The organism is Galbibacter pacificus (assembly GCF_029603165.1).
GTDB lineage: Bacteria > Bacteroidota > Bacteroidia > Flavobacteriales > Flavobacteriaceae > Galbibacter > Galbibacter pacificus.
Genome location: NZ_JAQSVC010000004.1, coordinates 1 through 424,557, shown reverse-complemented (window position 1 = coordinate 424,557; position 424,557 = coordinate 1). Strand labels below are relative to the sequence as shown.

367 protein-coding genes, 3 tRNA genes and 5 pseudogenes are annotated in these 424,557 nt (G+C 38.6%); 220 read left to right on the top strand and 155 right to left on the bottom strand.

Annotation, left to right across the window (positions count from 1 at the left end; genetic code table 11):
- From PSF86_RS13305 to PSF86_RS13290, 4 genes are all read left to right on the top strand, one after another.
- Positions 1-185, top strand: a 185-nt coding sequence (locus PSF86_RS13305) for a hypothetical protein (protein ID WP_277900566.1), incomplete at its 5' end; no start/stop codon positions are given.
- 168 nt (positions 186-353) lie between these two features.
- The gene (locus PSF86_RS13300; RefSeq protein WP_277900565.1) at positions 354-614 is read left to right on the top strand and encodes a MauE/DoxX family redox-associated membrane protein; all 261 of its coding nucleotides are present in this window, start codon (positions 354-356) and stop codon (positions 612-614) included.
- A gap of 1 nt (position 615) precedes the next feature.
- Positions 616-2,112, top strand: coding sequence for a DoxX family protein (locus tag PSF86_RS13295; protein WP_277900564.1), 1,497 nt, complete (start codon positions 616-618; stop codon positions 2,110-2,112).
- 105 nt (positions 2,113-2,217) lie between these two features.
- Complete coding sequence (locus PSF86_RS13290; RefSeq protein ID WP_277900563.1) at positions 2,218-2,481, top strand: DUF6520 family protein; 264 nt, start codon at positions 2,218-2,220, stop codon at positions 2,479-2,481.
- A gap of 62 nt (positions 2,482-2,543) precedes the next feature.
- Here the strand turns inward: PSF86_RS13290 and PSF86_RS13285 are convergent, their stop codons facing one another.
- Genes PSF86_RS13285 through PSF86_RS13275 form a run of 3 tightly spaced genes read right to left on the bottom strand, consistent with a single transcriptional unit; the run spans position 2,544 to position 9,579 of the window.
- A complete protein-coding gene (locus PSF86_RS13285; protein WP_277900562.1) occupies positions 2,544-5,138 on the bottom strand; it encodes an alpha/beta hydrolase family protein in 2,595 nt (864 codons plus the stop codon).
- Between the two features lies 1 nt (position 5,139).
- Positions 5,140-6,522, bottom strand: coding sequence for a RagB/SusD family nutrient uptake outer membrane protein (locus PSF86_RS13280; protein ID WP_277900561.1), 1,383 nt, complete (start codon positions 6,520-6,522; stop codon positions 5,140-5,142).
- A gap of 18 nt (positions 6,523-6,540) precedes the next feature.
- Positions 6,541-9,579, bottom strand: a complete 3,039-nt coding sequence (locus PSF86_RS13275) for a SusC/RagA family TonB-linked outer membrane protein (RefSeq protein WP_277900560.1) — start codon at positions 9,577-9,579, stop codon at positions 6,541-6,543.
- 105 nt (positions 9,580-9,684) lie between these two features.
- Here PSF86_RS13275 and PSF86_RS13270 point away from each other — a divergent pair, with 105 nt between their 5' ends.
- The 8 genes from PSF86_RS13270 to PSF86_RS13235 all read left to right on the top strand — a co-directional run bounded on the left by PSF86_RS13270 (position 9,685) and on the right by PSF86_RS13235 (position 17,603).
- Complete coding sequence (locus PSF86_RS13270; protein ID WP_277900559.1) at positions 9,685-10,041, top strand: hypothetical protein; 357 nt, start codon at positions 9,685-9,687, stop codon at positions 10,039-10,041.
- Between the two features lie 312 nt (positions 10,042-10,353).
- Positions 10,354-10,692 carry a hypothetical protein gene (locus PSF86_RS13265; protein WP_277900558.1) on the top strand — a complete coding sequence of 113 codons (339 nt, stop codon included), beginning with the start codon at positions 10,354-10,356 and terminating at the stop codon, positions 10,690-10,692.
- Between the two features lie 199 nt (positions 10,693-10,891).
- Entirely contained in the window at positions 10,892-11,986 is a 1,095-nt protein-coding gene (locus tag PSF86_RS13260; RefSeq protein WP_277900557.1) for an alpha/beta hydrolase family protein, read from the top strand.
- A 434-nt stretch (positions 11,987-12,420) separates the two neighbouring features.
- On the top strand, positions 12,421-12,777 hold the full coding sequence (gene folB, locus PSF86_RS13255; protein ID WP_277900556.1) for a dihydroneopterin aldolase: 357 nt from the start codon (positions 12,421-12,423) through the stop codon (positions 12,775-12,777).
- Positions 12,778-12,868: 91 nt separating this feature from the next.
- Positions 12,869-12,939, top strand: a tRNA-Cys gene (locus tag PSF86_RS13250).
- 203 nt (positions 12,940-13,142) lie between these two features.
- Positions 13,143-15,218 carry a CehA/McbA family metallohydrolase domain-containing protein gene (locus tag PSF86_RS13245; RefSeq protein ID WP_277900555.1) on the top strand — a complete coding sequence of 692 codons (2,076 nt, stop codon included), beginning with the start codon at positions 13,143-13,145 and terminating at the stop codon, positions 15,216-15,218.
- Between the two features lie 119 nt (positions 15,219-15,337).
- Complete coding sequence (locus PSF86_RS13240) at positions 15,338-15,892, top strand: gluconate 2-dehydrogenase subunit 3 family protein (protein WP_277900554.1); 555 nt, start codon at positions 15,338-15,340, stop codon at positions 15,890-15,892.
- Positions 15,885-17,603 carry a GMC oxidoreductase gene (locus PSF86_RS13235; protein ID WP_277900553.1) on the top strand — a complete coding sequence of 573 codons (1,719 nt, stop codon included), beginning with the start codon at positions 15,885-15,887 and terminating at the stop codon, positions 17,601-17,603. The genes PSF86_RS13240 and PSF86_RS13235 overlap by 8 nt, the downstream gene beginning before the upstream one ends.
- A 2-nt stretch (positions 17,604-17,605) precedes the next feature.
- On the opposite strand, the gene PSF86_RS13230 is transcribed toward PSF86_RS13235, so the two are convergent.
- Complete coding sequence (locus PSF86_RS13230; RefSeq protein WP_277900552.1) at positions 17,606-18,499, bottom strand: tetratricopeptide repeat protein; 894 nt, start codon at positions 18,497-18,499, stop codon at positions 17,606-17,608.
- Positions 18,500-18,661: 162 nt separating this feature from the next.
- On the opposite strand from PSF86_RS13230, the gene PSF86_RS17815 reads away from it, so the two are divergent.
- Positions 18,662-18,850, top strand: coding sequence for a DUF6364 family protein (locus PSF86_RS17815; RefSeq protein ID WP_338424033.1), 189 nt, complete (start codon positions 18,662-18,664; stop codon positions 18,848-18,850).
- A 112-nt stretch (positions 18,851-18,962) separates the two neighbouring features.
- Positions 18,963-19,385, top strand: a complete 423-nt coding sequence (locus PSF86_RS13220; protein WP_277900551.1) for a type II toxin-antitoxin system VapC family toxin — start codon at positions 18,963-18,965, stop codon at positions 19,383-19,385.
- 46 nt (positions 19,386-19,431) lie between these two features.
- On the opposite strand, the gene PSF86_RS13215 is transcribed toward PSF86_RS13220, so the two are convergent.
- Positions 19,432-20,580, bottom strand: a complete 1,149-nt coding sequence (locus PSF86_RS13215) for a DNA polymerase III subunit (RefSeq protein ID WP_277900550.1) — start codon at positions 20,578-20,580, stop codon at positions 19,432-19,434.
- A gap of 195 nt (positions 20,581-20,775) precedes the next feature.
- Here PSF86_RS13215 and PSF86_RS13210 point away from each other — a divergent pair, with 195 nt between their 5' ends.
- From PSF86_RS13210 to PSF86_RS13200, 3 genes are all read left to right on the top strand, one after another.
- On the top strand, positions 20,776-21,966 hold the full coding sequence (locus tag PSF86_RS13210; RefSeq protein WP_277900549.1) for a phosphoglycerate kinase: 1,191 nt from the start codon (positions 20,776-20,778) through the stop codon (positions 21,964-21,966).
- Positions 21,967-22,109: 143 nt separating this feature from the next.
- Positions 22,110-23,696: a lytic transglycosylase domain-containing protein gene (locus tag PSF86_RS13205; protein WP_277900548.1), complete on the top strand. Its 1,587-nt coding sequence runs from the start codon at positions 22,110-22,112 to the stop codon at positions 23,694-23,696.
- Positions 23,697-23,715: 19 nt separating this feature from the next.
- A complete protein-coding gene (locus PSF86_RS13200; protein ID WP_277900547.1) occupies positions 23,716-24,723 on the top strand; it encodes a DUF4837 family protein in 1,008 nt (335 codons plus the stop codon).
- 97 nt (positions 24,724-24,820) lie between these two features.
- Here the strand turns inward: PSF86_RS13200 and PSF86_RS13195 are convergent, their stop codons facing one another.
- Entirely contained in the window at positions 24,821-25,015 is a 195-nt protein-coding gene (locus PSF86_RS13195) for a Sec-independent protein translocase subunit TatA/TatB (protein ID WP_277900546.1), read from the bottom strand.
- Positions 25,016-25,195: 180 nt separating this feature from the next.
- On the opposite strand from PSF86_RS13195, the gene PSF86_RS13190 reads away from it, so the two are divergent.
- From PSF86_RS13190 to PSF86_RS13175, 4 genes are all read left to right on the top strand, one after another.
- Positions 25,196-26,071 (top strand): M23 family metallopeptidase, encoded by an 876-nt coding sequence (locus tag PSF86_RS13190; protein WP_277900545.1) that lies wholly within the window; start codon positions 25,196-25,198, stop codon positions 26,069-26,071.
- A gap of 6 nt (positions 26,072-26,077) precedes the next feature.
- Complete coding sequence (locus tag PSF86_RS13185) at positions 26,078-27,571, top strand: GH3 auxin-responsive promoter family protein (RefSeq protein WP_277900544.1); 1,494 nt, start codon at positions 26,078-26,080, stop codon at positions 27,569-27,571.
- A 115-nt stretch (positions 27,572-27,686) separates the two neighbouring features.
- A complete protein-coding gene (locus tag PSF86_RS13180; RefSeq protein ID WP_277900543.1) occupies positions 27,687-29,378 on the top strand; it encodes a DUF6909 family protein in 1,692 nt (563 codons plus the stop codon).
- Between the two features lie 5 nt (positions 29,379-29,383).
- On the top strand, positions 29,384-30,451 hold the full coding sequence (locus PSF86_RS13175; RefSeq protein WP_277900542.1) for a hypothetical protein: 1,068 nt from the start codon (positions 29,384-29,386) through the stop codon (positions 30,449-30,451).
- A gap of 86 nt (positions 30,452-30,537) precedes the next feature.
- Here the strand turns inward: PSF86_RS13175 and PSF86_RS13170 are convergent, their stop codons facing one another.
- Positions 30,538-30,744: a DUF6341 family protein gene (locus PSF86_RS13170; RefSeq protein WP_277900541.1), complete on the bottom strand. Its 207-nt coding sequence runs from the start codon at positions 30,742-30,744 to the stop codon at positions 30,538-30,540.
- A gap of 48 nt (positions 30,745-30,792) precedes the next feature.
- On the opposite strand from PSF86_RS13170, the gene PSF86_RS13165 reads away from it, so the two are divergent.
- Positions 30,793-31,716 (top strand): DUF6427 family protein, encoded by a 924-nt coding sequence (locus PSF86_RS13165; RefSeq protein WP_277900540.1) that lies wholly within the window; start codon positions 30,793-30,795, stop codon positions 31,714-31,716.
- Here PSF86_RS13165 and upp read toward each other — a convergent pair.
- The gene (gene upp, locus PSF86_RS13160; protein WP_277900539.1) at positions 31,705-32,361 is read right to left on the bottom strand and encodes a uracil phosphoribosyltransferase; all 657 of its coding nucleotides are present in this window, start codon (positions 32,359-32,361) and stop codon (positions 31,705-31,707) included. The genes PSF86_RS13165 and upp overlap by 12 nt on opposite strands.
- Before the next feature lie 164 nt (positions 32,362-32,525).
- Between upp and PSF86_RS13155 the strand changes: the two genes are divergently transcribed.
- From PSF86_RS13155 to PSF86_RS13145, 3 genes are read left to right on the top strand one after another with little or no spacing between them, the layout of a single operon-like run.
- Positions 32,526-33,125, top strand: coding sequence for a DUF4254 domain-containing protein (locus PSF86_RS13155; protein WP_277900538.1), 600 nt, complete (start codon positions 32,526-32,528; stop codon positions 33,123-33,125).
- A 14-nt stretch (positions 33,126-33,139) separates the two neighbouring features.
- On the top strand, positions 33,140-34,177 hold the full coding sequence (locus PSF86_RS13150) for a glycosyltransferase family 9 protein (RefSeq protein ID WP_277900537.1): 1,038 nt from the start codon (positions 33,140-33,142) through the stop codon (positions 34,175-34,177).
- Positions 34,174-35,004 (top strand): alpha/beta hydrolase, encoded by an 831-nt coding sequence (locus PSF86_RS13145; protein WP_407933333.1) that lies wholly within the window; start codon positions 34,174-34,176, stop codon positions 35,002-35,004. Before PSF86_RS13150 ends, PSF86_RS13145 begins: the two co-directional genes overlap by 4 nt.
- Before the next feature lie 294 nt (positions 35,005-35,298).
- Here the strand turns inward: PSF86_RS13145 and PSF86_RS13140 are convergent, their stop codons facing one another.
- Positions 35,299-36,345 (bottom strand): ferredoxin--NADP reductase, encoded by a 1,047-nt coding sequence (locus tag PSF86_RS13140; RefSeq protein ID WP_277900536.1) that lies wholly within the window; start codon positions 36,343-36,345, stop codon positions 35,299-35,301.
- A 160-nt stretch (positions 36,346-36,505) separates the two neighbouring features.
- On the opposite strand from PSF86_RS13140, the gene PSF86_RS13135 reads away from it, so the two are divergent.
- The 20 genes from PSF86_RS13135 to PSF86_RS13040 all read left to right on the top strand — a co-directional run bounded on the left by PSF86_RS13135 (position 36,506) and on the right by PSF86_RS13040 (position 55,601).
- The gene (locus tag PSF86_RS13135) at positions 36,506-37,978 is read left to right on the top strand and encodes a DUF5687 family protein (RefSeq protein WP_277900535.1); all 1,473 of its coding nucleotides are present in this window, start codon (positions 36,506-36,508) and stop codon (positions 37,976-37,978) included.
- A gap of 4 nt (positions 37,979-37,982) precedes the next feature.
- Complete coding sequence (locus tag PSF86_RS13130; protein ID WP_277900534.1) at positions 37,983-38,705, top strand: ABC transporter ATP-binding protein; 723 nt, start codon at positions 37,983-37,985, stop codon at positions 38,703-38,705.
- 264 nt (positions 38,706-38,969) lie between these two features.
- Positions 38,970-41,516 carry a type IX secretion system periplasmic lipoprotein PorW/SprE gene (gene porW / locus PSF86_RS13125; RefSeq protein ID WP_493559037.1) on the top strand — a complete coding sequence of 849 codons (2,547 nt, stop codon included), beginning with the start codon at positions 38,970-38,972 and terminating at the stop codon, positions 41,514-41,516.
- A gap of 5 nt (positions 41,517-41,521) precedes the next feature.
- Complete coding sequence (locus PSF86_RS13120; RefSeq protein WP_277900533.1) at positions 41,522-41,947, top strand: bactofilin family protein; 426 nt, start codon at positions 41,522-41,524, stop codon at positions 41,945-41,947.
- Complete coding sequence (locus PSF86_RS13115) at positions 41,904-42,137, top strand: AtpZ/AtpI family protein (RefSeq protein WP_277900532.1); 234 nt, start codon at positions 41,904-41,906, stop codon at positions 42,135-42,137. Before PSF86_RS13120 ends, PSF86_RS13115 begins: the two co-directional genes overlap by 44 nt.
- Positions 42,138-42,146: 9 nt before the next feature.
- Positions 42,147-42,524, top strand: coding sequence for a DUF6168 family protein (locus PSF86_RS13110; RefSeq protein WP_277900531.1), 378 nt, complete (start codon positions 42,147-42,149; stop codon positions 42,522-42,524).
- Positions 42,525-42,650: 126 nt separating this feature from the next.
- Positions 42,651-43,739 carry a F0F1 ATP synthase subunit A gene (atpB, locus tag PSF86_RS13105; protein ID WP_407933332.1) on the top strand — a complete coding sequence of 363 codons (1,089 nt, stop codon included), beginning with the start codon at positions 42,651-42,653 and terminating at the stop codon, positions 43,737-43,739.
- 36 nt (positions 43,740-43,775) lie between these two features.
- Positions 43,776-43,967 (top strand): ATP synthase F0 subunit C, encoded by a 192-nt coding sequence (gene atpE / locus PSF86_RS13100; RefSeq protein ID WP_277900530.1) that lies wholly within the window; start codon positions 43,776-43,778, stop codon positions 43,965-43,967.
- An 83-nt stretch (positions 43,968-44,050) separates the two neighbouring features.
- Positions 44,051-44,551: a F0F1 ATP synthase subunit B gene (locus tag PSF86_RS13095; RefSeq protein ID WP_277900529.1), complete on the top strand. Its 501-nt coding sequence runs from the start codon at positions 44,051-44,053 to the stop codon at positions 44,549-44,551.
- 16 nt (positions 44,552-44,567) lie between these two features.
- A complete protein-coding gene (gene atpH, locus PSF86_RS13090) occupies positions 44,568-45,119 on the top strand; it encodes an ATP synthase F1 subunit delta (protein WP_277900528.1) in 552 nt (183 codons plus the stop codon).
- 59 nt (positions 45,120-45,178) lie between these two features.
- Positions 45,179-46,756 (top strand): F0F1 ATP synthase subunit alpha, encoded by a 1,578-nt coding sequence (atpA, locus tag PSF86_RS13085; protein ID WP_277900527.1) that lies wholly within the window; start codon positions 45,179-45,181, stop codon positions 46,754-46,756.
- Between the two features lie 102 nt (positions 46,757-46,858).
- Positions 46,859-47,722, top strand: coding sequence for an ATP synthase F1 subunit gamma (atpG, locus tag PSF86_RS13080; protein WP_277900526.1), 864 nt, complete (start codon positions 46,859-46,861; stop codon positions 47,720-47,722).
- Between the two features lie 336 nt (positions 47,723-48,058).
- Positions 48,059-48,547, top strand: a complete 489-nt coding sequence (locus PSF86_RS13075) for a hypothetical protein (RefSeq protein WP_277900525.1) — start codon at positions 48,059-48,061, stop codon at positions 48,545-48,547.
- A gap of 157 nt (positions 48,548-48,704) precedes the next feature.
- The gene (locus PSF86_RS13070) at positions 48,705-50,183 is read left to right on the top strand and encodes an oligosaccharide flippase family protein (protein ID WP_277900524.1); all 1,479 of its coding nucleotides are present in this window, start codon (positions 48,705-48,707) and stop codon (positions 50,181-50,183) included.
- A gap of 87 nt (positions 50,184-50,270) precedes the next feature.
- Positions 50,271-50,705, top strand: a complete 435-nt coding sequence (gene dut / locus PSF86_RS13065) for a dUTP diphosphatase (RefSeq protein ID WP_277900523.1) — start codon at positions 50,271-50,273, stop codon at positions 50,703-50,705.
- 51 nt (positions 50,706-50,756) lie between these two features.
- A complete protein-coding gene (locus PSF86_RS13060) occupies positions 50,757-51,767 on the top strand; it encodes a sugar phosphate nucleotidyltransferase (protein WP_277900522.1) in 1,011 nt (336 codons plus the stop codon).
- A 64-nt stretch (positions 51,768-51,831) separates the two neighbouring features.
- A complete protein-coding gene (bla, locus tag PSF86_RS13055; protein WP_277900521.1) occupies positions 51,832-52,578 on the top strand; it encodes a subclass B1 metallo-beta-lactamase in 747 nt (248 codons plus the stop codon).
- A gap of 45 nt (positions 52,579-52,623) precedes the next feature.
- Positions 52,624-53,553: a tetratricopeptide repeat protein gene (locus PSF86_RS13050; RefSeq protein ID WP_277900520.1), complete on the top strand. Its 930-nt coding sequence runs from the start codon at positions 52,624-52,626 to the stop codon at positions 53,551-53,553.
- 19 nt (positions 53,554-53,572) lie between these two features.
- Positions 53,573-54,352: a lipoprotein insertase outer membrane protein LolB1 gene (lolB1, locus tag PSF86_RS13045; protein WP_277900519.1), complete on the top strand. Its 780-nt coding sequence runs from the start codon at positions 53,573-53,575 to the stop codon at positions 54,350-54,352.
- A gap of 1 nt (position 54,353) precedes the next feature.
- Positions 54,354-55,601, top strand: a complete 1,248-nt coding sequence (locus tag PSF86_RS13040; protein WP_277900518.1) for a murein hydrolase activator EnvC family protein — start codon at positions 54,354-54,356, stop codon at positions 55,599-55,601.
- Between the two features lie 252 nt (positions 55,602-55,853).
- Here PSF86_RS13040 and PSF86_RS13035 read toward each other — a convergent pair whose 3' ends face one another.
- The 3 genes from PSF86_RS13035 to PSF86_RS13025 all read right to left on the bottom strand — a co-directional run bounded on the left by PSF86_RS13035 (position 55,854) and on the right by PSF86_RS13025 (position 58,608).
- Positions 55,854-56,366, bottom strand: coding sequence for an acyl-CoA thioesterase (locus PSF86_RS13035; RefSeq protein ID WP_277900517.1), 513 nt, complete (start codon positions 56,364-56,366; stop codon positions 55,854-55,856).
- Positions 56,367-56,445: 79 nt separating this feature from the next.
- A complete protein-coding gene (locus PSF86_RS13030; protein WP_277900516.1) occupies positions 56,446-57,480 on the bottom strand; it encodes an alpha/beta hydrolase in 1,035 nt (344 codons plus the stop codon).
- A gap of 186 nt (positions 57,481-57,666) precedes the next feature.
- The gene (locus tag PSF86_RS13025) at positions 57,667-58,608 is read right to left on the bottom strand and encodes an HU domain-containing protein (RefSeq protein WP_277900515.1); all 942 of its coding nucleotides are present in this window, start codon (positions 58,606-58,608) and stop codon (positions 57,667-57,669) included.
- Between the two features lie 431 nt (positions 58,609-59,039).
- Here PSF86_RS13025 and PSF86_RS17890 point away from each other — a divergent pair.
- Positions 59,040-59,267: pseudogene (locus tag PSF86_RS17890) on the top strand (transposase); the annotation flags it as partial.
- A gap of 34 nt (positions 59,268-59,301) precedes the next feature.
- Here PSF86_RS17890 and trpS read toward each other — a convergent pair.
- Positions 59,302-60,270: a tryptophan--tRNA ligase gene (gene trpS / locus PSF86_RS13015; RefSeq protein WP_277900514.1), complete on the bottom strand. Its 969-nt coding sequence runs from the start codon at positions 60,268-60,270 to the stop codon at positions 59,302-59,304.
- Positions 60,271-60,344: 74 nt separating this feature from the next.
- Between trpS and PSF86_RS13010 the strand changes: the two genes are divergently transcribed.
- Positions 60,345-61,109, top strand: coding sequence for a lysophospholipid acyltransferase family protein (locus PSF86_RS13010; protein WP_277900513.1), 765 nt, complete (start codon positions 60,345-60,347; stop codon positions 61,107-61,109).
- A 46-nt stretch (positions 61,110-61,155) separates the two neighbouring features.
- Here PSF86_RS13010 and PSF86_RS13005 read toward each other — a convergent pair whose 3' ends face one another.
- From PSF86_RS13005 to recA, 4 genes are all read right to left on the bottom strand, one after another.
- Complete coding sequence (locus PSF86_RS13005) at positions 61,156-62,625, bottom strand: outer membrane beta-barrel protein (protein WP_277900512.1); 1,470 nt, start codon at positions 62,623-62,625, stop codon at positions 61,156-61,158.
- 54 nt (positions 62,626-62,679) lie between these two features.
- Positions 62,680-63,222 carry an RNA polymerase sigma factor gene (locus tag PSF86_RS13000; protein ID WP_277900511.1) on the bottom strand — a complete coding sequence of 181 codons (543 nt, stop codon included), beginning with the start codon at positions 63,220-63,222 and terminating at the stop codon, positions 62,680-62,682.
- A 27-nt stretch (positions 63,223-63,249) separates the two neighbouring features.
- A complete protein-coding gene (locus PSF86_RS12995; protein WP_277900510.1) occupies positions 63,250-63,687 on the bottom strand; it encodes a hypothetical protein in 438 nt (145 codons plus the stop codon).
- Positions 63,688-63,858: 171 nt separating this feature from the next.
- A complete protein-coding gene (gene recA / locus PSF86_RS12990) occupies positions 63,859-64,866 on the bottom strand; it encodes a recombinase RecA (protein WP_277900509.1) in 1,008 nt (335 codons plus the stop codon).
- A gap of 616 nt (positions 64,867-65,482) precedes the next feature.
- Here recA and trhO point away from each other — a divergent pair.
- From trhO to PSF86_RS12930, 12 genes are all read left to right on the top strand, one after another.
- Positions 65,483-66,514 (top strand): oxygen-dependent tRNA uridine(34) hydroxylase TrhO, encoded by a 1,032-nt coding sequence (trhO, locus tag PSF86_RS12985; protein ID WP_277900508.1) that lies wholly within the window; start codon positions 65,483-65,485, stop codon positions 66,512-66,514.
- Positions 66,515-66,752: 238 nt separating this feature from the next.
- Complete coding sequence (locus tag PSF86_RS12980) at positions 66,753-67,919, top strand: PSP1 domain-containing protein (RefSeq protein ID WP_277900507.1); 1,167 nt, start codon at positions 66,753-66,755, stop codon at positions 67,917-67,919.
- Positions 67,912-68,400 (top strand): gliding motility lipoprotein GldH, encoded by a 489-nt coding sequence (locus PSF86_RS12975; protein WP_277900506.1) that lies wholly within the window; start codon positions 67,912-67,914, stop codon positions 68,398-68,400. The genes PSF86_RS12980 and PSF86_RS12975 overlap by 8 nt, the downstream gene beginning before the upstream one ends.
- A gap of 1 nt (position 68,401) precedes the next feature.
- Positions 68,402-70,747, top strand: coding sequence for a penicillin-binding protein 1A (locus PSF86_RS12970; RefSeq protein ID WP_277900505.1), 2,346 nt, complete (start codon positions 68,402-68,404; stop codon positions 70,745-70,747).
- Between the two features lie 185 nt (positions 70,748-70,932).
- Complete coding sequence (locus tag PSF86_RS12965) at positions 70,933-71,472, top strand: isochorismatase family protein (protein ID WP_277900504.1); 540 nt, start codon at positions 70,933-70,935, stop codon at positions 71,470-71,472.
- Entirely contained in the window at positions 71,469-72,608 is a 1,140-nt protein-coding gene (locus PSF86_RS12960) for a P1 family peptidase (protein ID WP_277900503.1), read from the top strand. The genes PSF86_RS12965 and PSF86_RS12960 overlap by 4 nt, the downstream gene beginning before the upstream one ends.
- A 219-nt stretch (positions 72,609-72,827) precedes the next feature.
- Positions 72,828-73,529, top strand: coding sequence for a CoA transferase subunit A (locus PSF86_RS12955; protein WP_277900502.1), 702 nt, complete (start codon positions 72,828-72,830; stop codon positions 73,527-73,529).
- A gap of 100 nt (positions 73,530-73,629) precedes the next feature.
- Positions 73,630-74,286: a CoA transferase subunit B gene (locus PSF86_RS12950; protein ID WP_277900501.1), complete on the top strand. Its 657-nt coding sequence runs from the start codon at positions 73,630-73,632 to the stop codon at positions 74,284-74,286.
- Positions 74,287-75,011: 725 nt separating this feature from the next.
- Positions 75,012-75,494: a hypothetical protein gene (locus tag PSF86_RS12945; protein ID WP_277900500.1), complete on the top strand. Its 483-nt coding sequence runs from the start codon at positions 75,012-75,014 to the stop codon at positions 75,492-75,494.
- An 8-nt stretch (positions 75,495-75,502) separates the two neighbouring features.
- On the top strand, positions 75,503-75,919 hold the full coding sequence (locus tag PSF86_RS12940; RefSeq protein ID WP_277900499.1) for a hypothetical protein: 417 nt from the start codon (positions 75,503-75,505) through the stop codon (positions 75,917-75,919).
- Positions 75,920-76,084: 165 nt separating this feature from the next.
- Positions 76,085-76,339, top strand: a complete 255-nt coding sequence (locus tag PSF86_RS12935) for a DUF4212 domain-containing protein (protein WP_277900498.1) — start codon at positions 76,085-76,087, stop codon at positions 76,337-76,339.
- An 8-nt stretch (positions 76,340-76,347) separates the two neighbouring features.
- On the top strand, positions 76,348-78,045 hold the full coding sequence (locus PSF86_RS12930) for a sodium:solute symporter family protein (RefSeq protein ID WP_277900497.1): 1,698 nt from the start codon (positions 76,348-76,350) through the stop codon (positions 78,043-78,045).
- 52 nt (positions 78,046-78,097) lie between these two features.
- Here PSF86_RS12930 and PSF86_RS12925 read toward each other — a convergent pair whose 3' ends face one another.
- Genes PSF86_RS12925 through PSF86_RS12915 form a run of 3 tightly spaced genes read right to left on the bottom strand, consistent with a single transcriptional unit; the run spans position 78,098 to position 81,579 of the window.
- Entirely contained in the window at positions 78,098-78,844 is a 747-nt protein-coding gene (locus tag PSF86_RS12925) for a succinate dehydrogenase/fumarate reductase iron-sulfur subunit (protein WP_277900496.1), read from the bottom strand.
- Between the two features lie 59 nt (positions 78,845-78,903).
- Complete coding sequence (locus tag PSF86_RS12920; protein WP_277900495.1) at positions 78,904-80,907, bottom strand: fumarate reductase/succinate dehydrogenase flavoprotein subunit; 2,004 nt, start codon at positions 80,905-80,907, stop codon at positions 78,904-78,906.
- Between the two features lie 12 nt (positions 80,908-80,919).
- Positions 80,920-81,579 (bottom strand): succinate dehydrogenase cytochrome b subunit, encoded by a 660-nt coding sequence (locus PSF86_RS12915; RefSeq protein WP_277900494.1) that lies wholly within the window; start codon positions 81,577-81,579, stop codon positions 80,920-80,922.
- Between the two features lie 463 nt (positions 81,580-82,042).
- Between PSF86_RS12915 and PSF86_RS12910 the strand changes: the two genes are divergently transcribed.
- From PSF86_RS12910 to PSF86_RS17970, 3 genes are all read left to right on the top strand, one after another.
- Positions 82,043-83,338, top strand: coding sequence for an aminopeptidase P family protein (locus PSF86_RS12910; protein ID WP_277900493.1), 1,296 nt, complete (start codon positions 82,043-82,045; stop codon positions 83,336-83,338).
- 192 nt (positions 83,339-83,530) lie between these two features.
- Positions 83,531-84,310 carry an alpha/beta fold hydrolase gene (locus PSF86_RS12905; RefSeq protein ID WP_277900492.1) on the top strand — a complete coding sequence of 260 codons (780 nt, stop codon included), beginning with the start codon at positions 83,531-83,533 and terminating at the stop codon, positions 84,308-84,310.
- A gap of 51 nt (positions 84,311-84,361) precedes the next feature.
- Positions 84,362-84,598: a DUF1660 family phage protein gene (locus PSF86_RS17970; RefSeq protein WP_277900491.1), complete on the top strand. Its 237-nt coding sequence runs from the start codon at positions 84,362-84,364 to the stop codon at positions 84,596-84,598.
- Between the two features lie 3 nt (positions 84,599-84,601).
- Here PSF86_RS17970 and thiL read toward each other — a convergent pair whose 3' ends face one another.
- From thiL to PSF86_RS12865, 7 genes are all read right to left on the bottom strand, one after another.
- Complete coding sequence (gene thiL, locus PSF86_RS12895; protein ID WP_277900580.1) at positions 84,602-85,657, bottom strand: thiamine-phosphate kinase; 1,056 nt, start codon at positions 85,655-85,657, stop codon at positions 84,602-84,604.
- A 163-nt stretch (positions 85,658-85,820) separates the two neighbouring features.
- A complete protein-coding gene (locus tag PSF86_RS12890) occupies positions 85,821-87,344 on the bottom strand; it encodes an ArnT family glycosyltransferase (protein WP_277900490.1) in 1,524 nt (507 codons plus the stop codon).
- A 205-nt stretch (positions 87,345-87,549) separates the two neighbouring features.
- Positions 87,550-88,044 carry a hypothetical protein gene (locus tag PSF86_RS12885; protein WP_277900489.1) on the bottom strand — a complete coding sequence of 165 codons (495 nt, stop codon included), beginning with the start codon at positions 88,042-88,044 and terminating at the stop codon, positions 87,550-87,552.
- Positions 88,045-88,075: 31 nt separating this feature from the next.
- Positions 88,076-88,489 carry an OsmC family peroxiredoxin gene (locus PSF86_RS12880; RefSeq protein WP_277900488.1) on the bottom strand — a complete coding sequence of 138 codons (414 nt, stop codon included), beginning with the start codon at positions 88,487-88,489 and terminating at the stop codon, positions 88,076-88,078.
- A gap of 87 nt (positions 88,490-88,576) precedes the next feature.
- On the bottom strand, positions 88,577-89,401 hold the full coding sequence (locus PSF86_RS12875) for a helix-turn-helix domain-containing protein (protein ID WP_277900487.1): 825 nt from the start codon (positions 89,399-89,401) through the stop codon (positions 88,577-88,579).
- A gap of 141 nt (positions 89,402-89,542) precedes the next feature.
- A complete protein-coding gene (locus PSF86_RS12870; RefSeq protein WP_277900486.1) occupies positions 89,543-90,289 on the bottom strand; it encodes an SDR family oxidoreductase in 747 nt (248 codons plus the stop codon).
- An 80-nt stretch (positions 90,290-90,369) separates the two neighbouring features.
- Complete coding sequence (locus PSF86_RS12865; protein WP_277900485.1) at positions 90,370-90,930, bottom strand: Crp/Fnr family transcriptional regulator; 561 nt, start codon at positions 90,928-90,930, stop codon at positions 90,370-90,372.
- Positions 90,931-91,407: 477 nt separating this feature from the next.
- Between PSF86_RS12865 and PSF86_RS12860 the strand changes: the two genes are divergently transcribed.
- From PSF86_RS12860 to sufD, 5 genes and pseudogenes are all read left to right on the top strand, one after another.
- Positions 91,408-91,737, top strand: coding sequence for a HesB/IscA family protein (locus tag PSF86_RS12860; protein ID WP_277900484.1), 330 nt, complete (start codon positions 91,408-91,410; stop codon positions 91,735-91,737).
- A 46-nt stretch (positions 91,738-91,783) separates the two neighbouring features.
- Positions 91,784-92,107 (top strand): annotated as a pseudogene (locus PSF86_RS12855) (four helix bundle protein); the annotation flags it as partial.
- A 48-nt stretch (positions 92,108-92,155) separates the two neighbouring features.
- Positions 92,156-93,601 (top strand): Fe-S cluster assembly protein SufB, encoded by a 1,446-nt coding sequence (gene sufB, locus PSF86_RS12850; protein ID WP_277900483.1) that lies wholly within the window; start codon positions 92,156-92,158, stop codon positions 93,599-93,601.
- 95 nt (positions 93,602-93,696) lie between these two features.
- On the top strand, positions 93,697-94,449 hold the full coding sequence (sufC, locus tag PSF86_RS12845) for a Fe-S cluster assembly ATPase SufC (protein ID WP_277900482.1): 753 nt from the start codon (positions 93,697-93,699) through the stop codon (positions 94,447-94,449).
- 199 nt (positions 94,450-94,648) lie between these two features.
- Positions 94,649-95,965 carry a Fe-S cluster assembly protein SufD gene (sufD, locus tag PSF86_RS12840; RefSeq protein ID WP_277900481.1) on the top strand — a complete coding sequence of 439 codons (1,317 nt, stop codon included), beginning with the start codon at positions 94,649-94,651 and terminating at the stop codon, positions 95,963-95,965.
- A 63-nt stretch (positions 95,966-96,028) separates the two neighbouring features.
- On the opposite strand, the gene PSF86_RS12835 is transcribed toward sufD, so the two are convergent.
- The 6 genes from PSF86_RS12835 to PSF86_RS12810 all read right to left on the bottom strand — a co-directional run bounded on the left by PSF86_RS12835 (position 96,029) and on the right by PSF86_RS12810 (position 102,329).
- Positions 96,029-96,610 carry an RluA family pseudouridine synthase gene (locus PSF86_RS12835; protein ID WP_338424031.1) on the bottom strand — a complete coding sequence of 194 codons (582 nt, stop codon included), beginning with the start codon at positions 96,608-96,610 and terminating at the stop codon, positions 96,029-96,031.
- Between the two features lie 340 nt (positions 96,611-96,950).
- The gene (locus tag PSF86_RS12830; RefSeq protein WP_277900480.1) at positions 96,951-98,048 is read right to left on the bottom strand and encodes a lipid II:glycine glycyltransferase FemX; all 1,098 of its coding nucleotides are present in this window, start codon (positions 98,046-98,048) and stop codon (positions 96,951-96,953) included.
- 187 nt (positions 98,049-98,235) lie between these two features.
- Entirely contained in the window at positions 98,236-98,694 is a 459-nt protein-coding gene (locus tag PSF86_RS12825; RefSeq protein ID WP_277900479.1) for a hypothetical protein, read from the bottom strand.
- Between the two features lie 238 nt (positions 98,695-98,932).
- Positions 98,933-99,952: an alpha/beta hydrolase family protein gene (locus PSF86_RS12820; RefSeq protein ID WP_277900478.1), complete on the bottom strand. Its 1,020-nt coding sequence runs from the start codon at positions 99,950-99,952 to the stop codon at positions 98,933-98,935.
- A gap of 90 nt (positions 99,953-100,042) precedes the next feature.
- Positions 100,043-100,903 (bottom strand): helix-turn-helix domain-containing protein, encoded by an 861-nt coding sequence (locus PSF86_RS12815; protein ID WP_277900477.1) that lies wholly within the window; start codon positions 100,901-100,903, stop codon positions 100,043-100,045.
- A gap of 73 nt (positions 100,904-100,976) precedes the next feature.
- A complete protein-coding gene (locus PSF86_RS12810; RefSeq protein ID WP_277900476.1) occupies positions 100,977-102,329 on the bottom strand; it encodes a serine hydrolase domain-containing protein in 1,353 nt (450 codons plus the stop codon).
- 215 nt (positions 102,330-102,544) lie between these two features.
- On the opposite strand from PSF86_RS12810, the gene PSF86_RS12805 reads away from it, so the two are divergent.
- The 6 genes from PSF86_RS12805 (at position 102,545) to PSF86_RS12780 (ending at position 106,603) form a co-directional block, all read left to right on the top strand.
- Positions 102,545-103,759, top strand: coding sequence for an aminotransferase class V-fold PLP-dependent enzyme (locus PSF86_RS12805; protein ID WP_277900475.1), 1,215 nt, complete (start codon positions 102,545-102,547; stop codon positions 103,757-103,759).
- A gap of 188 nt (positions 103,760-103,947) precedes the next feature.
- On the top strand, positions 103,948-104,370 hold the full coding sequence (locus PSF86_RS12800; protein ID WP_277900474.1) for a SufE family protein: 423 nt from the start codon (positions 103,948-103,950) through the stop codon (positions 104,368-104,370).
- Positions 104,371-104,376: 6 nt separating this feature from the next.
- Positions 104,377-104,700, top strand: a complete 324-nt coding sequence (locus tag PSF86_RS12795) for an SUF system Fe-S cluster assembly protein (protein ID WP_277900473.1) — start codon at positions 104,377-104,379, stop codon at positions 104,698-104,700.
- A gap of 70 nt (positions 104,701-104,770) precedes the next feature.
- On the top strand, positions 104,771-104,953 hold the full coding sequence (locus tag PSF86_RS12790; RefSeq protein ID WP_277900578.1) for a nucleotidyltransferase domain-containing protein: 183 nt from the start codon (positions 104,771-104,773) through the stop codon (positions 104,951-104,953).
- 141 nt (positions 104,954-105,094) lie between these two features.
- Entirely contained in the window at positions 105,095-105,601 is a 507-nt protein-coding gene (locus PSF86_RS12785) for a DUF2480 family protein (protein ID WP_277900472.1), read from the top strand.
- A gap of 84 nt (positions 105,602-105,685) precedes the next feature.
- A complete protein-coding gene (locus PSF86_RS12780; RefSeq protein WP_277900471.1) occupies positions 105,686-106,603 on the top strand; it encodes a DUF3078 domain-containing protein in 918 nt (305 codons plus the stop codon).
- 68 nt (positions 106,604-106,671) lie between these two features.
- Here the strand turns inward: PSF86_RS12780 and hflX are convergent, their stop codons facing one another.
- Positions 106,672-107,883, bottom strand: coding sequence for a GTPase HflX (gene hflX, locus PSF86_RS12775; protein WP_277900470.1), 1,212 nt, complete (start codon positions 107,881-107,883; stop codon positions 106,672-106,674).
- A gap of 52 nt (positions 107,884-107,935) precedes the next feature.
- Here hflX and PSF86_RS12770 point away from each other — a divergent pair, with 52 nt between their 5' ends.
- A complete protein-coding gene (locus PSF86_RS12770; RefSeq protein WP_277900469.1) occupies positions 107,936-108,886 on the top strand; it encodes an endonuclease/exonuclease/phosphatase family protein in 951 nt (316 codons plus the stop codon).
- 266 nt (positions 108,887-109,152) lie between these two features.
- Positions 109,153-112,143 (top strand): S8 family serine peptidase, encoded by a 2,991-nt coding sequence (locus tag PSF86_RS12765; protein WP_277900468.1) that lies wholly within the window; start codon positions 109,153-109,155, stop codon positions 112,141-112,143.
- 38 nt (positions 112,144-112,181) lie between these two features.
- Here the strand turns inward: PSF86_RS12765 and PSF86_RS12760 are convergent, their stop codons facing one another.
- From PSF86_RS12760 to hemA, 18 genes are all read right to left on the bottom strand, one after another.
- Complete coding sequence (locus PSF86_RS12760; protein WP_277900467.1) at positions 112,182-112,895, bottom strand: 3'-5' exonuclease; 714 nt, start codon at positions 112,893-112,895, stop codon at positions 112,182-112,184.
- Complete coding sequence (locus PSF86_RS12755; protein ID WP_277900466.1) at positions 112,885-114,009, bottom strand: serine hydrolase domain-containing protein; 1,125 nt, start codon at positions 114,007-114,009, stop codon at positions 112,885-112,887. The genes PSF86_RS12760 and PSF86_RS12755 overlap by 11 nt, the downstream gene beginning before the upstream one ends.
- 71 nt (positions 114,010-114,080) lie before the next feature.
- Complete coding sequence (locus PSF86_RS12750) at positions 114,081-114,554, bottom strand: methylated-DNA--[protein]-cysteine S-methyltransferase (RefSeq protein WP_277900465.1); 474 nt, start codon at positions 114,552-114,554, stop codon at positions 114,081-114,083.
- A complete protein-coding gene (locus PSF86_RS12745) occupies positions 114,535-115,647 on the bottom strand; it encodes a hemolysin family protein (RefSeq protein WP_277900464.1) in 1,113 nt (370 codons plus the stop codon). Before PSF86_RS12745 ends, PSF86_RS12750 begins: the two co-directional genes overlap by 20 nt.
- A 92-nt stretch (positions 115,648-115,739) precedes the next feature.
- Positions 115,740-116,243, bottom strand: a complete 504-nt coding sequence (locus PSF86_RS12740) for a DinB family protein (protein ID WP_277900463.1) — start codon at positions 116,241-116,243, stop codon at positions 115,740-115,742.
- Positions 116,244-116,716: 473 nt separating this feature from the next.
- Positions 116,717-116,938: a hypothetical protein gene (locus tag PSF86_RS12730; protein ID WP_277900462.1), complete on the bottom strand. Its 222-nt coding sequence runs from the start codon at positions 116,936-116,938 to the stop codon at positions 116,717-116,719.
- Between the two features lie 136 nt (positions 116,939-117,074).
- Complete coding sequence (gene hemB, locus PSF86_RS12725) at positions 117,075-118,064, bottom strand: porphobilinogen synthase (protein ID WP_277900461.1); 990 nt, start codon at positions 118,062-118,064, stop codon at positions 117,075-117,077.
- A gap of 25 nt (positions 118,065-118,089) precedes the next feature.
- On the bottom strand, positions 118,090-119,055 hold the full coding sequence (locus PSF86_RS12720; protein ID WP_277900460.1) for a DUF4421 family protein: 966 nt from the start codon (positions 119,053-119,055) through the stop codon (positions 118,090-118,092).
- Positions 119,046-119,948: an oxygen-dependent coproporphyrinogen oxidase gene (hemF, locus tag PSF86_RS12715; RefSeq protein ID WP_277900459.1), complete on the bottom strand. Its 903-nt coding sequence runs from the start codon at positions 119,946-119,948 to the stop codon at positions 119,046-119,048. The genes PSF86_RS12720 and hemF overlap by 10 nt, the downstream gene beginning before the upstream one ends.
- 7 nt (positions 119,949-119,955) lie before the next feature.
- Positions 119,956-120,576 carry a hypothetical protein gene (locus tag PSF86_RS12710; protein ID WP_277900458.1) on the bottom strand — a complete coding sequence of 207 codons (621 nt, stop codon included), beginning with the start codon at positions 120,574-120,576 and terminating at the stop codon, positions 119,956-119,958.
- A gap of 3 nt (positions 120,577-120,579) precedes the next feature.
- Positions 120,580-122,124: a hypothetical protein gene (locus PSF86_RS12705; protein ID WP_277900457.1), complete on the bottom strand. Its 1,545-nt coding sequence runs from the start codon at positions 122,122-122,124 to the stop codon at positions 120,580-120,582.
- 27 nt (positions 122,125-122,151) lie between these two features.
- Complete coding sequence (locus PSF86_RS12700) at positions 122,152-122,961, bottom strand: DUF6973 domain-containing protein (RefSeq protein ID WP_407933335.1); 810 nt, start codon at positions 122,959-122,961, stop codon at positions 122,152-122,154.
- A 70-nt stretch (positions 122,962-123,031) separates the two neighbouring features.
- The gene (gene hemE / locus PSF86_RS12695) at positions 123,032-124,060 is read right to left on the bottom strand and encodes a uroporphyrinogen decarboxylase (RefSeq protein WP_277900455.1); all 1,029 of its coding nucleotides are present in this window, start codon (positions 124,058-124,060) and stop codon (positions 123,032-123,034) included.
- Positions 124,061-124,151: 91 nt separating this feature from the next.
- The gene (locus tag PSF86_RS12690; protein ID WP_277900454.1) at positions 124,152-124,802 is read right to left on the bottom strand and encodes a uroporphyrinogen-III synthase; all 651 of its coding nucleotides are present in this window, start codon (positions 124,800-124,802) and stop codon (positions 124,152-124,154) included.
- Between the two features lie 18 nt (positions 124,803-124,820).
- Positions 124,821-125,513, bottom strand: a complete 693-nt coding sequence (locus PSF86_RS12685) for a potassium channel family protein (RefSeq protein ID WP_277900453.1) — start codon at positions 125,511-125,513, stop codon at positions 124,821-124,823.
- 14 nt (positions 125,514-125,527) lie between these two features.
- On the bottom strand, positions 125,528-127,270 hold the full coding sequence (locus PSF86_RS12680; RefSeq protein ID WP_277900452.1) for a TrkH family potassium uptake protein: 1,743 nt from the start codon (positions 127,268-127,270) through the stop codon (positions 125,528-125,530).
- Positions 127,267-128,184, bottom strand: coding sequence for a hydroxymethylbilane synthase (hemC, locus tag PSF86_RS12675; RefSeq protein ID WP_277900451.1), 918 nt, complete (start codon positions 128,182-128,184; stop codon positions 127,267-127,269). The genes PSF86_RS12680 and hemC overlap by 4 nt, the downstream gene beginning before the upstream one ends.
- The gene (gene hemA / locus PSF86_RS12670; protein WP_277900450.1) at positions 128,181-129,434 is read right to left on the bottom strand and encodes a glutamyl-tRNA reductase; all 1,254 of its coding nucleotides are present in this window, start codon (positions 129,432-129,434) and stop codon (positions 128,181-128,183) included. Before hemA ends, hemC begins: the two co-directional genes overlap by 4 nt.
- 238 nt (positions 129,435-129,672) lie before the next feature.
- Between hemA and PSF86_RS12665 the strand changes: the two genes are divergently transcribed.
- The 7 genes from PSF86_RS12665 to PSF86_RS12635 all read left to right on the top strand — a co-directional run bounded on the left by PSF86_RS12665 (position 129,673) and on the right by PSF86_RS12635 (position 136,812).
- Positions 129,673-130,530 (top strand): AraC family transcriptional regulator, encoded by an 858-nt coding sequence (locus PSF86_RS12665; protein ID WP_277900449.1) that lies wholly within the window; start codon positions 129,673-129,675, stop codon positions 130,528-130,530.
- 3 nt (positions 130,531-130,533) lie between these two features.
- The gene (locus PSF86_RS12660; protein WP_277900448.1) at positions 130,534-131,310 is read left to right on the top strand and encodes a ThuA domain-containing protein; all 777 of its coding nucleotides are present in this window, start codon (positions 130,534-130,536) and stop codon (positions 131,308-131,310) included.
- A gap of 125 nt (positions 131,311-131,435) precedes the next feature.
- Positions 131,436-132,464: a ferrochelatase gene (gene hemH, locus PSF86_RS12655; protein ID WP_277900447.1), complete on the top strand. Its 1,029-nt coding sequence runs from the start codon at positions 131,436-131,438 to the stop codon at positions 132,462-132,464.
- Positions 132,465-132,551: 87 nt separating this feature from the next.
- The gene (locus PSF86_RS12650) at positions 132,552-133,907 is read left to right on the top strand and encodes an MATE family efflux transporter (protein ID WP_277900446.1); all 1,356 of its coding nucleotides are present in this window, start codon (positions 132,552-132,554) and stop codon (positions 133,905-133,907) included.
- A 12-nt stretch (positions 133,908-133,919) separates the two neighbouring features.
- Positions 133,920-134,471 (top strand): CopD family protein, encoded by a 552-nt coding sequence (locus PSF86_RS12645; RefSeq protein ID WP_277900445.1) that lies wholly within the window; start codon positions 133,920-133,922, stop codon positions 134,469-134,471.
- Between the two features lie 116 nt (positions 134,472-134,587).
- A complete protein-coding gene (locus PSF86_RS12640; protein WP_277900577.1) occupies positions 134,588-136,015 on the top strand; it encodes a sensor histidine kinase in 1,428 nt (475 codons plus the stop codon).
- A 20-nt stretch (positions 136,016-136,035) separates the two neighbouring features.
- Positions 136,036-136,812, top strand: coding sequence for an enoyl-CoA hydratase/isomerase family protein (locus tag PSF86_RS12635; RefSeq protein WP_277900444.1), 777 nt, complete (start codon positions 136,036-136,038; stop codon positions 136,810-136,812).
- Positions 136,813-136,870: 58 nt separating this feature from the next.
- Here PSF86_RS12635 and PSF86_RS12630 read toward each other — a convergent pair whose 3' ends face one another.
- From PSF86_RS12630 to PSF86_RS12605, 6 genes are all read right to left on the bottom strand, one after another.
- Positions 136,871-138,280 carry a glycoside hydrolase family 30 protein gene (locus tag PSF86_RS12630; RefSeq protein WP_277900443.1) on the bottom strand — a complete coding sequence of 470 codons (1,410 nt, stop codon included), beginning with the start codon at positions 138,278-138,280 and terminating at the stop codon, positions 136,871-136,873.
- 3 nt (positions 138,281-138,283) lie between these two features.
- Entirely contained in the window at positions 138,284-139,993 is a 1,710-nt protein-coding gene (locus PSF86_RS12625; RefSeq protein WP_277900442.1) for a cellulase family glycosylhydrolase, read from the bottom strand.
- Positions 139,994-140,004: 11 nt separating this feature from the next.
- Positions 140,005-141,468: a glycoside hydrolase family 30 protein gene (locus tag PSF86_RS12620; protein ID WP_277900441.1), complete on the bottom strand. Its 1,464-nt coding sequence runs from the start codon at positions 141,466-141,468 to the stop codon at positions 140,005-140,007.
- Between the two features lie 93 nt (positions 141,469-141,561).
- Entirely contained in the window at positions 141,562-142,434 is an 873-nt protein-coding gene (locus PSF86_RS12615; RefSeq protein WP_277900440.1) for a hypothetical protein, read from the bottom strand.
- Between the two features lie 11 nt (positions 142,435-142,445).
- Positions 142,446-143,954: a RagB/SusD family nutrient uptake outer membrane protein gene (locus PSF86_RS12610; protein ID WP_277900439.1), complete on the bottom strand. Its 1,509-nt coding sequence runs from the start codon at positions 143,952-143,954 to the stop codon at positions 142,446-142,448.
- 10 nt (positions 143,955-143,964) lie between these two features.
- Positions 143,965-147,066: a SusC/RagA family TonB-linked outer membrane protein gene (locus tag PSF86_RS12605; RefSeq protein ID WP_277900438.1), complete on the bottom strand. Its 3,102-nt coding sequence runs from the start codon at positions 147,064-147,066 to the stop codon at positions 143,965-143,967.
- Between the two features lie 316 nt (positions 147,067-147,382).
- On the opposite strand from PSF86_RS12605, the gene PSF86_RS12600 reads away from it, so the two are divergent.
- Entirely contained in the window at positions 147,383-150,271 is a 2,889-nt protein-coding gene (locus PSF86_RS12600; RefSeq protein ID WP_277900437.1) for a helix-turn-helix and ligand-binding sensor domain-containing protein, read from the top strand.
- Between the two features lie 51 nt (positions 150,272-150,322).
- On the opposite strand, the gene PSF86_RS12595 is transcribed toward PSF86_RS12600, so the two are convergent.
- The 4 genes from PSF86_RS12595 to PSF86_RS12580 all read right to left on the bottom strand — a co-directional run bounded on the left by PSF86_RS12595 (position 150,323) and on the right by PSF86_RS12580 (position 152,666).
- Positions 150,323-150,979: an HD domain-containing protein gene (locus PSF86_RS12595; protein WP_277900436.1), complete on the bottom strand. Its 657-nt coding sequence runs from the start codon at positions 150,977-150,979 to the stop codon at positions 150,323-150,325.
- Between the two features lies 1 nt (position 150,980).
- A complete protein-coding gene (locus PSF86_RS12590) occupies positions 150,981-151,715 on the bottom strand; it encodes a lysophospholipid acyltransferase family protein (RefSeq protein ID WP_277900435.1) in 735 nt (244 codons plus the stop codon).
- Between the two features lie 6 nt (positions 151,716-151,721).
- Positions 151,722-152,171 (bottom strand): arsenate-mycothiol transferase ArsC, encoded by a 450-nt coding sequence (locus PSF86_RS12585; RefSeq protein ID WP_277900434.1) that lies wholly within the window; start codon positions 152,169-152,171, stop codon positions 151,722-151,724.
- An 84-nt stretch (positions 152,172-152,255) separates the two neighbouring features.
- Entirely contained in the window at positions 152,256-152,666 is a 411-nt protein-coding gene (locus PSF86_RS12580; RefSeq protein ID WP_277900433.1) for a BrxA/BrxB family bacilliredoxin, read from the bottom strand.
- 248 nt (positions 152,667-152,914) lie between these two features.
- Here PSF86_RS12580 and PSF86_RS12575 point away from each other — a divergent pair, with 248 nt between their 5' ends.
- The 4 genes from PSF86_RS12575 to PSF86_RS12560 all read left to right on the top strand — a co-directional run bounded on the left by PSF86_RS12575 (position 152,915) and on the right by PSF86_RS12560 (position 156,666).
- Positions 152,915-153,643: a tellurite resistance TerB family protein gene (locus PSF86_RS12575; protein WP_277900432.1), complete on the top strand. Its 729-nt coding sequence runs from the start codon at positions 152,915-152,917 to the stop codon at positions 153,641-153,643.
- A gap of 149 nt (positions 153,644-153,792) precedes the next feature.
- On the top strand, positions 153,793-154,380 hold the full coding sequence (locus PSF86_RS12570) for a HupE/UreJ family protein (RefSeq protein WP_277900431.1): 588 nt from the start codon (positions 153,793-153,795) through the stop codon (positions 154,378-154,380).
- A 222-nt stretch (positions 154,381-154,602) separates the two neighbouring features.
- Positions 154,603-155,037: a deoxycytidylate deaminase gene (locus PSF86_RS12565; protein ID WP_277900430.1), complete on the top strand. Its 435-nt coding sequence runs from the start codon at positions 154,603-154,605 to the stop codon at positions 155,035-155,037.
- Positions 155,038-156,666 (top strand): S41 family peptidase, encoded by a 1,629-nt coding sequence (locus tag PSF86_RS12560; protein ID WP_277900429.1) that lies wholly within the window; start codon positions 155,038-155,040, stop codon positions 156,664-156,666.
- Positions 156,667-156,727: 61 nt separating this feature from the next.
- On the opposite strand, the gene PSF86_RS12555 is transcribed toward PSF86_RS12560, so the two are convergent.
- Genes PSF86_RS12555 through PSF86_RS12545 form a run of 3 tightly spaced genes read right to left on the bottom strand, consistent with a single transcriptional unit; the run spans position 156,728 to position 158,157 of the window.
- Positions 156,728-157,336 carry an FAD-dependent oxidoreductase gene (locus tag PSF86_RS12555; RefSeq protein WP_277900428.1) on the bottom strand — a complete coding sequence of 203 codons (609 nt, stop codon included), beginning with the start codon at positions 157,334-157,336 and terminating at the stop codon, positions 156,728-156,730.
- The gene (locus PSF86_RS12550) at positions 157,336-157,542 is read right to left on the bottom strand and encodes a hypothetical protein (RefSeq protein WP_277900427.1); all 207 of its coding nucleotides are present in this window, start codon (positions 157,540-157,542) and stop codon (positions 157,336-157,338) included. Before PSF86_RS12550 ends, PSF86_RS12555 begins: the two co-directional genes overlap by 1 nt.
- A gap of 42 nt (positions 157,543-157,584) precedes the next feature.
- Entirely contained in the window at positions 157,585-158,157 is a 573-nt protein-coding gene (locus PSF86_RS12545; protein ID WP_277900426.1) for a MarC family protein, read from the bottom strand.
- 179 nt (positions 158,158-158,336) lie between these two features.
- Here PSF86_RS12545 and PSF86_RS12540 point away from each other — a divergent pair, with 179 nt between their 5' ends.
- The 3 genes from PSF86_RS12540 to PSF86_RS12530 all read left to right on the top strand — a co-directional run bounded on the left by PSF86_RS12540 (position 158,337) and on the right by PSF86_RS12530 (position 162,970).
- Complete coding sequence (locus PSF86_RS12540) at positions 158,337-158,909, top strand: DUF3109 family protein (RefSeq protein ID WP_277900425.1); 573 nt, start codon at positions 158,337-158,339, stop codon at positions 158,907-158,909.
- 379 nt (positions 158,910-159,288) lie between these two features.
- Positions 159,289-160,269, top strand: coding sequence for a ribonucleotide-diphosphate reductase subunit beta (locus tag PSF86_RS12535; RefSeq protein WP_277900424.1), 981 nt, complete (start codon positions 159,289-159,291; stop codon positions 160,267-160,269).
- Positions 160,270-160,540: 271 nt separating this feature from the next.
- Complete coding sequence (locus tag PSF86_RS12530) at positions 160,541-162,970, top strand: ribonucleoside-diphosphate reductase subunit alpha (protein WP_277900423.1); 2,430 nt, start codon at positions 160,541-160,543, stop codon at positions 162,968-162,970.
- Positions 162,971-163,187: 217 nt separating this feature from the next.
- Here PSF86_RS12530 and PSF86_RS12525 read toward each other — a convergent pair whose 3' ends face one another.
- Both PSF86_RS12525 and PSF86_RS12520 read right to left on the bottom strand, forming a co-directional pair.
- Positions 163,188-165,467, bottom strand: a complete 2,280-nt coding sequence (locus PSF86_RS12525) for an inorganic phosphate transporter (RefSeq protein WP_277900422.1) — start codon at positions 165,465-165,467, stop codon at positions 163,188-163,190.
- A 57-nt stretch (positions 165,468-165,524) separates the two neighbouring features.
- Positions 165,525-166,727 (bottom strand): porin, encoded by a 1,203-nt coding sequence (locus PSF86_RS12520; RefSeq protein WP_277900421.1) that lies wholly within the window; start codon positions 166,725-166,727, stop codon positions 165,525-165,527.
- Between the two features lie 447 nt (positions 166,728-167,174).
- On the opposite strand from PSF86_RS12520, the gene PSF86_RS12515 reads away from it, so the two are divergent.
- On the top strand, positions 167,175-168,515 hold the full coding sequence (locus tag PSF86_RS12515; RefSeq protein ID WP_277900420.1) for a deoxyguanosinetriphosphate triphosphohydrolase: 1,341 nt from the start codon (positions 167,175-167,177) through the stop codon (positions 168,513-168,515).
- 6 nt (positions 168,516-168,521) lie between these two features.
- Here the strand turns inward: PSF86_RS12515 and PSF86_RS12510 are convergent, their stop codons facing one another.
- From PSF86_RS12510 to PSF86_RS12500, 3 genes are all read right to left on the bottom strand, one after another.
- Entirely contained in the window at positions 168,522-169,547 is a 1,026-nt protein-coding gene (locus PSF86_RS12510; RefSeq protein WP_277900419.1) for a DUF3078 domain-containing protein, read from the bottom strand.
- 98 nt (positions 169,548-169,645) lie between these two features.
- Positions 169,646-171,418, bottom strand: a complete 1,773-nt coding sequence (locus PSF86_RS12505; RefSeq protein WP_277900418.1) for a 1-deoxy-D-xylulose-5-phosphate synthase — start codon at positions 171,416-171,418, stop codon at positions 169,646-169,648.
- 134 nt (positions 171,419-171,552) lie between these two features.
- On the bottom strand, positions 171,553-172,086 hold the full coding sequence (locus PSF86_RS12500) for a hypothetical protein (RefSeq protein WP_277900417.1): 534 nt from the start codon (positions 172,084-172,086) through the stop codon (positions 171,553-171,555).
- 129 nt (positions 172,087-172,215) lie between these two features.
- On the opposite strand from PSF86_RS12500, the gene PSF86_RS12495 reads away from it, so the two are divergent.
- Positions 172,216-172,665: a nucleoside deaminase gene (locus tag PSF86_RS12495; protein WP_277900416.1), complete on the top strand. Its 450-nt coding sequence runs from the start codon at positions 172,216-172,218 to the stop codon at positions 172,663-172,665.
- 87 nt (positions 172,666-172,752) lie between these two features.
- Here PSF86_RS12495 and PSF86_RS12490 read toward each other — a convergent pair whose 3' ends face one another.
- The 4 genes from PSF86_RS12490 to aspS all read right to left on the bottom strand — a co-directional run bounded on the left by PSF86_RS12490 (position 172,753) and on the right by aspS (position 176,926).
- On the bottom strand, positions 172,753-172,947 hold the full coding sequence (locus tag PSF86_RS12490) for a cold-shock protein (RefSeq protein ID WP_202028381.1): 195 nt from the start codon (positions 172,945-172,947) through the stop codon (positions 172,753-172,755).
- Between the two features lie 84 nt (positions 172,948-173,031).
- Positions 173,032-173,286 (bottom strand): hypothetical protein, encoded by a 255-nt coding sequence (locus PSF86_RS12485; protein WP_277900415.1) that lies wholly within the window; start codon positions 173,284-173,286, stop codon positions 173,032-173,034.
- Between the two features lie 38 nt (positions 173,287-173,324).
- The gene (locus PSF86_RS12480) at positions 173,325-175,118 is read right to left on the bottom strand and encodes a chloride channel protein (protein WP_277900414.1); all 1,794 of its coding nucleotides are present in this window, start codon (positions 175,116-175,118) and stop codon (positions 173,325-173,327) included.
- 59 nt (positions 175,119-175,177) lie between these two features.
- On the bottom strand, positions 175,178-176,926 hold the full coding sequence (gene aspS / locus PSF86_RS12475; RefSeq protein WP_277900413.1) for an aspartate--tRNA ligase: 1,749 nt from the start codon (positions 176,924-176,926) through the stop codon (positions 175,178-175,180).
- Positions 176,927-177,253: 327 nt separating this feature from the next.
- Between aspS and PSF86_RS12470 the strand changes: the two genes are divergently transcribed.
- The 4 genes from PSF86_RS12470 (at position 177,254) to nadD (ending at position 179,866) form a co-directional block, all read left to right on the top strand.
- A complete protein-coding gene (locus PSF86_RS12470) occupies positions 177,254-177,610 on the top strand; it encodes a toxin-antitoxin system YwqK family antitoxin (RefSeq protein ID WP_277900412.1) in 357 nt (118 codons plus the stop codon).
- Between the two features lie 149 nt (positions 177,611-177,759).
- Complete coding sequence (locus PSF86_RS12465) at positions 177,760-178,632, top strand: YicC/YloC family endoribonuclease (protein ID WP_277900411.1); 873 nt, start codon at positions 177,760-177,762, stop codon at positions 178,630-178,632.
- A 47-nt stretch (positions 178,633-178,679) separates the two neighbouring features.
- The gene (gmk, locus tag PSF86_RS12460) at positions 178,680-179,279 is read left to right on the top strand and encodes a guanylate kinase (protein ID WP_277900410.1); all 600 of its coding nucleotides are present in this window, start codon (positions 178,680-178,682) and stop codon (positions 179,277-179,279) included.
- Positions 179,279-179,866: a nicotinate (nicotinamide) nucleotide adenylyltransferase gene (nadD, locus tag PSF86_RS12455; RefSeq protein WP_277900409.1), complete on the top strand. Its 588-nt coding sequence runs from the start codon at positions 179,279-179,281 to the stop codon at positions 179,864-179,866. Before gmk ends, nadD begins: the two co-directional genes overlap by 1 nt.
- Positions 179,867-179,873: 7 nt before the next feature.
- Here nadD and lysM read toward each other — a convergent pair whose 3' ends face one another.
- Entirely contained in the window at positions 179,874-180,371 is a 498-nt protein-coding gene (gene lysM, locus PSF86_RS12450; RefSeq protein ID WP_277900408.1) for a peptidoglycan-binding protein LysM, read from the bottom strand.
- A 400-nt stretch (positions 180,372-180,771) separates the two neighbouring features.
- Here lysM and PSF86_RS12445 point away from each other — a divergent pair, with 400 nt between their 5' ends.
- Entirely contained in the window at positions 180,772-181,773 is a 1,002-nt protein-coding gene (locus PSF86_RS12445; RefSeq protein WP_277900407.1) for an NAD(P)H-dependent glycerol-3-phosphate dehydrogenase, read from the top strand.
- Positions 181,774-181,805: 32 nt separating this feature from the next.
- On the opposite strand, the gene PSF86_RS12440 is transcribed toward PSF86_RS12445, so the two are convergent.
- The 6 genes from PSF86_RS12440 to PSF86_RS12415 all read right to left on the bottom strand — a co-directional run bounded on the left by PSF86_RS12440 (position 181,806) and on the right by PSF86_RS12415 (position 193,258).
- Entirely contained in the window at positions 181,806-181,985 is a 180-nt protein-coding gene (locus PSF86_RS12440) for a helix-turn-helix domain-containing protein (RefSeq protein WP_277900406.1), read from the bottom strand.
- A 45-nt stretch (positions 181,986-182,030) separates the two neighbouring features.
- Positions 182,031-182,375, bottom strand: coding sequence for a cupin domain-containing protein (locus tag PSF86_RS12435; RefSeq protein ID WP_277900405.1), 345 nt, complete (start codon positions 182,373-182,375; stop codon positions 182,031-182,033).
- Between the two features lie 42 nt (positions 182,376-182,417).
- Entirely contained in the window at positions 182,418-184,073 is a 1,656-nt protein-coding gene (locus PSF86_RS12430; RefSeq protein ID WP_277900404.1) for a glycerol-3-phosphate dehydrogenase/oxidase, read from the bottom strand.
- 78 nt (positions 184,074-184,151) lie between these two features.
- A complete protein-coding gene (pbpC, locus tag PSF86_RS12425; protein WP_277900403.1) occupies positions 184,152-186,530 on the bottom strand; it encodes a penicillin-binding protein 1C in 2,379 nt (792 codons plus the stop codon).
- 34 nt (positions 186,531-186,564) lie between these two features.
- Positions 186,565-192,096: an alpha-2-macroglobulin family protein gene (locus tag PSF86_RS12420; RefSeq protein ID WP_277900402.1), complete on the bottom strand. Its 5,532-nt coding sequence runs from the start codon at positions 192,094-192,096 to the stop codon at positions 186,565-186,567.
- 94 nt (positions 192,097-192,190) lie between these two features.
- Positions 192,191-193,258: an isoaspartyl peptidase/L-asparaginase family protein gene (locus PSF86_RS12415; protein WP_277900401.1), complete on the bottom strand. Its 1,068-nt coding sequence runs from the start codon at positions 193,256-193,258 to the stop codon at positions 192,191-192,193.
- 166 nt (positions 193,259-193,424) lie between these two features.
- Here PSF86_RS12415 and PSF86_RS12410 point away from each other — a divergent pair, with 166 nt between their 5' ends.
- The gene (locus PSF86_RS12410) at positions 193,425-193,904 is read left to right on the top strand and encodes a CAP domain-containing protein (protein ID WP_277900400.1); all 480 of its coding nucleotides are present in this window, start codon (positions 193,425-193,427) and stop codon (positions 193,902-193,904) included.
- Positions 193,905-194,004: 100 nt separating this feature from the next.
- Positions 194,005-194,547, top strand: coding sequence for a 3-hydroxyanthranilate 3,4-dioxygenase (locus tag PSF86_RS12405; protein WP_277900399.1), 543 nt, complete (start codon positions 194,005-194,007; stop codon positions 194,545-194,547).
- A gap of 25 nt (positions 194,548-194,572) precedes the next feature.
- Here PSF86_RS12405 and PSF86_RS12400 read toward each other — a convergent pair whose 3' ends face one another.
- Both PSF86_RS12400 and PSF86_RS12395 read right to left on the bottom strand, forming a co-directional pair.
- Entirely contained in the window at positions 194,573-195,607 is a 1,035-nt protein-coding gene (locus PSF86_RS12400) for a PepSY-associated TM helix domain-containing protein (protein ID WP_277900398.1), read from the bottom strand.
- Positions 195,608-195,622: 15 nt separating this feature from the next.
- Positions 195,623-197,968 (bottom strand): TonB-dependent receptor, encoded by a 2,346-nt coding sequence (locus PSF86_RS12395; RefSeq protein WP_277900397.1) that lies wholly within the window; start codon positions 197,966-197,968, stop codon positions 195,623-195,625.
- Positions 197,969-198,200: 232 nt separating this feature from the next.
- Here PSF86_RS12395 and amaB point away from each other — a divergent pair, with 232 nt between their 5' ends.
- A complete protein-coding gene (gene amaB, locus PSF86_RS12390; protein WP_407933331.1) occupies positions 198,201-199,739 on the top strand; it encodes an L-piperidine-6-carboxylate dehydrogenase in 1,539 nt (512 codons plus the stop codon).
- Positions 199,740-199,815: 76 nt separating this feature from the next.
- Here amaB and PSF86_RS12385 read toward each other — a convergent pair whose 3' ends face one another.
- The gene (locus PSF86_RS12385; protein WP_277900396.1) at positions 199,816-200,805 is read right to left on the bottom strand and encodes an acyl-ACP desaturase; all 990 of its coding nucleotides are present in this window, start codon (positions 200,803-200,805) and stop codon (positions 199,816-199,818) included.
- A gap of 351 nt (positions 200,806-201,156) precedes the next feature.
- Between PSF86_RS12385 and PSF86_RS12380 the strand changes: the two genes are divergently transcribed.
- Both PSF86_RS12380 and PSF86_RS12375 read left to right on the top strand, forming a co-directional pair.
- Positions 201,157-202,050, top strand: coding sequence for an OmpA family protein (locus tag PSF86_RS12380; protein ID WP_277900395.1), 894 nt, complete (start codon positions 201,157-201,159; stop codon positions 202,048-202,050).
- Between the two features lie 31 nt (positions 202,051-202,081).
- On the top strand, positions 202,082-202,570 hold the full coding sequence (locus tag PSF86_RS12375; RefSeq protein ID WP_277900394.1) for a helix-hairpin-helix domain-containing protein: 489 nt from the start codon (positions 202,082-202,084) through the stop codon (positions 202,568-202,570).
- Positions 202,571-202,627: 57 nt separating this feature from the next.
- On the opposite strand, the gene PSF86_RS12370 is transcribed toward PSF86_RS12375, so the two are convergent.
- The 3 genes from PSF86_RS12370 to PSF86_RS12360 form a co-directional block, all read right to left on the bottom strand.
- The gene (locus PSF86_RS12370) at positions 202,628-203,359 is read right to left on the bottom strand and encodes a metallophosphoesterase (RefSeq protein ID WP_277900393.1); all 732 of its coding nucleotides are present in this window, start codon (positions 203,357-203,359) and stop codon (positions 202,628-202,630) included.
- Between the two features lie 187 nt (positions 203,360-203,546).
- Complete coding sequence (locus tag PSF86_RS12365; protein WP_277900392.1) at positions 203,547-204,683, bottom strand: ATP-binding protein; 1,137 nt, start codon at positions 204,681-204,683, stop codon at positions 203,547-203,549.
- Positions 204,684-204,808: 125 nt separating this feature from the next.
- Positions 204,809-205,564 (bottom strand): SDR family NAD(P)-dependent oxidoreductase, encoded by a 756-nt coding sequence (locus PSF86_RS12360; RefSeq protein ID WP_277900391.1) that lies wholly within the window; start codon positions 205,562-205,564, stop codon positions 204,809-204,811.
- Positions 205,565-205,832: 268 nt separating this feature from the next.
- Here PSF86_RS12360 and PSF86_RS12355 point away from each other — a divergent pair, with 268 nt between their 5' ends.
- The 12 genes from PSF86_RS12355 to PSF86_RS12300 all read left to right on the top strand — a co-directional run bounded on the left by PSF86_RS12355 (position 205,833) and on the right by PSF86_RS12300 (position 219,097).
- Positions 205,833-206,909, top strand: a complete 1,077-nt coding sequence (locus PSF86_RS12355; RefSeq protein ID WP_277900390.1) for a DUF4382 domain-containing protein — start codon at positions 205,833-205,835, stop codon at positions 206,907-206,909.
- A gap of 153 nt (positions 206,910-207,062) precedes the next feature.
- Positions 207,063-208,064 carry an AAA family ATPase gene (locus PSF86_RS12350; protein ID WP_277900389.1) on the top strand — a complete coding sequence of 334 codons (1,002 nt, stop codon included), beginning with the start codon at positions 207,063-207,065 and terminating at the stop codon, positions 208,062-208,064.
- 89 nt (positions 208,065-208,153) lie between these two features.
- Positions 208,154-209,020 (top strand): DUF58 domain-containing protein, encoded by an 867-nt coding sequence (locus PSF86_RS12345; protein ID WP_277900388.1) that lies wholly within the window; start codon positions 208,154-208,156, stop codon positions 209,018-209,020.
- Positions 209,021-209,041: 21 nt separating this feature from the next.
- A complete protein-coding gene (locus PSF86_RS12340) occupies positions 209,042-210,709 on the top strand; it encodes a hypothetical protein (RefSeq protein ID WP_277900387.1) in 1,668 nt (555 codons plus the stop codon).
- Positions 210,710-211,711 (top strand): vWA domain-containing protein, encoded by a 1,002-nt coding sequence (locus PSF86_RS12335; protein ID WP_277900386.1) that lies wholly within the window; start codon positions 210,710-210,712, stop codon positions 211,709-211,711.
- Between the two features lie 3 nt (positions 211,712-211,714).
- A complete protein-coding gene (locus PSF86_RS12330; RefSeq protein WP_277900385.1) occupies positions 211,715-212,764 on the top strand; it encodes a VWA domain-containing protein in 1,050 nt (349 codons plus the stop codon).
- Positions 212,739-213,713 (top strand): tetratricopeptide repeat protein, encoded by a 975-nt coding sequence (locus PSF86_RS12325; protein ID WP_277900384.1) that lies wholly within the window; start codon positions 212,739-212,741, stop codon positions 213,711-213,713. Before PSF86_RS12330 ends, PSF86_RS12325 begins: the two co-directional genes overlap by 26 nt.
- Before the next feature lie 2 nt (positions 213,714-213,715).
- Positions 213,716-215,503: a BatD family protein gene (locus PSF86_RS12320; RefSeq protein ID WP_277900383.1), complete on the top strand. Its 1,788-nt coding sequence runs from the start codon at positions 213,716-213,718 to the stop codon at positions 215,501-215,503.
- Positions 215,500-216,282 (top strand): tetratricopeptide repeat protein, encoded by a 783-nt coding sequence (locus tag PSF86_RS12315; RefSeq protein WP_277900382.1) that lies wholly within the window; start codon positions 215,500-215,502, stop codon positions 216,280-216,282. The genes PSF86_RS12320 and PSF86_RS12315 overlap by 4 nt, the downstream gene beginning before the upstream one ends.
- A gap of 66 nt (positions 216,283-216,348) precedes the next feature.
- Complete coding sequence (locus PSF86_RS12310) at positions 216,349-216,660, top strand: hypothetical protein (protein ID WP_277900381.1); 312 nt, start codon at positions 216,349-216,351, stop codon at positions 216,658-216,660.
- Positions 216,661-216,835: 175 nt separating this feature from the next.
- A complete protein-coding gene (locus tag PSF86_RS12305; RefSeq protein WP_277900380.1) occupies positions 216,836-218,416 on the top strand; it encodes a SulP family inorganic anion transporter in 1,581 nt (526 codons plus the stop codon).
- A 54-nt stretch (positions 218,417-218,470) separates the two neighbouring features.
- Positions 218,471-219,097 (top strand): carbonic anhydrase, encoded by a 627-nt coding sequence (locus PSF86_RS12300; RefSeq protein WP_277900379.1) that lies wholly within the window; start codon positions 218,471-218,473, stop codon positions 219,095-219,097.
- A gap of 97 nt (positions 219,098-219,194) precedes the next feature.
- On the opposite strand, the gene PSF86_RS12295 is transcribed toward PSF86_RS12300, so the two are convergent.
- A complete protein-coding gene (locus tag PSF86_RS12295; RefSeq protein WP_277900378.1) occupies positions 219,195-219,680 on the bottom strand; it encodes a CvpA family protein in 486 nt (161 codons plus the stop codon).
- 157 nt (positions 219,681-219,837) lie between these two features.
- On the opposite strand from PSF86_RS12295, the gene PSF86_RS12290 reads away from it, so the two are divergent.
- From PSF86_RS12290 to PSF86_RS12245, 10 genes are all read left to right on the top strand, one after another.
- Complete coding sequence (locus PSF86_RS12290; protein ID WP_277900575.1) at positions 219,838-220,194, top strand: hypothetical protein; 357 nt, start codon at positions 219,838-219,840, stop codon at positions 220,192-220,194.
- 129 nt (positions 220,195-220,323) lie between these two features.
- On the top strand, positions 220,324-221,343 hold the full coding sequence (pheS, locus tag PSF86_RS12285) for a phenylalanine--tRNA ligase subunit alpha (RefSeq protein ID WP_277900377.1): 1,020 nt from the start codon (positions 220,324-220,326) through the stop codon (positions 221,341-221,343).
- A 28-nt stretch (positions 221,344-221,371) separates the two neighbouring features.
- Positions 221,372-221,767: a hypothetical protein gene (locus tag PSF86_RS12280; RefSeq protein ID WP_277900376.1), complete on the top strand. Its 396-nt coding sequence runs from the start codon at positions 221,372-221,374 to the stop codon at positions 221,765-221,767.
- A gap of 604 nt (positions 221,768-222,371) precedes the next feature.
- On the top strand, positions 222,372-223,571 hold the full coding sequence (locus tag PSF86_RS12275) for a pyridoxal phosphate-dependent aminotransferase (RefSeq protein WP_277900375.1): 1,200 nt from the start codon (positions 222,372-222,374) through the stop codon (positions 223,569-223,571).
- Entirely contained in the window at positions 223,571-224,695 is a 1,125-nt protein-coding gene (locus tag PSF86_RS12270; RefSeq protein ID WP_277900374.1) for an AEC family transporter, read from the top strand. Before PSF86_RS12275 ends, PSF86_RS12270 begins: the two co-directional genes overlap by 1 nt.
- 91 nt (positions 224,696-224,786) lie before the next feature.
- Complete coding sequence (locus tag PSF86_RS12265) at positions 224,787-225,302, top strand: GbsR/MarR family transcriptional regulator (protein ID WP_277900373.1); 516 nt, start codon at positions 224,787-224,789, stop codon at positions 225,300-225,302.
- A complete protein-coding gene (locus tag PSF86_RS12260; protein WP_277900372.1) occupies positions 225,302-226,426 on the top strand; it encodes an efflux RND transporter periplasmic adaptor subunit in 1,125 nt (374 codons plus the stop codon). The genes PSF86_RS12265 and PSF86_RS12260 overlap by 1 nt, the downstream gene beginning before the upstream one ends.
- 23 nt (positions 226,427-226,449) lie before the next feature.
- Positions 226,450-229,590 (top strand): efflux RND transporter permease subunit, encoded by a 3,141-nt coding sequence (locus tag PSF86_RS12255; RefSeq protein WP_277900371.1) that lies wholly within the window; start codon positions 226,450-226,452, stop codon positions 229,588-229,590.
- 13 nt (positions 229,591-229,603) lie between these two features.
- Positions 229,604-231,001 (top strand): efflux transporter outer membrane subunit, encoded by a 1,398-nt coding sequence (locus tag PSF86_RS12250; protein WP_277900370.1) that lies wholly within the window; start codon positions 229,604-229,606, stop codon positions 230,999-231,001.
- Positions 231,002-231,122: 121 nt separating this feature from the next.
- On the top strand, positions 231,123-231,818 hold the full coding sequence (locus tag PSF86_RS12245) for a Bax inhibitor-1/YccA family protein (RefSeq protein ID WP_277900369.1): 696 nt from the start codon (positions 231,123-231,125) through the stop codon (positions 231,816-231,818).
- A gap of 41 nt (positions 231,819-231,859) precedes the next feature.
- Here the strand turns inward: PSF86_RS12245 and PSF86_RS12240 are convergent, their stop codons facing one another.
- The 4 genes from PSF86_RS12240 to PSF86_RS12225 form a co-directional block, all read right to left on the bottom strand.
- On the bottom strand, positions 231,860-232,759 hold the full coding sequence (locus PSF86_RS12240; RefSeq protein ID WP_277900368.1) for a 3-keto-disaccharide hydrolase: 900 nt from the start codon (positions 232,757-232,759) through the stop codon (positions 231,860-231,862).
- A gap of 14 nt (positions 232,760-232,773) precedes the next feature.
- On the bottom strand, positions 232,774-233,352 hold the full coding sequence (gene azu, locus PSF86_RS12235) for an azurin (RefSeq protein ID WP_407933330.1): 579 nt from the start codon (positions 233,350-233,352) through the stop codon (positions 232,774-232,776).
- A gap of 35 nt (positions 233,353-233,387) precedes the next feature.
- A complete protein-coding gene (locus PSF86_RS12230) occupies positions 233,388-234,506 on the bottom strand; it encodes a Gfo/Idh/MocA family protein (RefSeq protein ID WP_277900367.1) in 1,119 nt (372 codons plus the stop codon).
- Between the two features lie 98 nt (positions 234,507-234,604).
- Positions 234,605-235,567, bottom strand: coding sequence for a YheT family hydrolase (locus PSF86_RS12225; RefSeq protein WP_277900366.1), 963 nt, complete (start codon positions 235,565-235,567; stop codon positions 234,605-234,607).
- Between the two features lie 178 nt (positions 235,568-235,745).
- Between PSF86_RS12225 and PSF86_RS12220 the strand changes: the two genes are divergently transcribed.
- Positions 235,746-236,225, top strand: coding sequence for an acyl-CoA thioesterase (locus PSF86_RS12220; protein ID WP_277900365.1), 480 nt, complete (start codon positions 235,746-235,748; stop codon positions 236,223-236,225).
- A 19-nt stretch (positions 236,226-236,244) separates the two neighbouring features.
- On the opposite strand, the gene PSF86_RS12215 is transcribed toward PSF86_RS12220, so the two are convergent.
- Both PSF86_RS12215 and PSF86_RS12210 read right to left on the bottom strand, forming a co-directional pair.
- Positions 236,245-237,153, bottom strand: coding sequence for a DMT family transporter (locus PSF86_RS12215; protein WP_277900364.1), 909 nt, complete (start codon positions 237,151-237,153; stop codon positions 236,245-236,247).
- A complete protein-coding gene (locus PSF86_RS12210; protein ID WP_277900363.1) occupies positions 237,143-237,499 on the bottom strand; it encodes an arsenate reductase family protein in 357 nt (118 codons plus the stop codon). The genes PSF86_RS12215 and PSF86_RS12210 overlap by 11 nt, the downstream gene beginning before the upstream one ends.
- Positions 237,500-237,643: 144 nt before the next feature.
- Here PSF86_RS12210 and PSF86_RS12205 point away from each other — a divergent pair, with 144 nt between their 5' ends.
- On the top strand, positions 237,644-238,111 hold the full coding sequence (locus PSF86_RS12205) for a DinB family protein (protein ID WP_277900362.1): 468 nt from the start codon (positions 237,644-237,646) through the stop codon (positions 238,109-238,111).
- Here the strand turns inward: PSF86_RS12205 and PSF86_RS12200 are convergent.
- Positions 238,077-238,838, bottom strand: coding sequence for a DUF3298 and DUF4163 domain-containing protein (locus PSF86_RS12200; protein WP_277900361.1), 762 nt, complete (start codon positions 238,836-238,838; stop codon positions 238,077-238,079). The genes PSF86_RS12205 and PSF86_RS12200 overlap by 35 nt on opposite strands.
- A gap of 84 nt (positions 238,839-238,922) precedes the next feature.
- Between PSF86_RS12200 and PSF86_RS12195 the strand changes: the two genes are divergently transcribed.
- Positions 238,923-240,077, top strand: coding sequence for a cystathionine gamma-synthase (locus tag PSF86_RS12195; protein ID WP_277900360.1), 1,155 nt, complete (start codon positions 238,923-238,925; stop codon positions 240,075-240,077).
- Between the two features lie 114 nt (positions 240,078-240,191).
- Positions 240,192-241,535: an NADP-specific glutamate dehydrogenase gene (gene gdhA / locus PSF86_RS12190; protein WP_277900573.1), complete on the top strand. Its 1,344-nt coding sequence runs from the start codon at positions 240,192-240,194 to the stop codon at positions 241,533-241,535.
- A gap of 63 nt (positions 241,536-241,598) precedes the next feature.
- Here gdhA and PSF86_RS12185 read toward each other — a convergent pair whose 3' ends face one another.
- From PSF86_RS12185 to PSF86_RS12170, 4 genes are read right to left on the bottom strand one after another with little or no spacing between them, the layout of a single operon-like run.
- Positions 241,599-244,781: a M1 family aminopeptidase gene (locus tag PSF86_RS12185; protein ID WP_277900359.1), complete on the bottom strand. Its 3,183-nt coding sequence runs from the start codon at positions 244,779-244,781 to the stop codon at positions 241,599-241,601.
- The gene (locus PSF86_RS12180) at positions 244,778-245,653 is read right to left on the bottom strand and encodes an ABC transporter ATP-binding protein (RefSeq protein ID WP_277900358.1); all 876 of its coding nucleotides are present in this window, start codon (positions 245,651-245,653) and stop codon (positions 244,778-244,780) included. The genes PSF86_RS12185 and PSF86_RS12180 overlap by 4 nt, the downstream gene beginning before the upstream one ends.
- Before the next feature lie 29 nt (positions 245,654-245,682).
- On the bottom strand, positions 245,683-245,886 hold the full coding sequence (locus PSF86_RS12175; RefSeq protein ID WP_277900357.1) for a helix-turn-helix domain-containing protein: 204 nt from the start codon (positions 245,884-245,886) through the stop codon (positions 245,683-245,685).
- A 3-nt stretch (positions 245,887-245,889) separates the two neighbouring features.
- On the bottom strand, positions 245,890-246,399 hold the full coding sequence (locus tag PSF86_RS12170) for a DUF2975 domain-containing protein (protein WP_277900356.1): 510 nt from the start codon (positions 246,397-246,399) through the stop codon (positions 245,890-245,892).
- A 156-nt stretch (positions 246,400-246,555) separates the two neighbouring features.
- Here PSF86_RS12170 and recO point away from each other — a divergent pair, with 156 nt between their 5' ends.
- The 5 genes from recO (at position 246,556) to PSF86_RS12145 (ending at position 252,611) form a co-directional block, all read left to right on the top strand.
- Positions 246,556-247,272, top strand: a complete 717-nt coding sequence (recO, locus tag PSF86_RS12165) for a DNA repair protein RecO (protein ID WP_277900355.1) — start codon at positions 246,556-246,558, stop codon at positions 247,270-247,272.
- A gap of 136 nt (positions 247,273-247,408) precedes the next feature.
- Complete coding sequence (gene ileS / locus PSF86_RS12160; protein ID WP_277900354.1) at positions 247,409-250,810, top strand: isoleucine--tRNA ligase; 3,402 nt, start codon at positions 247,409-247,411, stop codon at positions 250,808-250,810.
- A gap of 4 nt (positions 250,811-250,814) precedes the next feature.
- Positions 250,815-251,198: a TraR/DksA family transcriptional regulator gene (locus tag PSF86_RS12155; RefSeq protein ID WP_277900353.1), complete on the top strand. Its 384-nt coding sequence runs from the start codon at positions 250,815-250,817 to the stop codon at positions 251,196-251,198.
- A 107-nt stretch (positions 251,199-251,305) separates the two neighbouring features.
- Positions 251,306-251,929 carry a DUF4097 family beta strand repeat-containing protein gene (locus PSF86_RS12150; RefSeq protein ID WP_277900352.1) on the top strand — a complete coding sequence of 208 codons (624 nt, stop codon included), beginning with the start codon at positions 251,306-251,308 and terminating at the stop codon, positions 251,927-251,929.
- A 64-nt stretch (positions 251,930-251,993) separates the two neighbouring features.
- Positions 251,994-252,611: a lipoprotein signal peptidase gene (locus tag PSF86_RS12145; RefSeq protein WP_277900351.1), complete on the top strand. Its 618-nt coding sequence runs from the start codon at positions 251,994-251,996 to the stop codon at positions 252,609-252,611.
- 16 nt (positions 252,612-252,627) lie between these two features.
- On the opposite strand, the gene PSF86_RS12140 is transcribed toward PSF86_RS12145, so the two are convergent.
- A complete protein-coding gene (locus PSF86_RS12140; protein ID WP_277900350.1) occupies positions 252,628-253,191 on the bottom strand; it encodes a 5-formyltetrahydrofolate cyclo-ligase in 564 nt (187 codons plus the stop codon).
- Positions 253,192-253,194: 3 nt separating this feature from the next.
- Positions 253,195-253,602 carry a response regulator gene (locus PSF86_RS12135; protein ID WP_277900349.1) on the bottom strand — a complete coding sequence of 136 codons (408 nt, stop codon included), beginning with the start codon at positions 253,600-253,602 and terminating at the stop codon, positions 253,195-253,197.
- A 224-nt stretch (positions 253,603-253,826) separates the two neighbouring features.
- On the opposite strand from PSF86_RS12135, the gene uvrC reads away from it, so the two are divergent.
- The 10 genes from uvrC (at position 253,827) to PSF86_RS12085 (ending at position 268,870) form a co-directional block, all read left to right on the top strand.
- Positions 253,827-255,620 (top strand): excinuclease ABC subunit UvrC, encoded by a 1,794-nt coding sequence (uvrC, locus tag PSF86_RS12130; protein WP_277900348.1) that lies wholly within the window; start codon positions 253,827-253,829, stop codon positions 255,618-255,620.
- A 4-nt stretch (positions 255,621-255,624) separates the two neighbouring features.
- A complete protein-coding gene (locus tag PSF86_RS12125; protein ID WP_277900347.1) occupies positions 255,625-257,853 on the top strand; it encodes a patatin-like phospholipase family protein in 2,229 nt (742 codons plus the stop codon).
- Positions 257,854-257,916: 63 nt separating this feature from the next.
- A complete protein-coding gene (locus PSF86_RS12120; protein ID WP_277900346.1) occupies positions 257,917-259,074 on the top strand; it encodes a homogentisate 1,2-dioxygenase in 1,158 nt (385 codons plus the stop codon).
- A gap of 167 nt (positions 259,075-259,241) precedes the next feature.
- Positions 259,242-260,381, top strand: coding sequence for a 4-hydroxyphenylpyruvate dioxygenase (hppD, locus tag PSF86_RS12115; protein WP_277900345.1), 1,140 nt, complete (start codon positions 259,242-259,244; stop codon positions 260,379-260,381).
- 428 nt (positions 260,382-260,809) lie between these two features.
- Entirely contained in the window at positions 260,810-261,601 is a 792-nt protein-coding gene (locus tag PSF86_RS12110) for a DUF3108 domain-containing protein (RefSeq protein ID WP_277900344.1), read from the top strand.
- Positions 261,602-261,606: 5 nt separating this feature from the next.
- Positions 261,607-262,560 carry a tryptophan 2,3-dioxygenase family protein gene (locus tag PSF86_RS12105; RefSeq protein WP_277900343.1) on the top strand — a complete coding sequence of 318 codons (954 nt, stop codon included), beginning with the start codon at positions 261,607-261,609 and terminating at the stop codon, positions 262,558-262,560.
- A gap of 4 nt (positions 262,561-262,564) precedes the next feature.
- Positions 262,565-263,890, top strand: a complete 1,326-nt coding sequence (locus PSF86_RS12100; protein WP_277900342.1) for a peptidoglycan DD-metalloendopeptidase family protein — start codon at positions 262,565-262,567, stop codon at positions 263,888-263,890.
- The gene (gene pgi / locus PSF86_RS12095; protein WP_277900341.1) at positions 263,862-265,502 is read left to right on the top strand and encodes a glucose-6-phosphate isomerase; all 1,641 of its coding nucleotides are present in this window, start codon (positions 263,862-263,864) and stop codon (positions 265,500-265,502) included. Before PSF86_RS12100 ends, pgi begins: the two co-directional genes overlap by 29 nt.
- Before the next feature lie 165 nt (positions 265,503-265,667).
- Positions 265,668-268,310: a TonB-dependent receptor gene (locus PSF86_RS12090; protein ID WP_277900340.1), complete on the top strand. Its 2,643-nt coding sequence runs from the start codon at positions 265,668-265,670 to the stop codon at positions 268,308-268,310.
- 125 nt (positions 268,311-268,435) lie between these two features.
- Positions 268,436-268,870 (top strand): hypothetical protein, encoded by a 435-nt coding sequence (locus PSF86_RS12085; protein WP_277900339.1) that lies wholly within the window; start codon positions 268,436-268,438, stop codon positions 268,868-268,870.
- A gap of 97 nt (positions 268,871-268,967) precedes the next feature.
- On the opposite strand, the gene PSF86_RS12080 is transcribed toward PSF86_RS12085, so the two are convergent.
- Positions 268,968-269,147, bottom strand: a complete 180-nt coding sequence (locus PSF86_RS12080) for an endonuclease/exonuclease/phosphatase family protein (RefSeq protein ID WP_277900338.1) — start codon at positions 269,145-269,147, stop codon at positions 268,968-268,970.
- A 506-nt stretch (positions 269,148-269,653) separates the two neighbouring features.
- Between PSF86_RS12080 and PSF86_RS12075 the strand changes: the two genes are divergently transcribed.
- The 3 genes from PSF86_RS12075 to PSF86_RS12065 all read left to right on the top strand — a co-directional run bounded on the left by PSF86_RS12075 (position 269,654) and on the right by PSF86_RS12065 (position 271,082).
- Positions 269,654-269,803, top strand: coding sequence for a hypothetical protein (locus PSF86_RS12075; RefSeq protein ID WP_277900337.1), 150 nt, complete (start codon positions 269,654-269,656; stop codon positions 269,801-269,803).
- 66 nt (positions 269,804-269,869) lie between these two features.
- The gene (locus PSF86_RS12070; RefSeq protein ID WP_277900336.1) at positions 269,870-270,196 is read left to right on the top strand and encodes a hypothetical protein; all 327 of its coding nucleotides are present in this window, start codon (positions 269,870-269,872) and stop codon (positions 270,194-270,196) included.
- Between the two features lie 112 nt (positions 270,197-270,308).
- Positions 270,309-271,082, top strand: a complete 774-nt coding sequence (locus tag PSF86_RS12065) for an amidohydrolase (protein ID WP_277900335.1) — start codon at positions 270,309-270,311, stop codon at positions 271,080-271,082.
- On the opposite strand, the gene PSF86_RS12060 is transcribed toward PSF86_RS12065, so the two are convergent.
- Positions 271,069-272,676: an Ig-like domain-containing protein gene (locus PSF86_RS12060; protein WP_277900334.1), complete on the bottom strand. Its 1,608-nt coding sequence runs from the start codon at positions 272,674-272,676 to the stop codon at positions 271,069-271,071. The two genes, PSF86_RS12065 and PSF86_RS12060, sit on opposite strands and share 14 nt — an antisense overlap.
- A gap of 187 nt (positions 272,677-272,863) precedes the next feature.
- Entirely contained in the window at positions 272,864-273,118 is a 255-nt protein-coding gene (locus PSF86_RS12055) for a ComF family protein (protein ID WP_277900333.1), read from the bottom strand.
- A 345-nt stretch (positions 273,119-273,463) separates the two neighbouring features.
- Between PSF86_RS12055 and PSF86_RS12050 the strand changes: the two genes are divergently transcribed.
- Entirely contained in the window at positions 273,464-274,384 is a 921-nt protein-coding gene (locus PSF86_RS12050; RefSeq protein ID WP_277900332.1) for a DUF8428 domain-containing protein, read from the top strand.
- Positions 274,385-274,420: 36 nt separating this feature from the next.
- Positions 274,421-275,965, top strand: coding sequence for a glycine--tRNA ligase (locus PSF86_RS12045; RefSeq protein WP_277900331.1), 1,545 nt, complete (start codon positions 274,421-274,423; stop codon positions 275,963-275,965).
- Between the two features lie 58 nt (positions 275,966-276,023).
- Here the strand turns inward: PSF86_RS12045 and PSF86_RS12040 are convergent, their stop codons facing one another.
- Together PSF86_RS12040 and PSF86_RS12035 are read right to left on the bottom strand one after the other, a co-directional pair.
- Positions 276,024-278,078 carry a TonB-dependent receptor family protein gene (locus PSF86_RS12040; protein WP_277900330.1) on the bottom strand — a complete coding sequence of 685 codons (2,055 nt, stop codon included), beginning with the start codon at positions 278,076-278,078 and terminating at the stop codon, positions 276,024-276,026.
- 87 nt (positions 278,079-278,165) lie between these two features.
- Positions 278,166-278,678, bottom strand: coding sequence for a DUF456 domain-containing protein (locus tag PSF86_RS12035; RefSeq protein ID WP_277900329.1), 513 nt, complete (start codon positions 278,676-278,678; stop codon positions 278,166-278,168).
- Positions 278,679-278,799: 121 nt separating this feature from the next.
- On the opposite strand from PSF86_RS12035, the gene PSF86_RS12030 reads away from it, so the two are divergent.
- The 6 genes from PSF86_RS12030 (at position 278,800) to PSF86_RS12005 (ending at position 282,652) form a co-directional block, all read left to right on the top strand.
- The gene (locus tag PSF86_RS12030) at positions 278,800-279,165 is read left to right on the top strand and encodes a BlaI/MecI/CopY family transcriptional regulator (protein ID WP_277900328.1); all 366 of its coding nucleotides are present in this window, start codon (positions 278,800-278,802) and stop codon (positions 279,163-279,165) included.
- Between the two features lie 7 nt (positions 279,166-279,172).
- Positions 279,173-279,598: a hypothetical protein gene (locus PSF86_RS12025; RefSeq protein WP_277900327.1), complete on the top strand. Its 426-nt coding sequence runs from the start codon at positions 279,173-279,175 to the stop codon at positions 279,596-279,598.
- 28 nt (positions 279,599-279,626) lie between these two features.
- Complete coding sequence (locus tag PSF86_RS12020) at positions 279,627-281,030, top strand: M56 family metallopeptidase (RefSeq protein ID WP_277900326.1); 1,404 nt, start codon at positions 279,627-279,629, stop codon at positions 281,028-281,030.
- Positions 281,031-281,222: 192 nt separating this feature from the next.
- On the top strand, positions 281,223-281,702 hold the full coding sequence (locus PSF86_RS12015) for an energy transducer TonB (protein ID WP_277900325.1): 480 nt from the start codon (positions 281,223-281,225) through the stop codon (positions 281,700-281,702).
- Positions 281,703-281,747: 45 nt separating this feature from the next.
- Positions 281,748-282,302 (top strand): crossover junction endodeoxyribonuclease RuvC, encoded by a 555-nt coding sequence (gene ruvC, locus PSF86_RS12010; RefSeq protein ID WP_277900324.1) that lies wholly within the window; start codon positions 281,748-281,750, stop codon positions 282,300-282,302.
- Positions 282,299-282,652, top strand: a complete 354-nt coding sequence (locus PSF86_RS12005; protein ID WP_277900323.1) for a hypothetical protein — start codon at positions 282,299-282,301, stop codon at positions 282,650-282,652. The genes ruvC and PSF86_RS12005 overlap by 4 nt, the downstream gene beginning before the upstream one ends.
- Positions 282,653-282,665: 13 nt before the next feature.
- On the opposite strand, the gene PSF86_RS12000 is transcribed toward PSF86_RS12005, so the two are convergent.
- On the bottom strand, positions 282,666-283,160 hold the full coding sequence (locus PSF86_RS12000) for an alpha-ketoglutarate decarboxylase (RefSeq protein ID WP_277900572.1): 495 nt from the start codon (positions 283,158-283,160) through the stop codon (positions 282,666-282,668).
- Between the two features lie 156 nt (positions 283,161-283,316).
- Between PSF86_RS12000 and PSF86_RS11995 the strand changes: the two genes are divergently transcribed.
- Positions 283,317-286,130 (top strand): 2-oxoglutarate dehydrogenase E1 component, encoded by a 2,814-nt coding sequence (locus PSF86_RS11995; protein ID WP_277900322.1) that lies wholly within the window; start codon positions 283,317-283,319, stop codon positions 286,128-286,130.
- Positions 286,131-286,192: 62 nt separating this feature from the next.
- Complete coding sequence (gene odhB, locus PSF86_RS11990) at positions 286,193-287,437, top strand: 2-oxoglutarate dehydrogenase complex dihydrolipoyllysine-residue succinyltransferase (RefSeq protein ID WP_277900321.1); 1,245 nt, start codon at positions 286,193-286,195, stop codon at positions 287,435-287,437.
- Between the two features lie 602 nt (positions 287,438-288,039).
- Here odhB and PSF86_RS11985 read toward each other — a convergent pair.
- Genes PSF86_RS11985 through PSF86_RS11975 form a run of 3 tightly spaced genes read right to left on the bottom strand, consistent with a single transcriptional unit; the run spans position 288,040 to position 291,149 of the window.
- Positions 288,040-288,678, bottom strand: a complete 639-nt coding sequence (locus PSF86_RS11985) for a response regulator (RefSeq protein WP_338424030.1) — start codon at positions 288,676-288,678, stop codon at positions 288,040-288,042.
- Entirely contained in the window at positions 288,675-290,696 is a 2,022-nt protein-coding gene (locus tag PSF86_RS11980) for a tetratricopeptide repeat-containing sensor histidine kinase (RefSeq protein WP_277900320.1), read from the bottom strand. The genes PSF86_RS11985 and PSF86_RS11980 overlap by 4 nt, the downstream gene beginning before the upstream one ends.
- Before the next feature lie 12 nt (positions 290,697-290,708).
- Positions 290,709-291,149, bottom strand: coding sequence for a retropepsin-like aspartic protease (locus PSF86_RS11975; RefSeq protein WP_277900319.1), 441 nt, complete (start codon positions 291,147-291,149; stop codon positions 290,709-290,711).
- A 53-nt stretch (positions 291,150-291,202) separates the two neighbouring features.
- Here PSF86_RS11975 and PSF86_RS11970 point away from each other — a divergent pair, with 53 nt between their 5' ends.
- The 9 genes from PSF86_RS11970 (at position 291,203) to PSF86_RS11930 (ending at position 297,683) form a co-directional block, all read left to right on the top strand.
- Complete coding sequence (locus PSF86_RS11970; protein ID WP_277900318.1) at positions 291,203-291,970, top strand: TatD family hydrolase; 768 nt, start codon at positions 291,203-291,205, stop codon at positions 291,968-291,970.
- An 83-nt stretch (positions 291,971-292,053) separates the two neighbouring features.
- Positions 292,054-293,193, top strand: coding sequence for a 1-acyl-sn-glycerol-3-phosphate acyltransferase (locus PSF86_RS11965; RefSeq protein WP_277900317.1), 1,140 nt, complete (start codon positions 292,054-292,056; stop codon positions 293,191-293,193).
- Positions 293,174-294,202, top strand: a complete 1,029-nt coding sequence (locus tag PSF86_RS11960; protein WP_277900316.1) for an asparaginase — start codon at positions 293,174-293,176, stop codon at positions 294,200-294,202. The genes PSF86_RS11965 and PSF86_RS11960 overlap by 20 nt, the downstream gene beginning before the upstream one ends.
- 70 nt (positions 294,203-294,272) lie before the next feature.
- A tRNA-Ser gene (locus PSF86_RS11955) sits at positions 294,273-294,360 on the top strand.
- 76 nt (positions 294,361-294,436) lie between these two features.
- On the top strand, positions 294,437-295,258 hold the full coding sequence (locus PSF86_RS11950) for a MotA/TolQ/ExbB proton channel family protein (RefSeq protein WP_277900315.1): 822 nt from the start codon (positions 294,437-294,439) through the stop codon (positions 295,256-295,258).
- Positions 295,259-295,286: 28 nt separating this feature from the next.
- Positions 295,287-295,703, top strand: a complete 417-nt coding sequence (locus PSF86_RS11945) for a hypothetical protein (RefSeq protein WP_277900314.1) — start codon at positions 295,287-295,289, stop codon at positions 295,701-295,703.
- Positions 295,704-295,719: 16 nt separating this feature from the next.
- Positions 295,720-296,340: an ExbD/TolR family protein gene (locus PSF86_RS11940; RefSeq protein ID WP_277900313.1), complete on the top strand. Its 621-nt coding sequence runs from the start codon at positions 295,720-295,722 to the stop codon at positions 296,338-296,340.
- 21 nt (positions 296,341-296,361) lie between these two features.
- Positions 296,362-296,844: an ExbD/TolR family protein gene (locus PSF86_RS11935; protein ID WP_277900312.1), complete on the top strand. Its 483-nt coding sequence runs from the start codon at positions 296,362-296,364 to the stop codon at positions 296,842-296,844.
- A 170-nt stretch (positions 296,845-297,014) separates the two neighbouring features.
- Complete coding sequence (locus tag PSF86_RS11930) at positions 297,015-297,683, top strand: porin family protein (protein ID WP_277900570.1); 669 nt, start codon at positions 297,015-297,017, stop codon at positions 297,681-297,683.
- Here PSF86_RS11930 and PSF86_RS11925 read toward each other — a convergent pair.
- The 13 genes from PSF86_RS11925 to PSF86_RS11865 form a co-directional block, all read right to left on the bottom strand.
- Positions 297,678-298,283, bottom strand: coding sequence for a hypothetical protein (locus tag PSF86_RS11925; protein ID WP_277900311.1), 606 nt, complete (start codon positions 298,281-298,283; stop codon positions 297,678-297,680). The genes PSF86_RS11930 and PSF86_RS11925 overlap by 6 nt on opposite strands.
- On the bottom strand, positions 298,283-299,740 hold the full coding sequence (gene rpoN, locus PSF86_RS11920; RefSeq protein WP_277900310.1) for an RNA polymerase factor sigma-54: 1,458 nt from the start codon (positions 299,738-299,740) through the stop codon (positions 298,283-298,285). Before rpoN ends, PSF86_RS11925 begins: the two co-directional genes overlap by 1 nt.
- A 93-nt stretch (positions 299,741-299,833) precedes the next feature.
- The gene (asnS, locus tag PSF86_RS11915; protein ID WP_277900309.1) at positions 299,834-301,267 is read right to left on the bottom strand and encodes an asparagine--tRNA ligase; all 1,434 of its coding nucleotides are present in this window, start codon (positions 301,265-301,267) and stop codon (positions 299,834-299,836) included.
- A 499-nt stretch (positions 301,268-301,766) separates the two neighbouring features.
- Positions 301,767-304,166: an efflux RND transporter permease subunit gene (locus PSF86_RS11910; RefSeq protein WP_277900308.1), complete on the bottom strand. Its 2,400-nt coding sequence runs from the start codon at positions 304,164-304,166 to the stop codon at positions 301,767-301,769.
- Between the two features lie 45 nt (positions 304,167-304,211).
- On the bottom strand, positions 304,212-306,725 hold the full coding sequence (locus PSF86_RS11905) for a DUF5686 family protein (protein ID WP_277900307.1): 2,514 nt from the start codon (positions 306,723-306,725) through the stop codon (positions 304,212-304,214).
- A 104-nt stretch (positions 306,726-306,829) separates the two neighbouring features.
- Positions 306,830-307,384 carry a ribosome recycling factor gene (frr, locus tag PSF86_RS11900; protein WP_277900306.1) on the bottom strand — a complete coding sequence of 185 codons (555 nt, stop codon included), beginning with the start codon at positions 307,382-307,384 and terminating at the stop codon, positions 306,830-306,832.
- Between the two features lie 48 nt (positions 307,385-307,432).
- Positions 307,433-308,140, bottom strand: coding sequence for a UMP kinase (gene pyrH, locus PSF86_RS11895; protein ID WP_277900305.1), 708 nt, complete (start codon positions 308,138-308,140; stop codon positions 307,433-307,435).
- A 141-nt stretch (positions 308,141-308,281) separates the two neighbouring features.
- Complete coding sequence (gene tsf / locus PSF86_RS11890) at positions 308,282-309,106, bottom strand: translation elongation factor Ts (protein WP_277900304.1); 825 nt, start codon at positions 309,104-309,106, stop codon at positions 308,282-308,284.
- 96 nt (positions 309,107-309,202) lie between these two features.
- A complete protein-coding gene (gene rpsB / locus PSF86_RS11885) occupies positions 309,203-310,000 on the bottom strand; it encodes a 30S ribosomal protein S2 (protein ID WP_277900303.1) in 798 nt (265 codons plus the stop codon).
- A gap of 264 nt (positions 310,001-310,264) precedes the next feature.
- Positions 310,265-310,651, bottom strand: a complete 387-nt coding sequence (gene rpsI / locus PSF86_RS11880) for a 30S ribosomal protein S9 (RefSeq protein WP_277900302.1) — start codon at positions 310,649-310,651, stop codon at positions 310,265-310,267.
- Positions 310,651-311,106, bottom strand: a complete 456-nt coding sequence (gene rplM, locus PSF86_RS11875; protein WP_277900301.1) for a 50S ribosomal protein L13 — start codon at positions 311,104-311,106, stop codon at positions 310,651-310,653. The genes rpsI and rplM overlap by 1 nt, the downstream gene beginning before the upstream one ends.
- A gap of 154 nt (positions 311,107-311,260) precedes the next feature.
- Complete coding sequence (polA, locus tag PSF86_RS11870) at positions 311,261-314,086, bottom strand: DNA polymerase I (RefSeq protein ID WP_277900300.1); 2,826 nt, start codon at positions 314,084-314,086, stop codon at positions 311,261-311,263.
- Positions 314,087-314,306: 220 nt separating this feature from the next.
- Entirely contained in the window at positions 314,307-315,299 is a 993-nt protein-coding gene (locus tag PSF86_RS11865; protein ID WP_277900299.1) for an isoaspartyl peptidase/L-asparaginase family protein, read from the bottom strand.
- 41 nt (positions 315,300-315,340) lie between these two features.
- Between PSF86_RS11865 and PSF86_RS11860 the strand changes: the two genes are divergently transcribed.
- From PSF86_RS11860 to PSF86_RS11845, 4 genes are all read left to right on the top strand, one after another.
- On the top strand, positions 315,341-316,063 hold the full coding sequence (locus PSF86_RS11860; RefSeq protein WP_277900298.1) for a copper homeostasis protein CutC: 723 nt from the start codon (positions 315,341-315,343) through the stop codon (positions 316,061-316,063).
- A 67-nt stretch (positions 316,064-316,130) separates the two neighbouring features.
- Positions 316,131-317,372, top strand: a complete 1,242-nt coding sequence (locus tag PSF86_RS11855) for a metallophosphoesterase (protein ID WP_277900297.1) — start codon at positions 316,131-316,133, stop codon at positions 317,370-317,372.
- A gap of 97 nt (positions 317,373-317,469) precedes the next feature.
- Positions 317,470-317,766 carry a thioredoxin family protein gene (locus PSF86_RS11850; RefSeq protein WP_277900296.1) on the top strand — a complete coding sequence of 99 codons (297 nt, stop codon included), beginning with the start codon at positions 317,470-317,472 and terminating at the stop codon, positions 317,764-317,766.
- 83 nt (positions 317,767-317,849) lie between these two features.
- Positions 317,850-318,209: a bleomycin resistance protein gene (locus tag PSF86_RS11845; RefSeq protein ID WP_277900295.1), complete on the top strand. Its 360-nt coding sequence runs from the start codon at positions 317,850-317,852 to the stop codon at positions 318,207-318,209.
- 70 nt (positions 318,210-318,279) lie between these two features.
- On the opposite strand, the gene PSF86_RS11840 is transcribed toward PSF86_RS11845, so the two are convergent.
- Entirely contained in the window at positions 318,280-318,918 is a 639-nt protein-coding gene (locus PSF86_RS11840; RefSeq protein ID WP_277900294.1) for a polysaccharide deacetylase family protein, read from the bottom strand.
- A 53-nt stretch (positions 318,919-318,971) separates the two neighbouring features.
- Positions 318,972-322,352 carry a glycosyltransferase family 117 protein gene (locus tag PSF86_RS11835; RefSeq protein WP_277900293.1) on the bottom strand — a complete coding sequence of 1,127 codons (3,381 nt, stop codon included), beginning with the start codon at positions 322,350-322,352 and terminating at the stop codon, positions 318,972-318,974.
- Positions 322,353-322,539: 187 nt separating this feature from the next.
- Between PSF86_RS11835 and PSF86_RS11830 the strand changes: the two genes are divergently transcribed.
- From PSF86_RS11830 to infB, 4 genes are all read left to right on the top strand, one after another.
- A tRNA-Gln gene (locus PSF86_RS11830) sits at positions 322,540-322,611 on the top strand.
- 450 nt (positions 322,612-323,061) lie between these two features.
- On the top strand, positions 323,062-323,523 hold the full coding sequence (gene rimP, locus PSF86_RS11825) for a ribosome assembly cofactor RimP (protein WP_277900292.1): 462 nt from the start codon (positions 323,062-323,064) through the stop codon (positions 323,521-323,523).
- Between the two features lie 13 nt (positions 323,524-323,536).
- On the top strand, positions 323,537-324,769 hold the full coding sequence (gene nusA / locus PSF86_RS11820; RefSeq protein WP_277900291.1) for a transcription termination factor NusA: 1,233 nt from the start codon (positions 323,537-323,539) through the stop codon (positions 324,767-324,769).
- 37 nt (positions 324,770-324,806) lie between these two features.
- Entirely contained in the window at positions 324,807-327,674 is a 2,868-nt protein-coding gene (gene infB / locus PSF86_RS11815; protein ID WP_277900290.1) for a translation initiation factor IF-2, read from the top strand.
- Positions 327,675-327,742: 68 nt separating this feature from the next.
- Here infB and PSF86_RS11810 read toward each other — a convergent pair whose 3' ends face one another.
- Complete coding sequence (locus PSF86_RS11810) at positions 327,743-328,147, bottom strand: SPOR domain-containing protein (protein WP_277900289.1); 405 nt, start codon at positions 328,145-328,147, stop codon at positions 327,743-327,745.
- Positions 328,148-328,359: 212 nt separating this feature from the next.
- Between PSF86_RS11810 and PSF86_RS11805 the strand changes: the two genes are divergently transcribed.
- The 8 genes from PSF86_RS11805 (at position 328,360) to PSF86_RS11770 (ending at position 340,119) form a co-directional block, all read left to right on the top strand.
- Positions 328,360-329,646: a c-type cytochrome gene (locus PSF86_RS11805; RefSeq protein ID WP_277900569.1), complete on the top strand. Its 1,287-nt coding sequence runs from the start codon at positions 328,360-328,362 to the stop codon at positions 329,644-329,646.
- 83 nt (positions 329,647-329,729) lie between these two features.
- On the top strand, positions 329,730-332,858 hold the full coding sequence (locus PSF86_RS11800) for a TAT-variant-translocated molybdopterin oxidoreductase (protein ID WP_277900288.1): 3,129 nt from the start codon (positions 329,730-329,732) through the stop codon (positions 332,856-332,858).
- Between the two features lie 36 nt (positions 332,859-332,894).
- Positions 332,895-334,628 carry a helix-hairpin-helix domain-containing protein gene (locus PSF86_RS11795; RefSeq protein WP_277900287.1) on the top strand — a complete coding sequence of 578 codons (1,734 nt, stop codon included), beginning with the start codon at positions 332,895-332,897 and terminating at the stop codon, positions 334,626-334,628.
- 3 nt (positions 334,629-334,631) lie between these two features.
- Positions 334,632-335,156 carry a DUF3341 domain-containing protein gene (locus tag PSF86_RS11790; protein ID WP_277900286.1) on the top strand — a complete coding sequence of 175 codons (525 nt, stop codon included), beginning with the start codon at positions 334,632-334,634 and terminating at the stop codon, positions 335,154-335,156.
- Positions 335,157-335,165: 9 nt separating this feature from the next.
- Positions 335,166-335,756: a c-type cytochrome gene (locus PSF86_RS11785; protein WP_277900285.1), complete on the top strand. Its 591-nt coding sequence runs from the start codon at positions 335,166-335,168 to the stop codon at positions 335,754-335,756.
- Between the two features lie 34 nt (positions 335,757-335,790).
- The gene (locus tag PSF86_RS11780; RefSeq protein ID WP_277900284.1) at positions 335,791-337,149 is read left to right on the top strand and encodes a quinol:cytochrome C oxidoreductase; all 1,359 of its coding nucleotides are present in this window, start codon (positions 335,791-335,793) and stop codon (positions 337,147-337,149) included.
- Between the two features lie 33 nt (positions 337,150-337,182).
- Positions 337,183-338,247, top strand: coding sequence for a cytochrome c oxidase subunit II (locus PSF86_RS11775; RefSeq protein ID WP_277900283.1), 1,065 nt, complete (start codon positions 337,183-337,185; stop codon positions 338,245-338,247).
- 48 nt (positions 338,248-338,295) lie between these two features.
- Positions 338,296-340,119 (top strand): cytochrome c oxidase subunit I, encoded by a 1,824-nt coding sequence (locus tag PSF86_RS11770; RefSeq protein WP_277900282.1) that lies wholly within the window; start codon positions 338,296-338,298, stop codon positions 340,117-340,119.
- An 81-nt stretch (positions 340,120-340,200) separates the two neighbouring features.
- On the opposite strand, the gene PSF86_RS11765 is transcribed toward PSF86_RS11770, so the two are convergent.
- From PSF86_RS11765 to ahcY, 3 genes are all read right to left on the bottom strand, one after another.
- On the bottom strand, positions 340,201-340,347 hold the full coding sequence (locus PSF86_RS11765) for a DUF559 domain-containing protein (RefSeq protein ID WP_277900281.1): 147 nt from the start codon (positions 340,345-340,347) through the stop codon (positions 340,201-340,203).
- A gap of 41 nt (positions 340,348-340,388) precedes the next feature.
- A complete protein-coding gene (locus tag PSF86_RS11760; RefSeq protein ID WP_277900280.1) occupies positions 340,389-340,673 on the bottom strand; it encodes a PDDEXK family nuclease in 285 nt (94 codons plus the stop codon).
- A gap of 411 nt (positions 340,674-341,084) precedes the next feature.
- Entirely contained in the window at positions 341,085-342,401 is a 1,317-nt protein-coding gene (ahcY, locus tag PSF86_RS11755; protein ID WP_277900279.1) for an adenosylhomocysteinase, read from the bottom strand.
- Positions 342,402-342,508: 107 nt separating this feature from the next.
- Between ahcY and PSF86_RS11750 the strand changes: the two genes are divergently transcribed.
- The 10 genes from PSF86_RS11750 (at position 342,509) to PSF86_RS11705 (ending at position 350,760) form a co-directional block, all read left to right on the top strand.
- Positions 342,509-343,132, top strand: a complete 624-nt coding sequence (locus PSF86_RS11750; RefSeq protein ID WP_277900278.1) for a 4'-phosphopantetheinyl transferase family protein — start codon at positions 342,509-342,511, stop codon at positions 343,130-343,132.
- Positions 343,133-343,181: 49 nt separating this feature from the next.
- Positions 343,182-343,442: a thiamine-binding protein gene (locus PSF86_RS11745; RefSeq protein WP_277900277.1), complete on the top strand. Its 261-nt coding sequence runs from the start codon at positions 343,182-343,184 to the stop codon at positions 343,440-343,442.
- Positions 343,426-344,064: a nicotinamide riboside transporter PnuC gene (pnuC, locus tag PSF86_RS11740; RefSeq protein ID WP_277900276.1), complete on the top strand. Its 639-nt coding sequence runs from the start codon at positions 343,426-343,428 to the stop codon at positions 344,062-344,064. Before PSF86_RS11745 ends, pnuC begins: the two co-directional genes overlap by 17 nt.
- Positions 344,019-344,603 (top strand): ATP-binding protein, encoded by a 585-nt coding sequence (locus PSF86_RS11735; protein ID WP_277900275.1) that lies wholly within the window; start codon positions 344,019-344,021, stop codon positions 344,601-344,603. The genes pnuC and PSF86_RS11735 overlap by 46 nt, the downstream gene beginning before the upstream one ends.
- Positions 344,578-346,140 carry a DUF4301 family protein gene (locus PSF86_RS11730; RefSeq protein WP_277900274.1) on the top strand — a complete coding sequence of 521 codons (1,563 nt, stop codon included), beginning with the start codon at positions 344,578-344,580 and terminating at the stop codon, positions 346,138-346,140. Before PSF86_RS11735 ends, PSF86_RS11730 begins: the two co-directional genes overlap by 26 nt.
- 273 nt (positions 346,141-346,413) lie before the next feature.
- The gene (locus PSF86_RS11725; protein WP_277900273.1) at positions 346,414-346,716 is read left to right on the top strand and encodes a hypothetical protein; all 303 of its coding nucleotides are present in this window, start codon (positions 346,414-346,416) and stop codon (positions 346,714-346,716) included.
- 719 nt (positions 346,717-347,435) lie between these two features.
- Positions 347,436-348,221, top strand: a complete 786-nt coding sequence (ltrA, locus tag PSF86_RS11720; RefSeq protein ID WP_277900272.1) for a group II intron reverse transcriptase/maturase — start codon at positions 347,436-347,438, stop codon at positions 348,219-348,221.
- Positions 348,218-348,610, top strand: a complete 393-nt coding sequence (locus PSF86_RS11715) for a group II intron maturase-specific domain-containing protein (RefSeq protein WP_277900271.1) — start codon at positions 348,218-348,220, stop codon at positions 348,608-348,610. The genes ltrA and PSF86_RS11715 overlap by 4 nt, the downstream gene beginning before the upstream one ends.
- A gap of 293 nt (positions 348,611-348,903) precedes the next feature.
- Complete coding sequence (locus tag PSF86_RS11710) at positions 348,904-349,206, top strand: hypothetical protein (RefSeq protein ID WP_277900270.1); 303 nt, start codon at positions 348,904-348,906, stop codon at positions 349,204-349,206.
- A 198-nt stretch (positions 349,207-349,404) separates the two neighbouring features.
- On the top strand, positions 349,405-350,760 hold the full coding sequence (locus PSF86_RS11705) for a sigma-54-dependent transcriptional regulator (RefSeq protein WP_277900269.1): 1,356 nt from the start codon (positions 349,405-349,407) through the stop codon (positions 350,758-350,760).
- Here PSF86_RS11705 and PSF86_RS11700 read toward each other — a convergent pair.
- Complete coding sequence (locus tag PSF86_RS11700) at positions 350,757-353,225, bottom strand: hybrid sensor histidine kinase/response regulator (protein ID WP_277900268.1); 2,469 nt, start codon at positions 353,223-353,225, stop codon at positions 350,757-350,759. The two genes, PSF86_RS11705 and PSF86_RS11700, sit on opposite strands and share 4 nt — an antisense overlap.
- Positions 353,226-353,536: 311 nt before the next feature.
- Between PSF86_RS11700 and PSF86_RS11695 the strand changes: the two genes are divergently transcribed.
- The 4 genes from PSF86_RS11695 (at position 353,537) to PSF86_RS11680 (ending at position 358,036) form a co-directional block, all read left to right on the top strand.
- The gene (locus PSF86_RS11695; RefSeq protein WP_277900267.1) at positions 353,537-355,915 is read left to right on the top strand and encodes a TonB-dependent receptor; all 2,379 of its coding nucleotides are present in this window, start codon (positions 353,537-353,539) and stop codon (positions 355,913-355,915) included.
- A 265-nt stretch (positions 355,916-356,180) separates the two neighbouring features.
- Positions 356,181-356,777: a Crp/Fnr family transcriptional regulator gene (locus PSF86_RS11690; RefSeq protein WP_277900266.1), complete on the top strand. Its 597-nt coding sequence runs from the start codon at positions 356,181-356,183 to the stop codon at positions 356,775-356,777.
- 65 nt (positions 356,778-356,842) lie between these two features.
- Positions 356,843-357,283, top strand: a complete 441-nt coding sequence (locus tag PSF86_RS11685) for a carboxymuconolactone decarboxylase family protein (RefSeq protein ID WP_277900265.1) — start codon at positions 356,843-356,845, stop codon at positions 357,281-357,283.
- A gap of 6 nt (positions 357,284-357,289) precedes the next feature.
- The gene (locus PSF86_RS11680; protein WP_277900264.1) at positions 357,290-358,036 is read left to right on the top strand and encodes a DJ-1/PfpI family protein; all 747 of its coding nucleotides are present in this window, start codon (positions 357,290-357,292) and stop codon (positions 358,034-358,036) included.
- A gap of 39 nt (positions 358,037-358,075) precedes the next feature.
- Here the strand turns inward: PSF86_RS11680 and PSF86_RS11675 are convergent, their stop codons facing one another.
- Positions 358,076-358,591 carry a 5' nucleotidase, NT5C type gene (locus PSF86_RS11675; RefSeq protein WP_277900263.1) on the bottom strand — a complete coding sequence of 172 codons (516 nt, stop codon included), beginning with the start codon at positions 358,589-358,591 and terminating at the stop codon, positions 358,076-358,078.
- 7 nt (positions 358,592-358,598) lie between these two features.
- The gene (locus tag PSF86_RS11670; RefSeq protein ID WP_277900262.1) at positions 358,599-359,039 is read right to left on the bottom strand and encodes a Rieske (2Fe-2S) protein; all 441 of its coding nucleotides are present in this window, start codon (positions 359,037-359,039) and stop codon (positions 358,599-358,601) included.
- 116 nt (positions 359,040-359,155) lie between these two features.
- On the opposite strand from PSF86_RS11670, the gene greA reads away from it, so the two are divergent.
- The 4 genes from greA to PSF86_RS11650 all read left to right on the top strand — a co-directional run bounded on the left by greA (position 359,156) and on the right by PSF86_RS11650 (position 362,800).
- Positions 359,156-359,632, top strand: a complete 477-nt coding sequence (gene greA / locus PSF86_RS11665) for a transcription elongation factor GreA (protein WP_277900261.1) — start codon at positions 359,156-359,158, stop codon at positions 359,630-359,632.
- A 62-nt stretch (positions 359,633-359,694) separates the two neighbouring features.
- Entirely contained in the window at positions 359,695-360,615 is a 921-nt protein-coding gene (locus PSF86_RS11660) for a hydroxypyruvate isomerase family protein (protein WP_277900260.1), read from the top strand.
- Positions 360,616-360,627: 12 nt separating this feature from the next.
- Positions 360,628-361,500: a polysaccharide deacetylase family protein gene (locus tag PSF86_RS11655; RefSeq protein WP_277900259.1), complete on the top strand. Its 873-nt coding sequence runs from the start codon at positions 360,628-360,630 to the stop codon at positions 361,498-361,500.
- 10 nt (positions 361,501-361,510) lie between these two features.
- A complete protein-coding gene (locus tag PSF86_RS11650; protein WP_277900258.1) occupies positions 361,511-362,800 on the top strand; it encodes an APC family permease in 1,290 nt (429 codons plus the stop codon).
- A 66-nt stretch (positions 362,801-362,866) separates the two neighbouring features.
- On the opposite strand, the gene PSF86_RS11645 is transcribed toward PSF86_RS11650, so the two are convergent.
- Both PSF86_RS11645 and PSF86_RS11640 read right to left on the bottom strand, forming a co-directional pair.
- Entirely contained in the window at positions 362,867-363,337 is a 471-nt protein-coding gene (locus PSF86_RS11645; protein WP_277900257.1) for a CYTH domain-containing protein, read from the bottom strand.
- Positions 363,334-364,002: a Rossmann-fold NAD(P)-binding domain-containing protein gene (locus PSF86_RS11640; RefSeq protein ID WP_277900256.1), complete on the bottom strand. Its 669-nt coding sequence runs from the start codon at positions 364,000-364,002 to the stop codon at positions 363,334-363,336. Before PSF86_RS11640 ends, PSF86_RS11645 begins: the two co-directional genes overlap by 4 nt.
- A gap of 81 nt (positions 364,003-364,083) precedes the next feature.
- Between PSF86_RS11640 and dinB the strand changes: the two genes are divergently transcribed.
- From dinB to PSF86_RS11600, 8 genes are all read left to right on the top strand, one after another.
- Entirely contained in the window at positions 364,084-365,187 is a 1,104-nt protein-coding gene (gene dinB / locus PSF86_RS11635) for a DNA polymerase IV (RefSeq protein ID WP_277900255.1), read from the top strand.
- Between the two features lie 17 nt (positions 365,188-365,204).
- On the top strand, positions 365,205-366,599 hold the full coding sequence (locus PSF86_RS11630; RefSeq protein ID WP_277900254.1) for an exonuclease domain-containing protein: 1,395 nt from the start codon (positions 365,205-365,207) through the stop codon (positions 366,597-366,599).
- 172 nt (positions 366,600-366,771) lie between these two features.
- On the top strand, positions 366,772-370,830 hold the full coding sequence (locus PSF86_RS11625) for a DUF5689 domain-containing protein (protein WP_277900253.1): 4,059 nt from the start codon (positions 366,772-366,774) through the stop codon (positions 370,828-370,830).
- Positions 370,831-371,647: 817 nt separating this feature from the next.
- Positions 371,648-373,075, top strand: coding sequence for an MATE family efflux transporter (locus PSF86_RS11620; protein ID WP_277900252.1), 1,428 nt, complete (start codon positions 371,648-371,650; stop codon positions 373,073-373,075).
- A gap of 87 nt (positions 373,076-373,162) precedes the next feature.
- Entirely contained in the window at positions 373,163-373,603 is a 441-nt protein-coding gene (locus PSF86_RS17965) for a DUF2541 family protein (RefSeq protein ID WP_493559038.1), read from the top strand.
- A 157-nt stretch (positions 373,604-373,760) separates the two neighbouring features.
- Positions 373,761-375,587, top strand: coding sequence for a family 43 glycosylhydrolase (locus PSF86_RS11610; protein ID WP_277900250.1), 1,827 nt, complete (start codon positions 373,761-373,763; stop codon positions 375,585-375,587).
- Positions 375,588-375,702: 115 nt separating this feature from the next.
- Positions 375,703-376,224, top strand: a complete 522-nt coding sequence (locus PSF86_RS11605) for a hypothetical protein (RefSeq protein ID WP_277900249.1) — start codon at positions 375,703-375,705, stop codon at positions 376,222-376,224.
- 159 nt (positions 376,225-376,383) lie between these two features.
- Positions 376,384-378,459, top strand: coding sequence for a M13 family metallopeptidase (locus PSF86_RS11600; protein WP_277900248.1), 2,076 nt, complete (start codon positions 376,384-376,386; stop codon positions 378,457-378,459).
- A 73-nt stretch (positions 378,460-378,532) separates the two neighbouring features.
- Here PSF86_RS11600 and PSF86_RS11595 read toward each other — a convergent pair whose 3' ends face one another.
- The 3 genes from PSF86_RS11595 to PSF86_RS11585 form a co-directional block, all read right to left on the bottom strand.
- Entirely contained in the window at positions 378,533-379,252 is a 720-nt protein-coding gene (locus PSF86_RS11595) for a hypothetical protein (protein ID WP_277900247.1), read from the bottom strand.
- A 350-nt stretch (positions 379,253-379,602) separates the two neighbouring features.
- Positions 379,603-380,415 carry an NAD-dependent epimerase/dehydratase family protein gene (locus PSF86_RS11590; RefSeq protein ID WP_277900246.1) on the bottom strand — a complete coding sequence of 271 codons (813 nt, stop codon included), beginning with the start codon at positions 380,413-380,415 and terminating at the stop codon, positions 379,603-379,605.
- On the bottom strand, positions 380,415-382,685 hold the full coding sequence (locus PSF86_RS11585; protein ID WP_277900245.1) for a M20/M25/M40 family metallo-hydrolase: 2,271 nt from the start codon (positions 382,683-382,685) through the stop codon (positions 380,415-380,417). Before PSF86_RS11585 ends, PSF86_RS11590 begins: the two co-directional genes overlap by 1 nt.
- Before the next feature lie 177 nt (positions 382,686-382,862).
- Between PSF86_RS11585 and PSF86_RS11580 the strand changes: the two genes are divergently transcribed.
- The gene (locus PSF86_RS11580; RefSeq protein WP_277900244.1) at positions 382,863-383,324 is read left to right on the top strand and encodes a CBS domain-containing protein; all 462 of its coding nucleotides are present in this window, start codon (positions 382,863-382,865) and stop codon (positions 383,322-383,324) included.
- Between the two features lie 4 nt (positions 383,325-383,328).
- On the opposite strand, the pseudogene PSF86_RS11575 reads toward PSF86_RS11580, so the two are convergent.
- The 4 genes and pseudogenes from PSF86_RS11575 to PSF86_RS11565 all read right to left on the bottom strand — a co-directional run bounded on the left by PSF86_RS11575 (position 383,329) and on the right by PSF86_RS11565 (position 385,813).
- Positions 383,329-383,680, bottom strand: a pseudogene (locus PSF86_RS11575) (hypothetical protein).
- A gap of 13 nt (positions 383,681-383,693) precedes the next feature.
- Positions 383,694-384,035 carry an HNH endonuclease gene (locus PSF86_RS11570; RefSeq protein ID WP_407933329.1) on the bottom strand — a complete coding sequence of 114 codons (342 nt, stop codon included), beginning with the start codon at positions 384,033-384,035 and terminating at the stop codon, positions 383,694-383,696.
- The gene (locus tag PSF86_RS17885) at positions 384,017-384,157 is read right to left on the bottom strand and encodes a hypothetical protein (protein ID WP_407933334.1); all 141 of its coding nucleotides are present in this window, start codon (positions 384,155-384,157) and stop codon (positions 384,017-384,019) included. Before PSF86_RS17885 ends, PSF86_RS11570 begins: the two co-directional genes overlap by 19 nt.
- Positions 384,158-384,283: 126 nt before the next feature.
- A complete protein-coding gene (locus PSF86_RS11565; protein WP_277900243.1) occupies positions 384,284-385,813 on the bottom strand; it encodes a carbon-nitrogen hydrolase family protein in 1,530 nt (509 codons plus the stop codon).
- A 170-nt stretch (positions 385,814-385,983) separates the two neighbouring features.
- Between PSF86_RS11565 and PSF86_RS11560 the strand changes: the two are divergent.
- A pseudogene (locus PSF86_RS11560) lies at positions 385,984-386,269 on the top strand (single-stranded DNA-binding protein).
- A gap of 189 nt (positions 386,270-386,458) precedes the next feature.
- On the opposite strand, the gene PSF86_RS11555 reads toward PSF86_RS11560, so the two are convergent.
- From PSF86_RS11555 to PSF86_RS11515, 9 genes and pseudogenes are all read right to left on the bottom strand, one after another.
- Complete coding sequence (locus PSF86_RS11555; protein ID WP_277900242.1) at positions 386,459-386,623, bottom strand: hypothetical protein; 165 nt, start codon at positions 386,621-386,623, stop codon at positions 386,459-386,461.
- A gap of 84 nt (positions 386,624-386,707) precedes the next feature.
- Positions 386,708-387,226: a ferritin gene (locus PSF86_RS11550; protein ID WP_277900241.1), complete on the bottom strand. Its 519-nt coding sequence runs from the start codon at positions 387,224-387,226 to the stop codon at positions 386,708-386,710.
- Between the two features lie 209 nt (positions 387,227-387,435).
- Positions 387,436-387,639, bottom strand: a pseudogene (locus PSF86_RS11545) (helix-turn-helix domain-containing protein); the annotation flags it as partial.
- A 67-nt stretch (positions 387,640-387,706) separates the two neighbouring features.
- Positions 387,707-388,180, bottom strand: a complete 474-nt coding sequence (locus PSF86_RS11540; RefSeq protein ID WP_277900240.1) for a GNAT family N-acetyltransferase — start codon at positions 388,178-388,180, stop codon at positions 387,707-387,709.
- Between the two features lie 198 nt (positions 388,181-388,378).
- On the bottom strand, positions 388,379-389,191 hold the full coding sequence (locus PSF86_RS11535; RefSeq protein ID WP_277900239.1) for an alpha/beta fold hydrolase: 813 nt from the start codon (positions 389,189-389,191) through the stop codon (positions 388,379-388,381).
- 224 nt (positions 389,192-389,415) lie between these two features.
- Positions 389,416-391,539, bottom strand: coding sequence for a Tex family protein (locus PSF86_RS11530; protein WP_277900238.1), 2,124 nt, complete (start codon positions 391,537-391,539; stop codon positions 389,416-389,418).
- Between the two features lie 22 nt (positions 391,540-391,561).
- Positions 391,562-393,658, bottom strand: coding sequence for a methionine--tRNA ligase (gene metG, locus PSF86_RS11525; RefSeq protein WP_277900567.1), 2,097 nt, complete (start codon positions 393,656-393,658; stop codon positions 391,562-391,564).
- Positions 393,659-393,744: 86 nt separating this feature from the next.
- On the bottom strand, positions 393,745-395,421 hold the full coding sequence (locus tag PSF86_RS11520) for a DUF1501 domain-containing protein (protein ID WP_277900237.1): 1,677 nt from the start codon (positions 395,419-395,421) through the stop codon (positions 393,745-393,747).
- 7 nt (positions 395,422-395,428) lie between these two features.
- The gene (locus tag PSF86_RS11515; protein ID WP_277900236.1) at positions 395,429-396,874 is read right to left on the bottom strand and encodes a DUF1800 domain-containing protein; all 1,446 of its coding nucleotides are present in this window, start codon (positions 396,872-396,874) and stop codon (positions 395,429-395,431) included.
- A gap of 446 nt (positions 396,875-397,320) precedes the next feature.
- Between PSF86_RS11515 and PSF86_RS17810 the strand changes: the two genes are divergently transcribed.
- Positions 397,321-397,455 (top strand): hypothetical protein, encoded by a 135-nt coding sequence (locus PSF86_RS17810; protein ID WP_338424029.1) that lies wholly within the window; start codon positions 397,321-397,323, stop codon positions 397,453-397,455.
- Positions 397,456-397,549: 94 nt separating this feature from the next.
- Positions 397,550-398,209, top strand: coding sequence for an aspartate kinase (locus tag PSF86_RS11505; protein WP_277900235.1), 660 nt, complete (start codon positions 397,550-397,552; stop codon positions 398,207-398,209).
- Positions 398,210-398,213: 4 nt separating this feature from the next.
- Here PSF86_RS11505 and PSF86_RS11500 read toward each other — a convergent pair whose 3' ends face one another.
- From PSF86_RS11500 to PSF86_RS11485, 4 genes are all read right to left on the bottom strand, one after another.
- Entirely contained in the window at positions 398,214-399,524 is a 1,311-nt protein-coding gene (locus PSF86_RS11500; protein ID WP_277900234.1) for a TlpA family protein disulfide reductase, read from the bottom strand.
- A gap of 52 nt (positions 399,525-399,576) precedes the next feature.
- Positions 399,577-402,939: a transcription-repair coupling factor gene (gene mfd / locus PSF86_RS11495; RefSeq protein ID WP_277900233.1), complete on the bottom strand. Its 3,363-nt coding sequence runs from the start codon at positions 402,937-402,939 to the stop codon at positions 399,577-399,579.
- A gap of 164 nt (positions 402,940-403,103) precedes the next feature.
- Positions 403,104-404,123 (bottom strand): UDP-glucose 4-epimerase GalE, encoded by a 1,020-nt coding sequence (gene galE, locus PSF86_RS11490; protein ID WP_277900232.1) that lies wholly within the window; start codon positions 404,121-404,123, stop codon positions 403,104-403,106.
- A 23-nt stretch (positions 404,124-404,146) separates the two neighbouring features.
- Entirely contained in the window at positions 404,147-405,292 is a 1,146-nt protein-coding gene (locus tag PSF86_RS11485; protein WP_277900231.1) for a DegT/DnrJ/EryC1/StrS family aminotransferase, read from the bottom strand.
- Positions 405,293-405,391: 99 nt separating this feature from the next.
- On the opposite strand from PSF86_RS11485, the gene PSF86_RS11480 reads away from it, so the two are divergent.
- Positions 405,392-406,636 (top strand): 3-deoxy-D-manno-octulosonic acid transferase, encoded by a 1,245-nt coding sequence (locus PSF86_RS11480; protein WP_277900230.1) that lies wholly within the window; start codon positions 405,392-405,394, stop codon positions 406,634-406,636.
- 114 nt (positions 406,637-406,750) lie between these two features.
- Complete coding sequence (locus tag PSF86_RS11475) at positions 406,751-406,999, top strand: hypothetical protein (protein ID WP_277900229.1); 249 nt, start codon at positions 406,751-406,753, stop codon at positions 406,997-406,999.
- Positions 407,000-407,062: 63 nt separating this feature from the next.
- On the opposite strand, the gene PSF86_RS11470 is transcribed toward PSF86_RS11475, so the two are convergent.
- Positions 407,063-407,884, bottom strand: coding sequence for a glycoside hydrolase family 16 protein (locus PSF86_RS11470; RefSeq protein ID WP_277900228.1), 822 nt, complete (start codon positions 407,882-407,884; stop codon positions 407,063-407,065).
- Positions 407,885-408,158: 274 nt separating this feature from the next.
- Between PSF86_RS11470 and PSF86_RS11465 the strand changes: the two genes are divergently transcribed.
- From PSF86_RS11465 to PSF86_RS11435, 7 genes are all read left to right on the top strand, one after another.
- Complete coding sequence (locus PSF86_RS11465; RefSeq protein ID WP_277900227.1) at positions 408,159-411,335, top strand: SusC/RagA family TonB-linked outer membrane protein; 3,177 nt, start codon at positions 408,159-408,161, stop codon at positions 411,333-411,335.
- An 11-nt stretch (positions 411,336-411,346) separates the two neighbouring features.
- Complete coding sequence (locus PSF86_RS11460) at positions 411,347-413,173, top strand: RagB/SusD family nutrient uptake outer membrane protein (protein ID WP_277900226.1); 1,827 nt, start codon at positions 411,347-411,349, stop codon at positions 413,171-413,173.
- 12 nt (positions 413,174-413,185) lie between these two features.
- Complete coding sequence (locus PSF86_RS11455; protein ID WP_277900225.1) at positions 413,186-413,845, top strand: basic secretory protein-like protein; 660 nt, start codon at positions 413,186-413,188, stop codon at positions 413,843-413,845.
- A 22-nt stretch (positions 413,846-413,867) separates the two neighbouring features.
- Complete coding sequence (locus PSF86_RS11450) at positions 413,868-415,697, top strand: discoidin domain-containing protein (RefSeq protein WP_277900224.1); 1,830 nt, start codon at positions 413,868-413,870, stop codon at positions 415,695-415,697.
- Positions 415,698-416,124: 427 nt separating this feature from the next.
- Complete coding sequence (locus PSF86_RS11445) at positions 416,125-418,359, top strand: hypothetical protein (protein WP_277900223.1); 2,235 nt, start codon at positions 416,125-416,127, stop codon at positions 418,357-418,359.
- Positions 418,360-418,396: 37 nt separating this feature from the next.
- On the top strand, positions 418,397-420,682 hold the full coding sequence (locus tag PSF86_RS11440; RefSeq protein WP_277900222.1) for a GH92 family glycosyl hydrolase: 2,286 nt from the start codon (positions 418,397-418,399) through the stop codon (positions 420,680-420,682).
- Between the two features lie 35 nt (positions 420,683-420,717).
- Positions 420,718-424,410 (top strand): glycoside hydrolase family 2 TIM barrel-domain containing protein, encoded by a 3,693-nt coding sequence (locus PSF86_RS11435; protein WP_277900221.1) that lies wholly within the window; start codon positions 420,718-420,720, stop codon positions 424,408-424,410.
- Positions 424,411-424,557: the final 147 nt, after the last annotated feature.

The following is a 424,557-nucleotide window of genomic DNA, read 5'->3' as shown; positions in this document are numbered from 1 at the left end:
AACTGCATACCATCCATTTTGATAATATTTTAAATGCCGACCCGCCATTTAAGGAATTTAAGGACAAGCACATCTCCAAAGTATTCACCATGCTCGAAAACGGAAAAAGCAGGGAAGATATTCAAACATACCTGGAAATACAGTTTGCCGATATGTATCATAAAAAGGCTCTAAAAGGGCAGTAAGTCGATATAAAATGTTTAAAAAGAGCTTTGATTGCTGCTTTTTACATTAAAAAACCGGTTTTTGATAACAATAGTCGTGTTTTATGTAAACGATTATTGAAAATTCTATATTAATTTCACCCCTATAAAAGCAAGCTCCCCCAAACAGGCCCATTTAAAATTAAGAAAATGAAGTACAGGGAAACATTTATATACGGGACTCGCCTCTTCCATGTCTTGTTGTTCGTTTATGCTTCGGTAAGCAAGTTTTTGGATTTTCAGAATTTCAGGATACGGTCGGGGCAGTCCCCTATGATAGGCGAACATGCCGATATATCGGCCTGGCCGGTCCCTTTGCCCGGAATAATTATCACGCTGTTCCTAATGACCCCCGAATTGCGCCCTGTTGGCGTACGGCCCTGGGAAAACAAACCGAACAATCGCAAATGACATGAAATGGTGTAAAAAACATACAGGTTTAATTGTTGAAATCATCAGTTATCTGTTCATACTCCTTTTTGTATATGCAGCGATAAGCAAGCTATTGGACTTTGAAAACTTTCAAATTCAGTTGGGGCAATCACCTATGTTAAGTGTATATGCCGGTTGGTTGGCATGGCTAGTTCCTGTTTTAGAACTTTTAATAGTAGGGCTTTTAGTTTTTCCAAGGACACGGCTATTAGGGCTCATGGGTGCTTTTACCCTAATGGTCATGTTCACAGTATATATCTACATTATCTTAAATTATGCATCCTACGTTCCCTGTTCCTGTGGTGGTGTTTTGGAAAAGCTAGGATGGGGTGAGCACTTGGTTTTTAATATGGCCTTTATTTTTTTGGCACTCCTTGCTATTTATATTGCATTGCATCCTTCTTTAAATTATCTAAATCTTTCAAAGAGGTTTGTGCTAACTACCCTAAATATTCTTACAATAGGAGCAATATCCACCGTTACATTACTCTACAACTCCTCTGAAAAACAAATGCACACCCGTAATCCTTTTATCCGAAGATTTACACAACACCCTCTTAGAGCGATTGCTGAAAAAGATTTAAAATTAAACTCTTTTTATATCAGTGGATTCAACAAAGGGAATATATATCTATCCAACCAAACGGCTCCATTATTGGTAAAGAAATTGGATACTTCCCTTTTAAAAACAGAAAACCTACGTCTTTCGATACCGAAGGACAGCCTTCCTTATCGTGCTGTCAGAACGATGATCATTCCTCCATATTTTTTTATTGTTGACGGAAGTATTCCTTATGTATTAAGAGGTCTTCTAAAGACCAAAAAGGCAGATTACAAAAAAATAAACGAATTCTTCTCATTAGCTGTCCCGGTACGTAATGATTCTTTAGTAGTGCGAGCACGCAATCATACAAACAATGAAAATGTTCTAGGTACATTATCCTTAGTAAAGGAACCACAGCTCACCATGGCACGTTCCATTTTAAAGAAACAAATAGACGGTGTTTTTGATACGGATGGCACACTTATTTACAATAAGGAATATCAAAAAGTATTATATACCTATTTTTACCGAAATCAATACACTATAGCTGAGTCCGACCTCAGCAGCTATGATATCGCTAATACTATTGATACGATCAGCAAGGCTCAGATCTCGATCGATACTATTTCCTCGCGGGCTATCCGAAAGTTATCAAAGCCCCCGTTAATGGTCAACAAGCTTACGGCCACCTCCGGACGGTATCTATTTATCAACTCAGGTATTATGGGAAATTACGAATCCAGCAAAGTATGGGATCGATCTTCTGTGATCGATGTTTATGATTTTATAGCGCAAAGTTATATCGGGAGTTTTCGTATTCAACATATCGGCAAGGAAAAGCTATCCGATTTTAGGGTTGAAGGGAATTTATTGGTTTGTCTAGTGGGTACTCATTTACAAACCTACCGCATCAGGGATCGGTTGTTCAGGTAATAGAAGATAAAAAATTAATAATAAATCGCGCGATGATAGGGGAAAGACTGAAAACCTATAAAAAAAGAGTAAGTCATATTTATTAATCATTTAAAACATTTTATTATGAAAAAGCGTTTTAAAAATTTAGTGATGCCTATGGCTGTTGTAGTATTGGCTATGGGCGCCGCTTTTGCGGGCAATCAAATTTCAATGGGTCAAGCAGCCCTTGCAGATGCTCCGGGCTATTATTGGAATGAAGTTCAGGAACGATGTGTTGATGCCAATACCACCTGTTCTACTGTTTTCAATTTACAGCAATGTAGTGACGGTATCAATGACCTTTCTGATTCCAATTGTGCTCAACCGCTCTATGTTAAAATTCAGTAACATTCATTTTATTGAGCGATATAAAAGCAATGCCGGTGACCAAAAAATCACCGGCATTGTTATTAGTAGTTCCACGATATCCCTTTAGGCATTGGCAGCCCCCTTAAATAATGGTCAAACCAAGCTTTAATCCTTACCGTCGCATCATATTGCGCTTTGGGATTCAATAAAATGTGTCCTTCCCCTTTATAGCGTAACAGCACATTTTCTTTATTTAGATTACGCAGTGCCATATGAAGGTACATGCTTTGTTCTAGCCCTACATGATAATCCTTTTTCCCTGTCCAGATGAGCAAGGGAATTTTAATTTGATCTGCATATCTTATGGTAGAATTTTCCAAATACCCGTTAAAATCATCATAAAGCATTTCTCCCATTCGCATTTGGTAATCCATATACCGCCACATTCGGGACTCCCCACTGGTTTCTAGGCTCAAGGAGCTACTTACAAAATCAGTCACTGCCCCTCCTGCTACGGCGGTTTTGAACAGATCAGATTTAACGCTTATATAGGTCGTTTCATATCCCCCGAAAGAATGCCCGATCAGTCCTATGGCATTTTCATATACTGGCACCACATCCAATACTTTTTTAACGGCGGCCTCCACACAATTAACCGCTGAAGGCCCTGGTGCCCCAATCTGATAGGTAATATCCGGATATAGCACAAAATAGCCATCGGAGGTATAATTAATTTGGTTAAACCCTCCTGTATTGTAAAGCGATGGTTTTTGGTAGTCGTGAATGTATTGGGATTGCCGTTCATATAGATAGACTATCATGGGGTGTTTTTTATGGGGATTGTAATCATTCGGATAGTATAAAATTCCTTTTAGCTTCTCCCCTTTTTCATTCTTATATTCGATCAGTTCAGCCCTAGTCCAGAGGTAGTCTTTTTGGTGTGTATTTGTGGACACCAATACTTCCGGTTTTTGATCGGGTGAACCTATTAATATTTGAGGAGAAACTTCCGCTGTTTGTGATGTTACTATGTATATTTTTGTTCTCGCTGCTTTTTGGAGGTTATTTATTTTAGCATTTTCAAACACTAGCTCTTGCAGACCTTTTTTAAAATCCCATTGGTAATATCCGCTGTTATATTTATTATCGGTAGCTTCAAGTAAGAGTCCGCTTTCCATATCCATATTGGCATTTAATGCGTCAAAGGATTTCAGCGGTTTTTTATTATGGTTGACTTTTGCAACCTTTAACCTTACCCCTTCGTTTTTTGGCAGTCCGATATATATGGGCTTTGGGCTTTGGGGATTCAACAACCAAACTCCCTGATTGTCATGTACAATCATATATTTAGCATCGGACGACCAGCCTACAAATTCATAGGAGTCTGTATTTTTCCCTGAATAGGAAGAATATTTTGTAAAATGGGATAGTTTTTGGGTCAGGCATCGGTGTCTTTGGGAACCAACCTCATAGACCCACCAGTTACCATCTTTAAAATAGCTGATATAGCGATCATCCGGTGACATTCCTACGAGCGAACGATTCCAATGGTATTTCTTTAAGACTAATTTTAAGCTCCCATCTGATAGGTTCCTGATCCATATATCTGATTTCCCTTCCCCTCCATTTTTAGGCTGGTACCGATACTTATCAAATACAATAGCAAAGTTTCTTTTAGGTGACAGAAATGCGGTGGTATAAATAGAATCCGCAACGGGCATTACTTTATCGGTCTGTATATTCCAAAGGGAGAGTCTGGATGTAGGTAAATTTTTTGCCTTCTCATATTCAAGGGGATCCTGAGCGTTCCAAACTTCCACTATGGAATCTTTATGAGTCTGAGATTCTTTTTTTTGGGTATAAAAGAAAACCTGTTTTTTCTTAGGGCCTATGTACAAAGACGGATACATAGTCCGTTTTATTATTTCCCCATTGGATAATATCTTATCAGGCGTTAGGACCTTTTTTTTATCGGCCTGAGAAATATCAGGAATAAAAATTAAGTTCAAGGCGTCCGATCCATTTTTATCAACATGCTTTTCAAAGAATGTTACGGCATCACCCCTATCGTTCCATATCAAGTTCCCGCGGTCATGCATCGATTTTTCCACAAGGGTGGTAGACCCTATCTTTTCATACGGGTCTATTATTTCTACAGTATTATTTTTAAGCAGCACAGCTATTTTACTTTGATCTGGACTTACCTCAATTTCTTTAATAGCATCTTTTTTGAATTCCCTATTTCCATTCAGGTTTTTAAGTAACAGGCTTTTCCCCTTTTCATTTCTCAGCATAACAGCTATAAAGCCCCCATCATCTAGAAACCATGATTTTATGCCATTTTCTATCCATGTAGTCGCTCCACTTTGAAGGTTTATAATCCCAACTCCTTTTTGCTTGCTAGTTGTTGATAGCCACTGACTATTTTTACTAAAATCCCCCATTTGACTATCAGCCAATACATATTTTAAATCTCTGCCTGTATGTTTTACAAATAGGGTATCCATCCTTTGGTCATACAACAGTGAATAGGAAACCCACTTCCCATCGGGAGCGATGGAAGTGGGTCCCAATTCATGCCAAGAACTATAATCTTCAGGTTCTATTGTTTGTTTTGGTCTTTGTTGTGCTGGGACTGGCACTAATGCCAAAAGGCAAATTGCTACGATACTTATTTTTGAGTATTTAGTTATCATTTTAGTACCCTGGGTTTTGCGGTTGCAATTGATCATTGAGTATAATTTCATTCTCGGGTATGGGCAGCAGCATATCTGTTTCCCTCCATCCGGGCTTTATACTGGGCAGGATTTGACCGGCCATATTCCATCGTTTTAGATCAAACCAACGATGTCCCATTTCACTAAAGAACTCCAAGCGCCACTGCTCTATTACAGCATTTAATACGCTTTGTTCATCTGATAATTGCATTGATTGGAGTCCTGCCCTATTTCGGATAACATTTAGGTCTGCTACGGCAGCTTGTAAATTTCCGGTTTGGGCATAGGCTTCGGCTCTTATAAGATATAATTCTTCAATCCTCAGAATGATGGAATATTCATCAGCTGTCCCTGAGGGGTTCTCATTTTTATATTTATATGGATAATACCAGATATCCGTTCCATCGCTTATACTGCCTACCCACGCTTGTTTTCGCATATCTCCTGTTTCAAAGCTAGACACCAATTCTTCTCTTAGCGATAAAATATCGGGTGGTGTGGCACTTGGAATCATGGTAATGGCTTCGAGTGTTTTCTTCTGTTCTTCTCCGGAATGTAATTGCCATATGGTTGCCGAACTGGTTTTCAAAAACGCTTTTTCCAGATTCATTTCTGGTGGATATAATCCTGAGTTTATCACGCTTGTCACCACCCGAACCGCTTCTGTATTTTTATCGGCATATAGGTATGTTCTAGCCAGTAATGCCCTCGCAGCCATTTTATTGGGGCGTGTATGAAACGAACCCTTATAATCGACTGGCAGCAATTCTTCCGCTTTGATAAGATCGCTGATAATATTATCATATACTTCACTTATACCTGTTCTACCTATGGTACTATTCACAGTGTATGCTGTGGTAGTTACATAGGGAATTTCCCCAAAAAGGTTGACAAGATAAAAATGGAGAAAGGCCCTTATAAATAAGGCTTCCCCTTTTATCCTGTTTATTTCTTCCTGCTCATTAATTTCGGTGGTATCCAGCCCCTCGACAAGGGCATTTGCGGCATATATCTGATTATATGCCAATTCCCACATGGTAGCAACAAGGTCATTTGAAGCAATTATCGAATGGCTATAAAAGGTATCTACAGAAGAATTAGGAACCCCGTAATAATCCAGTTCATCGCTATAACTCCCCATTAGTATGGAAAGTCCACTAAGATCTCCGGCTATCATCCCTCGCTGGCGCATGTTGGCATATATGTCCAACAAGGCAGCCTCGGCGGTCAAAGGATCCTTAAAAACGGCCTCCCCGGTTAACCGGTCATTGGGAAGGTCTATTTCAGTATACTGATCACATCCTCCCATTGTTATACTAAAGAGGAGAAATAATACTTTTAGTCTAGTGGCTCTATATTTCATAACGGTTTGTTTTAAGAATTAAAATTCAAGATGTATTCCCAGGGCATATTGTTTCAGTGGCGGTATATAGGATCCTAGTTGGGATTCCGGATCCTGCCCTTTGTATTTGGTCAGGGTCAAAAGGTTTTGTCCCTGCATGTATATTCTGGCTGAAAACAGTTTAGACCATTGTCTGGGAATTGTATAGGAAACATTTATATTTTTCAGCCTTATGTAAGAGGCATCGCTAATGATTGCTGAGCTACTGCCATGCCTGAGGTATGCATTTCTAGCATCACCATGGATTCCGGTGGTATATCTTTGAATGGCGGCCTCCGTCCCATTCTCCGGCCAATGATCCAATACATAGGCGGGCATATTGAGCATTGCCCCGGGAATTTTCAGACCATATAGGTAGTTTCGTCCTTGTTGTTTTACAAATTGGAAGAGAAAGTCCAAGTTCCAGTTTTTATACTGAATGTTATTGCTCAGCCCCCCGTAAAAATCGGGGTCTATATTTGCCAAAAACTGTCTGTCATTGGGGGTACTCACCTGCCCGTCAAGATCATAATCTTCAAAGGTATAGACTCCGGTATCGGGATTTATCCCTGTGTAGTGATATAGTTTTTGAATATTCACGGGCTGTCCTATGACATATTGATTCGCATAGGTAGAGCCTTCCAGGTTTTCAAACTCCAATAGTTTATTTTTAGGAATACTTAGGTTCAGGCTGCTTGTCCATTTAAACCCTTCCCCTTGAACATTCAGTGTCCTTAGGTCAAACTCCCAGCCAACATTCTCAACCGTAGCCCCTAAATTTGCCTGAATAGAGCTAAACCCGGTCGTTGCCGGTAGGGGTATCCCGACAAGCTGGTTTGAAGACCTGTTTTGGTACCAAGCACCGGTAAGGGAAATACGGTCCTCAAGGAATCCCAGTTCCAAGGCCATCTCCAGTTTTTTATTGACCTCCCATCCAAAATCGGGATTATACAACCTACTGGGCTGAAGCCCTATCACCCCATCGTACAGGCCTCCGCTAACGCTATAGGTGTTCAGGTATTGATAATCCCCTATCTGGTCGTTCCCCGTTGTCCCATAGCTTGCCCTAACCTTTCCAAAACTAAGCCACGGCACCGCATTTTCAACAAACTTTTCCCGGGCGAACAGCCATGCCATTCCAACAGCCCCAAAGGTAGCATATCGCCTATTGCTCCCAAATCGGGAGGAGCCATCCCTTCTACCGGTTAAATTAATAAGGTATTTACCATCCCATTTATAATTGACCCTGGCATATATGGCCTGATATTTATATTCACTTTGAGTGTGGTTGCTTACATTAACCGTCTCGGCCGCCGCAAGGCTTTCAATAAGCTCATTGCTTGAGAACCCCCTGCCTATTTGATTCAGGGTCTCGCTTTGATTTGTCTGAAAAGTAGCCCCTATTAACGCCGCCAGTGTATTTTTGCCCCAACCGGCATTCCACTCCAGTTGTGGCTCTACGATCCATGAATAGCGATCCCCACTGTTATGGAAAAGCATGGAATTGGCACTTGTCAATCCAATGGCCGAGTTATAAACCGTTGAGGGGAGCGTTCGAATTTCCGTTAACCTGGTACTTGTATATCCCGTACTGATTTTAGCTGTAAGGGACGGGATCACTTTATAGGAGAACAGTCCATTGGCTATCAGGTTTTTTGTCTTTGACCTATATCGGGATGCCATATCCGCCAAGGGGTTCGAAAAAGTACCCTCTTCCCAATTCAGGCTCCCGTCTTCGTTATACAAGGCTGGCGCATTGGGGGGCAATGTCATGGCATCACTTGTAAGGTCGGCAAACATTTGGTTGTTGGTCTCTGCTGCGTAGTCCACGGACATGTTCATGGAAAAGCGCTCATCATCGCTACGGTGGTTAAGGTTATTGTGAACGCTGGTTCTATGGTAGCCGTTATCCCCGGGAAAAACAGATGTTTCCTTTCGATGGGTTCCACTAATTAAAAAGCGTGTGTTCTCATTCCCTCCCGATATCCCCAATTGAGTATTGGTGGTCCATGCCGTACCCCCGCTGAGTTCTTTTTGCCAGTCCGTATATCGGTTTTGATCCCATGTCCCATTGACATCATAGGCACTTGAGGGATATGGATCGATACCGTCATTTTTATAGGCTTCCCGGCGCATTGCTATATATTCTTGAGTATCCATCAGGTTCATTGTTCGGGCCAGGGTCCCGGCACTTGTATATGTATTAAGTGATAAACTTGTTTTCCCGGCTTTACCTTTCTTTGTGGTAATGAGCACCACTCCATTGGCTCCCCTGGAGCCATAAATAGCGGTGGCATCCGCATCTTTTAATACCTCGATACTTTGTATATCGGAAGGGTTGATACTATTCAGGGGACTTGAAGCCCCGCCGAGTATCGCTCCCGAGAGGGAGGTACTCCCCAGTGATTCTGATGAAAAGGGCACCCCATCGACGATATAGAGGGGCGCATTCCCATCGGCACGAAGGCTGTTTACCCCACGAACCTGAATATTGAACCCTCCACCGGAGACCCCGGTATTTTGGGTGATCAGTACTCCTGACATCTGCCCTTGCATAGCTGCCAGTGGGCTGGCTACGGGTTGGTCATCAATTGATTTAGAAGTTATTTTACTGATACTTCCGGTACGTTCCTTTTCAGTAACTGTATAATACCCGGCATTGACCGTAACGGCGCCCAGATCGGTTACGTCCTCTTCCAGCACCAGGGAAAGTTCCGTCGAGCTTCCCACGGCGACCTCCAGTTTCTTGAACCCGATATAGCTCAGTATCAAAACATCGGAAGGGACGGCCTCCAGGTAAAAGGCCCCTTTTTCATCCGAAAAAGTGCCACTTGAAGAACCTTTTATCCCTACGTTCACTCCCTGGATGGGAATGCCATTGGAATCGGTGACCGTCCCCTTGATCCGATGTTGATAGGCAGCCAAATCAAACAAATTAACATCCTTGGTATTCCCGAAGAGGGAACAGGTGCCCGTAGAAAAAATGAGAAGGGCAAATAAAAGGGTGCACCTATCCCTTAAAATATATTTTTTTTGCATAATCTTAGTTGTTATAAAACTTCGGTTTTGTCGGTATTGGCCCCTTATGTCCTCTTTATCCCTAAAGGGCCTTTCAAAATCTAATCATCATGCCCATCCTTGGCCATGGATATGCCTGCCTCCCTTGCCGGGAATGGTGTTATCGGCAGGTCAGCTCCCATGGGAAGAACGGCCTTAAGGTCTGAACCATCGTTTGGCCACATGGCCGGATGCCATGATCATGTGCAGTTGTTGATTACGGGAGAAAAGATATCGTATACCGGAAAGAAAATGTTTGGCGTGGCTCCCGTAACAAATATGTGCCTATATGGGGCACTTCGGTTTTTTGGCAAACAGGATGTAATACACCGTGAACACAACGTTGTATTGTGCCCTGATAATCAAGCTGTCCGGTTGGTGTTTCATCCTGTTTTTTTATCTGATCGCAAAACTTCGAATAAAACCAAGAAACAAGCGCTATGAATAGTTGAGTAAGCCTAAAATTACTAGTATAAAAAGGCGTGAAACTCAACTTACCGACTAGAGGTACTGGTATACCTTGGAAACGATAAGAGAGCCCACGCCCGCGGTCGTGAGCAAACTTACTTATCATCTCGTTTCCATAAAAAGTACCAGTTTTCTAGTCGAGACTCAAAGCAATTGCTTCTAATATTTTTCTAAAAGAAGAATCACAAAAATAGCCCTTTATCTTATAAGGCTCCACCAAATATAATTAAAATATTTTAACGACACAAACGTCGTTGAAATATTTTGATTTATTCTCTTCCTTTGAGTATGATTGATGAGGAAACCATTTTACATTACACCACTTCAATAGAGATGGTACTAAAAGAGCTAAGAGAGGAGAAAGGAATTGCTTCAGGACTAGGCAAGCAAGCATCTCAATCATTTGTTAATGGTGATTTCGAACAAAAGTATGGTTTCACAACAAATATGGGCCGAAACGAGTCTAACCCAAATTTTGAGATGAGGACTTTATTTTACCTCTGTGATTATTTTGATATTTCTGTAATAGACTTTTTTAAAAGAGTCTTTAATAAAAGGGAAAAAGAAATTTCCGATTTTTTAAAGATTAAAGAAAAAAGAAGGGAAAAACGTAAAAGATATAAATGAGCCAATCCAATGTGATTGGTATTTTTCTTTCATGGGGTTTTGGATTTCAGTTATTGCTCCTTGGCAAAATCTTTTTAACGTCTCATGGACTATCCATGGTTTATCCCAGGCTTATTTATAAGAGATGCAACAATGTGATTAAAATTTTGATAGCATGTAACAAAGGTTTTATTTAATCGTCATAAGATAAAGTGATTCAATGAGACAAATTATTTGTAGTGCCCTAAATTTAATTCTTCTTATTGCCCTTGTAGGGTGTAAAAACCCTAAAAAATCAGGACAACAGAATTTTATTTCACCTATTTCCGAAAATGTCTCTTTCGAAAATTCCAAAGACCGTATTACCCTCAAGGGAACTTTATCTTTACCAAATGAACCGTCAACTTTTCCTGCTGTTATTCTAATAAGTGGAAATGGTAGAAATAACAGAGATTCTGAATTTGGTGACCATAAACCCTTTTTGGACATTTCCAACTATTTGACTAAAAACGGTATTGCGGTGTTGAGATACGACAAAAGGGGAGTGGGACAATCAGAGGGGAATTTTGATGCTGCAAATTCATATGATTTTGCCGAAGATGTAAGTGCTGCTCTAGATTATCTTTTAACGAGAAAAGAAATTCAAAAAAATAATATTGGCTTGATAGGTCACAGTGAAGGAGGTCTAATTGCGCCTATTGTAGCTTCGAATTCATCAGCTATAGCATTTATAGTTTCGTTGGCGGGGCCGAGTCTGGCAGGAGATAAAATCTTACTAAACCAACAAAGGGCCCTTGCCGAAATAAGAGGGGTGGACCAAGTTAAAATAAATCGATTGCAGAAAGTAAATCGAGAGGCATTTGAACTTGTAAAGCAGAATAAAAACGATACTGTTTTGAAAGAAAAAATGATAGCCTATATCCAGGAAATATCTAAAAATGACCCTGATAAACCAAAAGATATGACCTATGAAAAGTATGTATCGGCACAAGTCAATTCGATATTAAGACCGTGGATGATCAATTTCTTGAGATATGACCCGAAAGTATATATAAGGAAAGTGAAATGTCCTGTTCTTGCACTTAACGGCTCAAGGGATTTGCAAGTTTTAGCAAAAGAAAATTTACCGAAGTGGAAAAAGGTATTAGTGGAATCAGGCAATAAAAATGTAACTATTAAAGAACTTCCAGATTTAAATCACCAATTTCAGACTTGTGAAACAGGATTGCCAAAAGAATATGCAACGTTAAATGAATCATTTTCTCCTATTGCCTTACGCGAAATGACAGAATGGATAAAAAAACAAGTAAGATAAAGCTGCCAATAGCTATGCGTTCGTATGATCGGAACGTCATTCACTCTGATAAATTGTTGAATTTAGCAATGTCTTAACTTGGGTAAGGCTACATTTTTTGGGAGGAGGTCACATTCTCGAAAGCTGTTTTAAATCATCGAAAGTTTATGTGGGTTTCAGTAAAAGCACCAATAGCTTCCCGCAAGCCAATGGGGGAGGTTAACGGAATGCCGTGCAAATTATTTAAGGGCCAACTCACGTCATATAATACAATCTCCCAATAGAATAAATACTATTGGACAGGACAAAGGATCAATTTCAAAATTTTTTGTAACAGAAATGTGCTAAATTTGTTACAGGCTGTAAATTGATATGGATCAAAATATCAAATTACATCCATCTTGTTTCTATAAACTCCTAATTTTAGCAGTACTTTTGCAGAAAAATAATTTGGTGTGGGAATAATAAAAGTAACCAATATACAGGTATATGCCTATCACGGCTGTTTGGTAGAAGAAGGAAAAATAGGCAGTGATTATCGGGTAGATGTAGAGGTGAAGGCCAATTTACAGCCATCTGCGGCGAGCGATCAACTTAAAGACACGGTAGATTATGTACAGATAAACCGTATTGTAAAAGAAGAAATGGCCATACGGTCAAAGTTATTGGAACACGTAGCCAAGCGGATTATCGACCGGATTTTAGAAGAAATAGCTATTGCCGATCAGGCCACGGTCGAGGTTTCTAAAATAAATCCGCCCATTGGCGGCAATGTAGAGCAGGTAACCATACAAATGACACTTGCCAGATAGTTTATGGTTTCAACCTTTAAGTTTTTAAATTAAATAAAAAACTCTTTTGGATTAAAAGCGATATTTTTATTACATTTGCCGTCCGTAAAAGGGCATCGTGGCCGAGTGGCTAGGCAGAGGTCTGCAAAACCTTGTACAGCGGTTCGAATCCGCTCGATGCCTCAAAAATCCACCTTTTTTGAGGTGGATTTTTTTATGCCCCGAACCATGCGTTTCCAAGCAGACACAGCATCAATTTTTAAATGACCATTAAAAAGAAGTTACAGGCTCACCGAAAAAATAAACGTACATCTTACTATTTATCAGGCAATAGTTTTTTATTTTAGTGGATTAATACCAACTATTTTAACCAATTAAACCGCCTTATGAAAACCTATTTTTTTATTGCTATTTTCCTAAAAACCCTCTTTTTAACTGCTCAAATCCCTGTTTCCATACCCGAAAATCTCGCTGAAAACGAAACAAAATTCAAACTTCAGAAAAAAGAGATCGAAGTGACGTGGCCCATCGCAAATAAAAATGTGGCCAAAATGATACTTAGCCTTGAAGCAAACAAGCCTTTGTTCCGTTCCATCGGCATTATTGAAAATGGTAATTTGAAAGAAATAGCCACGCAATTGGAGCCCCGTTTTTTAATAAATGTTGGCAAAAGAACCTTAAAGCCTGAAAACGGATGGACCATTTTTTTTGATAAGGTGCCCACACGGCCCTATACTTCACATGTGCTGGAACTCAATAAAAAGGAGGTAAAGGTTACCAAGAGCGGAAACCGGACTAAAATTACAATAGGGGAAGTTACGGCACCCGATTTTTCCGGGAACATTGAAATAACAATCTATAATGGCGAGCCCCTTTTCAATATAGCAGCGGAGGTTGCTACCAAAAAAGACAGTACGGCGATTCTGTATGATGCCGGGCTGGTTGGTGCCAAAGCATGGGATAAAATTGCATTTATGGGCAATGGACATACGTTTCAGGAAATAAAACCGTCAATTGAAGATAAAAGTATAAATACAGCCGTAAAATACCGAACCATTATCGGCAGTTCCAAAAATGGGGCAATCGCTGTCTTCCCGCCTCCGCACCAATATTTTTACCCCTTGGATGAGGCCTTCAACTTAAAGTTTACCTGGTATGGGGCCAATTACAGGGAAATGATCCCGGGATATGGTATCGGTATTCGGCAGGATCTAAAAGGCGATCATAGATATGTGCCATGGTTTAATGCGCCCCCGGGAACGGAACAACGGCTTAATTTCTTTTGTTTGTTAGGCGTCGATGGCCCGGACGCATTGTTGGACTCGGTAAAAAAATATACACATGCCGACACATACAAATCCATTCCATCCCATAAAACAATGGCAAGTCATTTTCACAATGAATTTATAATGAACGTGGTAATGAAAGGGGGACCGGTCCCGCAAAAACCTGAATTTGTGGATGTTTTTAAGCAAATGGGGGTCGATATTGTCCACTTAGGGGAATTCCATTACACGGCGCACCCGAAAGGTCCCGATCCTAAGCGCTTGTTGGAACTGGACGCGTTGTTTGAACAATGCAGGCGGCTTTCTGACGATACATTTCTTCTGCTTCCCGGGGAAGAGCCCAACGAGTTTCTGGGCGGACATTGGATGGCCCTGTTTCCCAAACCTGTTTATTGGGTTATGAACAGGGAAGACGGTAAACCCTTTGTCTCCAAAGATGAAACCCATGGAAAAGTATACCGGATAAAAGACAAAGACGAAATGTTGCGTTTGCTTGAACTGGAAAAAGGATTGGCATGGACGGCCCACCCGAGGATTAAAGGCTCTACCGGATATCCCGATGCATATAAAGAGGAAGTGTTTTTTAAATCTGACCGGTTTTTGGGCGGCGCATGGAAGGCCATGCCGGCAGACTTGTCCCAACGACGGTTGGGGCTTCGCGTACTCGACTTAATGGACGATATGAACAATTGGGGCCTTCGGAAAAAAGTAATTGCCGAGTCGGATCTTTTTACCATTGCCCACGAAAACGAAATGTATGCCCATATGAACATCAATTATTTAAAAATGGACGCATTGCCAAACTTTAAAAATGGATGGCAACCGGTTTTAACGGCCATGACAGAAGGAAAATTCTTTTCAACTACAGGGGAAATTTTAATTCCGTTGTTTTCGGTAAACAATTCAGCTTCCGGGCAAACCGCATCGGGAGCCCAAAAAAAGAAAGCAACGATACAGATGAAGGTCGATTGGACTTTTCCCTTACATTTTGTGGAAATCGTAACTGGCGACGGGGAAAAAACGTATAGGGAGCGTATTTCCCTTGACGATACAAGAGCGTTTGGAACCAAGAATTTTTCGTTTTCCGTTGATCTGACCGGAAAAAAATGGGTGCGTGTAGAGGTTTGGGACGTTGCGGTAAACGGTGCCTTTACCCAAACGGTATACTTGGAATAAACATCAATTACGTTAAAATAAAACGCTTTTTTACTTTTATTCAACATTATTTTTATATTTACCTTCTATCATTAATCGTGCTGAAAAACAGATTGATGACAAACTAAAACGTTAAATCCATGAAAAGACGTACTGCTATTCGAAACCTTGGCCTGGTAACGGGAGGGCTTTTTTTATTGCCGTCCTGTAATTTTTCTGAAGAAAGGGTGCCTTTGGTGCTTAGCAAGCTTAAAATTACCACAGAAGAAGAAATATTGTTGGAAGCTATGATAGATACCATACTTCCGGAAACCGATACCCCGGGCGGGGTTTCGCTAAAAGTGCAAAATTTTGTCTGGACAATGCTGGACGATTGTGCCTCGCCAGAACAGCAAGCCTCTTTTTTAAATGGGTTAAGGGGGTTTAATGCATCCGTTAAGGAAAAACATGGAGATAATTTTGTTGATATGGACAAAAAGGAAAGGTTAGCAACATTGCAAAACCTGATGGACGATGAAACTTTAAACAAAGACCTTTCAAACTTTTTGCATACCACCAAGCATACAGCGGTTTGGGGCTATAAAAACACCGAGTATTACATGACGCAGTTAATGCCTTACAAATTAATTCCCGGCGCCTTTTCATACAGAACCAAAACAATAGACCCTAACGAAAAAATAAACATCAATGCCTAATTTTAATATAGATAGTACAAAGAAAAATACATTCGACGCGATTGTAATCGGTTCGGGAATGAGCGGGGGATGGGCTGCCAAGGAATTTACCGAAAAAGGCTTAAAAACCTTGGTGCTGGAACGTGGCCGCAATGTAACGCATATAAAAGATTACCCCACCACCAATTTAATGCCTTGGGAGGTAAAGGATGCCAACCAAGTTTCATACGATGTAAAAAAGGAAAACCCTATTGCCGCAAGGTGTTATAATTTTAAGGAAGATTCACAGCATTTTTTTACCAAAGACAAAGAACAGCCTTATATACAAGAAAAGCCTTTTGATTGGATCCGGGGCTATCAAACCGGGGGCAAATCATTGCTTTGGGCACGGCAGACCCAACGGTTGAGCGATTTCGATTTTGAAGGCCCCGACCGCGATGGTTTTGCAGTAGATTGGCCTATCCGCTACAAAGATTTGGCGCCTTGGTACAGCTATGTAGAAAAATTTGTGGGAATTTCTGGGGAATACGATGGTTTGGAAACGCTTCCCGATGGTGAATTTTTAAAGTCGATGGGGTTAAATGCCACGGAACAGTATTTTAAGGAAGTGGTTGCCAAAAAATACAACAACCAGCGCCATGTAATTTATGGCCGGTGTGCACATATTACCGAAAACAAGGAAATTTTCATGAAACAGGGCCGGGCCATGTGCCAAACCCGTGACCTCTGTAGGCGTGGTTGTCCGTTTGGCGGCTATTTTAGCAGCAATGCAAGCACCCTTCCATGGGCCCAGAAAACCGGAAATTTAACCATGCAGCACGATGCCGTGGTACATTCCGTTATTTATGACGATGAAAAGGAAAAGGCCACCGGAGTACGGGTAATCGATGCGAAGACCAAGGAAATGACCGAATATTATGCACCGGTTATTTTTGTAAATGCAAGTGCATTTAATTCTAATATGATTTTACTGAACTCTAAGTCCAAACGTTTCCCGAACGGCCTTGGAAATGATAATGGCCTTTTAGGAAAATACATAGCCTTTCATAATTACCGGGTAAGCATTAGCGCCGAATACGATGGAAACCTGGACAAAACCACCACGGGAAGAAGGCCAACAAGCGGTTATGTGCCCCGTTTTAGAAATATCCATAAACAGGAAACTGATTTTTTAAGGGGCTATGCTGCCGGTTTTGGCGCATCCCGACAGATTATTCAAGACTCCGAGGGTCTGGGAGAAGCATTAAAACAAAACTTGGTAAGCCCGAAATACGGAAACTGGCGGGTGGGATCGCATATGATGGGGGAAACCATTCCGAAAGAAGAAAGTACGCTTAGTCTGGATACAGAAAAGACTGATCAGTACGGGATTCCGCAGCTGCGCATCAATTTGGATTACGACGACAACGATGAAAAAATGATTGCAGATTACGTAGAACAGTTTACCGAAATGTTCGAAGCGGCAGGATTTACCAACATAAAAGCCCATGACATCCCCGATAAAGCGCCCGGTTTGGACATACACGAAATGGGCGGGGTACGTATGGGCCACGATCCTAAAACATCGTTGCTAAACAAATGGAACCAATTGCATGCCTGTAAAAACGTATATGTAACCGATGGTGCCTGTATGACTTCAACAAGTACGCAAAACCCTTCACTTACCTACATGGCATTAACCGCCAGAGCGTGTGACCATGCAATAAAAGCATCTAAAAAGGGGGAGGCATAGTTTTACGGGTGCGCTTCAATAATTTTCCTGGCATTGTCATTTTCAGGGTTTAATTCAAGTGCCTTTTTATAGGCCTGTATGCCTTGGCCTGTTTTTCCCAGCTTTAATAAGCATTCGCCCAGGCTGTCGTATGTATTGGCAGCTTCGGGATAGAGTTCGGTATTGATTGTAAATATTTTTAGGGCTTCTTCATTTTTGTCCTGGTTCATTAAATTGTACCCAAGCATGTTCAGCATGTTTTCAGACACGTTATAGGTCGCTTCATCCCCTTTTTCAAATTCAGTTTTAATTAATGTTATGGTTTTGTCGATGGAATTGGTTTCCTTGTAAAAAGTGCCCACTTGCTTTAATTTCATTTGTCGGTGCTTTTCTCTTTGCTCTGCGAGCGTTGGCACATAATAATACTGGCGTTCTTCGTCGGTTACTTTGGTGGTGTCGGTTTTGTATTGCGCCATTATGGTATTCCCGTTTCCATCATCTGTTTGTACATATTGCGTACCATAGATTTGCGGCGCTCCCCTTCTCATCAAGTCTCTGTCCACCGCAGCCGCATACCACCATCTGTTAAGCGAGGGATCCATATTAATGGCCTTATCAAAGCAGGTAACGGCCATTTTAGAAGCAATGGTGTCGTTTCCGTGCTGAAAGATAATCCCGGCATTGAGGTAATCTTGAGCGGTTTTAACTTTTCCGTCTTTTAACAGCTTGTAAACTTTTGTTCTTCTAATGCTGTCCTGTTCAATTAAGGCCTTCCAATCCCCGGCGGCGAAAGTGTTCATTCGTGCTTTTTGGTCGGCATCGGCCATTTGTTGCAATTGGATGTTATTTTGTGCGTTTAAATAGGTTGAAGTGGAAGCGATTAGCAAAAGCAAGCGTAATTTTAATAGGGTGTTCATTTTATTAAGTTTTGTGTTGATTGTTGGTTACACGCATAATTTATTGATGAAAAACTAAAAATGCGATTAAAATCGTAATTTACAGTAAATATATTTTCATCATTAAAAGTTTAAGAGATGTTTAACAAAGCACGTGTGCATGAAAAATGAATAGCACGTGTTGTGGATTTATTTCTTGTCTTTGCAAGCGTAATTTACAATGCTATTATTATGAACACCAAGTTGACATTAACAATTGAAAAAGAAATAATTGAACGCGCCAAAAATTATGCAAAAGAAAAAAATAGAAGTTTATCGGATATCATTGAAAATTATTTAAAAATGCTTACTGAAAAAGGAGCAAAAAGATGAAGGCGAAAATTTAAATGCAATGGTGGCGTCTTTAAAAGGGTCTTTTAAAATGCCGAAGGATATGGATTACAAGAAGGAACTTAGAAATCGTATAGAGAAAAAATATTTATAAATGGATAAGGCTCTAATTGATACAGATGTTTTAATGGACTTCTTTTTTGATCGAAAACCATTTTCAAAATATGCAACTCGAATATTAAACGGCTGTGCAGAAAAACAATTGGAAGGGTATACCACTCCTGTGATAATTTCCAATGTATATTATTTGCTTAGAAAAGCAGCAAGACACGATATAACTATAACGAAGATAAAGCAACTTTTAACGATTGTCGACATCATTGAAATTGATAAAAATGTTGTTTTAAAGGCACTTAACTCCGAATTCAAAGATGTTGAAGATGCATTGCAGAATTTTTCTGCAATAGAAAACAAAGCGATCAAAATTATCCTGACCAGAAATATAAAGGACTTTAAAAAAAGCCGGCTTTCAGTCTTTACACCAGAAACCTACTTAAAAGGAAAAACCGCAATCTAATCAATCTAACTTGTCTAACAACATCTACCATTCTTACCAATCTAATTCACTCCTTGGCATGTAGCAACCGGGTTAATTTTATGGAAAGGTCGGTAAAAATTATTTTGCCGTTTCCGTTTCGTTCCACATGATAAATAGCATCTTCCAATTCACGGGTAATTTCTAAAATATTGCCTCCGTGCACAAAAGGCGCAAATTTTTCCAGTTGAAAGTTTTCGGCAGAAAAATCCATAAAAGCCAATTGCTGGGCTTGATAGTTAACAAGCATTGCCTGGCGGAAGACATCCATGCAAAACTGAAGGAACTTTTTTTGCGTTTCACGTCCCGTTTTGGCCACTTCGTCACTCCATAAAAGCAGATCGTGAATAACCGCCTTGTTTCCGCGTGCCTTAAAGGCGCTTCGTACCCAAAGAACAAACCATTTCTCGAACACCAGATCTTCCGAATCGCGGTTTACCAAATCAATTGCTTTGTTATAATTTCCGTTGGCCTGGTGTGCTATTTTTAGGGCCGTGTTTTCATCCAGGCCTTTTTTTTGCAGCGCATCGGTAATTACAGCTTCTGCCAGTGGCGGAAAATGCAATAGTTGGCAACGGGAGCGTATGGTTTGTATTATCTGCTCTTCGTCTTCGGCAATTAAAATGAAAAAGGTTTTATTGGGTGGTTCTTCAATAAGTTTCAGTAATTTGTTGGCCGCAGCGGTATTCATTTTGTCGGCCATCCAGATAATCATGGCTTTATAACCGCCTTCATAGGCTTTTAAAGAAAGCGACTTTACAATATCCTGCGCTTCATCTACCCCAATCTGGCCTTGTTTGTTTTCAATTTCCAGTATTTGGTACCAGTCAAAAAGATTTCCGTACGGCTGTTCTTTTATAAATGTGCGCCATTCTTCCAAAAAATGACTGCTTACGGGGTTTTTCTTTATTTTTCCGTTGGCCGCCACCGGAAAGGCAAAATGCAGGTCGGGATGAGATAGGTGGTCGAACTTTAAATTGCAGGAAGCATTTCCCGTATTGTTTTCGGCTCCGGTATTTTTACACAGAACATATTGTGCATAAGCTACGGCCATGGGCAAAACACCGCTTCCTTCTGCTCCTACAAAAAGCTGTGCGTGCGGGATACGGCCATTATCGGCACTGTATGTTAAATGCTTTTTTATGTGTGGCTGGCCTAAAACTTCGCTGAATAGCATACAAACAACTTTATGCCGTGAAAGTAACCTTTCTTGTTTGTTTGTACAAGTGTTATTTGCTTTAAAAAGCACCTTAAACGTTAACGGTGCCGGGAATCAACAAATTTAATGCCGTTTTAACTTTATATAACACGCATTCTTTTCTTACCTTCCCATAAATAATTAAATTAGCGGCTTAATTAACCTTAGTATATAATGAAGACGATAGACGATTTTAATTTTGAAAATAAAAAAGCACTTGTCCGTGTAGATTTTAACGTACCATTGGATGCCGATTTTAACGTAACAGACGCCACACGGATCGAAGCGGCCAAACCGACCATTATAAAAATTTTGGAAGACGGCGGAAGCGCTGTATTAATGAGCCATTTAGGAAGGCCAAAAGGCGAAGCAAGAGACGATATGTCTTTGAAGCACTTAGTGGCAAAAGCTTCTGAAATAATTGGCGTTCAGGTAAAATTTGTAGACAAGTCTATTGGAAGAAAAGCCGAAGAAGCGGTAGCAAGCCTGGAGCCGGGAGAAGTTTTATTGCTGGAAAACCTCCGTTTTCATGCGGAAGAGGAAAAAGGAGATGAGGCCTTTGCCGAGCAGCTTTCAAAATTGGGCGATATCTATGTGAACGATGCCTTTGGCACTGCACACCGCGCACATGCTTCCACAACGGTCGTTGCTAAATATTTTGGGCAGAACAAATGCTTTGGGTATCTGCTGGCAAAAGAAATTGAAGCTATTAAAAAAGTAATGGAAACGGGCGAAAAACCGGTAACGGCAATTTTAGGGGGCTCTAAGGTATCTTCAAAAATTACCATCATTGAAAATATATTAGACAAAGTAGATCATTTGATTATTGGCGGAGGAATGACCTATACGTTTATAAAAGCCCAGGGCGGCAAAATAGGGGATTCCATTTGCGAAGACGATAAACAAGAACTTGCGTTGAGCATTTTAAAAGAAGCCGAGGCCAAAGGTGTAAAAGTACATTTGCCGGTTGATGTAATTGCCGCCGATGATTTTAACAATGATGCAGAAACGCAAATAACTCCGGTAAACGAAATTCCCGATGGTTGGCAAGGGCTTGATGCCGGGCCTAAAACATTAGAGAATTTCAAAGAAGTTATTTTACAATCAAAAACCATTCTTTGGAATGGCCCGATCGGCGTTTTCGAGATGGAAACTTTTTCAAAAGGAACCATAGCCATTGGTAAATTTATAGAGGAAGCTACCAAAAACGGGGCTTTTTCCCTTGTTGGCGGAGGAGATTCTGTTGCGGCGGTAAAACAATTTGGCTTCGAAAATAAAGTAAGTTACGTATCGACTGGCGGTGGTGCAATGCTGGAAAGCTTAGAAGGGAAAACATTGCCCGGAATTGCTGCTATTCTTGCGTAAGGAAAGAAATTTTACATAAAAATAATACAAGTCCTTCAATTTTTTTGAAGGACTTTCTTTTTTTAACAAAATTGATGCGATTTTTTTTCAAAAAAATACGACTTTTACAGATTGTTCGTCCAAAAGTAAATTTATATTGATTCATGAAGCATGTATGTGTGGCACTGTTATTCAGTGCTTTTGGCTCCCTCGCCTTTGCCCAGCAACTAGTACCAACAACGCAGCGTAATGATAAAGAGCTGGAAGTATCCAGCGATACCACGAGCATTGTTGAAGATGATTTACTAAAAGATTTAGATTCTGTAACAATAGACGGAAAACGCTATACTTTACAGAAGCAAACGGCTATTTATGGATATGCAGACCATCCGCAGGCTAAAAAAATAGATAGCATGTGGCTAAACGAATTCCTAGCCTCCGGTCTTTACGATACCATTTATCAAGATATAACAAACCTTGATTACCAACCAATAGAATACATAGATTTGCCAACAGACACTTTAAAGGCCAGGTTGGCAAAGCTTAACCAGAAAACGCCTTTCAATGTGGAATACAACCCCTCTTTGGAAAGTGTTATAAAAATGTTTTTAAAAAACAAGCGGGAATTCCTTACCCGCGTCATGGCCAGGAGCAAGTTTTATTTCCCGCTATTTGAACAGCAATTGGACAATTACGATATTCCTTTGGAAATTAAATACCTGGCGGTTATTGAGTCGGCTTTAAACCCAAAGGCAAAATCAAGAGTTGGCGCGACCGGGATTTGGCAGTTTATGTTCCCTACCGGAAAAATGTACGGATTGGATGTTAGCAGTTATGTAGATGAGCGCAGTGACCCCATAAAGTCTACCGAGGCCGCCTGTAAATATTTAGGGAAACTCTACGAAATGTTTGGCGATTGGGATCTGGCATTGGCAGCCTATAATTCGGGCCCCGGAAATGTTAACAAAGCCATTAGAAGAAGTGGCGGCTATAGCAATTACTGGAATATCAGGCCGTTCCTGCCCCGTGAAACTGCTGGGTATGTGCCCGCCTTTTTGGCTACCATGTATATTATGGAATATGCCAAAGAACACGGCTTTAATGATTTTGCATCAGAAGAGGGCGGCTATTATTTTGAAACAGATACTGTCCATGTAAAGAAACTAATCACTTTCGATCAAATTTCAGAATATTTACAAATTGACAGGGAACAAGTGCAATTTTTCAACCCTTCCTATAAGCTGGACATTATCCCCTACATAGACGATGAAGGCTACGCCTTAAGACTTCCAAGGAAAGCCATTGGTCGTTTTGTAGCCAACGAAGATACCATCTATTCGCGCGTGGCCAAAGAACTTGAGAAAAAAGAAAAACCATTGCCACAATTGGTAGAAACAAGTGCGCAAATACGGTACCGTGTAAAGAGTGGCGACTATCTTGGTAAAATAGCCGAAAAATATGGGGTGCGCGTTAGCGAGCTTAAACGTTGGAACGGATTGAGAAACAATAATATCCGTGTGGGCCAACGACTAATTATTTACCCTAAAAAGCCCATTGCGGCAACTACAAAACAAGCAAAAAGCAGGACAAGCCAAACGGCTCAAAAAGAATATATTGTACGCAGTGGCGACTCTCTTTGGAGCATCTCCAGAAAATTTCCAGGAATTTCTATTAAAAATATCCAAGAATGGAACGATATTAGCGGTAGTAAATTAACACCCGGCACCAAACTCGTGCTATGTAAATGTTAATGACAAAAAACCTGAAACAATGAAAAAACTTTTAATGGGATGCCTGGTATTTTTGCTAGTGTTGTCTTGCAAAGACAAAAAGCAGGAAAAATACCTTCCGGATTCTGTGGGGGCCATCAATACCTTGGCAATAGTAATAGACAACAACATGTGGAAAGGCAGGGTAGGAGATTCTATAAGAAAATACTATGCTGCCGCCGTAGATGGACTTCCATGGGAAGAACCGCTTTTCTCTATCCACCAAATGCCCCCGGAAGTATTTACCGATTTTGCCAGAAATAGCCGTAATATCCTATTGGTGCAAAAAGATTCTTCTAAAGTAGCCGGAATAAAAGACGACTTATATGCAAAGCCCCAAAAAGTGGGCATTGTTAAAGCCCCTACCGAAGATGAACTTATTGCGGAAGTAGCCAAAACGGCACCAGAAATAATAGCTTCCTTTAAAAAGAACGACATCCGCGAAAGCCAAGAGCGCTTTACAAGGTCCCTTAACAGGGAAACGGCCTTGAAAGAAGAATTGGGGGTTTCCCTCACAATGCCCTCTATTTATAAAATTGCCAAACAGGAGAACAACTTTTTCTGGATAGAAAGGCAAATACGCAAGGGAACCATGAATATTTTGGTATACGAAATGCCTCTAAACAGCATACCGAACGATTCTACAAGAGTCGATGCCATTATTAAAATGCGCGATTCTATTGGTCAAAAATACGTCCCCGGAAGGGAAGAAGGAATGTACATGATTACCGAAAAAGCATATGCACCTTATGTTTTTAGTGCAAAGATTGCCGGAAGGAACGCCATAGAGACAAAAGGGATGTGGGAAGTAAAAAACTTTATGATGGCCGGCCCGTTTATTAACTACATTGTTGAAGACAAACCGAACAACCGTTTACTGGTAATTGAAGGGTTTACCTTTGCGCCGTCCACCAATAAACGTGATTATATGTTTGAACTGGAGGCCATTTTAAAAACCCTTAAGTTTGACGATAAAGACAAAGGGGAATTGGCAAAAGCCGAAAAATAAAACCTTTTATGAAAATAAATCAAAAAGCCCATTTGCAATTTATCGCAAATGGGCTTTTTGATTAAATCATATTTTAAAAAACAACTAACGGTATGTATTAGTTATTTTCTTTTTTCTGATCAACATTTGATTCTTCTTCTTTTGAGGCATCTTTAAATTCTTTGATACCGCTACCAAGACCACGCATCAATTCCGGTATTTTCTTTCCCCCGAACAAAAGGAGTACTAAAATAACAACAATTGCTATTTGCCATGGACCAACAATTCCTAGTAAAATGTTTAATGATATCATTTTAAATAAATTTTAGACAACAAAGGTAATAAGAAATGTATACAAAAAACCATCTTTTTTCTTAAAATCATCACTTTTACCACTTTGCAAGTTTAAATGTAGGCAAAAGTAAACTTCAGTAGCGTTAAAAAAAAACAAATTCATGTATATAAAAGGTGCTAATAATTATATTTGCCCTTAATGATACAAAAGAAGAAAAAGAGAAAAAGAAAGCAGATTAAAAAGAAACTGCTTCACAAGTACAGGCTTGTTATTTTAAACGAGGATACTTTTGAGGAGAAGCTTTCGTTTAAACTCAACAGGCTCAATGTTTTTGTGCTTGGAACACTTTTCTCTGTCTTTCTTATTGCTTTTACAACGTTGCTTATTGCTTTTACCCCATTGCGGGAATACATACCTGGATATTCGTCTACGGCCCTTAAAAGGCAGGCAATAGACCTGACTTATAAAACCGATTCCCTTACGGCCACTTTACGGGCCAATGAGCTTTATTACGATAAAATCCAAAAAGTACTGAAAGGCGAAATAAACACACAGGAAATTAATAAGGATTCGTTGTTTGAAGAATTTAAAAGGGATACCATAACCGCAAATTTGAGTCCGAACAAACAAGATTCCCTACTCAGGGAGCGCGTTGCCACGGAAGATAAATACAATTTGTTCCAATCGGCCACAAGTGCTTCAGACTTTGTCCTTTTTCCGCCGGTCAACGGAACATTGTCTCAAGAATACAATATTCAAGAAAAACATTATGCCGTAGATATTTTAGCACCAAAAGATACGCCCATTAAGGCCGTAGCCGACGGAATGGTAATTTTTGCCGAATGGACTGCCGAAACCGGATATGTATGTATAATAGAGCACGAATCCGGGTTAATTTCGGTTTACAAACACAATTCGGCATTGAGCGTCCATCAAGGAGATCAGGTCAAGGCGGGACAGGTAATCGCCATAATTGGCAATACCGGAGAACTTACCACGGGCCCCCATTTGCATTTTGAATTGTGGAGCGAGGGCTACCCGGTAAACCCTTCAAATTACATAGATTTTCAATAAAAATATATGAGCCTTAAATCGTTTGCAGCCAAAATATTTGCAAAGTACATTCATTTTAAAAACACAAAATGGATAACAAATCCGGTAGCTGCCCAAAACCATGTATTTAAAAAACTTATTGAGCAGGCCCGGGAAACACAGTTTGGTAAGGATCACCAGTTTGCAGCAATTGCCACCTATAACGATTTTACAAAAAAAGTTCCCATTCGCGATTATGAAGACCTAAAACCGTATGTGGAGCGTGCCGTAAATGGCAAAAAGGACATTCTCTGGAAGGGAAAGCCTATTTATTTTGCAAAAACATCCGGGACAACTTCGGGAGCCAAATATATTCCTATTACCAAAGCATCGATGCCCCAGCATATCCAAGCAGCACGAAATGCCATTTTAAGCTATATTCATGAAACCGGAAATGCCGATTTTGTTGACGGGAAAATGATTTTTTTACAGGGAAGCCCGGTACTTCAGGAAAAAAACGGCATAAAATTAGGCCGCCTTTCAGGAATCGTGGCGCATTATGTGCCCGGATATCTTCAAAAAAACAGAATGCCGAGCTGGGAGACCAATTGTATAGACGATTGGGAAACCAAGGTCGATGCCATTGTAACGGAAACGCTTCCGGAAAACATGACGGTAATAAGTGGAATTCCATCGTGGGTGCAAATGTATTTTGAAAAGATTCAGCAGAAAACTTCAAAAAAAGTAGGCGAAGTATTTAAAAACTTTAATTTATTCATATACGGAGGCGTTAATTATGAACCGTACCGAGCAAAATTCGAATCGTTAATAGGAAGGAAAGTAGACAGTATTGAACTTTTTCCTGCCAGTGAAGGCTTTTTTGCCTATCAGGATTCTCAAAAAGAAAAGGGCATGCTTTTGTTGCTCAACGCTGGTATTTTTTATGAGTTTGTAAAAGCCGATGAATTTTTTGATGAAAACCCGGAACGCATTACCATTGAAAAAGTTGAGGTTGGCGTAAATTATGTAATGATTATTTCTACCAATGCCGGACTTTGGGCCTATAATTTGGGCGATACCGTTCAGTTTACATCTGTTAAGCCATACCGCATAATTGTTTCCGGTAGGATAAAACATTTTATATCGGCATTTGGCGAACACGTGATTGCAAAAGAAGTGGAGCAGGCCATGAAAGAGGCCACCCAGCAATTTAATGTTGCCATCAACGAGTTTACCGTGGCACCGCAAATAACGCCCGAAGGGGAAGAACTGCCATACCATGAATGGTTTATTGAATTTGAAAGGCAGCCGTCCAACATGCATGGTTTTGCCGAAAAATTAGATGAATCCCTTCAGCGGCAAAACAGTTATTATTTCGATTTAATTCAGGGGAAGGTATTGCAACGCTTAAAAATAACGGCCTTAAAAGAAGGAGCGTTCACGGCCTATATGAAGTCGCAGGGCAAGCTTGGAGGACAAAACAAAATACAACGGCTGGCAAACGATAGAAAAATAGCCAACTTTCTTACAAAACAAACATAGAGTCACACTTTTTTATGCCTTAGTTATCTTATTATAAGGATATTATGTAGGTATACCCTTATAAAAAGTGCACAAATTAAAAAAGAACTTGTATTTTTGTACAGTAAAATACCTTATGAGTAAAATTAGATCAAGAACAAGGGCTCAAGAATCTTCAGGGGCCATCGAGCGAATGTACATCGCCATGAGACATCTTTTTAATCGGGGCTTTTACAAACCTATGGGCGTATCGGGAGAAACACTACGCGAAGCATTATTACAATTGCGTCCCGAAATATATGGTTCGGTCGCAGAACCAAAAACAGAACTGAATGGGCTTGTATACATTCTGGACAGGCTTCCCGTTGGAATAGAACAGTGCAGATATATTAACTTAACATCAGAAGAAGGCTATAAAAATTCGAGTTTTGATGTAATTATCCCCCCAAAAAGAAGAAGAAACTGTTACCGAATCGATGAGGAGCAGATGAATATTGAGATTACCCGCGGGCGTTCGGACATATACGATATTCTTACCCATTTAACTTTTTTGTTTATCGAGTCTCATAAAATAGCCGACCGTGTTTTTATAGAAGAAACAGGTCAGACTATCCGGGATTGGCAAAAACTGGAAGAAGCGGCCTATAAAAAGAAACTTAACCAGTCTGAAAGGGAAATTGCATTAAGCCATACGGCCAGTATTTTAGGAAGGACTTTTGAAGAATGTCTGGCGGCACATAAGGTTTTTGCCACGAAAGATAATCCGGAACGCTTTTTAAACATTGTTTACTGGATGGGAAAAATAGCCCTCGAAGAATTAATCGATGGTTACAAACGTTCCATAACGTTTAGCCCCGTGCTCAGGGAACGTCTGGGGCATCATATTCACGGAGAAATTTGGGCCAACAATATAAAACGCATCCTAAAAAAGAACAATCTGTTAAACCGCCCGTTGCATATTATAAGCGCTAATATGCACAGCGTTATGAACTCTATTTTTGCTTCCGCAGTATTGAAAAAAGAATTTGCGGCACAGAAAAACGACTACGATGTATTTGAAATGTTGAGCCAGCCGGAGAGCAGTTTTTTAAGGGGTAAAGTAAAGGCATATGCCGAGAAGAACGGAATGATAAGCATTGACGACACATCTGGAACGAATATTGATGTGCAAATTTTTGATATGGCAAAGATTGATTTTGATAAAATAAATTTTACTTTTGATGCCAAGGCAGCAAAAAATGAAATGCCCGTGCTGTTTGTAATGGATTATGCTTTTGGAGAACAGGCCTATGAAACCATAGACGAATTTTTAAAACCTTACAGGGTTAAAGGAGAAGATAAAATATTCCTGAACATAGATTCGGTTTCAATAATGGGAAAAGCGGGTATTTTGGAAGGCGGGAAGGGCGATTTAATGATACCGAGCGCGCATATCTTTGAAGGCACAGCCGATAATTATCCTTTTAAAAACGAACTTTGTGCCGAAGATTTTAAAGGAAATGGATTACGTGTTTTTGAAGGAACAATGATAAGTGTGCTGGGAACCTCCTTGCAAAATAAGGACATCCTGAAATTCTTTTACGACAGTACGTGGAACGTAATCGGATTGGAAATGGAAGGGGCGCATTACCAAAAGGCAATACAATCGGCTTCCAAAATACGCAAAAGTATTTCAGGCGATGTAAAAGTACGGTATGCATATTATGCTTCAGACAATCCATTGGAGACAGGAAGTACCTTGGCATCTGGCGGATTGGGTATAACAGGCGTAAAACCAACTTATTTAATAACAAAGAAAATTTTAGAGCAGATTTTTAATAATAGCTAACAAACATGAGCGAGCATACACAACCTAACAATCAGCATAATAATTCCGAAGAAATTGACTTGGGACAACTTTTCAAGTTAATTGGGGACGGGTTTAGAAAGTTTTTCAACTTTATAGGAGATATCTTTAAAGGGATTTTTAATATTATTATTTCCTTTTTGCTTTTTATACAAAGGCATATTATAAAATTTGTAATTGCCGGTGTAATCGGTGTTGTTGTTGGTGTCGTTTTGGACATGAATAAAGCGCCTAAATATGTTTCCACCATGGTGGTGGAACCAAACTTCCAAAGTGTGCAACAGCTTTACAACAATATTAATTTTTATAATGAATTAGCCGAAGCAGAAGATTCGGTCGCCTTGGCCGAAGCATTGGGCATTGAAGTGCATGAAGCTGCGGCGGTTAAAAAAATTACCGCAGAATCCTATTCGGACGAAAATCAAAAGGTCAAGCTTTTCGATGAATTCGTAAGAAGCTTGGATACAACAACGCGAAGGGCTATCGATATGGAAAAGTATCTAGAGAATTTTAATTCTTTTGACGCAAGATATCATACCATAATTGTTGAAGCAACCAACAGCATGGTCGCCAAAAAATTACAGAACCCCATCATTACCTCTATTTCTCTGAATAAATATTTTCAAACGCAAAAAGAAACGAGTACAGAAAATATTGAACTACAAAAAGAAATCCTTAACGGGCAGTTGGCAAAAATAGATTCCCTTCAGCAGTTGTATAAAAGGGTAATGGAAAAAGAGGCATCCAAACCAATGCAGGGGACCAATATATCCTTGGGCGAAAATGGGGATAAGGAAAGCAGGGAATTGGCATTAATCAGGGAAATCGATCAGATTAAAAACAATTTAGTGGAAATTAATGAAGAAGAAGCCAATAAATCCAGCATACTTAATGTAATATCGGACTTCCCGAGAAGGGGCGTTGAAATGAAAGGGATATTTAAGAGTTATAAATTTTTGGTGCCAATAGCTTTATTGGGCATTCTCTTACTTGGCCTTTCTTTATTAGAGCTTGATAAGTTCTTGAAAGAGGTTGCCAGGCAGCAGCAAAAATAAAAAGAACATATGTATATAGATATAAACAAAAAAATCCTGTCTCAATGACAGGATTTTTTTGTTATTTGAATAAATTTAGTAGCAAACTAAGCAGATTGGTAGGTATCTTTTTCTTGTTCGCTATATATTTTCATTTGTTTCATCCAATAAAAAAATGCAATAAAACCAATGGTTATAAAAATACAATTAATAATATTGGACAACCACCAGCTATGTATAGAGCGTAATCCGTCTAAAGGAATAAACAAAACGTTCTCAAATAAATCCTGAATACCATAGAAAAAGTCACTCATCAGTAAAAGATATATTAAATTTACAGCGCAAAAATACAAAAACCAGTTATGATATCAAGCATTTTTGGAAGAACTAATCCCGTTAATTTTTTAATTGTCTCCCTTTTTCTTAGCTTTTTTTTAATAGGCGGTTACTTTTTGTATCTTGATGTTGCCTTTAGCACACAAACATTATGGTTGCTGGGAGAATCTTTGGCATTAGTTTTAATGATCTTGTTTTTGGTTGATTTTATCAATAAAAAAAATAATCTGACCAAGGGAAATTCCTACACCGTTTTGTTTTTTGTATTGCTATTTTGTCTTTTCCCTAAGATATTTAACGAAATCGACCTTCTTATTTCCAACGTTTTTATCCTTATGGCATTTAGAAGGATAATAAGCCTTAGGTCTAACCGCGATGTAGAAATTAAGATATTTGATGCATCACTGTGGGTTTTTGTGGCCAGTTTTTTTTACAGTTGGGCACTCTTTTTTATTGTTTTGGTATTTTTTGCCTTGTTTCTGTACAAAAAGAACGACTATAGAAATGTATTAATACCATTTGTAACGTTGTTTGTTGTTTTAATCTTAGCGTTTACGTTTTATTTTTTAACCAATAAGATAAATGGTTTTTACGACTTGTTGGATTTTTCGCCAAGGTTTGTTATTGAAAAATACGAAGACATTAGATATATTGTTCCGTTAATATTTATGTGCACAATGGGCGGCTGGGCTGCCATCGTTTTCTTTTTGAAAAAGCAGAGCAAAGCCTTTAAAACAAGGGTTCCCGGCATTTTGGTAATGTTGCTTTTGGGGGTTTCTATTCTTGTGGCCATATTGTCTGAAAGCGCTAATACATCCGAGCTTGTTTATGCCCTTTTTCCTTTGGCTGTTATTATAGCCCGGTATGTAGAATCGATAAGGCGTTTGTGGCTTAGGGAAGTTTTTATAAGCACCTTTATAATAATGCCCTTTATTGTGTTATTTCTGTAACTTTTCGCCAAATGCCAAGTCGCCGGCATCGCCAAGGCCAGGTATTATATAGCCCTTTTCATTAAGTTTGGCATCAATGTCGCCAATCCATAAATGCGTTTCCTTGGGAAGTTTCTTTTGTAAAAAGGCAATTCCGGGTCGCGCACCGATTACAGACAAAATATGGACCTCTTTTGGCAAACCTACTTTGGTAAGCGCATCAAAAGTTGCCAAAATAGATTGTCCGGTGGCGAGCATGGGGTCGGCCAAAATCAATGTTTTATTGTCCAAATCTTGAGAAGCCAGATATTCCACATGAATTTCAAAATCGGTTTCAGAGGTATGGCAACGATATGCAGAAATAAACGAACAATCAGCCCCATCCAAGTAATTTATAATGCCTTGATGCAGCGGTAATCCGGCACGCAGTATTGAACATACCACTATTTTGTTCGAAATTTCAACACATCCTTTTTTGCCTAAAGGAGTGATGGTTTCCTTATCGGAAAAGGAGAAAGACATGCTCATTTCATAAGTCAGGATCTCACCAATACGTTCTATGTTCCGCCTAAAGCGCATTCGGTCTTTTTGAATGGATTGATCTCTTATTTCTGATAAAAAATGATGAAGAACGGAATGTTTTTCACTTAGTTGATGAATGTACATACGCTTATATTTTTGAAGCCCTTTTTTAAAAATACATAAAATGAAGCTGAAAACTTCCGCATTGCCGCCGCTTCGATTCATTTTACAGAAGAAATTTAAGGAATTATCCCTATTCACAGCCTATTAAATAAGTATATTTGTGGTTTCAATAAAAACTACAGAATATGTTCAGCGAATCTGCATTTAAGATATTTGATGAGAGTATTGCCAAGTATCATATAAAAGACGATGTAAGCCAACCTTTTGAAAACCCATATCCAAAAGATAAGATAGCACATTTGTTGTATCGAAAAAATTGGATCGATACAGTGCAGTGGCATTACGAAGATATTATAAGAGACCCCAATATAGACCCGAAAGAAGCATTGGAGCTTAAACGCAAAATAGATGCCTCTAATCAGGATCGTACCGATACGGTTGAGTATATAGATAGTTATTTTTTAGACAAATACAAAGACGTTCAGGTAAAGGCTGATGCCACCATTAATTCCGAAAGTCCGGCATGGGCAATCGACCGGCTATCTATTTTGGCTTTAAAGATATACCATATGAAAGAAGAAGCAGAACGGGAAGATGCTTCAGAAACACATAAAGCACAATGTAAAGCAAAGCTGAATGTTTTATTAGAACAAAAAAAAGACCTTTCCACGGCAATTGATCAATTATTACACGATATTGAAACCGGAAAAAAATACATGAAAGTATATAAGCAAATGAAAATGTATAACGACGAATCGTTAAATCCGGTACTTTATAAAAAATAATTGGGTTTTATTCAATGAAAAGCAAGCATATTCTAGCAATTCGGTTTTCTGCGGTAGGCGATGCAGCCATTGCCGTACCTGTATTGCGCTGTTTACTTCAGCAGAATAAAAATTTAAAAGTTACCGTAGCCACAAAATCTTTTTTAAAACCTGTTTTCGAAACGGTAGAAGGCGTTGAAGTAGTATGTGCAGACATTCGTGGGAAACACAAAGGATTAAATGGATTGCTTAAATTTTATGGCGAGATAAAACACCAAAAGTTTACAGCCATTGCCGATTTGCACGGCTCATTGCGGAGCAATGTATTAAAAACACTTTTTCTTTTTAACGGAGTTTCTTCTAAAACCATAGATAAAGGGCGATCAGAAAAGCGCAAACTTGTTAGCGGCAAAATGTTTAAACCATTAAAAACAACTACCGAACGTTATGCCGATGTTTTTAGGGCCTTAGGCCATAAAGTCGATCTGTCAGGAGATGTTTTCCCGCCACCGCAACAAATAAATGCTAAAACGTACTCAATTGTAGGAAAAGACACAAAAAAATGGATAGGGATTGCCCCTTTTGCTTTTTTCGACACAAAAATGTATCCGCTGGATTTAATGGAAAAAGTAATTGCGTACCTTTCAAGGACAAATAACTACAGACTTATTCTTTTTGGTGGGATAAAGGAAGAAGCCGAATTAAAACGATTGTCGGAAACATATCAAAACACCACCTTCACATTTGGAAAAATTTCATTTGAAGAAGAAATCAAACTTATTTCTAACCTCGACCTTATGGTTTCTATGGACAGCGGAAATGCACATTTGGCAGCCATGCAAGGGGTAAAGGTAATTACGCTTTGGGGAGTAACGCATCCGTATGCCGGGTTTTATCCGTACAAACAACCTGAAAGTTATGGTTTGTTGTCCAATCGGGAAAAGTACCCGTTAATTCCCACATCGGTATACGGAAATAAGGCACCAGGGGGTTATGCAGCTGTAATGCGTAGCATTCCGCCGGAAAAAATCATTCAAAAAATAGAAGAAGTAATCAAAAGCCAACCTTCATGATACGAATAAAAAAAGCAGGAACTTTTTTAATGTTGATGCTGACTTTTCAATTCCTTTCAGCTCAAGAAACAACGTACAAAACCATTACCAATATTCATTATTACGATAAAGCAACCAATGCCTCGGATGCATATATCAACGAACGTTGCGTGTTGGATTTGTACTATCCTACCAATGCTGAAAATTTCCCAACGGTGGTTTGGTTTCATGGTGGCGGACTTACGGGGGGCTCTAAAGAACTTCCCGAAGCATTAAAAAATAAAGGAATGGCTGTTGTAGGGGTTAATTACCGTTTAAACCCCAAAGTAAAAGCACCAAAATATATTGAAGATGCCGCCGCGGCCGTGGCATGGGTCTTTAAAAATATAAAAGATTACAAAGGCGATACAGGCTTAATCTTTGTTTCTGGTCACTCGGCCGGAGGGTATTTAACAAGCATGATTGGCTTGGATAAATCGTATTTGGCGGCTTTTGGCATAGATGCTAATGAAATTGCAGGATTGATTCCTTTTAGCGGGCATACCATTACACATTTTACCGTTCGGCAAGAACGGGGAATTCCCGGAACACAACCTATAGTTGATAGCTTGGCACCGTTGTACCATGTTCGTAAAGATGCACCGCCCTTGTTATTGATTACCGGGGACCGCGAGCTGGAAATGTTGGGTAGGTATGAAGAAAATGCATATTTAATGCGGATGATGAAAGTGGTCGGCCACAAAGAAACAACGTTATATGAAATGGATGGTTACGGACACGGAATGACCGAACCTGCTTTTCCGTTATTGGTAAAAGAAGTACACCGTATTATGAAGGAGAAAAAATAAAAATCAGGAAATTGAGCTGGTACATTACTTTTATTTAAAAATAATTAGCAACACATGTTGAATATGGCAAATCCTGTAAAATCTTTTTTTCAACTTGTAAGTGTGTATTTTTTGATTGTAAAATACCTACAAGGTTTTTAGGAAAAACCTTGTAGGAATATAACTCAATAGAGGTGTTGACGTTACTTCTGTTGAAATTATTTAATTGAACATGATATTTCCCTGCGGTCGAAAAGACTTCGGTGTATCTATACTTTTGCTATGGTTCCTCCCTTTAGGGAATGTAAGGTGGGGCTATACATCATCATAATCAATAGAAATGCTATCGGTGGTCGGGTGTGCCTGGCAGGTAAGGATGAGTCCTTCTTCTAGCTCGCTGTCAGTTAAGATCTGGTTTTTTATCATTTCCACTTTTCCCTCAGTGAGCCTGGCTACGCAACTACTGCATATCCCGCCCTGACATGAATAAGGGGCGTCTAAGTCTTCTTCTAAAACGGCATCCAGAACCCGCTTTTTTCGGTCCATGACAAATTCGGTTTCTTCATCATCGATTATGACTTTTACTTTTGTTTGTCCTTCAGCATTAATTTCGACAGTACTTCCATCATCAGAAGTCGTGAAAAATTCGGTTTTTACCATTTCCTTTTTAATGCCGTTCTCCAAAAGTGTTTCAGAGACCGTTTCGATCATGGCTTCGGGGCCGCATAAGTAAAAAGTGCCAAAAGGAGTTTCCTTGTGCTTGTTTTTTAGCATGTAATTAATGGTAGAGCGTTCAATACGGCCAAACAGAGCACCTTCTTCTTCCTCTTGGCTATATACGAATTGAACGGACAACCTGCTTGGGAATTTTGTTAGAAGCTCAGTAATTTGTTTATGGAACATGGTTTCTTTCAATGTTTTGTTTCCATAAACCAGTAAAAATTTTTGATCGGTAGTATTAAGCACGTCTTTCATAATGCTCATAATGGGAGTAATCCCGCTCCCGGCCACAAAAGCGGCAATATTTTTGCCAGAATGTGCCTTGGTGTCAAAAGTAAAATGCCCTTCGGGTGGATAGACTTCAAAAGTATCGCCTACTGCAATGGTTTGGGCGAACTTAGAAAAGGTTCCGTTTTCCATTTCCTTTATACCAATGGAAAAGTCGGTGTTTTCTTTTGATGAACATATGGAATACGAACGACGGACTTCTTTTCCGTTAATTTCTTTTTTTATGGTAATATGTTGTCCCGGAACAAAGGAAAAAGTTTCCTTTAGGTCTTGGGGGATATTAAAAGTAATCACCACCGATTTTGGAGTGGTTTTTTCAACTGCTTTAACTTTAAGTGTGTGAAAATGAATCATTAAAAAAAATTTTTGCAAAAATAGTGATTAAAGCCCCGAATTGAAACCCGATTAAGAAAAATTTATACCTGAAAGTATTTTTCCTGATAAAATATCCATAATTTGTAACGCGATTAATCAATTCTGCACTAATGAATTAACGATAACCATTATCAAATATATGATTAAACACTTCTTTTCCCTTCAATGGAAATCATTTTTTAGGTCGGCTTCCTTCTCAAGCAACCTAGTTATAAAAATATTCATGGCTTTTTTTGCATTGTATATGATTGCCAGTTTTTTAATACTTGGTGGTAGTGCGTATTATTTAATTGAAGAAAAATTACAGCTCAACGCATTGGAGGTAATCAACCAATATTTATTTTATTATTTGGTTTTGGACCTTTTTATGCGGTATATGTTGCAAAAAATGCCCGTTGTAAACATCAAACCCTTGTTGTATTTACCTTTTGAGAAGGCTAAGGTCGTGCAATTTAGTTTGTGGAAGACCGCTATTTCTTTTTTCAATGTTATACATGCCTTTTTCTTTATTCCATTTTCAGTCGTCTTAATAATAAACGGATATCCGCCATTACAGGTTTTGGCCTGGTTAATGGCCATATATGCACTTTTGTACTGCAATAACTTTATCAATGTTTTTTTAAACGGCGTAAACGCAATCCTTTTTGTGGTATTTGGCTTTATTGTAGCTTTAGGCACATTGCAATATTATGCCATGTTTGATGTTACACAATATACACAGCCTGTATTTCAGTATTTTTACAGTGTTCCTTATCTGGCTTTTGTTCCCGTGCTGTTCATGGTTACATTGTATTATTTTGCATATAAATATTTTAAGGGGAACTTATACCTGGATGCCGGCCTGGCATTAAAACATCAAGAGGCAGCTACAGAAGATTTAAACTGGCTGAACCGTTTTGGGAGTATTTCTGTGTTTTTGAAGAATGACATTAAGTTAATTAAAAGAAACAAGCGCACCAAAACAACGGTGTTGATGAGCTTTCTCTTTATTTTTTATGGATTGCTGTTTTTTACCAATGCCGTAGAGGTCTATCAGGCGGCCCCGTGGCGGTTCTTTGCCGCGATCTTTATAACGGGTGGTTTTTTGTTTAGTTTTGGGCAATTTGTGCCGAGTTGGGACAGCGCTTATTATCCGCTTATGATGAGCCAAAACATCCGTTATCGCGATTATCTCAATGCCAAATGGTGGCTTTTGGTGGCCGCCACGCTTTTAACTACTATATTGGCATCTTTTTACCTTTATTTTGGGTGGGAAATATACCTTACCATCATAGTGGCGGGCTTATACAATATCGGGGTAAATTCATATATGGTATTATGGGGCGGGGCGTATGTTAAGACCCCAATCGATCTTACAAGCAACAAAAAAGCATTTGGCGACTCGCAAGCTTTTAATGCCAAGACGCTGTTGCTGACCGTTCCAAAAATACTAATCCCCATTATTTTATATTCCATTGGGCATTATGCAGTAGGACCGTTCCTTGGATATTTACTGGTAGTCCTCGCCGGGGTTCTTGGGTCTGCCTTTAAGGATAAAGTATTTAATAAAATTGAAAAAGTTTACAAAGCCGAAAAGTATAAAACCTTGGTAGCGTATAAACAAAAAAATTAAAAATATGATTGTTACAGAAAATCTTTCAAAAGCATATAATGGTACAACTGTACTTAATGTAGGAGCGTTGGAAGTCCCGACTGGACAGGCCTTTGGACTCGTGGGGAATAACGGAGCGGGGAAAACAACTTTTTTTAGCTTGTTGTTGGATTTAGTCCAGCCAACATCCGGACATATTACAAACAATGGCATTCAGGTCAATACCAGTGAAGAATGGAAACCTTTTACATCGGCTTTTATTGATGAAACATTTTTGATAGGATATTTGACTCCAGAAGAATATTTCTATTTTATTGGTGAGTTGCGCGGCCTCAACAAAGAAGATGTCAATGTTTTTTTGAATGGATTTGCCGATTTTTTTCATGGGGAAATTTTAGGCGGCAAAAAATATTTAAGGGACCTTTCCAAGGGGAACCAGAAAAAAGCAGGAATCGTAGCAGCTTTTATAGGCAAGCCTAAAGTAATTGTCCTGGACGAGCCTTTTGCCAATTTAGATCCGACAACGCAAATCCGGTTAAAGAAAATTATTTCGGCCTACAAAGAAAATGATGCGGTTACCGTGCTTATTTCCAGCCACGATCTATTGCATGTTACCGAGGTTTGCGAACGCATTGTGGTGCTCGACAAAGGGGCCGTTGTAAAAGACATTAAAACATCCCGGGCTACATTGCAAGAACTTGAAGGTTTTTTTGCCGAAGAGATTTTAAATGTACCCGGTGAAGATTAGTTTTTATGAACATTCATTAATCAAACAATGGCAGCCTTCTTATATGTGCCACCAGCTATTTTGAACTTTTTGTAAATCTCGTTTATCTTATGAGTTGCGTATTTCAAAATAGAGGTCTTCAGCAAAAGGGGTCGTTAAAACAGCAGCAGTACAACTTGAGAAAATAGAGGTAATAATTGCAGGAAAAAAAAGATAATGTATTTTTACCTCGTTTCAGCAATAAATAGCTAACTTAGAAGTTACTATTTAAAAACTAATACTTTTTTGTGTAAACATCTTAAAATACCAACCTGCTTGTTGCTTTTGCTGCTTGTCGCCATGGCGTGCTCAACAAAGAAAGACGCTTTTGTGAACAGGAATTTTCATGCGCTTAATACCAAGTTCAATGTTTTGTACAACGGTAAGGTGGCCCTGGAGAAAGGGCAGCAGGAACTCATTAACTCTTATGTGGACAATTATTGGGAAGTTCTCCCCGTGGAACGGATGGAAATCCGGGACGAAATCATAATAGACACAGCATTGCTGAACCCAAATTTTAGACGTGCCGAAGAAAAGGCCACAAAGGCCGTGCAAAAGCACGGGATGAACATTGGAGGGCAAGAAAGAAACCCGCAGATAGACGAAGCATATTTGCTCTTGGGAAAAGCCCGATATTACGACCAGCGGTTTGTTCCGGCCTTAGAAGCGTTTAATTATATCCTACGGAAATATACAGACAGCGATATTATTGTAGAAGCAGCCATTTGGAGGGAAAAGACCAATATCCGGATGGAGAACGAAGAAGTGGCCATTACCAACCTTAAAAAAGTGCTTCCGCTAGACATATCACCACAACAATATGCTGATGCATCGGCAATGATGGGGCAGGCATACATCAACCTAAAACAACCGGACAGTGCTATTTACCGATTAAAATTGGCCGCAAACACTACCAAAAACAATGAAGAAAAGGGCAGGTACAATTACATTATTGGCCAGCTTTACAATAATAAAGAAGTTATAGACAGTGCCAACATGGCCTTTGACAAGGTAATCGCCCTTAAGCGGAGAACCCCGCGCGTATATATGATGAATGCCTATGTTGAAAAAATTAAAAACGAGTACAAACGGGGCGAAGAAGATTCTACATTATTGGTATTACTTGATAAACTTGAAAAAAATCGTGAAAACAGGCCGTATCTGGGTAAATTGTACCGGCTGAATGCCATGTATTACCTGCAAAACGAGCAATTTGATTATGCACAATACTACTTAAACCAGTCCTTAAAACACACCGAAAATGATCCTTATTTAAGCGCATTGAATTACGAAAACCTTGCTACAATGTATTTCGACAATGCTTTGTACCAAGAAGCGGGCGCATATTACGACAGCACATTGACAAATGTGGATCCCAATTCTAAAAAATTTAGGGCGCTTACCAGAAAACGGGAGAACCTGGAAAGTGTTATTAAGTACGAAAACATAGCCCATAGAAACGATAGTATTTTATATGTTATAAGCTTGCCGGACGATCAAAAAACGGCGTATTACCAAAGGTATATCGACTCGATCAAACTGGTTGAGGAAGAGCGTCTGGAAAAAGAAAAAATTGCCCTGCTGAAACAAAACAGCCAAGGAAACGGAAGTCTGTTCGATAATAAAAACAGTGCTTCCGTAGATTTTTATTTTTACAATCCCACAAGCGTGCAATACGGCATTCAGGAATTTAGAAAAGTGTGGGGGAGCAGGGCACTGGAAGACAATTGGCGCTGGGACAGCAACACCACATCGGCCCAGGGTAATGCCATTATTGCCGAGGAAGGCCCTGCTGAAAATGCCAACTATTATTCGCTGGATTTTTACCTCGACCAACTGCCAAAAGAGGCAAAGGCCATTGATAGCATTCAAGCCGAAAACAATTTTGCCTATTACCAATTGGGACTGATTTACAAAGAGAAATTTCAGGAATACAAACTGGCGGCCGACAAACTGGAAAAAGTACTTAAAAACGAGCCTGAAGAGCGGTTGATATTGCCTTCTAAATATAACTTGTACAAAATATATGAGCAGTTGGGGTCGCCTTTGGCAGAGCAGTACAAATTGGACATTATTAGCAACCACTCATCGTCCCGATATGCAGAAATCCTGAAAAATCCGCAGGCACAGCTCGCCGATGATGGCTCAAGCCCGGAAGCTGTTTATGCCGCATTGTACAAAGGTTTTGAAAATCAACAGTATCAAAAAGTCATTTCTCAGTGCAATGAATATATTTCCCGGTATAACGGGGAAGATATTATGATGAAGTTTGAAATGTTGAAGGCATCGGCGAATGCCCGATTGTACGGATTTGAAAAATATAAAAAATCGCTCAACGATATTGCCCTAAATTACCCGAACTCCGAAGAAGGGCAAAAGGCACAACAAATAATAAATGAAACCTTGCCCGCAATAGCCGATTCAACTTTTAACATGGACGCCAATGCATCAAATAATTGGAAAGTTATTTATCCGTTTTCAGAAAAAGATACTGCAGGGGTTAATACGTTGACCAAAACGATAGACAAATCGCTAAAAGATTTAAAATACGACCATATTACCCATTCAGAAGATGTGTACAGCCCAGAAAGCATATTTTTGGTGATACATGGTTTTGATAGTCAGTTACATGCCGAAGGTTACGCAGAATTGCTAAACATTAACAAAGATTATTTGGTTGATAATGAGAAATTTGTAATTTCGTCTTCCAATTATAAAACGCTTCAAATACATAAAAACCTAGATGCGTATTTAACTGAATTTAAAAACAATAACCCGAATCTTAATAATTAGAAAAGATGTTTGCAGAATCTAAAAAAAACCGAATCGAGCCAGCTATTGGACAAACCAACCGAATAGTAGAAAACACAAAAATAAAAGGGGATTTTATTTCTGAGGCCGATATCCGTATCGATGGAGAACTTGAAGGAAGCATTACTGCCAAAGGAAAGGTTGTAATTGGCAGGGCAGGCAAAGTAAGTGGCCAGATAGACTGTATGAACGCCGATATTGAAGGGAAATTTGAAGGCGATTTAAAAGTAGAAAACGTCTTGAGCCTAAAGAGCACGGCATTGATAGAAGGCGATGTAATTGTTGGCAAGTTGGCCGTAGAGCCGGGCGCTACCTTTAACGCTTCGTGTTCCATGAAAGGGGCCTCTTTAAAATCAGTCAAAGAAGAAAATGCAGGAAAAGAACAACAAAAAGCCAACGAAAAATCAGCTTAAAAACTTTGCGGTATTTTCTGGAATAGCCATACAAATGGGAGTTACTATTTTCCTTTTTGTTTACCTCGGGAAATGGCTCGACGGCAAATACAATAACGGAGAGAAACTGTATTTAATAATATTTACACTGCTGGGACTGGCATTGTCTATTTATGTGGTTATAAAACAATTAAATAGATACCAGAATTAAAGCTATTTCATGCAATCACTTTTATATCGATTTACGGCAGCGCTTATAATTGTTATGGGCGTTTCTTTTTTTGTACATGCTTTGATCCTGGATAAATTTTTTCCGGGCAATGCTATCAATAGCCTCGGGCTGGCCTATGTTGTTAATGGTGTGCTGGCAATGGTTATTTTCAGCGTTATTTATATCTTCAGAAAGAAATTATACTCACAAATAGGGTTTTTATTCTTGGCAGGGAGCCTCTTAAAGTTTTTAGTGTTCTTCCTTATTTTTTTGCCAATTTACAATGCCGATGGAACCCTTTCTAGAATGGAATTTATTACTTTTTTTATTCCCTATGCTTTTGCCCTTATAATAGAAACCATATCGGTTTCCCGCCTGTTAAAATAACGTGCTTTTACACAGCATTTTGTGTGTCTGTTAAGGAAGTTATAAATAAAGAGAAAAAATTGTTTTTGTTTTTCATTTAAAGCCTTACATTTGCACCGATTTTTAAGACACCATTATTTAAGTGATATGCAAAGAGAATTTACAGTAAAAATCCTTGCTTTTTTATTTTTTATGGCACCTCTTTTCGGAATGGCTCAGCATGAGCTTAATGGTAAAGGGGCAGAAGTGGGAAAAGATGATAAGCGCTCGTCTATTAAAGAGTTTATAAATCATCACTTATTAGATTCGTACGATTTTACGTTGTATACTGTAGATGAAGAAAACAACGAGCATGTTAGCTTGCCATTACCGGTTATACTTTGGGATGGTGGCCTTAAGGTGTTTTCTTCTTCAAAATTTCATCACGGGGAAGAAGTAGCCGAAGTAAATGGAGACTTCTACAAGCTATATCACAATAAAATATACAAAACCGATGCTCAGGGAGCATTAGAGTTCGACGATCACCATCACCCTACAAATGCAAAACCTTTGGATTTTTCAATCACCAAGAACGTTGTAACCATGTTGTTGGTTTCTATTTTAATGTTCTTGTTGTTTAGAGGGCTGGCAAAATCATACAGTAAAAACAGCGGAATTCCAACGGGAATTGGAAGATTTTTTGAGCCGTTGGTGGTTTTTGTAAGAGACGAAATTGCAATTCCAAACATAGGCGAGAAAAAATACAAGAAGTACATGAGCTTTTTATTGACCATTTTCTTCTTTATCTGGTTCTTGAACTTATTGGGGATGACCCCACTTGGAGTAAACGTGACAGGGAATATTGCGGTAACTTTTGGATTGGCGTTATTGACCTTCCTTATCACCACGTTTACGGCCAATAAAAATTATTGGGGGCATATATTTTGGATGCCCGGCGTGCCTAAGTTAATGAAAATCGTTTTGGCGCCCATAGAATTGTTGGGGGTATTCATTAAGCCCTTTTCGTTAATGATCCGTTTGTACGCAAACATGACGGCTGGCCACGTGGTAATCATGAGCATTATAGGTTTAATGTTCTTGTTTAAAAACTGGATAGGGAGCTCGTTGTCGTTTTCACTGGCTTTTGCACTGTCGTTGTTGGAGTTGCTGGTTGCAGCATTGCAGGCATACATATTTACAATGCTTTCAGCCTTGTATTTTGGGATGGCCAACGAAGAGCATCACGACGACCATTAATAAATATTGAATGTTTAATTTTTAATACATATAATTATGAACATCCCAGAAATCGTAGGAGCTGGTTTAATCGTTATCGGTGCTGGTTTAGGTATCGGTAGAATCGGTGGACAGGCAATGGAAGCTATTGCACGTCAACCTGAAGCTTCAGGAAAGATCCAAACAGCTATGCTTATTGCTGCTGCACTTATTGAAGGTATTGGATTTGCTGCTTTGTTTGCGGCATAATAAAAAGCATCCGGTTTTAACGGTTGGTTATCACCGGGTGTTGTTTTAAAAATTGAATTAAACATTATTTTTAGAAGATAAAAATGGAAAAACTATTAGATCAATTTTCATACGGATTATTTTTTTGGCAATTACTTATATTGGTGGTGCTGGTTTTGGTTCTTAAAAAATATGCATGGAAACCTATTCTAAATGCGGTTAACGACAGGGAAGAAGGGATAAAAAATGCACTTGCATCTGCCGAAGAAGCGCGCAAGGAAATGCAAAACCTTCAGGCAGACAATGAAAAACTGCTCCAGGAAGCACGTGCCGAAAGAGAAGCAATGATAAAAGAAGCGCGTGAGGTTAAAGAGAAAATGATAGCCGATGCAAAAGGGGAGGCACAAACACAGGCCGATAAAATAATCAAACAGGCGCAGCAAACCATCGAAAGCGAAAAACAGGCGGCGGTTGCCGAATTGAAAAACCAAGTGGCTTCTTTGTCTGTGGAAATCGCTGAAAAAGTAGTTAAGTCAGAACTTTCATCAAACGACAAGCAATTAAAGTTGGTTGATGACATGCTGGAAGAAGTAACTTTGAACTAATCTGTAAGTTAAAGCAATGAGAGGTACCAGAGCAGGACATAGATATGCAAAAGCCGTTTTAGGCTATGCAAAAGAGCAAAACGCCCTTGAAGCTGTAGATAGGGACATGAAAGATATTTTTGCAACCATTGCCGGGAGCAAAGAGCTTCAAAACGTACTTCAAAGCCCCGTTATTAAATTAGCTGACAAAAAAGCGGTTGTAAAAGAGATTTTCTCAGGTTTGAATGCCGTATCGGTAGGCTTGATAGACGCACTAATAGAGAACAACCGTATAGATTTGTTAAAAATAGTAGCCGAAAAATACATCATCCTACACGATGAATTAAGAGGCGAGGAAGTAGCAATAGTAACCACGGCGGTTCCCTTGTCAAAAGAATTAGAGCAAAAGGTGCTTGCAAAAGTAAAAGAACTTACAGGAAAAAAAGCAACCATAAAAAATAAAATAGACGAAAGCATTTTAGGTGGTTTTATTTTACGGGTTGGAGATTTACAATACAATGCAAGTATTGCCAACCAGTTGAACAACTTAAAAAGGGAATTACAAAACTATACATACATTAACAATTAAATAAAAGGTAAGGTGTTTTTGTTTGTTTGAAAGCGCCTAAAATCTAAATACTAAATAAGATGGCTGAAGTTAAAGCGGCTGAAGTATCAGCAATATTGAAAAAGCAACTATCAGGATTTGAAGCAAAAGCTTCATTAGACGAAGTAGGAACTGTACTCCAGATAGGGGATGGTATCGCCCGTGTATACGGATTGTCGAATGCACAATACGGAGAGCTGGTTCAGTTTGAATCTGGCTTGGAAGGGATTGTACTTAACCTTGAAGAAGACAATGTAGGTATTGTACTTTTAGGGCCTTCAAAAGAAATCAAAGAAGGAGATACCGTAAAACGTACTCAGCGTATCGCATCTATCAAAGTAGGTGAAGGTATGGTAGGACGTGTTGTAGATACTTTAGGAAACCCAATTGACGGTAAAGGGCCTATTGAAGGTCAAACGTATGAGATGCCTTTAGAGCGTAAAGCACCCGGAGTTATCTTCCGTCAGCCGGTTAACGAGCCTTTGCAAACAGGAATCAAGTCGGTTGACGCCATGATCCCGGTTGGTAGAGGACAGCGAGAATTGGTAATTGGTGACCGCCAAACCGGTAAAACAACCGTTTGTATCGATACCATTATTAATCAAAAAGAATTTTACGATGCAGGTCAACCTGTATTCTGTATATATGTAGCTATTGGGCAAAAAGCATCAACAGTAGCTGCCATTGCTAAAAATTTAGAAGATAAAGGAGCATTGGCCTATACGGTAATCGTTGCCGCAAATGCATCCGACCCTGCACCAATGCAGGTATATGCGCCATTTGCAGGGGCTGCTATTGGAGAATATTTTAGAGATACTGGCCGCCCGGCATTAATTGTTTATGATGATTTGTCGAAACAAGCCGTTGCTTACCGTGAGGTATCATTATTGCTTCGTCGTCCACCGGGACGTGAGGCGTATCCTGGAGACGTTTTCTTCTTGCACTCAAGATTGTTGGAGCGTGCTGCAAAAGTAATTGCCGATGATGATATTGCAAAGGGAATGAACGATCTTCCGGAATCTTTAAAACCAATTGTAAAAGGCGGTGGTTCGTTGACAGCCTTGCCAATTATTGAAACACAAGCTGGAGACGTTTCAGCATATATTCCAACCAACGTGATTTCCATTACGGACGGACAGATTTTCTTGGAGTCAGATTTATTCAACTCTGGGGTACGTCCTGCAATTAACGTAGGTATTTCGGTATCGCGTGTAGGAGGGTCGGCTCAAATTAAATCGATGAAAAAAGTGGCGGGTACATTAAAGCTGGACCAAGCACAATATCGTGAACTAGAGGCATTTGCCAAGTTTGGGTCCGATTTGGATGCGGCTACTATGAACGTTATCAGTAAAGGTAAGCGAAACGTAGAAATCCTTAAACAGGCACAAAACGATCCATATACCGTAGAAAATCAGATTGCAATAATTTATGCAGGATCTAAAAACCTTTTAAGAGACGTTCCCGTTGATAAGATAAAAGAGTTTGAAAAAGACTACCTGGAGTTCTTAAACGCGAAACACAGAGGCATATTGGATACTTTAAAAGCAGGGAAGCTGACCGATGAAGTAACGGACACACTTACACAAGTAGCAAAAGAGCTTTCGGCTAAGTATAAATAAGCCCTACTCAATCTCCCCTGAGGGGAGAAGATTGGATTGAATAGTTTTAATAATTAAAATGTTTAAGTCCGCTCCTTGAGAGAGGACTTAGGAGAGGCTAAAATGGCAAATTTAAAAGAAATACGAAGCAGGATTACATCGGTAGGTTCAACCATGCAGATTACCAGTGCCATGAAAATGGTATCGGCCGCCAAGTTGAAAAAAGCGCAGGACGCTATTACGGCCATGCGACCATATGCCGATAAACTTACGGAATTACTGCAAAGTTTAAGTGCAACTTTAGAAGGGGACTCCGGAAGTGTTTTTGCCGAGCAGCGTGAAATTAAAAGTGTTCTTGTGGTTGCAATAACTTCCAATAGGGGCTTATGCGGTGCGTTTAATACCAATATCGTAAAAGAATCCAATAGATTGGCCAATACGGTCTATGCTGACAAAAAGGTCAGCCTTGTTACCATTGGTAAAAAAGGGAACGATGTACTAAAAAAGAATCATTATATAACCCATAACAACAACGAAGTTTTTGATGATTTAACCTTCGAGCATGTTTCTGATATTGCAGAACATTTAATGGCGCTGTATGGCGAAGGGACATACGATAAAATAATATTGGTGTACAATCACTTTAAAAATGCAGCGACACAAGTTGTTAAAACGGAAGATTTTCTGCCAATAAAACCCATCGAGTCTGAAAATGCAAATGCAACAGCCGATTATATTTTTGAACCTTCAAAAGTGGAAATCGTAGAAACATTAATACCAAAGTCGTTAAAAACACAATTATACAAAGCCATTCGCGATTCATTTGCATCAGAACACGGCGCACGTATGACGGCCATGCACAAGGCAACAGACAATGCTGCCGAGTTAAAAGCAGAGCTTACGCTTACATATAACAAAGCGCGTCAAGCCGCCATTACCAACGAAATTTTAGAAATTGTTGGAGGTGCTGAGGCACTGAACAATTAGCGACTGATAAGGAGCAAATTTTTCCTTCCGAGGCACTGAACAATTAGCGACTGATAAGGAGCAAATTTTTCCTTCTGAGGCACTGAACAATTAGCGACTGATAAGGAGCAAATTTTCCCTTCCGAGGCACTGAACAATTAGGCGTTAGCCAAATTTTTCAATAAGAGCGGAAGTCTTAAATAATTAAGAAATTTTTCAGTAGAAATACCGAATCTAACTATATTCAAACCCTCGAAGGTTTTAAACCTTCGAGGGTTTTGTTGTTATTTAAATGAGTTTACAATTAACATCTGGCATCAATTTTGAAATCGTATCTTTAAAAATCAAACGCAACAAATGAAAAAAATATACAATATAATTATAGGGATCAGCATTGTTTTTGGGTTTTCGAAGTGTGGAACATCGCAAAAACTCATAGAAAACCCGCCATTTACCTTAAATGAAGTACATAAAGAAGCATGGACGACGGGCGACGATAAGGCCATAAAAGGAGAAAATATCTATATCACCCTTAAATCTGGCGAAGAAGTCATGTTGGACAGTATTTATTATAACAGCCAAGTAGCAAAACTTGAAAAGGTTAAAAGAGGGACGTATTTGGTATATATTGGACGCTTTACAAACCAACAACCTCCAGATATTGTTATGCATGCCGACCCCAAAAAAGAATTTGGCAACAAGCCACCAAAGCTTCCGGTAAAACCACCGTTTGAATTAAAAAAAGGCGAAGCTTTATTGAGTTACACCGAAAAAGGAAAAACCAATTATTATAAAATAACTAAAATGATATCGGCAACTCCCATTCATTATAAGGAAAGTCCATAAACAATTAGTATTTTCAGATTGAAGGTTTTTCAAATAGTTTAATTTTGTCAATGGCCTCAGGTCATATCAAATCCCGTTTAGCGAGTAAAAAACCAAAGCAACACTTTGCCAACTCTCTATAAATCGATACTTTTAGCGTTATAACACAAACACAACATTGGGGGCTTTACAAAAACTTTTTAAGCATACTTTTATTTATGGCCTGGCAACCGTTTTGCCACGGTTGCTCAACGTAACATTAACCCCGCTGTATACCGATAAACTCCCAACTTCTGCTTACGGGGTGTTTTCAAGCTTATATGTGTATTTGATGCTGGGGAACGTATTGCTTTCCTATGGAATGGAAACGGCGTTCTTTCGGTTTATGAACAAGAGCGAACGAAAGGCCGAAGTACAGGCAACGGCACTTACTTCTATTTTTATATCGTCTATAGTTTTTTTGATTGTTGGCTATTTAATGAGATACCAATTAGCTTCCTGGTTGGAATTTAGTCCCAATTTTATTGTCTACGTTATTTTAATACTGTTCTTGGACGCGCTTTGTGTTATTCCGTTTGCTTGGTTCAGGAATAACGAAATGCCACTTAAATATTCGTTTATAAGAATTTTAAATGTAATTATAAACCTATCGTTCAACCTGTTTTTCTTTTTGGTGCTCCCGATTTTGACAAAAGGAGACAAGTCTTCGTTTTTTAATGCATTGGTATTTGAAAATGAGATCCATTATATATTTATCTCCAATTTAATAGCCAGTTTTATAACGTTATTAATTGTTTTGCCGCTTTATTTTAGAATTGGATTTGACTTGGACAGCTATATATGGAGAAAAATGTTCCGCTATGCCTTTCCAGTACTTATTGCAGGCCTCGCTTTTTCTATAAACGAAGGGTTCGATAAAATAATGCTCAAATACCTGCTTCCCGAAAATACGGCAAATAGCGTTGTTGGCATATATGCTGCCTGCTACAAACTGGGTATGTTTATGACACTTTTTGTAACTGCATTTAAACTGGGCGTAGAGCCTTTCTTTTTTAGCAATGCCAACAAGAAAAATGCCAAAGAGATTTATGCCGATACCACCCTGTACTTTACCATTTTTGGCACCTTTATTTTTTTGGTGGTGGTAACCTATGCCGATGTTTTTAAATTGATATTGATTCCGAATGCCGATTATTGGGAAGCCCTATGGATTGTTCCGTTTATTTTGTTGGCCAATTTGTGTTTGGGAATTTATCACAACTTATCGGTTTGGTATAAGATTACCGATAAAACACGGTATGGTGCCTATATTTCGGTATTCGGCGCCTTGCTTACATTGGTTTTCAATTTTATTTTAATTCCCATTATTAGCTATAAAGGTTCGGCCATTGCAACCTTAATAGCCTATGCCAGCATGATGTTGCTTTCTTATTATTTCGGACAAAAAAATCATCCCATTCCATACAATTTGAAAAAAATAGTAGGTTACATGGGAATTTCAATATTGTTCGCGCTTCTGTCTTTTTATGTATTTGACCGAAACTTGATTATAGGAACACTATTTGTTTTAGTATTTTTGATGCTGATATATAAAATGGAACAAAACACACTTGTAAAGATTGTTAGGGCGTTATTAAAAAAGAATAATGACATATGAAATGCCCATAACTAAATTTAAGACACCAACCGGAATGATAATTAAGGGCATTCCATCTGATCATTAAAAACAATAAAATAGTAACAGATGAAAGTAAAAATAGTCAACAAATCCCAATATAAAGCCCCGCATTACGAAACCGAAGCATCGGCAGGCATGGATATCCGTGCAAATATAGAGGCCTCAATTACCTTAAAACCCTTGGAGCGGGCAATTGTAAAAACCGGACTTTTTATAGAACTTCCGGCAGGTTTTGAAGCCCAAGTGCGCCCCCGAAGCGGATTGGCAGCCAAAAAAGGCGTAACGGTTTTAAACGCTCCAGGAACCATAGATGCAGACTATCGGGGAGAAATCGGCGTTATATTGGTAAACCTTTCCAACGAAGATTTTGTGGTGGAAAACGGAGAACGTGTAGCACAATTGATAATAGCCAGGCACGAACATATTCAATGGGAAGAAGTTAACGAACTTTCCGAGACCGTTCGCGGTGCCGGCGGGTTTGGAAGCACCGGAGTAAAATAACTTTTGTATGTGCAAAAAATTTGCACATTTTTAATAAATAGCGATTAACAGATGAAAATTATAGTACCAATGGCCGGGCGGGGATCGCGCCTTAGGCCACATACGTTAACAATACCAAAACCATTAATCCCCATTGCGGGAAAACCAATTGTACAGCGGTTGGTAGAAGATATTGCCAAAGTATTGGATCAGGAAATAGAAGAAGTGGCATTTATTATTAAAGATGATTTTGGCCCAGAAATTGAAGCAAAACTTCATGAAATCGCAAAAAATTTAAACGCTAAAGGCACAATTTGCTATCAAGACAAACCATTGGGAACGGGGCATGCCATTATGTGTGCCAAAGAATCGCTTTCCGGGCCTTGTGTTATTGCCTATGCAGACACCTTGTTTAAAGCCGATTTTAATTTAGATCAAACTGCCGATAGTGTTATCTGGGTAAAACAAGTAGACCAACCGGAGGCCTATGGAGTGGTAAAACTTAATGACGAAAAAAACATTTCGGGGCTGGTAGAAAAACCAAAGGAATTTGTATCGGATTTGGCGGTAATCGGGATTTACTATTTCAAAAAAGGCGAAGAATTAAAAGCCGAACTGCAAAAGGTGCTGGATGCCAATATCCTGCACGGTGGCGAATACCAAATAAACGATGGCATAAAGGCCATGATGGCACAGGGGAAAAAGTTTGTGCCGGGCAAGGTAGACGAATGGATGGACTGCGGAAATAAAAGCGTTACCGTTGAAACCAATGGGCGGATGCTTCAGTTTATATATGAAGAAGGGGAAGATTTGGTTTCAGAATCTGTAAAAAGCGAAAATTCGGCAATTATTCAACCATGCTATATTGGCGACAATGTGGTGCTTAAAAATGCAAAAATCGGTCCAAATGTTTCAATTGGCAACGGGACAGTGATAGAAAATTCAACCATAAAAAATAGCTTGATCCAAACAAACTCAGTAATCAAAAATGCCAATCTGGACAATGCCATGATTGGTAATTTTGCCAGGTTCGACGGGAAATTTACCGATATCAGCATCGGGGATTATTCGGTTTTGGAGTAGTGTCAATTTTTTTGGTAATTAGCATAATCCTAAAAGAAATGCAATTTAAAAACGCTAAATATTGATGAAATACATATTGGTTCATTATCTTTTTATTGGGTTATGTTTACTTTCTTGTAAAAACTCCTTAAAAAGTGTTGACACTGCTGTTTATGAATCTGATAATTTGATTGTAAATAAAATCTCGAATCAGACATATGAACATATTTCATATTTAAATACAAAAGAGTTTGGAAGGGTTCCTTCAAATGGAATGTTTGTTGTAAACGAAGGAGAAGTGGTAATTTTTGACACGCCTGTAAACAATGAAAGTTCGTTAGAATTGATAGAATTTATAACTAAAAATCTTAAAAGCAATATCACAGCGGTTATCCCGACGCATTTTCATGAAGATTGTGTAGGAGGGCTAAAGGCATTCGCAGATTATGGTATTTCTATATACGCATCAAATAAAACACTGGAGTTATTGAAAGAAAAAAGAAATAAACTTTATGAATCCATAAACGGATTTAATGATACGCTTGTTTTAAATTTGGGAAAAGAAGAAATCTATACAAAGTATTTTGGAGAAGGCCATACAATAGACAACGTTATTGGGTATTTCCCTAAAGATAATGTAGTTTTTGGTGGATGTTTGATAAAAGAAATTGGTGCAAATAAAGGTAATTTAGAAGATGCCAATACAAATGATTGGTCAAAAACCGTAGAAAAAATTAAAACTAGATATCCTGATGTTAAAATTGTAATTCCGGGACATGGAAATAGAGGAGGAGCCGAATTATTTGATTACACAATGAAGCTTTTTAAATAAAAGAAAGCGGTGATATTCACATAAAATATTTAATGGAAGTGTTGAATGTATAAAAAAAGGGTCATACAAGTTATCTGTTCGTGGTTTTTCGTAACTACGTCGCTTACTATTGCCCAAGAAACATCAGCAGATATTTCTAATGAGGAAAACCCGGATGCTTTTCAGGAATATTTTTACGAATCGCTTAAACAAAAGGGGATCGAGAATTACGATAAAGCCATAACAGCTTTGCTGGAATGTAAACAGCTCGATCCAAACAATCATGTAATAGATTATGAACTGGGTTTAAATTACCTATATCAACAACAATATATGGAGGCACAAGGGTATCTGGAAACGGCAATTTCCATGCAACCGGACAACAAATGGTACCTTGACGCCCTGTTGAAATGCTACAAGGCCCAGCACGCTATGGAAAAAGCCATACAGCTTGCGGGGAAACTGGCAAAGAACAACCCCGAATATTACATGGCCATGGCCGATTTGTACATGGAGCAGCGAGAATTCGACAAAGCCTTGGAGACTCTTGACAAAATGGCCGAAGCCGGTGGAAACCCAGCCGATGTAAAACAAAAAAGGGCAAAGGTACTCATGTTTAAAAATGTAAATGCCCTTGACGGCGTTGAAGATGATAATGCTGAAAGCAAGTCCGTTGATAACCCGGTTGAAGCATATCGGCAGCAAATTTTAAGACAACTACAAAAAACCGATTACAACGAAATGCTGTCGGTAAGTAGTGAAGCGTTGGACAATTACCCAACACAGCCCGAATTTTATTACCTCAAGGGCATGGCGCTCAACAAGCTTCAAAAATACAAAATGGCCGCCGATGTGCTGGAGGAAGGCCTGGATTATATAATTGACGATAATACCTTGCGGAACAATATTTACAACGAATTGGTGTTTGCCTATAAAGGGCTGAACAATCCCGAAAAAACTAAAGTATATCAGCAAAGAATTGATGCAGACAATTAATTTGAAAAAACCTGAATGTGTGAAAATAAAAAATAGAGCCTTAATTTGCCTGTTGACGTTAAGCTTTTTGCTCAACCTTTCCTGCGGAAGTAAAAATGTGTTGGAAGCAGGGGAAATTAAAAGCGACATGTCGGCAAAAAACATTATAAAAAACCATTACGACAATGCGTTGGACTTTGGAACCATGTCGGGAAGGATAAGAATAGATTATACAGACGGGGAAAGTACCCAAGGAGTTACCGTAAGCCTCCGGATGCAAAAAGACGAAGCCATATGGATTAGTGCTCCCCTGTCTGTGGTCAAAGCCATAATTACCCCAACAAGGGTAAGTTTTTACAACAAGCTGGACAATACTTATTTTGATGGGGATTTTTCATATTTAAACAAATTGCTGGGCACAGAACTCAATTACCAAATGGTGCAGAACCTACTGCTTGGCCAAGCCATCCTCGATCTTCACGATCAGCAGTATTATGCCGCTTCGGTAGCCAATAAATATCAGTTAAAACCTGAGGACCAAGCAGCCTTGTTTAAAACCTTGTTTTTATTGGAACCTTCTAATTTTAAAATGGCACTTCAGCAGATTTCTCAACCACGAAAAGGGCGTTTGTTAAGCATTGATTATAAAAACTATCAAACTGTTGACGGAAAGGTTATTCCAAACGAGATACAGATTAATACGATGGACAAAGAGCACAAAAACCAAATCGAGATAGAATACAACAATATAGAATTTAACAAACATGTATCTTTCCCGTACAATATCCCCAGTGGTTTTAAACAAATAGAAATAGAATAATATGGGCAAAAAGCATTTCTTCTTAATAGTATTTTTAACAGCTTTTATTTCGTTTGAAGGAATATATGCCCAGACAGACGAACAAAAGGAGCTAGAGGCGCGTAAAGAGCGTTTACAGGAAGAAATTCAACAGTTTAATACCCTGCTTTCCCAAAAAAGAAAAGAAAAGACAAATGTTCTGGAAGATGTTGAAGATCTGGACCATAAAATAAAAATCAGGAAAGAGCTTATTAAAGTTACCAACCAACAAACCGACCTTATACAGCGCCAAATAAATAACAACATCAATAAAATATCGAAACTTCGCGACGATTTAAAGGAACTAAAAGCCGATTATGCGGAAATGATACGTAAATCGTACAAAAGCAGTTCCCAACAAAGCCGTTTGATGTTCCTGCTTTCATCTGAAAATTTCCTGCAAGCCTACAAGCGGCTCCAGTATATGAAACAGTACGCCAATTACCGTAAAGAACAGGCTGCCGAAATTCAAGCTAAAACAAAGGAACTCCAACAATTAAACGATGGTTTGGTAGTGCAGCGCGAGGAAAAGGAAAACTTAATTGCCGAAAACAGAAAGGAACAGGAATCGCTTGAACGCGAACTGAATACCCAAAAGGGATTAATTGCCAGCATTAAGGAAAAAGAAGAGGAATACGCCTCGCAAATCAGGCAAAAACAGCGTCAGGCCGATGAAATAGACCGTCAAATAGACAGATTGATTAAAGAGGCCATTGCAAAGGCAAACGCCGCCAATAAAGAAACTACAGCCGAAACCCGTGAAAATGCAACCAAGTCTTCTAATTTTGCATTAACGGCAGAGGCTAAGCTTGTAGATGCCGACTTTGTTGCCAACAAAGGAAAACTTCCCTGGCCGGTTGAAAAAGGGGTTATTAAAATGCGCTACGGAAAACAACCACACCCGGTAGTAAAATCGGTTACCATACAAAGCAACGGGGTACGCATTGCCACCGAAAAAGGAGCCAGGGCCCGTGCAATATACAGAGGAAAAGTATTGGCGGTACAGGCTATAAAAGGGGGCAATAAAGCAGTTTTGATACAGCATGGTAATTACATATCTGTATACAACAACCTTGGGAAAGTATATGTAAAAGAAGGCGATAATGTAGTTACAAAACAAGAAATAGGCGAAGTATTTACAAGTCCCAGCAACAATGAGACCGTTTTAAAATTTATGATCTACGATAACAACCACACCGATAATCCTGCGAATTGGATTTATAGGATGTAATTTTTAATACAAAACGATACCCTTGATAAATTTAGACTTTTATATTTTTTTATGTATGTATGACATTTGTCATACATACAAAGAATAAGATATGCTACTTTTGATGCCACTATAGAGGACATGGGAGCTATTTGTTTCTCTATATTGTAATAATAGGGTTGAGTTAGTAATTGTAAGTAAAAAGGCTTTGATTAAGTTCAAAGCCTTTTTTATTTCTTGGATTTGTTGAATTTTATATTGAATGATGCCCTTTTATTGTATAAAAAGTGCTTTTAATTCGGTAGCATCATTAGGTTTCATTTTGCCGGCCAGCACCAAACTTAATTGTTTTCTTCTTAAAGCGGCATCGTACCTTTCTTTTTCAAGTTTTGTTTCTGGGTTAATGGGCGGTACCGCAACAGGTTTTCCCGTATCATCTACGGCAACAAAGGTGTAAATGGCCTCGTTTGCTTTGCTTCTGTGTCCGTTTTCCCGGTCTTCAATCCAAACATCTATATAGATTTCCATGGAACTGTTAAACGCTCTGGAAACACGGGCTTCAACAGTAACTACACTTCCTAGCGGAATGGCCCTGTTAAAAGCAACATGGTTTACTGAAGCTGTAACGGTTACCCGCCGGGAATGGCGCCTGGCAGAAATACTTGCGGCACGGTCCATCCGGGCCAATAGCTCGCCCCCGAATAAATTATTTAACGGATTGGTTTCACTTGGTAAAACAAGGTCGGTCATTACCGTATGCGATTCACTGGGTGTTTTTGCTTGCATTGTTTAAATTTTATGCAAAGATATTTCCAAAAGAATGAAAAAAAGAAAATTATTCTTGTAATCTTATCCTTTCAATTATTTATTCTTTATAAAACACATTGTCTAGAAAAGAAATTATTTTTTTTAGCGGTTCAATCGCGTCTTTTTCAAAGCTGTTTCCCAAGAATTCGTTGGTGCCCGAATCCAGATAGGCATGGTTTCTCCCTTCGTAGACCCAATAGTCTACAGGTTGGCCTTCTTCTTTTAATTTGTCTACATATGCTTTTATCGATACCGGGGACGTTGTATTGTCTTTGGAACCTACATGGCAAAATTGTGGAGGCAATTTCCTGTCATTTGCATTAGGTACGGTATATATTGGAGATACTTTTTTGTAGTAGTCGGGATTTTCTTTTACGTTTGTGTTTTCACCAAAAATCCCCCTCGCTTTGGCGCCTCCCATTTCCCAAAAAAAGTTTGAGGGACTTTCAAAACCATTTTTTCCATCGCCATAAGCGGCCGCATATATATCTACCGCGGGGTAACTTAAAACAGCAGCCTGAACTTGCAGCGCGTTATTTTTTTTAATGGTTTCTATATTTTCTCCTTTGGGTATGTAAGTGGGGTTAAACCCAAGACTGTTGCCTTTAAAACCTGAAGCATTTAAATAATCGCTACCATTTATCACCATGGCGGCCAAGTGCCCGCCAGCGCTGTCGCCGGTAATGGCAATGGCATTCGGGTTGCCTTTGTAGGCTTCTATGTTTTCTTTTACCCATAATACGGCCCCCATGGCATCTTCTATGATCTCGTTCATGTTGGTAGTATTGTTGTTGGCGGTAAGCAACCTGTAATTTACATTGCAAATTACATAATTGGCATGCGAGGCCAGGTATTTTGACATTTCGTCCATAATGGATTTATTGTTGATAAGCCATCCGCCACCGTGGTATATAATTAAAACCGGGTAACTGTCTTTGTTGGTAGTCGGGGTATAAATATCCATAGTAAGGTCGAAACCTTTTGGGCTGGCCCATAAAATGTCTTTTTTTTCGGAAAATGAATGTATCGGGTTTTCTTGGGCAATACAAAAAGGCGCAACTGCCAAGAATAAAATTAGAATTGCTTTTTTCATTGTTTTTAGGTTGGTTATACGGCTATCTAAAATACAATTTGTTTCAATATGAAGCAGGTTTTATAAGAAGTAATGCAGTTTATCTTTATACCGCTATATAGCATGAAGCATAAAAGGATACTTACTAAAAATAAAGGCAGGACTTGAAAAATCACGAAAACTGCTAAAACCCGTTCGTGTAGCCTGTTAGTCTATTTCATCAACCAAAAGCCAAGCCTCGGGAGATTCTTCTTTTTTAACCTTGCGCAAGAAAGACAAGGCTTCGGGTACTTCGGCAAAGCTGGCATAGGTTACTTGATGCAGTCCGTATTTGTTTTCGCCTATCCGTTCGGCATCATAGCCTTTTTGCTTCAGTTGGGCAACTCTTTTATCGGCATTTTCTTCAACCCTAAAAGCACCGGCAATTACATGGTATTTAAGCGGTTGTTTTTCAAGTTTAAGCGTAATGGAAGGGATTTCCAATGGCGTAGTGTCAAAAAACGTAGCTTCTTGAATATCCTTTTCTATTTGTTGTTGAGCCTGTTGTTGGGCAACCTGAACTTGGTTTGTTTGCTGTAAATCGACAAATTTATAGCCAACCGTACCCGCCGACAATGCCAATAAGAAAATAGCCGCATATTTTAGGTAAGAAAGATTCTTCCTTCTTTCGGGAGTAAAGGCAATTGGAGCCTTGTCTTCAAGGATTTCAACTTCTTTTTTAAGTTCTTCGCGGGTAATGGCGGGAGAAACAAAAGAAGAAAACCCAAATGAAGAAGTAAGGTAATTTATATGGTAAGAAGGTTGGAACAATATTTTTTGTTCGTCGCTGTACCATAAATCGCCAATATTTTTAAGCTCTATTTTTTGGTTTTGCGCCAATGCTTTCTGCCAACCGAGAACGGCCTGTTCTATCTTTCCTGTGGCCTCCTCATAAGCAATTCCCAAAACCTCGGCGGTGTATTTGGTCAACAATCCGTCGTTGGATTTTAATTGCTCGTTAAAAGCAATGGATTTTGAAGGCGGATAGAAAGCATTCGTGGTATAATGTACTTTGGCAGGCTGGTGTTGTGTAATAAAAGAACCAAAACCAGGCACGGTAACACATTCGTACCTGTATAGTAAATCGCTTATGTAATTCTCAATTCGCATACAGCAAAGATGGAAAAAAATGATGTTTAATCGAAAAATGTTTTTCAGTTTTTATTAACAGTTGTTCTTTTTCTATAAATGCGTATTGGCAATCAGCTAATTAAAAGACCGAAAGGGAATTGTTTTTTGTATATACTTCAAAGTAAAAATAGACTTTCTTATTCATGCCCGCCCTCTAAACTTCCTTTAAAGGAAAACCGTCTCAGGTTATAAAATAATTCTTTGACTTTGAACGGTAATTATGAGAAAGTGTACATCCGGCCCACAACAAAAGGCAAAGCTTTTAAAAGAGTTTGATAACGGAAAATAGCCGCAGAAATTCGGCCGTGGACACGGTGTGAGTACGGCAGTCTGTATAACATAAGTTCGCTGTAAGAAAATAGGTTGTTTGCCATCATAAAGAAGCAGAAATTTAGGATGCTTATGCAACTAAAATTCTGCTTAGAAAAAGAGCGGTTATGGAGAGTGTCAACGATATTCTGAAGAACCAATGTCAGATTGAACACACCAGACATTGAAGCTTCGATAACTTTATTGCAGACCTAGTTTCTGGACTAATTACCTACTTATTTTACCCCACCAAACCCAAAATACATATCGGTAATATTCAAAAGAATTCAATATATCGAAACGCATGTTATTTACATTCCTTGGTATAACCTTTTATAGGCTGTTTAATTAAAAATAACCTGATTAATAACCAATTTTGCTTCTTACGCGCGCCAAGGTGGCATTGGCCACTTTTTTGGCTTTTTCTGCACCAATGGCCAGTGCTTCGTCTACTTCCGTAAGATTTTCCATATAGTAGTTAAACCGTTCCCTTTCGGTAGCAAACTTATGGTTGATGAGCTCGTACAAAGCTTGCTTTGCGTGGCCGTAACCATAACCGCCTTCTTCGTAATTCTTTCTCATTTCTGCAATTTGTTCTTCCGAAGCCAATAATTTATATATACCGAATACATTGCAGGTATCGGGATTTTTTGGCGCTTCAAGAGGTATGCTGTCCGTTTTTATGCCCATAACTTGTTTGCGCAGTTTTTTGTCCGGAAGAAAAATATTGATAATGTTGTTTCTGGATTTGCTCATTTTATGGCCATCCGTGCCGGGAATGTACATGGTTGCCTCCTGTACTTTTCCTTGGGGAATAACAAAGGTCTCGCCAATTTGAGTGTGCATCCTGGAAGCTACATCGCGTGTTATCTCTATATGCTGCATTTGGTCTTTCCCAACCGGAACTATTTCGGCATCGTACAATAAAATATCGGCGGCCATGAGCATGGGGTAGGTAAACAGTCCTGCATTTACATCATCGAGCCTGTCGGCCTTGTCTTTGAAAGAATGTGCCAAGGTGAGGCGCTGAAAAGGAAAATAGCAGCTTAAATACCAGGTAAGCTCGGCTGTTTGCGGAACGTCGCTCTGCCGGTAAAAAACCACTTTGTTGATGTCGAGCCCAAAAGCAAGCCATGCGGCGGCAACGTTGTATGTGTTGTTTTTTAACTCGCTCCCATTTTTTATTTGCGTAAGCGAATGCATATCGGCAATAAACAAAAAAGAGTCGTTTTCTGGTTGTTGCGCCAATTTTATTGCGGGAATTATCGCGCCCAACAAATTTCCCAAATGCGGGGTTCCCGTACTTTGTATGCCTGTAAGTATTCTCGCCATGTCTTTTTCTCTAGAATGGCACAAAGGTATAATGTTTTGCAAAAAGTATACAACAAATGTTTATTTTTGACTTCATGACTAAAATATTTACGCGTTTTTTTCAGCTTTTGTACCGTTTGTGGTTTTACATTTTAGTAACCATACCAATTGTTATATTTTTCCCGGTCCTATTAATAGTGTCATCTTCCGAACGTTTGTATCCACAATTCTTTTGGATAGCCAGAAATATATGGGCCAATTTTATACTTTACGGTATGTTTTTTATTCCTTCCGTGAAAAAAGAACAAAAGCTTGAAAAAGGCAAAAGCTATATGTTGATAGCCAATCATACTTCTATGGCCGATATTATGTTGATGTTGAAAGTATCTAAAAACCCATTTGTTTTTGTGGGGAAGCGCGAATTGGCCAAAATCCCTATTTTCGGCTTTTTTTACAAGCGCGTATGTATTTTGGTAGATAGGAGCTCGGCAAGTAGCAGGACGGCCGTATACAAAAGTGCACAGCGGCGTTTAAAGCAAGGTTTGAGCGTATGTATATTTCCCGAAGGTGGTGTGCCCGACGATACTGCTGTTGTGTTGGACGAATTTAAGGACGGTGCCTTTAGGTTGGCCATAGAGCACGAAATACCCATTGTGCCCATTGTATTTTTAGACAATAAAAAGCGTTTTTCTTATGAGTTTTTTAGCGGGAGCCCGGGAAAAATGCGGGCCCGTGTCCTTCCGTTTATTGAGACCAAAGGCCTGGGATCTTCTCATGGAACCGAAATAAAAAAGCAGGCAAGAACCCTGATATTCAATAGGCTTACAAAGAAAATCCCTTCCAGAGAGAAAGGGATTTAAATTCAGGTTGATTGCGTGTTATGCAATGGCAGCCCGACTAACTATCTTAAAACTGAAAACTCAAACCGGTATATACCCCGAGCAAATACGGGCTAAAGCCACCATCTTCCCTAGAAAATGTATTTAATTGATATTTAAACATAGGTTCGAGGTTAAACAATAACTTATTGGTGACTTGGAAATCTACGCCTACACCAATATTGGTACTAAAGCTAAGGTCATTCAGGTTATTGGCTTCTCCAACTTCGGTTGCCATATTGTTGGTCTCGAAAGAAACTTCGTTATCGGTTAAAAACAGCGAGCTTACCCCGCCAATAATATTGACCCCAAACCTTTTATCTACCAACCGATATTTTAATTCCATGGGAATTTCCAAATAACCAAACTTTTGGTCCATGCTACCCGACGACACAACTTCGTCCCTTGCCTGAATTTCGTCATTGAAATTGGCCGACGGAGTTTTTTGGTCCGATACGTTTAATGCAGTTGCAGAGTTCTTAAAGGTAATGTTTGATGTAGACTTTTCTGCACTGAAAACAGAGGGGCCAAACGAAACATTGTTTGTGGTGTAGCCCATGTTCACACTATTGATACCAGACCTCACGCTTAATCTTTTGCTTACATTATAGGCTATGTTGATACCGTAGCTCATGTTTACATCGCCGGTTTTCGAGTTGCCGGCAAAATCGGTGTTAATAGGAGAGCCTTTGCTTAGCGAATTGTAATAAATAGGGGCGACATTTGGGTTTACGCTCCACCTTGCAGGTTTTTCGCTTGTGCTTGCCAAGGTTTCTTCTTCCTTTTCTTTTTCCATTTCGTCCACATAATCCAATAGGGATTTTTTTGTGATCGTGCTGTCGATGTCTTTCTCCTTTTCTGCGGCTTCGTCGTTATTGGTTACAGCAATGTTATTGTTATTTTTAAAGATTGTGTTATCGTTTGGAATTGCTTTTTGGGCGTCGTTTACAGGAATATTGTTTTGGGCAATTTCGGGGCTATTGCTTTTTTTTGTTCCTTCGGATGGAGCATTAAGTTTCCCGTCATGGCCAGAAGTTTTGTTTTTGTCTACCGTTTCGTTGTTTGCAATACCGTTTTGTGGTGTTTTATAGGAAGAAGATCTGATAATTTTAGAATTATCTTGGTGGCTTTCTTCCGAATTTTTTAAATCTTCATTTTCGGTTTCGGCAACAGCATCGGATGTTTCGTCTTTGGCAGAAGCGTTGTCTTGAGTCGCTGTATTTCCGTTGTCAATACTATCGTTTGTGTGGGTAATGGTATTGCCTTCTGGAAAAGTTTCCTCTGGATTGCTCCAAAATAAACCATTCAGTATAAAGAAAAGTGCCAATGTAGCAGCAGCGGCACCGCCCAGTTTCCACCATATCGGGACAATGCCTCTTTTCTTGTCTTTTTTATCAAGAGAAGCTTGTATGTCGTTCCATACATGCGATGGCGGAGCAGCTTCAAAATCTTTGAACTTCTCTTGAAATAAGCGTTCTATGTTTTTCTTGTCGTTCATTTTTAATACCAATTATACCAAAGGGTATTATTTATTTTTTGTGGGCATGTGCATTTAAACTGAATTTACCCTGTTTTTTAATTCGTCTTCTTCAATTTTGTTTCTAAGGGCCATTTTGGCCCGGGCCAGGTTCGACTTGGATGTTCCTTCGTTTATTTGAAGCATTTCTGCAATTTCTTTATGAGAATACCCGTCGAGTACATATAAATTAAATGTCAGCCGGTACCGGTCTGGCAGTTCTTGTATAAGTTTTAAAAGATAATTTAACGAAATGTCTTCTTCTGGCAGTTCTACTTCTATATCGGCTTCCAAATTATTTGGCAATGCGTCAAGGGCACTTTCTTTTCTGTACTTTTGGAGTACGGTATTTACGGTAACCCTTTTCATCCAGCCTTCAAAAGAACCTCTAAAATTATACGTGTCTATCTTGTTAAAAATAACCATGAAGCTATCATGCAGATTATCTTCTGCCTCTGTTTTGTTGCGGGAATATTTAAGGCATACGCTAAACAATTTAGAACTGTACAGTTTGTATAATTGTTCTTGAGCCTTTCTATTTTGCCGCTTACACTGTTTTATGAGCTGTTCTAAACTCACTCGTATAGCTGGGTTATTTTATACTTTCTATTCTTGGCCTGCTTCCTGAACAGGGACTTCGTATGTAAGGTACTCTTTTTCACCGTCTTCGTCTTCGCCTACATAAAACTTAAATGTGTAGGGGTCTCTGTACCGTACTTCAAAATCAAAATTATCGGTTCCTTCAATAGCTGTCAAATCCTTACAGTCTGCTCTTTCTACAACTGCCGCAATTGCAAAGATAGTACGTTCTGTTTCACCGGTGGGGTTAAACTCAAATCCATCGTATATATGACAATCTGAAGGGCGCAAATAAGTAAATTCGATGTTGTACATTTTTCCATATTCAAAATATTCGGGCAGGTCGGCACCTGTTATTTCGAGGGTTTCATAATGGAAATTAGCAGTATCATCATCCGAAATGTCGCAAGAACTAAAGCCAAGCAATAATAAGCAACTTAGTGTTAGCGCAAATATCTTCTTCATTATTATATAGTATTTTATTACTAGATGCTTTTTAGTGCCAAGGGTTGCGTTTGGTGGAAAAAAATTGTTTAAAACTTACTTTTGACTTTTTCTAATAATAGAAAACAGGTTAAAAAAAGCCCCGGGGATTTTAAAAATCCTCAGGGCTTTTATCTATAGGAGCTTTTTATGCTATGTATTTATAGTTTTTATGGCTTCCCTTATTTTTCCTTCAAGTTCTTCCAGTAACTCAGGATTGTCCTGTAGCAGGGTTTTAACGGCGTCACGGCCCTGTCCAAGTTTGGTGTCGCCATAACTAAACCAAGAGCCGCTCTTTTTAATAATTTCAAATTCTACGCCAAGGTCCAGGATTTCACCAATACGGGAGATTCCTTCTCCATACATAATGTCGAATTCTGTTGCCTTAAAAGGCGGAGCAACTTTGTTTTTTACCACTTTTACACGGGTTTTATTACCAGAGGCACCTCCGTCGCTATCTTTTATTTGTGTTGAACGGCGAATGTCCAGCCTTACCGAGGCATAAAATTTTAAGGCATTACCACCGGTAGTGGTTTCTGGATTGCCAAACATAACGCCAATCTTTTCCCTTAACTGGTTAATAAAGACGACGGTACATTTGGTTTTACTTATGCTGGCTGTAAGCTTACGCAAGGCTTGCGACATCAAGCGGGCATGCAGCCCCATTTTAGAGTCGCCCATTTCGCCTTCGATCTCGCTTTTGGGTGTTAAGGCGGCAACAGAATCGATAATAACGATGTCAATGGCACCAGAACGTATGAGGTTGTCTGCAATTTCCAAAGCCTGCTCTCCGTGGTCTGGTTGTGAAATAATCAAATTGTCTATATCTACGCCCAGTTTTTGTGCATAAAATCTATCAAAAGCATGTTCTGCATCAATAAAGGCAGCAATGCCACCAGCTTTTTGAGCTTCAGCAATGGCATGTAAGGTGAGGGTGGTTTTTCCGGAAGACTCCGGACCGTATATTTCAACAATCCTTCCTCTTGGGTAACCGCCAACCCCCAAGGCTATATCTAGCCCAATGGACCCCGTTGGAATGGCATCAACATCTTCAACAACACTGTCGCCCATTTTCATAACAGCTCCCTTGCCATAGGTTTTATCCAGTTTGTCCAAGGTGAGCTTCAGGGCTTTTAACTTAGCATCTTTTTCCGAACTCATTTTTCTCTGTGTACTTTTATTTTTTTGATTCGTGCTAAAATACTATTTCTTTTTTCAGCATACAATTTTGCCGCGCAACCTTTTTAAATATTTTGCATCTATCCAAGAAAAGGAAGGGACGATTTAATGAAAAGCAATGTCTACGTATTAAATGTTAAATCGGCCAACCTCACAGTTGCAATTCGTTGCAATGGCAAGCTGGATGGAGGCTAGGTTCGTTGTTATGTGCAATGATGAATATTTTTTAAATATTTTAATAACAACGAATTAGCTACGAAAAGGGTTTTGGTTTTTTACCAAAGCCCTTTTTGTTTTTTATTGAAGAAATTTTGAATAGCGGTTAACGATCAGGGGTTCATGGCTAAATGCTAATCGATAACTGTTGGCAGTGAATTAACACCCAATACGCATCAAAATAAAACAAACATGAAACCTTGAATTTTGAACTTGAAGCCCATTACATTATGCAACTTCTCCTTCATCGAAGTGACTAAAACTTTGAATAGTTGAACACTAAACGCTAAACCCTTCACTTGAAAACGCACCAAATTGTCAATCAAAGAAAAAAGCGTATTTTTGCAAAAAATTTCTTTTAACGTAAAACTATTGGTATAGCATGCAACTGTACAATAACTTGAGCGCAGAGGAAAGGGCAAAACTTATTGAGGAGGCGGGTAAAGACCGCTTAACAATCTCTTTCTATAAATACGCTAAAATTGGAAATCCTCAAATTTTTAGAAACCATTTATTCTTGGCCTGGAACGAACTGGATGTTCTCGGTAGGATTTATGTTGCTCACGAAGGGATTAATGCACAACTTTCGGTTCCTGCCGATTTGTTCCACGATTTTAAGGCACATATAGATTCCATTACTTTCCTGGAAAATGTACGTTTAAACATTGCTATTGAGCACGACAACTTTGCCTTTTTAAAGTTGAAGGTAAAAGTACGCGATAAAATAGTAGCCGACGGGCTTAAAGACGAAACTTTTGATGTTACAAATAAAGGCGTACATGTAGATGCCATAAAGTTTAACGAACTTATAGAAGACCCAAACACGGTCTTGGTAGACATGCGCAACCATTACGAAAGCGAAATTGGCCGTTTTAAGAATGCCATTACCCCCGATGTGGATACTTTTAGGGACTCCCTGCCCATTATAGAAAAAGACCTAAAAAAACACAAAGAAGATAAAAACCTGGTCATGTACTGTACCGGGGGCATTCGCTGTGAAAAAGCCAGTGCATATTACAAACATAAAGGATTTAAAAACGTATTTCAGCTCGAAGGCGGGATTATTAATTATGTAAGACAAGTTGAAGAAAATAAACTTGAAAATAAATTTATAGGAAAAAACTTTGTGTTCGACGAGCGCCGGGCAGAACGTATTTCAGAAGATGTTATCGCGCATTGCCACCAATGCGGAAAACCATGCGATACACACGTAAATTGTGCCAATGAGGCATGCCATTTACTGTTTATTCAATGTGAAGAATGTGCCAAAAAAATGAATCATTGCTGTTCTGATGAATGCATGGACATTATTGCATTGCCTTACGAAGAACAAAAAGCCCTGAGGAAAGGGAAAGGGGTGAGCAACTTGATATTTAAAAAAGGCAGGTCCAAAGTATTGAAGTTTAAAAAGTAAATTATACAGAATAGAACAATAGGTATAATCGTGAAGATGGTGTAGCAGAAAGCATTCTGAATTGAAACGGTAAAAAGAAACCCGATAAAATTTCTGGGCAATACCCAGAAAAACCATTAACTTATAACTATTCTCTATTAACTAATTTGAAAATAGTATCTTTACGATGCTAAAAAAGTATTTATGAACCTAAACCGAAGAAATTGCAGCGGCAAACTTTGGTTCAATATATAAGATTATGGGATGTAGCAGTTGTTCAACCGGGAAGGATGGGCAACCTCGTGGGTGTAAGAATAACGGTACTTGCGGAACCGATGGTTGTAATAAACTTACCGTTTTTGATTGGCTTTCTAATATGTCGTTACCCAATGGCCATGAGCCTTTCGATTGTGTAGAAGTACGATTTAAAAATAGTAGAAAAGAGTTTTTTAGAAATAAAGAAAACCTGACCCTTTCCATTGGGGATATCGTGGCCACCGAGTCTTCCCCGGGGCACGACGTAGGGGTGGTTACTTTGGTGGGCGAATTGGTAAAGGTGCAAATGAAAAAGAAAAAGGTAGATTATACCGATGAAAACCTGCCTAAAATCTACCGAAAAGCTTCTCAAAAAGATATCGACATCTGGCAAACGGCACGCGGTCGCGAACCCGAAGTACAAAAAAGATCGAGGGAGCTGGCAATACAGCTTCAGTTGCAAATGAAAATCTCCGATGTAGAATTTCAGGGCGATGGATCAAAGGCTACCTTTTATTATACCGCCGAGGAACGTGTAGATTTCCGCCAGCTTATAAAAGACATGGCACGGGCTTTTAGTACCCGCATAGAAATGCGCCAAATAGGCTATCGTCAGGAAGCGGCCCGTTTGGGCGGAATTGGTTCCTGCGGAAGGGAATTGTGCTGTTCTACCTGGCTAACCGATTTTAGGTCGGTAAACACCGCATCGGCACGTTACCAGCAATTGTCCTTAAATCCCCAAAAACTTGCGGGGCAGTGCGGAAAACTAAAATGTTGCCTTAATTACGAACTGGACGCATACCTGGATGCGCTTAAAGATTTTCCCAACCAAGAAGAGCGCCTAAAAACCAAAAAAGGCGAAGCCATTTGTCAAAAAATAGACATCTTTAAAGGCCTTTTATGGTATGCATACGAAGGAGAATGGGCAAATTGGTTTGTACTAACCACGGGACAGGTAAAAGAGATAATCGCTAAAAATAAGAAAAAAGAAACCGTTACCAGCCTTGAAGAATATGCATTAGATCTCTCCGTAGATACTAAAACAGAGTTTGAGAACGTTGTAGGTCAGGATAGTTTAACACGTTTCGACAGGCCCAAAGGACAGAGAAGGCAAAAGAAAAACAAGAAGAAACGCAACAACAATAAAAGGAAAAGATCTAGGAATGTATAAAAGGCTCATTTCTTTATTTCTTATAATATTCATAGTTGCTGCATGCAATTCCAATGCCGTTTATGGCGAGTACAAAGCAATAAAAGGAAGTTGGGGCAAAGGCGAAAAAGTTGACTTCACTTTTGTGCCTCCCGATTCCCTAAATGCGTACAATGTTTTCATCAACTTAAGAAACGATGAAAAATATCCTTTTAGTAATTTGTTTTTAATAGTTAATTTGGACTTTCCAAATGGAAAAACCGTTTCCGATACTTTAGAGTACGAAATGGCAAAACCTAATGGCGAATGGCTTGGAAAAGGTTTTTCTTCCGTTAAGGAAAACAAACTGTTTTACAAAGAAAATGTTGTATTTCCCACAATGGGCACCTACCGCATAGCAATAGAGCATGCCATGCGTAAAAACGGCAATGTAAGCGGGGTTCCGTCCTTGAAGGGAATTACAGACATTGGTATAAGTATTGAAAAATCAGCTGAAAAATAAAATGGCAAAAAAAGCGACAAATAAAAAAACAAAAAAGAACGATCAAGGGTTTAAAAAATATATTCTTTGGTTCTGGAGAATCTTTGCAGCAGGCATCCTTTTTGTAGTGCTTATATTTTTATTGGCCTCTTGGGGCGTTTTCGGGAAATTGCCTTCATTTGAAATCTTGGAAAACCCACAAACAAACTTAGCTTCCGAAGTTATTTCTGCCGATGGGAAAACCTTGGGAAAATACTATTTAAACGACAACAGGACGCCTGTAAATTTTGAAGAACTCCCAAAACATCTGGTAAATGCATTGGTGGCCACCGAAGACGAGCGCTATTACGACCATTCCGGAATTGATGCTTGGGGAACCTTGCGGGCCGCCGTATTTTTGGGAACACGTGGCGGGGCGAGTACCATCTCGCAACAATTGGCAAAACAATTGTTTACCGAGCAGGTTTCTTCTAATATTCTGGAAAGGATCATTCAAAAAATAAAAGAATGGATTATTGCGGTACGATTGGAACGGCAATATACCAAACAGGAAATTATTGCCATGTATTTTAATATATACGATTTTGGCAATAATGCCGATGGTATCCGTTCGGCAGCACGTATTTATTTTGGTAAGGAACCCGGGGAGCTCGACGTTGAAGAATCGGCTATGTTGGTTGGGATGTTTAAAAACTCGTCGTTGTATAATCCCAGAAGAAACGAAAAAGGGGTAACCAACCGCAGGAATGTGGTGCTCAACCAAATGTACAAAAACGACTTTATAGACGAAACAGCCCTCGATACATTAAAAGCATTGCCTTTGGATATAGATTACCATCCGGAATCGCACCGCGAAGGAATTGCAACTTATTTTAGGATGTACTTAAGAGATTGGTTGAAAGATTGGGCAAGCGACCCCGAAAATTACCGTCCCGACGGAGAAAAATACAATATTTACCTTGACGGACTTAAAATTTTCACCACCATAGATTCGCGTATGCAAGCCTATGCCGAGCAAGCCGTACAAGAGCACATGAAGCGCTTACAGGCCGAGTTTTTCGTGCAGAATACAGACAAACGCAACCCAACGGCTCCATTTCTGGACCTTACGCCCGAACAAATACAAAGAACATACGATCACTCCATGAAACAATCTGAGCGTTGGAGGCATATGCGCGACGATTTGGGCAAATCTACAGAAGAAATCATGGCGTCTTTTAAAGAGAAAATCCCTATGGAAGTCTTTACTTGGAAAGGGGAGAAAGATACCGTGATGTCGCCATTGGATTCCATAAAATACTACAAGTATTTTTTACGTACCGGAATGATGTCCATGGACCCACAGTCTGGCCATGTAAAAGCTTGGGTTGGCGGAATTAATTACAAGCATTTTCAATACGATCAGGTAAAACAGGGGCGCCGTCAGGCAGGTTCAACCTTCAAGCCTTTTGTGTATGCCACCGCCATCGATCAATTGCACTTGTCACCTTGCGATGAGCTGCCCGATATATATACCTGTATTGAAGCCAATAAATATGGAAATATAGAACCTTGGTGCCCAAAAAATGATGGGGGGAAATATACTGGTGAGATGTTTACATTAAAATATGCCTTGGCAAATTCAGTAAATACGGTTACAGCAAGATTAATGGATAAAGTAGGGCCACAGCCCGTAGTGAGCTTAATAAAACGTATGGGTGTTGAAGCACCTATGCTCCCGGTACCTTCCATTGCCCTTGGAACACCCGATATCTCTGTTTACGAAATGGTGGGCGCTTATGGTACGTTTGCCAATCAAGGGGTGTATGTTAAACCGGTTATGATTACCCGAATTGAGGATAAAAACGGCACGGTTTTATACGAATCGGTCCCCGAAACCCGTGATGTATTGAGCAAAGAAGTGGCCTATACCACGGTGAAATTAATGGAAGGGGTTACCGAATCTGGTTCCGGTGCGCGTTTACGGGGTAGTTGGGCCAAAAACCAAACCATGTATAAAGAAATTATAACAGGTTATCCATACGAATTTACAAACCCGATTGCAGGAAAAACGGGAACCACACAAAACCAAAGTGACGGTTGGTTTATGGGCATGGTGCCCAACCTAGTTACCGGAGTTTGGGTCGGTGGTGAAGACAGGGCCACCCACTTTCCAACCACACGTTATGGTCAAGGAGCCAGCATGGCATTGCCCATTTGGGGGCTGTACATGAAAAAATGCTATGCAGATGAAGATTTGGATATTTCCAAAGATGATTTTGAGCGTCCGGAAGATCTGTCCATACGTGTAGATTGCAGTCAACCTGCCGAAGAAAGCAAAGATTCGTTAAAAATAGATTACAACGAAGGCGTTGATATCGACTTTTAAACCTGAGTTCGATTATTTTGATATGGTAATAATAATCGAATTCAGGTTTTAAGTTGTATTCTTTTATAAAATGTTTTCGGGTATGTGGTACAACCATATAGGCTGTTGTTATACCTAAAATGTTTTCCGTTATCAATGTATAATTGTCAAAGGTTCGTATCTTTATGAGGCGACAAAGAAAAGACATGAAAACGTTATTAATTGTAGACGTACAAAACGATTTTTGTACTGGCGGGGTTTTAGCAGCAAAAGGAGGCGAAGAAGTGGTCCCGGTAATCAATAGTATTGTTGATAAATTCGACTTGATAATCGCTTCCAAGGATTGGCACCCCAAACAAACAAAGCATTTCAACAAATGGCCGCCACATTGTGTCCAGCATACATACGGTGCCGCATTTCACACCAACCTAAACATTGATAAAATAGACCAGATATTTTTTAAGGGAACAGGCACCTTGGACGATGGCTATTCTGCTTTTGAAGCCACGAATGTGAATATGTACGAATATTTAAGCAAACAAGAAGTAAGTCAGCTATATGTCTCCGGGATCGCAACAGATTATTGCGTGCTTTCGTCAGCTTTAGACTCGGTACAGGCCGGTTATACAACATATGTTATTACGGATGCTGTCCGGGCAGTTAACGTAAACCCAGATGATGGCGATAAAGCTTTACAGCAAATGAAGGATGCCGGATGCATACTCATTACTTCCGAAAACATATGAAGCCGTTCTCTAAAATAGTCACCTTCTTTTTATTTTTCCTCACAACAGTTTCATACAATTATGCACAACAGCGCGTTAGGGATTATGGTATTCAAATAGGTGTCATCCCAACAGGAAAGCACAACGCTATTATTGATGTTAAAGGGGTTAAAGTTGGGCATGTTACCATAGAAAAAGAGGATTCTGTTCACACTGGCGTAACGGCTATTCTTCCGCATGGCGGCAATATTTTTCAAGAAAAAGTTCCCGCGGCCATTTTTGTGGGCAATGGTTTTGGAAAGTTGGCCGGAAGCACTCAAATTGAGGAGCTTGGCACTATTGAAACCCCTATAATTTTAACCAATACGCTTAATGTTGGCACAGCGGTCGAAGCTGTTGTAAAATATACATTACAACAAAAGGACAACGAAAATGTACGTTCGGTCAATGCAGTGGTAGGCGAAACCAATGATGGTTATTTAAACGATATCCGTGGTATGCATGTAACACATAATGAGGTGCTTGAAGCCATAGAAACTGCTTCAGAAGCCAATACAGCAGAAGGGAGCATCGGTGCCGGAACCGGGACTATTTGCTTTGGCTATAAAGGGGGCATAGGCACATCTTCCAGAAAATTGCCCGGAAATTTAGGGGGCTATACCATTGGTGTTATGGTGCAAACCAATTTTGGAGGTGTTTTGCAAATAGCCGGCATCAATATAGGGAAAAAACTGGGTAATTTCTCCTTTAGCAACCAATTTTTAAACAATGTAGATGGTTCTTGTATGGTTGTAGTGGCCACAGATGCGCCTTTGACCGATAGAAACTTAAAACGCCTGGCAAAAAGAGCTTTTATGGGCTTGGCAAAAACCGGGGGCATCGCTTCAAACGGGAGTGGCGATTACATAATTGCCTTTTCTACGTCCAAACAAGTGCGCGTGCCCTATAAGTCTATTTCGCTATTAAAACAAGAAGTAGTTTCCAACGATTATATGTCTCCCCTATTTATGGCTGCCATTGAAGCCACCGAAGAAGCCATTTTAAATTCCCTTTTTATGGGTAAAACCACCACTGGAAAAGACGGAAGGATTATAAAGGCATTGCCCGTGCCCAAGGTTATATCTATTTTAAAAGCGCATAAGTTAATCGAGGAGTAATACCGCAAAGTAGGGAGACTTTGTGGAGCTAGAAAGATAACAAGCCTTAATGAAAAATCAAAAATTTCCGGACCACAAAGCATATGCGTATAAATTAATAGCAGGGAAATGGTTTTCCTTGTCAAGGACATCAAAAACATATAAAAACATCTTCAATTTGTGTAGTATATATTTCAATTTTGTTGAAATATTCGTAATTTTCCGGTAAAATATTGATAAATGATTAACAAGAAGGTAAAATCGGTAACAGAAGCCGTGAATGGTGTAAAAGACGGTATGACTTTTATGCTCGGCGGGTTTGGGTTGTGTGGAATCCCAGAGAATTGTATTCAGCAATTGGTAAAACTCAACATAAAAGACCTTACCTGTATCTCGAACAATGCCGGGGTAGACGATTTTGGACTTGGGCTCCTGCTTCAAAAGCATCAAATAAGAAAAATGATTTCTTCTTATGTAGGCGAAAACGATGAGTTTGAACGCCAGATGCTTAGCAGAGAATTGGATGTAGAGCTTATTCCCCAGGGAACATTAGCCGAGCGTTGCCGCGCAGCACAAGCTGGAATTCCTGCTTTTTATACCCCCGCCGGTTATGGGACCGAGGTTGCCGATGGCAAAGAAACAAGGGAGTTTAATGGGAAGCATTACGTACTCGAACATGCGTTTAAAGCAGATTTTGCCTTTGTAAAAGCATGGAAGGGAGACGAAGCCGGAAACATTATCTTTAAGGGGACCGCCCGTAATTTCAATCCCGTAATGTGCGGTGCGGCCAAAACTACGGTTGTTGAAGTAGAAGAACTGGTGCCTGCCGGAAGTTTAGAGCCCAACCAGATTCATGTCCCCGGAATATTCGTGCAGCGAATCTTTGAAGGAGCCAAGTACGAAAAGCGGATCGAGCAACGAACCGTTAGGAAAAAAAGTTAATCGGATAATTAGAAAATGAAATAATTTGATAATGAGATGAATTGAGAATAGCATAAATCGGATCTTCACATTATCAAATTAACACATCAATGAATTAATTATGGGTTTAAGTAAAGAACAAATAGCGCAACGTATCGCCAAAGAGGTAAAAGACGGATATTACGTAAACTTAGGTATTGGAATACCCACTTTAGTTGCCAATTATGTGCGCGATGATATTTCGGTTGAATTTCAAAGCGAAAATGGCGTTCTGGGCATGGGGCCTTTCCCTTTTGAAGGCGAAGAAGATGCCGATATTATTAACGCCGGGAAACAAACCATTACAACCCTGCCCGGTGCTTCTTTTTTCGATTCGGCCTTGAGTTTTGGCATGATCCGTGGGCAACATGTAGACCTTACCATTCTCGGTGCTATGGAAGTTGCTCAAAATGGCGATATTGCCAATTGGAAAATTCCCGGAAAAATGGTGAAGGGAATGGGCGGTGCCATGGATTTGGTTTCTTCGGCAGAAAATATTATCGTAGCCATGATGCATACCAACCGTGCAGGAGAATCCAAGCTGCTTCGGGAGTGTAGTTTGCCATTAACGGGGGTTGGCTGTGTTAAAAAAATTGTTACCAACCTGGCGGTCCTTGAAGTTACAAGAGAAGGCTTTTTGTTGTTGGAGCGGGCACCGGGTGTTTCTGTAGACGACATAAAAGCAGTTACCGAAGGGAATTTGTTGGTTTCTGACGAAGTCCCCGAAATGCAGGTTTAAGTCAAGACCAGATACATCCAGTTTTTTACAGATTGCAAAAGTATCAACGCTCAAACTAGCTTTAATTTGAGAGTCCAATTAATGGCGGCCGTAGCTATATAGTAGTGGATATATTGATATTTTTATTTCTTGTGCATTTCGTCGAAATTTTAAAGCGCTTTATCTGATAATTCATTTTTTCTTCTAGATTTGTAGCCATTAACATATAGGTTTTGTTGAAACATACTACATAAATTATTTTACAACAATTTTGGTATGGTTCACAACAAAAAAGTGCAATTTCAATTAATATGATTTAAGTTTATTATCCCAATATTAATTAATGATACAATCACCTACTTAAACTATTTGTGCATATGAGAGATTATACTTTAACCTACGAAGACAACCAACAAAGTCAATCGATCTTTAATATTTTAAGTGATAATATTAAAGGAACGATTATACTAATGAAAAGTTTAATGTTAATAGCAAAAAAACTTTTAATGTTCTAAAAGCCCCATTTTAAGAACAAGCCCCAAAGTTTTTGCTAAGAAGTTAAAAAAGGAGACAGCTTTTAAAAGCTGTCTCCTTTTTTTTATTAATAATCGAACTCAGGTTTAAAGAAGTTCTTTTAGTATTTTTGCCGCTTTAATTCTAAAGTATTTAAAGTGGTTTCCCGGTACATAAGCTTAACAATCTATCTTTTTATTGTATTTATTCATTTTATCTATATCGGGGCTATTTTGTTTGATAATGCAGATAGTTATTATTTAATTGCTGCCATAGTTAGTATGGTATTGCTAATGACTATTTTTCATTATAAAGTCCCTTTAAAACATAATGCCGATCTGTATGAAGATTTTTATTTAATCTTATTTGTAGTATTGGGGGCGTTTGCCGCGAAATATATACAAGTTATAGCTAATTTCAACAGTGTTTTGGCGGTTTCGTTAATAGGGCTTTTATCGTCTTACATTCCAAACCTCAATAAGCAGAACAATTCTTTGAAAGATATTCCACCGGCCATATATTGTGGTGCCTTTATAGCGATGTCCAACGACGTCGTTGCTTTCAATTGGGTTTTTATATGCATAGCATCGGCTGTATCCGGAATTTTATTGATTGTCTCCAAAAGTGTATTTAAGGGCGTAGGCGGAAAATTGGGCACCATTGCGTTTGCCGGGGTGGTATGTACTTCGTTTTTGTTTCTTTTAATTTATAACTAAACAGTTTCATGGAAACCTTTATTGTATTGTTAACGGGTATTTTTGGGGCAACAATTACTTTTTTTATCAATTGCTATTTAGCATATGGACCTGTGCGGGCTTCCTCTATAGCATCGTTGGCAACGGCCTTGTTTTTTTATGCTTTCCCCAATTTGTTTCCCGATTTTTATACACATACAGTTCCTTTGGTTTTTATTGGAGGTTCTTTTATCGGGATGGTTTCATACAGGGTTATGAAGAATGTATGGCTTGTTCCGCTGTCCGGGCTTGTATTTTCCTTTTTTTATATCAATTCCGCGTCTTTTTTTTCAGGTTATGGCGGGGCATTGGGTACAGCGGCATGTATTTCTATAATTGTTGTCCTTGGGTTTTATAGAATTTTACGATTGTTTAAGTTGAAGTATAAAAAACAACGCTCTCTTTGATGGATTGCTAGATAATCAATTACGCTTGAGGAAACAATCATTTTGATTGATTACGGATTTTATTATTGGTCATTATTCATTTTATATTGTTATATATTGAGCATCATTTAATTTTTTAATAAAAAAAATGTATTATTGTTTATCGAACCATCAAACTTTAAAATAATGATCAATACTTCAAATGATGCTTATTGGAAAGAAAATTTAAAATACTTGTTTGTTTTATTGTGTATCTGGTTTATTGTTTCCTTTGGTTTCGGCATACTTCTGGTCGATACGTTAAACCAAATCAAGATCGGTGGTTTTAAATTAGGGTTTTGGTTTGCCCAGCAAGGTTCCATTTATGTTTTTATCCTCTTAATTCTAATCTATGTAATCCTAATGAATAGATTGGACAAAAAATACAACCTTAACGAATAAGCTTTTTTATGTCAGTTCAACTACTAACCTATGTCCTTGTTGGAATTACCTTTGCCCTTTATATTGGAATAGCCATTTGGAGCCGGGCAGGTTCTACCAAAGATTTTTATGTGGCCGGAGGAGGTGTTTCCCCATTGGCGAACGGTATGGCCACAGCAGCCGATTGGATGTCGGCAGCCTCTTTTATTTCCATGGCTGGAATTATTTCGTTCTCCGGATATGACGGTTCGGTCTTCTTAATGGGCTGGACAGGCGGTTATGTGCTCCTTGCGCTTTTATTGGCACCTTATCTTCGTAAATTCGGAAAGTTTACAGTGCCCGATTTTATAGGCGATAGGTATTATTCTAAAACGGCACGTTTGGTGGCGGTTATTTGTGCTTTGTTTGTTTCGTTCACCTATATCGCCGGGCAAATGCGTGGTGTAGGCGTGGTTTTCTCCCGCTTCTTAGAAGTTGAGGTCAATACAGGAGTATATGTTGGCATGGGCATTGTATTGTTTTATGCGGTTTTGGGTGGAATGAAAGGTATTACCTATACACAAGTAGCACAGTATTGTGTAATGATATTTGCTTTTATGGTGCCGGCTATTTTTATTTCCATACAAATGACGGGAAACCCGGTTCCGCAATTTGGTTTTGGAGATCGGGCACACGACGGGGTTTATTTATTGGATAAATTGGATGGGCTGCAACAGGAATTAGGATTTCATGAATATACTTCGGGAAGTAAATCTACATTGGATGTATTTTTAATTACCGCCGCCTTAATGATGGGTACCGCAGGGTTACCGCATGTAATTGTTCGGTTTTTTACAGTACCAAAGGTAAAAGACGCACGTAAATCGGCTTTGTATGCGCTTATCTTTATTGCTATTTTGTACACCACTGCACCCGCCATTGCTGTTTTTGCACGAACCAATTTAATTGAAACCGTAAGCGGAAAATCATATAGTGATATGCCCGAATGGTTTACCAAATGGGAAAAAACAGGGCTGCTTTCTTTTGAAGACAAAAACAACGATGGCAACATTCAATACCTTGCCGATGCATCTAAAAACGAATTGACCATTGACCGTGATATCATGGTTTTGGCAAATCCGGAAATTGCCCGCCTGCCCAATTGGGTAGTCGCCTTGGTTGCCGCGGGGGGTATGGCCGCAGCCTTATCTACCGCAGCAGGGTTGTTATTGGTTATTTCTTCATCCATATCGCACGATTTGCTTAAAAAGATGGTAATGCCCCAAATTACAGAAAAACAGGAATTGTGGGCAGCCAGGGCTTCTTCTTTTATGGCTGTTTGTGTGGCGGGATATTTTGGTATTCATCCGCCGGGTTTTGTGGCTTCGGTTGTTGCATTGGCTTTTGGGCTGGCCGCGGCTTCGTTTTTTCCGGCCATTGTTTTGGGGATTTTTTCAAAGCGGATAAACAAAGAAGGTGCCATTTCCGGAATGATAATAGGCTTGGGCATTACCCTTTATTATATTGCAAGGTTCAAGTTGAATTGGATTGGTTCGGTAGCAACTTCAGGAAAGGAAAATTGGTGGTTTGGTATTTCCCCGGAAGGTTTTGGAACTGTTGGGATGTTTATGAACTTTATTGTAGCCATTGTTGTATCGAAGTTTACCAAACAACCTCCGCAGGAAATCGTGGATATTGTTGAAAATGTTAGGATTCCAAAAGGGGCGGGGCAGGCGCAAACGCATTAAAAAACCCTTTGTACACACAAAGGGTTTGGTTATTGTAATTAAAAAAGATGTTTTACTTCTTCAAACTGGCCGAAAGATATTCCCTGTTCATTCGGGCAATATTTTCCAACGAAATTCCTTTCGGGCATTCAATTTCACAGGCTCCGGTGTTGGAGCAATTTCCAAAACCTTCCTCGTCCATTTGTTTCACCATATTTAGTACGCGGTCGGTTGCTTCAATTTGTCCTTGAGGCAACAAAGCAAATTGCGATACCTTGGCTGCTGTAAACAGCATGGCGCTTGCATTTTTACAAGCAGCTACACATGCGCCACAGCCAATACAGGTGGCCGCGTTAAACGATTTATCGGCATCATCCTTATTTACAGGAATGGAATTGGCATCAATGGTATTTCCGGAAGTATTAACAGAAATAAATCCGCCTGCTTGCTGTATCCGGTCGAACGAACTTCTGTCAACAATTAAATCTTTAATTACCGGAAAAGCAGTTGCCCTAAAAGGCTCGATGGTAATGGTATCGCCGTCTTTAAACATGCGCATATGCAATTGGCAGGTAGTTACGCCTCTGTCGGGGCCATGTGGTTCCCCGTTAATTTGAAGCGAGCAGGCCCCGCAAATTCCTTCGCGGCAATCATGGTCGAATTCAACAGGCTCTTCACCTTTTGAAATCAATTCTTCATTTAAAACATCCAGCATTTCTAAGAAAGACATATCTTCTTCTATACCTGCAATTGGGTATTCAACCATCTTTCCTTTGGTGTTGGCATCTTTTTGACGCCATATTTTTAGCTTTAAATTCATACTTTTTGAGTATTGAGTATTAAGTATTGAAAGTTAATCTAACATCTCACTACTTACATCTATTTATAACTTCTCGTTTTAAGCTCAATATTTTTATATTCCAAATTTTCTTTATGCAATACGGCATCGCTTGGAGCTCCTTTGTATTCCCATGCGGCTACATATTTAAAGTTCTCGTCGTCACGCTTGGCTTCTCCTTCTTCGGTTTGATATTCTTCCCTAAAGTGACCTCCGCAAGATTCATTTCGGTGTAAAGCATCTTTGGCAAACAATTCTCCTAATTCAAGAAAATCGGCTACGCGCAATGCTTTTTCCAGCTCGCTGTTTTTACTATTGGCAGAACCGGGAATCAATACATTTTTATGGAAATCCTCGCGAAGCTCACGAATTTCGGTAATTGCTTCCTCCAAGCCTTTCGCATTTCTGGCCATTCCACATTTGTTCCACATAATCTTACCGAGTTTTTTGTGGTAATGGTCTACAGAATGTTTTCCTTTATTGGCAACCAGTTTTTCTATTTGATCTTTCACCGCTTTTTCGGCAGCTTCAAATTCGGGAGATTCTGTTGATATTTTTCCGGTTCTAATGTCCTGCGACAAGTAATCGCCAATGGTATATGGTAACACAAAATAACCATCGGCCAGACCTTGCATGAGTGCAGATGCCCCTAAACGGTTTGCGCCGTGATCGGAGAAGTTGGCCTCTCCGGCGGCGTAGCAACCAGGAATGGTGGTCATTAAATTGTAATCTACCCAAATTCCGCCCATGGTATAATGCACGGCGGGATATATTTTCATGGGTGTTTTGTACGGATTCTCGTCCACGATTTTTTCGTACATCTGGAAAAGGTTCCCATATTTGTTTTCAATTACCTTTTCGCCCAGTTCCCTCATTTCTGTTTCACTGGGATTGTGATTTCCGTGAATGGCGGCCTGCTCTTTTCCATAGCGCATAATTGCCGATGCAAAATCTAAAAACACGGCTTCTCCTGTCTTGTTTACGCCAAACCCGGCATCGCAACGTTCTTTGGCGGCCCTGGAGGCCACATCGCGGGGAACAAGGTTACCAAAAGATGGGTATCTTCTTTCAAGGTAATAATCTCTATCTTCTTCGGCCAATTCGGTAGGTTTTAATTTTCCTTGACGGATGGCTTCTGCATCTTCTTTTTTCTTAGGAACCCAAATTCTACCATCGTTACGAAGGGATTCTGACATCAGTGTTAATTTTGATTGATGATCTCCTGAAACGGGAATACAAGTCGGGTGGATTTGCGTGTAGCACGGGTTGGCAAAATAGGCTCCTTTTTTATGTATTTTCCAAGAAGCGGTTACATTGCTTCCCATGGCGTTTGTAGAAAGGAAAAATACGTTTCCGTACCCTCCCGATGCAACAACCACGGCATGTGCTGCATGGCGTTCTATTTCTCCGGTTACAAGGTTTCTTGCAATGATCCCTCTGGCTTTTCCGTCAACAATAACCAAATCGAGCATTTCGTGGCGGTTATACGATTGTATTTTACCACGGTTTATTTGTCGGTTCATCGCGGCATAGGCGCCCAATAAGAGTTGTTGGCCCGTTTGTCCTTTAGCATAAAAAGTTCTAGAAACCAATACACCACCAAACGAGCGGTTATCTAGCAACCCGCCATATTCGCGGGCAAAGGGAACACCTTGCGCTACACATTGGTCGATTATATTGGCAGAAACTTCGGCCAAACGGTATACATTGGCCTCACGCGAACGATAATCGCCTCCTTTTACCGTGTCGTAAAACAAGCGGTAAATAGAATCGCCATCACCTTGGTAATTTTTTGCGGCGTTAATTCCCCCTTGGGCGGCAATAGAGTGCGCACGGCGCGGCGAGTCTTGATAGCAAAATGTCTTTACATTATAGCCAAGCTCTGCCAATGTTGCTGCTGCCGAACCTCCCGCCAATCCGGTTCCAACAACAATAACATCAATGTTACGTTTATTGGCCGGATTTACCAGGTTGATTTTATTTTTATGATTGACCCACTTATTAGCTAAATCGCCTTGTGGTATGTTTGAATCGAATACTGCCATAACTACCTCTTTTTAATGATTGAAATGATGGAAAAGTGCAATGAAAATAAATCCTAATGGAATGATAATCGCAAAATACTTTCCAAAAGTTTTAAGTGCCGGCGTGAACTTGTTGTTAAGCCCAACCGATTGAAAAGCCGATTGAAATCCATGAAGCAAGTGCAATGCCAATAATACAAATGCAACCACATATGCGCCAACCCGTATTGGATTGTGAAATTTTTCCACCAATTCATGATAATACCTAGTTGGATCTTCTGGATTAAACTGAATGTATTTGTAATTCAATTCCGGTAACCAAAAATCAATAAAATGAAGTACGAGGAAGGCTAAAATAACCAAGCCGCTATAAATCATGTTTCTCGAAACCCAAGTAGTATTTGTGCTTCCCTTGAAACTGGCATATTTTATGTTCCTGGCTTTTTTGTTCTTTATTTCAAGGATAAAACCCATAACAAAGTGAAAAACCACAGCAAAAATCAAAATGGGTTGCATTACAAACTGTATCAAGATATTGGTTCCCATAAAATGAGACAGTTCATTAAAGGTATTTTCGCTGATTACAGATGTGAAATTGATAATAAAATGCTGTAAAAGGAAGATTAATAAGAATATAGCAGAAAGTGCCATGGCAACTTTTCTGGCTATTGTTGAATTTAACATTCCGCTCATTAGAAATAATTTATTTTAATTCGTACAAAAATACAGCACGAACAAGTTATTAACAAACTTTCGTTTCTGTTTTCCCTGCAATTTAGAATGAGTATAAAGTAGGGTTTGTAAAAAGTTGCTATTTAATATGAAATTAGAATGTTCTATCAGTTTATTGTTTTTTCCTGACCTAAGCTTTTTACTGAATTTGAAAATTAAATAGATTATATCGACTGCAAAGAGTATCGTTATTATTTGTCCTATGATGATTTCTGTTTTATCTCTTAACTGTGTAATAGTTGGGAAATGCCAAAATAAATTTTTTAATCGCCAACAATGCAAATGTTTTTTAGGGGCGCATATAAAACTTATTAACAAGAGCATTTCCATGCTTTGTTAAATTACATCAAACTTTAATCGAAGTTTAACATCAAAACTTTCTATTCTTACTAATTTTGTCGAAATTAAAAAGTAAAATAAGGATATGAAATATGATTTGATCGACAGCAACTTATTTATAAAGAACCGTCAAAAATTTATGGCACAAATGAAGCCAAAAAGTATTGCGGTTTTTAATTCCAACGATATATATCCCATTGGAGCAGACAGTACCATGCCCTTTCAGCAGGCCAGGGACTTATTTTATTTAAGTGGCGTAGATCAGGAGGAGAGCATTTTGGTGCTTTTCCCCGATGCCCATGAAGCAAAACATAAAGAAGTGTTGTTTGTTAGGGAAACCAACGAGCATATTGCAGTTTGGGAAGGCGAAAAGCTAACCAAAGAAAAGGCCCTGGAAGTAAGCGGGATTAAAACGACGTATTGGCTAAAGGAATTCGACAAAATTTTTTATGAATTAATGACCGAGGCCGAAACAGTTTATTTCAATACCAACGAACATTACCGCCAATCGGTTGAAACAGAAACACGCGAAGACCGATTTATAAAATGGTGCAAAGATAAATTCCCGGCTCATAAATGGGAAAAAAGCAATCAAATTTTACAAGAATTACGTGGCAACAAAGAGCCTCAGGAGATCAAGTTAATGCAACAGGCTTGCAATATTACCGAAAAAGCATTTAAACGGGTGTTGCAATTTACAAAACCCGGCGTTTGGGAATATGAAATTGAGGCGGAGTTTATACATGAATTTACTAGAAACCGATCTCGTGGATTTGCTTATACGCCCATAATTGCCTCTGGAAACAATGCCAATGTGTTGCATTATATCGAAAACAAAGCACAATGCAAAGAAGGAGAATTATTGTTGATCGATGCCGGAGCCGAATATGCAAACTACGCAAGCGATATGACACGGACTATTCCCGTAAGCGGAAGGTTTACCGATAGGCAAAAGCAAGTATATAATGCAGTACTTAAAGTAAAAAAGGAAGCAACAAAAATGCTGGTGCCCGGTACCATGTGGAAAGAATATCATGAAGAAGTTGGAAAATTAATGACTAGTGAATTGTTGGACCTTGGTTTGTTGGACAAAGCCGATGTGCAAAATGAAAACCCCGATTGGCCTGCTTACAAAAAGTACTTTATGCATGGCACGAGCCATCATATCGGGTTGGACACGCACGATTATGGCCCATTAAAAAAACCAATGAAAGCCAACATGGTATTTACTGTAGAACCGGGAATATATTTACCAGATGAAGGTTTTGGTATCCGTTTGGAAGATGATATGGTAATTCAGGAAAGCGGAGAACCTTTCAATTTAATGAAGAACATTCCTTTGGAAGTTGAAGAAATTGAAGAATGGATGAAAAATAAGTAGTAATCATGGGAAGAGTGATTTGGAAAAGGGAGTAGGAAGGAACGATTGCTGTAAGAGGTGTTTTTAAAATAAGCTAAAAACACCTCCTTTTGGGGATTAAATTTCTATCCTCTAACACCAATGTTCCGCAAAGAGTTCAAAGTTTTATAATTTAACAATTAACAATAGACTAATTCCAAATCCCTAGTCATTATGATGCTAAACTACAAAGGAACTTCTGTTTTTTATGAAGATGCGGGGCAGGGCCCAGCAGTGGTTTTGTTGCACGGATTTTTAGAAAATACGACTGTTTGGGATTCCCTGAAAGAACAATTGCTTATGCGTTATCGGGTAATTACAATAGACCTGTTGGGGCACGGAAAAACAGGATGTGTTGGTTATGTGCACACCATGGAAACAATGGCCGATGCCGTAAAAGCAGTGATAAACAAGTTAAAACTGCGCCGTATTTCATTAATCGGGCATTCCATGGGCGGTTATGTGGCCCTTGCCTATGCCGAAGCTTATCCAGATGAAGTAAAAGCCTTGATTTTGGCCAACTCAACGGCAAGTGCCGATTCGCCGGAAAAGAAAAAAAACAGGGACCGGGCCATAAAAATGGTTAAAAAAGATTATAAAAGTTTTGTGCGGATGGGAATTTCCAATCTTTTCCGCCCCAAAAACAGAAAGATTTTTTCTGAAGAAATCAAAGAGCTTAAAAAAGAGGCACTTAAAACACCGGTCCAAGGAATAGTTGCTGCACTGGAAGGGATGAAAATCCGTAAGGACAGAGAAATATTACTTCACTTTACACCCTTTGCTAAAATGATGATTATCGGTAAGAAAGACCCGGTATTATTATATGAAGATTTAAGGGCACAAGTTCAAAATACTGACATGGAAGTGGTTGAATTTCCAGATGGGCATATGAGTTTTATTGAGAACAAATCGCAATTCATCGATAAAATCAAAGTTTTTTTGAATAATATTTGATTTTTATTGGAAATATACATAAGTTAATACCGCCCATAAATTACATAACCTATGAAAACCTCAAGATCTACGATCAAGAAAGCTGTGTGTTCCATGTTTGGACATCGCTATGTGGTGTCGAAAAAAATCACTCCACACATTACTGAATATCAATGCAAAACATGTAAGTGTGAAATCACTACCACCGAAACCGGTCATTTAGACGTGTTGACGCCCGAATTAAAGGAAATCAACGAAACATTGGCTAAATTTTATCGTAAAAGGCACGCCTTGCAGTCGGTTGCATGATTTTTATGCTTGATTGCCCTTAAACGAATTCCAACCACGTGCTTGAATCGCAATTTTGGTATTGGCGCGTGTTATTAAATGCATGCCTTCCTTTGCGTCGGTCATGTGGCCAATAACCGTTAAGCTGGGATTTGCCTTTATTTTAGCGTAATCGTCTTGCGAAATCGTAAAAAGCAATTCGTAATCTTCCCCGCCGCTCAATGCAACCGTGGAACTACTTATGTCGAATTCTTCACAAGTCGAGATAACCTGTGGATCCAGTGGTATTTTGTCTTCATGCAAGTTACAACCTACATTGGATTGTTTGCAGAGGTGGATAATTTCAGAAGAAAGTCCGTCGCTAATATCAATCATGGAAGTTGGCTTTACTTCAAGTTTTTTCAATAGTTCGGGAATATCTTTTCGTGCTTCCGGTTTTAGTTGCCGTTCAATAATATAGGTATATTGGTCTAGGTCCGGTTGATTTTTAGGATTTACCTGAAAAACCTGTTTTTCGCGTTCCAAAACCTGTAAGCCAAGGTAAGCACCGCCCAGATCGCCTGAAACTACTAATAAATCGTTGGGTTTGGCTCCATTTCGATAAACAATATCTTCTTCGTTGGCTTCGCCAAGGGCGGTAACCGTAATAAGCAACCCTTTGTTGGACGAAGTAGTGTCGCCGCCAACAAGGTCAACATCATATATATCGCATGCTAATTTTATTCCTGCGTACAGCTCTTCTAGAGCTTCCAGCGGAAAACGGTTGGAAATAGCAATGGAAACCGTAATCTGCGTTGCCTTTGCATTCATGGCATACACATCTGACAGGTTGACGATAACCGATTTATAACCGAGGTGCTTTAAAGGCATATAGCTTAGGTCAAAATGCACGCCTTCCACTAACAAATCTGTAGTTACAATGGTTTTTTTGCCTTTAAAATCGAGTACGGCGGCATCGTCTCCGATTCCTTTTACGGTGGTTTTGTGCTTTATGCTGAAATTTTTGGTAAGATGGTCGATCAAACCAAATTCCCCCAAATCGGAAATAGATGTGCGCTGCGGATTTTTATCTTCTATCATGCTGCAAAGATAGGCAAAGTTGTAAAGTTGCATGGTTGAAAGTTTGTAAAGTTGAGAATGGATAAAAGGTGGAATGCCTTAACCACAACAACATGCTATATTGTATAACAAATAACTAATTTCAGGATCTTGATTCAATCATTTAATGAGGAATAGCGTATTCTCATTCAAATATCCTGTCTTGAAACTGTTCTTTTAATTCATCAAAAGTCTGTTTGGGGCTTTTACAAATAAAGATAGTCTGATATAATTTTTCTTTTTCATCTGCATAGGGATTATATACAGATTTTACCGGGATGATTTCTTCAAAATAACGCTCAAAAAAATCCTTTCCATTCAGGTCTCCATCACGTAAAGCAATGGTTGTTAAGGGCATCTCTCCGCTAGGCAACCAACTATAGAAACTTCCATGTAATGAAAAGGCATTGGGCAGGCCGTACTCTTTTCCATACAAGCTTACCGCACCGGCCTGTCTGTAATGTTTGCCCCAGATAAGGGCACTTTTCTTTTCCATTTCGGGAAGGCTGTCATACACCTGTTTTAACGCCTTAAGCGTTTTGCTCCACTTTTCATTTGAAAAGCGTTCTTCAAACCGCACAGCATATTGTCCGCCTGTTACCTCCTTTTTTTCATAAGGATAGGTTTTTTTCAGATAATGTTTTAACGAAAAAACCGGCATTCCAAATGGGATGAGAAATATCCCCAAACATAGGAATAGAGTCAATGGATAAATTACCCACTTTCTTTTTGTTACTATTACACTTTCCCAAAAAACACCACCGAATGGCAAAATTGTAAGCAGGACCGGATAGAAATAATATCCTTTTCCTTGACTTAAGGACAAAAGTACAACTGACAGCAAAATCGAAAGCACGGCGGGTCTATATTTACGCATCTGAGCATGAAACATAAAAACAAACCCTACCCCCCAGACCAACAATGTCAAGGGGTTTAATGATATAATTAAACGCGTAAGTACTGGTATTGGTTCCAATTGGTCCAATTGGGTCTGGTAGAGCCGATCGAACATTTTCAGGACAGGAAAGTCATTTTTATACTGCCAAATAATATTTGGGCTTATCACTAAAATGAATACGAGAATGTGCCACCAGAATTTATGCCTGTACAAAGCTTGCCTTGTTGTTTTATATATAAGGAGGGATAAAACTCCGAAAATGAAAAATACGGCATCATATTTAGTCAAGAAAGCCAATGCTGTACCAAGTGTCAAAAACCATAGGTGTCTTCTTTTAAGATAGCAGACATATTTAAGGAGAAAGTAAAAGTTTAGCACCCAAAAGAATTGGCTGAAAACCACGGGCTGGAATAGTTGTTGCGAACGCTCAAACCCCGGAGCAATAATGATACAAAGGAGGACCAAAAAAACAGCTTTTGCCTTTCCCCCCAATTCGAGAACAATTTTTGAAACCATTATCATTATTGAAATTGCCGCAAGATGAATAAATATATGATTAACAAATACGGAACTGGATTGTAGCAGGTTTTGTAAAAAAGCCAAGAGGGCAATTAATGGTGGGAACTCCATAAATCCAAAGGCAAGGTGGTTTCCCGTTTCTATGTGCAATAATTCATCCCCCTGATATCCTGAGTTATAATCTGCTATTAAATGAAGTGTCAGTTTGATTACACAGAAAACAATTACAATAAATAGGGGTTTTTTAGCCATCTGTTAATTTGGTATGATTTTATGCACATAGATTTAGATTAACGAAGTTACGGGATTAAAATGAATGTTTTTCGATTTAGGGTTGCCTTTATGTTCCGTTTGAAATCACAGCCCATCTTATTACGGCTTGCAATTTTTAGGTTTACCCCATGTTTCTTGATTTGAAATATAAAATGTTTGTTGGAACTTCTGTAATGGAAATAAGTTACTGATGTCCTTTCTTGTTTAACTTTCTTTGTTGTCTAAATTGATGGACAGAACCAATTATAAATAGAACGAAAAGCACAAGAAGCGTTTTCCCGATTAATGGATCTGTTGGTCCGTTAGCTAATGGCCGTCCAACGGGAATACGATTAAGCGTCTCGTTAACCGTTGGTACCCAAGATAAGAAAAAGCTAAAGGACAGAAGGAAATTTTCTATATAACGAAACCTGTTATTTCCTGTTTTTTTAGCGTGGAGGTAATAACCTGCCAATACCAGCACTACAATGAATAAGGCAAATATATGCCCGGGGTTAAAGCCCCCATGATTAAATATGCCCAATGCTGTTAATGACGTTACAATTGTTGTATAGAAGTATATCTTACCAGTAATATGTGTTAAATTTACTTTACCAAACCGTGCATAAGAAATAACTGCGACAATAATGGCAATGATGCCTATGAACGTATGAAAAATACCTAAATTAGATAATCCCATTTTTTTTCTGTTTTAAATTAATATTGGTTTATTATACTAAACTTGCCTCTGAACTTATAGGTATTTTTAATGCCTGAGAAATCAAGCAGTTTTGCTCTGCTTCTTTAGCGATGGTTTCAAATTCCGCTGTACTTATCCCTGGAACGGAACCTGAAATTGAAAGATGAATTCTGGAAATATTAAGGTTTTCCATCGTTAAAATGGCTTCCGTATCCAATGATGTGGGTGATAATCCTTTCTCTGTTAGTGCAAAACTAACGGCCATAGTAAAACATCCTGCATGAGCTGCTGCCAACAATTCTTCTGGATTGGTTCCTTTCTCTTCGCCTAAGAAGCGGGTTTTAAAGCTGTAGTTTGTTTTGTATAATGTTTCAGATTGTGTTGTTAAATCTCCTTTGCCTTCTTTTGCATTACCTGTCCAATGTGCTTTTGCTGTACGTTTCATTTCTTTTTAATTTTTATATTATAATGCCATTATTGACAATGCAAAGGTTAAAAAGATTGAAAGAGGGGATTTTGAGAATCAGTTCAATTATTTGTCAATTTGGTTCAGGCGATAATTAGTGGGCGTACTATGGAATTTATCGTTAAAACTTTTGGTGAAATTTGCCAAATCATTAAATCCACAATTAAAAGCAATGTCAGAAATGCGTTGGTCAGAAGCCAAAAGGAGTTCAGCTGCCTTTTCAAGTTTTTTGTTCCTAATATAATTTGCAGGGGTGTCATTGTATAATTTTGTAAATTCCCGTTTGAATGAAGAAACGCTCAAGTTGGTTTGTTGTGCTAATTTTTCTACCGTCAATTGAGAAAAAAGATTTGCTTCAATAATTTGTTTGAAAGTATAGGTTCTTGGTGAAAAAAGTTGAGATAATATGACCTGTATGGTTCCTGCTTCTTGTGTTTGCGATAATAGGAGGATAATTTCCTTCAACTTCAAAACCAGAACTTCGTCATTGACAAGAGAAGGGTTTTCAAAGTAAAAAAGAAGACCTTCAATATATTTTTGAATTAAGAAGTCATTATTGACCTTTCCGCTCGACTGATTGGATACTTTGATGCTAGGCTGCAATATCAAGGGAATTTCTCTATTGTATATCTTTTTTAAAACATCTAAATGGAACGTGACAATCACGACTTCACAAAAGTTTTTTGCATCGGAATGATGTATTTGCTTGCCAGATTTAACACAATTTAAAAGCAATGAGTAATTAGTAGGAACACCAATCTGTATGTCATCCATTTTATACTGAAACGCTCCTTCTCTTACAAACAATAAGCAAGCTTGCTCATTAACCGGAAACTCATATTTAAAGGGTGGCTTTAATACAATTCTTTGAATGAGCGATTTCCCAAACAAATCAAATTTTTTATAACTGTTTATCATATCAATACCATTTCTGCATATGTTATTCTACCACAAGTTTAAAGATGTTTTTGTGAACTACTTTAACCCAAAAGTTAAAGTTAATGTTTTTATTACCCATTATTTATCCTTTTCTTACCAAGGAATTTCGCCTCCCTCAGGATTGGTTTCTTCACAAAAGAATTTTCCTGTATCACCGTCATTATCAATTAAGGTATATTTTACAATGCGTTTTGCTGCATCTTCGACTGTTCCCGTACCTTGGTTGTTGTTGAGGCCTGTTTTGGTAAAACCAGGACTAACTGCATTTATTTTGAATTTTGTGTCGCGTAATTCGTATGCCAAATTTACCGTGTACATATTTAAAGCAGATTTTGACGAAAGATATACAGCGCCTTTGTAGTCGTAATATTTATAATTATACGCAGTGTCACTGTGCAATGTAATTGAACCTTGACTTGAACTTACCATTACGATTCTAGGTTCTGGCGAATTTTTTAATAAATCTATAAATGCTTGCGTAACTCTTACCACACCGAAAACATTCGTTTCGTATGCAACTTTAAATTGTTTCTCAATACTTGCTTCTATTGCAGATTGAGGCATGCCTCCAGTAATTCCTGCATTGTTGATAAGGATATCTATTGCTTCGGTTTTTTTACCGATTTCCAACCTTGCGTTTTTAACCGAATCATCATTACTTACATCTATTCGGATGACTTCTACATTTGCTAAACCGTCAGATTTTAATTGTTTTACTGCTTCTGTTCCTTTTTCCAAATTTCGGCTTCCGAGGTAAACATAATGACCCTTTTGCAATAATTGTCTTGCTGTTTCAAGTCCAATACCTTTGTTGGCACCTGTTATGAATGCTTTTTTCATTTTTTTGTTGATTTAAATTTAATACAGCAAAGTTGCTTCAACTAAAGATGAAATCATTTATCATTTGGTAAAAAACGATTTTAACTAATATTTTTCCTTATCCTGCTTAATGATTGTTGTGTAATTCCTAAATAGGAAGCAATGTATGAAAGGGGAACCCGATTGACGAGCGTTGGAAATTTTTCTAAAAATGTGAGGTAACGCGTGGTGGCATCTTCGTTTACCAAAGCACTTCTCCTGTCCAATTTTTCCACCAATCCTTTCTGGAATATTTTATGGGTTATGGTGTCCCAATCAATAATTGTATTTGATAGTTCGTTCCAATCCTTTCTTGAAAAAACGATCAATTTACAATCTGTAAGTGCTTGAATGTATTCCGTCATCAAATCTTCTTTATACGGATTCGAAAACAAACGGTTTTCCTCAATAAAGTATTTCGTTATTTCGTCTCCATTTTTGTTAAAATAGCAAATGCGAAAAATACCTTCCTGGACATACACAATTTGGTCAAAGGCAGTTCCTGCTTCTGCAAAATAGTCGTCTTTACAGAGTTGGGTTTTGGTTGCTTTGCTTGAAATTAGTTCAATTTGTTGCTTATTTAGACCGCCAAATTGTAGTATATATCCTATTAACTCTTCCATTCTACAAAGTTAGCAATCATTTATTTTAATTAATTTACCATTTGATAAAAATGGCACTTTTTTGGCTTATAGTAGTTATAGTTTTTTCTAAACCCTATCGGCCGTATTATGGGCATAATACAGGAAAGGGAATTTTGGAAAATCACACCAAAGCTTTCTAAAAGCTTTTTTAATCTGGGCAGCAGGATTGGAGTCTCGTAGGCTTGAATTTTGCAAGGTATTGGAGGTTAAAGGCTTGTTTTAGATAAATATTTCCTATTGAATTTTATAAGAAAAACACATTTGCTCTTTCATAAACAAGGACCATAGCAATGGTTTTGTAGCGGTCTTACAATACTTGCAAGAAAGAAATGTAAGGAATTGTCAATAATCATAACAAAAGCCTATAGAAAGATATAATATAATAATGCTTTTGGCTATGGTATATCGTGCCGAATATCTTATTTTTGTAAACTATTTAGAAAGAACAGATTTATTATGATAAAAGTTTCTGAAACGGCGAAAAAGAAAATCGCGGAGCTTATGGCCGACGACGGCTTTAATGTAGCTCAGGACTTTGTGCGTGTAGGCGTTAAGAGTGGCGGGTGCAGTGGATTATCATATGACCTGAAATTTGACAAGAACAAGGCCGAAGAAGATAAAATGTTTGAAGACAATGAAGTAAAAATCATTGTAGACAAAAAAAGCTTTTTGTACCTAATCGGAACCACTTTAGAGTATTCCGGCGGGCTTAACGGTAAAGGTTTTGTCTTTAACAACCCAAATGCACAGAGAACGTGCGGATGCGGGGAGAGTTTCTCGCTTTAGTTTGAAAGTTGAAGGTTAAAATTTTGTAAGGTTTTTATGGCAAAAAGCGAGAGCGTTAAATTCAGCCATATATGCAATTACAAACAACTGTGGGTTTTCAGAGAATAAGGGACTAAAGCGACAAATTAGAAGAGTAAGGATTTCTATATCTTCTAACATTGCTGAGGGGTTTGAACGGGAAACAACAAAAGAGTTTATTCGTTTTCTATATATAGCGAAAGCATCTGCAGGAGAAGTAAGGTATCAATTGTATTTAGCTTACGATTTGAAATATATTATTGAAGCGGAATTTGAAAAATTAAAATTGAAGGTGAATGAAATAGCAAAGTTAATAAGGGGGGTGATTAAGTATCTAACAACCCTAATTTAGAGAAATAGCTTTGCAACGTTATAAACTTTCAGCTTTATAACTAAAAATATGGCATACACAGAGGAAGAATTAAAAAAAGAGCTCGAAACGAAAGAATACGAGTATGGGTTTTATACCGATATAGAATCGGATACCCTGCCCGTGGGCTTAAATGAAGAGATTGTTCGGGCGATATCTAAAAAGAAGAACGAACCGGAATGGATGACCGATTGGCGCTTGGAGGCCTATCGTGCATGGACGGAAATGCAAGAACCCGAATGGGCGAACGTAAAATATAAAAAACCCGACTTTCAGTCGATTTCGTATTACTCGGCTCCAAAAAAGAAACCGAAATACGAAAGTTTGGACGATGTTGATCCAGAATTGTTGGATACGTTTAAAAAACTGGGGATTTCCATTGACGAGCAGAAAAAACTGGCGGGAGTGGCCGTTGATGTGGTGATGGATTCGGTTTCTGTGGCAACTACATTTAAAAAGACCTTGGCCGAGAAGGGCATTATTTTTTGCTCCATTTCAGAGGCTATTAAAGAGTATCCGGAGCTGGTAAAGAAATATATCGGCACAGTAGTTCCCAAAAAAGATAATTTTTATGCGGCCTTAAACTCAGCGGTGTTTTCAGATGGGTCTTTTTGTTACATCCCAAAAGGCGTTCGTTGCCCAATGGAGCTTTCAACCTATTTCCGTATCAATCAAGCGGGAACGGGTCAATTTGAGCGTACATTAGTAGTTGCCGAAGAAGGAAGTTATGTAAGTTATCTGGAAGGATGCACAGCGCCCATGCGTGACGAAAACCAATTGCATGCTGCCGTGGTGGAACTTATCGCGCTTGACAATGCCGAGATAAAATATTCAACCGTGCAAAACTGGTTCCCGGGCGATAAAAACGGAAAGGGAGGTGTTTTTAACTTTGTAACCAAAAGAGGATTGTGCGAAAAAAACGCTAAAATTAGTTGGACACAAGTAGAAACAGGATCTGCCGTAACTTGGAAATATCCTTCATGTGTATTGAAGGGCGATAATTCGGTAGGGGAGTTTTATTCAATTGCAGTAACCAATAATTTTCAGCAAGCCGACACCGGAACAAAAATGATCCATTTAGGGAAAAACACAAAAAGCACCATTATTTCCAAGGGGATTTCTGCAGGAAAATCGCAAAATAGTTACCGTGGTTTGGTACAAGTGCAGGGAAGGGCAGAAAACGCCCGTAATTTCTCGCAATGCGACTCTTTGTTAATGGGTAACGAATGCGGGGCACATACATTTCCGTATATAGAAACCAAAAATAAAACGGCGCAAATAGAGCATGAGGCTACTACCAGTAAAATCGGGGAAGACCAGATTTTTTACTGTAACCAACGTGGTATCGATACCGAAAAGGCCATTGCGTTAATTGTAAACGGATTTAGTAAAGAAGTATTAAATAAGCTTCCTATGGAATTTGCCGTAGAAGCACAAAAATTACTGGAAATTTCATTAGAAGGTTCCGTAGGATAAATTTAAGTTGATGATTATGTGGTTATCAAGTTGCCCAAAGCAATACCATAGCAACATAGCAGAAAAAACAACATACAATATAACAGAAGAAACAAATGTTAAAGATTGAAAATTTACACGCTAGCGTAGAAGATAAAGAAATTTTGAGAGGGATTAACCTGGAAGTAAAACCGGGGGAGGTACACGCTATCATGGGGCCCAATGGCTCCGGTAAAAGTACATTGTCGTCGGTGATAGCCGGGAATGAAGATTTTGAGATTACCAAAGGAAGCATTAAATTTTTGGGAGAAGATATTGATGCGCTTGCTCCTGAAGAAAGAGCGCATAAGGGCATTTTCTTGTCGTTTCAATATCCGGTTGAGATTCCGGGGGTGTCGGTAACCAATTTCATGAAAACGGCCATAAACGAAAGTCGCAGGGCTCAAGGATTGGAAGATATGCCGGCCAATGAAATGTTGAGGAAAATACGTGAGAAATCAGAATTATTGGAAATCGACCGAAAATTTCTTTCCCGTTCGTTAAACCAAGGTTTTTCGGGAGGCGAGAAAAAGCGTAACGAGATTTTCCAAATGGCCATGCTGGAGCCAAAATTGGCCATTCTGGACGAAACCGACTCCGGCTTGGACATAGATGCGCTCCGCATTGTTTCAAACGGCGTAAACCGATTAAAAAGTAAAGACAATGCCGTAGTTGTAATTACGCATTACCAGCGCTTATTAGAATATATCGTGCCCGATTTTGTACACGTGTTGTTAAACGGAAGAATAGTAAAATCCGGAGGAAAAGAGCTCGCTTTAGAACTTGAAGAAAAAGGATACGACTGGATTAAGCAGGAAGTAGCCGTATAGGTTTCGGGAACACATAGATATAGTATTATTTTAATATGTGTCACCCTGAGCTTATCGAAGGGTTTTCCTCAGGCACATTTTCAAAATAAAGTGCTTCGACAAGCTCAGCATGACAAGAAAAATTAAATTATAGAACTGAGGTTTTTTTAGAGGATTTAGTATTTATCTAACTCCCAGAACTCAGAAACCAAAATTTAGAATGGAATTAAAAGATAAATTAATATCATCGTTTATGGCTTTTGAAAACCGTGTGGACATTGATCACTCGGTACACGATATCCGTATGGAAGCTATAAAAATCTTTGAAGAAAAGGGGTTTCCTACTAAAAAAGATGAAGCGTGGAAATATACGTCGTTAAACGCATTGTTAAAAAACGATTACAGTGTGTTTCCAAAGGAAGAATCTGCTTTGGAATTTAAGGACATAAAAAAGTATTTTGTACACGATATAGATAGCTACAGAATTGTTTTTATCGATGGTGTTTACAGTTCGCATTTGTCGCAAACCTCACACGAAGGCTTGGATGTATGCATTATGAGTTCGGCATTGACAAAGCCAAAATATCAATTGGTTATTGAAAATTACTTCAATAAAATAGCTAAAAAAGACGATAGCCTTACTTCGTTGAATACTGCCTTTTCAAGGGAAGGCGCTTTTATAAATATCCCAAAAGGAAAAGTGGTGGACAAACCGATTCAAATTTTGCATTTTGCCACTGGAAAAGAATCGTCGCTAATGTTGCAACCCAGAAACTTGGTAGTCGTGGGCGAAAATGCGCATGTGCAGATTATAGAAAGACATCAAAGTTTAACCGACAATCCGGTGCTTACCAATGCCGTTACCGAAATTTATACCCACAAGCGAGGCATTGTTGATTACTACAAAATTCAAAACGATAACCAAGACGCTTCGTTGATTGACAATACGTATATTTCGCAACAACAAAGCAGTCATGCATCAGTGCATACGTTTTCTTTCGGGGGGAAATTAACGCGTAACAATTTACAGTTTTTCCACAAAGGGGAATATATCAATTCCACCTTAAAGGGAATTACCATTACCGAAGACAAACAGCATGTAGACCATAGTACCTTGGTGCATCATGCAACGCCAAATTGCGAGAGCCATCAAGATTATAAAGGTATTTATGCCGATAGAAGTACCGGCGTTTTCAACGGGCGTATTATTGTTGAAAAAGAAGCCCAAAAGACCAATGGGTTTCAGCAGAATAACAATATTTTAATTGATGACAAGGCCACTGTAAACGCAAAACCTCAATTAGAAATTTTTGCCGATGATGTAAAATGTTCGCACGGATGTACCATTGGGCAATTGGACGACGAAGCACTGTTTTACCTGCAAACCCGTGGTATTCCTAAAAAGGAAGCACGCGCTTTGTTGATGTATGCTTTTGCCAATAACGTTTTGGAAAGTGTGAAAATACCCGAGGTTAAAATCAGGATTAACAAGTTGATTGCCATGAAGCTTGGCGTTAACATTGGTTTCGACTTATAAAATAAAACTGTTATACTTTATAAAAAACCGAATAGTTGTTATGACTATTCGGTTTTTTGTTTTTCACCCAAAAATCTTATTAAAACGCTCTGGCAATTCATCTTTTATAAAAAGCTTTTCTTGTGTAATAGGATGGGTAAACTCAAGCGAATATGCATGTAGATATAGCCCTTTACCGTGTAAAACCAATCCTTCGGCACCATATATCTTGTCGCCTAAAACCGGGTTGCCAATACTTGCCAAGTGCTTCCGTAGTTGATGCCTTCTTCCGGTTTTTGGAAATAGCTCCACCAAATTAAGTTTTCCAAATCTTTTGGAAACAACCGATTGTTGAACCCTGTAACCCGATTGCGATGCTTTGCCGTCTATTTCCGTTGTAATCTTCCCCCGGGCCGGCATATTGCCAATAGTAACGGCATAATACGTTTTTTCAACTACTTTATTTTCAAACATTTTATTTAGTAAGCGAATGCACTTGTTTGTTTTTCCTGCCAATAGAATTCCTGTGGTGGCATAATCTAGGCGGTGTACAGGTTGGGGAATGGTTGCATCTGGAAGTTTACCAGGCCGGATATTTTGTGGCAAAGCATTGGCTATGGTTTTAAATTTATTGCCACTTACTAAAATGCCTGCGGGTTTATGCACAAGGGCCAAGTATTCATCCTCATATAAAACCCTGAGCGGGAAAACAAGCTTTTTATTACCGATGGGCTTATCAGGGATGGAAAGCCTAATGGTTTCGCCTCCTTTTATATATGTTGCCGTGGTTCCAACGATGCCATTTACGGATATGTATTTTTTCTTAAGTGCCTTTTTTAAAGCCGATTTTGTGCCGATATTTTTAAATATACCAACACCATACTCTTGCAGCCGTACACGGCTTTGTATGTTGGGAACAATATGGGTTTCAATAATATTGATGCCTTTTCGTGAAATTATACGTTATTAACCTGAGTTCGATTATTAATAAACGGTAAGATAGTGCTTAATTACTTATTTCCTGCAACCTAAAAAAATCGTATTCCTTTTTTCTGTACGGATAATCCCAACATCCCATTCTGTGAAACAAGTTGCCGCCAAAGCCTTTTTTGTATATATGAACGCCCCTTAACGGATGAGAATCGTTTAAATTGGGTGCAGAACCAAACATGTCATATTCGGTACAGCCCCATTGCTTGGCAAGTTTTATGGATTCCCATTGTAGTGCATAACTGGCCATTTTATTATTTGGCAGGGAAGCACCATATAAGTAGCTGGCGCGTCTGTGCGACAAAACCAAAAACATGGAAGCCAAAAACTGCCCATCGTAATCGGCCATGAGCATCTTTACGTTGACACCCTTAGCATAGTTATCTTGATTGTTTAATAGACGTGCAAAGTAATCTTCATTTTGCAAAGGCATTTGGTGGCGTTTTGCCGTTTCATAATATAGTTTGTACCATTGGCTTATGTGCTCCACGCCATACTCTTTTACTTGTATCCCTTTCTTTTTTGCACGTTTAATATTATACCGGGTGTTATACCTCATGTTGTATAACAAGTTGTCTTCAGCTTGGGCTAAATCAAGAAAAAAAGTGTTTTTGGGCAAGATGTCACTCGGGCTTTTATAAAGGTTCCAGTGCGAGGTTTTGTAGTTAACACGAAATTCTTGAACCCTGCTCTGCGGGGGGCCGTTCCAATTTCCCGAACCGTCAAAATATTCATCTTCATTGGCCCATTGGTTTTTCCACAGCAAATCATAACGTATAAAAACACAGTTTAAGGGGAGTGAAGGTTTTAAGGCTTCGGACAATTCTTCTAAAAAAACACCTTGATTTTCAAAGGTAGGCTCTATTTTTGGCCCATATGGTACATATGCATAGCATAATTCGCTGTTAATGTACTTAATAAGCACCAACAAATCGTCTTGAATGGTCCCTAAATTTCCCGAAGTTTCACCGAGCAGTTCTTTAGATACGGTAATTTCAAATCCGTTGGGGATATATCCCTGCTCGTTTTTAATTCTTCCCCAATATGGGGTTTGGGGCAATATGTTTGTTGGATTGATGCAATCAACCTCTTTTTTTTCCGCTTTACATAACATCCTGCTGCTTTTTGGCGGCAAAACTAAAAAATACAGTTTGTTTTATAAAAAAACCACTAAACTTTTTCCAACCTGCCCGATGAGGGTCTTTCAGAGGGGGGTGGCTTAAAAATTGTATTTTTTTAGGGATTCTCTCCTATTAAAAAAGGCAAATGGGTTTAAATGATAATATTAGGAACACGTAGAATTACTCATTCTGTTTTTTATACTCCATTTCATAATCGCTCTTGGTAGTGGCATTATAACCGCTGAGCGTTAATGTATTATTGGAAATTTTCAGCTTTTCGCAATGCTTATCTTCTGTTATGGAAATAATTGTATCGGTAATCTTTACATTTTTTATGTTATTGTTGTCAAAGGGACATTCAGCATAAATTTTGAACGCTTTAAACCTTGGGGCTTCAAGCAGGCCTTCTTCCGTAAATTTTACCGTGGAATTTTTAAATTCAATTTTTCGGAATGGATATTCGGCTTCTTTCCAGCTACCTTGTAAACGCTTGATTATTTCGCTACTTTGTATGTCTGTCCGTTCAACCTTTATACTTTTATTATTCCCTGAGTCTGCTTCGGAAGTTTTATTCTTGCAGGAGACAAGTAATATTGCAAGAAGGATTGAGGAAAGGGATATTTTATATTTTATGCGCATGTGTATTCAATTATAAAAATCGGTACTATTTAAAACTTCAAATTGGTGAGAAATTGAACGGGTTATATAATTGCCATCGGTTCAATAATCAGTTTTGTGTATGAGCAGTAGCAGGTTTTACGCAACTACTTTTCGGATTACAATATACTTATTTAAAATGAGATAGCGGTTCGAGTTAGCACCCAAACCGCTATTGCTTATATATGCTGTTGGCGGTAGCTTTTTCGCCTATGTGCTTTTATTTCATATACTTGTCCAAGAATGCGAGGACTTTTTCGGGATGCCTTCCAAAATAGTTGTAACCGTCTTTAAATCGCTTGTCGGTATTTTCAATCCAATGGATTTCCTTTTCTTCGCTGCCGAGTAGGTCAAAGGTTTTTTGTCCGTCTTCTGGATTTTTTGTCCAAGCATCATCTTTAACCTGTATCATAAATACTGGCATTTTCACATCCGGTGCGGCCGTATGCGGTGTCATTTCGTCCATTAACCAACCACCGGCTTTCAATAGCTCAAAATCGACCAAATCCAAATACTGACTTACACCTTGTAGGCTGGAAAACGCTTCATAAATAGCTCGCATTGAAACAACCATTGGGCTTACCATACATTTTACATTTTCAAAGAGTTCGGGATGACGGCTTATTGCTTCGTACTGTGAGTTTCCACCCATACATTGGCTGTAAAGTGCCACTTTCATTTTGCTAAGTCGTGGATGGTTATCAACATATTGTTTCACCCCAGCACAGTCTCGCCATTCCAACTGTCCAATTCCGCTCACGCCATTGTTAGATGAGCCACTTCTTCCGTGGTTTCTGATGTCGTAAGCCAAAACGTTGTAACCTGCATCGGTTAAATGTTTCATCTGAATTACAAAATCGATTTCCACATTGTCATAACCGCTAAACGGTTCGCCAAGATGACCTTGAAAACCTGAACGGCACATTGGCAAGGCGTGGTTGAAGATGACAAGCTTATTGCTTTCGCCACCTTTTGCGGGAATGTACCAACCATCGAGCGGTACACCGTCAATGCCTTTTAGAAAAACATCTTTCCAATCGGTCATTCCGTAATCATCTGGTGTTTTGTGAATAATGCTACGGAAAGGTTTGCAAACATTAACCAAACCCATTACCTTTTCGTAATCGGATTCCGAAATTTCGTTCAATTGTTTTACGGCGTTTTCCATCCGCTCTTTTGATAGTCTTGATTTATGAGTGGATGCTCTTTCGCTTCCAGCCAAGTTTACTTGATTTTCCATAATTTTTATTTTTTAAAATTCTTGATACTACAAAGTTAAGTGGTAAACAAAGCCTTGTGCCTAAACAGATTACTTGATGTCTGAAACAAATTACTGATTGCGGAAAACGGTAGGCGTAATACCAACTTCTTTCTTAAAAAAACGAGTGAAGTATGTGGGATAATCAAAGCCCAAACTGTAGGCAATCTCGCTGATTGACAAATCCGATTGCCGTAATTTTTGCTTAGCGTTTTGAAGCAAATGCTGTTGAATGTGGTATTGTGCCGAATTTCCGGTAAAGTGTTTAATTAAGTCGCCGAAGTAGTTTGCAGAAAGGTGAGATAGGTTGGCAAAATAGCTTACCGTTGGAAGTTTTTTGATATCCTTGTTTTGTTCAAAATACGCTTCGATGTTTTTATAAAAATCCGCTACAACTTTGTTGTACAGCACGCTTCGTGTTTCGAACTGCCTTTGATAGAATTTTTGAATGTAGGACAAAACTAAATTGGCATAAGAAGTAACGATTTCTTTTGAAAATGCGCCTTTTTGGTATTCGGTATGTGCTTTTTGGAACAAGTCCAGCAAAATTTCCTTTTCATCTTCTTTTACAAATAAGGCTTCGTGGCTGTCGTAATTCCTAAAGCTGTAACCTTTGGCATACTTGTCGAACACTTTCGGGCTGATGAAGATATTATAACCTGTCATTGGTTTTTCCAAGTCCCATTCGATTAGGCTGTTTGGTGCATCAAAATATAAATAGGCTTTTGCATCGTCAAAGTCCGTTTGTCCGTAATCAATGTTTTTGTCAAAATCCAACTTAAGTGCCAAAAGGTAAAAATCAATTTTTACAGGATTCGACTTTAGCGGAATATTACTTTCATTGTCGTACAACACCATTAAAATACCTTCTGACTTTTGGTTGTCGATATTCAAATATTCTGCAAATTCCGATATGGTATATTTTTTGTTCAATTTTTTGTGGTTATTTACTTGGTTCGAATGCTGATATTATGGGTTTTGCCAAAATTAACGCCAACTCATAAATTTATTTAATGGCCTTTGTAATCCCACTTAAAAAACCATTAAAATCAAAAGCATCTCCAGAGGCCAATCCCATACGTACCACTACCAGATCTTTGGAAGGCACGATGTAAACCCGTTGCCCCTGAAAACCATCGGCAAAATAGGCATCCATTGGCGCATCGGGCAGTTTTTCAGGCGTGTTGAGCCAAAAATGACCACCGTACAAACCGTCAGAATTTGGTGCGGGGGTAGCCACATATGTTGCCCAGTTTTCATGAAAAACCCGGTCGCCGTTCCAATTTCCTTCATGTAAATAGAGCAGCCCAAACTTGCCCCAATCGCGTGTGGTTGCCCATCCGTAAGAAGAACCAACAAAATTTCCGGCGGCATCAGTTTCAATAACCATGCTGTGCATTCCGATACGGTCGATTAATTTTTTATATGGAAAGTTGAGGTATTCGGGATACGAATTAAATTCCTTTCGGAGCAGTCCCGAAAGCAAATTGGTGGTTCCCGATGAATAGTTCCAATACGAGTTGGGTGGGTAAGCAGCCTCTTTTTCGGCCTGTACTTTAGTCATATCATCGGTTAAAAAAAGCATTTTGGTAACATCCGAAATGGTAGCGTAATCCTCCTCCCAAGTCAAACCGCTATTCATATGCAATAAATCGTTGTACGTAATGGAGGCGCGTTCATCGTTTTGCCAAGCATCAACTTTTGCGGGTTCGTTAATGTCCAGCTTTCCTTCATATTGTAAAATTCCGTATAGCGTAGCCAATACACTTTTGGTCATTGACCAACCAAGCATTTTGTTGTCCTTATTCAACGAATCGGCGTATTTTTCAGCAATAATCTGGTCTTTGTAAATTACCAATACCGAACGTGTTTTTTGGGTGCTGTTATTGGCAAAAGCAGCTTCAACGGTTTTTTCAACTTTGCTGTAATCTACATTTTTAAAAACAGTATCATTTTGCTCGGCATCTCCATATGGATAAGGCAACGAGGTATTTTTTGAAGAACGCAAAGGAGCTTCAGCATGGGTTACTTCTTCTATATTCATTTCAGCAGGAACGAGAACGCAACCTAAACCTTTTCGGTAAACAGCAGTGCGTGGTTTGAGTCCATATACAGTGGCAGTGGCTTGTTTTGTAGAGATATTTACCTGGTTTTTGGCAAGTTTTACCGGGGTAAAATTATTATCGTTATTGGTGGTGTAGGTTTGAATACGGTGGTCTGTAAACATGCACGAACACATGTTTTTAGCTGAAAAACCACTAATGATATTCAATTTTGGGTAATTAAAATAAACAACAACCACAAAGGCAAAACAAATAAGAAGGATGGTGTAAAGTGCAAAGCGTTTAAAGTTTTTCACAAGGAAACTAATTTTATCAGTTTATACTTTAAAAATACATAAATTTTGGGGTTTGTGGGGAAAGGAGTGACTAAACATACGTCCATACCTAATCATTTTTTTGGTGTAAAATACTTGAACAACCATAAACATAGTCTATAAGCCGACTAAAAACTTTATAACGTTCAACTTTTTAAGCTTATAACTTTCACCTATTTTTGTACCAAAGAATAGTTATGATCGATATAAAGAAGATACGGGCCGACTTTCCTATTTTACAGCGAAAAGTAAATGGGTACCCTTTAGTGTATTTCGACAATGCCGCTACCTCGCAAACACCACGGCAGGTAATAGATTGCATTGTAGATTACTATTCTAATTACAATGCCAACATTCACCGTGGGGTGCATACGCTTTCGCAAGAAGCAACCGATAAATATGAGCAGGCACGCCAGAAAATCCAGTCGCATTTTAATGCCAAGCGTTCGCACGAGATTATTTTTACTTCGGGGACCACGCATGGTATCAATATGGTAGCCAATGGATTTTCTACACTTTTAAAATTAGGGGACGAACTTATTGTTTCGGCCTTGGAGCACCATTCCAACATTGTGCCTTGGCAGATGCTGTGCGAGCGCACCGGGGCAAAATTAAAAGTAATTCCAATGGACGAAGAAGGAATGCTTTTAATGGATGCATATGAGAAACTGTTATCAGAAAAAACCAAGCTGGTGTTTTGCAACCATATATCCAATGCATTGGGCGTTGTAAACCCCATTGAAGAAATTATCGAGAAAGCACATAAGGTAGGGGCCGCTGTACTTATTGACGGTGCGCAGGCTTGTCCGCATATAAAACCCGATGTACAGCAACTGGATGTCGATTTTTACGTAGCTTCGGCACATAAAATGTGTGGGCCAACCGGTATGGGCATGCTCTACGGAAAGGAAGAGTGGCTAAAAAAATTACCACCGTACCAAGGCGGGGGCGAAATGATTGCCGAAGTTACTTTTGAAAAAACCACTTATGCAGAGCTGCCTCATAAGTTTGAAGCAGGAACGCCCAACATTTGTGGCGGAATAGCCTTTGGAGCGGCAATCGATTATATGAATAGCGTTGGGTTCGAGAATATACTGGCATATGAAAATGAGCTGCTAGCCTACGGTACCGATAAATTGAGTCAGATTCTCGGGTTGAAAATCTATGGGAATTCCAGCAAAAAGGCGGCCGTTATTTCTTTCAACATAGAAGGCATCCATCCATACGATATAGGGACTATTGTAGATAAACTGGGAATTGCTGTTAGAACAGGCCATCATTGTGCACAACCCATTATGGATTTCTTTAAAATACCCGGGACCGTCCGGGCTAGTTTTGCTTTTTACAATACCAAAGAAGAGATAGACGCTTTGGTAGATGCCGTGAAAAAAGCAAAAATGATGCTTTCATAATAAATATTGCAATTGCTGCCCAAAGAGCACAGCTAGCAATAAACCCTGTAATAACATATAGAAAAACAGTTGAATAGCCCATATTCTTGTTGTATTTTTGTTGAAAAATAAATTCATGTGAGAACGCAGTGGTTACCCATGGGCAACATTTTTACGCACATTTAGCCATTGCAAAAAAAATTAAACATATGACAATTCAAGAAATTCAAAATGAGATTGTAGACGAGTTTTCCATGTTCGATGACTGGATGCAGCGTTATGAGTATATGATTGAACTCGGAAAATCGTTACCCCTCATTGAAGATCAATATAAAACCGAAGACAACATCATTAAAGGCTGTCAAAGCAAAGTATGGGTACATGCAGAACTGGTCAATGATAAGTTGGTGTTCACAGCAGATAGTGATGCCATTATTACCAAAGGAATTATCGCTATATTAGTAAGGGCATTTTCTAACCAACGACCAAAAGACATCATGGAAGCCAACACCGATTTTATAGACGAAATAGGCTTAAAAGAGCATTTATCGCCCACACGAGCCAATGGTTTGGTAAGTATGATAAAGCAATTAAAACTGTATGCGGTGGCATACCAAACACAATTAAATTAGAAACCAATGAGTGAAACCATAGATACAACAGAACTGGGAGAAAAAATTGTAAAAGTCCTTAAAACCATATACGACCCGGAAATTCCCGTGGACATATACGAACTCGGGTTGATTTACGATGTTTTTGTAAACGAAGACCAGGAAGTTAAAATATTAATGACGCTTACAACGCCCAATTGTCCCGTAGCCGAAACTCTTCCCGTCGAGGTCGAAGAAAAAATAAAAACAATTGATGATGTAAAGGATGCCGAGGTTGAAATTACTTTCGATCCGCCATGGAGCCAAGAATTAATGAGCGAAGAAGCAAAACTGGAACTTGGGTTGTTATAAAACATTCTAAAAAAATACAGTCCGGTATTAATGACTTTTGACCAAAAAAAGACCGAGTTAATTGAAAAGGATGCATGAAGTTAAACACAAATACGGTTTGAAAATGAGCACGGTCGAGAAGTTTTCCGGGACTTTACATAAAAACAACAACATAAACAAAACCCTTGTTTTTGGTTCACGGGCCACAGGAAATTACAGGGCTTCATCAGATGTTGACATAGCCCTAAAAGGAAATGTTTCCTACAATGTTTAATAAGAATAGAAGCGGCAATAGATGACTTAATTCTACCTTAAATTTAATATTGTGTCTTATAATAAAATTCAGAATAAAGAATTAATAACGCATATCGATACTTTTGGTAAGTATTGTTTAGCCGAAAATGATAAATAATTGATGCAGGAAGAAATTGTAAACAGAGTCGCACAAAGTAAACTGGAAACCTTCAATCTGGAAGATTATTATCCAGAAGGAGAGCGCGTGCTTTTCGATATCAAAGATTGGCTTTTGGAAGGGTTTCTGTTAAAAGAAAAGGATTTTCGTGAAAAGGCCAAAAACCATGATTGGGAGCAATTTCAAGGCACCTATATTGCCCTGACCTGCTCAACCGATGCTATTATACCGGCATGGGCCTTTATGTTGATAACAACTTATGTATCGCCTTATGCCAATAAAGTCATTATTGGAACGTTAGAACAATTGGAGTCGTCTATTTATCAAGATATAATTAAAGACATAGATGTTTCTTTTTATAAAGATAAACCCGTAATAATAAAAGGATGTTCAAAAAAACCAGTACCGCAAAATGCATATATTATGATAACGAACAAACTTTTACCAATTGCCAAAAGCGTCATGTATGGTGAAGCATGTTCATCCGTTCCTTTATATAAGAGAAAATAATACACACAAAACCCTTCTGTATCTACTATATGTATTATTTTTACATCAATTTTATGTATAACCAGTTAACTTAAAAAGAATTCAATGAAAAAATTATTAGTAATTGGGGCTTTATTGTTTAGCGCAACGTACAGCTATGCGCAGGATGCAACCGAAGAAGAAGCACCAAAAGAAGGGTGGACCAAAGGCGGGACATTTACATTTTTGTTAAATCAATCAGCGTTTAGTAATTGGGTTTCCGGGGGGGATAATAACATATCGGCAACCTTGGGAGTTAATTACGACTTTAATTATTTAAGGGGTGAATGGTCCTGGGACAACAAAGTAATTGCCTCTTATGGTTTGAATAATACAAAAGACCAAGGAACACGTAAAACCGACGACCGATTTGAATTTAACTCCATTGTGGGAAAGGAAGCTTTTGGAAACTGGAGTTATTCGTTTTTTTTAAATCTAAGGACACAATTTACCAATGGATTTGATTACAGTAATGATCCAGATGCCGATTTTCATACATCTGGATTGTTCAACCCTGGATATTTGACGTTTGGCCCCGGTTTGCAATGGAAGAAAAACGAAAACCTTAAGTTCAATTTGGCACCTGCCACGTCTAAAATAACATTTATAAGCGATGACCTTTGGGTTTATGATGACGAGCTGGATACTTTTGTACAGCATAGTGGGGCAGACAATGTAAATGCACTTTCGGCTTATGGTATTGATCCAGGCGATAAAACAAGATACGAATTGGGTTTTTATGCCTCGGGATATTATAAATTTAATTTGATGGAAAACGTCTCGGTTGAAAACATTTTAAACTTGTATTCCAACTATTTGGAAGACCCTCAAAATGTAGATATGGATTATACCATGAATGTGGTTATGAAGATTAACGAATACCTTTCTACAAACCTTAACTTGCAATTGGTTTACGATGATAATGCGGTAAGTGCATTGCAGGTACGTGAAGTATTTGGTTTGGGGGTAAATGTAGGATTTTAAGATAGAAGCTTAACTTATTCCAAGCTATTTAAAAGCCCGAAGTTAATAGAACTTCGGGCTTTAATTTATTAAAACCCCTCTTCGTATTCGGGGTATAAAAAGTTGTTGTAAGGAAAACGTGTAATGTGTATTTTACGCACTTCCTCATAAACTTTCTTTCTAAATTCTTCTAGATTTTCTTTGTTGAGCGCCGAGATGAATAAAATAGTGTCGCCCATTCTGTTCATCCAAGTGTTTTTCCATTCTTCTAAAGTGAAGTGTTTGGTAGTTTTTTCTGTCACCAAATCATCCTCATCAATGGTTTGATGCTCATAGTTGTCTATTTTATTGAAAACCATGATTGTTGGCTTATCGGCACTTTTTATTTCGTCTAAAACCTGATTTACAGAAGTAATATGTTCCTCAAAATTGGGGTGGGAAATATCTACCACATGCAGAAGCAGGTCGGCTTCACGGACTTCATCCAAAGTACTTTTAAACGATTCTACCAACTGGGTAGGCAGTTTTCTTATAAAACCAACGGTATCGCTTAATAAAAAAGGCAAATTACCAATAACTACTTTCCTTACGGTGGTGTCCAGCGTGGCAAACAACTTGTTTTCTGCAAAAACATCGCTTTTGCTAATAACGTTCATCAGCGTAGATTTTCCAACATTGGTATACCCTATTAATGCCACACGTACCAATGCGCCACGGTTGCCGCGCTGTGTTTCCATTTGCTTGTCTATTTTTTCAAGCTTCTTTTTAAGCAGGGCAATGCGGTCGCGAACAATACGCCTGTCCGTTTCAATTTCAGTTTCCCCCGGCCCACGCATTCCAATACCTCCGCGCTGGCGCTCCAAGTGGGTCCAAAGCCCGGCTAATCGGGGCAATAAATATTGGTATTGGGCCAGTTCTACTTGTGTCCTGGCATAACTGGTTTGTGCACGCTGTGCGAAAATATCGAGAATTAAACTGGTTCGGTCCAGTATTTTGGCTTTCAGTATTTTTTCAATGTTCTTTTGTTGTGCAGGCGTAAGTTCATCATCAAAAATAACCGTGCCAATATCATTTTCATCAACATAATGTTTTATGTCTTCTATTTTCCCCGAACCAATAAAGGTCTTGGGATTTGGAATATCTATTTTTTGAGTAAAGCGGGCACCTACCTCCCCACCGGCGGTATACGCTAAGAACTCCAGCTCATCTAAATATTCTTTCGACTTTTCCTCATCCTGCTCTTGGTTAATGATACCAACGAGCACCACTTTTTCAAGTTCTAATGTCTTCTTTTCTAGCATAAAATATAAGTATGTTGCAAAGGTACATAAATGATTTTTTTATTTTTATAACATGAACGAGAACAATTTGCATACCATCGCTTTTTACAATTTAGAAAATCTTTTTGATACCCTGAACGATCCGCACATTTTGGATGATGATTTTACCGAAGACGGCCGACTTAATTGGACCAAAGAGCGTTATGAAAATAAAATTCATAAACTTGCAATGGCCATTTCCAAAATTGGCAAGGAAAGCAACGAAGCCCCGCCTGTGGTAATCGGGCTTGCCGAAGTTGAAAACAAAAAGGTACTTAACGACCTTGTTAACGCCGGTCCGCTAGTTAAGCATAATTATAATTTTGCCCATTTTAATTCGCCTGACGAAAGGGGAATAGATACTGCGCTGCTATACAGAAAGGAATACTTTGAGTTTATCGATGCGGAGCCCATTCCGCTTTTGGTTTACGACAAGGGCCATATAAGAGACCGTACTAGGGATATTTTGTACGTTGTTGGCAAGTTAAACAACGAGAGGGTTCATATTTTTGTTAATCATTGGCCGTCCAGGCGACAAGGAGCCGAAGAAACTTCGTATAAAAGAATAACCGCAGCCAATAGGGTAACGGCACGAATAGGTCAAATAAAAAAAGAGGAAGAAAATCCTAGACTTATCATTATGGGCGATTTTAACGACGACCCTAATTCCCCAAGCATTAAAGAGCATTTGCTTCAGCCAGATTTGTATAACCCAATGGAAACCCTGTTAATTCCTCTTGAAAGAGGAAGCTTAACACATAAGGCAAACTGGAATCTTTTTGACCAGATTATGATCTCTACCAATTTTTTTGACGTATCGAACAACAATTTGAAATTTCTGAAAGCCGATATCCTCGATGTACATTTTTTAGAAGAATGGAACGAAAAATACAAAGGATTTCCCTTTAGGACGTATGTCGGGAAAAAATATTTGGGAGGCTACAGCGACCACTTTCCTGTTTATATTTTACTGAAGGAAAAATAATTGTGGGAATTTTTGGAAATTCATCAGTATGTAAATCTTGATTTTTACTACTTACAGGCTATTTTTCCTTTTAAATGCAAAAAACATCGATGAAATACACTTTTACATACAGAAAAATACTACATAAAAAGTAGTAATATATTTTCAAATATCGCTTTTTTATGCAGTTCATCGAAAAACTATATGCAGTTCATCGAATAAATCGTGCATTTAATCGGGTAGATTTGGAATTACTCTTACTTTAGAAATACCAAATCGCAATTACTATGAAAAGTATTAAAACTAACCCGACCATTTCAGCTGTGCTTACAGTTATTCTTTTTTTTAGTATTCAAACTACAATAGCGCAACAGCAATTTAGAAGAGATTTCCATGTAAATGAAGTGCAGAGCAAAGTCCTTAAGTCGATTTCCTCAAGATTAAAAAAGCGCGCTTTGTTACACCGTCAAGAAGCACATAGAATAGCATTATCTAAAGGGTGGGAAATCTCTAAGAGACTTCCCAACGGAGGTTTTATGGAGTTGGAAAAAATTGGACCAGACGGAGCGCCAATATATTTTTCTACACACAACGATAATGTTGTGACTTCGTCTAGGTCTAATTCTTTATATCAAACAGGTGCCCTTCACTTGGATGTAGACGGTTTAGGAATGTATGTTGGGGTTTGGGATAGTGGAAATGCCTTAATGACACATCAGGAATTTACGGGCCGGGTTCAGTCGGGAGATAATTCCAAAAGGTCGAGCGGCCATGCTACCCATGTTTTGGGAACCATTTTGGCAGCGGGGGTAGACACCAAGGCAAAAGGAGTGGCCTTTAATGCTGAAGGTGTTACTTTTGATTGGTCTAACGATGAAGCCGAAGTAGCAGAAGCCGCCGCAAACGGAATGTTATTGTCAAACCACTCATACGGGATTAGTGCCAAAACAATTCCAGATTGGTATTTTGGTGCATACATTTATCAAGCTCAAGATTGGGATGAGATTATGTACAATGCCCCCTATTATTTAATGGTAACTGCCGCTGGAAATACACAGCAATATCAATACAACGAAACTCCAATAGTGGGTACGGCCAGCGACGCATATGATCTTTTATTGGGATATGCCGTTGCCAAAAATGGATTGACGGTTGCGGCGGCCGATAAAATAATTTTGGATGACGAAGGTAATTTATTGAATGCCGAAATAGCATCGTTTAGTAATTTCGGTCCTACCGACGACGGAAGGATCAAACCGGACATTACCGGAGAGGGTGTCGATGTATATTCGGCTTATAATGATAACGACACAAGCTATTTATCGCAATCTGGAACTTCTATGGCGGCTCCCGGCGTTACCGGAGCATTATTATTACTTCAGCAATATTACAAAGAAACGCATGGAAATTTCATGAAAGCAGCCACGCTTAAGGGGTTGGCTTTGCATACTGCCGACGAAGCAGGTGATTTTCCCGGTCCCGATTATAAATTTGGTTGGGGAATTATCAACACAAAAAAAGCGGCCCAAACAATTTCAAAAGCCGGGTTTGAATCGGTAATAAAAGAAGAAAATATAAAAAACGGAGGCGTGTACACCTTTACGGTTAATGCAGAAGAAGGACAGGATTTAATGGCTTCCATTTCCTGGACAGATCCTGCAAATGCCAATAAAAATGAAGGAAAATTAAACGACCAAACCGCAGTATTGGTAAACGACCTTGATATTGCAATTACTAAAGAAGGGGAAGAAGATGTTGTGTATTATCCATGGAAGTTATCGGCATCAAATGTAAACAACGCGGCTCAAAAAGGGGTGAACAATGTAGATCCATTTGAAAAAATAGAAATCCCCAATGCATCGGGTTCCTACACAATAACGGTAACCCACAATGGTAATTTGGTAACTGCATCTCAAGATTTTTCCTTGGTTGTTACCGGAACAAAAGGAAGTGATTGTGTACTTGATATCCCTCAAGATTTAACAACTTCTGCAATAAACGAAAATTCTGCTACCATAGAATGGGAACATGTAACCGATGCCATATACGAAATTGCTTACCGTGAGCATACCAACAACAAAAGTACAGCCGTAAACTGGAATACTGCTTTGGTTACCGAAAATAATTACAAACTCGAGTCATTGTCGCAAAACACGGTTTACGACTGGAAAGTAAGAACCCTTTGCTCTGAGTTGGCCGAATCTGAATATAGTTTGCTTAAAAGCTTTAAAACCAAACTTCTAGATGATGAGGCGCCTAGCAAGCCTGTAAGTATAGCTGTTTCTGCCTTGACACAAACTTCTTTTAACCTACAATGGGCAAAGTCTGATGATAATGTTGCTACAGTTAAATATGAAGTTTATATAGATGATATTAAAATACAGGAAACATCAAACAATACTATTTCGGTTAGCGGGTTACAGGCAGATACTTCTTATAAAATAGAAATAATAGCGATTGATGAGGCCGGGAACGCTTCAGAAAAAAGTACGGCTTTGGCTATAAACACCCTTTCGGAAGAAAGCCTTTCCGATGAAATTGCATTCAACAATTTTGAAAACGGAATCGGGACATGGAGAGCAGCAGGAATTTGGGGAGCAAGCAAGGGTAAATATGCCTTGGATAAATCTATTGCGGCCAGCAGCAGGGAAACGGGAATTGCTGCTATTCAAACTCCTAAAATGAATATACTGCCTTACGAAAAAATTACGGTCGATTTTTATTTGCTGGCTACTGCTACAAAGAACAATGACAAAGTGGTGGTGTATTACAATAACGGGACCGGTTGGAACGAAATAGAAACATATGTTGTTAATAAAGAAGTAGAGGACGGTTATTTTTATAGAGCAACATTGTCTATAGACAACAAAGAGGTTAAATTTTCTGAAAATACCCAAATAAAGATTGAAACACAAATTTACAATGAAACCACCAGTGTTTATATAGATAATGTAAGTATTAAGGGTTATGCTAACACCGCAAATAGAGTTAGTTCTTTAGACAAACTTGCCGCAATGGAGCAAAGCGAGCTGCTTGCTACTAAAAATGATATTAAAAGAATAAACGTATACCCTAACCCAACGATAAACAACATAACCATAAACGGGCTTACAGAAACCAATGGCGATTATCAGATTTTTAATGCCGCCGGAACGTTGGTGGACCAAGGAAATGGTTATAAAAAGCAAATAGATGTATCTAATTTCCCAGCGGGACTTTATATTGTAGCTGTTCAGGAAAATGGAAAAATGACCGGAGCGAAGTTTTTAAAGCAATAAGGGCATCAACCTATTTGATCTGCATGAATATGGCCGATCTAGACATGTAGAATTTCCTGTTCATCCAAAAGGGCGTTTCCACGTAGGCGCAAAAATATTTGAGCTACGGCAATAACATCTTTTTCACAATACGTAATAATTCGGTCGATATCATTTTCAATATAAAAAACGTGTTTTACCATGCTCCCATCAATATCGTCTTTTGGCGATGGGATGTTAAGAATATTGGTTAAAAGTTTTAATGAAGTATAGTGTTTATAATCGCCGAATTTCCATAAATCCATGGTGTCCAAATGGGGTATTTCCCATGGTTTTTTACCAAAAAGGTTCAATTTTGAAGGTAATTTTATTCCATTAATAATCATCCGTCTGGCAATAAAAGGAAAATCGAATTCTTTGGCATTATGTCCACAAAGTAGTTTGTAGGGCTCTTGGTAATGTGTTTCCAAAAGCGATTTAAAGTCGGTTAAAATTTGACGTTCTTCTCCGTGAAAAGAAGTTACCCGGAAGTTGCGTTTGTTGCCTTTAAAAGTAAAATAGCCTACCGAAATGCATATAATTATACCAAATTCGGCCCAAATCCCGGCACGGTCATAAAACTCACCGGCAGTAAACTCATCTTTGCGCTGGTACTGTGTTTTCTGTTCCCAAAGCATTTTTTTATCATCGTCCAGTTCGTGGTATTCTTTGTGTTGGGGAACCGTTTCAATATCTAGAAAAAGAATGTTTTCAAGACTTATTTTATGTAGCATCGTTAAGAATTTTATACGATTCGTCAATATATTGATATATATCCTTGCTGAAAGAATTTATGTTGTTATTTGAGGTCCTGTCTCCCAACCTAACAATGATGAAATTGTCTTCCGGTTGTACAATTACGTATTGCCCCAAATGTCCGCGGAGCATAAAAAAGTCCTTTTCCTTATAATGTAAAAGCCAAAGCCCATAACCGTACATGGGGCCGTCTTGAAATCTTGGTTTTGTAGCTTTTGTCACAAAAGTTGAATCCAACAGTTGTTTCCCGTTCCATTTCCCATTGTTTTTATATAGTTTGCCAAAACGGGCAAAATCCCTGGCTGTGGCGGCAATACAACAATAAGCTTTTGCATGACCGTGCTCTTTACTGTCCAATTGCCAAAATGCCATATTGGTGGCGCCCATGGGTTGCCAAAAGCTTCGTGATAAATAATTTGAAAGCGTTTGCCCGGTTGCCTTTTCAATGACCATGGCCAATAATTGGGTATTGCCGCTTAAATAATTAAACGATTTACCGGGCTCGTCCACTACTTTTAGACCTAAAATTATTTTAGCAAGGTCGTCATCAAAATAGGCACGGGTTGTAATGGAAAACGGGCTGTAATAGGCTTCGTCCCAATTAAGGCCGCTAGCCATGGACGCAAGGTCGCCAACAGTCATTTTTTTACCTAAATCGGTATTAAATTCTTCAAAAAAATCGGTTGCAGGCTGATCTAGACTTTTTATATAGCCCTCCTGAATGGCTTTTTGCATTAATGAAACCACCAGGGTTTTTGCCATGGAAAATGAGTTGGTTTGGCTATCTTGGTCGTAATCATCATAATATTTTTCCCTTAAAATAGTGTCGTTTTTTATAATAAGAAATGCAGCCGTTCCGTATTCTTGATGAAGCTTGTCAAGATTTTCGGACAAAGAGTTTTTATATGAAGTTGCTTCCGGCCACGGTTGCGGATTATTCCCTTTCTGAATGATTTCATTGTCGAAATAGCTGTAATCGTCTATAAAAGCAGTAGAATGTCCTGTTAAATAGGTTACACGAACGGCCTTTATCAAGTAGGCATACCCAAAAATATACAAGGAAATCAACCCTATTCCAACGATAAAGAGCATAGCTCTAAAAGTTTTGACGACTAGTTTCATTAAATTTTGATGAAATTAAGCTAAATATAGTAATATTTCTATTAAAACAAAGATTGCTGTGCCGATGGGTTTTCGTGCTCCAAAAGCCATTTTTTACGCCATAAGCCACCGGCATAGCCCGTAAGCGAACCGTCACTACCAATTACACGATGGCAAGGAACAACAATCCATAACGGGTTTTTACCATTGGCGGCGGCCACCGCGCGAATGGCTTTTACATCGCCTAACTTTTTGGACAGTTCTAGGTAACTGATGGTTTTTCCGTAAGGAATTTCCAGTAAGGCGCTCCATACTTTTTGTTGGAATTCGGTGCCTTTTGGAGCGAGTGGAAAATCAAAATCTTTTAATGTTCCTTCAAAATAGGCCAAAAGTTGCTCAACGGCATTTTTTAATTCAGCAGGGATGGTTTTTGAAGTTTGTGCTTCATCATTTAATACGGTAATGGAGGAAACCCCGGCAGTATCTCCGGTAATTTTGGTCTTTCCCAAGGGAGTATTAACTATTGCCTGTATCATCTTGTTTTCCTTCTTCAATAGGTTTTTCAAAAATACCCATACGTTCGGCACGTATTTGCCAGTTTCGGCGTGCCAATAGCTGTAGGTCTTCTACATTGTCGCTTTCGTCCACAATTTCCAGTCCGAGCATGGTTTCAATAATGTCCTCCATGGTAACCAAGCCACTTATGGAGCCATATTCATCAACAACCAAGGCAATATGATCTTGATTTCTTATAAATTTTTGAAACAGTTCCGGTAACGGAATACTTCGTTTTGTAACTAAAATATCGCGTCGGAGTGTGCTGAGTTTTTCTTTTCCCGACCCATCGATCATGGCTTCCAAGACCTGATCTTTTAAAACAAACCCGGTAATATTGTCTACATTGTTTTTATAAACGGGAATACGGGAAAAGCGTAGCTTGGGATTCTTTTCAAAGAACGTTTCGATGGAAGTGTCTTCCGAAGCGGCTTTCATCACTGTTCGGGGGGTCATGATATCTTTGGCCAGAATTTGGTCAAAGCGCATCAGGTTTTTAATCATGGTCGATTCAGACTCCTTAAAAACGCCTTCTTCATGAGCAATATCGGCCATGGCCGTAAAATCTTCCCTGCTAAAGACCGAGCCGTGTGCATCTTTTCCGCCAACTACTTTGGTGGTAAGTTGAAGCACCCAGATAATGCCTGTCCATTTCAATACAAAAATCATAATGGTTAAGGTCTTGGAGGTAAAATTGGTCAATTGTCTCCAGTAGGTTGCCCCGATGGTTTTTGGGATAATTTCGGAAAGTACCAAAATTAAAAAAGTCATAATAGCCGAAACAATACCAACAAAGTTGACGCCATAGATATTGATGTCATAAGGAAGTTTTTCGGCCTGAACACCTACCAAAATAGCTCCAACCGTATGTGCAATGGTATTGATGGTTAAAATAGCGATAAGCGGTTTATCGACATCGTGCTTTAATTTTTCCAACGTAAAGGCATAAGCTTTTCCCTCTTGCTTTTTAACATTTATGTATGTTGGGGTTACACTCAAAAAAACAGCCTCTAAAACAGAGCACAAAAAAGAGAAAAATATAGAAATAAGGGCAAAAAAAATAAGTAATCCCATACGAGTGATTTATGGCTAATTTAAGTATATATCTGTTAAGAACCAAGAAACGGTTTTAGTACGGCCGTTTTAGTTTAATTGTAAGCGGCATTTTACCAACCTATATACTTTGGAGGCTCGATGTTGTTAAGGTTAAGGTAAATAATAAGTTGACCCCGGTGATGCGTTACGTGATCCTGCAATAAGTTAAGGGTTTGTAGTTTGGTTTTTTCGCCGGCAAAGAAATCGACTTTTTGTTTTAGGTCGGTTTCCCGTGTTTTTTCGATTGCATTATATATATTGTTGAAAGAGGCAATCAAGGCATTAATCAAGGCTTCTTTATTGGCGTATTTTTTGTGAGCATCAATTTTTGGGGCATTAAAATAGGCATTCCCCAGCCAATCCATGTTCTGTTTTATATGAAGTAATTGTTCCTCAAAGGTCATTTCCCTTTCGGTAGGTTTGAAAGTATAATTTTCCTCGGGCATTATTTCGGCAATTTTTAACAGGTAATCTTTCGAATTGTTCCATTTTTCTAAAAATGCTGTTATGGGTGTATCCTGTGCTTTCATTATAAAAGAAAATAGGGCAAGGGTAATAAAAATCAGTTTTTTCATTTAGACTTTGAATAAATTACAATGTAAAATACATCGGTTTTGTGTATGGCTTGTTGCGGAAAATCTGCGAGGATTTTTCCGCCGTAAACTGAAGATAGCAAATTTACGAGAAATTTCCGATAGGAAAATCAGAAGCAATGAACTATAGGACACGTTGTTCGTCTTTCGTTTTTTATATTTCTTTATCTAGTTTATACGGATTTTGTCTTGTGTCAAAGACCGTAACAATATTGATTCGCTTGGAATTATATCGATAGTATAGAGTCGTTTGTTTTGTGATTACACATTTTCTCAAACCTTTACCTTTTTTAGACTCAGGAAATATTTCGGGCTGGTTTTTATTATTTTTATCGATGAATCTAATTTTTCAAAAACCTCTTTTTACTTTAACAGGCCATTCTTTAATTAAATACTCGAAAAGTTTATCTAATTTCCTTTCGGCTGTTTTCGAAATAACAACTTTTCTATTCAAATTATCTGTGTTTTTGCATAAAAGAATTGTAATCCGTTACTTCTCCGTTTTCTATTTCACGAGAAGCTTTTTCAATTTCTTTACGTTGTTCAATAGATAAATCATCCCAAAAGTCCGTTATATTTGCTTTTTTGAAGATTTTTTTAATTGATTCAATTATTTTCGGATTTTCAGTATCCAAAAGCATTTTAACCAATTCTGTTTTTTCCGCCTGAATATCCATCACATTTTATTTGTTATTAAAAATAACGATTTTAACCAGAAATTTTTTGGCAAAATGTTTTTTTTAAATGAAGCCCATCATATCAAGTAAAATGAGATATCTCACATCTGTTCGATATGACGTATTGTTTGGGTTTTTACGAGATTAATTTCACTACATCTTTGGCAAAATAGGAAGCAATAATGTCGGCACCGGCTCTTTTTATGGCCATGGTTTGTTCTAAAACAACCGCATCGTGATTGAGCCATCCTTTTTCGGCCGCTGCTTTAATCATAGCATATTCGCCACTTACCTGATATACGGCAATGGGCACTTGAAAAGCATTTTTTAGGTCGCGTACAATATCTAAATAGCATAAGCCCGGTTTTATCATTACAATATCGGCGCCTTCATCTATGTCCATCTGGGTTTCTTTTATGGCTTCTGTCCGGTTAGAGGGGTCCATTTGATAGGTTTTTTTATCTTTTGGAATATCTTTTGCGTCTACGGGAGCCGAATCTAAGGCATCGCGAAACGGACCATAAAAAGCGGATGCATATTTGGCACTATAACTCATTATTCCAGTATTGTAAAAGCTTTCGTTTTCCAGTGTTTGCCGCATGGTTAAGATCCTTCCGTCCATCATATCGCTTGGAGCCACAAAATTGGCGCCGGCCTGAGCGTGCGAAAGTGCCATTTTTGCCAGTACCTCGGCAGAGGCATCGTTTAAAATTTCGCCATTTTCCACAATACCGTCGTGCCCATAAGCAGAGTAGGGGTCTAATGCAACATCGGTCATTACCAGGATGTCTGGAACGGCATTTTTTACGGTTTTGATGGCGCGTTGCATCAATCCGTTTGGATTCAGGGCTTCGGTGCCTTTATTGTCTTTTAAGTTTTCGGGTACTTTTACAAACAATAACACCGATTTTAACCCAAGTTGCCATAATTCTTTTACTTCCTTTTCAAGTAAATCCAGACTAAACCGGTAATAATTGGGCATGGAAGCTATTTCTTCTTTTGTGTTTTTTCCTTCAACCACAAAAAGCGGCACCAAAAAATCGTTAGGGGTAATAACAGTTTCTTGAACTAGGTTCCTAATGGATTCATTGCTTCTTAAGCGTCTGTTTCTTTTTAGCGGATACATAATTGTTGAATTTACTAGTTTTAATTTAATCTTCTTTAGGTAAGTTAAGTTTTTCGTTGATTTTGTCTGCTGTTTTGGTAAGTGCCTTGGGGGCCGGAAAGCGATAGCCTACATGCACATTTACATAGGTAATATTATCGCTTAAACGCATATAGTTGTTCAGTTTTTGTTTTAAAAAAATAACATTGCCCTGTACGCCATAAAAAAAGCGGTTGTAATTAAAGCTTACGCCTGCATTAAGGGCAAACTCATACAAGGGTTTTATGGATGTTTCATCGCCAAAATTGTTGTAATTTAAACCAAATCCCGCAGAAGTGCCCGCAGTGAGTAAAATATTTTTACCTATTACATAATTGTAAAAATATGAAGGTGCCAAGGCTATATTAAAGGCACCGTTATTATTGTCGAACCCGCTGGATTCCATAACAAAGTTTGTATAAAACCAATATACACTCGGCATAAAGCTCCCGGCATTTTTACGTTGCCATTCGCGTTGCCCGATGGTTGCCCTGTACGAGAAGTTTTCGTTGAAGGAATAGGCAATAGAGCCACCAATTTTATTGGTTTCAAATTTTGGAGCTTCTGTTCGGGTACCATCATAGCTAATGTCGAATCCTTTTTGATGATAAAAGCTTAAGTTACAGACCCAGCCTTTGTAAAAGCTCCTGAAATTAAGGTTATAGATTTCGGCATTGCTGTCCGGGTCATTTCCGGGCAGAAAGTTAGGGGAGATGCCCACGCCAAATTCAATTGCACGGTATTGTACATTTAGAGCGATTCGTTCTTTTTTATTGGGGATAATGTTGTATTTTATATCGTCGTTTTCATCGGTGAAAAAGAAATTGTTTGGGGCATTGATAAACAATAGTTTTAGGGCAATTTTATCGTGATATTTTTGAATATAGTTAGTGCTTGCCGTACTGTCTACTTGCGCAAAACAATAAGAACCCGCAAAAACAAAACAAATAAAAAGTTCCTTTTTTATACCCATTTCCTTGGTTGTTTTAGTGCATTGACCAATTTTTCTTCCTCACTTCCCTTTTCCGGATGATGGTCGTAAACCCATTGTACATGTGGCGGCAGGCTCATTAAAATACTCTCAATACGGCCATTGGTTTTGAGCCCGAACAAGGTGCCTTTGTCGTGCACCAAATTAAACTCTACATAACGTCCACGGCGTATTTCCTGCCAATTTCTGTTTTCATCTGAAAAAGGGATATCCTTTCTTTTTTCAACAATAGGAACATATGCCTCTAAAAAGCTATTGCCAACTTCGGTTACAAAATTGTACCAATCTTCCATATTCTTGCCGTTTTCAGCTTTGCAGTAATCAAAAAACAAGCCGCCAATTCCGCGGGCTTCATTTCGGTGAGCATTCCAGAAATAGTTGTCGCATTTCTGTTTAAAATCGGGGTAAAAAGCTGCATCGTGCTTATTGCAGGCTATTTTGCATACTTGATGGAAGTGTTTGGCATCTTCTTCAAATAAATAATATGGGGTTAAATCTTGACCACCGCCAAACCAATTATCGATGACTTCTCCTTTTTTATTATACATTTCAAAATAACGCCAATTGGCATGAACGGTCGGGACAAATGGATTTTTGGGGTGTAGCACCAAACTCAGTCCGCAGGCAAAAAAATCGCAATCATTCATATTAAAATATTTTTGCATGGCCGGGGCAAGTGGACCGTGAACAGCCGAGATATTTACGCCGCCTTTTTCAAAAACGTTGCCGTTTTCTATAACCCGCGTTCTTCCCCCACCGCCTTCGGCACGTTCCCAAAGGTCTTGTTGAAAAGAGGCTTTCCCATCAATTGCTTCCAGTTTGGACGTAATGGTGTCTTGCAGGTTTTGTATGTATTGATAAAACTTTTCTTTCATGTTGATTTCATTTTTTATATGAAATTAATTTGGCTTCAATAATGGTGAGCACGCTGTAGTATAAAACCCCCATAAGTAATCCTGTTTGTGGGGCATCTAAAAACAAACCTCCCGAGCCTCCCGAGCTGTTTTTAAGCTCGTTGTACCCCGATGTGTTTAAAAATTCGTTTGTAAGTCCAAAAGGGGGAAGTATTTTTGAGCTAAAGGCTACTATAAATAGTAATACAAAATAGGCAATAAGGGCAATAATAGAAAAAAGAATAGTTCGGTCTTTTAATTTTTTATCGACATTAAAAAAGGCAAAACGCATTCTGTTTAAAATTACAAACATATAGGTAATTAAAATAACGTTATTGGGCATCGATTTATTAAAAGCATAAGCAAAAAGACCGTAAAAGGGGACAAAGACGATAAGCGACCATTTTTTGGGCATCAATGCCATAAAAACACCCGAATGTACCAACACAAACTCAAAGGCCATTAACGACGACATGGAATAGATTTTTTCTGCTTGGTTGAGTCGTGGGAAAAACCAGAGTTGCAAAAATTGGTATACAATAAATGCATTCATTAAAATACCAGCATATTCAAATTGTCTGTCGTATTTTTCAATGATCCTAACCGGCATTTTTTATGAGTGTTTCTTGGAAATTGTTTTTTTGTACCTGAATTTTATATCCCCAGTAAGAATATCGAATGTCATTTTTATGGCATTTTTCACAATGAATTTCATACTGTATAGAATCTTCTTTTCGCCCGGCACTTGCTCAATGAATTTTTGTGTAAAAGCGTCATGGCTTACGATAAAACTTTCATTCATGTAATTAGGAACCCACTCAGCAGTTAGCTCGTTGCCATCCTTGTCATAAAATCTAAAGGACTTATAATCAATATTGAGGTAGTTTTTAAAGCTTATAATGGCCGTACTATCAGATAATTTAAAATGGTAATCGGCATTCTCTTCTACGGAGGATGTTAGATGAACGGTTTTCCTTTTGGTGGGGCTATTTGTGGTAATATCCAGTTCGACTTTTGCTACCATACTTTCTTTTTCCTTTTGGTACAAACCTGGATGATAAGGCCCCATATACATTGGTGTGTAGTATTTTATATTGGTATTGGGCTTTATATCCATGGTTTCTCCATTTTTATCTATAAAACGAATAGCATTTACCTCTGCATATGTTCCGGTTAAAAGAGAATCTAAAACAGCTGCATTTTTGTTTCTATATCCGGAAAGAAAATACATATTGCTGAGACCGGGACTATCAATGGTTAAGCTATCTAAAGATTGCCCGATAATTTTTTCGAGTTTTTCTTTATCGGTTGTCAAAGGGTTTTTCTTATAAGTATATGTTATAGGGTCAAAGCCTAAGTTGCTATATTTCATATAGCTGAGATAATTCAGGGCAGGTTCTATTGCCATGTATTCATCATACATGTTTGGGGCTTCATAATTTTCGGCCTTGTTTATCATTAAGGTGATTACGTCGTCACCATACGATATATACTTGGTGTAAAGAGGTATTCCTGTTTTCTTGTCCAAAATATATTTTACGGCCATATAGATGGTGCCGTGTTTTTCTTCCAAAGTACTCTTTCCGTATATGATGGCTTCTTTCCTATTGATGTTTTCAACTGTATAGTGAAACGTTACGGGTTGTGCTTTGGCATCGAGTAATTTACTTGAAATTGAATCGGTTGTACTCCAAGAATATCCTTTTTTTAAAACAATGTCTTTGTATAGTTTATTGTAAGTGGGATTGCAATACTTCCCCAATTCTTTTAAGATATCTTGTACTTTATTAGCATTCTCCATATTTTTATGGCTTACCAGTTTCATAGTTCCTTCATCAATCTGAAAGATAAATGGTTTGGATGTTAATTGTCGAATTTTTGTGCTATCCCTTCCCAAACTTTTAGGGTTTCTGCTGTCGATGTTAAACCCCATAGAATTCAATTGAAACCTGTTGACCTTCATATTGAAACTTGCATCATCCTTTAAGAAAGTGGCTTCGATATCTGTTTTAAGCGCTAGTTCAATAACGGATTCTTTTAAAATAAGAAATTCGGTTTCAAAGGAATAAGGATGATCTTTTTTAGGATTGAATTCCAGTTCTTGACCGAATCCTTTAACAACGGAAAATAATAGTATAAAAATGATGAGCTTATGCATGTTGAAAATGGGATGTGTTTTTAAGAATTATCTTTTTGGAAATCGTTTTTTTACTTCTTCATTATAATCGTCTACAAATTTTTCAAACCATTCACTGGATTGCTTTTGAAGCGATCGCATAATTTCAGTATAATCAGCAAAGGAATCTTTGTGGATGCCACCTTGGCATGCTATTCTATGCGTTATGTCCGGAAACATAGGTTCTGGTGGAATTTCTACTTTTTTAAAGCGGATGTTATGCTTTACATTTTTTTTCTTGAACAGGACATCGTCAGGTTGTTCGGTGACAATTCGGGCAAGGCTTACAACATCATTCTCGAATAATAGGTCGGCAAATTCGGATAAAGGAATGAACCCTTGATCATCCATTTTAAACTGATAATTTTCAAACGTGAATACATCTATACAATTATTAATATAAACTAAGGTTTTTAAAACAAATGCTGAGGAATTGACGGTTGAAACTTTTTCGCTCAGATCAAGCTCTTTCATCAACTTATGATGAAGGTCTGTAGTCGATAAAACATTGTTTTGCCGATATATTTTTTCAAACCAAATGCGTCCCATTTTATTGTTGTGCAAGTCCATTGCTTTCTCTAAGTCTTTATTCGCAAAAGCCGATTCATGCCAATCGGTTATGGTTTTTGCCCAATCCAATGCCTTGGAAAGGCTCTTTCCTGCTTTGGTTGAACGATAGGCAATTAACATGTTCCACAGTGCATGCCTGTATGCATTGGCTTTGTTGTTTTTATGGTGTGTCTTGCCAAAATAGCTGGTAGACATGCCTATGCATTGCTTAGTGGCTTTTACAAAACAGTAAAAAAAAATAGGCCGCATTAATGCAAAAGAAACCAACTTAATAAGCTGTTTCCATGAAAGCGACTTTATGATGCGTCCGAGATTCATTTTATTTGTGTTCGTATTCTTTGACCGCTTCGATAAAGGCTTTGGCATGGTCTACGGGAATATTTGGTAAAATTCCGTGCCCCAGATTCACGACATATTTATCTTTCCCAAAGGCATCGATCATTTCGTGTACCATTTTCTTAATGGTCGGAATGGGTGATAGCAATCGGGATGGGTCGAAATTCCCCTGTAAAGTGATATTCCCGCCGGTTAAATACCGTGCGTTTTTAGGCGAGCATGTCCAATCTATGCCCAAAGCAGAAGCTTTACTTTTTGCCATATCATTTAAAGCAAACCAGCAGCCTTTTCCAAATACAATTACTTCGGTTTCACCGGCCAAGGCCTCTACGATTTGGTAGATGTATTTCCAGGAAAACTCTTGATAATCAACAGGAGAAAGCATTCCGCCCCAAGAATCGAAAATCTGAACGGCATTAACCCCGTTTTTCACTTTTTCTTTAAGGTAAAGAATAGTAGTGTCGGTTATTTTTTGGAGCAAAGCATGGGCAGCTTCGGGTTGCGAAAAGCAAAAACCCTTGGCAGTATCAAAACTTTTTGAGCCTTTTCCTTCAACCGCATAACAAAGAATGGTCCATGGGGAACCGGCAAAACCAATTAGCGGAACTTCGTTGTTCAACATTTCTTTGGTAAGCTTAATGGCATCCATAACGTAGCCCAGTTCTTCATTGATATCGGGAACAATTACCTGATCGACGTCTTTGGCTATCCGGATTGGATTTGGCAACCATGGCCCCAGGCCGGGTTTCATTTCCACTTCAATGTTCATGGCCTGTGGAATGACCAAAATATCTGAAAATAAAATAGCCGCATCGGGCTTAACAATACGAATGGGTTGTACGGTAATTTCGGCGGCCAACTCTGGTGTTCGGCAGCGGGTAAAAAAATCGTATTTGTCTTTCAACGCCATAAATTCGGGCAAATACCTTCCTGCTTGGCGCATCATCCAAACCGGGGGCCTTTGCACGGTTTCTCCTTTCAGGGCTTTTAAAAAAAGGTCGTTTTTTATCATGTTTTTATTTTTCTACAAGGTTGAGTTTTTGTTGAATCCCAACGTTTTGTTTTTTACACCTACAAGGTTTTTTGGAAACCTTGCAGGAAGCTTAATGTTCTTTAAAATGCTTGATTACCTGAACAAGCACATTTTCAATAGTGGTCCTGTTGGCGGTAATGATATTGTTGGTGTGTTTTCTGGCTTCAGCCTCAGTGGTTTTTCCAAGGCAGAAAACGGTGGTGTCTTCAAATAAATTCCGCTGTGCATAGCTTTCTACGGCACTGGGGCTAAAAAATAAAATCCCATCATATTGACGAATCATGTTTTTAGAAGTAAGCCTGGTTTTGTATACCTGAATTTCGTTGAGCTTAATATTGTTTTTCCGAAGCATTTTTGGCAATTCTTCCCTGCGGAGGTTGCCGCAAAACAGGTAAAAATCCTTGTCCGGGTGTTTTGCCACAATTTTGTTTGCCAGTGCCCCAGCTTGATATGCTTTTTCAACTACATTGAAATCATGGTGTTTAAGCAGGGCTTCGGTTTTATCGCCTACACAAAAGCAATTTTTTATTTTTATGGAACGGTCCAGAATTGCATTTACTGCATTTTTACTGGTAAAGATTGCATTTTCAATGGTTTCGGGAGTCTTAAATGATATCGGGGCTATTTCAATAAAATCTTTTTCAATACATTGAATGGCTGCTTCTTCTAAAATATTTTTTTGTGTAACGCTAAGTCGTTTCGTACTTAAAATTTCAATCATTTCTTACAATCCTTTTTATCATTTAGAAATTTCTTCTCCAAAATTGGAAATGTCTTCGTTTCTTCCAAAAACTATTAAAAGATCATTTTTTTGAATACGTGTGTTGTTGTCGGGCAAACCTATAACTTCCTTTTTTTTGATTTTGTTGCCCAAGAAGTTCTTTTTGTTGCAAGGGCGTATAATGGTAACCACGTTGAGGTTGTATTTTTTTCTGAAGTCCAGTTCTTGAAGTGTTTTGTCTTCAAAAGAATCTTTCGCCTGAATTTCGGAAATGGAATACTCGTCGTCCAGATTAAAATTGTCCAGAACGTTCTTTAAGTTGATTTTTCCCGTAAGGTTTGCTGCTGCTTCCTGTTCGGGGTGGATAATATTTTTAATGCCCATGGCCTTGAGCACCGTGTCGTGCACAGGAGATAGGGACCTGCTTATAATTTTTGCCTCGGTTTTATCTTTTAAAATTGCCGTGGTAATAATTGCGGCCCCTTCATTTTCGCCAATGGCTACAATGGCAATATGCGCATCTTTTAAAGGAAGCGAATCGTATGCCAGCTCGTTGGTCGCGTCAAGGCAGATGGCGTGGGCGATTTTGTCCTTTAAGAGATTGACTTTTTCCATTTTTAGGTCTACGCCAATAACTTCGTTGCCCGACTCGGTAAGTTTCATGGCGAGCGAAGTCCCAAAATTTCCTAAACCAAAGATTATTATTTTCATGATAATACCAATTTTTAATTGATTAGTATATTTTCTTTTGGATACTCATAGAATTGAGTGTTCATTTGTCTTAAAACCCCTATAAGGATGTTGAGCATTCCTATCCGCCCAATAAACATTACAACAATTATTACCACCTTGCTGGGATAGCTCAGCACGGGGGTTAAATTTAAGCTGAGCCCAACGGTGCTATATGCAGAGAAAGACTCGAATGCAAGCGAGATAAGGTCTCTTTTGGGTTCGAAAAACAATAGCAATAAAATGGAAATACCAATAGTTATTAATGAAATGCACAAAATGGCAAAGGCCCTGTTTAAAGTAGCATTATCAATACTTCGGGTTCCAATTTCTATTTGCTTTTTATTTCTGGCAATGGCAAAAATATTAAGTGTAGCCAAAGCAAAAGTAGTGGTTTTTATACCACCGGCCGTTGATGCTGGCGAGCCACCTATCCACATTAACAAAATTACAAACAATAAAGAGGGCATGGTTAAATGCGCATAATCTATTGTGTTAAAACCTGCTGTTCTTGGAGTAACCGATTGAAATGCAGTGGCGGTAATTTTTCCAAAGGTAGAATTGTGTTCTACAAGTGTATTGCTGCTTTCGTTAAAATAGAAAAATACAAACCCCGAAATAAGCAAAAGCATGGTTGTTGTCATTACAATTTTAGAATTAAGGGTAATCAGCCTTACCAATTGTGCTTTATGCTCGCGGTTGAACAAATTAAAAATGTATGTTTTTAAATAGCTAAAGAAATTAAAAACGATATTGTAACCCAAGCCCCCAAAAACAATAAGTGTCATAATGGCCCATTGAAAAGGATAGTCAAACCTCAATGCCTGGTTAAACAGCCCATCGGGAGCTGTTGAAAACCCAGCGTTACAAAATGCCGATATGGAATGAAAAATACTAAAAAAGATGGGGTTGTCTATTTTAGAGAGGTCTTCAATTGAAAAATAAATAAAAATAGCGCCTATACCTTCTAAAGCAAAGGTAAAGGCAACAATGTTCATGGCAAATTTTAAAGTGTCCTTTAAGGTTTCAGAAGCAACATAATCTTTTACATAGAGCGTTTCCTTAAACGATGAACCGCCTTTAAAGAAATAAGCAAAAAAAGAGGTAAAGGTTAATATTCCCAAACCGCCCAGTTGTATAAGGAACAATATTATGGTATGCCCAAATACGGTAAAATCGGTAGCAGTATCCATTACTGCCAAGCCGGTAACGCACACGGCACTTGTCGAGGTAAAAAAGGCATCTATAAAATGCAATTCCCCAACGGTTGTTGCCTTTGGTAACATTAATAAAAAGGCACCTATGAGGTCGAATATAAAAAAGCTTCCCGCAAAAAGAATTGCAGGGTTAAAGTAAATACTGTACAAATAACGTATTACAATGGTAAGCCTTAAAATAAGGTAGAGCAGCAGAGACCCTTCTAAAAACGGTTTTATTTTAAAAAGGTATTGTTGCAAAATATGTTGGGATGCAAAAACATACACCCCTATGCTTAAAAGCACCACTGCCGAAAAAATGCTGACATAGGTTAGGCTAAGGAGTTTTCGGCTTTTGTCTTTTAAAATAAAATAACGGTATATATTGGTGCCAAGTAGGATTAATATTAATGCACTTATGATAATGAGTTTATGGGCCCTGAATTTTTCGTAAATAAAAAACCCAAAATCAAAAATGAGAAAACTAATGACAATAAAGTCAATTATTAAAAAAAATAACCGTTGCGGACTAACTTTTCTCACACACTTAATTCTTTTTTAATTTTTTTCATTATTTCTTCTCCACCCAAACTTAATATTTCTTTGGCACATAAAGCACCTAAACCTTCGCAATGTTCAATAAGTACTCTCTTTTCAACGGTTGCTTTTTGTTTTCCGTCCAAAGAGAAAACACCGCCAAGAAAGCTTATGTAATCAATATCAATAGTTGCCAATGCTCCTATAGGTGCCGTGCAGCCACCTTCTAAAGTCCTTAAAAAGTCCCTTTCGATGCTCGTGCAGATATCGGTTTCGTAATGGCTTAGCTTTTCCAGCGCTTTTCGGGAATAGTTGTCGTTTTCCATGGCAACCACAAGCATGGCTCCTTGTGCCGGGGCAGGGATCATCCAGTCCAGTTCGGTATAATGTTTGGGTTTTAGGTTAATCCGTTCCAAACCTGCTGCGGCAAAAACCGCACCGTCCCAAGCATTGTCCTTTAATTTTTGAAGACGTGTATTTACATTGCCCCTAAGATCTTCAATGGTGTGTTTTGGGTATCTGTTAAGCCATTGTGCTTTGCGCCTAAGGCTCCCGGTGGCTATGGTTGCTTTTTTGCCAAACCCCTGAGGTTTTTCTTTGTGTATCAGCAGGTCTTTTGTGTTTGCTCTTTCCAGTACGGCAGCTTTTACTATGCCCGAAGGCAACTGCGTTGGAACATCTTTCATGCTGTGTACGGCTATGTCTATGAAGCCGTTGTGCATGGCAACGTCCAAGGTTTTGGTAAAAATGCCCGTAATCCCCAATTCGTGCAAGGGCTTGTCCAGAACAAGGTCCCCGTCTGATTTTACAGGAACAATCGTTGCTTCATGGCCATTGCGGATTAATAAATCTTTTACGTGGTTAGCCTGCCATAGCGCCAGTTCGCTATCGCGAGTTCCAATTTTTATTACTTTATTCATTTTGAAGTTTCTAATTGAAACACTTTTTTTATAAGTTCGATGCTGTCGTCTGAGGTGTTTGAACTTTCTTTTAAATGATTGGCGAAGTGCGTCGTGATTTTTTGAATGATGCGGTTACTTATAATTTCTGCCTGTTCGTCATTAAAGTCGCTTATTTTTTTACGCTGAAAATCAATTTCGGCATCTTTTAATGTTTTTAACTTTTTTTTCAATGCTTTAATGGTGGGGGCAAACTTTCGCGTTTCCAGCCAATGTTTAAAATCGGTTTCTACCTCTTGGATGATTGCTTCAGCCTGCGGAATAAATTTTTCCCTGCGTTTTAAAGTATCGTCCGTAATTCTAGACAGCTGATCCAAATGTACCAAGGTAACGTTTTTGTGCTCCTCCACATTAAGATCGACATTCTGGGGGATAGATAAGTCTAAAATTAATAAATCTTTTGAAGTGTAAATAAGTTCTTTTGAAATAGTTGGCTTTTGGGCGCCCGTTGCAACGATAAGAACGTCGCTCTTTTTAATTTCTTCCGGAAGGTTGCTGTATTCCTTGACTATTAAATTGAATTTCCCGGCAACCTTCTCTGCTTTGTCCTTGGTCCTATTAATAAGGACAATATGGTCGTTCTTGGTATGTTTTACCAAATTTTCACAGGTATTCCGGCCTATTTTCCCCGTTCCGAAAAGCAAAATGTTTTTATTGGAAATATCGGGCACTTTGGCCAAAATGTATTGTACCGAAGCAAATGCAACCGAAGTTGCCCCCGATGAAATCTCGGTTTCGTTTTTAATGCGCTTGCTTGCCTGTATTACGCTGTTGCAAAGACGCTCCATAAAATGATTGGTTACCCCTTTTTCTTTTGAAGCTATGAAACTTTGCTTTATCTGACTGATAATTTCAAAATCGCCCAAAATCTGACTGTCCAAACCGGTCCCGACCCTAAATAAATGAGAAATGGCATGGTTGTTTTTATATACATAGCCAATGCTCTGAAACTCTTCCACGGTACCGTTGGAATTGCCACAAAGCAGTTGAATAAGTTGAAACGGGTGCTGTGCAAAACCAAATATTTCGGTTCGGTTGCAGGTCGAGGTTACTAAAATGCCATCTATCCCGGCAGACTTCGCTTGATCCAAAAGTGCATTTTTTGCTGTCTCGTCCAAACTGAATTTCCCCCTAAGGGCGGCATCGGCTTTTTTGTAGCTAATGCCAATGGCGTAGAAAGAACTATGTTTTGATATATTATAAGCTTCCATTCAGTGTTTTCTGAAATCGGTGACAAAAATATATTTTATAAAAGTAAAAAAATAACGCTAGAAGAACTTTTTATGTCGCTACAAGAAAAACAGTGTTTTTTTGGACTTTTATAGCTTAAAATAATGTACTTTTGAAGTAAAATAAACCCTTTTCGGGTTTTTTGTTTAGAACAATTCTAAATAACACACTGAAATTACAAGTGCTTGATTTTATAAAAAAATAACGCTGTAAGTGCTCATGGAAGAAATTATAATTGAAGATAGGCTGACTTTGTTGAAAATTCAAAATGAAGGTAATGACATTCAGCATATTAGCAAACAAATTGACAGTAGTTTTATCCAGTTCCACTTTTGTTTAAAGGGAAGTTCGATTTTTCATTTTAACCAGGGAAATTATGCCATTGACTTAAAAGAAGACCAAGCTTTACTACTTTACAACCCACAACGGGATTTACCCATCAATTTGGAGCTCAACTCGAAAACCTGGCTTATCTCCGTATTGATACCCATAAAGAAGTTTCACTCGCTTTTTTCTTCGGAAGCAGATTATATTCATTTTTTAAATGAAGAAAACATAGATAAGAAATATTACAACAATGCCATAATAACCCCGGTGATGTCTGTGGTTTTAAGCCAGATAATGAATTATAATCTGCACCCGTCCATAAAGCCGCTTTATTTAAAAGGGAAGATATACGAGCTATTGAGCCTTTATTTCAACAAACCGGAAGACGCCGATATAGAACAATGTCCGTTTTTAATAGACGAAGACAATGTCCGCCGCATTAGAAAGGCAAAAGACATTGTTATTTCCAGAATGGCTGAACCGCCCTCGCTTCAAGAACTGTCGGATGAAATAGGGTTAAACTTAAAAAAATTAAAAGAAGGGTTTAAGCAGGTCTATGGAGATTCGGTGTATAGTTTTTTGTTTGATTATAAAATGGAATATGCGCGAAAAATGCTCGAAACGGGCGAACTTAATGTAAACGAAGTCGGTTTGCGCGTAGGATATAGCACCGCAAGTCATTTTATTGCCGCTTTCAAGAAAAAGTACGGAACCACACCAAAAAAATACATAATGTCATTAAACACTTAAATTATGATAAGCTTAAAACCAACTTGCAAAGTCTTTTTTATTTTGTTCCTCAATTGCTTTTTATTTTGTACCGCACAAGATTCAGAAAAAGATAACACGGGCAAAGTACCGCAGGAAGAACAGGTGCTTGTTTTTACAAAAACCAATGGATATAGGCACAAATCTATTGAAACAGGTGTCGAACTGATAAAAAAACTGGGAAATGAAAATAATTTTAAAGTTGTGCATACAGAAGATTCGTTGCAGTTTAACACATCGAACCTATCAAAATACAAAGTAGTTTTATTTCTTTCCACCACCATGGACGTACTTGGGGACGAACAACAGCAGGCCTTTAAAAAATACATTCAAAACGGTGGCAGTTTTATGGGCATCCATGCCGCCAGCGATACCGAATATGGCTGGCCATGGTACGGAAAACTGGTCGGGGCTTATTTTGTAAGTCACCCTAATAACCCAAATGTACGAAAGGCCACAATACAGATTCTAGATAAATCACATGTCTCAACACAAATGTTGCCCGGAAAAACGTGGGAAAGGAACGACGAGTGGTATAACTTTAAAGATATTAACCCCGATATACATGTGTTGCTTAATTTAGATGAAAATTCATATGAAGGCGGAGAAAACGGCGAGCACCATCCAATTGCATGGTATCATGAGTTTGATGGTGGCCGGGCCTTTTATATCGGTGGGGGCCATACCATCGAGTCTTATTCAGAACCCCTTTTTGTAGCGCATGTATTGGGAGGTCTTACCTATTGCTTGGGGCGTGATTAATATCAATATTATTTATAGCGGCATAAAACCTTAACAGGGAAAAAGAAGAAATTAATATGTTAAAGCATTAGCTTTGCAAAAAATTTAAAAAACCTGCTTGGCACAGAGCAAAAAAGCAAGAATGAATGAAAGGAGTATTATTGGTTAATTTGGGTTCTCCAGATTCTACAGACCCTAAAGATGTTAAGCGATATTTAGAAGAGTTTTTAATGGACGAACGAGTTATAGACCTTCCTTTATGGCTACGCACTTTCATTGTAAAAGGAATAATTTTAAATACCAGACCAAAAAAATCTGCGGCAGCTTATGAAAAAATCTGGTGGGAGGAAGGATCCCCGTTAATTGTCCTTTCAGAGAGATTGCAGGAAAAAATAGACCATTTAACACAGGTTCCCGTGGCTTTGGCCATGCGCTACGGAAACCCATCCATACAAAACGGTTTGCAAACACTTTATAACGAAGGCGTAACCGATGTTTTATTAATACCCCTATACCCACAATTTGCCATGGCTACAACGGAAACCATTTTGGTCAAGGCCGAAGAATTGCGGCAAAGGCATTTTCCGGAAATGCAGTTTACCAATGTACCGGCTTTTTACAATCACCCGGATTATGTGCGCGTGTTATCCGAATCCATTCAATCGCAATTGGAAAATAAGGAGTGGGACCATTTGCTGTTTTCATACCACGGGGTTCCGGAAAGGCACATCAAAAAGTCTGATATTACAAAGTCGCATTGTAAAATAGACGGGCAATGTTGCCAAACCGCTTCTCCTGCGCATCAATTTTGTTACCGTCACCAATGTTTGGAAACCACAAGGCAGGTGGCCGCTTATTTAGGGTTAAAGGAAGGGACATACTCAAGTTCTTTTCAATCAAGATTGGGTATAGATCCTTGGTTGCAACCTTTTACCGACAAAACAATTAATAAATTTGCAAGCGAAGGCGTGGATAAGCTTGCCGTGGTTACCCCCGCATTTGTGTCAGATTGTATAGAAACTTTAGAAGAAATTGGAATGGAGGCCCGGCATGAATTTCAACAAAATGGAGGCAAAACGTTTCATATGCTCGCCTGCTTGAACGATGATGAAGCATGGGTAAAAGTATTATCCCGTTGGATCGATGAATGGGCACTTAGCCCCATTGAAAAATAAAGAATAAATGTCCTGCACTTGCTGGCAAACATATGTTGCACAAGAAAGCATAGAACCTATCAACCTTACTTAGTAAGTTAAAAAAATATGGCAAAAGCTACTTCAAAAGAATTGGGAACAGATTCCATAGGCAAATTATTGGTGCGTCAAGCAGTGCCGGCCTCCATTGGTATTCTGGTAATGTCGCTAAATATCTTGGTCGATACCATTTTTGTGGGGAACTGGATTGGTTCTGTAGCTATTGCGGCCATTAATGTGGTGCTCCCGGTCTCGTTTTTTATAGCCGCTTTGGGAATGGCAATCGGGATTGGCGGTTCTTCCATAATTTCCAGGGCATTAGGCGCCGAAGAACCAAAAAAGGCACTAAAAACCTTTGGAAATCAAATTACGCTTACTTTTCTTCTAACATCGGTTTTTGTAATTGTTGGTTTGGTATTTGTAGATACCATAATACCAAGTTTTGGTGGAAAGGGTGCAATATTCGATCCGGCAAAGATCTATTACAAAATAGTACTTTATGGGGTTCCTTTCTTGGCATTGTGCATGCTGGGGAATAATGTAATAAGGGCAGAAGGACGGCCAAAGTTTGCCATGATTGCTATGATTATCCCATCGGCGGGTAATTTAATCTTCGATTATATATTTATAAATGTGCTGGACTACGGAATGTATGGTGCGGCATGGGCCACGACGGGATCTTATATGTGCTGCTTTATTTACATAGTTTGGTATTTTTTATCAAAAAATTCCGAGCTTAAAATAAACTGGTCCCATTTTGGGCTAAATAAAAGTATTGTTTTCGAAATTGCTTCATTGGGTGGGGTTACCCTTGCAAGACAGGCCGTGGTAAGCATTACGTATTTATTTTTAAACAATATCCTGTTTGAACTGGGCGGCGAATCGTCGGTTACGGTATATGCCATTATTGGGCGCATGCTTATGTTTGCATTGTTTCCGGTGCTGGGTATTACCCAAGGTTTTTTGCCAATTGCAGGATTTAATTATGGGGCCAAGCAATACCAAAGAGTGCGGGAATCCATTAATACGGCTATTAAATATGCCGTAATTTTAGGCTTTGCCATTTTTATTTTGATAATGTTGTTCCCCGAGGCAATAACCAATGTGTTTACACACGACAAGGAAGTCTTGGCCGAGACACCCGGAGCCATGCGTTGGGTCTTTGCCGCTACGCCAATTGTGGTGATACAATTAATAGGTTCGGCTTATTTTCAAGCCATTGGAAAAGCCAAACCGGCATTGTTGCTTACCTTGACACGGCAGGGGTTATTTTTTATACCGTTGATATTGATCTTGCCCAAGTTTTACGGTGAAATCGGGGTTTGGATATCCTTTCCTATAGCAGATGTTCTTTCTACCATCGTTACTGGATATTTTTTGAATAAAGAAGTGCGAAAAGAACTGGTTATTACAGAGAATAATTAATTTTAAAGCAAGATGGCCGAATATTACAACTACATAAAGGCATTACATTTAATTTTTGTTATTACTTGGTTTGCAGGATTGTTCTATATTCCAAGGTTGTTTGTCTATCAAATTGAAGCATTCCAAAAACCATCGCCCGAAAAGGAAATTTTGGGCAAACAACTTAAATTAATGGCCAAGCGCTTGTGGTTCATCATTACCTGGCCGTCGGCTATTTTAGCCCTGTTTTTTGCAATATTGTTGCTGGTAATAATGCCGGGATGGCTTCAACAGGGGTGGATGCACATAAAGCTCCTTTTTGTTTTTTTGCTGATTTTATATCATTTAAAAACACATCAAATCTTTAAGCAACTACAGCGGGACGAGGTAAAATACACCTCCAAATCTATGCGTATTTGGAACGAAGGATCCACCATCATCTTGTTTTCAGTAGTTTTTCTAGTAATTTTAAAAGATAGCCTTAATTGGGTATTTGGCGTTGTCGGTATTTTTATTTTGGCAATTTTGCTCATGCTGGGCATACGTTTGTATAAACGTATTCGCGATAAAAATCCGGAGGCCTGACGTATTTAAAGGTTGGATATTTATAAAAACATTGGTGTAATTATTGTTATCTTTAAAATTGAAAAATTGCAATTGTGTATAATAAACTTTCGCTTCGGACACGCATATTCATTACCATGATTTTTATAGTGGTGCTGGCATCTGTGCTTATCGCCGGGGTTACTATTTATCAATACAAAGAACAGGCCGAAGATTACCACAAAGAATACCTTGAAAGAAAAGAAGACCAGCTCAACGCTCAAATAGATTATATATTGAAGAATACTACTTGGGAGGTTAAAACCGAAAACCTTATGTATATTCTGGAATATAAAAATGCCATTTATGAAGCTTCAGATGTATTGGATATCAATTTTAATGTATACGACCTTGAAGGAAACCTAATAATAAGCTCAAAACCTAGAATTGGCCTGGACGAAACCAATAATCAATTGGACCAAAGCATTATTCACGGGCTGGCTTCCAGTTTTACCAAGCGTTATATAGAAAAGACCAAAGCGGCCGGCGACCGTTTTCAATCTTCTTATAGTTATATTTTAGACCCTAAATTTAAACCGATCGGTATCCTTCATATCCCTTATTATGAAGACGATACTTTTAATAACAGCGAGTTAAAAGAGTTTTTGCTAAGGCTCGGTGCCGTATACCTTATTTTACTTGCCCTTGCGGTAATGCTTGCCTATGTTATATCTAAATATATTACACGATCCCTAAAAGCCATTAGCGAAAAACTATACCAGACCAGGCTTAGCAAGCAGAACCAAAAAATTTATCTGGACGACCCCAGTGAAGAAATTGGCGCTTTGGTAAATGCCTACAACGGTATGGTAGACGAACTCGAGAACAGTGCTACATTACTAGCCAAAAGCGAACGTGAACAGGCATGGCGCGAAATGGCTAAGCAAGTGGCCCACGAAATTAAAAACCCGCTTACGCCCATGCGCCTGAGCGTTCAAAACTTTCAGCGAAAATTCGACCCGGACGACGAAAATGCATCAAATAAAATAAACGAATTCTCAAAAACATTAATTCAGCAAATCGATACCATGAGTAATATTGCTTCGGCCTTTGGAAGTTTTGCCAATATGCCGGCACAGCAAAACGAAACACTAAATGTTATTGAAGTGGTGCGGTTGTCGGTCGATATTTTCAATGAAGACTATATAAAGTTTTTTTCAGAAGAAAAAGAAATTATAGCAAAACTGGACAGGACCCAGTTAATAAGGATAATTACAAATTTGGTGAAAAATGCAACGCAGGCACTGGCACCAGACAGGGAACCTAAAATTGTAGTGAACGTCTACTCTGATAAAGACCTGGTAAAAATTTCTGTAGCCGATAATGGTATTGGCATTGCCCCCGAAAACCAAGAAAAAATATTCGAACCGAAGTTTACCACCAAGACCAGCGGAATGGGGCTTGGTCTAGGAATGGTAAAAAATATTGTTGAAACCTATAACGGGCATATATGTATGTCGTCTGTTTTGGGAAAAGGAACTGTTTTTACCGTATCTTTTCCTAAATTTAAAGAGAAATCAGAATAAAAAGTATAAATAAGACATCTATGAGCTTTGAAAATATTTTAATCGATATTCAGGAACATATTGGTTTAATTACCATTAACCGCCCTAAAAAATTAAATGCACTTAATAAAGCTACTATTGAAGAACTGCACGAAGCCTTTAAAAACCTTGAAGAAGACCCCGATGTACGGGTTATTATTATAACCGGAGCAGGGGAAAAGGCATTTGTTGCAGGTGCCGATATTGCAGAATTTGCTAACTTTTCGGTGTATGAAGGGTCGCAATTGGCCGCAAAAGGCCAAGAACTGCTTTTTAATTTAATAGAAAATCTTAGCACCCCGGTAATTGCTGCCATTAACGGTTTTGCATTGGGGGGTGGTTTGGAATTGGCAATGGCGTGCCATTTTAGAGTGGCAAGCGACCATGCTAGAATGGGGCTTCCGGAAACATCTTTGGGCGTTATCCCCGGTTATGGAGGTACGCAAAGACTTCCGCAATTGGTAGGAAAAGGAAGAGCCATGGAAATGATTTTAACTGCCGGAATGATTGGTACCGAGCAAGCCTTGATGTCCGGGCTCATCAACCATATGGTTGCCCAGGAGCAGTTAATTCCTTTTTGTGAAAAAATAGCCGGAAAAATTATCAATAACTCCCCCGTGGCAATTTCATCGGCCATAGCTTCCATAAACGCAGGATTTGGCAGTAATGGTTACCGTAAAGAAATTGAAGCTTTTGGCGAATGTTTTGGCACCGAAGATTTTAAGGAAGGCACCACCGCATTTTTAGAAAAACGAAAAGCGGATTTCCCCGGGGAATAAAACAAAAGAGGCCAATTGGCCTCTTTTCTGCATAAAAAGATGTAGGTAGGGAATAATTTTATTGAACAAGTGTTGCTACAGCTCTTGCCATAACTTGAACGTATACATTTGTATGGCCTATTTTTATTTGAACTTGCTGAGGTTGATCGGTTTTATTCAATATGACAGAAACAATCTTTCCTTCTTTGGTTTTAAAAGTTACATTAGGAACCATATCATTGGTGCTGGAGGCAACCCTTACCGAACTCGGGGGTATAAATTTAGAAGCTTGTGCTACAATATAATATGCCGGATTTCGTGATACAGAGTCACTTTTAATGGTTATGGCGCCCAAACAAATATCGCATCCGCCCCTGTCCGTATGTGGGTCCATTTTTTCATCAGCGGCCAAGTTCCATTCCAAAACCGTTTTACACCAGTTTCGCGTAGCGCCAATAATAAGATTTTCGGTATGCCATTCCATTTCTTTCTCAAAATCGCCCGGTGCACCCACCCATTGTTCGGTAAAATAAAGATTTTTATCCGGATGCTTTTGATGTACTTTGGAAAGTGCATCAATTTCCCCGCCGTATAAATGAAATGCAGCGCCATCTATATATTTGGCAGCTTCGGGATCGTCTAAAATAGAAATAGGGTAATCAATCCGGTCGGCATTATGATCGTAAATCACAATTTTGGTCGTAATGTTATTTTTATTAAAAGCAGGTCCCAGATTGTGTTTAATAAAATCGGCCTGTTGTGCCGCCAGCATAAGCGTGCTGGGGTTGTTGCCGGGGTGCAGGGGCTCGTTTTGTACGGTAATGGCGTCCAAGGTAATCCCGTGTTCTTCCATCGCTTTGAGATACTTTACAAAATATTGGGCATATACTTCATGGTATGCTTTTTTTAAGCTTCCGCCACGGGTATCGTTATTGGTTTTCATCCATTTTGGGGGCGACCATGGCGAGCCCATTATTTTTATATCGGGATTTATTTTTAGAATATCCTTTAATACCGGAATTAAATAAAGCGTGTCGTAAGCCAAAGAAAAGTGTTCTAAATTTTCATCGGTTTTTCCTTCGGCAATATCATCATAAGACCAAGGTTTCTCATCAAGGTCCGAAGAACCAATGCTTATCCGCAAATAACTTGCCCCAATGCTGTTTTTGCCCGTGCCAAAAAGCTCTTCCAAGATTTTTATCCGGGCAGAATCGCTCATTTTATAAAGGTGCATGGCGCTACCGCCTGTTAAGCTGTACCCAAACCCATCCATGGTTTGGTAGGTTTTTGTGGTGTCAATATTTATAATAACTGCATTTCCAGGGGGTTTTTCAGAATGGTTTTCAATCGGGACTTTTTTTAACAATACAGATTTATCCAGGGAAGTAACCCATAACAATGCATCGTTGTTTTGTTGTTCTTTTTTAGTTGAACAAGAAAATGCAATAAAAGCAATTCCCAGTAACAGTAAGTTATATTTTTGTAGCATTTTTTATTTTTTGATAAGAATTTCCTTTAGGTCCGGCCGACCTTTAAGAACGGTAATTTTGAGTTGATTGAAACCTTTGTTAAGCGTTATTTTTTTTGCTTCTGAAGTGTTCCAAGATAAGTTTTTGGCAATTGTAATTACTTCAGAATATCCATCCTTGTTTTCTATTAAAACAGCACATTCCGAAGTAGTTTTTGTAGTAAATGCAATTTCATAATCCCCTTCTTCTGAAGCTTCAAAAGTATATTGAAGCCATTCGCCACGTTGGGTATCGCCTACATAATACCCGCTTTCGTCTTTGTAAATATCAATGCCGTCGTTTCTATAGGTGCGGCCATTGTTCCATCCTGTGCGCTCTTTTCCGGTAGAAACGTAATAATTTCCATAATCGGTATCAAAATAAGCAATGCCAAGCTTTCCAAGGTCGTAATTTACTGCCTTTATCAATGTATCTTCATCAATATTTACTGCTTTGTATGATTTTGTTCCGTTTGTTAATGGTAGGCGCATCATGGCATCTACAACATCTTTATGGAAAATATTGTTTTCAATTTTAGCATCTTCGGCGAGTTGCATCAGTGCGTCATAAGCTTCTTTTTGAGTGGGTTTATCGGCTTTATCAGCCCAATAATCCAACAATTTTTGATAGCCCGGGTTTACCTTAACCTCCAATGGATTGTTGAAGCCCAGCTTTTTTAGCGGCCACCAGCACCAACCAATATTGTTCTGCTGCATTAAAGTAATAGCATCGGTAAACCATACATTCGAGTTTTCCCCGGTTTCGCCTAACCAAATAGGGGTATTGTATTTTTTCCGAAAATCCAAAAAACCTTGAATTTCAGCTTGGGTGTTGTAGTTCCAGTATTTGTGGAAACTAATTACCATATTGTCGTCCCATGGGGGAAGAACGCCGTTGTAATTATTTCCCCAGCCGTTTCCTTCTATAATGAGGATGTGTTTTTTATCTACTTTCCTAATGGCTTTGGTGATTTCTACCATTAATTTTTTAAGCGGTTTGTTTTCCTGTTCGTCTATCCCGTTTTTATGTTTTCCGGTAAATGCCCAATTGGGCTCGTTAATAATATCGTAGGCGCCAATCCATGCTTCGTCTTTGTACCTTTCGGCCAATTTTTGCCAAAGCGCAACGAGTTTCTCTTGATTGGCTTTACTTTCCCATAAGGAAGGTTTAGAGGGGTCGCGGTCGGATATGTTTAGGTCGTGTCCTTGTCCGCCCGGAGTGGCATGCATGTCTAGAATGAGGTACATTTTATTCTCTTTGCACCATTGCAATAAAGAATCGGTCATCTGGAAACCTTTTTCCAGCCATGTTTGTTTGCCTTTTACGGGTTCGTCTTCTATGGGGAGCGTATAAAGATTGTAATGCATGGGAAGCCTAACAGAGTTAAACCCCCAGCTCTTTAACGAATCGATATCGGTTTTTTGGGTATGGTTGGCAAGCCAACGGTTGTAAAATTCTGCCGTAGCTTCTTTTCCAATTAATGCTTCAATATGTTGTTTAAAAACATATTGCTGACCCGAGAAGGGAACTTTAAGCATATAACCTTCTTGGAGCATGTGTCCGCCAAGGCCAATTCCTTTTAGCAATACATTTTCGCCTTTTTCGTTTACAATTTTTTGACCATCGGTATGCAGGTTTTGTGAAAAACCAATTGCTGTTATGGCCAGAAATAAGATATTAATTAAATTCTTCATTATGTTGTTGTTTATTTCCAAATAAAGGTTCCAACGGCCCCCGCTGGAAGCGCTATTGTAAACCATTTATCATTGTATTTTACATTAAAAGATTCGTCGTTGCCGCCATCGTTTTCCACAATAAGCACAATTTTGCCATTTGGGGTGGAGAACGCAGCATTTTGTAGCGTTCCACTTATGTTGCTTTCAATGCTAACAGACCCCTGCGGAACAAATTTAGAGGCATGCCCAACAATATAATACCCAACATTTCGGGTAATATTTCCGGCGTTGTCTATAGTTAATCCACCTTTGCAAACAGTACAACCCCCATTGGTATGAGGCTCGTAATATTCGTTGTTGGCCAAATTCCACTCAAGGGCATTTTTGCTCCAATTTCGCATGGAACCTATAATTACATTTTTTAAATGCCACTTTAAATCACCCCCAAAATCTCCTTGCGATGAGGTGTATTGTTCCGTAAAATACACATTCTTATCCGGAAAAGCATTATGTACGGTTGAAAGTACACTTATATCGCCCGAGTATAAATGAAAAGCAGCACCATCTGTATATTTATAGGCTTCAGGATCGTTAAAAACTGTAATTGGGTAATCTGGATTATCGCAATTGTGGTCCCAAGCAATAATTTTTGTTTCAATATTGGCAGCTTCAAAAGCAGGCCCCAGATTATTTTTTATAAATTCGGCTTGATTTTGGGCAGGCATGTACATGCTTGGGTTGTTCCCGTCGTGCAACGGCTCGTTTTGTGGGGTAATGGCATCAATGGTAATGCCTTGTTCTTTCATTGCACTGATATATTTTACAAAATACTGCGCATAAGCATCATAATATTCGGGAAGCAGCTCGCCGCCAATATAACTTTTGTTGTTTTTCATCCAAATCGGGGCGGTCCATGGACTGCCAAGTATTTTTATATTTGGGTTGATAACAAGAATTTCTTTCAACAGGGAAATAACGCCATCCATATCCTTTTCCAGACTAAAATTTTCCAGTTCGGTATCGGTTTCGCCTTCAGGTACCTCGCAATAAGTAAAAGGAGCTTCGTTTAAATCGGAAGCACCAATGCTTACACGCAAGTAGCTTATGGAAATGGCATTTTCTCCGTTTCCGAAAAGCTCTTTCAGTAAATTGCTTTTTTCAGATGAAGATAAACGTTGAATTGCCTGAGCACTTCCGCCAGTTAATGTAAAGCCAAAACCATCGATGGTTTGATATGTTTTAGTAGGGTTTACATTAATGGTGGCATAATTATTTGCTGACGAAACAAAGGCAATAGGCTCTGATTGTTTTTTTAATTTTTGAGATTGATCTCCCATTGTGACCCAAAAATCAACTTCGTTTTTGATATCGGGTGTTGGTGTGGGGGTAGGGTCTGGCGTGGGATTAACCGGATCATCATCTGAAGGTGAAAAACAAGCCGTAAAAATTAAAAAACAAAGAAAGATAAATACTGCTTTTTGCGTAATTTTCATATTGATTTTTTTCAGAAGTTGTAATGGAAATAAAAGAGGCTGTCCCGACAAGAAATCAAGACATCCTCTTTTAATAGCTAACTATAAAAAGGATTAAGAACCTCTCATTTCTACATCTGTTATCGTTATTCCTTCGGGTGCCACAGAAGCTCCACCTCCCCTGATAACTAAATAAATTGTGCCGTCTTGCTCAAAAGTAACTTCATTGGAAACGGTTTCCGTTTGCGAATTTTTTACACAACCAATTTGAGATAATTTCCCGCTAAAGGCTTCATTTCCGCATCCATCCCATGTATTTAATCCCATAATTCGTGTATCTGTATAATCCGAACCTTCTTGAGGAACAGTGGTTCCTGCATAGATTTCAAACCAAGTATCTTGATTGGCGCCTCCAGAAACTTTCATGTCTATGGTATAAACCTTATCTTTTTTTACTTCAATGGTTTGATAAATGCCTTGTTGGCTAGAGCTTTCTGTTGAATAAAGAGTTGCACTGCCTTCATTAAAAACCCATTCAGATCCTGAAGGGTTAATTTTAAGGATAGTCCATTTAGCATAATCGTCTTCATTTGCAAATTTTCCACCTTGAACCAGGTTTCCTGCAACTGGATCGGAGGTTTCTACCACCAATTCTTTGGTTAAAGAGCCTTTTGCGCCACCACGGCCAACGGCAATATGGGTAATGTTATAGGTTCCGGCATCTGGATAAAAAACTTCTTCGGTCATCTTACCTTTAAAAACCCCGTCGCCAAAATCCCATTGCGATGAAATTACGTTTTGGGTTTGCGCTTCCAGTAAATATCGATTGGTTTTCCCCTCGATGGGCGAAATAGTAAACGAAGCATCTACATTGGGGTCTGTAAGACCATTTCCTTCGTCGATTTCATCGGGCTGACAGCCAAAGAACAATCCTATTGCAATGGCCATTGTTCCGAATTTTTTTATATGATTGTATTTAAATGACATTTTTTTGCGATTTAGTAGTTAGGATTTTGTTCAATTAATGTGTTTTCCATTTCCTGAAGCGGAATCGGGAAAATCTCATTCTTCCCGGCTGTAAAACCTCTGTCGGCTAGAACAGAAGCCGCTTTTCCTGTTCTAACCAAATCGAACCATCGGTGTCCTTCTCCAGCCAATTCCATTCTTCTTTCGTGCATAATGGCATCCATGGAAACAGGGGTGGAGGCAAGCCCTACACGTGCACGTACTGCATCCAATAAAGCTTGCGCCCTTGAGCCTTGTGCGCCCAATGCTTCTGCTTCCATAAGGTAGGTGTCGGCTAAACGGATGATGTATACATCTTGTTTAAAGTTTAGCTCTACTGCCCCACCTCCGGTAGATTTATCAGAATTTAAGGGCATGAATTTTTTTAAGAAATAACCAGTGTCCAAATAACCAGGGCTATAATCGGCCAATCCATCTTCTTTAAGCGCTTTAACATCGGCAATGGTAGCATCGAAACGTGGGTCTTCTTTCATGGCATCATATAAATTTTGGGTAATTGGGTTAAAACTCCATCCCGAAACATAATCTGGGCCATCTTCTGATGCATTGTAATTTCTGGGGCCAACCATGATATTGATAGAGTTCCCTTCATCCGACCCGGACCCCCAATTACCCCAACCGGCATTACTTTGGTCTGTATGCGAGGATTCTAAAATAGACTCAGTATTGAATTTGTTACTGATAACCCAAAGGTTATTATAATCGTTCAACAATTTATAACCATATTTACTGGTTCCGCCTGGGGTCCCGTTAACTTGTGCCAATGTTGAAGCTGCCAAATCGTTTTTTCCTTCATACAGATAAACTTTCCCTAAAATGGCCATTGCGGTTCCTTGCGAAAGCCTTCCGGCTTCGTTTTCTAGATCGGTTATTTTTAAAGGTAAATTTGGAATAGCTTCCTTAAGATCTGTTTCAATTTGAGCATAAACCTCTTCGGGGTTTGCTTGAGCAACTTCATATATTTGAGATGTTTCAAGGGGTTCTATAATTAATGGAATGTTCTTGAACATGCGTACCAATTCAAAATAGAAATGTGCCCGTAATGCTTTTGTTTCGGCAGCATATCTGCTTTTTAAGGTTTCGTCCATAGGCACATCGGGAAGTTTGTCCAAAAGGACGTTGGCCCTAAAAACACCTTGATAAAAGTCGTTCCAATAACTGGCGGGAATGGTCGATGCATCGATACTGTAATTGGAAAAAGACTGTATGCCGGCACCATCTGTAGCACCGCCGCCGCCTGCATAATGGTCGTCTGAGCCAGCGTTCATCATTGTTACCATATTTTCAAAGCCACGGGACTGTTTTCCCAGAATATCGTATACTGCTATAAGTCCAGAATATGCCTCTTCGGGAGTTGAATAATAGCTTTCTTCAAGGGCTGTTCCTTCAGGTTTTACCTCTAAAAAATCTTTAGAACACGAACTTACTATCGCAACTAAAGCGAGGGCTAAAATTTTATGTTTTGTATTTATTAAAGTCATGATCTGTTTTTTAAAATTGAAGATTTACGCCTAACATTCCTGTAATTGCTTGAGGATAGAAACCTCTGTCGATACCAAAAACACCACCACCAATCTCGGGGTCGTAACCAGTGTATTTGGTGAATGTAAACAGGTTTTCACCTGTTAAGTACAGTCTAAGCCTTTTTAATCCGATTTTTTGTATAACAGCGTCTGGCAGAGTATAGCCAAACTGTACGGTTTTGACCCTTAGGTAATCGCCATCCTCCAAGTAAAAATCAGAAGGGTTGTTAAAATTCTTGTTAGTATCATCAATAGTTAACCTTGGGAAGCTGTTAGAGCTTCCTTCGCCAACCCAACGGTTAAGAGCAGTAGTTTGATAATTGGCGTTTTGGATGTCTAAACGCCTTAAACCTTGGAAAATTTTGTTCCCTGCGGCACCTTGTGCAAAAACCATCAAATCGAAGTTTTTATAGGTAAGGTTTACTGTAAACCCATAAGTGTATTTAGGGATTGAACTGCCTATAAAATCGCGATCGTCTTCACTTATTGCTCCATCGCCATTTACGTCTTTCCATTTAAAATCGCCCGGAACAGCATTTGGCTGGATTAAATTCCCTTCACTGTTTGTGTAATTGTCGATTTCTGTTTGGTTTTGAAAGACGCCATCGGTAACAAATCCATAAAACGAATTGTACGGTTGCCCAACAGCTGTTCTTGTAATAGGATATGTACTTGACTGAATGGTCTGTCCACCGGATAAATAATCTATATCATTTCCTAAAAATGTCACTTCATTTTCTAGGTACGACAGGTTGGCATTAGCCGATACCGTAAAGTCGCCAAAAGTCCTATTGTAACCAAGCTCAACATCAATTCCTCGGTTTTCCATATCTGCCACATTTCCAACCGGATTTCCTGTAGCTCCGACATAACCTGGAATACGAACATCTTGTAAAATCCCTTTAGTTGTTTTGTTGTAAAAATCCAAGACCAAGCTGAAATTGCTTAACAGCCTAGCTTCTAAGCCAATGTTTGTTTGGCTGGTTTCTTCCCATTTTAAATCGGGATTGGAAGGCGCATTTGGGCTATTACCGATTGTTACCGAACCAGAGGTTCCGATGGTATAATTTCTGCCACCTCCAATAGTTGAAAGATATCTAAAGTCCCCGATGGCATCGCTACCGGTAATTCCATAACCTCCACGGATTTTTAACTGATTTAAAATATTGCTCTGTTGCCAAAAATCTTCCTTTGTAAGTACCCATCCCAATGAAAATGAAGGGAAAATACCATATTTGTTGTTTGATCCAAACCTGGAAGACCCGTCTTGCCTAATAATTCCCGTGAAGATATATTTTTCGTCATAATCATAATTAACCCTTGAAAATAACGATGTAACACGATGGTCGGGGTTTGTATATGCTGAAGCATTTATTTGGTCTGTAGGAACACTATAATTAAATGATGCATCTTGGTAATTGTTCGTCGGGATATCGTAATAAGTAACGCTTTCCCCACTGGTAATGTTGTCTACGTATACACCTTGTCCTAAAAGAATATCAAAGTTATGTTTTCCAAGGCTTCTTTCGTATAATATCGTATTTTCAATATTCCAACCAAACCCTTTATTTGTATTTCTAGAAATATTGTTTTGAGAGGTATTGCTTGAAGCATTTAAGTAATAAACAGGCGTAAAGCTTTCGCCGCCCCAGTAAGACAACTTTCCGCCCAAGGTACTCTTAACTTTAAGCCCCGGGAGCAGTTCTATTTGTACATATGCATTTCCCACAAAGTTATCTGACCATCCATAATTGCCCAAACGCGTTTGTTGGTAACCAAGCGGATTTGTCATCTCTTGCCCTACCAAAGAAGAAATACCGTATGGATTGCCATTGGCATCTCTTACAATCGATGAAATGGTATAGGGTGTGGCGTTAAGTTTTGCTGGGTCTGTTTCCACTATTGGCGTAGTAGGATCTAAATTAATAGCAGAACTTAAAGGGCCTCCAAACTCGCTATTGGTATTGCCAATGCCCATGTTTTTTTCCCTGGAATATCCGGCCGTTTGCCCGAATGTAATTGCTTTTGATATTTTATGGGAAGAATTCAAGCGGATGCTGGTTCTTTTATATTGAGAAATTTCGGGCATTACAATGCCTTCCTGTTCTAAAAAACCAAATGAGGCAAAGAAAGTAGATACATCGTTACCACCATTTAAGCTTACCTCTTGACCAATTCTTTGTGCATTGTTATTAAAGATAACATCTTGCCAGTCGGTTCCTTCACCCAAAGATTGCGGGTTTGCAAAAATGGGGTTACTGCCTCCGTTTACATAAGCCTCGTTCATAATGGTTGCATATTCTTCGGCGTTCAAGAGATCTAATTTCCTGGCTGGGGCAGAAATTCCAGTATAACCGTTGTAGTTTACCGTAAGTTTGCCAGACTTTCCTTTTTTGGTGGTAATCAATATTACACCAGCGGCAGCCCGTGCACCATAAATTGCTTGAGATGCGGCATCTTTTAAAACTTCGATAGATTCAATATCCGATTGGTTTAAATATCCAATTCCGCCGGCATCTACCACAACACCATCTACCACCCAAAGGGGATTGTTGTTTCCAAATGTGGTTATACCCCTTACGCGAACCGTAGAGGAGGAACCCGGTTGTCCAGAGTTTGCGGCAATGGTCAACCCAGACGTTCTACCTTGTAAAGACTGTTCAACCCTTGTAATGGGCAGGTCTTCTAAATCTTCCCCTTTTACGCTCGAAATGGCTCCGGTTACCACGCTTTTCTTTTGTGTTCCATAACCTACAACCACCACTTCGTCCAGAGCCTGAGTGTCGGGAACCAAAGATGCATCAATAGTGGTTTGACCACCAACGTTAATTTCTTTGGTAATGTACCCTATGTATGATATTTGCAGGATATCCCCGGGACTTGCCTGAATGGTATAAATTCCGTCAAAATCTGTTACTGTAGCTTTTGTTGTGCCTTTTACTATAACATTTGCTCCGGGAAGGGGAACGCCCCCTTCTTCTGTTACAGTTCCGGTTATTTCTTTTGTTTGTGCAAACACTGTTGAGGTGATACACCAAAAGCATAACCATAAATACTTGTTGATCTTCATAAATTGTTTAAATTAAGTGAGTTAGTTTGCTAGTTGCCAATTGCGTTTTAACAATTTTATTATCAATATGATAATAATAATAAAGGCGAAAACGATTTCGGCTTGGTTTTTAGGTCAACTAAATTAGAATTTGATAATGGAGAGGCTATTTTTTTGAATACGCTTTAATTACGTCAATATAGTTATCAACTACGCATAAAGTACTTCAAAATTTATAGTATTCTGAATGATAATTAGTTATATATTTAACTTTTTATTTATTTTATTGGTTTTTTTGCTTTAAATGATGTTAATTGGGCGTTTATTTATCATTATTATGAGGTTAAGATTACTATATATTGAATTATTGCTCTTTTTTTTTGCAGCTAATGCATATTCACAGCGGTCTTTTTTTCAAATTGTTGATTCTGTTGCCAATCAACCCGAAGTAATTCATTTTGATCGATCGGATTTTAAAGGCGATTCCGAATTTTGGTCTGCTTGTGAAGGCAATGATGGGGTACTTTACTTTGGGAATAATGATGGGGTGGTAATTTATGATGGTGAAACATGGCAAAAAGTAGTCTTGCCAAATAGTTCTTCCGTACGTTCGCTATTGGCCACAAAAAAAGGGGAAATTTATGCCGGCGGATATAACGAATTTGGGACGATAGAAAAGGATAGTTTGGGAAATTATCATTACAGTTCAATGATCCATCAGCTAAAACTGGAAGGGCAGGAACTTGAAAACCTTGAGCAAATTCATCAACTGGGGGACAATATAATTTTTCGGTTTTACAAAGAATTAATAGTGGTAAGCGATAATAGAAAAACTATTATACCATCTACCACAGATTTTATGAACGCCAATGTTGTTAACGGGACCTACTATGTACAGGACATCCATATTGGGGTGCTTAGTTTTAACCCCGATACCAATCAACTAGCGCAGGTATTTACTTCCAATCCTATAAAAAACAATGCGATAAAAGGCTTTTGGCCAACAAACAAGCCCGATGAACTATTGATTTTTTTAGAGAATGGCGCCATATACAAAGGGAATGTGAAAACTAAAAAGGTACAGCTTTGGGAAGATGTCTTTAAAGACCAAGAGAGCGATCAGGTAATTAGTTCGACGAGGAAAGGCAATACTTATTTATTGGGAACATTGAGCTCTAAAATTAAAATGCTCGATGCCAACGGAAAAAGCATTAATACCCCTGCCGCTTTTAAACATATCCAGAATCCATCTGTGCTAAACTTGCTTAACGTGGAGAACGGATTATGGGTAATGTTGTATAATGGCCTGGATTTTATTAATTATAAAACAGCGTCTGTTAAGTTTTTTGAGTCTACTAAAATATACGATCTGCATATTTATAACAACCACTTGTTTGTTGCGGCAAACAAAGGGGTTTTTGTGTCTAAATATAATAACGAAGCTCCGGGGAGGTTTTCTTTTGAACTAATTTCAGAACTGCAAGGGCAGGCATGGAGTTTTCAAGAACGAAACGGAGATTTGTTAATTGGGCATCATAAAGGGCTTTATCTATATAAAAATGATACAGTGTCCCGGATTACACTTAACGGAGTTTGGAAAACTTTGGATATTCCGGGAGAAAAAGATCAATTTCTGGCTTGTGGATATACGGGCTTAACGCTTATACACAAAGAAGGTGATACATATAAAATGATTAATAAAATTAATGGCTTTACAGAGTCGACCAGGGACATTGTAGCGGCCGATCAACCCAATACCTATTGGGTATGCCATGGGTATAAGGGAGTGTATAAAATAAAGATAAACGAAAATTACAGTCATGTATATTCCATAGATCACTACACCAATAACAACGGTTTCGAGTCGCCTTTCAACATCAATGTTTTTAAATGGAACAACCATATAGTTTTTACCAGCAATACAGGCGTATATACATACAATAATGAGTTGAACCAGTTTGTTCCCTATAAACCGCTTAATAGTATTTTGGACACCACCAAAAACACACGTAAAATTTTGCAACTTAAAGATACCACTTGGCTCGTACAAGACAATGAAATAGGGTATTTTGTTACCTCTGATGCAACACCGACCCCAAAAACCAAACCTTTTTTAAAAGTAAAAGGGCAATTAAACAGGGGTATGGAAAGTATATTGCCACTCCCTAGCGGAAAAGTATTGACAGGAACAACCGATGGCATTTATTTATTCGATTTAAAAATTGATAATGCCTGCGAAACCAACACACTTATAACCAAAGTGGTGAAGTTTCACAATCAGGATAAAGAGAACCTTGTTGTTAAGCAGAAAGAAGCTGTGGAACTTCCCAACAATACCGATGTTATTCGGTTCAATTTTGCATCGCCAAACCTTATTTCTGATGGAAGTGTTCAGTTTCAATATATTCTTGAAGGACTTAATGTTGGTTGGTCCGAATGGGCTGCAAATAGTTTTAAAGAATATTCGCACCTGCAACCGGGAACATATACATTTAAGGTAAGAAGCCGTAACCTAAATGGGAGCCATGGGGAAATTGCGGGCTATATGTTTACGGTAATGCCCAAATGGTACCAAACAACTGTAATTAGAATATTTTTGGTAGTAGTGTTTTTATTTTTGTTGTGGCTTGGTTTCCAGCTGATTAAGAGGAGTCTTGAAAAAGAAAATGAGAAGGCCCAAGCCGCAAACTTAAAGGCAAAGAGAATGTTGGAGCTAGAAATAGAAAGCTTAAAATTGCAACATGATAAAGAGCGGATTGAGCGGGATAAAGAAGTCCTGGAAAAAAACATCATTACAAAAAGCAAGGAATTGGCCAATTATACCATGCAGTTGGTAAATAAAAAAGATGCATTCAACGATTTGCAAAACGATTTAAAAGAATTGAGACAATTAGTGCGCACGCAAACTTCCCGACAAAAAATTACCGATATTTTCAGGAAACTGCATCAGCATAAAATAGGGGAAGAATACATGGAGGTTTTTGATGTGAATTTTGAAAACGTTCATTACCAGTTTTTTGAAAAACTGAAAAGAATCAACCCGAAGCTTTCAAAAAAAGAGCAGCGCCTATGTGCTTTTATCAAAATGGACTTGTCGAACAAAGAGATTTCGCCTTTGTTGAATATTTCTGTGCGCGGAGTGGAAACCTTGCGTTACCGCCTTCGGAAAAAGCTAAACTTGGAGCACGAAGACAAACTGCAAGAATTTTTACGCAACTTGGATTGATTACTACATCAATCGCCTATTCCATGACATCGATTTTCTATGGTTAAAAAGTTATAATCGGCCATTAACTTCGTTGTAAAATTCTTCTAAAAAACCTTCCATGTACTCATGCCTTTTCTGGGCAATTTTTTTTCCGGTCTTAGTGTTCATCCGGTCTTTTAAAAGCAATAATTTTTCGTAAAAATGATTTATGGTGGGGGATTGGCTTTTTTTGTATTCGGCTTTGCTCATGTTCATTTTCGGAGCAATTTCTGGGTCGTACAGTTTTCTGTTTTTAAACCCACCGTAATTAAAGCACCGGGCAATGCCAATGGCGCCAATGGCATCCAGTCGGTCTGCATCCTGAATAATATCGAGTTCCAAGGATTTGAACTGCTGATTGAAATTACCTCCTTTAAAAGAGATGTTCTCAATAATCTTTTTTACGTGTTCAATGGTGGTTTCGTCTACTTTAATGCTTCTTAAAAAAGTATCGGCGGTCTTGGGCCCAATGGTTTCGTCGCCATCATGAAATTTGGCATCGGCAATATCGTGCAAAAGCGCACCAAGCCCAACTACCAGTGGGTCGGCTTTTTTTTCGTCTTTGGCAATAAGCAGGGCATTGTTAAAAACACGTTGTATATGAAACCAATCGTGGCCACCTTCAGCATTTATTAGGGTCTCCTTTACAAAGGCAATGGTTTGTTCAATGGTTTCTGTATTGGTCATATTAATAATTTATATGGCTGCTAATGGTTTCTTCAATTTTGGCAATAAGCTCATCTGGAGGCAGGTCCCTGGCCCCAATAGGCGTATGGACATCAAAAGTTATATGGGTGCCTATGCCCATTGGAAATTTACCGTAGCGCAGGGTTTTCCATGAATTATTGATGCTTATGGGCACAACGGTTGCATTGGGGATTTTTTTAAGCAATATTTTAAGCCCTCCTGTTTGAAAACGTTTTGGCTTGCCGTTCCTGCTGCGTGTCCCTTCGGGGAATATAACAATCGACCTGTTGTTTTCTTTGGCATAATTGGCCACTTTTAGTATCTCCTTAAATGCTTGCTCTTTGTCTTTCCTGTCTATCAAAGCTGACCCTCCGTGCCTTAAATTGTATGAAATGCTCGGGATGCCCTTGCCCAGTTCTTTTTTGCTGATAAATTTAGGGTGATGTTTTCTCATATGCCAGACAATGGGAGAAATATCGTACATACTTTGATGGTTGGTAACAATGATGCACGGCTGGTTTGTTGCAATTTTATGAGGGTTTCTAAACGAAACGGTCGTTCCCAACAATAACAGGCTCCGCATTAAAAACCAATTTAGTATGTCGACGCTTTTTTTATGGGCCTGATAACCCAATAAATTATGGCATATCCATTGAATGGGATGGAAAATAACGAGTAACAGCCCAAAGAATATAAAATAAACAACAGACAATGGATAGGAAAGTATCTTTTTCATTTAACCTTACTTTTTTGTATGGAGTTCCTCTTTTAATTGTTCTACAAATTCCCGGGTTTTCTTTTCCAACAGCGGAAGTACTTTTTCGGGGGCTTCTATATAATCATCGGCAAAAAGCCAGTACGATATTTTATTTTCCATTTCTGGAAAAGTTTCTTTCATCAAGTCGCGGTGTTCGTTTTCATCCATGGCAATAACTGTATGGTAATAGTCAAAGTCTTCAGCAGTAACAGGAATGGGCATCCGTAACTGGTTGGATATGTCTATGCGTAACTTTTCCATATAGTTTTTGGTATGTATGGAAATGGGCCCTTTGTTGTTACTGGATAACCGGAGTCCCTTTGAAAAAGCCCGAAACCGAATCCCTTCTTCTTGGCAGAGCTCGTTGAATAAAATTTCTGCAAACCTGCTTCGGTAATAATTTCCGGTACAAATAAATAGTATTCTAAGTTCCAAATGTGTAATGGTATTTATTGGCAAAAATAAAAAAACCACGTGTAAAAACGTGGCTTGAATGCGGTTAAAAGCATACTATTTTGCTTAGCAGTGCTCGTTATATGCTTCGGTAAGGTTATCGGCAATAATTTCTGCTGGTCTCCCTTCAATATGATGCCTTTCCAACATATGTACCAATTCGCCGTCTTTAAACAAAGCCATACAAGGTGAAGATGGGGGGAACGGCAACATATATTCCCGTGCCTTGTCGGTAGCTTCTTTGTCAAAGCCTGCAAAAACCGTATATAAATTATCTGGGGTTTTTGCATTTCTCAAACTCATTTTTGCACCGGGTCTTGCATTGGCCGCGGCACAACCGCAAACGGAATTTACGACCACTAGTGTTGTACCTTCTTTTTTCATGGCGGCATCTACGGCTTCAGTTGAGAGTAATTCTTCAAAACCTACAGCTACAAGGTCGTCTTTCATGGGTTTTACTAATTCTGCTGGATACATAATCGCTATATTTTAATATTTTTATTTCAGTTAACTAATTAAGTCGCAAAGATAAAGAAAAACATACACTTTTTATGTTGATTTAAGGCTTATGATTTTGCCGATTTTTATTGAAGTTAAATGGGTTTATGTTAATTTTTTTATAAGCTGACCTGAATGTCGCTGGTTGCATGTAAATTTTAATAAACATCAATTCATATAGCAACCAACAAAATAGCCTTATATTTGAAGCTTATAAAAAAAATGTTATGTTTAAATGGATCTTGGCATTTGCCGGATACTTTTTTTTGCGGATTCCAGGTGTTGTTATCGGGTTTATTGTTGGCAGTTTAATAGATAGCCAAAGAAAGGGTGGAATACGTATTGACACTATTTTTAATGATAGAGACAAAGTTTCCCCGGCCGATTTTGAGCTGAATCTGCTCTCGCTCTGTTCGATTGTAATCAAAGCCGACGGAAAAGTCAACCAAAACGAACTGCAATACGTGCGCAGCTACTTTATTGCAACGTATGGGGAAGACAAGGCAAATGCCATTTTTAAAACTTTTAATGAAATTGTTAAAAAAAGGGAGGTTTCTGCCAAACGTATTTGTGGCTATTTAAACCAACGGACACGATATGAAGTCCGATTGCAATTATTGCACTTTCTTTTTGGGATTGCCCAAGCCGATGGTGCCGTAACGGAATCGGAACGGCTTAAAATTCGTGAGATTGCGGGCTATTTTAGAATTCATTACAGGGATTTTGAAAGTATCAAGGCTATGTTTGTCAAATCGGCCGATACGGCCTATAAAATTCTAGAAATCAACAAAAATGCCAGTGATGCCGATGTAAAGGCCGCCTACCGGCAAATGGTAAAAAAATACCATCCCGATAAAGTACGTACAAACGATGAAGCCATAAAAAAAGGGGCCGAGGATAAATTTAAGGAAGTGCAAATGGCTTATGAGCAGATTCAAAAAGAGCGGGGGATGTAAATAAAGATTGGATTATTTTTCACCTGTGTATCAAAGAATTAAAAAAAGTACTTTTAGGAGATGTGAAATTTTAGCGAATGTTTGTTAGAATTTTAACGGATTTTTTAAAATAATTGTAAGTTTGACAAACCCATAAATCTAAATGCAATATGGATCAGTTTTGGTTCTATTTTAAGCTCGGGCTTAATCACGTACTCGATATCAATGCATACGACCATGTATTGTTTTTCATTGTATTAACGGTGCCTTATACCTTTAGCAATTGGAAAAGGGTGTTATGGTTGGTCACTATTTTTACGTTGGGGCATACACTTTCACTTATATTGGCCACATATGGTGTTGTTACGGCTAGTTCCGGACTTGTAGAATGCTTAATACCAATTACCATATTTATTACGGCCGTGTTTAATATTTTTACTGCCGGAAAAGGGGCAAAACGGGAAAAGTTTGGCTTGGCATTTTTTGCTACCTTGTTTTTCGGACTCATACACGGGTTAGGGTTTTCTACATATTTTAAGCAAATAGTGGCCAGTGCTTCAAACAAATTGGTGCCGCTGCTGGAATTTGCATTGGGCATCGAGGCTTCGCAGATTATCGTGGTTATAATAGTGTTGATCATTGGATTTTTGGTGCAGAATATCTTTCGGTTTAATAAAAGAGACTGGATTATGGTCATTTCAGCAATAGTAATAGGATTTGTAATTCCCATGTTAATTAACTCATGTGCATTTAATTAGGTTAAAATTAACTGTATTCAAGTTGTAATTAAGGTTCAAAGCCTTTATCTTCGTCTCGAAATAGGCAACCTATCAATTAGTGTTGCTTTTTTTAACTCACTAAGTGAGGTTTTCAAGAATTTAAAAACCCGGCGGGACAATGCTATATTGCTGGCTTGCCAATAAATAATTTAATTGAGATGGCTTTTGGGCATGCCCGGGTCAGTTGCTTCAACAAATGCTATGATTGATAAAAAGCAGGCAAGATACGACAGGGCTTATTTAAGAATGGCTCAGGAATGGGGAAAACTGTCACATTGTAAAAGAAAACAAGTTGGCGCAATTATTGTTAAAGATAGAATGATTATCTCTGATGGATACAACGGCACCCCGACCGGATTCGAAAATGTATGCGAAGATGAAGAAGGTTTTACCAAATGGTACGTCCTGCATGCCGAGGCAAATGCCATACTTAAAGTAGCATCGTCTACGCAGTCGTGCCATGGAGCTACCCTCTATATAACCTTGTCTCCGTGTAAGGAATGTAGTAAACTGGTACACCAGGCAGGGATTAAACGGGTTGTGTACATACATGCATATAAAGATAGCGAAGGATTACAATTTTTAGAAAAGGCCGGCGTAGAGCTGGTGCATATGGAGAACTTAGAAGAAGATTAAATGCTGAAAAACAAAAACTATTTATTGCCCCTCATTATTGCTGCTGCATTGGCAGTTGGAATTTTTATTGGCGGAAAGTTAAACTTTAACGATACCCCCGAAAAACTTTTCTCTACAAATTCTAAAAAAGACAAATTAAACAGGCTTATCGATTATATAGATTACGAATATGTAGATGATGTAAATACAGATAGCATTGTAGACGTAACGGTAAACAATATATTAAACAAGCTGGACCCCCATTCTGTGTATATTCCAAAAAGGGAAGCGGCAAAAGTTGCAGAAAACATGAAAGGCGACTTTGTGGGCGTGGGCGTGAGCTTTTACATGTACAAAGACTCGCTGGCCGTTATCAGGCCAATAGAAGGCGGTCCGAGCATGAAGGCAGGGATCAGGGCCGGAGACAGGATATTAATGGCCGATAACGATACCCTTTACGGAAAGGAATTAAGTAGCCGGGAAATAGTAAGCAAATTAAAAGGCGACAATAAAACATCTATAAAATTACTGGTATACCGGCCTTCTGAAAAGAAAACACTAAAAATAGACCTAAAACGGGCCGAGGTACCCCTACAAAGTGTCGATGCCTATTATTTATTGGCTTCAGATCTGGGTTACATTAAAATTAACCGCTTTGCGGAAAGTACGTACCGCGAATTTAAAAGTGCGCTTAACCAACTTCAAAAACAGGGCATAACAAAACTTGCTTTGGATTTGCGCGATAACCCTGGCGGGTATTTGGGCATAGCCGAACAAATAGCCGATGAATTTCTGGAAGATGATAAACTAATACTTTTTACCAAAAACAAAAGTGGTGCCATAGAAAAAGCATATGCTTCTAAAAGGGGGAATTTTGAAGATGGAGAAATTTATGTGCTTATCAATGAAAAATCGGCTTCTGCTAGCGAAATCGTAGCTGGTGCATTGCAAGACAACGACCGTGGGACCATAATCGGGCGACGCTCTTTTGGAAAAGGACTGGTGCAGCGCGAAATGGGCTTAGGCGATGGATCTTCGGTGAGGCTTACCGTATCGAGATATTATACCCCTACAGGAAGGTCTATTCAGCGCTCTTACGAAAATGGTACCGAAGATTATTACAAACAGTTTTATAAAAGGTACGAGAACGGCGAAATGCGCTCGGCCGATAGTATTAAAATAGCTGATTCCCTGGTTTTTAAAACTCCCAAAGGAAAAATAGTTTACGGTGGGGGGGGCATTATCCCCGATATCTTTGTGCCTATTAATGCTACCCAGGAAGAAGCGTGGGTAAACAGTATGCTCGACTCTGGATTTATGTCTTTTTATGTTTTTGAATATTTAGATATGCATAGAAATACCTACAATGAAATTTCACCTAACGAATTTATATTGAACTTTGTGGTGAACGACGAAATGGTAGACGATTTTATGTATTATGCCGAAGACCGTGGCCTGAATATCGACTTAACGCCTTACAAGGAGAACCTGAAACTCTATATTAAAGCCACTATGGCAGAGCAATTGTACGACGAGAACATTCAGCAGCAGATCCTAAAGCAAAATGATGCCATGCTTGAAGCCGTCCTACATGTTGCAGAGGCTGATGAAGCTGATGTGGAAACGGCACAATATCAAGAAACAGAATAATCGAACTCAGGTATATGTTATTTCTCCGGAGATATAAACTTCAACTATAAAAAACTACATCTCAAACATCGAGCTTGTCGTGCACTTTTGTATGCTTGCCGTCGTTCCAAAACGTAAGGATGTCGGTTGCTACTTGTGCCCCGCTACCCGCCGCAATGGCAAATTGACTTCTCCATCCGGCAAGCGTGCCGGCAACATAAAGCCCTTGTTTAATTAAATGATTGTAATTTTTAAGCTGAACCCTGTTTTTTTCGGCAGGGCTTAAAGCATGTGGCTCTATATAGCCTTTTAGGCCTTCAATATTAAATAAGTTGGTATATCCTATGGCAATAACCGCAATTTTGGTGACATAGGTGCTTTTGTTGGTGGAAACAGTGTATATGCCGTTTTCTTCTTGTACGGAAAGAACTTTTTCTTTTTCAATTTGCTCAATCTGCGGATAAAGATTTGCAAGTTGCTTTTTTCCTTCATTCAGTATTTCGAGCCCGCTGGTCCCTGGTGGAATTCCTAGAACATTGTTGAGCAATGCCGATTGGAGGTGCGAAGCTTTTTGGTGCATTACAATCCCTATTTTTTTGTCCTTGGCGTATGCTGTTTTATGGGCAGAGCCCAAAACCAATGCGCACTGCATTCCCGAAGCCCCTCCGCCAATTATAAGCGCATCAAACATTATTTTTCCTGTTCTTTGAGTTTGTCTTGAATTTTTTTAGACTGATAGAATATCGACAATAATAAAATCGCGCATAACGAGGCTATAATTCCTATAACCGCAATTAAACTGTCTCCTTGAAACGGGCTGTCGAAATCCAACATGGTTACATTAAAACCAATCATGGCAACGGCAAATAGAATGAGGATTATAGTTAAAATTTTCATTTGAAATAGATTTATTTTTTTTAATACCGTGAAAAAATCGCCTTAAAACAAGCCGGTTACATTGGTGGCAAACAGCTTAACGGCTATGGCCAGCAAAATTACGCCAAAAACTTTACGTATCACAGCCAAACCCGATTTACCTAGAATCTTACCTATTTTACTGGAAGATTTCAATACAAGGTAAACTATAATAATGTTGACAATAATGGCCACTATAATGTTCTCCACATGGTATTCTGCCCTAAGCGATAGAATAGACGTCATGGTACCCGCCCCGGCAATTAACGGGAAGGCCAAAGGGACTATGGAAGCTGTTTCTGGCGCATCGTCTTTATATAGGGTAATGCCCAAAATCATTTCAATGGCCAAAAAGAAAATGATAAAAGATCCGGCAACGGCAAACGAGTTTACATCAATGCCGATAAGCGAAAGAATGGTTTCTCCAATAAACAAAAAGGCAATCATGATAACGGCAGCCACAATGGAGGCCTTTTCCGATTGTATATGACCCACCTTATTTCGCAAATCTACAATTATTGGAACGCTTCCTACGATATCGATTACGGCAAATAAAATCATGCCGGCGGTTATAATTTCCTTTAGATCAAAATTCATTTTAAATGGGCTTTAAAAATCGGTGCAAAGCTATAAATAACTAATTGATTTCTAACGAATAGTTTTATTAAAAAAACAGGAAAATTTTTCTATCTCTTTATTTCTCAGAATCGTTGGAAAATCTTTGAATATCCATGAACAAGTCGCACCTGTGTCTTTAAAAAAAGTATATTTGCAGCATGTTTCAATTAGGGAAAACTATTGTATCTGAAGAGATACTGGAAAACGATTTTGTTTGCAACCTTTCGGCCTGCAAAGGGGCCTGTTGTGTTGATGGGGAAGCCGGGGCTCCGGTTGAAAATGATGAAACCAAAATACTGGAAGAAATTTACCCCAAAGTGAAGCCTTATTTAAGAAAAGAAGGCATCGAGGCCATTGAAAGGCAGGGCACGTATGTAAAAGGACTGGATGGCGAATGGGAAACCCCTTTGGTTAACGGCAGCGAATGTGCCTATGTTACTTTTGCCGAAAATGGTACGGCGCTTTGCGGTATTGAGCAAGCCTATAACGCGGGGGGAGTTAATTGGAAAAAACCCATTTCTTGTTACCTGTATCCGGTGCGTATTAGGCAGTATCAAGAATTTGCAGCTGTAAATTATCATAAATGGCATATTTGCGACGATGCATGTACGCTTGGCACAACGCTTCAAGTGCCCGTATACAAGTTTGTTAAAAATGCGCTCATAGAAAAGTTCGGCATAGAATGGTACGAAGAATTAGAGCAGGTCGCCAAAGACCTGGGGCATTCATAAGCGGGTGTTTTTAGCCGTTGCCTGTGTAAAAAGACTTTCTCGGTAAAATTAAAAAAAGAGATTTTAGAAAAAGTTCCTCTAGCGATATTTTTTTACATCGCATACTGCTTGCTTTCAGTATTTTGGGTGTTTTATCGGGATATTGCGCGTTTTTTTAGCGATGTTTTTTATGGTTGAGTTTCAGTTTCAACAAATTGATTAACAATGTCTTAACACGCCCCTGTTTATGGGTGTTGAAGATAGATTTCAACAATTTATGTTAAAAACTTTTACAACAATTCATGTTAATAACCTTTCATTTTCGCCGTCATTTTTCAATCTTTGTTAGTCCCAAGTCACAATAAAAAATCAAATAATAAAACGCTAAAAATCAGAAGAAATGTCAGCAGCAGTAGAGCCAATTTTGCAAGAAAATAAAGACCGGTTTGTTATTTTTCCAATACAACACCACGATATTTGGGAGTGGTATAAAAAACAAGAGGCCTGTTTTTGGACTGCGGAGGAAATTGATCTACATCAGGATTTAACAGATTGGAACAGTAAATTAAACGCCGACGAGCAATATTTTATAAAACACATATTGGCATTTTTTGCTGCTTCAGATGGTATCGTGAATGAAAATCTGGCCGAAAATTTTGTGAATGAGGTGCAGTATTCTGAAGCTAAATTCTTTTATGGTTTCCAGATCATGATGGAAAACATCCATTCTGAAACCTATTCGTTGTTAATAGACACCTATGTGAAAAACGAAAAGGAAAAAAGTACTCTTTTTAAGGCTATTGAAAATTTTCCTGCTATTAAAAAGAAAGCAGACTGGGCCTTGAAATGGATCGAGTCCCCAAGTTTTGCCGAACGGTTAATTGCTTTTGCGGCCGTTGAAGGAATTTTCTTTTCGGGGGCATTTTGTTCTATTTTCTGGTTGAAAAAACGTGGTTTAATGCCGGGGTTGACCTTTTCAAACGAGCTGATTTCCCGTGATGAAGGGATGCACTGTGATTTTGCGGTACACCTTCATAACCATCACTTAAAAAATAAAGTGAGCAAGGAGCGTATCAAAGAAATTATAATAGATGCCCTGGATATCGAGCGCGAGTTTATTACCGAATCGCTCCCGATAAGCTTAATTGGGATGAACGCCACTTTAATGACACAGTATTTGGAGTTTGTGACAGATAGGCTCTTGGTGGAATTGGAATGCGAGAAAGTGTACAACTCCACGAATCCGTTTGACTTTATGGATATGATTTCGTTACAGGGAAAAACAAATTTCTTTGAAAAACGAGTGTCAGAATACCAAAAAGCAGGCGTGCTTAACAAAGACGACGAAGACCAAAAAATTAGCTTCGACGCAGATTTCTAGATTATATTGAAGCAAACAAAGAAAATCAAGGAACCCCCGTTTAATAATAATTTTTAGAAAGTCCGGATTTAGGAAAACACGGACTGGATTGGCTCACATAGTGGGCTTGCCCGATAACCATTGGGAGTTTCGGGACAAAAATTCCGGTGCTTACTTGCCCGATATTCATGGCAGGCACAGTATCGAAATGTTTTAATAGTTTTCCTAGTATGTGCCTTGGGGCGAACCACAAGGCAATTGACTATCCTTTAACCATAAAATTTTGTAGCGTATGTATGTAATTAAAAGAGACGGCAGAAAAGAGCCCATTATGTTCGATAAGATTACGGCACGGGTCCGTAAACTTTGCTATGGGCTAAACGAATTAGTAGACCCCGTAAAAGTAGCCATGAGAGTTATTGAAGGGCTATATGATGGTGTTACCACATCCGAACTGGATAACCTTGCAGCAGAAATTGCCGCAACAATGACCACAACACATCCGGATTATGCAAGATTGGCCGCTAGGATTTCTGTGTCCAACCTTCACAAAAACACGAAGAAATCGTTTTCTGAAACCATGACCGATCTCTATGAATACGTGAACCCGCGAACCGGGAAAAAAGCACCGCTACTTTCAGACGAGGTTTATGAAGTAATCCAGAAAAATGCCGACAAACTGGATTCCATGATTATTTATAACCGCGATTTCGGGTATGATTATTTTGGATTTAAAACATTGGAGCGTTCATATCTGTTAAAATTAAACGGAAAGATTGCCGAACGCCCACAGCATATGTTAATGAGGGTTTCTGTTGGAATTCACCTTGACGATATAGACAGTGCTTTGGAGACTTACGAACTCATGTCTAAAAAATATTTTACACACGCTACTCCTACCTTATTTAATTCTGGAACTCCAAAACCGCAAATGTCTTCCTGCTTTTTAATTACAGCCAAAGAAGACAGTATTGACGGAATATACGATACGCTTAAACAAACGGCCAAAATATCGCAATCGGCTGGCGGTATTGGGCTTTCTATACATAACATACGCGCAACGGGAAGTTATATCGCAGGAACCAACGGTACTTCCAACGGGATCGTGCCCATGCTAAAAGTATTTAACGATACCGCACGTTACGTAGATCAAGGTGGGGGAAAACGTAAAGGATCGTTTGCTATTTATATTGAACCTTGGCATGCCGATATTTTTGATTTCCTAGACCTTAAAAAGAACCACGGAAAAGAAGAAATGCGTGCACGCGACCTTTTCTATGCCATGTGGATGTCAGACTTGTTCATGAAACGGGTAGAGGAAAACGGGGAGTGGACACTAATGTGCCCTAACGAATGCCCGGGGCTTTGCGATGTGCACAGCGAAGAATTTGAAGCACTTTATACCAAATACGAAAAAGAAGGTAAAGGAAGAAAAACTATTAAAGCACGTGAATTGTGGGAGAAAATCCTGGAATCTCAAATAGAAACAGGAACTCCGTACATGCTATACAAAGATGCTGCCAACAGAAAATCGAACCAAAAGAATTTGGGGACCATCCGTTCTTCTAACCTTTGTACGGAAATCCTTGAATATACTTCACCAGATGAAGTTGCGGTTTGTAATTTGGCATCTATTGCTTTACCAATGTTTGTAAAAAACAACGAGTTTGATCATAAAGAACTCTACAAAGTAACCAAAAGGGTTACCAAAAACTTAAATAGGGTAATTGACAGAAATTATTATCCGGTAGAAGAAGCCAGGAATTCCAATTTCCGCCACAGGCCAATAGGATTGGGAGTTCAGGGGCTAGCAGATACGTTTATTAAATTACGCATGCCTTTTACTTCGGATGAGGCTAAGAAACTTAATCAGGATATCTTTGAAACCCTTTATTATGCAGCAGTTACAGCTTCTATGGAAATGGCCAAAGAAGAGGGCACATACGAATCTTACAAAGGATCGCCAATTTCCAAAGGAGAATTTCAACACAACCTTTGGGGGATTAAAGACAAAGAGCTTTCTGGAAACTGGGATTGGGAAAAGCTACGTAAAGACGTAAAAAAACACGGGGTAAGAAACTCACTGTTGGTAGCACCAATGCCAACGGCCTCTACATCGCAAATACTGGGTAATAATGAATGTTTTGAGCCATATACGTCCAATATCTATACGCGAAGGGTGCTTTCGGGCGAGTTTATAGTTGTAAACAAACACTTGTTGGAAGACTTGGTGAACCTCGGTTTATGGACCGAAGAATTAAAACAGGAATTAATGCGTGCCAATGGTTCTATTCAGCATATAGAGATTATTCCACAAGACATAAAAGACCTTTACAAAACGGTTTGGGAGTTGAGCATGAAAGACATTATCGATATGTCACGCCACAGAGGGTATTTTATAGACCAGTCGCAATCGCTTAACCTGTTTATGGAAGGCGCCAATTATGCGAAGCTTACCTCGATGCATTTCTATGCATGGAAAAGCGGCTTAAAAACGGGCATGTACTACTTAAGGACAAAATCGGCGGTAGATGCCATTAAATTTACATTGGACAATACCAAAAAGACCGAAAAAGTTCCAGCCGAAGCAGCCGAGGTAAAAGCAAAACCGGCAGCGGCAACCCCCGTTGCGGTAGAACCTTTATCGCCACAGGAATTAAAAGAAATGTTGGCAAAATCGAGAGATGCAGAAGACGACGATTGCCTTATGTGCGGATCTTAGATCTTTTCATTTATATAATAATTGAGGAAAGGGGAAGTTGTTTTACAGCTTCCTTTTTTTTTTGGATAATTAATTGTTTCCAGATATAAAGAGGTTTACTCCTCTATGAAATAAGTCAAAAGAAAAGATATTACGAGACGTATGCCCATAAAAAAATCGGGTAACATGTTAAAAAACAACTACCCGATTTATAAAAAAGTGCTTATAAACAAACCACTTATTCTTCTTCAGTGGCCGTAATTTCTGCTTTTGGTACAGAGCTGTCGTATTGATCGTGATACAACTCTAAAAGGTTCATGGTAGCGACTACCAAGTCTTTGGTTTCGGTAAGCAAGCTAAAATATAAGGAGGTGTTTTTCGGACTGGATTCCTCGCTTCTGGTCCTTGAAATTTGCTTTTCAATTTTCTTGCTAACACTTTCCATCAGACCTTGTTTTTCCTGAAGGAGCATATGGATGTCTTCAAAGGCACGTGCATCAAAACTCTTTTTTATATTGCTGAAGAGCGATTGCATTTCATTTTGAAGGTCCAGTAATTCGCGTGTTTGATTGTATTTTAATTTTTTGTGATTATTGTTTACGTGTTTATAGGAAGCTTTCCCGATATATTCGAGCGATTGCGCCATGTCTTGCAGATACCCTAATATGTTGATGTAAAAATGACTTGCACCTACACTTGATTCATCTAGATTTTTAATAAAATAGAATACACTTTCCTGAAGCTCGTCAATCTCCGAGGTAAGCTTGGCTTCCCCTTTTTTGGCTTTTTTAAGTTGCTTAAGGTCTTCTTTGGAGAGCCCTGTAATGGCTCCGGTGTATATTTTATGTGCGCGATTGGCTACAGCGGCAATGTTATCGGCACTTTCTTCAATAACACCTTGAATGGAACTACTTTCGGCCCTGCTTAAGCTGTCTTCTTCTTTTGTGACCTGTGATTTTTTCTTATAGTTAATGTAATTTCTCGCCAATAATACAACGGCAAAGAAAAGTAAAACGGCTATAATGGCTGGGCCGCCTATATAAATAAGGTATGCCATGATAGAGGCGGCAACAAAGGCAATAATAGCGGTAAAAAACCATCCGCCAATTACATTAAACACACCCGCAACACGATAAACGGCACTTTCGCGTCCCCAAGCCCTGTCGGCCAAAGAGGTACCCATAGCTACCATAAAAGTTACATAAGTGGTAGATAGCGGTAGTTTGTTTGATGTGGCAATGGATATTAATATCCCGGCAATCATTAGGTTGACCGATGCCCTGATGAGGTCGAATGCTGGAAGGTCTTGGCTTTTACTTTTATTAACGGTAACAACAGGTTTTTCAAATTGCGCATTAATTTTACGTTGTACGGTTTTCGGTAAAAAAAAGTTAATGCCTTGGCTTGTTTTGGTTGCTGCTCGTACAATTGCCCTTGATAGTAAATTTGGTTGGAATTTTTCTTTTCCTTCATTCTGTCTGGATAGTCCAATTTCTGTTTCGGCTACAGATCTTGCTTTTTTAGAAAACCAAAGGGTTAAAACCATAATGCCTCCGGCAATAAAGAGCAACATAGGCTCGGTAGGTACTTTTTGTGCCAAGGACCCCATGGCAAACTGATCTGGCGCAACACCTGAGGCCACCCAGGCTTCATACGAGTGGTATGCCGCCATGGGAACGCCTATAAAGTTTACAAGGTCGTTGCCGGAGAATGCCAATGCCAGTCCAAATGTTCCCATGGCAATTACCACAACCAGCACATTCTTTTTAAAAAGGGTAGCATATAGTTGAGAGAACAGGGTCCAAACAATAAAACTAATAATGAGGACATATAGTTCGTTTCCTTCCGTAACGCCCTTAAGATCTTCATAGTAAGGAGTTCCCTTGAGCCCTTTCATGAAGATAAAATATGTAATTCCTGTAAGTGCAACTCCGCCAAAAAGTGCTCCGAAATACTTCATCTTCTTTTCGTATTGGAAAGAAAAAATCAATCTGGATAGAAACTGTACAATGGCACCTATTGTAAATGCAATTACTACAGATAGGAGAATGCCCATTATAATTTCCAAGGCTTTGTCCGAGTTGATGTATTTTGAGAGGTCGGCAACCGTTTCCCCATCGTTACCTGCAATTTTAATAAGTGCCAATGCCACGGCAGCACCTAAAAGTTCGAAAACAATGGAAACCGTAGTAGATGTTGGCATTCCCAAGGTATTGAAAAAGTCTAACAAGAGAATATCAGTAATCATGACCGCCATAAAAATGATCATAATCTCATTAAACATAAATTCTTTTGGCACAAAAATACCTTTACGGGCTACTTCCATCATTCCGCTGGAAAATACAGCTCCAATAAAAATCCCTATGCTTGCGATAACCATAATCGACTTGAAAGAAATAGCTTTCGAGCCAATGGCCGAGTTTAGAAAATTAACGGCATCGTTACTGACACCGACAACTAAATCTGCAATTGCCAAAATGGCCAGTGCGAAGATCATTAACAAATAGATATTCTCCATAACTTTAAATATAAATTATTCTTTTTTATATAACTATTTAATATTCAGTTTTTTAATTTAAAAATGTAATTCCATTTGTAATCTTGCCATGATCTCGTTGCCACTTTGAAAGGCAGACAAATAACTTACATCTGTTTGTACTTTTAATTTATGCCCGACAATATACTTGGAAATGCCAAATGTATATTGGTCTTCATAACTTTTTCTATATTCACCTATTTCGTCCATGTCCAGATTGGTATAACGCCCACTTATTTCCCAATTGCTATTAAATAAATATCCTGCCTGTACATTAAAGCCATTTCCAACTTCAACTACGTCGCCTGTTGGGGTGCCATCGGAATTTCTTGCAATAGGGTCGTCTGCATTTCTGTTGGCATATTCACTTAAAAACGAAAAGCCTTTATATTTAAAAACTATATCGAGGAAAAGGGTAGAAATATCGGTTTCATAAGGATTTGTATCGGTTTCCATAAAAGTGCCCATATTGCTTCGGGTTTTTATGGCATCGTCGTTAAAGTCGTATGTCGCACCTATCATTAACTTGGGTTTATTTTCCCGTTTTAAAGCAGAGCCCTGGTATTCGTTGTTTCCTTCAAAAGCACCAAAAGGCAAAAGTTCGATTCTGGACGTATACTGATAGCCGCCTATATTTCCAACGGTCACGTTTCTTCCTTCACCTTGGGAAAGGGCAAATTTTTCACGTATTAAAAAATTTTGCCCAGTATAAAAGCGATGTCTTAGCTGGAGGCCTATGTCGCGGTCTATGTTAAACTCTGCATTTAAAAGGGAACGGTCTACAAATTGTAGGTTTCCCGACGAGATAACGCGCTCCACGTTCCCGGGCAGTTTGGTCTGTCCGGCCCAAAGGCTGAAGTTTTTGTAAAAATTCCATTTTATCAAAGCGTCGTAGATATATCTTGGGGTATTGTTTGTATAGGGCGATCCGCCGGAAATATCCCGGTTTGATAATCCTATTTCTATTTTATAAGTAAGTTTTTTGGTGAATGCAAAGCCGTCGAACTTTAAACGGGCTCTTCTGATAAGGAAATTTGTATCAAAATCGGTAGAGTTGTCATTGTTTTCTTGCCAAGTTGCAGTTCCAAGTAGCTGAATTCTAGTAGCAAATTTCATACTCCACGTACTATCTTTTCCGGTGATATTAAGTATCCCCTTACCAAAGCGGGGCGCTTTAATCTCTTGTGCATTTGTATAGCACATGGCGAGAAACAGCAATCCCACAGTTGCATAATATTTCATATCGCTTTTAGTTTTTGTCGCTGCAAAGAACAGATAGAAATGTTAAGAAATTGTTTCCTGTATATTAAGATATTAAAAATTATGCAGTTGCAAAAAAAAGGCTGCCCAAAACGGGCAGCCGGATATTTCAGTAACTAAGTCGACAAAAACTAAAAGTTGTTGAAATATATGTTTTTTTCTTAATGCCAAAAGTCTGCTATTAATTTGAAATTAGCGTAAATAAATTATTAACTTAACATTAAGTTTATTCTTATAAAAGATAAGCAGATAAACTTCCATGAATACAAGGAAATAACTTATTTAAAAAACCAATATCCCGCATTGTGTTTAGCGGTTAAAGATTGATTTTGTTTTCAGGTTTACGACTCTTAGTTGTAGGTATAATTTTTAATAAAACCTTACATATAATAAAACTCTACAGTATATTGCAAACTATAAATTAGGAGTATGAACTGGGAAGAATTATTGTCGTTAAAAAGGTATAACGACACGCACAAAAGATTGAGAAAAGAGCAGGATGAAACCCGTTTGGGGTTTGAGGTAGACTATGACCGGATAATTTTTTCATCGGCTTTTAGGAGTTTACAGGATAAAACGCAGGTAATCCCGCTTTCCAAAACCGATTTTGTACATACCCGGTTAACACACAGCTTGGAAGTTTCGGTGGTGGGCCGAAGCCTTGGCAGAACGGTTGGCAAGGCCATTTTGGAAAAGCATCCTTATTTAGGCGAAGTCCACGGGTATAAGTTTAATGATTTTGGCGCAATTGTGGCTGCCGCTGCTTTGGCACACGATATTGGTAATCCGCCATTTGGGCATAGTGGAGAGAAAGCAATTGGCGAATATTTTAAAAATGGAAATGGAGAAAAATATAAATCGCAATTAACCGATAAAGAGTATCAGGACGTTATAGATTTTGAAGGAAATGCCAATGGCTTCAGAATTTTAACCGAAAGCCGAAAAGGTATAATCGGGGGTTTACGATTAAGCTATGCTACGCTTGGTGCTTTTATGAAATATCCAAAAGAATCGCTTCCGAAGAAACCTACGCAACAAATTGCCGATAAAAAGTTTGGTTTTTTTCAATCCGAAAAAGATATATTCAAGGATGTTGCTACAGAACTAGGCCTTGTACAAACCAGGTCCGGAAACGATATTTCGTTTTGCAGGCACCCCCTTACCTTTTTGGTGGAAGCCGCCGATGATATTTGTTACACCATTATTGATTTTGAAGACGGTATCAATCTCGGGTTAATTCAGGAAGAATATGCCCTGGAATATTTAATTAAACTGGTGCAGGATACCATCAATATTAATAAATATTATTCTTTAACAACAAAAGAAGACCGTTTGGGGTATTTAAGGGCACTTTCCATTAATACACTTATAGCCGATGCCACTAGAATTTTTATTGAAAACGAAACCGATATTTTGAATGGCAATTTTCATGTTTCGCTATTGGAAAAATCAAAATATAAGGCTCAAATTGAAGACATTATCAGCTTGAGCATAAAAAACATCTATAAAAGCAATGAGGTCATCCAGAAAGAAATTGTAGGTTATAAAATAATAGACCAGCTGTTGGATACCTTTTGCGGCGCCGTCATGCGTACCAGCACAGGTAAGGCAACAAATTACGATAAATTGGTGCTCAACCTTTTGCCAGAGCGGTTTAAGGGAGCAACCGGGGCATACGATACTTTATTGCTGGTAACTCAATTTGTGGCAGGCTTAACCGATGGTAATGCCTTGTTGATTTTTAATAAAATAAACGGGGAACTGGTTTAAGATTACTTAAAAGTTGTAAATAACCCCAACGCCCAAAGATTGCTTAAACTGTACACGCGGGCCGTATGTTATTTTTTCGCCACTGGCAAGCTCGGTCTCCTCAAACTTAACGTCGTTGTCATAAATAAGCTGTGTCCCCACATTGGCAACCACATACTCGTTTACTTTAAGCTCAACATCAAGCAACCAGTTTACATCAATATTTCCAAAACTGTTGAGATAATCGCTATACAAGGTAATCCTGTTGGACAAAAACATATTTTCGTATATCTTGGTTTGATACGAGTTTGTAACTAAAAAACCGAGTTCGGTTACTACTTTTTGTCCATCTGATATTTTGTTTCCGTCTGCATCGTATGTAGCCTTTTTAACACCAAAAGAGCCTGCATCGGCCAAATCTTGATCGAGTACAAAGGTCGATTTTTGAGTAATGGGCGAAATATAAAGTTTAAAATCTTTTCCTTCGGGGGAATATTCGCTACCAAAACCAAACAAAAAATAGCCCGGGGCCATGAACCTTGAAATAGGGTTGTCGGTATCGGGATATTTGTAACCGTTGGCAAACTGAGTGTTAAAATTCGCTTTGGCAGAAAAATACCAGTTAGATAGGTTATCCATTCTAAAGCCCAAAGTGGAGTTAATGGCAAAAGCATCTTCGGTTTTTCTAACCTTTTGTCCTTCCTGTACGTTCAGGCCATAACGCATAATCATTTCGTTGTTCCATTGCACCTTTTCATGCTTATAATTTCTTTCAAATTGAGCGTTGCTCAACCCGCTAATGGAATTGTTTCCCCCTGCGCTCCAGTTTACAAAAGCAATTTCGCTTATGTTTAGCCCCACTTTGTTTATGCGTTTCCAACGGGGAGGCAAAGGTTTATATTCTTTGATAATCTTGGTTAAGTTTACGGTATCTTTTCCCGAAATAATATATATTTCGTTGGTTCTGGGATTGGTATACACATGCTGATCGTCGTCTTGGGCATTTGCAGATGCTAAAAATAACATGAAAAAGATAACAGTAAGAATTCTCATTTTTACATAAATATTAGGTTGGGTTGTACGTACACAATGCGTTATGTATTTTTATAAAAGTTGGCTTCACGGGTGCAAAAATGCTAAAAAATGCTTGTTTATAAAAATTTATTAAGCTGAACGGCGATGCTTTTTGGGTGAATACCAACCGCAAATTGCAGTTCTTCAACGGAACCCTGTTCTATAAATTGTTCGGGAATGCCAAGAATTTTAATTTTATTTTTATACCGATGCTTTACTGCAAACTCACAAAGGGCACTACCCATACCGCCTTTTATGCTCCCGTCTTCTACCGTTACTATTTTTTTATAAGTCGAAAAGATATAATGCAAGAGGTTTTCGTCCATTGGAGCCAAAAAGCGCAGGTCAAAATGTGCAATACGTTCTTTGCCCATAGAATTGTTAATTGCTTCTGAAGCATTTTGTGCCATGTTACCAATAGTTACTACAGCAATATCTTTTCCCTTTTTTAACTCAACCCCTGTACCAATTTCAATTTCTTCAAAAGGCTTTTTCCAATCCAGTGTAATACCCCTTCCGCGTGGATACCTAATGGCAATAGGGAAATCTAATCCCAATTGGGCGGTATACATAATATTTCTTAACTCGATTTCGTTCCTTGGGGCAAAAATTATAATGTTTGGAATGCACCTTAGGTACGCAAGATCAAAAGCACCGTGGTGTGTGGCGCCATCCTGTCCCACAAGTCCGGCGCGGTCCAGGCAAAAAATAACGGGCAGTTTTTGCAACGCCACATCATGGATTACCTGGTCGTAAGCCCGTTGTAAAAAAGTGGAATAAATATTGCAAAAGGGGAGAAGGCCCTGTGTTGCCATTCCGGCTGCGAGCGTTACGGCATGTTGTTCGGCAATGCCAACATCAAATGCGCGGTCCGGGAATTTCTTCATCATGTATTTTAAAGAGCTTCCGGTAGGCATGGCAGGCGTTATCCCGACAATTTTTTTGTTTTGTTCGGCCAATTCCATAATGGTTGCTCCAAAAACATCTTGATATTTTGGGGGCTCTTCTTTATTGGGTTGTACAATAAGTGCCCCGGTATGTTTGTCGAATTTTCCGGGGGCATGGTATTTTACCTGGTCTTCTTCTGCCTTTTTTAAACCTTTTCCTTTGGTGGTAATAATGTGTAAAAATTTTGGTCCCTTTTTCTTTTTAAGCCGTTCCAGTTCTTTTAAAAGTTTTGGGAGGCTATGCCCGTCAATGGGCCCGCTATAATCAAAATTAAGAGCTTTTATAATATTGTTCTTAGCAAGCTGTCTGTCCTTTTTTACATTGGTAAGATATTCTTTCAAGGCACCTACGCTTGGGTCTATTCCAATGGCGTTATCGTTTAAAACAATAAGCAGGTTTGCTTTGCTAACGCCTGCATGATTAAGAGCTTCAAAGGCCATTCCGCTGGCAATGGAGGCGTCGCCAATTACGGCAATGTGGTGTTTTTCGGTTTCGCCTTTTAAATTAGAAGCCATTGCCATGCCCAAAGCGGCCGAAATAGAGGTGGAGCTATGCCCAACGCCAAAAGTATCGTACCTGCTTTCAGACCTGCGCGGAAAACCACTCAACCCGTTTAATTGCCTGTTGGTATGGAAAACATCCCTTCGTCCCGTTAAAATTTTATGTCCGTATGCTTGGTGCCCCACGTCCCAGACCAGTTGGTCGGCCGGGGTGTTAAATATGTAATGCAGGGCAATGGTAAGTTCTACAACGCCCAAGCTGGCGCCCAAATGCCCTTCTTTTGTAGAAACGATATCGATAATAAAATCGCGCAACTCGCCAGCCAAAGCGGGAAGTTGGTCTTTGGTTAATTTCCGGAGATCGGCGGGATCGTTAACGGTTTCTAATAAAGGATGCTCCATACCGCAAAAGTACGTTAATAAATAGGGAATTTGTTGGATTTTTTATAGGATGTAAGTCAAATCAGTACTTTTAGGTCTCAACACGGCAATGGATTCTTTTTTTGACGGAAATGGCTTTATTTCAAGCGAAATGTTTACTTAGGCATGAACCTGCTTGGGTCTTCTTTTTCTTTTCTTCTTTTTTCCCTGTCTTCAAAAGAGTCAGGTTTGTTCTGCTCAATTTCAACTTCGGTTTTTTTATTCCTTTTTGGACTTGTCTGTAAATTGCCATGATTGGAAATAGGCTTTTTAGTTTTGTTTCTGTTGAACTGAAAAATAATAATCCCAACAAGGATAATGGTAGCTATAACGGCAATCAAGGTCGAATTTTGAAAAAGAATAACAATGCCTAGTATTGGCAGGATAATTCCCCAGTATTGCATGGGGATCCAAAAAAGGGTGTGATTGTTTTTTATGCGGAATCTTTGCCCTGTTTTCTCATCAATAAAAACCCGATTATCTGCTCTGTTCCATTTACGGCCGAAAGCCCAACTAAAAAAACCCGTTAAGAAAGCTGCAAAAACAAATCCGTAATCACTACTTTCTTTGGGTAAAAAGTAAAATCCTGCAAACAAGGAAGCAAATAAAACAAGGGCGATTAAAAATCCTCTGCCAGACCATATTATCATTATAGCGCAATATTATTAGGGGTAAATGTTATATATGTAGTAGATATAATCAATCTCTTTTAATATGATGTAAATAATCTTAAACTTTATTTTCAGCTTCTTTTCATTTTGAATTGTACCTTTGTAGTTATGATAGAACCTTTTGATGATGCCTATTTTATGAAAAAAGCCATTCAGGAAGCAGAAAAGGCTTATGATAGTGGTGAAATTCCGGTTGGCGCCATTGTGGTAGTTGATAATAAAATTATAGCCAGGGCACACAATCTTACCGAAACATTACACGACGTAACTGCTCATGCGGAAATGCAGGCAATTACGGCTGCTGCCAATTATTTGGGTGGCAAATACCTTAGCGGATGTACCATGTACATTACTTTAGAACCTTGCCAAATGTGCGCCGGGGCTCTATATTGGAGCCAAATAAGCAAAATTGTATATGGGGCAACCGATCAACACCGTGGTTATACGGTAATGGGAGCCAAACTTCATCCAAAAACCGAAGTTGTAAGTGGGGTAATGGAGCAGGAATCAGCTTCTTTGCTAAAAAGGTTTTTTATTGAAAAAAGAAACCTGAATTGATTTCATAAGGAGATTACTAAAAACCGTTCCATAAAAAAAGCCGTCCAATCTGGACGGCTTTTAGATACTACAAAAATAAAATATCTTTTAGCCGATTACCTGTACTTGTGCAGCAACCATGCCTTTTCTTCCTTCTTCTTCTTCGTATTCTACTTTGTCACCTTCGTTTAGTTCAACACCTTTAAGTTCAGTTACGTGAACAAAAATGTCTTTACCTGTTTCGTCGTTGGTTATGAATCCGTAACCTTTTGATTCATTGAAAAATTTTACTGTACCAGTCATTATAAATTGTAATAAAAATTAAAGTACCAAATGTACCAATTTAATTGAGAGTGCAAATAAAATTATGGTTATTTCTTTTAAAAATTATTGATTTTCAGTGTTTTCCTCCTTTTTTTCGTTCATTTTATCAAGATTTTCCTTTGTTAACATGTAATCTGATATTTTTTTGCCCTTTGAACGGGAGATTAAAAACAGTGGCATTAAGATAAAAGCCGTAGCAATAACCGAAATCCCAATAATCCTATCGCCCATAAGGTCGTTATCCTGCCATTTAAAATAATAGCCTGTGCAAAAACCAATAATAATTAAAGCAAATATAATTTGGACAACTCTTTTCATGGCCTGTTTTTATTCAATATAGCGTATTAAATTAAGAATTATTCGGTGAAAGAGATTAATTTTCTTCGGTAGGCGGTTAAAAGTTTGGATTTGGACACAAACCCGTAGTATTTATCATCTTTTGTTACCGGAAGGTTCCATGCGCCGCTATCTTGAAATTTTTGCATGACCCTTGTCATTTTATCGGTTTGCATCTTGATGACCTCAGGTGGGTTTTGCATGACATCCGAAGCTTTGATTTCTTCATATAAACTTTGGTCAAACATAATCGACCGGATATCGTCCAATAAAATAATCCCTTCCAAATAGCGGGTTTCCCTATTGAGTACCGGAAATATATTCCTGTTGGATTTTACCACTGCATTGTGAACAATATCGCCAAGGGTCATATCTGGAAAAAGGGGGACAAAGTTTGTCTCGATTACGCTTTCAATATCCATCAAGGTCAATACCGCTTGATCTTTATTATGGGTTATCAATTCGCCTTTATTGGCCAGTTCCATGGTATAAACAGAATGCGGTATAAAGTATTTGGTAATGGCAAACGAAATGGTTGCGGTAATCATTAACGGAATAAACAGCTCGTAACCACCGGTTAATTCGGCAATAAGGAAAATAGCTGTTAGGGGGGCGTGCAGGACACCGGCCATGAGCCCGGTCATGCCGACAAGTGTAAAATTGCTTTCGGAAACAGGGTTGCTTAAAATACCTAAATGATTTAATACTTTGGCAAGGCAATTGCCCATTATGCTCCCCATGAACAAGGTAGGGGCAAAAATACCACCAACACCGCCGGCCCCAAAAGTAATGGCACTGGCCACAATTTTAAATAGGATAAGGCCCACTAGTAGGGCAACCACAACCCATACATTGTCCAGGTCGATGTTAAAAAAGTTGTTTTCAAGTGCTGCCTTGGGGTGGCCTTGTACCAAATGGTTAATTACTTCATATCCTTCTCCGTATAGTGGCGGAATAAAAAACACAATAATTCCAATAGCAATCCCGCCTATAATGAGGCGCCTAATGGGAGAACTTATTTTATCGAAATAATCGTGTATGTATGCATATACTTTGGTGAAATATATGGATGTAAACCCGGCAACAACCCCCAAAAGAATAAAGAAGGGAACATCGTGCAGTACAAAATCGTCTTCTAGTTTAAAAGGAAGCAGAATATCGCTTCCGAAGAAAAAATAAGAAGTTATAACGCCCGACAGAGATGCCAACAACAAAGGTAGTAACGATGCTAAGGTGAGGTCAAGGCTAAAAACTTCCACGGCAAAAATAATGGCTGCAATGGGGGCCTTGAAAATAGATGCCATTGCCCCGGCCGCTGCGGCCCCAATCAAGAGTGTCCGGCTAGCCTGGTTCATATGGAACAAGCGGGCTATGTTGGAACTTAATGCTGCACCGGTGGCAACCGTAGGCCCCTCAAGTCCAACCGACCCCCCAAAACCTACCGTAAAAGGTGCGGTAAGGATACTTCCTATCATTTGGAACTGCTTCATGATTCCTTTTCGCTTTGAAATGGCAAAGAGGGTAGAAGGGATACCATGGCTAACCCTGTTCCTTATTATATATTTCATAATAAGGTATGTGAGTGTTAAACCAATTATCGGGTAGACAAAGTAAAAGGCATGGTGGAATTGTTGAACAAGCTTTCCTTCAAGCAATAACTGTATAAAGTGCGTAAGGTTTTTTAACACAACGGCGCCCAATCCGGAGGTAAAACCAACCAGAATGCTCAAGATGTATATAAATTGGCGTTGCGAAATATGTTTGGCACGCCATATTAATATTCGGGTAAAAAGACTTTTTTTAGTATGAGGCATCACCCATGGATTTAATATAAAAAACGCTTGCAAATATAATACTTACAAGCGTTTGATTTTTAAATATTTAACTTAATATGCAGTTCGTCCAGTTGTTCGTTGTCTATTTTAGACGGGGCATCGATCATAACATCACGGCCCGCATTGTTTTTTGGGAAAGCAATAAAATCGCGAATGGTTTCCTGTCCACCTAAAATTGCCACCAATCTATCAAAACCAAAGGCCAATCCACCATGTGGCGGGGCACCATATTGAAAAGCGTCCATTAAGAATCCAAATTGAGCTTTGGCTTCATCTTCGGTAAACCCGAGATGCTTGAACATCAAGGCCTGTAAATCCTTATCGAATATCCTTATGGATCCTCCGCCAATTTCATTGCCGTTCAGCACTAGGTCGTATGCATTGGCTCTTACGCTCCCGGGATCGGTATCCAGAAGTTTAATGTCTTCTGGTTTTGGAGAGGTAAACGGGTGGTGCATGGCATGGTACCGGCTAGTTTCCTCGTCCCACTCCAACAATGGAAAATCTACCACCCATAGCGGAGCAAATTCATTGGGATTTCTCAAGCCCAAACGCTCTGCCATTTCCATACGTAAGGCACTTAATTGCGTCCTGGTTTTATGTGTTGGCCCCGAAAGCACACAAATAAGGTCCCCGGTTTTGGCCCCGGTGGCTTCTGCCCATTTTTTAAGGTCGTCTTGATCGTAAAATTTATCAACGGAAGATTTATAGCTGCCGTCTTCGTTGCACTTAACGTACACCATGCCCAGTGCACCAATTTGTGGGCGCTTTACCCAATCTATAAGCTTATCTATTTCTTTTCTGGTATAATTGGCAGCTCCCGGAATAGCAATCCCGACAACCAGTTCGGCGTCGTTAAAAACTTTAAAATCTTTATGTTGGGCTACGGCGTTGAGTTCGCCAAATTCCATCCCGAAGCGGATATCGGGCTTGTCGTTTCCATATTTTTTCATGGCTTCATCATAGGTCATTCGCGGAAAACCGCCAATTTCTATTTCTTTTATTTCTTTTAGAAGATGACGTGTAAGCCCTTCAAAAACATTTAAAATATCTTCTTGTTCAACAAAGGCCATTTCGCAGTCTATTTGCGTAAATTCCGGTTGTCTGTCGGCACGAAGGTCCTCGTCCCTAAAGCATTTTACAATTTGAAAATATTTGTCCATACCGCCCACCATTAGCAATTGCTTGAAAGTTTGGGGCGATTGTGGGAGGGCATAAAACTCGCCCTCGTTCATCCTGGAAGGTACCACAAAATCGCGTGCACCTTCGGGGGTGGACTTGATAAGATATGGGGTTTCAATTTCTACAAAACCTTCGTTTGAAAGGTAATTTCTAACTTCTATGCCCACCTTATGCCTAAAAATGAGGCTGTTTTTTACCGGGTTGCGACGAATGTCCAAATACCGGTATTTCATCCGTAGGTCCTCGCCGCCATCTGTTTCGTTTTCAATGGTAAAAGGAGGGGTTATGGATTTGTTTAAAACCGTAATGTTTTTAACCAGCACCTCAATCTCGCCGGTGGGTATATTACTATTCTTAGATTCTCTTTCAATTACCGTTCCGTCTACTTTAATAACAAATTCCCTTCCAAGGCGCTGTGCGGTTTCCAGTACTTCTTTTGGGGTACGCTCTTCATCAAAAATAAGTTGTGCTATTCCATATCGATCGCGAAGGTCTACCCAAACCATAAAACCTTTATCCCTTACTTTCTGTACCCAGCCCGATAAGGTAACTTCACTGTTAATGTGCGCTTTGCGCAATTCGCCACAAGTATGACTTCTATACATGGATTCTTTAGATTTTTATAAGATGCAAAGGTAACAAGTTACTTGAGGTAAAAGAAAAATTTCAATCGAGTTTTTTCTAATGTTAAATTTTCAGCAAAAATTTTTATTTAATAAAATTATAAACAACTAATAACCAGTTAAATATAAACTTAATGTTAATTTAATGTTATGTAAACGTTTTTTAAATGTAAAATATTTACTTATATTTGTTAAGTAAGTGTAAACACTTGCGGAGAAAATAGCGAAAAATATAAAGTGCTGAAGATTACTAACATAATAAAGAAGCATTTTTTAGCGAAGATTGTAAAACACTAAAAAATTAAGAACATGAAAAAGACACTATTAATTTTTGCAATGCTTTTTTCGTTAGTGATGGTAGCTCAAAAGGTTGAGAACAAACCAAAACTGGAGAAAGAAGGAGAAATGGTGAAGGCTACTTATTTCCATGAAAATGGACAAATAGCACAAACGGGTTATTATTTAAATGGAAAGCTTCATGGAGAATGGAAGGCATTTGATGAAAATGGAAAGAAGACGGCTATGGCCAAGTACGAGAACGGCAAGAAAACCGGAAAATGGTTTTTTTGGAATGATAAAATTCTAAAAGAAGTAAATTATCAAGACAACAGAATTACAAACGTGACTACATGGAACAATGCCAGTCCGGTTGTTGTTACCGAATAACATTGACGGTTAAGTTAATTTAAAACCACGCAAAAGCGTGGTTTTTTTGTTTTTGAACAGGGTTGTTGCCCATATTGCAGAACATCAGGTTTTTCGGGTTTTTAAAACTTATACTATTTCGTACTTTTGCCTATCGATAAAAGACAAACATGATACAATCAATGACCGGTTTTGGGAAGAACGTTATTCAGCTTCCTTCAAAAAAAATCACCGTAGAGTTAAAATCGCTTAACAGTAAAAATCTGGACCTTAATGCAAGAATCCCTTCGTCATACAGGGAAAAAGAGTTAGAACTTAGGAACATCATTGCCAATAGCCTTGTGCGTGGCAAGATTGATTTTAGCCTGTATGTTGAAATAACGGGAGAGTCGTCCAATTCTCAAGTAAACGTAAATGTTGTAAAAGAATACATAGCGCAATTGAGAAACGTAAACCCGGAGTCTTTTACCGAAAAAGATGAAATTGAATTGTTAAAAATGGCCGTTAGAATGCCGGATGCCCTAAAAGCAGACCGCGATGAAATTGACCAAGAAGAATATGACGAAATAAAAAAAGCGCTTCTGGAAGCCTTAAAAGAAATTAACACATTTCGTTCTCATGAAGGTGGCGTGCTGGAAAAAGACTTTATTGTCCGTGTGGAAAGTATCTTGTCACTGCTTAAAAAAGTAGAAGAAATAGATCCCGAACGTTTGGCACATGTTAGGGAGCGCCTGGAAAAAGCAATTACCGATTTAAAAGAGAACGTGGATGAAAACCGTTTTGAGCAGGAGTTGATTTATTATCTTGAAAAATTTGATATTACCGAAGAAAAAGTACGCTTGGCAAACCACTTAGACTACTTTTTGCAGACCATAGACTCAAAAGATTCCAATGGTAAAAAATTAGGGTTTATAAGCCAGGAAATAGGAAGGGAGATTAACACCATTGGGTCCAAGGCCAATTATGCCCCCATGCAACAATTGGTGGTACAAATGAAGGATGAGTTGGAAAAAATAAAAGAGCAAATGCTCAATGTGTTGTAAAAAACAGTTAACAGGTATTTTTTCATTAAAAAAACAAAAAACATTCTATGCAAGATAAAACCGGCAACGAAGGGAAACTTATTATTTTTTCGGCTCCTTCCGGAAGTGGAAAAACCACTATTGTTAGGCATTTGCTTAATTACCCAGAACTGAATTTGAAATTTTCTATTTCGGCCACGTCAAGAGCACCAAGGGGCGGGGAGAAAGACGGGGAAAATTATTATTTTTTATCGGCCAGAGAATTTAAAGACCATATAAAAAACGACGATTTTCTGGAATGGGAAGAAGTCTACAGGGATAATTTTTACGGAACACTTAAAAGTGAAGTAGAACGTATCTGGGCCGAAGGAAAGAATGTGATTTTTGATATTGACGTAGCGGGTGGCTTACGCATAAAAAGGAAATTCCCAGCACAAACCTTGGCTGTATTTGTAAAACCACCAAGCGTGGACGAGTTGAAAATAAGGCTTAAAAAGCGAAAAACCGAAAGCGACGATAAAATAAATATGCGTATTGCAAAAGCATCGGTAGAATTGGCCACGGCACCACAATTTGATGAAATTATCAAGAATTACGACCTGGATACTGCAAAACAAGAGGCTTACAAACTAGTTGCTAATTTTATAGGACTAAATAAAAAGGATTAATGCAAAAAAAGGTGGGGCTATATTTTGGGACTTTTAACCCAATTCATGTTGGGCACTTGGCCATTGCCAACCATATGGCAGAGTTTAGTGACCTGGACGAAGTATGGTTGTTGGTAACGCCCCATAACCCGTTGAAAAAGAAAAATACCCTGCTCGACAATCACCATAGGTTTGAACTGGTATACCGGGCAACCGAAACTTACGATAAGTTAAAACCATCTGATATAGAATTTGGTTTGCCGCAACCCAATTATACGGTAAACACACTTGCTTATTTAGACGAAAAATATCCCGATTATGCCTTTTGCTTAATTATGGGCGAAGATAATTTGAGGACCTTTCATAAATGGAAAAATTACGATGTAATTCTTGAGCGCTACCAAATGTATATTTATCCCAGAATTAATAAGGTTGGCGAGCCAGAAAGCAAGTTTGATAACCATTCTAAAATAAAAAAAGTGGAAGCCCCGATCATGGAGATATCATCCACTTTTATTCGTAATGCCATTGCCAATGGAAAGAACATTAGGCCTCTTTTAAACACCAAAGTATGGGAATATATAGACCAAATGAACTTTTACAGATAGACTGTTTTTATCCTTCTATATGGGGAATTCTTAATACTTGCCCGGGATAAATTTTATCAGGGTCTGTAAGCATTGGTTTGTTTGCTTCAAAAATAACGGGATACTTCATGGCGTTCCCGTAAAACTTCTTGGCAATTTTACTCAATGAATCCCCGCTTTCAACGGTATGGAATTGTGCTTCGGGCTCTGTGTTTTCAACTTCCATCTGGTCGTCCACAACGGCAATTCCCGCACTATTCCCTACCACAAGGACTACTTTTTCTTTCGTGCTTTGGTCATAGGCCCTTCCCGTTACGGTTGCGGTATCCCCGGTAATGGAAATATTAAGGTTTTCAACCTTTAAATCTAGGTCGTTTATGGTTTCTGAAAGGCCCGCTGCTGCTTTTGCATTTGCAGCCTTAATGGCAGCTTCTTTATTTGCGGCGGCTTCCGCAGCTTCTTCCGCAGAAGTTTTGCCCCCGAAGATTTTTGCCCCTGCATCTTTAATAAATGAAAATAATCCCATAGTTTTTATTTTTTATAATGGAAAGTTAATAGCTATGAATTTACGAAAATTTTCATGTTCAAACAAGATGCATGCGTTAATTAAACTATAAGAAAATACCTTTTGGGCATTTCTTTGCCGAAGAAAAATAAAAAACCGCTTTTTCCAATAAATGAAAAAGCGGTTTTTTCAAAATAACCAACCAAAAAAATCAACTAACCTAACTTAATTTTTATACCACTATAACGGAAAGTTCCCGTACTTCATTGTATTTTAAATCATAATCTATTGTTAAAGCAGGGTTTATACATTTGTTCCTTATACAGGATCAAAAAACAAAATCGTAACTTATTGATAATTAATTAATAATATCTTGTTTTAAAAATTAGTTACATTTGGCGTCAAATTGAATGCAAAAAGTATGGACAATACTATAAAAGTGGCTGTTTTGGGTGGTGGTAGTTGGGCTACGGCACTCGTTAAAATGTTGTGTGAAAATCTGGATGAAGTTGGTTGGTACATGCGGAGTTCGTATGTGAAAGACCATATTTTAAAACAACAGCACAATCCTAATTACTTAAGCTCTGTCGAGTTTGACACTAAAAAGCTCAAGCTTAGCAATACCATAAATGCCACGGTTGAATATGCAGATTATTTAATCTTTGCCATTCCTTCTGCTTTTTTAAATGAAGAGCTTAGCAAATTGTCGGTCTCATTGGAGGGAAAAGTTATATTTTCGGCAATTAAAGGGATTGTTCCCGAAAGCGGATTAATAGTCGGTGAATATTTTCACGACCTGTACAATGTGCCGTTTAATAATATTGGTATTATTACGGGGCCGTGCCATGCCGAGGAGGTTGCCCTGGAGAGGCTTTCGTACTTAACCGTAGCTTCTTCTGATGAGAAAGTGGCCAAGGAAATGGCCAATAGGCTTTCCGGGCCCTACATCAAAACAAAGATCAGCGATGATATTATAGGGACCGAATATGCCGCGGTACTTAAAAATATCTATGCCATTGCTGCGGGGATTGCCCATGGGTTGGGTTATGGCGATAACTTTCAAGCGCTTTTAATGAGCAATGCCATACGGGAAATGAAACGGTTTATTAAACGTATCCATAAAATGAAGCGTAACATAAACAATTCGGCTTATTTAGGGGATCTTTTGGTAACTGGGTATTCGGTTTTTAGCAGAAATAGAATGTTTGGCAACATGATAGGCAAAGGCTATACCGTAAAAAGTGCCATGATGGAAATGAATATGGTTGCAGAAGGGTATTATGCTACCAAAAGTGCACATATTATTACATCTAAACAAAAGCGAAAATCTAAAACGCCCATAATCGATGCCGTTCATGCTGTTTTATACGAAGGAAAAGACCCAAAAAAAACTTTTTTGAAACTTACCGAAAAGCTGGATTAATATGCTAATCTTTATAGGGGGGAGCCTGTACATTACAGAAAAGTGAGTCCGATTTTTCGGTTCAATTCCTGTTCAAAAATTCGGATTAATATTGAAAGCTGGATGTTTCCTTTTCCGTTTTCAAGTTTGGAAATGTAACTTTTTTTTGTTCCTGCTCTTTCTACCAATTGTTCTTGTGTGAGTTTCGCTTCTTTGCGTGCAGCTTTCAGCATTTTTGAAGGAGTTAATATGCTATTTTAGCTTGTTTCGGTATTTTTTTATTCACCTATGTCATATCTGTCTCCACGAGTTGTCGGTTCAGAAATTACTATAAACGCTAAATTTTCTGATTGATCATTCCGTATACGGTGTTTTGTTTTCGGGGGGATGTGTATTCCTTCTCCATTTTGTACTTCTATTGTTTCATTTTCTATTTCGAAGGTTGCCTTTCCGCTTAAAATTCTAAAAAATTGCTGGGAATTATTATGATAATGTTTTTTCTCCTGAGTGTTCGGTGGCATGGATTCCTCAATTATACTTAGACTTTGGGACTTTACCAAATGCCATCCGCTACAATTTTCTCCCCAAAAATAATGTTCGCTATTTTCTTTAGATTTTTTCATTTGGAAGTTTTTTAAAATGCACCACAATCATCGTATATATAATTAATTGCTCACAATAGAATGTTTTTTTATGAGGTTGTTAATTTCAATTCTATAATTGTTTATGGTTTCATCAGTTGCGTTAAAAAGTTGCTGATATTCTTCAAGAATTACCGGCAAATAGGTTTTTACGCTTTCTATGTTAAAATACAAACGGCCGGTCCTTCGGATAAAAAAATCCAGCGGATTTTGTAAAAGCTCATGTTTTGCGGTAAAAATAAATTCGGCTTTTATCATTTTTAACCAAGGGTCATTATCTGAAAAAGTACGGTAATATTCCAAAATTTCACCGCATTGTTTTCCGTATATGGAAACCAGGTAATTTATATCGCTTTTTGTAAACCCATCGCTGGCAAGTTGCTTTTCAAGTATTTTTTTGTATTGCGTTACTTCGGTATAATTTTTCCAGGGGCCACCGCAGAGGGAAATACTGTCGGTAGTACATTTTTTAATTTTTTGTTTGCTGTCTTCTTCAATTCTTTTGGCAATTTTATCAACGGCCCTTTCTGCCATTTTTCGGTATCCGGTAAGTTTTCCGCCGGCAATACTGACCAAACCTGTTGAGGATACAAATATTTCGTCTTTTCTGGACAGTTCAGAAGGCGATTTTCCATCCTCATGGATAAGTGGCCGCAACCCCGCCCAAGACGATTCTATATCGTTTAGGGTTAAATTAATTTCTGGAAACATATGGTTTACAGCTTCGATAAGGTATAATGCATCGGCAATATCTGGAAACACTTCGTTTTTGTCTTCGGTATAATTGGTATCTGTTGTTCCCACATAGGTAATTTTTCCACGGGGAATGGCAAAAATCATTCGTCCGTCGGGGACATCGAAATAAATGGATTGCTTTACGGGGAGTTTTTCGTATGGAAATACCAAATGGATGCCCTTGGTAAGATGCAAGCTATCTCCTTTTTTCGAGTTATTCATTAACCGTATATCATCTACCCAAGGGCCTGTTGCATTGATGACATATTTTGAACGGATGTTATATTTTTTGCCATTAATGGCATCGGTTACGCAAACGCCTTTTACAAGCTTATCTTCATACAAAAAATCATCCACTTTAGTATAATTAATAGCGGTTGAGTTATATTGAAGCGCTGTTTTAATGTTTTCCAGTGTAAGCCGTGCATCATCTGTTCTATATTCGGCATAATAACCGGCGCCTTTAAGTATTTTTTTGGGAAGTAAGGGTTCTAGTGCCAGTGCTTCTTTTTTATCGAGCATTTTTCTTTGGTCGTCGTCCTCTACTTGGGCGAGGATGTCGTAAACTTTCAATCCGATGGAAGTGAGCCATTTTCCATAAGACCCTTTTTCTACCAGCGGGAGCAGCATTTTTTCGGGAATTACCAAATGGGGTGCCAAATTATGCACAACGGCACGTTCGGTCCCTACTTCCCTTACCAGCCAAAAGTCGAATTGTTTTAAATAGCGTAACCCGCCATGAATAAGTTTGGTAGATTTACTGCTGGTTCCAGAAGCAAAATCATCTTTTTCTACCAATGCTGTTTTAAGTCCGCGGGAAGCAGCGTCCAACAATATGCCTGCTCCGGTTATCCCGCCTCCAATAACGATGAGGTCGAAAGTGGTGTTTTGTATGGTAGAAACAATTTTATCTCTATCGAGATTGGAGAAGCTTTTAGCTTTCATTTACAGTTTTTTACGGTATGAAAGTTACAAATTTTTGCGCACTAAACGTGTTTCGATAAGTGGTGCAAAAGAAAGTTTTTATGTTCTATCAACTTCAATAGAAATGCTTTTTTCGTTCCCAAAAGAGTCTATAACGGTTATTGTATGTTTTCCGGGGGCAGGGAGTATTGCCACTTCGTGAAATGTTTTTGTTTCCCCAATATAGGTTTCGTCTAAATACCAAAATACAATGGCATTGCTTTTTGGATGCGCAATCCTGCAAATAAGTTCGTTTGTCTTTCCTTTAAAATTTTTGGTAAGTACAATCTTGCTATGGTTTTTTGGGTATATAAAATCCAATAAATTTTCGTCGTTGTTTTGGCAACCAAATTTTACGGGCGGCAGACTTTTATAATTGGCGTTGGTGTTTTTGTAATAATATTCCATTAACGGCGGAAGTTTAAACCAAGGTTCTGTAATCATTTTTTCCATGGGATAGCAAGAAGCGTTCACGCGAAATTGCCTTTGTTGGTCCAGATGTACCAGTTGGTGATAGGGGCAAACCTTAAACCTTGTGCCAAAATTGGGCACTTGTAGTTTTTTGGCTGGGCAGATGGGCGAGGCCAAAAAGCCGCTATTCTGGCAAACGGTTACTTCTGTTAAGGCATCAAAAGGGGTTGTAAACCATGCGGTTTGCGGTAAAATATCAAAAACGTCAAAAAGAATAGGGGCTGCGCTGTTGATGCCGGTTAATAATGGCCTGCCCTCACCATCGGCATTGCCAACCCAAATACCAACCGCATATTTTTTTGTAACTCCTATTGCCCATGCATCACGGTTTCCGTAGCTGGTGCCTGTTTTCCATGCAATTTCTTTAGAAGAATCGAAAAACTCCCAGGCTTCATCGCCTTCGGGACGGTTTACCTCTTTTAGGGCATTTAAGGTTAAAAAAAAACTGCCGGCATCAAAAATTGGTTTTTCCATTTGAAGCGTACCAAAATCTGCTTTTCCTTGCTGAAGGAATACTGGCTCTATAAATTCATTTGAATAATATTCACTGGATGTTCCGGTATAATGGTTTACCGTTGAAGCAATCCCGGCATAGGCCTTGCACAAATCCCACAAATTGCTTTCGGCCCCGCCCAGAATGAGGGATAGACCATAATAATCGGCAGGTTTGTCAATGTCTTTTTGTTTAAAGGCATATAGTTGCTCCCTAAACTTATCCAATCCGTATTCCTGTAAAAGGCGAACCGCGGGAACATTGAGCGATTTTGCCAATGCTTTTTTTGCTTGCACTGCCCCCGAATACTGTTCGTTATAATTTTTTGGGCTGTAACCTGCAATTTGTGTAGGTATGTCGGCAACCAAGGTGTTGGGCAATAATTCGCCGCTATCAAGCATGGCTGCATATAAAAAGGGTTTTAAAATGCTTCCCGTACTACGGGGTGCCTGAATTACATCTACATCTTTTTGATGCCTTTTGGTAGTGGGGGCATTGCCAACATAGGCAAGGACTTTTCGTGTTTCTATATCAAGGACCAAAACGCCAATATTGTATACCTGGTTTTGTTTAAGCACCTCGTAATGCCTTTTTACAATGTTATTTACCTGTTTTTGAAGCGTATAATTGATGCTTGACCTTAATTTTTTTCCTTTATATTTAGAGGAGGCGAATTGTAAAAAATGCGGGGCTTCTTGGGGCAAAGGATAAGGTTTTTGCGGAAGTACTTCCGTAATAGCTAAGCGGAACGTTAACGAGTCTATAATATTTTCTTGGTATAGTTTTTCTAATAACCGGTTTCTTTTTTTAAGCAACCGCTTTTTGTTTTTTCCGGGATAAATTAATGAAGGGGCATTTGGTAATACGGCCAATGTTGCACTTTCTGCCCAGGAAAGCCTACTTGGAGCCACCCCAAAATAACGCCAAGAAGCAACTTCCAGTCCTACCACATTTCCTCCAAACGGGGCATGTGCCGCATAGAGGTTTAAAATTTCATCTTTTGTATACTTTATTTCAAGGCGCGTAGCTTGTATCAACTCAATGAATTTTTCAAAATAGGTCCGCTGTTTTCCTTCCCGGGAAAGCCTAATAACTTGTTGGGTAAGGGTACTTCCGCCACGTACAATTTTTCCCGACTTTATATTGGCATACAGGGCTTTTGCAATAGATGCCGGATTAAACCCGGGGTGGCTGTAAAAATACCCATCTTCAAACTGTATAATGCATTGTTTGAATTTTTCAGGCAGAGTGTCGCTTATCGGGAAGCGCCATTGCTCGTCATCGGCAATTCTGGCACCTAATAATTGACCATCTTCACTTTCTATAACCGTAGATGTGGAATCGGTAAAAAGTACTTTTGGAAGGCAAAAATAATAGCATACAAGCAAAACTATAACGGCAATACTTTTTATGCGATGCTTTACAAATAATAACTTGCCAATATCGCTAAGAAGTTGTTTTATAAATGCCCTCATTTTTTAAGTTCAATTTCTTATTGCCAGCTGAATTTTATTGAACTACTTCTACCCATTTACCTTGTGTTCTTACCATAAAATCATTGTCGTACATAGCTTCGCATTGTATTCCCGGTAAATAGTACTTGCCTAAATATGATGCATTTAACAAAATACGGAATGTTTTACTTTCGTTCCCTTTGAGGTCAAAATAGAAATTGGAACGGTCGTCTCTTATATCGGTATAATTTGCATCGTTGTCGGCAAAAGAACCAAAATCGGTAAAACGGGTGTTTACAATTTCCCATCCGCTAGGGAATATTTCTGTAAGGGCAACATCCTTTATGGCATCGCCCTTGGCATTGGTAATGGTTACCTCGGCAATAAAATTTGTGCCTTGTGTAAGTTTATCTATAGCAATGTTTTTACCATCGCGGCCTTTATATGCTACAATTGCTTTAAGGTTGCGTTGTTCTGTTTTTTCTTCCCCAACAGGGAGTTTTCCGGTAGAGATTACACGTACAAACAGGGTTCCGTCTTTTTTGTTTTCTATGTTGACGGGATTGCTCCCCTTATGGATTTCAAGTGCTCTGTTTGCCAATACCTTTTCGGTTTCTACCTTATTGTTACTACCATTTACCGTAAACGATGCAGTAATGCCTTTTCCTCCTATATATTCGGCAAACTTAGCCATGGAAAGCAAACAATATGCAGTGGTTTGGGTGCTCATCCATTTTTGAGATGCCAGGTTCTTGGCCACGGTCTTGGCTATTTGCTGTGCTTCGTTTTTATTTTTAAGGAGCACAAGGGTTTCTAGTGCCATGGCTTCATTTCTTTCGGTAGAACCATATGTGTAATAATCGTATTTAACAGGCTCGAAGCTAATATTTGCCTCTTTAAAAATAGATGTAGCTGCCTGTTGTTGGCCAATAAGGGCATATGCAGCTGCCAATCTATGCTTGGCTTCATTAGAGATGCTAGGTGTTTCCCGTAAGCGGTTCATGGAAGAAACGTCGGGGTTTCCTGCCAGAGCCAATGTATAAAGCCGGTATGCTTGGTTAAGGCTCGAGCTGTAATCGGAGTTTCGCCATTGTTTTGCCAGTTGTTGTTGGTATTGTGTCCATTTCGATTTAAAACCAATGGGAAGCACATATCCTTTTTGTTCGGCTTCCAACAAAAAATGTCCGGCGTACGATGTTCCCCATTCATTGGCTTGGTTTTGTCCCATCCAATACGAAAAACCGCCATTTGGCAACTGGAAATTGCTCAACCTATTGATTGCTTTTTCAATATTTTGCTGAACTTTCTTTTTCTTATCAAAGGTCAAATCAAAAATATCGTTCAAATATAGTTGTGGAAAAACAGAAGACGTTGTCTGCTCAACACATCCGTGCGGGTATTGAATGAGGTATTGCAAACGGCCCGTGAAATTCATGGGCGGAAGCGTAGAAAATTCTATTTGTGCACTGTTACTGCCATCAATCCCAAAAGTTTCTAGGGCAAATTCTTGTTTGGCACCTGCTTCTAAAGTGATATCCTTTACGGAAGTTGTAAACGGATTTGGATTTACCACATCCAGTTCTAATTTATACGAAGCCTTTTCTCCGTTGGAAGTGGCTTGGACCTCTACTTCGCCAATACCTGTAATTTGATTTACCTGTACATCAAAATACACCATTTGTTCATCGGGCTGGCTAAAAGAAATAGTTTTACTACTTTCGCCAATAATCTTATAGGCTTTGTTCTTTTTAATGCTCACGGTCACATTTTTAATGTTTTTTTCCATGGCAAAAACCGTTACCGGTAAAGTAACTGTTTCTTTGGGCGTAATTTTTCTTGGTGCCGAAGCCAATACCATTAATGGTTTTTTTACAGGCGTTGTTTTTTCGGTAATTCCGTAGGCATTTTCACTAATATTTCCAGCAATTACCATTGTCCTTACCGAACCAATATATTTTGGAACGCTAATGGTATGTGTATTTGTTTCACCTTCTTTTAACTGATAGGGGCCTAAATATACCACCATGGGTTTGAACCGGTTGGCTTTTTTGTTTTTTGCCCCAGCAGCCATGCCATCTCCACCAATACTGAAAATTTGATCGATACGGCCACCAAATGCGCCAATAATATCATCGTATACATCCCAGGTTTTTACGCCTAAAGCCTCCCGGGCAAAAAAGGTATCCCACGGATTTGGAGTTTTAAAACGGGTTAGGTCCAGCAGCCCTTCGTCTACAACGGCAATGGTATATGTCATTGGCTTGTTGTTGCTTTCGCCGACCTTAATTTTAAAACGTTCTTCCGGTTTCAAACTATTGGGCATGGTAATGGTAGGCTTTAAAATTGTTTCCGGGTTGTTAACCGTTATCGGAATTACACCATACATACGAATGGGGGCATCGTTTACCGTAGAAGCATGGGGTTGGATTAACGAAATGTGTATATAAATGTTCGGAGTATATAATTCTTCAATCGGCAATTCAAATTTAGTTTCGTCTTTTTCAGGGATTACCCACATGGATTTAAGCACTTCGCTTCCGTTTTCTACGGTTACCAAAGCTCTACCGCCTTCACTTGAAGGAAAAATAACCGTTGCTTTTTCCCCAACGTTGTAGGTATCTTTATCAGAAGAAAAAACAAGCATGGTTGCTGCTTCTGGGTCTTGGTTTTTGGATTTTCCCGCCCATCCCGGCCAATCAAAATAAACTGTTTCTCCAGTGGCATGACCACTTTCGGGGTCTTCTATGCGTACCAAATAGCGCCCCCATTCAGGATATTTTAATTCGAATTTAAAATTGGCTTTTCCATTGGCATCCGTATTGAATGTTGAGGTAAAAACTTCATCTTGGTAATTGCTTCCGTTGAAACTGGAGAGGTTATCTTCTGAAGTATCCCACCACCAGCGCCAGTCTATTTTATAGATGGATACTTTAATATTTTTTACTGCTTTTGGTTTTCCGTCTTTGTCAACGGTTGCCACTTCAAAAGTGTGTTTTTTATCTGTTAAAAGCATATTTCTTCTAGCATCGCCATCGGGAACCCTAAGACCAACGTATGTGCTGTATGGGGAATAGGTTTTAGAAAATACGTCGGTACTAAAATCCCCTCCATCTTCATAAACTTTGGTAATAAAAGTGGTTTTAAGCATTCCGGGAGCTTTTCCTTTTAATTGTGGCACAAGGTTAAAGCTGGCTTTTCCTTCGGCATTTATTTTGCCGTCAAAAACGGTCTGGTCTTCTGTGTTGAACTTGCGCGTGGGGTCGTCAAAAACATAATTCGGGTACCCGTCAAAAGTAGTTTTTGTAGCGGTAAACCTTGTTTGGATATCACTTTTTAAATTTTTGGCAATGGCACCGTGCAACCATATTACCGCCATGTTGCCGTTAATGGGTTTTTGCGGACTTAAAATTTCATCTTCAAAATCGACCTTTATTTTTAAGCGGTTTGGCTTGATGGTTTCAATTTTTAGGCTTTTAGAGAACGAGGCGCCTCCCACTTGTATTTTGGCCAGCCAATTTCCGGTTGGGGCATTGGGGCTGGTTACCACTTTGAAATTATAGAACCCGCCAATGCTGCTGTTTTTTATTTCTTTATGGACAATTTTTCCATAAGGGTCGGTAAGCTCGAATTTTACCGGATGCGATGCTGGAATGGGGCTGTTTTTATCGTTCAGGATAAAATTAAGGAACAAGGTATCGCCAGGGCGCCATACACCACGCTCGCCATATATAAAGCCTTTAAGCCCTTTTTGAAGCTCGGCACCGGAAACATCAAATTTACTTACCGATAAGGCGTTCCCGTCGTTTAGCTTAATGTATGTTTTTTGTTTGTTTCGTTCTGCAATTGCAAAATAGGCAGGAGTTTCGGAATCAAAAATAGAAGTTCCCGATGTTTCGGTAATTACGTATCCAATAGGCTGTTGCTGGTAATTGTAAAAGGTAACTTTGGTGCCTGGCAACGGATTTGTAGTTACAATATCATTGGCACTTACAAAATAACTTTCGTTTTTCCCCTTTTTCACGGTAAGTCCAATATCGCTGGCAATTACATTTGTTTTTATCGTTTTGTCGTAATAATAAGAATTGCTGCACGGATCTTCTCTTTCGTCCCAGTTATAATCGTAGTAATAATCATCGTAATAATAAGAATCGTCTGTGGGGTTCCATTGATTGGTGGAGGCCATTTCTTCATCAAAATCTTCAAAATCATTCAGTTCAAAAGACTCTTTGTCTTCGGGGTCTGTACATGAATAAGCGCTGTATTTTCTTCCAAAGGAAAATTCTACGCGGTAAATGGCTCCTGGGTCGGGGTTAATAAGTTCTCTTAAATCGATGGCATAAGCCCGCCAATTTCCGGTATTTTTGGTAAGGTTGCTCTGTAGCTGAAGCGCCTTTCTGGCAATTGGTCTTGCTACGCTCCTCAGGTTTCCCGTACCATTTAAGTCGTTATTCTGAAGAAACTGCAAGATATTGTTTTTGTATATTTTAATAACCGTAACATCTACCGCTTTTAGGTTTACGGCCTCAAAATTTATTTTTAAGTTATTTGAAGAAGGCAGGATATTGCCACTGCTAAGAAGCCTTACTTGAGGCTTTAGCTGCTCGAAGGCAACTTTTTCACTAAAAATGTTTTTTAGCTTGTAACCATCGGTACTTTCAATTCCTTGAAAGACACTTAGGTTTACACTGCCTTTTATTTGCTGTTGTGGATATACCTTTAAAATATTACCATCGATAATAAATTTTAAATCGTCTGCATTTTCAAGTGTTACAAGCCCTTTTACATTTTGAGATTTTTTAAGCGGATCGGAAAAGTTTATTTCCAGGTATTGGTTTTCGCCTTCATATGTGTTTATGTCTATAATGGTGAAATTGTTTTTCCCGGGAATTTTAATTACGGCATCTCCTTTGTCATGGATTTTTACATTGTTGCCGTCCCAATGGATATCGATTTCAGAATCTTCTTCGTAGCGTTGAATGCTGTCTACTTTAAAAGGGATTTGCGTTCCTTCTTTTACGGTTTCATCAAATTTAATGGTGAGTTCTTTGCCGTTTTGATAGGCCGTTACCAGGTTTTTGGCCGTTTTAAGGTTCATTACATCACTACTGCGGAGGGTCCCGTTGAGGTATTGCCAGTCTTTGTTGTACGACTGGAGATTGTCTGTGGTGATGTTAAATTGTTGTTTAAAGGTTTTTACCTTGAAAGTAAACGTTTCAAGGTCTGAAGAAATGTCGTCGATAAGCGATTCAAGGTCCAACGAAAAAGTATATTCGGTGTCTTGTTTAAAACCTTTTTCAGGAATAAAAGCAATGGTCTGGTTGTTTAGGGCCATTACTTTTCCTTTGGTTTGTGGAGATACCTTTAAAATATCATCATCCAAGACCATATTGTCTTTTAGGCTGCTTACCGGATTTTTTAAAACTACGCGGACATCGCTTTTTGCCGAAATAATCCCCGGGGAAACGTCAGAGATATAGGCCCTGTACTTAAACAGATTTTCTTTTTGTGCTTGGATGTCCTCTTTTTTGTTTTTACAGCCAATAAGTAAGATGGCCAATAGGAAGAAAAGTACTTTTTTGGTTGACATAAAAAATGCTTTATATGAGGTAAAAGTACATCAGAATAAATATTTTTACCCTCTAATTAATCGATTTTTTTATAAATGTTCTGTATGTTTTGCTTTATTCGCCATAAACCCCGATGTATAGTTCGCCTTTGGCATTCATGGTTGCACGGTACATTCCGGCAGTATTAAACTCCATGGCCACATTTCCTTCATGGTCTATGGCAATAATGCCGCCATCGCCACCTAGTTCCGGCAATTTTTGCTGAATAACGGTTTGGGCGGCTTCCTGTAAACTTTTCCCGCCATATTCCATCATGGCAGAAATATCGTAAGCTACAACCCCACGAATAAAGTATTCGCCCCATCCGGTAGAAGAAATAGCGCATGTTTTATTGTTTGCATAGGTTCCCGCACCAATAATTGGTGAATCGCCCACGCGCCCCCAGCGCTTATTGGTCATTCCTCCAGTCGAAGTTCCAGCGGCAAGATTCCCATTTTTGTCCAATGCGGCACAGCCAACAGTCCCAAATTTTTCATCTTTAACATATGGGTCGTAAAAAGCAGTTTTGTCATCATGGTCAAGCGCTACTTTTTCTCTTTCCTGTGCCCGTTTTAAGGTTTTCATTCTGTTTTCGGTATAAAAATAAGAGGAGTCAACCAGCTCGATTCCCTGTTCTTTTGCAAATTGTTCGGCACCTTCCCTTGCAAACATTACATGGTCTGAATTTTCCATAACGGCCCTGGCCAGGTCGATAGGGTTTTTTACCGTGGTTACCCCGGCAACAGCTCCGGCGTTTAGGGTCTTGCCGTCCATAATGGAAGCGTCGAGCTCGTTTTTTCCATCATTGGTAAAGACAGCTCCTTTCCCGGCATTAAAAAGGGGTGAATTTTCCAGAACATTGATGGTTTTTTGAACTGCATCAAGGCTGCTCCCGCCTTTTTCCAAAATAGCATAACCGGTTTTTATGGCTTCTTCCAATTTTGCTTTGTAGGCCGTTTCCATCGAATCGGTCATGTTTTTTTTCAAAATAGTACCGGCACCACCGTGAATAACAATTCCGAAGTTACTTTTATTGCTTTCTTCGGTTGGGGCTGGGCTAGGTTTTTGAGTATTTGAAGGTGTTTTTTGGTTGCAGGACGAAAAAAGCAATATCAGAAGAAAAAGACTAGCAATATTTTTCATGAAACTTCGTTATATTTACGGTATTACGATACTAAAATAGTTTATTCCCAATTCTTTTCCCAACTTCATTACTTTTTCTTTTATAAGAATAATTTCAATTCTTTAAAGGAAATATGAGATTTTACGGCCCCTTTTCTGATACATGACCGTTTAAAACGTATCAGGTATGAAAAAATATATTTTTGCAATATGCATTGTAATGTTGTCGTGCTCTAATGAAGAAGTGGGGGAATTGGAGCAGGAATATGTTACGGCCAACACCAATCCCGAGCTTGAAGCCGCCGTTATCGATGAGGTAAACAAGTATAGAAACAAAGAGGGGTTGAACAGTTTGGAATACGATGCCAGTATTTATAAATATGCTGCCGAGCAAACCCAATATATGGTAAGTACCGGAAATATAAACCATAATAATTTTGAAGGTCGGGCAACACTTTTATCAAAATCTACCCAGGCTGAAGCGGTCTCAGAGAATGTGGCCAAAAATTATCCGGATGCCCAATCGGTTGTATCGGGTTGGATTTCCAGTAAAGGGCATCATAAAAATATAATTGGCAACTATACACATACGGCAGTTTCGGTTGCAAAAGATGCCAAAGGGACATTGTATTACACGCAGATTTTTTACAAATCGCCGTCCAAATAAAATCAATATCAAAAAAAGCAGACGTTATTTTCTTTCTTAACGGGGAGTTGATTAATTTTAAATAAAATTTTTGTTGTTTAAATAATCAATGTTCAAAAAAATGGCTATCAAAAAACCTTTCAATTTAAATAAATGGGTAGAAGAAAACAGGGATCTGCTGAAACCGCCCGTGGGAAACAAAAACCTGTACAAAGAAGCCGATGACTATATCGTTATGGTGGTTGCCGGGCCAAATGCCCGTAAGGATTACCATTATAACGAAACCGAAGAGCTTTTCTATCAAATCGAGGGGAATATAGAAGTTCATGTACAGGACGGGGGTAAAAAGCACATAATGAAGCTTGGCCCGGGAGATATGTATCTGCACCCCGCCAAAGTACCGCATTCTCCCATACGCAAAGAAGGTTCGATTGGCCTTGTGGTTGAACGGAAACGAAAAGACCTCCATATTAAAGATGGGTTATTGTGGTATTGCGATAATTGCAACCATAGACTTTATGAGGTTTATTTTCCTTTAAACGACATTGAAAAAGATTTTTTAAAACATTTTAAGCATTTCTATAACGACAAATCTCTTAGGACCTGTGATAACTGTGGAACCGTAATGCCCGTTGACGAACGATATGTGGTAGGAGAAGATTAGGTTTTTATACTTGCGTCCAGATAGTTTATTGTTTTCTTCTGATATACCAAATAAAGTACCCCGTTATAGATAGAAAAGGCCCCGATAAACCAATAAAAGCATATAGTATTTTACCAAAAATCCCGGCATATTGACCAAAGTGTAAGGGTAAAATCATGCTGTTGAGCTTATATACTAATGGCTGTTCTTTGGTTTTTACAATTTGTTCAATGGCCCCGGTTGCATAATCTAACTGGATTTTGTTGTAGTACTGGCTATAAAAAAAAGGATCGTTGGCAAATGTTCCGTTTACGGTTATGGTCCCTTCTTTGGTCGATGGAAGCCGGATATAGGTGGCGTTAAAATCGGGAGTATTGTCTTGAATGTTTTTCAGAGATTTTTCTAAAGAAGCTGTTACTAAAGGCGATGCTGGGGTTTTGGCAGTAACCATGCCAGACTGGACTACTTTATAGGCCAAAAATATTCCTGTTATCACTAAAATTAAATTCAATATTAGTGCCCAGACCCCAACATACCTATGCATGGCAGAATAAAAAGAACGTTTGTTGGCAGTTTTGACCTTTGTTTTAAACAACAGTGTTTTTATAATTACTTTTCGGTACAATACAATGCCCGTGAGTATGGACAATAAAAAACATATGCCTGCAAACAAGACCAAAAACCTACCAATTAATCCAGCATGCAAAGAGTAATGGAGCTTTAAAAGCCATTTGGTAAAAAGGGCATTTTCGTCGATATTGCCTATTATGTTGCCTGTTTCCGGATGTACGAATACCAATCTTCTGGCGTCTGGGCGCCTTATATTAAAAACAATGGTTTCTCCCTTTTTAAAATGAATAATACGCGTATTCCAGTTGGGAAATTCCTGTTGGATATTGGCAATGGCCAAATCGAGATGTAAAACATCTGATGAAGCATCAACTTTGCACTCTTTAAATGTTTTGGAATCGAAATCTTCGTTAAAAATTAAAATAGAACCGGTAATTCCTAGAATGCATAAGAAAATACCGGCTATAATTCCGAAAACAGAATGATATTTTAAAAGTACTCTGTTGTTCACAAAAGATGTTTTACATTAAAGGTTTACAGTTAAAGAAAGATTGAACTGCGTTCCGTTGGCTTTTATGTAATCTCCGTCCCTCGCGGCCCATTGAGCTATTAAATTGTAATAATCTTCGTTGAATAAATTTCTTATACCCAGCCCTATTTTGGTTGAAGGAGTTAGCTGGTAATGCGAGGTTAGGTTTACAATATTAAAACTTTCCACTGGACCTTTTCCGTAGGTATAATCTCCGTTATCGTTTGGATCAAATTTATTTCTATCACCGCTGTAGATATAAGATAGTCTTACATCAAATTTGTTCTGCCAATTGTAAGCCAGATAAGTTACGGTCTTTATGGGTGGTATTCTGTCGCCGCCCATGTATGTGTTGTAATTTCCATTGTCTTGGCTGTCAATTTTACCTTCGGTATACGATACGGAAGTACCAAAATCCAGATTTCGTAGCAATTCGGTGTCCAGGGCAAGTTCAAACCCATAAACTTTTTCGGGCTGGCGTAAAATTTCAAAAGCACCGCTTTCGGTTTCGCTGTATGTTGAGCCTAAATCGGAGGTGCTTATAAAATATGCACCGCTTAAGCGGGTTTTCCCTAGCCGGCTATTAAAACCAACTTCGTAATTATTGGCAATAACGGCTTCAGAATTAATCTGACTAACCGTATTTTCGGTGGCAGAGCGCAAAGTTCTGCCCAGGTCGGCTATAGAAAAACTCTGCGAAAAGCTAACAAACGGTTTAAAAATAGACCATTTGTTGTATCTTAATCCAACATTAAATGTTGTTGCGTTATAATCCAGTTCACCGCCTTCAATAGCCACGCCGCCACTGTTTGGCGTTGTCTCCCCAAGATTGTATCTTTCAAGGGTTACATAGCTCGGGATGTCTATTTTAATGTTTTCGAAACGGATTCCCGCCTTAAACACAAAGTTGCCATATAGGGTTTTTAATTGTGCATAAGGGGCAAGGTTTTTCATGTCCATTTCCGGAACCCATGCACGGCCATCGACCAGCAGTTGAGAAGTATTGTCGTTTAGTGCATCCAAGCCATACAATAAATCGCCAGTTACGCTTCCGAAGGCATAAGAGGTTTTAAAATTAAAACGGGCCCCTTTTTTAGTTGAAACAATACTGGATTGTCCGCCGTCGTACCCAAGATTGGGGTCGTAAAAACTATCGGTATACCCATAAACGGTTTTAAAATCCTGAAGATAAAGATTCAACCTAAAATCAGTGTTCTTAAAAATCTGTTCATAATCATAGGTAAGTTGTACATTGTGGTTGTAACGATTTCCTTGGTCTTCGCCCGGATCTTCGCCAAGTACACCAATTGTGGGGGTTACCCCATATTCTCCTAATTGGGCAATATATTGCGTGTCTTGATTGCTGCTGAAATAATTATACATCAACTCAATAGACTGTTTGTCTGTAATAGAATAATCTATCTTTCCAAACAAACTGTATTGGCTGGTTTCCCCCAAGCCATAATAAGGAGACATAACAACTCCGTCCGAATCTTTGTAGACACCGGTCTGCCTAAAACTTCCGCTGGCAACATATTTTATTTTGTTGAGGTGGCCAGCAAAAGTTTGAGTAATGTTTGAGCCTACGGTATTGTCGATATCTACCAACGAACCTTCTGCGCCAATGGTTGTCGTGCTTTCAATTTTTTTTCCGGTTTTAGGTTTTTTCGTGATGTAATTTAAAATTCCGCCATCGGCACCATTCCCATAAATGGCGGTAGCGCCTTTTATAACCTCTATGCGTTCTATGGTGCTTGGATCAATAGTATTAATGTCCCTGCCGCCCCTTCTTAAAGGCGTAGATTGCGGAATCCCATCTATTAGCACAAGCATGTTTCTACCCCTAAGCGTTTGGCCTACGCTACTGGTTTGGTTTGTGCTGAGTGCTATCCCTGGAATTTCGGTCAAAACATCGGCTACGCTATTACTGGTCTGGGCAAGGGTTTGTACTTGTCTGGAAGATAAAACTGAAACCGATGAAGGTACTTCGTCCAGTGTTTCGCGCGTCCTGTTGGAAGTAATTACAACTTCATTTAATTCTTCCAATGTTTCATTCAGTATTATGTTAAGTTCGAGTCTTGAAGAAGAAACAACATTTATTTTTTTACTGATGGTTTCATAACCTATGGCCGAAAACTGTAGCGTATAACTTCCGTCTTTGGGCAAAGCTATTTCGTAATCCCCATTATTATCTGTGGTTGTTCCCTTTTGGGTTTCCTTTACCAAAACAGATACATACGGAACCGAAATGTTATTTTCGTCGGTTACATTTCCATTTACTATTGGCTGTTGGGCGTAGCCTAAGCTAGCCATTAACAGGCAAAGCAGGACAATATGTTTCATTTACTGTTTTTATTTAGATTGCTTTAAAATAAGAAGCAAAAATACTATCATTTATTCACCCGCCAAACCATTTATAAGTATTTTTGAAGGATACAAAGAAATTTTACAAGAGCTAGTATAAACTCAAAATGAAGGTTTATAGATAGATATGAATGCTTTCCATAAAGAATTCATATATTTAGTGAAATTTGAAACAAAAACAACATAAAAAGTTATAAAAATGATGATTGAAATGACTTCAAAAATATCTGAAACATTACAACAACTCGGTCTGGAAACCATTAACAACGGAACTTCAACGGGAAGCAACTGGTTTTCTGGCGGTAGCGCAATTGTTTCTGTTTCTCCGGTTGATGGGCAAACCATTGCACAAGTAAAAGCAACTACCAAAGAAGATTATGAAAAAGTAATAGGCACGGCCGAAAAGGCCTTTAAGGAATGGCGTAAAGTTACGGCCCCACAAAGAGGGGAGGTGGTTAGGCAATTTGGAGACAAACTCCGGGCAAATAAAGAGGCGCTTGGTAAATTGGTTTCCTATGAAATGGGAAAATCTTATCAAGAAGGTTTGGGAGAAGTACAGGAAATGATAGATATCTGCGATTTTGCAGTTGGGCTTTCGCGCCAACTTCATGGTTTAACCATGCATTCGGAGCGCCCAGGGCACCGCATGTACGAGCAGTGGCATCCCATGGGGGTTGTAGGCATTATTTCGGCATTTAACTTCCCTGTGGCCGTATGGTCATGGAATACTGCCCTTGCATGGGTTTGTGGCGATGTGTGCATTTGGAAACCATCAGAAAAAACCCCGGTTGTCTCAGTTGCTTGCCAAAAATTAATTGCAGAAGTGCTTAAGGAAAACAACCTTCCGGAAGGAATATCGTGTTTAATTACAGGAGACTATAAAGTAGGCGAGTGGCTCACCGACGATAAAAGAGTACCATTGGTTTCGGCTACGGGATCTATACGCATGGGGAAAATAGTAGCGCAGGCAGTAGCGGCCAGATTGGGGAAATCGTTGTTGGAACTTGGCGGAAACAACGCCATTATTGTTACCCCCGATGCCGATATTAAAATGACGGTTATCGGTGCAGTATTTGGTGCGGTTGGAACTTGCGGGCAACGTTGTACTTCCACCAGAAGATTAATTGTACATGAAGCTGTTTACGAAGAAGTTAAAAATGCCATTGTAGATGCCTATAAACAGCTAAGGATAGGAGATCCGTTGGACGAAAACAACCATGTTGGCCCATTGATCGATAAAGATGCCGTAAACAATTATTTAGACGCCCTTAAAAAAGTACAGGAAGAAGGTGGGACTATTTTGGTTGAAGGTGGCCAGCTTGAAGGAAATGGTTACGAAAGCGGTTGTTATGTCAAGCCCGCAATTGCCGAGGCAAAAAATGATTATAAAATTGTACAGCACGAAACTTTTGCACCCATTTTATACTTAATGAAATACAACGGAAGCATAGAAAATGCCATTGAACTACAAAACGGGGTTGTTCAAGGACTTTCTTCGGCTATTATGACCAATAATTTACGGGAAGCCGAGTATTTCTTGTCGCATCAAGGCTCGGATTGTGGAATAGCAAATGTAAACATAGGTACCAGCGGAGCAGAAATTGGTGGTGCATTTGGCGGTGAAAAAGAAACCGGCGGCGGCCGCGAAAGCGGTTCCGACGCTTGGAAAGTTTATATGAGGCGACAGACCAACACTATTAATTATACCATAGAGTTGCCTTTGGCACAAGGAATTAAATTCGATCTGTAGGAAACCTCACAGGATATTAGATAAAATTCAAAAAAAAGACCGCCACAATTTTTTATTTGTGGCGGTCTATATATTTTTATAATACCCCGTTTGCCTCGACCCACTTAAAAATATGGGGATCTTGTGGAACTGCCATTCTTTCGGAAATCCTTTTTAATCGATCGGGTAAAGCAACCAGGTAATCCCTGGCTTTTTCGGCCTTATCGTTTAATTCCCTTACTTTGTCGATTTCCCAATATTGGTTAAGTCGCTGTAGAATATCTATATAATCAAAAGTGGTGTAAACGCCCAGTCTTTGTGCGGCATTCGAGAAATTTTCGAAGGCACTCCCAATTTGGTCGCCAGATTCGCGTACAAACTGTGCAGGCATAACAATTTTTCTTTTCATCATATCTGCAAAGGCAATCATTATTTCGCTGGGGTCGTAATCAAAAATAATTTTCACAAATTCACGATAGGCCAAATGGTGCCTCATTTCATCGCCCGCAATAACGTTGCACATTTTTGCCAGCATTTTATTGCCTCTTTTTTTGGCCAATTGCCCCACTCTTTTATGCGAAATATTGGTTGCCAGTTCTTGAAAAGACGTATAAATAAAGTTTTTATAGGGGTCTCTTCCGGTTCCAATATCAAAACCATCGGCAATCATGTGCTGCGTGGTTTTTTCAATTTCTTTCATGTCAACACGGCCAGACAGGTATAGGTACTTATTTAAAACATCCCCGTGCCTATTTTCTTCGGCAGTCCAGTGGCGTACCCATTTAGACCAGCCGTTACGGGCATGTTGGTCTACGCCTTCAACATCCATTAACCAAGATTCGTATGTGGGAAGTGCTTCTTCGGTAATGGTGTCGCCAACCAAAACTACCCAAAAGTCGTACCCAAGTTCTTGGGCTTCGCCTCTTATCTGCCTTACTTCTTCATAAAAGTTTTCGCTTTGTGAGTCTGGAAGGAAATCGGTAGGTTGCCATATTTGATCTACAGGTATAAGGTACTGTTCCAGAAAAGAGTCTACCCTCTTTTCTATGGTTTGCATTACCTCAAGTCTTATGTTGTGCAGTGACATACTTCTTTATTTTAAAGGTGGTAAATATCGTATTTCTTTATTCTAAACACGAATACTTTTAAAAATTTCTACAATTAATCCTTTAATATCAATTATTTGATTGTTCTTAGTTGTTGATATTCAGTTTTTTAGGTTGGTCTGTTAAATATTTGGTAAGCTAAATAAAATACGCTTAAGAAGTGTGAAAATTTCTTTGGAACCTTAATTAAAGATACAAAATTTTATGCAATCTCATGTTATTTTATAATTATCATAACTGTTTGATATAAAGTTTTTTAACAAAATATGCCATTTATACAAAAAAAAAGTTAAATTTGAGTGTAAGAAACTATTAATCAACCATCTGTAATTATGAAGTCTCTGTACATAATCGGGATCTTGCTCACTATAATCATTGGTTCTTTTTTTAATTGGGTTTTATGTTGTGATATAGTCACCGAGGAAGTGGAAATCGACGAAGTGGTAGTTGTGGAAGAGAAAGCCCCGGTTGTAAATCCGCTTATTATTATAGACAGTACCGGGAGCTTTAATTATGAGGCCAACGATAATTTTAATTTTAACGCTTCCGATTTTATTATTTTAAGGCCGCTTGAACAAGGGGTCGAAGATGGGGTAATGCAATTAAAGGAGTATGTAGGCAACGATGCTTCAAAATTTGTAAATGTTACCGGATATTACGAAAATTCCGAAACCAATAATTCTGCATTTCCAAACTTAGGATTGGCCCGTGCAAATGCCGTAAAAAATCATTTAATAGCACAAGGAATATCATCTAAAAAAATCAATACGTTTGGAGAATTGCAAGACGGGCTTCCAAAACAGGATAGTATATATGTTGGCCCGGTTTCATTTTTAATAACAAACGACGCCAATGTAAAAGATGCCGAACTCATTGTAAAAAATATTAAAGAAAATCCAATCGTGCTGTATTTCGATACCGGCAAGAGTACTATTTCCTTATCGGAAGAACAACGCTTGAAATATCAGGATATCGTTAGGGCAATGGATAAAGTAGACGATGTTTCGGTTTTGATTGTCGGGCATACAGATAATACCGGAAATGCCGAACAAAACATGGTTTTAGGAAAAAACAGGGCCGAATTTATAAAGGCGTATTTAGTTAAAAACGGAATCCCATCCGAAGAAATAGTTACGGTATCCAAAGGACAAGAGCAACCCATTGCAACCAATGATACGGAAGAAGGCCGTGCCGAAAATAGAAGAACCGTAATAACAATAAAATAGTAACACTAACCATCCAAAATTTAAATACATTATGAACTGGTGTTTGATTATCCCGTTAATTGTAGGCCTTATTTGTGCCATATTAGGTTATTTATTAGGAAGGCTATCTTCCGGAAACAATAATGCCGAAATAGATGCCTGGAAGAAAAAATATGCAAAACTGGAAGCCGATCTGGCAGATTGCAGGTCTAAATTATCAACGCAGCCCGCAGTTGCCGTTATTCCTTTTGATGCCGGCCTGGCAAAATCGGTTTTTGGAAAAGCGATTAAACAAGACGATTTAAAAATTATTGAAGGCATAGGCCCTAAAATTGAAAAATTATTTCAAAAGCACGGTATTGTTACCTGGAAGGCCCTGTCTGAATGTAGGGTGGAAAAATGTCAGGAAATCTTAGATTCGGGAGGAAAAGCCTTTGAGATACACCGGCCCGGGACATGGCCAAAACAGGCTCAACTTGCGTATGAAGGTAAATGGGCGGAGCTTTTAAAATGGCAAGACGAACTTAAAGGAGGAAAATAAAACGATAAACTAACCAACCAAAATAAAAGAAGGCATTGTTGAAAAGCAATGCCTTTTTTAGTTTCTCCCTTTTTCATTTGGGTACAGCTCGTTTACATTGTCGCTCTGCCAATATTCTTTGGTATCTACGTCCAGAATGGTAAGCGGACTTTTATAAGCGGCCCCGGTGTCTATGTTCCAAACTTTGTCGATATTTACGGGAATGGTCTCCCCAATACGGATGGTGGGTGTATGCCCAATATAAATTTCGCTGTAATGACGCAACCGTTGCGGATAAAACATGTTGTCTTCTGTTAAGTTTTTATCCATGGCCAGTACCATTTCCCATAAAGAACGGTCCCAATAAGCCATTTTTGGAAAATATTCGTTCGCAACTCCATGCGCATTGGTAAATCCCGCATGTACAAACAACCTGTTTTGCCCATCGATATGATAATTTTCCAACGATTCCAAAAAATTTAAATGAATGCGTAACATTGCTTTGTCCAGTTTATCGTAGGCATCAACAGTTGCCTGCCCGCCATGAAACAGCCAGGCTTCGTTTTTTTTATGCGTTTGAAGCCAATCCAGAAAAAGGGCATCGTGGTTTCCTTTAATAAAAATGCATTTATTGGTATCCCGTAACTCAATTAGCGTATTAATTACCGCCGGCGATTCGCTCCAGCCATCCACATAATCGCCCAAAAAAACAAGACGGTCTTTTGGAGAGACCCCCGCTCTTTCCATAACTTGCTTTAATGCCTTGTAAGCACCGTGTATATCGCCAATGACCAACGTTCTTCCGTTCATTTATAATTTTTTAAAATCAGTTAAACCATATTTAGTGTGAAATTACAATTTAAGATTGGGAATGGGGCTCGGACAATAAAAAAATCTTTTGAAGAATTAATGGCGTAATAAAATAAAGATTATGTGAAAATATAAACAAAAGTAGATGGCATCAGGAGGTAATCTGGCTCTTTTGGGGCTTGGCCGGCTATGAATAATCTACTTTTCTTAAAATACGCAAAGCCTCTTTTAACGAAGCATACACATCTTTGTTGTGTTCTTTTACGTACCAGCGGTAATCTTCCAACATTTGTTTGGCACCGTTAAACCCGTTTAAATAGCAAATTAAGTGCGTGGCAGGAATGTTTTTTAAATCTTTTTCGTCCTGATTGTTTAATGGAAGCCCTTTTTTTAGTTTTTCTAAAATAGTGTTGTTGGTATTAAAAATATGATATAGCATTTTTCTATCGTATTGCGGGGGCTCGAATATCAACGTGCTGTCTATTTTGTATGAACCATTGTCATGAAAACAGATTTCAACCTTTTCCAATGGATAGAACTTTTTATGGTTGTTCAAGCCAAGTTGTACATATTCTGTGGTAGAAAAAGTATTGTCGTCATAATTTATTTCAACTTCATCCAAAGCCGAATAAAATAATTTTACCTGTTCGTTTATAAGTTCAATATCAACCCGGGAATAATATGTTTTATCTTTCACCTTTTTTTCTATGCCCGCCCAGCATACTACAAACTGCTCCTTAAAAACCTTGTAGCTAGAGCTTAAATCGGCGTGTTTGTTGTTCAAAAAATCAATAACCCCGTCCAGGGTAAGCTCGATGTTGTTTTTGGCATGTTGTTCTATTTCGGCAACAATGGCAGAATTGGTATCTTTTATTTCAATATCAAATACTTTGGGCATGCTCATGCTTCCGTCCCTAAAAAAAACAGAACCGCCCCAATATTTCCAGATGTTTTTTTTAAGTGCCGCGAGTTTGCCCGAAGACCTAATGGTAACCAATCCAACCACTTTTCCTTCTGGGAGCTGGGGAAAATAAATGTTTTCATAAGAGACAATGGGGGCATTGTCAATGTAGGCATTTACCAAATTCTGGATTTTACTATCGTCAAAAAAATCGACCCCAACAATTTTATTGTCTTCATCCTCAACGCCCACAACAATAAAAGAATTGTTTTTGGGGTTGGAATTTGCCAAGGCACATAAATGTTTTATAAACTTTGCCTTGCCTTCCTTGTCCCCGATATTTATAAAACGCTTTTTATCGTAAAAACTATTCTCATCGTTGTGAGCCAATAGGTTTTTTACCAAGAGACGTTTATTAATCATAATAGCAATGTATGCATAAAGAGTTCCCTCTAAAGATATAAAGTTGAAGTGTAAAGCAAAAGAACTATGGCATTTTACTTTCTTTTTTCATTATAAATAGGATCCGCACCTTAAAAAAACAGTTGCTAATTTTTGTTTACAATCGTACTGGTGGCCTGGTCGGTAGGCATTACGATAAGGTCGGCAATATTAACATGTGGCGGTCGTGAAATGGTAAAGTAGATTATTTCGGCAATATCTTCAGGAGTTAAAGGCGTAAAACCCTGATATACGGCATTGGCCCGGTCTGTGTCGCCTTTAAAGCGGACCTTGCTAAATTCGGTTTCCACCAAACCAGGGTTTACGGCGCCAACACGTATCCCGTGGGCATGTAAGTCTATGCGCATTCCTTGGTTAATGGCATCTACCGCATGTTTGCTGGCACAATACACATTGCCGCCGGGATATACCTCTTTTCCGGCCGTAGACCCAATATTGATTATATGTCCCGATTTTTGTTGTACCATTCCGGGGATTACCGCCTTAGATACGTACAAAAGCCCTTTTACGTTTATATCCATCATGGCATCCCAGTCGTCGATATCGCCTTTGTCAATAGGCGACAGTCCATGGGCGTTCCCGGCATTGTTAATTAAAATATTTATTTTTTTAAATTCTTCGGGAAGGGTTTTTATGGCCTCTAAAACGGTATCTTTATCCCTTATGTCAAATTGCAGGATGTGCACTTTTACAAAAGTTGAAAGTTCCAGTCTTAAATTCTCAAGTCGGTCGGTCCTTCTTCCGCAAAGAATTAAATCAATGTTATTGTTGGCAAATACTTTGGCCGTGGCCCTGCCAATACCACTTGTGGCGCCGGTAATAAGTGCAATTTTATTTTTCATGCTCATTTTTTTTGCTGAAGGGGTTTATCTTTCTTCTCAAATAAGGTCATCCCGAAATCTGTAAACAGTATCGTTTGCAGTAAGTTAAGGTGATTTTTAAAAATAGAACCCCGTTAATCTAAATTACGGAAAAATATAAAGCATCATTATTTAACAATCAATCTTAACATTCGTTAACATCTATAAGGTGTTAAGCTCCCGTAGATAATAGCAGACCGCTTGCGCAAGGTGTTCTTAAAACTTAAATATTAATTAAATAAACCTATTTATGAAAAATCTTAGAAGATTGTCGAGCAGCCTACTTATGTTATTAGCAATATTATTTGTTGCAACCAGTTGTAGTGATGATGATGATACCAACACAGATATCCCTTCTGATGAAATGTCTAACGTAACCGTGAGGTTAGTAGACGCGCCGGGAGATTATGAAAAAGTAAATGTAGATATTCAAGATGTATTGATAAACCGTACCGATGACGACGAAAGTGGTTGGGAAAGTATCGGGGAAATTAATGCAGGAGTATACGATTTGTTGGAACTTACCGGTGGGGCCAGTGTGATTTTGGCCGAAAACGAAATTCCAGCGGGCGAAATTGAACAACTCCGTTTGGTATTGGGGGACAATAATACCGTAGTAGTTGATGGAGAGGAACTTCCATTGGATACGCCAAGTGCCGAGCAGTCAGGGTTAAAGATCAAATTCGACGATGTTGAACTGGACGGCGGATATTCGTATGAAATTATTTTAGACTTTGATGCCGAAAAATCTGTGGTAGAAGCAGGAGAATCAGGGAAATATATTTTAAAGCCTGTTATCAATGCAAGTACCGAAGTAAATTCGGGTAGAATTGCCGGTGCTGTTGTTCCAACAGATTACCAAGTATTGGCTTCGGTAGTAACCGAAGAACAAGATACCATTACAACCTACACGGACGATAGCGGTATTTTTGTGTTGAACGGCGTGCCTGCCGGAACTTACGAAGTGGTTTTAACCCCCGATGAAGCATCTGGTTATGCTGAGGTAACGGTTCCAGATGTAGCCGTAGAAAACGGTGAAGTGGCCGATATAGGTTCTATCGAGCTGGAAGCAGTAACCGGAGGAAGCATTACAGGAACGGTAATAAATGCCGATACAACCGTAACAGCCTCTGTAATTGTAGATGATGAAGTTGTTTCTGCCGATACAAACGCAGATGGGGCATTTACCTTAGAAGGCGTTCCAGCAGGAACATATATTTTAACGTTAACTCCTGCCGAAGGATCAGCCTTTGGGGAAATGAGCATTGAAGCCGTAGAAGTTGTAGACGGAGAAGCAACCGCCGTAGGCGATATTACCCTTCAATAGTTAATAAACTACAAAAAAAATACTAAGAGTAGCCTAATCTTTAGGCTGCTCTTTATTTTTTAACCAATTGTTAACAGCGTCAGTCTAAATAAATTTTCAATTTGCGTCATATTATTGTTGGTGTTATCTTAACGCCTTAAAAAATTAACATAAATGGAGCAAAATACTACATTAGACATTAATGCTATTAATGAAAAAATAGAAAAAGAAAGTGCTTTTATAGATGTTTTAACCTTAGAAATGAACAAGGTCATTGTGGGGCAAAAGCACATGGTAGAACGATTGTTAATTGGTTTATTGGGGCAGGGACATATTTTACTGGAAGGTGTTCCCGGACTTGCCAAGACACTGGCTATTAATACTTTATCCAAGGCAGTCCATGGTACTTTTAGCAGGATACAATTTACGCCAGACCTCTTACCTGCCGATGTGGTAGGGACTTTGATATACAATATTAAGGAAAACGACTTCTCCATAAAAAAAGGGCCTATTTTTGCAAATTTTGTTTTGGCAGATGAGATTAACCGTGCCCCCGCTAAAGTACAGTCGGCTCTTTTGGAAGCCATGCAGGAAAAACAGGTAACCATTGGCGACGAAACCTTTATCCTGGATAAGCCATTCTTGGTAATGGCCACGCAAAACCCGGTAGAACAAGAAGGGACATACCCGCTTCCCGAAGCTCAGGTAGACCGTTTTATGCTGAAAACAGTAATAAATTACCCTAAGTTGAACGAAGAGCAATTAATTATCCGTGCCAATTTAAAAGGCGAGTTCGACAAGGTAAATCAAGTGGTTACCATCGAACAGATAATAAGGGCACAAGAATCGGTTAGGGAAGTATATATGGATGAAAAGATTGAAAAATATATCTTGGACATCATCTTCGCAACACGTTATCCCGAAAAATATAATTTATCCGAATTGAAGCCGCTCATCAGTTTTGGGGCATCTCCAAGGGGGAGCATCAACTTAGCTACGGCGGCCAAATGTTATGCCTTTATTAAAAGAAGGGGGTACGTAATCCCAGAAGATGTCCGTGCCGTGGTTCACGATGTACTGCGACACAGGGTGGGGATTACCTATGAAGCCGAAGCCGAAAACATAACTTCTGAAGAGATTATAAATAAAATTGTAAACGAAATAGAAGTACCATAAGATTTTGGAACAGTGCACAATGATTTATGGTTTGGGAAATCGCTGGTCGTTAAAATCATAAATCGTAGGTTTAAATCTTAAATCGAAAAATGGATACTAAAGAACTACTAAAAAAGGTTAGGAAAATTGAAATAAAAACCCGCCGGTTGAGCGATCATATTTTTGGCGGCGAGTACCATTCTACCTTTAAAGGTCGCGGAATGACATTTAGCGAGGTGCGCAATTACCAATTTGGAGACGATGTGCGCAATATAGACTGGAATGTTACCGCACGTTACAACGAACCTTTTGTGAAAGTTTTTGAAGAAGAACGGGAGCTTACCATGATGCTGATGGTAGACGTAAGTGGATCCGAGCTTTTTGGGACTACCAATCAATTTAAAAAAGAAATCATCACAGAAATATCGGCTACATTGGCTTTCTCTGCCATGCAGAACAATGACAAAATTGGGTTGATATTGTTTTCGGATAAAATAGAATTATACATACCGCCAAAAAAAGGAAGGTTTCACGTACTTAGGATTATCAGGGAATTAATTGAGTTCGAGCCTGAAAACCACAACACAGATATCAACCAAGCACTTCGGTTTATGTCGAGTGTCAGTAAAAAAAAGGTAATATGCTTTTTGCTTTCAGATTTTATGGCCAACGACTATGAGCAGGCTTTAAAAATAGCCGCCAATAAACATGATATTACGGGCATTAGAATTTACGACGAAAAAGAAGAAAACATCCCAAATATCGGGTTTGTCCAAATGGAAGATGCAGAAACCGGAGAATTAATGCTTGTAAACACCAAATCTAAAAAAGTGAGAGACCAGTACGGGCAACATTATAAAGACCGTGTAAGCTATTTTCAAAACATATTTACCAAAAGCGGTGCCGGGGCACTGAGCAGCCGTGTAGGCGAAAGCTATGTGAAAAAATTATTGGGATATTTTAAACGAAGAGGATAAAAACGATTTTTTACAATAAGAATGACAGATTTGTTTTTTAATAAAAAGGGTGTTGAAATATCATTGCAGGCAAAAGTAAAGGCATTTTTGTTTGTTATGCTTTTTTGTGCCATAACAATGAGTGCTTTTGCCCAGTCTACGCCCCGGGTAAAATCTTCGGTAGATTCAACAACTATTAAAATTGGGGAGCAGGTTCATTTTAAGATAGAAGTTGAAACCGATACTACTGCGCAGGTTATTTTTCCAGAAGGACAGACCTTTATGCCGTTGGAAGTAGTTGAAGTACTTCCTACAGATACGCTTATCAATCAGGATAAATTCAATTTAATAAAAAAATATGCCCTCACTCAATTCGATTCCGGGCATTATACGTTGCCACGCCAGCAAATAATGATCAACAATAAACCCTATTTTACCGATTCATTAAAAATTGAAGTAAATACAGTTGCTGTAGATACTACCAAACAAAAAATGTACGATATAAAAGGGCTGGCGCAAGTAGATAAACCAATGGGCGATTGGTGGAAATGGCTTTTGCTGGGAATTGTTGCGGCGGCCATTGTAGGCGGATTGCTATATTGGTTTGTTTTTAGAAAAAAGCCATTGACCGAAGAAGAAAAAATTGCGCTCTTACCCCCGTACGACCGTGCTTTGGCCGAACTTAAAAAACTGGACGAGTCCAAATACCTTATTCAATCAGAATACAAAGAATACTATACAGAATTAACCAACATTGTCCGTTCGTACCTGGAAGACGATGTCCATATTTCGGCCATGGAAAGCACGACGGATGAATTGATAACAAAAATGGAGCTTCTGCGCGATTCGGGAAGTTTAAAGATCGACGACGATACCATTAAACAATTTAAAAACGTTTTACAAACTGCCGATTTGGTGAAATTTGCAAAATCCACTCCCGAAAATACCATTATTGACAGGGACCGGAAAACCATCGAGCATATCGTTGTAAAAACAAAAGAAGCCTTGCCCGAGCCAACCGAAGAAGAATTGATGGAGCAAGAAGAATACGTAGAAGCTTTTAAACAGAAAAAGAAAAAGCAACAGATTAAATATGCCATTGCATCGGGAGCAGTTGTGCTGGTGCTGGTTTTAGGAGTTTTTATATACAAATATGGCTTTTCCAGTGTAAAAGACTCCGTTTTTGGCCATCCTACCAAATCGTTGCTTGAAAGTGAATGGGTGGGCAGTTCTTATGGTTTTCCCGCTATTTATATAGAAACGCCCAAGGTGTTAAAAAGAGAAACGGGAACACCAAAAGGAGAAGCCCTTGGAACCAATAGTCACCAAGTATTCTCGTCGGGGAGCATGCATAACGGTTTCTTTGTTCAAGTGAGTGTGTCGACTTATAAAAAAGAGGCCGATTTTGATGCAAAGAAAGCAATTGATGCCGCTATAGCCCAAGTAGAAAAGGCGGGGGCAAAAAATATGGTTGTAAAGCAAGAAGGGCTTACCATCCCTACCGGGAAAGAAGGAAATAAGGTTTTTGGTACACTGGAAATAGAAAACCCCGAAACCAGGAAAAACAGAGAGGCCGCCTATATAATTTTAAGTTTTGTGCAAAACGGTGGTTTCGAACAGGTAATTATGGTCTATGATAAGGCCGATTTGTACGCCAATGAAATAGTAAACAAAATTACCAATTCAATAGATTTTAAAACGGAAAGCTAGATGTTTGAGAATGTTCAATTTGTAAATCCACAGTTCTTTTGGTTGTTTTTATTGCTTCCACTGGCTATTGTATGGTATATTTTTAAACGTAAAAAAGAAACGGCTTCCTTAAAAATATCCAGTATAAAAGGGTTTAAGGGATCGCCGTCTATCCTTGCCAAATTAAAGCCGGGCCTGTTTATTTTAAGGTTGTTGGCCTTGGCAGCATTAATTACGGCAATGGCAAGACCGCAAACCGAAGATGTTTCTACCCGTACCAAAACAACAAGGGGGATCGATATTGTTATGGCAATCGATGTTTCTTCGAGTATGTTGGCACGCGATTTGAAGCCTAATAGGCTGGCAGCATTAAAAAAAGTAGCGGCAGAATTTATAAAAGAACGTGTAAACGATCGTATTGGGCTGGTGGTGTATTCTGGCGAAAGTTTTACCAAAACACCCATAACAAGCGACAAGGCCATTGTGTTGAGGTCGCTTAACGATATAAAATACGGGCAGCTTGAAGATGGTACGGCCATTGGGATGGGGCTGGCAACATCGGTAAACCGCTTAAAGGATAGTAAGGCCAAAAGCAAAGTAATAATATTGCTGACAGACGGCGTAAATAATTCGGGTTTTATAGAGCCCCAGACCGCTGCAAGTCTAGCAATAGAATATGGCATAAAAACCTATACCATTGGCCTGGGGAGCAACGGCATGGCGCTTTCGCCAATTGCCTACAATCCCGACGGAAGCTATAGGTACGGAATGAGCAAAGTGGAGATTGATGAAGAGCTGCTTAAAAGCATAGCCGACGAAACCGGTGGCAGGTATTTTAGGGCGACCGACAATGAAAAGCTATCGGAGATTTATGAAGAAATAAATAAATTGGAAAAAACAGATATAGAAGAATTTAAATATTACAATTACCAAGAGAAATTTAGAATGTTTGCTTTACTGGCATGCGGGCTCTTAATATTTGAGTATTTATTGCGGTATACCGTTTTTAGAAGTTTTGTATAGATTATGTATCAATTGGATGAAAAAATATATTTCTATGTGCTGGTATTAATACCGGTACTGTTGTTGCTGTATTTAGGATTTAAATTCTGGCAAAAAAGGACGCAGAAGAAATTTGCAAACCCTATATTACTGGATAAATTAAGCCCAAACAAGTCAACTTTTAAATCGGTTGTTAAATTAGTGCTTGTATTGTTGGCCATAGCATGTTTGGCAATTGCGCTGGTAAACCCTAAAATAGGGACCAAGCTGGAAACTGTTAAGCGGGAAGGGGTAGATATTGTTTTTGCCATAGATGTTTCTAAAAGTATGGCTGCCGAAGACATAGCGCCCAACAGGTTGGAAAAAGCCAAGCGTATTGTTTCAGAAATTATAAACCATTTGGCGAGCGATCGTATCGGCATTATTGCTTACGCTGGTCAGGCACACCCGCAATTGCCCATTACTACCGATTATTCTGCGGCAAAAATGTTCCTACAGAGCATGAATACAGACATGATGTCTTCACAGGGAACTGCAATTAATGAAGCCATCGATTTGGCAACAACCTATTACGACGACCAAGACCAGACAAACCGTGTCCTTTTTTTGGTTTCAGATGGAGAAGATCATTCAGACATGGCGGTAGAATCAGTAGAAAAGGCAACCAAGGCAGGCATAAAAATATATACCATTGGCGTAGGGACCACAAAAGGCGGGCCTATTCCCGTCAGAATAAACGGTATCATCGATTCGTACAAAAAGGACAATTCCGGAGAAGTGGTGGTTACCAGATTGAACGAGGGAATTTTAACCGATATTGCCCAAGAAGGAAATGGCGAGTACATTAACGGGTCGAATACAGAAAAGGTGGTCGATTTTGTTACGGAAACATTGACCAAAATGGATAAAACAGAATTTGAGTCAAAACAGTATGCCGATTTTAAAGACCAATTTCAATGGTTTATTGCCGGGGCCATCCTGTTCCTGTTTATAGATGTTTTTATGTTGGAAAGAAAAACAGTTTGGATCCAAAAACTTAATTTATTTAATGAGAAGAAGGAAGATGAAAATTAAGAAATACATAGCCATATCAATTTTAAATGAAGCCGCAATTGATCCAAAAACAGTTTTTTTAACTATTTTGGCACTTTTTGCCCTGCTTGGTTTAAAAGCTCAAGATGCAACTGAAGAAAAATTGAAAGAAAAAGCGCTCGAAGAATCCATAGAATATACCTATGAAGGAAACGAAGCCCTTGCTGGCCAGGACGATGCGGTTGAAGCAGAAATGGAATACAGAAAAGCAATATCTAAAAGTGTAGACAATGCCAAGGCAAAATACAATTTGGGTAATGTATATTATAAAGACGATAGCATGGGAGAGGCTTTTATGCGTTATAAAGAAGCTGGAACCACCGCAAAGAGCAAAGAAGAAAAACACAATGCCTACCATAATCTAGGAAATGTGTTTATGAAGAACAAAGAATATCAAAAGGCGGTAGAAGCATATAAAGAAGCGCTTAGGAACGACCCTACAGATGAAGAGACCCGTTATAACCTGGCATTGGCAAAAGAATTGCTGAAAAAGCAACAAGACGAGCAAAAAAACAATCAGGATAATAATAAAGATAACAAAGAACAGGACGAAAATAAAGACAAACAGGACCAGGACAACAAAGACCAACAAGACAAGGATAAAAAAGACGATAAGAACGGAGAGGATAAAAAGGATGATGAAGGCGATAAAAAAGATGAAAACAACCAAGGAGACAATAAAGACGAAAAAGGTGACAATCCGGAAGATAAAAAGCAAGACGAAGGAAAAAACGATAAAAACGAGCAACAGAAGAAGAACCCCGGAGACAAGCCTCAACAACAGCAGCAACAGCCAAGGCCAAATCAGTTATCTCCTCAACAGGTAAAAAATATTCTTGAAGCCATGAACAACGAAGAGAAAAAGGTTCAAGAAAAAATAAATGCAGAAAAGGTAAAAGGGGCACCAGTAAAATCTGAAAAAGATTGGTAAAAATGAACGTTAAACTATTTATACTTACTTTTTTTATGTGCTTTTCCGGAGCGGTACAGGCTCAGGAAGAAGGCGTGAAATTCGAGGCCAAGGTTAGTAAGGATAATCTTGGTGTAAACGAACGTTTGCGTATAGAATTTACAATGAACAAAGATGGCGACAACTTTGTTCCGCCAGATTTTAACGGGTTCAGGGTTTTAATGGGCCCCAACCAATCGGTAAGCAATTCCTGGATTAATGGCAAGCGTTCCTTTTCAAAATCGTATTCCTACATACTTTCGCCTTTGGCAAAGGGAAATTTTACCATCAAGCAGGCAAAAGTAGAAATAGCGGGAGCAACCTATAAAACCACGCCCATAAACATTGATGTTACCGAGGCGGTTAACAATCCAAATGCACCGCCGTCCGCAGACGATATTGCCGATGACAACTTGCATTTGGTTGCCGAAGTTTCTAAGGCCGCCCCATACCTTAATGAAGCGGTAAGCGTGGTTTATAAATTGTATGTGAGCCCCAGCATTAACGTTTCCAATTTTATACCGAATTCCAACCCGACATACAATAATTTCTGGTCTCAAGATATCAAAGTGAGCAGGTTTCAGGTTGAAAATGGTTTGTATAAAGGAAAACAGTATCGTTACGTCGTTTTAAAAAGGGTGGTTCTGTACCCTCAAAAAACCGGAAGGCTTGAAATAGAGCCACTTTCGTTGGATGTAACCGTAGATGTGCCAACCAACAGAAGGGATATTTTTGGGGGAAGACTTTACACACAAACCCATAAAACAGTTACGGCAGGACAGCGTACCATTCGCGTGCAACCCTTGCCAGAAGAAGGAAAGCCCGCAGGGTTTACGGGAGCCGTGGGTCAGTTTAATTTTGACGTCATTGTTACCAAAACCGATTTAAAGGCTAGCGAATCGTTAACGGCTAAAATACAGGTAACCGGCAACGGAAATTTAAAACTGTTCGATTTGCCAAAACTTACGCTTCCCAGTTCTTTGGAAGTTTACGAGCCCGAATTTGAGGAAAAGGTGTCAACCTCTCTGGCAGGGATGAACGGAAAAGTCTCCGATAATTATACCATCGTGCCACAATACAAAGGAAAATACCCGATTCCCGGTGTAGCTTTTTCGTATTTCGACCCTAAAGAAGAAAAATATAAAACGGTAACCTCAAAACAAACACTTATAAATGTATACGAAGGACCTTCTGCCGCACAAGCCGATAATGCTGTGGCTTCAAATGGACCGGGAGTAACAAAGCAACCCATTTCAGCAGCGGCAAATCAATTTAGGTTCATCAAATTAAATACAACCTTAACACCCAAGGACGCCAAAGTGTTCTTTGGTTCAACTTTATTTTATGTCATTCTGTTTGGGCCACTGCTTTTAATTCCCATAGCAATAACAATTGGCAGGAAACGTGCCGAAATGGCTAGCGATGTAGTGGGTAACCGTGTGAGAAAAGCAAACAGGCTTGCCAAGAAATACCTTTCGGAAGCCAAAAAGAACCTAGGGAATAAAGAAGCCTTTTACGAATCGTTGGAGCGGGCCCTGCATAATTACCTTAAGGCAAAGCTAAAAATTGTAACATCAGAGTTCAGCAAGGAAAAAATAAGCGAGCTACTCTTATCCAAAGGAGTTGAAGATGATGTTGTGGACAATTTTATAGCGTTGTTAAAAAGTTGTGAGCTGGCCAGGTATTCCCCAAGTACAATTGCAGAAATGCAAAAGGATTATGAAAAGGCCGCCGAAGTTATATCGTTAATAGACAAACAATTTAGGTCATGATAAGAAATGGTAATAAAATACAAATGGGTATTGCCATGGTATTGTTTTTCATGGTTATTGCCCCTGTTTTTGCCCAAAACGAGGATTTGTTTATGGCCGGGAACGATTTTTATAAAAACGGAAAATACCAAGAAGCTGTTGAAAAATACCTGCAAGTTTCTGAGAACGGAGAACAATCACCGGCATTGTATTATAATTTGGCAAATAGTTATTACAAGCTTAACCAGATAGCGCCCAGTATATATTATTATGAAAAGGCCCTGTCGTTGGACCCCGACGATGAGGATATAAAAAACAACCTTACGTATGCCAAAAATATGACGGTCGATGCCATAGACGTAATGCCCCAAACAGGAGTCGATAAATTGGTTGAAAATGTAATAGGCAGGCTATCCTATAATACTTGGGCAGTTCTTTCCATAGCCTTTATGGTATTATTTGTAGTGCTGTTCCTTTTGTATTATTTTTCCCGCTATCAGTTAAAAAAACGTTTTTATTTTGCCATTAGTGCGCTTTCTTTAATAGCTTCATTATCGAGTTTGGGATTTGCCTTCAATCAACATGGAATAGCCCAAAGCAACAATCCGGCAATTGTTTTTGCAAAAGAAACTTCTGTCATGTCCGAGCCCAATATGGGCAGCGAAGAAGTGTTTTTGTTGCATGAAGGTACGAAGGTGAATGTTATGAATACCTTGGGCGAATGGAAAAAAATTAAACTGGCCGATGGAAAGATCGGTTGGATTCCTTCATCAGAAATTAAGGAAATAAAAGATATTTAAAAGAACCTTAACACAAAAATTGCATATTTATTATATCTTTGAGTCTTTTACTGAAAATAATAGATATTGAATACGGCCAAGAAAATAATTGTTTACTTTTTTCTATATATATTCTGCTCGTTCATAATTACCCCGGCGGTAATTAAAGTAGTTGAGAAGAATATGGACGTGTCCTGTTTTTATAGTTTGGTAGAAGAAGAAAAAAAAGGTTCTAATACCGGAGAAATAAAAGAGATAAAAGGGCTTCCTTATCCAAAAGATGAATTTCTTTATTTCTCGCAATATTCAAGCAATAGAAATGCTTATTATTACCATATGCACCATTCCTGTGACCAGGTAATGGACGTTATTATACCTCCTCCGGAACATATCGCTTAATATTTTGTATTGCATATTTTTTAGACAGTTACCTCGGGGCAAGTCCGCGAGGCACTTAGTAATAAAAATATTTAGATTTCGGGTCAAGCCCCGGAACATTCAAATTTCACTTAGTGAGGAAAGTTTTTAATTCGTTTTCATTTAAAAAAATGGAGGCAAAATAAATAGTATAAATATGTTCAAGCATTTAAAAAACGATATACCGGCGAGTCTCGTCGTATTTTTTGTAGCACTTCCCTTATGTTTGGGAATTGCATTGGCAAGTGGTGCCCCTTTATTTTCCGGTCTAATTGCCGGAATAATTGGCGGTATAGTTGTTGGTAGTATAAGTGGATCATCAATCGGGGTGAGTGGCCCAGCTGCAGGTCTTGCAGTAATTGTATTGGGGGCTATTGCCACCCTTGGCTTTGAGAACTTTTTAGTTGCCGTGGTTATTGGGGGAGCAATTCAAATTATTTTAGGGCTCGTTAAAGCCGGGATTATTGGGTATTATTTTCCTTCTTCGGTTATTAAGGGAATGTTGGCGGCCATAGGAATAATTATTTTTTTAAAGCAAATCCCTCATGCATTTGGTTACGATACCGATTATGAAGGGGATTTGGATTTCTTTCAACTCGATGGCGAAAACACATTTTCTGCATTGGGGGAAATGCTCAACTTTATTTCACCCGGAGCTGTTTTAGTAACTGCAATTTCCCTTTTTATTTTATTGTTGTGGGAGAAAGTTTTAGTGAAAAAGAACGATATATTTAAAATCATACCGGGTCCTTTGGTAGCCGTACTGGTTGGTGTTGCTTATTATTTGTTAATAGACCCATCGTCGTTATTTTCTATAGCAGAAGAGCACTTGGTATCGGTTCCCGTTCCAGAGGATGCGGCCTCTTTTTTCGGGCAATTTACATTCCCGAATTTTGTGGCCATTACCAACCCGCAAGTATGGCTGGCGGGTGTTACCATTGCTATTGTTGCAAGTTTAGAGACCTTGTTGTGCGTGGAGGCCACAGATAAGTTGGACCCAAATAAAAATGTTACGCCAACCAATAGGGAATTGTTTGCGCAAGGAACGGGGAACATTATTTCTGGATTAATTGGCGGGTTGCCAATTACACAGGTAATTGTAAGGAGTTCTACCAATATACAATCGGGCGGGAAGACTAAACTTTCGGCTATTGTTCATGGGTTTTTGTTGCTGTCTTCAATAATTATAATCCCAAATATCTTAAACAGAATACCTTTGGCTGTATTGGCCGCAATTTTATTTATTGTGGGTTATAAATTGGCAAAACCGTCACTTTTTAAGCAAATGTACTCATTAGGAAAAGGACAGTTTATACCCTTTATCGTTACTGTCTTGGGTGTTGTCTTTACCGATTTGCTTGTGGGCATAGGGCTGGGATTGGCCGTTGGGATTACTTCAATTTTAATAAAGAGTTATCAAAATTCTCATTTCCTTCATATTGAAAAGAAAGAAGACGGGGGACATGTTGTAAAAATGACATTGGCCGAGGAGGTATCTTTCCTTAACAAAGGCGCCATTCTTAACGAATTAAACAAACTTCCTAATAATACGTTGCTGGAATTGGACGTTAGAAAGACTATCAACCTTAATTATGATATCCTTGAAATATTAGACGATTTTGCAATAAAATCAAAAGACAAGGATATTGAAATTAAGCTGATTTCAAACAGAGGGACAGTATACAACCCCAAAAGTTTTACAGAGTTTTTTATAACAAAACGTGAAAATGCCGCGTAAATATTCAGGTTTTGTAGAAAAATTAGTACATTTATTTAAGAAATAAAAAGTAACATGAAATTAGACATTGTTTTTGAAAATAATAAAAACTGGATAGAAAGTAAATTGGAGCTCGACCCCGAGTATTTTAATGACTTAGGAAAAGGGCAGAGTCCAAAATTATTGTACATAGGCTGTTCGGACAGCAGAGTGACCGCGGAAGATTTAATGGGGCTGGGCCCCGGAGATGTTTTTGTGCACAGGAATATTGCCAATATGGTGGTAGGTACCGACCTCAACGCCATGTCGGTCGTAGATTATGCCGTAAACCATTTAAAGGTAGAGCATGTGGTAATATGCGGGCACTATTTGTGCGGGGGCGTAAAAGCAGCCATGCAATCTGCCGATTTGGGCATTTTAAACCCTTGGTTGAGGAATATACGCGATGTTTACCGTTTGCACAAAACCGAGCTCAATGCTATTGAGGACGAAGAAAAGCGCTACAATCGCTTGGTGGAACTGAACGTTCAGGAACAGTGTGTGAACATCATCAAAACGGCCACTATTCAAAAAGCATCAAGGGACAGAGGATTAAAAGTGCACGGTTGGGTGTTTGATGTCCACAGTGGACGATTAATCGATTTAAAAATCGATTTTGATGGGATTCTTAAAAATATCATGGAAATTTATCATTTGGATTAATTTTCAAATCTTCTCAATAAGAACATTTTCATATCTGTATAAAAATATTTTAAGGGGCCTAATTTGGCCCCTTGTTTTGTTTAGCAGGAAAACATATTTAAGCATCTCTCAATACCCAGTTAAACACAAAATCTCCTAGTTGTTTTACCGGCTGGTACACAACCGATGAATCGATGGTTTCTTGATCGATAAATTGAACGGTTTGGTTGGACTTATGTATAAATATTAAAACCGCACCAAGGATAACCGCTATCTTTAACCCACCAAACAAGGCGCCCAAAATTCGGTTTAAAATACCTAAGGCTACCAAATTTGCAATTTTTGTAAGAAGTTTTCCCAACAGGGAAACTATAATAATAATGCCTATAAAAGTTAGGGCAAAGGCCGTTAAACTTATGTATTTTTGGTCCCAGGTTACCTTATCCTGCAAATAATCGCCTATAAAGTAAGAAAAATTAATGGCGCCATATATTCCTAGAATAAGGGCTACCAAAGAAGCCACTTCAATAAAAAGGCCTTTCATGAACCCGCGGACGAGCCCAAAAAGAATTAATCCGCCCAAAACAATATCTATATAATTCATTTATGGCAAAGTAGTTTCAACAAATATAAATCTTTTCTAAGCTTTTATCGCTAGTTATAAACATTCCGTGGACAAAAAAGGTTTTGATCAACTTACAAATCCAAACAATTATCTTATTCAAACCATAGAACTTACTATTTTTGCACAAAGTTTAATTATGGCAAGAGACGAAGAATTAAAAATGAAATGGGACTTACTGGTTACAAAGCTGTCCAGTCAGTTTGCCGATGGAGATACGTTAGAGCTGGATGCCATTATCTATTTGGTGGGCGTACAGGAACTGGGCCAATTGCACCGAACTTTTAAGAAAGACGAAAAACTTAACCTGATGCACATAGCCATTTGCAGGTTGTTGGAGCCTTATGGATATTACGAGTTTGATTTTTTTGATAAAGATGGCTGGCCTCATTATAAGTTAAAAGAACAGTTGCCAGTACTTAAGTCGGGGGAGCAGTCGGTATTAATGAAAGAAGCATTGGTTCAATATTTTGTTGAAAACGGTTTTATAGAGTAATGGTTCTTTACAGTTGCCAACCTAACGTTGAGTTTTAGCGTATGTGTTAAACCACTACGATTAAGTTTAAGAAGGTGCATTATATTCTCGGGAAATCTTTAAATTTGCCCTTCCAAAGAAAAAATGGTTATGATCGACACTATAAAGGAGCATATTGAGAAAGTAAACGGCTTTACCGCTGGTACTTTAGATGAAGTAGAAGCTTTTAGAATTGAATATTTGGGTAAAAAAGGATTGTTGAACGACTTTTTTGCCGAATTTAAAAATGTTCCCAACGAGCAAAAAAAAGCATTTGGGCAAACCATCAACGAATTAAAGACTGCTGCTCAAGAAAAGGTTAATGCCTTAAAAGAGGCCTTGGAGCATAAAGACGTTGATAAAAGTTTCTATGGAGACCTCACAAAGCCTGCAATTCCGTTGGAGCTAGGAAGCAGGCATCCAATAGCTATTGTCAAGAACCAAATTATAGATATATTTTCCAGAATTGGCTTTAATGTTTCTGAAGGTCCCGAAATAGAAGATGACTGGCATAACTTTACCGCTTTGAACTTACCGGAATACCATCCTGCACGTGACATGCAGGACACTTTTTTTATTCAAACCGATCCCGATGTTTTGTTGCGCACGCACACCTCGTCGGTGCAAGTACGGTATATGGAAAACAATACACCGCCAATTAGGACCATTTCTCCCGGGCGTGTTTATAGAAACGAAGCCATTTCTTCGCGTTCGCACTGCTTCTTTCATCAGGTGGAAGGACTTTATATAGACAAAGGGGTTTCGTTTGCCGACCTAAAACAAACACTTCAGTATTTTACCACGGAAATGTTCGGGAAGTCAAAAATCAGGTTAAGGCCTTCTTATTTCCCGTTCACCGAACCAAGTGCCGAAGTCGATGTGTATTGGGGGCTGGAAACAGAAACCGACTATAGAATGACCAAGGGCACGGGCTGGCTAGAAATTATGGGCTGCGGAATGGTAGACCCCAATGTGTTGGAGAATTGCGGAATAGACTCTAAAGAATATTCCGGGTTTGCTTTTGGTATGGGCATAGATAGGATTGCCTTGTTGCTGCACCAAATTTCGGATATTAGAATGTTGAGCGAGAACGATATCCGATTCCTAAAGCAATTTAAATCTGCCTTGTAGTTATTTTATACCATTAAAATTAAGTTGCGTGAAAAAAGATATTGAAATTCCTGTTGCAGAAAATGTTTATGTGGCCGCTGTGCAAGAATGGGACGAAAAACAACTATCAAAAACTTGGTATGTATACTTAATAAACAACAGGGAAACCAACCTGGTGGCAACCATTGTAGTTTCTAAAGGTTACGGGAACGGTGTAATAACATCAACTATGAGGCACGGCTTTGGCTTTATGGAGGCTAAATCGTACCGAAAAATCGAAATACTTCAAGAAGAAGTCTTCAAGTTGAAAAACGAATTTTTCCTTACTTTTTTTGATGATAATAAATTATACGAACGAAAGTTTGTTTTTGAAGAATATCAAATTTCCGAAGTAAATAAAGAGGTTATCCCTTTAATAACCGAAGAAGGGGTTCTTGCCCTGTAATAAATACCCATACTTTACTATACTACTATTTTCTTTATGTATAGATTTTTATAGTAACTATTGAATATTTTCTATATGTCGCTATTCAATATAATCCATGGCAATAAATACGCTATTGCCTTTAATTGTGTCTAAACATACAGCAGCCTATTGTATTGAATATATCCTTTAAAAACATGAAGAAACTTTTTTCGAAAGAAACCCGCAAAATCACAAAGTTGAGGTTCTTGGCAGTTTTTGTAATATGGGTAACAATAGCGTTCGACGTTTATATTGAAGCTTGTGTAGGCCATAACATTATTAAACTTTGGATAGATATATGGTTGTTGGTTTTGATTGTGGTCTTAATGGTTTTAAGGCAATTTTATGTTGATCAGGCTAAAATATATATTGATTAACAGCATAGAGGGCGAAGACACTACCTTTACGTCGGTTCTGCCATTTCAATGATTATTTTTTAACATATTCCTTGAAATAACATCAAAAAATAACATTTTATTTTAATCATTTTTAAATAAAGCCTTGTGGCTTTTGAAATATTCTCATAGGTTTTTTTGTCGGGCTGATATAACTTGTAGGGGCCTAATTTATAAATCTATAAGAAATGAAAACCAATTACAGAAACAGTAGAAGGGAATGGTTAAAGAAAGGTGCAATAGCTGCGGGCGCGCTTGCTTTTAGCCCCTACGAATTATGGAGTGCCAAAGTGCACGAAAGCCACATTGACCAACAACCATTGATGTTTAAAAATGCTTTGAGCAATTTTAATGAATTCACGCCCCCAAAATTTCCTGATTTAAGCACTGTTAAAGCAAGATTGGTTTGGAACGAAAACCCTTATGGTCCATCTTCAAAGGCATCTGCTGCCTTTCAGCAGGCGGTTACAGAAGGAAACCATTATTCGTGGGGTTCTTTAGGAAAACTGGTGAAAAAAATAGCCCAAAAAGAAGGTGTTGAAACAAAGAATATTATGATGGGGCCGGGTTCTTCCGATTTATTAGAGAAAACGGCAATGGTTTATTTTAGGGATGGAGGGAATGTTATTAGTGGGGACCCCTGCTATATGTCGCTTGTCCATGTAGCCAAAGCATCGGGTGGCGACTGGAAACCCATTAAGCTAACAAAGGACTTTCAGCATGACCTAGATGCAATGGAAGCAGCCATAGATAGTAATACAAAGTTAATTTATATAACAAACCCCAACAACCCGACCGCAACCTTAACGGACACAAAAAAACTATACGATTTTTGCGACCGGGTTTCAGATAAGGTGCCCATTTTTATTGATGAAGCTTATATAGAACTTTCGGCAGGGGGATTAAAAAGCAGTATGGCACCACTTGTGGCCAAAGGCAAAAATATATTTGTGGCACGTACCTTTTCTAAAATATATGGCATGGCCGGCCTTCGTATAGGGTACATGCTCGGGAACGAAAAGTCCCTTGAGGCCATTAACCAAATTACAAGGGGTGGCATGGGAATTACAGGGCCTACCATAGCTGCTGCAAATGCTAGTTTGGACGATGTTTCTTTTATTGAAGACTGTAAATCCAAAATAACTTCAGCAAAGAAATTTACCTATAAATTGTTGGATGATAAAGGGATTAAATACCTTCCGTCTGAAACTAATTTTATACTCTTTCCCATTGAAATGGATGGCGATGAGTTCCTGGATAAAATTTACGAATACAAAGTAGTGGTCAGGGCCTTTAAGTTCTGGGACCAAAATTGGTGTCGGGTAAGCATGGGAACCCAAGAGGAAATGGAATATTTTGCCGCTGCAATTAATAAAATCTTGGTTTAATGGAATTCGCATTGCAAAAGACCATATCGTTATTGATTTTTATATTAATTGGCTTCCTCCTTAAACTTAAGTTTAAAAACCCGGAAGAAATAACAGGGCTTAAAAAAATAATCTTAAATCTGGCATTGCCCGCTACCATTTTTATTGCTTTGTTAAAAATAGAAATAAGCACAGGGCTGATGCTGCTTCCTTTTTTAGCCATATTGCTAAATGTGGTTTTGTATGCCATAACAGGACGGATACTTCCTTTAATAGGGATTTCAAAAAATTCTGCAATAGGCAGGACCAGTCGCTTGCTTATCCCTTCGCTGGCACCCGGGCTATCGTGTTTTCCTTTTGTGCTGGAGTTTTTGGGCGATAGTTATTTGGCAAAAGCAGCTATGGCCGACTTGGGTAATAAAATCTTTGTGCTGGTGGTTTTGTACATTATAGCCATGAAATGGTTCTATAAAAACAATCATAGAGAAATGGGAACGGTCAACAATTCAAAAAAAATTAAGGATTTGCTTTTAACCATGCTCAAAGAACCAGTTAATATCTTCATATTTGGGGCACTTGTCTTTGTGTTGTCGGGGGTTCATTTAAATATGTTACCAGCTTTTTTAAAAGATACCTTTACAAGGCTTAGCCTTATCATGACGCCGTTGGTATTGCTATTTATCGGCTTGGCATTTAAAATAAAACGGTTGCAATTTGTCCAGATATTTTCAATGCTTATGTTACGTGCCGGCATTGTTTTAATATTGGTTTCCCTATTTGCACATATTGTCGGGATAGGCCAAAATGGCGATGTACTTTTAATGGTGTCTTTTTCGTTAAGTGCCTGTAGCTTTTGGCCATTTGCCCATATCTCTTTGGTCGGTTCTGCCGAAAAAAGCAAACATGATAGCACTAAAACATTCGATTCTAATTTTGCGATTGGCGTATTGGCACTTTCACTTCCAATATCCACAATCCTTATTTTAGGAATCCTTTCGGCAGGAAATATGTTTGCCCATACTTTTAACTTGTTAATCTTGGGTGTATTATGCTGTTTTTCAGGTATTTTTGCTGTACTTTGTAAAAATATAAAATTAATTAAACAGGTTTCCTCTTCCAAAGAATATTCAGAGAGCAACGCCTAGTTGCTGTTAACATATCTTTAACTAATAATTAACTTCTTTTAGTTCGGTTTTTGCCGAACTAAAAGTATTTTTGCACTTTTATTATAAAAGAATGGACCGGAAAGAACAAATGTCTAAGCTTAAAAAGGAGCTTATTGAAGAAATGGGCGTGTATTTTGAAAGTCAGGATATATTGTCGCCACTGTCTTCAAGGATTTTTGCTTTGTTGGCATTGGTAGGCTACGACGGTGTTACCTTTGATGAGATTGTAGAAGAACTAGAGGTGAGCAAGAGTTCTGTTTCTACCAACCTTCAATTGTTACAGTCCATGGGGCGGATAAGTTATTATACAAAGCCGGGAGATAGAAAGAGATATTTTAAAATATCGGTAAATGATATGGTAAATAGATTGGATGATAAAATTGATTCATGGCAAAAAGAAAGAAAGCTCCACGAAAAAGTTGCGAATTACCGTAAGGAAATTATAGCAATTAGCAATAAAACCAACAGCGAAATACAAAAGGATCTTTCATTCAATATACATTACATAGAATTTGTAGATAAAATGATAGAAAACCTTCAAAAATTAAAAACAAACATATTAATAACAATCAATCAAGAGAAATAATGAGGTCAAAACTATATTTGAAATTACTTATTATAGGTGGAGCTGTAATGCTTTCAGGTTGCGGAGGCAAACAGGAAAATAATTCACAACAGCAAGCACCGCCATTTCCGGTAGTAAAAGTTGAAAGCAAAAAAGTAACAGGATACCAAACCTATCCTACAAGTATAGAAGGGATCGTAAACAGTGCCGTGAGGGCAAAAGTTTCCGGATATATAAAGCAGGTGTTGGTAGATGAAGGTCAGAAAGTAAACAAAGGCCAAACTTTATTTAGGCTGGAAACCGAAACATTGACCCAAGATGCCGATGCCGCCAAGGCAAGTGTAAATGTTGCACAAGTTGAAGTGGATAGACTAAAGCCCTTGGTGGAAAAAGGAATTATAAGCAATGTTCAGCTAGAAACAGCCAAAGCCAATCTTGCACAGGCAAAAAGCAATTACAATAGTATCAATGCCAACATTGGGTACGCAACCGTAAAAAGTCCTGTAGATGGGTATGTAGGGGCAATTCCGTTTAGGGAGGGGACCCTTGTAAGTCCAAGCGACCAAGTACCGCTTACAACTGTTTCAGATATCAAAGAAGTATATGCATACTTTTCCATGAATGAAAAGGATTACTTGGACTTTCTTCAAAATACAAAAGGCGAAACTTTAGAGGAGAAAATCAAGAACTTTCCCAAAGTAAACTTATTGCTGGCCAATGGGGAACAATACAAACAAAAGGGGGAAATAAAAACGGTAACGGGACAAATAAACGAAAATACGGGAACGGTTAGTTTCAGGGCTACTTTCGACAACCCAAACAGATTGCTTACCAACGGGAATAGTGGAAAAATACAAATTCCTGCCGTTTATACCGATTTACCCGTGATTTCCCAGGAATCTACTTTTGAAAGACAAGGTCAGGTACTGGTATATCATGTAAATGGAGATAATAAAGTGTCATCGGAGGTTATAAAAATTAAAGATGGTGTAGACAATTTATACGTGGTAGAATCGGGGGTTAAAATTGGCGATGTAATTGTTGCAAAAGGCGTGGGCAAGTTAAGGGCCGATATGGCAATAACCCCACAAGAAGTAGCCTACGACAGTATAACCAAGCCGATAAAAAAATTATTTAGAAACTAATCCAGAAGCTTAAAAAATAAGTCATGCTAAAGACATTTATAGAGAGACCCGTACTATCTACGGTTATCTCAATTATAATAGTAATCTTAGGGGTTTTAGGTATTTTAACCTTGCCTATCGAGCAGTATCCAGATATTGCCCCTCCAACAGTTCAGGTAAATGCCACGTATCCCGGGGCCAATGCCGAAACAATCCTTGAAAGTGTAATTATCCCCATTGAAGAACAGGTAAACGGGGTTGAGGGAATGACCTATATTACTTCAACGGCAACCAATTCGGGAACGGCAAACGTTACGGTATATTTCGATCAGGAAACCGACCCCGATATTGCTGCGGTAAACGTGCAAAACAGGGTTGCCCGTGCAAATCCTTTATTGCCGCAAGAAGTGATACAGACCGGGGTGACCACCCAAAAGCAACAAACCAGTTCGCTAATGTTTATCTCGTTTTATTCTGCGAATGAAAATTACGATGCCACCTTTGTTCAGAATTATTTAAAGATTAATGTAATACCCGAATTGCAGCGTGTTAATGGTGTTGGAGACGTAAGGGTGTTTTCCAGTCAGGATTATGCAATGCGTATTTGGTTGAAACCGGAAAAACTGGCCGCATACGATTTAATCCCTTCTGATGTAAGGGCGGCCCTTAACGAACAAAGTTTGGAAGCAGCGGCAGGATCCTTGGGCGAAAACAACGGCGAGGCCTTTTCGTATGTAATTAAATATAGCGGACGCTTTAAAACAGAAAAGCAATACGAAGATATTATTATAAAGGCTTTGGGGAACGGGCAATATTTACGCCTAAAAGATGTTGCCGATATCGAGTTGAATGCACAATCCTATGCATCTAATTCTACCACAAAAGGATATCCCAGTATCAATATGGCGATATACCAGACCAAAGGATCGAATGCACAGGAAATTATCGAGACCATCCGTGCTAAACTGGACGATTTAAAACCTAATTTCCCCAAAGGAATAGAAATTTTTATCCCATACGATACCAATGATTTCTTAACAGCATCAATCGATAAGGTAATACATACATTGGTAGAAGCTTTTATTTTGGTTTTCTTGGTAGTGTTTATTTTCCTTCAGGATGTACGGTCTACTTTAATTCCGGCCATAGCGGTTCCGGTGGCAATTATTGGGACTTTCTTTTTCCTTAATGTCTTTGGGTATTCCATAAACCTGTTAACATTATTTGCATTGGTATTGGCCATTGGTATTGTGGTAGACGACGCTATTGTTGTTGTAGAAGCGGTCCATGCAAAAATTGAAGAAGGGGGCGCTAAATCGTCCCGCTCTGCAACCATTCATGCAATGGAAGAGATTTCAGGGGCCATTATCTCGATTACGCTTGTAATGGCCGCGGTATTCGTTCCGGTTACCTTTATTCAAGGGCCGACCGGGGTTTTTTATGAACAATTTGGTATTACCCTTATTGTTGCCATTGTTATATCGGCTGTAAATGCATTGACCTTAAGTCCTGCTTTATGTGCCCTATTCCTTAAAACCCATACCGAAGAAGAAAAGAAAAACACCACTTTCCTGCAAAGGTTTTACAATGGGTTTAACAAAGGGTTTAATGCTACTACCGAGCGTTATGGTAGGTCGTTGGGCTTTTTGTACAAACACAAATGGATTACCGGCGTTGTTATTTTAACGGCCGTTGCCGGAATTGTATGGGTTTCTTCTACAACGCCAACAGGTTTTGTGCCCAACGAAGACAGGGGTATTATTTTTGCGAATGTTGAATTACCTCCCGGAGCATCGCTCGATAGGACCGGGGAAGTAAACAATAAATTGTACAACGCCGCCAAAGACCTCCCCGGAGTAGAAGGGGTGTCGGTAATTAACGGCTTTAGCTTGCTCGGCGGGCAAGGGAGTAACTATGGACTTGGATTTATAAAATTGAAAGATTGGGAAGAAAGAGATGAAGATTCGCTCTCGGTCGATGCACTTACTAAAAGATTATTTGGCATTGCAGCTACCATTCCCGAAGCCAATATTATATTCTTTGCGCCTCCAAGTATTCCCGGCTTTGGTATTTCTTCCGGTTTTGAAGTGAATTTATTAGATAGGTCCGGAGGTGAATTTACGGCTCTTGATAAAACCAATCAGGATTTTATGATGGCTCTTATGAAGCATCCTCAAATTCAATATGCACAGTCTTCTTTCAATACAAGTTATCCACAGTACGAAATGGAAATAAACGTGCCTGTTGCAAAAGAAATGGGAGTACCCATCAACAGTATTTTTTCAACCTTGCAAGGATATATTGGCGGTGTTTATGCAGCCGATTTTGCCAGGTTCGGGAAACAGTATCGTGTGTATTTGCAGACGCTCCCCGGCGATCGTGAAAACAAAGGCTCGTTAAACGAACTGTACGTTAGGACCGGAAATGGAGAAATGGCTCCCATTACGCAGTTTGTAAAATTAAAAAGGGTATATGGGCCACAATCCGTAACACGCTTTAACCTGTTCAATTCATCGAAGGTAACAGGAGCTTCAAATCCCGGTTACAGTACCGGTGATGCCATTGCCGTTGTACAGGAAGAAGCGGCCAAATTGCCCGGAAATTACGGTATTGCCTATTCAGGTTTAACCAGGGAAGAGGTCAACGCCGGAAGCCAAACCATATTGATTTTTATTTTAAGTATTGTGTTTGTGTATTTCTTGCTATGTGCCCAGTACGAAAGTTATTTGTTGCCTTTGTCGGTTATATTATCATTACCATTAGGGGTGTTCGGAGCCTATTTTACCACCAAAATGGTAGGGCTGGAAAACAATATATATTTCCAAATTGCGCTTATCATGCTAATTGGGCTACTTGCCAAAAACGCCATTTTAATTGTTGAGTTTGCCATACAAAGACGAAGAAGGGGCGAGAGCCTTTCAGATGCCGCTATTCATGGTGCAAAAGCGCGTTTAAGACCAATTTTGATGACTTCTTTTGCCTTTATACTTGGGTTGATGCCATTGGCGTTGGCCGGTGGCGTAGGAGCATCAGGAAACCGATCTATTGGTACCGGTGCTGCCGGAGGAATGTTGATAGGAACAATTTTAGGGGTATTTATAATTCCTATCCTATTTGTAATCTTTCAATGGCTGCAAGAAAGAATTAGTGGGAAGCCAGAATCAGTAAAAGAAATTGAAGCTTAAAAATAAGATGATAATGAACGTTAAAAAATATAAAATTTTATTAGGTCTTTGCATCCCGTTACTGTTGCAATCTTGTTTTGTGGCTAAAAAATATGAAAGACCGGACGTAGAGACCGATAATTTGTACCGTACCGATCAAATTACCCAAGACAGCACTTCCATTGGAATGGTTTCTTGGCGGGAACTTTTTAAGGACCCCATACTGGAGCGGCATATAGACACTGCTTTGGTAAATAATTTAGATATAAGAATAGCCATACAGCAAATAGCCGCTTCTGAAGCATATTTGAAACAGGGAAAAGCGGGCAATTACCCCACATTGGGGCTTGATGCTTCGGTAACAAGGCAAGAGAACTCGCAAAACAGTCAGTTTGGGAGCATTTTCAGTCAGCCAATAGAACAATACGACCTAACGGCTAACCTGTCTTGGGAAGCCGATATCTGGGGAAAGATAAGAAGTAACAAAAGAGCTTTTGAGGCTACTTACCTACAGAGCTTGGAAGCACACAAAGCAGTTAAGACCGAGTTGATTGCAGCTGTAGCTTCAAGCTATTATCAATTACTTTCTTTAGACGAACAGCTTAGGGTAACAAACGAAACAATAGAAACGCGGGAAAGTAGCCTGGAAACCACGAAAGCTTTAAAAGATGCCGGAATGGTTACCGAGGTTGCCGTACAACAAACGGCAGCGCAATTGTATACTGCTAAAGCCATAAAAATAGATTTGGAAAACCAAATTAAGTTGCTGGAAAATGCTTTTTCTATTCTTTTGGCACAACCGCCACATACTATTGAACGCAGTAGTCTTGAATCGCAACAATTAACAACCGATTTGGTGGTTGGGGTTCCTTATTTGTTGTTGCAAAACAGGCCCGACGTTGTTGCGGCAGAATTTGGTTTGAGAAATGCTTTCGAGCTTACCAATGTTGCCAGAAGTAGTTTTTACCCATCGATTACTTTGAGTGCAAGTGCTGGTTTTCAAAGTTTGGATTTTGACAATTGGATCGATGCCAGCTCTATCTTCAATACTTTGGTGGGTGGGCTAACCCAACCCATATTGAACGGGAGAAAGATTAGAACTCAATATGAAGTTTCCAAAGCGCAACAAGAACAAGCACTGCTGAATTATAAAAAGACGCTTTTAACGGCAGGACAGGAAGTATCGGACGCTTTGTATCGTTACGATGCCGCATCAGAAAAAATAGAAGTAAGGGAAAAAGAATACGAAGCTTACAACAAGGCTACCGAGTATTCTGAAGAATTGTTAAACCAAGGTTTGGCCGATTATTTAGAAGTACTGAACGCCCAAGAGAATGCATTAAATTCCGAACTGCTTTTAATAGAAAACAAATACACAAAACTTAATGCTGTTGTTACACTTTACCAAGCTTTGGGTGGAGGATGGCAATAGTATTTTTATGTCTCATAATTTCTAAATTTTATTCATGATTTTGCCCCGGTATTTATGGCCGGGGCATTTTTTTGGTTTTATTAAATAAAAAATGTTATTTAGTTCCCTAAACTATTTTACTATGTCTATAGATCATTTGTCACAAGAAGAAATTAAAGCAGAACAGGCCCGTTTTATGACCAAAGTATATGGGTGGATGTCCGGAGCCTTGATATTAACCGGATTAATAGCCGCTTGGGTGGCAAATACAGAAGCCATTATTAGTGTAATTTTTAGTAACCGTTTGTATTTTTACGGCTTATTAATTGCCGAATTTGCTTGTGTTGCTTATTTAAGTGCTGTAATCGGTAAGATAAGGGCTAATACGGCAATTACTTTGTTTTTGGGATATGCCGTGTTAAACGGATTAACATTTTCTGTTATTTTTTTAGCTTTCACAGCGGCATCAATAGCCACTACTTTTTACATTACGGCTGGGACTTTTGGCGTAATGAGCATGTATGGATATTATACTAAAACCGACCTTACTTCGGTTGGGAATATAGCTTTTATGGGACTTATAGGGATTATTATTGCTTCTGTGGTAAACTTCTTTTTTCAAAATGAAATGCTGTATTGGATCGTAACCTATGCCGGGGTATTAATTTTCGTGGCACTTACGGCCTACGATACACAAAAGATAAAACAGCTTAACATAATTGGTAACGAAGGAACCGAAGAAGACACCAAAGAAGCTGTTATGGGAGCACTTACATTGTATCTGGATTTTATCAACTTATTTTTGTTTTTACTTCGCCTTTTTGGCCGAAGGAAGTAGGAAAAAAGAAGTAAAAAAATAATTACTATAAATCTAGTTGCTTATTTGGCCTTCTCAGCTTTCAATAAGGCATCAATAGTTGCTTGTAATTCTTCCTTGTTGTTGTAAATAGGGTTTAGGTCTACAATTTCAACCTTTCTAAATTCAACGGGGTGGCTTTCACTTTGTATGGAAATATAACCTTCTGTAAGTGGTTTTCCATCTTCTTTTATAGCCGGATCGAAGTTTTCTACGCCGCCATCGCCAATTTGTGGGTGTGTGTATTCCAAAACAGTTTTACCATCAATAATATGTTTTACAATAGAATCTTTAAGCACTAAAAAAGTAGCCCTTACCCATTGGTCTCCACGGTATGTTTTTGATGAAGAATTGGTGCAATGCGGGGTAAATATAGAATCGTTTAGCATAACATTGGTGCCGGGGGTGCATAAATTTAAGGTTGGGCGTTCTTCATCGCTATTGGCATCGCCGCCTAAAAACTGCCCTTCTATACTTATGGGGAAATCTTGGTCTTTCAGCATAGTTTCCGGGGCCTGGCCATGCAACATAGCTCCGCTGTTTCTCCATGCCCAACCTTCTCCATCAGCTATTTGTTCGCCAACAAAGCGGTATTCTATTGCAAGAAAATATGCAGAGAAAGACTTGTTGTAAAAAAGATGCCCGTATTGTCTGTCAAAAACATTGTGGTAATCATCGTAATTAACAACAATTTTCCCGTCTTTTACAGTAAAGGTATTGGCATAGTTTTCGCCAACTTCGTGTTTAGAAATTTTAGGAACCCAACCGGAAAGGTCTTTGCCATTGAACAGTTGTTGCCATTCCGGTTGGATTGCTATATCAGTTTTAGATTTTTCAATGATGTTCTCCTTTTTCTCCTCTTTGCCCTTACAGCCAATAACGATTATAAAAAGGCTACATAGAATAAACTGATATATTTTCATTTTTTAATTGTTTGTTATTCAACAATAAATTTTCCTTGCATAGCGGCAAAATGCCCGGGAAAACTACATAAAAAGTCATATGTTCCGGGAGCGGGTGCTTCAAATTCAATGGTGTCGCTTTCTCCGCCTCCTAATAATTTGGTATGTGCAACAACGGCATCTGTACCTTCGGGAATATAGTCGTTTTCGGTAGCGGCAGTGGCAGCGGTGGCAAACTCAACCAAATCGACATCTTGTTTTAAAATTACCAAGTTATGCCCCATTACTTTTTTATCTAGCTTACCTATATGTTTTAAGGTAATGGTAACTTTTTGCCCTGCTTTTACACGAATTTCACTTTTGTTGAATTTCATCATGTCGTTTGCAGTAATAACCACTGTGTTTTGATCTTCTTCTGCATCAGAAGCTTTGCTTGCACTTGTTGATTCTTGCTCGTACTGGAATTTTTCTTCTTTCTTCTCCTTTTTACCATCGCCACAACTAATAATGGCCAATGAAAAAAGGCATGCAACAATTTTACTGTATAGTTTCATTTGATCTATTTTTAATTTGAATGCTAATATAAGTATTTCTATGGCTAATGCTGAAGCCATTACTTATAAAAATAGTTTTATAACGCTTTTTTGTATTATAGTGTTAATGTTATCTTTTTAGATTGGTCGACGGCCTTATAAATTGCTTCTATAATTTTTAGGTCTTTTAGTCCTTCTTCGCCGTTAACGGGAATTGCGGGTTCTGTACCTTTTAATAGAATGTCTGCCATGGCATCCATTTGGAGGGTTTGCTGCGGGGTATGGTCTTCGGTCAGGGCTTTAAGGTGGGTACTCCCTTTTATGGGGCCATAACCGGTAGCCGGATGTAGTTGGGCAAAGCCTTTGGCTCCGTTTAAAAAGAATTTGTCCAGATTGTTCATGGCATAGGTCGATAGGCATGAGGCCACGGCACCACTGGGAAATCCTAATTGAAATTGAATGGTCTCATCTACGCCTTCCTTAAATTTTTCAGGATTGGTTTTGGTTTCCTGGGCCGTAACCCAAATGGGTTCTTCGCCTACCATATATCGGGCTCCGTTTATGGAATAGATGCCAATATCTACCAAAGCGCCCCCGCCGGCCAATGCTTTGTCGAGCCGCCATTGATTGGGGTCGCCAATATTAAATCCCGACAGCCCTTGGAAAAAATCTATTTTTCCAAAATCCCCCTGTTTTCTCATGTTTACCACCTCTAGGGTATTGGGCTCAAAATGCATTCTGTAGCCAACCAAAAGTTTTACTCCGGCCTTTTTACAAGCATCGACCATTTCTTTTCCTTCCCGGGCACTTATTGCCATGGGTTTTTCGCAAATTACGTGCTTGCCGGCTTTGGCAACGCGAATGGTTTGGTCGTGGTGCAGGGCATTTGGGGTAATAATGTATACGGCATCTATATTTGGATTGTTGGCAATGGCATCGAAATTTTCGTAGTTGTACCTGCTTTCCTTTGGCACATTGTACTTTTCTCCCCAAGTTTCCAGTTTTTCCGGAGTACCGCTTATAAGGCCGGTTATAATTGCTTTATTGCATTGTTGCATTGCTTTGGCAACCCTGTTTGCATAGCTTCCCAAGCCCATAAGTGCAACCTTTAGTTTTGGTTCTTTTGAAGCGGGATTGTGTAAGTGCATTAAATAATTGGGAGAATTCCAACCTACAAGGGATAGTCCGGCAGTTGATATGGCTACTTTTTCTATGAATTTTCTTCGGCTTTTCATAATTAAATGGTTTTTGATTGTATTTTTAAAAGTAACGTATTTTTAGTGCATGGTTGAGCTTTGCGAAGGAAAATGCGCATCTTTTGATGGGTTACCATTTATTTTACGATGTTTTTAACAAAAGCGATAGCCCTTTTTTCATTGTAAAAAACATTATCGCTGTCGAAAAAGCCAACATGCCCCCCGTATTTTGGGATTTCTAAATATAGGTTGTCTTTGTTTTTAGAAATTTCTGATGGATAACAGGAAGGCGATAAAAAAGAATCGTTTTGTGCATTGAGGATTAAACAGGGAACCTCAATATTTTTTAAATTGTTAACAGAACTGCTTTTATCGTAATAATCCAATGCGTCATAAAAGCCGTGTGCCCTGGAAGTATATAGGTCGTCAAAATCTTTTAGTGTTTTAATGCTATCTATTTCTTCCAGAGAGACCTGGTCGGGGAAAGCCGCTTGTTTTTGCCTTAATTTTTTTAGCAGTGTTTTTTTAAACCGCTTTGCGTAAATAGTGTTTTTTAACTTGTGGATTTCTAGCATAGATCCATACAAATCGCATGGCACAGATACGGCCACGGCTGCTTTTATTTCTTTTGGTATGTTATGGGTGCCAAGATATTTTAGCACTAAATTTCCGCCGAGGCTAAAACCGTTCAATACAATGGTTTTATAGGTGCCCTTTTTTATAAGATGATGAATTACAAGTTCGACATCGTTTGTAGCGCCCGAATGGTACGATTTAAACGTCTTGTTAGGTAATCCGCTACAGCTCCGGTAGTTAATGGACACTGCGTCAAAATTATTTTCATTAAATATTTTGGCACTTCCGGTTATGTAAGGGCGTTGTGCATTTCCTTCCAACCCGTGTAAAATTACAACTGCCTTTTCTGTTTTTTTAACCGAATAAGACCAATCGATATCTATAAAATCATTATCAGGGGTCTGGATTCGTTCCCTTTCCTGGGAAATACCTTTTACTTGACGGATGAGTCCTGAATAAATTGTTGAAAAATGGCCGTTTTTGAATAAATGCGGGGGATTGTAATTGGAAGGTACTAGTGGCATTTTCTTTTTGTTGAAATGATAGTGGTATTTAGTTAAATATTATGCGCGCATAATAATAAGTTTGTAAATTTGTAGGGCTCCTTCAAAGTTAAAGTATTTTTAGGGCACTATAGTTTTCCTATAAAATATTCTTATAGATTTTCGAGGGGTTTTAATGGTAAAATAAATAGACTTAAATATGTACACTAAGGAATTTGAAATACGCTGGAACGATTTGGACGCTAACCGCCATTTGGCCAATAAGGCTTATATAGAATTTGCAGCACATACCCGGATGTCTTTTTTAATAGAAAACGGATTCGACCAACGCTTGCTGGGGAAGTTAAATATTGGGCCGGTGGTTTTTTACGAACATATCTATTATTTTAAGGAAGTTTTTTCCGGAAAGCCATTAACGGTTTCCTTGGAGCTGAAAGGAATGAGCGAAGACGGGATGTTTTTTGAATTTCATCATAATTACTACGATTACAAGGGAAGAAATGTTGCGCATTGCGAAATAATGGGGGCCTGGATCGATTTGGAAGCCCGTAAATTAATAGGTCTGCCAGAGGAGGTAAGTCATTTATTTGATAAAGTGGAGAGGGCAAAAGATTTTAGGGTGCTAACGAAGGAAGATACCCGAAGACACGCTAAAACCCCCGTCGACCTGAACGTTTAAAACATTTTTTGTGCTTTTATCACGCCTTTTCTTCAACAACGGGCGGTTTCTTGGTTTTTGTAACCATATAAACTCCCAAAAACACGAGCCCCGCAGCAATTACTTTTACAAAAGTTAGTTTATCGGCGCCCACAATAATGGCAAATAAAATACCTATAAGGGGTTGCAAATACACAAAAGCACCAATGGTAGATGCTTTTAACTGTTTTAGTGCAAATATGTTTAATAAATAAGTTGAAAATGTTGTGCCCACAACCACAAAGGCCATCCGCCATATGGCATCAAAAGGGAGCGAGGTCCATTTGACAGCCGTAAACTCTGTAATGGTAAAAGGGATGTTGATGATAATTCCAATGGTAAAAAGCCATCTCATAATGGTAAAAGCATGGTATTTTGCGGTTAATGGCTTAACCAGTACCAGATAAATTCCGTAAGAAGTAGCATTAATCATAAACAAAATATTGCCCAATGCTATGTTTGGGGCTCCTTGTTCCACGTTTTCGCCAAACAGGACAAGTCCCAGAGCACCGGCAAAGCCCAACAAAATGCCAAATGTTCTAATAAAGGTTACCCTTTCTTTAATGATAATTGCAGATAATATAAAAACAATTATTGGTGTAAGCGTAACAATAACGGCACTGTTTATGGGTGTTGAAAGACTTAGTCCTTTAAAGAACATCAACATATTGATGACCATCCCGAAAACGGCACAGCATGCAAGCCGTGGCCAATCCTTCTTGTCAATTTTTTCTTTTGGTCCCCATATGCTTATTATCCAAAATAAAATGGCCGCACCGGAAACCCGCAATAAAATAAACCCGAAAGGCTGTATAAACGTGGGCATTACATCTTTGGCAACAGTATGGTTTATTCCGTAAATCAGGCTGGCACCAAAAGCTGCCAATAGCGCTAATATCCTATTGTTCATGTCTGGCTTGCTTTGCGGTTTCTACTGTTTTTTTGCTATTTCCTATAAAAATGGAATCGTTAACAATAATAACGGGCCGCTTTAAAAAAGTATAATGTTCAAGAATGAGGTTTTTAAAATCGGTTTCTGATAATTTTTTGTTTTTTAGGTCGCGTTCTTTGTACAGCCTGGCCCTTTTGCTGAACAATGCTTCATAAGAACCCGCCAGCTGTTTCATTTCTTCCAGTTGGTCGTTGGTAATTGGTTCGCTTTTAATGTCTTGAGAAATAAAATTTTCAGGAAGGTTGATTTCATCAATAATCCTTTTACAGGTATCGCAAGTACTTAAATGGTAAATCTTTTTCATGCTGCAAATTTAAAAGTATTAGTCGGAAATATGTTTCTTTATTTAAGATTATAACATCTTTTTAAAAAGTAGTTTCTACTTAAAATTTAAAAGTTATTTTTGATCATTAAATTCAATTAATAGCAACCCCAAAAAAACCTAAGAATGATCGATTATCAGTTTGATGTCCTCGAAAAAAGTAGGCGTCAGGTACTTAAATTAACCGAAGACCTTACGGAGGAAGAAATTAACCAAATTCCCGAAGGATTTAACAACAACATAGCCTGGAACGTAATCCACTTATTGGTTACCCAACAGCTGCTTTGCTATAAATTATCTGAAAAGGCAGGCTATGTAGACCAAGTTACCATTGACAATTATAGGCGGGGAACAGCCCCAGACCCGGCAAGGCCAGTTTCTTTAAAGGAATTTGAAAAATTCAAGGAAGAATTAATGTTGAATGCATCGAGAATTAAAGCCGATTATCCCGGTTTTACAAAATTTAACAGTCTTACCACCAGTATAGGGATAAGCATTAACTCCATTGACGATGCCATTGCTTTTAACAATTACCACGAAGGATGGCATGTTGGGTATATTATTGCGCTTCGGCGAGCCATTCGGGCTTCATAAATTCTTCTGCTTTGCTGTATGGAATTTCAATTTTTGTCAATCCATCGGCATAGGCGGCAATTTCATAGGGATTGTAAATTAATACAATGCCCTGCCCGTTAAAGCCAATGCTATTTGGCAAATGGAAAGCATCGTTTTCAAACATAAACCCGGAGCTGTTAATATTGGCTTCGGGTTTTAGGTTTTCTTGTTTCCTAAAAGCTTCTTCGGCATAATTGACAAAAGCGTCCACATTGGTAAAAAGGTCTTCGGCACTCAATGCTTCGCCGGTAAGGTCGTTAAAGTTTAAAAAACTCACGCTACCATAACCATGTGCGCCACCGGTAAATACATAGCTTTCTATTTTTATGGATGAAAAATGCCCGTTTTTAAAGGAAGTTCCACCTTTAATGCTAGCTTCCCATGGAACGATATCTTCTGGAAAGCGTTCTTTTAATTTTTTATAATCGTTTCTAAAAATGGCAATGGCCTCATTAATAGTTGAAGCTTTTTTTTCTTCAGAATAATTAAGGACATCAATAACAAAAGAATTGATTTCTGTATTTATCTTTTCGGTAACTGCATTTGCTGGTTGTGCCTGCGGGATATTGATTTTTACCTGGGGGCAATCGGTACAGTTATCGGTTACCATATCTTTGTTTACATAACTAATGGTTTCTTTGTTTTCGCACCCCAAAAACAATGCGGTACATACAATTATGAAGATTGAAAAAGACTTTCTGGACATAGGCTGTTAAATAAAAAATAAAGGTACGGCGTTCTTTGCAATCCCCAAAAGTAAACGATATTTTTGTTATACAATCTTCAAGTTATGAGTAAAGAGAATTTACGCTTTAATTCCAAGGCTATTCATGGCGGGCAAGAACCCGATAAAGCTTATGGGGCGGTAATGCCTCCAATTTACCAAACTTCAACATATGCACAATCTTCGCCGGGCGCTCACAAGGGGTTTGAGTATTCCAGAAGTGCCAACCCAACTAGGACGGCACTGGAAAATAGTTTGGCAAGTATCGAGAACGGCAAATACGGTTTGGCTTTTGCCAGCGGCCTGGCGGCAATAGATGCGGTAATGAAATTACTGCAACCGGGAGACGAAGTAATATCGACCAACGATCTGTATGGTGGCAGTTACCGCTTGTTCAGTAAAATTTTTGAAGGGTTTGGGATCAAGTTTCATTTTGTGAACATGGAAAACCCGGCAGTAATTGAAAACTATATAAATACAAACACAAGGCTTATTTGGGTTGAAACCCCTACAAACCCAATGATGAACATTATTGATATTGCCCAAGTAGCCAACATTGCAAAAAAACATAAGGTTTTATTGGGGGTAGACAATACGTTTGCCACGCCATATTTGCAATTGCCACTCGATTTGGGAGCCGATTTGGTAATGCATTCGGCAACAAAATATATGGGCGGGCACAGCGATGTGGTTATGGGTGCCTTGGTGGTAAAAGATAAGGACTTGGCCGATAAACTGTATTTTATTCAAAACGCAAGTGGTGCGGTTGCCGGCCCCATGGACTGTTTTTTAGTACTTCGCGGAATAAAAACCCTGCACGTGCGTATGCAGCGCCATTGTGAAAATGGAGCAGCCATTGCGAAATTTTTGGCAGATCACCCAAAAATAGAGAAAGTATATTGGCCCGGGTTTAAATCGCACCCCAATCATGAAATTGCCAAAAAGCAAATGAAAGGTTTTGGCGGGATGATTTCTTTTGTGACCAAGGGAAACAATTATCAAGAAGCTATTAAAATTGTGGAAAATTTAAAAGTATTTACATTGGCCGAATCGTTGGGGGGCGTAGAGTCTTTGGCGGGACATCCTGCAAGTATGACGCATGCTTCTATCCCCAAAGAAGAAAGGGAAAAAACAGGCGTGGTCGATGCCTTGATTAGATTGAGTGTTGGGATTGAAGATGTAGAAGATTTAATCGATGATCTTAGACGAGCAATAGGGTAACGAAAACGTTTGAGATTAACGATTTTTTAAAAAACAAGCATTTTTTTTCAATAAAAAGTATAATTTTGCTGTCAAATTATTAAATACACAATTAATCCATTTTTTATGAATGCAATGGACCAAAAAATAAAAACATTTATGGACGAAGTAAAAGTCCGTAATGCACACGAGCCAGAGTTTCTTCAGGCAGTACACGAAGTAGCAGAAACAGTACTTCCGTATATTGCCCAGCATGAAATATACAACGGTAAAAACATATTGTTGCGCATGGTAGAGCCCGAGAGAGCTATAATGTTTAGGGTGCCGTGGGTTGACGATAAAGGGGAAATACACGTAAACAGGGGGTATCGAATCCAAATGAGCTCTGTTATCGGTCCGTATAAAGGCGGGCTTCGGTTTCACCCAACGGTAAATATGAGTATTTTAAAATTCTTGGCTTTTGAACAGGTTTTTAAAAACAGTTTGACAACATTGCCAATGGGCGGTGGTAAAGGAGGATCTGACTTTGATCCGAAAGGAAAGTCGGATGATGAAGTGATGCGTTTTTGCCATAGTTTTATGACCGAACTTTTTAGGCACATAGGGCCAAATACCGATGTCCCGGCCGGAGATATAGGCGTAGGAAGCAGGGAAATTGGTTTCTTGTTTGGAATGTACCGAAAAATTAAAAATGAATTTACGGGAGTTTTAACCGGGAAAGGGCTTTCTTGGGGTGGTTCCCTCATTCGTCCAGAAGCTACAGGATATGGAAATGTGTACTTTGCACAAAATATGCTGGAAAGAAAAGGAGATACTTTTCAAGGGAAAACAGTAACGGTTTCCGGTTCGGGAAATGTAGCGCAATATGCTACCGAAAAGGCCACGCAATTGGGTGCCAAAGTAGTTTCGCTTTCAGATTCTTCGGGGACCATTTATGATAAAGACGGAATCGATGCCGAGAAGCTCGCTCATGTAATGTTTATTAAAAACGTAAAACGCGGAAGAATTTCGGAATATACAGAAAAGTATCCTTCGGCAGAATATTATGCAGGCAAAACCCCGTGGCACATACCTTGCGATATAGCACTTCCTTGTGCAACGCAAAATGAGCTGAACGAAGAAGATGCAAAAGCATTAACTAAAAACGGATGCATATGTGTGAGCGAGGGTGCAAACATGCCTTGTACTCCGGGAGCTATTCTTCAATTCCAACACGCAAAAATATTGTTTGCGCCAGGAAAAGCATCCAATGCCGGGGGTGTTGCAACTTCGGGCTTGGAAATGGCACAAAATTCGTTACGTTATAGCTGGACAAGAGAAGAGGTTGATGATAAATTGAAAGGGATTATGAAGAGTATTCACAATTCTTGTATCGATCACGGAGAAGATCCAGACGGATATATCAACTATGTTCGGGGCGCAAATATTGCAGGTTTTGTAAAAGTAGCCGATGCAATTCTAGCCCAAGGAGTGGTGTAATTTATAGTTAAAAGAGGCTGTCTAAAATCAAGTGTTTTTAGACAGCCTCTTATTTTTATATGTTTAATCAAAAGAAGGGGACGTTGTTGATACTAATAACGATTTTATTTTTGGATGAAATTTTGCATCAGAAACCCGAAGTATTTCATCCAGTAAATCTGTCGCTATAGGTTTCGGGTTAGGATATTTGTATTTGCATAAAAAATTCTTCAAGGCTAAGTTCAACCGGTCTTCTCCAATTAACTTGCTTATTTCAGCAAAAATTACGGCTCCTTTAGAATAGGCTATATAAGGCTGGTTTTTGGTAGCCTTAATTAATGGGACGTCTTTATAAAAACCTTTTTCGGCATTATAAATTTGTCGATGTAATTGTATGCGCTCCTTCATTTTTTCTTCACCGTGTATTTTTTTATAAATCATCAATTCTGTATACATGGCAAGGCTTTCGGTGAGCATGGCATACCCTTCCCTGTAATCTGGATTTATTTGATTGTTACCCCACCAAATATGTGAAACTTCGTGTCCAGCAAGCTCATTTATTACATCCTGCTTATCATCTGCCTTAATATTGGCATTGAAGATCATGTTTTCTGTCATAAAAATAACACCCGGGTAAGCTGTGCCGGCAAAACCACTGGTAAATGAAGATACTTCTGCAAAAACAATCTCTTTAAACGGGTATGGGCCAAAGTTTTTGGTGCAATAATCTAATGAAAGTATTGTGTTTTTTATAAGGTGGTCAACATTATTGTCATGCAATGCATTGTACAGAACTTTAATGGTTATGCCATTGTGTATGGTGCTTTTGGACAAATATTTGGCTGAAGATAATGCAAAGCGAAATGGAATGGCGTTTGCCCGATAGGTAAAATAATTTCGTTTTTTATTTTTCCAATGTTTTGTGAGCTCGCCGGTTCCCACGGCTATTTGGTTTTGAGGAGTGGAAATTTCCAACTCTAAATCAATAAAATCATCTGTATTCTCTTTAGGGGCTCCTAAGGGCTTAATGCCTGTGGCTTCCCCCAAATTATATTTATTTCTAATGTTGCTATCCATAGTTTCTTTGCCTTCATCATATCCAAACCGGGGAAAATAATTGCTGATCCTCATGAAAGAACCATTTTCTACAATGGCATTAAAAGCATCGTGACCATTTACAGCGTACCATTTGTATTTTAATTCAAACTTCAATTTTGCGGTGTCGTTTGGTTGAAGTGGCTTTTGTAGAAAAAGTGCTGAAACCGGGTTGTCAATAATCAGTTTTTTATTTTTATATTGATATGAAAATGATTTGATTATAAAATCTTCCGGAACATGAAGCAATATAGAATCTATGGGTTTTTGGTGCATATTTTTAATAACATAACTTCCCGTAATTTTATATGCATGGTCTTCTGGAAACAAATCAATATTGGCAATAACTTTTTTTATGGTTGGTTGGGGAATGTTTTGATATTTTCTATAGATTTTTTCATAACGAACGGCTTTTGTTATAGCCAGATCATTGTCCCGGCGGATATAGCCATGTAGAAAGATGTCGGATATGATAATGCAGAGTGCCAAGAGCAACAAAGAACCAATAATTTTTGCAATACTGTTTTTATGGTTTTTGAAGGTTCCGTACAATAAAAATAGCAGTGCAACTGCCAAAAATCCAAAAGACAAGCGCCATAAGAACAAGGGCAAATATCCGCCATAGCCTAAGAAATCGCTATATGTTCCTTTATAATCGGATAGGAACCTAAATAATGGATTCTTGATGAACCCTTGAACCAATTTGGTGCCAAAAACTACAAAGAACGCCATAGAAATGCCCAATGCGAGATTTTTGTTTTTGATTAAGTTGTTTATGAAAAATAAGAAAAGCGATAAAAGTATAAGCGGGAATGTGTTGAAAACAATAACCCCATAATATGCACTCCAGTCAAAATAAGGAAAATTGTAAAGGAATTGAAAAGTTATAGCCTCCATTATCATTAATAGTGTAAAGTAGCTTATCAAGAACAAAATGCTTCCTATGTTGCCTATTAGTTTTTCTTTGGAATAATATGTAGTGTTCTGTATAACTGAAAATCCTTCCGCTTTACTTCGCCAGAAAATATCATTTACAAAATACACAACAGTCAATCCGCCAATAAAATAAAAAATACCGTTAATGGTTTGGGCCAAGAGCCCCGAACTGGCATAATATTGAGGAAGGCGGATGCCTTTGTCGATATCGGCATACATTTCCATTCCTACATAAAAAAGCAACAAAACGGATATGGCAATTAAAGAGATGCTTTTAAATAAATAGATACAATCGATTTTTGTAAATGAAAGGATTGCGTACCATTTGGATTTAGAGTCGAATTTGGTGGTTGCTTGTGTAAAAGGTGTGAGGGAGGGCTGTGTTTTTGGCAATGGCGCTTTTTGTTTTTTAAATGCTTTGGGTGTAGAAAGGAAGGAAAATAGGCAAATGCCGCCATATAGAAAGCATATTGAACAAATAAAAAAAGAAAGCCTGTTTATCAACCATAAATTTGTGAAAGAAACCACTTGGGTATTACGTTGATAAATTGTAAGATCTTTTCCTTCAAAAAAGTAACTGGACAAACCAAAAGGGTCTACCAAGGCAGAAATGCGTTGTGCAAATAGCGATTGGGGTAATGCCTGCGCCATAAACGGGGCGTTAGAAAATACCATAACCACCATATACAAAACATACAGCATTAATCCACTTATGGCAACCATAAGCTTGTTTTGGAATTTCTGCGCAATAAAAAATAGGATGCTACATATAAATAAGGCATTGCACATACCGAACGTAATAAATGGATAAAGGAAATGCCAAAGGTTGAACCCCGGGCTTATTTCAGTTTCTGTTTGGGCATACAACCCTGCCACATAGCCTGTTATAAGAATAAAAAAGCTGAATAGTGTTGTTGAATAGAAAGAAAAAAAACGTGCACAGGCAAAAGTTTTCTTTTTAATAGGAGTGGTAAAAATGATTAAATTGAAGTTGGAGTCTCTCTCTTTAAACAATAGGGCAAAAGCCAATAAAGTGGCTATTAAAATAATGGCAAGGCTTAATAGCCCAATCATGAAGCCTACCGAATATGGAGCGTTTATGTAGATACCTTCTCCAATATTAATGCTGAATTTGTATCCCGTCCAAAAGCCAATAACTGCTAAAGCAATCAAGGCAACATAGGTATACTTTTGCTTGAGTATTGTATGAAGGTCGTTTAAAAATACCGTATTCATTTTTTGTACCTATTTAAATAATTAAAATACACATGCTCTAAAGAGGGCGTAATAGCGTGAAAACCTATCGGACAAACATCTTCATTAACCGTTATATGCATTACTTTCTCTATAAGTTGCTTGCTAATAACACGGTATTCTGTTTCCAATTTTGACAGTTCGCTTTTTTCAATGGCCTTGGCCCATAATTTACCATTTAGCTGTTCTATAAAATATGTTGGAGCACCTTGAGAAATAATAGCCCCCTTTTCTATAATGGCCATAGTAGAACAAAGATTTCTAACATCTTCTACCAAATGGGTAGAAAGCACTACAATAATATCTTCGCTTAGTTCGCTCAACAAGGTATTAAAACGGTTGCGCTCCTCGGGGTCCAGACCTGCCGTGGGTTCGTCTACAATTACTATTTTGGGTTCTCCCAACAATGCTTGTGCTACACCAAAGCGTTGTTTCATTCCACCGGAAAAAGTATGTACTTCTTTATTTTTTGCATCCAATAGGTTTACCTTTTCGAGTATGTTCATGATTTGTTCGTGGCGTTGCCCCAAATCTTGTATGCCTTTTAACTTTGCTATATGGTCTAATAAATTATAAGCGGAAACCTTTGGATAGACACCAAAATATTGTGGCAAAAACCCTAAATGTTTTTGTATTTTAAAAGGTTCGTTAACAATATCAGATCCGTTAAAAATGAGGCTTCCTTCAGAAGGTTTTTGGAGCCCCACAATAGTTTTCATTAACGAAGATTTACCGGCACCATTGGGCCCTAACAAGCCAAATATGCCATTTTTAATTTCTAAATTTACGGCATTAAGAGCCTGATATCCGTTGTTGTAAACAAGGGATACATTTTTAATTTTCAATGTGTTCATGTATGCTGTTTTATATGTGAAAGAGGGGGTTAATCTACATAATCTATAATATCTCCGGGTTTACATTCAAGTGCTTTGCAAATAGCCTCCAGGGTTTCAAACCGAATGCCTTTTGCCCTTCCTGTTTTAAGAATGGATAAATTGGCGGGCGTAATGCCAATGGTATCAGCTAAATCCTTGCTCTTTATTTTGCGCTTTGCAAGCATAACGTCCAGGTTGATAATAATTGGCATAATTTATATGTATAAATCTTGTTCGTTTTGTAAATCTAATCCTTGTTGAAAAATTTCTGAAATAATAAAAATAAAGATGCCCAGAAACATATGTAAGGCTATAATCATATATATTTCTCTTTCAATTTCCGTAAAAAAGGATGAAATAATAACCAACAGAATGGGTAAAAACAAATTGATGGCATAAAATCGTTTTAAATGGGCAATGTTGGCTACAGTAAATAATTTTTGTTGATAGAAGACCTGAAAAACATTAGAAAGTAGCCAGAAAAACAGCGCATATGCCAAAGTGGGAAGCAAAAATGAAAATACTAAATAAGGTGTGCTGTTGTTCAGAATTAAAAAGGGAACATCTGTAAAAGGATATTCAATAATAGTTTGGCCTGCCACAGGTTTAATATTGGTTTTTGTTACCGAACATATAAACCCATAAATAGCTGTAAAAAAATAAAGCCACGCCAGAACTCTTGTTACAGCGTATAATATTTTGGAAATAATATTGGTTTTTTTCATTGTCTAAGTTTCAATTATTATTGCAAATATATAAAAATTATTGTAAAACAATAATTAATTGTTGTTTTGTTGAAATTTAAAGATAACTTCTTTTATCTTGAAATCAAGCTATATAGAAAAAGCAAATTCCTATTTTTGTTTTTATTCCTATAAAATATGATTGTAACAACCCGGGCCATTGTGCTTTCAGCTATAAAATATGGCGATACCAGTTTGATTGTAAAGCTTTTTACGGAAAGCGACGGGGTAAAATCGTATATGTTGAAAGGGGTATTGTCATCAAAAAAAGGAAAATTAAAAAAAGGGTATTTTCAGCCGTTAACACAGCTAGAAATAGTTGCCAACCATAAAAATAAAGGCACTTTGGAAAGTTTGCGGGAAGTAAAACTTGCATATTCGTATAAAAACCTACAAACAGATGTAAGTAAAAGTTCAGTGGCAATTTTTTTATCCGAAATGTTAGTAGTTTCCCTTCAGGAAGAAGAAGAAAATACTGCTTTGTATAAATTTATAGCTACGGCTTTTGTCTGGTTGGACGAACACGACGAAATAGCCAATTTCCATATTTCTTTTTTGTTGGAGTTAACAAAATACCTGGGCTTTTACCCCGACGATTCACAGCGGGAGGCTCCTTATTTTGATCTTTTAGAAGGAGAATTTGTATATTCCTTGTACAATCAGGTTATCGAGGGGCAACAATTGGCGGTTTTTAAGCAACTGTTGCAACATGGTTTCGAGGATGCAAATATTGTTAAAATGAATAAAACGGTGCGGGCAGATTTGTTAAATAGCTTAATCCGTTATTACCAATTGCACCTGTCCGATTTTAAAAAGCCTAAATCACTGGAAATTCTTCAGCAGATATTTGCTTAAATAATTACAAGTCGTTGTAAATATTAATATTAACCTAATAACATCCCCATGGATTGCTTTTAGGATGTTTAACATGGGTCAATTCACTGGAATTTAGTATTTTTGCCAACTTAAATACGACAAAGGAACTGTTTAAATGAAGTTTACAGAATATAAAGGATTGGATTTGCCCAAAACTGCGGAAGAAGTTCTGAAATTTTGGGATGAGCAAGCAATTTTTGAGAAAAGTATCACCAGCAGGGAAGGTAAAGAGCCTTTTGTTTTCTATGAAGGCCCTCCATCTGCCAATGGATTGCCGGGAATTCACCATGTCATGGCCCGGGCCATTAAGGATATTTTTTGTCGTTATAAAACCCAAAAAGGATATCAAGTAAAACGCAAAGCGGGGTGGGATACACACGGGCTTCCGGTAGAATTGGGGGTTGAAAAAGAACTGGGTATTACCAAAGAAGATATTGGCACTAAAATATCGGTAGAAGAATACAACCGGGCTTGTAAGAAAGCGGTAATGCGCTACACGGACATCTGGAACGATATGACCCGAAAAATCGGGTATTGGGTAGACATGGAGCACCCCTATATTACCTACAAGTCCAAATACATGGAAAGCGTATGGTGGCTATTAAAACAAATCTACGATAAAGGCTTAATGTACAAAGGGTACACCATTCAGCCGTATTCGCCTAAGGCAGGAACCGGTTTGAGTTCGCACGAATTAAACCAGCCGGGAACCTATCAAGACGTGTCCGATACAACAGTGGTGGCACAATTTAAGGCCATAGAAGAAACACTTCCCGAATTTTTAAAAGGGTTTGGGGCCGTTCATTTCCTGGCATGGACAACCACGCCATGGACACTTCCGTCCAATACAGCTTTAACAGTAGGGCCTAAAATTGATTATGTGTTGGTAAAAACATACAATCAATACACTTTCGAGCCCATAAATGTTGTGGTGGCCAAACCATTGCTGAAAAAACAGTTTTCCGGTAAATATTTTGAAGCTGAAAATGAAACTGCTTTTACCGATTATGAAAGCGGGGCCAAAAAAATACCATATTTGGTAATGGCCGAAGGGAAAGGGGCCGATTTAGTCGGAGCCCAATATGAGCAATTGTTGAATTATGCATTGCCATACCAAAACCCCGAAAATGCCTTTAGGGTAATTGGCGGGGATTTTGTTACCACCGAAGACGGTACCGGAATCGTGCATACAGCCCCAACTTTTGGTGCAGACGATGCCAAGGTGGCCAAAGAAGCTACGCCAGAAGTACCGCCAATGTTGGTATTGGACGAAAATGATAATCCCGTTCCTTTGGTAGATCTTCAAGGTCGCTTTAGGGCAGAATTGCCTGAAGTGGGTAGTAAATATGTAAAAAATGAATATTATACCGATGGCGAAGCACCCGAAAAGTCTGTAGATGTAGAAATAGCTATTAAATTAAAAGAAGAAAACAAAGCCTTTAAGGTAGAAAAATATGTGCACAGTTATCCGCATTGCTGGCGTACCGACAAGCCGGTTCTTTATTATCCGTTAGATTCATGGTTCATTAAAGTAACCGAGGTTAAAGACCGGATGTACAATTTAAACAAAACCATCAACTGGAAACCAAAAGCAACCGGGGAAGGGCGTTTTGGAAATTGGTTGCAAAATGCAAACGATTGGAACTTATCGCGTTCCCGTTTTTGGGGAATTCCGTTGCCGATATGGCGTACCGAAGACGGTAGGGAAGAAATTATCATCGGCTCGATTGAAGAGCTAAAAGATGAAATGGCAAAAGCGGTAGAAGCTGGCGTTATGGAAGCTGATATTTTTGCCGATTTTGAAGTGGGGAACATGAGTGAAGCAAACTACGAAAAAGTAGACCTTCACAAAAACATAGTCGATAAAATTGTATTGGTTTCTCCATCGGGAAAACCCATGAAACGAGAAGCCGATTTGATTGATGTTTGGTTCGATTCCGGTTCCATGCCATATGCACAATGGCATTATCCGTTTGAAAACAAAGAAAAAATAGATCAAGGGGGGGGCTTTTTCCCCGCCGATTACATCGCAGAAGGAGTAGACCAAACCCGTGGGTGGTTTTACACCTTGCACGCCATTGGTACAATGGTTTTCGACTCTGTGGCCTATAAAAATGTAGTATCAAACGGTTTGGTGCTCGATAAAAACGGACAAAAAATGTCCAAGCGTTTGGGCAACGCCGTAGACCCTTTTGAAACATTAAAAGAATACGGCCCCGATGCCACGCGTTGGTACATGATTTCCAACGCAAATCCGTGGGATAACCTAAAATTTGATATTGAAGGAGTTGCAGAAGTGCGTAGAAAATTCTTCGGAACGCTATACAATACCTATTCTTTTTTCAGTTTATATGCCAATATCGATGAATTTACTTATGCTGAAAAGGACATTCCATTGAATGAAAGGCCAGAAATTGACCGCTGGATACTTTCAGAATTAAATACATTGGTGCAAAAGGTTGATGAAGCATATGCCGATTACGAACCCACAAGAGCAGCAAGGGCAATCTCCGATTTTGTTCAGGAAAACCTGAGCAACTGGTATGTACGTTTAAGCAGAAGGCGTTTCTGGAAAGGCGATTATGGGCAAGACAAAGTAAGCGCCTACCAAACATTGTATACGTGTTTGGTTACGGTTGCAAAGCTTGGTGCGCCAATTGCACCTTTCTTTATGGATCAGTTGTATAAAGATTTAGTGGCCGCCACCGGAAAGGAAAACTTTGAAAGTGTGCATTTGGCAGAATTCCCCCAATTTGTAGAAAACTTTGTTGATAAATTGTTGGAACGCAAAATGGAGAAGGCCCAAACAATATCTTCCTTGGTACTTTCGTTGCGTAAAAAGGAAATGATAAAAGTACGTCAACCGCTTCAAAAGATAATGATTCCAGTGCTTAACGAGGAACAAAGAAATGAAATTAAAGAGGTGGAAGACTTGATAAAGTCTGAAGTAAATGTAAAAGAAATTGCGTTGATTGATGATGCTTCCGGGGTTTTGGTAAAACAAATTAAGCCTAATTTTAAAGTTTTAGGGCCACGTTTTGGAAAAGATATGAAGCTGATTGTCAATGAGATAAATAAGTTTGACCAGCCCGAAATTCAAAAAATTGAAAGTGAAGGGGCTATTTCTATTGAAATTAATGGAAAAAGCGTTACTTTAGGAATCGATGAAGTCGAGATTTCATCACAAGACATAGAAGGGTGGTTAGTAGCCAGTTCGGGGGCAATCACTGTAGCATTAGACGTAACGATCACAGAAGATTTGCGTAACGAAGGAGTAGCCAGGGAACTGGTAAATAGAATTCAGAACTTACGTAAGGATTCTGGTTTTGAAGTGACAGACAAGATTGATGTTAAGTTACAAAAGGATGGTTTTGTAGAAAAAGCTGTTGAAAACAATATTGAATACATTAAGGCAGAAACCTTAACGGCACGGCTAAATTTCGAGGAGAACTTAGATAATGGTACAGAAATTGCTTTTGATGAGGTAAACACCAAGTTAATTATTCAAAAACACTAGTACTATGGAAACAGATATGAAAGTAAGGTACTCAGATAAAGATCTAGCAGAGTTCAGGGAACTGATTGAAGGAAAAATAGAAAAAGCTTATCAAGACCTTAAGCTTTTGAAAAGCTCTTATAAAAACGACGGCAACAATGGTACAGACGATACTTCCCCTACATTTAAAGCATTCGAGGAAGGGTCTGAAACAATGAGCAGGGAAGCAAATACGCAACTGGCTTTGCGTCAGGAAAAGTTTATCCGCGACCTAAAAAATGCATTGGTGCGTATCGAGAACAAAACGTATGGTGTTTGTAGGGTTACCGGGAAGCTTATCAACAAAGAGCGCTTAAAGCTGGTACCGCATGCTACCTTGAGCATCGAAGCTAAAAACATGCAAAGTTAATTGCAAAAAAACAACACTTAAATATTAAAAAAAGCGCTCTGTTAAGAGCGTTTTTTGTTGCATAAACCTTACCCGCCAATTGGTTGTTATTTTAAAAAGTATTTTCCATGAAGTACATTTTTGCCTTTATTATTTTTCTCAGCGGAGCTTACGTATATTCTCAAAAGGCCATAAAAAAAGTTGTCCTTGCCAAGGAGGTTTCTTTTATAGAGGTAGATGCCAATAATGTATTCAATGTTTCCATGCAAACGCACAAGGGCGATGATGTGATTATTGTAACCAAGATGGAAGGGGAATATCAAAATGAATTTGTAAATACTGTAAAAGAAGAAGGGACCACCTTGTTTATAGGCGTGGAGCAAAGACCGTTATTTAATAAGCCCAACGATAAATTAGGGGCGCATAAAGTAATTTCGGTTTCCTTGGAGATTGAAGTCCCCGAATACAAAGAAGTATATATTTCTGGAAATTATACGGGAATGGAACTCCGTGGCCATTATAAAAGTATAGAGGCCATAACGGCCAACGAATTGATAGTGCTGGACAATATTTCTGGCGGGACCATAAAGGCAAGGACGCGAAACGGAAATATCGTTGCTCAAAAAATAAGCGGAGAGGTACGGGCTAAGAGCGAATACGGAAAAGTATACAAAGGCTCTTTGAAGCCCGGAAATACTAACTTCGAGTTAAATTCGTTGAACGGTAACATTTACATCAATAAAACAGAATAATATCCTTATTTTTACCGCCGTTGAAATATGTATGCCACTAGAAAAGGCAGTTTACTTATAAAATATGTCATTAAAAAAAGCATCCCTGATTATAGTCTTGGTCCTGTTAATAGATCAAGTATCCAAAATATACATTAAAACCCATTTTATTTTAGGAGATTATGTTGAGGTTTTCAGCTGGTTTAAAATTTTGTTCATAGAAAACGAAGGAGCCGCGTGGGGCACTAAAATAAGTGATATAATTCCTTTTATTTCAGATGAGGCCGGAAAACTTTTTTTAACCATATTCAGGCTTGTTGCAATATGCGGAATTGGCTATTGGTTGTACGATTCGGTTAAAAAAAATGCCACACCAACTTTGGTTCTTGCTATTTCGTTAATTTTTGCCGGTGCTTTGGGGAATATTATCGACTCGGTTTTTTACGGACTTATTTTCAACGACAGTTATGGGCAAGTGGCAACATTGTTTCCCCAAGACCCATATGGTTCCTTATTCCATGGAAGGGTGGTAGATATGCTTCATTTCCCGATGATAGACACGGTTTGGCCAGAATGGATGCCTGTTGTTGGCGGGAAAACTTTTAGGTTCTTCGAGCCTGTGTTTAATATTGCCGATGCGGCCATAAGTGTTGGTGTAGGCGTATTGTTGGTGTTCAATAAAAAGGCTTTTCCAAAAAAATAATTCTTTTGCCATTATTTCAAAATTTATAAATGGTATCAGGGGTTACACAAATATCCAATTCAATATCTTGGTGGTGTAGGTCGTTGAATGCTTCTTCCGGAGGAAAGAAAGAGAGCCCTATTTTTATAACATCTTTTCTGCAAGTAGCCAAAAAACGGTCGTAAAACCCTTTTCCATAGCCAATTCTGTTCCCTTTTTTATCAAAAGCCAACAATGGTATAAAAACAACGTCAATTTTATCATTCGCTATTTCGATCCCGTTTTCGGGTTCGGGAATGCCATATTCGTTGATTATTATTTTGGTGTTGTCTGTAAGGAGGTAATTGGTTAAGGTGCTATTTAAAAAATTGCTTTTGGGAATAACCACTTCTTTGTCTTTTCCCTGTAAAATGCTTAAAATAAACGAAGTGTCTATCTCCTTGTGTTTTTCAATGGCAAGAAAGATATGGTAAAAGATTTGGTCCCATATTTTAAGGGATAAGAGTTGGTTGGCAATCTGTATGCTTAAATTTTCAATTTCGCTTTTTGTAAGAGCAAAGCGTTTTTCTTTGTAGAGTTGGCGAAGCTCTTTTTTGTTCATGTACTAAACTTTTTCAAACATTTCCTCCAGTTCACCCAAAGAGATTGGTTTTACCCAATAATCAGATACTTCTTCAAAAGCTTTAGCCCTTTGAATATCTTCCGGGTTAATGGACGAGCTTACCACGTACAAGGTTATGGGATGTTCTAAATCTGACTTAATTTTTACAAATTCCTCCAGAAATTGCCATCCGTCCATGACAGGCATATTAAGGTCCAAAAGAATAACTTGTGGTATTCTCTCTTTTTCGGGTTGTTCAAAAACACCTTTAAAGTAAGAAAACGCTTCACTTCCATTTTCAAAAACCAAAAACTCTTTGCATAATTTTTTGATGTCTAGCAAGCGGGACAGCATTTTTACATAGAGTTTGTCATCGTCAATGATACAGGCTAGGTCAATTTTATGGTTCATTTACATATTTGTTAGGGGTCCAATTATCATAAATCAGCAGCTAAAGATAGTTTTTTTTTAATATTTCAGCCTGTTAAAATGTAATAGTAATCGGCATTTGTACAAAATAATTTTTTTAAGCTAAAAATTGTAATCTTTTTCTCTCATAATTAATAAATAAGGTCTGTTGTTTATGATGTAATTTTAGATTCATTTATCTTTGAAGAATAAATTGTCGTACTTTCATGAGCCAAACCCCAATAGAAATACAATTACAAACGTTGCCCAACAATCCGGGGGTTTATCAATTTTATAACAAGGACGGAAAAATTATTTATGTTGGTAAGGCCAAGAATTTAAAAAAAAGGGTTTCTTCTTACTTTCATAAAAACCATGAATATGGCAAAACCAGGGTGCTCGTCAAAAAAATTGAAACGATTAAGCATATTGTGGTGCCTACCGAAACAGACGCACTTTTACTGGAAAACAACCTCATAAAAAAATACCAGCCACGCTATAACGTTATGCTGAAGGACGATAAAACGTATCCTTGGATCTGTATTAAAAACGAGCGTTTTCCACGAGTATTTACCACACGGAACATGATAAAGGATGGGTCGGAATACTTTGGCCCATACACAAGCATGAAAACCGTAAGGATACTTTTGGACCTTATTAAAGGGCTGTATTCGTTGCGCACCTGTAATTACGATCTTTCCAAAGAAAAAATCGATGCCGGAAAATATAAAGTGTGTTTGGAATACCATTTAGGAAATTGCCTGGGCCCCTGTGAAGGATATCAAAGCTTAGGAGAATACGATAAACAAATAACCGCTATCCGGGAAATTATAAAAGGAAATTTTAAAGATTCGTTAGGCGATTTTAAAAGCCAGATGAAAGCCTTGGCTGCCGAAATGCGATTTGAAGAAGCACAACAGATAAAAGAAAAAATAGATGTTCTGGAAAATTATCAGGCAAAATCCACTGTGGTAAACCCGAAAATAAGCAATGTAGATGTGTTTTCAATTGTTAGCGACGAAAGCTTCGGCTATGTCAATTTCCTTCAATTGTCTTACGGGGCCATTATAAGGGCGCATACCGTAGAAATTAAAAAGAAACTCAACGAAAGCAATGAAGAGTTATTGGAGCTGGCCGTAACAGAACTGCGAACAAGGTTCAACTCCCAGTCTAAAGAAATATATGTGCCTTTTTCTATTAATGTTGCTGAAGGAATTAAGGTTACCATTCCAAAATTGGGCGATAAAAAACGTATTTTAGAACTCTCCGAAAGGAATGCCAAATTATATAGGCAGGAGCGCTTTAAACAGATTAAGATTGTAGACCCGGAACGTCATGTAAAAAGAATCATGGCGCAAATGAAAAAAGATTTAAGGTTGTCTGAAGATCCGCGACATATAGAATGTTTTGACAATTCAAATATACAAGGGACAAACCCGGTTGCCGCATGTGTGGTATTTAAAGACGGAAAACCAAGCAAGAAAGACTATAGGCATTTCAACATAAAAACAGTTGTGGGCCCCGATGATTTTGCATCGATGGAAGAAGTGGTGCACAGGCGCTACAAACGGTTGCTGGAAGAAGCTGAACCGCTTCCGCAATTAATTGTAATAGACGGTGGGAAAGGGCAGCTATCATCGGCTTTGAAAAGTCTGGACAGGTTAGGCCTGCGTGGAAAAATAGCCATTATAGGAATTGCCAAAAGGTTAGAAGAAATATATTATCCGGGAGATTCTATTCCGTTGTATCTGGATAAAAAGTCTGAAACATTAAAAATTATCCAGCAATTGCGTAACGAGGCACATAGGTTTGGAATTACTTTTCACAGGAATAAGCGAAGCAAGGCTGCTATAAGTTCGGCATTGGAAAATATTGATGGAATAGGCAAGAAAACCGCAAACGACCTGTTGAAAACATTTAAATCGGTTAAACGGGTTAAAGAAGCCTCCTTGGAACAAATAGTATTAGTTGTGGGAAAAGCAAAAGCCAAAAAGGTGTACAATGCTTTTCATAAAAATTAGGTGTATGTATTTAAAAAGAATATGGCTGGCTATGGCAATCTTGTTTTCATTGCAGGCAAATGCCCAGCAAGTAGGCCAAAAAGATCCCAAGGTTGGGCTTGTCCTTAGTGGTGGTGGGGCAAAAGGTTTAGCGCATATTGGTGCTTTAAAAGCCATTGAAGAAGCCGGGGTACGGATTGATTATATTGGCGGTACCAGCATGGGCGCCATTGTTGGTGCTTTGTATGCGGCTGGGTACACTCCCACGCAACTTGACTCCATTTTCAAGGAAACAAATTTTGACGTGTTATTGCAGGATAAAATGCCACGTTCGGCCATGTCTTTCTACGAAAAAAATAATTACGAGCGGTATGCAGTAACGCTTCCGTTCAATAAATTTAAAATCTCATTGCCCACATCCTTGTCCAAAGGACAAAATCTCTACAACCTGCTTTCAGAATTGCTTTTTAACGTAAATAATATTGACGATTTTAACAAGCTGCCCGTCCCATTCTTTTGTATGGCTACCGATGTTGAAACCGGAGAGCCCGTACAATTAAACAAAGGCTACCTGCCCAAGGCTATTTCGGCAAGTGCGGCAATTCCTTCTTTTTTTGAGCCCGTCCCCATAAACGACCAACTTTTGATAGACGGTGGCGTGGTAAACAATTACCCGGTAGATGAAGTAAAGGCATTGGGGGCAGATATCATTATCGGGGTAGACGTACAGGATCCCTTGTACAAAAGGGATAAGTTAAATTCGGCTACGGACATATTGGTGCAAATAAATTATTACAATACGGTAAACGATATGAAGGAGAAGCTGAAAAAAACAGATGTTCATATCAAACCAGAAATAGACGGTTTTGACGTGCTCTCTTTCAGTAAAGGGGCGTCTATTATAGAAAACGGCTACGAAGCCGGCCAAAAAAAAGAAATGCAATTGGATAGCATTGCGCAGCTTCAACTTAAAAAACCAGAAAAAAAATATCCCGTTAAAATAATAGATACCTTTCTTATTAATAAACTCTCTTTTGAAGGAAACGATAAATATACCCGTGCATACCTTAAGGGAAAACTAAGATATACTACAGAAGAGTATACCGATTTTGACAATCTGGACCAAGGAATGAGCAATTTGGCAGCTACCAACAATTTTAACAGCGTTAAGTACGAAATCAGGCCCAATAAAGATGGCTATAAACTTACCGTGCCCATTGTGGAAAAGCATACAGACATGTTTTTAAAATTGGGTATACATTACGATGGCTTATATAAAACGGCGGGATTGGTCAATATTACCAAGAAGCATTTATTTTTTGATGACGATGTCATCTCTTTCGATTTTATTGTAGGAGATTATATACGATATGATTTTGAGTACTATCTAGACAAAGGCTTTTATTGGAGCTTCGGACTCAGGTCCCGCTATAATTCTTTTGCCAAGGATGTCTCTTTCGATTTTGTCCAGGGAAAAGCAGTTGAAGATCTCCCCGATGTAAACAAGCTTGACATTAGCCTGGACGATATTACCAACCAGATATACATGCAAACCGTCTGGAAGGAGGAATTTACGTTCGGACTGGGGCTGGAACATAAATTCCTGAAAATTGAAACAGAAACGCTAGCCAATGAAGAGGGGAACGAAATCTTGCTGGAAAAACAAAACTATTTTAGTAGCTATGGGTTTTTGAAATTCGATACTTTAGACGATAAATATTTTCCCTCAAAAGGACTGTTTTTTGACGGCGATTTTCATTGGTACCTTCTTTCAAGCGGAGAAGTGGAAGATTTTACCCAATTTTCGGTAGCCAAAGCAAAATTAGGTTTTGCCATGCCATTTGCACGTAAGTTTTCTGCAAATCTTTTTACCGAAGGCGGTTTTAAATTGGGGAGCTCCAATGCAAATACCTTCGACTTTATTTTGGGAGGATGGGGAAACGATTTTATTAACAACATAACCCCATTCTTAGGGTACGATTATCTAAGCTTTGGAGGCGATAGTTTTGTAAAGGCAACAATAAGTACCGATTGGGAGTTTATAAGGGGAAACCATGTAAACTTAACCGCAAACTTTGCCAATGCCGGTAACAATATTTTTGAGCGCGGAGAATGGTTTACACTGCCCGATTATTCCGGATATGCCATCGGGTATGGATACGAATCTATTTTAGGGCCAATTCAGGCAAAATTCAATTGGTCGCCCGAAGTAGATGAGAAATTTTTTACAGTAAGCGTGGGCTTTTGGTTTTAAGATTTTATTTAGTAAAAAACCCCCAAAAATTTCCGATATTTGCAGAAATCAAACGTTTTCGCTATGCCTTTTTATCATAAATTGGGTAAGATACCTCATAAAAGACACACAATCTTTAAAAAACCAGATGGGAGCCTCTATTACGAGCAGCTTTTTGGAACCATTGGTTTCGATGGAATGTCTTCAAATTTATACCATGTTTATCGCCCAACACAAGTAAAGGAAATATCGTCAAAAATAAATGTCGCTCCACAAATAGCAACGGCAAACAACATACAATCGTATCGTTTTCATGGGTTTAAAGTCAAGCCGGAAAATGATTATTTAAAAAGTAGGATCCCTATTTTAACCAATGCAGATTGTACCATAGAATTGGCGGCTCCCAAAAAATCAACAGCAAATTATTTCTATAAAAATGCCGATGCCGACGAGCTGATTTTCATACACGAGGGAACGGGAAAATTAAGGACCCACTTAGGGAACTTGGACTTTAAGTATGGCGATTATCTGGTAATTCCCCGCGGGATTATTTATAAAATAGATTTTGAAACCGAAGACAACAGATTGTTCATCGTGGAATCGCGCAGGCCTATTTATACCCCGAAAAGATACAGAAACTGGTTCGGGCAACTTTTGGAGCATTCCCCTTTTTGCGAACGGGACATCCGCAGGCCTTACGAATTGGAGACCAACGATGAAAAAGGAGACTTTTTAATGAAGATCAAGAAGCAGAACGAGGTTTTCGATATGATATATGCAACCCATCCTTTTGACGTGGTTGGGTACGACGGATTTAATTATCCATATGCATTGAGCATTCACGATTTTGAACCCATTACCGGAAGGATACATCAACCGCCTCCGGTGCACCAAACTTTCGAGACAGATGCCTTTGTAGTGTGCAGTTTTGTGCCTAGGCTGTACGATTATCACCCTGAAAGCATTCCCGCGCCTTACAATCATAGCAACATCGACTCTGATGAGGTGCTGTATTATGTAGATGGAGATTTTATGAGCCGTAACGATATCGAGAAGGGCCATATATCTTTACATCCGGCCGGTATCCCCCATGGTCCGCATCCGGGTGCAGCAGAAAGAAGTATCGGGAAAACCAAAACAGAGGAGCTGGCCGTTATGGTAGACACTTTTAAACCGCTTCAATTAACCAAACAGGCCATGGAAATTGCCGATGAAACCTATCATAAATCTTGGCTGGAATAATTTAATTGTTATATTGAAACCGTTGTTGGATAAATATTATTAATGCAATGTTGAATTTTAGAGTAGATATAACCCCTCATTTAAGGGCGATGTGGTAAATTTTGGATAAGAAACAAAATCCAATACCAATTAGGTATACAATACAAATTTTCAAACAAAAAATAATTATGTCACAAGATACAACATCCTTAAAATTAAATAAAGAAGTAGAAGCAGCCGAAGACTTTCTTCCATTGCTCGGCACAGATTATGTAGAACTGTATGTGGGGAATGCAAAACAGGCGGCACATTATTATCAGGCGGCCTGGGGCTTTCAGCCAATTGCCTATTCTGGGCTGGAAACCGGGATTAAGGACAGGGTTTCATATGTGCTTCAGCAGGATAAAATACGGTTGGTGTTAACTTCGCCATTACAGCAAGGTGGAGAAGTGAACCGCCATATAGAAAAGCATGGCGATGGAGTAAAAGTAGTAGCCCTTTGGGTAGACAATGCCAAACAAAGTTATTTGGAAACTACCAAAAGAGGCGCCAAAAGTTACATGGAGCCTAAAACCATTAAGGACGATCAAGGGGAAGTGGTACTCTCTGGAATTCATACATATGGAGAAACCATCCATATCTTTGTTGAAAGATCCAACTACAAAGGAGTTTTTATGCCCGGGTTTAAACCGTGGAACCCAGAATATAAGCCTACCGAGGTTGGATTAAAGTATATAGACCATATGGTTGGGAACGTAGGCTGGAACGAAATGGGTAAATGGTGCGGGTTTTATGCCAAGGTAATGGGCTTTGCCCAATTGGTATCTTTCGACGATAAAGATATTTCAACCGATTATACGGCGCTCATGAGTAAAGTAATGAGTAATGGAAATGGAAGGATTAAGTTCCCCATAAACGAACCCGCCGAGGGAAAGAAAAAATCTCAAATAGAAGAATATATAGAATTTTATAACGGCGCTGGCGTGCAGCATATCGCACTGGCTACAGATAATATTATTGAAACGGTAAAAGCGCTTAAGAAAAGGGGCGTGGAGTTTTTGCATGTTCCCGAATCTTATTACGACACAGTTTTGGACCGCGTAGGTGAAATTGACGAAAAATTGGAGCCTTTAAAAGAACTGGGCATCCTCATAGATCGGGATGACGAGGGTTACTTGCTCCAGCTTTTTACAAAACCGGTTTTGGACAGGCCCACAATGTTTTTTGAAATTATCCAGCGAAAAGGAGCAAAATCGTTTGGAAAAGGAAACTTTAAAGCGTTATTTGAAGCTATTGAGCGCGAACAGGAAATGCGAGGAACGCTATAAAATATCATTTTTTTTGCTTTTTTGATAATTAGAAACGCAACAAATTGCGTACTCGGTGTTAAAAAAGTTAAACTTATTTATTATGCTTGCATAACATTTGTTTTGCATTAACTTTGCCTCCGCAAAAGGGGTGGTGCCCTTTGCAGACTTTAAGTAAAGTTTTCATAATTTAAAGTTTTGGTTGGTTAATGAAAAAAACTCGGCTTCGGCCGAGTTTTTTGCTTTTATAATGTTCGATTATAATTTTTTGGAACAATAATTGTTAATTATATGAACTGGAAACGGTAATATAATTGATTTTATTATTTTTACGTCGATTATTGCCTCATAAAGAATATGTTGAATTTTTAATGATGTGTAATTAATGCTATTTTGGATTTTTAAAAATAGCCAAGAACCCCCCCAAAAAACAGGGATTTAATTGAACTATGAAAAAGATACTTTTAACGCTACTTATATTTTGGCTTTCGGCCTTCACAAATCAAAGTCAGCCCATAAAAACCAATTCTTCGTATAAAGGTGGGGAATGGTTTCAGTTCAGGATTCATTACGGTATTTTTAACGCAAGCTTTGCTACCCTGGAACTTAAAGAGGAATCCTTAAACGGTAAGGAAGTGTACCATGTTGTGGGAAATGGCCAAACAACCGGGCTTGCAAGCCTGTTTTTTAAGGTAGACGATAATTACGAAAGCTATTTCGACAAACAAACGGGGCAGCCCTATAAATTTATAAGGAAAATAGATGAAGGTGGCCATACAAAAGATTTAGAAATCAATTTTGATTATAAAACCAACAAGGCCGTTCTGGAAGATCATAAACACGATACTGAAAAATCCTTTAAAATAGAAGAGGGCATACAAGATTTATTGTCGGCTTTTTATTATTTAAGGGACCGGGTAGATATTAACAACATCAATAAAGGCGATGAATATGTTTCTGATATGCTTTTTGACGATGACGGAATATTTAAGTTCAAACTTAAGTACCTGGGCAGGGAAACCCTCAACACAAAATTCGGAAAAGTAAGATGCCTTAAGTTTAGGCCTTTTGTGCAGTCGGGGCGTATCTTTAAAGAAGAAGAAAGTTTAACCCTTTGGGTTTCAGACGATGATAACAAAATGCCAATACGCGTAAAGGCAGATATCCTTGTGGGGTCTATTAAGGCCGATCTTGAAGCGTTTAAAGGATTGAAGCATCAGTTTAAAATCCATATGAACTAATTGTAATGAAACTGGAAATCGAAGCTCAAATTAAAAGTCTTGAAGAAAAATATAAAAATTCTGGACAAGACTTAAGCTCTTATTTAGACGGACTTTTATACGAACGTTACCTAACATACTGGGATTACATACATTTGGATACGCTGTTAAGCCTTCAAATACCGCGCACCCATTTTCCGGATGAGGAAATATTTATTATGTACCATCAAATTACAGAATTGTATTTTAAGTTGATTATCCATGAACAAAAACAAATTATAGACGACAAGGTCCAAAAGGCAGACTTCCTCATTACCAAAATAGAGCGCATCAATAATTATTACAAAATTTTAATCAATTCCTTTAATGTCATGATTAACGGAATGGACCGCGCCCAGTTTTTAAAATATAGAATGGCGCTACTTCCCGCCAGTGGGTTTCAGTCCGCTCAATTTAGAATGATAGAGCTTTACTCCACGTCCATGTACAATTTGCTACATCCGTCGGTAAAACATAATTTTTCGCCAAATAGTGCGTTAGAAGATTTATACGAGAACATTTATTGGAAAAAAGGAGCTGTAGATACCGAGACCAACGAAAAAACGCTTACGTTAAAGCAGTTTGAATATAGATACACGCCAAGGTTTATGCGCATAGCAAAAGAAGTTCAAGGTGTAACCATATACGAAAAATACTTAAATTTGCCCAAAGAAGTAAAAAACAACAAGTTACTAATAGAGGCAATGAAGCAGCTCGATGTAAATGCCAATGTAAACTGGAACTTAATGCACATGGGCGCTGCATATAAACACCTAAGTAAAGAAAAACAAACAATTGATGCCACTGGAGGCACAAATTGGAAAGAATATTTGCCCCCAAGTTTTCAGAAAATCATCTTTTTTCCTGAAATTTGGAGCGAAAACGAAAAAGCCGACTGGGGAAAGCAGTGGGTGGAACATATGTTTAATCCTCAAAAATGAGTAAATGCCAAAAAATGTTGTAGCACTTTTGTTAATGGTCTTTATCGCCATGACATCGTGCAAAGATGAACCTAAGAAAGAAGTGAAGGAAGCGAGCACCTTAAAAACGGAGGAGCTTAAGCCTGTTGAAGTGAAAGAATTTGGTTATACCCTAAAAAATTACCTGGTTGTAAGGGATACTATTAAAGTTGGCGATAGCTTTGGAGAAATTTTACAGAGAAACAATCTCGAATACCCGCAAATATACAATATCGTTGAAGGAGCAAAAGATTCTTTTGACATTGCAAGCCTGCAAGTAGGAAAACCCTACACGCTGTTATGTACCAAGGAAGACTCCCTCCAACGTCCAAAATGCTTTATCTACCAACCTAACAGTATTGATTATGTGGTGGTAGACTTTGCCGATTCTACTTTGGTGAAAAAGGGAAAGAAAAAAGTGAAATTGGTAGAAAGGGAAGCATCGGGCGTTATTAATAATTCTCTTTACGTTACCTTGCAGGACCAGGGTTTAAGCCCCATCGTTGCATATAAAATGTCTGATATCTATGCATGGACCGTTGATTTCTTTAGAATACAAAAAGGAGATAGGTTCAAGGTTATTTTTACTGAAAAATATATAGACGACAGTATTTATGCCGGAATAGATAAAATTAAGGCCGCCTATTTTGAGCACAAAGGAGAATCTTTCTATTCGTTTAGGTACGAAACCGATTCCACAAAGCACATTATCGATTATTTTGATGAAAATGCAAAAAACCTCCGCAGGGCATTTTTAAAGGCCCCCGTTCAATTTAGCAGGATATCCTCAAGGTACAACCTCAACAGGAGAATTGCATATTACGGCAATAGGGTAAGGCCGCACAAAGGAACCGATTTTGCGGCTCCCATTGGAACACCAATTTTATCGACGGCCAACGGTACCGTTATAGAATCGGCAAGGAGGGGAGGAAACGGAAATTATGTAAAAGTAAAGCACAACGGCACCTATACCACCCAGTACCTTCATATGAAAAAAAGAAAAGTACATGTAGGAGATTATGTCAAGCAAGGAGATGTTATCGGTTGGGTCGGGATGACCGGAAATACCAGTGGGCCGCACGTTTGTTACCGTTTCTGGAAAAATGGGAGACAAGTAGACCCATTTAAACAGGACTTGCCAAAGGCAGAACCTATTGGAGATTCGTTAAAAGTAAAATACCTGGATTATATCCAGCCGATCAAGCATCAATTGGATGCTATAGTATATCCTTCAGAAAAAACATCAGATGAAGAAGAATTTTTAACCGAATTAAACCAACAGAATGCCATTAGCGACAATCAATCCAACTAAAACCGAAGCTTGGAAAAAACTTCAAGAACATTACAATAGCTTTAAAGATACGCCCATGAAAAGTTTATTTGCCCAGGACAAGGACCGGGCAGATAAATATACGCTTCAATGGAACGATTTTTATGTAGATTTTTCAAAAAACAGAATAGACGATACCACTGTTAATTTGCTTTTGGAACTGGCCAAAGAAGTAAAACTTCAAGATGCAATTGAAAAGTATTTTACAGGAGACATTATTAACCAAACCGAAGGACGCGCTGTTTTACACACAGCATTGCGGGCTAGGGAAAACGATAAAATATATGTAGATGGTGAAAATGTAGTCCCGGAAATACATCAGGTAAAAAAGAAAATAAAGAAATTTACAGAAGCAATTATTTCTGGTGATAAAAAAGGATATACAGGAAAACCGTTTACCGATGTGGTAAATATAGGTATCGGTGGCTCCGATCTGGGCCCCGCCATGGTTACCGAAGCACTTCAGTATTACAAAAACCACTTAAATGTACATTTTGTAAGCAATGTAGATGGCGATCATGTTCATGAAGCCATTAAGAACCTAGATCCGGAAACCACTTTGTTCGTTATTGTTTCCAAAACATTTACAACACAGGAAACCTTAAGCAATGCAACTACCATAAAAAAATGGTTTTTAAAAACCGCGACCCAAAAAGATGTGGCGGCGCATTTTGTGGCTGTTTCTACCAATTTGGAAAAAATAGACGAGTTTGGCATTGATGCCGATAATGTTTTCCCGATGAAAGATTGGGTAGGGGGTCGTTTTTCTTTGTGGAGTGCTGTTGGGCTGTCGATTGCATTATCGGTGGGATATAAAAATTTCGACAAATTATTGGCAGGCGCACAGGCAATGGACATTCATTTTAAGGAAACGCCTTTTAATAAAAACATCCCGGTAATATTAGCGCTTTTAAGCGTTTGGTACAATAATTTTTACGGAGCAGAAAGTGAAGCATTAATACCGTATTCTCAATATTTGCACAGGCTCTCGGCATATCTTCAGCAGGGAACCATGGAAAGTAACGGCAAGAGCATCGACCGGAACGGAGACCCGGTAAATTACCAAACCGGAACCATTATTTGGGGGGAACCCGGTACAAACTCACAGCACGCATTCTTCCAGTTGATCCATCAGGGGACAAAATTGATACCTACCGATTTTATTGGCTTTGTAGAGTCCCTGCATGGAGACAAAGACCATCACGATAAATTAATGGCCAATTATTTTGCACAAACAGAAGCTTTGTTAAACGGTAAAACCGAAGCAGAAGTAAGGACAGAACTAAAAAGTAAAAACACTCCCGAAAATGAGATAGAAAAACTTTTGCCATTTAAACTTTTTGCCGGGAACAAGCCAACAAACTCCATTCTTATAGATAAGTTAACACCACAGGCATTGGGTGGGATTATTGCCATGTACGAACATAAAATTTTCGTTCAGGGAATTATCTGGAACATTTTTAGCTTCGATCAGTGGGGCGTAGAATTGGGAAAACAATTGGCATCAACGATACTTGACGATATAAAATCGGAAAAGATTAGCAATCACGACAATTCAACGTTAAATCTTTTAAGATTCTATAAAAACAGTTAACATATTTTGTTAAAATCCGAAAACGTAACATTGTAATCCCCATCAGATTATATTGTTACGTTTTTTGTTTACTTTTGCTTATATGTTAAATTATTTAACATTGGCTTAATGTGGGAATCTATTTTATATAAGATTTTTGCAACGTTAAATTAAATCAAACAACAAATGAAGACAATTTACAATTGGATTTTAACAGCAGTAATTGCATTAATTACTACTACGGCCTTCTCGCAAGGAACAATCACGGGAACTGTAGTAGATGGCAGCCTAGGGGAGCCATTGCCCGGGGCAAACGTAATGGTTAAAGGCTCTTCAACAGGGACTTCAACCGATTTTGATGGTAACTTTACTTTAAATGTGTCTCAAAACTCAGGAACTGTAACGGTTTCATACATCGGGTTTATAGCACAAAGCGTTAGTTATACCTTGACCAACGGATCGGCTAATATAGGAGAGATATCCTTACAGCCTGATGCTGAAGAATTGGAAGGGGTTGTTGTAGTAGGTTCAGGAGTGATTGATTTGGCCAATGATAGACAGACTCCAATAGCTGTTTCTACGGTTAGTGTTCAAGAAATTCAAACAAAGGCGGTAGGAAATGTGGAATTTCCCGAAATTTTAAAAAACACACCATCTGTATATGTATCAAATCAATCGGGTGGTTTTGGTGATTCTCAAATGTTTGTTAGAGGCTTTGATCAAACAAATACCGCTTTCTTATTGAATGGACAGCCAATTAATGGAATGGAAGACGGAAATATGTATTGGTCTAACTGGTCTGGAATGTCTGATATTGCTAATGGTATTCAAATCCAAAGAGGGTTGGGGTCTTCTAAATTGGCAATTTCTTCAGTTGGTGGTACAGTTAATATTGTAACAAAAACTACTGACATGAAAGAAGGTGGTTTTGCTAGATTTATAGTTGGTAATGATAGTTACTTTAAGACAACTGCTGCATATAATACTGGAATGAGTGATAATGGATGGGGATTCTCCTTTTTATTAGATTATTGGAAGGCGCATAGTAAGTATGCATATGGAACAAAAGGAGAGGGACAAAACTATTTCTTTTCTGTAGGAAAAAAAGCTGGCGACCATAATTTTAATTTCTTAATAACAGGAGCCCCACAATGGCATGATCAAAATTTTTCTAAAGATCAAGAGCTATACGATCAATACGGTATAAAGTATAATAATAATTATGGTTTCTACAGAAATAACTCAGGAGATTATGAATACCTCTCTTTAAGGAGAAACTATTATCATAAACCAGTAATTAATTTAAACTGGGATTGGGATATTTCTGAAAAATCAAACTTATCAACAGTGGTTTACGCTTCATTTGGTCGTGGCGGCGGAACGGGCGATTATGGAAACGGGGTTTCTTATGTAGATAATGGAGATGATAGAACCGATGGAGCCTATTTGTATAATAATGGACAAATTGATTGGGACTATATTATTCGTACATATAATGCGGGGATTCCAAATGGATTAAGTGATGGATATAATGGAACAGTTTTAAGAGCATCGGTGAATAATCATGCTTGGTATGGATCTGTTATTAATTATGAATACGATACACTTAAAAACTTTACTTTCAATATTGGTGCAGATTTCCGTTTTTATAAAGGAGATCACTTCCGTCAACTAACAGACCTTTTAGGGTTGAATGGAAGAATTGAACCAATTGGTGGACGTCCTGATGACTATGTCGTGACAGAGACATACAATCCTGATCCATGGGCCGCTCTATTTAATTATGCAGATACTGATCAAAGAATCGACTATGATTATTCTGAGAATATTAATTATCAAGGAGCTTTTGGTCAAGCCGAATATGCTAATGATGTTTTTAGCGCATATATTCAAGGTGCTCTTTCTAATCAATCATATAAAAGAGAAGATAGAGGAAATTTTGATTTTGATAATCCTAAAGAATCGGAAACAGTTAAACGAACAGGTTATAATATTAAAGGAGGTGCTTCATGGACTTTTATCGAGGGGCACACAGTTTATTTTAACTCTGGTAATTACTCTAGACAACCTTTCTTAGACAATATTTTCCCATCTTATGATGATAACACCTTATTGGCAGACCCTAAAGTTGATAATGAAGAGATTTTAGGTTTTGAGGCGGGATATAGAGTGCAACTTGGAGATTTTGTTGGTAGCTTAAACGGATATATTACTAGATGGGATAATAGATATCAATCGTTTACAGGGAATTATGAAGATGTTGAAAATGCTTTATTTAGATTTACTAACATAGGTCAATTACATAAAGGAATTGAATTAGATGGTAAATGGCGTCCTACTTTAGGTTTCATGTTAAGGGGTTACTTTACCATTGGAGATTGGAAATACGACGGATCCTCTCCAGTAAATATCATTAATAGCGACGATAATTCTTTTGTAGATAGTTTTGATGTTGATTTAACCGGAACAAAAGTTGGTCAAGCTCCACAAACTACTTTTGGACTTGGCTCATCATATGATGTTATTATGGATAAACTAACAGTCTATGCAGATTGGAATTATTATGCAAACCTTTATGGTTTTGTGGATGTAGAAGATGTTGCTGCAAGTTCCATAATTGGTGAAACATACCAGCCTGAAAAATTAGACAACTATTCTTTGTTTGATTTAGGAGCTACATACAAATTAAATTTTGGAAACAATAACATGAGTATCCGTGGTAATATTTATAATCTTTTTGATAAAGAATACATTAGTCAAAAAGATAATTATGGATATTTTTACGGAAATGGGTTAACATGGAACTTAGCGGTTAGATACAACTTCTAAACCCTATAAACAATAAATATAAACCCCGTCATGCAATAGCAGTGTCGGGGTTTTTTATGTGCCATTTAAAAGTATAAGTGCAACTATTTCCTTACTTTTGGTAAACTAACAAAACAATAATTTACATGTACTCTACAGTTAACGTTTTACATTCTTATTGGGCCTACCTTACACTATTGGTATTGGTAATAGCTGTGCTCAATGCCATGATCGGTTATTTTAAAAATAAAGATTTTAGTTTGGCAAAAGACTTCCGAATTAGCTTGTTTGCACTTATTTTTACCCATATACAACTGGTTCTGGGGCTAATACTTTATTTTACAACTCCGCGCTTTTCTTCATGGCAAACCGGAGGTGTTATGAGCGATAGTATCCTTAGGCTGGTCCTGGTCGAGCACCCTTTTATCAATATTATTGCCATTGCTTTGATTACCATTGGCTGGAGCAAGCACAAAAAAGAAACTACTTCCAAAAGAAAATTCGGTAAAATAGCACTTTTCTACGGAATTGGGCTTTTTCTTATCCTTCTAAGGATTCCTTATATGCTTTGGTTTGATTAAATACAGACATGCATAGGAGTTGAGAATTAATAAACTTCCTTGACCAAGTACAGATATAACGGAAAATGGTCTGCATACCCCTTTGTATTTTTCCGGTTTAGGTTTTTAAGTATTCATCATTATAAATACCGGTTTTCCAAAACCGGTATTTTTTGTTGTTTCTTACAAGGTTACTTGTCATGTAAAACTGGTCGAACAAACTCCATCGATTTCGATAGGTCAAGCTACCAAATCCCATTTTAAAGGGTTTTTCCATAGGATTGTATAAATTTACCATGTCCAGATTTTCTCTTTCTCCTTTGGTACGGAGTATTTTTTAAAGAAATTATCGGTGGGGTTGTCATTGAAATCGCTCATACCTAATAATTTTTATATCGGGATGCCTTTTTATAACAGATCATTATTTTCTTATTTATAACCTTGCTGCGGCTTTCCTAAGCGGTTTGTTCCGGGTTTTGCCCCTACTTATGGATGGGGTCAATAGTCAACAATAAAACAAAAGCGTTCACTGTCATTATAGCTGTTTGCAACCAATTGTTCCCTTGTTTAGTCGTCAAACCCATCTTCGTCGTAAATCAATAATTTCCCGTATTGAACATGGCTGGAAATAAAGCTGCTTCTTATATGTGATATGACCACATCTACCCCATGTCCATTTGGGGGATCCCAGTGTATTATTGATCTTGAGAATAATGCGAAGAAGATAATGGTCCATTAATGCCCGGTTCCAGGAAGAAAGCATGTCCTATGAAAAAGAAAAATTAACAGGAATACCAACGCCAAATGTCTTTTAGAAGGAATGTAAACGATTTCGATTTTAATAGGCCTTACGAAGATTGCTCTTTAAAATATACGAGCGAACATGTTTTTATTTCTGAAATAGCCGACCCCGATAATAATACTTCTGAGGCAAATGTGAGGTTTATAGAATAATACAATTTAAGTGAAAAAGAAGTATTGTTGAATAACTGGAAATTACGCCGATACACAAATGCCAATATGGAATATAGAGAAAGGAGCCTGGTGGACCTTTTTGGGCTTAGCATTGCTCCCAATGGTATTTTTATAATTTCGGTAATTGCCGAGAATTTTACCAACATGTATGGATTTGCTCCAGATCTTGAAGGGGGCACGGGAGGTGCAGCTGACTCAAACGACCATGATAATATCGAATTGGTTGACGGAAATGGTAAGGTTGTAGATGTTTTTGGTGTACCCGGTGAAAACAGGCGTGCTGTGCGCAGGTCTGAAGTTGTAAAAACAATGCAACATATATTTTTTCTGAATGGGAAATCTTTAACGATACAGGGGCTTCCGGACCCATAAACAGACCACAAATAGGGCCTCAAGATTTTAGTCCGGGAAAACGTTAGGCCATTTATGAGTTAAACCCATAAAGCAAACTTGTAATTTTTATAATTTCCCTTACCTTTAGAATATGGCATCAGCATTAAAAATAGCTTTGATACAAGCTTCGTTGGCATGGGAAAACCCACAAGAAAACAGGTTGCTTCTTGAAGAAAAAATTATGGAAGTAAATGCCGGGACCGATGTGGTGGTCTTGCCCGAAATGTTTAATTCGGGATTTACAATGAACGCCCAAAAGGTATTCGAAACCATGGATGGAAAAACATTGGCCAGGATGAAAAAACTGGCAATAAAAAAAAACACGGCCATTACCGGAAGTTTAGTGATAAAAGAGAAAGGAAAATTTTATAACCGGCTTGTTTTTGTAAAGCCAGATGCATCGGTAATAACCTATGATAAAAGACATACCTTTACTTTGGCTGGAGAACATAAAGTATATGCGGCAGGAACACAAAAAATAATTATTGAATATAAAGGCTGGAAAATTTGCCCATTAGTATGCTATGATTTACGTTTTCCGGTGTGGGCCCGAAATACAGAAAACTACGATGTTTTATTATATGTGGCCAATTGGCCCAAAAAAAGAATTAACACCTGGGATATTTTACTACAGGCACGGGCCATTGAAAACATGAGTTATTGCATAGGTGTAAACCGAATAGGCAAAGACGGAAATGGCTATGAATATTCGGGGCACTCGGCAATTTACGACCCGTTGGGAAAAACATTGGTTTACAGCGAAGACGAAGCCACGCTTTATGCAACATTAAACAAAGCAGAAATTATTGAAACCCGTGAAAAATTAAAATTTCTTGCCGATAGGGATAGTTTTACTGTAAATTAAAGGTTTGTTCAATTTCCCAATTGGCCCTCAATTCAACCGGGTCTGGATAATAGCTAATGCGTTCCGGTTGTATTTTTTTCAAATAATTACCGGTGTCCCATTTGCCATTGCCATTATCATCATGAATAACACGGATTAAATACGTGGCCGGGTTTATGTTTCTAAACTCATACCCGTATTTGGACTCTTTAATAAATTGTTCGTATAGTACTTCTCCCTTGTTGTCGGTAAGTTGCAGGATAACCGGGTATTTTTCTACGTTGTTAAGCGTTATCCTTATACTTCCAAGGTCGGCTAGGCTTTTGGTAGAAACACCGTATGTAAGTGTATCGCTTTCTTCTCCATAAAAATCGGTAATGGCACCGGGAAGCATGGTAACCCGATATTTTTGGTCGGGCTGGGTTTCCCAGTGAATATTTAAAATATTTTTCTTTCGGTCGAGATTTGTGTCAAATTCTAAAGCAGTAGAATCTTTGTCCATGACAGAAATCTTTTCATTATTAAGGTTTTCCATCGGGGTGCTTGTATGGAGCTTTAGGGAATCGTTCAGTTCGAAGCTTTTATTAAGCTGGGCAACAACCAAGGTATCTGGATAGAGTTCTTTAACGCGTACGGTAAAAGTATCTATAACTTCTTGTTTTCGTACTTCAAAAACCAAAGAATCTGCTTCAAACGGGGTAAAGAAATAATTAAGCGTATCGGTTTCCATATCGGGGAAAATTCTATAATCGTAATCGGCAGGTTTTTCGGTAAGCAATTTAATTTCCATTCCTTCAGGATCTCCTTCATACCCAAAAAATATTTTGTTTTTGGCAATAAGCGATGGCCTTCCTGCTTTGTATGCGGGAATTTCCTTAAAGAGGTTCAAACCATATATGGAATCGGATGGAATTTTTATGAAATGGTCGATATACCCTATTTTATCCGTTTTCGGGTCGAATTTATAATTGCCGGCTTCATCTTTCATGGCTACCAATTTGTAGGTTCCTTCTTTTAAATTTGTCAATCTAAAATTTGTAGAGCTATCCAAGGTGTTAGTAATATATGTTGGTGGTTTTTGGTAGATAACAGAATCGGTGTAAGCGGTATCTACTTCATACAACATAACCGAAATAAAGTTTTCGGGTTTTTTTTGTAAGGCATCAAAAACAAAGCCTTCCAGTTCCAGGGAATCAATATAATCCCCGGTAGAAAAAACATATTTAAAAAAAGAGTAGGGATTGGCCTCGTTATTATCTACCACACTTTGACCAAAATTAAAAACATAGGTGGTATTTTCCTTTAAGGTATCAACAATTTCAATTTCCAAGTATTTGCTGGCGCCCGATTGCGGATAAATATACGGTTGGTATTCCAAAGGAGGGGAAACGATAAGTTGTTTCTGTAAGTCTTTTAATTTGATGTATTCATCAAAATTAATCCGGATTTTCTCGGCATTAAAATTTATGGTATTGTTATCGGGAACCGAGGAAGTTATGGATGGAGGGGTTATGTCTTTTGGCCCGCCTTCTGGAGTACCTCTTCGTGCACAGCTGGCTAGGCTTGTTAGTAAAACGAAAAACAGACTTAAAATTAAAAGATTCTTAGCTTTCATGAAACCTGATTAAAGCTGCAAATTAACGATTAATTTTAGTAACGTTGAAATTAAGCTGTAATTGCAATGGTGTTGATACTTATTTTTAATTGTTGTTCTTTAGGGGATGTATTTATGCATCATTCCATATTCATTAATGGAATAACATCGGCTGTCAATTTAGGATATGCATGTTCTGTATAGCTATTTATGGGTTTGTTTTAAAATTGTTGTCTTGAAAATCGTTTCTGGAAATACGGTTTTTCCGGGTTTGGGTGCCAGTATATTTTGTGTTTACTAAAATAGTTTCCGAGTATTGTGCATTTATGTGTTTGGCAATTTCCCTGCCAAATTCGGTTACTTGGTTGTAGCCCCTTTGCCTATGTTTTTTTGGGTGTAGCGGTACCGGAACTACCATGTCGATGTTGTTGAACCTGGCCGAACTTTTTAGCTCTTGTCCCATCCATTTCCCGAAGAACGACACGATTTCCTACCGGTTTTTATATTTTAATTGATGAACAAGCTGCTGAACGATTCCTTTTTTGTAATATCGTAGAAATGAAGTGTCGTTTATAATTTTTGCCCTTCCAAACAAAATTTTTTCGGTAGGGTTGTCGTTTTCGTTAATAAATTGGGTAAGTGGTAATTGATGTCGGCAATGTACACAAAGAATTTTTTTATTTGGGGTAATCAAATTAATACAGCCCAAACAAGTAGGGGAAAAAACAAATTTTGCAGATCATTTATTATCTTTACGGCCTTAATCAATTATGATACTTTAAGTTATATTCAAATCTAACTAATTTAAATGAGTGCTCAAAAAAGGCAACTTGGTCAAAAAATAATATTAGGGGTTTTGCTTTTGTGCATTGCCGCGCTCACGGGCTTTTCTTATTTTAACTATGTAGAAAGCGAGGAGAAGGTTTCCTTTTTGGAAAATGCCAAAGGAATGATTGTTGAAGACCTGGAAAGCATACAAAACGAACTTAACGAGCTTGCCAAAGAAAACGAATCTCATATAAAAGAGATCGACTATAGCAGAAAACGCATTGCCAGTCTTATGGATTCCATACAGTTTCTTGAAGTAGATTACCAAATATTGGGGCATTACAGGCGCGAGCTTGCAGAAATACGGAAAGAGAACAAATACCTGCACAAAGTAACAGACTCTATTAAAAAACAAAATTTCTTGTTGTCTAAAGAAATAGACAGCACCCGGTTGAGGTATACCGAGCTGGAGCGTTATTCCAATGCCTTGAAAAGTGCCAACGAAAACCTTACCCAGTTCAACGATTCGTTAATCAACGAAAACATTGAGCTTTCCAAGCAAATAGATAAAAATCCTGCTTTAAAAGTATCTGCATTGGTCGGGATGGCATACAAAATAAGGAACAACGGCAAGGTGATAGAGACCAACCGCTATACCAAAGCCGACCGTTTAAGGGTATGTTTCAACATAGCTCCAGGAACCTTGCTACAACCGGGCGAGAGGGAATTTTACGTGCAGTTTATAGACCCCAGGCACAACATTCTGGGAACTAAAAAGGCAATTAACTTCAATGCCAAAAAGTTGGTTTACAGTAAAAAAATTGTAATCGATTATGAAAACAAACCCATGGGGATCTGTGATTATATTATTGTAAAAGACCTCGATATGGAAGGCGATTACAGAGTGAACATATTTTATAAAGAAAATTTGCTGGCCACTACTGTTTTTAAGCTGAAATAAAATCTTAAATTCTTTTAAAAAGTATATTTTTGCGACATGGCAAATCAAGACGATCAATTCAAGAAAGTAATATCCCATGCTAAAGAGTATGGATATATTTTTCCTTCAAGTGAAATTTATGACGGGTTAAGTGCAGTATACGATTATGCACAAAATGGTGTTGAACTTAAAAAAAATATCCGCGAATACTGGTGGAAGGCCATGGTGCAAATGCACGATAATATTGTAGGGATAGACGCCTCTATTTTTATGCATCCTACAACCTGGAAGGCCTCTGGCCACGTAGATGCGTTTAACGACCCGTTGATCGATAATAAGGACTCTAAAAAAAGATACCGTGCCGATGTTTTGGTTGAAGACCATGTAGCCAAAATTGAAGCTAAGATTAATAAAGAAATAGCCAAGGCCCAAAAACGGTTTGGCGATGCCTTTGATAAAGAACAATTTGTTAACACCAACCCAAGGGTTGTAAAATATAACGAGCAAGCGCAGGCCATTTTAAAGCGTTTAGGACAATCGCTTGAAAAAGAGGACCTGGCCGATGTGAAGGCCCTTATTGAAGAACTGGAAATAGTCGATCCCGAAACGGGAAGCAAGAACTGGACAGACGTAAAGCAGTTCAACCTAATGTTTGGCACCAAGCTGGGAGCTTCAGCAGACTCTGCAATGGACCTGTATTTAAGGCCCGAAACAGCGCAAGGGATTTTTGTAAACTTTTTGAACGTGCAAAAAACAGGACGTTTAAAAATTCCTTTCGGGATTGCGCAAACCGGGAAAGCCTTTCGTAACGAAATCGTGGCCCGCCAGTTTATTTTCCGTATGCGTGAGTTTGAGCAAATGGAAATGCAATTCTTTATCAAGCCGGGAACACAAATAGAATGGTACGATTACTGGAAAGAAACACGCTTAAAGTGGCACCTGTCTTTAGGCATGGGCGAAGATAATTACCGTTTCCACGATCATGAAAAACTGGCACATTATGCCGATGCTGCTTCTGATATCGAGTTTAAATTTCCTTTTGGGTTTAAGGAACTGGAAGGAATTCACTCCCGAACCGATTTCGATTTGTCGCAACACGAACAGTTCAGCAATAAAAAATTACAGTATTTCGATCCGGAAGAAAACAAGAGTTATGTTCCTTATGTGCTCGAAACTTCAATTGGCCTGGACAGGATGTTCTTGGCAGTATTTTCAAATTCACTTCAAGAAGAAGAATTGGAAAATGGCTCTACCAGAACGGTGCTTAAATTACCGGCTGTGCTGGCGCCTACCAAAGTGGCCATACTTCCATTGGTTAAAAAAGACGGTTTGCCCGAAGTGGCCAAAAAGATTTTTGAAGACCTTAAATGGGACTTTAACGTTGCCTATGATGAAAAAGATGCTGTTGGAAGGCGTTACCGTAGACAAGATGCCGCAGGAACTCCTTTTTGTGTAACGGTAGACCACGACACGCTTGAAGATAATACGGTAACAATAAGACACCGCGACACAATGGAACAAAAACGTGTTAAAATTGAAGAACTTCAGGAAATAGTTAAAAAAGAAGTTGATGTAAGGTATTGGTTGATGAAGACCAAATAACCTTTCGACCCAGAATATTTTAAATCCCAAAGGCCTTTTTAAAGTCTTTGGGATTTTTTTATAAAAGATATTTCAATTTAAGGCCACCGTAATAATTAACAGGCAATCCGGGATAATAATAACGCGGTTCCGAATCCCCAAAACCAACGGCATTTATTAAAATGGAAGCGGCATACTTTTCATCAAACAAATTATTGATGCCGGCAAGTAATTCCAGCTTAAAATTATTGGTAATTTGCTTTTGGTAGCCCCCTTTAATGTTGATTAAATTATAAGCATCAGTATACAACGAATTGGCGTCGTTCATAGGCAAACTCCCAACGTGCTGATATGTGGCCGTAAAATAAATTCCGTTATCGTGTTTAAACTGAACTCCCCCGTTGATAAGTTTTTTGGGAACACCCGTAAGGTCGTTTCCGGAATAATCGTTGTTTTCTTCCACAAAGTCTTCAAATGTGTGATGGTTAAATGTGGCATTTAAATACGGTTGTAACGTAGCATCTGGGAATAAATTGAACAAGTAATTTATACTTACTTCAAATCCTTTATGGGAAGTAACCCCGGCATTTCTTCCAATGTATTGATCTTCGCCTACGCGGTCGGCTACCAAGAGGTTTTCAACATCCATGTAATAAAAGGTGGCCGCGGCCTTAAGCTTTCTGTTAAAAAAATAATTTTCGGTACCTATCTCGTAATTTGTTCCGGTTTCTGGGCCGATATCGGGGTTTATAATACCTTCGGGAGTTAGAGTTTCTTCCAGATTGGGATAAGAATATCCGTAACTAATATTTCCAAACACAATATTTGCGGGCGTAAACAAATATTTTATACTAAAACTTGGCGCCCAAATAGCATCAAAATCCCGATTTGCACTTTTATTGTTTTCTCCGGTATTATAATGGTCCCTATAATTATAAGACGAATTGTTGAAATTTAACCCTAAGGCCACCACAAGCTTGTTAAAATAGAGGCTCCACGTGCCAAAGCTGTTAAACCTGTTACGGTATTCTTTATTGTCGCTCAGCAAGTCCCCTTGCAGGCTTCCTTGCCCATTGTTTGTTTGGTATAGGTTTTCCCATGTTTTCCAGTTATAGGTATCCGAGTACCGCTCGGCTCCTAATGTAAATTTGTTTTTTAGGGGGAGGGGAATGCTTCCGTTGAAAGAAGATCTAAAACCATAACTGTTGGTGAATTCATCTAAAATATTAAACGGACGGGGCTCGTAATGGTCTAAATACGAATAAAAAATGGTAGTTGTATTGTTTAGGTTGGAAGAAAAAGTATGCTTGTATGTTATTCCCGTTGTTGTTCCTTTATTGTCTTCGTAGCCTTGTGCATCGTTCCAGTTTGTTGCTGCCTTTTTTGGGTTTTCGTTAAAATCGGTTTCACCTATGGAGCTTGCAATATGTGCATTGTAATCTATTTGGTTAAAGAGGAATTGTATGGAGTTTTTGTCGTCAAAATCATATCCCATATCCAGTAAAATGGCATTTCTTTTATAACTACTGTTCTCCCGGTATCCATCGGTTTGCAAATGGTCTGAAAGTAAGTTAATGTAAAAGGCTTCATTTCGATAGGCTGCCTGAAAACTGTTTTTAAACATCCCGTAAGAGCCAAAAGCTAAAACTTCGTTTGCCAGGGAAGTGTTTTTTTCCGGCAATTTGGTTTGTAAAAGCATGGCACCGCCCAAATTGGCCCCATATATACTGGCTTTAGGGCCTTTTATAATTTCTATTTGCTGAAGGCTTTCCGGGTCGTAAATATTAAAAGTAGACTCGCCTACACCGCTCGTAATAGGAATGCCGTTAAAATAGGCTTGAATTTTATTGGTACCATACGGGGTTCTTGCGCCCATCCCGCGAATGGTAAGCCTGTTGGTGTTTAGGCCTCCCGAAAAAATATACACACTTGGCGTTTCGTTTATTGCAGAAACAATATCGATCGGGGCGTACTTTTTAATTGTCGAAGTTCCAACAATATCTACAGGGGTTATGGTCGGTGGATTTTGAAGGAGTTTCGATTCCAAAACAACTTCAGATAAGGTGTCGTTTTTCTTTTCTTGTGCAATAATAAGGCCAACGGAAAACAATGTGAGCAAAATAGTTTTAAGCATGCCATAAAAATACATGTTTTTACACTAATTGGAATCGTTTTTTCGAGGCTTTCGGAAAAGCTTAAATGAGTACGGCAAAAACGGGTTTTATGAAAAATTGAACAATACTTCTTTGTGTTTCCAGACTTTAACGATGTAAATTCCCAAAAAAACGATAGCTACTACAAATTTTAAAAAAGTACCGGTTAAAAAGCCCAAAAAAGAACCATAAGCGGCCTTCAATGCTGTTTTGTTATCGGCTTTGTTAATAAGCTCGCCCACAAAAGCGCCCACAAAAGGCCAAATAACAATCCCGAACAAGCCCAGCACGGGAAATACAATAGAAACTATTAACCCAACCGTTGTGCCTATCATTCCTGCTTTTGTGCCGCCGTAACGTTTGGTGCCTGCAATCGGGATGATATAGTCCAGCACGACCACCCCAATAGCAACCACAAGTGTAATGCCCAACAGCCACCAGTTATTTGGAACTGCTTTTGTTAGGTAAAGTAACAAGAGTCCGATCCAGCTTATTGGAGCTCCGGGAAGCACCGGTAAAAAGCTTCCTAAAATGCCAATAATAATGCAGGCAAAACCAAGTACGACCAATAAAATATCCATTTCTTTTTCTTTATTAGACGAATATACGGAGTATTTGTTACATTTTATAACTAAAAAATTAGTTTAAACTAAATATTTAGTTATATTTGTAAAAGCATTCAACTAAAATATTAGTTATAAAATGAAACAACTCACAAAGGCAGAAGAAGAAGTTATGCAAATATTATGGCAGTTAAAAAAGGCCAATGTTGCAGCTATTATAAACGAGTTGCCGGAGCCAAAACCGGCATACAATACAGTTTCTACCATTGTTAGAATTCTGGAAAGCAAGGGTTTTGTAAATCATGAGCAAGAAGGAAAAGGTTATTTGTATTTCCCGGTTTTAAAAAAATCGGAATACAGTAATCAATCAATAAACAAATTGGTCGATGGGTACTTTCAAGGCTCCTTTAAAAGCATGGTGTCTTTTTTTGTAAAGAAAAACGATATCAGCTTAAAAGAAATGGAAGCTATTTTAAAAGAAATGGAAAACGAAAACAATAAATAATAAGATTATGTTACGGAAAAAAATGATGTTGGCAAGCGTTTTATTAATGCTTATAGGGATTTTAACTTCTTGCGAAAACGAGCAGGATAGTAAAGTTGTAATTTCGGATCAAGCTATATTGGAACAGAAAATTGAGGAAATAGAAAAAGAAATAAAGGAAAACCCGGAACGGTTAACGCCCGAATTAAAGCAAAGATTGCAGTCCATAACAGAAACTAAAATTGCCTTTAATGGAATAGTGTTAAACAAAGATGGAAAAGGATTGCCCGGCGTGAATATTTTACTGGGAAACCAACGTATTGGAGTAACCGATTACGATGGAAATTTCAGTTTAAAAGCTGTTGAAGGACAAAATGTTACATTTAGCTATTTAGAATTACCGCAAAAAGATGTGGAAGTGGTAAAAACTAAAAAATACAAAATCATTTTATAAGCCTTTCTCTAATTTAAACTTTGTAAAAATGATGTTTTATATTGTACAAATTATTGCATTTCAATTGCTGTTTTTAGTGATATACGATTTCTTTTTAAAGAAGGAAACTTTTTTTAACTGGAACCGTTTTTACTTGCTGTTTACACCTTTGCTTTCCTTGGGGCTGCCTTTTATAAAATTGGAAAGTTTGCAAACCACTGCACCCGAAACTTTTGTGTTTCTATTGCCCGAAGTAACCGTAAGTGTACAAAAAATGGGAGAGGGAACCATGCAAAATACGGTTTTGCCCAATTGGGGCATATGGCAATGGTTGTTTTTGGCAGGATGTATTTTAAGCTTTATTTGGTTTGCCTATAAACTTATTCAGATTTTACATCTAAAAAGGAAAGGAACAATCCACTATTTTAAAAACTATACACGTGTTGAGGTTGAAAAAGAAAATACCGCATTTTCATTCTTTAAAAATATTTTCATAGGAAGTGCCATCCTTCAAAAAGAGCATACATATATTATTGAGCATGAGTTAATCCATATAAAAGAAAGGCATTCGTTGGATTTGCTGTTTTTCGAGTTGTTGCGCATAATTTTTTGGTTCAACCCACTGGTATATGTCTATCAAAACAGAATAACCGAGCTGCACGAGTTTATCGCCGATGCCAAGACGGTTAATAACAATAAAAAGGAGCATTACAAGCTGTTGTTGCAAGAAGCATTTCAAACAGAAAATATCTCCTTCATCAATCAATTTTTTAATCATTCATTAATCAAAAAACGAATCGTTATGTTACAAAAATCAAAATCAAAAAAAGTACTGCAACTCAAATATCTATTGTTGTTCCCAATGGTTTTGGGAATGTTGCTCTATACTTCATGCGAAAGGGAAGACCCAGCAATTGCAGAACAAAAAATGTCTATTGAAGACCAGGTGCAGGAACTGGAAGCTTCCTTGCAAGGGAATAGAGAAGCTTTAACTCCAGAGTTGAAAGAAAGGATATTGTCATTGACTAAAACAACCCCGGACGTTATCGAAGTTGTTGATGATGGCGAAGAAAGCAATAAAATTATTGAGGTAATAGGAGATGTGCCATATACCAAAATAGCCATAAAGCCTAGGTTTAAAGACTGTAGTGGCATACCCGAGAACCAACAATTCGATTGTTTTAAACAACAGATAGACAAGCACGTACGCACTGCGTTTAAGTATCCTGAAGAGGCACGAGCCAATAAAGAGCAAGGACGCGTGTATATAAACTTTAGAATAAACACCGATGGTTCCGTGACTGTAATAAATCATAGAGGGCCAACCAAAGCATTATCGGAAGAGGCCATTCGTATTATAGAAGCCCTGCCAACATTTATTCCGGGCAAAGACGCCAACGGAAAAGCAGTTCCGGTAAGTTTTGCCTATCCCATTGTTTTTAAGTTGAATTAGTATAAAATGAGGGTTTTTTTGACATGCCAGTTTATATGGAAAGCCGGGGATTGTGTCCCGGCTTTTTCTATTTTAATGTCAATTATATGTAATCTACTTTAATTAACCTTTTTCAAAATAAAAAACAGTAATACAGCTATTTTATTCCTATTTACTTTAAAAAATTGTAATTTTCGATTTTAAAGTATTTTCATGCAGAAGTATTGGGGATTTCTTATATGCTTAATGTTGGTTTCTTGCGATTTTTTTACATCGCAAAAAGAAGCCAAAGACGAAATTTTAAAAAGAGAGCGTAAAGAGATTAACTGGAACGATGTTGACAAGTACCCGCTTTTTGATAAATGCGACGAAACTGCTCCCAGAGACCAACAACGATTGTGTTTCCAAGAAACGTTTACGCTTCATTTTTTAAAAACACTTCAGCAAAAACACTTGGTGGTACATAAAAATCTGAACGATACCATTCGGGTTGAACTGCTTATTGGAAAAGAGGGCAATGTAACCATACTCAACATTAAAAAAAACAAAAAAGTAGCCAAGGAAATCCCTGAAATAGATACTTTAATTGCATATAGCGTAGAAACCTTGCCAAAAGTATACCCGGCATTGAAACGAAATATCCCGGTAAACATAAAAATTCGGTTTCCCATTATTTTAAAGGTTGAAGAATAAGCCGGGAAATTACATACTTTTGAATTTCAATACAAATAAAGAGACTTGGCTAAAGAAAGAATTATATTAGGGATAGACCCCGGAACCACGATTATGGGTTTTGGATTGATAAAGTGCGCCGGCCAAAAAATGCAGTTGTTGCAGTTGGACGAGCTGATTTTAAAAAAATATACCGACCATTACTTAAAGCTTCAAAAAATATTCGAGCACACTATTGGGGTCATAGAAGCTCATCACCCCGATGAAATTGCCATTGAAGCTCCTTTTTTTGGCAAAAATGTACAGTCCATGCTTAAATTAGGGCGGGCACAAGGCGTTGCAATGGCAGCAGGCTTGTCCAGGCAAATACCTATTACCGAATATTCCCCGAAAAAAATAAAAATGGCCATAACCGGTAACGGGAATGCCAGTAAAGAACAGGTGGCAAAAATGCTGCAAAGTTTGCTTGCCTTAAAGCAATTGCCCAAAAACCTCGATGCAACCGATGGTCTGGCGGCGGCTGTTTGCCATTTTTACAACAGCGGTAAGGTTACACTTGGGAAAAGTTATTCGGGATGGGAGTCTTTTGTAAAACAAAACGAATCAAGGGTAAAGAAATGAAGATGACTTTTGAAAACAGTGGCGAATTATTAATAAAGGCTTCAGAAGAAAACCTGTATCAAAATTTAATTATTCAGCTAAACAAAGATTTAAAGTTTGCCAATCTCGATGATGAATTTGAGGTGTCCATTCCTGCCGAAAAATTAAAAAGGGATTTGCATGAGCTTGTTTTTTTATTGATTAACGAAAAATTTGCCGATTACTTAAACCTGCTCTACATTATCGATGTTCCCGAAACCAAAGTAAAGGCACTGGATGGCAACAACGTGGTGAAATTATCAGAAGATGTAGCCTTTCTCATTTTAAAAAGGGAATGGGAAAAGGTTTGGTTTAAAAAGAAATACAGCTAGATGCCAACTTCATTTAAAAATAAAACATAACAAAAGGCATAAACGCACTTGCATAAATACTTTTATCGTCATCATAAAGTACATCATACCGAACGCCCATGGTTACGGGCCCGGTATTGTAGCCAGCGCCCAAAAACAAGGCAGGGTACCAATAATCTTCGGTGATGCTTCCGCCCCCAATAACGTCATAATCCCTATTTACCCGTAATTGTTCAAATTCGGCCGAGAGCTGTATTTCCCTAATTGGGTTAAACAGTGCAATGGCGCTTGCGCCATATACAAAAGCATTGTAATATTCGGCATCCGTATAGGTAAAATCAAGTCCGATACCGGTTGCAAATTGCGGGGTAACCTGATAAATGGCACTGGGCGAAATGGAGCCGCTAAAAAAATCGTCGCCAAAACTTATCCCTAATCCGCCACCAAAGCGTACACGTTGCCAAAAATCTGATTGATTGTAATTTTGATTCATTTGCTGTGCCGATGCAGAATGCGTAATTCCTAACACGAAAACCAATAAAGTATATTTTTTGAAACAAGAGTTGTTATAAATATGCATATCAATAATTTTTATCTTATAAATATATTAAAACGATGTATCAATTTTCTCAAATATTGTATTTTTGTATAAATTTTGTCTGAGAAGAGACAGTGAAAAGATAACATGGATAAATATTCCTTTTTAAATGCGGCCAATACCGCTTTTTTTGCGGACTTATACGATCAATATTTAATTAACCCCGACAGTGTTGAACCAACTTGGAGAGCTTTTTTTCAAGGGTTCGACTTCGGGATGGAAAATGTGGCAGGTGATGGCGCTGCTGCCATAACCGAAAACGGAACGGTAAGTATAGAAGTTCCTGCAACCGGGGAAAAACTAGAAGTTTCTCAGGATGTATACAAGGAATTTCAGGTAATCCGTTTAATAGACGGTTACAGGAGCAGGGGACACTTGTTTACAAAAACAAACCCTGTTAGGGAGCGACGTAAATATTCCCCAACCTTGGCCATAGAGAATTTCGGTTTGGAAAAAGCCGATCTCCAAACAGTTTTTAATGCCGGGGAAATCCTTGGCTTAGGGCCAGCAAAGCTACAAGTGATTATAGATCACCTGGAGGCTATTTATTGCGATGCCGTTGGGATTGAATATATGTACATTAGAAATCCTGAGCGTAAGCAATGGATCCAGGATTGGTTAAACGTAAACGACAACCATCCCCAATATAGTGCAGACGAAAAGAAAAATATTCTTAGAAAACTTAACGAAGCCATTTCTTTTGAAAACTTCTTGCATACCAAATATGTAGGGCAAAAACGTTTCTCATTGGAAGGAAACGAGTCGTTGATTCCAGCATTGGACAAGCTTGTTGAAAAAGCAGCCGATATGGGCGTTCAGCAATTTGTTATGGGAATGGCCCACCGTGGGAGGCTAAATGTACTAACCAATATTTTTGGAAAATCGGCCAAAGATATTTTTAGCGAATTTGACGGAAAGGATTACGAGCAGGCAATTTTTGATGGGGATGTAAAATACCATTTAGGCTGGACAAGCGACCGGAAAACCAGCGGTGGCAAAAAAATTAATATGAATATTGCCCCAAACCCTTCTCACCTAGAAACCGTAGGTGCAGTTGTAGAAGGAATAACCAGGGCAAAGCAAGACAGGCATTATAAAGACGATTTTGCCAAAGTATTGCCAATTGTGGTGCATGGAGATGCTGCCATTGCAGGGCAGGGAATAGCCTACGAAGTAGTGCAAATGGCTCTGTTGGACGGTTACGGTACCGGAGGCACAATACATATTGTTGTAAACAACCAAATAGGGTTTACCACCAATTATCTGGATGCAAGATCTTCTACCTATTGTACCGATGTTGGTAAAGTAACCTTGTCGCCGGTATTGCACGTAAATGCTGATGATGCCGAGGCTGTGGTGCATGCGGCTACTTTTGCTTTGGATTTTAGAATGAAGTTTGGAAGGGACGTTTTTATCGACCTTCTGGGATATAGAAAATATGGGCACAACGAAGGGGACGAACCCCGTTTTACCCAGCCAAAACTCTACAAGGCCATTGCAAAGCATAAAAACCCACGTGATATTTATGCCGAAAAATTAATGGCCGAAGGGGTCATAGACAAATCTTATGTAAAAAAACTCGAAGACGATTACAAGGCTTCTTTGGAAGAAAAGCTTGAAGACTCGCGCAAAGAAGACAAAACCATCATAACGCCGTTCATGAAGGACGAATGGAAAGGGTTTAACCCATGCCAGGAAGACAAAATGATGGAAGTTGTAGATACCACCTATCCAAAAGATAAATTAACGCAAATAGCAGACTCGATTACCAATCTTCCAAAGGATAAAAAATTCATGCGTAAAATCGAAAAACTGGTCAAGGAACGTAATAAAATGTTCTTTGAAACCGATAAGCTGGATTGGGCCATGGGAGAATTATTAGCCTACGGAACACTTTTAGAAGAAGGATTTGCCGTGCGCATGTCCGGGCAAGATGTAGAAAGGGGGACTTTCTCACACCGCCATGCGGTAATAAAGGTTGAAGAATCTGAAGAAGAAATCGTGCTGTTGAACGAATTGAAAGAAAATCAAAACGCACATTTTGATGTCTATAACTCCTTACTATCAGAATATGGTGTTGTTGGCTTCGACTATGGTTATGCCATGGCCAGCCCAAATACATTAACTATTTGGGAAGCACAGTTTGGTGATTTTAGCAATGGCGCCCAAATAATGACAGACCAGTATATTTCTGCGGCCGAAGACAAATGGAAGCTTCAAAACGGATTGGTAATGTTGCTTCCGCACGGATACGAAGGGCAGGGTGCAGAACATTCCTCAGCTAGAATGGAACGCTATTTACAGCTGTGTGCAAAAGACAACATGTTTGTGGCAGATGTTACCACGCCGGCAAACTTATTTCATTTGTTCAGAAAGCAAATGAAAGCCGACTATAGAAAGCCACTAATTGTTTTTACTCCAAAAAGCCTTTTAAGGCACCCCAAAGTAGTTTCTTCAGTAGACGAACTTGCAAATGGCAGTTTCCAGACCGTAATAGACGATGCCGATGCCGATGCCAAAAAAATAAAAAGCCTTGTATTCTGTACAGGGAAATTTTATTACGATTTGCTTGCCGCTAAAGAAGAAAAAGGAAAAGACGATGTGGCCTTGGTAAGATTGGAGCAGCTTTTCCCTATACCAACCAAACGGATGCGGGAAATTATAGATAAATACAGCAATGCCGAGGAAGTGGTTTGGGCTCAGGAAGAGCCTAGGAACATGGGGGCATGGAGCCACCTTTTGTTGCATATGGAAGAAGCAAGGACTTTTAGGGTGGCCTCTAGGCGTTTTTATGCTGCCCCGGCAGCCGGAAGTGCTACCAGATCTAAGCGTAGGCATGAGCAGGTTATTGAATATGTTTTTGATAAAACGAAAGACAATATGGAACGAAACGCTAATTAGCACTATATTTATAATTGAGAATTAAGGATAAGACAAAAAATATAAAACTAAATTAAAGCACAATGGTTTTAGAAATGAAAGTTCCCTCTCCCGGGGAATCGATTACAGAAGTAGAAATAGCAGAATGGCTGGTGGAAGATGGCGATTATGTTGAAAAAGATCAGGCAATTGCCGAAGTAGATTCAGATAAAGCTACACTAGAATTGCCGGCCGAGGCAAGTGGAATAATTACGCTTAAAGCCGAAGAAGGAGATGCAGTAGCCGTTGGTGAAGTTGTTTGTTTGATAGATACTTCTGCTGAAAAACCGGCTGGAGGCGATGGTGAAACCAAAGAAGCGCCTAAAGAAGAGGAAAAATCTACAGAAGCCCCTAAGAAAGAAGAGAAAGCTGAACCAAAAACCGAGAAAGCACCTAAGAAAAAAGAAACATACGCTACCGGAACCGCAAGCCCGGCCGCTAAAAAAATGTTGGCTGAAAAGGGGATTGATCCAAAAGAGGTAAAAGGCACAGGAAAAGATGGGCGTATTACCAAAGAAGATGCCGTAAAGGCCACTCCTTCCATGGGAACCCCGGGTCCAGGGAACCGAGGTTCGGAACGTAAAAAACTTTCCATGCTTCGCCGTAAGGTAGCAGAGCGTTTGGTTTCGGTAAAAAATGAAACTGCCATGCTTACTACTTTTAACGAAGCAGACATGAGTCCGATATTTAAATTGAGGGATCAATATAAAGAAGACTTTAAATCTAAGCACGGTGTAGGTCTTGGGTTTATGAGTTTCTTTACAAAGGCCGTTGTTAGGGCATTGAAGATGTATCCTGCCGTAAATTCCATGATAGACGGAAAAGAAATGGTAAGCTATGATTTTTGCGACATCAGTATAGCCGTATCGGGACCAAAAGGATTAATGGTGCCGGTGGTAAGAAATGCCGAAAATTTAAGTTTTAGGGGAATCGAGGCAGAAATTAAACGTTTGGCAATAAGAGCAAGAGAAGGCGAAATTACTGTAGATGAAATGACCGGAGGTACATTTACCATTACTAATGGCGGTGTATTTGGGTCAATGTTGTCTACGCCTATAATCAACCCGCCACAAAGTGCAATTTTAGGAATGCACAACATTGTGGAACGCCCAATTGTAAGAGACGGTGGCATTGCCATTGCGCCAATAATGTACGTGGCATTGTCTTACGATCACAGAATTATCGACGGAAAAGAATCGGTAGGATTTTTAGTGGCAGTAAAAGAAGCCCTTGAAAACCCAACAGAATTATTAATGGATGAGAATGTTAAAAAAGCGCTAGAGCTTTAAAATAAAAAACAAACATACATTTATAAAACCTAGAACGCCCTCCTGAAATTCAGAGAGGGCATTCTTTTTTGGCTTTAGTTGGCTAATATTTGAAAGGAATCTAAATCGATAAAACCAAAAAGATGTTAAGAAGAAATGTAATTACTGCCAAAGCAACAATTGCAGAAGCAAGTAATATGTCGTTGTTGTTTTTGATAATTTTAAAGTTGGCTGTCGTCTTCATAATCAATTTCGCTTTAATTGGTTGATGTAAAAGTCTGATAATTTTAGGCGTATTTCAACAGGGAATTCCCCCTTTTTTTATAGGGTTAACCCGTAACAACCCATTTCTACAATACAAACAAGGTGTAAATATTAAGTGTCAAGGCTGCTACTATTAAGAAAAGAGCTACGGCAAAAAATAAAATAGGGATTTTCTTTTGAAAATAAATTGGCATCATTACTTTTAGTTTTGGTTGGTTTAACGATGCGTAAAATTATACCCTATTTACAAGATAGGGAATACGTAGTAACTCGTATTTTACAATTGAACCATTTTGTCAGTTTTCGAGGATGCATTAATATAGGGAACAGTGCATGGAAGAAGGTATCAATTAAAAAAATCATTTTAAAAGTATATCTTGATGGTCTTTTGCCCAAAGTAACAAAGCATTTGTTTTATGCGATACACCTAGTTTAGTAATAATATTGCTTCGGTGCTTCTCTACGGTCCTTATGGAAATAAAAAGGATTTCGGCAATTTCTTTGTTTGTTTTTTCTTTAGCGATTAGTCGTAGTATTTTTCTTTCGGAAGGAGTTATTGCCTGCAATATTTCTTCGTTTTCAAACTTGCCTTTATTTATTTGGTCCATGATGGCAGGGCTGAAATATTGCTCGTCTTGCATAACTTTTTCGAGGCATATCTTTATTTCTTCAATGGCATATTCCTTTAAAATATATCCGTTTACATTTAAATCTTTAGCCTGAATAATAAGTTGAGGTTCTTTGTGGAGTGTTATTAAAATTATTTTTGCACCTATTTTGTTGTTCCTACAGGCCAAGGCAATTTCCAGGCCACTCATTTTTGGCATTTCTATGTCCAAAATGGCAATGTCGGGTTGGTATTTAATAATAAGGTTATATGCCGAGTTTCCATCTTGCGCGCTTGCGAGAACATTAAATTTCCCTTCAACAAGAAAATCATGCAGCCCTTTAAGCAGCAATGGATGGTCGTCGGCAATAATAATTGAAGGGTTTATCATACCAATGGAATTACATAAGAAAAAGTTGTCCCTTTGTCTTTTTCTGAATCTACCTTCATGGTGCCTTTTAAAAACTTGGTCCGTTCCCGTAGGGTTTTGAGGCCCAAGGACTCAAAATCGTTATATTTTTCGGCAAAATCAAACCCTTTACCATGGTCTTTTATAACTACCAAGATGCTTTTTGGTCTTTTTAAGACAGAGACTTTGGCAGCTTCGGTCCCGGCATGCTTTACAATATTGGATAAGGTTTCCTGTATAATTCTATACAAATGAAGCTCCTGTTCTTGTGTAAGTATATTGGAAATGTCGTCAACATCCGAAGTGATAAAAATATTGGTATTTTCGTCTATGTCTTTCACGGTATTTTTTATGGCTTTTGTTATACCGAGCTTTTCCAGTTGAAAAGGATGCAAGGCCCTGGAAATAGATCGCACTTCTTCTATGGCATTGTTAAACATGGTTTTGGTGTTCTCGTCGGCGTTTAAGGCCACCTTGTTTTTTATAAGCAGCAAGCTTTGCCCTACACCATCGTGTAGGTCTTTGGAAATACGCTCGCGTTCCTGTTCTTGAGAAAGCAATAAACGCCTGCTGAAATCTTCCTGCTGTTCTTTGGATTTTTTATGGTGCTGTCTATTTCTATAAAGAAAAACGCATGCAAAAAGGAGGCTAATGCCGGCAATAGAAAAGCCAAATAGTCTTTTTTTAGCCTGATTGTCTTTTTCCAGAGAAGTAATCGCAGCGTTTTTTTCAACAATTTGTTTCTCCTTTTTTTCGGTTTCATAAAGTGTTTGGTAGTAAGTAAGCGCATTGGTTTTTTGCACATTGAACAGGGAATCTTCAAGAAAGTTGTATTCTTTGTAGGCATTGTAGGATGCATTTGTATTTCCTGCTTTTTCATATAAGCCGGATAACTGTTGTTTTAAAACTACCAAATCGTCATAGTTTTTGCCTTCTTCGGTGTATTTAATTACTTCTTGTAAAAGGGCAATTGCTTCTGTGTATTTTTTCTGGCTTTCTAGAATGGAAACTCTTGCTTTTTTATAATGATTGACTAATTGCACTTCATTCTCGAAGTCTTTTTTCTTATTGGCTATGTGCTCATAATGTTGGTAAGCTTTTTCATATTCATTTTCTTTTACATACATCCGGGTGAGAGAAGTCTCAATAAAAATGGCACAGTAAAGATCGTTGTTGTTCATCTCGATATTTACTTTTTCGGCTTCCAGTAAGGTTTCTTCTTGTTTTTTTATGTCTCCAAGTTCTTGGTAATGGCTGGCCTTGTTATACAAAGATGCAACGGCTGCGTTCCCTTTGTTGTGTTTTTTTGCGTAGGCTATTACTTCATCTTCAATTGTTTGTGCCTTATCATAAAACTTATTCATGCCATAAACAACGGCAATGCCACTTTTAGCATGTATCACATAATCATAATCGCCTAAGGCTTCATAATAAGAAGCTGCGGTTTTATAGTCGTTAATGGCTTCAAGGAATTCACCTTGGTACGATTCTGCTTGCGCCCGGAACAAGTAAGAATCGGCAATATATACAGAGTCGTGAATGCCAAATTTAGAAATGGCCGTGGTGTAGTTTTCTTTAGCCCTTTTAAAATCCACATCGTAATAAGCACCGCCTTTTTTTAGGTAAATGCTGCCAATTAAAGAAGAATCTGTTATTTGCCCCTCATATTCTTGGGCTTTATTGATAATGGCCAGCGCTTGGTTTTTGTTGTTTTGTATGTTGTTTACATAATAAAATACTTGAACAGATTTATCTATTAACTCCGTGTAGGCTTTCATTTCTTCGGCCAGGGCAATGTATTCTTTGGAATATTCAACAAATTTATCGGGGTAGGTATCCCTGTCAATTTTAGACACAACAGAGTCCAAGTATTGCAATTTTATGGAATTGCTTTTGGTGGTGTCTGCAATTTTTAAAAACCCGGCAATATTTTCCTGTGCGGTAATGGGTATTGCAAAACATATAAGCGCTAACTTAATGAGGTATTTTAATATTTTCAAAGTGGTTGGTTTTTAACACTTTAAAAATAGGTTTTTCTTGTTATAATCTATCACTGCCTTTGCTTTTTTTAGAACATCTGCACCAATTATTCCATGAACGGGCAGGGCATCGTGTATGGTTAAAGCCGAATTTACGTGCGTGAGGTCGAATAAAACAATCTTTACCCTCTTTTTGGACCATGAACCTATTTTGATGGTATTTTTCTTTGAAACCTGGGTAAGCATATTGGTGGCGCCCGCTCCGGCAGCTTTTATTTCAGAATCTTCTGTTTCGAGGTTAAAATGCCCAATACAATCAAATCCAATGCACGTATTAGAAGCCCCCGTGTCGAGGATGAATCTTCCGGTCACGCCATTTATGCTGGCAACGACTTCAAAGTGATTTGTTTTTGTTAAGGTAAGCGGGGCTTTTGTATATCCCTTTTCCGAAAGGAATTTTTTAAGGCTTTGCATGATCTCTTTCTGTTTTATGCAAAGATAGCCGTTTAAACCATTATTTTTGCCGTATGATTTTAACAGACACACATACACATTTATATAGCGAAGCTTTTAACGAAGACCGGGACGAAATGATAAAAAGGGCCATGGAAGCCCAAGTGAAACGGTTCTTTGTTCCTGCCATAGATTCTACTTATACCGAAGCCATGTTGCAACTGGAGGCTAAGTACCCCGAAAATGTTTTTTTAATGACGGGCTTGCACCCAACCCATGTAAAGGATAACTTTAAGGAAGAATTAAACCATGTGGAAGAAATGCTTGCCAAAAGAAAGTTTTATGCGGTCGGGGAAATAGGAGTGGACCTTTATTGGGACAAAACATATTTAAAGGAACAGCAACAGGCATTTAAGCATCAAATAAAACTGGCAAAAAAATACAGACTGCCCATTGTTATTCATTGCCGTGATGCTTTTGATGAAGTTTTTGAAGTGCTGGAAAGCGAAAAAGGAGAAGGTCTTTTTGGTATCTTTCACTGCTTTACCGGAACATTGGAGCAGGCCAAAAAAGCAATTTCGTATAATATGAAGCTGGGAATTGGAGGCGTGGCAACATTTAAAAATGGGAAAATAGATAAATTTTTAGAACAAATAGACATTTCGAACATTGTTTTAGAAACCGACGCCCCCTATTTGGCACCAGTCCCATACCGTGGCAAGCGTAATGAAAGTTTGTACCTAACAGAAGTAGCCGGTAAATTAGCAGCTATCTATGGGTTGCCATTAAATGATATTGGAAGAATCACCACAGAGAACTCTAAAGAGGTGTTTGGGGTGTAACCATGCTTTTAAGCATGTAGCCCCAATATTTTTGGAACTATATGTAGGATAAGTTGTTTTTACCATTTAACCATTAATTATACGTGATAACTCTAGACCATATACGGCCATACCACGACTCGGAAGTAAACCAAGCGCTCCTTGATTATATGGAGCACCCAATGATCATGGCAATGCTACAATTTACCTTTCCTCAAAAAAGCATGGAAGAAATTGTAACGATTGTTAAAAGTTGCCGTTCAATCAGGGATTTTCAAACCAAAATTATTTACAACAGTGTAAGGATGGTATTGGACAAAAGCTCGGAGGGGTTGACAACTTCCGGTTTTGAGAAGCTTCAGACAGATGAATCCTATCTTTTTATTTCCAATCATAGAGACATTATATTAGATACTTCTTTGTTGAATGTGGCCTTGTACGACCATAATTTGGTCATGACGGCATCGGCTATTGGGGATAATTTGGTGAAAAAGCCCTTTTTAATGGCCTTGTCCAAGCTTAACAGGAGTTTTTTAATTATGCGCAATCTTCCGCCAAGGGAAATGCTCGGTACCTCCAAGTTGGTTTCAGAATACATACAAAAATTATTGCTGAAAGAAAACCGTTCCGTTTGGATAGCGCAAAGGGAAGGGCGCACAAAAGACGGCAATGATAAAACCCAACAAGGGGTGTTAAAAATGCTGGCTTTGGCAAATGATGAAACCGAACAGATGGATTATTTTAAAAAGCTAAAAATAGTCCCGGTTTCCATTTCATACGAATTCGACCCTACCGATGTATTGAAAATGCCAGAATTAATGGCAAAACACCATGATATTGAATATGTAAAATCGAGCAACGAGGATTTTAACAGCATATTAAAAGGAGCTACCGGAAAAAAGAAAAGAATTCATGTTTCGGCAGGAAAAGTTATTTCAAACGAATTGGATATCATAAAAAACAGTGGAGAACAGGCCAATGGGCAGCTCCAAATGCTGGCAGAATTACTGGATAAAGCAATTCATAAAAATTATAAACTGTGGCCTTCCAATTACTTGGCGTATGATATGCTGCACAACACCCAGGCATTTAAAAAGAAATATACAATTAAAGAAAAACGGCAATTCGAGCGGCGTATCAAACGGCGTGTAGAGGCAAACAACAAAGTGGCGTTGCATAATTTTTTAAAAATGTATGCCACGCCGGTTACCAATTGCTTAAATTATGACGAAGAACAAATCTAACATACTGCTTATTTATACAGGGGGGACCATTGGGATGGTCAAGGATTTTGAAACCGGCGCGTTGCATGCCTTTAATTTTGACGAACTGCTGAAGCGTATTCCGGAGCTTTCACAATTAGACTGTAGCATCAATACCATTTCTTTTGAAGAGCCCATGGACTCATCAAACATGAACCCGGCCTTTTGGGTCCAGATTGTAGAAATCATTGAACAAAATTACGAAGCCTACGATGGCTTTGTCGTACTGCATGGCAGCGATACCATGAGCTATACGGCATCTGCCTTGAGCTTCATGCTCGAAAATCTTGCCAAGCCCGTGATATTTACGGGGTCTCAACTTCCCATAGGCCATTTAAGAACCGATGCAAAGGAAAACTTAATTACGTCTATAGAAATAGCGGCACTAAAAAAAAACGGAAAACCCGTAATTCAAGAAGTAGGCCTGTACTTTGAGTATAAATTGTATCGTGCCAATAGAACTACCAAAATAAACGCAGAGCACTTTCAGGCATTTACGTCGCTAAATTACCCTCCATTGGCAGAAAGTGGCGTACATTTAAAAGTGAACCATGAATATTTGTTGAAGCCCACACGCCGAAAATTCAAGGCATATAAAAAAATGGATGTCAATATCGCATTAATTAAATTGTTCCCGGGAATTACAGAAGAGGTGTTGCAATGCCTTTTGATGAACCCAGGCACAAAAGCCATTATATTGGAAACTTATGGAGCTGGAAATGCCCCTACCGAAAAATGGTTTGAAAATTTAATAAAACGGGCAATAGATTCGGAAAAAATAATTATAAATGTTACACAATGTTCGGGCGGAAGTGTCATTATGGGGCGTTACGAAACGAGTTCTCACCTAAAAAAAGTAGGTGTAATTAGCGGAAAAGACATAACTACAGAAGCCGCTCTAACAAAATTAATGCATTTACTTGGCAATAAAATTCAACGTAAAGTGTTCAAAACCATATATGAAACGTCTTTGAGAGGTGAAATGGACTAAAATTAACTACATAAATTTTAACAACTAAAAAAAAATTCGTTATTTGGCGTCCTAAAGCTATTGAAAATACAGAGAGGTGGCCGAGCGGTCGAAGGCGCACGCCTGGAAAGTGTGTATACGTCAAAAGCGTATCGAGGGTTCGAATCCCTTCCTCTCTGCTGTAGTTTTTAATGTTTAATAACATTTTTTTTTTATCTTTAACCCTATTAACGAACAAATTTAAGTTTAGAAGAAATGAAAAGATTATTCTCTATTCTAGCGATTGCTGGATTATTGGCTTTTAATGCAACAACTGCCAACGCTAAGGAATTAACTCCTGCTGTATCTGATCAGATTTCAGAAATTGTTGCTATCGATGATGCTGCTACGGCATTTGTACAAGACGAAGCAGAAGCAGACGCAGCAGCGCCTGCCGAAGAAAGCTCAAAAGGTTTTCAACAAGTCCTTAAGGAAAAATTCATCCAAGGGGGTGCTGGCTTTATGGGTATTGTACTATTATGTTTAATATTAGGACTTGCAGTAGCAATTGAAAGAATTATATTCTTGAATATGGCTACCACAAACACTAAAAAGCTTACGCAACAAGTAGAAGATGCTTTAGCATCTGGTGGAGTAGAAGCTGCAAAAGAAGTTTGTAGAAATACAAGAGGTCCTATTGCATCAATTTATTATCAAGGATTGGACAGAGTTGACGAAGGTGTTGATGCTGCCGAAAAAGCTGTTGTAGCTTATGGTGGTGTGCAAATGGGTCAGTTAGAGAAAAACGTTTCTTGGTTGTCTTTATTTATTGCGGTTGCTCCAATGTTAGGATTCATGGGTACGGTAATCGGGATGATTCAGGCATTCGAAAAAATTAGTGCTGCCGGAGGGTTAGACGCTTCATTGATTGCAGGTGATATTCAGGTAGCGTTATTAACAACGGTATTCGGTCTTATCGTGGCTATTATACTTCAAATTTTCTATAACTATATTATCGCAAAAATCGATAGTATTGTAAACAGCATGGAAGATGCTTCTATCATCTTGGTAGATATGTTGGTAGACCACAAAAAATAATAAGCACTAAATTTAGAATTAATTAGATATGTATAAAATAGCTAAAATAATAGCAATAATACTTGGCGTTATCGGATTAGTGCTTTGGGTTCTAATAGCACGGTCAGATGATAACGGAAGTTATATTGACGTAATGTTGAACTTGGGTATTGGTCTTACTATAATTGCAGCTGTAATCACATTACTGTTCTCAATTGTAGGATTGGCTTCTGATACTGATAAATTAAAGAAATCTTTAATTTCAATTGCAGTATTTGCCTTGGTATTGATTGTAAGTTACTTTTTGGCCACTGGAACCGACGTCGACCTTCAAAAAATGGCCGATAGGGGCATTCAAGTAACCGAAGGGACCGTGAAAACCGTTGGAGCTGGTTTGATATCGTTTTATATATTAACGGTATTGGCTATTCTTGCAATGATTATAGGCGGATTTAAGAAACAATAAATAAAAAAGATATAGTATGGCAAGAAGAGGAGCACCACCTGAGGTTAATGCAGGTTCAATGGCAGACATCGCTTTCCTACTCCTGATCTTTTTCTTGGTAACAACAACCATAGAAACAGATGCAGGGCTAGACCGTAAATTGCCACCAATAGAGCCGCCTGAAAACCCTCCAATTATTAAGCAAAAGAACATCTTTACGGTTGTTGTTAATAAAAACAACCAACTACTTGTAGAAGATGAAGTAATGGAGCTTAAAAATCTTAGGGAGGCTGCTAAGGAGTTTTTAGATAACGGGGCCGGTACTGGAGAAAAAGGAGAACCTTGCGATTATTGCCAAGGATCAAAAAATCCTGAATCTTCCGATCACCCAAATAAAGCTATTATTTCCTTGCAGAACGATAGATTGACAGAGTATGGAACTTATATAGCAGTACAGAACGAATTGGTAGCTGCATATAACGAACTAAGAAACAGAGAAGCGCAACGATTGTTTAATAGAGACTTCACAGAAATGAACAATACATATCTGGACCCTAAAACACCAGATAATGTAAAAGATGATTTGAAGCCTAAAATCGAGCGTATACAAGAGATGTACCCTCAAAAATTATCTGAGGCAGAACCAAAAAATAACTAATTAAATTTAGTAAAAGTTATTATGGCAAAATTCACAAAGAAAAAGAAAGGGGATTTACCTGCGGTATCAACCGCGTCATTGCCGGATATCGTTTTCATGTTATTGTTCTTTTTCATGACGGTAACCACAATGAAAGATAGTTCCCTAATGATTAAAAATGAATTGCCTTATGCCGATCAAGTTCAAAAACTTGATAAAAAAGATAGGGTGATTTACATCTATGCCGGAAAACCTAGTCCGCGTTACCAAGACAAATATGGAACTGCTGCAAAAATTCAATTAAACGATAAATTTGCAGATGTTTCTGAGGTAGCCAACTATGTACTGGCAGAAAGGGCTTCAAAACGTGAGGAGTTACAAAATGTACTTACCACTGCCTTGAAAGTCGACAACGAAACCAATATGGGGCTCGTGTCTGATATAAAGCAAGAGTTAAGAAAAGTCAATGCACTTAAAATTAACTATACAACCAGAAATGGTAATGCTTTTCAAAACTTGAAATAAAATACATTTCAGTTAAACTTATATTTAAAAAACGCTTTCTTTTATGGAAAGCGTTTTTTATTTATCCTATGAATAAATAACGTTTTATTTCAGTAATTTTAATCCATTGTTATCTTCCAATCATTAAAAGAAATATAAAATTGTTAAAACGGTATGTCTTTTTTTTGTTAATGCTTGTTTGCAGTTCTATAACTGCTCAACAAGATTCATTGGTCGTGGTTGAAGCCGATGAGAAATATTTTGAAGATCAATTTTATTTTGGCATCAATTATAATATTTTGGTAAGTGCGCCACACGATATCAGCCAAAATAGTTTCTCTTATGGTATTATTGGTGGATTTATAAAAGATTTTCCCATTAACAAGCGCAGAAATATAGGCTTTGGTCTTGGGGCCGGATTGTCTTTTAACGCTGTTTACAGCGATTTAATGGCTACAAAAAATGCAAACGGAACCATAGCTTATCAAGAAGTTCCGGACACCATAGATTACAACAGGAACAAACTTTCCATGAATTTTGTCGAATTCCCTATAGAATTCCGTTGGCGGTCTTCAAAAGCCGAAGATTATCGATTTTGGCGGGTTTATGCTGGGTTTAAATTATCTTATTTGTTTACCGGGCGCTCTAAGTTTGTAACGAGCGATGAACGTATTGTTTTTTCAAACAAGGATATCAGGGACCTTCAATATGGGATTTACCTAAGTTTTGGCTACAATACTTGGAATTTTTATGCTCAATACGATTTAACCAGTATTTTCGAAGATAACGTTTATACGGTAGATGGAGAGCCAATAGCACCTAGAACGCTTAAGGCGGGCCTTATTTTTTATATTTTATAGCCAATAGTTAAATAATATAAATTGGGGCAGTGTACCTATAAAAACTCCTGCTATTACTTCACTGGGGTTATGCGACTTTAAATAAAGCCTGGCAGTGGCAACACTTCCAATACTAAGAATTAACAAGGCAAGGCCAAAGGTTATATTAATCTCGTAATGAAAGGAGAGTCCCAATACAAAAGTCGTCAAGCCGCTAATCCCCATCATGTGCATACTGGCCTTAAAATTAAAATAAACCATTATTAGGCAGCTTATAAGGGCGCCAAGAATACCAACAAAATAGTAATACAGTTCGGTGGAATAAGAAGCCGGGGTTATTTTTATTAAGGTAATATAAATAAGGATAATACAAATATACAATGGAATTTTGCGTTCCTTGGGATTCGTCATTTTACTATTGGTTACCCAGCCCAGGTTTTTTAGCAGTAAGAAAAATATAAAGGGGATAATAACCGTAATGATAAAAATTGCCAAAAGGATCAGTTTTTTTGCTTCTGGAGAATTGTACTTTGGGGAAAGTAAAAAATACAAAAACGTTCCCGCCAATGGGATAAAGACAGGGTTAAAGATATAACTGATTAATTTTGAAAATACACGCATTAAATTTCTTTTCTTAGACGTGCTACCGGGATGTTTAATTGCTCTCTATACTTTGCTACAGTTCTTCGGGCAATAGGGTATCCTTTTTCTTTTAAAATGGAGGCAAGCTTATCGTCGGTTAGGGGTTTTCTTTTTTCTTCTTTGGTTATTACGGTTTCCAGGATTTTCTTTATCTCGCGGGTAGATACGTCTTCTCCTTCTTCGTTCTTCATGGACTCCGAAAAAAATTCTTTTATCAGTTTTGTGCCATACGGGGTATCAACATATTTGCTGTTGGCAACCCTGGATACGGTAGATACGTCCATGCCAATAGTATCGGCAATATCTTTTAATATCATTGGTTTCAACTTACGTTCGTCACCGGTTAAAAAATATTCTTCCTGATAATGCATTATGCAGTTCATGGTTACAAACAATGTTTCCTGACGTTGTTTTATGGCTTCTATAAACCATTTGGCGGCATCCAGTTTTTGTTTAATAAACATAACGGCATCTTTTTGCGATTTGGACTTGTTTTTACTGTCCTTATAGCCCTTTAGCATATTGTTGTACTCCCTGGACACATGTAAATCCGGGGCATTTCGTCCGTTTAGGGACAGTTCCAGTTCGCCATCTGTAATTTTTATGGTGAAATCAGGAACAACATGCTCTACGATCCGGTTGTTCCCTGAATAGGAACCGCCCGGTTTTGGGTTCAGGCGTTCTATTTCATGGATGGCATCCCTTAATTCTTCTTCGGTAATTCCGTGCTTCTGGATCAGTTTTGTGTAATGTTTTTTAGTAAACTGTTCAAAAGAGCGGTCCAAAATATCGATGGCAAGTTCTATGCTTGGGGTAGGGTCTTTACTTTGCAGTTGAATAAGGAGGCATTCTTGCAAATTTCGGGCACAAACCCCGGATGGGTCGAGCTGCTGGACAAGCTCAAGTACTTTTTCTACTTGGCTTTCGTCTGTAAAAACATTTTGGGTAAAGGCAAGGTCGTCTACAATATCCGAAATATCCCTGCGGATGTAGCCGCTTTCGTCTACGCTTCCCACTAAAAATTCTGCAATATCCCGTTCGTTGTCGTTTAACCTGAATGTATTTAACTGGTTCAGTAGGTATTGATGAAAAGATGTGCCTGCTGCATAGGGCACGGTTTTCTCTTCATCATCGCTGCTGTAATTATTGGATTGTAAACGGTATTCAGGAATTTCGTCATCACTTAAGTATTCATCAACATTAATATCTTCAGCATTAATAGAATCACTGTCGTAATCTTCTTCCATCGAATTATCAATGTCATCATTGTTAAAGTCACTTTCTTCCTTTCCGCTTTCGAGCGCAGGGTTTTCTTCAAGCTCTTGTTTTAAGCGTTGCTCAAATGCCTGTGTTGGCAACTGAATCAATTTCATTAACTGAATCTGTTGCGGCGATAACTTTTGTGATAATTTAAATTGTAATTGCTGTTTAAGCATATGCTCTTGTAACCTTTATATAAAAATAAAAAAACTAGCCTTATGAATAGGTGTTCATGAGCTAGTTTTATTACTATATAGTGTTAATATATTCTAAAATTCGGCATTTTGGGGTGTTCTCGGGAATGGAATTACGTCCCGAATGTTTGTCATTCCGGTTGTAAAGAGCACCAAACGTTCAAATCCTAGACCAAAACCACTGTGAGTTGCAGTCCCGAATTTTCTTAAATCAAGGTACCACCAAAGCTCTTTTTCGTCTATGCCCATTGCCTTTATTTTTTCCTTGAGCACGTCGTAACGTTCTTCTCTTTGTGCCCCGCCAACAATTTCCCCAATTCCCGGGAAAAGTATATCCATGGCCCTTACGGTTTTTCCGTCATCGTTAAGGCGCATGTAGAAAGCTTTGATTTTGGCAGGATAGTCAAACAATATCACTGGGGCTTTAAAGTGTTTTTCTACCAAATAGCGTTCGTGTTCACTTTGTAGGTCGGCGCCCCATTCTTTAATTGTGTAACTGAATTTTTTCTTTTTATTGGGTTTTGAGTTCTTTAATATTTCAATGGCCTCGGTGTAACTTACCCGTTTAAAATTGTTTTCTAAAACAAAGCGAAGCTTGTCCGTAAGTTTCATTTCGCTTCTTTCGGCTTGTGGCTTTGTTTTTTCTTCCTGCAACAATCTTTGTTCTAAAAACTCAAGGTCGTCTTTGCAATTATCCAGAGCGTACCCCACCACATATTTTATAAAGTCTTCGGCAAGGTCCATGTTTCCGTCGAGGTCCAGAAAAGCTACTTCGGGTTCGATCATCCAAAATTCTGCCAAGTGCCTTGAGGTGTTTGAGTTTTCGGCCCTAAAAGTTGGTCCAAAAGTATATATTTTTCCAAGACCCATGGCATAGGCTTCGCCTTCAAGCTGGCCCGAAACGGTTAAATTGGTCTCTTTGCCAAAGAAATCTTCTTTGTAATCAATTTCGTTTTTATCATTTAAGGGAGGTTTTTTTGCGTCCAAGGTAGTTACCCTGAACATCTCTCCAGCACCTTCAGCATCCGATCCGGTAATTATAGGTGTATTTACATAATAAAAACCATTTTGCTGAAAATATTGGTGTACGGCAAACGATAAAGCTGAACGTACACGCATAACAGCACTAAAAGTACTGGTGCGAACACGCAAATGTGCTTTCTCCCTTAAAAACTCCAATGAGTGTTTTTTAGGCTGAATGGGATATTCTTCAGGGTTGGCAATCCCCAGTATTTCAATGTCCTGAACTTGTATTTCTACGCGCTGGCCTTTTCCCTGGCTTTCTATCAAAGTCCCACTAATGGTAACTGCAGCTCCTGTGTTGATTTGCTTTAAAACATTTTCAGGCGTGTTTTCAAAATCGACTACGCATTGTATATTGTTAATTGTGGAGCCATCGTTTAAAGCAATAAACCGATTGCTCCTAAAGGTACGTATCCATCCTTTTACTTTAACTTCTTGAAGGAGTTTTTCTCCGGTTAACAGTTCTTTTATAGTATTTGATTTCATTATAGGTAACTTCAATAAGTGAGGGCACAAAGATAAAATTTTAAAGCTACTTTTGTAACTAGTCGATAATCTTTAAATGAAATTATAAGAAGATGCTTTTGTTTTACTTAAAAAAATCATAAATTTAATGTGAGAATTTACGTAAGGATAAATAAAAATTCGTACATTTAACATATAAGAAAAAATATTAAGTTTTTTTTTAGATAATAAAAAAGGGGAAAAACACCCGTAATTATATAGAAAATACAGCTTATCTTTGTAAGAGAAATAGGAACTTCGCCTTTATAGGAACTAAAAATATTTAAAAATGTAGGTTTGGGGGAACCTTAAAGTCTGTCTGAAAAACTTGTTTTTTCGGCAGACTTTTTTTATTTCCAAGATTTTTATTTCAAAAATAATACATGCAGGCTTTTTATGGCCAATAGCTATCATGTAGAGAAGGCCTAGTATAAGCGATGTTTAATTTTTGTAGGTTTTAAAAATTCCCGATGAATCCTTTTTATAGGGTTTCTTGTTCTTTCCCACTTTTTGGAAGGACATCTATATTTGGCTTTTTCAATACTTTTTTATTAGCAATATTACGTTCTAGAGCCAATAAGAGTGCCGGTAACAAAATTAAATTAGAGAGCATTGCAATTAGTAAGGTAAAAGATACCAAGCCTCCTAATGCTTTGGTGCCACCAAAGCTACTGAGCATGAACACAGAGAAGCCAAAGAACAAAACAATGGAAGTATAAAACATGCTCACACCGGTTTCTCTTAGTGAGTTGTATACAGATTTACGTATGTGCCAATGATTTTTAGTAAGTTCTTGTCTGTATTTTGCAAGAAAATGTATGGTGTCGTCAACAGAAATCCCGAAAGCCACGCTGAAAACCAAAATTGTGGAAGGTTTAATGGGGATGCCTAAAAAGCCCATCATTCCCGCAGTAATAATCAGTGGAAGAATATTTGGAATCAATGAGACTACAATCATTTTAAAAGACCGGAACATATATGCCATAAACAGTGATATTAAAAATATGGCCAATGCTAGGGACATCACCAGGTTTTTTACCAAATATTTGGTTCCTTTCATAAAAACCAAGGCTTTCCCCGTTAGGGTTACATTGTAACGGCCGGGCGGGAGTTCTTTATTTATCTTCTTCCACAAGTCGCTTTCAATCCCTTCCATTTTATCAGTGCCTATATCTTTCATGAAAGTAGTTATGCGCGCTATTTGCCCGGTAGAATCTACAAAACTTTTAAGTAAATCAGAATTATTTGCAGACCCTTTGGCATAGGAAAGGATAAAGGTATTTTCTTGATTGTTGGGCAGTTGATAATAATTAGGGTTCCCATTGTAATATGCCTGTTTGGAGTATTTAACCAGGTTTGTAATTGAAATGGGGTCTGAAAGTTCTGGAATTTCTTTAATTAGCTCTTCAAGTTCTTCCATTCTGCGAAGGGTCGAGAGCTTCATTACGCCGTTTTTTCTTTTGGTGTCAACCATAATTTCAACTGGCAATATCCCATCAAATTCTTTTTCAAAAAAACGGATATCATCAAAAAAGGCGGCGCTTTTGGGCATGTCTTCTATGAGGCTTCCCGATATCCTTATTTGGTAAATTCCTATAATACTTCCAATCATGGCAAATAAGGCAACTATAAAAACCGCTATTCTGTGGTTTCTTACCGTGTTTTCCATCCAACCGACAAATGTCCCGATCCATTTTTTATTTAAATGTTTAAGGTGCTTTGTTTTTGGCAAAGGCATGAAACTGTATATAGTTGGGATTATTAATAAAGACAGTACAAAAATTGCAAAAATGTTTATAGAGGCAACAATACCAAATTCCTTTAATAGTTTACTTTCTGTAATTATAAAAGTTGCAAAACCTGCCGCGGTTGTTATGTTGGTCATTAAAGTGGCGTTTCCAACATTTGATATAACGCGTTGCAATGATTTTGCCTGATTGCCATGTTTTTGTACTTCCTGTTGATATTTATTGATAAGAAAAATACAATTGGGGATACCAATTACAATAATCAACGGTGGAATTAATGCTGTTAGTACGGTTATTTCGTAATGAAGCAAACCAAGAATGCCGAACGCCCACATAACGCCAATAATAACAACGATCATTGAAATAAATGTTGCCCTGAACGACCTAAAGAAGAAAAAGAATATCAATGAAGTTACGCCAAGGGCTGCCCCAATAAACATGCTTATTTCGTCAATAATGCTTTGAGAATTTAACGTTCGTATATAAGGCATTCCGGAAACCCTGACATCGAGCCCTGTTTTTGCTTCAAAATCGTTTATAAGTGGAATAAAATCGTTTAAAACAAAATCTTTCCTTACGCTGGTATTAACAATTTCCTTGTCAAGATAAATGGCGCTTCTAATGGTATGGGTCTCTTTGTTGTACAATAAACTTTGGTAAAAGGGAAGCTTTAAAAATATTTCGTCTTTAATGCTATCTACTTCTGCCTTTGTTTTTAATTTACCTTTATTAATAAGGGGGGTGAGCTCAAACTTGTGCGTTGCTTCATTTTTGACAATTTTTTGCAAATTATCGGTAGATACCACAAGGCTTACCTCTGGTTTTGCCTGTAGTTGTTTACTAAGCTTGTTCCAGGCATTAAAATTGTCGGGGGTAAATAAATTAGGATCCTTAATGGCAATAACAATAAGGTTGCCTTCTTCGCCAAAAGTTTTAAGGAACTTATTGTATTCAATATTAATGGGGTGATGATCGGGCAATAAATTGGCCTCGGTAAAGGTAAAACGCATATTTTTCCATTGCATGGCAAGAAAAACCGTAACTCCAAGCAGCATTATTAGAATTAATATGCGATTGCGTAGAATGATTCTAGCGGTTTTCTTCCAAAAGCCTTTGCCGATCTTGTTTTTCATTTAAATAAATTTCCGTGCAAAGGTAGAAAACCTATGCGAATGTGCCTAGAATCCTAAACTAAAATAGTACGTAAACTTAAAGGAGACATTGTCTTCAAAATTAGGTAAATGATACGCTCCATACCGGTACATAAAATTAAGTCCGAAGCCTTTGAGTATTTTGTTTATTTCCAGCCCGCTTTCTAGATATCCATTTTCAAGGGAGCTAAACTCAATTCCCTCATGCTGTTGTTTTTCTGATACGTTTCCAATTGCAAACCGTGAAATTAAAACGAGCTCGGGCCTAAATTTTTGGGTAATGTTAAAGCGTTTAAAAAAATGTTTGGCCTGCAAAATGGCATACCTGTCAGAAAAAAATTCATTGAAATACATGGTTTCAAAGCTATCCCTTCCGGCCACCGAAAACCTGTTCATTATTTTTTCTCCATCGGGCTGGTTGGGAGATGCATTGTACAATTCCATAATGGGCAAATCGCCAAAACTTATCCCGCCTATAAAAAGAAACGTTGTTTTGCCTTTGTTAAGTGGCTGTATTTCATGTCTTGCCCTTAATGCTATTTTGGAAAAACTTAAATCGCTGTCAAAAATATTTCTAAGTGCTTGCGATGCCTGAATGGTAAACTGAGGATATTTGTTGTCTATAATAACTTTTCCCTCGTTTGTTTGCATGTACTTATTAAAGGGATTCCATTGAAACGAAGCCGTTATAAAACTTGATTGGTATGTGGTGTATGTCTTGCCGTCGTTTGTGTAGGTATAATCGTAAGTTGGTTTTACGTCCTGATGCGATAACTGGAATTTTGAGCTTAATTTTGGCGTGAAATCATGGGTAAGATATGTGCTTATATCTTTTACTTTTTGAAACTGACTCAAGTTGAACAACCGGGGTTCGAAAAGGTAAAAAGCCCTTCCGTCAGTAATAAAAGTTAGGCTTCCCGTTTCTACCAGATCGTCTTTGTAGTTAATTCCAATACGGGTGTCGTCATATTTATCGAGCCTGCTTTCTGCCCCAAAACCGTATTTAAAATCCTTATCCTTCGTTCCATAGGCCCCGTATGCATGAAGTTTGTATTTTCTGGAGAAGGTATTGTTGGTAACGGCGCTCATACCAATTCTAAAACCTTCGTACCTGTTAAACTTTAAAAGGGATTTATAATCAAAATCGATATATTTTGTGCTTACATAACCTACCATTACTTTTCTTATGAATGAAATCTTTTTTTCAAAATTTCTGGCATCCACAAGGCTGTCTACGGCTTTATAGGTTTCTTCTTCTTTTTGTGTAATGGGAGCCTTGCGGTATTGGTTCCAAAACTCTTCATCCCTTTTTGGTGCGGCATCCAGCAATTCTATGGCGGTACCACGGCGTTCTATGGTAACGGGTTTGTTTAAGGCAATATCAAAATTGTTTATTTCAGAAGTAAGATAAATGTGTTTTGTAATATCGTCAGGATTTGTTCCAACAAAAGTTGAATCTTCCATTTTGCTGCTTGTTGCAATTCTAAGTTTTCCAAATAAGGTAACTACATTGTCGTTTTGCCCTTTTCCAACTATTAATTTATTGCTGGTTGGAAACCAAATGTCGTTTTCGGGGAAGTATTTGTAATCTTGAACTGCTTGTACGTCAATGGTAGCATTTAGTTGGGAAATTATTTTTTGTACGGCAAAACTTTTTGTATCAATATAAAGTACCCCTTCCAGAGCTATTTGCTCTTTATTTTTTTTGGGAAAATAATGTACCATATACCCTTTTCTATTTTGCTCGGCTATGGTGTCTATCAACATGTAATTATAGGTTGAAAGCGCTTTACTGCCAAGGGGGCTAATAAATTCGGTACCAAAGACCTTATATCTGTCTTTGTAAAAAGAAAACGATTGCATCTCTAAGGTGAGAATTTCGTAAATGGGCTTTTTAAAGCCTGCCATTTTTGTTCCTAGAATAGTTTCCCGTTTTTCTTTTTCCTTGGAATAAGCAAAATTTGAAACTTTTTCAGTAATGTACAGATGCGATTTACGTAATTGTCTTTTTAGCTCGTAACTGGTAGAATCTACCTTTTTAAACTTTAAGCCTTTTCTTTTAACCTTAAAAATGGAATCGATGGCACCATTTATGGAATCTGGGTTTGCTGTAATGATAAGTTTGCTGTAACTGTTAAAGCTATATGTGTTTAAGGCGTCATCGGGATTGTTGTTTTTTTTCTTTGCTATTGCATTTTTAATGATTGTTTGGGCAAAGTTATGTTGTTCCAACACCACCTCGTTTAACGCTTCGATACTTTTATCGAGTAAAATATTGAGGTGTTCTTGGTTGTCGACAGCAATTATTTTTGACTGGTATCCAATATAGCTTATTTCTATGCTGGAAAGGCCATTGTTTGCGTTTAATGAAAAATCACCGTTGCGGTCGGTAATGGTATTGTCTCCATTTTCTGTAGTTATGGTAGCAAAAGAGAGGGGTACATGTGTTTCGCTGTCTTTCACGTTTCCGGTAATTATGACCTTTTGGGCAACACATATTTTTGCTGAAAATATAAAAATAAGGACCGCGAGATATTTCATCTTACAAATAAAGTTGTTGCTTAAAAATGTATGTAATGTTACAAAAAATAAAAGCGACTAGTTTTAGCCGCTTAAAAAATTTAGTGAAAGTTTAACGAAGCACGTTAAACGGTCATGATTTCTTTTTCTTTGACAGCTAAGGTATCGTCTACTTTTTTGATGTATTTATCAGTTAACTCTTGCATGTCAACTTCGGCATTGGCTATTAAATCTTCTGATGCATCCAACTTTTTTATGTCTTTATTGCCGTCTTGCCTTGCATTTCTTACCGATACTTTTGCATCTTCTGCTTCGGCCTTGGCCTGTTTTACCAGTTCTTTTCTTCGTTCTTCGGTTAATGGCGGTACATTTATTATTATCATTTCCCCGTTGTTCATAGGGTTAAAGCCTAGATTGGCAACCATAATGCCCTTTTCTATTTCCTGTAACATTGACTTTTCCCATGGTTGAATGGAAATTGTCCGGCCGTCCGGGGTATTAACGTTTGCTACCTGGCTAAGCGGGGTAGGAGACCCGTAATAATCTACCATAACACTGGCAACCATTGCCGGGCTGGCTTTGCCGGCGCGTATGTTTGCAAATTCTTTTTCAAGGTGCTTTAAGGCACCATCCATTGCTTCTTTGGAAGTATCCAATATAAATTTAATCTCGTCGTTCATAACTATTATAGTTTTTAAAACAGTTTAGCTAATTGTATGCCAATTTAATTAAAGATTCACTTTTGTGCCAATTTTTTCTCCCGATACAACTTTTAACAGGTTCCCTGATTTGTTCATATCAAAAACAACAATGGGTAACTCGTTTTCCTGGCTTAAGGTAAAAGCTGTTGTGTCCATTACCTTGAGTCCTTTGTTAAGCACATCCTTAAAGGTAATATCGTCGAATTTGGTGGCGTCTTTGTTTTTTTCTGGGTCAGAAGTATAAATACCATCTACACGGGTGCCTTTTAAAATTACATTGGCATCTATTTCTATGGCACGCAACACAGCTGCCGAATCTGTTGTGAAATAAGGGTTTCCGGTACCTCCTCCAAAAATAACAACACGGCCTTTCTCTAAATGTCTTACTGCTCTTCTTCTTATAAAGGGTTCTGCAACTTCATTGATTTTTATGGCCGACTGAAGCCTTGTTTCTATGCCTTCGTCTTCTAAAGCCGATTGAAGTGCAAGGCCGTTGATAACGGTTGCCAGCATTCCCATATGGTCGCCTTGAACCCTGTCCATGCCATTGCTGGCCCCGGCCACGCCTCTAAAAATATTTCCGCCTCCAATAACAATTGCTACTTCTACACCTTTGTCGGTTACCGATTTTATTTCTTCAGCATATTCCTTAAGCCTTTTTGGGTCGATCCCATATTGGCGTTCTCCCATAAGGGCTTCTCCGCTTAGTTTTAGAAGTATTCTTTTGTACTGCATATTTTTTTGTTGAAGGATTATCTGAATAATTTCCGAAGCAAAAATAAGCAAAATTATTAAGTAGCGAAGCGGGAATTTTAATGCAAAAAACCACTTCCGAAAATAAATCCGAAAGTGGTCTTTAATATATATTGTGTTTGCTTATCCTAAAGCAACTCTCTCAAAAGCTGTAACGGTAAGGTCGCTGTTAATAGACTTAACGTAACCGGCAACACTTTGTTTGCTGTCTTTAATAAAATCTTGGTTTACCAAAGTGTTGTCTTTAAAGAAACGCTTTAATTTACCTTTAGCGATGTTATCCAGCATAGCTTCTGGTTTTCCTTCGGCTCTTAAGGTATCTTTGGCAATCTCGATTTCTTTATCTATTACTTCTTGGTCTACGCCAGATTCGTCTAAGGCCACCGGGTTCATGGCAGCAGCCTGCATAGCAACATCCTTGGCGGCAACATCGGCACCTTCTACATTGGCAGAAAGACCAACCAAAGTGGCAATCTTATTGCCTGCGTGGATGTAAGATCCTACAAACGGAGCTTCCAATGTTCTAAAATCGCCGATTTCTATTTTTTCGCCGATAACTCCTGTTTGCTCGATTAATTTATCGGAAACTTTGATTCCTTTGTAATCTGCATCCAAAAGTTCTTCTTTCGAATTGTAGTTTAAGGCCAATTCGGCAAGGTCGTTTGCAAGGGTTACAAAAGAGTCGTTTTTAGCAACAAAATCGGTTTCACAGTTTAAGGAAACGATTACGCCTTTTAAGCTGGCATCGTTTACTTTTGCGATAACAGCACCTTCAGTAGACTCCCTGTCGGCTCTTTTTGCTGCAACCTTTTGTCCTTTTTTACGAAGTATTTCTACTGCTGTATCAAAATCGCCTTCAGCTTCAACCAATGCATTTTTACAATCCATCATGCCGGCACCGGTAGCTTTTCTTAGCTTATTAACTTCAGCGGCTGTAATTTTTGCCATTTTATTTATCAGTTTTAATTAGTAAAGTCGTTATCCTTTTATTTTCCGTACAAAAGTAAAGAAGATAAAAGGATAACGACTTTATGAAATTATTATTTATTCGTTTTCTTCAGCTTCTAAGGCTTTAGCTTTTTTTTCTTTAGCCTCTTGTTCTGCTTTTTTATCTTCCTCTTCTTCAGCTTGCTTTTCAGCGGCTTTGTCGGCTTTTCTTTCCGAAAGGCCATCGGCAATAGCACCTGTAATGTGAGAAAGTACTTTTTCTATGGATTTTGAAGCATCGTCGTTTGATGGGATTACGTACTCAACCTCTCTTGGGTCTGAGTTTGTATCTACCATCGCAAAGATTGGAATGTTTAATTTTTGTGCTTCTTTCACGGCGATGTGCTCGCGCATGGTATCTACAATAAACAATGCTCCGGGTAAGCGGGTCATGTCTGCAATAGAACCTAAGTTTTTCTCAAGCTTGGCTCTTAAACGATCTACCTGTAGTTTTTCTTTTTTGGAAAGCGTGTCAAAAGTACCGTCTTTTTTCATTCGGTCGATAGAAGCCATTTTCTTAACGGCTTTACGAATAGTTACAAAGTTGGTAAGCATACCGCCCGGCCATCTTTCGGTAATGTAAGGCATGTTTACTGCGCCTGCTTTGTCTGCAACGATATCTTTTGCTTGTTTCTTGGTAGCTACAAATAGTATTTTTCTACCGGATGCTGCTATTTTTTTAAGGGCTTCGTTTGCCTCTTCGATTTTAGCAGCAGTTTTGTATAAATTGATAACGTGGATCCCGTTACGCTCCATGTAAATGTAAGGAGCCATGTTTGGATTCCATTTTCTGGTAAGGTGACCAAAGTGTACACCTGCTTCCAGTAAATCTTTAACTTCTATATTATTTGCCATTTTTGTAATAGTTTACGTTCCGTTGCCCATACAATGGGTTTTGTTTATTTAGCAATGATAAAGTGGTCACGGTTTCTCGATTGCCTTTACCATTTGGATGCTAAACCAATCTTCTTTTCTTTTAAGCGAAATGAAGCAACGACATGTTAATTTTTTGCTGAATTTATTTCAGCACCTTTCAATAATTGAAAATTCAAAGTTGTTTCAAAAAATAATTTCGTTAAGAAAATTGCAGATTCTGAAACAAGTAGTTCAGAATTGAAATTAACGTTTTGAGAATTGGAATTTCTTACGTGCTTTCTTCTGACCGAATTTTTTACGTTCTACCATTCTTGGATCTCTTGTAAGCAATCCTTCTGGTTTTAAGGTTCCTCTGTTTTCTACATCTACTTCGCAAAGTGCCCTGGAAATAGCCAAGCGGATTGCTTCTGCCTGTCCTGTAACACCTCCACCGTACACATTTACTTTAATGTCAAAGTTCTCAGCATTCTCTGTTAACGTAAGAGGCTGTTGTACTTTGTACTGTAATGTTGGTGTTGGGAAGTATTGCGTAAATTCTTTTTTGTTGATAGTGATGTTTCCTTTACCTTCAGAAACGTACACCCTTGCAACGGCGGTTTTTCTTCTACCGATTTTGTGAATTACTTCCATTATTTAAGATCGTTTAAGTTAATTGCAGTTGGTTTTTGAGCTCCTTGAGCGTGCTCTGCACCAGCGTACACTTTTAGATTACGGAATAAATCTGCACCTAATTTGTTTTTAGGGAGCATCCCTTTAATAGATTTCTCTAACAAACGAGCAGGATCTTTTTGGAAAAGTTCTGTAGCTGTTGTTATTTTTTGACCGCCTGGGTAACCGGTATGGCGCACATATTCTTTGGTGTTCCATTTATTTCCGGTTAAGTTGATTTTTTCTGCGTTGATGATAACTACGTTATCCCCACAGTCAACATGCGGTGTGTAATTAGGCTTGTACTTACCTCTAAGTAGTTTGGCTACCTTAGAAGAAAGACGTCCTAGCGTCTGACCATCGGCATCAACCAAAACCCACTGTTTGTTTACAGTAGCTTTGTTTGCCGAAATTGTTTTGTAGCTTAATGTATCCACACTAACTTTTTTTAAAAATTAAACATTCCATTCCCATCCCCAAAAATGTGAATTCGGGATAATGGGGTGCAAAAGTACAATTATTTCTATTATTTACAAACAGCGGGTGTTAATAATTTGTTGAATAAAACAAATTGGTTTTAAGTGGGTTATGTTAATGCGCCTCTAACCAATTTTTACCCAAACCTACTTCTACATCCAAAGGAACACTTAATTTATAAGCATTTTCCATTTCGGTTTTAATAAGCTCTTTTACAGTATCGAGTTCTTCTTTGTGGGCGTCGAATACCAATTCGTCATGAACTTGTAGCAACATTTTGGTTTTAAAATTGCCTTCTTTTAATTTTTTCTGAAGGTTTAGCATGGCAATTTTAATAATATCTGCGGCGCTTCCCTGAATGGGTGCATTTACTGCATTCCGCTCGGCGGCACCTCTTACTACTTGGTTTCGGGAATTAATGTCTTTTAAATACCGACGCCTGCCCAAAATGGTTTCTACATAGCCATGGTCTTGCGCAAAATGTACTTGTTTGCTTATATAGGCTTTTAGCTTCGGGTAGGTTTCGTAATAGGTGTCAATAAGTTCTTTGGCCTCCGTCCTGTTCAAGGTAGTTTGATTGCTCAATCCAAAGGCAGAAACCCCATAAATAATTCCAAAGTTTACTGTTTTGGCATTGCTCCGCTGTTCGCGGGTTACTTTATCAATATCGACTTTAAATACTTGTGCGGCCGTAGATGCATGGATATCTTCTCCGTTTTTGAAGGCTTTAATCATATTATCTTCTTCGCTTAAAGCGGCAATAATCCGTAGTTCTATCTGAGAATAATCTGCGGCCAGCAGTGTATAATCTTCATTTCTTGGCACAAAGGCCTTTCGTACTTGCCGGCCTCTTTCTGTACGGATCGGGATATTCTGTAAATTGGGGTTGTTGGAGCTCAATCTTCCCGTGGCGGCTACTGCTTGGCTGTAAACCGTATGTACATGACCCGTTTTTGGATTGATCTCATTTGGCAAAGCGTCTACATAGGTGCTTTTTAATTTGTTGAGTTGGCGCCATTCCAATATATCGGCTATTATTTTATGGTCTTTTGCTAGGTAAGAAAGCACGTCTTCGGCTGTTGAATATTGCCCGGTTTTGGTTTTCTTGGGTTTGTCTACCAGTTTTAACTTGTCGAACAAAATAGGCCCCAATTGCTTTGGCGATGCAATATTGAATTCTTCTCCGGCTTGTTCGTAGATGTCTTTTTCCAACCGGAGGATATCATCAACAAGGTCTTTTGTGAGGGAATGCAGGAATTTTTCATCTAAGTTGATGCCTTCAATTTCCATTTCGGCCAACACTTTTACCAATGGGGCTTCAATTTCTTCAAATAATTTTTTTGCATTTCGATTGGGCAGTTCCTGTTCGAATAAGTTTTTAAGCTGAAGGGTAATATCGGCATCTTCTACTGCATACTCGGTTTGTTGTTCTATGGGAACGGTTCGCATGGAGCGCTGGTTTTTCCCTTTTTTACCAATAAGGGTTTCAATGGAAACGGGCGAATAGTTTAAATAAGTTTCGGCCAACACGTCCATATTGTGGCGCATATCGGGGTTGATAAGATAATGCGCAATCATGGTATCAAAAATAGGCCCCTCAACGGGCATGTTGTAATTGGACAATACTTTGATATCGTATTTTAAGTTCTGCCCAATTTTTTGAATGTCCTTATGTTCAAAAAAAGGTCTAAACTCTTCTAAAATAGCTTTGGTTTCTTCTTGATTTTCGGGAAAGGATACATAAAATCCGGTGCCGGGCTCCCACGAAAAAGCACAGCCCACCAATGCTGCCTGCAACGATTTTATACTGGTGGTTTCGGTATCAAAGCATACGCTTTTTTGTTGTAATAATTTTTGTAGCAATAGTTTTCTGGCAAGCGGTGTATTGGTATGCTGATAAAAATGCGGTACTTGTTCAATGGTTTTGTAGCCCGAAATGGCAGTCGTGTTTTCTTCGGTTGCTTCATTATTTCCAAAAAGGTCGTATTGCACGTCCAGACTGTTGTTTACTTTGCCTTTGTTGGTTTCGGCATGGGTTTCTTCAGTTGAAGCTTCCTGGCCGAAAGTTTTCAATAGGTTTTCGGCAAGCCTTCTAAATTCCAGTTCCTGAAAAATTTCCTGCACTTTGGCTAGGTCGGGCGTGTTGAGCTCAAAGTCTTCCTCATGAAATACTACCGGAACATCGAGCATAATGCGGGCCAATTTTTTTGAAAGCAGTCCTTGCTCGGCATTGGCTTCTACTTTTTCTTTCATCTTTCCTTTTAGCTGATCGGTATTGGCCAAAAGGTTTTCCATGCTGCCAAATTGCTGAAGGAATTTTTTGGCAGTTTTTTCACCCACACCGGGCAGGCCGGGAATATTGTCCACGGCATCACCCATCATCCCCAAAAAATCGATTACTTGATCGGGGGTTTCAACCTCAAACTTTTTTTGCACTTCGGGAATGCCCCATATTTCTATACCGTTGCCCATGCGTGCGGGACGGTACATAAAGATATTTTCAGAAACCAGCTGCGCAAAATCTTTATCGGGTGTTACCATATATACTTTATAATTGGCTTTTTCGGCTTGTTTGGCCAGAGTTCCAATAATGTCGTCGGCCTCGTAACCCGGTTTTTCAATGCACGGAATGTGCATAGCCTTGAGGATTTCTTGAATAATCGGTACGGCAATACGAATGGCCTCCGGGGTTTCGTCGCGGTTGGCCTTGTAGGCTTCAAACATTTCCACACGGTCCTTGCTGCCTTCTTTGTCGAACGCAACGGCCAAATGATCAGGCTTTTCTCTTTTAATGACATCCAGCAACGAATTCATAAACCCCATAATTGCCGATGTGTCCATACCTTTGGAATTAATTCTCGGGTTTTTTATAAATGCGTAATATCCTCTAAAAATCAATGCATACGCATCTAAAAGAAAAAGTCTTTTCTGGTCAGACATGTTTTTTGTATTTGAAGTTGAAAGTTGTAAAGTTAAAAAAGTTATACGAGTTTAAGCTGAAGCATTGCTAAGTTAATGCCGCTTTAGTCAATGTTTAATAAAATATAATGTATAAAACCGTGGTAATACCTACAAGGTCTGAAAAAAACCTTGCAGGAAAACAGAAAACTTAAAATGATTTAATTACAAATTGGTTTTCGATCATTTTGGCGAATAGAGATTATTTCTTTACAAAAGAACCCGATGGATTATCGCTTTGTCCCGCTCCGTCGTATTTGCTATAACTAAACCCTGGGTGAATGCAATAAGCCCCGGTTTCCCCATTTTTATTAATGGCTAGAAAACCTACTTGAAAATCGTTGTAATTTTTGTTTTTTGAAACAATACGATTTACAGCTTCTTCGCAAGCTTCTTGTGGCGATTTCCCTTGCCGCATTAACTCTACAATTAAAAAAGAGCCCACGGTTTTCACTACTTCTTCGCCAACCCCGGTTGCTGTGGCACCGCCTACTTCATTATCTATAAAAAGTCCAGCACCAACCAAGGGCGAATCGCCCACACGTCCGCCCACTTTATAGGCCATGCCACTAGTGGTACACGATCCGGAAATGTCGCCATTGGCATCAATGGCAAGCATGCCAATGGTATCGTGGTTTTCAATATTAATGATGGTTTCGTATTTCGATTCTTTTTTCCATTCCAGCCATTCTTTTTTCGACTGTTCGGTAAGCAAGTTTTCCTTTTCAAACCCTTTTTCGTAAGCAAACTGCTCGGCACCCTTTCCGGCAAGCATTACATGAGGCGTGTCTTCCATTACCTTTCGGGCTACCGATATGGCGTGGGTTATGTTTTGCAGGTATACAACCGAACCACAATTCCCGTCTTTGTTCATAATACAGGCATCGAGCGTCACGTTCCCGTCCCTGTCCGGACGGCCGCCTTTTCCCACCGTTTGGTTGGTAACATCGGCTTCTTCAATCATTACGCCTTGTTCTACTGCATCGAGGGCGTTTCCTCCGCTATTTAAAATTTCCCATGCTTTTGAAGTGGCATTGTGGAAATTCCATGTGCACACAACAATGGGCCTTACAGCTTTTTTTATGGTTTTCGGTTGGATTTCACCTATAGGTTTTGACCAAGATGATAAAAAAGGGATGGAGGCAAGCCCCGTTGCGCCTAATCCGGTCTTTTTCAGGAAATTTCTTCGTTGCATACCTTATTGTTGATTATTTTTACGGTTTAAATATAAGGAATATGATTGTAGAAATATGTTCCAATTCTGTAGAATCTGCCTGCAGTGCCCAAAAGGGGGGTGCTGATAGAATTGAACTTTGTGCAGAATTGGAAGTTGGGGGAATTACACCTTCTTATGGGGTGATTAAAAGAGTAGTTGAAAAACTTTCCATTCCCGTTTTTGTACTGATACGGCCGAGAAGTGGAAATTTTACCTACACCCATGCCGAATTTGAGACAATGAAAGAAGATATAAAATTTTGTAGGGAAATTGGTTGTAAAGGAATTGTGTCCGGGGTTTTAAATCAAGATAATACTTTGGATGCAGAGCGGACCAAAGAATTAATTGAATTAGCAAGACCGCTTTCATTTACATTTCACAGGGCTTTCGATTGGGTGCCGAATCCAGATGAAACCATGAAAAACCTAATTGGCCTAGGTTGCGACCGGGTATTAACGAGCGGACAGCAGTCCAAAGCGTTAGATGGTTTACCGCTTTTAACAGTGCTTCAATATAAATATGGAAAGAATATAAAAATCATGCCGGGAAGCGGGATCGACGAACAGAATGTATTGAATTTTAAGGAAAACGGCTTTATAGAGATTCATTTTTCGGCATCGGTACCTGTCAAGGTTTTAAAAGTGCCACCTCCCATATCCTTCAACAACAATGCTTTTGACGAAAGTTTTGTGAAAAAATCCGACCAAAATAAGATATGGCAAATTGTAAATAAAGTTAAATAAACTCTAAAATATCTGTAAGTTGCTGTATATAAGATATTTTTGTTGAAAAAGTTCGAGAAAGAAAAATATGTCGCGTTTTTTTATTGTTTTAGGAATTATATACCTCATTGGAGCCTTTTATGGCTTTCAAGCCTTTAGAACCTTAGTTAGAAACCCATACCTGCAAGTAGCTTATGCACTTGCATTTGTAGCCGTTTTGGTGAATGTTTACCTTCAATTTAACCATTTTGATAGATCTCAGGGAATGTCTCATGCCATGGGAATTTCGGTAGGGCTCTTTTTGGCGTTTATGACGCTGGGTTTTTTCTCCGGAATTTTTATGCTGATTGAAGATTTGGGGCGTTTGTTTGGATGGTTGTTTGGTAAAATTTTTCAATCGGGTGCCGTTGCTTCAAATACTTTTCCGTCAAGGAGAAAATTTATAAGCCGTATTGCGTTGGGCGTTGCTGCAGTTCCCTTTTTGTCGTTGCTTTATGGAATGTACAAAGGAAAATACGATTATCAAGTGTTGAAGTATACATTGGAGTTTGACGACCTTCCCGATGCTTTTGATGGTTACCGGATTACACAAATATCAGATATCCACAGCGGAAGCTTCGACAATAAAAAGAAAATAGAATATGTAGTAGACCTTATTAACAAGCAGGCCTCGGACGTGTTATTGTTTACCGGAGATTTGGTAAACAACGTTGCTACCGAGATGCATCCGTGGAAGGAAACTTTTTCAAGATTGCATGCCACAGATGGGGTTTTTTCGGTATTAGGGAATCACGATTATGGCGATTATGCCGAATGGCCTTCAGAAGAAGCAAAAAAAGAAAACCTTGACGAATTGAAGAAAATTCAAAAGGATATGGGCTTTGACCTCTTACTGAACGAAAGCCGTTACCTAGAAAAAGACGGACAACGAATTGCTTTAATTGGTGTTGAGAATTGGGGCGAAGGCGGATTTAAAAAAGCAGGAGACCTTGAAAAGGCAATAAAAAATATTAAGCCAGAAGATTTTAAAATTTTAATGAGCCACGATCCTTCACATTGGCAATATCAGGTTTTAGAACATCCGTACCATTACCATTTAACCTTGAGCGGGCACACGCACGGAATGCAGTTTGGGGTAGAAATCCCGGGCGTAATTAAATGGAGTCCTGTAAAATACAGGTATAAATATTGGGCCGGGGTTTACGAAAAAATGGGGCAGTTTATAAACGTTAACCGTGGGCTGGGCTTTATAGGCTATCCGGGACGTGTGGGAATTTGGCCAGAGATTACGGTAATTGAATTAAAGAAGAAAATTAAACCAGTAGTATAGTACATACAGCCAAAAAAGCTGTCAAACAGTTAGTTTGGCGTATTTTATTACTTTTTTTAGTACATTTGATTAATAAAGATGTTAAAATTGAACATTTATGTCAAAGTTTGGGGAGTTAATTGCCGGTAGTATTCCGGTTCTTTTAGACTTTTATACCGATTGGAACGAATCTTCTACAGCTATGCACCCGGTACTTCGGGACGTGGCCGCAGCACTTGGGGATAAAGCTAGAGTTATAAAAATAGATATCGATAAAAATCAGGAACTTGCCGAAGCATTAAGGGTTAAGGGCTTGCCAACCCTGATGATCTACAAAAGTGGCGAAATGGTATGGCGCCAAAGTGGCGAGCAAGATGCCAATACGCTTATTGGCTTGTTGCAGGAATATGTTTAGCGAAAAATAGCCGTATTTTATTTTAATAGTTGTAAGAGATTAACCATAGATTTTTTTAAAGTCATAAAGAGGCTAAAGGAAATATGCTAACCGATATTCATCCAAAATTACCTATGCGCGACAAAGTGGTTACGAGAGAATTCTACATAAACCGATTAGGGTTTAAAGAATTTGGAAATGTCGATTTTGAAGGCTATTTAATGCTGGAAAGAGACCGGATTCAAATTCATTTCTTCAAATTTAAAGAACTGGACCCGAAAGAAAATTATGGTCAAGTTTATATTAGAACCAGTAATATTGATGAATTCTATAAGTTATTGTTGATGGGAAAGACGGAAATTCATCCCAACGGAAAGCTAGAAAACAAACCTTGGGGCCAAAGGGAGTTTTCCGTACTTGATCCAGACAATAATTTGTTGACATTTGGGCAAAATGCTTTTTGAATAAAAAAAGTTTTAACAGGGACGACAATCCGCATTATATAATAAATCATACACAAGCTAGTCGTGATTATTAAAGATTGCTGCATTGAAAATTCTCTGTGGCCAGAAAGTTTAAAATTTCCGGAAGTGTTTTTTTTAGGATTGGAAAGGACTTTTTGCTGTCGTGAAAAACGATAATGCTTCCGGGCTTTATATGTTTCTGTACATTTTCAATACATTTTTTAGCTGAATTGGTCAAGTCGAAATCGGCGCTCAAAACATCCCACATAATAATTTTGTAACCTTGGTTTATTAATTCTTTTGAAACTTTTCTTGAAATTCGCCCATATGGTGGCCTGAACAATTTTGGTGCATTTGGGGTCAAAAATCCGGCAAGGGATTTATCAGCCAATAAAACATTGTCCATATAATCTTTAAGGGGATGCTTTTTACAGTTTAAATGATTGTGTGTGTGATTTCCTATGGAGTGGTCTTCAGAAATAATTTGTTTGCATATATCGGGGTGCCTATCGATATTTTTTCCGATACAAAAAAAAGTTGCTTTGGCCTGATGCTTTTTTAATTCATCGAGAACAAAATTGGTAACAATGGGGGTCGGACCGTCATCAAAAGTTAAAAAAACCTCCTTTTTGTCGGTTTCCAGTTCCCATGTATAATCCTTATAAAGCGATTTGACCACTTGTGGGGTTTTTACCAAATATGCTTTCATGAGATATAATTGACAAAGCCGCTAAGCAGGCTTAGCGGCTTTGTCTTGTTTTTTTAGTTGTTTTCCAAGGGAAGTGAATCTACTTCCATTTGAGGGGTAACGTCTTTGGTTTCGTTCATCGCGGCCGAATCTATATTGGTTTCGGTTGGATTTCCGTCTATTATGGGATCTCCTTCTGGAACCTGTGTTGGTTGAGCACTTCCGGGTCTTCTGTAAAAATGACTAAAGCGCTCTAGGTATTGGTTAAAGGTCTGTGTCTCTGGCAATGCAAAATCTTTTTCGTCGTGCGCTACCACAATATCGAGCAGGCTCCTGTAACGCTCTATATCGCTTACAATATCTGATGCATACGAATATTGATCGTCTATATCAAGATTGCTATAATAGTTAAGGCTTTCTTGATATTTTCTGGCAACTTCTTGGTAGAGTTCCCTTGCCTTTTCTTTTTCATCGATCTCGTAATAACCTTGTACATATGGCTCAAGGAAAACATAATAACCAAAATAACCAAATGGCATTTTTTCCATGGCAAGGTTAAGAATGTCTTTGGCTTTGTCTTTTTTGTTGGTATTTATCAATTTTTCTGACAGCCTTGCCAAATTGCCCCGATACGAAATACTATTTTTTCTGGTTTCGGGGTCATGGTAAATATTAGGCGATTCAGAATTGCCCCAATCCCATTCTGTAACAATATTATACATGAGGTCTTCGTCTATTCTGCCCATTTCATATGGATTGTTCTTATCGATAGGAGTCTTTATTGGAACGAGCTTGTATACAAGTCCGTCTAATTGCAAGTAGTCCTTCATCCATAAATATTCGGCAGGGTCAAAACTGCCGCCCGTAAAATAGATAGGCCTTTCCCAGTTGTTGTTTGCGAGGAGGTCCAGCATGAGCAATCTGTTTTTTGGCAAAGCGGATTTTGGAAGGTCAATATCTATATAATCAACAATATCGGCAGCATCTTTTTCTTTCACCAAACCAGTTTCCAAAACATTTTTCCTGTTTACGGGAACCCTGATTTTATTGGTAGGGTAGAACGGTAAATTTAAATAGCTTTCTGGATATTGGCTTGGATCACCACCACGTTTTTTAATAAGGTTCCTTATGGTATTATCATCGTTGGCAATCCAATCCATAAAGCGTTTAATATCCCAACGCTCATCGGTTAATTGCTGGTAATAAACCACATCCCTGACGCCATAGGCATACTTATCGTGTGTTAATTGAGACGGGATAGGTTTGCTTTCGTATGCGGCCCGCTTCATTTGGTCGATGTACCAGTCGGTAGCGAACAAGCTGGTGTTTATGGTCCTTACATCGGTGCGGTAGCCTTCAATTTCCTGAGCGTACCACAAAGAGAAGGTGTCGTTATCGCCAATGGTAAAGAGCATGGCCCCGGCATCTTCTTCAATAGAATCGAGATACGATTTTGCCATGGACTGTGCCGTGTACCTGTCCGATCGGTTATGATCGTTCCAGTTCTGGTAAGCCATTACCGATGGAACTGCAAGCAGGCATATAGCCGTAATAATAGGTGCCAATGTTTTTGGGGAAAGGTATTTTTTAAATTCATCAAAAAGCGCATAAACGCCCATGCCGATCCACATAGAGAACACAAAGAAAGAACCCACCAGGGCATAGTCTCTCTCGCGTGGTTCAAAGGGGCGTTCGTTTAGGTATATTTTTAAGGCCAGTCCCATAAAGAGAAAAAGGGCGAACAGCACCCAAAATTGCTGTTTACTACTTTTCACCAAGAAAATAAAGCCAATAAGGCCAAGAATTAAAGGTAAAAAGAAGTACATGTTTCTGGCTTTGTTGTTTAAAACATCCGATGGCAGATTGTCTTGAGAGCCCAAGCGCCACTCGTCTATAAATTTAATACCACTTAACCAATTTCCGTGGTTGTCCAGTTTTCCTTGTATGTCGTCTTGCCTCCCCACAAAATTCCACATAAAGTAACGCCAGTACATATATCCCATCTGGAACTCAAACAGGTAATGCATATTTTGCCAAAAACTGGGTTTCTCAACTATAAGGAATTCGTTAAACTGTTTAATAAAGTTAAGGTATTCATCGGCATCGATAGTACCGTTTTCCAGTTCTCTTTTATATTGGCTTACGGCATCGGTTAATTGTTTTTCACTTCTGTATTGAGGCTTTACCATAATATTTACGGGGCCGGTTATCCTCATATAGTTGGCCGCGTGCTCGCTGCTCCACATTCTCGGCATGAAACCTTCTTGGGCGTGGTTTGGCCCGGGCCTGGCATCTTTGTAATTGTTTACAATTACATATTTTTTGGTTTTATAGTCCCTTTCGTATTTTGGTTTATCATCTATATATGGGTCATCAGGATCCTGGCCCGCAAAGGCATCGGTAAACATAGGTCCGTAAAACAAATGCGTTTCGGGGTACTGTTCCAAGTTGTAATATGCTAATAACTGGCGGGCATCGGTAGGGCTGTTCTCGTTAATAACGGTTCCAGCATTGGCACGTATGGGCACCATCATCCAAGTGGAAAAACCTATAAGGATGAACAGGATGCTTAAAATTACCGTATTTATTAATTTGTAGTTCTTTTTTCGGGTGTAATTCAGGCCGAAATAAAACAATACCACAATGATGATTCCGGCAATGATTGTTCCCGAATTGAACGGAAGCCCAATGCTGTTTACAAAAAACACTTCCAAATAGCCAAAAACCTTTAGCACATTGGGTAGTAAAAGTTTGAAGAGAAACAATAAAATAGCTATTGAAATTACATTGGCGGCTATAAAAGATTTTGCATTATATTCTTTATAATTTTTAAAATAATAAATCATCCCGAGTGAAGGAATGGTCAACAAGGCCATAAAATGGACCCCAAAAGATAGTCCAACCACTAATGATATTAAAATAAGCCAGCGGTGTCCTCTTGGGTTGTGCATGTCGTCTGCCCACTTTAGTCCAAGCCAAACCATAAGCGATGTAAGGAGCATGGCCATGGCATAAACTTCGGCTTCAAGAGCATTAAACCAGAAACTGTCGGTATATGTAAAAGTTAATGCCCCAACAAGACCACTGCCAAGTATGGCCATATATTTCCCGGAAGTCAGTTCTCCCGATTTCAAGGCTAATTTTCGGGTAATATTGGTAATAGACCAAAACATGAACAAAATGGTAAAGGCGCTTGAAAAAACCGACATATGGTTAACCGTAATGGCTACCGATTCTGCATTAGGGGCAAACATGGCAAAAAAGGCTCCTATCATTTGGAAAAAAGGTGCTCCAGGGGGGTGTCCAACTTGTAATTTGGCCGAAGTTGCTAAGTATTCCCCCGCATCCCAGAAGCTGGATGTTGGCTCTACCGTTAAGTGATATGTAATTAATGCGATTAAAAAAACTATCCATCCAAGGATGGTATCCCATTTTTTATACTGAGTTGCGGTCATGTTTTTAATTATATAATGCAGGCGAATTTAATAAATAATAAGTGAAACTGGCTTACTTTTGAAAAATGTTAACAGGGGAGCGGTAAAAGAACAAAAAATTATTTAAAAAAATATTTGTGCATCTAAAAGTTTGTTATAAATTTGCACCTGCTTTTACGGACAAGACCCCTGATAAAGCATATTTTACTGGCCTATGGTGTAATTGGTAACACAGCTGATTTTGGTTCAGTCGTTCAAGGTTCGAGTCCTTGTAGGCCAACATAAAACCCTTTAAAAACATTCGTTTTTAAAGGGTTTTTGTTTTTTTAGATGATATTATAACTATTCAAGATTAAATTTAAATGGGTTATATAATTAATACAAATAATATTAATAGGAATTAACTAAGTTTAAGTTGATCCAGACTGATATAGATGAAATTAAACAAAATAGGGGCACAAAAAAGGGTGGTTTTTTGGAAACTTCTTTGTAATGCATTACGCACATTGAGCGGATAATATTTAGTCCTGATCCCATCCTGTATTCAACGAATCCGCCTATGCTTAACCGCAATGGTTTCTCGAAGTTTTCCTAGAAGAATTTGATACATAATAAATTACTTTGGGCGAAGTATTTATAGGTTTAAAAAAAATTGTATATTTGCACCGTTGAAAGTGAATAATCTATTTCAGAGGGGACAAAAAGTCCCCTCTTTTTATACTAATCTTAGATGTTGAAGGAAAAAGTAACAGCGCTTTTAAACGAAGTTTTTGAAGATGACAAATCGTTGTTCTTGATTGACTTTTCTATAACTCCGGATAACAAAATCAAGGTGATTATAGACGGGGACAACGGAGTTTCTTTAAAAGATTGTATTGCCGTAAGCAGGCATGTGGAGCACAACCTTGACAGGGAAGAAACAGATTTTTCTTTAGAGGTAACTTCCCCTGGGGCAACAGAACCCATTGTTAATAATAGGCAATTCAATAAAAACAAAGGCAGGAAACTTCAGGTTAAAACCGCCGAGGAAAAATTTGAAGGAGAACTAACCAATGTTGCCGAAAGCGGTATAGCATTGAGCTGGAAAGCCCGTGAACCCAAGCCTGTTGGTAAGGGGAAAGTGACGGTAAAGTATGAAAAAGAAATCCCTTTTGCGGATATTATGGAAGCTAAAGTGATGATAACATTTTAATTAAGAAATTGACATGGAAAATCTTGCATTGATCGAATCATTTTCTGAGTTTAAAGACGACAAACTCATAGATCGTGTAACCTTAATGGCCATTTTGGAAGATGTATTTAGAAATGCGCTAAAGAAAAAGTTTGGTTCTGATGATAATTTTGATATCATTATAAATCCGGATAAAGGGGATTTAGAGATTTGGAGAAATAGGATTGTTGTTGCCGATGATGAAGTAGAAGACGATAATCAAGAAATATCACTTACGGAGGCTAGAAAAATCGAACCCGATTTTGAAGTGGGCGAAGATGTATCCGAAGAGGTGAAGCTTATAGACCTGGGAAGAAGATCGATATTGGCATTAAGGCAAAACCTTATTTCTAAGATTCATGAACATGACAATACAACAATATACAAGCAGTTTAAAGACCTGATCGGAGAAATATATACTGCCGAAGTACACCATATTCGTCATAAAGCTGTTATTTTGTTGGATGATGAAGGAAACGAGATTATCCTTCCGAAGGATAAACAAATACCTTCAGACTTTTTTAGGAAAGGAGAAAATGTACGCGGTATAATAGAAGGTGTGGAGCTCAAGGGAAATAAGCCGATGATTATTATGTCGAGAACAGCTCCCGAGTTCCTTGAGAAACTATTCGAGCAGGAAATCCCCGAGGTTTTCGATGGGCTTATTACCGTGAAGAAAGTAGTGAGGATACCCGGCGAAAAAGCAAAAGTAGCCGTAGATTCATACGACGACCGTATAGACCCGGTAGGGGCCTGTGTGGGTATGAAAGGTTCTAGGATTCATGGAATTGTCCGCGAATTGGGGAACGAGAACATAGATGTTATTAACTTTACCAATAACCCACAGTTATTTATCAGCAGGGCGTTGAGCCCGGCAAGGGTAAGTTTAGTAACTTTGAACGATGAAACCAAACATGCCGAAGTGCTTTTAAAACCCGAAGAGGTTTCCAAAGCCATTGGTAAAGGTGGTTTTAACATACGTTTAGCCGGGCAATTAACCGGTTACGAAATAGATGTGCTTCGCGAAGGAGTCGAGGAAGATGTTGAGTTAACAGAGTTCTCAGACGAAATTGAAGCATGGATTATAGATGAATTTAGAAAAATTGGTCTCGACACTGCCAAGAGCGTGCTCGATCAGGATGTAAGCGATTTAGTTAAAAGAACAGACCTGGAAGAGGAAACTATTTTGGAGGTGGTCAGAATTCTTAAAGAAGAATTTGAAGACTAATTTTAGGGAAAATAAAATTTAGGATAACAAATATTGTATGGCTGAAAGCGCAAAATTGAGGCTAAATAAAGTTTTAAGAGAGTTAAACATTTCGTTGGACAGGGCGGTAGAGCACCTATCGGCCAAAGGTTACGAAGTGGAGGCCAGGCCTACCACAAAAATAACCAACGAAGTGTACAACGTGCTCTTGGATGAATTTCAAACAGACAGAAGCAAAAAAGTAGCTTCTAAAGAGGTTGGAGAGGAAAAGCGTAAAGAAAAAGAAGCGATCAGGCAGGAGTTGGAAAAAGAAAATGAGCTAAAACGCCAAAAGCAGGAAGAGCAAGAAGTGGTCAGGGCTAAAGCAAATTTATCGGGACCAAAAACCGTAGGAAAAATTGACCTCGACGATAAAGACGATAAAAAAGAAGAACCGGCCGCAGAGAAAAAAGAAGAAGCGCCAAAACCAGCCGATAAAGTAGACACGCCTCAGCAAAAAGAGAAAAAAGAAGACAAGCCGGCGGAACCTGAACAAAAACAGGATAAACCGGAAGAGAAGGCATTCCAAGCTAAAAAAACGGAGCCTTCTGCCAAGAAGGAAGATGCCGAAAAGACAAAACAACAGCAGCCTCACAAGCCAAAAGCAGAAGAGAAGCCTGTTGTAAAGCAAGAGCCTAAAGCTCCAGTTAAAACAAAAAAAGTAATTGTAGACGGGGAAGAAGTAGATTCTGAACAGGTTAAAACAAAATATACCAAGCTTTCAGGACCTAACTTTACAGGGGAAAAAATAGATTTATCGCAGTTCAATAAGCCTAAAAAGAAAAAAGAAACTTCAAAAGAAGGTGATAAAAAAGGCTCGAACAATGCTTCAGACGACAAGAAAAAACGTCGCAGAAGAATAAGTAAAGAAAATAATAGAGGGCCAAGACCAAATAACAACGGTGGAGGAAGATTCAATAAAGACAACAGAAACCAACGCGGAGGCAAAGGACGACGTTCTCATGTAGAAAAAGTCGAGCCAACCGAAGAAGAGGTTCAAAAGCAGGTTAGGGAGACCCTTGAAAAACTTCAAGGAAAATCCAGTAAGTCCAAAGGTGCTAAATACCGTCGTGAAAAAAGAGATTTCCACAGACAAAAATCCGAACAGGAGCAGGCTCAGCAAGAAGCACAAAACAAGGTGCTTAAAGTTACAGAGTTTGTTACCGTGAGCGAAGTGGCAACCTTGATGGATGTACCTGTTACTCAAATTATATCGGCTTGTATGTCGTTAGGGATGATGGTGACAATGAACCAGCGTCTGGATGCTGAAACATTGACCATTATTGCTGATGAGTTTGGTTATGAAGTAGAATTTATAACAACCGATATAGAAGAGACTACTGTAGAAGAAGTCGATAATCCTGAAGATTTAGAAACACGTGCGCCAATAGTAACCGTAATGGGTCACGTAGACCACGGTAAAACATCTTTGTTGGATTACATCCGAGAAGAAAATGTAATTGCCGGTGAGAGCGGAGGAATTACCCAGCATATCGGGGCATATGGGGTTACCCTAAAAGATGGCCAAAAAATAGCTTTCTTGGATACACCCGGTCACGAAGCATTTACGGCAATGCGTGCCCGTGGAGCCCAAGTTACAGACCTTGCCATTATTGTGGTTGCTGCCGATGACGATGTCATGCCGCAAACCAAAGAAGCAATCAGTCATGCACAGGCAGCAGGAGTGCCCATTGTATTTGCCATAAATAAGGTGGATAAGCCAACGGCAAACCCAGATAAGATTAAAGAAAGCCTTGCCAACATGAATTTACTTGTTGAAGATTGGGGAGGTAAAATCCAATCGCAGGATATTTCGGCTAAAACCGGGCAGGGTGTTCAGGAATTATTAGAAAAAGTACTCTTAGAAGCAGAACTGCTTGAATTGAAAGCCAATCCGGACAAAATTGCCAACGGTACCGTGGTTGAAGCATACCTTGATAAAGGTAGGGGATATGTTTCTACGGTGTTAGTGCAGGCGGGTACCCTTAAAATTGGTGACTATGTACTTGCGGGAACCCATAGCGGTAAAGTAAAGGCAATGCAGGATGAACGCGGTAAAGATATCAAAGAAGCGGGCCCTTCAACACCAATATCTATTTTAGGATTGGACGGTGCGCCACAGGCGGGAGACAAGTTTAATGTATATGAAGACGAGCGTGAAGCAAAGCAAATAGCTACCAAACGTACGCAATTGCAGCGTGAACAGTCTGTAAGGACACAGCGCCATATTACTTTGGATGAAATAGGAAGACGTATTGCACTAGGCGATTTTAAAGAGCTTAATATTATCTTGAAAGGAGATGTAGATGGTTCTGTTGAAGCATTGACAGATTCATTCCAGAAACTTTCTACCGAAGAAATCCATATTAATATCATTCATAAGGCCGTTGGACCAATTACAGAGTCGGACGTGCTTTTGGCAACCGCATCAGATGCCATTATTATAGGATTTAATGTAAGGCCGATGGGCAATGCCCGTTCTGTAGCCGATAGGGAAGAGATAGACATCCGTACTTATTCTATTATTTACGATGCCATTAACGACCTTAAAGATGCAATGGAAGGAATGTTGTCGCCTGAATTAAAAGAAGAGATAACCGGTACCGCTGAAATTCGGGAAACCTTCAAGATTTCAAAAGTCGGGACTATTGCAGGTTGTATGGTAACCGATGGTAAAATATACCGAAACTCGGGAGTGCGTTTAATACGCGACGGCGTTGTGATATTTACCGGGGAATTGGCTTCATTGAAACGTTTTAAAGATGATGTGAAAGAAGTTTCAAAAGGTTATGACTGCGGACTTCAAATAAAGAACTACAACGATATTCAAGTTGGAGATATAGTAGAAAGCTTTAGAGAGGTAGAGGTGAAGAAAAAGCTTAAATAAGCAAAACTTTTATACATAAAAAAGAGCGGCCCCTTGAGCCGCTCTTTTTTTTATGTCTTTTGTGGAGTTTATGGCTGCAACAAAAATGCACTGGGGTATTCCTCTTTTACTTTCAACAAATACCTATCGGCTTCCAGTCTGGTCCTGAATTTGCCAACCCTTACTTTATAGTTTGGGGTTTCAAAAGCAATGTCGCATACAAGGTCCTTGAACTCGCTATTAAAGACCCTTTTGGCTTTTTGGGCACCTTCCAGGGTCCCGTTGTAAATCTGGATCCTAAAACGCTTTTCGTTATCCGTTTTGTTCAGTTTAGTTTTGTACGCTACAAGCTCATTGAGTCTTTCGTCTTGTTCCACATTAATCACACCCTCTTTTTCAGAAGTTTTAACACTGCTTTGTGCATGGCTAATTCCGCATAGGCCAAGGGCAAAAATCAATAAAATTAAAGAGTCTTTATTTCCTAATATTCTCATAATGAATGCTGTTTTATGCAAATGTAAATCTATTATTTTTTTAATAGGCAGTTTTTTTTATTTAGAATTAGTATAAATTATGTATTAACGCTTCTCTAACATTTTCCAAATCGAGTCTATGTCGTATTTTTGTGCTCGGATTAAAAAAACGGTTTATCACGGATACAGTGGAAAAATCGTGCCAATTTATGATAGAAAATACATATTCCAATATGAAAAAGGTGATACGCCGTAATTCAACTTCACGAATTTTAGGTATCGGATTAGCGCTAATGCTATCATTTACAACGACTCTTTTTGCACAAGATCAGCAAGGTGATCCTGCAGCAGGAAAATCTTTGTTCAATACATATTGTGCCGCTTGTCATAATCTAGACAGAAGGATGACAGGGCCTGCGTTGAGAGGTGTGGGCGATAAGCATGATAGGGAATGGTTGCATGCATGGGTAAAAAACAGTCAGGCCTTAATAAAGTCTGGCGATGAAGAAGCCAATAAACTCTGGGATGAGTACAAGCCGTCTGTAATGACTGCTTTTCCTCAACTAAGCAATCAGGATATTGATAATATTATCGCTTATACCATGGCTCCCAAAGAGGAGAAAAAACCAACTGATGCAGGGACTGGAACGGGAACTGCCCAAAATGGTGGATCTGGGGGCGTAGGTAATGAAATTATACTTGGAGCGCTTGTTCTAGTGTTTGGAGTATTAGTTGTAATGTTGTTCTTGGTAAATAAAACGTTACGAAGAATCGCAGCAGTAAATGGCGTGGAATTTCCAGAGAAGGAAGAAAGAATGCCGCTATGGAGAGCCTTTGTTAAAAATCAGTTTTTAGTATTGGTTTCTGTAGTGTTCTTGTTGTTGGCGTCTGCTTATTTTGCATTTGGGTATCTTATGCAGGTTGGTGTAGATCAAGGATATCAACCAATTCAACCAATTCACTTTTCGCACAAAATTCACGCAGGGGATAATAAAATAGATTGTAAGTATTGTCATTCTTCGGCCAGAACTTCAAAAACATCAGGGATTCCATCTTTAAATGTGTGTATGAACTGTCATAAGAGTATTCCAGAGGTTGCAGAAGAAACTGGCGGGGCAGAATATTCAAAAGAATTTTATGATGGAGAAATCGCCAAACTTTACAAAGCTGTAGGATGGGATGTTCAAAATCAAGAATATACTGGGGAGACAGAGCCTGTAAAATGGGTGCGGATTCATAATTTACCAGATTTCGCATACTTTAATCACTCGCAGCACGTAACGGTAGGAAGAATTGCTTGCCAAGAATGTCATGGTCCGGTTCAGGAAATGGAGATTTTACATCAAGAGGCTCCGTTAACAATGGGTTGGTGTATTAACTGTCATCGTAAGACAAATGTAAAAATGGAAGGGAACGAGTATTATACAAAAATACATGACGAGCTTTCCAAAAAATACGGCGTGGAAGAATTGACAGCTGCCCAGCTTGGCGGAATCGAGTGTGCTAAGTGTCACTATTAATAATAATTTCTCGAGAGAGTTTAACATAAAGAATCTAAGTGAAGCCTGTTAAGGCAGGCCGATTTAAAATAGTTATATATAACATGGCATCAAACAAAAAATACTGGTCAAGTGTTGAGGAGCTAAATCCAAATAGCTCTATCGCTGAGACGCTTAAACAGAATGAGTTTGTTGAGGAAATCCCTACAGATGAGTTTTTAGGAGATAAAGAATCATTAGATTCTTCGTCTACGAGCAGACGGGATTTTCTTAAATATGTAGGGTTCACTACAGCTGCTGCTTCATTGGCGGCTTGCGAGGGGCCCGTAAAGAAAGCAATTCCTTATGTGGTGCAGCCGGAAAATATAGTTCCGGGCGTGGCAAATTATTATGCTACAACCATTGCCGACGGGTACGATTTTGCTAGCATATTGATAAAAACTCGTGAAGGAAGACCAATTAAAGTAGAAAACAATACAGACGCTAAAATAAATGGTGGTGCAAATGCAAGGGTGCATGCGTCGGTATTAGGATTGTATGATAGTTTAAGGGTACAAGGGCCCAAATCAAAAGGCCAATATACGTCATGGGAGGAGCTTGATACAAATGTGGTAAATGGGCTTAATGCTGCCAAAGCAGGTGGAAAGCAAATTGTATTGTTGACGCAAACTTTTGCCAGCCCTGCTACCAATAAGTTGATAGCTGAGTTCGCTGCAAAGTATGGTAATGTTAAGCATATTCAGTATGATGCCATTTCAGAAGATGCGGCCCTAAATGCTTTTGAAGCAACTTATGGGATGCGTGCTTTACCGGATTACGATTTTTCCAAAGCTGAAGTAATTGTTTCCTTTGGCGCAGATTTCTTGGGCGATTGGCAAGGTGGCGGATACGATTCAGGGTATTCCAAAGGCCGTATTCCAGCTCACGGAAAAATGTCGCGTCATATTCAGTTTGAATCAAATATGAGTTTAACCGGTGCAAATGCCGATAAAAGAGTTCCTTTAACGCCTTCTCAGCAAAAAATAGCTTTGGCTAAATTCTATGCAGCGTTAAATGGTACTTCTGTTGGTGGTGAATTGCCGGCAAAAATAGATGAAGCAGTTAAAAATGCTGCTGCCCAAGTAGCAAGGGCTGGTAGAAAAGCAGTTGTTGTCACCGGAATTAGCGATGTTGACGCCCAAAAAATTGTTTTGGCAATCAATAAATCCATTTCCAGTGTGGTTATGGATGTAGATCAACCTCGATTAACCAGGCAAGGAAATTCAAAACAAGTGGCTACACTTGTTAAGGATATGAATGCGGGCAAGGTTGGCGCATTGATGATGAGCGGTGTTAACCCGCTTTATACATTGCCAAATGCGGCAGAGTTCGAAGCTGGCTTGGCTCAGGTTCCATTATCCGTAGCCTTCTCGCTTAAAGAAGACGAAACTTCAACAAAAACGACATATGTTGCCGCGGCACCCCATTATTTAGAATCATGGGGAGATGTGGAGATGAAAAAGAATCATTTCAGTTTAATGCAGCCAACAATACGTCCTATATTTAATACAAGACAATTTCAGGATTCACTGCTAAAATGGACAGGTAACGATGTTGCTTTCCATGATTACATGAGGCAGGCTTGGGAAACTACCGTTCTTGGTGGAGCTTCATGGAGCCAAGCATTGCACGATGGAGTTTTTATAGGAAACGGAAATGTTGTTGAAGTTGTAGAAGAAGATAATATTGAAGCCTCAACCGATGAAAATATAGATAAAAATGAAGCTTCTATGGTGGCCGAGGCCGCTGTAGCTTCCGTTGCCGCTTCTGCCGGAAAATTGGCAGGAACTGCATCAAGCGGAATGGAACTTGTGTTATATCCTAAAACAGCAATGGGAGACGGTAAACAAGCCAATAACCCATGGTTGCAGGAACTTCCCGACCCAATTACGCGTACAACTTGGGATAATTACTTGACAATCTCTTTAGCAGATGCCGAAGCGCTGGACTTGGAAAACTATACCGTTTCCAATGGAGGGCTTAATGGAGATTATGTAAAAGTAACCGTTGGCGGTGTTTCCATAGACCAAGTGCCAGTTTTAATCCAGCCGGGTCAAGCTAAAGGAACGGTTGGCCTTTCATTTGGATATGGTAAAAAACTTGGCGTAAAAGAGGAAATGAAGACCGGGGTAAATGCATACCCGCTTTATTTAGACTTTAATAACTCTCAAGAGGTTAAAATTGAAAAAGTTTCTGGTACGCACGAGTTTGCCTCAGTGCAGATGAAGAGTACCATGGACGGAAGAAACGATATCCTTCGTGAAACTTCACTGGAGATATTTAATACTAAAAATTCGCACGAATGGAATCCGCAACCGGAAGTGTCTGTAAATCATCAGGAGGTTCCCGTTGAAGAATCAGATCTTTGGGCATCTTTCGATTCCAGCATAGGGCATCATTTCAATTTGTCGATAGACTTGAATGCTTGTACAGGTTGTGGAGCATGTGTAATTGCCTGTCATGCCGAGAATAACGTTCCGGTAGTTGGTAAGAGTGAGGTGAGAAAATATAGGGATATGCACTGGTTGCGTATAGATAGGTATTATTCATCAGAAGAAACCTTCGAAGGCGATACGGAAGTAGTGGAAGCTGCTCCCAACTCAATTGGTACATACCATCAGTTAGAGCATCCATCTGAAAATCCTCAGGTGGCATTTCAGCCGGTAATGTGTCAGCACTGCAACCATGCGCCTTGTGAAACAGTTTGTCCTGTTGCGGCAACATCACATGGTAAACAAGGTCAAAATCAAATGATTTATAACCGTTGTGTGGGTACAAGATATTGCGCAAACAACTGCCCTTATAAAGTACGTCGTTTCAACTGGTTCTTGTATAGCGAGAACGACGAGTTTGATTTCCATATGAATGATGACTTAGGGAGAATGGTATTAAACCCAGACGTAACGGTAAGATCTCGTGGTGTAATGGAAAAATGTTCTATGTGTATACAAATGACGCAAAAAACAATCCTTGACGCCAAGAGAGATGGTAGGCCAATTAAGGATGGCGAATTTAAAACAGCATGTTCGGCAGCATGTAGCTCTGGAGCTATGGTGTTTGGCGATGTAAACGATAAAGAAAGTGAAGTGGTTGCGCTAAAAGAAAGTAGCCGTATGTATCACTTACTTGGTTTTAAAGGAACCAGACCAAATGTATTCTATCACACAAAAATTAGAAATACAGAAGAAGCGTAAAACAAAAAACTAATAAGAATAATTATATAAAGTATTATGGCGTCGCATTACGAAGCACCTATACGTGAACCTTTAGTAACGGGAGAAAAATCTTACCATGATGTTACTGTAGATGTTGCCGCCCCGGTTGAGGGAAGGGCAAACAAACAATGGTGGATTGTCTTTTCAATAGCTTTAGTAGCCTTCCTTTGGGGATTGGGCTGTATTATCTATACCATTTCAACTGGTATTGGTGTATGGGGATTAAATAAAACCATTGGATGGGCCTGGGACATTACTAACTTTGTATGGTGGGTAGGTATCGGGCACGCAGGAACACTTATATCGGCAGTATTGTTATTGTTCCGTCAAAAATGGAGAATGGCCGTAAACCGTTCTGCAGAGGCAATGACAATTTTCTCGGTTGTTCAGGCAGGTTTGTTCCCGATTATTCACATGGGGCGTCCTTGGTTGGCCTATTGGGTACTACCAATACCAAACCAGTTCGGGTCGTTATGGGTAAACTTTAACTCACCATTGCTTTGGGACGTATTTGCAATATCTACATATCTATCGGTTTCACTTGTATTCTGGTGGACAGGATTGCTCCCGGATTTTGCAATGTTGCGCGACAGGGCAGTTAAGCCTTTTCAGAAAAAAATATATAGTTTATTAAGCTTCGGATGGAGCGGTAGGGCAAAAGATTGGCAACGCTTTGAAGAAGTATCCTTAGTATTGGCAGGTTTGGCAACACCATTGGTACTTTCTGTACACACCATTGTATCTTTTGACTTTGCTACATCGGTAATACCGGGATGGCACAGTACCATATATCCTCCTTATTTCGTTGCCGGGGCAATTTTCTCGGGCTTTGCAATGGTATTAACGCTGCTTATTATTATGCGTAAAGTATCGAACCTTGAAAATTACATAACAAGAGCCCATATCGAGTACATGAACAAGGTAATCTTGCTTACCGGTGGGATTGTAAGTGTGGCTTATATAACCGAGTTTTTTATTGCATGGTACTCCGGAAGTAATTACGAAGACTACACATACCTTTCAATCGGTGCCGCTACGGGTCCTTACTGGTGGGCATTTTGGGCCTTGATTATATGTAACTTTGTGGTTCCGCAAACACTTTGGATAAAGAAACTGAGAAGAAACTTTATGTGGTCGTTTATTGTATCCATTGTTATTAACATAGGGATGTGGTTCGAGCGTTTTGATATTATCGTAATCAACTTGAGTAAAGGTCACTTACCGTCGTCATGGTCTATGTTCTCTCCAACTTTTGTAGATGTTGGGATATTTTTGGGGACAATAGGATTTTTCTTTGTATTGTTTTTATTATATGCAAGAACATTCCCTGTAATAGCACAGGCAGAGGTTAAAACAATATTGAAATCATCTGGAGAAAGGTACAAGAGACTTCGCGAAGAAGGCAATAGCCTTGCCGGAACCGCAGCCGACCACAGAACATCGGACATTGCTGAAGTAAGCAAGAAAACATCTTCAGAAAGCATAAAAATAGATGCCGAAAAACAGGCTCAATTATTAGCTTCCTTGGGTGTCCATGACGATGAAGATGAAGCAGACGACCTTAAAAAGATAAACGGGATCGGTCCGGTTATGGAAAAAACATTGAACCAGATAGGGATCTATAAATACGAACAAGTAAGTAAAATGTCCGAGAAAGAATACAATCTTTTAGATGAAATTACAGGAGCATTTCCTGGAAGGGCACAAAGAGACGATTGGGCAGGTCAAGCTAAAAACTTAATAAATTAATCTATGGCTTCAAAAGTTATACAAGCGATATATAATGATGACGACGTTTTAATGATGGCCGTAAAACGGGTTAAGGAAGCGCATCATCATATTGAAGAAGTTTATACGCCATTCCCGGTACACGGGCTGGACAAAGCTATGGGCTTAGCACCTACAAGAATTGCCATTACATCTTTTATGTACGGATGTGTAGGTATAACTGTAGCCGTATTGATGATGGACTTTATCATGATAGAAGACTGGCCTCAAAACATCGGGGGAAAGCCCAGCTTTAGTTTTATTGAGAACATGCCGGCTTTTATACCTATTATGTTTGAGTTAACCGTTTTCTTTGCAGCTCACTTAATGGTAATTACTTTTTATATGAGAAGTAAATTGTGGCCGTTTAAAAAAGCAGAAAATCCTGATGTAAGAACAACAGACGACCATTTTTTAATGGAAGTGTCTTTACATGATAATGAAGACGAACTAACAAGGCTCTTGGTAGATACGGGAGCGGTAGAAGTTAAAGTTTCAGAAAAGCATTAATAATTCGAAATGAGAGTTTTTGTAAAAATAGGGATTGTGTTAGGCGTTGCTACCTTAGTTGCATCTTGCCATAACAAATCAACACCAAATTATCAATACATGCCTAATATGTACGAACCGGTAAGTTATGAAACATATCAGGAAACAGGTGCATTTAGAAATGGAAAAGAAGGGCAATTACCCGTAGAGGGGACCATTGCAAGAGGGCACATGCCATACGAATATCCAAATACACTGGAAGGGCATGACCTTGCAAAGGCAAACTTGAAAAACCCTCTTCCGTTTGAGGCATACAGGAATGCAGACTCTACTGTAACCGATGAATATTTAAAAAAGGGCGAAGAACTTTTCAATATCTACTGTGCAGTTTGCCATGGTACCAAAGGAAATGGAAAAGGAGTTTTAGTTGACCGTGAAAAAATATTAGGGGTTCCCAGTTATGATGATGCCGGTAGGGCCATTACAGAAGGAAGTGTTTACCACGTAATTCGTTATGGATTGAATGCAATGGGTTCTTATGCAAATCAACTAAACGAACAAGAGCGTTGGGAAGTTACAGAGTATGTAATGAAACTTAAGCAAGACCTAGAGAATAAATAATTAAGATCAACTATCAAAAAGAAGATATTAAGATATGTACACGTTTTCAAATAAATTAAAGTTAGCATCTATCATATTAATGGTGGTTGGTTTTCTTGGGATAGGATTAGGTTTTATAAATTCTCCTTCTACAATAGAAGAGGCTAAAGCTATGGTTGCTCAAGATGCTCACCATGGTGGAGGGCATGGAGAAAGTACCCATGAAGCAGCGGCTGTAGAAGAGCATCATGCAGAAGCTGGTGTCCATGCAGACGTACATGGCGATGAAGCTGCAAGTCATCAATCGCATGACGAGCATACATTGAGTAAATTGCAGAACCGCCCATGGGCAGCGTTCTTTATTGCAGCATTTTTCTTTTTTATGCTAGCTTTGGGAACACTTGTTTTTTATGCAATACAACACGTGGCACAAGTAGGATGGTCCCCGGTACTTTTTAGGGTTATGGAAGCCATTAGTTCCTATCTGTTCCCGGGAGCGGTAATACTTTATGTATTCTTTGTATTGACGTCCGCTTTTCATTTAAACCATTTGTATATTTGGATGGATCCAAACGTAATGGCACACGATGAAATATTACAGTTAAAATCAGGATATTTAAACATACCGTTCTTTTTGATAAGATCACTCATATTCTTGGCGGGATGGATTATATATAGGCATTTTGCCATTAAAAATTCGTATGCTCAAGACGATGCCAAGGACAATACCTATTATAAAAAGAACTTTAAAATGTCTGTTTTCTTCTTGTTGTTCTTCTTTGTAACAGAATCCATCATGGCATGGGACTGGTTCATGGGGTTAGAGCCACATTGGTACAGCACATTGTTTGCATGGTATGTTTTTGCAAGTATGTTTGTTTCTGCCGTAACGGTTATAGCAATGGTTACAATGTACCTTAAATCTAAAGGATTGTTAGAATTTGTAAACGATAGCCATATACACGATTTGGCCAAATTTATGTTTGGTTTAAGCATTTTCTGGACCTACCTATGGTTTGGACAGTTCATGTTGATATGGTATGCAAACATACCCGAAGAAGCTGGCTATTTCCTTACCAGGATAGAGCATTACAATGGGATATTCTTTGGAATGCTGGTGTTCAACTTTGTATGTCCGTTCTTGGTATTGATGAACAGCGATTTTAAACGTGTAAACTGGTTTGTAATGATTGCAGGAATAAGCATTCTTATAGGCCACTATATGGACATCTTTCAAATTGTAATGCCATCTACTGTAGGTGAGCATTGGGGCTTTGGAGTGCCGGAAATTGGAAGTATACTTTTCTTCTTAGGATTGTTCATTTTTGTTGTGTTCAGTGCGTTGGCCAAAACACCATCGTTCTTAGCAAAACGCAACCCATTTGTTGAAGAAAGTAAACACTTTCATTATTAATTTAAATTTTAAAAAGTAAACAGGATATATACGATGACTGCTTTATTAACAATAATTGTTCTTCTACTTGTTGCCATTGCCATTTGGCAGATGACTAAGATTTTTGAATTGTCACAAGTTGGCACCGAAAATTCTCAAATCGCTAATGATAAAGACAACAAGATTAATGGATATTTGATGTTCGGATTCTTAATATTCATTTACCTACTTACAATTTATTCATTCTGGGAATGGGGCGATGTGTTATTAGGTACCCCGGCTTCCAAACATGGACCGGAATATGATAGCTTGATGCATATCTCTATGGCACTTATATTCTTTGTGCAAATAGTTACCCAAGCATTGTTGTACTTCTTTGCATACAAGTATAGAGGACAAAAAGGTAAAAAAGCATTGTTTTATGCAGATAATGATAAATTAGAGTTTATTTGGACAATTATTCCTGTAATTGTTTTGGCAGGTTTAATCCTTTATGGATTGTTTACCTGGACCAGCTTGATGGATATCGATGAAGAAGAAGGAGACCCGATTATTATAGAACTATATGCTCAACAGTTTAACTGGAAGGCCAGATATGCCGGAGCAGATAATGTTTTAGGGAAAGCCAATGTAAGGTTGATAGACATTAATAAAAACAATGTATTGGGTATAGATGAAACCGACCCTTATGGTCAGGACGATGTAGTTTCCCAAACAGAGTTACATTTGCCGGTTGGAAGAAAGATTATCTTTAAGATGCGTTCACAAGATGTGCTCCATTCTGCTTATATGCCACACTTTAGGGCACAAATGAACTGTGTTCCGGGGATGATTACTCAATTTTCGTTCACACCAACCATTACAACCGAAGAAATGAGAATGGATCCCGGAATTGCTGAAAAAGTTCAGCATATTAATAAAATAAGGGCTAAAAGAAGGGCAAATGGAGATGATAATGCCGATCCTTGGGAATTTGACTATGTTCTGTTATGTAACAAAATTTGTGGACCCTCTCACTACAATATGCAAATGAAAATAGTAGTAGAGACACAAGAAGAGTTCGATGCATGGATGAAGGAACAAGATACGTTCAAGAAAACTATTGCAGCAGCAGAATAGATTACAATTTAATAACGATAGAATTAAAATATAAAAGTAAATAAGATTATGTCAGCAACAGCAGCACAGGGGCACTCAGAAGGTCACGCACATGATCATGGACATCATCATAAGGAGACATTTATTACCAAATATATCTTCAGCCAAGATCATAAAATGATTTCAAAACAGTATTTAATTACTGGTTTGATTATGGGTGTATTGGGTATTGCAATGTCTTTACTGTTCAGAATGCAAATTGCATGGCCTGGAGAATCTTTTAAGATATTTGAGGTATTATTGGGTAAATGGGCTCCAGAAGGGGTTATGGACCCTAATATATACTTGGCTTTAGTTACCATACACGGTACCATAATGGTATTCTTTGTACTTACACAAGGATTGAGTGGTACGTTTAGTAACCTTCTTATACCATTGCAAATTGGTGCAAGGGATATGGCCTCTGGGTTTATGAACATGATTTCTTATTGGATGTTCTTCTTGTCCAGTGTTATCATGGTACTGTCTTTATTTGTTGAAGCTGGACCGGCCGCTGCGGGATGGACCATATATCCACCATTGAGTGCATTGCCACAGGCAATGGGCGGATCTGGAATGGGAATGACTTTATGGTTGGTTTCCATGGCCATATTTATCGCGTCTTCTTTGTTGGGGTCACTTAACTATGTGGTTACGGTAATCAATTTAAGAACAAAGGGAATGTCCATGACTAGGCTTCCGCTTACCATTTGGGCATTTTTTGTAACTGCCATAATTGGTATTGTTTCTTTCCCTGTATTATTATCGGCTGCTTTATTGTTAATAATGGACAGAAGTTTTGGTACGTCTTTCTTCTTGTCGGATATATTTATTCAAGGTGAAGTTTTACACTATCAAGGAGGGTCTCCCGTATTGTTCGAGCACCTTTTCTGGTTCTTGGGCCACCCTGAGGTTTATATTGTATTATTACCGGCATTGGGAATTACTTCTGAAATTATAGCTACCAACTCTAGAAAACCAATTTTTGGATACAGGGCAATGGTTGCTTCCATATTGGCAATTGCATTTTTATCAACCATTGTTTGGGGACATCATATGTTTATATCGGGAATGAACCCTTTCTTAGGTTCGGTATTTACCTTTACAACACTATTGATTGCAATTCCTTCGGCTGTAAAAGCTTTTAACTATATAACGACGCTCTGGAAAGGGAATTTGCAGTTAAATCCTGCAATGTTGTTTTCAATAGGCTTGGTTTCTACTTTCATTACGGGAGGGTTAACAGGAATTATCTTAGGTGACAGTGCCCTTGATATTAACGTGCACGACACCTATTTTGTAGTGGCCCACTTCCATTTGGTAATGGGTATTTCTGCACTTTACGGGATGTTTGCCGGAATATATCACTGGTTCCCTAAAATGTTTGGAAGAATGCTTAATAAAAATCTTGGGTATATCCATTTCTGGATTACTGCTATTTGTGCATACGGTGTATTTTTCCCGATGCACTTTGTGGGAATGGCCGGGGTGCCAAGACGTTATTATACAAATACAAACTTCCCGATGTTTGACGATTTAACAAACATTCAGGTGGTAATGACTGTTTTTGCACTTATTGCAGGGTTGGCACAGTTAATTTTTGCATGGAACTTTATTCACAGTATTTTTTACGGTAAGAAAGCTCCTCAAAACCCATGGAACTCGAATACTATTGAATGGACAACTCCCGTGGAACATATCCACGGAAACTGGCCTGGTGAAATTCCAGAGGTGCATAGATGGGCTTACGATTACAGTAAAACCAATGAAGATGGTGAATATGTAATTCCAGGGCAGGATTTTGTACCGCAAACGCTTCCTTTACAAGAGAATGAAGAAGAATTGAATCATTAATAAGATTTTATAAATAAAACAAAATTTAAAAAGGGTCACCCAGAACGGTGACCCTTTTTGTTTTTTGCAGTGCTAAAGTTGCTACCAATCTATCCTACCGGTATTGATATAAACTAGCACATCGTTTATGCATTTGTCCAGTTCTTTTTTAATTTCGTGCGTCCAAAACCTAAAAACGGTATAATCCATTTCTGCCAATTGGGCGTTTACTTCCCGGTCGCGTTGCATGTTTCTTTCTATTTTGGGGACCCAAAAGGCTCTGTTTCGCGTTATTGCATGCTTTTTTCTGGCCAGTTGTAACCATGCCAGAACTCGCCGTCAATAAAAATTGCCAATCGGTATTTTTTAATTGAAATATCTGGCTTTCCCGGTAATTTTTCATTGTTTAAGCGGTAACGGATGCCTTTTTTCCACAGGGCTTTCCGGAACAACAATTCGGGTTTGGTGTTTATACCTTTTATGCGGCCCATCATTTTTGAGCGTTTTTTTGTGGTATAAAACCCGGATTCTTCGTTAAACCGTGGAACTTTTATTTTCTTATCGTCATAAGCCATATGCATTAATTTAACGTGGGTTCGAGACTCTATTGAGCTTGATTATTCCTGCAAGGTTTTACAGCAGGAATGCACATACAAGGTAAAAAAAAGACCTTGCAGGAGTTGTTTGTGGAATATAACTAATCTAAAATCGAGCTTAATATTAATATGTGTTATTATATGGAACCTACGTTAAGTTATAAAAAATGATCTGACCAAAAAGTAAATATGTTGATTATTATGCAATAAGGATTGAAGCGGTTAGCTTATAGCAAACTTTTATATATGATTTGCTATAACTGGTAGCGTAAAACCTGCTACACCGCTTATCGGTGTAATTGCCCCAGAAACTAAGAAAATGATGTATAAAAAAAAGCAGCTATAAGGATATATAACTGCTTTTTTTTGATTTTTTTTAATTGTAAAGGTTTAGTACCTATAATACTCGGGCTTAAAGGGCCCTTCTACCGCTACGCCTATGTATCTGGCCTGTTCTTCATTGAGTTCGGTAAGCTCTACGCCTATTTTTTCTAAATGAAGTTTTGCCACTTTTTCGTCTAAATGCTTTGGAAGCATATAAACCTCGTTTTGGTATTTGTTGGAATTGTTCCACAATTCTATTTGAGCCAACGTTTGGTTGGTAAACGAGTTGCTCATAACAAAGCTTGGATGCCCTGTGGCACAACCTAAGTTTACCAAACGGCCCTGGGCCAATAGGATAATGTCTTTTCCGTTAACGGTATATTTGTCTACTTGCGGTTTGATGTTTATTTTGGTGTTTCCATGGTTTTTATTAAGCCATGCAACGTCGATCTCGTTGTCGAAATGACCAATATTACAAACAATGGTCTTGTCTTTCATTTTTTCAAAATGCTTGCCAGTAACAATGTCCCGGTTTCCGGTGGTGGTTATAACGATATCGGCTTTTTCGATAACTGTTTCCAATTTTTTCACCTCATATCCGTCCATTGCGGCCTGAAGTGCACAAATAGGATCTATCTCGGTAACGGTAACAATAGATCCGGCGCCTTTAAAAGAGGCCGCGGTACCTTTACCAACATCTCCATAACCGCACACTACCACACGTTTTCCGGCCAACATAACGTCTGTTGCTCTTCTAATTGCATCAACGGCACTTTCGCGACACCCATATTTGTTGTCGAACTTCGATTTGGTCACCGAATCGTTTACGTTTATTGCGGGCATAGGTAATGTGCCATTTTTTACGCGCTCGTACAAGCGATGTACGCCTGTAGTTGTTTCTTCGGACAAGCCTTTTACATCTTTGGAAAGTTCTGGATATTTGTCCAGCACCATATTGGTAAGGTCGCCACCATCGTCCAAAATCATATTCAATGGTTTTCTGTCTTCTCCAAAGAAAAGCGTTTGCTCTATGCACCAGTCAAATTCTTCTTCGTTCATGCCTTTCCACGCATATACGGGGATACCGGCAGCAGCAATGGCAGCGGCGGCTTCATCTTGGGTAGAGTATATATTGCATGAGCTCCATGTAACTTCGGCCCCTAATGCAATCAATGTTTCTATAAGTACGGCAGTTTGAACGGTCATGTGTAAACATCCTGCTATACGGGCGCCTTTTAAGGGTTGTTCGTCCTTATATTCTTCTCTTAAGGACATTAAACCGGGCATTTCGGCTTCGGCCAATTCTATTTCTTTTCTTCCCCATTCTGCCAAAGAAATGTCTTTTACTTTGTAAGCTACATAAGGAATTGTTTTGGTACTCATATTACTTTCTTATTTTTACGTTCGTTAAGCAACAAAATTGCTTTTTTTAATAGTGATCTTGAACCACAAAATCTGGTGCAAAGTTACATAATTAACTTGTATTATACATGCCTCTTTATAAAACTATAACGCCTTGCCGGGGCACTAAAGTATTGATTTGGAAGATAGAAGAGCCCAAGGGGAGATTAATGGATGGTATTGAGCTTACGGCCAATTGTAAATTAAGGCTGGGCAATATGAAGTCTGAAATTCACCAAAGAGGTTTTTTAAGCGTGCGGCAACTGCTCAAGGCGGCCGGTTATAAAACTTCCGACCTGTATTATGATACTAACGGAAAGCCGCATTTAAAAGATGGCAAAGAGATATCGATAACACATTCTTTTATTTTTTCCGGTATTATAATAAGCGATACTTTAAAAGTTGGGATCGATATTGAAAAGCAACGGGAAAAAATAAGTGTAATAGCCCATAAGTTTGTGGATTACGAATACAATTTTTTGTCCGATGCCGATGTAAGGCCGCTTACGGTTGTATGGTGCATTAAGGAAAGCCTGTACAAAATTTTTGCAACCGAAGGAATGAGTTTTAAACAACATGCTAAAGTAATTCCGTTTAAGCTTATGGATAAAAAAACGGTGAGTTGGATTTTTTATAATGAAACCGTAAAAAAATATAAAGCAGTTTTTTTAGAGTTTGATGGTTTTACCTGTGCGTATGCAATAGAACTGTAAAAGAAATTGACTGTTGAATAGTAAATTACAACTATAAAAATTTAAACAAATGAAAATATCAGTAGAGTTAACATTAACGCCCATTCAAGACGATTATGAGCCATCCATTATCCATTTCATAAAAAAAATGCGCGCAAGTGGCTTAACGGTGCTCGAAAACCCATTGAGTACACAAGTTTATGGCGATTATGATGAAGTGATGCAGGTTTTGACAAAGGAAATCAAGGAAGCTTTTGGGATGATCGATAAAGGTTTGCTGTACATGAAGCTTGTAAAAACCGACAGAAGCGATTATGAGCCACATTTTTGATTGGTTTTTTGCCCAATACCAAGGAGTGCCAATGCCGTATATTGTTTTAGAAGCAATTGCCATTGTTTTTGGGCTCTTGAGCGTATGGTATTCTAAACGGGAAAATATCCTGGTATATCCCACCGGAATCATCAGCACGGCCATATATGTGTATTTGTTGCTGCAATATGGTTTATTGGGAGACATGCTTATAAATGCATATTATTTTTCAATGAGTATTTACGGCTGGTACTTATGGACACGTAAAGTAGACGCCACGCATTTTATTCCTATTACCAGGACCACATCAAAAGAAAAAAAAATCGTGTTCCTTTTATTTTTTGGCGCTGTAATTTTTGTTGTTGGGGTTTATGAATATTTTGAGAAATGGCAATCATGGTTTTCATATGTAGATGTGCTCACAACGGCCATTTTCTTTGCCGGTATGTGGCTCATGGCAAAGAAAAAGCTCGAAAACTGGACTTTTTGGATTATTGGCGATGTAATTTCAGTCCCTTTATACCTGTTTAAGGGCTTAGTTATGTCTGGTTTTCTTTACGCCATTTTAACCATTATAGCAATATACGGATATAAAGCATGGAAGAAAAATTTAAACAAAAGCCCGGAAACATTGTTAAAATAGTGCTTTTTGGTCCTGAATCTACCGGGAAAACCACTTTGGCAAAATCTTTAGCTGCACATTTTAATACAAAATGGGTACCTGAATACATGCGGGCCTATCTGGAGGCAAAATGGAATACTCAAAAAGAGCTTTGCACAAAAGAGGATTTGCCAATTATTGCTGAAGGGCAGATGAAGGAAGAAAACCAATTGACCTTACATACCAATAAAGTACTTTTTTGCGACACCAACCTACTGGAAATAAAAGTATATTCTGAAGCCTATTACAATGGATATTGCGACCCTAAAATTGAAAAATATGCCTTGGAAAATAATTACGAATTATATTTTTTAACGTATATTGATGTTCCATGGGAAGAAGATGTCCTTAGGGACAAGCCCAATGAACGTGAAGCCATGTTCAAGCGCTTCAAAAATGCCCTCGATACATACAATAAACCCTACTTTGTGCTAAAAGGAAACCTGGAAACAAGATTAAAACAGGCTATTAACCAAGTTGAAAAAATTTTAAAAAATGATAGACCTTACGGAAGCCGATAAAAAACAAATGCAAAAAAAGGGAATAAGTGAAAGTCAGGTAACCGAACAAATAGAGACTTTTAAGCGAGGCATCCCTTATGTAAATTTATTGGCGGCAGCTACCATAGATCATGGGATCCATCAATTTTCTGATGCAGAAAAGGAAAAATACATATCGCTGTTCGAGAAACAGAAAGACACGCTGAATCTATTAAAATTTGTTCCTGCTTCCGGGGCGGCAACCCGAATGTTTAAGGCACTTTTTCAGTTTTTAAACAATTATAATCCCGCCAACGAAACAATTAACGCTTATGTAAACAGAGAAAAAGCCGATATTATCAGGACATTTTTTATTGGGGTTGAAAAGTTTCCGTTTTACGAAGCCGTAATTAAAAGATTTGTTGAAAAACACCCGGATTTTCTAAACCTTCCCGATCATTTCCAAAAATATTATTTTATAAAAATCCTGTTGGACAAAGATGAATTCGATTACGGATCCAGTCCCAAAGGCCTGCTTCCTTTCCATAAATACAAAACGCATCCGGCCACTGCTTTTGAGGAACATATGTATGAAGCTGCTCTTTACGACGAATCCAAAGGAACGGCCAACCTTCATTTTACCATTTCTAAAGAACACAACAACGATTTTGATGATGAAATGGAAAAAATAAAAAAACGGGTGGAAGAAAAAACAGGCGTTTCCTTTAAAACATCATTTTCTTTTCAAAAAGAATCTACAGATACCATTGCGGTCGATATGGAAAACGAACCTTTTAGGCTAGAATCGGGAGAAATACTTTTTAGGCCAGGCGGTCACGGTGCTTTAATAGAAAACCTAAACGAGCAGGACGCCGACATTATTTTTGTTAAGAATATAGACAATGTGGTTGTATACAAATACAAGCATGAAGTGGCCGAATACAAAAAAATACTGGCGGGCAAATTGCTCGAAATTCAGTCCAAAGTTTTTGAATATGCCAAGCTCCTTGACAATGAAGAACCCAGTGAAGCCAAAATTGAAGAAATCAAGGACTTTTTAAAAAACAACCTTAATGTACATGTAAAGCCCGATGTGGACAAGTATAAGGAAATCTATCAAATTGAGTTTTTAAAGGAAAAACTAAACGCCCCGATTAGGATATGCGGAATGGTAAAAAACGAAGGCGAACCCGGGGGCGGTCCATTTTGGATTAAGGACGAAGATGGTAACATATCGCTTCAAATAGTAGAATCTCCCCAAATAGATGGGAACAATAAATTCCAGAAGGATATTTTAAACAACGCAACCCACTTTAACCCCGTAGATATAGTATGCAGCACCAAAAATTACAAAGGGGAAAAGTACAATTTACTGGACTATATAAACAAGCAACAAGCTTTTATAACCACTAAAACAAAGGACGGGAAAGAGTTAAAGGCCTTGGAGCTTCCCGGTTTGTGGAATGGCGGGATGGCATTTTGGAACACCATTTTTGTAGAGGTACCGCTTACAACGTTTAATCCAGTCAAAACAGTGGTAGACTTATTAAAGCCAGCCCATCAGGTAAAAGACAAGTAAAAAATATTCATTTTAAAAACCTCATTATCAGTATGGTATAATGGGGTTTTGTTGTTCGGGCTGTATATTTTTTACACACAATACTTCTTGATACACGCTTTTTTACACACTTTTAAAAAAAGGCTTGATATACTTTAATGTCATAATTACTTATATATCAGCGTATTATATATAAAGGGCATACGGGTGCTTGCTTTGGTATAAATATGGTAATATATTAATCAAACAGAATTAAGAAACAAATAATATATTAATCATAAAAACCCATTTATTATGAAAAAGTTAGTTTTAGTATCCGCATTGACACTTGGTAGTTTTGCATCATTTGCAGCAACCCCTGTAATCTTCCACGATGGAATAGCAGAAGATATTTACATGGTTCAAGAAGAATATCAAGAGATTGAAGTAGCTGAAGTTCCTCAAGCAATTACCGATGCATTAGCTGCAGATTTCCCTGGAGCTGAAATTTCTAAAGCATATAAAAATGAAGCTTCTGAATATAAATTAGAAGTAACCGTAGGAGAAGAAACTTCTACACTATATGCCAACGAAAGTGGAGAGTGGATCCAGAAATAATAACGACATATAAGCTTCGTTTATTTTAATTACGTTTGAAAAGCGGTTTCCTGTAGGGAAGCCGCTTTTTTTAGTGCGCCTAGCATGGGCGATAACTATAGGGTGCAAGTCCCGAACATGCTCTAACAGTGGGAAGTGTTAGCCAAGAGCAAGGGTGTCCATTGCGAGGTGGAATCTGAAGGAAGCTGGCGGCAAAATCCCGGCCTGACGAACAGAAACTACATATAAGGCCAAAATTGTCTGGACAAGGTTGCTGCACAAACCGAAGTCCAATACTGCCCGGAGGCAATATGGTAAATGTGGCGGGTAGCTGGGATGAAAGTTATCGGTCCTACCTAGGGAGGTCTCACGGAGGTGTGGACGTTTTTCTGGGAAACACGGCGTAAAGCTTGTCGTGAGAAGTCAGCAGACGCCATAGTACCTAAGCAAAACTTCACATAGGGAAGGGCCGAACTTTAAGTAAGTGAGTGGTAAATGAACGTTACCGTATGAACGGAAGAATGCAGAAAATCTCTACAATGGAGACCTGCCCACAAAAGAATAGGACGGCATCCGAAGGCTATGTGGGAGGGCGGACGTATCTACGGATAACTGAAAATAACCTCACGGTTACTAACTCATTAGAAGATGGGCTACTAGAGAAGCTAGTGTCTCCTGTACACCTTCATAGAGCTTACCAACAAGTCAGGCGCAACAAAGGAGCCTCAGGAGTAGACAAGATGGAAGTTGAATCACTAAAGGATTATCTTGTCAAACACAAAGACGAACTGGTCTGCTCCATTTTAAACGGTACTTACCGACCGAACCCCGTACGCAGGGTTCTTATCCCCAAGGACAATGGACAGATGCGCCAACTAGGTATTCCTACTGTAGTTGATAGGTGTATCCAACAAGCCATTGCCCAAATCCTCATACCTATATACGAACCCCTCTTTATCGGGGCTAGCTATGGGTTCCGACCAAGGCGTGGCGCTCATGGTGCTTTAAGGAAGTGTCAAGAGTACATACCGGAAGGCTATCACTGGGCCGTAGACTTGGATCTAGAAAAGTTCTTTGATACCGTAGAACATAGCAAACAGATAGAGGTACTCTCACGCACTGTAAAAGACGGTCGTGTGATATCCTTGATACACCAATACCTTAACGCTGGTATACAAAAAGGGCCAACATTACAAGCCAACGAAACGGGAGTCCCCCAAGGGGGGCCTCTCAGTCCAATTTTAAGCAATATTATGCTAAACGAAATGGATAAGGAGTTGGAAAGTAGCGGGCATAAATTTGTCCGATACGCTGATGACGTGATGATACTATGCCGTAGCAAACGTGGAGCACGACGCACCATGCAAACCATGCCCCGCTTCATAGAGGAAAAACTGTTCTTAAAGGTGAACAGGGATAAAAGCCAAAGTACCTATATCTCTAAGGTTAAGTTCTTAGGATACTCTTTTATAAAAAGAAAGGAAAAGGGCGACTTCGGGTACACCAAAATAGCGTATCCAAGATGAAAGCTAAAATTAAAGAGCTTACATCACGTAGTAATGGCTTGGGTAATGAACGAAGGAAAACAACCCTTCGCCAATATATTATTGGTTGGGTAAATTACTTCAAATTGGCAGACATTAAAAAGCTGCTTATCAGCTTAGACAAATGGTACGGTCGGCGACTTAGGATGGTGATATGGAAACAATGGAAACGGAATGTCACCAGGATGAGGCATTTAATAAACCTAGGAGTTGATAAGTTCAAGGCCCACGAGTGGGCAAATACAAGGAAAAGCTACTGGCATACCGCTAACAGCTTTATCCTTAGTACCACGATTACCACAGAAAGACTAAGAAAAGCAGGATACTTAATGCTGTCAGACCAATATCGAAAAGTTAGTACTAAAACTTAGGGAACCGCCCAGTACGGAACCGTATGCTGGGTGGTGTGAGAGGTCGGACAGGGAATTAATCCCTGTTCTCCTACTCGATTTGTATTCATATCAAGGGATTTCCTTGTAAAAAGGGTATTAATTACCCAGTAAAGGTGCCTTTTTACACACTCTTTATACACCTTTTAATAAGGTTTCTAAATCAAAAAAACAACATAAACAATTGATTTTCAGTTATTTGAATTGTAAATTTTAAAATTGGTACAATACTGGTACTTAAATAAACAGAAGAAAAAATTTTAAAAAATATAGATATGAAAAAGTTAGTATTAGCCTCAGCATTAACATTAGGTAGTTTTGCATCATTTGCAACAACGCCCGTATTTTTTCACGATGGGATAGCAGAAGAAATTTATATGGATCAGGACGACTATACGCCAATAGATGTTTCTGAATTGCCAGACGCCGTAACCGATGCACTTGAAAACGACTTTCCTGGCATCGAGGTGTCCAAAGCTTTTAAAAATGAAGCAGATGAATATAAAATTCAGGTATTGGTAGGAGATCAAACTTCCAACCTATATGCCACATCAAACGGAGAATGGATCCAGAAGTAAAGCAACAAGTACAGCATGGCATTAAAGCGTAATTATGCATAGTTGCTTATGTGCCTATGCTGTACTTAATTCCCGCAATCGCGGGTATAAACAGCGTCATATTTTGTTTAGGGGGTAGTGAAAGCTATCCCTTTTTTTATGATTTTTTTAGAATGATGTGGAGAATAACTTCCTATTTTTGCAGAAATTAGCTGTATAATGCCAAAAATCTTATTAATAGAAGACGATGTAACTTTTTCGGCCATGTTGGAGCGTTTCTTGAAAAAGAACGACTTTACCGTTGAAGCAGTTTATTCTTCAGAAGAAGCAAGTAAAAAACTTACCAATACCGAGTACGATCTTGTATTTACAGATTTAAGGTTGCCCGATGATGATGGAATCTCCATTCTAACCAAAGTCAAGGAAAAGTATCCGGAAACCCCGGTTATTTTAATGACAGGATATGCCCAAGTTTCTACTGCGGTAAAGGCCATGAAAAAGGGCGCCTTTGATTACATATCCAAACCCTTTAACCAAGACGAGGTTTTGATCGTTATCCAAAACGCATTAAAAAATGGGACCGCGCCATCCATGGCTGTTCCAACATCGACCAAGGCCGAAAATATCGCTACAGCTGACGATTCTCCAACAAAAACGGTAACCGGGATAAGTAGTGCATCCAGCAAACTTAACGAATACATAAAATTGGTGGCCCCCACCGACATGTCGGTACTTATAACCGGAGATAGCGGAACCGGGAAAGAAGTGGTTGCAAAGCGGATTCACGATAACAGTAACCGTAAGGAACTTAATTTTATAGCAGTAGATTGCGGCGCCATTCCCAAGGAAATAGCGGCAAGCGAATTTTTTGGCCATGTAAAGGGTTCGTTCACGGGTGCCGTAAACAATAAAGTGGGGCATTTTGAAGCAGCCAATGGCGGGACTATTTTTTTGGATGAAGTGGGGAATTTATCATATGAAAACCAAATTCAACTTTTAAGGGCGCTACAAGAGCGTAAAATTAAGCCTATTGGAAGCAACCACGAAATAGAAGTGGATATCCGGTTGATTACAGCTACCAATGAGGACCTTTTAAAAGCAGTAGAAAAAGGCCAGTTTAGGGAAGATCTATACCACAGGTTAAATGAATTCTCTATAAAAGTACCTAGTTTGCACGAACGAAAAGAAGACCTGCTCCTTTTTGCAGACCATTTTTTAAATATGGCCAATGCGCAGCTCAATAAAAATGTTTTAGGTTTTTCAGACGAAGTGATAGGCATTTTTCAACAATATAAATGGCCGGGAAATTTAAGGGAAATGTCCAATGTTATAAAAAGATCGGCTTTGCTTACTCAAGGCGACCTTATAGAAAAAAACGTTCTTCCCGTTGAATTGACGTTGCCCCAAAATGAAAATAACAAGGTGAAGTCTTTTTCCAGGAAAGAAAACGAAAGGGATTTAATCATTAATGCACTCAACGAAGTGGGCAACAATAAATCCAAAGCTGCCAAATTGCTTAATATTACCCGAAAAACACTGTACAATAAAATTAAGGAATACCAAATAGACGCTTAACGGTTTATGTCGTTGTCTATTGCTTTAAAAGTAATTTTAATGTTCTTTTTTAAGGCTTTAAAGTTTTTTTCTACCTGATCCTGTTGGTCCTCGGGAAAATGTTCCAGGAAATTTAAAATAGGCACCACGGTGTGTGCGCTAATTTGCTTAAACATGGTTTGCATTTTGTGGCCCAATTTCCTTACTTCATCATACTCTTTTTGTTGAATTGCTACTTTAAGGCTTTTTATATCTTTTTTTGAGTTTTCCTTAAAAACATCCAATACATGGGTCAGCGATTCTTTGTCGTTTAAAAAAGACTGTAGCGATTCCAAATTATAAAGTGCTGCCTCGTTTATGGTTTTCTTTTCGGCTTCTGGTTCATTTTCGCCCGAAGGCTCATCTGTATTGTTCAACACTTTATTTATTTTTTGCATTAATTTATGCGGTTCGTAGGGTTTGTATAAAAATTCTGCAAATCCGGCATCAATATAACTTTCTTTATCGAGGTCTTTTCTTCCGGTAACGGCAATAATGGGTTGGTCTTTGTAATGGTATTTTACATCAGAGCGTAGTGTTTCGGCAAAATAAAACCCGTTAAAAGTTGGCAGTTGGATATCGGTAATAATAAAATCGTAGGTTATATTTTGAATGTTTTCCAAGGCATCTTTTCCGTTGTTAAAAGGATATACTTGTATGTTATGCTCTTCGAGCACCTCTTTGTTTAGTTGTAAAAGCGTTTCATCATCGTCTATTACAATGGCAGTATAATGTTTGTCTTTTAGGATGGCCTTTTCGTGTTTTGGATGGGTGGTTTCCGTGGCTTCCTGATGGCTAAATTCCGCAGGAAAAACAAACGAAAAAGTACTTCCTTTCCCTTCTTTGCTTTCTAAATAGAGGTGACCGTCTAAAAGATCGGCAAGCTTTCTTGAAATGGTAAGCCCGAGGCCGGAACCGCCATATTTTTTTTCGGTGTCGCTTTCAGCTTGTGTAAATTCCTCAAAAATTATTTTTTGTTTTTCTTTTTTTATGCCAATACCGGTATCTATTACCGATAATGTAATGAACTGTTTGTTTTCGCTATTTGTTTTTAGCCTGGTTTTTACGGTAATACTTCCTTCCGAAGTAAATTTATAGGCATTCCCAATGAGGTTGGATAAAATTTGTTTTACCCGAAATGGGTCTCCCAATAGCAGTTTGTTTATCTCTGGATCGGCATCAATTATAAGCTTTATTTCTTTGCTTCTGTATAACGATTGAACACTTTCGGCAGTTTCGTTGATGAGGTTGTTTAAATTGAACGAAACACGTTCCAAATGAATTTTCCCGGCCTCCAACTTGGTAAAATCGAGCAGGTCGTCTACCAATTGGGTTACATAACTCGATGCATTTTTAATTCTATCGGTGTAATGCGATTCCTTTTCGTTCAACTTGGCATCCTTTAATAATTGGGTATATCCCAAAATTGTGCTCAAGGGCGTCCTTAAGTCATGGCTAACCATCGAAATAAGTTGTTCACGGCTTTTTAAAAGCAATTTATTGTGTTCGTTGGAGTCTTCAATTTGTTTTTTGTATTGTTGACTGCGCCAGGAATCCCTTAAGATAATGATGGAAAAAACAATAACCAGAACTGCACCAATAATAGCGGCAACGGTAATTACCCGAATGCTTCTTTGTAAAACTTTTTCCCGCTCCATGTTGAGCAGGCGTGCATCGTTAATAAAATCGTCTTCAAAGGCGGTTAAAATTTGCCTTAATTGTTGCGAAGTAGTAAGGTCGTTTCGCAAAAGCTGTCTTTCTTTTACGGCAAGAGACAATTTTTGTGTAGATGCTTTTTCTTTTATGTCCTGCAACATTTCACGGGAAGCGGTAACAATGGAGTCCAGGGTTTTTTCGTCAACACTGTTGCTTGAGTCCCTTGGGATGTAGCGGTTGTATATGGCAACACGTTCCATAAGCATTTCCCTGGTGGCAGGGTCTAGGCTGTCTGGGTTTTCCACAAAGTCCTTTAAAGAAAGCCTACCTAATTTTTCTTCAATATTTGTAAGTTTTTCAATGGTTGTCTCAATAGATTTTTCTGAAGTATCATTAATACGGAGTTCCCTGAGCTCGTTGATGTTCTTTACTTTTTGAGCAAGCAAATGGTTAACACTGTCGAGCAGTTTTGATTGGTATGCTTCGTCAATAAGTTGCTTTAACGAATCTATTTGAATGCTTATGGAGTCGTTCTTTCTTAAAAAACTTATATAGGGTTCTTGGGTATTGGATTGTATGGCAGAACGGGCAAAACTTTCGCTTTCATACATTAAAGTGAGGAGTTTCCCAATTCTTAATATTTTATTTTTTTCGACAGTTTCATCCCGTTGTGCCTGCGCGAAAGAACTGATCTCCTTATAGACCATTCCGCCCACAATTACCACTAAAGAGGCAAGGGCCAAATAGCTTAAAAAAACTTTTAACGGGATTCTGCTCTTCGTTTTTTTCATTGCCTAAAGGTAAATAAAGCTTGTTAAAACCATGTAAAAGTTTTCTGAAAATATTTCTGCCAAGAAACTATGGTTTTGTACATTTGCAACATCTCAAAAGGGGTGCTTTTAGGTTTTGCTTAAAAACCAAAAAGGCTGAGATTATACCCATGGAACCTAGAACGGATAATGCCGTTTAGGGAAGGCCGGACAAAGGCGGCAGGCTTATTAAAAATACAGGAAAGGCCGCTTTTGTAGTTTAATCGGCAAAAAAATCAAATTAATTTATCAATACTGAATAATGACCCCTTTTATTCGTAAAACAATTACGAATGAAGTTTTTATTCAATTTTTTATGTTTTTTAGTGCTGTCCACAACTGTACAGGCACAAGAATACAAAGTTTACGGAACGCTAACAGACCAAGAAGGAATGCAGGTTCCCGGAGCAACCGTAATTCATACCCAAAGCAATAACGGAACCCAAACCGATGCCAATGGTTATTACGAGTTGATGGTACCCTCAGGAAAACAAACCTTGTCTTTTAATTTTTCTGCTCAAAAGCCTGTTATAAAAACCATTGAGGTGCAAAGCAATACCGAATTAAATGTGCAAATTGCAGAAGAAGACGTAATGTTGGACGAAGTTTTAGTGTCGGCTATCCGAGTAACGGCTGATGCTCCGGTAACTTTTTCAAACTTAACGGCCGAAGAAATCCAGCCTAGAAATTTAGGGCAGGATATCCCGGTACTTATGAATTATCTGCCATCGGTTGTCACTACGTCCGATGCCGGTGCAGGGGTTGGTTACACAGGAATACGTGTGCGGGGTAGCGATGCCACGCGCGTAAATGTTACCATTAACGGGATACCATACAACGATGCCGAATCGCAGGGGACTTTTTGGGTTAATATGCCCGATTTTGCCTCGTCTACGCAAAGTTTGCAATTACAGCGCGGTGTGGGAACTTCTACCAACGGCGCCGGAGCTTTTGGTGCCAGCTTGAATTTGTTGACAGATGCGCTTTCGCAAGACCCATATGCCGAAATTTCCGGTTCCATTGGGAGTTTTAATACCAGAAAAGCCAACATAAAATTCAGTAGCGGCGTTTTAAGCGATCATTTCGAGATCTCGGGACGCCTTTCCAGGATTAAATCAGATGGTTATATAGACAGGGCTTCTTCCGATTTGGAATCGTATTTCCTTCAAGGAGCTTACAAAGACGAAAATACTTTAATAAAGGCATTGGTTTTTGGCGGGCACGAAATTACCTATCAATCATGGAACGGGGTAGAAGATTGGCAAATTGAAGAATACGGCCGTACCTTTAACAGTGCCGGTGCTATTTATGATGATGAAGGAAATATCGTGGATTATTACGATAATGAAGTAGACGATTACAAACAAGATCATTTTCAATTGCATTGGAACCAACGTTTAAATGATGAATGGAGCACCAATATAGCCATTCATTATACACGTGGGCGTGGATTTTTTGAACAATATAGACAAGATGACCCCTTTGCCGATTATGGTCTGGAGCCCATTACTATTGGAGACGAAACGGTTGACACAACCGATCTTGTTCGGCGTCGCTGGTTGAGTAATCATTTTTACGGGACTACTTTTTCGGCAAAATATAACAACGATAAATTGGAATTTATAGGCGGGGGCGCCTGGAACAAATATGAAGGCGACCACTTTGGCGAAATTATATGGGCACGGTATGCATCCAATAGCGAGATTCGCGACCGTTATTACAATGATAATTCAACAAAAACCGATTTTAATACATACGGAAAGCTAACATATTGGGCTACCGACAAGCTCAGTTTGTATGCAGATATGCAATACCGTCATGTATCGTATCAGGCAAATGGGAACGAAACGGGGTTGGTAGACGACAATTTTAATTTTTTCAATCCAAAAGCGGGAGTTACTTATCATCTTAACGAAGTCCAGAATTTATATTTTTCGTATGCACGCGCAAGTAGAGAGCCCAATAGGAACGATTACGAAGCAGGCGACCCCGAACCGGAAACCTTGAACGATTTTGAACTGGGGTGGCGCTACGCCAGTCCAACCGTAAAAATTAACGCCAACACTTATTATATGCGGTATAAAAACCAATTGGTCTTGACAGGAGAATTAAACGATGTTGGGGCTCCGTTGCGCGAAAATGTAGGTGACAGCTATCGTTTGGGGTTGGAGGTAGATGCAACGTTCTTTTTTACCGATAAATTTTTGCTGAAGCCTAATTTTGCATTGAGCACGAACAAGAATTTAGATTTTTATACACAAACAGATGGTAACCTGAATAATTTGGGAACTACAAATATTTCGTACTCGCCCGATTTTGTAGCAGGAAATACCTTTACATACCTGCCTTTTAAGAACCTCCAGCTTTCGTTCTTGTCAAAATTTGTTTCAGAACAATACCTAGGCAATACCGATGCCGATAACTCGAAACTGGACAGTTATTTTGTGAACGATTTTAATATGCAATACACCATTGAACCCCAAGGCTTTGTAAAATCTATTGTATTAAGCGGCTTGGTAAATAATATTTTTGATGCTAAATACATTTCCAATGGCTACTATTATACCTACGATATTGAAAACGACGATGGCTCCATAAGCACCTTGGACGGAACCGGATATTACCCGCAGGCCGGCATTAACTTTTTGGTAGGCGCCACGGTAAGCTTTTAGGAATTCTAAAAGGATACTTATGAAGTTTTTTTCAAGGCCAAATGTCAGTCTGAGCTTGTCGAAGACATGTTGTTATTGAGTGAACTATACATCGACAGGCTCAGTATGACAGGGATATTTTATGCTTTTTCACCCCCCTGTTTATAAAGGTACAGCTTTGGGTTTGTAACATGAAATTTGAAAGCAATCAAGACATTTCATAAAGTGAATATGTGCATTATTTCAAGTATCTTTGAAGAACAATCCTATAAATCCAGTTACAGGCATGAACCCTTCAGAAGAAAACATAACGCATAGGTTTTTTAAGCATTTAAACACTTTTGTTACGGTTGAAGAAAAAGATTTTCCGCACATACTTTCCTATTTCAATACGGTAAAATTGAGCAAGAAAGAAATTGCCGTGCGTGCCGGTGGCAAGTGCAATACAAAATATTTCGTGTTGAGCGGTTGCCTTCATATGTTTTTTACAGATGAAAAAGGAGCCGACCGTACCATACAGTTTGCATTGGAAAACTGGTGGCTTACCGATGCCTTGGCGTTACACCATCAAACCAATACCGACTTTAACATTCAGGCGGTAGAAGATTCAGAAGTACTTGAAATAGAAACAGACAATCATGACTTGTTGCTTGAAGCTTATCCGCAGATGGAAAAGTATTTTAGAATGATGTACCAAATTGCCTATGGGGCTTCTGTTAAGCGCATGTATTATATTTTTAACTATTCAAAAGAAGAAATTTTCTTTAGCTTTCGGGAGCAATTTCCCGAATTTGTACAGCGCGTGCCACAATACCTTATAGCAACATATTTGGGCTTAACGCCAGAATATTTAAGCAAGCTTCGGGCAAAAAAGGTTTCTTAAACCAGATTAAGTTTTTTGTGGAAACCGGGGCTTAACTTTGCTCCATAGATATAAAAACAGAAGTCATGGAAAAAAGAATTCAAATAGACCAAGTAGCGCCAAATGGATACAAATCCATGTACGCCATTGAAAAGTATTTAGGTGAAAGCGATTTAAACCCTACGCACAAAGAACTGATTAAAATGAATGCCTCCTACATAAACGGTTGCGCATTTTGTATCGATATGCACAGCAAAGATGCCATAAAAAATGGAGAAACAGCCCAAAGGTTATTATTGATTAGTGCATGGCGGGAAACCGATGTGTTTACGGAGGAGGAAAAATTGATACTTGAAATTACAGAAGAAATCACGTTAATCCATCAACAGGGATTAACCAAGGAAACCTACAAAAAGGCACTTGCTACATTTGGAGAAAAGTATTTGGCAAATATAATCTTGGCAATTACCGCCATTAACATGTGGAACAGGATAGCCGTAAGTACCCATAAACCACTTTTAAAATAAATAAAAATGAAGATAAAAGGCATTGTAATTTTAATAACGTTGCTACTTTCTGGTTGTAATACCGAAGCAGGCAAAAATCAAAAAGAAAATAACATAACCACCAATAAAGAAGAAAACAGTGAAAACTCCGTTGCATTTGATGAAGCATTGCCAACAATAGGCCTGTTATTGTACAATGGGGTTTTAATGACCGAAGTTACGGCACCCATGGACGTTTTTTCCAAACATACCGAAGCGGGCGATAAGCTTTTTAACGTTGTTACCATAGCCGAAAACTTAAATCCGGTAAAAACCGAGGAAGGATTGGTAGTGGTTCCCGATTATACCTTTGAAAATGCACCAAAGCTTGACGTATTGTTTGTACCAAGTGCTTACGATATGTGGAGCACCGTTAGAAACGATAAAATTGTAGCGTTTGTAAAAAACAGAAACAAAGAGACCAAATATACGGTAAGCAATTGTGCCGGAGCTCAATTAATTGGGGCATCGGGAATTGCCAAAGGTAAAAAAATTGTAACCTACATTGGCGGGGGAAAACAACTACAAAAAGATTATCCTGAATTGCTGGTTCAAAACGATTCGTTGGTGAGTTTTGTAGAAGATGGAAAGTTTTCTTCTTCCAACGGGAATTTGGCTACTTATATTTCGTCTTTGGAATTGGTTGAAAAAATGACAAGCAAAGCCCACAGGGAATTTGTGGAGTCGTATTTGTATCTTGACCGGTTAAAAGATTGGGAAAGTGAAAAAAAATAAAATATCAGTTTTGTAGGTTTTAAAACCTGTAAGATTTTTTTACAACAACACTCCTTCAATCTCCCGCCAGTTATCAACGCGATAATGGCCATTGTCGCGCCCCATATTGTGAGGTTGCGTAAACAACAGTGTTTTTCCTTGAAATGGATCGAGGTTTTTAAAATGGTCGTCTATTAAAATATCGCCCTGAACAGGGATTTTGGAGCCACAAAGAATAATTTGCTTCCAATGCAAAAAAGGAAAGTGTTCTTGTAGCCAATCGTATTTTTCGCGCAAACTATTGGGAAACTCCATTGCCGAAGAGACAATAAATATCTCATAAATTTTATTGAGCTTTTCCATCACCTCAACGGCATCATCAATTACCGGGGCATCACGAAAGAAGCCGTCGTTATGGATGTATTTTTTGTAATTCGGAAAAGCATCGCCTTCAGCAAGACCGATAATGTCATTATGTAAGACTTGCTTTCCGGTAACGGTAGCTTCCAAACGAAAAAATTGCAGGTATGTGTCGGCCAAAACGCCGTCCATATCTATTAAAAGTCTTTTGGGCATGGTTGTATTAGTTATATATTCTGATATTGCTCCCGTTAGCAGAAACACGATACGCTTGTAACGGATATACTTTATCCTCGCCATCGTATTCGGTAATACTTCCGGTTAGCAATTCATAGGTATATCCTTCGCAATTACACTCCACCAATGGAGTGTTAAGTTCCATTGTTGAGCAATTGCTGGGTGCATGGTTTGGGCAACTGGCTTCCCATGCCAAGTAAGAACCGCTTCCGTAGTGATATACAAACACGCCTTTAATACCCACATTGGGCTCGTTTACAAACACCGCAGATCCCGGGTTTGCCAAACCGGCATATTTGGGCAAATTTAAATTGATATTGTAGCTAAAACTGGGCTCGGCCAAATACGGATTGTTGTCAAAAGAATCGTCGCTGCTGCATGCTGTCAACAATGTGAGAGCAAAAACAAAATATAAAAGGTGTTTCATCTAAAAAAAATATGTTTGGCAATTTACAATAAATTCAACGTTGATTAAAATTTTGTATATTTGTGTGAATCCTCTTTGGACAAAGGGGATTTTTTGTATTTATAAACGATGAAGTTATGAGTAAAGTATCTTATTACACAGAAGAGGGAATAAAAAAATTAAGAGCAGAATTAGAGCAACTTAAAAGTATAGAACGCCCAAAAGCTTCGCAGGCCATTGCAGAAGCCAGAGATAAAGGAGATTTGTCTGAAAATGCAGAATACGATGCGGCCAAAGAAGCACAAGGCTTGTTAGAGATGCGTATTTCCAAATTGGAGGAAACCTTGGCCAATGCCAGAGTGATAGATGAGTCGCAATTGGATACATCAAAAGTATTGGTCTTGTCTACGGTTAAAATAAAGAACCAGACCAATGGCATGCAGATGACCTATAAATTGGTAGCCGAAAGTGAAGCCGATTTAAAATCGGGGAAAATATCGGTAAGTTCCCCTATCGGGAAAGGCTTGTTGGGAAAGTCGGTTGGCGAAACTGCTGAGGTTAAAGTACCAAACGGGACAATGAAGTTCGAAATTTTAGCGATAAGCCGGGATTAACAAGAAAGGTTGCATTCGGGATTTTTTGTATATTCAACCTTTATTATTTAAAATCCTTAATCATGCAGCGAAGAAAATTTCTTCAAAATACAATAGCAACAAGTGTTGGGGCTTCGGTATTACCTACCGGAGCCTTTGCTTTTTCAAATCTTGGGAAAGCCAAAAAGTATCCTTACCAATTAAAATATGCGCCCCATATCGGGATGTTTAAAAATCTGGCCGGCGAGAATGTACTGGATCAATTAAATTTTATGGCCGACCAAGGTTTTACGGCCTTTGAAGATAATGAGATGCGCAAACGTCCAGTAGCCGAACAAGAGGCAATGGCCAAGGTCATGCAGGACCGTGGCATGGAAATGGGCGTTTTTGTGGCACATACCATTTACTGGAAAGAGCCCAACCTTACCAGTGGGAAAAAAGAGTATCGTGACGAATTTTTAAAAGAAATAGAAGCCTCGGTAGAAGTGGCTAAAAGGATAAATGCGAAATGGACAACCGTTGTTCCTGGCTTTGTGGATCTACACTTAGAGCACGGTTACCAAACGGCCAATGTGGTGGAATCGCTTAAACAGGCCGCAGCCATTTTAGAGCCTCATGGAATAACCATGGTGCTCGAACCGCTAAATTTTAGAGATCATCCGGGGTTGTTTTTGAAAAAATCGGCACAAGCTTTCGAAATCTGTAAAGCCGTTGGCTCACCTTCTTGTAAAATTCTATTCGACATTTACCACCAACAAATTACCGAGGGAAATCTTATTCCGAATATTGAAGCCAGCTGGGATGAAATTGCATATTTTCAAATGGGCGATAACCCCGGGCGCAAAGAGCCAACAACGGGCGAGATTAACTACAAAAATATATTCAAATATATTCATGGTCGGAGATTTAATGGAATTTTGGGCATGGAACATGGAAATTCCCAATCTGGAAAAGAAGGAGAACTGGCGGTTATAAAAGCATATCAAGAAGTAGATAATTTTTAATGAATTTAGCTTATGCACAATCTTCTCGAGAAACTCGGATATACACCAACAGATAAATTACTTATTATCCATGCAGATGATGCAGGGTTATGCTATGCCGAGAACAGGGCAACAAAAAAAGCACTGAAGGAGGGCATTGTTAATTCATATAGCATTATGGTGCCCTGCCCGTGGGCATACGAAATGGCTACTTTTGCCAAAGAAAACCCAGCTTTTGATTGCGGAATCCACCTAACGCTTACATGCGAATGGAAGCATTACAAATTTGGTCCGGTGTTGCCCGCAAACGAAGTTCCGAGTTTGGTGGATGGCAATGGGCATTTTTACCCAAAACGTGCCATGATGAAAGAAAATGCAAACCCAGAGGAAGTTAAAAAAGAATTGATTGCCCAAGTAGAACGAGCACTTTCATGGGGAATACAGCCAACACATCTGGATTCGCATATGTTTACAACCGGTTTAACCAAAGGAATCATTCAGGTTTACCGGGAAGTGGGCAAACTGTTTAAAATCCCCATTTTTTTAAGCAGGCAATTGTTGAACGATTTTAAAATGGATACCGAACAATACCTCCGGGAAACAGACTTTACCATAGACAATGTATTTACGGGGGAGTGGAAATGGTTTGAAGGCGAGGGGCTCGCAGCTTATTACGATTGGTCGTTGAAAAATTTAAAAGAAGGCTTCAATATAATTTTGATTCATCCGGCTTATGATGATGCGGAAATGCAGGGGGTGGCTATCGACCATCCCAATTTTGGAGCAGCATGGCGGCAATGCGATTTGGATTATTTTACAAGTAACCGTACAAAAAATTTAATCGAAAAATATAACATCAAATTAATTACATGGAGCAACCTTAAGGCAATTCTTCATAAAGATTAAAACCGTAGCAATGGCAACAAATGGAAAAATTGGTTTAAAAGAGGCTGTTTCCATAGGCATAGGAGGAATGGTTGGTGGAGGCATTTTTGCTGTTCTGGGCTTGGCAGTTTCGCTGGCCCAGGGAGGTACACCCATAGCCTTTTTAATTGCCGGTACAATTGCCTTGGTTACATCATATAGTTACGTAAAATTATCGTTGGCGTATCCAGACCGTGGAGGGACTGTAAAATTTATCAATCAAGGTTTTGGAAAAACTACATTTAGCGGTGGGATTAATAATCTGTTGTGGGTGAGTTACATTATTATGCTTGCCTTATATGCTTCTGCATTTGGTTCGTATGCTCCAAATTTATGGGAAATTACTGGAAACGTTTCTCTGGACACGCATATATATTCCAGTTTAATTGTTGTGTTTGCAACTGTAATTAATTATTACAGTATAAAAGTAGTGGGGAAAATAGAAGATTATGCAGTTATAATTAAACTAATTATTCTTATTGGGTTTGTATTTGTTGGGCTATATGGATTAAAAGACAGCTCTAATCTACAGCAATTGGCAATTGCCAATTGGGAAAAGCCCATAAAATTGCTTACGGGAGGAATGGTAATTTTTGTGGCCTATGAGGGTTTTGAGCTTATAGCCAATTCTGTGCCGGACATGAAGGACCCCAAAAGGAATGTTCCCCGAGCGTATCTTTACGCTGTTCTTTTTGTTATTCTGCTTTACATCGTTATTGCTGTTGTTACTGTGGGTTCCTTGCCGTTTTCCAAAATAGCCGAAGCCCAAGATTATGTTTTGGCAGAAGCCGCCAAGCCCATGCTGGGAAATATTGGGTTTACTATTATTACTATTGCGGCCCTTATTTCTACTTTTTCGGCAATTAATGCAACTTTGTACGGGGGGAGCAGGGTAAGTTATGAGATTGCCGAGGACGACGAATTGCCACATGAACTTACAAGTACTTTTTGGAACCAGCCTGTCGGGCTGTTTATTACTGCAATTCTAACATTAATACTTACCAATGCACTTCAGTTAGAAAGTATTTCTACTGCCGGAAGTATTGGTTTTTTGCTCATTTTTGCAACAGTAAATTATGTAGGGTATAAAAAAGCGGTTGAAATTAGTGCCAGAAAATGGATTGCCCTTGTTGGTTTTTTGTTGTGTGTAATTGCATCTATAGCCTTGATTGTTCAGCAATACATTTCAAACCCAATGGGTATTTCGGTAGCTTTGGCAATTGTGGTTATTTGTTTTGTTATGGAGTTTTTCTATAAAAAATCCGAACGGAAATCACCTTAATTATCATTTTGGTTGACAGCTAATATTTAGTTATGGACATTTCATAACGGTTTTAATTAGTGTTTGCTAAGACCATTCTGTAAAGGGATGTTTACTCAGTTGGGAATTGTAATATCTAATATCGCCTGTAACTTCCTTGCCCAACCATGCAGGTTTCGAGAAAGTTTCACCTTCCGAAGATAATTCAACTTCGGCAATTATTAAACCTTGGTTGTCTCCTAGAAATTCGTCAACTTCAAAAAGGTGATTGCCTATCTTTATTTCATATCGGTATTTATCGATAATGCCTTTTTCACAAATTGCAATTAAATGTTCGGCTTCATCAACTGGAATTTCTTTTTCCCATTCAAACCTGCTGGTTCCCGATGCGTTCGATTTTCCTTTCACGGTAATAAAGCCTTGGTTTCCCTTTATTCTAATACGCACGGTACGTTGCGGGTCTTTGTTTAAAAAACCCTGAACAATGTGGGCTTTATTTTGGGCTTCTTTTTTAAAGGCTTCAGAAGCAACTAAAAACTTCCGTTCGATCTCGTTCATAAATTATTGGCTATTTCGTGTATTTGCTCATTGGGGATCCTGCGCGTTTTTCCGTCGGTATTGGCGAGAAAAATCATGGTTTCGGCTATTTTTTCCGGACTTACCGGTTGATATTTTTTTAAAGGCCCGGTCATTAAATAATTAAGCCCTTTCATAAGTTGTTTAAACAGCCATTCTCCAGTTCTTTTTTCTTCCCGTTTTCCACTTATTAATGATGGTTGTAAAATAATAATTTTTTCAATGTTCTTTAGTAAAACTTCCCGTTCCATTAAACCTTTTACCCTGTTGTAAAAAAACTTGCTTTTGGTTTTTGCGCCCAATGCCGAAATAACCGCAAAAGTATGGATATTGTTTTTTTCGCAGAGCATGGCCGCACTAACCGGAATTCCGTAATCAATTGCTTTGTAGGTGCTTTTCTTGGGTGTTTTGGCCCTGGTGGTTCCAATACAACAATATACTTCGTTGGCGGTAAAGTCGTTTTCGTGTAGTTTTAAATTGAATAAATCCACCAAATGCTCTTCAATTTTTGGATGCTCAATATTGGTGTGGTTTCTAGAAAACAGTTTAATTTTATTATAGCGTTTATCCTTGAGTAATTTTGTAAGTAAAATACTTCCGGTCAAGCCTGTAGCTCCTAAAATAATTGCTGTTTTTCCTTCTTCCATAATACAATATCTATCTCAATAAAGTTACTTATTATTTTTTTGGAAGTTTAATAAAAATGCCATTTTAAGTTAAATTTGTGTATGGAAAAGCCGCTCCCGCTAAGAAAGATTATTCATGTGGATATGGATGCATTTTATGCGTCTGTGGAGCAGATGGACAATCCCGAACTCAAAGGAAAGCCTTTGGCCGTTGGGGGTAGTGAAAAGCGTGGAGTGGTATCGGCGGCAAGTTACGAAGCACGAAAATTTGGTGTTCGGAGCGCCATGAGCGGTTATTTGGCCAAAAAAAACTGTCCGGATATTATTTTTGTACGGCCTAGGTTTGATAGGTATAAAGAAATATCATACAAAATACGCCAGATATTTTTAGATTATACCGATTTGGTGGAGCCTTTGTCGCTCGATGAGGCTTATTTAGACGTTACCGAAAACAAAAAGGGAAACCCATCGGCAACCATGATCGCCACAGAAATTAGAAAACGTATTTTAGATGAGGTCGGCCTTACAGCCTCGGCAGGAATTTCTATTAATAAATTTATAGCCAAAATTGCAAGCGATTACAACAAGCCCAATGGTCAAAAAACGGTAGAGCCCAATGAGATTATTGAGTTTTTGGAGAACCTGGAAGTTAGAAAGTTTTACGGGGTTGGCAAGGTAACAACACAGCGGATGTATCAGCTGGGGATTTTTACGGGTTACGACTTAAAACAAAAAACGCTCGAATTTTTAACAGAACATTTTGGGAAAAGTGGCGGATTTTATTACAATGTTGTCCGTGGCATCCATTTCAGTGCCGTAAAACCAAACAGAATTCCCAAATCGGTTGGTGCCGAACGTACCTTTAGCGATAACTTAAGCAGCGAAGTATTTATGCTGGAGCGGTTGGAAAGCATTGCCAACGAATTGGAACGCCGACTAAAAAAAAGCAAAATTGCCGGAAAGACCATTACGTTGAAAATAAAGTACAGCGATTTTAAATTACAGACAAGAAGTAAAACACTCGATTATTTTATTGCCGACAAGAGCTTGATTCTAGAAACAGCCAAAGAATTGCTGTATCAGGAAAAATTGCAAAATTCGGTTCGGTTATTAGGGATTTCTTTGGCAAATTTAAATACAGAAAAAGAAAAAAAAGAAGTTGTAGCGCAAAAAACAGTTTCGGTGCAATTGAAATTTGATTTTTAAAAAAACGGAGACCAAGAATGAATTACGCCATAATTGATGTAGAAACCACGGGACTTAGCGGGAGCGGTAACAAAATTACCGAAATAGCCATTGCCCTACACGATGGCCATAAGGTGTTGGACCAATACCATACTTTGGTAAATCCACAAGTGCCAATTTCCGGTTATGTGGTCGGCCTCACGGGAATAGACGACAGTATGGTAGCACAAGCACCTGTTTTTAGCGAAATAGCTTCAGATGTTTTACGGTTTACCGAAGGAAATGTTTTTGTAGCGCACAATGTAAACTTCGATTATAATGTTATCCGGAATGAATTTAAATCCATCGGGATAGACTTCAGCAGAAAAAAATTATGTACCGTAAGGTTGTCGAGAAAAATTTTCCCGGGGTTGCGTTCCTATAGTTTGGGTAAATTGTGTAATTATTTAGAAATTCAATTAAATAACAGGCACCGCGCAAAAGGCGATACAGATGCAACTGTTATCCTGTTCGAAAAATTACTGCAAAACGATTTAAACGGGGAAATTGCCAAACAGCTCAATGTAAGAAGCGGGGAAGGGGCTTTGCCCGCAATGCTTTCTAAAGAAACATACGATAATCTGCCCGAGCGCCCTGGCATATACTATTTTAAAAACCAAAACGGGAAAATTATATATGTAGGAAAGGCCATTAACGTAAAAAAAAGGGTGCTGAGCCATTTTTACGATAAAAAAGCCAAGGAAATTGCCCTTTGCCGCGAAACGGCTCATATCGATTTTGAAGAATCGGGCTCGGAATTAACAGCACTTTTAATGGAGTCCGTTGCCATAAAGCATCATTACCCCAAATACAACAGGGCGCAAAAAAGAACCAATAAAGGTTTTGCCGTGTTGGCATATACCAACCGAAAAGGGATACTTCAATTAGGTTACAATAAGGCTGCATTGGTACCGCAGCCTATCGCAATATTTTACAGTGTAAACGAATGTATGCAGTTTTTGGAATCGCTTTGTAAAAAGTTCGATTTATGTCCAAAATATACCCAATTACTGTCTTCGGGAGCGGGCAATGAAAAGTGCAATCATTACAAACTCGACAATTGTCGCGGAATATGTATTGATGGCGAACCGGTAAGCCAATACAACAAGCGCGTGCAACAAGCTATAAGTTCAACAAAAATGGAAACCGATAGTTTTGTGGTGGTTACCAAAGGGCGCACCCAACAAGAAAACAGTATTGTGCTGGTTGAGAATGGTTTGTATAAAGGATATGGCTTTATTGAAAAGGCCGAACAGATAAATAATTTTGATGCCTTTACAAATTACATCCAATTACAAAACAGTAATAGTGATGTAATGCGTATTATACAGCAATACATGCTCCAACATGAAAATGCAGAGGTAATTTACCATTCAAAAATGCAGGCTATGTAATGTGTTTTAATCCAATTACGGTGTTCTGTACATAATGTTATTCATCAACTAAACTCAAAGCTAACAATCATATAACATTGATAGTCAATTTGTAATAGAATATAAATGTTATTTTTGTAGTAACTAATCAACTAAAAATAAGTATATGAAGCAATTTCTACACTGTTTGCTTATGGCACTTTTACCCCCTTTCCTTTATTCGCAAAGCATTTTTATCAACGAGATACATTACGACAACGACGGAACCGATACCGGTGAAGCCATAGAAATAGCAGCTCCTGCGGGAACCGATCTTTCACAATGGACGTTGGAGCTATACAACGGTGCCAACGGAACACGGTACAATACCTTAAACTTGACTTCTGTTACCCCCGATTTAGATGGCGGTTATGGCGTGGAGTATATTATGTTGCCCTCAAACGGGTTGCAAAACGGGAGCCCGGACGGAATTGCATTGATAGACAATCTGGGTAATGTAGTACAGTTTTTAAGTTACGAAGGAAGTTTTACCGCAGTAGACGGAACGGCAATGGGGGCAACCAGTGAAGATATTGGCGTGGAAGAATCCAACAGTTCGCCAATTAACGGATCGTTGCAACTTCTTGGTGCCGGAACAGATTATACAAATTTTACTTGGGAAGTAACAGTACAGAATACCTTTGGGAGCATCAATGCAGATCAGTTTTTTAGTGAGCCTGTTAACAATCCGCTGATTAACGAATTTGTCTTTAATCACACGGGAAGCGATACCGATGAGTTTGTTGAAATTTATGGATTGCCCAATACAGATTTGTCTTCGTACTGGATTTTGGAAATAGAAGGCGATAATACTTCCGCAGGTACAATAGACGGGGTTTTACAACTTGGAACCACCAATGAAAATGGATTTTATACAACACCTTTTGCCGGAAACGAATTCGAAAACGGTTCGGTGACTTTACTTTTAGTTGAAAATTTTACAGGAAACCTAGGCGATGTTATCGATACAGATGCAGATGGTACAATAGATGTTGTTTCTTGGAACACCATTACTGATGCCATTGCGGTAAACGACGGTGGTTCTGGCGATTTACTTTATGCCGAGACTGTTTTAAATCCTGATTTCGACGGGGGCTCGTTTGCGGTTGGCGGCGCTTCCAGAATTCCAAACGGCGTTCATACAAACAGTACCGTAGATTGGGTACGAAATAGTTTTAACGGGGCGGGACTGCCCAGTTTTCCAGATGCCGAAGCAAGCCCAGGAGAAGCATTAAATACCCCGGCAACCAGCAATCAAGTTTTTAGTGGAGGTACAGATGCCGTAGTAATAATTAATGAAATTGATGCAGATACACCGGGGACAGACACAGCAGAGTTTATAGAACTGTTTGATGGCGGAACAGGAAACACGCCTCTCGACGGTTTAGTGGTTGTGCTCTACAACGGAAATGGAGATACGGTTTATAATACCTTCGACCTTGATGGGCAAACCACCAATGCCAACGGATATTTTGTTCTGGGCAACGAAGGGGTGCCCAATGTTTCCATGGTTTTTAGTGGTAACGGACTTCAAAACGGGGCTGACGCGGTAGCCATATATCAAGGCAGTGCTGCCGATTTTCCTAACGGAAGCAACCTTTCTTTAGATGGTTTGATTGATGCAATAGTTTACGATACAGATGATGAAGACGATACCGAATTGCTGGCATTGTTAAATGCAGGCCAACCTCAACTAAACGAAAACGAACAAGGAGACAAAGGCACGCATTCCTTACAGCGCATCCCTAATGGAGCAGGCGGGATGAGAAACACAAGCTCTTATTTGGCACAAACTCCAACTCCCGGAGCAGAAAACGGTGGTATTGTCGAGCCAACAGAACCCGTTACCATTGCAGAAGCACGTAATCTGCCCGATGGAACAACGGTAACAATCAGTGGGGTGCTTACCGTAGCCCATAATTTTGCGGGGCCGGCTTATATGCAGGACCAAACAGGTGGAATAGCCATTTTTGACGAGCAGGTACACGGAGGCAATTTTGCCATTGGAGATTCTATAACCATAACGGCCACGCGCTCATCATTTAACAATCAAATTCAGGTCGGACCTGTATCGGTGGTTACCAATAACGGATTGCCAACAAACCCAATTACCCCCAAAAATATTACACTTGCAGAACTGCCCGATCATCGTGGTGAGCTGGTACGGGTAACCAATGTTTCATTTCCATCACCAGGAAATTTGTTCTTCGGAAATTCAAACTTTCAGGTTACAGATGCCTCGGGAACAGGAGAATTGCGCATCGATGCCGATGTAGAAACATTGGCAGGAACAGTTCAGCCGGAAACATGTAACGAAATTATAGGCGTCGTGGGAACTTTTGAAGATATTGCACAATTGTTGCCACGTTTTGACCAAGACCTGCCTTGCGCCGAACCTTTCGATCCCGATAACGGAATAGATTTACCTAAAGACCAAACTATAGATATTGTTACATGGAACATTGAATGGTTTGGAGATGAAGGAAATTCGCCCGCGGCCGGGAACCCAAATTCAGATGCCATCCAAAGAGACAGCGTGGTAACTATAATGAAACAGCTGGATGCTGATATTTATACAGTTGTGGAAATCTCAGACGACGCCTTGTTTGCACAAGCCGTAAATGAACTCGATGGATACGATTTTGTGCTTTCAGAGGCCACATCATATCCCAATGATACAGGAACCAAACAAAAGGTTGGGTTTGTTTATAAAACGGCAACCGTAACACCAAAGAAAACACAGGCATTGCTGGCAACACTACATCCTTATTACAATGGTGGCGACACTTCCTATTTAACAGATTATCCTGCCGAAGCCGATCGTTTTTACGCAAGCGGAAGACTCCCTTTTTTAATGACGGCAGATGTCTCCATAAACGGCGCCACAGAAGAAGTGAACATAATTGCCCTTCATGCCCGCGCCAATAGTAGCGATGGCGCGCAGTTAAGGTACGATATGCGTACATACGATATCGAAGTATTAAAAGATTCTTTGGACGTAATGTTTCCTGATAACAATATAGTTTTGGCAGGCGATTATAACGATGATCTGGATGAAACAGTTGCAGATGGGATTAATACCACAATTTCTTCATACAATTCGTTTATAAACGATCCAGATAATTATTATTTGGCAACTTTAAGCCTGAGCGAGAAAGGGTTTCGCTCGTATGCTTTTAGGGAAAACATGATAGATCATATATCATTGTCCAACGAATTGGAAGATAATTATATAGACAATTCAGCAATCGTTCATTACGAGTTTTACGATGGAGATTACACAAATACGGTATCCGATCACTTTCCAGTATCCATCCGCTTAGAACTCGGGGAAACAATTCCGTTGGCAATAGAAGAGTTAACCACGACCAATGCAACCTGTTATGGTGCAGCAAATGCAACGGCATCTTTAGCGTTAAGCGGAGGCGTACTTCCTTATAAATATCTCTGGAGCAATGGTGCCACTACCCAAACCATAAAAAACCTTGCTCCCGGAGAATACAGCATAACGGTAACAGATGCAGTCGAAAATACGGTAACTGCCAATTTTACCATTGCACAACCAGAAGAAATTATAATTACAATGCCCCAACCAGAAACATTGTATATAGGCTATGGAGCTAGCGAATGTGCTACATTAACTCCCGAAAATATTTCTGGAGGAACGGGGGCTTATTCTTATCAATGGAATACCGGGGAAACAACTCAAAGCATAACCGTTTGCCCAGAGCAAACCACCACGTATACACTCACGGTTACCGACGAAAACAATTGCACCAAAACTACAGATATAACCATTGAAGTAGAAAATGTAAGCTGTGGCAATAATCCATGGATAGAAAAAGTGGCGGTATGCTTCAAGGGTAAATCCCTATGCGTATCAAAATATGCAGTGCCGCATTTATTGCAAAGAGGGGCTGTGCTTGGAAGTTGCAAAGATCAAAACAATACGTCGGTAGCATCTATTTGTTTGGCACCAAACCCGGTGTGGTACTACACGGCACTTATTATTAGAATGCAAAACCGTGCAAGCTTGGATATAGCCTTGTTCGATATCAGTGGACAATTGCGTTATCAAAAGAAAAATGTATCGGTAAAAGTAGGGTATAACATCAAACCTTTACAGCTAGCATCATTGCCACAAGGAATTTATATCCTAAAAGTATACGAAAACGGTAGGGCAGTAAAAGACCTCAGGGTAGTAAAAAAATAGAACAAATCAAAAAGGGTTCCTTATAAAGAAAGAGAAGTTGTGCTTCTTTGTCACAAAGTACGGTTCCCTTGCTCATAACAACGGAGTCTTGCTGTAAAGATATGGTTTCGTAAAGGGTGAGTACAATCCCTACCGAGGTAAATGCCGTTCCTACGTTGTTAAGTACGGTTCCTACCGTGCTAAGTATAGAAACTACCTATCTAAGTAAGACGCCGTGATAGATAGGTTCACCCCTAAGCACCTAAGTACGGCATCTCTGCACTTGGGTATGGGCCCTGCATGGTTATATACAGTTACTTTGCATATAAGAATAAAATTTTTTTTGCTGAAGTTGAATCTCTATACGGTTAGGTAGCATAGTTTAAGTTGAAGTATTATGATAAAGTCAGCTTAATGAAGACAATGTGTCGAAAAATTATTTGTTCAAAGCCCACTCAATATCATTTTAGGGAATGGTGTTAGAAAAAAGAGAGGAGCTAAAAAGTATAAATTGGCTTCTTGTACTAGCCCCTTCAAATGTACTCTATTCAACAACTAGATATCTTTGGCAGGCTGCCTGAACAGCACAGTCGGGCAGGGATCAGACTAGTATATAGTACTAAAAAGCTGTATGGGTATTCTTTTTTATTTAGCCCATTAAATATCAATACAACAAAAAAAGACAGTATGACTAACAATGGCGGAATCCCCCCTTTATATTGTCGTTTTGTCTCCCTGTTAAAGCATTCATTGTATATGGTTTACATGGTTAAATGGTAATATATTTGCTAAACGGCAAGCAGAAGTAAATTTAAAACCCGTAAAGCAAAGTATTAGTATGAAAGGCCAATCAAATAACTCAGTTGAAGTATCCCCAAGAAAGAGATCCATATGGCGAGGGTTAAAAGCGGCCATAAAGGGCACTACGGTAGACTATACCAAAATAGATCTTAAAAAAGCAATTTTTTTGTTGGCCGTTCCAATGATTTTAGAATTGATAATGGAATCTGCTTTTGCAGTAGTAGACATTTATTATGTAGGTAAATTAGGGGCTTCGGCCGTTGCTACCGTTGGACTTACCGAAACATATATGTTCCTGCTTTATTCAATTGCCATGGGCCTTGCTACGGGGGTAACAGCCATTATTGCAAGGAGAATAGGCGAGAAAAGAGGCGAAGATGCCAGTAAAGTAGCTATACAGTCAATTATAATAGCCATATTGACCTCCATACCATTTGCAGTCTGCGGAATTTTCTTTGCCAAAGATATGCTTGCGCTCATGGGCGGCGATGCTTGGAGCTTAGAGCATGGCTATAGGTATACGCAATGGATGTTGGGCGGAAATATGGTTATAGTTTTATTGTTTATTATCAATGCGGTATTTCGCGGTGCTGGCGATGCGGCCATAGCCATGAAAGTTCTTTGGGTAGCCAATGGCTTAAATATTCTACTGGACCCTTTGCTTATTTTTGGCTGGGGACCTGTACCTGCAATGGGCATAGAAGGAGCTGCCATAGCAACTACAATTGGCAGGGGCATAGGCGTGGTAATCCAGTTATGGATATTATTTAAAGGAGGGAAGCACATAAAAGCTTCGTTGGCTCAATTATATATAGATGGAAAAACAATGATGAATATTGTAAAAACTTCTTTGGGCGGGGTAGGGCAAATGATTGTTGCTATGACCTCCTGGATATTCATAATGAGGATTCTGGCAGATATCGGCAGCGATGCCGTAGCTGGATCCACCATTGCACTCCGTATAATGATGTTTACACTCATGCCGGCATGGGGGCTTTCTAATGCCGCTGCAACATTGGTAGGGCAAAATTTAGGTGCAGGTCACCCAGAAAGGGCAGAGTCGTCCGTATGGAAGATAGGGATGTACAATATGTTTTTTTTAATAGTGGTCTCTATTGTTTATTTTTTCTTTAACCATGCCCTCATGGAAATATTTACAGACAATCCAAACGTAATTGCAATAGGCGGTAAATGGTTAAAGATACTTTCTTACTCCTATTTTGTATACGGTTGGTGGATGGTGTCGGTACAGGCCTTCAACGGTTCTGGAGACACCAGGACTCCTACCAAGATAAACTTGGTTTTCTTTTGGCTTATCCAGATACCGCTCTGTTACTTTCTGGCAGTAATGCAAGATTGGGGATATTCGGGAGTGTTTTGGGCGGTATTTGTATCAGAAACCGGTGTAGGCCTGTTTACACTCTGGCTCTTTAACAAAGGAAAGTGGAAAACGGTTCAAGTATAAAAGGGATTTATCGATTTAACAATAAACTGATTTTCAGTAAATAGAGTTGTAATTTTCTCCAGTCCTACAATACATAATCATATCTAAATTTTATACAGAAGAAAAAAAAGTATTGTACTCTCCATTGCATTTTTATTAATTGGTTACGTTGGCTCTTCACAAATAAGGAATAATAATGTTAGGGATAATATAGGCTGGCAAAAAATTTGCGAAGTTAAGGCCAATTATGCTAACGATCACGATGCTATCAATGTAGATGGTTCTTTTAACGACTTTAGAATATTAAAGTTCAATGTAGGCAATGCCGGTGTTAACATGGAACGTATGGAAATTACATACGATAGCGGTGCAAAAGAAAATGTTCCGCTACGTTTGGAAATAAGAAAAGGGGAAGAAAGCAGGAATATTAACTTGCCCGGTGGAAAAAGACGTGTGAACAAAATAGAGTTTCGGTATAATACAAAAGGGATGTTAATGGCAAAGCACGCATTACCGTATATGGAAAAGGTAATATGTAATAGAATATAACAAGGGGTGTCTGTAATTGTTTTATTGCAAGCTTGTTAGGGATTAATACATAATCAAATGAATACTTGATGTAGTTTTGATGTACCATATTCTTTGGGGGCAAATATAACTTTTAAGTAGTTTCGAAGCTCACTTATATTTTTAATACTGCCATATCATGATCTATATTTTTAAGCAGTCATGGAAGTACGCATTGTTTTCAATAATCTTACTTTCATCGCTATCGTTACAAGCACAAACAAACCTTTCAAAAAAAGAATACAAAACCTATTGCAACCCTATCGATATAGATTATTCCTATATGTCGCATTATAGGGGTAATAGCAATGTTTCATACCGTTCTGGGGCCGATCCCGCGGTGGTGAACTTCAAGGGGAAATATTATATGTTCGTTACCCGGTCTCATGGGTATTGGACTTCAACCGATATGAGCGATTGGAAGTTTATCGATCCGCAAAGTTGGTACTTCAATGGTTGCAATGCACCGGCCGCTATGGTTAGAAACGGAAAAATATTAGTATTGGGGGACCCATCCGGAAGAGGGGCCGTTATAGAAACAGACAACCCGGACCTTGGCGACTGGAAAACCAATTATGCCGTAATAAACGTTCCCAACGGGGTACAAGATCCGGACCTTTTTGTCGATGACGATAATCGGGTTTACCTTTACGAAGAATCTTCAAATAAATGGCCTATTCATGGTGTAGAACTCGATACTGCCAATTATTATATTCCGAAAGGAGAACAAAAAGATTTATTCAACCTACATCCAGACAAACATGGTTGGGAACGTTTTGGGCAAGACCATAAATCGGATATAAAACCTTTTATTGAAGGCCCATGGATGGTTAAGCACGGAGATATTTATTATTTAGAATATGGAGCACCGGGAACGCAATGGAATGTTTATGCCGACGGTGTTTATACCAGTAAAAACCCATTGGGCCCTTTCACCTATGCCCCATATAATCCAATATCATACAAGCCCGGAGGCTTTTTAAAGGGGTCGGGTCATGGAAGTACCGTTAAAGACAACAATGGTAATTATTGGCACTATTCAACAATGGCTATTTCTGTTAATTACAAGTTCGAGAGAAGACTGGGCATGTATCCTGCCGGTTTTGAAGATAACGGACAAATGTACGTAAATACCGCTTATGGCGATTATCCGCATTATTTACCGGGAACGAATGTAAAAGACCATAAGGAACGTTTTACGGGATGGATGCTATTATCTTACAAAAAGCCCGTAACAACAAATTCTCCTTTAGTCGAAGGCGAAAACAAAGTGGTAGATGAAAGCGAAAAAGGGTATATGCAGGAACAAATTCACGGCTTTGAAATAGAAAAGATCAACGATGAAGAAATACGGTCTTATTGGGTTTCGGCAGCCAACAACGATTCCATTTACGTGCAAATGGACATGGAAAAGCCCATGGACGTAAAGGCAATTCAAATAAATTTTCAAGATTATAAAAGTAAAATATTTGGTCGTCCCGATACCTTAAAACAACGTTTTACCATAGAAGCTTCCTTAGATGGGAAAAAATGGCAAACCATTGCAGATTATTCCAAAAACAATAGGGACATGCCACATGGGTACATAGAGTTGAAGCAGCCCGTAGAGGCCAGGTATATAAAATACAACCACGTATATTGCACCAATGAATACCTTTCTATTTCAGAATTGCGGGTTTTTGGCAACGGACAAGGAAAAGCTCCCAAAACACCTTCGCATTTTAAGGCAGTGCGCCAAGAAGACAGGAGAAACACCATGCTTACCTGGGACGAAGATAAAGACGCAACCGGATATGTAATTTATTGGGGAATATCCAAAGATAAATTAAATCTTTCGGCATTAATCTACGACAGTCCAAATTACGAATTAAGGGCATTGAATACAGATCAAAGCTATTATTATCAAGTGGAGGCCTTCAACGAAAATGGCATTTCTAAAAAAAGCAAAATACTTTATACGGAATAGTACTAAAATTAAACCGTTCCCATATAACCTTGTGTACAGGTTAAATTAAACTCAAAATGAAGGTTATTTTGTTTTACTCTATTATCTTTGAAACCCGTAAACAAAATAACTTTCTTTGAGAACTATTAAGTACATATTAATTATTGGCATATGCTTGGTAATGTATAATTGTGGAAGCGACGATAAACAGGACAAAAATAATTCGGAAGAAACAACCACAGAAGTGAGCTATTCCAGTTTGCCGGCCATTAATAAAATAAGTAAGGAAAAACTTGAAGAAATAAATAAATGGAAAACTTTTAAGGAGCTTAGTACTTTAATGGAAAAGTTTCAACGCCAAAACAGTGGAGACCTCACTTATTTTGCAGAGGAATTCATCCGCTTGGATGGTGAAATTGAAAAAGACTCTTTGTTTCCGCAAAAATTTAATGTTCCCGCCGTAAGAAGCCGATTGGTGGTTTTAACTACGTTTACCGAGCAATTTAAAACCCGCTTGGACGAGAACTCCCCGCTGGATTCTATAAATATATCCCGAAAAAGGGTTTTAGATGCATACAATGCGGTAAGGCTACAACTCTCGGAGACCCTAAAAAGCAAACTTTATAAAGAATTTCTGGAAGGAAAGGATGCCGAATAACCTTTTTTATTTGGTATATCGCACCTTTTCCACCATCAAAATAAATATAAAACGCATACTTCTTAACAAAGTGTTAATTTATAAACGGTTAGCAACTACAGTTAACAAATTGTTTTAAATTGCGGAGATTCATAACAAAACTAATCAAATATTAAAAACATGAAGTTAATTATTCAACAACCCATTTTGTATGGGCTTGTATCGGTTTTGCTATTTATGTCCTGTGAGACCGAAAAGAAAAAAGAGGTGGCCGAAGTAAAAGAAATACCCGGTATTAACCTTTCTTATATGGATACAACCGTAAGTCCGAAACAAGATTTTTTTAGGTATGTAAACGGTAAATGGCTGGATGAAACAAAAATTCCAAACGATAAAACAACTTGGGGCAGTTTTAACGAGCTTAGGGAACAAACCGATAATGATGCCCTGAAAATTTTAAATGAAGCAGAAAAAGACCCAAATCTAGATCCAAAATCAGATCAGGCAAAGGCAGTTCGTTTATACCAGTCCATTATGGACACAGTTTCCAGGAACGAGCAAGGTGTAGCCCCTTTAAAGCCATATCTTGAAAAGATTGATGCCATAAAGAACATAAAAGACCTACAAGCATACATTACCGAAATGACGCCATATACCGGGGCGGTATTTTTTAGTTTCGGGGTAGGTGCCGATGCAAAAGATAGTAACAAAAATAGGGCAGGTTTAGGAGCCGGAAGATTAGGCCTTCCCGATAGGGATTATTATTTAGAAGAAGATGAAGCTACTAAAGAAATAAGAGAAAAATATGTGGCACATATTACCAAGATGCTTCAATTTATTGGGTACAATGAAACGGAAGCAGGCAAACAAGCCAATCAAATTTTAGCATTCGAAACACAATTGGCAAAGACAATGCTTGATAAAGTAGAACGTCGCGACCCAAAGACTACCTATAACCCTACAGCGGTTGCCGATCTTCAAAAAATGGTTCCTTCAATAGACTGGAAAGCATACCTCGGCGCTATCGGGGCATCGGTGGTAGATACCGTAGATATTAGCCAAGTAGCTTACACAAAATCATTGGAGGATGTATTTGGTGCTGGAAGCGTAGACGACTGGAAAGCATATTTGTGCTGGTCAATGTTGAACGGTGCAGCAAATTCCCTTACCACCGAAATAGATAGGGCCGATTGGAATTTTTACAGCAAGGAATTAAGAGGGGCGAAAGAACAAGAGCCTCTAGAAAAAAGAGCATTGCAAAAGGTAAATAGGTCGGTTGGAGAAGCATTGGGGAAATTATATGTTGATAAAAAATTCCCACCCGAAGCCAAAGCCGAGGCAAAAGAAATGATTTCCAATATTATAAAAGCTTACGAAGTTAGGATTAATGCTTTGCCATGGATGGATGAAGCAACCAAAAAGAAAGCGATTGAAAAAATTGAGAAAACAACTATTAAGGTAGGATATCCAGACAAATGGAAGGATTATTCTGCACTGGAAGTAAATACTGCACAAGAAAAAGGTTCTTATTTTCAAAACGGGTTAAACGTTGCTCAATGGAATTTTAACAGGACAATAGATAAACTGGGAAAGCCGGTAGACAAGAGCGAATGGTACATGTCTCCACAAACAGTTAATGCATATTATAATCCATCATACAACGAAATTGTTTTCCCTGCGGCTATTCTTCAGCCTCCTTTCTTTAATTTTACGGCCGATGCCGCTGTAAATTATGGCGGAATGGGAGCCGTAATTGGTCATGAAATTTCTCATGGCTTTGATGATAGCGGTGCCGATTATGATGCCGATGGAAATTTGGTAAACTGGTGGACCGACAAAGATCTAACCCAGTTCAACGCCTTGGGCGATTCATTGGCATCTCAATACAGTAGAATTGAAGTATTGCCTGAAGTATTTATTAATGGAAAGTTCACCTTAGGAGAAAACATTGGCGACCTTGGCGGTGTAAACGCTGCCTACGACGGGCTTCAAATGTATTTAAAGGAACATGGCAACCCCGGAAACATTGACGGATTTACCCCCGAACAACGCTTCTTTATGTCGTGGGCAACCGTATGGAGAACAAAAATGCGCGATGAAGCCTTAAGAAATAGGATAAAAACCGATCCGCATTCACCTGGAATGTACAGGGCCACTCAACCGTTGCTTAATATTGATGCATTTTATACCGCATTCGATATTCAAGAAGGAGACGATATGTATGTAGCTCCAAAAGAACGCGTTAAAATTTGGTAAAAGTAGCTGCCTAAAAAAAGAGGTGTTTAAAAATTAATTTTTAAACACCTCTTTTTATTTATAACGGTTACTTCTATTTATCTTCGGTCGGGGTTTGGGGCTTTTGTTGTTCGGCAGCTTCTTTTTGGTTTAGTAAAAGTTCCCGTATCTGCTTTGCCAATTTAAAGTTGGGGGCCATAACAATGGCTTCATCAATAGGTTTTATGGCTTCGTCTATATTGGTTTTATCTTCATTGTATTTTAGTAAGCCTTCCTGATATTTAAAAGCGGCCTTCAATGGAACTTGGTATGGTGGGTTGGCCTCATAAAAGGGGAGCATATCTTCGTTGGTTGTATGTTCCAGGCCATATTTTATATAGGTTTGGGCTTCTACGGTTTTTCCTATTTGTAAATTCAGGTCAACTAAGTCGTAAGCGGTATATACATCTGCTTCACGCGAGAACATAATATCAAATTGTTGAACGGCCAACTGTGGCTGGTTAAGGGCCTTTAAAGACCGGGCTTTTACTTCCACGGCCAAATCTGATGCTTTGGTGTCTTTTTCGGTCCCAAGAAGGTTTATTGCCTGTACATGCTGACCGGAATTGCTGTAAAAGAAGGCCAATGTGTCTTTTCTGGTTTCTGTTGGGTTGAGTACATTTAGGTGGGTCAGTGCATTTATAACGCCTCTTACATCGCCTTGTTTTTTCATTTGTTTATAAAAGGCTTCGTAATGTTGGGCAAGTGCTTGGTTGCTTTGGGAAAAAGCAGGCATTGTGGTTGCTAAAAACAACGCAATGAATAAATTTTTCATAGTAGAAAACATTATTTGTAAATATAAAATTGCAACTTGTTAAGTAATAAGTGTTTTGTTTAATGTGCCAAATCTATTAATTTTTTTCAATTGGAAGGTAGAATTGTTGCAACAATAAAAAAAAAAGGAGAACCATATAAAACAATTCTCCTTTTTAATAAACTAATCTAAACTAACTTAAAAACCTAACCTAACTTTATCTTCTAAGTTTTCTAAAAATGAAAAACAAATATTTCGTTTCTTTTACATTATAAAATTACTAAATGCCCTGTGTACTGTTGTTATTTTTTATCGTGTTTAACCAATATTTAACTAGAAAATAGTCGCTGTGTTAAGGATTTTAACTTGATTTAATCAGAAAGGTCTGGAAAAGCAAAATGGTAATCTAAATATTTGTTAATTAATATTGAGGTAACGGTTTTTCCTTTCGTTTTTGTAGTTTCTTTAAATATTGGAGGTAAAACACCCATTTTGTGGGCTTTTTCAACATAGAAATCTTTTCTTTCCGGATGTTGCGGTGCCACGGCATTAAATGTTCTACCCCATATTTCTTTATCGATTACAGCATTGATAATTCCTATACAATCTGTAAGATGGATTAAATTTACGGGTGCCCGTGGATTAGCAATATTTTTTCTTCCCGAAAGGGAATTTACTGGGTGCCTGTCGTTGCCATAAAGCCCTGCAAACCTTATAATTGTTGTTTTAAAATGCGGGTTGTTACTTAAAATTTTTTCAGAAGCCAATATTTGTTTCCCGCTTTCGGTTTCGGGCGATGGAGGCGTGTTTTCATCAACAATATCGTTTTTGCTGGCATACACAGAAGAACTGCTTGCAAATATTACTTTTTTAACTCCAGATTGTTCTATTTTTTTTGAGAGTGTTTGAATTTTAGAAACGTACTTCTGTCCTGAATTTTTTTTAATACGTGGCGGGATGTTTATTATTAGAATGTCTATATCTTTTAAAAAATAACTAATATTCCCTTCAATATGCTGTTGGTGTACAGCTATTAAAAACGGATTAATATTATGCCTGGCCAGAATAAGTATTTTATCCACGCTTGTTGTGGCCCCATTTATTTGATGTTTTTTCTTCTCCAGCGAAATGGCGAGCGGTAAGCCCAACCATCCGCAACCCAATATGGCAATTTTTTTTGTCATTATAATTGTAATGTTTTTTTGGTTACAATGGCATCGTTTAAAACAAAAGGCATGGGGATACTGTTGTCGGGTCTTTTTGGTACACTAAACAAAGGGTGGCTCAACAAATTGTTTGAGGCTTCATAAAAAATTAGTTGAGGTTTATCCTTGCTGTTAAATACCAAATTTAGCTCTGTGTATTCGTTGTTGCTTATAAAATGTGTTAAAAGGCGTTGGTTTCTGTTTTTTAAAAAATCGTTACTTAATGCAATTCCATTTGCGGTACAGCTTACTATTTCTACATCATTAGTTAGAACTTCCAACCTATTAACATTTCTGCGCGGTGTAACGCAAAGAGTTACATGTCTTTTATCGGTATAAATGGTGTCGGAAATGATAGCAATATCGGGTGGCGGGATATTTTTAAGCGGCGCTTTGGAAATATATGAAAATCCAGTGCCGTATTTGCTGCTAAAATCATTGCCGGGACCGGGTTTTTGTTTTTCATCCCCTAAATATTGTGCTGTCCATGGGTCTAAAATATGGTTGTAAGTTGCCCATTCTGCTTTGTTGGTATCGGCATCGAGCATATAAACAAGGCTGGCTGGATGTGGCCTTTCTTTGGTAAAACCCGATTGGAAATGAGCTGCTACCAAAAAAAAAGCACATACGACAAAGCTTAGTAACGAAAAGGTTTTTTTGTTTTTGTACGATCCAAAAACGGGTAATAGCAGACCAAAAAGCAAAACGCTTAAAATACAAGAAGACACCAATACTTTTAAGCCCAAACCTACAGGGAACATTTGTATTAGGGGAGCAATAATCCAAAGGGCGGGCACACAAAGAATGATTAAAAATAATGTTGCCGACTTTTTTCTCTTTTTATTAATGGATATGAACAAGGCCGCCAATGCCCCATAAACAGGAATTATAAAAAAACTGGCGCCTTTTAAATACATGGCTGTTGCACAGCAAATAAGTATCCACATGAAAATGGGTGCTATTAACAACTCTGATGTAGTAGTTTTTTTAAATTTTGAGTATATATAAAAATTAATGCCAAAAGCTAATGCCGTAAATCCGGCAATATAAAAATGCCCATTGTATGTAAACCCCTGTAGAATATCGGCATATTGTGGGTATATGCTTTTTAAGGCGGGCCAACAAAAATAGCCTATTAATCCGGCTAGGATAAACGATATAAAAAAAGCAAGGAAACCATTAAACATACCCTTTCCCGTTAACTTTTTATTTTTAATTCCTATAATTACAAAAACAATTAACAGTACTATGGCAAGGATAAGCATCGGGAAAATCCAGCTAAATGGATAGTATACAAAGTTAAAAACGGGAAAATCGAAATAAATATAATCCGTATTGGCCTTGATTCCATTTAAATTATAATTGGCATAATAGTCCAGCAAGGGGAGGAGGTAAGATATTTGGTGCTGAACCGTTTTCTTGTTAACCCTTTCGTAACTATCGTTTGCTGTATGATAATCAAAATGGTCGTCGATAAAAGCAAAGTTGAATCCTTCAACATCGGCATCTTCCCTAAATACTGTTAAATCGGTATCGTTTGGTAGCATTTTATAAATGCTATAAGCCAGCGAGTTTGCTACGGGAAACTGTACTCCTGAATTATTGAAACTTTCAATCATGTTTTTGTTGCCGCCGTTTGTTTCAATAAGCATATAGCTTGGACCGCCACTTCCCCGGGCCTCAAAATTTAAAATAAGTCCGATTTTTTGCGCCAATGGATGCTCTTTTACAAAAAGCTGAGCCCCGTTTAGCCCAAGTTCTTCGGCATCTGTAAATAGTATAATGATATCGTTTTTAGGTGCTTTGTCTTTTTCAATAAAACTTTTAACGGCTTCCAAAATTATGCTTACCCCAACGGCATCGTCGCTTGCACCAAGGGAAGAATGTGGGTTACTGTCGTAATGAGACATGAGCACGAGTGCCTTTTGGCTATTTCCGGTTCCTTTTATTGTTGCAATAATATTTTCGGCCTTACTTAAATTTCCCCAGTCTCCGCTGGTATACCCTTGCTGCACCACTGTTTTTAGGCCTATGCCCTGTAATTGAGAGACAATGTATTGTTTTACTACTTTATGAGCTTCAGTCCCTACAAAATGAGGGTTTTTGGAAATTGTTTTAATGTGTTTTAAAACATTTTCGGTCGAAATTTCTTTAGGAGCATATTCCGCTTGCGGCATTAAATTATAGAAGCGCCAGGTGGCTAATGCAACAAAAACAATAAACGTTAAAATGGAAGTAAGGTTTTTCATTCAATTTTTTTTGGCCATTATAAATGTAATTATAAAAATTAAAGTATTAATAATTTTGCGAAGCTTATAAATTTAACAAATTGATAAAAATTAACTATTTCATTAAGAATAATATATTTTAATTAGCAAAAATTCATTAACTTTATAGTTTACACCAAACTTAAAAAAAGGATACATATGGGCATTAAAAGTTTTCAGGGAGCACGGGAAGAGCAAAAGAAAGAATACAAGGCTCCGATTCTAGTCGAAGATTATATGACTAAGAATTTAGTTTTATTTAGACCTGAACAATCCATATTGGAAGTTATGGAGCTGTTTATAAAACATCGGATTTCGGGAGGCCCCGTATGTAATGAATATGGACATTTAATGGGGATTATTTCTGAAGCCGATTGTATGAAACAAATTTCTGAAAGCCGTTATTTTAATATGCCCATTCTTGAGAAAAATGTTGAAAATTTCATGACGAAAGACGTAGAGACGATACCGCACGACATGAATATTTTTGATGCCGCGTCCCGATTTTATAAGGGCCATAGAAGGCGCCTGCCCGTCATGGAGCACGGAAAACTGGTTGGACAAATAAGCAGGAAAGATATTGTGGTTGCCGCATTAAAACTTAGCAGCCATAATTATTGATTTATTACCTTTCCCTGCGTACGAGCATATAAAAATCATTATCCAAAGGGAGGTAACCTATATCGATCGTATAAAAAGAAATAGGTTGTTCCCTTTTTTGTTGTATATGTATTGGTTATGTACTCAAAATCAAACTCTTTGTCCAATAATCTGGATTTTGTGGTTTTTGTTTTGCCATCGGGATTTAATTCTTCCAGGGTCCTATAATTTTTCCTAAGGCGGTTATTAATATTGCGTATTAGGTTTTTATTGTCTTTATTTAGTTTACTATTGTAGGTGCTCCTACAATAGTCACTGCAATATTTTTTTGGACCTACCAATATTTTTCCATTACATTCAAGACAATATTTGCCCATTGTAGCCTCTGGATTATGGATATACACTTCCACAATTTTCGCCAGATTTAATTCTGTACAATTGCATTTTAGAGATGCCAAATTGTTTTGCAATCATTTTTAGCCGGGTCCTGCGGTTGGGATCGTTTATTTTTCGTTTTATGAGCCTTACTTTTGCCTCGGTGAGTTTTGCATACGTTCTATGCGTTTTTCTTTTTTCTTTGGCGAAAAGCATCTTAGGACTGTTTTTATTGTGTTCGGTAAGCTGTTTCCTGTTTACCCATAGCAAATTATTGTAGTCGTTATTAGATCTGTTATGGTCTTTATGAATTACAAATTTTAATTTATCGGGGTTGTCTATAAACAAAATTGCCACAGCCCTGTGTATATATACAGCAGCTCGTTTTTTCTGTCCTTTTTAATGGCGGTAATGGCTTCATAGCCACCAACCAGCACCGGCTTTATAATTTCTCCATCTTCTTTGTATTTGTAGCTTATAATCCTGCCGTAGTTGGAGATTTTATACTTTTCATTTTCTTTTCATTCTTCTTTTGAGAAGTCTTTACATACTTCTCCTTTTAAATTAATTATCATTTATTTTGAAGTTTACGGGGGTAATATCCTCTAAATTTGATAATTCTTTCTCACTTCATACAAATCTAATCGCCTATCTTTTAAAATTTTAACACTTCCATGCTCATGCAATTCCTTTAAAAGGTCAAGATTTACATCAACTAAAAGTGTCATTTCGGTATTTGGGGTGGCCTCTGCTTTTATGCCATTATTGGGAAATGCAAAGTCAGAGGGTGTTAAAACGGCAGCTTGCGCATACTGTATGTCCATATTGTTTACTTTGGGTAAATTCCCCACACAGCCTGCAATGGCCACGTAGCATTCATTTTCTATGGCACGAGCTTGTGCACAGCTCTTAACACGCGTGTAACCGTTTTGGGTATCGGTAAGGAATGGCACAAAAAGGAGTTGCATGCCTTCGTCTGCCAATAGTCTGCTCAATTCGGGGAACTCAACATCGTAACAAATCATGATGCCAATTTTTCCGCAATCGGTATCAAAGGTTTTTATCACGTCGCCTCCTTTCATCCCCCAATGTGCTACTTCATTGGGCGTTATGTGTATTTTGGTGTACATTTCTGAAGAGCCGTCCCTTTTGCACAAAAAGCCGGAATTGTACAGATTTCCGTCGATTATATGGGGCATGCTGCCGGTTATGATATTGGTATTGTACGAAATGGCAAATTCTTGAAATTTTTGGTGAATGGGTTCTGTATATTTTGCCAGTTCCCTAATGGCATCGGCTTCGTTGAGGTGATTGTAATCGGCCATCAAAGGTGCCGTAAAGAGCTCTGGGAACAAGGCAAAATCGCTTTCATAGCCAGAGACGGCATCAATAAAAAATTCTGCTTGCTCGAATAGGGCATCCAGGTTTTTTAAGGGCCGCATTTGCCATTGTATCAGCCCAAGGCGCACTACCGATTTTGCTGCGTTGATAAGTTTTGGGCTTTCGTCATAATAAATATTGTTCCACTCCATCAAAACAGCATATTCCAACGATTGCACATCACCTTCAAGATAATTTTTCAATATTTTTTTTACGTGAAAATCGTTGCTTAGCTGAAATGCCAAAACAGGGTCGAACAATTCTTTCATCCGTACTTTTTCTATGTATTGCTTCGGGCTGATCTCTTTTGCGTATTTGCTATAATTTGGAATACGCCCGGCAAACATAATGCCCTTTAGGTTAAGCTGTTCCGTAAGTTCTTTGCGTTTATCGTACAGCCTTCTGCCCAGGCGCAGGCCCCTGTATTTTGGATGAATAAAAACATCGATGCCGTACAAAATATTACCTAGCGGATTGTGGGTGGAAAAGGTATAATTTCCAGTGATTTCTTCATAAGTGTGATTGGTGTCTATATCGGCTTCACCTAAAATTAAGGACAACGCACAACCTACAACTTTTTCGTCTACAAGTATTACCAATTGGCCTTCTGGGAAAATGTTGAGCAATTTTTTTATTTCGTGCTCTTTCCAAGGGGCATCGTCAAGTCCGCTATAGGCTTCTATCATGGACGAACGAAGTTCCAGGTAATCTTCAATTTGAAGGTTTCTAAGTGCTATTTTACTTATAGTTTCCATATACAACTGATGTTATTAGCTATTTACAAACTATTACAAATGTTTACAACCGAATTTAAGCGAAAGTAACCACGTAATAACCGAATAGGCAACCAAGGGGATATAATCTTTGTACTGTTGAATTTGAATGCCCGAATTTACGGTTAAAAATAATATTAATTCTTTTAATTATGAACAGTTTAAGAAACAGTATTAAGTTAATTGGTAATTTAGAAAATGATCCTGAGATTCTCAATTTAGAAAGCGGAAAAAAATTGGAAAAATTTTCCATTGCTACCAACGATAGTTATAAAAACCAAAATGGAGAACTAATTAAGGATACCCAATGCCACCAAGTGGTAGCGTGGGGAGTATCGCAAATATCGTCGAGAAATACTTGGTTAAGGGAAACGAGGTAGTCATAGAGGAAAACTTACCACGAGAACCTATCAGGATAAAGGAGGTGTAAAGCGTTAAGTTACCGAAATAAATTGTAACGAATTGCTAATGTTGAGGAAATAAATTTTTTGTATAGTTTGAACAAAGCAAAAAAAAGCCCCTAAAATCTCAATTTTAAAGGCTTTTTATATTGAACTCATCTTGACTTTTTTTGGTGGAAATATAAATAACAATCTTGGGCTTGATTGAATATTTTTATAAGGAAAACTATGCGGCTTTCTCTTTAATCAGGTCAAAGCAAGGACATTTTTTACAGCGCTTGGACTCGCTTTTTTTATATTTTTCGCAACATTTAGATTTTAAGCCTTTAACTTTAAGCTCTTTAACTTTTTTGTTTTTCTTCTTCTCTTTGTCTTTTTTCTTCTTGCCCAACGGAAAAAATATTTGATTACCGAGGACAAATATACTTATTTATACTTAATCTAAATAAACTTTAACATTTTTATGGTCAAAAAACTATTCGTCGGGAGTTGAAGCCGAACTGGTTACCGTTAATTGCTGTATGTCCCGATCGAATAAATACAAACCACCTTTATCGTCGCCTATAAGGTTTATTTTGTCCAGAATGGTCCTAGCCATGGCTTCTTCTTCAATTTGTTCGGCAACGTACCATTGCAGGAAGTTATGTGTGGCATAATCTTTCTCTTCTAAAGTAATATGGACAAGGTTGTTGATGCTTTCTGAAACAAGGATTTCATGGTCATGGAGCATTTGAAACATTTCCTGAAAACTTCCAAAAGTTACATTGGGGGCTTTTAAGGCCGAAATCTTTGCATGGCCTCCACGCTCGTTTATAAATTTTACAAGTTTGAGCATGTGTTCTCGCTCTTCGTTGGATTGGTCGTACATAAACTGTGCAACACCTTCAAGGCCTTTAACTTCCGCCCAACAGGCCATTGCCAGATATATTTGGGAAGATTCGGCTTCTACGGTTATTTGGTTATTTAATGCAGTTTCTATTTTTTTTGCTAACATGATCTTTTTTTTATAAAGTTAAGGAAATATCGGTTTGCTCCTATAGTTAAAAAGGACAGGGATGTAATTTATAAATAGTCTAATTTTTAGTAGTCAAAAAATGGAGGGAGTAATTGTTTTGCTTATTGCAGGGAAATATTTAAAAAACTTTAGCAGTTGTTTTTATAAATATCGGTTTGTGCAATGACTACTATTGTTGGCAAACGTTTTTATATTTGTAAAGTCAGGTTCAATTTTGCTCCTAATGCATTGAAAGTTTTCATCACAGTTTCAAAAGTTACATTTCCTGTGCTATTTTCAAGTCTTGAAATCTGAGCTTTTTTTACTCCAACTAATTCGCCCAATTGTTCTTGTGTCAATTTTCTCTTTTTCCTAGCGGTTTTAATCATATCTCCAATTAGTTCAAGTTTTAGTTCAAATTCATATTCGCCTCTTTCATTTGTTCCTTTTTACCGCTAAATCTAAAATGATTTTTCCATCTTACTTTTTAGTTGATTTCCATATGACTTTAATTCCGTTGATATTTTTCTTTTTCAGTTGAATATCTGTTCGTATTTCAAATCCGTTCTTGCGATAAAATCCAATCGGTGATGAATAGTTTTCCCCATTTTGTTTGGGTTCGTTGTCATTGTCAATAACCCAGCCGTTCAATTCTGAATTTCGTTCTTTTGCCAAATTTAAAAATCTGGAACCTAACCCTTGTCCTTGCAGGGAAGAATCCACGAGCATCGCAAAACACTGCTCATTATCCCTTATAAAATAAATTAGCCATCCTTTTACAGTTTCGTTTTCATCGGAAAGCAATATGTGGTTTTTGTCGGAAAGTTTATCAAGATATTGGTCGAATTCGACTAAATTGCGGAGGCTTAACTCTTTTGGGTATTCGTTGTTCCACAATTGAATTACCTCAAGTTTTTGTTTCTCATTCAAGATTACTGTTTCCGTAAAATTCATTTTCCGATTCCAATTTTGATTCTGGGTATAATTTTTTTTCAGCTTGCTTACAACGTTTAGTATATGCAAAGTAGGTGATTTCGGGCTTCAAACTTATCAAACCGTTGAGAAGTTGATGCGGTCTACAGCCCATGAATTTACTACTATCTCGCCTATGTGTTTGTATAGCATTGTTGGCAACTGTTTTTCTTTTATTCATTATTTTTTCAAATATCTATCCGATTGTGTCTTGTTATCTATTCCACCAAGGAATTTAAGTGCTTTTGAAGTGAACGGAATCTTTGCGTCATAAATTGGTACATGTTCGCCACCTGAAATAATCCATAATTCGGAATTCGGAATAAAACGTTTCATGCTTTCAGAAATTTCAATCGGGAAAAAGTTATCACAATCTCCTTGTACAATAAGCGTTTGAGCAGTAATGGCTGATAAATCTTGTTCAGTTAAACTCATATCGTCATAGTTTTCTCCCAATGCGTTAAATTGAGCAATAAGTTGACGTATTTGTTCATCTCCACGTTTTGCACACTCTCGATACATTTCTCGTACTTCCTGTGGCAAGGTTTCAAATGAAGCTCTGCGCATAATGGCTCTTGCTTGTTCGGGGAAATAAGAAGTTGCACTAATTAATATCATTGAATCAATGCGCTTGGGTTGGTTTATTGCCATATGCAGTAGAGTCATACCACCGGAACTCATTCCCATGGCAGAAAAACTGTCAATCCCTAACTTGTCAAGCAAAAAGAACACGTCATTTGCAGAATCCTGATGAGTGAATTTATTCACTGGATTTGTTGAATATCCATGTCCGCGCATATCTATGACTATCAAACGATAATTCTCTGAAAGTTTAGATATAAAAGGATGCCAATTCTGTGAACAACCACCAAATCCATGCAAGAGCACTAATGGTTTTCCATCTCCGTATTCCTCGTAGTACATCTCAAAATCATTAATCTGAACGGTATGACCAAAAGAATTTGTCTTTTTAGATGCGTATTTAGTTTTCAAGTGTATCTCTTTTAAATGGTTGCCAACTCCCAAATATCATTAGTCAGTTTTTTAAGGAATTTTGGGTCAGAATGTTGTTTAGCTCTTTTTATGTTCTGAAATATTTTCTTTCTTTTAAGTCTTGTTTTGCACAAATTTAAATACTTCTTTCAATATATTTACAACCAACTCCCTCACCATCCAAAACTGGGTTTACATCACCTTCAAAGATACCTTTTTTAGACTTAAAAATTCATGGAAAGCTGAATACGTTTACGTTGCATGTCAACTCCCAATACTTTTACCTGTACATGTTGTTGGAGCGTTACCACTTCGTTAACATCGGTAACATAAGCATTGGTGAGGTTTGAAATATGCACCAAACCACTTTCTTTTATGCCAATATCCACAAAACAGCCAAAATTGGTGATGTTGTTTACAATCCCCGGAAGGATTAGGCCGGATCTTACATCGTTTATGGTTTTAATATTGGGGTCAAATTCAAACATTTTTGCCTTTTCTCTTGGGTCCACGCCGGGTTTTTCCAGTTCTTTAAGAATGTCTTTAAGCGTTGGCAGGCCAACTTGGGCGGTGCAATATATACGGAGGTCAATTTTTTTAATCAGCGGTTTGTTTCCTATCAGTTCGTTTACGGCAATTTTCATGTCTGTTGCCATTTTTTCTACAATTTGATAGCTTTCGGGGTGTACGGAAGAATCGTCTAAAGGGTTGTCGGCATTTTTTATGCGAAGAAACCCGGCACTTTGCTCAAAAGCCTTGTTTCCTAAACGGGCAACATTCTTGATTTCTTCCCTTGATGTAAACGGACCGTGTTCTTCACGATATAAAACTATATTTTCTGCCAGTTTCTCACCAATTCCCGATACATAGCTCATAAGCGGTTTACTGGCCGTATTTATGTTTACGCCAATTTTGTTTACACAACTTTCCACAACACGGTCGAGCTTATTTTTAAGTTTGGTCTGGTCCACATCGTGTTGGTACTGGCCCACGCCAATAGATTTTGGTTCTATTTTAACGAGCTCGGCCAAAGGATCGGCCAACCTTCTCCCAATGGAGACCGAGCCCCTTACGGTAACATCGTAATTTGGAAATTCTTCCCGGGCAATTTTGGAAGCCGAATAAATAGAGGCACCCGCTTCGCTAACCACAAAAACCTGTACATCGCTATCAAAACGGATGCGTTTTATTAAATTCTCGGTTTCTCTGGATGCGGTTCCGTTACCAATGGCAATGGCCTCAATTTTATAGGCGTTTACCAAGGTGTTTATTTTTTTAATGGCTTGTGTGGCTTCTTTTCTTGGTTCGTGTGGGTAAATGGTTTCGTTATGAAGCAGTGAGCCTTGTTTATCGAGGCAAACAATTTTACAACCGGTCCTAAAACCGGGGTCTATGGCAAGAATTGTTTTTTCGCCAAGCGGCGGACATAACAATAATTGTTGCAGGTTTTTTTCAAAAACGGTTATGGCCGTGTCGTCTGCCTTTTCTTTTGCATTGCCCAATGCTTCATTTGATAGGGCAGGGGCCAACAACCTTTTAAACGCATCTTTTACGGCCAATTCTATTTGGGTTGCGCATTCGTTGTTGGATTTAATAACACGATTCGCTATCATATCCAGTGCCCTGTCTTCATTAATGGTGACTTTTGTTTTGATAAAGCCTTCGTTTTCAGCCCTTAAAATCGCCAACAACCTGTGCGATGGGCATCTTTTTAACGATTCTGACCAATCAAAATAATCCCTGAATTTTTGAGCTTCTTCTTCCTTTTTTGTTTTTACAATTTTGGTAGAGATTTCGGCATACCGTTCGTATTGGTTTCTTAACAAATTTCTAATATCAATCCGTTCATTAACCCATTCGGCAATAATATGCCGGGCACCTTCCAAAGCTTCTTCTTCTGAAGAAATGGTACTATTGATGTATTTTGAAGCAACAAACTCCAAATCATTGGCATTTTGGGCCATGATTATTTTTGCAAGCGGTTCCAGGCCGTTTTCCCGTGCTGTATCTGTCTTGGTCTTTCGGGTTTTCTTGTACGGGAGGTACAAATCTTCCAAATCTACCAAATTGACGGTTGCTTCAATTTTTTGTTGAAGCTCGTTTGTAAGTACTTCTTGTTCTTCAAGCGATTTCAAAATGGATTCTTTTCGCTTTTGAAGAGTTTCAAATTCTTTTTTAAAACTATCAATTTCACCAATTTGTACTTCGTCTAAATTTCCAGTGACTTCTTTTCTATACCTAGAAATAAAGGGAATAGTACAATCCTGTTCAAGAAGTGCAATGGTATTTTCAATGCTCTTTTTTGAGACTGAAGTTTTAACACCGATGTATTCAATGAGTGTTTGCATGATTGTTTTAAACCGTTTTGATTTAGCTGATTAATTTTCCATTGCCTACTTGGTCTTCGTCTGGGTTGATAAATACAATTTTTCCGTCGTTGTTTTCGGTCATCAATATCATTCCCTCGCTCATAACGCCACGTAGTTTTCTAGGCGCAAGGTTTACCAAAACAGTTACTCTCTTACCAACAATGTCTTGTGCTTTAAAATCTTTTGCAATACCGGAAACAATAGTTCTCGTATCAATTCCGGTATCGACTTTTAGCACCAGCAATTTATCGGCTTTTGGCATTTTTTCGGCTTCCAAAATGGTTCCTGTACGGATGTCGAGCTTTACAAAATCGTCGTAAGTAATGGTTTCCTTTTGTGGCTCTGTTTTAGGTGTATTTGCTTCGTTTGCGGCTTTGTTCTCTTTTTTGGTAGCTTCCAATTTGTCTAATTGTTTCTGTATTTCCCCGTCTTCTATTTTAGTGAATAACAATTCGGCTTTGTTAATGGTATGTGCCGCCGGCAATAAAATATTTTCTTCGGCAATATCGTTCCATAACGGAGCCTTGTCCAATGTATTAAAAGCAAGGATATCTTTTAGTTTTTCTGAAGTAAACGGTAAGAAAGGCTCGCTTAAAACAGCCAATGTAGAAGCTATTTGCAAGGCAATGTACATAACGGTTTTAACCCGTTCTTCGTCTTGTTTTATTACCTTCCATGGTTCTTCATCGGCCAGGTATTTATTGCCGAGCCTGGCAAGGTTCATCAATTCTTGCGAGGCTTCCCTGAAACGGTATTTTTCTATGGAAGCCGATAAAATACGGGGGTATTTTTTTAGTTCTGAAAGGGTTTGTTTGTCAATTTCAGAAAAAGCAGCTGGCTTGGGAATTTCTCCATTGTAATATTTATGGGTTAAAACCACGACACGGTTGATGAAGTTGCCAAAAATGGCCACCAACTCGTTATTATTGCGGGATTGAAAGTCTTTCCAAGTAAAATCGTTGTCCTTGGTTTCGGGGGCATTGGCGGTAAGTGTATATCTTAAAGCATCCTGTTTTTCAGGAAAATCCTCTAAATATTCATGCAGCCAAACGGCCCAGTTTTTAGAAGTTGAAAGCTTGTTGCCTTCCAAATTTAAAAATTCGTTAGCGGGAACATTCTCCGGTAAAATATAATCTCCGTGCGCTTGTAACATGGAAGGAAATATAATGCAATGAAAAACAATATTGTCTTTTCCGATAAAATGGATTAAACGTGAATCTTTCCAATAAGGTTCCCAGTCTTTTCCTTCTCTTTTTGCCCATTCTTTTGTGGAAGAGATATAGCCAATCGGGGCGTCGAACCAAACGTACAATACTTTTCCTTCGCCACCTTTTACCGGCACCGGGATGCCCCAATCTAGATCTCTTGTTACGGCGCGGGGTTTTAAGCCTTCGTCTATCCAGCTTTTTACCTGGCCATACACGTTGGGTTTCCAATCGCTTTTATGCCCTTTAATAATCCATTCGCGTAAAAATCCGTCGTATTTATCGAGTGGCAAAAACCAATGTTTTGTTTCTTTTAAAATAGGAACAGAACCTGTAATGGTAGATTTTGGATTTATAAGATCTGTTGCGTTTAAGGAGCTTCCGCAATTTTCACATTGATCACCATAAGCGCTATCGTGCCCACATTTAGGGCAAGTTCCGGTTACAAAGCGGTCGGCAAGAAATTGTTGGGCTTCTTCATCGTATAACTGTTCGGTAACTTCTTCAATAAATTTATCTTCTTCATACATTTTCTTAAAGAAGTCGGAGGCTGTTTTATGATGAATTTTAGCAGAAGTACGGGAATAATTATCAAAGGAGATTCCAAAATCCTCAAACGATTTTTTTATAATTCCGTGATATTTGTCTATTATTTCCTGAGGCGAGACACCTTCTTTTTTTGCTTTCATGGGAATAGCAACGCCATGCTCGTCGCTTCCGCAGATAAAGGCTACATCTTTTCCTTTTAATCTTAAATATCGGGCATAAATATCTGCCGGAACATATACGCCTGCTAAATGTCCAATATGTATAGGCCCATTTGTATATGGTAGGGCCGCCGTAATGGTAAATCTATTTTTGTTTTGGGGTGTATCGTTGTATTTCTGTGACATCATCAAAATTTATTCAAGTCACAAAAATAATCAATTTCAACAGAGTTTAAAGCTAAATATCACAAGGTTTTAAACAGTCCCGGACGTTAGCTCAAAATTACTGATTTGCTATAGATTTTTCCGTTGTATGAAATGCTGTAAATATACTGCCCGCGACTCAGTCTGTTATTGGTATTTTCTTTAATATTGACCTTAAATTTACCTTCTAGCGACATTTCGTTTTTAAGGGTGCCCAAATCTTGCCCAAGGATATTGTAAAGCTTAATGACCACGTGTGATGCATTTGGTACAGAATAGTTTATAAATACATTTTTGCCATCACCATAAGAAGGGAAATGGTCAAAATTTGTTATTTCTTCTTCAATGGGCTCTTCAACTTCGGGTTCGTTACCGCCATCTGCAATTGGCGGTTCGCCTTCTATAACGGTGTTGTCTTCGTTAGAACATGGCATTCCCATCCCGAGCAGGGTAGAGGCCCGTCCGTTTAATGCGGCGCTTACCAAAGTAGCATCAATACAAAGCCACTCGGCCATAATGGAGGCATAAACATCTCTAAAATCAATGGAATTTTGCAAGTTCCCGCCTCTAATTAAATTGTTTAAATCGGGATGCTCCCCAATAAAGCCCTGACTTTCCATTCCAGGTCCAAAAAGTAGCATGGGCGCGGCTGTACCGTGGTCGGTGCCAAACGATCCGTTTTCGTAAACCCTTCTTCCGAATTCTGAAAAAGTCATGGTAAGCACTCTTTTGTGGTGTCCGCCTGCTTCCAGATCTTTAAAAAAACTGTCTGCCGAATTTGCAATTTCTGTCATTAATTTTTGATGGCGTTCCGGTTGTGCAGAATGCGTATCAAAGCCACTTAGGCTTACCATGTATATTTTTGTGCCTAGCCCGCCTTTAATCAATCTGGCTACAGTTGCCAATTGTCGGGCAAGTGAACCTTCGGGATATTCAACCGAATTGGATGCCGCTTTAAAAGCATCGGAAATTATACCGGAATATTCATAAGTGGTGTTGGCGGTGCCCCTTAAAAAATATAGCTGTTCTTCGTAAGTACATTCTGGAATAAGGTCGTGAAGGCTGTGCACAACACCTTCCTCTGCAATTCTTTCCAGTTCTGTAACGTTGTTTATGGTAAAGGCGTAGTTTACATCTTCGCCTTGAAAAATTAGGTTTCCGATATTCCCTACTTGAATGGCCGCCGGATCTGTTGGAGGGTTTAACAGATAATTGGAAAAATCTTCATGATTATCGAAATAGCGGCCCATCCACCCCGTATTTGTATGGTTTTCCAAATCTGTTGAAGCAAAAATATCCGAAGAACTGAAATGCGACATGTTATGGTTTTCGTAGCCCACGCCGTGAATTACCTTCATTCCGCCGTTGCCCCATAACGTTTGTAGTGAATCCATGTATTTTGGAATATAAAAATCGTCGTTGAGGCGGGTTAGATTGTTAAAGGGAATGTGGATTTTAGGCCTGTAATTTGCATAGGTGTCAAAATCGTATACCGGAACAATAGTGTTTAATCCGTCATTTCCACCGTTGAGCCTAATCAGGATAAGAATATTATCGTTTTCTGATGCAGCCAGAGCTGCGGTTAAAGGAGACGGAGAGGAGGCCGATAAAATATTGCCCCCTAATAGCATCGATCCAGAGCCGGCCAAACCTAGTGCCTGCAAAAAAGACCGACGTGACCATTTTTCGTGCTCTTCGTCATGTTTTGCTTTATTGTTGAAAGGAGTATAGTGATGATTGCACATAGCTTGGTTATTTAAGTTGAAATTCTGGTTGTTTGATGAGGTGCTGTAAAAGTTGAAAGACCTGCGTAGAAGCATAAGAGCTTAATAAGTTCCAATTTCCTTCATCGTAATAATTTTGAGGGACATTGCTCTTAAAAACATCGATGCAAATATTGTAATCTTCCGGGGTATGCAGTCCCAATGGCAAAAACCAATCTACAATTTGTCGGGTAATATCTTCGGGATCTGTATTTCCGGGGCCGCCGGCAATGTCCATGGCAAAATTTGCAAACTGTTCTTCGTCCATACCGAAAACATCGTTTAAGTAAAACTCCAACATTTTCCACCTTCCAATCATGGTATTTGGACCAATCCAATCGCGGTCACGCTGCCATCCCGCTACATCAACAGGATTGAATATTTCCTGGCCTATCATCCCACAAATATTAACTCCGCTCATCAATAGATCGTCGTTGATGGAAAATCCGCTTTCATTTACAAAATTCAGGAAAACATCATAATGACTTTTAATGATGACACCGCGGGCTTCTTCATCAAAAAAATGCTCGCTGGAGAAAAGTTGTATGAGTACCGGAGCCAATTCAAAATCGTTGTCAATAAAGGTATTGGCCAACTCTTGGGTTATTTCGGGTATTTGTAGAGGATTTACAAAGAACTCGTACAGCTTTCCGCAGATAAAATTGGCAACTTCATTGGGGCGCTGCTCAAAAAGGATGTCTATAATATCGCTATATACCCAAGATCCGGTTTGCCCAAAGATGGTTTTGGTAGTATCGTCAAAAGCATCGGGGTTAAATATTATTTCTCCACAGCCTTCGTTACGATTGGTATAGCCCGTTAAGGCTCGGGCCGTTTCCTTTATATCTTCTTCGGTATAACCAATTCCTTCACCCATGGTAAAGAGCTCGTAGAGTTCACGGGCATAGTTTTCGTTGGGGTTACCCTTACCGCTTCGGTCGCCATTTAAATAAGTAAGCATGGCGTAGTCAATACCGATATCATGAACAAATGTTTTAAAGTTTCCTACCGCATGCAGCTGTAATAAATTAAAATATCCATATAAGTACGACGGGCAATTGTACTCTTTAAGTTCGGTAACAAAATGGTTGTGCCAGAAAAAACTTAGACGGTCCCTAAGGTTATTGCCCCTTAACTGATTAACATAGGTGTTTTTCCACTCGTTAATATGGCCTCGTTTAATTTCCCCGTCTTCCTCAGGGTAAAAGGTATTGTCCCATGTTGCCCATTCTGGGGCATCGGTAGTGGCCAAGTTAATGGCTTCGGTAACAATTTCGGTAGCCAATTGCGCTGCCGATTTTCCTGTTTGGTTTTGTATGTTGTTGTATGAAAGTCCAAAACCGGCCCTTCTGTATAAATGTAAGACATCCTTTTCGCCCAAAGGATTGGAATATGGGGAGAGCGTGGCTGTATTACAATTGGTTTTTGCCAGCATTTTTGTTAGGTTTTTGGGTGTTAAGTTGGTTTTGTTTGGGTTTCCCCTTTGTTTATATACGTAAGTAGCTATAAATAAGGATTACCGATAAATGTACAAAATATGTATTTGTGCGGATATATTTTTTTACCTAATATGCTGAAAAACTTGAAGTTATTTCGTTTTTTAAGCGGGAATTCTATAAATAATAATTATTAACGCTAAAATAGCGGATATTGTTTTCGTGGCCGAACATAATGAATTTGGAAAAAAGCTGAAAAAATGGCTGTTGAACTCCTTAAAAAAAAGGGTACGATATTTTATGAACAAATTATAGGTTTGACAATGCCGAAGTAGATATTATTGCCCTTGACAAAGATTTTCTGGTGGGGATAGGAGTTAAGGCCAGAAGTTGACTGTTTTATGGAGACCCCCAAAGTTTTGTAAATAAGAAGAAAATCAAGCTCATGGTAAAGGTCATGAACCATTATATTGTTGAAAACGATTTGGATTATGAGGTCCGTTTTGATATTGTGGCGGTTATTAAAAGCAAAGAAATGTATGATATTAAACATATTCCTGATGCTTTTTATTATTTTTGAATTGTTATAAATAAAACATTTCGTTTTATTTTTTGCTTTTAAGAAAAAGATAACTTACTTTTATCGCTCCTAAAAACCAAACCAAAGACCAACAATGAAAACAATATCGTCTGTTGTAGAAAACTACATTAAATCAAAGCCATTTTTACAAAGTGCGCTGGCCCAAGGAATTATAAATCTTACATCGCTTTCCAGGAACATTAAACCAGAAATTGAAGAACAGCTCGGTAAAGACGTTCGCAACGGGGCCATTGTAATGGCATTAAAACGCCTTTCTTCTGAACTGGAATTTAGGGCCACCCACCGAATTTTAAAAGTGCTTAAAAATATTGGTGAGATAACTGTGCGGTCTTCCTTGAGTGATTATACCTTTTTAATATCCGATACGATCTTGAACAAACAGGCAAGATTGTTACAAGAGATTAACGATAACAAAGATGTATTTTATACTTCTTCCCGAGGGGTTAACGAGACCAATATTGTGGTAAGCAACTCCATGAACGATATTGTTGAAAATATTTTTAAAGACGAAAAACTTACCCAAAAAGTAGATAAGCTTTCTTCTATAAGTGTAAAATTGCCCGAAGAAAATGTTATTATTCCGGGGATTTATTATTTTATTTTTCAACGCTTGGCTTGGGAAGGCATTATTCTACACGAGGTAATATCTACCACCAACGAGTTTACCATTATAGTTGGGGAAGACCAAATAGACATTGCTTTTAAAGTAATAAAAGACCTTAAAGGGCTTTAGAAGCCTATTTTGCGATTGTATTAATTGTTTTTTCCAAGTCTTCTAAAGAATCGGGTTTAGCAACTATTTTTTTATCTGCATCCAAAACAAAATAGGTGGGAGTAGCAGTAATATTGTATTCCTTGGCAGTGGCATTGTCCCATTTTCCCGCTCCATAGACCTGAATAAAATCCGGGTACATTTTTATAGTGTCTTTCCATGGATGCTCATCATTTTCCAGGCCGAAAGCAACTACTTGAAGTGTGTGTTTATCCTTATTGGCCAAGAATTTTTTTACTTCTGGAATTTCTTTTAAGCAATGTGAGCAAGTACTGCTCCAAAATATTAAAAGGTAATGCTTGGCATTGTTCAAATCGGAAAGTTTTCTACCATCGTCCAGATTAAAATCCGGGGCTATGGCACCAACGCCGGCCCTTTTATATGTTGCAATTTCGTCAAGCAATTTAATGTCGCCCTGTTCTTTTGACATTTCTTCCAGGTAATTGTTCGATATGTAATTAGCAACTTCCATGTCTTTATCCGCAACGGCATTATTCCATACACTTGTTAAAACACGCTTTTTAACATAAGGGTTGTCTCCAATAGCTGTCATTGCATTGTCTATATTGTGCATATAAGACTGGGTGTCGTTCTTGCTTGAAAATTTAAAAATATATGAAATGGGGATATTTACCAGATAAAAAGATTCCTTGAGCACCAGGTCGTTAAAATCTACATTTTTAAAAAATTCTTCCTTTTCCAGTGCATTATATTCCTTTTGGCTTATTTTCTTTTCCGGTATAGGGATTCTTCCCGTTTTGATAAAATGATTGGCAAGCATGTCCTCACTTTTAGCTTCATATGTGGTCTGTACTGCCTCGATAGCATTAAAAACATTGATAAATGTTTCTTTTGATACATCGGGTGCAAATACCGATGTTAATAGCTGTTTGGCTTCATTAAATCTAGTGTCGTATTCCTGTAAAAGCATATTTTCTTCAGAAGATAAAAAAGTAACGCCTTCTTTTTCTTTAAAAGAAAAGGAAATATCTTCATTTCCATCATAAATAAAATCAAAATGGTTTGCAATACGTGGGATACCAAAAACAAGTTGATACATTCCGGGCTCCATTTCTTCGTCAAGTGAAAAGCCTATTTTTCCTTTATCATCCAATCCGGTATATGAGATATAGGTGACATAATCTTCTGCATCAGGTTGGATTTTGTATAAAAAAACCTTGCTGTATTGCTCTTTTGGAGCAAATGTACCAGAAATGGTATGTTGGGAAATGCAAAAACAGGGGAGTGCAAAAAATAATAGGACTAATTTTTTCATGACATTATATAATTAGAGTCGTATAAATATGCAATAATTGTTATTCTTTTTCTTACACAAGAAAAGGTTTTAATACTTGTAATGCTTTGTTTACAGATTTTATGCTTTCAAAAGTAATTAGTAAACGCAGGCCATTACGTGTTTGTTTTTCTTTAATTTTACAAATATTTGGATGTGTTTGTACATATTGTAAAACATTTTTAAAGCATGGACTTTGGTAGAAACTGCTTTGTTGGTCCGATATAAAATAGCCAATCATTTTACCTTGCTTTAATACAATGCGTTCCAGGCCCATTTGCGTGGCAATCCATTTAATACGGACACTATTCAACAAATCGACAGCTTCTTCCGGAAGTTCCCCAAAGCGGTCGGCTAATCGGGATTGATAGGCTTCAAGCCCTTCTTCGTTTGTAATATTGCTCAGCTCGTTATAGAGGTTTAAGCGCTCGGTAATTGCGTTGATGTAATCGTCTGGGAACAATAATTGAAAATCGGTATCCAGCTGTGTTTCTTTTACGTAAATTTTATCTTCTTTTTTTTGGTCGTAGAGGTCGGAAAATTCATTTTCCTTTAATTCTTCAATAGCTTCCTGAAGTATTTTTTGATAGGTGTCAAAACCAATTTCATTTATAAAGCCACTTTGTTCACCACCAAGTATATCTCCGGCACCCCTTATTTCTAGATCTTTCATTGCAATATTGAAACCACTTCCAAGTTCTGTAAATTGTTCCAAAGCTTGAATACGTTTACGGGCATCATCAGTCATAGCAGAATAAGGAGGTGTTATAAAATAGCAAAACGCCTTTTTGTTACTTCTGCCTACACGTCCGCGCATTTGGTGTAGATCCGAAAGCCCGAAATTATTGGCATTATTAATAAAAATTGTATTGGCATTGGGCACGTCGAGTCCGCTTTCAATGATAGAAGTTGCCACCAGTACATCAAAATCGCCCCGCATAAAGCTCAACATTAGCTGTTCCAGTTTTTTTCCGTCCATTTGTCCGTGGCCAATGCCAATTTTGGCATCTGGAACCAAACGCTGGATCATTCCAGCCACTTCCTTAATGTTTTCTATTCTGTTATTGATAAAGAAAACCTGCCCACCCCGTTGAATTTCGTATGAAATAGCATCTCGGATCACCTCTTCGTTTAATTGAATAACCGTACTTTCTATAGGATACCTATTTGGTGGTGGGGTCGTTATAACTGATAAATCGCGGGCTGCCATTAAGCTAAACTGCAACGTCCTCGGTATTGGTGTAGCCGTTAAGGTAAGTACGTCTACATTTTCTTTAATGGTCTTTAATTTATCTTTGACAGAAACCCCGAATTTTTGTTCTTCGTCTACAATGAGCAATCCGAGGTCTTTAAATTTTACGTTTTTGTTTACCAGTTGATGTGTTCCAATAATGATATCTACTTTTCCTTCGGCCAGCCTTTCCAAAGTGTATTTTTTTTCTTTGGCAGTCCTAAAGCGGTTAAGGTAATCTATGGTCACGGGCATATTGGCCAGCCTTTCGGTAAAGGTTTTATGGTGCTGAAAGGCCAGAATGGTGGTAGGCACCAATATGGCAACCTGTTTTCCGTTGTCAACAGCTTTAAAGGCAGCACGTATGGCTACTTCTGTTTTGCCAAAGCCTACATCCCCGCATACAAGCCTGTCCATGGGCTGTTGGCTTTCCATGTCTCGTTTTACATCTTCCGTGGCTTTGCTTTGGTCGGGCGTGTCTTCATAAATAAAAGAGGCTTCTAGTTCGTTTTGCAGATAAGAATCGGGACCGTACTGAAATCCTTTCTCTGTTTTCCGTTTGGCATAAAGTTTTATAAGGTTAAAGGCAATTTCCTTAACCTTGCTTTTGGTTTTCTTTTTAAGGTTTTTCCATGCTGCGGAACCTAATTTATATATTTTTGGGGTTTTGCCGTCCTTACCATTGTATTTGGTAATTTTATGGAGCGAATGAATACTTACATATAAAATATCGCGTTCTCCATAAATTAACTTGATGGCCTCCTGTAATTTCCCCTCAACCTGAATTTTTTGCAATCCGCCAAACCTACCAATCCCATGGTCGATATGCGTAACATAATCGCCTATTTCCAAGTTGGTCAATTCTTTAAGCGTAATGGCCTGTTTTTTGGAATATCCGTTTTTAAGCTGAAATTTATGGTAGCGTTCAAAAATTTGATGGTCTGTATAGCAGGCTATTTTATGCTCATGATCTATAAAACCTTGGTACATGGAAAACACAATGGTTTGGTAATGTACGTCTTTGTCTACGTCGTTAAAAATATCGTGAAAACGTTTTGCCTGCTGTTCGGAAGCGCAAACAATATAATTTTGATAGCCTTTTTTGTAATTACCGTTAAGGTCTTCAATCAACAAGTTAAACTGTTTGTTGAATGAAGGTTGTGGTGATGTCTCGAAAGCGATGGTTTCTTGATTTTCCTCCCTTGTCTCTGTCTTGGAAAGTTCCACCGTATTGTAATTGGCCAGTTGATTTCTTAGCAATGCACCGGTACAGAAAAGTTCTTTTGGAGGAGTATGCTTTATGTCTTTTGAAAGGGTTTTAAAAGCTTCCTCGGCTTTGCTGAACAAATCGTTTACTTTTGAAAGGAACAGTTCTTTATTTTTGAGGAATACTACAGTTTTTGATGATGTATATTTTAAAAAACTTTCGCGGTCTTCTTCCAGCAATTTGTTTTCTACATTGGGGATAATGGTAATTTTTTTAAGCTTTTCGGTAGAGAGCTGCGTTTCAACATCAAAAGAACGGATGCTGTCAACCTCATCGCCAAAAAATTCAATCCGGTAGGGTTCGTCATTCGAAAAAGAGAAAACATCTACAATTCCCCCGCGTACGGAAAATTCGCCGGGCTCCGATACAAAATCAACCCTCTTAAACTTATATTCAAAAAGCGTTTCGTTTATAAAATCAGTAGAAAGTTTGTCGTTTAAATTGATTTTTAAGGTGCTTCGTTCCAGTTCTTTTTTAGTCACCACCTTTTCAAAAAGAGCTTCCGGGTAGGTTACAATAATAGCTGGTTTTTTTCTAGAATTGATCCTGTTGAGTACTTCGGCCCTTAAAAGAACATTTGCATTGTCTGTTTCTTCAATTTGATAGGGCCTGCGGTAACTTCCGGGATAAAAAAGCACATCTTTATCACCAATAAGTTGCTCTAGGTCGTTTAAATGGTAAGCAGCTTCTTCTTTGTCGTTAAAAATAGCCAAAAAGGGCAAGGAGGCTTCCTTAAAGGCGTTTGCCATAATAATTGACAAAGATGAACCAACAAGGCCTTTTAAATAAATATTGTTTTGGGTCTGGGCAACAGAACTCCCTAATTTCTGCTGTTGCAGAGATTCTTTATACGTAGATATAACCTGATTTAAACCAGATAGCGTGATGGTGGTACTCACTAAATCTTCTTTTCCTGCAAAGATAGTTTATCGAACTTTCATATGAAAGTGATCCTTTCTTAGAGGAATTATAATTGCATTTTGCTGAAGGGAATAACCTAAAAAGTCAGTTTAAGCATAACAGAAAGGCTCAAAACTGACTTTTCAATATTTTATTTGTTTATTTACTTTTCTCTCACTTTTTGTTCCCATTTCCAAGCCGAATCCATGGCCTCGTCCAGAGAAGATTTGGCTTTCCAGCCTAGTTCGTCATTGGCTTTGGCTGTGTCGGCGTATGCGGCAATTACATCGCCGGGGCGTCTGTTTACTATTTTGTAATTGAGGGGCTTGCCGGCTACCTTTTCAAAACTGTTTATAACTTCCAGAACAGAGCTTCCTGTTCCTGTTCCAACGTTAAAGACTTCATAGTTGGACTTGTTTTTGTTGTCAATAAGGCGCTCTAGTGCAACTACATGGGCCTTGGCCAGATCCACGACATGAATGTAATCGCGAATGCAGGTACCGTCTTCAGTAGGGTAGTCGTCCCCAAAAACCGAAAGCTGTTCTCTTATTCCCACTCCGGTTTGTGTAATAAAAGGAACGAGGTTTTGTGGAACCCCAATAGGAAGTTCGCCTATATTTGCGCTTTCGTGTGCACCAATGGGATTGAAATAGCGCAATGAAATTGCTTTGATATTTTGGTGTACTTTGCAGGTGTCCTGAATAATTTCTTCCCCAATCTGCTTAGTGTTTCCGTATGGAGACTCTGCCTTTTTTACCGGGGCATCTTCGGTAATGGGTAATTTATCTGCTTGTCCGTATACGGTACAGGAGGAACTGAATATAAAAGGGGCGTTTTCTTTTGTTGCGAGCTCTTTTAATAAATATACAAGCGTACTTATATTGTTTTCGTAGTACAATAATGGCTTTTCCACACTTTCGCCCACTGCTTTTGAAGCCGCAAAATGTATCACCCCTGCAATATCGGGATGCTCTTTAAAAAAAGCAGAAACGTTATTTTTTTCGCGAAGGTCAAGTTTCTGAAATAAAGGTTTTTCCCCGGTAATGGCCGTTATGCCGTCTAATACATCCAAAGAAGAATTAGAGAGGTTGTCTATCACGATTACTTCAAATCCTTTGTTTTGAAGCTCTACGACCGTATGGGATCCTATAAAACCAAGTCCTCCGGTAACTAATATTTTCATTAATTCAGTTTTTATTTTTAAGGTTAATTAATAAATTCATTTATTTTACCGGTAATGAAATTAATTTGTTCATCATCCAGTTCGGTATGCATCGGTAACGAAATTACTTCTTTTACCAATTGATTGGTAACCGCAAAATCGGCTTCATTATACCTGTTGTCTGTATAGGCTTTTTGTTTGTGCAAAGGGATTGGGTAATACACTCCGCATGGAATTCCGTTTTCGTTAAGGAATTTCACCAATCCGTCCCGTTTTCCATTGGTAATACGCAATGTGTATTGATGAAAAACGTGGTGATTGTTATCGGCTTCCAGTTTCCCGTTGGCCAGAACCGGTGTAATAATATGTGTGTTGTTTTTTAGTGCATTGGTGTATTTTACGGCAGTTTCTCTTCTTTTTTTGTTATACATATCTAAAAGAGGGAGCTTGGCCCTTAAAACAGCAGCCTGGATAGAGTCTAAACGGGAGTTTACACCCACTACGTCATGATGGTAACGCTCGTACATGCCGTGGTTAACCATTCCGCGGAGCATATGTGCCAAAGCATCGTCGTTAGTAAAAATGGCTCCCCCGTCTCCGTAACAGCCCAGGTTTTTAGAAGGAAAGAAAGAAGTGGCCGCAACATGGCCAATGGCTCCCGATTTTTTGGATGTACCATTCTTAAAGGTATAATCGGCACCTATTCCCTGTGCATTGTCTTCTATAACAAATAGGTTGTGTTCTTCTGCAATTTCCATTACTGAATCCATATTGGCACATTGGCCAAAAAGATGTACCGGAACAATAGCCTTGGTTTTTGGTGTTATTGCTTTTTTGAGCGCTTCTATGTTTATGTTAAAAGTGTCTAGGTCTACATCTACCAAAACGGGCGTAAGCTTAAGCAATGCTATAACTTCTACGGTGGCCGCAAAGGTAAAATCGGCCGTAATTACTTCATCGCCTTGTTCAAGCCCAAGCCCCATCATGGCAATTTGGAGTGCATCGGTGCCATTGGCACAGGGAATAACATGTTTAACCCCTAAATAATCTTCCAGTTCTTTTTGAAAACCATGAACTTCGGGGCCGTTTATAAATGCTGCAGATTCTAAAACTTGGGTTATGGAATTGTTTACTTGTTCTTTTATAAAGCTATATTGACCCTGTAAGTCAACCATCTGTATTTTCTTCATGAAGATCATTCTTAATGTATACAACAAAATTACAAAATAAAGTTACCGTAGCCAATGTATTAACAGAAAGTAACGTATTTTAGCAACAAAAGGAATAAAGTGCTTTTTTTGTACAATATACTGGTTTATATAACGGGATTTTTTTTAAAAATTGCCGCCCTGTTCAATGATAAGTTGAAGCTTTTTGTCGAGGGCCGCAAAATTGTTTTTGATGTATTGACCAAAAACATAAGGGCCGATGATAAAGTAATATGGTTCCATATAGCATCTTTAGGCGAGTTTGAGCAAGGTCTTCCGCTTATTGAGCAAGCCAAAAAGGGTTTTCCGGACCATAAAATCCTGGTTACTTTTTTTTCTCCTTCCGGTTATGAAGTGAAAAAGAATACCCCGGTTGCTCATGTTGTTTGTTACCTTCCGTTGGATACGGCAAGCAATGCAACTAGATTTCTGGAAGCGGTGCGGCCACGATTGGCCATTTTTGTGAAATATGAATTCTGGCCTAATTATCTTTCAGCTTTAAAAAGAAAAAGCATCCCTACTTTATTGGTTTCGGGAATATTCAGGGAAAATCAGGCTTTTTTTCATTGGTATGGAAGTTTTATGAGAAAGTCGCTTCAAACATTCAATCACTTTTTTGTCCAAAATGAAAGCTCCAAGTTACTGTTGGAACATATTGGGTTTGGTAACACAACCGTAAGTGGCGATACCCGTTTTGATAGGGTCGAAGAAATATTACATCGCGACAATACACTTAAGTTCCTTGAAGGGTTTGTAGGCGATAATTTGTGTTTTGTAGCAGGGAGCACGTGGCCCGAAGATGAAAAACTAATTGTTGATTATATAAACAAGGACATAAAAAAAAACATAAAATATATTATTGCCCCGCATACGGTACAGCCTTCATCCATACAAAAGTTACGGGAAAACATCCATAAAAAAACGGTACTGTATTCAGAAAAAGAGGAGAAAAACATATCTGATTACGATGTTTTTATAGTCGATACCATTGGCATACTCACCAAAATATACAGTTATGCAACCATTGCATACGTTGGCGGTGGCATGGGCAGTACAGGTTTACACAATACATTGGAGCCCGCGGTTTTTGGTATTCCCGTAATTATCGGGAAAAACTACAAAGGGTTTGTTGAGGCCGAACAGCTTGTAGCATTGGGCGGGATTTTATCGGTAAGCACAAAAGGTGAATTTTCCAGCACTTTAAACCATCTACTTGAAAACCAGTCTGATTTGTACGATGCAGGACAGAAAAACAAGGCATTTATTAATAAAAATAAGGGGGCAAAGATCCAAATAGGCTATTACATTCGTAAATTACTTGAATGATTTTTACAATATTTTTAATTATGTTAAAAATGTTATGGAATTATTTGTTAACGAATGAAATATATTACTACATTCGTGTTGCAAAATTTAAGTAAATAATTAAACAAAAGAACCATGAAAAAAGTAATTTTAAGTTTAGCTCTAGTATTGGCATTGGGTTTAACAGTAACTTCTTGTAAAGAAACTACTAAAGAAAAAACAGAAGATGCAGTAGAAAGCGCTGCTGATGATGTACAAGATGCTGCCGAAGATACAGGCGCTGCTATTGAAGAAGCTGCCGAGGACACACAGGAAGCTGCTGAAGAAGCAATGGATAACGTTGAAGAAGCTGTAGATACTACTGCTGCTAAAGCTGATCTATAATTAGAACGAACATACTTCTTTGAAGTAAAAGTTATAAAACCCGGTGCACCGCACCGGGTTTTTTTAATCTTGGTAAACTTTTATATAGTCTACCATATATTCCTGCGGAAAAATACCATTGTCAACTTCGGGGCCACCAAAGTTGCCGCCAACGGCCATGTTCACAATTATAAAGGCCGGATTGTCGAAAGGCCAGTTTTTTATTGTTTTATGTGGTGGGGCATAGGTATACACCAATTGGTCATCAACATAAAATTCAATTTTATCATGGGTCCAATGTGCCTTAAAAGTATGAAACCCATCTTCAATATCCTCAAATTTTGTCTTTTTAGAGCTGGCCTTATCGCCATAGGTGTCTGGCACGTGGATGGTCGTGTAAACCATATCGGGTTCTTTGCCTACATATTCAAGAATATCTATTTCGCCGCAACTTGGCCAACCTACTTCATCAATGTTTGCGCCCAGCATCCAAAAAGCGGGCCATATCCCTTGGCCGATAGGCAATTTGGCCCTTGTTTCAATAGATCCGTAAGTAAACTCAAATTTATCTTTAGTGGTAATTCGGGTAGAGGTATAGGAGCTGTCTTCCAACTTTGCCGTAATGGTTAAAAAGCCATCCTTTATTTGGTGGTTTTGTTTGGTATAGATTTGCCTTTCATTGTTTCCCCATCCGCATACATTCGGGCAGCCATTACCAAGTTCAAAATTCCAATTGGTTTCATCTAGAGCGTCCCCGTCAAAATTTTCTTCCCAAACAAGCTTGGGGCCGGTATCTTGTTCTTCATTCTGTTCTTGTTTAGGTTCTTGCTCTTTGTCTTGGGCGTTGGATGTTTTGGAACATGAAAATAACATCAGCAAAATGCCAGTAATTGTAATTAGTTTCATTAAGGTTGGTTTTTTAGATAAGGGTAAAAATAATCATTAAGTTTTCATCTATACTTATTAATGGTGAAATAAATGAAAAAGTGATTATGACCTTTATTTATTATCAAAAATACTGCTAAAATACTGTCTAATTGTCTTTTTAAAGACTATATAATTAAGGATAATTTAATTTTTTGTTAAAAAAGTTGTTTTAAAATTTTGTCAACTAAAACGTTTTAGTTAATTTTCGTGCTTTGTAAACATATAACTAACTTAACTTAAACCTGAAAAATGAATGAAATTACTAAATCGATTTAGTAAAATTACCTATCTATCAGAGATAGTATTTACACAAACAGAACTACAAAAGAATCTATTACTGAGAACAGTAAGTACTTTAATGATTCTTATGACCTTTACCAACCCGCTTTTTGCTTTTCAACAACAAGAAGGTAAAATTGAAATAGAAGGAGTTGTTTACGACGATGCTGGAATGCCATTACCAGGTGCTTCTGTTATGGAAAAGAATACCACAAATGGGGTGCAAACCGACTTTGATGGTAAATACACCATAGCGGTCGATTCTGAAAGTGCTATTTTAATTTTCTCCTATGTCGGGATGAAATCTCAAGAAATAGTTGTTGGGGGCCAAACCGCTATTAAAGTAACACTGCAAAACGATTTACAGTCGCTAGACGAAGTTGTGCTTGTGGGGTATGGCAAACAAAAGAAAATTAGCGTTGTTGGGGCACAATCCACAATAGAGGCCAAAGACTTGGAGCAGCCAGTGGCTAATATTGGTACCATGTTGGCCGGAAGGGTCGCCGGGTTAACCGGAGTTCAACGCGATGGATTACCGGGCTACGATGGTGCAGACATCTGGATAAGGGGTATTTCTACCTTTGGTAACTCGAACCCATTGATTTTAGTAGATGGTGTTGAACGTTCGCTAGATAATCTAGACCCTCGGGACATTGCTTCATTTTCCATCCTGAAAGATGCTTCTGCAACTGCCGTATATGGTATTAGAGGAGCAAACGGTGTTATTTTGATTGAAACCAAGCGAGGTGAAATAGGAAAACCCGAGGTTTCTATTGATTATAATGAAGGGTTTACTTTCTTTACAAGATTGCCAGATCTTGCTAATGGCGAAACGTACATGCGTTTGGCAAACGAAGCATTAACCACAAGGGGGCAAGAGCCTAAATATGCCGAAGATTACATTCAAAATACCGTAAATAATGAGGATCAGTTTTTATATCCGGATGTAGATTGGATGGATGCCGTATTTAAAGATTACGGTAGGAATAGAAGGGCATCGGTAAATGTAACCGGTGGTGCAGAAGATGCATTGTACTACGTGTCTCTTGGATATTATGACGAAACAGGCCTTTTTATAACCGATGGCCTGGAAAGCTATAATTCGGATACACGGTTTAAGCGCTACAACTTTACCTCTAATTTAACTTTAGACATTACCAAAACCACAAAGGTTAACATAGGAATTCAAGGATATTTATCAGAAGGAACCTATCCGGGAGCGGGTGTCGGTTCGGTTTTTAGTGCCGCCATGGAAGCACCCCCAGTTGAGTATCCTATACTTTATCCCGGAGGCTATGTCCCCGGGAAAAGTTCTAATGGTGGCCTGCGTAACCCTTATGCGGATGTTGCCAGAAGGGGGTATCAAAATGAAAACAAAAATCAGATGTATTCAAATTTAAGGGTAACCCAAGAACTTAGTTTCTTAACAAAAGGATTGTCTTGGACAGGGATGTTTGCTTTTGATACCTATAACGAGCAGTTTATAAACAGAAGCAAACGCGAAAGCACTTATTTTGTTGATCAAAACTTTCCGTATACAGAAGATGGTGCTTTACTATTGAACGAAACCTTTACAGGGCAAAACTTTTTAGGATATGGCAATAGTAATGGAGGGAATAGAAGGTTTTACCTGGAAACTTCCTTTAATTACGACCGTACTTTTGATAAGCATCGTTTTGGAGGTTTACTGCTTTTTAACAGGACCGATTATGTAGATGCATTTGCTGATAATTTCACGGCTTCAATTCCATATAGAAATCAAGGATTGGCAGGTAGGATTACCTATAGCTATGATGATAGATATTTTGTTGAGGTCAATGCCGGTTACAATGGATCCGAGAATTTTGCACCTTCAAACAGGTATGGATTCTTTCCTTCATTTGCAGCTGGCTGGATTATTTCCAACGAAGATTTTTTTGAGCCTTTATCAGGGGTTATCGATTATTTAAAAATTCGGTATTCTGATGGTAAAGTTGGATCTGCAACTACTAATAACGACAATGATAGGTTTTTATACATAAGTAGGGTAGAACAAAACGACGACTGGGGTTTTGATTTTGGAGAAAGTCCGCAGTTTACTACTGGAATCCGGGAAACCTATTATGGGGTAGATGTTACTTGGGCAGAAGCCAGAAAACAAGATTTAGGAATAGAATTGAATGTATTGGACAATAGCGTTCAAATTATTTTTGATGTATTTAAAGAATATACAAAGGGCGCTTTCTTGCAAAGAGGGGATTTGCCAAATTATATCGGTCTTTATTCCGACCCTTATGGAAACTTAGGAATTGTTGAAAACAAAGGTTTTGACGGTTCTCTGAACTACAGAAAATCCTTTGGAGAATTAAACGTGGGAATAAGGGGGAACTTTTCTTATAACCGAAATGAAATTATTGAAAATGGGCAGCCGCAACAGTTATACGAATGGCAAGATAAAAGAGGAACTCCACTGCTGGCAAACTTTGGGTATGTGGCAGAACGCCTGTATACACTAGAAGACGATACTGATGGCGATGGGTTTATTACCCCAGACGATGGGCCTTTCCCTACACAATTCGGGCAAATAATGCCGGGGGATATCAAGTACGAAGACTTGAACAACGATGGAAAAATAGACTCGTATGATCAAAAAGAAATTGGCCAGGGCGATGTGCCTGCACTTACCTATGGATTTGGGATAACCGCCGATTATAAAGGTTTTGATATAAGCCTGTTTTTTCAAGGTCAAAACGAAGCCGACAGAATGATTGGCGGAAGTGGAATCCAACCGTTTGTTGGCGGTGGAGGTACCGGAAACCTATATACGGTTGCCGAAGATAGATGGACCCCGGAAAACAACAATCCACATGCACTTTATCCTAGATTGTCATACGGAGATACGGGATTGGGGCAAAATAACAATACGCAAGGAAGTACATGGTGGCTAAGGGAAATTAACTTTTTAAGACTCAAAACAGCCGAAATTGGCTATACGCTTCCAAAAAATATTTCCGATAAGTTAAGCTTGGGGAATACGAGATTCTACGTTCGTGGAACAAACTTATTTACCATTAGCGATTTTGACCTTTGGGATCCTGAACTAAATACAGGCAATGGAGGGGTTTACCCCAATATTTCTGTAGTATCAATGGGTGTTAATGTTTTATTTTAGAAATGAAGATTATGAAAGTATTACAACATAAAAATTTAATGATAAAGAGAGTACTGTACACCTTTTTGGTTTTATCGGTATTTTCATGTAACGATGACTTTTTGGATCAAGTGCCGGACGATCGGTTAACTTTTGATCAAACCTTCTCAGAGAGGAGTACTGTTGAACAATATTTAGCAGCAATATACGACCAGATTCCAAGTGAATTGGATCAAAGGTATACGGCAAATAATTCAGGACCATGGATTGGCGGTTCCGATGAAGCCGAGTATGTATGGTCTTTTCACTTAGGAAATGCATTGAACATTGGCGATTGGAACCCAACAACAGGGCATGTAAGTACACTGTGGTCCAACTTTTACAGGGCTATTAGATCATCGTCTACATTTATTCAAAACATAGATAAATGTCAGGATTGCCCCCCCGAAATTTCAAATAGATTGGTAGCCGAAGCCAGAGTGCTCCGTGCTTACTTTTATTACAATTTAATTCGACTCTATGGTCCGGTGCTACTCATGGGAGACGAGCCAATTGAACCAGATGCAGACCTTAATGAATTAGGGCTGCGTAGAAATACAATGGGAGAATGCGTGAATTATATTATTAGCGAATTGGATGCAGGTGGCGAAGCTTTGGCAGACGAAGCCTTTAAAGGAGATAGGGCCGGAAGGATGAGTAAGCCTTTTGCAATGGCAATAAAAGAAAAAGTATTATTGTTTTATGCAAGTCCACTTTTTAATGGTAATAAAGATTATGCCGATTTGGTGAATGCTGAAGGAGAAGCATTGATACCCCAGACATACGATGTTAACAAATGGAAATTAGCAGCAGATGCAGCAAAACAATTTATTAACGAGTATGTTCCTAACACATACAATCTATACAAGGTATATGACGATAACGGAGATTACAACCCATATCTGTCAACCAGAAATGTAATGTACGATGATTACAATGAAGAAATGATATATGCAAGACCAAGAGGAGGGATTGCATATCATTACGATGTAACACCATATCATTTAGGATATCCTACAGAAGTAAGGGGAGCCGGAGGGTTAAGTGTTACCCAAGAAATGGTAGATGCATATTTTATGTCAAATGGGCGTTCAATTGACGATCCAGAATCTGGATATGTTACCGAAGGTTTTTCAGATTTTCAAGCACCTTTCGATTTTGAATCCAGGGCCACTTTTAACCAATGGGTAAATAGAGAGCCCCGTTTTTATGTAGGGGTAACCTATAATAATAGTTTATGGATCAATAGAAATTTCGGGAATGTTATTACCACCACTTGGTATGGTGGGAATTCTGGAAGGCAAGCCGGTGCCAACGATTATCCGCCAACAGGGTATATAGTAAGAAAAAATGTTCCGCCAAGAGACTGGAGGAATACCGAACGGAGCATCCCGATGTTACGGTTGGCCGAACTCTATCTGGATTATGCAGAAGCCCTTAATGAATACGATCCTGGAAACTCAGACATATTACTTTATTTAAATTTGATACGGGAAAGAGCAGGAATTCCAACATATGGATCAGATGCACTTGCGGCACCAAGCGGTCAAGAGGCCATGAGAGAAGCCATTCATAAAGAACGTAGGATAGAACTAGCCTTTGAAAGTGTACGTTATTTTGATGCCAGACGCTGGAAAATTGCCGAAGATGCTTTTGCAGGCCCGTTTCATTCAATGGATATAAATGCAAGGGAAGAAGCCGATTTTTACAATAAAATCATTTTTGAAGAGCGTGTATTTGAAAAACGCCATTACCTGTGGCCAATACCTCAGGACGAGCTTAATAGCAATACAAGTTTACAGCAAAACACAGGATGGTAAAAAAACGATAAAATGAAGATTGTTAAAATAATAACATACATAGGTATTGCATTGGCATTGATCCCTCTTTTGGGGCATGCACAAAAAAGTAAAATAGAAATTTTATATGTAAACCAGGATAAAACCTTGGGCAACGATTTGGAATTACAGTTCAAGGAAATAATAAATACCGTGTATCCCAAGCTTCTAAAAAAGTTCAACCCAAAAGCAACAAAATCTTTTGAGGTCGAAATAGATACGGCATACAAAGGCGTTGCATATGCCTCAGACAATAAAATTGTGGTAAGTGCAGACTGGATGCATAAAAAGCCAAACGATGTTGATCTAATGACACACGAAATAATGCACTTAATTCAAGCATACCCCAACAATAGTGGCCCATCGTGGTTAACAGAGGGAATAGCAGATTATGTGCGTGCTGTTTATGGGTTAAATAATAAAGCTGCAAATTGGTCTTTGCCCAAGTTTGACAAATCGCAAAACTATACAAATAGTTATAGGGTAACGGCGCGGTTTTTACTTTGGGTCGAGAAAAATCATGACAAAAGAATTGTAAAAAAATTAGATAAACATCTAAGAAGCCATACATATTCTGAAAGCCTATGGGAAAAATACACAGGGTTGGGATTAAATCAATTATGGGAGCAATATGCCAAAGACCCTATAATTTGAATAAACGATTAAAAAAAGACAAATGAAAAATATTTTATATAAAACTAGTTTTGTTGTAGTATTCATTACTGTCATGTTGGTTTCTTGCAACCAAGACGATGCTTTTTCACTGGATGGTTATCCAGACTCCGTTATCAACGACGATCCGCCGGGAGCCCCACCAAGGGGAATAACCGAAAATTGGAATGACCATTCCGCAGAACTCAATAGAAAGTACTTCGATTCTTACATAGCCACTTATTACGGAGATGAAGTAGATAGGGAAATGACCTGGCCTTATGCTTATTTAAGTGATTCCTGGCAACATATACTCAGTAAATATGGGCAATTTGGAAATGAAAGCGCCCGATTGTATGCGGCCATACATCAGGATCTGGACTCCGACCCATATTTTAGTACTTATTTTAACGAAGAAACTTCCTTTAGGAGTTTGATAGATTTTTCTGTTAAAGGAATCGAGATGTCCCCGACAAATCTTGACGTTCCTACTTCATTGCTGAGCGAAATCGTGGAAAATTCTTCATATGAAACCTTAGGCTCGCCTGCACATGCTGTTTGGCAGGATAAATTTTCAGAAATCTTCCGGTACGATATATATACTTCTTTAGAATTAACCGATGATGCTTCACGTATATACGATACATCCATAAACAGTGCAAGCACATTTCCTTCACCAGACACATATTGGTTTAGGGATTGGTTTTATCCACTATACGAAACATATAATGGAACAGTAGTCTTCAATAATTTTTTCAAAGTATTGTCGCAATACTATAAAAAAAGCGGAGAAGCATATGATGGAGATATGAACATGGGAGAATTTGTTCATTTTTTTAGCGGTGCTACCGGGGATGACTTACAGCCAATGGCAGAAAATGCCTTCGGGTGGACAGACGAGTGGGAGCAGGAATTATTGCAAGCCAGGACAGATTACCCGAACCTAAATTATCCATTCGACCCTACTTCAAAATTGGTAGACTTAACCACCGATGCAACACTTACCGTAAGCAAAGATAATGGAGACGGACCAGAAGGAGGAGAAGGGTCTTTAAAATTGGTCGATAACGATATCTATACCAAGTTTTTGGTAGGAGGGCTGCCTTCAGATTTTGAATTATGGTTGCAGCAAGAACTGTCTTCGCAACAGGTGGTAAATAGATATACATTGACATCGGGGAACGATGCGCCCGAAAGAGACCCAATCGATTGGGAGCTTCAAGCTTCGAACGATGGATCTACTTGGACTACTTTAGACACTAGATCTGGAGAATCATTTTCAAATAGAAACCAAACAAGGGAATTTGTTGTAGAAAACGAAGATGCCTATCTGTATTATCGTTTGTTCATAACTAAAAACGGAGGGAGTGATGCTGTTCAAATAAGTGAGTGGAGATTACTGAGTTTGGAAATGATCGATCCATCTGCTCCAATAGATGTTACCATAAATGCAACACTTAATGTTAGCAATGAGAACGCTAATGGCGCCGAAGGGGCAGAAGGTTCCTTAAAACTTATTGATGATAATGCCAATACCAAATATCTAGCAAGTTATTCTTCTGACTTTTGGTTGCAACAGGAACTAACCAGAGAAAGAACAGTTACTCAATATACATTAACTTCCGGGAACGATGCACCGGATAGGGATCCTGTAGACTGGGAACTGCTAGGTTCTATGGACGGAAACACATGGGACGTTTTAGGTTCTAGAAATGGGGAAGTATTTAGTGAGCGAAACCAAACAAGAACGTTCATGGTATCCAATACAACACCTTATTTGTATTATAGAATAAACATTACCGCAAATAATGGGAGTGATGCACTTCAATTAAGCGAGTGGAGGTTGTTTGAATAAATTTAAAGCATCAATTTTGTAGTTAGTAGAAGGCAACCCTGTATAAAAAATAAATATGCGGGTTGCCTTTATGTACTTTTTCTATGAATACAATAGCTATATGGGGAATCTCTTTTTGATATAAAAAGTTACAATTGTCCGCTATAGGCCATATCATAATGTTTGGTTTCGTTATAAAAATCGAGAAGACCGCACATTCTGATTGATTACAGATGTTATAAAAGATTTTCTGAATGCAGAATCATAAAAAGTCAAAAACACTTTTAATAATTAAAACCTTTTAATACTTTTAGCAGATACTTTAATTTGAATAATAATCCGAAATAAAACTAAAACGTTTTAGCAATTATATGAATTTACGGTTCATATAAAACTAAAAACGTTTTAATTGAAGATGAAGCTTATAAACCACCTAATACAAACTAAAATGAAAATTTACAGAACGTTCCTTATGTCAACTTTGGCCATGCCTTTTTTGATGGCCTCGTGCAATCAATCAAAAGAGGCAAAGAACCAGGAAGCAACGACTGAAAAAGATACCCTAAAAGAAAAAACCGTTTTTCAAACGGGAAGTGGCTGGATGCCGGAAATAGATGTACGTTCAGACGTGGCAATTGTTTATGGGGTAAACGGGAATCCATCAGATAAATCTAAACTCAATAGTTTCCAGAACCGTGTAAAGTCATGGAGGGAACACGGCTACCAAACACATTTCATGACCGGGATTGCTTGGGGGTCTTATCAGGATTATTTTTTGGGAAACTGGGATGGAAAACCTCACTTTGACGAGGGGCAGGTAGAAAAAGATGGCGATACCATTTGGCATGGGCGAAACGTACCTTATATTGTGCCAACGGCTTCGTATTTAAATTATTTCAAAAAAGAAATTATAAAAACCGTTATAGATGCCGGAATTACTTCTATTTATTTGGAAGAACCAGAATTTTGGGCCCGTGGCGGTTACAGCGATGCATTTAAAAGAGAATGGGAAAAATTTTACGGCTTTCCATGGCGCCCACAAGATGCTTCTCCCGAAAACACATGGCTTGCCAATAAATTAAAATACCAATTGTATTACAACGCCATTAAAGAAGCGTCCGCTTATGCCAAGGCCTATGGAAAGGAGAAGGGATATGATAACGTAAAAATATACATACCAACGCATTCACTGGTAAACTATTCTTCATGGATGATTGTAAGCCCGGAAGCAAGCTTGGCTTCGTTGCCGGATGTAAATGGGTATATAGCGCAAGTTTGGACGGGGACTTCAAGAGAGGCAACTTTTTATAATGGCAAGGTAAAAGAGCGTACTTTCGAAAATGCGTTCTTAGAATACGGTTCCATGGTTTCCATGACGGCGCCCACCGGAAGAAAAATGTATTTTTTAACAGACCCGATAGAAGATAGAAGAAAAACATGGGACGATTATAAAAAAAATTACCAGGCCACTTTTGTTGCCAAACTTTTGCATCCTTCGGTGGCAAATTACGAGGTAATGCCATGGCCGGAACGTATTTACACCAAACCATATCAAGTAGCAGGTACCGATGAAAAGGTTTTGATCCCGGGCCACTATGCCACGCAAATGCAAATCATGATCAATGCACTGAACGATATCCCTTCTTCAGAAAATAAAGTAAGCGGAAATAACGAAATTGGTGTGCTAATGGGGAATTCGTTAATGTTTCAACGGTTCCCTACACACGACGGTTTTGAAGATCCGCGATTTTCCAATTTTTACGGACAAACATTACCCTTGTTAAAAAGAGGCATTCCCGTACAAACGGTACATATGGAAAATTTGGATTACGAAGAAACACTCAAGCATATAAAAGTCTTGGTGATGAGTTATTCCAATATGAAGCCTACCTCGCCCAAAGTGCATAAGCAAATAGCAAAATGGGTAAAAAATGGTGGGGTACTTGTCTATGTGGGGGCCGATAACGATCCGTATCAAAAAGTAATGGAATGGTGGAACCAAGATACGTATGCTTATGAGAAGCCATCGCTTCATTTATTCGAACAGATGGATATAAAAGCTCCTTCAGAAGGAAATAGTTACACTTTTGGGAAAGGGTTTGTTCATCTTATAAAAGAAAATCCAAAAGAATTTGTATTGAATACCGATGCCGATCAACATTATGTGGACATCGTTAAAAAGGCATATGAAGAAGAGGCCAAAGCCGGAAAAATAATTTTTAAAAACAGCTTTCTTTTGTCCAGGGGATATTTTGATGTGGCTGCGGTACTCGACGAAAGCGTGAATGCTGAAAGCTTGACGGTAAACGGACCGGTAATAGATTTGTTTGACCCAGAATTGCCGGTATTGAAACAAAAAACCATAAAACCGGGAGCGCAGAGTTTGTTAATCAATTTGAATAGGGTAGAAGATAAAAAAACACCAAAAGTTTTGGCGACCGCTGCAAGGGTATACAACGAACAAGTAGATGGTAATGAGTATAGATTTACATGCAAAAGTCCGAAAAACACCAAAAATGCCATGCGGATATTGTTGCCAAAAGTGCCTGAAAAAATTACGGTAACTAAGGTAGAAGGCGCAGAGGAATTAAAATATACAAGCAATTGGGATGCAACTTCACATACGTTGTTGTTGAAATTTGAAAATTTCCCGAATGGTGTCGAGGTACAAGTAGAATGGTAAAAAGGATAATCTAAATAAGTAACCTATTAAAAAAATAATGAGAATCAAAATATTACTATTGGGGGCCTTAATTATAAGCATCCACATTAGTGCGCAAAAAGTAGATTTAAACAAAGATTTAACCTCGTATGTAAATACTTTGCAAGGAACCAATTCTAAATTCGAGCTTACACGCGGGAATACCTATCCAACTACGGCATTGCCCTTCGCAATGAACACATGGACACCGCAAACGGGAGAAAATGGAGACGGTTGGAAATATCAATACTTTAAAGATGCCATTCGCGGCTTTCAACAAGCACACCAATGTAGCTCATGGTCAAACGATTATGCGGTATTTTCTTTAATGCCAATAACAGGAAAATTAGTGTTGAACGATAAAGAAAGGGCGGCAAAATTTAGCCATGATAACGAAATAGCAAAGCCTCATTATTACAAAGTTGAATTTGACAATGAAATAACAACCGAGATGTCTCCCACCGAAAGAGGAGTGCACATTAGGTTTTCGTTCCCTAAAAGTGAAGAAGCTTTTGTGGTTATCGATGGTTATACGGGAACGAGCAGTATAGAGATCGATCAAAAAAACAAAAGAATAACAGGTTATGTAAGAAACGGCCGGGGAATGCACAGGGTAAAAGGATTTAAAAATTATTTTACCATGGAGTTCGATAAACCCTTTCAGGCCATAGGAACATGGGAAAACAGAAACGGAAATAAAAAAGAAAACAACACTTTTGACGAAGGGGAAGGAATAGGCGCTTACATAAAGTTTAAACCGGGACAAACAATACAGGTAAAAGTGGCTTCTTCCTACATTAGTCCAGAACAAGCACAATTAAACCTAGAAAATGAGCTGGGAAAATATAAAAAGCTAGAACAAACTACCAATGCGGCAAAAAATGTTTGGAATAAACATTTAAGCAAGATTTTGGTTGAAGGAGGAACAGAAGAACAGCTAAAAACTTTTTACTCTTGTTTTTTTAGGGCCAGTTTGTTTTCCAGAAAATTTTATGAGATAAATAAAGACGGAAACCCATATTATTATAGCCCATACGATGGAAAGGTACACAATGGTTATATGTATACAGATACTGGTTTTTGGGATACGTTTAGGGCCCAATTTCCTTTAAATGCCATGCTGTACCCGGAGATGCATGGCAGGTATGTGTCTGCGCTGCTCGATGCTTATGAACAATGCGGGTGGTTGCCGTCTTGGTCTTTCCCAAGTGAAGCCGGAAGTATGATTGGAAACCACGCTATTTCATTATTGGCCGATGCTTGGGTAAAAGGAATACAGACCTTCGACCCTGAAAAGGCATTAGAGGCCTATTACCACGAAGCAACAAATAAAGGGCCTTGGGGGCCTGCAAATGGCAGGGAAGGTTGGAAAGAATATTTCACATTAGGGTATGTTCCATATCCAAAATATAGAGAGGCAACAGCCAAGACATTAGAATATGCTTACGACGATTTTTGCGCATATACATTAGCCAAAACAACCGGGAACAAGTTCTACGAAAAAGTTTTTGAGAGGCAGCTTTACAATTATAAAAATGTGTACAGCAAAAAAGTAGGTTTTATGCGGGGCAAAGACATACATGGGGAATGGCTTGAAAATTTCGATCCTTACGAATGGGGCGGCCCTTATACCGAAGGAAATGCATGGCATTATGTATGGTCTGTTTTTCAGGATCCAAAAGGGTTGATCGATCTTATGGGCGGTAACGAAAACTTTAACAAAAAAATGGATTCTGTATTTACGGTATCCAATAAGGTAAATGTAGGCACATATGGTGGGAAGATACATGAAATGACCGAAATGCAAATGGCCAACATGGGGCAGTATGCACATGGAAATCAACCTATACAGCACATGATATACCTCTACAATTATTCAGAACAGCCCTGGAAAGCACAAGCAAGAGCTAGAGAAGTAATGGAAAAACTATACAATTCCACAGAGAATGGCTATCCCGGCGATGAGGACCAAGGACAAACATCGTCGTGGTATGTGTTGAGTGCCTTGGGGATGTATAGTGTTTGCCCGGGGACAAATCAATACAACATAGGAAGTCCGGTTTTTGAAAAGGCCACCATATCACTGGAAAACGGAAAGCAATTTGTTATAAAAGCACAGAACAACAACCAATCTAATATATATATCCAATCGGCCACTTTAAATGGTGAAGATTATAGCAAAAACTATATTGAATACCAAGATATTTTAGATGGCGGGGAGTTGAATTTTATCATGGATAACGAGCCCAATAAACAAAAAGGAATACAAGAAAGCGATAAGCCTTATTCTTTATCTGCTCAATGAAAAAAATATTAAAAAGAAATAAATATACTATCAGAATGAATTCGTCTAAAATTCATGCAACAGCATCAGGCCTTATAATTTTTATTGCACTAAGCGTTATTGGTTGTGCTAATATTTCACAGGGGCTTCAAAAGGATAAATTGTACACCTTTCAAAATTCATCAGGTTTGGTTCTAGGAAATGGAGGAGACACTAAAAACCAAAGCAATCTGTTTCTGGAATCGGCAATAAAAGAAGAGAAAGGGCAAGCCTGGGAAATAACCCCGCTGGAAAATGGCTATGTTAATATATCCAACCCTTTTACGGGGAAAAGCATAGACAACTCCAATAAAGCCTCAGGAATAGGTAATCCGGTAATACAATGGAACACAGAATTAGGGAATGCAAACCAGCAATGGCAATTAAAAAAACTTGAAAATGGAAATTATTACATAATCCATAAAAACAGTGCCATGTACCTTGGTTTTGAAGAAGACAAGACTGGTGGCAAGGTTATGCAATTATCAGGTACAAAACAAGAATGGACATTACTTCCAGCTACGCTTAAAGCACCCAAACCACAACCCGAGCGAGGTAAGAACGAGTGGGAAAACGAAACCATTTTTGCTGTAAATAAAGAGCCGGGACATGCAACGTATATTCCGTATCCCTCATTAAATGCTTTAAAAGAAGATGCATATTTTGACAAGCCTTGGTTAGAACCAAATTCTTCATGGTACCAATCGCTCAACGGGATATGGAAATTTAAGTGGGTAAAAAATGCATCAGAGCGCCCAACCGATTTTTACAAAAATGCTTACAGTGTTTCTTCATGGGAAGAAATCCCTGTTCCTTCTTGTTGGGAAATGAAGGGGTATGGAACCCCAATATATACTAACATTACATATCCGTTTTTAAACAATCCGCCGTTTATTCAACCGCAGGAAGGTTACACCAACGAAATTGAAACGGACCCCGTAGGCTCTTATAGGCGTGACTTTATAATTCCTGAAGATTGGGGGGATAAAACGGTTTTTGTTCATTTTAATGGAGTTTATAGCGGTTTTTTTATTTGGGTAAACGGAAAAAAAGTCGGGTATAGCCAAGGCGCAAACAATGTAGCGGAGTTTAACCTTACCAAATATGTAAAACCCGGTAAAAATACAATTGCCGTTCAAGTTTTTAGATGGACAGACGGGAGTTATCTTGAAGATCAAGATATGTTTCGGATGAGCGGGATACATAAAGATGTTTATTTGTTTGCCACACCAAAGCTTCATATAAGAGATTTTTCTTTAAAAGCAGATTTTTTAACGGAGGATTTGGGTGAGGTGAATTTTAAAGCCGATTACTGGATAGCCAATCATGGCAAAAAACAAGAAACAGACTACACGGTAGAGTTATCTTTATTAGATGAAACAGGCAAGGAAGTTTTGCAGGGGTCAAAAAAAATCAGTCCGATAAAAAGAAGGAAAGAGCAACACATGGAACTTCAGCAAAAATTAAAAAAACCAAATCTTTGGTCTGCTGAAAATCCTTATTTATATACCGCTGTAATGTCATTAAAGAATAAGCAGGGAGAAATAGTTGAAACATTTTCGTCAAAATTCGGATTCAGGAAAATAGAGATAAAACAAAAACGGGTATTTATCAATAATGAACAGGTGTTTTTTAAAGGCACAAATAGGCACGAAACACATCCGGAGTTTGGGCGCACGGTTCCTGTGGAAACCATCATTAAAGATGTTACCATGATGAAACGGCACAATATCAATACCATACGTACCAGCCATTACCCCAACCAACCCAAAAGTTATGCACTTTACGATTATTACGGGCTTTATATCATGGATGAAGCCGATATTGAAGACCATGGAAACCATAGCATAAGCGATAAAATTTCCTGGTTGCCGGCATTCAAAGACCGTGTTGGTAGAATGATAGCGCGCGACAAAAACCACCCTTCCGTTATTTTTTGGTCGATGGGGAATGAAGGCGGTAATGGCAGGAACTTTGATTCTATTGCCAATATGACCAGAAAAATGGATGCATCCCGCCCTGTACATTATGAAGGGCGAAACGAATCGGCAGATATCGATAGCCATATGTACCCCAGCTTGGAAAGTATGGCAAATTTTGACCAAAACAATGCCGATAAGCCCTATTTTCTTTGTGAATATGCGCATGCCATGGGAAATGCCATGGGGAATTTAGTTGAATATTGGGATTATATTGAAAATCATTCCGATAGAATGATCGGTGGCTGTATCTGGGATTGGGTAGACCAAGGAATCAACAGGCCCATACCAATGGGTGGAAATAGCAATTCCCTATTGGAGAGAACATCTACAAAAGGAAATGTACCTACGGCCTATCAAAAGGTAAACAGTGGTTTAGACCCTAAAAAAGTATTTTATTATGGCGGGGATTTTGGAGATAAACCCAACGATCTGGATTTTTGCAACAACGGACTTACCACTCCGGACCGTCGTGAAACGGCCAAACTGAAAGAAGTGAAAAAGGTTTATCAATATATAAAAATAAGGCCGGGAGCGATTAAAAAAGGAGAAGTGAAGATTGAGAACAAATATGATTTTACAAACCTAAATGCCTTTAACGTTTCTTGGGAAGTGCTAGAAGATGGCCAAGTTACCGTCTCCGGCAAGTTACCGTCTATCGACTTAGAACCTAACCAAGAAGGGATTATCCATATTCCATTTAAAACCGATTTTAAACCAGCTTCAGAATATTTTTTGAATATCTATTTTTCACTTAAAGAAAAAAATAACTGGGCAGATAAAGGCTATGTAATCGCAGAGGAACAGTTGATATTGTCGCAAGGAATTGATGCTAAAAACGATAAACTTAGTGCTTCGGAAGAATTAATAGTCAATACATCAAATTCACATTTAATTGTAAAAGGAGCAAATTTTACCGCATCGATTAATACCAGCGAGGGAATATTGGATGCTTTGGCATATAATGGCGATGAGGTAATTTTTAATGGCGAAGGGTTAAAATTGAATTGGTACCGAAGTATTAGTAATGATAAATATACCGATCAAAAATACTATGAAACAACGTACCATCTGGAAAAGTTTGATTATGAAGTGTCTAAAAACAAAAAAACGGTTAAAGTTCGCTGTGAAGCATATGCACAAATAGCAAATAGCAAAGCAACCAAAATTCCTTACAAAGTAGTTTATACTATTGCAAATAATGGAAATATAACCGTAGACGGAACTTTTGAGACACCTTCTGAGGATGAAATAATACATCGCATAGGATTGCAAATGCAAGTAAACCCAACATTTAAAACTGTAAAATGGTATGGTCGGGGCCCTCATGAGAATTATCAGGACAGAAAGAGCAGTGCCTTTTTTGGAATATACGAAAGTACCGTAGACAAAATGGCTTCAGAAAACTATTTAAGGGCGCAAAGCATGGGGAATAGAGAAGAAGCCAGATGGCTTAAAATGGAAAACGCAGCAGGAAACGGATTTAAAGTAATAGCTAACAATAAATTGTCTTTTAGTGCTTTGCATTATAAAGACTCCGAACTTTGGAAAGCCAAACATAATTTTGCATTAAGCACAATTAAAAAGGCGCAAACTTATTTAAACCTGGATTGTCTACAAGAAGGAGTTGGAAATGCCAGTTGTGGCCCCATAACACTAGAGAAATATAGAATCCCTTCAAGTACTCAATTAAGTTATTCTTTTACAATTCAACCTTTGGATGTAGAATAGGTTGTGGATGGATATTAAAACAAAAGGAAGCCGTCTCATTTCACAGAATGGGGCGGTTTTTTAATTTGGTGTCTTTGACCTCTTAATTTTCTATTTTGGTGAAGGGATAAATTTTCCAAGTGGCCCTATGCCGCTTTTTTGCGCATA

What these genes read in the sequence shown, in the direction of transcription:
- PSF86_RS13300 (WP_277900565.1), top strand. Translation starts at nt 354, where the DNA reads ATGAAGTACAGGGAAACATTTATATACGGGACTCGCCTCTTCCATGTC.
- PSF86_RS13295 (WP_277900564.1), top strand. Translation starts at nt 616, where the DNA reads ATGAAATGGTGTAAAAAACATACAGGTTTAATTGTTGAAATCATCAGT.
- PSF86_RS13290 (WP_277900563.1), top strand. Translation starts at nt 2,218, where the DNA reads ATGAAAAAGCGTTTTAAAAATTTAGTGATGCCTATGGCTGTTGTAGTA.
- PSF86_RS13285 (WP_277900562.1), bottom strand. Translation starts at nt 5,138, where the DNA reads ATGATAACTAAATACTCAAAAATAAGTATCGTAGCAATTTGCCTTTTG.
- PSF86_RS13280 (WP_277900561.1), bottom strand. Translation starts at nt 6,522, where the DNA reads ATGAAATATAGAGCCACTAGACTAAAAGTATTATTTCTCCTCTTTAGT.
- PSF86_RS13275 (WP_277900560.1), bottom strand. Translation starts at nt 9,579, where the DNA reads ATGCAAAAAAAATATATTTTAAGGGATAGGTGCACCCTTTTATTTGCC.
- PSF86_RS13270 (WP_277900559.1), top strand. Translation starts at nt 9,685, where the DNA reads ATGGATATGCCTGCCTCCCTTGCCGGGAATGGTGTTATCGGCAGGTCA.
- PSF86_RS13265 (WP_277900558.1), top strand. Translation starts at nt 10,354, where the DNA reads ATGATTGATGAGGAAACCATTTTACATTACACCACTTCAATAGAGATG.
- PSF86_RS13260 (WP_277900557.1), top strand. Translation starts at nt 10,892, where the DNA reads ATGAGACAAATTATTTGTAGTGCCCTAAATTTAATTCTTCTTATTGCC.
- PSF86_RS13245 (WP_277900555.1), top strand. Translation starts at nt 13,143, where the DNA reads ATGAAAACCTATTTTTTTATTGCTATTTTCCTAAAAACCCTCTTTTTA.
- PSF86_RS13240 (WP_277900554.1), top strand. Translation starts at nt 15,338, where the DNA reads ATGAAAAGACGTACTGCTATTCGAAACCTTGGCCTGGTAACGGGAGGG.
- PSF86_RS13235 (WP_277900553.1), top strand. Translation starts at nt 15,885, where the DNA reads ATGCCTAATTTTAATATAGATAGTACAAAGAAAAATACATTCGACGCG.
- PSF86_RS13230 (WP_277900552.1), bottom strand. Translation starts at nt 18,499, where the DNA reads ATGAACACCCTATTAAAATTACGCTTGCTTTTGCTAATCGCTTCCACT.
- PSF86_RS13220 (WP_277900551.1), top strand. Translation starts at nt 18,963, where the DNA reads ATGGATAAGGCTCTAATTGATACAGATGTTTTAATGGACTTCTTTTTT.
- PSF86_RS13215 (WP_277900550.1), bottom strand. Translation starts at nt 20,580, where the DNA reads ATGCTATTCAGCGAAGTTTTAGGCCAGCCACACATAAAAAAGCATTTA.
- PSF86_RS13210 (WP_277900549.1), top strand. Translation starts at nt 20,776, where the DNA reads ATGAAGACGATAGACGATTTTAATTTTGAAAATAAAAAAGCACTTGTC.
- PSF86_RS13205 (WP_277900548.1), top strand. Translation starts at nt 22,110, where the DNA reads ATGAAGCATGTATGTGTGGCACTGTTATTCAGTGCTTTTGGCTCCCTC.
- PSF86_RS13200 (WP_277900547.1), top strand. Translation starts at nt 23,716, where the DNA reads ATGAAAAAACTTTTAATGGGATGCCTGGTATTTTTGCTAGTGTTGTCT.
- PSF86_RS13195 (WP_277900546.1), bottom strand. Translation starts at nt 25,015, where the DNA reads ATGATATCATTAAACATTTTACTAGGAATTGTTGGTCCATGGCAAATA.
- PSF86_RS13190 (WP_277900545.1), top strand. Translation starts at nt 25,196, where the DNA reads ATGATACAAAAGAAGAAAAAGAGAAAAAGAAAGCAGATTAAAAAGAAA.
- PSF86_RS13185 (WP_277900544.1), top strand. Translation starts at nt 26,078, where the DNA reads ATGAGCCTTAAATCGTTTGCAGCCAAAATATTTGCAAAGTACATTCAT.
- PSF86_RS13180 (WP_277900543.1), top strand. Translation starts at nt 27,687, where the DNA reads ATGAGTAAAATTAGATCAAGAACAAGGGCTCAAGAATCTTCAGGGGCC.
- PSF86_RS13175 (WP_277900542.1), top strand. Translation starts at nt 29,384, where the DNA reads ATGAGCGAGCATACACAACCTAACAATCAGCATAATAATTCCGAAGAA.
- PSF86_RS13170 (WP_277900541.1), bottom strand. Translation starts at nt 30,744, where the DNA reads ATGAGTGACTTTTTCTATGGTATTCAGGATTTATTTGAGAACGTTTTG.
- PSF86_RS13165 (WP_277900540.1), top strand. Translation starts at nt 30,793, where the DNA reads ATGATATCAAGCATTTTTGGAAGAACTAATCCCGTTAATTTTTTAATT.
- upp (WP_277900539.1), bottom strand. Translation starts at nt 32,361, where the DNA reads ATGTACATTCATCAACTAAGTGAAAAACATTCCGTTCTTCATCATTTT.
- PSF86_RS13155 (WP_277900538.1), top strand. Translation starts at nt 32,526, where the DNA reads ATGTTCAGCGAATCTGCATTTAAGATATTTGATGAGAGTATTGCCAAG.
- PSF86_RS13150 (WP_277900537.1), top strand. Translation starts at nt 33,140, where the DNA reads ATGAAAAGCAAGCATATTCTAGCAATTCGGTTTTCTGCGGTAGGCGAT.
- PSF86_RS13145 (WP_407933333.1), top strand. Translation starts at nt 34,174, where the DNA reads ATGATACGAATAAAAAAAGCAGGAACTTTTTTAATGTTGATGCTGACT.
- PSF86_RS13140 (WP_277900536.1), bottom strand. Translation starts at nt 36,345, where the DNA reads ATGATTCATTTTCACACACTTAAAGTTAAAGCAGTTGAAAAAACCACT.
- PSF86_RS13135 (WP_277900535.1), top strand. Translation starts at nt 36,506, where the DNA reads ATGATTAAACACTTCTTTTCCCTTCAATGGAAATCATTTTTTAGGTCG.
- PSF86_RS13130 (WP_277900534.1), top strand. Translation starts at nt 37,983, where the DNA reads ATGATTGTTACAGAAAATCTTTCAAAAGCATATAATGGTACAACTGTA.
- PSF86_RS13120 (WP_277900533.1), top strand. Translation starts at nt 41,522, where the DNA reads ATGTTTGCAGAATCTAAAAAAAACCGAATCGAGCCAGCTATTGGACAA.
- PSF86_RS13115 (WP_277900532.1), top strand. Translation starts at nt 41,904, where the DNA reads ATGCAGGAAAAGAACAACAAAAAGCCAACGAAAAATCAGCTTAAAAAC.
- PSF86_RS13110 (WP_277900531.1), top strand. Translation starts at nt 42,147, where the DNA reads ATGCAATCACTTTTATATCGATTTACGGCAGCGCTTATAATTGTTATG.
- atpB (WP_407933332.1), top strand. Translation starts at nt 42,651, where the DNA reads ATGCAAAGAGAATTTACAGTAAAAATCCTTGCTTTTTTATTTTTTATG.
- atpE (WP_277900530.1), top strand. Translation starts at nt 43,776, where the DNA reads ATGAACATCCCAGAAATCGTAGGAGCTGGTTTAATCGTTATCGGTGCT.
- PSF86_RS13095 (WP_277900529.1), top strand. Translation starts at nt 44,051, where the DNA reads ATGGAAAAACTATTAGATCAATTTTCATACGGATTATTTTTTTGGCAA.
- atpH (WP_277900528.1), top strand. Translation starts at nt 44,568, where the DNA reads ATGAGAGGTACCAGAGCAGGACATAGATATGCAAAAGCCGTTTTAGGC.
- atpA (WP_277900527.1), top strand. Translation starts at nt 45,179, where the DNA reads ATGGCTGAAGTTAAAGCGGCTGAAGTATCAGCAATATTGAAAAAGCAA.
- atpG (WP_277900526.1), top strand. Translation starts at nt 46,859, where the DNA reads ATGGCAAATTTAAAAGAAATACGAAGCAGGATTACATCGGTAGGTTCA.
- PSF86_RS13075 (WP_277900525.1), top strand. Translation starts at nt 48,059, where the DNA reads ATGAAAAAAATATACAATATAATTATAGGGATCAGCATTGTTTTTGGG.
- dut (WP_277900523.1), top strand. Translation starts at nt 50,271, where the DNA reads ATGAAAGTAAAAATAGTCAACAAATCCCAATATAAAGCCCCGCATTAC.
- PSF86_RS13060 (WP_277900522.1), top strand. Translation starts at nt 50,757, where the DNA reads ATGAAAATTATAGTACCAATGGCCGGGCGGGGATCGCGCCTTAGGCCA.
- bla (WP_277900521.1), top strand. Translation starts at nt 51,832, where the DNA reads ATGAAATACATATTGGTTCATTATCTTTTTATTGGGTTATGTTTACTT.
- PSF86_RS13050 (WP_277900520.1), top strand. Translation starts at nt 52,624, where the DNA reads ATGTATAAAAAAAGGGTCATACAAGTTATCTGTTCGTGGTTTTTCGTA.
- PSF86_RS13040 (WP_277900518.1), top strand. Translation starts at nt 54,354, where the DNA reads ATGGGCAAAAAGCATTTCTTCTTAATAGTATTTTTAACAGCTTTTATT.
- PSF86_RS13035 (WP_277900517.1), bottom strand. Translation starts at nt 56,366, where the DNA reads ATGCAAGCAAAAACACCCAGTGAATCGCATACGGTAATGACCGACCTT.
- PSF86_RS13030 (WP_277900516.1), bottom strand. Translation starts at nt 57,480, where the DNA reads ATGAAAAAAGCAATTCTAATTTTATTCTTGGCAGTTGCGCCTTTTTGT.
- PSF86_RS13025 (WP_277900515.1), bottom strand. Translation starts at nt 58,608, where the DNA reads ATGCGAATTGAGAATTACATAAGCGATTTACTATACAGGTACGAATGT.
- trpS (WP_277900514.1), bottom strand. Translation starts at nt 60,270, where the DNA reads ATGGCGAGAATACTTACAGGCATACAAAGTACGGGAACCCCGCATTTG.
- PSF86_RS13010 (WP_277900513.1), top strand. Translation starts at nt 60,345, where the DNA reads ATGACTAAAATATTTACGCGTTTTTTTCAGCTTTTGTACCGTTTGTGG.
- PSF86_RS13005 (WP_277900512.1), bottom strand. Translation starts at nt 62,625, where the DNA reads ATGAACGACAAGAAAAACATAGAACGCTTATTTCAAGAGAAGTTCAAA.
- PSF86_RS12995 (WP_277900510.1), bottom strand. Translation starts at nt 63,687, where the DNA reads ATGAAGAAGATATTTGCGCTAACACTAAGTTGCTTATTATTGCTTGGC.
- recA (WP_277900509.1), bottom strand. Translation starts at nt 64,866, where the DNA reads ATGAGTTCGGAAAAAGATGCTAAGTTAAAAGCCCTGAAGCTCACCTTG.
- trhO (WP_277900508.1), top strand. Translation starts at nt 65,483, where the DNA reads ATGCAACTGTACAATAACTTGAGCGCAGAGGAAAGGGCAAAACTTATT.
- PSF86_RS12980 (WP_277900507.1), top strand. Translation starts at nt 66,753, where the DNA reads ATGGGATGTAGCAGTTGTTCAACCGGGAAGGATGGGCAACCTCGTGGG.
- PSF86_RS12975 (WP_277900506.1), top strand. Translation starts at nt 67,912, where the DNA reads ATGTATAAAAGGCTCATTTCTTTATTTCTTATAATATTCATAGTTGCT.
- PSF86_RS12970 (WP_277900505.1), top strand. Translation starts at nt 68,402, where the DNA reads ATGGCAAAAAAAGCGACAAATAAAAAAACAAAAAAGAACGATCAAGGG.
- PSF86_RS12965 (WP_277900504.1), top strand. Translation starts at nt 70,933, where the DNA reads ATGAAAACGTTATTAATTGTAGACGTACAAAACGATTTTTGTACTGGC.
- PSF86_RS12960 (WP_277900503.1), top strand. Translation starts at nt 71,469, where the DNA reads ATGAAGCCGTTCTCTAAAATAGTCACCTTCTTTTTATTTTTCCTCACA.
- PSF86_RS12955 (WP_277900502.1), top strand. Translation starts at nt 72,828, where the DNA reads ATGATTAACAAGAAGGTAAAATCGGTAACAGAAGCCGTGAATGGTGTA.
- PSF86_RS12950 (WP_277900501.1), top strand. Translation starts at nt 73,630, where the DNA reads ATGGGTTTAAGTAAAGAACAAATAGCGCAACGTATCGCCAAAGAGGTA.
- PSF86_RS12940 (WP_277900499.1), top strand. Translation starts at nt 75,503, where the DNA reads ATGGAAACCTTTATTGTATTGTTAACGGGTATTTTTGGGGCAACAATT.
- PSF86_RS12935 (WP_277900498.1), top strand. Translation starts at nt 76,085, where the DNA reads ATGATCAATACTTCAAATGATGCTTATTGGAAAGAAAATTTAAAATAC.
- PSF86_RS12930 (WP_277900497.1), top strand. Translation starts at nt 76,348, where the DNA reads ATGTCAGTTCAACTACTAACCTATGTCCTTGTTGGAATTACCTTTGCC.
- PSF86_RS12925 (WP_277900496.1), bottom strand. Translation starts at nt 78,844, where the DNA reads ATGAATTTAAAGCTAAAAATATGGCGTCAAAAAGATGCCAACACCAAA.
- PSF86_RS12920 (WP_277900495.1), bottom strand. Translation starts at nt 80,907, where the DNA reads ATGGCAGTATTCGATTCAAACATACCACAAGGCGATTTAGCTAATAAG.
- PSF86_RS12915 (WP_277900494.1), bottom strand. Translation starts at nt 81,579, where the DNA reads ATGAGCGGAATGTTAAATTCAACAATAGCCAGAAAAGTTGCCATGGCA.
- PSF86_RS12910 (WP_277900493.1), top strand. Translation starts at nt 82,043, where the DNA reads ATGAAATATGATTTGATCGACAGCAACTTATTTATAAAGAACCGTCAA.
- PSF86_RS12905 (WP_277900492.1), top strand. Translation starts at nt 83,531, where the DNA reads ATGATGCTAAACTACAAAGGAACTTCTGTTTTTTATGAAGATGCGGGG.
- PSF86_RS17970 (WP_277900491.1), top strand. Translation starts at nt 84,362, where the DNA reads ATGAAAACCTCAAGATCTACGATCAAGAAAGCTGTGTGTTCCATGTTT.
- thiL (WP_277900580.1), bottom strand. Translation starts at nt 85,657, where the DNA reads ATGATAGAAGATAAAAATCCGCAGCGCACATCTATTTCCGATTTGGGG.
- PSF86_RS12890 (WP_277900490.1), bottom strand. Translation starts at nt 87,344, where the DNA reads ATGGCTAAAAAACCCCTATTTATTGTAATTGTTTTCTGTGTAATCAAA.
- PSF86_RS12885 (WP_277900489.1), bottom strand. Translation starts at nt 88,044, where the DNA reads ATGGGATTATCTAATTTAGGTATTTTTCATACGTTCATAGGCATCATT.
- PSF86_RS12880 (WP_277900488.1), bottom strand. Translation starts at nt 88,489, where the DNA reads ATGAAACGTACAGCAAAAGCACATTGGACAGGTAATGCAAAAGAAGGC.
- PSF86_RS12870 (WP_277900486.1), bottom strand. Translation starts at nt 90,289, where the DNA reads ATGAAAAAAGCATTCATAACAGGTGCCAACAAAGGTATTGGACTTGAA.
- PSF86_RS12865 (WP_277900485.1), bottom strand. Translation starts at nt 90,930, where the DNA reads ATGGAAGAGTTAATAGGATATATACTACAATTTGGCGGTCTAAATAAG.
- PSF86_RS12860 (WP_277900484.1), top strand. Translation starts at nt 91,408, where the DNA reads ATGATAAAAGTTTCTGAAACGGCGAAAAAGAAAATCGCGGAGCTTATG.
- sufB (WP_277900483.1), top strand. Translation starts at nt 92,156, where the DNA reads ATGGCATACACAGAGGAAGAATTAAAAAAAGAGCTCGAAACGAAAGAA.
- sufC (WP_277900482.1), top strand. Translation starts at nt 93,697, where the DNA reads ATGTTAAAGATTGAAAATTTACACGCTAGCGTAGAAGATAAAGAAATT.
- sufD (WP_277900481.1), top strand. Translation starts at nt 94,649, where the DNA reads ATGGAATTAAAAGATAAATTAATATCATCGTTTATGGCTTTTGAAAAC.
- PSF86_RS12830 (WP_277900480.1), bottom strand. Translation starts at nt 98,048, where the DNA reads ATGTTATGTAAAGCGGAAAAAAAAGAGGTTGATTGCATCAATCCAACA.
- PSF86_RS12825 (WP_277900479.1), bottom strand. Translation starts at nt 98,694, where the DNA reads ATGCGCATAAAATATAAAATATCCCTTTCCTCAATCCTTCTTGCAATA.
- PSF86_RS12820 (WP_277900478.1), bottom strand. Translation starts at nt 99,952, where the DNA reads ATGGAAAATCAAGTAAACTTGGCTGGAAGCGAAAGAGCATCCACTCAT.
- PSF86_RS12805 (WP_277900475.1), top strand. Translation starts at nt 102,545, where the DNA reads ATGATCGATATAAAGAAGATACGGGCCGACTTTCCTATTTTACAGCGA.
- PSF86_RS12800 (WP_277900474.1), top strand. Translation starts at nt 103,948, where the DNA reads ATGACAATTCAAGAAATTCAAAATGAGATTGTAGACGAGTTTTCCATG.
- PSF86_RS12795 (WP_277900473.1), top strand. Translation starts at nt 104,377, where the DNA reads ATGAGTGAAACCATAGATACAACAGAACTGGGAGAAAAAATTGTAAAA.
- PSF86_RS12790 (WP_277900578.1), top strand. Translation starts at nt 104,771, where the DNA reads ATGCATGAAGTTAAACACAAATACGGTTTGAAAATGAGCACGGTCGAG.
- PSF86_RS12785 (WP_277900472.1), top strand. Translation starts at nt 105,095, where the DNA reads ATGCAGGAAGAAATTGTAAACAGAGTCGCACAAAGTAAACTGGAAACC.
- PSF86_RS12780 (WP_277900471.1), top strand. Translation starts at nt 105,686, where the DNA reads ATGAAAAAATTATTAGTAATTGGGGCTTTATTGTTTAGCGCAACGTAC.
- hflX (WP_277900470.1), bottom strand. Translation starts at nt 107,883, where the DNA reads ATGCTAGAAAAGAAGACATTAGAACTTGAAAAAGTGGTGCTCGTTGGT.
- PSF86_RS12770 (WP_277900469.1), top strand. Translation starts at nt 107,936, where the DNA reads ATGAACGAGAACAATTTGCATACCATCGCTTTTTACAATTTAGAAAAT.
- PSF86_RS12765 (WP_277900468.1), top strand. Translation starts at nt 109,153, where the DNA reads ATGAAAAGTATTAAAACTAACCCGACCATTTCAGCTGTGCTTACAGTT.
- PSF86_RS12760 (WP_277900467.1), bottom strand. Translation starts at nt 112,895, where the DNA reads ATGCTACATAAAATAAGTCTTGAAAACATTCTTTTTCTAGATATTGAA.
- PSF86_RS12755 (WP_277900466.1), bottom strand. Translation starts at nt 114,009, where the DNA reads ATGCTCTTTATCGTTGGAATAGGGTTGATTTCCTTGTATATTTTTGGG.
- PSF86_RS12750 (WP_277900465.1), bottom strand. Translation starts at nt 114,554, where the DNA reads ATGATACAGGCAATAGTTAATACTCCCTTGGGAAAGACCAAAATTACC.
- PSF86_RS12745 (WP_277900464.1), bottom strand. Translation starts at nt 115,647, where the DNA reads ATGGGATTACTTATTTTTTTTGCCCTTATTTCTATATTTTTCTCTTTT.
- PSF86_RS12740 (WP_277900463.1), bottom strand. Translation starts at nt 116,243, where the DNA reads ATGAAAAAACTGATTTTTATTACCCTTGCCCTATTTTCTTTTATAATG.
- PSF86_RS12730 (WP_277900462.1), bottom strand. Translation starts at nt 116,938, where the DNA reads ATGGATATTCAGGCGGAAAAAACAGAATTGGTTAAAATGCTTTTGGAT.
- hemB (WP_277900461.1), bottom strand. Translation starts at nt 118,064, where the DNA reads ATGTATCCGCTAAAAAGAAACAGACGCTTAAGAAGCAATGAATCCATT.
- PSF86_RS12720 (WP_277900460.1), bottom strand. Translation starts at nt 119,055, where the DNA reads ATGGGTATAAAAAAGGAACTTTTTATTTGTTTTGTTTTTGCGGGTTCT.
- hemF (WP_277900459.1), bottom strand. Translation starts at nt 119,948, where the DNA reads ATGAAAGAAAAGTTTTATCAATACATACAAAACCTGCAAGACACCATT.
- PSF86_RS12710 (WP_277900458.1), bottom strand. Translation starts at nt 120,576, where the DNA reads ATGCCGGTTAGGATCATTGAAAAATACGACAGACAATTTGAATATGCT.
- PSF86_RS12705 (WP_277900457.1), bottom strand. Translation starts at nt 122,124, where the DNA reads ATGCATAAGCTCATCATTTTTATACTATTATTTTCCGTTGTTAAAGGA.
- PSF86_RS12700 (WP_407933335.1), bottom strand. Translation starts at nt 122,961, where the DNA reads ATGCGGCCTATTTTTTTTTACTGTTTTGTAAAAGCCACTAAGCAATGC.
- hemE (WP_277900455.1), bottom strand. Translation starts at nt 124,060, where the DNA reads ATGATAAAAAACGACCTTTTTTTAAAAGCCCTGAAAGGAGAAACCGTG.
- PSF86_RS12690 (WP_277900454.1), bottom strand. Translation starts at nt 124,802, where the DNA reads ATGATTGAAATTTTAAGTACGAAACGACTTAGCGTTACACAAAAAAAT.
- PSF86_RS12685 (WP_277900453.1), bottom strand. Translation starts at nt 125,513, where the DNA reads ATGAAAATAATAATCTTTGGTTTAGGAAATTTTGGGACTTCGCTCGCC.
- hemC (WP_277900451.1), bottom strand. Translation starts at nt 128,184, where the DNA reads ATGAATAAAGTAATAAAAATTGGAACTCGCGATAGCGAACTGGCGCTA.
- hemA (WP_277900450.1), bottom strand. Translation starts at nt 129,434, where the DNA reads ATGGAAGCTTATAATATATCAAAACATAGTTCTTTCTACGCCATTGGC.
- PSF86_RS12665 (WP_277900449.1), top strand. Translation starts at nt 129,673, where the DNA reads ATGGAAGAAATTATAATTGAAGATAGGCTGACTTTGTTGAAAATTCAA.
- PSF86_RS12660 (WP_277900448.1), top strand. Translation starts at nt 130,534, where the DNA reads ATGATAAGCTTAAAACCAACTTGCAAAGTCTTTTTTATTTTGTTCCTC.
- hemH (WP_277900447.1), top strand. Translation starts at nt 131,436, where the DNA reads ATGAAAGGAGTATTATTGGTTAATTTGGGTTCTCCAGATTCTACAGAC.
- PSF86_RS12650 (WP_277900446.1), top strand. Translation starts at nt 132,552, where the DNA reads ATGGCAAAAGCTACTTCAAAAGAATTGGGAACAGATTCCATAGGCAAA.
- PSF86_RS12645 (WP_277900445.1), top strand. Translation starts at nt 133,920, where the DNA reads ATGGCCGAATATTACAACTACATAAAGGCATTACATTTAATTTTTGTT.
- PSF86_RS12640 (WP_277900577.1), top strand. Translation starts at nt 134,588, where the DNA reads ATGATTTTTATAGTGGTGCTGGCATCTGTGCTTATCGCCGGGGTTACT.
- PSF86_RS12635 (WP_277900444.1), top strand. Translation starts at nt 136,036, where the DNA reads ATGAGCTTTGAAAATATTTTAATCGATATTCAGGAACATATTGGTTTA.
- PSF86_RS12630 (WP_277900443.1), bottom strand. Translation starts at nt 138,280, where the DNA reads ATGCTACAAAAATATAACTTACTGTTACTGGGAATTGCTTTTATTGCA.
- PSF86_RS12625 (WP_277900442.1), bottom strand. Translation starts at nt 139,993, where the DNA reads ATGAAGAATTTAATTAATATCTTATTTCTGGCCATAACAGCAATTGGT.
- PSF86_RS12620 (WP_277900441.1), bottom strand. Translation starts at nt 141,468, where the DNA reads ATGAAAATTACGCAAAAAGCAGTATTTATCTTTCTTTGTTTTTTAATT.
- PSF86_RS12615 (WP_277900440.1), bottom strand. Translation starts at nt 142,434, where the DNA reads ATGTCATTTAAATACAATCATATAAAAAAATTCGGAACAATGGCCATT.
- PSF86_RS12610 (WP_277900439.1), bottom strand. Translation starts at nt 143,954, where the DNA reads ATGACTTTAATAAATACAAAACATAAAATTTTAGCCCTCGCTTTAGTT.
- PSF86_RS12605 (WP_277900438.1), bottom strand. Translation starts at nt 147,066, where the DNA reads ATGAAGATCAACAAGTATTTATGGTTATGCTTTTGGTGTATCACCTCA.
- PSF86_RS12600 (WP_277900437.1), top strand. Translation starts at nt 147,383, where the DNA reads ATGAGGTTAAGATTACTATATATTGAATTATTGCTCTTTTTTTTTGCA.
- PSF86_RS12595 (WP_277900436.1), bottom strand. Translation starts at nt 150,979, where the DNA reads ATGACCAATACAGAAACCATTGAACAAACCATTGCCTTTGTAAAGGAG.
- PSF86_RS12590 (WP_277900435.1), bottom strand. Translation starts at nt 151,715, where the DNA reads ATGAAAAAGATACTTTCCTATCCATTGTCTGTTGTTTATTTTATATTC.
- PSF86_RS12580 (WP_277900433.1), bottom strand. Translation starts at nt 152,666, where the DNA reads ATGTATCCAGCAGAATTAGTAAAACCCATGAAAGACGACCTTGTAGCT.
- PSF86_RS12575 (WP_277900432.1), top strand. Translation starts at nt 152,915, where the DNA reads ATGTTTAAATGGATCTTGGCATTTGCCGGATACTTTTTTTTGCGGATT.
- PSF86_RS12570 (WP_277900431.1), top strand. Translation starts at nt 153,793, where the DNA reads ATGGATCAGTTTTGGTTCTATTTTAAGCTCGGGCTTAATCACGTACTC.
- PSF86_RS12565 (WP_277900430.1), top strand. Translation starts at nt 154,603, where the DNA reads ATGATTGATAAAAAGCAGGCAAGATACGACAGGGCTTATTTAAGAATG.
- PSF86_RS12560 (WP_277900429.1), top strand. Translation starts at nt 155,038, where the DNA reads ATGCTGAAAAACAAAAACTATTTATTGCCCCTCATTATTGCTGCTGCA.
- PSF86_RS12555 (WP_277900428.1), bottom strand. Translation starts at nt 157,336, where the DNA reads ATGTTTGATGCGCTTATAATTGGCGGAGGGGCTTCGGGAATGCAGTGC.
- PSF86_RS12550 (WP_277900427.1), bottom strand. Translation starts at nt 157,542, where the DNA reads ATGAAAATTTTAACTATAATCCTCATTCTATTTGCCGTTGCCATGATT.
- PSF86_RS12545 (WP_277900426.1), bottom strand. Translation starts at nt 158,157, where the DNA reads ATGAATTTTGATCTAAAGGAAATTATAACCGCCGGCATGATTTTATTT.
- PSF86_RS12540 (WP_277900425.1), top strand. Translation starts at nt 158,337, where the DNA reads ATGTTTCAATTAGGGAAAACTATTGTATCTGAAGAGATACTGGAAAAC.
- PSF86_RS12535 (WP_277900424.1), top strand. Translation starts at nt 159,289, where the DNA reads ATGTCAGCAGCAGTAGAGCCAATTTTGCAAGAAAATAAAGACCGGTTT.
- PSF86_RS12530 (WP_277900423.1), top strand. Translation starts at nt 160,541, where the DNA reads ATGTATGTAATTAAAAGAGACGGCAGAAAAGAGCCCATTATGTTCGAT.
- PSF86_RS12525 (WP_277900422.1), bottom strand. Translation starts at nt 165,467, where the DNA reads ATGGAGAATATCTATTTGTTAATGATCTTCGCACTGGCCATTTTGGCA.
- PSF86_RS12520 (WP_277900421.1), bottom strand. Translation starts at nt 166,727, where the DNA reads ATGAAATATTATGCAACTGTGGGATTGCTGTTTCTCGCCATGTGCTAT.
- PSF86_RS12515 (WP_277900420.1), top strand. Translation starts at nt 167,175, where the DNA reads ATGAACTGGGAAGAATTATTGTCGTTAAAAAGGTATAACGACACGCAC.
- PSF86_RS12510 (WP_277900419.1), bottom strand. Translation starts at nt 169,547, where the DNA reads ATGAGAATTCTTACTGTTATCTTTTTCATGTTATTTTTAGCATCTGCA.
- PSF86_RS12505 (WP_277900418.1), bottom strand. Translation starts at nt 171,418, where the DNA reads ATGGAGCATCCTTTATTAGAAACCGTTAACGATCCCGCCGATCTCCGG.
- PSF86_RS12500 (WP_277900417.1), bottom strand. Translation starts at nt 172,086, where the DNA reads ATGATAATATGGTCTGGCAGAGGATTTTTAATCGCCCTTGTTTTATTT.
- PSF86_RS12495 (WP_277900416.1), top strand. Translation starts at nt 172,216, where the DNA reads ATGATAGAACCTTTTGATGATGCCTATTTTATGAAAAAAGCCATTCAG.
- PSF86_RS12490 (WP_202028381.1), bottom strand. Translation starts at nt 172,947, where the DNA reads ATGACTGGTACAGTAAAATTTTTCAATGAATCAAAAGGTTACGGATTC.
- PSF86_RS12485 (WP_277900415.1), bottom strand. Translation starts at nt 173,286, where the DNA reads ATGAAAAGAGTTGTCCAAATTATATTTGCTTTAATTATTATTGGTTTT.
- PSF86_RS12480 (WP_277900414.1), bottom strand. Translation starts at nt 175,118, where the DNA reads ATGCCTCATACTAAAAAAAGTCTTTTTACCCGAATATTAATATGGCGT.
- aspS (WP_277900413.1), bottom strand. Translation starts at nt 176,926, where the DNA reads ATGTATAGAAGTCATACTTGTGGCGAATTGCGCAAAGCGCACATTAAC.
- PSF86_RS12470 (WP_277900412.1), top strand. Translation starts at nt 177,254, where the DNA reads ATGAAAAAGACACTATTAATTTTTGCAATGCTTTTTTCGTTAGTGATG.
- PSF86_RS12465 (WP_277900411.1), top strand. Translation starts at nt 177,760, where the DNA reads ATGATACAATCAATGACCGGTTTTGGGAAGAACGTTATTCAGCTTCCT.
- gmk (WP_277900410.1), top strand. Translation starts at nt 178,680, where the DNA reads ATGCAAGATAAAACCGGCAACGAAGGGAAACTTATTATTTTTTCGGCT.
- nadD (WP_277900409.1), top strand. Translation starts at nt 179,279, where the DNA reads ATGCAAAAAAAGGTGGGGCTATATTTTGGGACTTTTAACCCAATTCAT.
- lysM (WP_277900408.1), bottom strand. Translation starts at nt 180,371, where the DNA reads ATGGGATTATTTTCATTTATTAAAGATGCAGGGGCAAAAATCTTCGGG.
- PSF86_RS12445 (WP_277900407.1), top strand. Translation starts at nt 180,772, where the DNA reads ATGGACAATACTATAAAAGTGGCTGTTTTGGGTGGTGGTAGTTGGGCT.
- PSF86_RS12440 (WP_277900406.1), bottom strand. Translation starts at nt 181,985, where the DNA reads ATGCTGAAAGCTGCACGCAAAGAAGCGAAACTCACACAAGAACAATTG.
- PSF86_RS12435 (WP_277900405.1), bottom strand. Translation starts at nt 182,375, where the DNA reads ATGAAAAAATCTAAAGAAAATAGCGAACATTATTTTTGGGGAGAAAAT.
- PSF86_RS12430 (WP_277900404.1), bottom strand. Translation starts at nt 184,073, where the DNA reads ATGAAAGCTAAAAGCTTCTCCAATCTCGATAGAGATAAAATTGTTTCT.
- pbpC (WP_277900403.1), bottom strand. Translation starts at nt 186,530, where the DNA reads ATGAGGGCATTTATAAAACAACTTCTTAGCGATATTGGCAAGTTATTA.
- PSF86_RS12420 (WP_277900402.1), bottom strand. Translation starts at nt 192,096, where the DNA reads ATGTCAACCAAAAAAGTACTTTTCTTCCTATTGGCCATCTTACTTATT.
- PSF86_RS12415 (WP_277900401.1), bottom strand. Translation starts at nt 193,258, where the DNA reads ATGAAAAATATTGCTAGTCTTTTTCTTCTGATATTGCTTTTTTCGTCC.
- PSF86_RS12410 (WP_277900400.1), top strand. Translation starts at nt 193,425, where the DNA reads ATGAAAAAATATATTTTTGCAATATGCATTGTAATGTTGTCGTGCTCT.
- PSF86_RS12405 (WP_277900399.1), top strand. Translation starts at nt 194,005, where the DNA reads ATGGCTATCAAAAAACCTTTCAATTTAAATAAATGGGTAGAAGAAAAC.
- PSF86_RS12395 (WP_277900397.1), bottom strand. Translation starts at nt 197,968, where the DNA reads ATGAAACATATTGTCCTGCTTTGCCTGTTAATGGCTAGCTTAGGCTAC.
- amaB (WP_407933331.1), top strand. Translation starts at nt 198,201, where the DNA reads ATGACTTCAAAAATATCTGAAACATTACAACAACTCGGTCTGGAAACC.
- PSF86_RS12385 (WP_277900396.1), bottom strand. Translation starts at nt 200,805, where the DNA reads ATGTCACTGCACAACATAAGACTTGAGGTAATGCAAACCATAGAAAAG.
- PSF86_RS12380 (WP_277900395.1), top strand. Translation starts at nt 201,157, where the DNA reads ATGAAGTCTCTGTACATAATCGGGATCTTGCTCACTATAATCATTGGT.
- PSF86_RS12375 (WP_277900394.1), top strand. Translation starts at nt 202,082, where the DNA reads ATGAACTGGTGTTTGATTATCCCGTTAATTGTAGGCCTTATTTGTGCC.
- PSF86_RS12370 (WP_277900393.1), bottom strand. Translation starts at nt 203,359, where the DNA reads ATGAACGGAAGAACGTTGGTCATTGGCGATATACACGGTGCTTACAAG.
- PSF86_RS12365 (WP_277900392.1), bottom strand. Translation starts at nt 204,683, where the DNA reads ATGATTAATAAACGTCTCTTGGTAAAAAACCTATTGGCTCACAACGAT.
- PSF86_RS12360 (WP_277900391.1), bottom strand. Translation starts at nt 205,564, where the DNA reads ATGAAAAATAAAATTGCACTTATTACCGGCGCCACAAGTGGTATTGGC.
- PSF86_RS12355 (WP_277900390.1), top strand. Translation starts at nt 205,833, where the DNA reads ATGAAAAATCTTAGAAGATTGTCGAGCAGCCTACTTATGTTATTAGCA.
- PSF86_RS12350 (WP_277900389.1), top strand. Translation starts at nt 207,063, where the DNA reads ATGGAGCAAAATACTACATTAGACATTAATGCTATTAATGAAAAAATA.
- PSF86_RS12345 (WP_277900388.1), top strand. Translation starts at nt 208,154, where the DNA reads ATGGATACTAAAGAACTACTAAAAAAGGTTAGGAAAATTGAAATAAAA.
- PSF86_RS12340 (WP_277900387.1), top strand. Translation starts at nt 209,042, where the DNA reads ATGACAGATTTGTTTTTTAATAAAAAGGGTGTTGAAATATCATTGCAG.
- PSF86_RS12335 (WP_277900386.1), top strand. Translation starts at nt 210,710, where the DNA reads ATGTTTGAGAATGTTCAATTTGTAAATCCACAGTTCTTTTGGTTGTTT.
- PSF86_RS12330 (WP_277900385.1), top strand. Translation starts at nt 211,715, where the DNA reads ATGTATCAATTGGATGAAAAAATATATTTCTATGTGCTGGTATTAATA.
- PSF86_RS12325 (WP_277900384.1), top strand. Translation starts at nt 212,739, where the DNA reads ATGAGAAGAAGGAAGATGAAAATTAAGAAATACATAGCCATATCAATT.
- PSF86_RS12320 (WP_277900383.1), top strand. Translation starts at nt 213,716, where the DNA reads ATGAACGTTAAACTATTTATACTTACTTTTTTTATGTGCTTTTCCGGA.
- PSF86_RS12315 (WP_277900382.1), top strand. Translation starts at nt 215,500, where the DNA reads ATGATAAGAAATGGTAATAAAATACAAATGGGTATTGCCATGGTATTG.
- PSF86_RS12305 (WP_277900380.1), top strand. Translation starts at nt 216,836, where the DNA reads ATGTTCAAGCATTTAAAAAACGATATACCGGCGAGTCTCGTCGTATTT.
- PSF86_RS12300 (WP_277900379.1), top strand. Translation starts at nt 218,471, where the DNA reads ATGAAATTAGACATTGTTTTTGAAAATAATAAAAACTGGATAGAAAGT.
- PSF86_RS12295 (WP_277900378.1), bottom strand. Translation starts at nt 219,680, where the DNA reads ATGAATTATATAGATATTGTTTTGGGCGGATTAATTCTTTTTGGGCTC.
- PSF86_RS12290 (WP_277900575.1), top strand. Translation starts at nt 219,838, where the DNA reads ATGGCAAGAGACGAAGAATTAAAAATGAAATGGGACTTACTGGTTACA.
- pheS (WP_277900377.1), top strand. Translation starts at nt 220,324, where the DNA reads ATGATCGACACTATAAAGGAGCATATTGAGAAAGTAAACGGCTTTACC.
- PSF86_RS12275 (WP_277900375.1), top strand. Translation starts at nt 222,372, where the DNA reads ATGAAAACCAATTACAGAAACAGTAGAAGGGAATGGTTAAAGAAAGGT.
- PSF86_RS12270 (WP_277900374.1), top strand. Translation starts at nt 223,571, where the DNA reads ATGGAATTCGCATTGCAAAAGACCATATCGTTATTGATTTTTATATTA.
- PSF86_RS12265 (WP_277900373.1), top strand. Translation starts at nt 224,787, where the DNA reads ATGGACCGGAAAGAACAAATGTCTAAGCTTAAAAAGGAGCTTATTGAA.
- PSF86_RS12260 (WP_277900372.1), top strand. Translation starts at nt 225,302, where the DNA reads ATGAGGTCAAAACTATATTTGAAATTACTTATTATAGGTGGAGCTGTA.
- PSF86_RS12255 (WP_277900371.1), top strand. Translation starts at nt 226,450, where the DNA reads ATGCTAAAGACATTTATAGAGAGACCCGTACTATCTACGGTTATCTCA.
- PSF86_RS12250 (WP_277900370.1), top strand. Translation starts at nt 229,604, where the DNA reads ATGAACGTTAAAAAATATAAAATTTTATTAGGTCTTTGCATCCCGTTA.
- PSF86_RS12245 (WP_277900369.1), top strand. Translation starts at nt 231,123, where the DNA reads ATGTCTATAGATCATTTGTCACAAGAAGAAATTAAAGCAGAACAGGCC.
- PSF86_RS12240 (WP_277900368.1), bottom strand. Translation starts at nt 232,759, where the DNA reads ATGAAAATATATCAGTTTATTCTATGTAGCCTTTTTATAATCGTTATT.
- azu (WP_407933330.1), bottom strand. Translation starts at nt 233,352, where the DNA reads ATGGCTTCAGCATTAGCCATAGAAATACTTATATTAGCATTCAAATTA.
- PSF86_RS12230 (WP_277900367.1), bottom strand. Translation starts at nt 234,506, where the DNA reads ATGAAAAGCCGAAGAAAATTCATAGAAAAAGTAGCCATATCAACTGCC.
- PSF86_RS12225 (WP_277900366.1), bottom strand. Translation starts at nt 235,567, where the DNA reads ATGCCACTAGTACCTTCCAATTACAATCCCCCGCATTTATTCAAAAAC.
- PSF86_RS12220 (WP_277900365.1), top strand. Translation starts at nt 235,746, where the DNA reads ATGTACACTAAGGAATTTGAAATACGCTGGAACGATTTGGACGCTAAC.
- PSF86_RS12215 (WP_277900364.1), bottom strand. Translation starts at nt 237,153, where the DNA reads ATGAACAATAGGATATTAGCGCTATTGGCAGCTTTTGGTGCCAGCCTG.
- PSF86_RS12210 (WP_277900363.1), bottom strand. Translation starts at nt 237,499, where the DNA reads ATGAAAAAGATTTACCATTTAAGTACTTGCGATACCTGTAAAAGGATT.
- PSF86_RS12205 (WP_277900362.1), top strand. Translation starts at nt 237,644, where the DNA reads ATGATCGATTATCAGTTTGATGTCCTCGAAAAAAGTAGGCGTCAGGTA.
- PSF86_RS12200 (WP_277900361.1), bottom strand. Translation starts at nt 238,838, where the DNA reads ATGTCCAGAAAGTCTTTTTCAATCTTCATAATTGTATGTACCGCATTG.
- PSF86_RS12195 (WP_277900360.1), top strand. Translation starts at nt 238,923, where the DNA reads ATGAGTAAAGAGAATTTACGCTTTAATTCCAAGGCTATTCATGGCGGG.
- gdhA (WP_277900573.1), top strand. Translation starts at nt 240,192, where the DNA reads ATGGACCAAAAAATAAAAACATTTATGGACGAAGTAAAAGTCCGTAAT.
- PSF86_RS12185 (WP_277900359.1), bottom strand. Translation starts at nt 244,781, where the DNA reads ATGAATACGGTATTTTTAAACGACCTTCATACAATACTCAAGCAAAAG.
- PSF86_RS12180 (WP_277900358.1), bottom strand. Translation starts at nt 245,653, where the DNA reads ATGAACACATTGAAAATTAAAAATGTATCCCTTGTTTACAACAACGGA.
- PSF86_RS12175 (WP_277900357.1), bottom strand. Translation starts at nt 245,886, where the DNA reads ATGCCAATTATTATCAACCTGGACGTTATGCTTGCAAAGCGCAAAATA.
- PSF86_RS12170 (WP_277900356.1), bottom strand. Translation starts at nt 246,399, where the DNA reads ATGAAAAAAACCAATATTATTTCCAAAATATTATACGCTGTAACAAGA.
- recO (WP_277900355.1), top strand. Translation starts at nt 246,556, where the DNA reads ATGATTGTAACAACCCGGGCCATTGTGCTTTCAGCTATAAAATATGGC.
- ileS (WP_277900354.1), top strand. Translation starts at nt 247,409, where the DNA reads ATGAAGTTTACAGAATATAAAGGATTGGATTTGCCCAAAACTGCGGAA.
- PSF86_RS12155 (WP_277900353.1), top strand. Translation starts at nt 250,815, where the DNA reads ATGGAAACAGATATGAAAGTAAGGTACTCAGATAAAGATCTAGCAGAG.
- PSF86_RS12150 (WP_277900352.1), top strand. Translation starts at nt 251,306, where the DNA reads ATGAAGTACATTTTTGCCTTTATTATTTTTCTCAGCGGAGCTTACGTA.
- PSF86_RS12145 (WP_277900351.1), top strand. Translation starts at nt 251,994, where the DNA reads ATGTCATTAAAAAAAGCATCCCTGATTATAGTCTTGGTCCTGTTAATA.
- PSF86_RS12140 (WP_277900350.1), bottom strand. Translation starts at nt 253,191, where the DNA reads ATGAACAAAAAAGAGCTTCGCCAACTCTACAAAGAAAAACGCTTTGCT.
- PSF86_RS12135 (WP_277900349.1), bottom strand. Translation starts at nt 253,602, where the DNA reads ATGAACCATAAAATTGACCTAGCCTGTATCATTGACGATGACAAACTC.
- uvrC (WP_277900348.1), top strand. Translation starts at nt 253,827, where the DNA reads ATGAGCCAAACCCCAATAGAAATACAATTACAAACGTTGCCCAACAAT.
- PSF86_RS12125 (WP_277900347.1), top strand. Translation starts at nt 255,625, where the DNA reads ATGTATTTAAAAAGAATATGGCTGGCTATGGCAATCTTGTTTTCATTG.
- PSF86_RS12120 (WP_277900346.1), top strand. Translation starts at nt 257,917, where the DNA reads ATGCCTTTTTATCATAAATTGGGTAAGATACCTCATAAAAGACACACA.
- hppD (WP_277900345.1), top strand. Translation starts at nt 259,242, where the DNA reads ATGTCACAAGATACAACATCCTTAAAATTAAATAAAGAAGTAGAAGCA.
- PSF86_RS12110 (WP_277900344.1), top strand. Translation starts at nt 260,810, where the DNA reads ATGAAAAAGATACTTTTAACGCTACTTATATTTTGGCTTTCGGCCTTC.
- PSF86_RS12105 (WP_277900343.1), top strand. Translation starts at nt 261,607, where the DNA reads ATGAAACTGGAAATCGAAGCTCAAATTAAAAGTCTTGAAGAAAAATAT.
- PSF86_RS12100 (WP_277900342.1), top strand. Translation starts at nt 262,565, where the DNA reads ATGCCAAAAAATGTTGTAGCACTTTTGTTAATGGTCTTTATCGCCATG.
- pgi (WP_277900341.1), top strand. Translation starts at nt 263,862, where the DNA reads ATGCCATTAGCGACAATCAATCCAACTAAAACCGAAGCTTGGAAAAAA.
- PSF86_RS12090 (WP_277900340.1), top strand. Translation starts at nt 265,668, where the DNA reads ATGAAGACAATTTACAATTGGATTTTAACAGCAGTAATTGCATTAATT.
- PSF86_RS12085 (WP_277900339.1), top strand. Translation starts at nt 268,436, where the DNA reads ATGTACTCTACAGTTAACGTTTTACATTCTTATTGGGCCTACCTTACA.
- PSF86_RS12080 (WP_277900338.1), bottom strand. Translation starts at nt 269,147, where the DNA reads ATGGTAAATTTATACAATCCTATGGAAAAACCCTTTAAAATGGGATTT.
- PSF86_RS12075 (WP_277900337.1), top strand. Translation starts at nt 269,654, where the DNA reads ATGTCTTTTAGAAGGAATGTAAACGATTTCGATTTTAATAGGCCTTAC.
- PSF86_RS12070 (WP_277900336.1), top strand. Translation starts at nt 269,870, where the DNA reads ATGGAATATAGAGAAAGGAGCCTGGTGGACCTTTTTGGGCTTAGCATT.
- PSF86_RS12065 (WP_277900335.1), top strand. Translation starts at nt 270,309, where the DNA reads ATGGCATCAGCATTAAAAATAGCTTTGATACAAGCTTCGTTGGCATGG.
- PSF86_RS12060 (WP_277900334.1), bottom strand. Translation starts at nt 272,676, where the DNA reads ATGAAAGCTAAGAATCTTTTAATTTTAAGTCTGTTTTTCGTTTTACTA.
- PSF86_RS12055 (WP_277900333.1), bottom strand. Translation starts at nt 273,118, where the DNA reads ATGGGACAAGAGCTAAAAAGTTCGGCCAGGTTCAACAACATCGACATG.
- PSF86_RS12050 (WP_277900332.1), top strand. Translation starts at nt 273,464, where the DNA reads ATGAGTGCTCAAAAAAGGCAACTTGGTCAAAAAATAATATTAGGGGTT.
- PSF86_RS12045 (WP_277900331.1), top strand. Translation starts at nt 274,421, where the DNA reads ATGGCAAATCAAGACGATCAATTCAAGAAAGTAATATCCCATGCTAAA.
- PSF86_RS12040 (WP_277900330.1), bottom strand. Translation starts at nt 278,078, where the DNA reads ATGCTTAAAACTATTTTGCTCACATTGTTTTCCGTTGGCCTTATTATT.
- PSF86_RS12035 (WP_277900329.1), bottom strand. Translation starts at nt 278,678, where the DNA reads ATGGATATTTTATTGGTCGTACTTGGTTTTGCCTGCATTATTATTGGC.
- PSF86_RS12030 (WP_277900328.1), top strand. Translation starts at nt 278,800, where the DNA reads ATGAAACAACTCACAAAGGCAGAAGAAGAAGTTATGCAAATATTATGG.
- PSF86_RS12025 (WP_277900327.1), top strand. Translation starts at nt 279,173, where the DNA reads ATGTTACGGAAAAAAATGATGTTGGCAAGCGTTTTATTAATGCTTATA.
- PSF86_RS12020 (WP_277900326.1), top strand. Translation starts at nt 279,627, where the DNA reads ATGATGTTTTATATTGTACAAATTATTGCATTTCAATTGCTGTTTTTA.
- PSF86_RS12015 (WP_277900325.1), top strand. Translation starts at nt 281,223, where the DNA reads ATGCAGAAGTATTGGGGATTTCTTATATGCTTAATGTTGGTTTCTTGC.
- PSF86_RS12005 (WP_277900323.1), top strand. Translation starts at nt 282,299, where the DNA reads ATGAAGATGACTTTTGAAAACAGTGGCGAATTATTAATAAAGGCTTCA.
- PSF86_RS11995 (WP_277900322.1), top strand. Translation starts at nt 283,317, where the DNA reads ATGGATAAATATTCCTTTTTAAATGCGGCCAATACCGCTTTTTTTGCG.
- odhB (WP_277900321.1), top strand. Translation starts at nt 286,193, where the DNA reads ATGGTTTTAGAAATGAAAGTTCCCTCTCCCGGGGAATCGATTACAGAA.
- PSF86_RS11985 (WP_338424030.1), bottom strand. Translation starts at nt 288,678, where the DNA reads ATGATAAACCCTTCAATTATTATTGCCGACGACCATCCATTGCTGCTT.
- PSF86_RS11975 (WP_277900319.1), bottom strand. Translation starts at nt 291,149, where the DNA reads ATGCAAAGCCTTAAAAAATTCCTTTCGGAAAAGGGATATACAAAAGCC.
- PSF86_RS11970 (WP_277900318.1), top strand. Translation starts at nt 291,203, where the DNA reads ATGATTTTAACAGACACACATACACATTTATATAGCGAAGCTTTTAAC.
- PSF86_RS11960 (WP_277900316.1), top strand. Translation starts at nt 293,174, where the DNA reads ATGACGAAGAACAAATCTAACATACTGCTTATTTATACAGGGGGGACC.
- PSF86_RS11950 (WP_277900315.1), top strand. Translation starts at nt 294,437, where the DNA reads ATGAAAAGATTATTCTCTATTCTAGCGATTGCTGGATTATTGGCTTTT.
- PSF86_RS11945 (WP_277900314.1), top strand. Translation starts at nt 295,287, where the DNA reads ATGTATAAAATAGCTAAAATAATAGCAATAATACTTGGCGTTATCGGA.
- PSF86_RS11940 (WP_277900313.1), top strand. Translation starts at nt 295,720, where the DNA reads ATGGCAAGAAGAGGAGCACCACCTGAGGTTAATGCAGGTTCAATGGCA.
- PSF86_RS11935 (WP_277900312.1), top strand. Translation starts at nt 296,362, where the DNA reads ATGGCAAAATTCACAAAGAAAAAGAAAGGGGATTTACCTGCGGTATCA.
- PSF86_RS11930 (WP_277900570.1), top strand. Translation starts at nt 297,015, where the DNA reads ATGCTTGTTTGCAGTTCTATAACTGCTCAACAAGATTCATTGGTCGTG.
- PSF86_RS11925 (WP_277900311.1), bottom strand. Translation starts at nt 298,283, where the DNA reads ATGCGTGTATTTTCAAAATTAATCAGTTATATCTTTAACCCTGTCTTT.
- rpoN (WP_277900310.1), bottom strand. Translation starts at nt 299,740, where the DNA reads ATGCTTAAACAGCAATTACAATTTAAATTATCACAAAAGTTATCGCCG.
- asnS (WP_277900309.1), bottom strand. Translation starts at nt 301,267, where the DNA reads ATGAAATCAAATACTATAAAAGAACTGTTAACCGGAGAAAAACTCCTT.
- PSF86_RS11910 (WP_277900308.1), bottom strand. Translation starts at nt 304,166, where the DNA reads ATGAAAAACAAGATCGGCAAAGGCTTTTGGAAGAAAACCGCTAGAATC.
- PSF86_RS11905 (WP_277900307.1), bottom strand. Translation starts at nt 306,725, where the DNA reads ATGAAATATCTCGCGGTCCTTATTTTTATATTTTCAGCAAAAATATGT.
- frr (WP_277900306.1), bottom strand. Translation starts at nt 307,384, where the DNA reads ATGAACGACGAGATTAAATTTATATTGGATACTTCCAAAGAAGCAATG.
- pyrH (WP_277900305.1), bottom strand. Translation starts at nt 308,140, where the DNA reads ATGCAGTACAAAAGAATACTTCTAAAACTAAGCGGAGAAGCCCTTATG.
- tsf (WP_277900304.1), bottom strand. Translation starts at nt 309,106, where the DNA reads ATGGCAAAAATTACAGCCGCTGAAGTTAATAAGCTAAGAAAAGCTACC.
- rpsB (WP_277900303.1), bottom strand. Translation starts at nt 310,000, where the DNA reads ATGGCAAATAATATAGAAGTTAAAGATTTACTGGAAGCAGGTGTACAC.
- rpsI (WP_277900302.1), bottom strand. Translation starts at nt 310,651, where the DNA reads ATGGAAGTAATTCACAAAATCGGTAGAAGAAAAACCGCCGTTGCAAGG.
- polA (WP_277900300.1), bottom strand. Translation starts at nt 314,086, where the DNA reads ATGTCTGACCAGAAAAGACTTTTTCTTTTAGATGCGTATGCATTGATT.
- PSF86_RS11865 (WP_277900299.1), bottom strand. Translation starts at nt 315,299, where the DNA reads ATGCAACGAAGAAATTTCCTGAAAAAGACCGGATTAGGCGCAACGGGG.
- PSF86_RS11860 (WP_277900298.1), top strand. Translation starts at nt 315,341, where the DNA reads ATGATTGTAGAAATATGTTCCAATTCTGTAGAATCTGCCTGCAGTGCC.
- PSF86_RS11855 (WP_277900297.1), top strand. Translation starts at nt 316,131, where the DNA reads ATGTCGCGTTTTTTTATTGTTTTAGGAATTATATACCTCATTGGAGCC.
- PSF86_RS11850 (WP_277900296.1), top strand. Translation starts at nt 317,470, where the DNA reads ATGTCAAAGTTTGGGGAGTTAATTGCCGGTAGTATTCCGGTTCTTTTA.
- PSF86_RS11845 (WP_277900295.1), top strand. Translation starts at nt 317,850, where the DNA reads ATGCTAACCGATATTCATCCAAAATTACCTATGCGCGACAAAGTGGTT.
- PSF86_RS11840 (WP_277900294.1), bottom strand. Translation starts at nt 318,918, where the DNA reads ATGAAAGCATATTTGGTAAAAACCCCACAAGTGGTCAAATCGCTTTAT.
- PSF86_RS11835 (WP_277900293.1), bottom strand. Translation starts at nt 322,352, where the DNA reads ATGACCGCAACTCAGTATAAAAAATGGGATACCATCCTTGGATGGATA.
- rimP (WP_277900292.1), top strand. Translation starts at nt 323,062, where the DNA reads ATGTTGAAGGAAAAAGTAACAGCGCTTTTAAACGAAGTTTTTGAAGAT.
- nusA (WP_277900291.1), top strand. Translation starts at nt 323,537, where the DNA reads ATGGAAAATCTTGCATTGATCGAATCATTTTCTGAGTTTAAAGACGAC.
- infB (WP_277900290.1), top strand. Translation starts at nt 324,807, where the DNA reads ATGGCTGAAAGCGCAAAATTGAGGCTAAATAAAGTTTTAAGAGAGTTA.
- PSF86_RS11810 (WP_277900289.1), bottom strand. Translation starts at nt 328,147, where the DNA reads ATGAGAATATTAGGAAATAAAGACTCTTTAATTTTATTGATTTTTGCC.
- PSF86_RS11805 (WP_277900569.1), top strand. Translation starts at nt 328,360, where the DNA reads ATGAAAAAGGTGATACGCCGTAATTCAACTTCACGAATTTTAGGTATC.
- PSF86_RS11800 (WP_277900288.1), top strand. Translation starts at nt 329,730, where the DNA reads ATGGCATCAAACAAAAAATACTGGTCAAGTGTTGAGGAGCTAAATCCA.
- PSF86_RS11795 (WP_277900287.1), top strand. Translation starts at nt 332,895, where the DNA reads ATGGCGTCGCATTACGAAGCACCTATACGTGAACCTTTAGTAACGGGA.
- PSF86_RS11790 (WP_277900286.1), top strand. Translation starts at nt 334,632, where the DNA reads ATGGCTTCAAAAGTTATACAAGCGATATATAATGATGACGACGTTTTA.
- PSF86_RS11785 (WP_277900285.1), top strand. Translation starts at nt 335,166, where the DNA reads ATGAGAGTTTTTGTAAAAATAGGGATTGTGTTAGGCGTTGCTACCTTA.
- PSF86_RS11780 (WP_277900284.1), top strand. Translation starts at nt 335,791, where the DNA reads ATGTACACGTTTTCAAATAAATTAAAGTTAGCATCTATCATATTAATG.
- PSF86_RS11775 (WP_277900283.1), top strand. Translation starts at nt 337,183, where the DNA reads ATGACTGCTTTATTAACAATAATTGTTCTTCTACTTGTTGCCATTGCC.
- PSF86_RS11770 (WP_277900282.1), top strand. Translation starts at nt 338,296, where the DNA reads ATGTCAGCAACAGCAGCACAGGGGCACTCAGAAGGTCACGCACATGAT.
- PSF86_RS11765 (WP_277900281.1), bottom strand. Translation starts at nt 340,347, where the DNA reads ATGCAACGCGACCGGGAAGTAAACGCCCAATTGGCAGAAATGGATTAT.
- PSF86_RS11760 (WP_277900280.1), bottom strand. Translation starts at nt 340,673, where the DNA reads ATGGCTTATGACGATAAGAAAATAAAAGTTCCACGGTTTAACGAAGAA.
- ahcY (WP_277900279.1), bottom strand. Translation starts at nt 342,401, where the DNA reads ATGAGTACCAAAACAATTCCTTATGTAGCTTACAAAGTAAAAGACATT.
- PSF86_RS11750 (WP_277900278.1), top strand. Translation starts at nt 342,509, where the DNA reads ATGCCTCTTTATAAAACTATAACGCCTTGCCGGGGCACTAAAGTATTG.
- PSF86_RS11745 (WP_277900277.1), top strand. Translation starts at nt 343,182, where the DNA reads ATGAAAATATCAGTAGAGTTAACATTAACGCCCATTCAAGACGATTAT.
- pnuC (WP_277900276.1), top strand. Translation starts at nt 343,426, where the DNA reads ATGAGCCACATTTTTGATTGGTTTTTTGCCCAATACCAAGGAGTGCCA.
- PSF86_RS11735 (WP_277900275.1), top strand. Translation starts at nt 344,019, where the DNA reads ATGGAAGAAAAATTTAAACAAAAGCCCGGAAACATTGTTAAAATAGTG.
- PSF86_RS11730 (WP_277900274.1), top strand. Translation starts at nt 344,578, where the DNA reads ATGATAGACCTTACGGAAGCCGATAAAAAACAAATGCAAAAAAAGGGA.
- PSF86_RS11725 (WP_277900273.1), top strand. Translation starts at nt 346,414, where the DNA reads ATGAAAAAGTTAGTTTTAGTATCCGCATTGACACTTGGTAGTTTTGCA.
- ltrA (WP_277900272.1), top strand. Translation starts at nt 347,436, where the DNA reads ATGGAAGTTGAATCACTAAAGGATTATCTTGTCAAACACAAAGACGAA.
- PSF86_RS11715 (WP_277900271.1), top strand. Translation starts at nt 348,218, where the DNA reads ATGAAAGCTAAAATTAAAGAGCTTACATCACGTAGTAATGGCTTGGGT.
- PSF86_RS11710 (WP_277900270.1), top strand. Translation starts at nt 348,904, where the DNA reads ATGAAAAAGTTAGTATTAGCCTCAGCATTAACATTAGGTAGTTTTGCA.
- PSF86_RS11705 (WP_277900269.1), top strand. Translation starts at nt 349,405, where the DNA reads ATGCCAAAAATCTTATTAATAGAAGACGATGTAACTTTTTCGGCCATG.
- PSF86_RS11700 (WP_277900268.1), bottom strand. Translation starts at nt 353,225, where the DNA reads ATGAAAAAAACGAAGAGCAGAATCCCGTTAAAAGTTTTTTTAAGCTAT.
- PSF86_RS11695 (WP_277900267.1), top strand. Translation starts at nt 353,537, where the DNA reads ATGAAGTTTTTATTCAATTTTTTATGTTTTTTAGTGCTGTCCACAACT.
- PSF86_RS11690 (WP_277900266.1), top strand. Translation starts at nt 356,181, where the DNA reads ATGAACCCTTCAGAAGAAAACATAACGCATAGGTTTTTTAAGCATTTA.
- PSF86_RS11685 (WP_277900265.1), top strand. Translation starts at nt 356,843, where the DNA reads ATGGAAAAAAGAATTCAAATAGACCAAGTAGCGCCAAATGGATACAAA.
- PSF86_RS11680 (WP_277900264.1), top strand. Translation starts at nt 357,290, where the DNA reads ATGAAGATAAAAGGCATTGTAATTTTAATAACGTTGCTACTTTCTGGT.
- PSF86_RS11675 (WP_277900263.1), bottom strand. Translation starts at nt 358,591, where the DNA reads ATGCCCAAAAGACTTTTAATAGATATGGACGGCGTTTTGGCCGACACA.
- PSF86_RS11670 (WP_277900262.1), bottom strand. Translation starts at nt 359,039, where the DNA reads ATGAAACACCTTTTATATTTTGTTTTTGCTCTCACATTGTTGACAGCA.
- greA (WP_277900261.1), top strand. Translation starts at nt 359,156, where the DNA reads ATGAGTAAAGTATCTTATTACACAGAAGAGGGAATAAAAAAATTAAGA.
- PSF86_RS11660 (WP_277900260.1), top strand. Translation starts at nt 359,695, where the DNA reads ATGCAGCGAAGAAAATTTCTTCAAAATACAATAGCAACAAGTGTTGGG.
- PSF86_RS11655 (WP_277900259.1), top strand. Translation starts at nt 360,628, where the DNA reads ATGCACAATCTTCTCGAGAAACTCGGATATACACCAACAGATAAATTA.
- PSF86_RS11650 (WP_277900258.1), top strand. Translation starts at nt 361,511, where the DNA reads ATGGCAACAAATGGAAAAATTGGTTTAAAAGAGGCTGTTTCCATAGGC.
- PSF86_RS11645 (WP_277900257.1), bottom strand. Translation starts at nt 363,337, where the DNA reads ATGAACGAGATCGAACGGAAGTTTTTAGTTGCTTCTGAAGCCTTTAAA.
- PSF86_RS11640 (WP_277900256.1), bottom strand. Translation starts at nt 364,002, where the DNA reads ATGGAAGAAGGAAAAACAGCAATTATTTTAGGAGCTACAGGCTTGACC.
- dinB (WP_277900255.1), top strand. Translation starts at nt 364,084, where the DNA reads ATGGAAAAGCCGCTCCCGCTAAGAAAGATTATTCATGTGGATATGGAT.
- PSF86_RS11630 (WP_277900254.1), top strand. Translation starts at nt 365,205, where the DNA reads ATGAATTACGCCATAATTGATGTAGAAACCACGGGACTTAGCGGGAGC.
- PSF86_RS11625 (WP_277900253.1), top strand. Translation starts at nt 366,772, where the DNA reads ATGGCACTTTTACCCCCTTTCCTTTATTCGCAAAGCATTTTTATCAAC.
- PSF86_RS11620 (WP_277900252.1), top strand. Translation starts at nt 371,648, where the DNA reads ATGAAAGGCCAATCAAATAACTCAGTTGAAGTATCCCCAAGAAAGAGA.
- PSF86_RS11610 (WP_277900250.1), top strand. Translation starts at nt 373,761, where the DNA reads ATGATCTATATTTTTAAGCAGTCATGGAAGTACGCATTGTTTTCAATA.
- PSF86_RS11600 (WP_277900248.1), top strand. Translation starts at nt 376,384, where the DNA reads ATGAAGTTAATTATTCAACAACCCATTTTGTATGGGCTTGTATCGGTT.
- PSF86_RS11595 (WP_277900247.1), bottom strand. Translation starts at nt 379,252, where the DNA reads ATGAAAAATTTATTCATTGCGTTGTTTTTAGCAACCACAATGCCTGCT.
- PSF86_RS11590 (WP_277900246.1), bottom strand. Translation starts at nt 380,415, where the DNA reads ATGACAAAAAAAATTGCCATATTGGGTTGCGGATGGTTGGGCTTACCG.
- PSF86_RS11585 (WP_277900245.1), bottom strand. Translation starts at nt 382,685, where the DNA reads ATGAAAAACCTTACTTCCATTTTAACGTTTATTGTTTTTGTTGCATTA.
- PSF86_RS11580 (WP_277900244.1), top strand. Translation starts at nt 382,863, where the DNA reads ATGGGCATTAAAAGTTTTCAGGGAGCACGGGAAGAGCAAAAGAAAGAA.
- PSF86_RS11565 (WP_277900243.1), bottom strand. Translation starts at nt 385,813, where the DNA reads ATGGAAACTATAAGTAAAATAGCACTTAGAAACCTTCAAATTGAAGAT.
- PSF86_RS11550 (WP_277900241.1), bottom strand. Translation starts at nt 387,226, where the DNA reads ATGTTAGCAAAAAAAATAGAAACTGCATTAAATAACCAAATAACCGTA.
- PSF86_RS11540 (WP_277900240.1), bottom strand. Translation starts at nt 388,180, where the DNA reads ATGAATTTTACGGAAACAGTAATCTTGAATGAGAAACAAAAACTTGAG.
- PSF86_RS11530 (WP_277900238.1), bottom strand. Translation starts at nt 391,539, where the DNA reads ATGCAAACACTCATTGAATACATCGGTGTTAAAACTTCAGTCTCAAAA.
- metG (WP_277900567.1), bottom strand. Translation starts at nt 393,658, where the DNA reads ATGTCACAGAAATACAACGATACACCCCAAAACAAAAATAGATTTACC.
- PSF86_RS11520 (WP_277900237.1), bottom strand. Translation starts at nt 395,421, where the DNA reads ATGTGCAATCATCACTATACTCCTTTCAACAATAAAGCAAAACATGAC.
- PSF86_RS11515 (WP_277900236.1), bottom strand. Translation starts at nt 396,874, where the DNA reads ATGCTGGCAAAAACCAATTGTAATACAGCCACGCTCTCCCCATATTCC.
- PSF86_RS17810 (WP_338424029.1), top strand. Translation starts at nt 397,321, where the DNA reads ATGGTAAAGGTCATGAACCATTATATTGTTGAAAACGATTTGGATTAT.
- PSF86_RS11505 (WP_277900235.1), top strand. Translation starts at nt 397,550, where the DNA reads ATGAAAACAATATCGTCTGTTGTAGAAAACTACATTAAATCAAAGCCA.
- PSF86_RS11500 (WP_277900234.1), bottom strand. Translation starts at nt 399,524, where the DNA reads ATGAAAAAATTAGTCCTATTATTTTTTGCACTCCCCTGTTTTTGCATT.
- galE (WP_277900232.1), bottom strand. Translation starts at nt 404,123, where the DNA reads ATGAAAATATTAGTTACCGGAGGACTTGGTTTTATAGGATCCCATACG.
- PSF86_RS11485 (WP_277900231.1), bottom strand. Translation starts at nt 405,292, where the DNA reads ATGAAGAAAATACAGATGGTTGACTTACAGGGTCAATATAGCTTTATA.
- PSF86_RS11475 (WP_277900229.1), top strand. Translation starts at nt 406,751, where the DNA reads ATGAAAAAAGTAATTTTAAGTTTAGCTCTAGTATTGGCATTGGGTTTA.
- PSF86_RS11470 (WP_277900228.1), bottom strand. Translation starts at nt 407,884, where the DNA reads ATGAAACTAATTACAATTACTGGCATTTTGCTGATGTTATTTTCATGT.
- PSF86_RS11465 (WP_277900227.1), top strand. Translation starts at nt 408,159, where the DNA reads ATGAAATTACTAAATCGATTTAGTAAAATTACCTATCTATCAGAGATA.
- PSF86_RS11460 (WP_277900226.1), top strand. Translation starts at nt 411,347, where the DNA reads ATGAAAGTATTACAACATAAAAATTTAATGATAAAGAGAGTACTGTAC.
- PSF86_RS11455 (WP_277900225.1), top strand. Translation starts at nt 413,186, where the DNA reads ATGAAGATTGTTAAAATAATAACATACATAGGTATTGCATTGGCATTG.
- PSF86_RS11450 (WP_277900224.1), top strand. Translation starts at nt 413,868, where the DNA reads ATGAAAAATATTTTATATAAAACTAGTTTTGTTGTAGTATTCATTACT.
- PSF86_RS11445 (WP_277900223.1), top strand. Translation starts at nt 416,125, where the DNA reads ATGAAAATTTACAGAACGTTCCTTATGTCAACTTTGGCCATGCCTTTT.
- PSF86_RS11440 (WP_277900222.1), top strand. Translation starts at nt 418,397, where the DNA reads ATGAGAATCAAAATATTACTATTGGGGGCCTTAATTATAAGCATCCAC.
- PSF86_RS11435 (WP_277900221.1), top strand. Translation starts at nt 420,718, where the DNA reads ATGAATTCGTCTAAAATTCATGCAACAGCATCAGGCCTTATAATTTTT.